This is a genomic window from Neotamlana laminarinivorans, assembly GCF_020523925.1.
In the GTDB taxonomy this organism is placed as follows: Bacteria; Bacteroidota; Bacteroidia; order Flavobacteriales; family Flavobacteriaceae; genus Neotamlana; species Neotamlana laminarinivorans.
The window spans coordinates 173,014-600,916 of the sequence record NZ_JAJAPW010000003.1 but is presented as its reverse complement, the minus strand read 5'-3'; the positions used below and the strand labels follow the sequence as shown (position 1 = coordinate 600,916).

Below are 427,903 nucleotides of genomic sequence, written 5' to 3'. Positions count from 1 at the left end.
TTGAACTTTTACTGATGGTTAATTGCCTTTACTTTTATTTACAAGCCTTTTTTAGTACGCCACGCGTTAGGGATTGAACGGCTTGTTTGAGCGCCTTGACAAAGGAAAGTGCGAGTAGTGAAAGCCCGACCCTACGGGTAACGCCTTAATTATTGGGAGGTTTGCTTAATGTGTTGGTTATATATTAATGATGTGGTCTGTTTCGACTACTTGATTGTAAACCTCGTTACTGAACATATACAGGCGTGAGGGTTTTTTGGATTGACCTTTTCGTTTTTCTTCGAGAGGTACAATATAGGGTTTGCTTGTTATTTTTTTGCGAAAGTTTCGATTATCTAGTTCTATACCGAGAAGTGTTTCGAATGCGGATTGCAGCTCGTTGAGTGTAAACTTTATTTGCATAAAGTTAAAAATTAGTGGCTCGGTATTGATTTTACTTTTTATATCTTGATATGCGTCGTTTATTATTTTATGGTGATCGAAACCTAATTCGGGCAATGTTTGTATTTTAAACCATTTTAAACCTTCGGTTTGTTTTAATTTTTTATTTGATGGCAGTATTAAATAGTATGCTACGGTTATTGTTCGGTTTTTTGCCCCGCGGCTACGTATCCAGAGTAAATCTTTATCAGAATTTATTCGATTTGCATTACCATAAGTTCTGAATTGACTTTTGTTTAAATGATTTTCTCCGGTTAACTCGTTAAATATTCTGTTGGCTGTTTCGCCTAGGTTGTTACTTTTTAAGACATAATGACTTGGTAACACCCAATCGTCTATTATTGGTAAGTTTTCGCTAAACAGGTTTAAACTACGCTTGCGCAACAGCACTTTTAATGCATTGTTTTCTAGCTTTAGCAAAACGCAGTCTACGGATAAATTATCTAATTTTCTAAAATCCATTTCGATTAAAAACGTTAATTTTACGTTTTAACAAATTTAAACATTCTTTAAATTTATACTTCTAAAATTCTTATTTTAATTATTACATACTATTAATATGGCTAAAACCTACCAACTAAATATGGAAAATTTAAAACTACTTCCTGAAAGTGTTTTAAAACCTACATATAATAGAGACCTTATTAAAACAAGTATTTTACATATTGGTGTTAGTAGTTTCCATAGATCGCATCAGGCTTACTACATTAATGAACTTATTGAAAAATATAACGTCCTTAATTATGGAATTTGCGGTGTTGATTTATTAGAAAGCGACAGAAAAATTTACAATATTTTAAAAGACCAAGATGGACTTTATACCTTGTATACTAAAGCCCCTAGCGGACACCATAAAGCCAAAGTAATTGGAGCTATTGTTGAATATTTTTTTGGACCAGAAAATCCTTTGGCTGTTATTGAAAAAATTGCAAATCCAGATATTAAGATTATTACCTTAACTATTGCTGAAGACGGTTACCAACTAAACCAGGTGACTGGTGCTTTTGATATAAACCAGCCTTTAATAAATAACGAAATTAAAAACCAGTTTAGCCCAAAAACTGTTTTTGGTTATTTAGCTCAAGGGCTTAAGTTGAGAAAACTACGAAATTTACCTGGTTGCACTATACTATCGTGTGACAATATTAAAGCCAATGGTGATACTATTAAGGAGGCTTTTTTTAATTACATAAAGCAAACTGAACCTGAATTATTAGATTGGGTTAAAAAGAATACTACCTTTCCGAATAGCATGGTAGATAGAATTACTACTGTAACATCTACTGATGACATTAACGAACTTAAGGATATTTATGCTTTAGATGACCAATGGCCTGTTATTTCGGAATCGTTTAACCAATGGATTATTGAGGATAATTTTTTAGAAAAACGACCAGACTGGGAAAAGGTAGGTGTTGTTTTTACTAAAAAAATTACTCCTTTTGAAAAAATGAAACTTCGTGTTTTAAATGCCGGACATACTATTTTAGGTGTTTTGGGCACCATGTGTGGGTATAAAACTGTTTTTGAAGCAGCAACCGATAGTGATATTATGCAATTTTTTAAGCAATTTGTAGAAAACGAAATTACTAAGAGTTTAAATGATTTTACTGCGGATGAAATTGAAGATTATAAACATTTATTAATTACAAGATTTCAAAACCCATATATTAATGATAGGTTATCGCGTATATGCTCGGAAAGTTCTGCAAAAATCCCCCTATTTGTTTTACCTACCATAAACGATTTATTAAATAGTAATAATTCTTTAACCAAATCGGCTTTTATAATTGCTGCTTGGTGTAAATATAATGATGGCGTAGATGACAATAAAGTACCTTATAAAATAACCGATAACATTAGCGGAACTTTAATTAGAAATGCTGCACTTTCGCTGCATAACCCAAAAAAGTTTTTAGAAATTGAATCTGTATTTGGAAACCTTAGTTATAATGAAACGTTTACTAAAAGTTATGAAGCTTCTTTAAAATTATTAAGGACACATAGTACAAAAGCAGCAATACAAATAATAAATACTAAATAAGCATAAAAAATAAAGGCTTCACCTTTTTACCAGTGAAACCCTTAAACAACAAACATATAAACTAACTTTCTGCTAATTATTACCCATAATAGCTGTAATTTCGTCATTTTTAAGTATTGGGTTTGCTCCCTCTTTACTTGCCACTAACGCACCAACTGCACAAGCAAAATCTATAGCATCTTGTGGAGACTGGTTTTTGTACAACTTATTAATTAATGAAGCTAGGAAAGAATCGCCTGCCCCAACAGTGTCTTTTACAACAATTTGATATCCGCTATTGTAGTAAAATGTATTATTTAAAAACAAAATAGCCCCATGCCTACCCTTAGTAACACATATAGATTTTGTATTTGTTTTTTCAGCAATAAAACGAATATTCTGCTCTAAAGACTGTGTTTTTGAATCAAGATTTTTTGCGATTTCGAAAATTTCGTCGTCATTAAACTTTATAAAATCGGCTTGATTCATTAAATATTCTAATATTTCTGATGTATAATATGGTTCGCGTAAATTAACATCGAATATTTTTGTTTTAGCTTCCTTTAAAAGATCATACAAAGTATTACGCGACAAAGCATCACGAGTAACTAAACTACCAAATACAAATACATCTGAAGCTTTAACTATTTCTTTTAAATTATTAGTCAATTCAATTTTATCCCACGCACGTGGATATTCTATATCATAGGAAGCAGAGCCTTTTTCGTTAAGCATTACGGTAACACTACCTGTTTTGTAAGTAGAGTCTACCTGTACACCATCAACATTTATGCTTCTTTCTTTTAAAAAATTAATAAGTTTTTCTCCTTTTTCATCTTCACCTACCTTACTAATCATTGACACATTGTTATCAAAAGATTTTAATCTTGCAGCAACATTTAATGGCGCACCACCAATTTTTTCATGATTAGGAAAAACATCCCATAAAATTTCGCCGAAACAGGTTATTTTTGTCATAATTTATTATTTGTATTTCTGGTTTATCTCAAAAATACCTTTTTTAATTCCAAATTGAGCAATATTACTGTAAGCTTTTTCGAAAATACTTACAAAATTTTCTGATGATTTTAAATCACCGAAAATAGAATCGATTTCTAAAAATTGCTTTGGATCTGTTTTAGCTAGCATTGCTTTTTCATACAATAAACCTTCCATAGCATCTCGAATTATTAATTTTTCTCCTTTTTCGTTTTCACCCAAACTATAAATAGCCCAGGCTGCTAAAACATACGCAGCCAATTCTACTTGACCGCTATTTTTTAGTTGTTGAGTTACTGTTGGTAAAATGAATTTTGGAATTTTTGCCGAACTTTCTGAACATATACGCTCAACTTGATCTTTTATGTGTGTATTTCCAAAACGCTCTATAAGTGTTTGCTTATACTCCTCAAGATTTACACCTTTTAAATTTCCTAAAGTTGGCGTAACTTCTAGATTCATGTAAGTTTTTAAAAAAGCACTTAAATTTTCGTCGTGCACAGCTTCATCTATAGTTTTATAACCCAATAGCGCTCCTAGAATACCAAGAACGGAATGACCAGCATTTAATAAAGTAAGCTTCATTTTTTCGTAAGGCACAACATCTGTTACAAATTGAGCTCCAGCATTTTCCCATGCCGGTCTTCCTGCAACAAATTCATCTTCTATAACCCATTGTTTAAAAGGCTCACAAACAACTGGCCACTCATCCATTATTCCTGTTGTTTCCTTTAAAGTTATAATATCTGAAGCTACTGTGGCTGGTGTTATTCTATCTACCATACTATTTGGAAAAGATACATTTGCTTCTACCCAAGGAATTAATTCAGGTTCGGCATGTTGCATATAGCTTAATAGCATTTTTTTAGTAACATGCCCATTACCTTGAATGTTGTCGCATGATTGTATAGTAACACCTTGTATGTTATTTTCTTTTCTAAGTTTTAACGACTCTGTTAAATAACCAAAAATTGTTTTAGGTGTTGTTGGGTTTTTTAAATCGTATTGTATTGAAGGGTTATCTATAATAAACTCGCCAGTTGCTTCATTAAAATTATAACCGCCTTCTGTAATTGTTAGTGTTATTATTTTAGTTTCTGGGCTAGCCATTTTTTCTACAACAGCCCAAGGATTTTCTGGAGCATACATAAAATCTACAATAGACCCAATGACACGATTTGTTAGCGTTCCGTCAAGTTCTTTTACAATTAAAGTATATAATCCATTTTGGTTTGTTAAAGTTTGATGTATTTTTTTATCGAACTCTAATAATGCAACACCACAAATACCCCATTTTTTTTGAGAGTTGTCATTTAACAACTCATCTGTATATAAAGCCTCATGGGCTCTATGAAACCCACCAATACCAACATGAACAATACCTGCTTCTACCTCAACTCTATTATATGAGGGTACAGCAACACGATTTGCTATTTCTGTTAAGCTGTTTGTGTTTAATTTATGTTCTATTTTGTGTTCTGTCATTATATCTTATTTATTTTCAAAACGCTGTAATAACACAGCAAAAATTATTATTCCTCCTTTTACCACTTGTTGAGGGTACGATGGTACATTTAACAAGTTTAAAATGTTGCCAATTAAACCTAGAATTAAAACCCCCATTAGTGTATTAATAGCAGTTCCTTTACCTCCATTTAAACTTGCTCCACCTATTACCACTGCAGCAATAGCATCTAACTCCCAAGCCATACCCATATTTGGAGACCCTAAATTTGTTCTTGAAGCTACTATAATTGCAGCAATTGCTGCTAGTGCACCAGATATGGCATATACTAAAAACTTGTATTTTTTTACATTTATTCCTGAAAGGCGAGACGCTTCCTCGTTGCTACCCATGGCTATAATTAACCTTCCAAAAACATTATAACGTAATAAAACCATAGCACAGATAACAATTAGAAAGAATACTATAGCAATATTTGGTATACCTAATGTGGTATTGTTTGCAAAATTTGACATGAACAATCCGCCTTTAGTTGAAAATGTTATTGGAGACCCCTTAGAATATATAAAGGCCATACCTCGAGCCACCGTCATTAATGCTAAAGTTGCTATAAAAGGAGCCATTTTTTGAAAGGCAACCAAATAACCTGAAACACTACCTAAAGCAAAACCAAGAACTACAGTTAATAAAATAGCCAAAGGCAAAGCAAATAAATTGATGAAAATAGCAAAAATAACAGCCAATAACGCCACCATTGATCCTACAGATAAATCTATACCACCAGTTAAAATAACTAATAACATACCAATACTTATAACACCTATACCTGAAACTTGCTTAAGTAGGTTAGATAGATTTACCGATGTAAAAAACACATCTGAAATAACTGCTGAAAAAATAACTAACAGTATAAAAATGAAAACTGTATTATATTTTATTAAAAACTTTAGCCATCCCTTTGGGCTACTAAGTTGTTCTTTTAATGTTAAAGCCATTGTCTTAATTTTTTAGTTTAATTGGATATTTTGTTTAAGTGGTTTTCCTATGGAATAGCGCAGAATATTTTCTTCTGAAAATTGCTCTTTAGATAACTCACCATAAATGGTACCTTGGTGCATTACTAAAATTCGGTCTGCAATCCCCATAATTTCTGGCATATCTGAAGATATTACAACAACACCAACGCCTTTTTTAACCACTTCGTTAATTAGGTTGTAAATTTCTACTTTCGCTCCCACATCTACACCTCGTGTAGGTTCATCAATAAAAATAACTTTACTATCTATGCTCAACCATTTCGCTAAAGCTACTTTTTGCTGATTTCCGCCACTTAGGTTTTTTACATCAACTTCAGAATTTGGTGTTTTTATATTTAATTTCCCTATGAGGTTTAACACATTTGAGAATTCTTTTTTAATATCTAAAAACCCAAAGCGATTAGAGATTGCATCAAAACTTGTTACACTTATATTTTTTCTTATTGAAAGAGGCAAAAACACACCTTCTTCTTTTCTATCTTCAGAAACAAATCCTATTTCTAATGCAACTGCATCAACAGGTGAATTTGTTTTAACCTCTTTACCATTTAAAATTATTGTTCCAGACTTTTTCTTTTCCGCACCAAAAATAAGCTTAGCCATTTCTGTTCTTCCGCTACCACCTAAACCTGCAATTCCTAAAACTTCGCCTGGCTTTACTGAAAAACTTACATTATGAACTAAATTATCTTTTCCTGCTAAATCTTTAATTTCTAAAACAGGAACATCTGATACCACTGCTTTTCGTTTTGGAAACATATCTTTTAACTCACGACCAATCATTAATTTAATAACATCGTCTGGATTTGTTTCTGCAACTGCTAGTGTACCTGTATCAACACCATCGCGCAATACGGTAATGGTATCTGCTATTTTAAAAATCTCTTCTAAATGATGTGATATGTAAATTATAGATACACCTTCGTTTTTCAATCTATTTAAATTATCGAATAACTTTTGTGCATCTTGAGGATCGAATACTGTTGTTGGCTCATCTAAAACTAATACTTTAGTATCTTCAGATAATGCTTTAGCTATTTCAACTACTTGTTTTTGCACAATACTTAAATCTCGAACTGTTGCTGAAGCATCAATTTTAAAACCTAAAGAATCTATTAGCTTTTGAGCATTTTGGGTTATTTCTTTCCAATTCATCCAAAACTTACTGGCTCCAAGTTTGTGTAAATAAATATTTTCGGCTACAGATAAATCGTTTACAAGTGATAATTCTTGGTATACCACATTTATACCTAGTACTTGGCCATCGTGCGTGTTTTTTGGATTTATTTCTTCTCCATTTAAAACAACTTTACCTGTATCTTTTTGATGTACACCACTTAATATTTTCATTAAAGTAGATTTACCTGCACCGTTTTCTCCTAATAAAGCATGAATTTCACCATGTTTTATTTTTAGGTTTACATTTTTAAGTACAGAAACCACTCCAAAACTTTTGGATATACCCGACATTTCTAAGCGATATTGGCTTTTATTTTCTTGCATAATAAAAGGTTTTAAAAGTTAAAATATCGCTTTTGGATTGTAGTATTTAGCTGCGTTTTGCTTGGTAATTAGTAAAGGTGCTGTAAAAGATGTTTTTGGAAAATCTCTTTTACCATTCATGTATTGAATTGCAAATTCTACTGCGTTTTTACCTATTTGCACTGGACTATTCATTGCAGTACAGCCATAAAAATCGGTATCCATAATGTATTTAATAGCCTCTTTTTGACCATCGGCTGCAGCCACTATTAAAATATCGTCTGTTTTACCTGCTTGAGCAATGGCCTTTATAGCTCCTAACACACAAACATCGGACTCTGTTATTACCACATTAATATCTGGATGCGCCACTAAAACATCTTCCATTGCTTTTAAACCACCCGCATAAGACCACTCTGTATACATTTGAGTCTTTACATCTAAATCTATATAACCTATACTTCTTAATTGCTCTTCGGTAATTCCTTCTAACAAACCTTGTTTACGTGTTCTACCAACAGGATTACCAGCATTACCACTTAATAAGGCAATATTCATTTTTTTTCTACCAAACTTTTTAGCCAACCACTCTCCTGCTAATGCGCCATTTGCTCTGTTATTAGATTGAATTGTAGTTACATATTCTGCATCTGGATTAATTGAACTATCTAATATAAAAACAGGTATTCCAGCTTTTTTTGCTAATTTAGTTACTCCTACTAAGGCCTCTGGATCTTTTGGGTTTAGCAATAAAGCATCTACGCCTTTGGTAATTAAATCTTCAACGGCGGCTACTTGTTTATTTATATCGTCTTGCCCATCGGCAGACAAAAACACCATACCGTTTTTTTCAACGTTCGCCTTTACACTTTGAAATAGCGCTTGATAATATGGTGCATTTAAAGTAGGGGTACAATAACCTATTTTTTTACCAGTTAAATCAATTTCACTGGCTATTAATTCACCTTGTGCGTCTTCATTTTCATTTTTTGAATTATTGCCTTCTAATGGCTCTGCACAATTTAATGCCACTGATGCCATTAGTAGCAACAAAAAGCTGCTCCAAATTTGTTTAATTGTTTTCATTTATATCTTATTTAGTTGTATCGTTTATGCTTATTGAAAATCGTCGTTTAGAAAAAACCCTTCTCCATCGCATTCGTAGCCCATTATTTTACCTAATACCTTTACGTAACCCGTAATAGTTTTTTCTTGACCTGCTAATGATCTCCAAACTCTTACATTATCTGCAATAGTCACTTTAGTTCCAATTGGTAAAAACTCAGAATTATTGAATGACTGATTACTTATTCTGGTATAACCTACCAGATCATCAAGATTATTTATCTCAAATTGGTTTCTAGATCTTTCCATAATTTTATTTTTCTTTTTCTTCATTTAAACACTTCTTTAAACTTAGCTTTTAGCTACAAACACATCAATTAACTGTATTAAAATAAAGTTATATCTAATTGTAAAACCGTTTTTTCTTGCTCTGGATTCCACATTGCAGTTACTTCAACAGGCATTTTGTAAGCACCTATATTAATATTTTTTGACAATGCTGCTCCTACATTAATTACATTACCTGCTCCTTGAGTATAAAATGTTTTATCGGTAAAAAAAGACCATGCACCACCAGCAAAAAGAGATAATTGATAATCATTTTTTTCCCAAACTTTGCTTTTTATTTCTAAATATTGAGTCCATGAATCTTTTAACGAACCATTGCTTTGAACTTCATAATCACCAGATCTACCAGCAAGTATAGTAGCTAAATAAAGCAGTGTATTATCTGTAATATTGTAACCAAAGTTTAAATCGACAAAATTATAGCCTTGAGTTTTATCGTAACTCCAATAATGTAAAACATCACCTCTCTCTTCTACACCGGTGTAGTTGTTATGTGTTACTGCCTCCACGAAGAATTTATCAGAAAATCGGTATACAGCATAAATCGAAAACTCTTTATAGTTTGCACTTACATATTGATCTGTATCAGAATTATAAACATCGACACTAGTAAAACTGGCTCCTCCCCAAAAACCAAAAGTAAACTTCTTATTTCTGGTATTATACTCTAAATTGGTAGCAAATATAGCCCCTGGATGCACTACAAAACCATGCCAAATATGCATGTTTTTTAAGTGAGCCCCTGCTGTAAAAGCCTTGTAGTTATCCTCTTTATTTTCACTGGTTACATCTTGTGCTTTAACAACCCAAAAAGATAAACACAATAAGAAGAATAAAATTAAGCGGTTATTATACGTCTTAGTCCTATAGCCTCTTTCCTCTTTATCAAAAACATAGCAAGCAGCTTTCACCTTGCTTTGTGGTGGTAATTCACAATTTTTCATAATATTTAGTTTAGTTGTTTTTTTATTAAACGTATATTTTACGTTTAATAAAACAAATATAGAAAAGTAAAATCCAATAAAACAAATTCGAATTCATAAAATTTAAATAAAATCAAATATTTAACACAAATCATTAAAAATTAAGCTTAATAATTATGATTTAATAAAAATTGTAAAAATCAAACAAGACCTTTTATAAACGTTTAATTTAAAAATCAAGAACTAATAGTTGTTCTACCTTGAAAAAAACAATTATCATCAATAATTATATTGTTTCTGTATTTTTATCCTATTATCTTTGTTTCGAATTTTAAAACAATTATGATACATATTACTCTACCCGATGGCTCGGTAAAAACTTTTGAACCAGGCGTTACTCCAATGGATGTAGCTAAAAGCATTAGTGAAGGTTTTGCTAGAAATGTAATTTCAGCAAAATACAATGGTACAACTATAGAAACGGTTACCCCATTAACCACCGACGGTGATTTAATATTATATACGTGGAAGGATGATGAAGGAAAAACTGCTTTTTGGCACAGTTCTGCTCACGTTTTAGCCCAAGCTATTGAGGAACTATACCCTGAAGCAAAACTAACTATTGGACCAGCAATTGAAAATGGATTTTATTATGACGTAGATTTTGGAGAAAATTCTATTTCTGATAAAGATTTTAAAGCAATTGAAAACAAAATGTTAGAAATTGCTCGTGGTAAACACGATTTTAACATGCGATCGGTTACTAAATCTGAAGCTTTAGAATTATATAAAAATAATGAGTTTAAAACTGAACTTATTGAAAATTTAGAAGATGGTACTATAACATTTTGTGATCATTCTTCATTTACAGATTTATGTCGCGGGGGTCATATACCTAACACAGGTATTATAAAGGCAGTAAAAATACTAAGCGTTGCTGGGGCTTATTGGCGCGGTGACGAGAACAAACCGCAATTAACTAGAGTGTACGGTATATCGTTTCCTAAGCAAAAAGAACTAACAGAATATCTAGCACTTTTAGAGGAAGCAAAAAAACGTGATCACAGAAAATTAGGTAAAGAGCTTGAATTATTTACTTTTTCGCAAAAAGTTGGTCAAGGCCTACCATTATGGTTACCTAAGGGAGCTGCTTTACGCGAACGCTTGGAAAACTTTTTAAAAGCAGCACAAAAAAAAGCAGGTTACCAAATGGTGGTAACACCTCATATTGGCCAAAAAGAACTTTACGTTACTTCTGGGCACTATGCTAAATATGGTGAAGATAGTTTTCAGCCTATTACCACACCAAAAGAAGATGAAGAGTTTTTATTAAAACCAATGAACTGTCCGCATCACTGTGAGGTTTATAACAACTTTCAATGGAGCTACAAGGACTTACCTGTAAGATATGCCGAGTTTGGCACTGTATACCGCTACGAACAAAGTGGCGAATTACATGGTTTAACACGTGTTCGTGGTTTTACTCAAGATGATGCGCATATTTTCTGTACACCAGATCAACTCGATTCAGAATTTAAAAATGTTATAGATTTAGTACTTTACGTATTTGGGTCATTAGGTTTTGAAAACTTTACAGCACAAGTATCTGTAAGGGATCCTAAGAATCCCGACAAATATATTGGTGATGTAGCAAATTGGGAAAAAGCAGAACAGGCTATTATTAATGCAGCCTCAGATAAAGGTTTAGATTATGTAATTGAAGAAGGAGAAGCAGCTTTTTATGGCCCTAAGCTAGATTTTATGGTTAAAGATGCCCTAGGAAGACGTTGGCAACTTGGTACTATTCAAGTAGATTACAACTTGCCTGAGCGCTTTAATTTAAGCTATAAAGGAAGTGATAATGAATCACACAGACCAATTATGATTCATCGTGCTCCTTTTGGTAGTTTAGAGCGTTTTGTTGCACTTCTTTTAGAACATACAGGAGGTAATTTCCCGCTTTGGTTAATGCCTACACAGGCTATTATCCTTTCTATTAGTGAGAAATATGAAAAATACTCCGAAAAAGTTTTAAATTTGCTAGAAAATCACGAAATTCGCGCCCTCGTAGACCATAGAAATGAGACTATTGGAAAAAAAATACGAGAATCTGAAATACAGAAACATCCGTATATGCTTATAATTGGTGAACAAGAAGAGCTAGAAGGAAAAATTACCGTAAGAAAACACGGTGGAGATGATTTAGGTATGATTTCTGTTGAAGAATTTGTAGAATTAATAAAATCGGACATACAAAAAACGTTAAAATCGTTTTAAGACACATTATAATAAGTTTAATTTAAAATCGTAACGCCATAGCAATTAGAAGAAGACAGCAACCTAGACGAGTTGTACAAGAAGACAAACATAAAATTAATTCGAAAATTACTGCACAAAAGCTACGCCTTGTTGGGGATAACGTAGAAATGGGAATTTACACCAAAGGAAACGCTTTAAGAATTGCAGATGAATTAGGCTTAGATCTTGTTGAGATTTCGCCAAATGCGGAACCTCCTGTTTGTAAAGTTATGGATTATAAAAAGTTTCTTTACGAGCAGAAAAAGCGAGACAAAGCATTAAAAGCAAAAGCCAGTAAAGTAACTGTTAAAGAAATTCGTTTTGGTCCTCAAACCGATGACCACGATTACGAGTTTAAAAAGAAACACGCTGAAAAATTCTTAAAAGAAGGTGCAAAACTTAAAGCTTTTGTATTTTTTAAAGGACGCTCTATAGTGTTTAAAGAGCAAGGTCAAATTTTATTATTACGTCTGGCTCAAGATTTAGAAGAATTTGGTAAAGTAGAACAAATGCCAAAACTGGAAGGTAAACGTATGACTATGTTTATCGCACCACACAAAAGTTAAATACACCTGATTTTTTCAGGAATAGACAATAAAATGCTGAATTGGTAATACCAGTTCAGCATTAAAAATAATTAAGCGATAATTAAAAACTAGGAAGAAAAATGCCTAAAATGAAAACAAAATCTAGTGCCAAAAAACGCTTTAAGTTAACTGGTACTGGTAAAATTAAAAGAAAGCACGCTTTTAAAAGTCACATCTTAACAAAGAAGTCTAAAAAGCGTAAGCTAGCGTTAACTCATGATACTTTAGTACATAAGGCTGACGAGAATAACATTAAAACAATGATGCGTTTAAAGTAACATTCGTTTTAATCGGTTAAAACAATTTATAAACCCTGGAGTGTGGCAACAAAGTACAATTTAAAAGTACACTGTTAAAAGTACCTATATTAGGTCGCCCTCTACAAAAACATTTAAAATTATGCCAAGATCAGTAAATTCTGTAGCAAAAAGAGCCCGTAGAAAAAAGGTTCTAAAACAAGCAAAAGGTTACTTTGGACGTCGTAAAAACGTTTGGACAGTAGCAAAAAACGCGGTTGATAAAGCGATGCAATACTCGTACAGAGACCGTAGAAACAAAAAAAGAACATTCCGTGCTTTATGGATTACCCGTATTAATGCAGGTGCCAGAGAACATGGTTTATCTTATTCTCAATTTATGGGGAAATTAAAAGCTAACGATATCGAACTTAACCGTAAGGTTTTAGCCGATTTAGCTATGAATAACCCTGAAGCTTTTAAAGCTGTTGTAGAAAAAGTAAAATAAGGCTTTAGCCTATTGTAAAACATATTCGCTTAATTTAAAAATCCAACTTTTAAAAGTTGGATTTTTTTATTTAATATTTTTTAAACATTTATTAATTACTATCACCGTACATTTACTTTATAATTTTTTTCTATGGATTTATCTCAAGTAAAATTAGTTGTAAGCGACATGGATGGTACGCTTTTAAACTCTAACCATGAAGTTAGTAATTTATTTTTAGAACAATTTAAAAACTTAAAACAAAACAATATAAAATTTGTTGCTGCCAGTGGTCGCCCCTATTACAGTATAATTGATAAATTAGAGACAATTAAAAACGAAATAATTGTGGTTGCAGAAAATGGTGGTTTAGTTATAGAAAACGATAAGCAATTACTTTCTACACCAATAAATACCAATAATTTATACGCTATTGAACAAATTATAGATACTAACAACCATATTCACCCTGTTTTTTGTACTAAAAGTAAAGGCTATTTTAAAAGTAATTCATTCGGATATATTTCAGTATTATCAGAATATTATCCCACATTTAAAGTTATTGATAGTGTTGATGAAATTGAAGAAGACATTATGAAAATTGCAATTTATCATTCTGAAGATTCTGAAAAACACATTTATCCTTTAGTAAAACATTTTGAAAATAATTACGCCATAAAAATTTCGGGCAAAAACTGGCTAGACATTTCTGATAATTTAGCTAATAAAGGTCACGCTATAAAAATGCTTCAAGAGAAATATAACATTTCTGAAAATGAAACTATGGCTTTTGGAGATTATAATAACGATTTGGAGATGCTAAAAATTGCAAACTTTAGCTTTGCTATGCAAAACGCTCATGAAAATGTAAAACAAGTAGCTAATTACGAAACCAAAAGTAACGATGAATTTGGTGTAGAATATATTATAGATAAATTACTTAAAAGTAAAATTTAGTTTCCAAAAGCTGTTATTACAATACTTCTAGAACTAGCATAATCTCTATGTTCACATAAATATATACCTTGCCAAATACCTAAATTTAATGTTCCATTTGTAATAGGTATTTGAACCGATGCACCAAGCAATGAAGCTTTAATATGTGCAGGCATATCATCTGGACCTTCGTAAGTATGCTTGTAGTGTGGTTCATTTTCTGGTACCATTTTATTAAAATGGCTTTCAAAATCAAGTCGTACTGTATAATCGGCGTTTTCATTTATGGTTAAACTGGCCGAGGTATGCTTTATAAAAACTTGAAACTGCCCAACGTTAATATTTTTAATTTCAGGAAAATTATTCAACAATTCATCTGTAATTAAATGGAACCCTCTTTTTCGCGGTGACAATCGCATTTCTTTTTGAACAAAAATCATGTTTAAATACTTTTATTAAATGTAAAATTAAAAATGTTTAAATAACATACCGTAATACGCAAGCAATTTTACAAACATACACCTTGATAATATTAACCCTAAATGAATATTAATATAAAATTTTATTTTTTTATTTTTTGTTTAATTTTAATTAATAGCTGTAGTATAAACAATGAAACTTCTAATAGCTAGAATGGCGCAACATATGAAGAAGAATGGCTCTTAACACAATATAGCGGAGGTATTTATGGAAGTTTTAGTGAGTTTGAACTTGGTAGTATTATTTGGAAATTTGATTCTGAAGATATCACTCTTGTAATAAACAACACCAATATTAATGATACTAAAGAAGATTTATTGGATTCTGGTACTTATGAAAAAACAATGATAATACTTTTTATTTAAGTGTTGATGGAACAGAATATGGAGAAATAACCTTTACATCTACTTCAACATTTACCTTAGATGGCTCAAACTTATCTTTTAGATATGTAAAGGATGCTTATATTTACGAGTTTTCAAGAGTTTTAGTAGCCACTGAGTAAGTACATAAGTAGTACATAAGTTATAAAAAAAACAGGCTATTCTTTAATTAAAAAATAGCCTGTTTTTTTATTTTAAAATTGCTTTTTAAATTTTTACAATTTTACCTTGTCTTAAATTCATTAAGTCAATATTGCTTCCATTAATAACGATGAAAAATTCTTTTGTTCTTGTAATTACATCATAGCTGTAATCTAAAACCATTTTGTTACTTATTAAACTAAATAGTCCGTATTTATTTCCTTTTTTTACTATAAAGTAATTTTTATACTCAGATAATATATCATCAAAACCATTTTCGTTTATAATTTTACCAACCTTATCCATAATTTGGAATTCATCTTTTTGTTTAACCTTAAAAAAGGTAAATCCATTACTTTTAGTATCATCTGGAATAATATCTGCATCTACAAATCCTTTATTAGAAATGTTTTGTCCTGAATCGCTTAACAAGTAAAACATTTTCTTCTTTCTTGCCTTTAAAGCTTTATTGCTGTAAGAATTATTATTTAATACATTTATTTCATCATAATAAGGCTCTACAATTTCACTACCATCTGCATCTAGTAATCCGTATTTATTATTTTGTTCTGTAATTAAAACAGCCTTTAAATTTGTGATGTTGTCATATTCACAGGAAATAATTTCTGTTGGTTTTCCAGATTTTATAGTAACTACACCACATTGATCTCCGCTTTTAGAAATCATGTTATTACTACTGTATTTTTTATCTATTTTATCGTATTTAAAAGGTAAAGTTACTTCTCCGTCCATAGTTATAAATCCATATTTACCATTTTTATTTCTTGACAGATGAGAACCATCGCTGTATGCACTAGATTCTATTGACATATATTCTATTGGAATAATTGATTCTTCTCTTTTATTTATAACACCATATTTATCATCCTTTTTAACAATAAATCTATTAGGTGTTTTATACATTGTTGTTAACTCTTGATACCACGTTTTAAAAACAGGCTCATTATTTAGATCAATTAAATTATATTGATTGTCTTCGTTTTTAACCTTAAAAATATTATTACTTCCTGAAAGAGTTATAAAAGATTTGTATTGGCATGGTATAATTAATTTTTTCTCTAATAGACTAAATACACCATACTGTACAGTTCCATTTTTTAGTTCACTTACTTTAACATAATTTTCTAAGGAATAAATTTTTTCAACAGAGGCCCATTTTTTTGAAGAAATTGGCTTATTTGCTAAATTTACTAACGTATACATATCATTATTTTTTACGCCATAAAAATTTGAGCTTACAGATACTACATTATTATTATTTAAAGGTATAACCCATTGGTTTTCTCGTAAATCAAACATACCATACTTACCATCAACATTTAAAATTTGGTAATAAGAGTCTCCGCCTCCACTACTTGAATTTCTAAATATATTAGGTAATATAATTTTACCATTTCTATCTACAATACCATAATCTTTTGAGTAACTGGTGATTGATTTATCGTAAAACCAATCGAAATCGTTATTAATACTTCTTGTTTCGTATTTTTCTTTAAACTTATAATAGGCTTGACTTTGAGTATTTCTATTTCTATAACTACTACTTGATTCTGTAGATTCAATAACTGTTTCTTCTACCTCCGTTTCTTCTAAAACCTCAATAACCTCCTGAGCATTGGCAAAATGAACGTTTATTATAATAAATAATCCTAAAAAATGTAATTTGTGTTTCATAATAATTTTAATGTAGGTTTAATTTTGTTTAAATTATGTTTTTTGCTTTTTCTTTTTTGCTGCTGGAAATAATACGTTATTAAGTATTAACCTGTAACCTGGTGATGTTGGATGCAAATCTAGTTCGGTTTTAGCATCTCCTACTCTGTGTTGATAATCTTCTGGATCGTGACCGCCATAAAAAGTAAAAAAACCCTTTCCTTTTATACCGTGTATATATTTGGCCTCTCCATTTACTTTGGTTTCTCCCATTACAAGAACATTTGTTTTTATTTCGTCTCTTTTAAACGCTGTGGTTTGCCCCATAAACCCTTTTACTAAAGCTGTATGGTTTTGACATAACATTGTTGGAATTGGATCCCATTTTGCTGAATATTCCATTAGGGTAAAATAATCGCTAGTTTTAGGAATTCTGCGTTTAGAAGTCATATCAATTGAAGAAAACTCATAAACTAATGGACTTCTTTCTAAAGTAAAATCTGTAAAAGCAAATGTTTTATTATAATCTATTTTATTTTGATATCCCGCATCGCTTCCGTCGCCATCAAACATTGGCTCACAAATATCCACACCTTCTGCAGACAATGCAATATCAAAACTATCTGTAGCACTACACATGGCAAACATAAAACCACCGCCTACAACGTAATTTCTAATTTTTAAAGCTACAGCTAATTTTTCTTCAGATACTTTTGCATAACCAAAACGTCGGGCTCTGGACTCGGCTGTTTTTTTTTCTTCAATATACCAAGAGGCGGCACGGTATTGGGTGTAAAATTTACCGTATTGCCCTGTAAAATCTTCATGATGTAAATGCAACCAATCGAAAGCTAAAAGGCCATCGTTAAGCACTTCTTCATCGTAAATTGTTTCATAAGGAATTTCAGCATATTTTAATACCATGGTAACAGCATCATCCCAAGGTTGCTTACCATCGGGTGTATAAACTGCTATTTTTGGCGCTTTTTCTAAGACCACAGCATCCATATTTTTACTTGGACTACTTATTTCTTGTAATATACTTTCGGTTTTACTATTCGATATTACTTCAAAAGAAACTCCTCTTATTTTACACTCTCTTTGAATATCATCGGTATCTGGCAATAAAAAGGAACCTCCTCGATAATTTAATAACCATTTAACTTTCAGCTGCTTATTAAGCGTCCAATACGTTATTCCGTAGGCTTTTAAATGATTTTTTTGCGAATCTGCATCCATAGGAATAAGGATATAAGACGCATAAGAATTGATACAAACGCATAAAAATATTAATAGTAAAATATTTTTTTTCATGAGGTAAATATAAACATTTAATGCCACTACACTAACTTAACGCGTAGGGCAAAACCTTATTATAATGAGGTAAACATTGGTTAAGTAAAGGTTTTAGGTATTCTGGAAAGTCTTCTATTTTTTTAGAATATTTAGCAAAGCCTGTGCTTTTATGCACATTGCTATACCAATATTTTGCCCAAACACCATCTTCTGGCCTTGCACCTGCTTCCCATGATAGCATATTTGTATCGAATTTAATATTGGCTTTATTACATAATGCCTTTAACACACCTTCTGGATTTAGCAATAGCTTTGTAGAATCTATAACTATTGGTATTATATTTTGGTTTTCAAAATAGGTTATTAATTCGCTATGTTGAGCATAACCAATGTCATTAATAGTTGGGTTTTTAATAACTTTAGCAAAGGAAGGAATCATTTCTTCGGGATGTCTGGTTAAAATAACATTAACGACGTTTTTCATAAAATCTCGATTTAAATCGAGTAAATGATGAGTCATGTTTTTAAAAAACAATACCGGTTTACTAGATTCTGCCATCATATTTTCAACAACTTTTTCACCGTTATTTTCCATTAACTTTAAAATATCAATAGATCCAGGGTGATATTCTTTAGCTGGAGTTTTATTTAAATAGTGTGCATACAAAGGTTCATCAAAAACCTTAGTATCTTTTCGTTGCGCAAAAGCATACATTAAAGCTGTTGAAATATTTCGCGGACCAGACCACAAACATATTCGCGTAATATCTGCCATTTTTATTTACTATTTATAATGTACAATTTTATTAATTCGTTGTATAAATCGCTAAGTTTTCTGGTAAAGTCTCCATAGTTTTTATTACCTATTGGCCTACCATCTATTTTTGTTACGGGCGTTAAACCTCCAAAAGTTCCTGTTACAAACGCCTCATCTGCTCCATAAACATCGAAAAGCGAAAAATTCTTTTGTTTACATATTATGTTATTTTTTTCGCATGCTTCTATAACTTTTGCTCTGGTAATACCATTCATGCAATATTCTCCAGTAGATGTCCAAACTTCATTATTTTTAATTATGAAGAAATTGGTGGCATTACAAGTAGATACAAAACCGTTAATATCTAACATTAAAGCTTCATCTGCACCAGCTTCTATAGCTTGTACTAAGGCTTGAACTTCGTGGAGTTTGCTGTGACAGTTTAGTCTGGGGTCTAGGTAATCTGGCGAACCCCTTCTTATTGTACTTGTAAATAGTGTAATTCCTTTTTCTTTACTTTCAATTGATGCTTGTTTAAATTCTGGAACTATTACTACATTTGGCCCAGAGATGGTTAATCTTGGATCTTGCGAAGGTGTTTTTTTAATACCTCTGGTTATCATGATGCGCACATGAACATCATCATACATGTTATTTATTTTTAAAACTTTCCAGACTTCGGCTTCAAGTTCTTTTTGTGTAAACGGAAATTGCATACCTACTGTTGCTGCAGCTTGCCATAATCTTTCAAAATGATCTTCTAAAAAAACCAAAACACCATTATGTAAACGTAAAGCTTCCCATATTCCATCGCCCACTAAATAACCACTATCAAAAACCGAAATTTTGGCATCTTCTCTAGAAAAAAAATCGCCATTAATATAAATTTTAATGTCTTTATTTCTGCTATCTTCTAAAGCATTATGAGTTCCATGAACCATATATTTTTCTTTTTATTTAATTGAAAAAGAAAGGTAATAAAACTAGAAGATTAATACTAAGAAATTAAATCTGATATTTGTTTAGTACTTGGAAATTGCTCGAAAATAATTTTAAGAAATACGGTTATTGGAATAGCCATTATTAAACCAGGTATTCCCCAAATAAATCCCCAAAACATAAGCATAATTAAAACGGTAATTACATTTATAGAAAATGATTTTCCCATAAAAATAGGTTCCAAAATAGCACCAAATAATACTTGAACACCTGTAATAGCTATAACAAATAAAAATAAAGTACTCGTAGGATCTAACTCAACAAATGCAAAAATGGAAAGTGAAATAACAGAAATAAAAGATCCGACCATTTGCACAAAATTAATAACAAAAGCAAAAAGACCCCAGAAAATTGGGAAACTTACATCAAAAAAATAACACGCTAAACCTGTGCCAAGTCCTGTTAAAAAGCTTACTAAAAATTTGACTTTAATAAAAGTATTAAGTTCTTTTTGAATTTTGCCATAGGTCAATAATGACGTGCGCTTTTGTTTTAATACCACTTTGTTTAATACGTCGTGCATATTTATAGACTCTGCCAATAATAATACCACGAAAAACACAGTCATTAAAACACCTGTTAAAAATTTATTTAAAAACCCAACTGTTGTACCTATATTTTCTTTTTTTATGAATTGAGATAATAAGCTTTTATCTCTATCTATAACCAAACCAAAGGTTTTTTCTAAGTAAATTGCTGCTTGGTTAAGCTTAATTTCTGCTTCTGTAAAAAACGTAGTATCGCTAGATAAAATTTGTTTACTAGATAGCTTTATAAGCTCTACACCAATAGCTAAACCACAAGAAATTAACATAAAAACAATAAGAATACTTATTACTTTAGGCACTTTTCGTTTAGATAAGCCACGCATAATTGGCAAGAATAACAAAGCTATAAACATTGCAAACACCAAAGGAATAAATATAAAGGATAAAACTTTTAACAAATAAAACACTATGGGTATAACTATAATTAAAAGTAAAATATTTGTTGTTTTACGCTCGTTTAGCATAGTAGGATTTAGTTTTTATTATGGGGTAAAGTAATTTTAAAACGGAACCTCATCGTCATCAGCATCGTTTAATGCGCTACCAAAAGCTTGGTCTGGGGTTGCACTAAAATTACTTGCCGAGAAACCATCGCTAGGTCCTTCGTTCATTTTAGAATGGAACTCGAAAGGAGAATCGAAATCATCTAAGTTGTCAAATTTACCTAAATGACCTAAGAATTTCAACCTAATATTTTCTAAACCACCATTACGGTGTTTTGCTATAATAAATTCGGCTTGTCCTTCTGTAGGCGATCGTTCTTCATCATCCCATTCATCAATTTTATAATATTCCGGACGATAAATAAAACTCACAATATCGGCATCCTGTTCAATTGCTCCAGATTCACGTAAATCTGAAAGTAAAGGGCGTTTGCTGCCACCACGAGTTTCTACTGCACGCGATAACTGCGATAAAGCTATTACAGGCACATTAAGTTCTTTTGCCAATGCTTTAAGGTTACGGGAAATCATAGAAATTTCTTGTTCACGGTTACCTCCATGACTTGTTCCTCCTGTCATTAATTGCAAATAGTCAATCATTATTAGTTTAATATCATGCTGTGATGCTAAACGTCGTGCCTTTGCGCGTAAATCGAATATTGAAAGTGATGGTGTATCATCAATAAATAGTGGTGCTTTTTCTAAACTCTTTACTTTAACGTTTAGTTGTTCCCACTCATGTTTTTCTAGTTTTCCTGTTCTTAATTTTTCTGATGATAATCCTGTTTCACTAGAAATTAAACGCGTAATTAACTGTACAGATGCCATCTCTAATGAAAAAAATGCAACAGCTTGATTTTGATCTACAGCAATGTTTCTTGCCATAGATAAAGTTAAAGCTGTTTTACCCATACCAGGACGTGCAGCCACAATAATTAAATCGGATGGTTGCCAACCTGAAGTTAATTTATCTAATTTGGTAAAACCTGTTGGAATTCCACTTAAACCTTCTTTATTAGAAATTTCTTCAATTTTCTTTTTGGCTTGAATTACTAACTCTTGAGCTGTTTCACTTGATTTTTTAATGTTTCCTTGGGTTACCTCGTAAAGTTTAGATTCGGCTGTATCTAATAAATCGAAAACGTCTTTAGTTTCATCGTATGCTTCTTCAATAATTTCGCTTGAAATTTTAATTAAACTACGCTGAATATATTTTTGTAAAATAATACGAGCATGAAACTCGATATGTGCAGAAGATGATACTTTTTGCGTAAGTGATATTAAATAAAAATCGCCTCCTGCCAACTCTAATTTTGCATTCTTTTTTAACTGCGAAGACACTGTTAATAAATCTATTGGCTCACTATTTTCAAATAACTGAAAAATGGCTTCAAAAATATGTTTATGTGCTTCTTTATAAAATGCGTCTGCGCTTAAAATATCTATAACCTCATCAACTCCTTTTTTATCTATCATCATTGCACCAAGAACAACCTCTTCTAAATCAAGAGCTTGTGGTGGTATCTTTCCTTTTTCTAAGCTGATTAAGGTGCTTTTATCAACTTTATATCCTTGTAATTGATTAGGTTGTTTCATAACTACGAAAGTAAGTAAAAAGATGTATTGTTAGCTTAAAAATGTAATAGGTTTGTTCACTAGAGATTAACAATTTAACTGTTAATAACTTAAAAAAATTGTGTATAAGTATAAAAAAAGAACTGTCTAAAAAATTGTTTTACAGTTTAAACTTCAACTACTATTAGAAGAAATTTTAAAACAAATTGAAAATCATTTTTAAACGCTCTTAATATTTAATAGAGCAATAGATTTTCGTCTTTTTTAGACAGCTTTTTTATGATATTACTAAAAACGAGTTTAGTCTTTATAAACTCCCATTTGAGAGTATTTTTCCATACGTTGATTAATTAAATCGTTTGTAGGTATGGTTTTTAAAGCTTCAAAAGTTTTAACTATTTTATTGCTTACAGTTGTAAATGTTTTTTCTCTATCTCTGTGAGCACCACCTACCGGCTCTTTTATAATTTCATCTACAACTTTTATTTTTTTAGCATCTGTAGCTGTTAGTTTAAGTGCTTCTGCTGCTTGCTCTTTATATTCCCAACTTCTCCATAAAATAGAAGAACAGTTTTCTGGTGAAATTACAGAATACCAAGCGTTTTCTAACATTAGCACTTTATCGCCAACACCTATACCTAATGCTCCTCCAGAGGCGCCTTCTCCTATAATAATTGAAATTATAGGTACTTTTAATCGAGACATTTCTAAAATATTTCTAGCAATAGCTTCTCCTTGTCCGCGTTCTTCTGCCTCTAAACCTGGGTATGCACCTGGCGTATCTATAAATGTTACCACAGGAATACCGAATTTTTCGGCAGACTTCATTAAACGAAGTGCTTTACGGTACCCTTCCGGGTTTGCCATTCCAAAGTTTCTATATTGTCTGGTTTTTGTGTTATAGCCCTTTTGCTGACCTATAAACATAAAACTTTGGTCGCCTATTTTACCTAAACCACCAACCATGGCTTTATCATCTTTTATATTTCTATCGCCATGTAACTCTAAAAAAGAATCGCCACAAATAGCCTTAATGTAATCTAAGGTATAAGGACGATTAGGGTGACGAGATAATTGTACACGCTGCCACGGCGTAAGGTTTTTATATAAGTCTTTTTTGGTTTCAATAAGTTTTTTTTCGATTTGTGAGCAAGTCTCTGTAACATCGACTTCACTTTCTTCACCAATTATTTTACACTTATCTAATTGATCTTCTAGTTCTTTTATTGGGAGTTCAAATTCTAAATATTCCATAAGAATTTTTTAATGTTTGTTTAAACTTTGGTTAGCGTACAAATATAAAAACTTTATAGCTTTTATACGTTAAGTATATTTTCTTTTTAACTTTCTTCTGTATTTTAAACTGGCATTAAGTAGCACAACCGTGAGTATTACTGCTGCACCAATGTAAAAATTAATTGTCATTTTTTCCTTTTCTGGAAATAAAATAACAGCTAATATAATACCATAAACAGGTTCTAAATTATAGGTTAAAACTACGGTATAAGGGCTTATATCTTTCATAACATAAATAGATGCAATAAATGCATAGGTAGTACAAACCGAGGCTAAAATGAGTAAATAAATTAAATCGGATGAGCTAATTTGAAAGAAATTTAACGAAAAGCCTCCTTTAAAAATAAAGATATAAATAGATATAAAAATAATACCGCTTATAAATTCGTAAAATGAAATGGTGGTTGCTGAATGTTTTTTTAAAAAGCTTCCGTTTAATACGGCAAATAAGGAAGAAAGAAAGGCTGAAACAATACCTAATATAATACCTGATAAATATTTAATTTCTCCTTGCGTAATTATAAAGACACCCAAAACAACAATAACCCCAAAAAGAATTTCATACCAAACAATTTTTCGTTTATAAATAACAGGTTCTATAAACGAGGCAAAGAAAGCTCCTGTAGAAAACATTGCTAAGGCAATGGATATATTAGCCACCTCTATAGCGCCAAAAAATGTTATCCAGTGCAGAGCAATTATAATACCTGCTATGGCTAATTTAAAAATTGATTTGGGGCTAACTTTTAAATTGATTTTAGCTACTTTAATGTAAATAAACATAAAAATAGATGCAAAAACCATACGGAACCAAACCAATGGAACTGCAGATATTGATATTAACTCCCCTAATATAGCTGTAAAGCCAGCAATAAATACTAAAACATGTAAATGTAAGTGGCTTTTTAAATTAGCGTTTGGCATTATATAATAAGTAAATCGCTAAAAAACTAAATATAAAATTTGGAAACCAAACGGCTACAATTGGCGGAAAGTCTGATTGCTCTGCCATTACACCAAAAATTTTATCAAAAAACACGAAAACCATAGCTATACAAATACCCATAGCTAAATTTACCCCCATACCACCACGCCTTTTTATGGACGATACCGCTACTGCTATTAAAGTTAATATAAATACTGATACTGGTAAACTCCATTTGCGATATAATACCAATTTAAAACGCCCCACGTTAGATGACCCTCTGGATTCTTCTTTAGCAATAAATCGTTTTAAATCGCCATACATTTTGGTTTCGGCAGCATAAATTTCAGGAATTAAATCGTCTACTTCAAAACTAAAAACGGTGTCTTTTTTCTTTACTATTTCTAGTTCATCTTCATTAACTCCTATTTTTCGCTTTACATAATTTGTTAATGTATATGTAGAGTCTGCCTCATTATATACAATGTTTGATGCAGACATTTTGTATTTTAATTGATTATCTTCAAAATGCTCTAAAGTAAAGTTAGAGCCTTTGTTTCGTTTTACATCAAAATAACTCACATAAATAATATCGTTATCGTTTATTTGCCTGTAAACATTTGTATTTTCAACAACACCTTTGTTTCTTTTAAAATATTTGTAGCTAAAGTTATTGAAACCTTCACTAGCTTTAGGCGCTAAAAATAAGCCTAATACAATAGCCAAAATAGCTACAATACTTGCTCCAATCATGTACGGTCTTAAAAACCGATAGAAAGATACTCCAGAGCTTAAAAAGGCTATTACTTCTGTATTGTTGGCCAGTTTAGAAGTAAACCAAATTACTGATATAAATAAGAATAACGGAAAAAGTATGTGCGCAAAATATATTGTAAAATCTAATAAATAAAGTAATACTTCGTTTAAAGGCACTTCGTTTTCTAAAATTTTACCAATTTTTTCGGCTAAATGCACTGTTATCCCGATAGGAATAAAGAGCAAAAGCATCATAAAAAAAGTAAATAAATACCGTTTTAATATGTACCAGTCTAATATTTTCATTTGCTGTAAACCGTGTTAAAATTACGGCATTATTGTATTATTAGTTCTATACTAAATAGTAACATAGTTACATTGAATTACAAACGTTTATCCATTTGCTTAACCATTTTATCTTTCCAGGTAGCAAAATCTCCTGCTAATATATGTTTTCTTGCTTCGCGAACCAACCATAAATAAAACCCTAAATTATGTATAGTTGCTATTTGCTTACCTAGTAACTCGTTAACTGTAAATAAATGCCTTAAATATGCTTTACTGTACTCGGTATCTACAAAAGTTATTCCCATTTCATCAATTGGCGAAAAATCTTCTGCCCACTTTAAGTTTTTAATATTAATGGTACCGTGCGCTGTAAACAACATACCATTTCTAGCATTTCTTGTTGGCATTACGCAATCAAACATATCTACACCTAACGCAATATTTTCTAAAATATTGATTGGTGTACCTACACCCATTAAATATCTTGGTTTATCTTCTGGTAGAATGCTGCACACCACATCGGTCATGGCATACATTTCTTCTGCAGGTTCTCCTACAGACAATCCCCCAATAGCATTTCCAAAAGCTCCTGTGTTGGCAATATACTCAGCAGATTGTTGTCTTAAATCTTTATACGTACTTCCTTGGACTATAGGGAAAAATGCTTGATTATACCCGTATTTTAATGGTGTTTTTTCCAGATGGTTTATACATCTATCTAACCATCGGTGCGTCATATGCATGGAGCGTTTGGCATAATTATAATCGCATGGGTAGGGTGTACACTCATCAAAAGCCATGATAATATCTGCACCAATAGTGCGTTGAATTTCCATAACATTTTCTGGTGTAAAAGTATGGTAACTCCCATCTATATGGCTTTTAAACTTTACGCCTTCCTCTTTTATCTTTCGGTTAGCAGAAAGAGAGTATACTTGATATCCACCAGAATCGGTTAAAATATTACGATCCCAGTTCATGAATTTATGCAAGCCTCCAGCTTTTTCAAGCACCTGGGTTTGGGGTCGTAAATACAAATGGTACGTATTACCCAAAATAATATCTGGGTTTATATCGTTTTTAAGCTCGCGTTGGTGCACCCCTTTAACTGTAGCCACTGTGCCTACAGGCATAAAAATGGGTGTTTCTACTATACCATGGTCTAATGTTAACTTACCAGCCCTTGCCTTACTTTGAGAATCTTTCGCTTTTAATTCAAACTTCATTATTGCTTTATCTATACTCTATCCATACTGTATCCATACTGTATCCATACTTTATCTATACAGTTTCTATTGAGGATGCAAATATAAAAACTGAAAGTTGAAAACGATTGTTATCGTTTCTTTTTATTCGTAATACTGGATAAAACTTTTTAAATTTAATGGTTACAAATCGTATAATATCTTAATGCTATCACACTGTGTATACATAAGTTATATTGTATTTACACAAAATAATATGTGTTTGGCAGCGTTTTTGATTATATAAACGAAATCTTAAAAAAACGAACATTATGAAAACATTACTCTTAGCTTTGGTAGCGATGATAAGCATTACTGCTTTAACTCACGCACAAACCGCAAACGGATTTGGTATTAAAGGTGGTATTAATTATGGGGCTAACGGCGATTATTTTGATTCTGCAGCCAACTCTTACGAGCACCCCGACCGAAACATTGGTTACCATTTTGGTATTTTTGGTAAAGTTGGTAATCGTATATTTTTTAGACCCGAGTTGGTTTATACCAGTACAAAAAGTGATTACCGCGACGACTCGTTTAGTATGCAAAAGCTTGATGCTCCTTTATTATTAGGTGCTAAAATTATTGGTCCTCTTAATGTATTTGCTGGTCCATCTTTGCAATATATCCTAGATTCTGAATTTGATGATATTACCTTAGGTGAAATTGAAGAGGATTTTTCTGTTGGTATAAACTTTGGTATTGGGTTACATTTAAAACGCTTTGGTATCGATTTGCGCTATGAACGCGGATTTAGTGACAACGAAGCTGATTTTTTAAATAATAATGATAGGCTGGACACTAGACCTGATCAACTTATTTTAAGTTTATTCCTTTTACTTTAATTAAAACGACTATTTAAAAGTTTAATCCTTATTTTTTGAAGTGCTGATTATCTGAAGGATTGTTGTTATTCTCATGGACTTTAACCTACTTCATTGAGTAACGATGTATTTTGACTGAGGCTGTATGGGGAGATTAGGGTTTCGACTGCGCTCAACCTGACAAAAACTAATACTCAATCTGATATCATATTTTGTGCTCAACTTGATATTTTCTTTGTTTAATTTGACTATTGGATGATTGATTGAAATATATTTCTTAAAATTAGGTTTCGACTGCGCTCAACCTGACTACACCTGCTTATAACGTAACTTAGTCAGCATTCTACATGACATTGTATTTGTCCCTCAAGTTGATGTTTTTACTTTTCTTAACTTGACTTTTTGATGATTGATTGTGGCTGTGCTAAATGATTGGGGTTTCGACTGCGCTCAACCTGACGTATTAACTAGCTATTAACATGGCATTGGTCTTTATTGAACTTGAATATCAGATGATTGATTAAAATATATGCATGTAAGATTAGGGTTTCGACTGCGCTCAACCTGACAGAATAACTAATACTCAACCTGACGTATTAACTAATGCCCAACCTGACGTATTATATAGCGATCAACCTAACATAAAACCTAAAGGTCAACCTGTCATAGTAACTAAAAATTAGCTTGACACGACACAGTCTTGTAAATCATAATAAAATTTGCTTTTAGATCGTCTATTTTTATTTAATACTTATTTTTGAGGCATAAATGGTACATGTTTTATGAGAATAGATAAGTATTTATGGTGCATTCGTTATTATAAAACGCGAAGTTTAGCCACAACTGCCTGTAAAAAAGGCCATATTAAAATTAATAATGCTCCAGTAAAACCCAGTCGTGAAGTTTATGCACAAGACACTATAGAACTACGAAAAAATCAAATTAATTACAAATTAAAGGTTAACGATATTCCTCCAAACCGGGTTGGAGCCAAACTTGTTGACCTTTACCGAACCGATCTTACACCCAAAAGTGAATTTGAAGCTCAGGACCTGTTAAAATACTCTAAAGATTACTATCGTAAAAAAGGCACCGGAAGGCCTACCAAAAAAGATCGACGTGATATTGATGATTTTTATGATGAAAATGCCTAATTTTATACTTTAATTTTACAACTTACATTTATGAACGTGAAAACTAATGTCATCCTTAGTCATGAAGAAATTAATGACAAAATAAGACGCATTGCTTTTCAAATATACGAAACCAATGTTTACGAAACTGAAATTGTTTTAGCAGGCATTTATAAGAATGGTTATATTTTTGCAGCGCAATTAAAACAAACATTGGAAAGTATTTCCGATATTTCTGTCATCCTTTGTCAGGTTAATATTGACAAAAAACATCCACTTGCAAAAATTACCACTTCAGTTCCTCCTGAGGTTTATCAAAATAAATCGGTCGTTTTAGTTGATGATGTTCTAAACTCAGGCACCACCTTAATATACGGAGTTAAGCACTTTTTAGATGTGCCTTTAAAACAGTTTAAAACAGCAGTATTAATTAACCGAAATCACAAGAAATATCCTGTAAAAGCCGATTTTAAAGGGCTTTCACTATCTACCTCCTTACAAGAACACATAAGTATTGTTTTAGAAGGCAACAGCTATAAAGCCGTTTTAGAATAAGGTAGCCACCATTTCGGTTACAATCTCCTTTTTTGATTTATTATCGGTAGAAATGACCACTTCCGCCCTATTATAGTATGCCGATCTTTCAAACAAATGTTTGCCTATGAATTCCGTTAACTCTTCTTCGGTCTCAATATGAGCTATCAAGGGTCTTTTAGCCTTCTTTTTCATTAATTTTGTCACCAATTTAGGCAAAGACGCTTTTAAATACACACTTTTAGCTTTTTCTTGACTTAAAATAAGATCCATGTTATTTCCAAAGCATGGCGTCCCCCCACCTAGAGATAAAATTATTTTATCACTGGTATTTAAAATTTCCTTTAAATATTCTGTTTCTTTTTTTCTAAAATAAATTTCGCCTTTGTTTTTAAAAATCTCTGTTACTGTCGCTTTTTCTTTTTCTTCAATAACATCATCCAAATCTACGACGTTGTAATTTATTTTTTCAGCTAATTTTTTACCAATAGTTGACTTTCCAGAAGCCATATACCCCATTAAAATTATTATCATTTTTTTCGTTATAAATTGATTATTAAAAACATAGAATAAGCGGGTGCAAAAAAACGAAAAAAAAATTAAAAAAAGTATTGTTTAATTGAATAAAGGTTCTATATTTGCACCCGCAAACGCAAACAACGCCTTGCAAGACCGGGTAGCTCAGTTGGTAGAGCATCTCCCTTTTAAGGAGAGGGTCCTGGGTTCGAGCCCCAGCCCGGTCACAAAAACCTTGTTAGTTTTAACAAGGTTTTTTTTTGTCAAAAATTATAATAAATTCTATTTTTAGCAAAGCTAAAAGCGCACGTGGCGGAATTGGTAGACGCGCTGGCTTGAGGGGCCAGTATCCGTTTAGGATGTGGAAGTTCGAATCTTCTCGTGCGCACAAATTTATATTATACTTTGTTTAATTTTTCTCCTCAAAAGTTTCATTTGATTTAAACACTTCTTTTTACCCCTGTTTTAGTTCTCTTGCAGTTGTTCTTTAAAGCCTTTAAAGCTCATTAGTATCATTACTCCCTCTACGATAGCTCCTCATGCATTGATTTCTTACATAGGAACCTGTTATTCATTACCCGTAAAATCTTAAAAGTTTCTTAATGTAATTCGCTTCACTTGACTTAATTTTACTATTTTTAGAGCTAAATAAACTAAAAAATAAAATAAATGAAAGTAGCTTTAATAACAGGAATTACGGGACAGGACGGTTCTTACTTAGCTGAACTTCTGCTTGAAAAAGGCTATATGGTTCACGGTATAAAACGCAGATCTTCTCTTTTTAATACCGATCGTATTGACCATTTGTACCAAGATCCTCATGACCCTAACCAACGCCTTAAACTTCATTATGGAGACCTTACTGACTCCATGAATTTAACCCGAATTATACAAGAATCTCAACCCGACGAGATCTATAATTTAGGGGCGATGTCTCACGTAAAGGTTTCTTTTGACTCTCCTGAATATGTTGGAAACGTTGACGGCCTGGGCACCTTACGCATTTTAGAGGCTATCCGTATATTAGGCTTAGAAAAGAAAACCCGAGTATATCAAGCCTCCACGTCTGAATTATACGGGGGTTTACCAGAAAATAAGAACGCCAAAGGGTTTTACGACGAAAATTCTCCTTTTTACCCACGTTCTCCGTATGGTGTTGCTAAAATTTACGGCTTTTGGATCACCAAAAACTATCGCGAAGCCTATAATATGTATGCCTGTAACGGTATTTTATTTAACCATGAATCTCCAAGACGAGGCGAAACCTTTGTCACTCGTAAAATTACTCGGGCTGTAGCCAAAATAGCTTTAGGCTTACAAGACAAAGTCTATTTAGGCAACCTAGAAGCTCAACGCGATTGGGGCCACGCCAAAGACTATGTAAGAATGATGTGGATGATTCTACAAGCCGAAAAAGCAGAAGATTGGGTTATTGCCACTGGAGTTACTACTACAGTGCGTGATTTTGTACGTATGGCTTTTCTTGAAGTAGGCATCGCTCTAGAGTTTAAAGGTATTGGTGTTGATGAAAAAGCTTATGTTAAAGCTTGTCATAATGACGATTACCAATTAGAAATTGGCAAAGAAGTTCTTTCTGTAGACCCCACCTATTTCCGTCCTACCGAAGTAGACCTATTAATAGGTGATCCCACCAAAGCGAAAGAACAATTAGGTTGGGTACCAGAATATGATTTAGAAGCATTGGTTAAAGATATGATGGCGTCGGATATTAAATTGATGAAAAAAGATGTAGACTTATTAAAAGCCGGACACAACATTTTAAAACAAATAGAATAAAGGTTTTAAAATTTAATTGTAATCAATTTATTAATTAGTCAGTACATTTTAACATGGAAAAAGATTCCAAAATTTATATTGCCGGTCACCGTGGTTTGGTAGGTAGTGCTATTTTAAAAAACTTAAAAACCAAAGGCTATAGCCGTTTTATTACCCGAACCCACAAGGAACTGGATTTAACCAATGCCACTGCTGTAGCTACATTTTTTGAAACAGAAAAACCAGATTATGTTTTTTTAGCTGCCGCTAAAGTCGGTGGTATAGTAGCCAATAACGTTTATAGAGCCGATTTTATTTATGATAATTTAAGTATTCAAAATAATGTCATCCATCAAAGCTATTTACACGGCGTAAAAAAGCTTATGTTTTTAGGGAGCACTTGTATATATCCTAAACACTGTCCGCAACCTATGAAAGAAGATTATTTACTTACGGACACCTTAGAATACACTAACGAGCCTTACGCCATTGCTAAAATAGCGGGCATTAAAATGTGTGAAAGCTATAATATCCAGTATGGCACCAATTTTATATCGGTTATGCCTACCAATTTGTATGGCCCCAACGATAATTTCGATTTAGAAAAATCGCATGTTTTGCCCGCCTTAATTCGGAAAATGCATTTGGGAAAAGCATTATTGAATAATGATTTTAATTCCATTAGAGCCGATTTAAACAGAATGCCCATTGAAGGTGTTAGTGGCGCCTCTTCAGAAACCGACATTTTAAGCATTTTAAATAAATACGGTATTCAACAGCATAATGAAAGCGTACAGCTAGAAGTTTGGGGAAGTGGCCAACCTATGCGTGAATTTTTATGGAGTGAAGATATGGCTGATGCCTGTGTTTTTTTAATGGAGCAAAGACATTTTAGTGATTGCTTTGATGCCAGCAATAAAGAGATTCGAAATACGCATATTAATATTGGTACAGGACAAGATATTAGTATTAAGGCTCTGGCAGAACTCATAAAAAAGTTAATTGGGTTTGAAGGCAGCCTTTTCTTTAACACTGAAAAACCTGATGGTACCATGAAAAAGCTCACCGATCCCTCAAAACTTCATGCGTTAGGATGGCGGCATCGTATGGCATTGGACGCTGGTATTAGAGCGATGTATGCGTGGTACACCCGATAGGCTATTCACCTAAAATTAGTATCTCTAAACTATTCAAAGGTGCACTCTACTAGTTTAATTACCAAATCATTAACAAAAGACCTGATGTTTTATTATAATCAAAACCATCAGGTCTTTTTCTTTAAAAATCGATAAAAATAAGAGTTCGCAAAAGAAAGCTATTAAAACTCAATTTTTATAGTTAATTTTAGCCTCTCTCCCGAATTATAACATATTAATTAAAAACCTATTAGCTCATTATCAATCTATACTATTTTTATTAAAAAAAAGTTAATAAATAAGATCTAAATTAAAAAAGCAAACGTAAATCAAAGACATTACACTCATTTTACCGAAACCGACTACCATCAAATGCATTTCATCGAAAAAATACATATTTTCAACGATTTTATTTTTTTATTTAATATTATTGCAGTGTCGTTTTAAAAGATTAAAATTTTGAAGTCCAATAATTTATGTACCCGCTTTGTTTTCTCCTTTATGGTTATCAGTCTGTCTTTACTAAGTATTCAAGGTCATGCTCAAGCCTATGCGCATAGTATTAATGCCTCAGGACAAAGTACCCGTATGGCTTCTGGATCGATTTCGTATTCTATAGGTCAGGTTTTTTATACACTAAGTTCAGATACTGATCATCATATTAATGCCGGCATACAAGATCCTTCTATTTCCTTATCTAGCAGTAATCAAGATTTAGATGTAGATGTAGCCACCGAAGTTGCTATGCGTATTTACCCTAACCCTACTCCGGGTGCCGCCACGCTTAGCAGTGAAGGTTTAGATTTTACTAAATTAAATTCATTCCGAATTTTCAACTACCAAGGTCAGCTTATACACAGCGAAGTCATTTCACAACAACGTACTCCAATAGAATTAAGTTATTTAGCCAGTGGTTTATATCTTATTCAGATTTTCGTGGATGAAAAATTATGGAATACCATCAAACTATTAAAACAATAACCCTATGAAATACGTACACTCTATTATCCTGTTTTTGTTTTTATCGCTATCCGTTTTTTCTCAAACCCCAGAAAAAATGAGTTATCAAGCTGTTTTGAGAGCCAGTGATTACAGTTTGGTCAGCGACTCGAATGTGAGTCTTAAAGTGCTTATACGTCAAGATTCACCAGATGGCCCCGTTATATTTGAAGAAACTCATCAAACGACCACGAATGCTAACGGCTTAGTTTCTTTAGAAATAGGATCTGGAAGTGCTGACATTGGCAGCTTTAGCAGTATTGCTTGGGAAGCAGGCACTTATTATGTAGAAACCCAAACCGATGTTACTGGTGGCAGTAACTACAGTATCATAGGTGTTAGTCAGCTTTTAAGCGTGCCTTATGCCTTACACGCCAAATCTGCCGACACCATTACCGGAAGTGTTACTATAGCCCGAGCTCTTGTTATTGATTTCACCGAATCTAGATCTGTACTTAGCAGTGATATTCATAATACCATTGCTTGTACCCGAGATGCGATTTATACTTTAAGTGCCAATTTTACAGCCATGGCCATTGGAGACACTATTAATTTAGAAGCTCATAATGGGGCCACATTAACTGTTCAAGCCGACAGTGGCGTTACTTTAAATTATGTGGCTTCAGGTACAGGCACTTTTGCAAGTACTTCTGGTAATGTTCGATTTGGAATGCTTAGAAAATCTGGTGACAATGCCTATATAATTTCGGGACAATGATGAGACAGTTATTTCTATCGGTTTTATTACTAACCAGTGCGGTTAGCTTCTCTCAGAATTACTTTTATTCATTGGATTCTGGTGAACGTGCAGATACCCAACCGCCTACTTCGCCAACGGAACTGGTAGCTAGTAGCATTACAGCAACCACCGCTACCCTATCTTGGACGGCTTCCACTGACAATGTCGGGATTAGCGGCTACCATATTTATCAAAACGGCCTTCTTTTTACTACGGTAGGCTCTGTTAACACGTATGCGCTTACCGGGCTAAGCAGTAACACGACTTACGATTTTAGTGTTCGTGCCTTTGATAGTGCCGGCAATTTGTCTGCCCTTAGTAACACGGCAACTTTTATTACTTTAACAGGTAGCACTGGAGATACCGAAGCCCCATCCGCCCCCTTAAATTTGGTTGCTAGTAGTATTAGTGACAATACCGCTGCGCTTTCATGGACGGCCTCCACGGATAATATAGGGGTAACTGGCTATGCTATTTATGTTAATAATACGCTTTTTACTTCAGTTGGGGCTGTTAGTAATTATACGCTTACCGGACTTAGTCCTGAGACGAACTATACGGTATTTATCCGCGCTTTTGATGCGACTGGTAATACCTCTAACGCTAGTGATACTATAAACTTTAGCACTTTAATCGCTATTGATACCGAAGCCCCTACAGTACCCTTAAATTTGGTTGCCAACCCTATTACTGAAACTAGCGCTACACTTTCGTGGACCGCCTCTACGGATAATATAGGGGTTACTGGCTATGACATTTATGTTAATGATACGCTTTTTACTTCAGTTGGTGCTGTTAGTAGCTATACGCTTACCGGACTTAGCCCTGAGACGAACTATACGGTGTATGTACGCGCTTTTGATGCGGTTGGTAATACGTCTAGTGCTAGTGATTCTGAAAGTTTTAGCACTTTAAGCACAACAACCTATACTTCAACTCGCTTTATAATAATGGGTGCCTCCATAATGTATTCATCATTTTATTTTACAGACCAAATGAAATCTACTACAGAATCAGCTTATCCTGGAGAAACTGTAGAGTATTATAACCACGCTAGCCCTGGGCAAACTATTGGCAGTTACCAAAATGGGGTTGATGATGTTTTAAGTAATTATACATACGACCCAACAATAGATACTTATGTAATAGTAACTCTAGGAGGTAATGACAGAACAAATAGTGGAAGATGGGATACTTTAACTGAAACTAAAAAAACAGAATTAAATGACGATTTAGATTATATAATTTCAGCTATAGAATCAAAGGGATTTAAAATTGTTTTAAATGATTTATGTTTTAGAAATAATGATAGATTGGCTTATGATGATGAATCTCATGGTATTCTACCATACAATGAAAATTTAATAATCCCTAAAATATTAGAACACTCTAGCGATTATGCTTTTGATGATGGGCAAAGTTATTGGCAATTATATCCATTGATATATAATGATTATGATACTTTTTTGAGTGATGATAATATACACCCATCTGGAACCGGGTATTCTGCAATTAAAGATGCTTTTATAAATACAATATGTAAAAAAATTTTTACAGGTGTAGCCCCGGAAAAAATAGAAAAAGATGTAGCAAACACACCAATATTATCAGAAAACATGCCCAGCGAAATCGATTTTCAAGCTGCCACTTTATATCCATTAAGCGGTTCAAGTATTTCTGGGTTACAGGATGCTATAGATACTTATGGAACTATAAGACTAGAAGCTGGCGATTATGGTCAAGACGCAGGTACAATCTATTTAGACAGCAATGACAAAATATATGGCGTAATAAATACAACCTTAATGCCAGATATTGTAGTAAAAAGAGGTAGCAGCGGTATTTTATTAGATGGTGTTAATTATGCAGATATTACAATAGAATCAGGTGCTTCTGTAAACAATAACACTTTTAAAAACCTTAGAGCTGTAAATATATCATTCGAAAATGCTGTGTTTGAAGAAAATAAAATAACAAACCTTAATGGACGTTTTGATTGGGATTGTACTACCAGTGGCTATTTTAGAAATAATAACATTATTAAACACTGGCCACATGGTGGACATCCTCAAATCGAATGGCGTGGAAATTTAAACACACCAAGCTACAGTAATTTACAAATGTGGGTTAATCATTTAACCCCTTCCGGTGATTCTGGAACTTATTATGATGTAGAAGATATAACTATTGTAGGGTTAGATGCTGAGGGTTGGAATTTAACAGACCAAGGTGATAATGCTATGACTTTTGTTACTGGTGCTGATAAAGTTATTCTAACTGATATAAATGGAAGTAATGGTTATAGTGAGAGTTACACACCTGTTTTTGATATTCAAGCCGATAATCTAACTATTTTAAAAAACAACATAGCAACTTTTGGTGGTAATGATATTATACAAGCAAACACTAATGCTTATTTACTTAATAACAAAACAGACTACACAAAACTTGGAAGTGGGTTTGATATATTAGCACATGATAATGACCGCAAATTATACTACAATGGCTCGTTACAAAGCTCAACAATAACAGATGCTACTATAAAATCTAACTTTATAAATATTATAAAAAATACTCGATTAACACCAATAGACCGACCTAATTTACCTAATATCCCTAACCCAACAGGCGCTTCGTGGGCTACAGATAGAAACGATCAAACAGATAGTACAAGTTATATACAGGGCTTAATTGATGCTGATGGTATTGCTAATTTACCTGAGGGTATTTACTATATCAGTTCAACACTTCATATTGATAATGAAGAGGGTATTATAGGAGCAGGTACAGGTAAAACAGCTATAGTAGGTATGACCGATGATTTCCCTTTAATTACCTTCAAGTCTAACGGCACTAATAAAAAAATTCATTTACGAAGCTTAACCTTGCAAGGAGGTCAAACAGGGGTGTATATACGTCCTTTAACATTTGGTACTAATCTTATGGTTACAAGTATGGTTTGGCAAGATGTGGTATTTAGAAACCAAACCAATGGTATACATTTATATCGTTTTTTTGGATTAGATAATAATTTCTTTGAAAATGTAAACTTTATTGACTGTACCAGAGGTTTGTATCAAGAAAGAAATCCGGCGTCTAACACTACTCAAAGTGATATTATGTATATAGACAAGACTGTTTTTTATAATTGTCAAATTATTAATTGTGATGTTGGTTTTAGCATGGTTGCTGGACGACCTAATAACTTAAACGCCTGGATAGATTGTGAATTTGATGGTAATGGTGTTGCAGTAGATATGTATTTAAACAATGCCCCAGTTTTTATAAATTGTGATTTTACTAATCATACTGGAAGTGCTGTAATTACTCAACAAAGCCCAAGTAGTTTTTATTCTTGTAATTTTAGTAATAATAATACAACCACCGTTTTTGATATTTTAAAAATTTATGCAGAAGGCTGTAATTTCAATGATAACATACCATTAATGCAAGACGACAACAACCCTATTGAAATTTATATAATGAACAGTACAATTACTGGTGATTTAGGTACTGTTGATAATGGCGTGTTAAGCAACACCACTATGAGTTCGGTTAGTTCACTAAATAAATTTTTAGTAAATATAGAAGAGGGAGTGTCCAGTGTTATTATAGATGAATTACCAGACCCTTACCCGCAATTTTTAGTTACACGCCCTTAAGTTTTTGGTTCATAATGTATTGTTATTTGTTTCATTTAAGATAAACGTTATGATGACTAAAACTACACTGTTTTTTTAATACGTTCGACTATTTTAAAAATAGGAAAACCTAAAAATATCTTTATTTTAATTTTTTTATAATACTTCTTCTAATTTTCCAAGCTCTTTTTAGCTTGTTTATATTCGTTTTACAATACTTCTTTTTCCAGTTTTTGGTTGTATAACCTAACCAAGATCGATAACCGTTATGTATTATTTTTCCTACCATATCCCAAGGTTTCGGAGAACCTATAAAATGAATGATTTTATCCTCTAGATTATGGGCTTGATTTTTACCTGGTAACCAAGCTGTATTAAATTTGCTAGGTAATCTCTCAAATTGCCCATTACTCACCGCATTTAGCAAGGTTTGATCGTGAGATGTTAGGTCTAATGGATATTTTTCAATTAAAGCTTTAACTTTGGCGTTGATGTTGTATATTCTCCATTGTTTTAAATTAAATAATATTACCCCTGAATTAAAATAGGCCGTGGTATCCTTCCACTTTAATTTGTCTAAAAAAAATCTTTTATCAAGGGTGTATGTTATGGTTGATCCGTATACTGCCGCTAAAATTTTTTCATTGAAATTAAATTCCTTTAACTCCAGTACATCTAATAGGACCAGCAAGTCTGCATCTAAATAGAGTGCTTGATCTTCGCTAGGTAGTAATTTAGGAATTAATAGGCGACCATAACAGGTATAATCGCCGTGCAATGCCTTTAAATGACCAAATTCTTTTTTTGCATCAAAATCTATAAACTTAGCCCTTCCAGTGAAATTTTCATTAACTAAAAGATTTTTTATATTCTGCTTATCATGAGTGTTTATATCAGAACACAAAAACACTAGGGCTAAGTCAGCGTTATTGGAACAATTGCGAATTAAAGAAACGAGGGTTGCCCCCAAACCTGTCAGACCAAATTTATTAATACTGAAGACTATATTCATTTTTCATTAGTTTTATAAGCCTTAGTAATTCCTATTTTAATTTTTATTCATTACTTGTTCAAAATCTTTCATCACACTATTTATATCTAAGTAGCGTTTGGCATAGTCTCGTGCATTCTGTTTTATCTCTTCATTATTTTCGCCGTTTAAGGCTTCTGCTATTCCTGTGTTTAAAGCCTCTTGATTTTCGGCTTCAACTAGCCTTCCCATCTTATACTTTTGGGTTAAGGCATATAAACCTGAATCATTATTTGCCGTAATAAGAGCTAGTCCTCCCACTGATAAAATGGTTGTTAGTTTTGATGGCATGACCAAGTCGCTGGCTTTTGCTTTTTGAATTACTAGATGGAGGTCTGCCATATTTAAAAAGGCATTAAACTTTTCAAAAGGTTGCAAGGGCAAAAAGTGTACATTTTCAAGGCCAAAATTTTGGCTTAGCTCTTGTAGTTTTTCTTTATAAGGCCCTGTACCACAGATTACAAATTTTATATCTGGTTGGTTTTTTAAGGTTTCGGCTGCATAAATTATGCTCTCTAGACCTTGTTTTTCTCCAATGGCTCCAGAATATAGCACCACCTTATCGTTAGCTTTGAAGCCGAATTCCGTTTTTAAGTCCTCTTGATTAATTAAGGGCTTAAAAAACTCGGTATCGGACCAATTGGGAAATAAGATGACTTTCTTTTTTGCTTTTGCTTGTACTTTGGATACCATTTTTTCTGAAATGGTACTTATTATATCGGTGTGTTTAAAAATGAAACGTTCTACTGCAAACAGTATATCCACCACTTTTTTAGAGCTGATCATGTTTAAATCTTGAGCCGCCTCAATTTGCATGTCTTGAATGTGATAGACCGATTTCCCTCCTCTTATCCATTTGTAAAAGCAGCCCAAAAGGCCAAACTGAAACGAGGGCACTACAGTCATTACCACATCGCTTTTTTTGGAAAACAACAACTTTAAAAGTTGAATAAAGGCCGAGAGCATAAAGGACAAATCTAACATCATACGCTTTTTCCCTGTAGGTTCTTCTGGTACATACATGGGGCATCTGTAAGTGGTAATTCGACCACCTGAGCTAAACTCTTCTTTTTCTTTAGTATACCAAAATCGTTTTTTATAATAAGGCTCTTGTACTTTCCAATACGGATAATACGGATAAGTTGTTATTACAGTACATTGGTAGCCGTGTTGGGCTAACCACTGTATCATTTCGCCAGAGTATTTACCAATACCTGTTGGCTCTGGTGCAAAATTATAGCCAATTAATAAAATACGTTTTGTTTTAGCTTCCATTTTTTAGTTTTTTATACGCTATTCTCATACGTCTTAATACCTCAATCATTATTAGTCCGAGTGCCGCACCAACAGCTCCCCAAAACACATCCTTCCAATCGGCTGACCGCAGTGGTAATGCCAATTGTCCCAATTCGGCTATGGCTACTAGCCCCACTAAGCCCCCCCATATGATTAACCAACTTTTAGCGTTCCTTTTTCTATAGGTTATTAGATATAGACCAGCCAGCCCTCCTAAACAGACTAAAGGCACCGCTGTTCTTATATTATCATTTTCATGTTTGTCTGCCCAGACTGCTATTCTTTTAGGTACAAATTGATTTAATTCCAATCTTGGGCTATTAATCCAGCTGAAATACAGGACGACTAGCACTCCAAATATAAATATGCCCCACCAAAACAGAAACCGCATGTGTAAAAAATTATTTTTCGTTATTACTTAACTCCTTAATTTTACAATAAATTTGTGTAAAATATGCCTTTTTTAAAATGGCGAAGGCAAAACCTGTAGCCCCATCTTTCCAACCGCCGTAAAACACAAAACTTCCTATAAAATAAACAGGGCCTATTAATGCCGATTGCATGAGTTTATATTTTATTTTTTGCTTCCAAGTCCATTTTGCTTTGGCCGCTTCATCGTTTATGGTTTTTATATAGCGGTAGGCTTCCCAAGAGGCATATTCGTTATGCTTATTCATATAATGTGATACCCCTCTAAAATCACGATGATCAATTTTAGATTTAATATATCCTATTTCTCCTTTTAAAATGGGGTGTTCATGAATTTCCATGTCTAGATTACTCCATTTGTCTTCATCAATTCTTTCGTACTCGCCTGCTCCCACTTGAAATAGGGCCAATTTATTTAAGGGGTAGCCTCCTTTTAATTTTTTCCCCATAAAATAGATGGTATAATTTAACCAAAAGCCAACTGCTTGGGTTTGTTTTAATTTTGCCCGGAGTTCGGTTTTAAATTCTGGGGTTAGATATTCGTCAGCATCCAGAAATAATACCCATTTTGTTGTTAGATTGTAATTACGTAAAAACCAATTTCGTTTTTTAGGGAATTTACCATCCCAATTAAAATTAACCACATCAACATCTTGAGATTTTGCTATTTCAATGGTCTTGTCAGTACTTCCTGAGTCTATAATTACTATTTGTTTGGCCAAGTCCTTTCCAATAGCCTTAATACAGCCCAATAAATTCTTTTCCTCATTTTTTACAGGAATGGCAATGGTTAAATTTAATACTTTATTCATCGTATATTTTACTTAGATATCTTTATGGAATTACTATGAATTGAAATCGTATTTATGCACAATATTTTCAATTTACTATCTCTCTTTTTTTAATAAATTTTGCTGGATTACCTCCGACCACACACCACGGTTCCACATCTTTAAATACTGAAGCTGTAGCACCAACAATAGCACCTTCTCCAAGAGTAACCCCAGGACCTATAAATGCTCCGGCTGCAACCCAAGCCTTTGATTCAATATTAATTGGAGCTAAAAATAAGTCATGATTTCTTTTAGTATAATCATGACTAGAGGCACATAAATAAGCCTTTTGGGAAATTGTGGCATTCTCCCCAATGGTTATCTTTCCTTGATTATAGCAATCAACCTTTGGCCCTAGACATGAAAAAGGCTTCATTTCGAGATTCCAGGGTGCCCATATCTTCACATTTGCATAAACCATCGCATTCCAAGATATTTGTGCGCCAAATACTTTTAATATAAACACTCTATATTTTTTAAAAACTCTTGGCATAAATGGTTTAAACAAAAACATGTCAACTAATAGCCATATTACTCTTTTAAGTTTATTTGCTAAAGAAAACTTATGTCTGGTTTTGGTCATATTTACACTCATACTTATATTCGCTATGGTTTTGTTATTTTTTAAGAACTTTTACTAGATATTGTATTGAGTTTTGAATTTCTCCAGAAAGTATATTTTTGACAGCATCAAAATCAATATCATTTATGGTGTCCAAATCCACATGTGTTCCCTCTTTTAATAACCTATGCTTTAAGCCTACTATATTCATTAAACTTTCTTGCCTACTGTTATTATTTTTACTGTTGGGGGTAATGGTGTAAAATGGTTTTTCAAAAATTAAAGAAAAGATACTACCATGAAAAGATGTGGTTAAAACAAAAGCAGCCTTACTGTATAAGCCCAAGAATTCTAATGGACCAAAATCTCTAATATTAATCATTTTAGAATCCGATTCTAAAGGCATTTCATTTTTACAAATCCTAATTATTTTATATCCTGTACGTTTTTGAATTTTATAAGCCAATTGTTCTGCATAAGTGTTTCGTTTAAAGATAAAGAATAAAATGTAAGGCTCATTAGTGTTATAAGGCACCATAATGTCTTCCCATTCTTTTTTTGATAATAACAAGGTTGGGTCTACTACATGCTCTGCACTTTTACCTGTAATTTCTTTAATGATTTTAACCCCATCACTTTCTCGAGTGCTTAAATAATCCAAGTTATTTAACCAGGCATTATAAGTTGCATGTAAACTAGTGGGGATCTCTGAAATTCCGAAACTAGAGGCGTACGCTATTTTATTCACGTTATCAGGAGCAAATGTTAAGAAATAAGGTTCCAGATTAGTACCGTTATTAGGGTTCCAAACTTGATCGCTACCAACTATAACATTATCGTAATTATGATTGGCCTGATATAATTCTGAAAAACTTTTAAATGTTTTTGATACCTGTGTGTGTTTTTTATGAAACTCAGCAAAGCGTTGTTTACGTATTTTCGCTATTTTAGGATAGCGTAAGGCACTGTACTTGTCTATCCAAGCTAAAATAGCATCCTTTAGCTTGTTCTTGTAATTGGTTTTTAACGGTTTTGATTTTTTTTCATGTTTATAGGCTGAATTTTTGTAGTACAAGTAGTTGATTATTTCGTTTTCGTAGCCTAGCTTTTTTAACTTATGATGCAATGCAAAGGCTTGCAATTCTGCGCCATAATTGTTTACATTTAATATGGTTATTATTCCTGTCTTTTTCATTTTTTTATGTAGTTTATTGTATGCTACTTATAAATTTTTTTGCCGCCTTTTCTATGGTAAAATGATGTTTAAAGACGTTACTTGCATTCTGTGTCATTTCAGTTTTTATAGTTTGTGGTGCATCTAACCACTTGCGCACCAATTGATAAGTATCACTAAGGGTGTCTTTATTAACAAAGCCACCATGGCCTTCTTCAATTTCTCTCCAAATATTAACCTTATCTGATATTAACACCGGGGTAGATGTCGCAAGCGCTTCAGCTACAGCGATACCAAAATTCTCTTGATGGCTCGGTAGAATAAAGACCTCAGCATTGTTAAATGCCTTCCATTTTATATCCCCTTTTAGCATCCCTGGAAATAAAATATTATTAGAACCACTTGCTAATTCAAGCATTGCCTTTCCAAACTCAGTATCAAGACCTGGTCCTGCAACCACCAATTGGGGAAGCGTTTTGTACTTCAATTCTAATTTTAAATACGCTTTAATTAGTAAATCGACTCCCTTTTTAGGGTGAATTCTACTTAAAAATAAAAGATACGGTTTTTTATCCCATCCTTTTAAACTAGTTAATAATTCTTCTGAGTTTTTAGATAACAATTCTGGAGGGTTCTGTATGCCATAGCCGACATTTATTTCTTTTTTAGGCTTGTAGTTACTAAAATTTTGTCGTGCTAACAACAATTCTTGTTCACATGTAAATAAAACACCGTTTGCTTTATTTATAACCTTATGTTCTAAAATATGCCAGTACCAAAAATTCCTAATAGCTTTTAGAGTACGTCCCTTGGCTTTTTGAAAGTAAGGGTCTAGCATACCATGTGGCATAATATACACTTTTGGAACTCGTGCATTTGCAATTTTATATTTCTGGATGATTTTAATAGTTCCATAGCTTGGGTAGAGCCATAAGCCATGTATAATAACAACGTCAAACCTTTTCAAATTATCTAATAACCAAAAATCTAGAGTTTTACTGTAAAACCATGCATTGGTGGGACGTCCTAACTTATATATGATAAATTCGTCGATTATCCCATAATCTTCATCTGGATTATCCAAACAGACCACTTCGTTTTGAACACCCATTTTAAGTTGTTCAGGTATTGCATTTCGAATACCTTGACATGGCCCCCCTGTTTGCGGCTTCATGCTCGTGATGACTCTAAGTATTTTCATTCTTATAGTTTAATGCACAAACCCCACTGGTCTGCTAAAATATTTCGCTGTTTTATCTATAGCTCTAACGGCCTTAGCCGGAACACCTCCATATAGCGTCCATTCCTCTGTAAATGTTTTATTCAATAAGGCTTTCGCTCCTAAAACCGAAAAATCAGGTAATACTGCACCACCTAACACTACTACATTAGTACTAACAAATGCGTAAGCTCCAATAGTTATAGGCACACTATTTTGCCTACTTTCGTAAACATCAATAGAATGTGTCAAAAATTGTGAACTGTATCCGGCTATTGTAGCGAATTCTCCGATTTTAATCACATTCGTACAATCTAAATGGTGTTGTTTGGTCACTGCAGCATGTTCTCCTAAAAATAATTTTGATTGTCTATTTTTTTGATGTTTAAAATGTTTAGATTTGGCTTTAGCAGAAAATCCAGTAATCCAATTACTTCGACCGATTTTGGCATTTGCTTTTAATTCTACACAATCTAAATGTACCGCCACATTTAAGTGACCTATTTTAGATCCAGATTCCATTATTAATTGGTCGGGAAATATCCAAGACCAACCAATTTTTGCATTTTTTGCAATGTTATAACCAAACCACTTATTTAATAAACGACGTCTAATAGGCCAAGGCCAGAAAAATGTAAAAAGTTTTTTAATCATTTAATTTGTATTTGTTAATTGATGTAAATTGATATATGCATCTATCATTATATCAACCGAAAAACGTTCGCTATTTTTGAAACCAGCATTTACGAGTTTTAATTTAAACTCTTTGTCTTTAAGCTTCCCAAATGCCTCGGCAAAACCATTGGCATCTTCGGGGGCTACATGTAATGCCGTATTATTGCTTACTTCGGGCATGGGTTCTAAATTACTGGCTATAACAGGAGCGCCACATGCTTGGGCTTCTATTAAAGGCCATCCAAATCCCTCGGACAAGGAGGGAAAAATAAATGCCTTAGTGTTAGTATATAAGGCTAATAACTCTTTGTGGTTAGGTTTTACTATAGATACCACTCGATGTTCAAAGTTTAAGGCTTTAATTTCTAATTTCAATTTATGATCTATTGGTTTGCCGGCAAAAACAATAATTCCCTCCCAACCAGCGCCTAAAGCTTTTAACATATGTACTAATAAACTCCGGTTTTTACGTTTTAAAGCTGAACCTACGTGTAAGATATACGGTTTATTTTCGAGATTAAATTTTTTAAGAATAGGCTGTGATTCCAAAATACTAGCCGGTTGAAAATTTGCATTAAAGGCATTATGAATTACGGTCCAATATTTAGGTGTCTCGTTTAAATTACTCAACGCTTTTAATTGTGATAGGGTAAAGTGAGATACTGCAGCTAAAGCATGTGCTTTACTCAAATTTTTTAAAATCCATTGCTGTAAAATTTTGCCCGTTTTTGATGCCGGACAAAAGGCGTCCTTAAAACCAAAGGCTCCTCGTATAGCCAATACGTCATGACATGTAATTACCGTATTCGTTTTAGGTAGACTTTTAAGATAGGGTGCGTTTGAATGATCACATATGTGATATTTAATACGTTTACTGTCGTTACGATTAAGAAGTACACGCCATTTTAATATTAGCGGAAATATAAGCCATTTATCTATATAGCCCAACCATTTACCAATACTAGATGTTGAATTTTTACAGAAAAATGCGGTAACTACTAAGGGGTTCCATAATTCTGTTTGTATACCCTTTGCCGTGAAACCTTCTAAAAGCATCGTGGCAAAACGCCTCATACTTTCTTGATGATCCAAAGGGTAATTTCCTATTAAAACAATACGGTTAGTCATATCTAATATTTTTCAGGATTTTTTTGATTCAAACTCTGTTTTACTATAGGCTAAAATTAAGCCTGCAGATAATGTTGCAAAGCCTAGTACTGTAGGTTGCGCCCATTGGCCTTTTATTATAATTAAAAATGCAAAACTTATTAACAACCAAGCTAAAAGATAACCTTTTCGCATCGTATAAAAGCTCTTAAATACTAAGTTCAAACTAAAAATTACGCGTAATAAAATCACTCCAATACCTACAACAAAGCCCATTTCACCTACAAGGCGTAACCATTCCTCCTCTGCAATTAAAAATTTAGGTACATCTTGTCCGGTTAACATAGCGGCACCCGCATTTGTTCCCATCCCAATTCCCATGCCCCAAAAAGACAAATTATCAGATTCTGTAAACGCTTCTATTAAACTGCCAAAAACACGCTTTAGGATGGACGTAGAAACGCCTCCCTCATTTTCACTAGCCAGTTCAAAGCGTTTTGTAAAAGCGGCTGTTGATGTTTCAAAAAATGACAGATTACTGAGTAGAAGAATTAATAAAAATCCTAAAAATAAAAAGAGCATAAATCGTAATAAAAATTTAGGGTTTCCAGCTACAGAGAGTATTGCGAATGCCAACGTTAGCCCTACAGAAAACATTAGGGTTCTACTGATTGATAAGGGGATAGCCGCAAGTAAAGCCACCGTTGCGCCTGCCAGTAATAACTTGTTTACAGGTATTTTAGCCAGCCAAAAATATACAATGTAACAGGCTGCGAAACTAAAATACAATACATTACCCGTGGTAAACGAAAAGGTACCGGGAGGCCTAAAATAGCCCATAGCCCCACTAAAACCCGCTCCATCAGTGCTACCTCCTATACCTCTATTTACCCAGGCCGATTGGGGACTGTAAAATTGTAAGCCAATAAGTATGACCATAGGTATTGTAATTATGAGTACCCATCTACCAAGTTCAATAACATCTGCTTTGTAAAATACTTTACTGATAATAAAAATAACCGGAAAGTGAAATAAAAAAATACGGGCACCATAAATAGCCACCATAATATTCCCATGACCAAATACCAAAGCTGTACATACTGACAAAAGGGTAAAAAAGGTGAAACCAATTACATAAGCATTTGCTTTTATAATGTTATATCGCCATGCCATTATTATTAACCCAATAGCTAAGGGGTCACGCACAATTAACAAGGGGGTTGCTAAAAATGGCAAAATCCATTTGCGTAATGCCCCTTCAAAAATTAGCAGTAAAAAATACAGCCACACCCCTTGTTTGAGCCGAAGTATAACCTGCTCTTCTTTAATAAAGATTTGTGTATTTTTTTTTAAGATTGAGGCCATTCTTAAGGCTTTAAACTTTTTATTTTTTCTGCTAGCTCCTTCCCATACAGCTCCCATGGTCTTTGGCTTGCCGTTTTTAAAGCTGCTTTTCCCGCTTCTTTAATTTTGTTTGTTGTTTGTACAAGATCTGCAATACAGTTTTGTAAGGCTTTGGTTGACCCTGCCTCCACAATCCAGCCATTAACCCCATGAGTAATTAAATCTGGGCCAGCTGTTCGGTTTGTGGTTATTACAGGGGTCCCTTGTGACATGGCCTCTGTAATTACTAAACCAAAGCCTTCAAATAAGGACGGAAATAGTAAGACATCATGTTCTCGCATGGTTTTTAATACTTGGTCGTGAGGCAAACTGGGTATCCATCTATGTTTTTGTAAAGCTGAATTTAGCGCTTCGCAGTCTTCTGTACTTTTACGCCCAACAACTGTTAGCTCTACTTGGCTCTGTAAATTCTCTACCGCTTTAAACATATTAGCAATGCCTTTGCGCTGGGATAAGCCGCCTACAAACAGTAACTTAATTGGGCGGTTATTGAAGTGATAGTTTCTATTTTCTACTGGTTTGGGAAAGCCATAAGGGATTACATGAATTGGTCCTAGTTTACCAGCATAATCCTCTAAGGTTTTTTTAGTAAAGGAACTGGCTACAAAAATATGATCGGCCAAGGCTAATTCTTCATCTTTACGCTTTAGCTTTTTAGGAGAATCTTTAAAGCCATGTAGTGTTGCTTTCCATTCTGGCCACTTTTCGATTTCTTCACTTAATAATGTCCGTGCGGTTTTATAGTAACCAATAGGCAAGTCGTACAAACAGGCAATGTTAACATCTTTTGCTGCCTTAAACGAATCACAAGCACCATCTTCGTAAGCATATATCGCATTTATTCCATTTTTAGCAGATTTTTTCAAGCTTTTCGCCACTAATTTATCTGCATGATGGTAAACTCCATCGACAGAATACTTACCAACCTCATGCTTTGTTAAGTGATTAAAACCTAACCTATTAGACAGCAATCTAACCAATTCCATAAAAGGTGCAGTTTCTGTATAGGCTTTTAACTTTATATCAAATTTCCGTCTCTTTAATTCTTTAAACGGAGGAAAGGCAGTTAATTTATACCCTATTGTCCCTGAAAATATTGCGACTGCCGTATAAAATTTATAAATTAATTTCGCTTCTAAGAGCCCTTTTAATACTGCTCTATTATTTTGATTACTTGTAGGATGACTAACAATTACCTTCATATCTGTTTTTTAACCGATTAACCAAGCTCTATTTACCGCAACAAATTCACACGGACTATAATCAAATTCTATATCTCTAATTTTAGATAAAGGTTTTCCAGGATTTCCAACTATTATTTCACCTGGTTTCACAGATTTCGTAACTACGGCCCTTGCTCCAATTACCGCTCCTCTGCCAACATGAACTCCCGCTAAAATCATAGCTCCCGTACCAATCCATGCGTAATCATCAATTTGAACTTCTGCTCTTTTTAATGACCATTTTGGATCAAAAATATCATGTCCTCCAGTTAAAATTTCCGCCCCATCATTTATACATACATTCTTCCCAATAGAAACTTTATTATTTACTACAATTCTAGCTCTACCAATAAATGTCTGACCTCCAACTGTTAAAAACTTCATTCTTCCAGAAAGATTAACTTCACCAATTTCAGCCTGCTCACTTATAGAGGCTCCTTTTCGTCTTAATTTACGAGCTCTATTATTCCTTTTTAAAAGTTCTCTTAAAGAAAATAGCCTTTTTCCCCAAGCTCGATAAAACGAAATACTTGTCGGAGAAAACTTTGCTCTATTTTTCCATAAATAAGATATACTAGCCATAATTTTCAATTTTATTAATAAAACTTAGCGCAATACTGGTCGCGTTAATATTAGGTGCTGTTTCTAAGTTGGATTGTATAAAACAGTTTTTTAGTTGTCCTGAGGAATATTCTACAACTCCATGCACTTGTTCTTGATTAGAATAACCAATGGCGCTCCATGGTTTAGATAAACAAATTACGGGTAAACCGTGATCCCGCATAGCGGCTACCGAACCGCTTTTTTCTATAAGTGTAAATGGTGTTGTGGCCAAACCATATTTAGCCTTACTTAAAACGTATGAAATCGCGATCTCACTCTGAGGCCCTAAAACCGATAATTTAAACCCATGTTTATTAATTACATCGCTCCAATAATTTAAAGCTGAACCGTTTCTACCTAAAGCCACAAAACTTATAGCTTTATCCTGATAAATACCCGATAATTCCTCCATAAATTTTTCTATTGGTGCATGTTGATGGATTGAACCAAAAATCACGAAGTAATTACCTTCAATTTTAGACTCAGGTATTTCTAATCCTGAAAAACCACTCTGTTTTGGTATATTGGAAAATAAAGGTAAAACAGAAGCCTTGAACCCCATATTTTTTAGGTGATGCTTATATAAATTGGTTTGAGTATTTATTAGTTTAGGGTTCAATTTTTTAAAAATCAATCCAATTAATAACTTTTGTAACTTGCCTACTATCTTTTCTTTTTTAGGTGATTGATAGCTCATGCCAATCCACAATTCGTGAACCATTACATGTAAATTGCGTTCACCAATTACAGATTTAAGAGCCTTTCCTAAACCAAAAGGCAAGCCTTTATTATGAAAAGCGTAAGGTACAAATTGTAAACTAACCCAATTAGGATTTACTTTAATTACAAAAGACTGAGCCATTTTTGTTCGTTCCTTAATAGATAATGCAAACGGTAGTCTTAAACAACTTACCTTAAACTCATTAATAATTAAATCTTCGCTAATTACGGTGTTACAATGTTTATCACTAAAAGCTAACAAACTAACTTCTACCTCTTTGTTACACAACTCAGCACAAAGTCTACGTGTATAATCTCCCACCCCATCTTTACCAGGTTCTAAGGAGCCACAAATAAACGTAATCTTCATGCTAAATTATGTATTTATATTAATAGAGGCTTAGGCCTTTAAAGTTTGTTTACCAATTTGGAAATATTCGAAACCATTTTTCAACATCATTTTATCATTGTATTGGTTACGACCATCAAAAACTATTGGTGTTTTGAGTTGGGCTTTTAATTCTTCAAAATCTGGGATTCTAAATTCTTTCCAGTCGGTTAATAATAGCATAGCATCGGCATCAACAATGGCTTCGTATTTGGAATTGCAATATGTTATGTTTTGAATGCCTTTTAGGTAACATTCTTGCGCTTCGTGCATAGCTTTAGGGTCGTAGGCTTTTATTTTAGCTCCACGGCTTACTAAATCTTTGATGATGTAAATGGCAGGTGCTTCACGCATATCGTCGGTATCAGGTTTAAAAGACAGCCCCCATATTGCAAAGGTTTTGCCTGACAGATCTTCTCCGAAACGTTTTACTACTTTTTTAGCGATAACTAGTTTTTGTTTATCGTTAACCGATTCCACCGACCCGATCAATTCCGCATCAAACCCATATTCTTTGGCTGTACGGTGAAGGGCTTTCACATCTTTAGGGAAGCAAGAGCCACCGTAACCTGCACCTGGATAGATGAAGCTGTAGCCAATACGGCTGTCTGAACCGATACCAATGCGTACATCATTTACATCTGCCCCCACTAATTCACAGATGTTAGAAATTTCGTTCATGAAGGAAATTTTAGTTGCTAACATGGCGTTGGCTACGTATTTGGTCATTTCTGCGGAACGTACATCCATTACTATTAAACGGGCTGAACCGCTTCTGAAAAAGGGTGAATACAACGTACGCATGGTTTCGGCAGTTTCTTCACTATCGGCTCCAATTACCACGCGGTCTGGTTTCATAAAATCGCTAATGGCATCGCCTTCTTTAAGAAATTCCGGATTGGACACCACATCGAAATGAATATTGACCCCACGCTTTTCTAATTCCTCATTAATTTGGGCTCTCACTTTGTCGGCTGTTCCTACTGGTACTGTTGATTTATCAACCACAATAAGTGGGGTGGTCATGTTTTGCCCGATTTCTTTAGCCACTTGAAGTACGTACTTTAAATCAGCAGATCCATCGTCGCCCATAGGTGTTCCTACGGCAATAAAAGCGATGTCGCAGCCCTCTAGGTTTTCTGATAGTTTTGTACTGAATTTTAAGGTATTGCGCTCATAGTTGCGTTTCACCATAACTTCCAAACCTGGTTCGTAAATTGGAATGATGCCTTCTTCTAGTTTTTGAATTTTGTTTGTATCGACATCAATACAGGTTACTTTGTTTCCCATTTCTGCAAAACAGGTTCCGCTTACCAAACCTACATATCCTGTACCTATTACTGTTATTTTCATAAAGCTTATTATTTTTTATTTAATTATTTACTGTAAAATCGGCCTATAATTTTTGCAACCAATATACTTAATTTTTTCCTTTTTATTTCAAGATTACTATGTGCGGAGAATGGTGTATTGTTTACTCTCCAATAACTTACATCTGTTAGTCTAGGTTGATGTCCTTGTATTGCTCTACTTAGTAAATTTGTTTTCCAAGGTTTTGGACTGCCCAGAGCATGAATCATCAGATTATATCCTTCCTTAAACCCCATACCTTCAAGACCTATATAGCTTACATGATCTTTATAACATTCAATTGCCGCATTTAAAGCGTCTTGGTCTGATTTATCAAAAATTTGAAACCCTTTTTTCACAGGTATTGTTGTTTTGTAGGTTTGATTTGAAAAAATAGAATTTTCAAGACCTCCGATTGCATTTGCCATGTAATCTTGTATATTTTTCCATAGTTTTAAAAATTCTAAATTACTTTTGTTTACTCCTATAAAACCACCATTTACATAAATATTAGATTTGCATTTTAATGACATGTTGTATTCCTTGAAATAGGTACGCCAACCCACTCGTCTTGGATGTAATTCTTCAAGGGGAGAATTAACATCTTCAGATACTGCTATTCCACAGTTGGCCCATTCCTCGAAACATGCCCAAGGTTGTTTGACCACAATATCTGGATCGAAGTAAAACATATAATCCAATTCTTTTGCTGGGCCGTTAAGTAAGTCTAACATAAAATTAGGTTTATAATTTGTTAAGCTGTACGATGTTGATAAGGGTATAAAATATAAAGTCATTTCTTCCTTTATATTTTTCACTTTCATGACATTATCATAACCTTGAATACTTACACGTTCTCCTGCGTTTACCCAATCTGGTAAATCCCCTCTATATCCTACATACATTGCACCTCTGAACCCCGAATGGTATAATGAATTTGACAATGTAGCCACTCCATAATGATAATGTCCCTCAAACAGGGTACATATAGCTGATTTAGATGTCATTAATTTTTATTTAATTATTTTTTAATTTAAAAATTTTGTAATACCCATATAACATATGTGATAGAAATTGCACTAAGCCTACTAAAATATTTAATTTAATTGCCCCCATTAAGTTGGATACATCAATTATAGTAATACCCACTATTAAAGTTATAAAACTTATTGAAATTGCTAAGATAGGATGTTGAATCCAACCTCTTCCCGAATACAAGTTATAAATAAGGCCGGCGATAAGTGATAATGTTGCACCCAAAATTAACCACACAATTTCTGTATTTAAATTTTCATAGTCAGCTCCTAATATCCATAATATTTGAGATGAAAACCAATAAGTCATACTAACCACTACGAGTAATACCACAAGCAATATAAGCACCACTAAAGTATATCTTTTAATTAATACTTGAAAACTTTCTGTTAATCGCGCAAATCTTGGTGCAATTAAAATATTAAACACCATAGTAAATAAGGTTAATAACACCGCTATTCGGTTTAATGCTCCTATTTCTGCAACTGCTTTAGTGGTTCCAAATATTGATAATAACCAGATGGTTATTTGACTTGAAAACGCATAATAAACCGATTCAGGAAAAATACGTGAAACGGTTTTTATGATTTTTTTGCGGATGGCAGGCGATGGTTTTTGCTTTAAATTCACATGTTGTAAAGCTATTTTTTTTAACCTATAATTACCTACTATCTGTGAAATACCGGCAGATAAAAGTGCCACATAAGCAATAGGGAAAAAGAGTATGGATCCCAATAAAAGCAATAATCGCCCCAAGTTAACCCCAATTTGATTAATTTGCAGTGGTCTGATATTCTGGTGTAATTGAGGCACTATGACTAATAAAGCATTAGAAATAGAAGCCGTAAAAGCCGGAATTAATGCTATAATTATCAAAACGGCTGAAGTGATACTCGCATCATTTTTTAATAGGAGGTAAAATAAAATTGGTATTCCAATTATTAAGCTCGCGAAAATGAATTTTTTTCTTAATTGGAGTCCTGTAACCATTACTTCGCCCAAATGGTTTTTATTTTTCCAAACTTTACTCCCTTGCGCCATTACACCTTTAGATATACCACCATTCGCCAACAAGACCATAGCACCTAGCATACTATTCCCTAGAGTGTATAAGGCGTATTCAGAAGGCGGTAATATTCTAATTACTAAAATACCTGAAATCAATCCTAATCCTTGAACTAAGGCTTGAGCCATACTCGTAGAACCTATTAACATAAACCAAGGTTTCAGCCTCATAAAAATGGAGCGATTAGATATGTTCCTCATTGACAACTATACTGGTTTTTTGATAAAAGTTAAATTAATTCGATATCTATTCATTTTTTCATTTCATTTTTTCTTTGTTCCTTGTACCATCACCGAGCACTTAACTCTTCATAATTGTTTGTATTCCAATTACTTATGATGTACTTACAGCGTTTTTACAAAATTATTAGATGTTTTAACCTCAGCCTCAGTATCTTTTGATTTTTTTATTTTTCGCCTTAAATGTCTTATTAATGCTCTTGAATGAAATTTTCTAAAAAACTGTGAATAAGAATAATATAAATTTCCTAATCTGTTATTCTTTTTATTTTTATGCAAACTTTCTGCGCAATCTGCTAAAACATTAAACATCACCTCATTTGAAAACCAATTTTCCCAATTTTCACGGGCTAAGTTTCCCATATGGATAGCTTGTTCTTTTTTTGCCTCCAATATTTCAGGGATTTTATGCACTTCATTTTCTTTTACCCTGATAGCAAATTCGTCCCAATTTGGTCCGTTCATAGGCACCCACTCGTCTGAAATGATTACTGGCACTAGACCCATTTGCATGACTTCATAGACCCGATAGGTATCTGGACCAATGCCTCTAGGGCATAAGACAAAGTAACTATTTTTATATACATCTACCGATTCTTGAGTGAGTTTTAGTTTTTCCTTATTACTTAATTTCCAATACACCAATTTACTGGTGTCCTTTAAAAAACAGTTTTGGTATTGAATGTCTAGAATTTTATATCTGGTTTTGTTGGTGGTGCAAGAACCTAAAAATGAAAATAAATATTTTCTTTTATGGCTTAACTCCGTGTATACCACAGAATCGTTGGTGGTTTGACGTGCTATAAAAGGGGCTGGGTAGCATAAGCCTTTATTGAAATAAGATTTCTCTAAGGTTGGAGATAGCATGGGTAAAATGGGTAGCGGCCTATCTACATCGGCATATAATATTACCTTCTGCTTATATTTTTTTGTTAATTCGTGTTTAATGACCTGAAAATAATAGGGATCGTCGGAAAGGTGTTGCTCCAAAAACAAAATAACATCAGCTTCTTCTGGATTTTCCACTATAGCATGCCTAGGGTTCTGGGTTTCTTCCGCCAAATTTTTTAGCCAATTTACCGCAAAGTTATTTTCTTGATTATAGGGGTACGCTGATGTTAAAAAAAGTTTCATAATACTTATACTTTTAGTGGTTTGGTTACTCTAAATTATAGCTCTTAGGGAGTTTATTTAGGCGTCTTAGGTGTTTCCTGTATTTCCATAGCCACCGTAGAAATCGTTTTTCTCGTTTTTTATATCGTTTATTACTAACATTAAGTTGTTGATTTTGTTTGTTTCTACTATCTCGTTTACCAATTTCAAGTCTGTTTTTTTGGTATAATTTTGACGTAGCACAAAAATAGCCGCATCTGTATGCTTTGCTAAAGCAAAGGCATCTGCTACTTTCCCTACAGGAGGTGTATCGATAATGATGTAATCGAATTGTGATTTTAGCTGTGCAAAAAGCTGCTCAACCCGTTGGTGAATTATTAATTCCCCAGGATTAGGCGCCATGGTACCTGCCCCAATAAAGTGTAAGTTTGGCACCTGTTGGTAAGCGATTAGTAACTGCTGTATTTGTATCTCGGGATCGATTATGTAATCGGATAGCCCATATTCATACTTTAAATCTAATTCTTTAGTTAATTTAGGTATCCTAAGGTCAAAACCTAGGACAACTACTTTTTTGCCTGTAAGTGCTAAACTCGCTGCTAAGTTTGTAGATACAAAAGTTTTACCTTCTCCAGGATTCCCGGAGGTTACCATAATGGTTTGGTTGGCTTCATTTTTGGTCATAAACTTTAAATTGTGCCTCATTAACCTAAAAAGTTCCGCAATTGGTGTGTTGCTATTTTTACTTAGCACTACTGCTTTATTGGTTTTATTATGAGCCACCAGACCTAAAATTGGGGTACTGGTTAATTCGCTTACTTCATCATGATCTTTAATTTTAGTGTTTAATGCTTCTTTTAAAAATACAAAGCCAAAAGGCACTAAAAGCCCAAACATTAGAGCTCCTAAGTATACTGGTGTTTTAGCCCCATTTATTGGATATCCACTAGACCTAGGTTCTTCAATAACCCGTGTATCGGCAAAAGGCACACTGATAGATAGGGCTTCTTCTTCTTTTTTCTGTAGAAGAAATAGGTACAAACCTTGTTTGAGCCCTTGATCTCTATTAATTTCTAATAAGGCTCTTTCAGCCGAGGGCACTGAGGAAATTTTAGACCTGTATTGGGAGGACTGGTTTATTAAATCCCGTTGTGATCTGGTTAGTTGTAATTTAATGCCTTTAACATTTTCTAATATCTGTCGTTTACTAGACTCCAAACGCTTATCGATTTCTCCCAACATGGGATTCCCTATTCCCGTTGCATTTACTAAAGCTACTCTTTCTTGCACAACTGTGTTATAATTCATGATTGCAGCCACTAATGCCGGGTTTTGGATGTTGTAGGAACTTATAGCTGTATAATTTCCGCTCCCGGACTGCACTAAGGTTCTATCGAGTGCGTTAATGGCATTGATTTCAGTTCGCAATGTCACTAACTCCCTATCCACTTGATCGGCCAATTGGATAAAGCGTGATGCATCTGCCTCGACATTGGTTAAGTTATTACTTTGCTTATAATTTTCAACACTTTTTTCTGCGCTATTTAAATCTGTAGTTAGCAGGCTTAAACGCTCATCAATCAATTTTAGGGTAGATTCGGCTAGCAAATTTTTGTGCTTCGCAGAATTACGTGCATATACTTCTATAAGTTTATTAATTAAGTCTTCTCCGCGTTGCGGTATTGCATCAGTTAAACCTATTTCGAGCAATCCCCCGCCGTTTTCGTATACCGGAAACACATCTAAACGGTAATTGTAATTAGAAGCCATAGCCTCGGGATCCTTAAATTTAACAATTACAGGTTTGGTATTTTTAAGGTCTAATTTTTCTTGCTGTAATTCCACATGAAAGTTTCCAAATTCGGTAGCTATCATTTCCCCGAATTCATACACTTTTTTATCAACCACTTCGTCGTCGACTAATTTTTCAACACTAAATTTGAATTCATCAAGCACTTTAACCCTACCTAATGTTCCTTGTTTTAACAACGGTAATGTATCATTTAATACCACTTTAAACGGTAGAGATTTTACATACACCTCCACCTCATTAAAGCTTCCTTCTGCGTAATATGCCACTGCAAAATCTAACTCATTAATTGTTTCTAACATTAAATCGTAAGATAGTAGTACCCCTATCTCGTCTTGAATGTTTTTAGACATTTTAATCAAGCCTAGATCGCTTAAAGACTGTAACCCTGAAGCCTCTCCACCACCATTCTCTTTATCATTAAGCAATACTTTACCCGCAATGTAATATTCAGACACTACATTATAACGAATATGCAAAAATGCCAATACCAGACAGATTACACTACCTATTACAAATAAATACCAGTATTTTAGATAATTAGATACTATTTTAGCAATATCTTTTTCCATAATTAATAAATCACATTTTATTTTTAAACTTTTTGCCCCTGTTTTGAGGAACTATAATGAATAACGTTTTTTTACTTTTTAAAAGTATGAATAAATTTAATACTACCAAGCCAAGACTATCCTCTCTATCTCTTTACTTAATTTTACGCTAAACCGTTAGCAAATGAACTGTAAATTCAGATAGCAACTCACTTATTTTTTTTAAGCGGCCCTTATGCATTAAAACACTCCCCATTGCCTATTTGCTTTGGTTTGTATTAGGGTAATAAAATAACGGATAATTACATGAGAGTATTCCCTGTTTTGATTCATAAATAGCAATATATCTTAAATTTAATTCACATTTATATCAGCTCCTTTTAGGTAAGCTTTTATAACACGTTTACATTTCAATTCTGCTATTAATCTCAATTTGTGTTCAGGTAAGTTATTCAATAACTTTGATACAAAAGAATATAGAATTCTATTATTTATTTTGTTATTTCTTTATATCGCTATTATTTTCGTTGAATTACATTTTAATAGGCTGGAGACTATCTTACACTCTCCCTAAGCCCTAAAATTTCCGATAAAAATCACATTTAATAACCTATCCCATTCGTGTTCCTGCTTTTTTGACGTAAAATTAAAGTTACCAAAGGCTTGTATTTATTTTTTTTTTATACATTTAAACTCTCCTAAGAACAATAAACAATCAAAAAGAATGAAAGCAGTTATACTTGCTGGGGGTTTTGGAACCCGAATTAGTGAAGAAAGTGGTATTCGCCCCAAGCCTATGGTTGAAATTGGAGGCAAACCCATATTATGGCATATCATGAAAATTTATTCTCATCATGGTATCAACGATTTTATTATTTGTTGTGGCTACAAAGGTTACGTTATTAAAGAATATTTTTCGAATTATTTTTTACACACTGCGGATGTTACTTTTGATATGAAAACCAATAGTATGGCCGTTCATCATAAAAAATCGGAACCTTGGACGGTGACCTTAGTTGACACCGGAGAAAACACTATGACTGGTGGACGACTTAAACGGGTTGCGGAATATATAGGCAATGAAACCTTTTGTTTAACTTATGGTGATGGTGTAAGTAATGTTAATATTACCGATCTGATTCAGTTTCACAAGCGCCATGGTAAATTCGCTACGCTTACTTCTGTAAGACAACCTGGACGCTTTGGCGTTTTTACCCTCCAAAAAGATGAAAATCAAATTCAGTATTTTAAGGAAAAACCTAAAGGTGATTCTGATGGCACTGCATGGATTAACGGTGGCTATTTTGTTTTAGAGCCTGAAATATTAGATTATATTGATGATGACTCGACAGTATTTGAAAAAGAACCATTAGAACAGCTGGCCTCGAGTGGTCATTTATTTGCCTTTAAGCATCATGATTTTTGGCAACCTATGGATACCTTAAGAGATAAAAATGTTTTGGAAGGTCTTTGGAGTTCAAGACAAGCGCCTTGGCACATATGGTAAGATTAGCAGCGTTACATATTTTACCTGACCTTTTGAAACTTAATTTGAAGTTTTTTCCTTTTAATTCCTGCACCAGCTTCTGTATTTATAAATTTGAGGCTGTACCGCATTTCTATTTAAACTTTGAAATTTTTAATTTATTGACTTCAACTCGTCGCATTAATTTGGAGCGCATGGTATTTTCCATAAAAGATCTAATAGAAAAAAGGCCTCATATGGCATTCTATATTTATTTTTAGCCAATCTTTTAATTGTTAAAAATATCTTTAGAACAATAATTAATACAACTAAAAACATATTCGATTTTTAAACCGTAACAATGACAACACAAAAACTTTTTGATAGATATCAAGGAAAAAAAGTATTTATCACAGGAAATACCGGATTTAAAGGATCCTGGCTATCTATATGGCTCAAGGAATTAGGCGCCGATGTTTATGGCTATGCGTTACCCCCCTTAAACTCTCTAGATAATTTTAAGGTTTGCGATTTGGAAAACAAAATTAATCAAACTTACGGGGATGTTACTGATTTTGAACACTTACATGCCCAAATTACCTCTGTAGATCCTGACTATATTTTTCATCTTGCCGCCCAAGCCCTTGTTATTGACTCTTATAATGACCCTGTATCCACTTATTCCACAAATGTTATGGGTGTTGTTCATGTTTTACAAGCTGCACGAGATGCTAAAAACTTGAAGAGTATTGTGGTTATTACCAGTGATAAATGTTACGAGAATAAAGAACAGGTTTGGGGATATAAAGAAAATGATGAGATCGGGGGAAGCGATCCTTATTCCGCCTCCAAAGGTTGTGCTGAATTAGTTATCTCTTCATTTCGACGCTCCTTTTATAGCGACTCTCCTGTATCTGTTGTAAGTACTAGGGCCGGTAATGTTATAGGCGGCGGCGATTGGTCTGCCAACCGACTTATACCAGATATTTTTAAGACCCTACGTGCTAATGAGACTTTAGAGATACGAAATCCGGCCGCAACTCGCCCATGGGAGCACGTTTTAGAACCTTTATCAGGTTATATGCAATTGGCACTTTTGTCTGAAAATAATAAACGCTATGAAGGCGCTTGGAATTTTGGTCCAAGTACTTACCGACATTATAATGTACTGGAAGTTGTAAAAGAAATTGAAAAAACCACAGCTATAGATTATAACACACCCGAACACACTAGTAAATTACATGAAGCTAATCTTTTAAAATTAGATATCACTAAAGCGGCCAACACCCTAAATTGGGTTCCTCAATTAAATTTTGAAGACACCATAAAATTTACAGTTGAAGGCTATCTTGTACAAGACGATAAGGACATTTATTCGCATCGTGTTAAACAAATCGAGGACTATACCGAATTAGCCAGACGTCAAAACACCTCTTGGGCCTTATGATTTTTACAGAAACCACTTTAAAAGGCGCTTACGTTCTTGATTTAGAAAAACGTGGCGACCACCGGGGATTTTTTAGTCGTACTTTTTGTGCTAAGGAATTTGAATCGCATCACTTAAATTCTCATTTTGTACAGGGTAATATGTCTCACAACCATTTTAAGCATACCTTAAGAGGCATGCATTATCAAACAGACGGCGCTGAAGAAGCAAAACTTGTAAGGTGTACAAAAGGCGCCTTGCTGGATGTTATTCTAGACATTCGCCCCGATTCGAAAAGTTATGGATCCTATTTTTCGGTTGAACTCTCTGAAAAAAATGGCAGACAATTATATATACCAAAAGGTATGGCCCATGGATTTTTAACCTTAGAGGATGATACTGAAATCGCATATCTTGTCTCTGAGTATTACACTCCAGGAAAAGAAGCCGGCATAAGATGGAACGATCCTGCTTTTAATATTAACTGGAATGTTGAACATCCTATTCTTTCTGACAAAGATTTGGCCTATCCAGATTATAAAAAACCGTTGTAATATAAAACCTTAGCTATATACATCATTTGATTTTAATTATTGTTTCACAGTTTTGTTATACACCTATTAGCTAAAGTAAGGCCACACACTTAATACCGTTTTGATCGCATTGTTCAAACCTTGAAAAAATTTATATTTATGATAATTGTAGATACCGCATTAAAAAAAAGAGAAGAATCTGGAAATCCTGTTAAGGTAGGCCTTATAGGAGCTGGTTTTATGGGACAAGGCATTGCCGTTCAAATTACGCAGTCTGTCCCTGGTATGGAGCTTGTTGCTATAGCTAACAGAACCGTTGATAAAGCCATACATGCGTACGCCATATCTGGAATTGAAAATGCCCTTGTTGTAAGTGGTGTTACCACTTTAGAGGACAATATCGCTAAAGGAAAATATAGCGTAACCGATAACCCTCACTTATTGTGTGAAGCCGATGGCATTGATGTTATCATAGAAGTTACTGGTGCTATAGAGTATTCTACTTCTGTAATAATGAATGCTATTAAACATAAAAAGCATGTGGTTTTAATGAACGCCGAAATTGACGGTACTATTGGCCCCATATTAAAGAAGTATGCTGATGAGGCAGGTGTTATATTAACTGGTTGCGATGGCGACCAACCCGGAGTAGAAATGAATTTATATCGGTTTGTCAAATCGATAGGTGTAACACCTGTTTTGTGCGGAAATATTAAAGGCTTACACGACCCTTATCGCAACCCCACGACTCAAAAGGGATTTGCTGAAAAATGGAAACAAAATCCTTCTATGGTTACTTCTTTTGCAGATGGCACCAAAATATCTTTCGAACAAGCATTAGTTGCCAACGCTACAGGAATGACTGTTGGTAAACGGGGTATGCATGGACCCACTGTTGCTTATGGGAGCTCTTTACACGATGTTGTTAATGACTTATATCCTTTAGAACAACTACTTGAAGGCCCCGGCATAGTTGACTATGTTGTTGGCGCGAGTCCTGGTCCTGGTGTATTTGTTTTGGGTACTCATGACAACCCTATCCAACAACACTACTTAAATTTATATAAACTCGGTGAAGGTCCTTTATATTTATTTTACACCCCCTATCATTTATGTCACTTTGAAGCTCCGTTAACAGCTGCTCGCGCTGTACTATTTAATGATGCTGCGCTAACGCCCCTTGCAGGCCCCACAGTTGATGTTATTACTGCTGCCAAAACTGATTTAAAAGCAGGTTCTACTTTAGATGGGCTAGGTCATTACATGACTTATGGTTTATGTGAAAATTATCCCATTTCAAGACAAGAAAACCTTCTTCCTATTGGACTTGCTGAGGGTTGTCAATTAGTTAGAGACATCCCAAAAGATGGCATTATTACCTATGATGATGTTATACTACCCTCAGGCCGTTTATGTGACAAATTAAGAACAGAGCAAGATCAACTTTTTAAGCTATAAAGTAGGTATGGCTATTCCTTCTAATTTAATTAGTTTCTAATACAAAAAGCATCTCATAACCTTATATCATGAGATGCTTTTTGTATATTATAAGTAATCTTAATGTAAACTAAATCCTTATTTTTTTTGTTGTATTTACACCACTTTTCTAAGTTTCTCATTAACAATACCATCCATTTCCTTCAATAAAAATAAGGCCTTATTTGCACCGATAGCTTTTTGCCCTGATGGATTATTCATTAACCATTTCTGAACATTAATTTGTTTGTTTGAAATTAGTTTTGATAGTAAAACTAAGTCATAAGTATCGTCTTTCACCCACTTTTGAATTGTTTTAATATCCTCTTGATGCACTGATGCTGGTTTTCCGTTGAAAGACACATAGCCATTTACTCCAGGTATACCAAAAACAAGACCTCTGTATTTACTCGGTATGCTCGTGAATATATATGTTTGAAAAAGCGGTGTTTCCACTACTTTTTGAGCATTACTCCAATATTTAATTTCCTTAACTATTGGGTTAAACACTTCAATATTCATTTTTTGCAATATCTCTGCAACTTTTTTTTCTTGATTCCTTTTTACAGACAGTACAAACCAATTCATAAACTTCTTTAATTTTAGGTTATTTAGTATGCTTTTTCTTCACCACTAATGGCATTGAAAACCGTTAAAACAATAATTTTAAAATCTAACAGAAACGACCACTTTTCGACATATAAAATGTCTAATCTAATTCTGTTTAATATATCTGATGGATTAATAATTTCTCCTCTGTAGCCTTTAATCTGTGCCAAACCTGTAATGCCTGGTTTTACAAAGTGGCGCACTAAATATTTATCTACCGAAATCTCATAATCTGAGGTATGCTGTTCCATATGCGGACGTGGTCCCACGACACTCATATCTCCCATAAACACATTAAAAAACTGCGGTAACTCATCAATACTAGTTTTACGTAAAATACGACCGATTTTAGTCACTCGCTTATCGTTTTTTGTTGCCATTTTAGTGTTAGCATCTGTATTATTTGCCATGGATCTAAACTTAATACACTTAAATGTTTTACGCTTCAAACCATGCCTGTTCTGACTAAAGAACAAAGGACCAGGTGACTCCAATTTAACTAACACGTATAAAATAGGTACTAACCACGATAGCACCCCTAGAATAACCAAAGAAGAAAAGACGATATCAAAAATACGTTTAGCTATTTTACCAAACTCGGCATCCAAAGGCACTGTTCTTAAATCCAGTACCGGAATCTGATCGTATTTTTGCACTGTCATAGCCGGTGTAAAAATATCTTTGTTATCTGGTATTATTTTAAGCTTAATTAAATTATTATCTGCAAAATTGATAAGATTTTGTAAATCGGACTTTGTTAATTTAGCCGCAGTACAATAGACTTCATCCACCTGATTGTCAATAATATATTTAAAACACTCTAGTATTTCTCCTAGATAGGTTGGACTTTGTGATGGATTATCATCAAAAAACCCACAATATCTATATCCGTAATACGGATTATCAAAAACACGGCGTATTTTTTTTAAATTTTTGTCCCGACCTATTACTACTACATTTAAATAATTTCCTCCTTTAGAGCGATAGTGCCTTATAAACATGTAGAATAGCCACCTATACGCTGTTAGCAACACACAAATAATGAGGTAAATCACCAATTGATGTCTAATAAATTCAGGCTGAATACCCGTTACACCAAACCATGAAAAATATGTTAATCCATAAATAATATACAGATAGAACATTTTTTTTATGTTCGTCATAAAGGTTTCTTTACGCGCAGTAGGATAGTAATTTAAATTGTATGTAATGAGTAACCAAGACACATTGTAGAATAAAATGCTTAATACATTTAGGTAGGTGTCTGGCGTCAAAAAATAAAGCACTCCATTAATTATACTTAAATGTACAATTATTGAAAATGGTATTATTAAATGAGAGTAACTCTTCGTTTTCATATAGCAACTTCAACTATTTTTTACCTAGTTAAAACCAGATAGGGTATGTTTTATTTTTGGTAAAATCAGAATTCACTAAACTAATTCACCAAATTTTTTTTGCTATTAATCAAATTTGAGTGTCTTATTTATTTGTTGACGTGTACAAATGAACGTAGAAAAATTTTATGTTGAATAAATTTTCTACACAGCGCTGTTATTTTCGTTAAAATACCTTTTTAGTCTTTCTTAAATTTAAGCCTAAGCCCCTCTTTTTAACGCAACAAAACTACAAGAACTAATTATGACCAAACAGCCTTGTCTTGAAATTAAGCTCTTAAACGACTATTCAGGTTCACTTCAGCCCATTAAAACCTGGTTTATGAGACTTTCAGCTTAAGAAAATCAATAAAAGCTATTCAATTCAATATTATATATTATTTTTGTTGAACATAATCTCTCATAAGATGAACAACATTAAAACTAATTTTAGCATTAAAGATTTAGAAAATCTTAGCAATATAAAAGCTCATACCATACGTATTTGGGAAAAACGCTATAATCTTCTTTCCCCAAGTCGAACTGATACCAATATTAGAACCTACAGCTTAGACAGTTTACAAAAATTACTCAATATTTCTTATTTAAACAAAAATGGTATCAAGATCTCTAAAATCGCCAATCTTTCTGATCAAGACATTAATATTAAAGTTAGAGAAATTGCATCGCGAGCAGATATCGAAGATCATGCTATAAATGCTTTTAAAATTGCCATGATTAATTTTGATCAAGTCCTTTTTTACAACACCTATAATACTTTAATTGAAACTAAAAGCTTTAGTACTATTTTTTACACCATTTTTTTACCCCTGTTAAATCATATTGGTGTACTATGGCAAACTAATACCATTACTCCTGCCCATGAGCATTTTTTATCCATTCATATTAAACAGAAGATACTTTTAAATATAGAGCGCCTACAGTTACTAGAACCCCAACCAGACACCAAAACCTTTATTTTATTTTTGCCTGAGAACGAAATCCATGATATTGGATTGCTATTTATAAATTATCAGCTTCGAAGCAAGGGTTACCACTCTATTTTTTTAGGTGAAAGCGTTCCTATGGATAACTTACGTTATGTTTTAGATTTTTATCAACCCGTTACTTTTATTTCTTATCTCACCATTTTTCCTGAAGATGATAAATTAAATGATTATATTCATCAATTTGAAACCCTGCTATTACACGGTGGTAATCAGCTTTATTTATTGGGTAAAAAACTGGACATCATTAAGGACGACAACTTTCCAGATTCCATAACGCGTTTTACCTCCATAGAAAGTTTAGTAAACAATTTATAAAAACCTATTTATGTTTAACTTTTTTGTATATTTGTTAAACAATGAAGAAAACAATACATATTATAGGCTCTGGTTTTTCGTCGTTAGCCGCCTCGTGCTACTTAGCTAAACAAGGGTATGAGGTTAGTATTTTTGAGAAAAATGCCAACGTAGGCGGTCGTGCCAGACAATTAAAAAAAGATGGCTTTACCTTTGATATTGGCCCCACATGGTATTGGATGCCCGATGTTTTTGAGCGTTTTTTTGCTGATTTCAATAAAACGCCATCAGACTACTACCGTCTAGAAAAATTAAACCCGGCTTACAGCGTTTATTTTGGTAAACATGATTTTATTACCATTGAAGATACTCTGGAAAAAATAAAAATAGCGTTTGAAAACGAGGAACAAGGCAGCGCCAAAAAACTTCAAAAATTTATAGATCAAGCACAAAGCAATTATAATATCGCTATTAAGGACTTAGTTTATAACCCTGGAGAATCGCCATTGGAGCTTATAACTCCTGCAACCATAAAAAAACTTAATCAGTTTTTTAGCACTATTAAACGCGATGTGAGGAAGGCTTTTAAAAATAAAAAGCTCATTCAAATCCTTGAATTTCCTGTATTATTTCTGGGCGCCAAACCCAGTGATACCCCTTCCTTTTATAACTTTATGAATTATGCTGATTTTGGCCTTGGCACCTTTCATCCTAAAAAAGGGATGTATGAAGTTATACTAGGCATACAAAGCCTTGCTAAAGCGTTAGGAGTTAGTATTTACACTAATCACCCTGTTGATAACATTATTGTAAACAACGGCAGTGCTATTGGCATTGAATCCCGAGGTCAAAAACATTTTGCAGATATTATTATTAGTGGTGCCGATTACCATCACAGCGAAACTTTATTAAAACCTGAGTACAGACAATATTCTGAAGCTTATTGGGACAAAAAAACCTTTGCTCCTTCTTCGCTACTTTTTTATGTAGGCTTTAATAAAAAATTAAATCACGTCAACCATCACACTTTATTTTTTGATGTTGATTTCGATGTACATGCCAAGGCTATTTACGACGATCCGAAATGGCCTGAATCTCCATTATTTTATGCTAGTTTCCCTAGTAAAACTGATTCACATGCCGCCCCTGAAGGTCAAGAAGCTGGTATTTTTTTAATTCCGTTAGCCCCAGGGCTAGAGGACACCCCTGAACTTAGGGATTTGTATTTTGATAAAATAATTTCCCGATTTGAACACCTTACTAATCAAGATGTTAAAAAAAGTATTATCTTAAAGGAAAGTTTTTGTGTCAACGATTTTATAAAAGATTATAATTCCTATAAAGGCAATGCGTATGGTATGGCTAATACTCTTTTACAAACCGCTTTTTTACGACCTAAACTCAAGAGTAAAACCGTCAAAAATTTATATTTCACAGGTCAATTAACTGTACCTGGTCCTGGCGTCCCTCCTTCCTTAATATCAGGAAAATTGGTTGCCGATTTAGTTAATAAATATCATTCCTTATGAAAACATTATTCGACCATGTCTCTTACAGCTCCAGCAAGTTAGTAACTCAGACCTACAGTACTTCGTTTTCTCTAGCCACAAAAATGCTATATAAGAGCATTAGAAACGATATTTATAATATTTATGGCTTTGTACGCTTTGCTGATGAAATTGTTGATTCTTTTCATGATTACCAACAAGAGCAACTTTTTAATAAATTTCATGAGGATTTAGAGTTAGCCTTGGAACACAAAATAAGTTTAAATCCTATTTTAAATGCATTCCAGTACACATACCATAAATATGATTTAGACAAGGAGCTTGTTGATGCTTTTATGCATAGCATGAAAACCGATTTACATAAAAGCACTTATTTAACACAGGAAGAATTTAAAACCTATATTTATGGTTCTGCCGATGTGGTTGGTTTAATGTGTTTAAAAGTATTTGTAAACGGAGACCAAGACAAATATGACGCCTTAAAAGATACGGCTATGGCCTTGGGGTCTGCCTTTCAAAAAGTAAACTTTTTAAGAGATTTAAAAGCGGATTACGATTTACTAAACCGCAGTTATTTTCCTAATACAGATCTTAGCAATTTAAATGAGCTATCTAAACAAGATATTATCAAGGATATTGAACAGGATTTTGAAAAGGGGTTACAGGGTATAAAAAAGCTCCCCATAGAAGCGAGATTTGGGGTGTTTACAGCATACAGGTATTACAAACAATTATTAGAGAAACTTAAAGACACCCCCGCCTTAAAAATTAAAGATTCTAGAATTCGAGTTTCTAATCCTAAAAAAATAGAACTTTTAATGCGTAGTTATGTCAAATATCAATTAAATTTATTATAATATTAATGTTATGCACTTATTATACTGGATTCTTATTTTTTTAGGCACTTTTTGTTTTATGGAATTTATGGCGTGGTTTACCCATAAATACATTATGCATGGCTTTTTATGGCACTTACACCAAGACCATCACAAAAAAGATCATGATAGTTGGTTTGAGCGCAATGATGCTTTCTTTTTATTTTATGCCGTTGTAAGTATTGGCTTTTTCTTACTTTGGAAATACACTAGTTTTTGGGCTGGCCTCCCTATTGGCTTAGGTATTTTTGCATACGGGCTATGTTATTTTATTGTACACGACATTTTTATACATCAGCGTTTCAAACTCCTTCGCAACGCTAATAATAGATATGCCAAAGGCGTTAGGCGCGCACATAAAATGCATCATAAGCATATAGGGAAGGAAGATGGCGAATGCTTTGGAATGCTTTTGGTTCCTTTTAAATACTTCAAAACTAAATAAATGCCTTACTTATATTTATTATTAAATTTAGGCTCCTTTTCTATTCCTTTTCTTTACAGTTTTCACCCCAAACTAAAATTTCACACCCTTTGGAAGCCTTTATTTATTGGTATAGCTGTTAATTTTATTGTTTTTATCCCTTGGGATATTCTTTTTACCCATTATAACATCTGGGGTTTTAACCCCGATTATTATCTGGGTATTACCATTTTTAATTTACCCATAGAAGAATGGTTGTTTTTTATTTGCATTCCGTATGCCTGTGTCTTTACACATTTTGCACTCTTATATTATTTTCCAAAAATAGCACTACAAAAACCCTTAAGTACAGCTATAGGCTTTATTTTATGCCTAATATTTTTAGGTATTGCTGTATATAATTGGGATAAATGGTATACCCTAATTAATTTTTTATTGGGCGCGTTCCTCATGGCTTTCACGCTTTTAAAATCCCCAAACATTTTGCAACAGTACTTATTAACCTTTTTGGTTATGTTAATTCCCTTTTTTATCGTTAATGGTGTATTAACAGGAAGTTTTATTGACAATGAAGTCGTTTGGTATAATAACGAAGAGAATTTAGGTATCCGGTTATTTACCATCCCTATTGAGGATTCGGTTTATGCCTTCTCTTTAATTTTAATTCATTTGTTGATTATATCCCCAAAAGCAAAACGCTTAAACCGCTAATTTGACTCTATTTTAAACATATTCCTTTTTAACAATACGAATTTGTAAATAAATTATTACTATTTTTAATACATTAAAATAATCTTATTTACATTCATTCATGAAAAAAACAATCTATCTCCTATTCACACTGCTTGCATTTATTTCATGCAAGCCTCAGCTAGAACCTGTTGCCACAACCTCTGCCTCTAACACCTCAACTGTTGATTCGATTTCAACGACCATTCCTTTTAACCCAGAAGTCAAAACAGGAACTTTAGAAAACGGCCTTACTTACTACATTAAAAACAACGGCAAACCTGAAAATAAAGTAGAACTCCGTCTTGTTGTTAAAGCAGGCTCTATTCTTGAGGATGATGACCAACAAGGATTAGCCCATTTTATGGAACACATGAACTTTAATGGCACTAAAAACTTCAAAAAAAACGAACTGGTTGATTATTTACAGAGTATTGGTGTAAAATTTGGCGCCCATTTAAACGCCTACACTAGTTTTGACGAAACTGTTTATATTTTACCCATACCGAGTGACGATCCTGAAAAACTAGAAAAAGGCTTTCAAATCATTGAAGATTGGGCTCACAATGCTCTTTTAACCCCTGAAGAGATTGATAAAGAACGTGGTGTTGTTCTGGAAGAGTACCGACTAGGTCAAGGCGCTGATGAGCGTATGATGCAAAATTACCTTCCTAAAGTACTTTATGGGTCTAAGTACGCCGAACGCTTACCTATAGGAAAAAAAGATATTCTTGAAAACTTTAATTACGAAAGTTTAATTCGTTTTTACAAAGATTGGTATCGCCCAGATTTAATGGCTGTAATGGCTGTAGGCGATGTAGATGTAGCTCTACTAGAAGAAAAAATTAAATCCCATTTTGGCGGTATCAAAAATCCTGAACATCCCAAAACACGAGCATCCTATTATTTAACCAATCATGATGAAACCCTAATAGCTATTGAATCGGATAAAGAAGCTCCTTTTACCAGAGTTCAAGTTATGTTTAAGGATTTAGACAATGCCTCAGCTAGCATCACTTTAGAAGATTATAAAAAAGATGTTTTAGAATCCTTATTCAGTCAGATGATAAACAATCGTTTAGACGAATTAAGAAACAGCCCTAACCCTCCCTTTGTTTATGGGTATTCATTTCATGGTGGCACTTGGGCAGACACCAAAGAAGCCTATCAATCTTTCGCTATGACTAGTGAAACCGGACAACTAAACGCTCTTAAAACACTTTTAGAAGAAAACGAACGCGTTAGGCAATTTGGCTTTAATCCTGGAGAATTTGAAAGAGCTAAAAAAGATTTACTAGCTCGAATGGAACAATCGTTTAAGGATAAAGATAAAACAGAATCTAAACGGATTATTTCTGAATATGTTAGACATTTTTTAAATAACGAGCCTATGCCCGGAATTACTTGGGAGTACAATTTCTACAAAAACTTTTTACCCGAAGCTAAACTAGAAGATGTAAACGCCCTAATTTCTGACTACATAAAGGAAACCAACCGTGTTATTATCCTTACAGGACCCGAGAAAGAGGGCTTAGAGCCAGTTACTAAAGCACAAGTAACCACTTTAATTAACGCTGTAAAAAACACCACTTTAACTCCTTACGAAGACAAACAATTGGCCTCTTCATTAATTAGCGAATTACCAACAGCTGGAGGTATTACCAAAACAGAAACTAATGCTACATTAGGAACTACCACTTTATATTTGAGCAATGGTGCTATTGTTACTTATAAAAAGACTGATTTTAAAAATGATGAAATTTTGTTTGATGCTTTTGGCTTTGGTGGTACCTCTAACCTCTCAACAGAAGATTATTTAGCCACCTCATTTGCTTATAATGGATTATCTGAAGCTGGTGTAAACAGCTTTGATAAAACGACTTTAGACCAAATGTTATCTGGCAAAATTGTTAGAGTTTCTCCGAGAATAAGCACTTATAACACCTCTATATCCGGAATGGCTTCACCCAAAGCTATTGAAGAACTTTTTCAATTAACACATCTATATTTTACCAAATTGAATAAAAACAAAGATGCCTATGCTTCTTATACCGGCAAGCAAAAAGCTATGCTTGGTAATATCCTCTCTAACCCTAATTTTTATTTTCAAATAGAAATGGGCAAATTTTTATCTGGTAAAAATCCACGCTTTACCGGGTTCCCTACCCCCGAGAAATTTGACCAAATGAATTATGATTTAGCTTACGACAAATACACCGAGCTATTTGATAATGCCAATGGCTTTCATTTTTATTTTGTAGGTAATATTGATGAGGACCGCATTAAAAGTTTAAGCCAAACTTATTTAGCTAGCTTACCTGCAAAAGAAGCCCCAGACACTTACCAAACTTTTGATTTTAGACCGCTAACTGGTGGTCAAGAAAATATCATTAAAAAAGGAGTAGACCCCAAAAGTTTTGTTCGTATTATTTACCAAGGAGAAACTACTTACACCAATAAAGAACACCATGCTTTAAAGAGCTTAGGAGAAATTTTAAGTATAAAACTTATTGAAAAGCTTCGCGAAGAAGAAGGTGGTGTTTATGGTGTTGGCGCCAGGGGTTCTATTACTAAATTTCCTTATGGATGGTATAATTTCTCGGTAAATTTCCCTTGTGGACCAGAAAATGTTGACAAACTTAAAGCCGCTGCTTTAACTGAAATTGAAACGCTTGTAAACAATGGGCCAACAGATGCCGATTTAGCTAAAATAAAAGAAGCTCAAAAACTAGAATATAAAGAAGACTTAAAGGATAATAAGTTTTGGCTATCTACTTTAAAAGATGCCGATTATTTACAAAAGGATACCTCACGTATTTTTGATTTTGAAAGCGATGTAGATGCCCTTACCAAAGCCGATATTAAAAACGTTGCTGTTAAATACTTAAGTGATGCTCCTATTATTGGGATTTTGTACCCTGAAGACTAATACTCTATTACTTATTTTGAATATAAAAAAGTGCAGTAAACTACTGCACTTTTTTTTACTCAATTAAACTCAACTTATACTAATAATTAATTTCTGTTTACCGTAATTGAGTTCGATAAATCGAAATACCCACTTAAATTACTAGCATTTTCTCCCATCATTAATCCTGTAATTCCATCTTCATATCTTAAATACCAGATTAAGCATACTCCTACACCAGCGCCATCAAAGTTTACTCCTTCTAAATCTGCTAAAGTTGCTGGTAATCCTAAAATATTACCCGCATCATCTGTAATTATATAAGTTGCATTCGTTCCGGCTGGTGTTCCAGAGTTTGAAATCCCAGACACGTAATCTGCCATACCATCACCTGCCGTAAAGTTAAATGGTCCACCTTCAAGCGTTCCAGCGTTTGTATAAGGCTCTCTGTTTACCGTTATACTATTAGACAAATCGAAAGTACCTGATAAGTTACTTGCACTTTCACCCATAGCTAATCCCATTAGGTCATCTTCATATCTGATATACCAAATTAAGCACACTCCTGCTCCTGCTCCATCAAAATCTACACCTTCAACATCGGTAATTGTTCCTGGTAAACCTAAAATTGTTCCTGCTTCATCTGTAATTATGTATGAGGCATTTGTACCGGAAGTCATTTCAGCATTTGTAATACCAGACACCATATCTGCCATTCCATCACCTACAGTAAATGTAAATGGGCCACCTTCTAAAGTTCCTGCATTAACGTAAGCTTCTCTGTTCACTACTAAACTGTTAGATAGATCGAAAATTCCAGATAAATCGCTTGCACTTTGCCCTGCTCCTAATCCTGTTAACCCCTCTTCATAACGAATATACCAGATTAAACATACGCCCACACCGGCACCATCAAAATCTACACCTTCTAAATCGGTTAAAGTACCAGGTAACCCAAGAATTGTTCCTGCTTCATCTGTAATTATGTAAGAGAAATTTGTACCATTTGGTGTTCCAGAATTTGTAATTCCAGATACATTATCCACTACACCGTCGCCAGCAGTAAATGTAAATGGCCCACCCACTAAGGTTCCTGCATCAGGACCTCCTAAACGGTTTACAGTAAGACTGTTTGAAAAATCGAAGTTTCCAGATAAGTCTGCTGTAGTGTTACCTGTAGCTAAGCCAGATAAACCATCTTCGTAAGCTAAATGCCAAATTAAACACACACCAACACCGGCACCATCAAAATCTACACCTTCTAAATCGGTTATAGTGGCTGGTAAACCTAAAATATTTCCTGCATCATCAGTAATTACATAGGTTGTATTTTCTCCTTCAATATCGTTAGACAATGAAATATCTGTTACGTAATCTGAAGTACCATCTACATAAAAGGTGAATGGACCACCTGATAATGTTCCTCCGTTTGTTGAAACTACATTTGTATCATCATCTTCACAAGACACAAATAAAAATGCTGAAGCTAAAACGCCTAATAAGAATTTTTTAATCATAGTAATATATTTTTTTTAATTTTTCTTGATTCAAAATTAAATTATCACCAGATTATAAAATGTTAGCTAGCTAACACTAAGCCATTTTTTTATAAATTCTTATCTCTTTTCTATTAAATTCTATTACATTTTGTTCTTTTAATTCGTTTAAAAGTATGTTTAATGTAGGTCTAGAGGTTCCTATTAAAGATGCGATATCTTTTTGTGTGTAAGGATGTTGTATAATTTTATCTCCGGTTTTTTGGCAATCGTAGCCATATTCATGACATAATTCTTCAAGAAATTCTGCTAATCTTGTTTTAGCATCTTTAAACATTAACAATTTTAATCGGCGTTCCAGCTTTTGAAATTTAAATCCTATAAATTTATAAACCTTAAAGCTAAAGGTTTGGTTGTCTCGCATTAAATCGTGCATCGTATCGACACCTATAGGGCAAATGCTTGTTGTATTTTCTATGGATTGCGCAAATTCATCGCGTGTATTTTCTCCTAAAATGGCTTTTTCGCCAAATAATTGCCCTTTTGTTAATATGGCTTTTATTACTTCGGATCCGTCTTCGTTGTAATATCCAATTTTTACTTTTCCTTTTTCAATTAAAAATACTTTATTTGAGGCTTCCTCTTCAAAATAAATATAGTCTTGTTTCTTGTATGTATCGAAACAATGTGCGCTTTTATACTTTTTAAACTTATGAGGACATAACACTTTAAAAAGGTTTACATCTTCGAAAAACCAAATTGAGTTCATTGTGTGGGTGTTTTGTTAGTTGAGTTCTTTTACTGTCGGAAATAATTAACATAACTTTCACAATTGTATAAAAAAAAGCCTCTTAAAAAAAAGAGGCTTTTTATTTATTATGTTTTTCAACTATTCTTCTTCATCTGTAGTATCAGCAGTTGCTTTATCTTCAAGAAGCTCTAACATATTGTGCTTTTGAAGTAAGTTATACCACTGAATTACTTTTTTAATATCGCTGGCATAAACTCTATCTTCATCATAATTAGGTAAAATCTCGAAAAAATATTCTTCCAATTTATCTTTACTATCCTTGGGTTTTACTGATGCGATGTTAGCATTTTCTTTATCTTTTATTTTCTTTAACACATCGTGTAATGGCACTTCTTCTTCTAAGGTATAGATGGCTATTTCACTTAAAACACTCACGTTATTTTGCATGGTTACCGATATGCGTTTATTATCTATTAACGATTCGGCTACAAACCCCCCTCGGGTTTGGGCTATTAATTTATATAATCCTGGTTTACCAGAAATTGCTAAAACTTTTTCTAAACTCATATGTTATTTTTTGGGCTGTAAAATTACATGTTTACTGTAATCTTGCAAGTTATCTTTTCTTTTTTTCGGCAGGAAAGCGCATTCTATAATCTATTCTAATTTTGCCTTTTGATATATTAGCTAATCTTCCTTTAATTAATCGTTTTTTTAAACTTGATAATTTATCTGTAAATAAAACCCCTTCTATATGGTCGTATTCGTGCTGTATAACACGGGCTACCAATCCATCGTAAGTTTCGGTATACTTATTAAAATCTTCATCCAAATATTCGATAGTAATTTTAGGTTTTCTGTACACATCTTCTCTTACATCTGGTATGCTTAAACAGCCTTCATTGAATGCCCATTCTTCACCTTCTTCTTGAATTATTTTTGCATTGATGAACACTTTTTTAAAGTCTTTTAATGCTGATTGCTCTTCTTTGGTTAAATCTTCATCCTCTGCAAAAGGAGTTGTATCGACCAAAAACATTCGGATAGGCAGGCCAATTTGGGGTGCTGCTAAACCTACACCAGAAGCATTATACATGGTTTCGAACATGTTAGCTATTAATTCTTTAAGCTTGGGATAATCGGAAGTTATATCTTTAGCTTTTTTTCTTAATACAGGGTCGCCGTAAGCTACTATTGGTAATATCATTACTTTTTTTTTGGTTGCGCAAAAATACTAACTTATAATTTATTTGCTAGTATTGCTCCTACATATTATTTTGAGTATAGATAATTTTGCAGAATTAAGGTTGCGCTAATTTCGTCTATTAACGCTTTATTTTTTCTTTGGTTCTTTTTTAAACCACTATCTATCATGGTTTGAAATGCCATTTTGGAGGTAAAACGTTCGTCTACACGTTTAATTGGAATACTCGGTATCGTTTTTTGAAGTTTCACTATAAAGGCCTTGATAAACTTCTCGCTCTCTGAGGCTGTATTATCCTTTTGTTTTGGTTCTCCTATAACAAAAAGCTCTACGGTTTCTTTTTTAATATAATCGGTTAAAAAAATCAACAAATCTTTGGTATTTACTGTAGTTAACCCTGAAGCTATTATTTGCAACTCGTCTGTAACCGCTATACCTGTTCGTTTTGTACCAAAATCTATTGCTAAAATTCTTCCCATGGCCATAAAGGTATAAAAAACAAAAAAGGCTGTTTAAAAAACAGCCTTTTTTATTTAATTAACCTTAAATTATTAATATTTAAATTTATTATTACGCTTTTAACGCTTTATTTGATTTAGGAAAAACTACACTAATATTTCCTGCTTTTCTTTCTCTAGTTAAATATTTTCTAATATCGCTAGCACCACGAGCCACCGTTTGCTTTAATTCGTCTGCAGATATTAATATTACATCAGAATTAGTAGCTTCTGCTTCGCTTGCGCTATTAGCAACAATCATTTCTTTTTCTACTTTAGTAGCAGGCACTTCTGAAGTGTTTTGAGCTGAAGCCAAAGACACACTTAAAAGGAAACCTAATGCTATGTAGAAATTAATTTTCATGATTTTGTTGTTTTACACCTCAAAGATATATTCACAAGTTCTTTTCATATAAAAAACTAGTTGTATGCACCAGAATTCTCGTTTATAAGACGAACTGTTGTTTTTAGACGTTGAAATACACAAAAACAATTCGAAACACAATTTAACGACAGAAACACACCATTCATCGACACCAAACTGCTATTCAAAGACATATCCACCTATTAGCCATTTAGAAATAAAGCTTTTTTACAGTATTATAGACATTTGTAATACCGTTAATCGTGATATTTTCATGAGACCTATTATATTTGTCAAAAAACTTAAATATTATAATGACTGAGTTACAACAAATCATAGAAAAGGCATGGGATGACCGCTCGCTTTTAAAAGATGAAGCTACTACCAATGCGATTAGATCTGTAATTGAAAAATTAGATAAAGGCGAATTACGAGTAGCTGAACCCACTGCAGATGGATGGCAAGTGAATGAATGGGTAAAGAAAGCTGTTGTGCTTTATTTCCCAATTCAAAAAATGGAAACTTTAGAAGCCGGTGTATTTGAATACCACGACAAAATGCCTTTAAAAACAGACTATGCAGGGCAAGGTGTTCGCGTTGTGCCTGGTGCTTCTGCACGTCAAGGCTCTTACCTATCTCCTGGTACTATTTTAATGCCTAGTTATGTAAATATTGGTGCTTATGTAGATGAAGGCACCATGGTTGACACATGGGCTACTGTTGGTAGTTGTGCACAAATTGGAAAGCATGTACACCTTTCTGGTGGTGTTGGTATTGGAGGTGTTTTAGAGCCATTACAAGCTGCTCCGGTTATTATTGAAGACAATGTATTTGTAGGATCTCGCTGTATTGTTGTTGAAGGTGTACACGTTGAAAAAGAAGCCGTTTTAGGCGCTAACGTTGTATTAACCATGAGTACAAAAATTATTGACGTTACTGGAGATGAACCTGTAGAAATGAAAGGTCGCGTACCCGCTCGTTCGGTTGTAATTCCTGGAAGTTACACTAAAACATTCCCTGCTGGAGAATACCAAGTACCATGTGCTTTAATTATTGGTAAGCGTAAAGAAAGTACAGATAAGAAAACGTCTTTAAACGATGCGCTTCGTGAAAACGATGTTGCGGTTTAAAACAAACACTATATTCACTCCCAAATTCTTAAATTATCAATTCGGAATTTGGGAGTTTTTTTATACTTACTTTTAGATGAAAATATTAATTATTCAACAAAAAATGATTGGTGATGTGCTTACCAGTAGCATTTTATTTGAAGCCTTGAACGTTGAATTTCCTGAAGCTCAGTTAGACTATTTAATAAACGAGCACACCTCTCCGGTTATAAAACACCATCCGTTTATAAACCATGTTATTTACTACACCAAAAAGGAAGCTAAAAGTAAAAAAGCCTTATTTAGGTTTGCACAACGCATTAAAAAGGAAAAATACGATATTGTTATTGATGTTTACTCCAAATTCTCCAGTAATGTGATAAGTTACATATCTTCTGCAAATATTAGAATCTCAAAGTACAAATGGTACAGTGCTTTTATTTATACCCATACCTTTGCAGATGCTACAACCCCTAAAACACCTGCAGGTTTAGCCATAGAAAACAGATTACAACTTTTAAAACCTATTTTAAACTATAAGCCTAAAAACCAAACTCCTAAAATTTATTTAACGCCAGAAGAGCTTAAACATTCCAAAGCATTTTTACTGAATCATGGCTTGGATTTGTTAAAGCCTATTTATATGATAAGTGTTTTAGGAAGCAGCCAAAAGAAAACTTATCCTTTTAATTACATGGCCGAACTCCTTGATGCCCTTGTTATTGCAACCCAAGGTCAAATTCTTTTTAATTATATTCCAAATCAAGAAGAAGACGCCAAAGCCATTTACAATACGTGTAAACCAGAAACACAGCAACACATTAAATTTGATGTTTTTGGTAAAAGCCTACGCGAATTTATTGCCATAACCAAACACTGTACCGCCCTAATAGGTAACGAAGGTGGGGCTGTAAACATGGCCAAAGCTATTGATGTACCAACGTTTACCATTTTTTCTCCTTGGATTACAAAAGCCGCCTGGAATATGTTTGAGGATGGAAAAACTCACGTTTCTATACATTTAAACGACCTAAAACCTGAACTTTACACTAATACATCGAAAAAATACTTAAAAGCGAATTATAAAAGCCTCTATAAAGCTTTTACACCTAATTTAATTGTAGACCAATTAAAACTCTTTTTAGAAGAAAACTAGTTTTTAAATAAGAACCCGAAACACGTTCAGGTTGACAAACACTACATAAATTGTTGGTTTATCAAATATACAACATCTCAATCCTTTTTAACAATACCGTAATCGGTCCAAGCAAGTTTTTCGTTTTTTGTAGTGGCCCTAATTGCTAAATTTTTGTTTATGGATTCTTGGGTTTTATAACCTCTTGGATGATCGAGGTGTACACAAATAGCACTATACCTAATTTGCTTCGATTTTATACCATAATTAAATAACCGCTCGCCCAATTCGCGATCTTGCCCACCGTACTGCATGCGCTCATCAAAGCCATTTATCGCTAAAATATCTTTTTTCCAGCCCGATGCATTATGTCCGTTCCAACTTGGTGTTGTTGGCGTCACCGCATTTAAAAACTTAGCTTTAAAACCCTTTGCTGTTAGTTTGTTATTTTTAAAAGATGCTTTTAAACCTTTCGACTTTAACCAAGAAGCGTCAAATGGATTTTGATTAAAAATATCGTCTTTAGTTATGGCTTTGGATATATCCATGGGTAGCATAAAATAACCTCCAGACAAAAAATAACCTGGTTCTTTTTTATCTACATGTACTTGCACAAAATCTTCTCGCGCCATACAATCGCCATCACTCATTAAAATATAGTCAGCATTACATTTTAAAACCGCCTTGTTTAATATTTGCGATTTTTGAAATCCGTTATCCTCATGCCAAACGTGAATAATAGGATAATCGACAAGCTTTTGCATTTTTTCAATTAAACTAAAGGTTGGTTGTTTTGAACCATCGTCAGCAATTACCATTTCAAAGTTTTTAAAACTTTGCTTGTGATAACTCCACATTACTTTTTCTAACCAAGCTTCAGCATTGTAAGTACTTATTATTACAGATATTTCAGGTTGCTTCATTCGTATTTTGTTATACCAAATTTGGTAACTACAGTTTTGTTCTTTTTATTGTTTTGCCTTATTTTCTTGTTCAATTTAAGAGTTTCTTCATTTTTATAAGGTCTATTGTGGTGCAAATGTACACAAATGGCGCTATATCTAATTTGTAAAAATGTTACTCCTTTATTCCTCATGCGTTCACCAACTTCACGATCTAACCCTCCGTATTGCATTTGCTCGTTAAAACCATTTACTGCCAACATATCTTTTTTCCAACAAGATACATTCATGCCATCAAAGGTTGCTTTGGTGGGCGTTACTGCGTTTAAAAACTTAGCTTTAAACTTATGCTTAGTTAATTTATTTAATTTGAAAGACTTAGGCTGACCTTGACTTAACAACCAATTTTTATTAAAACATTCCTGATTTTCAACTACTTTATTCGTTATTTTTTCTGAAACTTCTTGAGTTAATTTAAAATATCCTCCAGAAAGTGCCGAATTTTCTTTTTGAAGATTTAGATGTGTTTCCACAAAATCTTTTCTAGCAATACAATCGCCATCTGTAAAAATTAAATAATCTGCATTGGTTTTAAGAATAGCTTTATTTAAAATTTCTGTTTTTCTGAAGCCTTTATCTTCATGCCAAGCATGATTAATTACCAAGTTTGTATTCTCCTTAAAATCTTCAACAACTTGTTTTGTTTCAACTCCAGAACCATCATCGGCAATAATAAGTTCAAAATTTTTTACAGTTTGTAAGCTGTAACTTAACAACACTAATTTTAAAAATTCTGGCTTATTATAGGTCGTAATTATAACTGATGCTAGTGGCTTGTTCATATGGTAAAATTAAGTATTTTTACCCAAAATTATATGCATTAATGCTTAAACTATCTGGTGTTATTATTACCTACAACGAAGAAGACAAGATTGAAACCTGCCTGCAATCTTTAGTTGGTATTGTTGATGAAATTGTTGTAGTCGATTCCCTTTCAACAGACCACACCAAAGCCATTTGCCAAAAATATAACGTCACTTTTATTGAACAAGCTTTTTTAGGGTATGTCGAGCAGAAAAACTTTGCTTTAAGTAAGGCTAACTACAACCATGTGGTTTGTTTAGATGCCGACGAGTATTTATCGGAAACCTTAAAACAATCCATTCTACATTTAAAATCTAATTGGGTTCACGATGGTTACATAGCCAAACGCTTTAATTATTTTTGCGGACAATGGATTAAGCACACTACCTGGTATCCTGATAAAAAACTCCGTGTTTTTGATAAGACTAAAGCACAATGGGGCGGTTTAAACCCCCACGACTCGGTAAAGTTTTTTAATAAAGATAGTAAAGCTGCACTGCTAAAAGGTGATATTTTACACCACACCTACCAAAGTTATTCCGAATTTAACCAGCGTGTAGAGAAGTTTTCAAGCATTTCGGCCGAATCAAATTTTAAACTTGGAAAGAAAGCACCTATTTATAAAATCATTTTAAATCCTACTTGGGCTTTTATACAATCGTATATTGTAAAACTTGGTTTTTTAGATGGCTTAAACGGATTTATAATATCTGTACAAACCGCTAATATTCGATTTTTAAAGTATATAAAATTGCGTGAATTAATTAAGAAGAATAGTTAAAAACAACAATATGTTTGATCATTATATAGTGACCCGATTTAATTTAAGACGAGAAGACTGGACTCATAACAAGCGTCAGCAAGTGGTTTTAACTGATCTTTGGTTAAAAAACAGGTTTGAGTTATTTACAAACTTTTGCTTTTCGAGTGTTGCGGCACAAACTAATAAAAATTTTACTTGGCTAGTATATTTTGATGTTAATACACCTGAAACATATAAAGAAAAAATAAAAGATTTAGAAAACGCGTCTGCTCAATTTAAACCTGTTTTTGTTGATGGTATGACGCAGTTTTTACCAGATTTACAAAGTAAATTAGCTGCCAGCCCTAAAGAGTACGTTATAACAAGTGGTTTAGATAATGACGACTGTTTAAGTATTCATTTTGTAAACGAAGTACAAAAGCAGTTTAATAAACAGGATTATTTAGCATTAGATTTTATTGATGGCTACACTTTACAAATCACACCAAAGGTTAGAGTTGGATACAAACTTCAAAAATTTAATCCGTTTATATCGTTAATAGAGAAAAACGAAAATCCAAAAGGCATGTATTACAGAAAACACATGCACTGGAAATATGAAACCAAGCTAAAAACCATTAGCGATTGCCGTATTTGGTCTTCTATAATTCATGAAGAAAATATGATTAACGAGTTTACAGGTTTTAGTAAAGTTGATATCAATTACTTTTTAACTCACTTTAAGCTATCTAAACAAAAACAAGAATTTATATTAGCTAAAAATGTTCCGCAAAACAAATGGTTTATTACCAGTTTTAGAAACTATTTAGATTCGTATTTTAAATACTACAATAAAATTCTAAAACGTAAATTGGGATTGTATAAAGAAAAGTAAGTGCTATTTTCTTTTTTTTCTCCAGAAAAAGTACTTTTTCTTAAAACGCTCTCTGGCCTTAAATTTATGTGAAAATTGTTTTGAAAAATACAACATACGCTCTTTAACTTGAGCTTCTGTTTTATCATCTAAAAGTGTGGCATATTCGCTTGACATTACTGAAAGCATTTTTCCGCGCGGCGATAAACGTGCAAAATTATTCATTCTTGCATCAAAATCCATTTCTTCAAAATTCATTCGGTTTAAATCTACCAAATAAAAGTCGTAACCAGTTTCGGTTTTCTTTATTAATGTATTTCCTGGTGAATGATCTAGAAAATTAATTTTGTTTTCGTGTAACTTAAATGTAAACCGCGTGAAGGCTCTTAAAATCTGATCGTAATTTGGGTAATTATCATCATCAACTAAAGCTCTTATGGTAAAATCATAATTAAAATGCTTACTTAAATAATAACTTTTTTTAAACAATCCGAATTGTTTATATTCAAAATAACCAATAGGTTCTGGCGTTTTAATTCCTAGAGCTAATAATTTTTTAGCGTACTCAAAAGAGCGTCTGGCTTTACTTTTCCTAAAAAAACTATATGCCAGCTGATTAACTAAATTTGGTATTTTAAATGATTTTATAACTACTTTAAAATCATTTAAATCGAAAATTTTAAGTTTATTTCGATTTTGATTCGTGAATTTTTCTCCGCGCGCATCAAACTTCTCTACAAATTCGTTTAGCGCAGCTTCATTTATTTTATAATTGCTATCTATTCGTATATTCTTCATTAACTGACTTCTCTATGGTTTTCAGCTATTAAAACTTCATTTAATTCTTCAAACATTTTATTTGCAATCACCTCTTTAGTAAAGTTATTTTTTAAAAACTCGTAACCATTAGTTTTAAACTTTTCTTGAAGCTCTTCATCTTGCAGTAAAAGTTCTACTTTATCAGCAAAATCAATAGGATTTTCCACTTTTGCTAACAACGCTGTTTCTTTATCTATTACCAACTCTGGAACTCCTCCTGCGTTAGCAGCTACAACTGGGATTCTACAAGCATATGACTCTAAAATCACTCCTCCTGCTGGTTCATCTTTAGAGGTGAATAAAAATAAATCAAATTCTGGCAAAATCTCTGGAATATCTGTTCTAAATCCAGTAAATATAATATGCTCCTCAAGATTTAATGCTTTTACTTGAGCTCGCACTTGAGCTTCTAAGGCCCCCTTGCCAACAAGAATATATTTGGCTTTAATATTATTTCTAGATACTAGTTCTTTTACTGTATTAACCCAAGTAAAATGATCCTTAAAATCACTAAAGTCGGCAATATTACCAATTATTTTATAATCATCCGGAATATTAAATTCTTTGTGTAAAATTCCTGTTTTTTTAGTTTTTGTAAACTTTTTAATATCTGTTAAAATACCAACAATACGAAGCTTTGACGTATCTTTTACTGCAAACTTTAAAACATCTACAACAGGCTGTGTAATACATAATATCTTTTTTATGCCTTTGTAGTTGTATTTCCATTTTCTAAAGAAGTTTGTATCAACACGCTTCGTTAAGGTACGACAAAGCACTAAAGGTACTTTTAACCCAAATAACAAGGATGAGATTACTACTAAGGTATGCGCCTTACTACTATGAATAAAAAGCATATTTGCGTTTTTTTCATTGCATATAGCTTTTAATTTTTTTGAAAATTTTAAATCGTACTCCGATTTTAAATCAAATGTTATGACTTGCATTCCTTTACTCTCGGCAACTTTACTTATCTCAGAATCATGCGGACAAATAATCCATTGATCTTCAACTAAGCCATAATCTTTAAAAGCTTCGTATAAATAAATAATTTTCTGTTCGTGTCCTCTCCAAGATGTGCCGGCAGTAAACTGTATTAAACGCATTGTAATTTTTTCTTTTTTAGGCATAACCTTTATTTGAATTGAAAAAGCAACAGTAAAATTAATTACACCTTAAAATATAATGAAACAAAACTAGTATTTTAGCCAACGTAATTACGAATAATAATGCTTTAGATTCGCAAAATAACGAAAACAATAAAATTAGACCTATAAAAACTAAAACATTTCATGCAAACCGAAATTAACAACGCTCTTAAAACCCTTAAATCTGGTGGCATTATACTCTACCCCACCGATACTGTTTGGGGCATTGGTTGCGATGCCACAAACCCAGAGGCCGTAAAAAAAATATACGATTTAAAGCAACGCGAAGACAGTAAAGCTTTAATTTGCTTAGTTGCCGACGATAGAATGTTAAAAAACCACGTGGCACAAATCCCTAAAGCAGCTCAAGATATTATTGATGTTGCCGAAAAACCCACCACCATTATTTACGACCAAGCCAAAAATTTAGCACCCAATTTAATTGCTGAAGATGGTAGTATTGCCATTAGGATTCCAGACGACGATTTTTGCTTTTGGCTAACACGCAAACTTAATGGCGCTTTAGTTTCTACTTCCGCAAATATTAGCGGTGCACCTACGCCTAAATCCTTTAAAGAAATAAGTGCCGATATTTTAAATGGCGTAGATTATGTTGTAAATTTGCAAAAAGAAAAAATTTGCAACAAACCATCGTCTATTATTAAAATAAGTAATAACGGTGTGTTTAAAATTATACGGGAATAGTAGCCACATAACCACTCGATAATTCGTGGCCAAAATAACATGAATTACAAAGAAGCACTTCAACATAATATTTTTAAAGTTATTTCGCAATCTGCACAAGATCTTAAGCTAGATGCTTATGTTATTGGAGGTTTTGTACGCGATTATATTTTACAACGAGGCCATGCCAAAGACATCGATATTGTTGCTATTGGTAGCGGTATAGCTCTAGCTAAACACGTTGCTAAACTTTTACCTAGCCAACCCAAAGTACAAGTTTTTAAAACTTATGGAACCGCAATGTTGCGTTATGATGATATTGAAATAGAATTCGTTGGAGCGAGAAAAGAATCGTACACCGAAAACAGCCGAAATCCATCAGTTGAAAACGGCACACTTCAAGACGACCAAAACCGTCGTGATTTTACAATAAATGCTCTAGCTTTAAGTTTAAATAAAGCTAATTTTGGCGATTTACTCGATCCTTTTGATGGTATTTCAGATTTAAATAAAAACATAATCCGAACGCCTCTCGATCCAGATATTACTTATAGCGACGACCCATTACGCATGATGCGTGCCATTCGATTTGCCACTCAATTAAAGTTTAAAATTGAAGTAAAATCGTTAGAAGCCATCTCGCGAAACAATAAACGCATTGATATTATAACCAACGAGCGTATTGTTACCGAACTGAATAAAATTCTAGAAAGCGAAACGCCTTCTATTGGCTTTTTACTTCTAGAAAAAACAGAGCTTTTACAACATATTCTACCAGAATTAACCGCTTTAAAAGGTATTGATGAAGTTGAAGGCCAACGCCATAAAGACAACTTTTATCACACCCTAGAAGTTGTAGATAATATATCCAAACACACCAATAATTTATGGTTACGATGGGCAGCATTGTTACACGATATTGGTAAAGCCCCCACAAAACGGTTTAGCAAAAAAGTAGGCTGGACCTTTCATGGTCATGAATTTGAGGGCTCAAAAATGGTATTTCATTTATTTAAACGTTTAAAAATGCCATTAAATGATAAAATGAAGTTTGTGCAGAAAATGGTGTTTATGAGTTCGCGCCCAATTGTTTTGGCTAACGACGAAGTAACCGATTCTGCAGTACGCCGCTTAGTTTTTGATGCTGGCGATTATGTAGATGATTTAATGACACTTTGTGAAGCCGACATTACCACCAAAAACCCTAAAAAATTTAAAAAGTACCATAACAACTTTAAAATAGTTCGTGAAAAAATTATTGAGGTTGAAGCACGCGATCAGATTCGCAATTTTCAGCCACCCATTTCTGGCGAAGAAATTATGGAAACTTTTAATTTAAAACCTTGCAGAGAAATAGGTGTTATAAAAGAAGCTATTAAAGAAGCCATTCTTGAAGGCGACATACCCAACGAACACGATGCTGCCTATAATTTAATGTTGAAAAAAGGCGAAAAACTTGGGCTAAAAACAACCATTTAACCATGTTAAAAATTGTAAGAACTCACTCGGGAAACCCAGATTTTATGGCCTTGGTTAAGCAGCTAGACCATTATTTAAAGATTGTTGATGGCGATGAGCATGATTTTTACAACCAATACAATACTATTGATGTTTTAAAACATTGTATTGTCGCTTTTTTAAATGATCAACCTGTGGGCTGTGGCGCTTTTAAGCAATTCGATGACAATTTGGTTGAAATTAAACGCATGTTTACATCGCCAGAAGCTCGTGGTAAAAATATAGCTTCGCGTATTTTGAATGATTTAGAGAAATGGGCCGAGGAACTTCATTATAAGGCCAGCATTCTTGAAACAGGAAAAAGGCAAATTGAAGCCGTTGGTTTTTACAAAAAAAATAATTACAAAATTATCCCAAATTTTGGCCCCTACAAAAACATTGTTAACAGCGTGTGTTTTAAAAAAGATTTTGAAAAATGAAAAAAGACAACAAAAAAGTCATTTATTGGTTATTCACTGGGTGTGTTTTAATTTTCATCATGGTTATTGTTGGTGGTATCACACGATTAACACATTCTGGTTTATCCATATCTAATTACAAACTTATTTCGGGAACTATCCCTCCAATGAATGACACCGAATGGCAAGACGCTTTTGAGCTATACCAACAATATCCAGAATATCAAAAACTTAACACTCATTTTAATCTTCAAGATTTTAAAGATATTTACTTCTGGGAATGGCTACACCGTGTTATTGGTCGCTTTATAGGTTTAGTGTTTTTTCTGCCATTTGTTTATTTTTTAATTACGAAACAACTTAGTAAACCCACCATTAAAAAAGCTATTATTTTAATGTGCATGGGCGCTTTTCAAGGCTTTTTAGGTTGGTATATGGTAAAAAGTGGTTTAGTTGATAATCCTGATGTTAGTCACTTTAGGCTTGCTGCGCATTTAACTACCGCTTTTTTAACCTTTGCCTATACCTTTTGGGTGGCTTTAGATTTAATTTACCCCAATAAAAAAGACATCAATATTCCGTTTAGAAACCTTGTACGCTTAACCTACCTTATAATAGTTTTGCAAATTATTTACGGTGCCTTTGTTGCCGGTTTAGATGCTGGTTTTATTCACAACCACTGGCCTTTAATGAGCGAAGGTAAATTTATGCACGAAACCGTTTATATTGAACAAAGTCCGCTTATAAAAAACTTTATAGAAGGTAAAAGTGGGGTGCAATTTGTACATCGTTGTTTGGCGTATATCGTTGTAGCATTTGTAGTGATAGTTTATGTGAAATCTAGAAAACTTATTTTAACCTTACCTCAAAATCGAGCAATAAATAGCATTTTAATTATTGTATTTTTTCAATTTGTACTAGGCGTATTAACTATAATGCTTCAGGTTCCGGTTTGGTTAGGTGTTGCGCATCAAATAGGTGCATTTTTCTTGTTAACCGCTATCACATTTACGCTACACAGGTTTACAAAATAATATTATTGAAAAACTTTTGATTTACTATTAAAATCATATTTTAACTGAAAACAGTGTATTTTAAATACGCACATACATTTAATTTTGAATAAACTAATCCTGAATAATAGGTTTATTCAAAATTAATTCAAATAAATATGAGTGAAGATAGTAAGGTGATACTAGTTGCATTAATTATTTTAACACTAATTGTTGCTGGTATTCAGTGGTTATTTTTACGATTTATACATTGGTCAGCCGCTATAGTTGTTACAGGTTTCATTTCATTTGTTATTTCATTTCTTTATGTTGGGCTAAAGCATGCAACACCAAATGGCTCTAACCACAGTATAAACTCCTTAGAATATATTAGCCCAACCTTTTTAATGTTTTCTATATTTCTTTGTGGTTTTTGTTTAGTTTGTTATTTAAGCAAAGTCCATACTCCCAAAATAGTTTATGGAGTTTCTTTAAGTATAATTGCTTTAATGGTAATAGGTAGTTTATTGGCTGTATATATCACTAATCATTACAACGCAATACGTTATCACAACGAGAATTACAGTTCGTGTCAAATAGAAATAAAAACCGATGCAGACGTTACCCCCATCATACGCCGTATTTCTTTTAAAAATGACACAAAATTCAAAAATCTCACCACAACTATTGAACTAGATGAAAACAAGAATGTAAATCCTATCAATAACCAAAATGATTTAAGGGATATTCCAAGATTTACTAACACAATTGAATTTCAGTGTATTTCTACTAAAACAGGTAACTTATTTTCTCAAGAGTTTGCTTTCGATTACACTTTGTGTCAAGAAAAAAAGAAGGGAAAACATAACCAGAAAGTCTTGTTGCCTATAAAAATAGTATTAAAAACAGATCAAAAAGTTGATTTGTATATTAACAATCATTTTATAAAACAATACCTGTTAAATAATAAAGAGTAGATCAAGAAAAATGAATTAAAAAACTTTACATTTGCACTTTAAATTATTACCATGATTTACAGGTTTAGAGTTATACTAGACAACGATACTAGTGATGAAGATGTTTTTCGTGATTTAGAAATTCGCGAAACCGATTCGCTTGAAGAATTACACAATATTATTACCCAATCGTTTGGGTTTGATGGTAGTGAAATGGCTTCCTTTTACCTAAGTAATGATGCTTGGGAACAAGGTGAAGAAATTTCGCTATTCGATTTAAGTGATGATGGTTCTGCGCGTTTAATGAACGAAACCTCAATTGATAGCGTAGTACACGAGGCACAAACTAAACTTATTTACGTTTACGACTTTTTAAGTATGTGGACTTTTTATGTGGAATTAGCTGAAATTGTTGAAGAAACCGAAGGGCATGACTACCCAAACCTTATGTTTGTTCAAGGTCAAGTTCCTGATCATGCTCCAGACCGACAATTTGAAGCCGATAATTTAGACGATGAGTTTAACGACTTTGAAGACGGACTTGATATTGATGATTACGATAATTTAGATTTTGACGAGCACTGGAATTAGCCTACATCTATTTTAGCTTATCTAAATTTACATTTTCATAATTTCGCGTTAAAAACTCCAACGAGTATTTTAAAATTTCGCCCATGCTTTTGCAGTGTTTAAAATTAACATCGTGCGTATATTCAAAAATCTTAGAGGTTAATATTGCTATGTTCTCTTGGCTAGAAATAGAATCGTTTTGCATGCAATCTAAAAGTCTAGTAATTCTATTATTATAACTTTTTAATCGCTTTACTAAAATTGAACGTTCTTCCGTTTTATACTGTCCAATAGACAGTTTTTGCATGCTACTTGATACCAATTCCACCATTTTTAAATTTTCTTTAAAAAACTGTGGTCTGTAAATATTAAACTTCCCTTCATAAGATTGTTGGTCGAAATCTATAGCTCTAATTTTATAGACCACATGATCAAAATCGTGTGTTGGCACTATAACGTAGTTATACGAACGCATATCGCCTAAAAGCCTAATCATGCAACGTTCGTTAAACTTCACAAATTCTTTAGCTATTTGCGATTTTTCAGATTTATCACACTTATCTAAATGATTTTTTATAAACTCATCGCCTGGAATTCCCGCAATGTGCTCTTCAATTAAGGTATCGTTGTACACCAAAAAATTTAGGTTATATGGCGACAACATATGTTCTAACTCCAAACCATACACCCGAGAAGCATCAGCTGTTTTCACATAAAAATACGTGTAATTATCATTTAAAATATTTCGCACTTTTATTCTAAATGGCTTAGAGTTTCCAAAGGTGCAATAATCAATGGCATCGACACTTAAAAACGGAATTGTATTTTCATTTCCATCAGAATGTAAAATGGTATACACCTTTTTTAAAGCTAAATCTATTTCTTCGCGTTCAAATTCATTATAATAAACACGAATCCAAAGTGTATCGTTATCGTCTTTGTCATACACTACAATCGAACCTTGAAAACGTAATAAATCATCATAAAAAATAGGAATTTTTATATTACGATTATATTTTGATAAATAGTTATTTAACTGTATCGTTATTCGAAACGAAGGCTTTTTCTTTGAAATTTTTAAATCTTGCATAGGGTAAAGTTATTTAAAAATTACAAAGCATTTTAATTTTCGTGTAACAAAAACTAGCACCTGTCGTCTTATTTTCAAACTAACTTTTATCAATTAATTTGATAAACAAACCACTTACAGTTTGGAATCCATTCTTACAATTAACAACCTCACTAAAAAATTTGGCAATTTAACCGCTGTAAACAACCTGTCGTTTACCATTAAAAAAGGGAACGTTTATGGTATTTTAGGCCCTAACGGCAGCGGAAAATCTACAACCTTAGGCATCGTACTCAATGTCGTTAATAAAACCTCTGGCGATTTTAATTGGTTTAACGGCAGCACCTCAACCCACGATGCTTTAAAAAAAGTTGGCGCCATTATTGAACGGCCAAACTTTTACCCGTACATGACCGCCGAACAAAACCTAAAACTAGTTTGTAAAATTAAAGGTGTTAACGAAAGTAAAATTGAGGAAAAACTAGATATTGTTGGACTTTTAGAACGTAAAAACAGTAAGTTTAAAACCTATTCGTTAGGTATGAAACAGCGTTTAGCTATTGCTTCTGCACTATTAAACGATCCTGAAATTTTAATTTTAGATGAACCCACAAATGGTTTAGACCCTCAAGGTATTCATCAAATTAGGGAAATTATAAAGCAAATTGCTGCACAGGGCACCACTATATTATTGGCCTCGCATTTACTTGATGAAGTTGAGAAAGTTTGCTCGCATGTTGTGGTTCTTCGTAAGGGTGTAAAATTATACTCTGGTCGTGTAGATGAAATGATTTCTAGCCATGGCTTCTTCGAGCTTAAGTGTAATAACCAGGAGCTACTAATAACTACGCTTAAAAATAGTGACCTATTTACCAGCATAAAAACTAATGATGATTTAGTTACCGCATTTTTAAAAGCACCTATGCCATCGGATGCGTTCAATAAATTTTTATTTGATAAGGGCATTATTTTAACTCATCTTGTGCAACGTAAGGAAAGCCTAGAAGAACAATTTTTACAATTAACAGACAACACCAAAAACTAACCGCATCATGCTTCGACTTTTAAATCTAGAACTACAAAAGTTATTATTAAACCGCACTAGTAAAATATTAATTTTTGTATCGTTTATACTACCATTTTTTGTTATCCTTCTTTCATCGTTAAAAATAAATGTTTTCGGTTTTTTTACTTTAGAATTAGGCGAATTAGGTGTTTTCAATTTCCCTATAATTTGGCATTTAACCACCTTTTTTTCATCGCAATTTAAATTCTTTTTTGCAATTGTTGTGGTAAGTATGATTGGTAACGAATACAGTAATAAAACTTTAAAGCAAAACCTTATTGATGGCTTAAGTAAAAAAGAATTTATACTTTCTAAATTTTATACCATTGTATTCTTTTCTTTGGTTTCAACGGTTTTAATTGCATTAATTTCACTTTGTATTGGCTTGTATTACTCGAGTTATAACGAGTTCTCTATAATCATTCAACAAACCAATTTTTTACTGGCCTATTTTATAAAATTAGTCGGCTTTTTTAGTTTGTGTCTATTTTTTGGTATGCTTGTTAAGCGATCGGCATTTGCATTGGCCTTCTTATTTATTCTTTACATTTTAGAATGGATTATTTTTGGTTTAATCACTTGGCAATCCGATCATCAGTTCGCAGAAAAAATTCAAAACTTTTTTCCGCTTAAAGCCATGTATAAACTTATCGACCAACCTTTTCAGCGCATTGCTATGAGTAAATTTCCTGAAAAAACAGAATTGGTTTACGATTATGCAGTACATTGGCATGAAATGCTTATAGTTTTAGGCTGGACGGGTTTATTTGTGTTTTTATCTTATAGATTATTAAAACTACGAGATTTATAATATCTTTGGTAGCAACCGCTATCATAAAAGATGAAGATACTATACACTACTCTGTTCATTTTATCCATTCAATTTATTTTTTCGCAAAACGAAGCTGCTAATTGGTATTTCGGACAAAATGCAGGAATTAATTTTAATACTACCACTGGAGATGTTACAGCATTAGGCGATGGAAGTATAAATACCCTTGAAGGTTGTACATCCATTTCAGACGAGAATGGCAATTTACTCTTTTATACAGATGGCTCAATCGTTTACAATAGTACACATACTGTTATGGATAACGGTTATAGCTTATTGGGCGATTCGTCGAGTACACAATCTGCCATTATTGTTCCTAAACCTCAAGACCCTAACATTTACTACATTTTTACTGTAGATGACCAAATTACGCAAAGTAGTCCGGTAAATTTAGGATTAAATTACTCTATAGTAGATATGAGTTTAGATGGTGGATTAGGCTCTGTAACTTCAAAAAACATTAATCTAGTTGATGAATGCTCAGAAAAAGTTACTGCGGTTTTAAAAGATTGTGTAGATGACACCTATTGGGTAGTTACCTTTGCTGCACAATCTGGAGTTGGCACACCGTATGACACTTTTTATGCCTTCGAGATCAATGCGAGTGGCGTAAATACCAAAGCCGTTACTTCAACATTCAGCGACCTAAATATCAACGAAGGCCGGGGCTATTTAAAACTTTCTCCAGATGGCACAAAAATGGCTTGTGCCAGTGTAGATTATGGTTTATACCTTTATGATTTCGATACCTTAACCGGAAAAGTTAGCAACCAGAACCTAATTAGATCTTCTGGTGGCGATTACCAACCGTATGGCGTGGAATTTTCACCCAATAGTCAACTACTTTACACCACGTATTCTAATGACTATTTTGGCTCAGATAGCGAAAACCCTAACACACATAATGGCATTTTAGTTCAATATAACTTAAATGAAGCCAATATTATAAGCTCAGAAGTTACTCTTGATAACCGACAGTTATATAGAGGCGGATTGCAACTTGGGCCTAATGGTAAAATTTACAGAGCCTTAAGCGCCACCTATTTAACCGGATTACCTTTTCTAGGTGTAATAGAAAACCCTAATACTATTGGTACAGGGGCTTATTATAATCATAATGCCATTAGTTTATCTTCTGGACTATCCACTCAAGGCTTACCCCCTTTTGTTTCTTCATTTTTTAATACAGAGATTGATATAATTAAAAATGGTGAATCAACCAACAGCTTGGTGCTTTGTGAAGGCACATCGTATACACTTACTGCTGAAGACATTCCAGGAGCAGATTATGTATGGACTTTTGATGGCACAACTTTACCGGAATCTGATTTTGACTTAGAAGTTTCTCAGCAAGGGCGATACGAAGTCTATATAGAACCTAACAACGGTGATTGTGCTTTAGAAGGTTTTGCTTTTGTTACTTTAAATGAAAACCCGACAGTAAACAATATAACCCTTTTACAATGTGATGAAGATGGGCTTTCGGATGGGCTCACACTTTTTAATTTAACTGAAGCTGAAAACGAATTAGCAAACTTTGAAACTGATAGAAGCCTCCTATTTTATAGCGATTCTAGCAGAACCGTTAAAATTGAACCAGATGCTTATTATAATACCTCCAATCCTCAAATTGTTTATGCCGAAGTTATAAACAACAATACAGGCTGCTATAGCGTTGCTGAATTAACCCTTAGTGTAAGTATAACCCAAGCCAACCATGTAAGCTTACCTGCTACTTGTGATGATGATGGCATTGAAGATGGGTTACATATTTTCGATTTAAGTGAAGCCGACAATCTTATACTTAACGGGCACCCGCAAGATTTAAACATTCGATATTTTGAAACTTATAATGATGCACTTCTTGAAACAAACGAATTAAACACCTCGTATACCAACACCACTCCATATTCTCAAATTATTTATGCCAGAACAGAAAATGATAACAATTGTTACGGTATTAATGAAGTCGAACTTACCGTTAACAAACTACCACAACTTACAACAGAAGAAATTACTTCTTATTGTTTAAATTTTTATCCAGAACCCATTACCATAAATGCCGGAATTCTAGAAGGTAATACCACAGATTATACTTATAGTTGGTCTACTGGAGAAAGTACTTTCGACATACAAATTAACGAAGTAGGAGATTACGTTGTAACAGTAACCAACGCAAATGGTTGTTCAAAAGCACGAACTGTTTCTGTTGAAGCTTCAAACATCGCAGAAATTAGCAGCATTGAAGTTGTGGATGCTTCTGCAAACAATACCATAACTGTTATTACCTCTGGTGAAGGCGAATACCAATATGCCTTATTTAACAGCGATAACCAAGAAGTGGTCCCTTACCAAAACAGTTCTACCTTTACTCAGGTTTCTCCTGGTATATACACCGTTTATGTTCAAGATATTGAAAATGATTGTGGTGAAGTTTCTCAAGATGTTTCGGTCATCGGTTTTCCAAAATATTTTACACCTAATAACGATGGCATTAACGATACCTGGCAAATATATGGAGTATCCGATATGTTTCAACCCAATACTAAAATACTCATATTTAACAGATACGGAAAACTTTTAAAGGAATTAAACCCTACAGGAAGCGGTTGGAACGGTACCTATAAAGGCGAAGTGCTTCCTGCAGACGATTATTGGTTTGCCATAACTTTACAAGACGGACGTGTTTATAAAAATCATTTCACTTTAAAACAGTAACTTGTGAGAATATCAAAATTATTTTTTGCTTTAATCTTCATTTTAAATGTCACAAATATATTAAGTGCTCAACAAGATTGTTCGGAAGCCATTGTAGTATGCGGTAATTCTGACATTAACCTTGATGTTAATGGTTATGGAATACGTGAGTTTCCCAATTCATGCTCTAGTAATGAAAACAATAGTGTTTGGCTGGAGGTTACTGTAGTTTCAGGAGGTACTTTAGGTTTTACCCTTACCCCTAATAGCACCTCAATTACAGAAGATTATGATTTTTTTGTTTTTGGCCCTAACGCTACTTGCGATAATTTAGGAAGTACTATTAGATGCTCTACAACCAACCCACAAGCCTCAGGTTCTACCAATAATTTAACAGGAATGAGTGCTACAGCAAATGATGAATTTGAGGGCCCTGGAGCCAATGGCGATAATTTTGTAAGTTGGTTAAACACTAATGCAGGTGACACTTATTTTATTGTAATAGATCGGCCTATTGGTAATAGTCCGTTTAGTTTGCAATGGACGGGAAGTGCCCAGTTTTCCGATCCGCCAACTAATGCAGCAATAACAGCAGGTACTCCTTTAGATTTAGATAGCTGTGACATTACAGCTCCTTTTAACGACGGATTTACAACTTTTAATTTAGATAGTAACACTTCTAACATCATGGGTTCGCAAACCGATGTTACTGTTACCTATCATGAATCTGCAAGCGATGCTAACATTGGTATTAACCCTCTAACTTCTCCTTACACAAACACAAGTAATATTCAAACCATATATGTTAGAATTGAAAACAATACAACTGGCTGTTTTGAAGTCAGTGATTTTCAATTAGAAGTTACTTTAGGCCCTACTATTACCACACCAGAAGATTATATTTTATGTGATGATTTAAGTGATGGCAATGATAAAAATGGCTTAACCACTTTCGATTTATCAAGTAAAAACAATGATATTTTAAATGGTTTATCAGCTTCAAATTATACAATTAGCTATTATACAAGCCAATTACATGCCGAAAACAAAACATCGCCTATAGCTACCAACTATTACAACTCCACAGCGTTTAATGAAACCGTTTATGTAAGAGTTGAAGATAACACATACCCCGATTGTAATTCTATTGTTCCTTTAAATTTACAAGTCAATGCTACGCCAGAAGCCTACAATATTCAATTATTACAATGCGATGAAGATGGTGTTAGCGATGGTATCACTCAATTTAATTTAACAGAAGCCCACGACGACATTACTGGTGGGGCCCTTAATACGTCAACACTTTTCTATTCAAATTCTTCTAAAACTAACCTCATCACTGGAAGTCATTTTACGAATACTTCTAATCCTCAAATTATTTATGTGGATGTTATTGACGATAATACAGGGTGTTCTAATACAGCTGAATTAACTATAGCCGTTAGTGTTACTCAAGCCAACAATGTTTCAATACCTGCTATTTGTAGTACAGACGGAACGTATGATGGTATAGAAACATTCAACTTACAAAACGCTGATAGTTATGTTTTAGATGGTTTACCCAATGGATTAAGCTTAAATTATTACGCCAATTATACCGATGCGCTTTTAGAGCAAAATGCCCTACAGAACAGCTATAGAAATACAACCCCCTATTCACAAGTTATTTATGCTCGTACTGAAAATAATAATGATTGTTATGGTATTAGTGAGGTTGTATTAAATGTAAACCGATTACCTGATATAAAAACCGAAGATCTTTTTTATTACTGTACTAACACGTTTCCTGAAACCATACGCATTGATGCAGCTCTTTTAAGTGGAACAACAAGTGATTATACTTATGCTTGGTCTACTGGAGCGAGCAGCTACGCCATAGATATTAATCAGGTTGGCAACTACAGTGTTACAATAAGCAACGCAAACGGTTGTAGTATAATGCGAACCGTTACCATTGCCCCATCGAATACTGCAACTATAAATACTATTGAGGTAGTTGATGCTTCAGAAAACAATACAATAACCATACTTACCAGCGGAGATGGTATTTACGAATATGCTTTATTAGATTCAGAACACACTATTATTTATCCTTATCAAGAAGATCCTGTTTTTGAAAATATATCCCCAGGTATTTACAATGTCTCTATTACTGATACTAAAAACAATTGTGGTACTGTAGAGGCCTTAGTTTCTGTAATTGGTTTCCCAAAATTTTTTACTCCAAATAACGATGGTGTAAACGACACTTGGCAAGTTTATGGAATTTCCGATGTTTTTCAACCCAATTCTAAAATATTAATTTTTAATAGATACGGTAAACTTTTAAAAGAAATAAGCCCTTTGGGAATCGGCTGGAATGGTACCTACAAAGGCAAAGTACTTCCTGCTGACGATTATTGGTTTGCAGTAACTTTGCAAGATGGTCGCGTTTATAAAAATCACTTTTCTTTAAAACAATAGTAACTAAACTAATAATAAGGTCATTACTCCGTTTTTTTTTGACATTTAGTTTAAATCATCTATTTTCAACACGTTTTTATTTTAAGTATTTTATAACTAAACCCCTGAGATAATAACCTGCCAAAGCTATGAGATTTTTTTACTGTGTCTTATTTACATTATTATTCAGTAGTTGGGTTAGCTTTTCTCAACAAATTTCTATAGACAGTTCCGTAGGTCTTGAGGCTTTAATACAGGATAATCTGGTGGAGGGTTGTGTTGACATTTCTAATATAAACTCACCTGTAAATGGAATTTCTAGTGGTTTTCCTAGTTATGCCTATTTCGAGCGTGGTAGTTCAAACTTCCCATTTGCAAGTGGCATTATGCTATCTACAGGTAGCGCAGAATCTGGTGGAAATTCCGTTAGAACGCCAACCCTAAGCGAAGGCTCTACATCATGGGGTACAGATCCAGATATTGAAACCGCTTTAGGTATTACAAACACCGTAAATGCCACCTCTATAGAATTCGATTTTGTATCTATATCCAATCAATTTAGTTTTAACTATTTATTTGCCTCCGAAGAATACTCAGGTGTTAACCCTTGTGAATTTTCAGAAGGCTTTGTCTTTTTAATAAAGGAAGCAGGCACCACTGCCCCTTACCAAAATGTGGCCTTAATACCTGCCACAACAACGCCGGTAAACACCCAAACTATCCGTCCTGAAATTTCAAATGCCTGTAGTGGACAAAATGAACAATATTTTGAAGGTTATAATGTAGGAGACACTAATTTTAATGGTAGAACAACCATTTTAACAGCTTCTGGTAGTATTCAACCCAATGTTACCTACCATATAAAATTAATTATTGCCGATCAAACAGATGGTGGATTTGATTCTGCTGTTTTTATTGAAGGTGATAGTTTTAAAATTTTAGATTTAGGAGACGATATTGAAACCTGTGCCGGATCAACCCCCTTAGATGCAGATATTAATAATCCATTCGCCTCTTATGCTTGGTATTTGAATGATACTATTATAAGTGGTGCCGTATTATCAAATTATAACGCTACCCAAAGCGGCACATATAGAGTTGAAGTTTCTGTACCTTTAAATGGTAATAGTTGTATTGAAGAAGATGAGATTGAAGTTATTTTAAATTCAGAAGAGCCTATAGCCTCACTATCCGATTACGAATTATGTGACGATTCAAGTGAAGATGAAACCGAAGTTTTTAATTTATCTACTAAAGACTCAGAACTCATAGGACACATCCCTTTCACTAATTACGACTTTTCCTATCATTATTCCGATGCAGATGCTAGAAACAATACCAACCCAATAACATCCTCAATATCTAACACCACTAATCCGCAAGCCATTTATGTAAGAATTGAGGATTTAGATAGCGATTGTTTTGCCTACACCACATTTAATTTAGTTGTAAACCCCATACCTCAAATTACACCTCCAACCGATTTAAATATCTGCGACGGCGATGACAACCCAGATGGCTACACCATTATATACCTTTCTGATAAAAACGACGAAATTACTGGTGGTAATAGCGATTATAGCGTTACTTACCACTACAATATGTTAGATGTTTCTACAGGAGATAATCCTATTTCTATTCCTTACATTAATAGTGCTACACCAGACGAACTTGTATACGTTCGTGTTGTAGATACTACCACGGGCTGTGTCAATACAACAACACTAAATGTACACGTAACTATTAGCCCTGAAGTTAATAGAGACCCGCAATATATTGATGCTTGTGATTCTGATTTAGATGGTTCTGCCAATTTTGATTTAACCGAAGTTATAGATGATATTCTTCAAGGTTTAACTGGTGTTTCTACCACATTTCATACCACTCGAGACGATGCTGAAACTGGAGACAACCCCATTGCAGACGAAACTAATTACCAATATACCAACGCTGTTACCGAACCAGGATCTGCAATAATTTACCTAAGAATTGTTGATGACACCACTGGATGCCACACCATTGTTCCTTTTGAAATTCACACCAACTTACTACTAACAGGCACAAACACAGGAGATTTTGCACTCTGTGATGACAACGATATTGAAAACGACACTTTACATTTTAATTTATTAACCATTGAAGCTTATATTAGTAACGATTTACCCTTACCTGTTACAGTTAGCTTTTTTGAAAGTGCTGAAGACCGTGATAACGGTGTAAACGCACTTGATAAATCCCTGTTATACGAAGCTACAAGCCCAAGTGTATTATACATTACATTAGAAAACGGAGCCTGTACAGAAAACACACATATTACATTGTTAGTTAACCCTATATTATTATTTGAAGATGTTATTATTCCTTATTGTGATGATGATGATGATGGCATTACAAGCATAGATTTACACGCACTAGATGACACTATTAGAAACAACAATACTAATTTTGAAGTTACTTATTTTGAAACAGAATCAGATGCGCAAACCAATCAAAATCAATTGCCACCATTCTATACCAACACCAATTCTATAGAAACCTTATATGCCAGAATTTCAGCTGTAAATTCGGGATGTTCAACCGTAAATCCTTTCAGAATTGAAGTTCTTACTGCACCGTCTACCAACACACCCTCAAACCTACTTATTTGTAATACTAACCAAAATGAAGAAGCTACAATAAACTTAAATGATAAGATATCAGAAATTGTATCTAACACTAGTGGTTTAGCAATAGATTTCTTCACAAATTTTGAAGATGCCGACTTAAACGAAAACGCCATACCAGACTCTGATAGAAATGCCTATAACACGGGTACACAAACTATTTATGTAAGAGTAGAAGATACAGTAAGTGATACCAACTGTTATTCCATAGTTTCTTTTGAAGTTATAGTAAACTCACTTCCTATATTTCCGGATATAAGCGACTATCAAGTTTGTGAGGACGATGGTGATGCCTTTGCCGATTTTATACTCTCTGAAAAAGACCTAGAAATTTTAAACGGCCAATCAGGTAAAACTGTTTCTTATTACGAAGATGCTGCTTTATCCTCATTAATAGATAAAGACAGTATTTATAGAAACACTACGAGTCCGCAAACCATATATGTTAAAGTTGAAAACATAACAGATCCTGATTGTTACGCTACAAGTAGCTTTATCATACAAGTAGCACCTGATCCTGTTTACAATCCTGTAATAGATTATTTAATCTGCGATGATGATAGTAATGATGGTGTTCATAACTTCAACTTAAACGAAAAAGCATCAGAAATTTCAGAAGATTCACCAGACACTCTCAATATTTCCTTTCACAGAAGCCGAAGCGATGCTGAAACTAACCAAAATCCATTGGGTAATAATTTTACAAACACATCCAATCCTCAAAGTTTATATGTTCGTATTGAAAGTGAAGATTCCTTATGTTTTGTTATTGAGGAATTAGGTATAAATATTATTTCTAGCCCAGAAATAACGGCAGTTACCGCTCCACTTATTGCCTGTGATGCCAATTATGATGGTATAACCACCTTTGATTTAACCACTGCTTATTTTGAAATTTTAGATCGTGTGCAAAGTAATTTAAGCATTAATTATTTTGAAAATTTTGAAGACATTAACCCTGATGATGGCTTAGATAACACCAATGAAATCACAGATCCTACCACTTTTAGTTCTGCCGCTCAAACCGTTTATATTAAAGTCTCAAATGTTTTAACTGGTTGCTACAGTTTAAATACTTTAGATTTAGAAGTTAATTTACCTCCATCAACTAACACTATTAACACCATTCAAATTTGTGATAACCCAAACAACACTTACAATCTAGAGCTTGTTGACAGTATACTTGTTAACGACATTGCCAGCGCTAACATAAGCTATCATAATACTTTTGAAGACGCCGAAAATAATACTAACTCAATAAGTAACACCTATAGCTACACCAGTAATAGTCATGATATTTATTATAGAGTAACAAGCCCAGAAACAGGATGTCATATTACTATTCCGGTACAACTTCAAATTAACAACAATCCAACAGCTAACACGCCTAATGATTTAATATCCTGTGACGACGATTTTGATGGTTTATTGACATTCGATTTATCAACACAAAACACCGCTATTTTAGGTAATTTAAACCCTACAGATTATACCGTTTCATATTTTAACAGTCTTGATGATGCCCATAACGCCTCTAATAGTATTCCTAACACTTACGAAGCATACAACGAAGAAATAATTTATGTACGATTAGAACATAACACTACAGGTTGTTACAGTACTACACAATTTACAACCTATGTAGACTATCTGCCCGAAATTAACATACGTGATATAGAGCCCTTATGCCGCGGTAATTTACCTTTAATATTAAATGCATCAACCGGAAACCCTAGCGATACCTATTTATGGTCTACCGGAGAAACAACAGCTCAAATAGAAATAAACGACCTAAGTTTAGTGGGAGACTATTGGGTAACTGCTACTACTATACACCACAATGGTAATAGCTGTTCTTATACCAAAAACTTTACAGTAATGGAGTCGGAGACCGCCTATTTAAACTTTACTACAAAAGTAGATTTTAAAGACCCTAATAGCATCACCGTTAATGTTAGCGGTATAGGAAATTATGTTTATATATTAGATGATGGTGAACCACAAACCTCAAATGTGTTTAATAATGTGCCTTATGGCTTACATGTAATAACCATTAGAGATGTTTACGGTTGTGATGATGTTACTACCGAAGTTATGGTTATAGATATTCCCAAATATTTCACCCCCAATAATGATGGTTATAATGATACATGGCATATTATAGGTATCCATGAAATACCTGGTACTTTAGTTTATATTTATAACAGGCATGGTAAACTCCTAAAAACCCTTTTAGATAGTTCCCCAGGTTGGGACGGCACATTTAACGGACAGCTCATGCCCACTGATGACTATTGGTATGTTGCCGATGTCATTCAAAACGGCGAATCATTTCAACTGAATGGCCACTTTACCTTAAAACGTTAGTAAAACTTATTTTTTTGTTTTCTCAAATTAATTACACTTCATAGATAAACATTACAACTAATAGTTAAACCTTTAAAGGTTAACACAGTCTAATATCAATTAAAAACCTTACTTTACTACCAATTTTGTTTTAAAGAGATTTTAATATTTCAACTAATGCAGCTTAACCAACGTTTATTTTACTTAATGCTTTTATGGGTATGCTCAATTAAAGGTTACGCCCAATTAAGCACAACACACTATATTCCACCATTAACAAGCTCTGAATATGGTAATGCTAACCCTGAAAATCAATATCTCTATATTTCCACTCCTTCAAACACATCAGTGCCTTTTACAATTATTCCTATTGGGCAACCTGCTACAAGTTATATTACTGATTCTGTAGACAATAACACCCCGTTTATTGAATATTTAGGCAATGGCAATGGGCAATTGTTTGTCGATTCAAATTTTACAGCTACCATTACTAATAATAAAGGCTATATTATAGAAGCAGATGCTCCAGTTTATGTATCTATAAGAATGGAAGCTGGTAGTAATGCTCAAGCTGGTGCTTTAGTTAGCAAAGGGCTATCTGCATTAGACACCTCTTTTAGAATAGGTATGTTTACAAGTGAAAACCCTCAAGATAACTACCTAAGTTTTGCCTCCGTAATGGCTACCGAAGATAATACCATTGTTACCTTTAGCGATTTACCTAACAATCTCATTTTAAAAAATCACACAGGCGGCTACCCCATATCAGTAACTTTAGATAAAGGAGAAAGCTATATAATTGCCGCAAATATTGAAGAAAACGAAACTAATAATTTAACCGACGGTTTAATAGGCGGCTTAATATCTTCAAACCTGCCTGTTGTAGTAAATTGTGGCTCTACAAATGGAAGTTTTCATAATGGTACTGGCAGAGATTATGGATTAGATCAAATCGCTGGACTCTCAAAAATTGGCAATGAATATATTTTTGTTAAAGGTAATGGTAGTAACGACTGGGAAAATGTTTTAATTGTTGCCCATACCAATAACACCTCAATAGGCATAAATGGAAGCGCTCCCGTTGCTACTATTAATGCTGGAGAATATTATGTTATAGAAGGCAATAACTATAATACATTTGGCAACATGTATGTAGAAACCTCTGAAAATGTTTTTGCGTATCAAGGTATAGGTTCAAGTAGTGAAGCCAATCAAGGTTTATTTTTTGTCCCTCCGTTAAGTTGTGAAACTAGAGGAAATATTGATAACATAGCCGATATTGATAATATTGGAGGCACAACCTACGACGGCGGTGTTTCAATAGTAACAAGAACAGGCGCAAACATTACCATAAATAATTTGGCGCTTTCAAACTATAATGTTATTGGCCCCAGTACCGTTTCTGGTAATAGCGCCTACGTAACCTACAAAGTTACAGGCTTAACAAATAATATTTCTGTACAAGGAGATGATGAGTTATACGTGGCTTATTTTAACGTAAATGGTTCAGCTACTTCCGGTGGTTATTACTCTGGCTTTCCAACAGCACCAGAAATTAGCTTTGACACACAATTTGCCACCTTAGGTCATTGTATCCCAAATGTTAGTTTAGAAGCTGCTAACGCTGATAGTTTTGATACCTACGAATGGTATTTTGATGATGGCTCTGGTTACCAATTATTAAGCACTAATGTACCCTCTATAACTCCAACAATTCCTGGTAAATACAAGTTAATTGGCACCATTACGTGTACCGGAGAAACTTTAGAATCGACCGAAGTACCCGTAAGTTTATGTCCAGACGACATTGATAATGATGGCATTATAGACAATTTAGATATTGATAACGATAATGATGGTATTTTAAACTGTACCGAATCTAAAGGCGATGTTACTATAAATTTAAGCGACGTTACCAATCCTGAATTAGTTTTTCAAGACAACACGACAAATATATCAATGGTAAGTGCTTCTTACACCGAAACTAGTAGTTCGGGTAGTTCAAACACCTTATTTGGTGATAATTTAGGGGGTTTTATAAGCATTTTAGGAAATGACACCTCAGCACAAAGTGAATATACTCTAAACTTTTCCGAAACTGTAAATTTTAAATTTACCGAATCCTCAATTACCTCTGCATCAAACAACAACGAATACTTTGTTGTAAAAATAACACCATCAAACAAAAATATTACCTTAGTAGACCCAGATGACAAACTTTTAGTTGATTCAAATTTTGACGGCGTTTTTGAAACTGGTATTACTCAAATATCAGGTTCCGAAATCCATTTTAAAATAAATACAGCTTCAACAGGAAATACACCTTATCAATTTTTGGCTAATACCATAGATAGCTTTTCGTTTTATCATTATCTATCAGATCAAGTAACACCATCAACCTTTACTGGCAATATTTCATTAACCTGCTTTAAAAAAGATTCAGATAATGATGGTTTAAAAGATGAACTAGATCTTGATAGCGACAACGATGGCATACCAGATAACATTGAAGGCTCTGGACAAATAGTTGAGCTAACGGGAATTGATAATGATTTTGATGGTTTAGATGATGTTTATGATGGCTTTACAATCCCAATTGATACTGACAACGATGGCATTTATGATTTTTATGATTTAGATAGTGATAATGATGGCATTTACGATTTAATTGAAACCGGCCAATTAGGAACATTATCCGACACCAATTTAGATGGTGTTGAAGACGGTCCAAATTACGGCACAAACGGATGGACAGACGCTGCCGAAACTTCGGCAGACAGCAACATCCTAGGCTATGTTTTAAACGATTTAGATAATGATACTGTATTCTCTTATATTGATTACGATAGCGATGGTGATGGCTGTAGCGATGTTATTGAAGCCGGTTTTACCGATGAAAATCTAGATACTTATGTAGGAAACAACACGGTTACGGTTGATGCTAACGGACTTGTTACAAATGCGGTTGATGGTTATACGCTACCAGACAGCAGTTATTTAAACTATGCGCCTATAAGTATATCAACCCAACCAGAAGATATTACCGTATGCGAGCTAAGTTCTGGAACATTTAGTGTTAGCTCTACAGAAGCAGAAAACTATCAGTGGGAATTGAGTACCGATGGCTCTACTTGGCAAACCCTAACAGACAATATTAATTTTTCTGGATCAACAACCCAAAGTTTAACCGTAAATAACACACCTAATAGCTTCAACAATTATAAGTTTAGAGTTTTGTTAAATCGGTCGGGTAACACTTGCGGCTTATATTCAAACGAAGTTACTTTATTTATTAATGCTTTACCAACTGCCAATACACCAAATACGTATACGCAATGCGATGATGCATCAAACGACGGGCAGGCCTTTTTTAACTTAACCTTGAATAGTATAAAAGAAGACATTAATCCTAATTATATTTCCGAGGGCTTATCCTTTTCATATTTTGAAACCGAAACTGATGCTCAAGACAATACAAATGCTATTTCTACACCAGAAAACTATCAAGATTCATTAGGTTTTACTCCTGAAACTATTTGGGTACGGGTTGAAAATGCAAACGGCTGTTATCGTGCCGTAGCGTTATCAATCGTTGTTAGTCCATCGAGCGTCGTTTTAAATGCATATAATCCAGACTCCATTTACCAATGCGATGATGGCACAGATAACTACGATGGTATTGCAACTTTTAATTTTTCTTCAGTAAAAGATGATATTGAGAATTCTATTTTCTCCAATTTAAATGTAACAACTCACTTTTACGAATCGGAAGAAGATGCAACTTTAGAAACCAATGAAATTATTGATATTTCAAACCACACTAACACTAGTTCGCCTAACAACCAAAGTATTTGGGTACGTGTTAAAAGTAATTTAGGTAATAATTGCTTGGGGTTAAAAGAACTAAATAATCTTTTAATAGTTGAAGCTCTGCCAGATTTTAGTATTGTAGAAAACCAAATTGTTTGCAGTTCTAATCCTGATTTTACAGTTGTTTTAGATCCGGATGAAGTTAATACCAACGAAACCTATAACTATGAATGGCATTTTACTAGTTTAGATGGCAGTATTGCATATCAACTTTTAAGCGAGACCACTTCAACATTAACCGTATCAGAACCCGGAACGTATTTTGTTACGCTTACAACCACTAATGGAACCAATTGCTCTGAAACTAAAGAAGTTTTTGTAAATGCTTCCGAACTCGCCACACTAACAACCGATGATATTACTATTGTAGATTTTACAAAAAACAATAATAGCGTAACCGTAAATACTTCAAATTTAGGTTTAGGAGATTACGAATTCGCTTTGGCAGAAACGGGAAGCTTAAATGTTGTATACCAAGATAGTCCTGAATTCTACAATGTTACTCCCGGGCTTTATACCCTTTATGTTAATGACAAAAAAGGGTGCGGACAAACAAGTTTAGAACTTTCAGTTATGGGAATTATGAAATTTTTCACCCCAAATAACGATGGCTATAATGATACATGGCAAATTATAGGTTTAAATAACTCTACAGATGTTAAAACCATTTTTATTTTCGACAGATATGGTAAATTACTAAAACAAGCCTCTTCTTTAAACGAGGGGTGGGATGGGACATCTAGAGGAATATTAATGCCAACAGGAGATTATTGGTATAAAATAAGTTTAAACGATGGTAGAACGTTCAATGGCCACTTCACCTTAAAACGTTAAATATAATATTTAAGTGCTTATATTTACCCAAGCGTTTTAAATTAACATGAAACATCTTTTATTTAGCATCCTTTTTATAAGCGCCTTTTCTTTTGCGCAAAATGTTCAAGTAGACAGTGCTACTTACACCGCACAACAACTTATTGAAGATATTTTAATAGACAGCAATTGTATTACAGATGTTGTGGTAACTAATGTTGTAGGCGGAAATTTTAGTGGCACAGACCAAAGCTTTGGCTACTTCGATGCCAACAACTCCTCATTTCCTTTTACAAATGGTATTGTTTTAAGCACTGGAAAATTAACAAACGTTCAAGGTCCTAATACTACGTTAAGCGACGACGATGCTACAAATTGGACTGGAGACCATGATTTAGAAACTATTTTAAACAAAACCAATACGTTAAACGCTACTATTATTGAGTTCGAATTTAAATCTGTTGCCTCACAAATTAGTTTTAATTACGTTTTTGCTTCAGAAGAATACCAAGAAAATAATAGTAGTACTTGTCAATATTCCGATTTATTTGGGTTTCTAATAAAAGAAAAAAACGCTACCAATTTTACGAATATTGCTTTAGTACCAAACACACAAACTCCTGTAAAAGTAACTACCGTTCATCCAGAAATACCAAACTCTTGCAGCGCAGAAAACGAAAGTTATTTTGGTAGCTGGAACGACGCCTCTGCTCCTATTAATTTTAATGGACAAACCGCTGTGCTTACAGCCATAACTAATACCATTCCTAACGAAACTTACCATGTTAAACTTGTAATTGCCGATGAACAAAACTACAGGTACGATTCTGCTGTGTTTTTAGAAGCTGGTAGTTTTAAATTAAGTACAGACCTAGGAGAAGATCGATTAATAGATACCAATAACCCACTTTGCGAAAACGACACTTTAACACTAGATGCCTCTCAACTTGGTAATAATACCTATAAATGGTTTAAAGATGGTGCAGAAATTATTGGAGCTATTAATGAAACATTTACCGTTGAAGAAGCTGGCACTTATAATGTTGAAGTTGAATTACAAGGACAATGTACTTCTTACGGCGAAATTACTATAGAATATTTTACACCTTTTACCATAAACAATCTCAACTTAACAGTTTGTGATGATGATTTGGATGGCTATGCGATATTTAATTTAGATGATTTAAAAGCAACCATTCTATCTAATTTCCAAGAACCGCCATATATTAATTTTTATACAGATATCAATGAATCCGATGAAATCTCTGGAAATTATCAAAATACCCAAGCCAACTCACAAACTATTTATGTGAAAATTAAGAATGACATCGATTGTTATGAGCTTTCTCCAATTACGCTACAAGCTATAGAAGTCCCTCAGTTTCTAAATACGGAAACGTATACCTATTGCGTTAATACTTATCCGGACACCATAACTATTGATTCTGGCATTATCAATGCAGATGATAATACGACGAGTTACCAATGGTTTTTAAATAACACTGAAATTTCTCAAAGCACCGCTTCAATTCAAATTAATGAAGCCGGAACTTATACAGTAATAGCTACTTTTTTAAATGGTTGTTCTGCCAGTAATAGTATTACTGTAAATACATCAAACGCTGCTATAATTGAAGATGTTATTGTTACCGAAGGTTCTACAAACAATACCATTAGTGTTATAGTATCTGGAGCTGGCAATTACGAATACGTTTTAAATAATACTTCGCCACAGCAAAACAATACCTTTACAAATGTACAAGCGGGTTTACATACTATTTCTATTTACGACACCAATGGTTGCGAATCTATAGAAACAGAGGTTTCTGTATTTGGTTTCCCCAATTTTTTCACACCCAATAACGATGGTATTAACGATACTTGGAATGTTATTGGGCTATCAACCGAAATAAACGCTAATATTTATGTTCAAATATTTAATCGTTATGGCAAACTTCTAAAACAAATTAATCCCTTAACTACAGGATGGGATGGTTTATATCAAGGTCAGACTTTACCAAACGACGATTATTGGTTTTATATACAACTTCCCGATGGTAAAACCTATAAAGGACACTTTAGCTTAAAACATTAAACACTTATTTTCCTTAATTTTGCAATATGCAATTTAAGATAGAATCAGAGTTTAGCCCAACAGGAGATCAGCCACAAGCCATAAAGCAATTAGTTAATGGCATAAATCAAGACGAAAAATTTCAAACACTTCTTGGTGTTACAGGTTCTGGTAAAACTTTTACAGTCGCTAACGTTATACAAGACGTACAACGTCCTACTCTAGTTTTAGCGCATAACAAAACCCTTGCAGCACAGTTATATTCAGAGTTTAAGCAGTTTTTTCCAAATAATGCTGTAGAGTATTTCGTATCGTACTACGATTATTATCAACCCGAAGCTTATATTCCTGTTTCTGGGGTTTATATAGAAAAAGATTTATCTATAAACGAAGAAATTGAAAAAATGCGACTTAGCACCACATCCTCACTACTTTCTGGAAGGCGAGATGTGTTGGTTGTAGCCTCGGTATCCTGTTTATATGGTATTGGTAACCCCATTGAATTTCAAAAAAACGTTATTACCCTTAAACGAGATCAAGAAATCTCTAGAACTAAATTGTTACATAAACTTGTACAAAGTTTATATTCTAGAACCGAAGCAGAGTTTAACCACGGAAACTTTAGAATAAAAGGTGACACTGTAGATATTTTCCCGAGTTATGCTGATGATGCTTTTCGTATTCATTTTTTTGGTGATGAAATTGAAGAGATTGAAGCCTTTAACATACAAACTAACGAGGTTATTGAAAAATACGATCGCTTAAACATATATCCTGCCAACATGTTTGTAACCTCTCCCGATGTGTTACAAAATGCTATTAAAGATATACAAGACGATTTAGTTAAGCAACATGATTATTTTAAAGATATTGGTAAACATCTTGAAGCTAAGCGCCTAAAAGAGCGCACTGAATTTGACTTAGAAATGATTCGTGAACTCGGGTATTGCTCTGGTATAGAAAATTATTCGCGCTACCTTGATGGCAGACAACCAGGAACACGCCCTTTCTGCTTACTAGATTATTTTCCAGACGATTATTTAATGGTCGTAGACGAAAGTCACGTTACTATTTCGCAAGTACACGCCATGTACGGCGGTGACCGAAGCAGAAAAGAAAACTTAGTAGAATATGGTTTTAGGTTACCTGCCGCCATGGATAACCGTCCATTAAAATTTGAAGAGTTTGAAGCTTTACAAAACCAAGTTATTTATGTAAGTGCTACTCCAGCAGATTACGAGTTACAAAAAACCGATGGAGTTTACGTAGAACAGATTATTAGACCAACTGGTTTATTAGATCCCATTATTGAAGTGCGCCCGAGTTTAAATCAAATAGACGATTTAATTGAAGAAATACAAATTCGTGTAGAAAAAGACGAACGTACGTTAGTCACTACACTTACGAAGCGCATGGCAGAAGAATTGACTAAATATTTAGATAGAATTCAAATTCGTTGTCGCTATATTCATAGTGATGTAGACACCTTGGAGCGGGTAGAAATTATGCAAGATTTACGCAAAGGTTTGTTTGATGTTTTAGTGGGTGTAAACCTACTTCGTGAAGGTTTAGATTTACCCGAAGTATCATTAGTTGCCATTTTAGATGCCGATAAAGAAGGTTTTTTACGTTCTACGCGATCGCTCACTCAAACGGTTGGTCGCGCTGCAAGAAACCTAAATGGTAAAGCTATAATGTATGCCGATAAAATTACTAAAAGCATGCAACAAACCATTGATGAAACTAATTACCGTCGTGAAAAGCAAATAAATTATAACACTAGGCATAACTTAAAACCCAAAGCTTTAAATAAAAGTTTAGATAATGCACTTACTAAAAATTCGGTTAGTACCTATCATTACGAATTAGAAGCAGCAAAAGCTGCCGAACCCGAAAGTGAATATTTAAGTAAACCACAGCTTGAAAAGAAAATTAAAGAAAAGCGCAAAGCTATGGAAGAAGCCGCAAAGGCACTAGATTTTATGGTAGCTGCCAAATTGCGCGACGAAATAAAAGTATACCAGGACAAACTAGAAAAGCTAAAGGCCTAAACCCTTAGCTTTTCGTATAATTGGTTGGATTAGTTAAATACTATACCCTAATAAAAAATTTTGTTTGTTTAAACAAAACATGCAGGGGTTATTAGGTAATTTGCAATTAGTTGTATTGTGTTTTAAATATATCAATTAATACATCTGGTGGTACTATTTTATTCGGAAAACTCTCCATTAAATACAAAACTTTAGTAATAGATTCATGGCTTAAGCCCATACGTAAACCAAAGTTATAAAGTTTTGCAACACTTTTATTATTTTCAATATCGCTGTGCTCCTGTTCAATATTCATTAATAACACCAATCTATGAAATTGCACAATACGCTCGCTATGCGACTTTAAATGCGTATAAGTTACAGGAAATTCAATTAAATAATCAAAATCCTCTCGAGAAATACCTAGTTGTTTTGCCACACCAAGTAAAAAATTATACTCTACACTTTTAATATCTTTATCATGTGAAGCGAAAGCTATCATCTCTGATAAAAGACTTAGTTTTTCTATTCTATTAACCATATTGAGGGTGGATTTAATTTCTATTATAAATTTAAACAGAAAGGTTATAAATTAATCCTACCAAATTGGTATTATATCGAAAAGAGCTGAGTATTTTATCGTAAATTTTATTTATTTCATCATAATCGAAATTATATTATCTAAAAAAAATGCTTTTTATCTTTTTATTCATTGAAGAGTCAAAAACACAAATTTAACTCAAATTACTCAAAATCAATTATTTACATTTAATGATGTGAGTTTTTTTTATTTTTTTATAAATTACTAACTTCAATATTTAAAAAAACGCTAGTTTCGGACTTTATAAATTTAAAAATCGATGAAATGCATTGATTTTTAACCAGATTAACAGATTATGACCAATAACGATGTATTAAAAAAACTTAGGGTAGCTTTAAAGCTAAGAGATGATGATATAGTAAAAATTTTAGCTTTAGTAGATTTTAGAATTTCTAAAAGTGAATTAGGCGCCTTTTTTAGACGTGAAGATCATCCTAAATACATGGAGTGTGGCGACCAAATATTGCGTAATTTTTTAAACGGTTTGGTTATACATTTAAGAGGCCCAATGCCTAAAAAAGGTGATAAACCAAAACCCCAATCTCAAAATAAACCACAAAAAAAGAGCAACAATTAAGTTGCTCTTTTTTATTATATAACTAAGAAGTATGTTTTACGATAAAACCTCTTGTACTTTATCTGCAGCTTCTTGAAATTCTGTAGCACTTAATACCGCTAATCCAGAATTGTCAATTAATTCTTTCGCGATATCTGCATTTGTACCTTGTAAACGCACAATAATTGGCACTTCAATATTCCCCATGTTTTTATAAGCATCAATAACACCTTGTGCCACACGATCGCAACGTACAATACCACCAAAAATGTTAATTAAAATAGCTTTTACCGCAGGGTCTTTTAATATAATTTTAAAAGCAGCTTCAACACGAGCAGCATCAGCAGTACCACCAACATCTAAAAAGTTTGCTGGCTCTCCACCTGCTTGCTTAATTAAATCCATGGTTCCCATTGCTAAACCAGCTCCGTTTACCATACAACCAACATTTCCATCTAAATCTACGTAGTTTAATCCTACTTCTTTAGCTTCAACTTCAATTGGGTTTTCTTCACGTAAATCTCTTAATGCTTCATAATCTTTATGACGATATAAAGCGTTATCATCTATAGTTACTTTAGCATCAACAGCTAAAATTTTATCATCACTAGTTTTTAAAACTGGGTTAATTTCGAATAAAGAAGAATCAGACTTTACGTAAGCTGTGTATAAAGACATCACGAATTTAGTCATTTCTTTAAATGCTAAACCAGATAAACCTAAGTTAAAGGCAACGCGTCTTGCTTGAAATGGTAATAAACCAACAGCAGGATCTACTTCTTCAGTAAAAATTAAATGTGGTGTTTCTTCGGCAACAGTTTCGATGTCCATACCACCTTCTGTAGAATACATAATCATGTTACGACCTGTACCACGATTTAATAACACAGACATGTAAAATTCGTCTGGTTCGCTATCACCTGGATAATATACATCTTCGGCAACTAATACTTGGTGCACACGCTTACCTTCGGCAGAAGTTTGAGGTGTAACTAAGTCCATTCCTATAATTTGTCCAGCAACTGTTTTAACTTCCTCTAAATTTTTAGCAAGTTTTACACCGCCACCTTTACCACGACCACCAGCATGTACTTGTGCTTTAATTACGTGCCAACCTGTTCCGGTTTCTTCTGTTAATTTTTTTGCAGCTTCTACTGCTTCGTCTGCGTTTTGGGCTACAATACCGCGTTGTACTCTCACGCCAAAACCTGCTAGTATATCTTTTCCTTGATACTCGTGTAAATTCATAATGACATTATATAGTTAAAGTATAGCAAATGTAAATAATAGGCTTTACTTACCCAATTTTAATGTTTAAAAATATTCTATAATTTTAATTTGTTAAATAATTAACTTTTTGTTTAATTTTAAAAATTTTCAGTATTTTTTATTTTTAATACCACTTAAAGGAATATATTTGCGCAAAATTAAAGTTATGACCAATACTCAATTACTAAAAGCTGTCGAAGAATTTGGCAGTCCTGTATATGTTTACGACGCCGAAAAAATTGAATTTCAATACAAAAGACTTACCAATGCCTTTAAGAGTGTAAAACACTTAAAAATAAGTTATGCGGTAAAGGCTTTATCAAACATATCCATTTTAAAGCTTTTAAATAGTTTAGGTTCTGGTATAGATACCGTTTCTATTCAAGAAGTACAATTGGGATTAGCTGCTGGTTTTAAACCAGAACAAATTATTTTTACACCAAACGGTGTTTCGTTAAGCGAAATTGAAGAAGCTGCAAAACTTGGGGTAAAAATTAATATAGATAACCTTGCTATTTTAGAGCAATTTGGTACTAAATATCCAAAAACACCGGTTTGTATTCGTATAAACCCTCATGTTATGGCTGGTGGAAATAGCAAAATTTCTGTAGGTCATATCGATTCTAAATTTGGTATTTCAATACACCAAATACCTCATATTTTACGTATTGTAGAAAATACTCAAATGACCATTAACGGTATCCATATGCATACTGGAAGTGACATTTTAGATATTGAAGTATTTTTATATGCCAGTGAAATTTTATTTGAAACCGCAAAACAATTTAAAAATCTAGATTTCATAGATTTTGGTTCAGGATTTAAAGTACCTTATAAAGCGGGCGATATTGAAACTAATATTGAAGAATTAGGTAAAAAACTATCTAAAAGATTTAACGATTTCTGTAAAGAATATGGTAAAGATTTAACCTTAGCCTTCGAACCTGGTAAATTTTTAGTTAGTGAAGCAGGTCACTTTTTAGTAAAAGCAAATGCGGTAAAGCAAACCACATCTACTGTTTTTGCACAAGTAGATTCTGGTTTAAACCACTTAATACGCCCGATGTTTTATGGGTCGCATCACGATATTATTAACATATCAAACCCAGATGGTAAAGAGCGTTTTTATACCGTAGTAGGTTACATTTGTGAAACCGATACTTTTGGTAGCAACCGTAGAATAAACGAAATTAACGAAGGCGACATTTTATGTTTTAAAAACGCAGGTGCTTATTGTTTTTCTATGGCAAGTAACTATAACTCTAGGTTTAGACCAGCCGAGGTACTTTGGTATAACAACCAATTACATTTAATTAGAGAGCGTGAAACTTTTGAAGATTTAACAAGAAATCAAGTAGAAGTAAATTTCACTCCAAAAGCAGAAAAAACATTAGCTAAATAAGCTAGCAAACATATAATCTATTTATTAAAGACCTCTTTTATACGTCCTAACGTTAAAAGCGGTCTTTTTATTTAAAATAAATCTAAATTTAGTCTGTTTAATAATAAAATCATCCTATTTTTGGGCTAAACACAATTTTTAATGGATTTTACAAACCCGCTGGTTTACGGCGTTCCTTGTTTTCTTGGTCTTATTCTTCTAGAGTTATCCTACAGCAAGCACCACAAAGAAAAAAAAGATTTATACAACTATAAAGATTTAGGTGCAAGCCTAAGCATGGGTATTGGCTCTGCAATTATTGCTCCACTAACCAAAACTATTGCAGCCATAGTACTGTTTAATTTTGTTTACAACGTTTTTAACCCAGAAATTAATGGTGTTCGCACCAATATTATGGGTTACGAATCGTTTGGTTACGTTTGGTATATTTGGTTACTTTGTCAATTGGCCGACGACTTTAGCTATTATTGGTTTCATCGCCAAAACCACAATGTTCGCGTACTATGGGCCGCACATATTGTACACCATTCCTCCGATAATTTTAATTTAGGAACTGCGGTAAGAAACGGGTGGTTTACTGTACTTTATAAACCATTTTTCTATATGTGGATGCCCGCTATTGGTTTTCCTCCAGAAATGGTAGTTGTTTGTTTAGGTATAGAATCTTTGTGGCAATTTCAATTACATTCTGTATTTATTCCAAAACTAGGTTTTTTAGAAAAAATATTTAACACCCACACCATGCACCAAGTGCACCATGCCCAAAACTTTGAGTATATGGACAAAAACCATGGCGGATTTTTAAATATTTTCGATAAAATATTTGGTACCTGGAAAGAATTAGACGAAAACATCCCCATAAAATATGGTGTTACACATCCGCCAAACTCCTACAACCCACTAGTAATTTTAACCCACGAGTATAAAGATATCTGGAACGACATGAAAAAGTCTAAAAACTGGTATCATAAATTTATGTATGCTTTTGCAGCACCCGGTTGGAGTCACGATGGTAGTTCATTAACCATAAAGCAACAGCGTAAGTTACTAGCACAACAACAAAATTAATAAATTGGGCGTTACCACGCTTTAGGGCGTGGTCGGGCTTTCGGCAGTCGCTCTCTGCGAGTAGCTCCAACAATGCCTCAATCCCTAACGCGTGGGCTAACTACACAAACCGTTCTATAAATTCTTTTTTATAGACCCTCCCAATGGGTAACACATCACTATTACTCATAAAAACCTGGTTACCAGACACCTTTTTAAACTTATTGGTATTAACAATAAACGACCTATGTATTTGACAAAAATTTTGATTCAAAACCTCCAACCATTGCTTTAAAGTATCTGTACTTAAATAGTTCTTTTCAAGCGTTGTAATTTCGGTATAATCGCCATCTGCTTTTATAAATATAATTTCATTTTGGTTAAGCTTTATTAAATCGTAACCCGATTTTATAAGTACATACGGATCATCAAACTCTTTATCTACTACCAATTTAGAAATGGCCTGATTAAAACGTTCAAAAGAAAAGGGCTTCAATAAATAATCAACTACATTATATTCGTAGCTCTCTAAAGCATAATCCGAAAAGGCCGTAGTTAAAATAATCCCAGATTTAGTTTTAAACGATTTTAAAAAATCAATTCCAGAAATTTTTGGCAAGTGAATATCTAAAAAAATTAAATCTACAGTCATTTTAGTTAAATACTCCTGTGCTTTAATAACATCAGAAAATGTGTTTTTTAACTCTAAATTTTCAGAATCTCCTATATATTTCTGCAAAATACGCTGTGCAGGTGGTTGGTCTTCAATAATTACACAAGTTATCATTTATATAGCAGGATTTAATTTCATAACAAGCTCTACGTCATATAAGTTATTAGTGGTTGTTATATTTAGTTTATAATTATTTTTATAAAGTAATTCTAATCGCTTTTTTACGTTTACCAAACCAATGCCTTTCGCTAAATTGTTTGTATTGGTAATTGCAGAAAACCGGTTTTTACAGCTAAACTTAAGCGCACCTGTATGGTCTACATTAATGGTCACCCAAATTTCAATATCTTCAGTTTGACTCGCAATGCTATGTTTAAATGCATTTTCAATAAACACCATCAAAATTAAAGGCGCAATTGTAAAATTATTTGGCAAATTATCTGCCTTAAAATTTATTATACCCCGATGTTCAATTTGTAACTTATACAACTCTGTAAAGTTTTTTAAATGCAAAATTTCTTTTTCTAACAGCACAAAATTTTCTTTACAGTCGTATAACATATACCGTAAAACTGACGATAACTCTAAAATAATTTTTGGTGTTTTATTTGAGCTTTCAATGGCATAAGCATATAAATTATTTAAATTATTAAACAAAAAATGCGGGTTTATTTGCGACTTTAAAAATTGAAGTTCACTTTCTTGAACCAAGCTTTTTAAAACCTCTACTTCTCTTTGTTTTTCATTATAATCCCAGGCAAATTTAAAGCCTACAAAAAGTAAAATAACGGGAAGTGTTTCTACCAAGGTAAAAATTATACCAGGAAAATAAGTACCTCTGGTAGTTGGAAAATATAATTTTTCTAGAACAAATTCGTCGATTAAAATTATAATACTTAATAAGATTAAAAGACTAAGAAAAAGTTTAAAAAATTTATTTTTTGTGTACAATCTAGGAATCAAGAAATAACTAATTACATAAGCCCCAATAATATAGTTTGCAAAAAAAACAATTTCATAAGGAATTATCTTATTTAAAAAAGTGTCTTCGTGTATACCTACCCGCTGTGTATAAGTGTAAAAAATAAAGAGTACACATAAAATAACCACTTGAAACAATAGCTCCTTACTATGTTTTTTAAAAAAACTAACTACAATTTTTAGCATCTCTATTTTTTAAGATGCTCAAAAATATAACAAACATTTCTTTTTTAAGAATCATTCTAAATACAACATGACGTTCGGCATGTTTTAAATGTCGTTTACAGATTTTAACTTTTATACAGGGGGATTTTTTTTCATTTTTGACTTTTATTTTTATCAAGTCTAAATAAAATGACCAAAATTACAATTGTTATTGTTTTTATTTTAAGCTTTACAGGCTATACTCAAGCACAAAACGGCACTATAAAAGGTTTAGTTACCAACACTAAAAACGAACCTTTAGCAGGTATAACCGTTATTATAAAAGATTCTAACCATGGGGTGGCCACTGACTTTGATGGATTTTATACACTTAAAAATTTACCATATAAAACCTATATCTTAAAAGTTTCAGCTATTGGTTTTAAAACCAAAGAAATACCAATAAATATAGATACCCTTGTATTAACAAAAAACATTGTTTTACAAGAAGACACTGCACAATTAGACCAAATTGTAGTTACAGGCAAAACAAAATCAACTAAAATTGAAGAAGTGGGATTTAGTGTTGATGCCATAGAAACTCAAAAAATTATAAATCAAAGTGTTGCCATAAATGCTGTTTTAGATAAAGCACCAGGAATTAACGTAAGGTCTACTGGTGGCATTGGTTCCGATTTTGAATATTCTATAAACGGCTTAACAGGTAATGCCATTCGCTTTTTTATAGATGGTATTCCTATGGATTATTATGGATCCTCTTACTCCATAAACAACTTACCTATTTCTCTTATAGAACGTATAGATATTTATAAAGGTGTTGTACCTGTATCCCTAGGTTCAGACGCGCTAGGAGGTGCCATAAATTTAGTGACTAACAAAGAGACTTCAAATTTTGCAGAAGCCTCATACTCTTTTGGCTCTTTTAATACACACCAAGTAGCTTTACACGGCCAATGGAAATCTAATTCGGGCTTTACTACAAGACTTTCTTCATTTTACACCTATTCGGATAATAACTATAAAGTATGGGGAGAAGGCGTTTTTTATGGTGAAGAAGGTACTGGTAGGGCTATATATTTTACCGAAGACAATCCTGCCGAACGTTTCAATGACGATTTCCAAACGCTAAGCGCAAAAGTAGATTTTGGTTTTACCAATAAAAAATGGACAGATCATTTTTTTATTAGTTTATTAGTTTCAGATCAAAAAAAGGGCGTTCAAACAGGGCAAACTATGGGGCATGTGTATGGCGAAATGCGAAATAACGAAACTGTTATTATGCCTACACTTACCTATCAAAAAAAAGATTTCTTAACTAACGGACTTGATATAAACACCTTCGCTGGATATTCTGAAACTAAAAGTACCGTTATAGATACCACCATGAATGTGTACGATTGGCGTGGTGAAATTATAGGCACAAACCCTTCGGGAGGTGAAATTGGACGCAACGGTAGTTCACTTTACACACAAAACGATAAGTCTCAAATTTACAGAGTAAATACAACTTATAAATTACCATTAAATTTTAAACTTGCATTTAATTACCTCTTTTCAAACACAAAACGAACAGGAAAAGATCCTTTTGCGGCAGAAAGCAGAATTCCATACTCTGAGCCCCAAAGTATAGGTTCTCATTTTGCAGGGCTTTCTTTAGAAACCACAAAATTTAACAATAAACTAAAAGCCAATGCTTTTGTAAAATATTACGCTTTTAATGCCTCAATAAACGACTTAGAATACACCACCGAATACGAAATTATAAACTATAAAAACCATGTTAATAATTGGGGTGGTGGTTTTGCCGCATCATACAAAATTAAACCCTCATTTTTAATTAAAACATCTCTAGAACAGGCTACACGATTACCAAGTGCTACCGAAGCTTTAGGTGATGGGGTAACTATCTCTCCTAATTTTGAAATCGAGCCAGAACAAAGTTTTAATATTAATTTTGGAACTATTTTAGGACGATATGGTTTTGGCAACCATGGCGTAAAAATTGCTTTAAACACGTTTTACCGAAGTGTAACCAATAAACTTCAACTAAACATTTTTGGAGGCCAAGAATTGGGGCAATACACTAATATTAGAAAAATTGGAGGTACTGGTGCCGAAATCGATATTATCTACGATTACAATCAAAACCTAAGAATAAACCTTAATGGTACTTATCAAAATATTAGAAATAAACAAAAGATTGATGAAAACGGGAACTCCAATATACTTTATGGAGACAGACTTAGAAATCAACCTTACCTTTTAGCCAATTCAGGTATAGAATACACGCTTGAAGATCTTTTTCAAAAGGAATCTAAAGTTTTTACCTACTTTCAAGCAAGTTACGTACACGAATTTTTCTTAAGATGGCCCAGTCTTGGCGTTGCCGATCAAAAAGATGTTGTACCAACACAATTGGTGTTTGATGCTGGGTTAAGTTATACTTTTCCTTCTGAAAAGTTAAGTCTTGCTTTAGATGTTTCCAATATTCTTAACGAACAGGTTTACGATAATTTTTTATTGCAAAAACCAGGACGAGCAATTTTTGCAAAAATTAACTTTCAATTATAAATAAAAATCAAATTAATACAATTTAAAACTATGAAATCAAAAATTAATAATTTACTAAAAACAAACTTGCTGATTTTACTTGTAATCTTTGGGTTAAGTTTAACTAGTTGTGATTCTAACGACGACGGTGGTGATCCTACTCCAAGTGCCGAATATCCAGATTACCTAGTTGGAGCCGCTGTAGATGGCGAAGGCTATTTTTTAACTACAGATAATATTACAAGTGGCAATTTAACTATAGTTGGTAACGGATATGAAGGGTGGTCTAATATTTCAGCTTCTGTAGACGGGTATCTTTATGTTATAAACAATACTGAAGGTTTAACTGAAAAATTTGAATTAACTGAAAATGGTCCAGTTAAAGTTGATGCTATATCTAACGCCGTACTAACTGCTGGTGGTTTTTTCCGATACATTCAAGCTACAGATAATGGCGATTTATTTTTATCTAGCAATCCTAACGGCGATGGTTACACGCCTTATGCTATTATAGATATAGAAACATTCGCCGCTACAAGTTCAGGCTTTATTAGCTTCCCTACGGTTGGTGAAAAAGTTAATTTATGGTCGAATGCTTTGGTTGAAAATGGAAAAATTTATTTCGGATCCTTATACGGTAATTCTGATTGGACAGGAATTGAAGATGAACTTTATACCGTTGTATACGATTACCCATCTTTAACCAATGCTCAAATTATTACTTCTAGTGCTTCAGCAGGTATGACCGCAGGCTACAGAACTAATGGAACGTTTGCTACCGAAACTGGCGATATTTACCAATATAATATTACAAGCGAACTTTGGTATGGGCACGATGAAGTAGCCGATGAATCTTCTGTTTTTGTAAAAATTGCAAATGGTGATTATGATGATGATTATGTATTAGATGTGTCTTCTTTCTTCAGTGAACCAATTTCTATCTGGAATGCTTGGTATGCTGCTGATGGTATAGCGTACGCTAATGTAATTCGCAATGCCGATGTTCCTGAATGGGGAGACTTATCTCAAAACACAGGAACTTTAGTAGAAATAGATTTAATTAACCAAACGGTAACAGAGTTAAATTTACCAGATGCATCTTTTGTAAACATTTTTACATTAGATTGTGTTGAAGACGATAAATTTTACATTCCTGTAAGTGTTACTGGTGGTGATGCACATATTTATGAAATAACTATTGGCGGTGGTGCTAATGCTTTTTCACAAGGGGCTGCACTAGATGGTAGTAATGTTTATGTAAATTCTTTATTAAAAAACTAACAGCATATAGCTAAAATTAAAGCTTCGGGCTCATTGTAAAAATGAGTTCGAAGCTTCTTTTGTAATATGAAAACGTCTTTTAAAAAAATTCTTTTAAAAATTCATTTATGGTTAGGCTTAGCCTCTGGACTTGTAGTATTTGTTGTAGCCATAACGGGCAGTATTTATGTGTTTTCTTATGATATAAAAGACCTCATCTACAAAGACCGCCATGAAATTATAGTTCCTAAAGACCAAACTAAAAAAGTTCCAATATCTCAACTTATAAAAACGGCAGAAGGCGCTTTTAATAACCAATACAGTTTTCAAAATGTAGTTATTCCAGAGGATTCCAGTCACACAGTTAGCATTAGTTTTATGGATGTTGATGCTAATACTTTTGGTTATCATAATTACATGAAATTTTACAAAACCGTTTACCTAAACCCTTATAACGGCAAAATTACTTATATAGAAAACTCCAAATGGGAATTTTTTAATGTTGCCCTAGCCATACACATGACTCTCTTTATGGGCTACAACCCAATTAGCCATTATATTATTGCTGGTGCAACCTGGATTTTTGTAATTATGCTTATTTCTGGGCTCGTTATATGGTGGCCAAAAAAATCGCAACGTAAACAAAGTTTTTGGTTTCGTTGGAAAAAAACTTCAAGATGGCGACGTAAAAATTATGATTTACACCGCATTTTTGGCTTTTATGTATTTACTATAGCTTTAGTTTTAGCCTTAACCGGATTAATTTGGGCTTCTAAAAGTTTTAACGCATCTGTTAAATGGGTTGCAAATGGTGGTAAAATCATTCCATATGCAGAACTCTCTAAACCTGTAAAAAATATAAACCCTAAAGAACCGTTTGATGTTATTTTAAATACAGTAACAACTCATTATCCTGAATTCGAATATCTTTTACTTCGAAAGCATCCTAAACCTAGCATACCTTATATTATACGTGTTTACAAAAAAGGAGAACAAAACTATAAGCGTACCGAGTTATATTTTGATAGAAACACCGCCGAACTATTAAACACTTTCAATTTCTCCGATAAAAATAATGGTGAAAAAATACAAGCTTTAAACTACGATTTACATGTTGGTACTATTGGAGGGTTACCAACACAGATACTTGTTTTTATTGCTAGTTTATTAATTGCTTCTTTGCCTATTACTGGTTTCTTTATTTGGTATGGCAAAACATTTAAAAGATTAAATTAGTTTCCAATTACTATTTACACCTAAAAAAGTTCGGTTACTAGCATAACCGAACTTTAAATTTTTAATTAACGTCCTAAAGCATATTTTGCTCCTATGGCACAATTTTTAAAAAATTGACTTAATTTGTTTAAAAACGTATTACTGTTTTTGTTTTGATTAATGATTTGCATGTGGATTAATTTTTAGCCGTTATAACAACTTATTTTAAGGATTAAAAATTGAGGTTTTTAGTTATTTCAACTTAGCCCATTAATTTTAGTTACAGTAATTAGCAGGATTATTTAAGGCGTTTTCAAGCGCTTCATTATTTTCAATGGTTATAACGCTGCCATTTCCTCCTAATAACTCAATAGGATACACAAAACCTAATTCGCCAACATCTATACCAAAGGCTTCTGCTAGTGCTTCATCGGTTTCAATAGTTGTAGTTACTACTTCTTCTAACTGTAGGTTAAAACGGTTTAATTCTAATGGATACACAAAGTTTAAACAATCGGTATTAGTAGTGTCTCTGTTAAATAAACAATCATCAAAATAATTTAAAAGTTTATCTGTTTCATTAATATTTTCATCACTATCATAAATATTTTTATAATAAATACTAAACAGTGTAATATCTTCTAAACTGTAGTTTGTATTGTTGTTTGCATTAATACCTTGCAGGAACTCTTGAATTGCTGGCAAATCTTGCGTGTCTGTAACTGTAAGGGATTCGCCAGACAAGGCTAAAATTTTTTCTGTATTGTCGCAATTTAAATAGGCTTCTAAAAACGGAACGCCATATTCTACAGTAGTTCCAATACCTCCATCGTTACAACTCTCAAAGTATTCTATAAATTCTTCTCTGGTAGACATCCCTAAAAAGCCCGTATTTAAGTCCATTTGGTCTATAAAAAAATCTTCGTTAGTAAATGCTATTCCGGTAGAACTCAGTATTTCTGTTTTTATTTGGTTGTATGTTGTAAGCCAATCCTCTAATGATTCTTCGTAAGTATTAAAAACAAAATAATCACCTTCAGGATTAGAAAAATAACAACGCATTGAAGGAAATTCGCAACTCGAATTCGCCGACTCATATACTAAGAAATTATAATCGTTCTTGTAATTTGCAGTTTCAATTATTTTTGCTGCTAAATCTTGAGATATTGCTAACTCGCTCGATGTTGTTTCCTCTATATTTTCTTCGGAAGTACAAGCTTGAAAACTGATAATTGTTAACAATAATAAGATGGGTGTTTTAATAAAGTTTTTCATAATGTTTTTTAAAATTCGTTATATAATTAAAACGAATCAAGGTTTTAATTCCCTCCAAAAAAATTAAGTTTTTTAAAAATCTATATTTAAAGACAGGTTGGGTGTAAACTCTAAACCGTATTTATCTAGAACCTCAACAGATTGCTTATCTTCAGATAAAGTATAATAGCGGTTTAAAATATTTTCCCTGTTTGTTATATTTATCATACCAAAAGCTATTTTAACTCTTAATCGTTCCTCGAAATTAAATTGGTAACTTATAGTGCTATCAAATCGTAAATAATTTGATAAACGCTCGGTGTTAGGCGTATTGTAATTAATGGTATTAAACACACCTAGGTTTATTGGTTGTTCGTTGTTAATAGTTGTAAAAGGTTTTCCCGAATAATACTCCATTCCTAGGGCTAAATTAAAGGCTTTGTATTTATAATTTACACCAGAAATTACCCGATTTCGTATGTCGTTATTGTTGTAAAACACCGATGGCGCTAAACTTTTAAATTCATATTTATTTACGCCATAATTGTAACTTATCCAGGTATTAAAATTTCTAGTTTTAAAATTATAGTGGGCTTGAAATCCGTTTATTATATATTTACCGAATTGATTTTCAAATTGATGTAAATTTTGAAACCCTTGATTACTCGTCGTTATTCCATTTACTTTTTTATGATAAACGCCGGCGCTTAAATTACTTTTATTCGTTTTTAGGTTAACCGTTACATCTATTTGATTGCTTTTTTGAATTGGAGAAACGGTATTGTTCGCCATAGTCCATCGTCGTTTTTCTATGCCTAAAAAGTTATTTTCTAAATCTACTATTTGAGATAAATTTTGAGTTTTTCGTTCACCTCGTAATTGCACATTAAATTGAGGTGAAAACTTATATGTAAAATAAAAACGAGGTTCTATCTGATTACTGTTTAAAAACTCGTAATACGCATTATGTAACACAAACGCCGCATCTATTTTATTTTTTTGATAATTAACAGCAGCAAACACATTGTAAATACTATTATTTTGATGCTTTTTTGATATAAACAATGAGTTAAAATTGGTTGTATTATTTACCACCAATAAATAATCGTAAGCAAAACCTAAACTGTAATTAAAACCAGATGCAAAGTTTTTAGAAGTGTATTCTAGTAAACTTTCGTAATTCGCAATACTGTTATACTCGTTACTTGCAATATCTTTAGATAATAAAAAATTGCTTCCTTCCATAATATGTTTAGAGTAGTTAAAGGAAGTTTTTATTTGACTTTTGTTAGCAAAATAATGTTCCCAATTTGCGCCTAGTGCCATATTATTTTGCTCTAAATCACTTTTTTTAGAATTTACATTTTGCACATCTTCTTCGGTGTAAGACAAATGGTTTTTTAAGTAAATACCGTTAACGTTAAGGGTATTTTTGTCATTTAATTTATAGGTATATTGAAATTGAACATCATAAAATCTGAAGTTTTCTTGATTTGTAATATCATCATTCTGCAAAGCATTTTCAGAATCTACAAAAGACGATTGAAACACTTTTTTTGAATATTTTAAATAGGTTTGCGATTTCCAGAACTCGGTTGTAGATTTTCTTCCAGATAATTGAATTTCAGATTTTTTAGAAATAGGCACTTTTAAATACGCATCTTGACTTAAAAAGTTTATTCCTAAACCTCCTGATGTTTTTTTAGAAATTTCCGAATTATGCTCTAAGCTAATAACGCCGCTCGTATTATTACCATATCGTGCTGGCGTAGCGTTGTCATACAAATTTATACTGGAAATTAAGTTTTCGTTAAAAGCAGAAATCAACCCAAAAAAATGATGGTTTTGGTATACTTTGATATTATTCCAAACAAATAAATTTTGATCTTGTGTTCCGCCTCGAATTATTAAATCGGCAACCGATTCGCTATTACTAACAACTTGCGGTAAATTTTCAATGCTTTTTATAACATCGTGCGATGTTTGTCCTGCTAAAAAGTTTATTTTATCTGGTTTTATCAAAAAACTGCCGTCATTGTTTTTATAAATACCATTAGTAAAATAGGAGTAAATAAATAACTCATCTAAGTTTTGCGTAATTCTTTCAAGCTCTATGTTGTTACCTTTTAAGCTATCTAAAACTATAGTTTGTTTCCCGTATTTTAAATGAGAAATTGTTATTTCTTCAGGAACTGTATTTTTAAAATGTAGTTCTCCATTGGCATTTGTAACCCAAGTGTTATTCGTTCCATAATCTGTAATAAAAACATCTGGTATGGGTGTTTTATAATCTGCATCAAAAAACAACAAATACTTCTTACCTGGTTTACTTATTACAATTTTAGTTGGGGTAACCAAGGTAAAATCTAACTGTAATTCTTTATGTAAAGCAGATAAATGATATTCTAAAGATTCCTTCTCATTAAAAAAACACACTTCGCAAGAGGTGTTTTTTATAAGTGTAGATTCGTAATTAAAATTCACTTTAAAATGATGCTCAATTTTTTTTAAATGAGTTTCAAGTAAGATGTGCTTTTTTTGAGAGAAACTAAAAACTGAAAACAATAAAATAATTACCGTAAACAGGGCTTTTTTATATATTACCATGTCTATTTACTCAAAAAAACAGTATTATTTTCAATACTATAATTTAAATTTAGAGACTTACACAATACTTTTAAAACGGTTTCTAAATCATCAGAATAATTATAACTTCCTGTATATTTTAGCAATACAATTTCACTGTTTTGGTCTGTATTAAATGTTACATTGTAGTGCAAGCTAATATCTGCAAGCACTTCATTTAAATTCGTATTATTAAATACAGACTCCTTGTTAATCCAATTGGGTTTATTAATGTGTTTTATTTGTTTTTTATTTTCTTCGGAAGAGAACACATCGCTCGCTTTTAAAACAGTTAAAGTATTATTGTAATTAACAGAAACTGAACCTTCGAAGCAATGCACTTCAAAAAAATGATCACGCTGTTTTACGTTGAATTTTGTACCTAAAACAGTGACAATACCTTCTGGCGTTTTTACGGTAAATGTTTTCCCTTTAGCAACTTCAAAATAAGCCTCTCCGCTTAAGGTGATATCTCTAGAGTTTTCCCAATCTTTATTGTGAGTTATTTCAGACTTTGCATTTAACCAAACCAAAGATTGATCTGGTAATGAAAATTCAATAGATTCGCCTATATCTGTATTATAAGCAGTTGGTTTTAATGAAACATAGTAAAACAAAGAAAAACATATTAAAATAGAAGCTGCAATTGAAACCGGAATCCATTTTTTGTACAACGGAATCACCTTTTTATTTTTAATATTTTTTTGATTATTAATGTTGTTTAACACTTTTTCTTTATCAAAAGCAATCCCTTCAGAATCCTCAAACAATTCTATAACTGTTTTATGCTTTTGATATTCTTCAGACTTTTTAAACAATTCTGCTTCATTAGAAGACATTTCATTATTTAAAAACTTATGAATATTTATTTTTTTATTTTCTTCCATAGCCTAATTCATACTTTTATAACGGATAACAATTAAAAAACCCTCTAATTAAAATCGTTTTTTACTAATTTCTAATTCTTCTTGTAAAAACTCTAAGGCGTTATAAATGCGTTTTTCTATAGCTTTTACGGTAGTATCAAGAAGTTCTGCAATTTCTTTATACTTTTTTTTCTCAATTCTATTTAATAAAAAAGGCACTCTATATTTCTCTGGCATTTTGGCTAGCGCCAAGTTTAGCGTTTTATGAAACTCTTTTTCCTCTAAAATAAACATAGGCGTTTCTTGCTCAACAGTATTGCTCACGTTATTATTGGCATACTTGTTAACCGTTTGCTTATTTCTAAAAGCATCAATAATTTTATTTTTTGCTATGGTGTATAGGTAAGATTTTGCCTTTTCAACAGGCACTTTACTACAGTTTTTCCATAGTGTTATGTAGGCCTCTTGCACAGCATCTTCGGCGAGTTGTTTATCGTGATAATTAAACACTAAAAAATTGAAAATGGCTTTTGAGTGTTTATTAAAAGTAGTGTTAAAATTAAATTCTTCACAAATTGATTGACTTGTGAATGATTTGGTTGAATCCATTTATTTAATGTTGAGCAAATATAACGTTTGATTTAAACACTTTTATGTAACAAAAAATACAGTGTTTAATATGAAACGGATGTAAACTAAAAAACCCTCTAAAAAAACTTTTTTATTTACAATTTGTAATGAATTCCTTTTCTACTCGCTTACTTTTCCTTGAAAAACACTCACTTTAGAGCTAAATGGATTTCCTGAAGCACGGCGCAACGTAACTAATTGTCCACAATGCCACATGGCATCAGCAATTGGGCCATTAATTAAATTCCAAAACGGAAACCTATTATTATCGTAAACCGAAAGATCTTCGGAAGCTCTTAAAATATCTGAAGCCATTTTTATGTTTAGAAGTGCTTGATTACGCATGGCATCGTAAGTTTTTAACTTACTAATATCAACCAATTCATCAGAAGTAATATTTTTTAGAAGAAATACCGAAAGCGATAAAATATGCTCTATGGTTTCTAAACTTGTTCGTCCTGTTTCTGAAGCTTTATAATTTAAATCCTCTGGTCGTAAACCTTCGCTTGCCCAGTAAAACCTGAACCCTAAACCATCTACCAACCTTGAAGCTACTGAGCCAGCGGTGTATTGTTCGGCAGGTTCTGGGATTTGGTAATAGGGTAATTGTGTATTGCTTTGTGCCAAAATATGTAATGTAAAAAATAAAAAAGCAACTGTAAGGAGTCGCTTTTCTATTAAAATTCGTTTATTTCTTAATTTCACTGGTTTTAGTTATTGGGTTTACCCCGTATTTGTCGAATAAATATACTAATGCTGTCATGGTGGCAGCACCAAGTTCTAATTCACGTTTGTTAATAGCATCGAAAGTATCGTTACTGGCATGATGATGATCGAAGTATCGTTGGGAATCTGGACGCAAACCACACAATACATTACTTTCGGTTTTTAAAGGACCAACATCGGCACCACTTCCGCCCTTTTCAAAAAAATGAATTAAGTATGGCTTAAATAAATCTTTCCAACTTAATACCTGTGAAAAGGCGGCATCTGTACAATCGAAACTAAAACCACGCGGTGTGAATCCGCCTGCATCACTCTCTAAAGCAAATACATGGTTTTCATTTTTTTGTTTAGCCACTTCTGCATATTTTTTACCGCCACGAAGTCCGTTTTCCTCATTCATGAATAACACTACACGAATGCTGCGCTTTGGTTTTATTCCAGATTCTTTTAATAAACGTAACACATCCATGGATTGTACAACGCCTGCACCATCGTCGTGCGAACCATCTCCTAAATCCCAAGAATCTAAATGCCCGCCAACAATCATGTATTCATTTGGGAATTCGCTTCCTGTAATTTCACCAATAACGTTATAGGATTGTACATCGGGCAATTGCTTGCAACTTTGTTTAAAATAAAAATTAATGTTTTTATTTAGGGTTAGCATTGTGCTTAACAATTCGGCATCGTTAGTACTTATTGCTGCAGAAGGTATACGTTTTTCTACAGGTAAATCGCCATAAGTCATACTACCGGTGTGTGGTAAATCGTCTAACCTTAAATTCATAGAACGTACAATAACACCAATAGCTCCATATTTTGAAGCTTCTAGCGCTCCTTTGTAACGTTGGTTAACACAACCACCATATGCTTGAAAGGTTTGTATTAGTTCTGCTTCCATTGGGCGGTTGTAAAATACAATTTTTCCTTCTATATTTTCTTTTCCTAAAGCTTTTAATTCTTCGAAGTTTTTTACTTCAACTACATTGGCTTTTAAGCCTAAGGCAGGTGTTGCCACAGAGCCTCCTAAGGCACAAATATTTACATCTGTAGTTTTACCAGGTTGACTCTCGATATAGGCATACTCTTTTGAGCCACGAACCCAACGTGGTACCATTACAGGTTGTAACCATACTTTATCTAACCCTAATTTTTCTAGTTCTTCTTTAGTATACTTTACAGCTTTTTCTGCACCTAAAGACCCTGACAAACGACTACCTATTTGGTTTGATAAATGATTTAACCAATCGTAACTTTTACCGTTGGTTAACGATTGCGTATAAATGGTTCTTAAAACGGATTTATCTTCTTGTGAAACGCCTAAAAATGAAGCTAAAACTAGTGCGAGTAGGGTTATTTTTTTCATGTGTATGGTTAAAATTAGGTTTTAAAGATACTATGTTATTAAAAATTTTAAAATGTGACAAGCCATAAATTTATGTTAAGAAACGATACTTGCAAACATGGCCGCGTTAACGATTGCAGCGGTATCCTTTATGCTTATTATTATTGTTAAAAAAACACATACCCTTATAATAGGCTAATAGATTTTGACATTCTTACCTTTTTTAAGCATAAAGATATAGCGGAAAGCGTGTTAAAACGCCCCGAAAAAATTACTCGTTATTTAACTGATCTTTATAGGCTTTTAAGTTAGCTTTTACTTTATCGTTTAGTTCTGGCTCAACAATATCGGTGTATTTCATGAGTTCGTCGTAAATGGTCTTTGCTACGATATAACGCGCTGTTGGCTTATCGTCGGCAGGTACAATGTACCATGGTGCGTGTGGTTTTGAGGTACGGTTTATGGCCTCTTCGTAGCATGCTTGATATGTATCCCAAAGTTTACGCTCTTTTAAATCGCCTGGTGAAAATTTCCAGTTTTTCTCCTGTTTTTCTAAACGACGAAGTAATCTGTTTTTTTGTTCGTCTTTAGATAAGTTTAAAAAGAATTTAAAAATTATGGTACCATTTTCGGCAATGTGCTTTTCAAAGTTATTAATTTGCTCGAAACGCTTATCCCAAAAGGCTTCGTTAACATCTTCTACTGAATTTATATCGGGTAAGTTTTCGCCTAAAATGTATTCTGGATGTACGCGGGTTACCAAAACATTTTCGTAATGTGTACGGTTAAATACTCCAAATTTACCACGCTGAGGAAGTGCTATGTAATGGCGCCATAAATAATCGTGGCCCAACTCTAGTTCTGTAGGCACCTTAAAACTTTGCACTTCAATACCACGAACATTAAAGTCTTTAAACACTTCGCGTATTAGACTGTCTTTTCCCGCTGTATCCATACCTTGCAAACATACTAAAACAGCGTATTTATTATGCGCATACATGGTATTTTGCCAATCGCCTAGTTTTTCGCGTACCTTTTTTAGTTGTTTTTTAGCATCGTCTATTTCTACTTTGGTTTTATAATCTTTTAACGAAATTTGATTTGTTACTTTATATTCTTGCATTTTGATTTATGAATTTTCTGAAATTTTCTTGTATTTACTCGTTTAAATTACAACATTTTTAATTTATAAAGATTTTAAAGCTTAAAAAAACGTATTTATATATTCAATTAATATATTTGTCTTTGGTATAGCCCCAAACTATAAAAACTTAAACATCATGAAAAAAAATTACCTATTAGTTATTTTTCTAACTCTTCAAGCCCTTTCATTTTCACAAAGTAAATGTGAAGATGCTAATGCTTATTTATTAAATGCCTACGGACATGTAAAAGATTCGTATGAAGCCAACAATATTAGTCACTTAAAATATTACGCCAATCGTACTGTAGAGTCTTTGGAATTAACTCAAGAAAATTTAAAAGGTTGCGATTGTGATAAAGTTTTAGAACTTGTAATTAAAACTAAAGAATTTTTAGAGAAAGTTGATACTCAAGAAACTTATGAAGATGGCCGTTTTTATGTAAAACGTGGTAAAGAAAGCTGCCAGGAAACTGTAACCGCTTTTGATGAATGTACTTATAGAAAATCTCAAGAACAAGATGGTTTGTCTGGAGATACCATAACCGAAAGTGCTGAGCTTAGCGATTTAGAAAACGAACAATTAAAACTTAAACAACAACAAGAAGCCTTAATGCAAAAAGAGGCAGAAATAAAACAAAAACTTGCTGAACAACAGGCTAAACAATTAGCTTTAAAGAAAAAACAATTGGTTACTGCTTACGAGAGTGCTTTAACTAAAAATATTGAAGCTTACAATTTATCGTTAAAGGCTTGTGGTAGTAAAAGTAATCTGTTACCAGACGTATCAAAAAATGTTTTTAACAGCTCAATTTCAGAAATTAAAAGTTACTATAACCAAAAATTAAAAACTTTGGCTACTTCTTACTTAGAAAAACTTGATTCATGTGCTAGCGCTGAATAAGTTTCTGTAATATAAACATATAAAAAAGTCCACTTAGAAACTTAGTTTTTAAGTGGACTTTTTTATTACTTACTGGCGAAGGCTTTTACATCTTTTTCACTTACCTCTGCCCCTCCAAGAATAATTAAACGCTCTACAACGTTTCTTAACTCCCTGATGTTACCAGTCCAGTCGTAATCTTGTAGAAGTTTTATAGCCTTATCTGAAAATGATTTTTGAGCTGTTCCTTGCTCTGAAGCTATTTTACTTGTAAAATGATTAATTAACAATGGAATATCGGCTCGTCTATCGTTTAAAGCTGGTACTTTTATGAGTATTACAGCTAAACGGTGATATAAATCTTCTCGAAATTTACCATCGGCAATTTCCTTTTTTAAATCTTTGTTAGTCGCGGCAACTACTCGAACATCTACTTTAATATCTTTATCGCTACCCACACGTTGAATTCTGCTTTCTTGTAAAGCACGAAGTACTTTAGCTTGGGCAGGAAGGCTCATATCTCCAATTTCATCTAAAAAAATTGTTCCGCCATTAGCCGCTTCAAATTTACCTGCACGATCTTTATTGGCACTGGTAAAAGCACCTTTTACATGCCCAAATAATTCGCTTTCTATAAGTTCGCTTGGTATGGCCGCACAGTTTACTTCTATCATGGCTCCTTTTGCTCTATCGCTTTTTTGGTGTAGCCAGTGTGCTACTAACTCTTTACCGGTTCCATTAGGGCCTGTAATTAATACGCGAGCATCGGTTGGCGCCACCTTATCTATAATATCTTTTATTTGAGCAATTTCGGGGCTGTCCCCAATCATTTCATATTTTTTACTTACTTTTTTCTTAAGAATTTTGTTTTCTACAACTAATTCTTTTCGGTCTAAAGCATTACGAACCGTATTTAAAAGTCTGTTTAAATCTGGTGGTTTTGAAATATAATCAAAAGCTCCTAAACGCATGGTATTTACAGCTGTATCTAAATCACCATGACCAGAAATCATTACCATAGGTGTTTCTGGTTTTATTTTTTTTGTAGCTTCTAAGACCTCAACACCATCCATTTTAGGCATCTTAATATCGCATAACACCAAATCGAAATCATCATTTTTTATTTTTTCTACCCCTGCAAGACCATCTTCGGCTTCTTCTACTTTGTATGTATCATTTTCTTCAGAAAGTATTTTAACTAAAACGCGGCGTATTGCAGCTTCATCTTCTATTACTAGTATTTTTGGCATTTTAAAACTTATATTTAATTCCTGTTCTTAAATAGAATGCATTTCTATCGTCTAATTTATAAATTTCGTCTCTATTATCGTTTCTAAGTACGTTATTTAATCTAAAAGAATATCCAGAATACATGTATCCCATAATATGTTCTGTAAAAAAGTATTGGTAGCCAGCACCACCAACCATTACGGATAATGATATATGATCTACCTCTTGACCATTAACTATTGTTGGCCTTTGTAAATGTGCTAAGTAGCCATCGAGACCTACAAAGGACAATAATACATGTTTGTTGTTAATATTGTATTTTAAACTGGATTTTGGAACCCCTAAATTATATTCCCAATGTTCGTTTATCTCTCTGGTGTAACTAATAAAAGGCAATGGAAATGGTAGTCCTGTGGTTGCATTATAGGTTAACCCCAACACCAAACGGTAAGGGTGTTTTAAACTTGTATCGTCCATTCTGTCTGTTACAAAATAAACACCACCGTTAATAAAAATATCGTCGTTTGTTATACTTCTTGTTAATGTAGAAGCTATTCTTGGATTAACTTTAAATCCAAAACGCCAATTTTCGTTCCATTTAAATGTGTAACCTAAATTAAAATCAATTATATGAATTGTATTTAACCCTGAGGTTTCAAAAGGATAAGTATCTTCTAAATTTAATATTACTCGGTTATATTCTGCCCCAAAAACTAAATAATCGCTTTCTTTTATTTTTATTGGGTAATTAAATAATGCTCGCAACCTAGTGTATTGATCTTGAGATTTTGATTTTGGAATAAAAGAGTACTCCAACCTAAATAAATCTGTTAATTGTGCATTTGCTATACCTGATATAAAACCTATAAAAAATAAAACGAATATTGATTTATTTAGCATATAATATTTATGATTTTGAGTAATTATTTATTTAAGTTTTAATATAAACATCTCTTTGTGGAAATGGAATACTTATATTATTTTCTCTGAAAAGCTTATCAATTTCAAATCTGATATCACTTTTAGTAAAGCCTGCTTTAAAGCTATCTTGTACGGTAAACACTAACCTAAAGTTTAATGAGCTATCTGCAAATTCGGTAAACAACACAGATGGTTCTGGCGCACTTAAAACATCGGGATGTGTGCTTGCCGATTGTAACAATAGCTTTTTTACAAGCTCTAAATCGCTGCCATAAGCGACACCTACAGATACGGACTCACGTGTGATGGCTCCATTTTGAGTCCAGTTAAATAAGCTTTTTTCTAAATATAAGTGATTGGGTATTACCAAAACACGATTGTCTATAGTTACAGCTCTAGTTGTTCGTAATTTAATTTCTTCAATTCGGCCAATTTTTCCATCTAATTCAATAACATCTCCAACATGAACACTTTGATCTATTAAAATAAAAATACCCGAAATAATATCTTGAAACAAGGTTTGCAATGCTAAACCCACACCAATTAATAATGCCGCAGATGCTGCAAAAATAGCTGTTACATTAAAACCTATAGAATCTAAAACTACTAATAATACTATAATATATATAATCCAACGTGCGAACGAAAATACAGTATTAAACTTGACCTTATCGTCATAAGGCATTTTTCGAGTTATAAGTTTTTTTAAAAACCTTAAAAGATATGTTGTAGTAATAAGAACTATTGAAACTAGTAAAACATATTTTACTCTTAACACAATGGCGTGTGCTTCTTCGCCCGTGCCATAAGTGAAATCTAAAATTTTAAACTCTAGAAAGTTTACTATTTTTTCCCAAACACTGCTCTCGGTTATTTTTTCTTCTATTTTCTCTAAATCTTGAATCATTTAATACTTAATCCATTTTAAGAGTTCTTTGTAACTTGGTTTTTTTCCATACATTAAAATACCAACTCTATAAATTTTAGCAGCAAACCATACTGTAAGCATAAAAGTTGCTATTAAAATAAATAAGGACAAAACTTGCTGCCATATTGGAACACCAAAAGGTATGCGCATTAACATTACCACTGGTGAGGTTAATGGAATATACGAAAAAACTGTTGATATGGTTCCATGCGGATCTTCAATTACAGTAAATATGCCTATATAAACAGCCAATATTAGTGGCATAATAATTGGCATCATAAATTGTTGAGTATCTGTTTCATTATCTACAGCTGCACCAATAGCGGCGTATAAAGAACTGTAAAGTAAATAGCCTCCTATAAAAAAGAATACAAAAGCTATTATTAGGTTAATTAATGGCATATGGCTTAACCCTTCTTTTAAAGCTATGAAATAATTTTGAGCATCGTTGTTTTGTGCTGCCATTTCAACCAACTCTTGTTGCGGTGTAGATTGCATTAAATCTATACCAAGAACAAGAGAAACTACCGTCATTAACAAGCCTCCAAAGACCAACCAAATAACGAATTGCGTTATTCCTGCCAGCGAGGTCCCTATTATTTTACCAAGCATTAGTTGAACCGGCTTTACTGATGATATAATGACTTCAATTATACGGCTTGTTTTTTCCTCGATTACACTTCGCATAATCATGTTTCCGTAAATAATTATAAACATAAATAGCAAATAACCAGACGCCCCACCAAATATGAGTTTAATTACACTATCTACTTTCGATGTTTTTTCACCTTGAAAACTTTCTTGGGCCACATCTACCTGTATTTTAGATTCATTAATTAATGCCACATTTACCCCTTTATCCTGCAATACTTGATTGGTAAAATGTTTCTCTAATTTACTTTCAATTCCTGAAATTAAACTTAACGACGGAGACTCATCAGAATAAAACTTTACATGTTGCGAAACGTTATTTATGTCGTTAAATTTTTCTACATGTAATAAGCCATATGCAGAAGCCTCTTGAGTTAAAGTTTTGGCATCAGATAATTCCATGTTAGTTAACACATTATATGTTGTGTTATCGGTATTTTTAAAGGTATTGTTTAAATACCCAGATTGATCTAACACCATTATTGTGCGAACTTTATCATTGTTTAGTTGTGCTAGATAAGCCACTACAGATATCAAAACAATCATTATTATGGGACTTAAAATAGTCATAACTATAAACGCCTTATTTTTCACTTTAGTTAAATATTCGCGTTTTATTATAAGCGGTAAATGGTTCATTATTTAGTTGTTATTCTTAACGGTTTGAATAAAAATATCGTTTACACTAGGTATTAACTCCACAAAATGGGACACCTCGGCTTTTGTTGTTAAAAAGTTAAGTAACTCGTTAGGTTTTTCGGTTTCGCTTAACTTTATATTTAATTTAAGCTCGTTATCTAATGTTTTAAAATATGCCGGATTTACGGTAAATTTTTCTGCAAGTTCTTTTTCTAAAACCTCGTTATTTAATGTTCTTAAGCCTACCTCGAAGGTGTTGCTTTTAAATTTGCGCTTTACTTCGGTAAGTTTACCATCTAGTATTTTATTTGACTTGTTAATTAAAGCTATATCGTCACACAACTCTTCTACAGACTCCATACGGTGCGTAGAAAAAATTACCGTGGCACCGTTTTCTCTTAAATGTAAAATTTCATCTTTTATTAAATTGGCGTTAATAGGATCGAATCCCGAAAACGGCTCATCAAAAATTAATAACTTAGGATTATGCAATACGGTTACAACAAACTGTACTTTTTGAGCCATCCCTTTGGATAATTCTTGTATTTTTTTATTCCACCAATCTCCAATTTCTAATCTATCAAACCAATAGTTTAATCTTTTTTTAGCTTCTGCTTTACTTAACCCCTTAAGTTGGGCCAAGTACAATGCTTGTTCTCCTACTTTCATAGACTTATATAAACCGCGCTCTTCTGGCAAATAGCCTATGTCTTTAATATGATTTTCTTTTAAAGATTCACCATCTAAAATAACTGTACCTGTATCGGGCATCGTTATTTGATTTATTATTCGTATTAAGGTAGTTTTTCCTGCACCGTTTGGACCTAAAAGCCCAAAAATACTTCCTTTTGGAACTGTTAACGACACATTATTTAAAGCGGTAAAGCTTCCAAAATTTTTAGAGACGTTGTTAACTTCTAGTAAGTTACTCATTATTGTTTTTTAAATTTCTTATAGAGCATGTAAAGATATTAAATGTTACCCGAGAAGCTTAATACTTTCTAAATAAAACCAAATGGATATTGTATTTTTATTAAAGTATTAAAAAAACAAAACCCACCCTTAAAAAAATTAAGGATGGGAAAAAAATTGCTATGAAAAAGAAAAATTATCACTAATTTAATTAGTGATGTTCAAATATAGTTTTTTTTTCAATATATTGTAATAAAACAGCAAGATATCTTGATTGTTTAACAAAAAATCCGCTATTTTAAAGCGGATTTTTAATTTTTAAATTACTCGTTTACGAGAACATATCTTTTACTTTTTCAAAGAAAGACTTATCTGAACTTTCCGGTTTAGGCTCAAAATGCTCGTCTGCTAGCATGCCTTCAAAAAATTCTTTTTGTTGCTTGTTTAATGTTTTTGGAGTCCATACATTAACATGCACTAGCAAGTCTCCAGCCCCGTAACCGTTTATACTTGGTATACCTTTTCCGCGTAAGCGTAAAATTTTACCCGACTGCACACCAGCTTCTACTTTTATACGCACTTTTCCGGTAACGGTTTCAATTTCTTTTGAAGTACCCAGTACAGCTTCTGGGAAGCTTACATATAAATCGTAGTGTAAATTATCGCCTTCACGTTGTAATTTTTCATGTTGCTCTTCTTCAATAACAACAATTAAATCACCCGAAATGCCATTTCCTGGCGCTTCATTACCTTTACCCGAAACTTTAAGCTGCATACCATCTACAACACCAGCTGGAATTTTTATAGAAACGGTTTCTTCTGCAACTTTTAAACCTTGAGCATCTGCATCTGCTGGTTTTTTATCTATAGTTTGCCCTGAACCACCACAAACATTACATGGTGATGCGGTTTGCATTCTACCTAAAATAGTGTTTGCTATTCTGGTTACTTGCCCTGTTCCATTACAAGTAGAACAGGTTTTGTAACTTACCCCTGGGGCTTGTATTTTTCGTTTAACTTTTACTTTTTTCTCTACACCATTGGCTATTTCTTCAAGGTTAAGCTTTACACGAATGCGCAAATTGCTTCCCTTTACACGGCGTTGGCCGCCACCGCCACCAAAGCCAGAGAAACCACCTCCAAAACCTCCGCCGCCAAAAATATCTCCGAATTGGCTAAATATGTCATCCATATTCATGCCGCCTCCGCCGCCTCCGCCACCAAAGCCGCCTTCAAATGCTTGATGGCCAAATTGGTCGTAACGAGCTTTTTTATCGGCGTCACTTAACACCTCGTAAGCTTCAGCTGCTTCTTTAAATTTAGCTTCTGCTTCTTTATCGTCTGGGTTTTTGTCTGGGTGAAATTGAATTGCTTTTTTTCTGTAAGCTTTTTTAATTTCGGCCGCAGATGCGCCTTTGCTTAATCCTAATATTTCGTAGTAGTCTCTTTTTGCCATGTTTTGGTTTTATTGTCCTATTACCACTTTAGGGAAACGAATTACTTTTTCTCCTAATTTGTATCCCTTTTCTATAACGTCTATAATCTTACCTTTTAAATCATCGGTTGGCGCTGGAATTTGAGTGACAGCCTCATGATTATCTGCGTTAAAAACCTCTCCTTTTTCAACAGCAATAGCCTTTAAGCCTTTTTGCTCTAAGGTATTAACCATTTTTTGATAGATTAACAACACACCTTTTCTTAACTCTTCGGCCTCTTTGTCTTCTTCAATGTGTGTTAAAGCACGTTCAAAATCATCAAGAATTGGAAGTAATGTTTTCATAACACCTTCGCTAGCCGTAGAAAATAGCTCAATACGCTCCTTAGATGTTCTTTTTTTATAATTTTCAAATTCTGCAAATAAGCGTAAAAATTTATTCTTTTCTTCTTGCAGTTCTTCTTGAAGTTTTTCTTCAACAGTTTGCTCCTCTACCACTTGCTCTTCTGTGTTTTTTCCTTCTTCCTCAACCGTTTCATTTTCTGTAGCATTAACTGTTTCGTTTTCTAACTCTTCGTTTATATCTTTTTTGCTCATTGCTAAACTTAATTTTTAAATACTAACTTAGGTTGGCAAAAGTACTGCCATTATTATAAAAATGCCATAATGTCATAATCTTTTTAACAAAAATTTCATTTTATTAATTTCAAAATCAAAATACTTAATCTTACTTTTACATGATAAACTGAAAATCACTAATTATGAAAACCAATTTTATTAAACTTTTATTTGTTGCTTTTGTATCTGTAAGCTTATTTTCTTGTAAAGATAAAGCTAAAGAAGCCGAAACTTCTGCTGCTGAAGCTGTTATTGAAGCTGCTCCAGAAGCTACTACTTATAACGCCGATTTAAGTGCTTCAAAAATTGCCTGGAAAGGTTTTAAACCTACTGGCGAACATTATGGCTATATTTCTTTAACAGAAGGTGTTTTAAATACTACTGATGGTGAAATTGCTGGCGGAAGCTTTACTATTGATATGAAATCAATTATGGTTACTGACATTCCTGCTGAAGAAAAAGGAAATGCTAAATTAGTATCTCATTTATCGAATGAAGACTTTTTTGATGTTGAAAAATACCCAACCGCCACTTTTAAAATTACAGGTATAGAAAAACAAGAGGGAAAAACCTTGTTATCTGGAAATTTAACGCTTAAAGAAGCAACTAACAACGTTACTTTTCCTGTTACCGTAACCAATACTGGTGATGTTTTAACTCTGGAAAGCGAAACTTTCACCATAGACAGAACTAAATGGAACGTAGAATATGGTTCAAAATCTATATTTGATAATTTAGGTGATAAGTTTATTAATGATGATATTGAATTAAAAGTAAGCTTAAAAGCATCAAAATCTTAATAAAAACATTACCATAAATATTAAAAAACGCCTTACTAATTAGTAAGGCGTTTTTTTATAAATAAGTAACATTATAATAAAGTTATAGTAACAAGCCAATGCTTCGATTTCATGAATTTTATGCAAACAAAAAACAAACATGAAATTACAAAACAATAGCAGAAGAAGTTTTATACAAAAAACCTTAATGGCTGCCGGCGGCATAATGCTTGCTCCAAACTTTATTAGTTGCAAATCTGATGATGATATCAACTTTAATATTGACCCTACAAATTATGCGTTAGATTTTTTTACTGAAGGTATTGCAAGCTTCGATCCTACAAGTTCTAGTGTTATAATCTGGACACGCTACAGCGGAGCAACACATACCATTACATGGGAAGTTGCCACCGATGCCGAGTTTAATACTGTTATTAGAAATGGTGAAATTACCACCGATGCCTCAAGAGATTACACCATTGCCGTGCAATTAACCGAACTCGATGCTGACCAAAAACTGTATTACAGGTTTGCAAACACAATAGACAAAACCATATCTGCCGTTGGTGAAACCATTACATTACCAGATAATGCAAACTCATTAAAACTAGCCATTTGTTCTTGCTCGAACTATCAAGCTGGATTATTTAATGTTTACGATGCTATGGCAAACTCTGATGCCGATATTATTGTACATTTAGGTGATTATTTATATGAGTATGCTGCAGGCGGTTATGGCTCGAACGACGAAAATGCTTTTCTTGATCGCTTTCATGAACCAGCTACCGAAATTTTATCATTAGATGATTACAGAACTCGTTACAAACAGTACAGACAAGATGTTTCATTACAATTAGCCCATCAAAAAAAACCTTTTATTTGTGTTTGGGATGATCATGAAATTGCTAACGATGCGTATAAAAATGGAGCAGAAAACCATGATGACGCCACAGAGGGCAGCTACGAAGTTAGAAAAGCTCATGCACTACAGGCCTACAGCGAATTTTTACCATTTTCAAGGTTAGATGAAAATAACAACGAACTTATTTACCGTACATTTAATTTGGGTAACTTGGTTAACCTTGTTATGCTAGATACTCGAATTATTGGTCGAGATGAACAACTTGATATTTTCGATTTTTTTACAGCTACAGGGTTTGATGCTGCGGCTTACCAAACAGCCATAAGCGATACCAGCAGGAGCTTATTGGGCACAACACAACGCGACTGGTTAATTAATCAAATCACTTCAAGTTCGGCAAAATGGCAAGTATTAGGTCAGCAAGTATTAATGGGAAAAATGTATATTCCAGCCGAAATGCTATTAGCTTTTGGATCCTCTACTTTTAATGAAACATTAACCGAGCTTGTTACCATTAAGGTACGCATGCTAAACAACGACCCTACATTAACTGCGGAAGAAACTGCTCGTGTAACAACAGTATTACCCTATAACCTTGATGCTTGGGATGGTTATCCTGTTGAACGTGAAATTATTTATGCTGCTCTTGCCTATAAAAAAATTATTACACTCGCTGGCGATACTCATAATGCGTGGAGTAATACACTTTTTACAGAAGGTAATATTGACGTTGGAATAGAATTAGCAACATCTAGTGTTAGTTCTCCTGGTTTTGAAGGCTTTATTGGCACAGACCCTGAAGCCCTTGCTGGTTTTGAATACGCTTTAACTACCCTTGTAGATGGTTTAAATTATTTTGATGCTTCTAAACGTGGCTTTCTTTTAACAACCTACACGCAAAGCGAAGTCACCTCTGAATGGATTTTTGTAAACACCATTCTTTCAGAAACCTATACAACCGAGGTAGGGCATAGTATTACTTATGCATAAAAATTAAACTTTATAATAACTTAAAAAAAGCCACATAAAACTAATTGAAGTGTGGCTTTTTATTTATAACAAATCCACTAAAGCGGGCTCTAGGTAGTTAAATTTAAAGTTAAACCCTTTGTTTTCAATTTTTTTCGAGCTTACTCTCTGGCTATCAAAAAGTAAGACATGCATTTCACCTAGAACCAATTTCATAAAAAACTTAGGAATATTAGGCATAAAATAAGGAACTTCTAGTATTTTAGTTACTGTTTTAGTTAGTTCTCTATTTGTAACAGCATTAGGCGCAACAGCATTAAAAACACCTGTTAAATGGTATTTTAAAATATATAGAAATAATCTTGCTAAATCGGTAATATGAATCCATGACTGCCATTGTTTACCTGTACCAAAAGCAGCCGCTAAACCTATTTTTGCGGGTTTAATAATTTGTGGTAAAGCCCCTCCTTTTTCAGATAATACTAAACCTATACGTACTTTAGCCACAGCTATATCTAACTTTTTAAAAGCTTCTACTTCCTGTTCCCAAACATGAACCACTTTAGTTAAAAACGAATCTTCCGTATGGGTTTTATAATCTTCGTTATAATAATTTGTTTGCGAATCTGGGTAAACCCCAATAGCACTTGCAGATATTATTTGAGTTACACTATGCTCTATGTTTATAAGCGTATTGTAAATTAGTTCTGTTGATTTAACTCGGCTTTCTAAAATTTCTTTTTTGTAACTCTTCGTCCATCGCTTTGCTATAGTAGCTCCCGCTAAATGAATAATCACATCAACATTCTCGAAGCAATTTTCATCAATTTCACCCGTATTAGGGTTCCAATAAAACCCCTTGTAGTTTTCGTTATTTTCTATTTTAGATTTACTGGTAGTTAAATAACTGATTAAAATTTCTTTTTCGCGACAAAGTTTTACAATTTCGTTTCCCACCAAACCTGTTGCCCCTGTAATTAAAACTCGCATATCCTTTTTTTATAAAATTACAAAATTGCTAAAGGCTTAACTATGCTTTTAAAGAAGGTTTAACAGTTTATAAATGGAGATTATTAAAGTATAGAGACTAAATACCTTAAACATTCACAGCTCAAGTATACACTCTAATAAAGTTAATATTAGGAAAGGTTTAAGTTAATTTATAGCAAAAAGCTACATTTTTTTTGATTTTTATATTTAATACTTCATGAATTTAGCGTGAATGCTTCGTAGCCCTTAGCATTTAGCGCTTTCATGGTATTCGGCGTGAATGCTTCGTTGCCCTCAGCATTTCACGTTTTCCGGGAGGACCGGGAAGTTTTTCTACTAAAAAGCCTACCGCCTGCATCGCTCTGCGCACGCTTCCTTTTGCTGCATAAGTTACTAGAACACCATTATTTTTTAAAGCTTTATACATTTTTTGAAATATTGCTTCTGTCCACAATTCAGGTTGAACACGAGCTCCAAATGCATCAAAATAAATGATATTAAAGGCGTTTTCATATTCAATGGCATCAAAAAATTTTTCTTGCTTTACTAATGAAAAATATGGTGTAATGTCATGTTTTTCTTCCCAAGACACTTTATGTATTTCTTTAAAAATTTCTTCGGATTTCTGAATTTCTTGAGCATAATTAAGTTTTTCAACTTCATTTACCGCGACTGGATAACCTTCAACACCAAAATAATCTATTTTTAAGTTTAGTTTTTCAGCTTCAAAAAGGGTTATAAATGCATTTAAACCCGTGCCGAAACCTATTTCTAGGATAGAAACGGAGTTGTTTATGTTTTTATGCTCCTCGACTGCGCTTGGAGTGACACCATCTTCTTTTATGTAAAACTCGACTGCGCTCGGAGTGACATCTATAGGGTGAGATTCTGTAACGCGTTCAGAATGACAATATTTATCATGAAAGTAATTTAAGCCATATTTTATAAATACATGATAGGCTTCTTGTATGGCTCCATGTTTGGAATGGTATTGTTCGTTCCATTCTGGAATATGAATGGTTGTTGAACCATCGGCGGTTATTATAATTTCGCGTTTCAAAACTTACTATTGTACAACTAAAACGCCATCGGCTTCAAAAGACAATGTTTTTTTAGGCTCTGTAATTAAAGCTATTTCTTCTTCGGTTTTACCAGCATCTTTTGCATAATGTTGTTGTTCTTCAACAGAAATTTCGCTAACAAAAGCTTTTCCGTTTACTATAACATCTTTACCAGAAATATCTTTAGGCACAAAAAAACCATAGTCTTTAAATTTCACCATAACTTCTTCGTCGCCTTGTAAGTTTAAAGTCATCCAACAGCCTTTTGCCTGACAAACATCGGTTACTTTAGCTATCATTTTACTATTTATACTATCTCCAACTTGCATGGTTTGGTAGTGTTGTGCCATTGATTTACTAGATATGGCATCATCTGCAATAATTTCTTTTCCAAACGACGCATAAGTTACCTCTGGTATTTGGCTATCTTGTTTTGTTGTTTCTTCACTTTTATTCTTACAAGAAATTAACACTAAAACGCAAATTATTAATAGTCTAAAGTATGACATGTTATAAATTTTTCAATTTTATTTAATTTATGTAAAGATAGCGCTTTTTTAAAAACGTTTTTAACTAAATTTGTTATTCAAACTATTTAAGCTATGAACGCTATGACGAACGCAATAGAGGTTATAAAAACAAAAAACTCTAAAATAAACGAAGTAGATTTTAATAATTTAAAATTTGGAAGCGTATTCTCTGATCATATGTTAGAATGCGATTTTAAAGACGGTAAATGGCAAGCACCAAAGGTCGTGCCCTATGCGCCAATTAGCTTAGATCCTGCTTCTAAAATTTTCCATTACGGGCAATCGGTTTTTGAGGGTATGAAAGCCTACAAAGATGCCGATAGCAATATTTTATTGTTTCGCCCTTTAGATAACTTTAAGCGTTTAAACATATCATCAAAACGTTTAGCCATTCCTGAGTTACCAGAAGATTATTTTATGGATGGTTTAAAAACGCTTTTAGAGGTTGATGAAGCTTGGATACCAACCCAAGATGGTAGTTCGCTTTACATTAGGCCTTTTGTTTTTGCTTCAGGTGTAGGTTTTCATGCATCACCAGCTAACGAATACAAATTTATTATAGCCACAGCTCCTTCAGGTTCTTATTTCTCTGGTGAAGTTCGTGTATTAATTGAAGAAAAGTATTCACGTTCTGCCAATGGTGGTGTTGGTTACGCTAAAGCTGGTGGTAATTATGCTGGACAATTTTACCCAACACAACTAGCTGTAGAAAAAGGTTACCAACAGGTTATTTGGACAGACGATAACACCCACGAATACATTGAAGAAGCTGGCGCCATGAATATATTTGTTCGTATTAACGACACTTTAATTACTGGTCCTACAAGCGACCGTATTTTAGATGGGATTACGCGTAAAAGTATTATTGAATTGGCTAAAGCTGAAAATATAAGCGTTGAAGTAAGACCACTTAAAGTAGCCGAAGTTGTTGAAGCTGCTAAAAATGGCAATTTAAAAGAAATGTTTGGCGCAGGTACAGCTGCGGTTATTTCGCCTATTTCTGGTTTTGGCTATAAAGGTGAAGATTACAATTTACCTAAACTAGACACTACCTATGCTAGCTTTTTAAAGAAACGCATCACCGATATACAAACCAATAAAAGTGAAGATCCTTTTGGTTGGAGAGTACAAGTTAAATAATGAAAAAAGCAGCTAAATTAGCTGCTTTTTTTATACTCTTTGTTTTTTGAAATGCTGAAACCAGTTCAGCATGACAATATGTTCCCTTTTACTTTTCTAAAATGGCTTTAATATTAGGTTTAAAGTAATTAGGGCCTTTTAGCACTTTACCATCTTCTCGATAAATAGGTTCGCCATTTTCTCCTAATTTACTCATATTACTATTTTGAATTTCTGCAAAAACCTCTTCTATTTTATGTTGCATACCGTGCTCAATTATAGTACCGCATAAAATGTACAACATATCTCCCAAGGCATCGGCAACCTCAACTAAATCGTTATTTTCTGCAGCTTCAAGATACTCTTCGTTCTCCTCTTTCATTAAATTAAAACGCAAGGTATTTTTAGACTTACCTAAGTTGGCTTTTGGGGTTTCTCTGTGTCCTATTTTAAACGCAGTATGAAATGCCTTTACTGCTTCTATTTTATCTTTCATAAATAATTTTAATTTTTCACTTCCGCTAAGGCGGAAATCTCATCTTGTTTTATTTAAATTTGCATAAAAATATTGTATGTTTAGTAAAGGCCAAATTGTTTTCGGAATTTTATTTTTTATTGTATTCGCAATTATTATTGGGTACCAATATCGAAAAGATTTAAAAATACATAAACGCTTTTACAAAGGCAGCTTATGGATTCTTCTGGCTTTTATTGCTTTTATTGGCTTAATATCGGCCATTAAGTTTTTATTATAACAGTTATAATAAAAACTTAAATTTTAACGCAACCTTTTTCAAACTTTCACATCTAAGTGTAAGAACCAATCAGAAAAAGAACATATATGAAAGTTTTATTAATCATTAGTCTACTATTAATAATAAATTTACTACTGCTATTATTTAGCGTTAACAAAAAAACGAGGCCATAACCATAAAATATAAGTTCGTTTTATTTATTTCCTAAAAATATAGGGTACTCTGTAACATATTTATAATTTGATTATATTTGAGATATTTAACTCTCAATCCCTATATAAATGAAAGCCCTAAAGTACCTTTTATTTTTATTTTTAATTGCAATAATTGGTGTTGCTATATATATTGCTGTGCAACCCAATACCTTTAGTTTTTCCAGAAGCAGAGTAATTAAAGCACCTGCAGCACTACTATTTAACAAAGTTAACAACTTTAAAACGTGGCCAGATTTTTCTCCTTGGATTGAACTAGAGCCTGAAGCCACATTAACTTATGGAGATACCACTACTGGTGTTAATGCCAGTTACGCTTGGAATGGTGCTATTTTAGGTGAAGGCAACATGAAAACTTTACATGTTGAAGCAAACAAAAGCATTACCCAAAAAATAAACTTTATAAAACCTTTTGAATCTCAATCTGATATTAATTGGACCTTCGAAAACACCAATGAAGGTACCAAGGTTACTTGGGCCATGAGCGGCAAACAAGATTTTATGACCAAAATGTACACCACCTTTGCGGGTTCTATTGAAGAAAACACATCTAAAGACTTCGATCGTGGTTTATTTAAATTAGATAGTATTGCTACAGCAGAAATGAAAAAATACAGCATTAAGGTAGATGGTATTACTCAACATGGTGGTGGTTATTATCTATACAACACCACATCTTGTAAGATCGATGAAATTGAAACCAAAATGCAAAGTATGCTGCCAAAAGTGAGTGCTTTTGCATTTAAAAACAATATAAAAATGGCAGGTGCTCCTTTTGTTTACTATCACAAATGGGACGAAAAAAATGGTACAGCCATGTTTTCATGTTGTATTCCAACCAGCGAACGTGTTATAACAACAGATAGCGCTATTCTAACAGGACAACTGGAACCTTTTAACGCTGTTAAAACCACATTAAAAGGCGATTACAAAAACTTAAAAGAAGCTTGGAAAACCGCTATGACTTACATTCCAGAAAACAATTTAGAATTTGTTGAAAATGGTCCCATGTTAGAAGTTTACCAAACCGATCCTACCAACACACCAAACCCTGCAGACTGGATTACTCAAATATATATAGCAGTAAAACCCGTAAATTAAACCATGAAACAACTTTTACTAGTTTTTTTAGGTGGCGGTGCAGGTAGCGTACTACGTTTTTTAATTGGGAAACAATTTAATAATACCCAAACCGGAATTCCATACGGCACATTTGCAGCAAATATTTTAGGCAGTTTTTTAATAGGTTTAATTTTAGGTTACGCTTTAAAAAACAATAGCCTCTCGCAAAACCAAACACTACTTTTAGCAACCGGGTTCTGTGGTGGCTTTACCACCTTTTCTACCTTTGCTTACGAAAACCACATATTTTTAAAATCAGGCGATTTTTTAACCTTTGCTATTTATACCATAGCCAGTTTTGTTTTAGGTTTTTTAGCTGTGTTTTTAGGTATGTTTCTCGTAAAATAAAATGTACCACATGCAACTGAAAAATTGCTAATTGAACCTTACTAAAAAACTTTTAAAAAAAGTGTAACACATTTGTAATTTCTACTACATATAAGTAACTAAACCATCAATTTGAAAACCGAACTCGAACATAGTTTTGTAGAATTACTTGAACAACATCAAAATATTGCGCATAAAATTTGCAGGTTATACACCAATAATTACGATGCACACAACGATTTATTTCAAGAAATAACCATACAACTCTGGAAAGCCTATCCTAAATTTCGGGGCGACTCAAAATTTAGCACCTGGATGTATCGTGTAGCATTAAACACCGCGATTACACTTTACAGAAAATCTAAAAGACAGGTTACAACACAAGATTATAGCGGTGTTGAGTTTAAAATAAAAGCAGAAGATTATGATGATACCGAAGAACAACAATTAAAAACCCTATATAAAGCCGTACATAAACTAAACGACATAGAAAAAGCTCTTGTTTTCTTATACCTAGAAGATAAAGATTACAGAGAAATAAGCCAAACTTTAGGTATTAGCGAAGTAAATGCTAGAGTGAAAATGAACCGAATAAAAACCAAGCTAAAAGCTATACTAAATCCGTAAAAACCTATGGATGAATTAGATTTATTAAAGAAAAGTTGGAACACCACCCAACCCGAACATAAAAAACTATCGGTAAACGATATTTACCCCATGCTGCACAAAAAATCGTCTTCTATTGTAAAGACCTTATTTTATGTAAGCATTGCCGAACTTGTATTCTGGATTATCCTTAATGCCATTCCTTTATTTTATTCCGATGAGTATAAAAAAAAGTTAGAAACTCTTTACCAAAATGACACCATACTTACCGTGTTAACCTTTGTAAGTTATGGTATAATTATATTATTTATCTATTTGCTTTATAAAGCTTATAAGTCTATTTCTGTTACAGATTCTGCTAAAAAACTTATGGAAAGCATAATTAAAACCAGAAGAGTAATTAAATATTACGTGCTTTATAACCTAATAATGGCCGCTGTTTCATTTAGCATTGGGCTTTATTATGCCATACATAACGATTCTAACATCTCACAAAATATTGCCAACTTACAAACTACTCAGCTCGTTATAATGTATTCTATTTTTGTAATAGTAACCCTATTATTTATTGGTATAATCTGGTTATTTTACAAACTTATTTACGGCCTTTTATTAAAACGTTTAAACCGAAATTACAACGAATTAAAACAGCTAGAAGATTAAAAATTTGGGCGTTCGGGCGGGCTTTACGTTGCAATCTTTTTGCGAATAGCTCTTAACTTATTTCAAAATTTTAGATATTAAAATGCTTTTATTTTTTGTTTCCAATTTTTTGTTTTAAACATTCGCAAAAAGGATTTTCACTGCAATCCCTAACGCAATAGCTTGCTAACCTCAATAACATCACCAGGTTGCATACTACCCATTAAAACATTACCAATACGAACGCGAGCTAAACGCAAGGTAGGAAACCCCACAGCCGAGGTCATTTTTCGAACCTGCCTAAACTTGCCTTCGTTTAACGTTACCGAAATCCAACAGGTTGGCCCATGCCTATCATCACGTATTTTTTGTGTCGTTTCAGGAAGTTCTGGCAAAGCATCTAATTTAAACACTTTACAGGGTTTGGTCTTATACTTTTTACCATTAAAACCAATTTCTACACCTTGTTTTAATTGTTCTATAGCTTCAAGAGTTATGTCTCCATCAACTTGAGCATAATACTCCTTCTCTACTTTTTGGCTATTTATATAATCGCTTGTTTGTCCGTTAGTGGTTAAAAACAATAAACCTTCCGATTTTTCATCTAAACGCCCAATCGCCATGGTGCCTTCAGGAAAATCATGTAATTCACCTAAAAAATGTTTTTTTTGTTGTTTGGAATCGTTGCTTTTAAACTGACTTAAAAAGCGGTACGGTTTATAGATAATAAAATGCCTATGCTTACACATAAGCTTCTCCCAGAATTTTATAAACCAACTCCTTGGTTGGTTTTTGGCCACTAATTTTAGCTTTAACCACCTCGAAAGTTACTTTAAAATCGCAACCCGATTTGTAAGCCGAACAACCATAAGCCGTTTTTCCTTTAACAATATTTCCCGTTTTACACTTTGGGCATGTATTAGTATTCGTAGCTTCAGTTTTAGTTTCTGCAACCTTTTTTGTTGCGTTTTTTTTGGGTTCTAACTTCAAGTTAAAATGATCATCAAAACGCAATAAGCCTTCAACGGTTCCTGTTTCTGTTTTAAATCCTTTTAAATTTACAGTACTTCCTTTTTGCAACAACCTAATAAACTGTTTTTCCGATACTTTTTTATCGTAAACTTTAAAAGGCATTTTAAAATTACAACCCGATTTGTATTGCGTACACCCGTAGGCTGAATTCCCTTTTAGCAACGTTCCCTTTTTGCATTTCGGACAAGTTTCAGAAGTAATTCCTGCTTTTTTAATCTTAGTCTCTTTCGCCTTTCTGCTTTTAATTACATTAGCTTGCGATATATTGGCGCGTTTAGTTTCGGTTCTTACTTCGTAAACCAAAGCATCAACCATGCGCTTCATATTTTTTATAAAAGCAGCAGCGCTGTATTCGCCCTTTTCAATATCTTTTAATTGTTTTTCCCATTGCCCGGTAAGTTCTGCCGATTTCAACATTTCATTTTGAATCGTATCTATTAAAGCAATACCTGTTACAGTTGGCAAAACTTGTTTTTTATTACGTTTAATGTACTGGCGTTTAAACAAAGTTTCAATAATATTTGCCCGTGTTGACGGACGACCAATACCGTTTTCCTTCATTAAATCACGCAACTCATCATCATCTACTTGTTTACCTGCAGTTTCCATAGCTCGTAATAGCGAGGCCTCTGTAAACTGGTTTGGTGGCTTGGTTTCTTTTTCTAAAAACGAAGGCTCGTGTGGCCCTTTTTCGCCTTTAGAAAATGATGGCAAGGTTTTGTCATTTGTCACACTGAGCGCAGACGAAGTGTCGAAAACGACACGCCAACCTTTATCTAAAATTTCTTTTCCTGTTGTTTTAAATAGCACCTCTGCTGCATTACCAATAACTGTTGTATTTGCTACGGTACAATCGTCGTAAAAAACGGCTATAAAACGTCTTACAATAATATCGTAAACTTGCTGCTGTACAGGGTTTAACTGGGTTTGCATTCCTGTTGGAATAATGGCATGATGATCGGTAACTTTTTTATCGTTGAAAACCTTACTCGATTTTTTTATTTTTTTACCTAAAAGTGGTTGCGTTAAACTTGCATAATTAGTTAAGCTTTTAAGTATTGCCGGTACTTTTGGATAAATATCGTTAGGTAAAAACGTTGTATCTACTCTTGGATAGGTTACTACTTTACGCTCGTATAATAACTGTACAATTTTTAAAGTTTCGTCGGCCGAAAGTCCAAATTTTGTATTGCAATACACTTGCAACCCCGTTAAATCGAACAGTTTTGGTGCGTATTCTTTTCCTTTTTTCTTGGTGATGGATTCTATAGTAAAATCACTTTCTTTTACTTTAGCAGCAAGGGCTTCACCTTCTTCTTTTTTTGTGAATCTGCCGTCTTCGTAGCTAAAAAGTGTTTCGCGATAAGTGGTTTGTAATTCCCAGTAGGGTTGTGGTTTAAAATTTTCAATTTCTTTAAACCTGTTTACCACCATTGCCAAAGTTGGTGTTTGCACTCGGCCAACCGATAATACCTGCTTGTAACCACCATGCTTTACGGTGTACAATCTGGTAGCATTCATACCTAATAGCCAATCGCCAATGGCACGAGAAAAACCGGCATAGTATAAATTATCGTAATCGGTTGCGGGTTTTAGTTTATTAAAGCCTTCTTTTATGGCTTCGGTAGTTAATGAAGAAATCCATAAACGCTGTACTTCGCCTTTATAATTGGCTTCGTTTAATACCCAACGTTGTATAAGTTCTCCTTCTTGCCCTGCATCACCACAGTTTATAACCACATCGGCTTTATCAAATAAGGATTTTACTATTTTAAATTGTTTTTTTATCCCTGAGTTTGAAACCACTTTGGTCTCAAATTTTTCGGGCAGCATGGGTAAGTTATTTAAATCCCAGCTTTTCCAGTATGGTTTATAATCGTTGGGTTCTTTTAGCGTGCATAAATGCCCGAAAGTATAAGTTACAGCATAGCCATTGCCCTCGAAATACCCATCGCGTTTGGTATTTGCTCCCAAAACCGATGCTATTTCGCGCGCTACACTTGGCTTTTCTGCTATGCAAACTTTCATTTAAAACTTAATTAAAATTAGCGTTGCAAAATAGAAATTTTAATAGGTTTTTAAAAACAGATTTATGAGTAGTTATTAACCAATTTATAAGTTACAAACTTAACAAATACGCTCGCGTTAGGGATTGAGGTATTGTTGGAGCTCCTCGCAGAGAGCGACTACCGAAAGCCCGCCCGAACGCCCTAAATTTTTACCATTCGCGTAGTTTATTTAACTTTTCTTGTTCTTCTATTTCTTCTTGTGGAATTACTTTTAAGAACGACGAATGTTGCTCGATGGCGTATTCTATTTTTTTTACGATTTCTTCTGTGGTTTCGTTATCGTAATCAATGTCTAATGGCGCTTTTATTTCCATACTTTGTAGTATGTTTTTCTTTTTTATTCGAAGCCCTTTTTTATCGAAAGAGCGACGAAAACCATCTATTACTATAGGTACAACAACGGGTTTGTATTTTTTTATAATGTGTGCGGTTCCTTTTCTGATGGGCTTAAATGGTGTAGTTGTACCTTGCGGGAAGGTAATTACCCAACCATCGTCGAGCGCTTTACCTATATTTGATATGTCGCTCATTTTTACTTGACGTTTTACCTCTTTTCCGGCTGAACGCCATGTACGCTCGATTGGAATAGCGCCCGCATAAGCTAAAATTTTAGGCAACAAACCTGCTCGCATCGTTTCTTTGGCAGCTATATAATAGATATTAAGCTTTGGATGCCACAGGTAACCTACATTTTTTATTGAGTCTACTCGCCCACTTAGGCTTGCATTAAATACATGAAACATAGCTACTACATCGGCAAAATAGGTTTGATGGTTTGATATGAAAAGAACATTTGTATCTGGTAAATCTTTTATTATTTCTGATCCATCTATTTGTAACTCGTTAAAACCACGAAAACGTCTGTGGGTTATACCTCCCATGATTCGAATAAGCCATTTTTTTAGGAACAAAATATGCCCAAATGGATTTTTTTTAAACAATCCCATAAAATCTCACTTCAAAATAATTTGTGTACAAATGTAATAAAACTAAGTAACTACAGGCTCTGTTTTATTAAGTCTTTAATTTCACTAAGCATCATGGCAGTTGCCCCCCAAACAATATGCTTGTTTAATAAAAAGGCTGGCACTTCTACTTCTTGGCTGTAAGATGTTTTTAGTGTTTTAACAACCAAGGACTTATCGTTTAAAAATTCTTTTACATTTATTTGTAAAATGGCTTCTACTTCGCTTTCTTCCTTAATAAATTTTGGAGTGGCTGTTGTGTAAGCTAAAAATGGATGCACGTTAAAATTACTTGGCGGTATATATACTTGCGATAAAGCTCTTACAACAGAAATACTTTTTTGAGGTACACCAACTTCTTCAAAAGTTTCTCGTAATGCTGTTTGTTGTATGCTTGCATCTATTTCTTCAAATTTACCACCTGGAAATGCAACTTGAGCGGAGTGCACACCTTTATAAGTTTTACGCAATATTAAAACGAATTTTGTGTTGTTATGCATGTCAGGATAAAACAAGGCTAATACTCCTGCTTTTTTTGCCTCTTTAACTTGATGTTTTTGCTTTTTTAACAGCTCTTGCCTAAAGGGCGGTACCATTTTAAATTGCGATGCTTGTCCTAATAAATCTTTATTTTTTATTTTTGAAAGCACTATTAAAAAATCATTAAAATTCATTTATGCGTTTTATCTCTCTAGTTTTGGTTTGTATTATTTTTTTTAATTGTGAAGATAAAGAAACTAAAAAGAAAACTAATATTAATGCCTCGGTTGTATTAGAAAAACAAGATTCTATTAAAGCGAAGCCTGAGGCAAATAAAAAACTTACCACTAAAAGTGCTATGTATTTTTTTCAGGATTATGATAAAAAACATAAAGAAAATAAAGTACGTATTTATACCGATTATGGAAACATTGATATTTTACTTTTTAATGAAACTAAATACCACCGCGCTAATTTTATTTTTTTAACCAAACAGAATTATTTTGATAACACCCAATTTTATAGGGTTATTGATAATTTTATTATTCAAGGCGGTAATAGCGACGACACGAAAACGCAAGATAAGCGTAATGAAATAGGTATTTATTTATTACCCCCCGATACTAAACGTGGATTTAAACACGACAGAGGCACCATTTCTATGCCAAGTAGTGAAATTGAAGATGCTTACAAACTCGCTTCGCCTTATGAGTTTTTTATTGTTACGCAAAAAGGTGGGGCACATTTTTTAGATGGCGATTATACGGTGTTTGGTCGCGTTATAAACGGAATGGATGTTGCCGACAAAATATCGAGAGTAGAAACCGATGAAGCCGATTGGCCTAATAAAAATGTTTATATTAAAAAGGTTGAAATTATTGAGTAACCGGCTTTATGGTTTTATTAATTGCTGGTTTATTTGTTTTAAACCTTCAATGTTTCTTTTTAGTACTTGCTCTACATCTTCGGTTTTTATATGACCTAAAATACCCCAAGGCCCTTGGTAGCCTTCGTTTATTAACGCCTTAATCATACTTAATTCGTAATCGCCTTTACCTATAGGTAAAATTTGCGGGCCTTCCAGCTTAACACCATTTAAGTTTACATAAGATAAATGTGGTGTTATTTGTTTAGCTATATTTTTAAAATCGTTTAAATGCTCTAGTGCGTGATGAAAATTATAAACTATTGAAACAGAATCATCTTTTAATAGTTTTAAAATATCAAGCTGATTTAACGGGTTACCAAACCAACCATCGTGATTGTATAAAGCTATTTTGCAACCTAAAGCATCTGCTCTTTGTTTTATATACTTTATCATATTAGTAGATCGCTCTAAAGATTGTTTTTGATTTAAATCTTTAAAAAAATTATCGCTAAAACTAACCCAAATAGCAGGTTTAAAAGGTGCTTTTTTTAATTGATTTAAAAGTAATGTGTTTGCCTCGCTTAATTTACCAATGGTATCGCGTTGAGCGTTTAACCATAAAAATACCGATGTGATTTCTATATTATTTTGTTTGGCTAATTTAAATTCTTCGGCCATGGAACTAAAATCGGCTTTTCCACGATTGTATCCGTATTTTTTAAAGCCAAATTGTTTTAACATTTCTATACGTTGGGCTGGTGTTCTATCTTTTGAATCGAACCCAATAATGCACCATGGCGTAACTTCGCTTATTTTTATTGCATTTTCTTGACTATTTACACTGAAGCTGACACCTAATATAAACAGAAATACTTTGAGGTTTTTAAGCTGAATGATTTTAAAAAATTTCATGTTTAGTTAATTATTGCGTTAGGGATTGCAGTGGAAATCCTTTTGCCTAAGCAAAAGATTGTAACGGAAAGCCCGACCACGCCTTAAGCGGGGTAACGCCCAAATTATTTTAATTATTATAAATGTTAGGCAAAGCGAATTTAAATTTTACCGCTAATAAACGCGTTACTATTATTACAAAACCCGAAACAATATACACAATATTACTGTCTATTGGTAATTGACCAAGCACAAAATAAACCACACCACCTAATATACAAGTGGTTGCATAAATGGTTTCTCTGCGAAAAATTACAGGTATTTCGTTACACAGAATATCGCGAATTACACCGCCAAAACTCGCCGTCATGGTACCCAGAGCTATACATATTATGGGATGCAAATTGGCATTTATGCCTTTCTCTATACCTATTAAGGTGTACAAACCTATACCAATGGTATCGAACAACAGCAGTGAGGTTCGTAAATAATTTATTTTGCTTTTAAAGGTTATAGCAAAAATTGCTGATGCTATAATGACGTAGGTGTATGTGATGTCTTTCATCCAACTTACTGGTGTGTCTCCAATTAGTAAATCGCGTAATGTACCGCCACCAACGGCTGTTACAAAAGCAATTATAAGAATGCCAAACAAATCCATTTTTTTTTCCATGGCTACCAAAACGCCTGAAATAGCGAATGCAATGGTGCCTAAAATGTCGATGGTATAAAACATTACATTTGGTTGTTAATTTAGGTTGCTAAACTAATGAAAATGTTTTTTTTGATTTGTTATGTTTTAAAAATAGTAAGACTAAAAATATTAATATATTTTTTCGTTTTGTAACTTAAATCTAAAGATCTCAAAACTTGTTCGGGTTTAGCGATTTATACACATTTTTCTGCATTACACTTGAAATCTTTAAAATTGACTTGAAACTTAATATTTTATTGTTGCTTACTTTTATTTAAAGATCCCAAAACGAGTTTGGGATGAGCGATTCACACACATTTTTCTGCGTTACACTTGAAAAATGTGGTTCTCTGCTCACATATTTTGGGTGTAGAAATTATAATCTTTTAGAATGGTATCTATAAATTCTATATCCGATTTATGTTTCATGGATTTTAACCCCATTACACTCATAATTTTAGAACGTAATTTTATAAGCGTTGGGTAATCTTTTGATGCTTTTGCTGTTATGAACGTTTCTTTTATAATACGCGCATCATTATCAGATAACTTTATAACACTTGGGTAACTTGGTTTATAATCTTCAGACAAGTTTTCTAAAATAGTATGCTTTATGTTTACTTTATCTTTTAACGCTATAACTGCTGTTCCTGCAGCCATGTCACCTAAACGCTGTGTTTTTTTATTAAAAAGCATAACAAAAAAACCTAAACCAAAAATATAAACATCTACTACCCTAAAGAACCAACGCACCGCATAATCGGAAAATGTGGCTTGGTAACCATCTATTTTAACCACTTTTATTTTTAGTAAACGTTTGCCAATTGTTTGCCCCTGTAAAAAAGATTCCAAAGCTAATGTATAAAACATAACTGGAAAACTTAATACGGTATTAATGGCAATTTGTGACCATTGATCCATGTTTTGGTAGGCACCAACAGTATAACCCAAAAGCATCATATACCCGATTTTTATAGCATTATCTATAACAAAAGCCAATAAACGTTCTCCACCACCTGCAGCATTGAACGAAATTTTTACATTTTGAGTAGTGTTAATTTGTAACTCTGACATTTTATAATTTAATTTATAACCAATTATGAGGGAAGTTGCATTTATTAAGCAAAATAAGGAAAAATGGTTAAGTTTTGAAAAAGCTATCTTTAATAATGATTTTAAAGATGCCGATGAACTTGCTTCGCAATACATTCACGTTATAAACGATTTGGCTTACGCACAAACCTATTACCCTAAAAGTAAGGTCATTGTATATTTAAATCAACTTGCTGCAAAAGCCTACCAAAAAATTTATAAAACTAAAGCCGAAGACACCAATCGAATATTTAGATTCTGGAAAACCGAAGTACCTTTAATTTGCTACCAATACCGCAAGTTTATTTATGTTGCATTTATTATATTTTTTGCATTCACATTTATTGGTGCCATTTCTGCAGCTAACGACGGGGAATTTGTACGATCTATTTTAGGCGACGATTACGTTAATATGTCGCTTGAAAATATTGAAGCTGGCGACCCAGTAGCCGTCTACAAAAGCGGAAGTAATTGGGGTAGTTTTATTGGTATTACTATTAATAACCTTAAGGTAGGTATTATTGCTTTTGTTTTAGGCGTATTTTTAGGTATTGGCACCCTTTATATTATGTTTAAAAACTGTATAATGTTAGGTTCGTTTCAATACTTTTTTTACGATAAAGGTGTTTTTTGGGAAAGTGTCCGTGGTATTTGGATACACGGCTCTATGGAAATTTTTGCCATAGTTATTGAAGCCGCCGCTGGATTAATTTTAGGTGCTAGCATTTTATTTCCGGGTACACATTCGCGATATACATCATTTAAGCTCGGTGCAAAAACCGGAATAAAAATTTTAATTAGCACCTTCCCATTTACCTTTTGTGCAGGGTTTTTAGAAGGCTTTATTACACGATATTCTAACATTATGCCACATTGGCTATCGGTTGGTATTATTTTATCAACCTTAGGCTTTATTTCATATTACTATCTTATTTATCCTTTTAAAATTCAAAAACAAATTACTAAAAGCCCCCAAACAACTAACGCATCATTTGAATTTATTTAAATTACATACTTTAATTATTTGTGTGTTGATGCTTCATAGTTTTCAGCCGCTATATTGCTCTGAAATTATTCAGCAACCAGAACAATTACGCAAATTTGACGAGGATTTTAAATCGCGTTATTCTAGTGATAAATATAATTATGAAGGTGAAGAATTTATTGGTTATACCGAATCTGGTTCTGGTGAATACGAAGCATATAATGAAGAGAAAGTAAAAACAGAGGAAGAAGAAGATTCTAGTTTTATATCCTTCAATACACAACCTCTAAATTTAATCTTTTATATAGCCATTGCATTTGCGGTTATATTTTTAGCTTATATTTTAGTTAACGATGGTAGCTCTAACCTATTTACGTCCAGAAACCATAAAAAAGTTAATTATTCTGAAGATATCACTGCCGAAAATATTGAATCTGCCGATATAAAATCACTTATAAAAAATGCTGAAAACAACAATAATTTCAGATTAGCTATTCGGTATTATTACTTGTTAGTTCTTAAACAACTCAGTTTAAAAAACTACATAAAATTTGAAGACGACAAAACTAACAGTGAGTATTATAACGAAATTTCAGAAAAACCATTTAGTGAACAATTTTCATACACATCTTATTTGTACACTTACATTTGGTATGGTGAATTCCCTGTAAATACAGCACAATACAGCAAAGCCAAAGATAATTTTGAAACCCTTTTAAACACCATAAATCAATGAAAAAGGCCTTACCAATAATACTTGTTTTGGCGGCCATAATTATTGTTGGCGTATTTTTTATGGGCGTAAAAGTTACGCACACCGTAGATTGGGAAGAATCGTTTAACGAAAGAAGTAACAAACCTTATGACACCAGTATTTTCTACAAAGAATTAAATAACTTATTCAAAGACCGTAAAATAAGAACCATTTACCATCAACCCGACAGTTATTTACAAGCCAATTCTGAGGATGGCTATGGCGACCATACCGCAAAAGGAAACTACATTATAATTGGTAATACCGATTATTTAAGCGAAAAATCTATTGACGAACTTTTAAATTTTGTTGATAATGGCAATACACTTTTTTTATCAGATTATGTATTTCCGCAAAAGTTTCACGATACTTTAGATGTTAGCATTGATTATTTAAATAACGAAAAAGATAGCATTACCTATCACTCCTTAAAGTATCTGGATATTAAAAATATAAAGACCGACAGAAGTGCTTTTATGCAGTATTTCTCTTATTTCGATAGCATTAATCACAGCGTTTTAGGGCATTCTAAAATCGATAAAAACTTTGTTAATTTTATAAAAGTGCCGTTTGGTAAAGGTCAAGTGTATTTACATACCGAACCCAAGGTATTTACCAATTACAATATTTTAAAAAACAACCGCTACAAATACGTTGAAGGTTTAATATCGTATTTACCAGATGATGATATTTATTTCGACTCTTATACAAAAATACAAACGCGCTATACTGCCGATGTAGAAAAAGAATCGAATTTAAGTTGGTTTTTACAACAGCCCGCTTTTAAATGGGCTTGGTATACCTCAATAATTTTTGGTATCTTATTTATGATTTTTAATGCTAAACGTCGCCAACGCATCATTAAAATTATAAAACCGCTGCAAAACACAACTGTTGGTTTTGTAAAAACAGTGTCTAATTTATATTTAGAAACTCAAGATTATAAAAATATAGTCGATAAAAAAATCACCTATTTTTTAGAGCGCATTCGAACCGATTATCATATAAATACTACTGTTTTAGATGATGCTTTTTTAACAAAATTAAGCGCTAAAACAGGCAAGAAAAAAGAAGACATTAAACCGCTTATAAATTATATAAATTGGTTACGAAGTAAAAATGAGTTTTTTGAAGAAAACTTAATTAAGTTAAACCGCCAAATTGAAGCATTTTACACAAAATAATTATGGAAGACAGTCAAGATAAAAAACCAGAAGATGTTGTGTCGTCTATCGACGATAGCGCTTTAAACAGCACTAACGACTTACAATTTAAAAACCGCTTAGATTTAACCGAACTGCAACAAAGTATAGCCAATATAAAACAAGAAGTTGGTAAAGTTATAGTTGGGCAAAAAGACATGGTAGATATGCTTATTGCGTCGCTTTTAGCTAAAGGCCATAGTTTAATTGAAGGTGTTCCGGGTGTAGCCAAAACGGTTACCGCTAAATTACTAGCAAAATCGTTAAGCGTTGGGTTTAGCCGCATACAATTTACACCCGATTTAATGCCAAGTGACATTTTAGGAACATCGGTTTTTAACTTAAAAAATTCGGAGTTTGAGTTTAAAAAAGGGCCTATTTTTTCGAATATGATTTTAATTGATGAAATAAACCGTGCCCCAGCAAAAACACAAGCCGCCCTATTTGAGGTTATGGAAGAACAGCAAATAACTATTGATGGTAATAAATTTTTATTAGATGCACCCTTTATGGTTTTAGCAACCCAAAACCCAGTAGAACAAGAAGGCACTTACCGGTTACCTGAAGCCCAATTAGACCGTTTTTTATTTAAAATAGACGTTGATTATCCCGATTTAGAAGATGAAATTGAAATTTTATCGCGCGAGCATCAACTGCAAGACAAAGAAAAAACCAATCAAATTACATCGTTTTTAACCGCAGAGCAAATTGCAAAATATCAACATTTAGTAACTCAGGTTTTAGTTGAAGCACATTTGCTAAAATACATTGCACAAATAATTGTGGCTACAAGAAGCAATCCATTTTTATACTTAGGTGCTTCGCCTAGAGCATCTATTGCCATTTTAAAATCAAGTAAAGCCTTTGCTGCTATGGGTGGTAGAGATTTTGTAACACCAGAAGATATTAAACGCGCTGCTATTCCTGTATTACACCACCGTGTTATTGTTACACCAGAGCGCGAAATGGAAGGCGTAACTAGCAAACAGGTAATAAAACAAATTATTGAAACGGTTGAAATACCAAGATAAAGGCTTATTTGGACAGCAATTAAAAATAAGGTATTGAAATATTTTAACTTATAATAACATAAAATCTGAGAATAAATAATAGCATATTTAAAATTGAAACTATTTAAACCCTTTTACATACAACCCCGTTTTTTTTACACCGGAATTGCTATTGTAGTTTTATTTACTACAAGTTATTTTATTCCGTCGCTATTTAACGTAGCTCAACTGTTAATTTTGGCGTTAGTGGTGTTGTTTGTTTTAGATGTTTTAATCGTTTTTATAGGGAAAAACAAAATTGAAGCCACTCGAGAATTACCCGATAAATTCTCGAATGGCGACAATAATTCTGTAATATTAAACCTAAGTAACTACTACCCTTTTACAATTAATTTAGAGATTATTGATGAAATACCAGAGCAATTTCAAGTACGCGACTTTAAATTAAAAGATAGCATTGCTTCGCGAAAAACAAAAACCATAAACTACCTATTAAAGCCGACCGAACGTGGCGAATATAAATTTGGCAGTTTAAATATTTACGCGTCTTCCGCATTAAAAATTGTAGCCAAACGCTATACATTTAATGCCGATGCTATGGTGCCAACTTACCCAAGTTTTAAACAGTTAAAAAAGTTTGAACTTTTAAATATTAATAAAAACTCCTTTGAATATGGCCTAAAAAAAGTACGTCGCTTGGGTCATTCTATGGAATTCGAACAAATAAAAGAATACGTTTTAGGCGACGATTTACGCACTATAAACTGGAAAGCTACGGCAAAGAAAAACCAATTGATGGTAAACCAGTTTCAAGACGAAAAATCGCAACCTGTTTATTCCATTATCGATAAAGGACGTATTATGAAAATGCCTTTTAACGGTTTAAGCCTTTTAGATTATGCCATAAATGCCGCTTTAGTTATTAGCAATGTCGTTTTAAAAAAGCAAGATAAAGCGGGTATGTTTTCATTTTCTAAAAAAACAGAAAACGTGGTAGTTGCAGAGCGCAGAAATTCGCAAATGCAACTTATTTTAGAATCGCTTTACAACGTAAAAACCGACTATTTTGAAACCGATTTTAGTCGATTATACACCAACCTCAAAAAACATGTTAAGCAACGTAGTTTACTTTTAATGTATACTAATTTTGAAACACTTGATGGTTTAGAGCGCCAACTACCTTATTTAAAAGCGATAGCTAAAAGTCACTTACTCGTGGTAATCTTCTTTAAAAATACCGAGTTAAACGAACTCATTAATAACAAAGCCGAAACTGTTGAGCAAGTTTACGATAAAGTTATTGCCGAAAAATTCGATTTCGAAAAACGCCTTATTGTAAACGAACTAAAGAAATATGGTATTCACTCCATTTTAACTTCTCCTGAACAATTAACCATTAATACCATCAACAAGTATTTAGAAGTTAAAGCACGTGGTTTATTATAAAATTCACAATTCAGCATATAATTTCTACAATTGAGTCATTGTAATTATTAAACACTGGTTTTCTATTAGATATTTGAAGTGTAAAACAACATAAATCACTTTAAATTATGAAAACGCTAACATCAATCATTCTATTAACATTATCCACATTTTTTGGAAATGCCCAAGAATCAGAAGAAAAAGGCCAATCTATTACTGTAACTATTGAAAATATTACCAACAATAATGGGCATGTTTTACTAACGCTACACAACGAAACTACTTTTATGAAGGCTGCACCGTTAAAATCTGAAAAAAGTGAAATTAAAGAAGGTAAAGTCATTATCACTTTTAAAAACATATTACCAGGAACTTATGCTATTATAGGCACACACGACCAAAACGATAATAATCGTATGGATTTTTATGATACAGGGATGCCTAAAGAATCGTATGGTGTTTCAAACAACCCTGTAATGTATGGACCACCAGAATTTGCTCAGGCAAAATTTATGGTTACTAACAAAAACTTAGATCTAAATATAACTTTTTAGTTATATTTAGATTTATTGAACCAATTTCCAATAAAACTTAAGTTCAGCGTTAATTTATGATACTTTTCTTGAATTAAATGGTTGCTTACGGTTCCTTCGCTACCATAAGAATATGAAAGATTTAAGGTAGCACGGTTTGATAGTGGTAAACCTAAACCCGCTGAAATGAAATAACTATTTATTTCTTGATCAGAAATTGTTAAAAACCCAGAGTTGTAATTAAACCCAAAACGATAACTAACGTTACTAAAATATTTACTACTAGGTTCAGGAATATATTCAGCTCCTAAGCCATAGATATATTGATTAGAGTAAGATTGACTATCTTGATATTGGTCTGTTTCATCCCAGAATAAATTAGTAAAATCTACACTTGCGGTTAAGTTTTTATTTATTTTAGAAGTTACCCCTATACCATAAACAAATGGAAATTCAAAATCATCTAACTCTGATTCTTCTTCAAAATCTATAAAAATTGCCGATCCATTTACTGATGTTTTATAAGACGTTCTTACCTGATCTCCACTTAAAGTAGTTGGCAGCTCTATTATACCCCCTAAGGTAAGCGCTCGGTCAGCTTCATTAAAAATGTTATATTGCAATCCTGCTTTAAGCTTAAAACCATTGTATTGGTTCATATCAGAAATATTTACTAAAGACTCATAAAACAAAGTATTTTCTTGGTTTATGCTCCCAAAAAGGTAAGTTAAATCTAAACCAACAGATAATCTATCGTTAAACTTATAACCTCCTGCCACATAAACTTTATTTAAACCTCCTGATCCTGTTACACGATTAATATAAGTATCTTCTGAACCTTCAATATAACTTTCAACATCAATATCGTAACCCACTTTTGTGTAAGGCAAAAGTCCAAAACTTAAACCTAATTTTGGTGTAACCGGAAATGCCATTACTACGTGAGATATATTAAAATCTGTTGTATTATCGCTTTCTTGAGTTGTTTCTAATTTTGAGCTAATTCCATTTAAACCAAACTCAAATAAAAATGTTTTTAACTCTACATTTCCTAAACTGGCAGGGTTAAACAAATTAATTTCACCAGATTTATTTTGTGCCAAACCAGTATTACCTAAACCTGTTAAGCCTGATGTAGCTGTTTTATTTTCTACACCTAAACCATATAAAGAGTAAGGTGAACTAGTATCGTTTTGAGAGTAACAAAAAGTTGTTATTAAAGTAAAAAACAACAAATATTGTAATTTATTCATTTAAATATATTTAGTATTTTAAATAGGTAACAGATAATTTAATGTTTTCTGAAAAACTATCACCTAAACTTTTAATAATCATTTTATCGGTTTTTTGCTGATAATCTACAAATTGTATCATTATTGCATACTCTAAATCTGTTTCAGATAATAGAATTGTTTGCACAAAACCACTCATATCAATTGTGTAATAGGTGTTTTCATTAAATTCGTCTTCATCATCAGAAAGTAAAGCTAGTGCTTCACTACCATCAAAATCAGTTAATTGAGATATAATTCTATTTTGACTATCTACAATATACACTAAAAGGCTTTCTTCCAAAGATTCTTTATCGTAAAGGTTATCTATTTGAGGAAAAAACTTTAATTCTGCATTTAGCACAGCACTTTCATCAGAAAACACATTTAAATCTCTGATGGTTGGCATTTCAATTCTGGCACAAATTCCAGTTCCAGCTTGAACAAAAATCTCATCGTTAGTATCTTCGCTAGACAATGTAATATCTTGCTCTGTTAACTCAGGAAATTCTGTGCTAATATATTCTATTCTATTATATTGGTCTGCTTCAGAGGTTATATAAAAACTTAAAACTTGATCATTATCTTCGTCGGTGTCATCCTCCTTTAATGTGTAATAAATTCTTAAACTGGAGTTATCCTCAATAGTAGTGTCTGAAGAAAAAGCAAAACCCATTACATTGCTATCTACAGCATCAGGGATAACCGTTAAGCCGTTAAAGTTTTGTAATAAATCATCTAGAGTGTTTATATCATTATCTTGAATACCATCAAATATTTCCTTTCCAAAATCATCATCTAACCGAATGTAAACAGAATCGGTAGTTGAATTAGGTCTGAAACCTTGTTTAGTCACTTCACCAAGTGGATCCGGATCATAACTTAAATGTGCCGAAGTATTATAGAAACTTGTATTATCGTCGTAAGGCTCAAAATAATCTAATACTTCATGCACTCTGTATGTTTGTACTCGAGTGGTGTCTCCATAATAATAGGTATCATAATTTAAAACTAACCCTATAGAATCGAAAACAGCATCGTCATCTAGCGAAAAATCAGAATTTCTAACCTGAAAATAAGATTGAGAAATTAAATGCCCAAAATCTTCATCATCGGCACTACCAATTAGTATTCTTCCAGTGCTTGAAGTTATTAAGGAATCTAGTTTAAATGTTCCTGCCTTTATTGAAAAGGTGTCTATTACCTGAATATTTATATCGTTTTCAATAAAATCTTCCCCAACAGGATAGCTGTTTACATCACTAGAACATGACATAATTAACATCATTATAGATATGCAACTAAAAAAAAGTATTCTCATTTATAAGCATTTTTAAAAACCAAAAATATCTGTATATTTAATTATGTGGGTGTATAAATAGATTAATTTGACTATTTCATAGACCAACATGTAAATTATTTGTTAAAAACGCAAATAAACGATTATTTATTAAATTTATAGATACATTTAACGAAAACATAGAGAAATATTAGTTATTGGTCTATTTTGTAGTAATTGCAACTTTTATTGAATCTAGATTTGTAAAAGCTTTTTTTTAAGCGAAAAAAATTGGCTATTATTGTAAAAATTTATTAAACAAATTAACGAAGAATGAAATTAACAAAAAAGTATCCAGTTTTACTATTATTGGCTTTATCAATATTTGTAGTAAGCTGTAATAATGACGATGACTCTGATGAGTATGGAAACTGGGTGGAAAGCTCAACATTTGATGGTGACTCCCGAGGAAACGCCGTTAGTTTTACTATTGGTACTAAAGGCTATTTAGTTACAGGTTATGATGGTGATGATTACTTAACTGACCTTTGGGAATATGACTCTGAAGGTGATTATTGGCTTGAAAAAGCAACCTTTCCTGGAACAGCACGTAGTGGAGCTGTTGGTTTTGCTTTAAACGGTAAAGGATACATTGGTACGGGTTACGATGGCAACGATGAATTAAATGACTTTTGGGAATACGACCCAACCACTGACACTTGGACTCAAGTAGCAGATTTTCCTGGTACTGCTAGATACGGAGCGATTGGTTTTGCTATTGGTGGTTACGGTTATGTTGGTACTGGTTACGATGGTAGTGAACAAAAAGATTTTTACAGATATGATGCTACTACAGATAGCTGGGAACAAGTTGTTGGTTTTGGTGGAGAAAAACGCCAAAATGGAGCTGTATTTGTAATAAACGATATAGCTTATATTGGTACAGGAACTAACGATGGTGCTATTGAGTACGATTTTTACTCGTTTGATGGAACTACTTTTACAAGATTAACTGATTTAGATGATGATGATTTAGATGAAGATATTATCTTCTCTAGTACAGCTGGTTTCTCTTTAAACGGTTTAGGTTATTTTGCCACTGGTTTACAAGGTGCTTTAACTACAGAATGTTGGGAATATGATCCTGCAACAGATACTTGGGATGAAATGCCAAACTTTGAAGGTTCTGCAAGACAAGACGCTTCTGCATTTAGCTTTGACACCAAAGCGTATGTTTTAATGGGAAGAAGTAGTAGTTTTTATTTTGATGATGTTTGGGAATTTAGACCAGATGAATTAGAAGATGAAGATGATTAATTAAAAACAATTAATCTGATTTTAATATAAAGGTTGAGTTTTGGATAAGAGTTATACTCACAATCAAGTCCAAACTCAACTTTTTTTTACCCTTTATTTTATCATAGTTTAATAACCTTTTCTTGTTCTAATTTTTAGATTTTGATTAATTTAAAAAAAATTCCCCCTGCCATAATACATATTTTAATATGGATGGTATTTTTAGTTTCTAGTTCTAGCCAAATTTATTTAAAAATAGGAACTCTTCCGCTAGATTTTATAATACGCTCTATAATTATAATTATAGCATTTTATTTAAATTATAATCTTTTTGTACCCAACCTATTACTTAACAAAAAAATCCCTTTGTTTTTTCTGGTAACCTTCGTATTCTGTTTTTTGTTTACATTTTTGCTGGAAGAAATAGCTCCAAGACCTATAGACCCCAATATAAACACCAGTATAAAACCACCTAAACCTGCTCCTTTTTTATTACACTTTCGTGGATTTTTTCCATCAGGCGGAATTTTATTACTCATGTTTGCGTTAAGCACAAGTATAAGGTTAGGTATTGAGTGGTTTAAATCAGAAAAAAAGCGTGTTGAAATCGAATCTCAACGTGTAAATTCTGAACTTTCGTTTTTAAAAGCGCAACTAAATCCTCATTTTTTATTCAACTCATTAAACAGTATTTATTCTTTAGCTAATAAACAATCTAAAGACACCACAAATGCCATTGTTATCCTATCAGATTTAATGCGATATATGATTTATGAAGCCAATAAGGAATCTGTACCTTTAGAACGTGAAGTAGATTATATTAAAAATTATATTTCTTTACAACTATTACGTTTAAAAGACTCTAGCAACGTAAAAGTAAATATTCGTGGTAATTTAAAATACAACATAGTACCGCTAATACTTATTTCGTTTATAGAAAATGCCTTTAAATATGGTACCGATTTTAAAGGACGCACAAATGTTACCATAAAATTAGATATTGAAGACGAAGTTTTAAAACTTTACGTTTACAATACTGTATCGCATTTACAACAAAAATCAGAAAATTCTGGAATTGGGCTGGTAAACATAAAAAATAGATTAAATTTACTTTATCCAAACCAACACACCATAGACATTAAAAACGACAACCATAGTTATGAAGTAAACCTAACTTTAAAACTAAAAAAGTTATGATTTCTTGTATAATTATAGATGATGAACCTTTAGCATTAGAATTGCTAGAAGATTTTATATCTAATATTTCCTTTTTAAATTTAGTAGCATCATGCTCTAATGGTTTTGAAGCCACAAATATATTACACGAACAAAAAATAGATTTAATTTTTACAGATATTGAAATGCCTAATTTTTCGGGTATAGACATTATAAAATCTTTAGAGTACACACCCCATTTTATATTTACAACTGCCTACTCACAGTATGCTGTTGAAGGCTTCAACTTAAACGCTATCGATTATCTTGTAAAACCAATTCCTTATCATAGATTTTTAAAAGCAGCAAAACGCGCACATGGATTAATTACAGATAAACAACCTGTAAACACTACAACTATAATTAATAAACCTGTAACAAATTTAGAACCTTTTATTTTTGTAAAATCTGAATACGAAAATATTAAAGTAAATATTAACGATATTAAATATATTGAAGGCTTAAAAGATTACATAAAAATTCATACCAAAGCAGCAAAACCCATTTTAACACTAAATAGCCTAAAAAACTTCGAAGAAAAATTAAGTCAAGAAAATTTTATTCGTGTACACAAATCCTATATCGTTTCAATAAACCATATACAATCCGTACAACGTAATAGAATAATAATCGATGATAAATGGATTCCTATAGGCATTAGCTACAAAAACGACTTTATAAAACGAATTGATGGATAAAAAAACGCAACCAAACCTAAATAATATAGGCGATTGCGTTTTTTGCTATTAACCAACTTTAATTAAAACTAAATATTTTTAAACAGTTTCACTTAACCAAGCTTTCATCATCCAAACTGTTTTTTCTTGCTCTGTAATAAAATCACTCATCATTGAGCTTGTTCCTTCATCGTTAGCATCACCAGCCTTTTCTAAAAGTGCTCTTTCAATTTTTAATAATTCGCTTAACGAATCTACAATTAACTGTACTGCTTTTTCATCTTGAGAGATGTTTTTTCCAACAGGTACCTTTCCGTTTTTAGAATAATCTTCAAACGTATGTAGTGGCGTTTCACCTAAAGTTAATATACGTTCTGCAATTTCATCAACCTTTACATTAGCATCGGTATATAATTCTTCAAATTTAGCGTGTAAATCAAAAAATCGCTTCCCTTTAATATTCCAATGTATACCTCTTAAATTTTGATAATAAATTTGGAAATTAGCTAACAGTTGATTTAAATCGTTTGCTAGTGCTTTTGTTTTTTCGGTATCTAAACCTATACTATTGAGTGTCATATTTTATGTGCTTTTGTTATACTTACAAATTTACTACATATTTATCCCTTTTACATATAAATTTTATTGATAGTTTTTATATTTTTATAGCCTAAATTGATATAAATGACTATTACCCAATTATACTATGTTTTAGCTGTTGCAGAAAATCAAAACTTCACTAAAGCTGCAGAAAAATGTTTTGTAACACAGCCTACATTAAGTATGCAAATACAAAAACTTGAAGACGAACTTGATGTTCAAATTTTTGACAGAAGCAAAAAACCTATTGAATTAACTGAAGTAGGAAAAAAAATAGTCACACAAGCAAGAAATATAGTAAACGAATCGTACCGTATTCAAGATATTGTAGATCAGCAAAAAGGATTTATTGGAGGCGAGTTTAAATTAGGTATTATACCTACTGTTATGCCTACACTTTTACCAATGTTTTTAAAAACTTTTATAAAAAAACATCCAAAAGTTAAACTTAAAATTGAAGAACTTACTACAGACGAAATAATTACCCGCATTAACGAAGGACATTTAGATGCAGCTATTGCAGCAACACCTCTTGAGGAAGAAAACATAAAAGAACGCCCTTTATTTTATGAACCATTTGTTTGCTACATACCTAATGGGCATAGGCTTTTTGGAACTAAAAAAATAGACATTGCAGAATTAGATTTAGATGATATGCTTTTACTTGAAGATGGACATTGTTTTAGAGAAGGTGTACTTAATTTATGTAAAGTGTTTAAAAACCACTCTGATGATGAGTTTCAATTAGAAAGTGGGAGCATTGAAACTTTAATAAAACTATCTAATGAAGGTTTAGGCATGACCTTATTACCCTATTTGCACACACTTGATGTTAGAGAAACAGACAAACAAAACTTACATTATTTTAGCGAACCTTCACCAGCACGAGAAGTAAGTATTATTTACCATAAAAGTGAACTTAAAATGCAAATTATCCAATCTATTCAAGATGTAATAACAGGCATTGTAAGAGGGGCCATTGCATTTCAGGATGTTAAAATAATTAGCCCCATTAATAAAAAATAAACCTACAAGGCATAATTTAAATATACAGAAAGCCTGTTTTTCGATTTTACATTTCCTCCAAATAAATCTTGTGAAACAGGCAAAGTGTAACTAAAACCTAAAATACATTTTTTATAAGGCACTTCTGCTCCTATTGATGTATTAACAATATCCCCCTCTGTATTGCTTAAAGTTTCGTTATATTGTTTAATCTTGTTATATACATCGCCCGATAAGCCTAAAAACGGCATTACCGCATAACGCTCTCCTGAAAATACTGAGTATACTTTTGCTGAATAACTAAATTGATTACCAAACTGGTATTCATTTTTATTTTCACCTTTTAAATAATAGGTTAATATTGTATTCACTCCTATTTTATCTACCCCGAAATTATAACCTAGAGAAAAAATACCATCAAAACTACCCGTTCCTACTTGAAAACCAGGATTTACATTATCTGCTAAAGCTTCTTCAAAATTCCCTGTTGGCAACTTAATCCCTAAACCAAATTGTAGACTATGTCCTGAAACTTCCCGTTCCATATCTTTCATTTCAAAATTAGAATCTTTTTTGTAAAAAGGTAATTTAAACCAAGCTATAACACTAGCATCACCAATACCATTTATAGTTTCGCTATCCCCTTGAAAGGTTCTATTTAAATCTTGATATGGTAAATTAGCTGTAACATAAAACTTATTACTAACAGGTATTTGTGCCCATAATTGATATGTATTAAACGTTTCTTTACTTACTGGTGAGTTTGAAAACACCCCATTTCTGGATTCGAAGCTTTGGTTTATATAACGCAAACCAATAAAATTAGAATTATTCAAGGTACCAAAACCAAAACTACCACTACCGGTTGAACAACTGCATAAATCGCAATCATAATCAAAATAGCTTGATGATTTAAATGGAGGGTCTATCTCTGAAGCTACAGCGGTAGCCCTAAAAACTATTGCAAATAATAAGAAACAAGCTATTACTTTAATATTCTGAAAATCGTTCATCTGTTAAAAATTCTTCATCTGTTAATGTGTTTAAAAAAGCGACTATGCTTTCTTTTTCGTAATCGAAAAGTGTAATACCCAATGTACCGTCTTCTCTACTAAAAACAGCATCTACATTTCCGTTATCTGTCATACCCGAATCATAAAAAGTAAGTACAGCTTCTAAGGTAGAAAACCTTCCATCATGCATATAAGGCCCTGATACTGCAACATTACGAAGGCTAGGAACCTTAAATTTGTACAGGTCGTCTGGGTTTTCAAATACGGCATATCTACCTTCATCATTTAAACTTGGGTTTATAGATAAACCATTATTTCTATAACTATGGTCTGTAAATAAATCTGTTGCATGGCAAGTAGCACATTTATTATTAAAAGTTGCTAAACCATCTAACTCAATATCGGTTAAAGTTACATTGTCTTCATTCCTTATATATTTGTCGTATGTTGAGTTAGAAGACACCATCATTACCATAAATTGAGACAAAGCTTTAAGTAAGTTTTCGCTGTTTATCTCGCCGTCTTCAAAAGCTTTTGTAAATTGACTTTGATAATAACTATCAGTTTGTAATTTCGCTATAACATTACTTATAGTTTCTCCCATTTCCAACTCACTTGTTATGGGTATAACTGGTTGTAAATCTAGATGAGAAGCTGCACCATCCCACATAAACTCGGTTTGGTATGCTAAGTTTTGTATGGGTTGGGCATTTCTTGTACCAATACCTCCATTTACACCATGGCTTACGGTATGCCCGTGGTGTGTAAAAGCAAAGGCCTGTTCATGGCAAAAAGCGCATGGAATAGCATCGTTGGCTGATAACTTACCCTCATAAAATAAACTTTTACCCAACTCGAAACCCGCTTCGGTAACAGGGTTATTATCTAAGTTATAGGATATTTCTGGAAAGTTTGCTGGCTGTTCTACCTCCAAATAAATTGGCTCGTAAACTGCGTTAATATTATTTGAAGAACACCCTACCACAACAATCCATCCTAAAATTATTAAGATTTCTTTTTTCATTTAAAATAAAATGAAGCCTACCAGAAAGTATAAAACAGTTTCTGGTAGACTTGAGTTATTTAATCATTATGTATGTGGTGTACACTAAACATTTCCATAGCGTTGTTTGCTATTACTCCAGTTGTTGTTTCGTCTACATGCACTTGGCTATAGCCTTCATCAAAACTAACTGAGGTGTTGCCATCAAATAATAAAGCAATATCTGCTACTATATGTATTTGTGGAGAACTATCTTCACGAACCAATACCGTATTTGGTAAAGTTAATGTGACTTCTCGATAATTGTCTATTGCTGTACCTACACTTCCCATGTGTATATTTAAGGCTTCATCTGTTGCAATATCAGACGAGTAAGTTCCATCTAATCTTGTAAATCTATAGCCTGTAGCCCAGCTCCATAACATCCCTTCTTCTTCAGCTGTTGTTAAAAAATCGCCTTGTCCGTCTGCACCTAAAGCAAAACGATCTTGGTCTATACCTATTCCAAAAGAAATTTCGGTATAATCTGCGGCATCGACATCATTGAGTGTTACATAAATTTCGCCAGCATTGTTAGCATTGGCTTCGCTTATAATAAAAATGTTATCATTATAAGGATAGGTGTAAACATTACCCTCGCTATCTGTTAAAGTGATATTACTTATTAAGTATTTTAAAGTTTCTAGTTGATATGATTCGTTATTAGATTTTGTGTAGGTGGTGCCAAAAATAAAATCTTGGTCTCCTACACCGTTATCAAATTTAATAATTAATTCTCCTGTTTGTCCTGTTAAATCTTCTCCTGAATCGTCATTCGAACATGATGATATTATTGCACATAGTAATAGTGCAAATGATAATTTTAAAATTTTCATTTGTAATTTTTTAAATGTTTGAACACACAATATTTATTTTTAATTGCGTATTAAAAATTAAGTTGATTGTATAAAGCCTTAGGGCTCTAAATTATTTAAAAATGAAAATTAACTTATTGGAGGTCTTAAAAGAGAATTGTAAAAGGTATAATTATACAGTTTATTGTAAAAATTATATATATTATTAGACTTGACTGTCTTTAAACTAAACACATGGTAACTATTGTAGGTTTGATAAAAAACCACTTGAAATATTTCTGAAAACAATTTTAAACCATTGTTTGTATTCTCGTCGGTATTGTTTTCTTGTTGCAGTTGTTTTGCTAAATGGCATTTACCATTACATTTTAATTCCACCTTTTTCTTATTAACACAGTAATTCTCTATTATATAATCCATGTTTACTTGATAATACGCCAAGTAACCTAAATTATAAATAGGTTTTGCCATAATGGCAACTATTAATGTAAATAAAAAAAGCTGTTTCAATTTTTATGTATTGAAATACAAAATTAAGTAAGAAAAGATTAATATTTTAGTAAAAAGGCAACTGTTTTGTAAAATAAAAAGCGACCAGAATCTGGTCGCTTTTTTTATGGGTTCAAATAAATTAAACATTTATTTAATTCAGGGTTTTGTTGAATGAGTTTATTGATATAAATTCTAAGCTCTTCTAGTTCATAAGGCAACAAACGTTGTACTGCCTTTTGAACCTCCCTGCAAAATAAAGTGGCATCAAAACTCACTTTATTAAGTACAATTTTTGTGTACTCAAGCATTGCTCTTGGCATGATTTTTAAAAAGTTTTTTGGTTAAAGTAGATGTGGTTAATATGATTGTTTTTGTAATTTAACGATTATAAATTTAGCATTTTTTTTCAAAATTTATTTATATTAATTAAAAATTAACATTTTCATATTACTTTTTAAACAAAATAACACATTCTTAATTTCACTATTAATAATTAGTTAATAATTACGAAATCAATAATATTAAAAACGATTATCACCGTCAAGCAAATCTCCTAGTCCTCCTAAAATACTACCTTCGCCTCTACTTTTTCCACCTGTTTGTGCTGCCGATGTTAAAACTCGACCTGCTAATCGGCTAAAGGGTAAAGATTGTATATATACAGTTCCTGGTCCTTCTAACTTTGCAAAAAACAAACCTTCGCCACCAAATACCGTGTTTTTTATACCTCCAATAAATTCTATATCATAATTAACTGTTTGGTCAAATCCTACAATACATCCCGTATCTACGCGTAAAGTTTCCCCTGCTAGTAATTCTTTTTTTGCCATAGTACCTCCTGCATGAACAAACGCCATGCCATCACCTTCAAGCTTTTGCATAATAAAACCTTCACCACCAAATAATCCTCGTCCTAACTTTTTAGAAAACTCAACACCAACACTAACTCCTTTAGCGGCGCATAAAAAGGCATCTTTTTGGCAAATAAACTTACCACCAAACTGTGTTAAATCTATAGGTATAATTTTACCAGGATAAGGTGATGCGAACGATACATTTCGTTTACCAACAAGTGTATTGTAAAAGGCCGTCATGAACAAGCTTTCTCCTGTTAAAATACGCTTGCCAGCGCCTAGAATTTTGCCTAAAAAACCAGCATCTTTTCCAGAACCATCTCCAAAAATAGTTTCCATTTTAATACCATCGTCCATCATCATAAAACTACCCGCTTCTGCAATTACACCTTCTTGTGGGTCCAGTTCTATTTCAACGTATTGCATTTCTTCTCCGTAAATTCTATAATCGATTTCGTGTGCTGTCATTTTTTTGTTTTTTGATTTACATATTTGTAGTCCATTATTGTTAATTGTTACAATAAGAAACTAAATTATGATTTTACCTTAATACTCCACTCAAAATTAAAAGTAGACACAACAATACCTTCCTCATTTACACCTTCAGATTTCATCCAAAGTGTTTGTCCTTCACCTGTTTCAACAGCCTTGGCAATTGCATCATCAATTAAATTACCATCGTTGCAAGTAAAGGTTATTTTTCCTGTAGCTTTTTTAGTAAAACTAGCATTATTGGTGGTAACTAGCATAGATATTCGCTTGCCCGAAGCTTGAATTTTAGCAATCATTAATGCGCCCGTAGAGAATTCGGCTGCCATACCTTGCACAGCCCAAAACATAGATTTAAATGGATTTTGATTAATCCACCTATGCTTTACGGTAACAATGCATTTTTCTTCATTAATAAATTTGGTTCGAACACCACACAAAAACGCCGATGGCAATTTAAGCATAGTAAACATATTTAGTTTTTTTGGTGTTAATTTCATGTAATAAAAAGTTTAAGTGGTTTTAAATATAACTAATTAGTTTCTTTTTAAAAGAAATTGAAAATAAACCAGCAAGTTTTTAACACAAATTGCATCTAAAAAAAACATAAATTATTAACTACCTAATTAGTTTGATAAAACTTACTCAACTTATTGCTTTATTGTTTACACTAATAAGCACAACCACTTTTGCCCAACTTTGCACAGGCAGTTTAGGCGATCCTATTGTAGAAATTAATTTTGGTTCTGGCTCAAATAGAGGTGCTGCTTTGGGTAGCGATATAACAGCATTTACCTATGTTGCCTCTGGTGAATTAGATGAGGGCGAATACACTATTGCTAATACTACAAGTGGTTTAAAAGGCAATGCTTGGCATACTACCACAGACCATACAGGTAACGAAAACGGGTACATGATGGTAATTAACAGTGCTGTTCTTGCCAGCGAAGGTGTATTTTACACAAAAAACGTTACCAGCCTTTGTCCTAATACAACTTACGAGTTTTCGGCATGGTTAATAAATATTATGAACCCATCTGCAGGAACAGATGAATACCACCCTGATGTAACTTTCCGCGTAAGCGATACCTCCGGAAATGTTTTAGGCTCGTATAACACCGGTGACATCTCTCAAACCACTTCGGGAGAATGGCTTCAATATGGCTTCTTTTTTACCTTGGAAGAAGAATCGGAAGTTATTATTACCATTTTAAACTCTGCTCCTAGTGCCCACCCTGGTAACGATATTGCTCTAGATGATATTACTTTTAAACCTTGTGGCCCAACAATAACCACTTTTATTGAAGGCAACAATGTTAATGAAGCAGATGTTTGTGAAAACGAAATTACAGATATAACACTAGAAACCGAACTTTCTGACGGCTACGATGATCCTAAATTTCAATGGCAAACTTCAACCGATAATGGCAATACCTGGACAGATATTACAGATGAAACGAATTCAACTTTTATTTTTACAGATAGCAGTACACCCGGAATATTTTTATTTAGAGTTGCCATAGCAAACGGCATTAATATAAATTCAAGCAACTGTAGAATTACTTCGGATGAATTTACCATAACGGTAATTGAAAAACCAGAACCTTTAGTTGGAGAAGCACAACAAAGTTTTTGCTCCACCCAACAAGCTACATTAAGTCATATTCAAGTGAATGCCAATGCCATTTGGTACGATTCAATAACAAAAGACAATGTACTCAATGAAAATACAACACTCTTGGATGGTACCACATATTACGCCACCCAAATAAACAACGGATGCGAAAGCGATGACGTTTTAGCAGTGCAAATTTCAATTTACTACCCAACGCTAACCTTTAACAATATTGATGTTTACGTATGTGATAATTTAAATGATTTAGTTGAAGTTATTGACTTAACCTTTTATGAATCTGAAATAGCCAACTGTAATGATTGTTTGTTCTCCTATTTTACAACAACTACTGATGCTGAAAATTACAGTAACGTCATAGATACACCAACAAGTTATACTTGGTATACAACAGTAAATGAATTGTATGTTAGAATTGATTCCTCAGACAATTGCTACCAAATAGCACGAATAAATTTAATTCAACAAGAAACACCAGAAATTGAAATAGGTGATTATATTGGAATATGTGAAGGTGACAGCTATGTTACCATTGATGCTGGCAACGATTTTGATTCCTACCTTTGGTCTACCGGAGAAACTACTAAAAGTATTAATATTTCTGAGGATAACATTGGGGCTTATTGGGTTACAGTAACACAAAACCACAATAGTTTTTCCTGTTCTACTACCAAAAACTTTGAAGTTTTATTTTCTAACACAGCAACTATTAGTAACATAGATATAACAGATTGGACTGATACCAATAACCGCTTAACCATACACCTTACCGAAACGAGTTTAGGTAATTATGAATATTCCTTAGATGGAATAAATTACCAAGACAGTAATACATTTACAAATGTAACAGCAGGAGAATATATTGTTTATGTAAGCGATAAAAACGGTTGTGGAACAACAGAAGATGTTGTATACTTATTAAATCCGCCAAAATTTTTCACTCCTAACAACGATGGGTTTAACGACACTTGGCACATTAAATATGCTGAACATTATCCTGAAATGAGAATAACCATATTTAACAGATATGGAAAAATGTTAGCCGTATTAAATTCCACATCAGAATGGGACGGCACATTTAACGGAAGTGCTTTACCTACTAGCGATTATTGGTTTATTGTAACAAAAAACAATCAAACTGTATATAAAGGCCATTTTACACTAAAACGATAAATTTTCATAAAATTAGCACTGAGGTTTAGCAAAGTATTTATTTTTTGTTTTTTTCTATAAAAAACTTCTTAATTACAAATACAAAGTAATACTTTTATAAAGCACTACTAAAATTAGTATTTAATATTTAAAAATACCATGTTAATAACAGTCCCAAAATTATCATGAAATTTATATTCTTAAAAAACCGAAAGTTTTGGTGGAGATTTATTGCCTTAGGAATCTCGCTACCTATTATATTTCTTACTACAGTAATTTTGTTTATTCATTTTAAGCAAAATGATATTATACAAAATGAAATAGCAGCTTTAAACGAACAACACAAGGGATTAATTACCATTGGCGACACACATTTATCACTCTTTAAAACCTTCCCTTATATTTCTTTTAAATTAGATAATGTTAAGGTTTATGAAACTAAAGAGCCCAATGCCCAACTAATTCTAGATGTTGCAGATATTTATACAGGTTTCAATATAATCAATATTATTAAGGGTGATTATCATATTAAATCCCTCATTATAGAAGATGGTTTTTTTAATATTATACTGCATGACGATAGAAGCCTTAATATTCAAAATGCTTTAACACCTCTAGAAGAAACAGATAATGAAAATGAAGAACTTTCTAATCTTCAACTTAAAAATATCAAATTACTAAATCTAGATATTCATAAACTAGATGAAACAACGCATACCGATTTAGAAACTTTTATTCATCAAGCAGAAGGCGGTTTTAAAATAGATAATCATTTAATTTCTTCTCATGTTGACACGGATTTTGAAATGAATTTAATCAACAATGGAGACACCACTTATATCCGCCACAAGCATTTTGAACTTCATACAGATATTTCACTAAACAAAAACACTGGAGTACTTAATATTAAACCCTCTGGTATTAAAATGGAGCATGGTGACTTTGAGCTTGAAGGCACCGTTGACACTAAAAACGATGTTAACCTTGACCTTGCTATTAAAGGCACTAAACCAAATTTTGATTTGCTATTTGCTTTTGCGCCGGAAGACCTTATTCCAATTCTAGAACGCTACAAAAACGCAGGTAACATCTATTTTAATGGTATTATTAAAGGTTCTACATTAAATCAGCAAACCCCTTTTATTGATATTAATTTTGGTGCAAGTGACGCATTCTTAGAAAATACAGATAAAAGAAAACGTGTTAATAACATGGGGTTTAGTGGGCATTTTACTAATGGAGAAGAACACAACCTACGTACATCTAAATTCTCGCTAACCAATATGACGGCTAGTTTAGAAAAAGGAAAGTTTTTAGGCAATATTGTAATAACCAATTTTGAAGAACCAGATGTTAATATGCAACTAAATGCAGATTTTAATCTGGAGTTTATGGCTAAATTCTTAAACTTAAAAGACATTGAAAACCCTTCTGGAAAAGTGGCGTTAGAAATGAATTTTCATGATATTATAGACATAGACCATCCTGAATTAGCACTAAACAGACTTAGTCAAGCTTATTTTAGCGAACTGAAAATAACCGATTTAAGTCTATCATCAAAAACGCTACCTGCTCCATTAAAAAAACTAAATGCACATCTTGTTTTAAATGGTAAAAAAGCAACTCTTAATCAATTTGATATGCTAATGGGGAAATCTGATGTATCAATAACTGGATACCTATCTGATTTTCCATCTATTATACATCACACAGATACACCCGTGGTAGCACATTTAGAAATTGAATCTAATCTGTTAGATATTTCAGAAATAACTAAATACTCAAAAACAGACAGTACAGGTATAGATGAACGCATTGAAAAACTAAGTACTGGTTTTTCTTTTAAATCATCGGCAAAATCGTTTACCGAAGCCAAATATTTACCAAAAGGTGAGTTTTTTGTAGATAGCCTTCATGCTAATCTTAAACATTACCCTCATGAATTACACGATTTTCACGTTGATTTTCTTATTGACGATAAAGACCTTAAAATTGTTGATTTTAAAGGTTTTATTGATGATTCTGACTTTCATTTAAACGGATTTGTACACAACTATGAATTCTGGATGCAAGAAGAACTTAATGGAGATGTTGATTTAGATATTACCTTAACGTCTGGTTTATTAAAGCTAGAAGACATTTTTTCTTACAAAGGAGAGAATTATGTACCAAAAGATTATCGTCATGAAGAATTCAAAACCTTAGCTTTACATGTAAATTCCAGTATGCATTATAAAGCATCAGCACTACATTCGGTAGATATAAATTTAGATAAACTCACTACCAAAATGCATTTACATCCACTTAAATTCGAAGATTTTTCTGGTCGTTTTCACTATGAAGACGATCATCTTATAATTAAAGATTTTATAGGTAAAATAGGTAGAACATCATTTAACGCTAACTTAAATTATTATTTAGGAAAAAATGAAGCCATAAAAAAACGAGATAATTATATAGATTTTAAAGCAAATTATATAGATTTTGATCAGTTATTCCCGTCTGAGGCGACCACAACAAAACCATCTTCAGCTATAGCGCAAAAAGACACTACGGATATTAAGAAACATGCAGAAGCTTTTAATCTATATGAGCTTCCATTTACAGACATGAAAATTAATTTTGATGTTGATTATTTTATGTACCACCGCATTATTCTAGAAAAAATTAATGCAAACTTACGCACTACTAAAAATCATTACATCTATATAGACACCCTTACTATGAATGCTGCAGGAGGTAAGTTTAATATGTCTGGCTACTTTAATGGCAACAACCCTAAGCATATTTATATGAAACCCAATATTGTAGCCGAAAATGTAGATATTGATAAGTTTTTATTTAAGTTTGAAAATTTCGGGCAAGACCATCTAGTATCCGATAATTTAAAAGGTAAAGTTTCTACAAAAATTAATGGAAACATAAGAGTTTATCCAGATTTAGTTCCAGATTTAGACCAATCTGAAATTCATATGGATGTTAAAGTACTTAATGGCAAATTACAGAATTATAACCCTATGTCAATGCTATCGGACTATATGGGTGATAAAAACCTTAATAAAGTAAAATTTGACACACTTAAAAACCATATAGATATTACTAATGGACGCATTACCATTCCTAAGATGACTATAGAGTCTACATTAGGTCACATGGAATTATCGGGAACCCAAGATAGCGATTACAATATTGAATATTATTTAAGAATTCCTTTAAAAACAGTTAAACAAGCCGCACGTTATAAATTATTTGGTAAGAAGAACGACAGTATTAATACTACCGTTGATGATGAGATTATAGAACTAGATCCTAATGAAAAAGTACGCTATCTGAATATAAAATTACACGGTAATATAAATGATTATAATATTACTTTAGGAAAAGACAAAACAAATAAAAGTAAGTAATACCTATTCTGTTAATTAAAACACAACAGCTTTTAAATAAAACGTAAACCTAATCGCAACTACAATTTTTTACAGCCTTTACAATTTAAAATTTTTGTAATTTTTATTTATTTAAAAAAAGAATCTACAAATTCATATTTATTAAACACTTGCAAATCTTCAATACCTTCACCAACACCAATATACTTAACAGGAATTTTAAACTGATCTGAAATCCCTATAACAACACCACCTTTTGCTGTTCCATCTAATTTTGTAACAGCTAAAGAGGTTACTTCGGTTGCTGCTGTAAATTGTTTAGCCTGTTCAAATGCGTTTTGACCGGTAGAACCATCTAAAACCAATAACACATCATTAGGCGTATCATCCACCACTTTTTGCATAACACGCTTAACCTTTGTAAGCTCGTTCATTAAATTTACTTTATTATGCAAACGTCCAGCCGTATCAACTATAACAACATCGGCATCTTGAGTAACTGCACTTTGTAAAGTATCAAAAGCTACAGAGGCTGGGTCACTTCCCATATTTTGTTTAACTATAGGTACATCTACACGGTCTGCCCAAACCTGAAGCTGATCTATGGCTGCTGCCCTAAAAGTATCGGCTGCACCTAAAACTACTTTTAATCCTTGCTTTTTAAATTGATAAGCCAGCTTTCCAATGGTTGTTGTTTTCCCAACACCATTAACACCTACAACCATAATAACATAAGGCTTTTTATTACTAGGAACAGAAAATTCTGTTTCTTCTCCAATGTTAGTTTCACTAAGTAATCCTGCTATTTCTTCACGTAAAATATGGTTTAACTCATCTGTACCAAGATATTTATCTTTAGCCACACGTTCTTCAATACGTTCAATTACTTTTAAAGTTGTGTTTACACCAACATCGCTACTAACTAAAACCTCCTCAAGATTATCTAGAACTTCATCGTCTACTTTAGATTTTCCAGCCACAGCCTTACTGAGCTTACCAAAAAAACTGCTTTTAGTTTTTTCTAAACCTTTATCTAAGGTCTCCTTTTTTTCTGATGAAAATATTTTTTTAAAAAAACTCATTATTTTTTTTATGCTTTAAAAAGATGATTTAACATAACCTGAATCAACCAAATTTCTTGCCTAATTTAAAATTTTGCAATAATGTCAGATAAATATAAAACAAAAAAAGCAGCTTTCTTAGCTAGAAAGCTGCTTTTCTAAACCATTGAGAGGTTTATTAATTTTTTTTGAAATAGTCGTTTACTAAATCTGGTGCCATAATAGATTCAACAAAAACATAAGCTCCAGTTTTAGGAGATTTAACCATTTTTATGGCTTTTGTTAATCTTTTTGATCCTGTTTGTAATGATGCTACTGCTTTCTTTGCCATAACTAATTATTTTATCTCTTTATGAATAGTCATACGCTTAAGAATTGGATTAAATTTTTTAATCTCCATTCTATCTGGCGTGTTCTTCTTGTTTTTAGTTGTAATGTAACGAGATGTTCCTGGTTGCCCAGTAGCTTTATGCTCTGTACATTCTAAAATTACCTGAATTCTGTTTCCTTTCTTTGCCATTTTATATATTTTTTAGCGCAGCTATTACTTTAAAAATCCTTTAGATTTTGCTTCTTTAATTGCTGCAGATATACCTATTTTATTAATGGTTTTTAAAGCAGAAGTTGACACTTTTAAAGTTACCCACTTATCTTCTTCTGGAATGTAAAAACGTTTCTTAACTAAATTCGCACCAAATTTGCGTTTAGTTCTGTTTAATGCGTGAGAAACATTGTTCCCAACCATTGCCTTCTTACCTGTAAGTTCACAAACTCTTGACATTATCTATAACTTTAAAATTCTTGTTGCTTAAAATCGAGGTGCAAATATACAAATAATTTAATAGCTAACAACCAAAACTTTATCAATTTTTAAAAATTTCTTTTTGAAGTAATTCTAAAGCCTTGTTAACCGCTTTGTTTATTACTCTGGCACGAGGACTACCGAACTTAAATTCTTGCGAAAACACACCGTTATTATTAGCAATGGCTATAAATACGGTTCCTATTTCTGCTTGCGAATCACCTTTACTTGGTCCTGCATTACCTGTTGTTGCAATAGCAAAATCTGATTTATATAAATTTTTAACCTTAATGGCCATTGCTTCGGCAACTTGCGAGCTTACAACCGAATACTTGTTTATTAAAGCTTCATCTATACCTAAAACATCTATTTTAGACTGTGTAGAGTATGTAACCACACCTCCTTTTAAATATTTTGAAGCTCCTGGATTAGCTGTAAATAATTCTGCCAATTTACCTCCTGTACAACTTTCTGCAATGGCTAGTGTTTTTTCTATTTTCGTTAATCGGTTTCCTATTACAGCTTCTTCATTACCATCTTCATCTTCATACCCAAAAAACTCATCTTTTATTAAAGGTAAAACTTTATTAATTTGATCTTGCACTTCGGTTTCTACTTTAGCTCTATCAAACCCTTTTGAAGATATTCGAAGTCGCATTTTACCTAAACTAGGCAAATACGCTAATTTAATATGTTCTGGCAAGGCATCTTCCCAAGCTTCAATACGTGCGGCTAAAGTACTTTCACCTAAACCATAAACTAATAATGTTTTGTGAAGTATAAACGGGCATTTGTATTTATCTTTTATTTTAGGAATGACCGAGTTAGTAATTAGTGCTTTCATTTCAAAAGGCACACCAGGAAGCGAAATAAACGCTTTTTCCCCCTTTTCCATCCACATACCTGGAGCTGTACCCAAGGTATTCATTAAAACCTGTGCTTTAGATGGTACTAAGGCTTGATCTTTATTTACTTGTAGCAAGGTTTGCCTTACATAATTTTTCCAAATGTTTTCAATATTCTCCAACACCGAAGCATCACGAACTAGAGTATCGTTAAAATATTCTGCTATGGTTTTTTTAGTAATATCGTCCTTTGTTGGCCCTAATCCACCTGTTAGAATAATAATATCTACACGGTTTTCGGCATCTTTTAAGGCTTGTAAAATATGAGTTTTTTCGTCTTGCACCGAAGTAATCTGGTACACAGATACGCCTATTTTATTTAACTGCTTAGCTATAAAAGCCGAATTGGTATCAATAACTTGCCCAATTAATAACTCATCACCTATGGTAATTATTTCTGATAACATTTATAAATTGAAATCTGACTTCAATTCTGCCAAAGCATTATCTACTGCTGTTATAACAATATTAAGTTGCTCGGTAATATCTTGGTCTGTTTTTGTAAATTTCCCCCAATCTTGCACTTCAATTAAGGTATTAAGTACACCAAGCTCGAATAAATCGATAGTAGGCTTCATTTTATGAGCCGCTTGGTAAGCTTCGTGGTAATTTTTATCTGCAACTGCCTTTTTAAGTCTTTCGGCATCAACAGCAACCTCTTCCACAAATGTTTGAGCCAAAGCCAATATAAAATCGTCATCATTATCGGCTAATTCGCGAACTCTGTATAATTTGTAATGTTGTTCCATATTTTATTTAACTGTAATCGAAAACATTTCCTTGTTTTCAATAAATCCTTTTAAATTATCGTTTACAGAAACCTTGCCTACTCCGGCTGGTGTTCCCGTAAATATAATATCTCCTATCTTTAATGTAAAATATTTAGAGACATATTCTATTATTTCATCAATTTTCCAAAGCATGTGGCTTGTATTTCCATTTTGCACAACATTTTCATTCTTTTTTAAAGAAAAATTCATTTCATTAACATTGGTAAATTCATCTTTTGAGAGCCATTTACCAACCACCGCAGATCCATCAAAAGCTTTAGCCTTTTCCCAAGGCAGCCCTTTTTCTTTTAATTTAGATTGTAAATCTCGAGCTGTAAAATCTATACCTAAACCAATTTCGTTGTAGTATTTATGGGCAAATTTTTTATCAATATACTTCCCTACTCTATTAACTTTTACTAGAACCTCAACCTCGTAATGTACATCGTTAGAGAAATCTGGAATAAAAAACGGCTGTTTTTTAAGTAAAATAGCAGTATCTGGCTTCATAAAAATTACCGGTTCTGTAGGTTTTTCATTCTCCAGTTCCTCAATATGCTTGGTATAATTTCTACCTATACAAATTAATTTCATGCTATTTTAAATTATAATAAATGCGAAAATACTTTATTTTTTTCAATTTGGGCGTTACCACGCTCAGGCGCGGTCGGGCTTTACGCTGCAAGTCCTCGCTTACTGTTTACAACAGTTAAGCTGTGGGCTTTACACTACAATCCCTAACGCAGGTGTATTTGCTAACTAAAAGCTAACACCTGCAAATATTTTTATTTTTAAAGTTTATTATTAAAACTTCTTAATTTAATAGCTGTTAAAACCTTTTTGGTATACAATGGAAAATCAGCATTTAATAACCATCCAAAATAACCAGGTTCTTTATCTAAAACCTCTGTTACCAACTTGCCTTTATGTTTACCAAACGAAAAACACTCTTCTCCATTCTTATTAAACACGATAAATCCGGCAAAATCGGCAAACTTTTTACGAGAACTAAACTCAGCTAAAAACTTGGTGCTATTTTCAAGATTGTCATATTTTTCAATTTGTGCCTTTAAAACTTCGTAAGTTGCATTAGTGTCAGCTTCAGCACTATGTGCATCATCTAAATTTTTATCGCAATAAAACTTATAAGCTGCACTTAAAGTACGTTGTTCCATTTTATGAAAAATGGTTTGCACATCTACCGCTAATCGGTTTTTCATATCAAAATCAATATCAGCACGCAACATTTCTTCAGCCAACAAAGGAATATCAAACCTATTAGAATTAAACCCTCCTAAATCAGAGTCTTTAATCATGTTATGAATATCTTTAGCTAAATCCTTAAATGTTGGTTCGTTAGCAACTTTTTCGTCTGAAATACCATGAATTTCGGTAACCTCCTTTGGAATGGGCATTTCCGGATTTACCAACCAGGTTTTGCGTTCTTCTTTTCCATCTGGAAATACTTTTAAAATAGAAATTTCAACAATTCTATCTTTTGTAATGTTTACGCCTGTGGTTTCTAAATCAAAAAAACAAATAGGCTTTGTTAAGTTTAGTTGCATTATAACTATAGTTTTATATTAAAATAAAAAGTCCAACCCTTTATTTTTTGGATTGGACAATTTAGGCATTTATTTTATTTTTTTAAACCTCACGATTGGTATCCCAAGCTTCAAGATAATCGGCTACAGCTTTTACAAACATACCTCCAAGTGCACCGTTAACCACACGATGATCGTAAGAATGTGTTAAAAACATTTTATAGCGAATACCTATAAAATCGCCTTCTGGAGTTTCTATTACCGCCGGTACTTTTCTTATGGCACCTAGAGCTAAAATACCAACTTGAGGCTGATTAATTATAGGTGTTCCCATAACACTGCCAAAGCTACCAACATTAGTAACAGTATATGTTCCGTCTTGTATTTCATCGGGTTTTAATTGATTTATACGCGCTCTGTTTGCTAAATCGTTAACCTGTTTAGTCATTCCAACTAAGTTAAGCTGATCTGCATTTTTTATAACCGGAACAATTAAATTACCGTCTGGTAAAGCTGCCGCCATACCCAGATTTATATTTTTCTTTTTTATTATTTTATCGCCTTGAACAGAAATATTCATTAACGGATACTCACGTAACGCTTTGGCAATAGCTTCCATAAAAATTGGCGTAAACGTAAGTTTTTCGCCTTCTCTTTTTTGAAATTCGTTTTTAACTTTATTTCTCCAGTTCCAAATATTTGTTACATCGGCTTCTATAAAACTTTGTACATGTGCCGAGGTTTGTAATGATGCCGTCATGTGATGAGAAATTAACTTTCCCATTCTTGTCATTTCTATAATTTCATCTTCACCACTAGAAATTACAGGCGTTTTGATTTCTACTTTAGTTGTTTTTAAATCAACAGGTTCAACCTTTGTTTTTACAGGACTATCAGTTCCGTTTTTATTTTCTAAAAATAATAAAATATCGTTTTTTGTTACGCGTCCATCTTTACCTGTTCCCTGTATAGCGTCTAACTCAGCTTGCGATATTCCTTCGGCTTTTGCAATATTTTTAACTAAAGGTGAATAAAATCTATTTTCTGTAGATGTTAAAACAGGAGCTTCAACTACTTGTTGAGCAACTGCAACACTTTCATTAACATAATTTACGGCTTCTTGAATAGGAGCTTCAACTAAGTCTTCCTCGTTAACCGATTCAATTACACCATTATCTTCTTCAACTTCATTATCGTCTCCACTGGTTTCAATTATAGCTAATACTTCGCCCACTTGTACAACATCATCTACATTATAAAAGCGTTCTACTAAAACTCCTTCTACTTCGCTAGGAACTTCACTATCTACCTTATCTGTCGCTATTTCAAGAATTGGCTCATCTATTTCTATAGTATCACCAACTTCTTTTAGCCATGATGTTACTGTTGCTTCTGCAACACTTTCTCCCATTTTAGGTAGCTTCAACTTATATTTTGCCATAATGAAACGTTAAGATGTTTGGTTTTATTTTTTTTGCAAAATTACTAAAAACAAGTGTTTTTTAGTTAATTTATTTTATAAAAACTAGTTAAATTCTATTATTTCTCCTTTATCTATAGTATTATCACTTCCTATTATAAATTTTGAATTTTCAGGAAGTATTTTAAATGCCAACTGCTTATTTTTTGGATTAGCTTTAATTATACTTATAATTTCTTTATAACTATATTTTGAAGTATCTATAATAACCTCGTCTCCATTTTGTAAATTATTTGTATTGTTAACTAAAACAACTTCAGCATCCAAATGGCTTTCAAGGTTTTTATTTTTAGTGTCGGATAATAAAACATAACGATTTAATACTTTATGACGCCTTTCTGGAGGTTTTCTAAGAAAATAAGCCAAATTTATACCAAAGCATACGAAAACATCGAACAACAAATTTCGTTTAAAATGTTTTTTATAAAATATACGCATGGCTTCATAAAAACGTCTTGCATAAAACTTATTTTTTAATGTACTTTCACCTTTGTAATGAATAATGGTTGTTTGACCAAAATAATAATTTTTATAACCAGCTTTTAGTAGTTTATACGACAAATCTATATCTTCTCCGTACATAAAGTAGTCTTCATCAAAACCTCCTACTTTTAAAAACACATCTCGCTTCATAAACATAAATGCCCCAACTAAAACCTCTACTTCACCTACTTCATCAGGCTTTAAATTCTCAGCATAATAATCTTTAGCATTTCCTAAAATCTTTTTAAAAGCCGCTTTTACATATGGTATTTTACGTTTACTTTCTGGCAAAAAGTCTCCAACACCATTTATTAATTGACAACCTACAGCTCCTAACTTTGATTTAGAATGAGCAAAGTTTAAAATTTTAGTAAATGTATCTTCTGCAACAACAGTATCTGGGTTTAAAATACAAACATATTCACCTTTGGCCTGTTGCACACCTATATTGTTAGCTTTTGAGAACCCTAAGTTTTCTCTATTTACAATTAACTTAAACTCAGGAAATTTATCCTTGAGCATAGCTACGCTATCATCATTCGAGTTATTATCTACTATAATTATTTCTGCATCTATGTTTACAATAGCAGCTTGTACACTTTTTATGCATAACTCTAAAAAGTAACGCACATTATAGTTTAATATAACAACAGATAGTTTCAAAAAAAAAGGCAAATTAAGATTTAAGTGAAGACTCGAAAGGAATACGATTTACAATACTTCTGCCAAGTGTTATTTCGTCGGCATACTCCAACTCATCACCCACCGAGATCCCCCGAGCTATAGTTGATGTAAGTACATTATATTCCTGTATTTGCTTATAAATGTAAAAGTTTGTGGTATCGCCTTCCATTGTTGAACTTAAGGCGAAAATTAACTCTTTTACCTCTCCTTGTTTTACCTTATTAATCAAAGAATCTATTTTTAAATCGTGAGGTCCTACACCATCCATTGGAGAAATCTTACCTCCTAAAACATGGTAAATCCCTTTAAAAGAGCTCGTATTTTCAATAGCCATAACATCTCTAACGTCTTCAACAACACAAATAGTATCTGTAGCCCTAGATTTGTTTGAGCATATTTCACATAAATCTACATCACTTATATTATGACATGATTTACAGAACTTAACTTCGGTACGCATTTTCACTAAAGCATCGGCAAGTAATTGTGTTCTAGAGGCTGGCTGCTTTAACATATGTAAAACCAAACGTAATGCTGTACGCTTACCTATACCTGGTAATTGAGACATTTCGCTTACTGCGTTTTCTAATAATTTTGAAGAAAATTCCATGGTTGCGAATTTACAATTTTAGAATTAAGTTTTAAACTTATCGTTTGTTATTTGTATTTTGGCTTCAATATACTATTTATGACAGCAACACAAATTCTATTTTTAATTGCAGGCTATTTTATAGTCCTTATATTAATATCTTATTTCACAGGAAAAGAAGACTCTAACGATGCTTTTTTTAAAGCAAACAAGTCTGCCCCTTGGTATTTAGTTGCATTTGGTATGATAGGCGCTTCGCTTTCTGGAGTAACATTTATATCGGTTCCAGGTGCTGTGGAAACCAAACAATTTGGTTATTTACAAGTAGTTTTTGGTTATTTATTTGGCTATATTGTTATTGCTTATGTATTGTTACCTATATACTATAAACTTAATTTAACATCTATATATTCGTATTTAAAAGATAGATTTGGCATTGTAAGCTACAAAACCGGCTCTGTTGCTTTTTTAATTTCCCGCGTTGTTGGCGCCTCTTTTAGGCTGTTTTTGGTTGCCAAAGTTTTACAGCTTTTAGTTTTCGATCAATTTAATATACCTTTTGCCATAACTGTAATTATTACCATCATTCTAATTTGGCTTTACACCTTTAAAGGAGGAATAAAAACAATAATTTTCACAGATACACTGCAAACTTTATTTATGTTAGTTTCTGTTATTGTTACTATTTTCTTTTTAGCATCTGCACTAGACCTAAATGGTATTACTGAAATTTATACCAGTGTTAAAGAAAATACTATGAGTAAAGTTTTCTTTTTTGAAGATGTTAACGATGCTCAATACTTTATAAAAAGTTTTTTATCTGGCATGTTTATTACGATAACCATGACTGGGTTAGACCAAGATATGATGCAAAAAAACTTAACCTGTAAAAACTTGAAAGAAGCTCAAAAAAACATGCTGTCTTTTAGTGTGGTTTTAATTTTTGTAAACATCCTATTTTTAGTTTTAGGCCTTATGCTTACAGAATACGCGAATACAAACGGCATTACAGCTAAAAAAGACGAATTATTTCCAACCATTGCCATGCTACCTGAAATTGGCATTTTAACCTCATCATTTTTTATTCTTGGTTTAGTAGCTGCCGCCTATTCTAGCGCTGACTCTGCTTTAACATCATTAACTACATCGTTTTGTATTGATATTATTGAAATAGGAAAAAAACCTATTAATGCACAGAAAAAAATTAGAAAACAAACTCACATTTTTATAAGTGCTTTATTAGTAGTTGTAATTATTTGTTTTGATGCTATTTTTAAGGATGTATCTGTAATATGGGAACTTTTTAAAGCAGCCGGTTATACTTATGGACCACTTTTAGGCTTATTTGCTCTTGGTATTTTTACTAAAACCCAAATTAAAGATAAATATGTATGGGTTATTGCTATTATAGCTCCAATACTATCATACTTTATTAATGCCCATTCTGTAGATTTATTAAACGGCTACCAAATAGGTTTCGAAATTCTAATTATAAACGGTCTGTTAACCTTTTTAGGCCTAATATTGATTCGTAGAAAGCAAAACTAAAGTACAAGCTACTTCATAGCTTATACCATTAGCTCGTAACAATTTATAAAATTCTGGGTTTTCTGTTCCAGGGTTAAAAATAATACGATCTGGCCTTAACGCAATTAAATAATGGTAATACTCTTCTTGCCTTGTAGGGTTAATATAAAGTGTTATGGTATGCAGATTTTCATAGTGTAACAATTCTGTATCTACACCTACTCCTTCTATAATTCCGCTTTTTAATCCAAAAGCTACCGTATCTATTTTATTTGCAACTAACCGCTGTACAGCCAAATTCGAATATCGATTTGTTTTCAAAGAAGCTCCAAAAACTAAAGTTTTCTTTTTCATTCGTTAAACTTATTTTAAATAATTACTTTCTAGTAACATAATATACATTTTGTCGTCTTATTAAAAAAAGAATTACAATATTTAATATCCTGCATTATTTTGATGGTTAGTGAACATGTTAGGATATTAAAAAAACCCTGAAAAACTTACAGCTTTCAGGGTTTTGTTTTAAATTTTTTAACCAAACCAAAATCATTGTTAAAAATCCTACAAAATAAATCCCTCAAAAATCAATTTCGTAATTTTAAGGGGTAAAAATTTAGCAAAATAAAATTTTATGTTAATTTTTTATATTTTAAATAATATTAGATTAATTTTGTCGTTATAATAAAGTACAATCTATACTACTACGTTTTATTTATTATTTAGAATTAGTCATCTACAAGAAAAACATCCGTAATTATGAAGATTTGTATAAACTAAAAAACTCGAAAGTAATGTTTCGAGTTTTTTTTATTTGTTATGTTAAAATTATTGAAATACTGATTATCAATGTAATAAAACAGATATAAATACGTCTAAGATAATATGATTCTTCATATAAGTGTTAATTGAAGTTGATTAATAGCTAGAAAAACCCGAAACAAAACGTTTCGGGTTTTTTGTTATTTTTAATAAAAATTTACTTTACCAATTAATAATGCAACTTCCCCAAGTAAATCCGCTTCCAAACGCTGCAAGAACAACTGTATCGCCTTCCTTTATTTTACCTGCTTCCCAAGCTTCTGTTAAAGCTAAAGGAATAGACGCTGCTGTTGTATTTCCGTATTTTTGAATATTGTTAAAAACTTGATCGTTTGTTAATCCGAATTTATTTTGAATAAACTGCGCTATACGTAAATTAGCTTGGTGCGGAATTAACATATCTATAGCTTCTTTTTGCAAACCATTTGCCATTAACCCCTCCATAATTACCTCACTAAAACGAACCACAGCATTTTTAAACACAAATTGTCCATTCATGTACGGGAAATAACTCTCATCATCTTCATTATTATCTGCTAAAATATCGTTTACCCAACGCGTTCCCATACCTGGTGCTTTTAAAACCAATTCTTCGGCATGTTCACCTTGACTATGTAAATGTGTAGACAAAATTCCTTTTTTATTACCTTCTTCCCTAGTTAAAATAGCCGCACCTGCTCCGTCTCCAAAAATCACACTAACACCACGGCCTCTTGTTGTTTTATCTAAACCATGCGAATGTAACTCACTACCAATTACAAGTATGTTTTTATACATACCTGTTTTTATAAAATTATCGGCTACAGATAAGGCGTAAATAAAACCAGAACATTGGTTTCTAACATCCAAAGCTCCAACCGTTTTAATACCCAACGCATGCTGAACCTGAACACCTGGCCCAGGAAAATACATATCTGGACTTAACGTAGCAAAAACAATAAAATCTATATCATCTTTACTTATTCCGGCGCGTTCTATAGCCATTTTAGCTGCTTTAACACCCATTGTTGCCGTAGTATCTCCACTACCTTCTTTTACCCAACGACGCTCTTTTATACCTGTTCTTTCTGTAATCCACTCGTCATTAGTGTCCATTATTTTAGATAAATCATCATTGGTAACCACATTATCTGGCACATATTTACCTAAACCAATTATTTTTGAATTATACATAATTTATGCATGTTAATTTTAATAATTTGGCAATATAAACATATTTAGCAATATAAAATCATGGTTAAGTTTAAAACTTAGTATATAAACAGGCTCCAAAGGTATTTTAACTTTAATTTTAGACTTTATTTACACTGAAATCAATAATTTTAAATGCTAACAAATTCAAAAATCAAAAAATGAAAAAACTACTATTTTTTTATTTTCTCGGCATTTCCATATTTAGCTATGCTCAAGAAAATTTAACTTACCAAAAACCCTCAAAAGAAATTCTAGAACTTGCTGAAGCTCCTTTAGCGCCATCAATAAGAATTGATAGCAAAGGTGAAAACATGGTGTTCTTATACCGAAGCAATTTTAAAAGTATTGAAACCTTGTCGGAAACCGAAATGCGACTTGGTGGATTAAGAATTAACCCAAAAACAAATATTGGCAGTAGAGAACGCTATTACAATAATATAAAAGTAAGAGTTGGCAGAAAAGGAACAGAAACAACCGTTGAAAATTTACCAAAAAACCCAAGACTTTCTAATTTTTCTTGGTCGCCAGATCAAAGCAAAATGGCTTTTACTAATACAACTACTTCTGGTGTAGAACTTTGGATTTTAGATATAAATAGTAAATCTGTAAAAAAACTAACCAAAGACAATCTTAATGCTAATATTGGAAACCCGTTTTACTGGTTTAAAAACAGCAATGCTTTACTTATTAAAACACTCCCTGATAACCGAAAAGATTTAATAGACACTAAAATTGCAGTTCCAACTGGCCCAACAATTTCGGTTAGTGAAGCTGGTAAAAAAGCACAAAACAGAACCTACCAAGATTTATTAAAAAACAAAGCCGACGAACACAATTTTGAGCAATTGGCTTTAGCCGATTTACAAAAAGTAGATTTAAATGGTACAATTACGCCCTGGAAGGAAAGTGCTATGTATCGCAGTATATCGTTTTCTCCAGATGGTAACTATATCATGATTACAACTATAGAAAAACCTTTTTCATATTTAGTACCATATCGCAGATTTCCATCAAAAAGTATTGTCTACAATACCGATGGAAAATTAATAAAAACCGTACTTGAAGTACCTTTAATTGAAGACTTACCAAAAGGATTTATGTCTGTTAGAAAAGGCAAAAGAAACCTTTCTTGGCGCGACGACAAACCAGCTACTCTAGTTTGGGCTGAAGCTTTAGATGAAGGCGATGCCGAAAAAGAAGTTGAGTTTAGAGATGAAGTTTTTCAACTCGATGCCCCGTTTACAGGACAACCAACTGCACTTTTAAAAACTATTAACCGTTTTAGCGGTATTGAATGGGGAACAGATAATACTGCTATTGCCTACGATTATTGGTGGAACACCAGAAACACAAAAACCTATATATTTAATCCATCAAACTCAAAAATTAAACCTGAAATACTTTTCGACAGAAACTACCAAGATGTTTATAGTAACCCGGGTAATTTCGTTACCAAACGCAATGAATTTGGGCGTTACACTTTAGATATTATAAAAAACAAAGCCTATTTAATTGGAGACGGTTATAGTGCCAAAGGAAAATTTCCTTTTGTTGATGCTATGGATTTAAGTAGCAAAAAAACATCTAGACTCTATCAATCTAATTTAACAGATAAAGTTGAAGACATCTCTATGGCCTTCAATATGAAAAAAGGAGAAATTTTAGTGCGCATTGAATCTAAAAACGAATATCCTAATTACTACGTACGAAACATTTTTAAACGCATGACTCCTGTGCCATTAACACAATTCGAGAATCCGTTTAAAAGTATACAAAACGTTAAAAAAGAAATTATTAATTACAAACGTGATGATGGTTTAGAGCTTTCTGGAACATTATATTTACCAACTAACTACGAAGCTGGTAAAAAATACCCTATGATTATGTGGGCATATCCGCGCGAATACAAAGACAAAAGTAGCGCAGGCCAAAGCACTAGCAACTCTAACGAGTTTACTTATCCATGGTACGGTTCGCCAATTTATTGGGTTACAAAAGGCTATGTGGTTTTAGACGACGCTTCTTTCCCTATAGTTGGCGAAGGCGACGAACAACCAAACGACACCTTTATAAAACAATTGGTGGCCAATGCTAAAGCTGGTATTGATGCTGTAGCCAATTTAGGCTATATAGACCGTACAAAAGTTGCCGTTGGCGGACACTCTTACGGTGCATTTATGACGGCCAATTTATTATCACACTCCAATTTATTTGCGGCAGGTGTAGCAAGAAGTGGTGCTTACAACCGCACATTAACGCCTTTTGGTTTTCAAAGTGAAGAAAGAAATTATTGGGAAGCTCCAGAAATATATTATAACATGTCGCCATTTATGCATGCCGATAAAATGAAGACACCTTTACTACTAATTCACGGTGAAGCCGATAACAACTCTGGAACATATCCACTACAAAGCGAGCGTTATTTTAATGCCTTAAAAGGTCTTGGCGCTCCGGTAAGATTAGTTATGCTGCCAAAGGAGAGTCATGGTTATGCTGCAAAAGAATCGGTTTTACATATGCTTTGGGAACAAGACCAATGGTTTGAAAAACATTTAAAACCTTCAAAAAACACAGAAGAATAATTAAACTTCTTCATAAATTAATAAAAGGCCTTTCTATTACAGAGTGGCCTTTTCTTTTAGTGCCACTTTGTCATATTTTAGGAATTGGCATTTTTGTTGAAATGACAAAATCAATCAAAATAAAAATCAATAAACAGTTCTCGCAGATGTGAGAATTAAAAAATAAATTAAATTATGGCAAAAGGAAACATTAATGTATCGGTAGAGAACATCTTTCCGTTAATTAAAAAATTCTTATACAGCGACCACGAAATATTTTTACGTGAGCTTATTAGTAACGCAACAGATGCAACTTTAAAACTTAAACACTTAACTAATATTGGTGAAGCTAAAGTTGAGTATGGCAATCCTCAAATTGAAGTAAAAATAGACAAAGACGGTAAAAAACTTCATATTATAGATCAAGGTTTAGGTATGACAGCCGAAGAGGTTGAAAAATACATTAACCAAGTAGCCTTTTCTGGAGCTGAAGAATTTTTAGATAAATACAAAGATTCGGCTAAAGATTCTGGAATTATCGGTCATTTTGGTTTAGGTTTTTACTCTGCCTTTATGGTTGCAGAAAAAGTTGAAATCATTACAAAATCGTTTAAAGATGAGCCTGCTGCACATTGGACTTGCGATGGTTCGCCTGAGTTTACTCTAGAAACTGCCGATAAAACCGATAGAGGTACAGAAATCATACTTCATATTGCCGAAGATTCTACAGAATTTCTTGAAGAATCTCGTATTCGTGAGCTATTAAACAAATACAATAAGTTTATGCCTGTGCCAATTAAATTTGGCACTAAAGAAATTAACGACCCAGAGCATGAGCCTGCAACTATTACCGATAAAGACGGTAAAGAAACCAAAGAACCACACAAACAAATTACGGTTGACGATATTATTAACAACCCTAACCCAGCGTGGACAAAGCAACCAACCGATTTAAAAGACGACGATTACAAAAACTTTTATCGCGAGTTGTACCCAATGCAGTTCGAGGAGCCGTTATTTAACATTCACTTAAATGTTGATTATCCATTTAACTTAACTGGTATTTTGTATTTCCCAAAAATGGGACAAGACATGAATATTCAAAAAGATAAAATTCAATTATACCAAAACCAAGTTTTTGTAACCGATAATGTTGAAGGTATTGTACCAGAATTTTTAACCATGTTACGTGGTGTAATCGATTCTCCAGACATTCCGCTAAACGTATCGCGTTCATACTTACAAGCCGATGGTGCTGTAAAAAAGATTTCATCTTACATTACACGTAAAGTAGCCGATAAATTAAAATCGTTATTCAATAGCAATCGTGAAGATTTTGAAGCAAAATGGGACGATATTAAAGTTGTTATTGAATACGGAATGCTTTCCGAAGAAAAATTCTTTGAAAAAGCAGATACTTTCGCACTTTACCCAACGGTTGATGGTAGCTACTACACATACGAAGAATTATTCAATAAAATTAAAGCAAACCAAACCGATAAAGATGATAAATTAGTAATTCTTTACGCTTCAGACAAAGATGCACAACACAGTTACATCGAGTCTGCAAAAGCAAAAGGATACGAAGTTTTATTATTAGATTCTCCAATAGTATCGCACTTAATCCAGAAATTAGAAACATCAAAAGAAAACATATCTTTTGCACGTGTTGATGGTGATCACATCGATAATTTAATTAAGAAAGATGAAAACACTATTTCTAAGTTAGATGACGATCAAAAGAAAACTTTAGAAGAATTATTAAAAGAAGTTGTGCCTTCTGATAAATTTATGGTTCAATTAGAAGCTATGGATAGCGAGGCAAATCCGTTTATAATTACGCAACCAGAATTTATGCGTCGTATGAAAGAAATGCAAGCCACTGGAGGCGGTGGTGGTATGTTTGGCATGGGTAATATGCCCGAAATGTACAACTTAATTGTTAACACCAATAATGCCTTAGTAAACGATATTTTAAACACCGAAGCTAAAGAGGATAAAGAACGCTTAATTAATCAAGGATTAGATTTAGCGCGTTTATCTCAAGGTTTATTAAAAGGTGAAGAACTTACAAACTTTATAAAACGTAGCTACGCTATGATAAAGTAAAACTGCTTGCAATTTAATTCTTAAAAAGGCGCTCTAAAAGATCATTGTGTATTTTAGAGCGTCTTTTTTATTTACACAAAATTTTAACCGACGCCCATTAACAATACATACATCTTATTATATTTACCGCTAAAATTTTAAATATGAAAAATACGTTATTAGCCTTAGCCTTAATAGTTCCATTAATATTTACGGCTTGTAAAAACGACGACACTGTAGATTATAGAGCTCAAAACGATGAAGACATTCAAAATTACATTGCCGAAAATAGCCTAAATGCTGTAAAAACCGATTCGGGTTTGTACTATGTTATTAACGAACAAGGCTCTGGCGAACAACCAACTTATACAAGCAACGTAACTGTAGCTTACAAAGGCTATTTTTTAAATGGCAGCGTTTTCGACGAAAGTAGTGAAAGCGGTGTTTCGTTTAACTTACAGCAAGTAATTGCTGGTTGGACCGAAGGTATTACTTATTTTAAAGAAGGCGGTAGCGGTATACTTTTAATTCCTGCGCATTTAGGGTACGGTAATAGTAGTTACGCCGGTATTCCTGGAGGTTCTGTACTAATTTTTGATATTAACTTAATTTCGGTTAATGAATAAAGTCTAAGCAATTTTACAAAACATAAAAGTCGTTCTTAATTTAGGAGCGACTTTTTTTATTATATTAGTTTAACAAACTATTTTTCAGATATTTATTTAAAACCTACTTAAAAAATGAAAAAACTCCTATTAGTTGTCCTAATTATATTACAAACTGCATGCTCTAAAAGTGATAACGGCGGTACAGAAGAAGAACAAGAAGACGATGACACCCCAGTTACAGAAGTTATTGATATTCCAACCTCAACTGTAGATTTCGAGAATACTGAAAATTGGGTAATCCATCCTGAAAAAACAACTATTTTACCTTTTTACAATTTAGATATTGCGGTAATTGATGAAAATTTAAATATTGAAGAAACCATTGCAGTAGAAAATAATGCCACCATAAATACAGGAATCGATGTGTTTTGGGTTCACCCAACAATATTAACTACTGCACAAAGTGCTTTTACCCCTCAAAATATCCCTATAGACGAGCAAGATAAATTATTAATTAACCTAACCATAATTGCTCAGGGTGGTTTATTAGCAAAATACGGTCGTGTTTTTGCGCCGCATTATCGCCAATCGTCTGGTAAAACCTACGACGAAACAACCGACAAGGAAGAACAAGCCAATATTATTGCAACCTCTTATAGCGATGTAAAAGCAGCATTTTTAGAGTATTTAAACAATTACAATAACGGCAATAAAATAATAATTGCAGGCCATTCGCAAGGATCGTATTTATTGGGTATGTTATTGCGTGATGTATTCGATGAAAACCCAACGCTTCGCGACCAATTAGTGGTAGCAGCCTTAGCCGGCATGGGATATGTTTATGCCGAAGAAGGTCTATATAAAGGCGGTTGGTGGGAAAACATTCCGTTATGTACCACAACAAACGAATGTGGCTGTATTAGCAATTGGGCCGCTTTTGATGAAGCTCAAGATATTCCAGATATTAACCCTGGTTTGCCCGAATTTAATCCGTATTTAATTAATAGCGGATTGGTTTACAGAGCTTTTAATGAAACCGAAGACTGGTTTGTTCAAGATTTTAGTTATTACGGCGAAACTGCCACAAATTTAGATTATTACATAACACCAGATAGCGGTTACGATTATGCCGACGATGCAAATTTTATAGCCTTCAATAATTTTTACACCGCCAGACAACGCCGTGAAGCAAATCAAAAAGTGGTATTAAGCATAGATTTCGCAGCACAACCCAACGACCAGCGTCCTAACGAGCTAGAAGACGAACAAGACCATATTAACTACTCGAATTGGGGTTATCACACCAAAGATTACCATATTTATTTATGGGCTTTAATGTCGCAAATTGATGAGAAATTGGAGCATTGTAATTAGTTATACCTTTTAAAAAATTTTGGTATTCACTTAATTCATAGGCGTTTCGCATCTCCGCAATTGATATTTCCTGTTGATGAAAGATTGTGAACCATCTAGTTTAGAAGCTGAATAAAATATCCAAACTTTGTCGTTACCAATATATGCTTCCGGTTCGGATACGTTTAAAGTACTATCAAAATCACTTAATAACCACATTTGTTGATTTTGGTTGTCTATTGTCGTTAACCAAATTTCACCAGGTCGATTAAATGCCGTTTGGGAAAAATTATTGCCGTCTTCATTGATTTGAAATGCTGAATACATCTCATTATTAAAAATAAAAGGTTCGTGAGATTGGTTTAAGGCAGGTGTTTCAAGATTTACCGAAGTTGGTGTAATTATTTCATTTTGAACGAACATAGATTCGAAAGATGTTCTTTTATAAATATATGCAGTGTTTGTCGCATTAAAACCACTTAAAAAATACTGATTTCCATTTAACGTGTTTAAAATTGTATTACCATCTACTTTATTGGCTATATCATTTGTTACAGGAACAGCAGCAGCAGTTGGGTTTAGTGCATTAAATTGTTTTGCTTGCACAACTCCATTGGCATCTTTATAACCATAAGTGATATAGAAACTTCCTTTTATCCATCTTGGAACAATAACATCCATAGGAACTATTAATGGGTATATGCTTGGTTGTTCTTCTATTAAATAATCATTTGTTGGATTGTCCAAATCAAGAAATCTTAATTGAAATTTCGTGTTTTGAGGATAATTTGCAGAAAACCCATTAATGACATCATTTAAAATATAAAGAACAAATCTTTTGTTTTCGTCAGGAAGTTGTGAAGGATAAAATACTCTTCGTTTATTTTCAATAGGTGCTGCAATATCTGTAACCGTTGCAGAAGTTGGGCTTGTTGGTCGTATCATTTTTATTTGCCCTGAAGTTGTAGCACCAACATAAAAAACACCTAAATTATCAATTCCCCAATCTGCAGGACGTGCATAAATATTTGAGGTAAAAGGACTATATCCTTTTCCATCTTCAGGAATTAAATCTCCTGTATTTGGGTTTATACCCCATTGCCAGACTTTTCCAGATACACCATTTATCGTATCAAGTTCTATCCAAATCATATAATTATCCCTAGGCGAAATTTCGGGATTAACATAGTTTACGGAAAAATCCCCAACTCTTATATCGTTTTCAGAATCGGGATAATCAATCGCAGTATTATCATCTGTTTTTGAGCACTGTACGAAAAGCAAGCTAATCATAAAAAGTAATACCGTCTGTCTCATAGATTATTTTTTTATTTGACAGTATTTTTTTCGGAAGGTTTAATTAACTCACCTACAACACAATAATAAAACCTACCCCAAACTAGCCAAACTAGTCTTTAACGTTTCAATTTTAGCTAAAGCATCGGCTTCTTTCTTTTTCTCGCTAGCTACAACTTGCTCTGGTGCATTATTTACAAAACGCTCGTTTGATAGTTTTTTCTGCACCGATTTTAAAAACCCTTCGGTGTAATTTAACTCTTCGGTTAGTTTTTTAATTTCAGCTTCAACATCAATTGCGCCTACCATTGGTACAAAATATTCGTTCGATTTTACTCTAAACGTTAATGCTCCTTCAACGGCTTCATCTACATAATCAATAGCTTCTAAATTACCCATTTTAGTAATTATAGCATCGAAAGTTGTGGATGACTTTTCGTTGTTTATAACAGAAAAACCAATCGTATCTTTAAAAGCAATGTTCTTTTCTTTTCTAATGGTTCGAATACCCGAAATCACTTCCGAAGCAAAATCAAATTCAGAAATCAAAGTTTCGTTAATTGGTTTAGCTGCTGGCCAACTGGCTACAATTAAAGCTTCTTCTGGTGTGCGGTCTTTTATGTAATGCCATAAATCTTCAGTTAAAAATGGCATAAACGGATGTACAATTTTTAAATTATCTTCAAAAATAGCAATAATCGCATTATAAGTTTTAGCATCAATAGGTTGTTGGTACGCTGGCTTTACCATTTCTAGTAACCAACCACAAAAATCATCGTAAATTAATTTATAAATTGCCATTAAAGCATCGCTTAAACGGTATTTACTAAAATGATCTTCTATTTCGATTAATGCTTTTTGGAATTTAGATTCGTACCAAGAAATAGCTATTTTGCTTGCTTCTGGTTGTTCTATGCTTTCCGAAACTTCCCAACCATCAACTAAACGGTAAGCATTCCAAATTTTGTTACCAAAACCTTTACCTTGTTGACATAGAGACTCATCGAACAACAAATCGTTTCCTGCTGCGCTACTTAATAGTAAACCAACACGAACACCATCTGCACTGTATTCTTCTATAAGTTTTAAAGCATCGGGCGAGTTTCCTAAAGATTTACTCATTTTACGACGCTGCTTATCGCGAACTAAACCGGTTAAATACACATTTTTAAATGGCATTTCTCCTTTATATTCGTATCCAGCAATTATCATACGAGCTACCCAGAAGAATAAAATATCTGGACCTGTAACTAAATCGTTTGTTGGGTAATAGTATTTTATATCGTCGTTTTCTGGGTTACGAATACCATCGAAAACCGACATTGGCCATAACCATGACGAGAACCAAGTGTCTAAAGCATCGGTTTCTTGACGTAAGTCGTCTGCTGTAATTGGCTTCTCGACTGCGCTCGAAGTGACATTAAGTTTTTCATTTGCCAACTTAACCGCTTCTTCGATAGTTTCGGCTACTACAAAGTCTTCTTTTCCTTCACCGTAATAGTAAGCTGGAATTTGTTGTCCCCAAAGTAATTGGCGCGAAATATTCCAATCGCGGATGTTTTCCATCCAGTGGCGATAGGTATTTTCAAATTTTTTAGGAAATAATTGGATATCGTTATTTTCGCCTAAAACCGCTTCTATTGCTGGTTTTACAAGTTCTTCCATTTTTAAAAACCACTGATCGCTTAATCTAGGCTCGATTACAGCCTTTGTACGTTCTGAGGTTCCTACTTTATTTATATGTGTTTCTGTTTTTACTAAAACACCAATATTTTCTAGTTCTTTGGCAACAGATTTTCGAGCCACAAAACGATCTTGACCTTCAAATTGTAAACCGTAACTATTTAATGTAGCATCTTCATGAAAAATATCGATAACCTCAAGATTGTGTTTGTCGCCAAGGTTTTTATCGTTTTCGTCGTGTGCTGGTGTTACTTTTAAACAACCTGTACCAAACTCGAGATCTACATATTCATCTTCTATAATTGGAATAACACGGTTACAAATTGGCACAATGGCCTTTTTTCCACGTAAGTGCGTAAAACGTTCGTCTTCTGGGTTAATACAAATAGCGGTATCGCCAAAAATAGTTTCAGGACGTGTAGTGGCAATAGTTAAGGTATCGTCGCTACCTTCAATTTTATAATTAATATAGTACAGATTACCTTGACGCTCTTCGTGAATTACTTCCTCGTCCGATAATGTTGTTTTTGCCTCAGGATCCCAGTTTACCATTCGATAACCACGGTAAATTAAGCCTTTGTTGTATAAATCTACAAACACTTTTATTACGGCTTCGCTCATATCGTCGTCCATAGTAAATTTGGTACGATCCCAATCGCAAGAACATCCTAGTTTTTTTAATTGTTCAAGTATAACGCCACCGTATTCATGCGTCCAATCCCAGGCGTGTTTTAAAAACTCATCGCGAGATAAATCGTTTTTATCTATACCTTGCTCCTTTAATCTGGCCACAACTTTTGCTTCGGTAGCAATAGATGCGTGATCTGTACCCGGAACCCAACAGGCATTTTTACCTTGTAAACGTGCACGACGAATTAATACATCTTGAATGGTATTATTCAACATATGCCCCATGTGAAGAATTCCTGTAACGTTTGGTGGCGGAATTACAATAGTATACGGCTCTCTCTCATCTGGTTCTGAATGAAAGTAATTATGTGTCATCCAGTAGTCGTACCACTTGTTTTCTACCTGTTGTGCATCGTATTTTGATGGAATACTCATCTTTGGAATAGTTTTTGAATAATAATTGGCAAAAGTACTTATATTTCTTGTTTTGTAAAAGTCTTATTCAGCTTTAATACGAGCTTAATTTTATAACTGGCAACAATAAAGAATGTACTTTCAACTTTGTTAAATATGTTAATAAAGGTGTAATACATCTATATTTTTTGTAGGTTGTGGAAAAAGTAAGTATGTTTGACGAAGTTTTTTATGAAAATGAAATACATATTCACCCTGAAACTATAATTAAAAAAGGGTAATTAATTTGAAATAAATACTAAAATTATGAAACATTTAATTACAATCTTATTTGTTGGGTTATTCAGTTTTGCTGTGAATGCTCAAGCTAAAATTGAATTTAAGACCGAAACTATAGATTATGGTACTATTGAAAAAGGTGCCGATGGTGTAAGAGTTTTTGAATTTACTAACACAGGTAATGAGCCTTTAGTTATTACTAAGGTATCTTCTAGCTGTGGATGTACAATCCCTAAAAAACCAAAAGATCCTATTTTACCAGGTAAAACTGGAGAAATTGAAGTTAAATACGACACAAACCGTGTTAACCCAATTAGAAAAACAATTACAGTACAGTCTAACGCTGAAACGCCAACTGTAGCTTTAAAAATTAAAGGGGAAGTTATAGACCCAAGTAAAGCTAGTGTTTTAGAGAAAAAAGACAAAAGCATCGTTCAACAATAATCTTTTTTAAAGATTACTCGATAAAAAAGCCCAAGCAAATGCTTGGGCTTTTTAATTTTAATAAGGCGACTTTAATTTAAACTCGAAATTTAAAATTACACCTCTACGCTCCACTGTTATTTGTATACGTTTACCAATATCATCATAAAACATATACATAAGATCTTGTAACTTGTAACGATGAGTTTCCTTATTATTAATACTTAACACCATATCTCCTATTTTTAAACCAGCTAAAGCAGCTGGCGAATCGTTGCGAAGCTCTACAATAACAAAGGCCGGCTTTAACGAATAGGTATATTTTGGATCTATTACAATAGTATTCTTGTTTGCCCCTCCAGGATTATTACCTGGAGCTGCTATTATATTACCTTGATCTAACTCTCTAATTATGCGCACACCATTGTGGGCAAGTTCAATACCACTACGATTGTATTTAAATTTTTCTTTAAAAAAGCCATTTTTCTTTAAAGTTATGAACCCCGTAGGATAATCAAAAACCACGTTAAATCGCTTTAAAATGTTACCAGATAAACTACCATTTCTTGCTTTATTGTGTTTTGCCTTAACTACAGAACTTGAATCTGGGTATGCTACATTTACTTTACTAAAATAAAAACTTTTTAAATAAAAAGCATCAACTTTAGACCGCTTACCAAATACACTTCCGCTAAGGCCATGTCCTAAAAAATCATAAAAAAAATGGTTACCAGAGTGAATACCAACTTCATCTTCTTCAAATAACCAAAGCGCATCACTTCCTCCAGAATCTATAAGTAATTTTACAGGTATTTTTATTTTATCTAGCTCAACTTCAGCATTTATATATGGTTTGTTATTATAAAATTCTAAATGAATTTTTTCGCTATTTTTCTTCTTCTTATATTTATAAAATTCTGGTTCTGTTAACCTTATAAATTTTCTGGAATAATTAATTTCTACGGTTAAATCTTTAAACAAATCGTAACCAATAATACCATGAACAGGTATTCCTAACCTGGGAGCTAAATTTAAATCGGCATCATAAACCGCATAAAAATCTTGATTTAATTTAATTGCATCTCCTATTTTAATTACATTATTTGTAGATTTTGTTGCTTTAATAGGTTCTCCATCGCCAAACCCCATGAGCTCAATTGTTTCTGTATTCTGTAGCTTTAAACTATCTTCTACATGTAATAAATTAAAAATAATAGGCTTACTCACTCCGGTATCTAGCAAAAAGGATAATTTCACATTGTTAACTTCAACAGGAATAATAACAAGGTTATTTATTAGTTTAAATTGTATTTTATGAGATTTTTTGCCATTTAAAACCTTAAAACTATCCTGAGCATAACTTACAATACCTACATAAAAAAAAAGGACAAAGAACAAGCAGGATTTCATGACAATTACAATTTAGTTGGTTTCTTAAATTTAACAAACTTTCCGTTTTTGTCGCAATAATTATGCCGATCTTTTAAAATAATTTTAAAATAATTTTCTCAACTTTGCCGCTTAAATATTTTTTGATGCCAAAAATTTCTACAAAAGGGCGTTTAATGCCCGAGTCGCCTATACGTAAACTTGTACCTTTTGCCGAAAAAGCAATAGAGCAAGGAAAGTATATTTATCATTTAAATATTGGGCAACCCGACATTAAAACCCCTCAAAATGTATTAGATGCTGTAAAAAATAATTCGGTGGAAATTTTGTCTTACTCCAGATCTGAAGGCATAAATTCATATCGCCAAAAACTAGCTAAATACTACCAAGACACTAATATTAATGTAAGCGATAAAGATATTATTGTAACCACCGGGGCTAGCGAAGCTTTAATATTTTTATTTAGCAGTATTATGGATCCTGGAGACGAGGTTATTATTGCCGAACCTTTTTACGCTAATTATATTGCTTTTTCTACGGCTACCGGAGTTAAAGTTGTACCTGCAGTATGTAATATTGAAGACAATTTTGCTTTACCAAATATTGAAGTTTTTGAAAAATTAATAACTCCACAAACAAAAGCGATTCTTATTTGTAACCCTGGCAATCCAACAGGTTATTTATATTCTGAGGAAGAAATTCGAAAATTATCTAATTTAGCATTACGAAATGATTTATTTTTAGTAGCCGATGAAGTATATCGTGAATTTGTATACGATGGTGAAAAACATTTTTCTATACTAGAAGTAGAAGGCATGGACGAACATGCTGTTATAATAGATTCGGTTTCTAAACGTTACAGTATGTGTGGCGCACGTATAGGTAGTTTAGTTTCAAAAAATAAAACCGTTATGTCTACGGTTTTAAAATTTGCTCAAGCCCGTTTAAGTCCGCCAACATATGCACAAATTGCTAGTGAAGCCGCTCTTGACACACCTAAAAGCTATTTTACTGAGGTAAATGCAGAATACTTAAGTCGTCGCAATACATTAATTAAAGCTTTAAAAGGTATTGAAGGCGTTAAAGTTGCCAAGCCTAAAGGAGCGTTTTATTGCATTGCTGAATTACCAATAAACGACGCTGATCATTTTGCGCAATGGCTTCTTGAAGATTTTGATCTGGATGGAGAAACCATTATGGTAGCTCCGGCCTCTGGTTTTTATTCAACACCCTTAGTTGGAAAAAACCAAGTAAGAATTGCTTATGTGCTTAATAAAGAAAGCCTATTAAAAGCTACTAATATTTTAAAAGAAGCCTTAAAAGTTTACAACAACTAGTGCAAATACAACAAAACATATCTTTAAAACCCTATAACACTTTTGGAATTGATATGGTTGCAAATCATTTTGTTTCTGTAAATTCCATTGATGATTTAAAACAAGTATTATCATTAAAAGAGTATAAAAACCGATTAGTTTTGGGCGGTGGAAGCAATTTGTTACTAACTAAAGACTTTGCTGGAATAGTAATTCATGTAAATTTAAAAGGCATTGAAATTGTTTCACAAACCGACGACTTTGTATATGTAAAAGCACAAGCAGGCGAAAATTGGCACAATTTTGTACTTTGGTGCATTGAAAATAATTTTGGCGGAATTGAAAACCTTTCCCTTATACCCGGCAATGTTGGCACTGCGCCTATTCAAAACATTGGAGCTTATGGAGTAGAATTGAAAGATTGTTTTGAGTCTTGTGAAACCATTTCAATAAATAATCTTCAAAAAAACACGTTTTCCAAAGCGGAATGTAAATTTGGTTACAGAAACTCTATTTTTAAACAAGAAGCTAAAGGCAAACATATAATTACCTCTGTTATTTTTAAATTAAGTAAACAAAACCACAAACTTAACATTAATTATGGTACTATTGCTGCAGAGCTTGAAAGCATGCAGATAAAAACTCCTACTATTCAAAGTATTTCTAAAGCCGTAATCGCTATTCGAGAAAGCAAGTTACCAAATCCAAAAGACATAGGTAATAGCGGAAGCTTTTTTAAAAACCCTGTAATAAATAAAAGTGAGTTTAATAAACTATCCTCTAATTTTAATAATGTACCCAATTACCCTGTTAGCGACACCGAAATTAAAATACCTGCAGGATGGCTTATAGAACAAGCCGGATTTAAAGGTAAACGTTTTAAAAATTACGGCGTGCATACCAAACAAGCTTTAGTTCTTGTTAATTATGGAGGTGCTTCTGGTAACGATATTTTAAACCTCTCTAAATTAATACAAAACACCGTTCAACGAATTTTTAACATTTCTATTGAAGCCGAAGTAAATATTATTTAATTTCGGATAAATTTCTAAATTTGAAAATTAAAACATTTAACAACCAGCCATAAATTGATTGCTCCCATAGAAAAAGAAATTGTTGCCCTTTTACAGCAAGGCGATAAAAAAGCTATTAGTTTGTTATACGAAAACTACGCTGACGCCCTTTATGGCGTTATAAAAAAAGTAATAACAGATGATGATACGGCGCAAGATGTATTACAAGAAAGCTTTGTAAAAATATGGCGCTATGCCAAAAAATACGATCCTAACAAAGCAAAACTTTTTACATGGTTGTATCGTATATCTTATAACTGTGCCATAGATAAAGTTAGGAACATCAAAAATAAATCTGGCAAAGAAGTCCAAATTGAAACCTCAAACGTATATAAAGTATCGTCAACAGAGTTAAACCAAGACGTCCTAGATATAAAAAAGCATTTAAGCAGTTTAGACGAAAAGTATCAAATAGTTTTAAATGCCTTGTTTTTTGAAGGTATGACGCAGCAAGAAGCTAGCGACGAATTAAATATTCCGTTAGGAACCATAAAATCAAGATTAAAAATTGGGTTACGCGAATTGAAAAAAATTTACAACCCCTAATTAATTAAGTCATGAATGAGAAAATAATTACTTTCTTAAATTCTGGCCTATTAGACAAATATCTAATTGGTAATACTACTTCTGAAGAGACAATAATGGTAGAATCTTACATTGCAAGATATCCAGAAGTACAGAATGCCTACAACTTATTACAGCACAACCTGGAAGTGGTTGCAAAAAGTAATGCTGTTGAAGCCCCTAAAGGCATCTTAAATAATATTTTAGATGAACTTGATGATAAACCCGTGGTAAAATTAAAACCACAAAAAAACACTAAAAGTTGGTTTAAATTTGGTGTTGCTGCAAGTATTACAGCTATAGCATTTGCAGCTACTTCGTATATATTTTATAATCAAAATTTAAAACTATCTGAAGAAAACCAAGTGGTTGTAGATGAGCTTTTTGATTTACGTAGTGATATTGACAAAAACAATTTAATGTTAGACAATGTTATGCGTCAACTTTTGAAGCTTAATAACCCAGAAACAGAAAAATATATAATAAAAGGAAACGAACGTGCTAAAGATTTAAAAACCGTTGCCTACATTAATCCAAAGGAAAAAACATCAATGATTGATGTGGTTTCATTACCACAATTACCAGAAGAGCAATGTTACCAAATTTGGGCAGAACTACAAGGTAAAATGGTTAGTTTAGGAATTTTAAATGAAGCTGACAGAAAATTAAAAGAAGTACCCTATTTAGAAGACGCTTTAGCTTTAAGCATTACAATAGAACCTAAAGGAGGAAATCAAACCGCCTCTACAGATAACTCTGTAGCAGAAATAGACTTACATTAAATTTAGATTAATAGCAATAATCAAAAATAAAAAATCCCCATTTAAAAAATTAAATGGGGATTTTTTATATCCCGAAAATACTATTGCGTTTAACTAAAACTATTATCTTTGCAAAAATTTATATTCAATGAAACTTCTTTTAATCACTATAGCAATGCTAGGTTTAGGAATAGCAGGAATTGCTATTAAAATTTGGGCAAAAAAGGATGGTAAATTTGCTGGCACCTGCGCTAGCCAAAACCCAATGCTAAACAAAAGTGGTGAAGCCTGTGGGTTTTGTGGTAAAACTCCAGATCAATTTAGCGATTGTAACGAGCCACAACATCAGGAATAAAACCTCATGGCGTTTCTTGATGTTATTTTCTACATTTTTATTATTGTAGTTGGTATTCAAATACTTTTTTATCTTTTTATTTTTTCAAAACTTGCTTTTTTTAAGGAACAAAAACAGACAAAAACCAACATCTCTGTTTCAGTTTTAATTTGTGCTAAAAATGAAGCTGAAAATTTAAAAACTTTTTTACCCTCCATAATCTCTCAAGCGTATTCAAATTTTGAAATTGTTTTAATTAACGATGCTTCAAGCGATAATACTCTGGATGTGATGGAGCATTTTGCCGATACCAACAAAAACATTAAAATAGTAAATGTAGAAAACTACGAAACGTTTTGGGGTAATAAAAAATTTGCCCTTACTATGGGCATAAAAGCAGCCTCTCACGAGCACTTATTATTTACCGATGCAGATTGTAAACCAGCCTCCAAACACTGGATTAGCGAAATGACCTCTCATTTTAACAACCCTAAAACTATTGTTTTAGGATATGGAAAATATAAAACCAAGGACAAATCTTTTTTAAACAAAGTTATCAGATATGAAACCCTGGTAACTGCAATTCATTATTTTTCGTTTGCTAAAATTGGCTTACCTTATATGGGTGTTGGCCGAAATTTAGCTTATACCAAAACAGATTTTTTTAAAGTTAACGGGTTTGCAAACCACATGAAAATAAAATCTGGAGACGATGATTTATTTATAAATCAAATTGCAAATAAAAACAATACCGCTATTTGTATAACACCAAATAGCTTTACAATTTCTGTACCTAAACTTAAATTTAAACATTGGTACAAGCAAAAACGCAGGCATGTAAGCACTGCTAAATATTACAAAATTAAACACAAAATTTTATTGGGTTTAAATTACCTAACACAATTTATGTTTTGGGTTTTATTTATACTATTATCTGCATTACTATTTAACTGGGAATTAGTAATTAGCTTATTTGTTTTAAAGCTGATAACTCAATACATTATAGTTCACAAATCCACAAAAACTTTACATGAAAAAGGCTTAATAGGTTTATTACCCTTTTTAGAAATATTTTTAATTATCGTACAATTAACTATATTTATAAATAATCTTATTTCAAAACCCAACTATTGGAAGTAGAAAACGCCATTAAACTTGCAAAAGCAAACAACCAGAAAGCATTTAATTTTCTTTTAGATAAGTACTGGGATGCTGTATACGGATTTCAGCTAAAGCGAACTCAAAACGAAAACGATGCCGAAGACATAACCATACAAACTTTTTCTAAGGCTTTCGATAAAATTGACACTTATAACAGTAATTATACATTTAAAACATGGTTAATTACTATATCAAAAAATATTCATATCGATTTACTCCGCAAAGAGAAAAACTCTATCAATCAAATCATTTCAAAAAACACTGAGGAAGTCTATAAAGTTCTAGACGAGTCGCCTTCACCTGAAGACAAACTCATAACAGAGCAAAATTTAGCAAAATTACTTCGCGACATAAAAAAACTAAAACCTCATTACCAGAACATTATAAACTTACGCTATTTTCAAGAATTAAGCTATAAAGAAATATCAGCACAGCTTAACGAACCTATAAACAACGTAAAAGTTAAACTACTTCGTGCTAAAAAACTACTGGCAGATATTATTATAAATAAGGCTTAAACCTAAAAACCTTATTACCTTTCCTCCTATACAATTTAACAGAAATACTTTGTATCTTTGTAATCACACTTTTTTTATATGAATACAGAAACAGTTTCAAATATATTGCCAGAGCGCAAACCAAAACCAAAATGGCTTCGTGTAAAACTTCCTACAGGGAAAAAATATACCGAATTACGTGGTCTGGTTGATAAATATAAGCTAAACACTATTTGTACTTCTGGTAGCTGCCCAAATATGGGTGAATGCTGGGGTGAAGGTACTGCCACCTTTATGATTTTAGGAAACGTTTGTACACGCTCTTGCGGATTTTGTGGTGTAAAAACTGGAAGACCAGAAAGCGTTGATTGGGACGAACCTGAAAAAGTAGCGCGCTCAATTAGAATCATGAAAATTAAACACGCTGTTTTAACCAGTGTTGATAGAGATGATTTAAAAGATATGGGAAGTATTATGTGGGCAGAAACCGTTAAGGCTGTTCGCCGCATGAACCCAGAAACCACTATGGAAACATTAATACCCGATTTTCAAGGTATTGAAAAACATATAGATAGAATTATTGATGTGGCTCCAGAGGTTGTATCACACAACATAGAAACCGTTCGTCGTTTAACCCGTGAAGTTAGAATACAAGCACAATACGACCGTAGTATGGGTGTTTTAAAATACTTAAAACAGCAAGGGCAACGCAGAACAAAATCCGGAATAATGCTTGGTTTAGGTGAAACAAAAGAAGAAGTTATTGAAACCCTTCACGACCTTAAAGCTAACGACGTTGATGTAGTAACTATTGGCCAATATTTACAACCAAGTAAAAAACACTTACCCGTACAACGTTTTGTAAACCCAGACGAATTTAAAGAGTATGAAGAAATAGGTTTAAGCCTAGGATTTCGCCATGTTGAAAGTAGTGCATTAGTGCGTTCGTCTTACCATGCTCAAAAACATATTAATTAAAAACAATGATTAATGTTGCCATAAATGGTTTTGGCAGAATAGGCAGGCGTGTTTTTAGACTTCTTCAAGAGTACAACAATATAAACGTTGTTGCCATAAACGATCTAGCTGATGCTAAAACTTTAAGTCATTTATTAAAATACGATAGTGTACATGGAATATTTAACAGTACTATTTCAAGTGAAAACAATAACATTATTGTAAATAACAACACTATTCCGTTATTAAATCATAATCATCCAAAAGAAATAAATTGGCTGCCCTTTAATGTGGATTTTGTAATTGAATCCACAGGTAAATTTAAAACAACTCCAGAATTAAATCATCATCTAAATAATGGTGCAAAACGAGTAATTTTAAGTGTTCCACCAATTGAAGATGATATAAAAACTATTGTTTTAGGAGTTAATAATTATATATTAGATGGCTCTGAAAAAATAATATCTAACGCATCGTGTACCACAAACAACGCAGCCCCAATGTTTGAAGTTATTAATACACTATGTGGTATAAACGAAGCTTATATTACAACAGTACACTCTTACACCACCGACCAAAGTTTACACGACCAACCGCATAGAGATTTACGCCGCTCGAGAGCAGCTAGCCAATCTATTGTGCCAACTACAACCGGAGCAGCTAAAGCACTAACAAAAATTTTTCCAGATTTATCTGAAGTTATTGGAGGTTGTGGCATTCGAGTTCCGGTTATAAACGGCTCTTTAACCGATATAACATTTAATGTAAAGCAAACGGTTAGCATAAACGATGTAAATGAAGCGTTTAAAACAGCATCTCAAGGAAAATTTAAACATATTATTGAATACACCACAGACCCTATTGTATCCATTGATATTATTGGAAATAAACATTCATGTATCTTTGATTCGGAAATGACTTCGGTAATTGGAAATATGGTTAAAATAATAGGTTGGTACGATAATGAAACCGGTTATTCGCAAAGAATCATTGATTTAATTTGTAATTTGCCGTGAAAAAAACACGTTTAATCGGTAAAAAATGTATATTTGTTTTTTTCAAACTCTAAATATGTCTCTTATAAAAGCCTATATTTCAATTATTTTAATGCTTTTATTCGTTTCCAGTTATTCTCAAAACAAAATTGAGAACGACCCTGAAATGACTTTGAATAGCATTAACTACAGAATAAAACAAGCTCAAGAATATTTAGACAATTATAATTACTACAATGCTAAAATAAACTTAGACGAAGCCTTAAATTTAGCAAATAGTATAGATGATAAACAAAGTATAGGTGTAATACATGCTATAAAAGGTAAAATTCAACTAATATTAGGGCAAGAAGATAAAGCTATAAAATCTTTAAGTAAAGCTATAGAAGTACAGCGTATTATAAACGATAATGTTAACCTAGGAAAGTCTTATAAAACTTTTGGAGACATTTATAAAACCAAAGGCGACTACTACCAAGCCTTAGATTCTTATACAGCTGCTAAAACAAAATTTCAAGAAGAAGAATTATACGAAAACCTCACACAAGCGCTTTTAGCTGAGGGACAAACCTATATTGATTTAAATAACTATCGTAAAGCTAGATCTATAATTGAACAAGCACTTGTAGAAGCACAAAACATTGATTTTTTACAAGCACAAGGAGAAGCATTAATTAGCCTAAGTGTTATTTACAACAAATTGAGTGAAAATAAAAAAGCCATTCGCTATGCCCAAGATGGTATTAAATTAGCAGAAAACAACAATTTTACAAATTTATTACCTAAAGGCTACTTAGTTTTAAGTAACATATACAACACAGTACGAAACTACAAATCTTCACGAGAATATTTACATGCATATATAACTGTAGCAGATTCTATAAGAAATTTAGAAAATGCTAACTCCTCTATTGCTTTAGAAGCAAAAACACAACTTGCTGATGTTACTAAAGAACTTCAAGATGTGTCTGGAAAATTAAAAAAATCTGAATCTGATAATGACCTAAGTACATTAATTTCTATATTAAGTGTTGCGCTAATAACAATTTTATCGCTTTTAACATTATCACTATACAAAAACAATAACATAAGGCTAAAAACAAACAATATGCTCCATAAAAAAAACTCGGAACTTATTGTAGCTAAAGAAAAAGCAGAATTAGCCTCTAAAACCAAAGCTAATTTTTTATCAACCGTAACTCACGAGTTACGCACACCCCTATATGCGGTTACGGGCATTAGCAACATGCTATTAGATGAAAACCCAAAACCAGAGCAAGTACAACATTTAAAATCATTAAAATTTTCAGGAGATTACTTACTTACTTTTATTAACGACATCCTTCAAATAAATAAAATTGAAGCTAATAAAGTGGATATTGAACCTGAAACGTTTAACCTTAAAAAGAAAATTAACAATATTATACTAGCTTTAAACAATTCTGCACAGGATAATAATGTTAATATTCATTTTGAATATGATCCAGAACTTTCAGAAAACTTTATTGCAGACCAATTAAAAATTTCACAAATATTAATTAATCTCGTAGGTAATTCTATAAAATTCACAAAAAATGGTGATATATGGATACGTGTATACCAAATTGCCCAAAAAGATAAAACATACACCCTTCGATTTGAAGTTGAAGATAACGGAATTGGAATTAGCCAAGAGAAGCAAGACCATATGTTTGAAAGTTTTTCACAAGGCTCAATTCAAATTAATAGAAAATACGGAGGTACAGGCCTAGGCTTATCAATTGTAAAAGGTTTAATAGATATTTTACAAGGTACTATTTATGTAAAAAGTGAATTAGGAAAAGGCACCACTTTCTTTTTTGAAATACCATTAGAATATACAACGGTTGAAGAAGCTGTTGAAAATAAAACAAATTATTTTGATAGTGTAAACACAGAATTCGATCTTACAAAAGTAAAAATATTAGTAGTCGAGGATAATAAAATTAACCAAATGATTACTAAGAAAATTTTAACCAAAATGGGATTAAATTGTGAAATTGTAGATAATGGAGAGGATGCTGTTAGTAAAATTAAAGCGAATAAATTTGATATTGTTTTAATGGATATTCACATGCCTGGAATAAGCGGTATTGAAGCAACAAAAATTGTTCGTAGTTTTGACAAAGAACTTACAATTTACGCGCTTACAGCTGTAACTATTGAAGATAAAATGCAGGAGTTTGAAGAAGCTGGTTTTACAGATATTATACCAAAGCCTTTTAAACAAGAAGAGTTCGAGAAAAAACTTTATAATGCCTTATCCGGAAAAGCTACCGCTTAGCAAAGTTTTTTAATTTACTTACAAATTCTTTTTCTCGATCAAGTTTTACTGTAATAGGTAAATAAAACAACTTTGTTTTTAAAACCCCATACCCTTTTAAACGCATAAAATCTTTTTCGGTAGTAAGTATTAATTGCTCTTTTTGTAATTCGATAATGTCTTCAGCTTTAAAATTATAATGGTCTGAGTAATTTAAATGGTTAAATTTTAAATGTTGACTATTTAAATAATTCACCAGTGGCATTGGATTAGCAATGCCTGTAACTAAAGTGAATTTCTGAGAAATTAATTCTTTTAAAAGTTTTGAAGCATTTTGAGAATAAACCTTATCGGAATACACAATTTCACTAAAAAATACTTCCTGTTTAGCAGTGGGTTTAATTTTATTAATAAAAATTTGTTTATCAGCATCCAATAATTGCTCAGGGCATTTAGTAACAACAATAACATCTGCTCTTTTAGCACCACTTTTAGGCTCGCGTAAATCTCCTGTGGGCAATACAATATTATTGAAATATGGCTTATAATAAGTGGTTAAAAGTATATTAAACCCTGCCTTAACTTTTCGGTGTTGATATGCATCATCAAGTAAAATAATATTGGGAGCTTCAGTTAAATTTAACAAACTTTCAATACCATTTTGTCTGTTTGCATCAACTGCAACCCTAATATCATCTTTAAACTTATTAAAAAACTGAAATGGTTCATCCCCTAAAGTTTTAACCGTAGATTCTGAATTTGCCAATTGAAAACCATCTGTTTCCCTTTTATAACCACGGCTTAATGTAGCAACTTTAAATTCAGTTTTTAAAACATTTATTAAGTACTCAATCATAGGGCTTTTCCCTGTACCTCCAACACTCAAATTCCCTACACATATAACGGGTAAATTATAGCTTTTTGATGATTTTATATTTAAATCATATAACCAATTTCTAAGCCATGTTATAAAAAAATACACAGGAACTACAGGAAAAAGTATGTATCGTAAAAATTTCATTAAACGAAAGTAATTATTTTATATTTGATGTAAAATTTAATTGAATATGATTATACAAGATGTTATAAATCATTTAGAGGCATTCGCACCCTTGGATTACGCTGAAGACTTTGACAATGTTGGCCTTTTAGTTGGCGATAAAAGTACTACTTTAACTGGTATATTAGTAACACTAGATACTCTTGAAGCTGTTGTTGATGAAGCCATTGAGAATAATTGCAATCTTATAGTTAGCTTTCACCCTATTATTTTTAAAGGATTAAAAAAAATTACAGGTAAAAATTATGTAGAACGTACCATATTAAAAGCCATAAAAAACGACATTGCTATTTATGCCATACATACCGCCTTAGATAATGCTTTACAAGGTGTTAATCACAAAATTTGCGATAAATTACAATTAACAAACAAACATATTTTAATACCACAAAATAAAACCATAAAAAAACTTAGTACTTACGTGCCTATTAACGAAGCCAACACGCTAAGAGAAGCCCTTTTTAAAGCAGGAGCCGGAAATATTGGTAACTACTCAAATTGTAGCTTTAATGTTGATGGTTATGGCACATTTAACGGAAACGAAAATGCTAATCCTACAATTGGTATTAAAGGACAAACGCATACCGAAAATGAAACTAAAATAACCATTACTTACGCCAAACATCTTGAAAGTAAAATTTTAAAAGTGCTTTTTAATACACATTCATATGAAGAAGTCGCCTACGAAACCATAACTCTAGAAAATAAAAATCAAAATATTGGTATGGGTATGATTGGCGAATTTGAAACTGCTAAAAATGAAACTGATTTTTTAAATTTTGTAAAAGAAAAGATGAATACTCCATTTTTAAGACATTCATCACTTTTAAATAAAAAAATTAAAAAAGTTGCTGTTTTAGGCGGTTCTGGTAGTTTTGCCATAAGTGCTGCAAAAACAGCTGGAGCAGATGCATTTATAACCGCAGATTTAAAATATCATGACTTTTTTACAGCAGAAAACAATATTTTATTAACAGATATTGGCCATTATGAAAGTGAACAGTACACAAAAAACCTTTTAGTGGCATATCTTACAAAAAAAATTACTAATTTTGCAATCATTTTATCAAAGACAAATACCAATCCTGTTAAGTATTTTTAAAGTATGGCTAAAAAGAAAGAAGCAACTGTAGAAGAGCGTTTAAGAGCACTTTACGATTTACAATTAATAGATTCTCGCATAGACGAAATAAGAAACGTACGTGGTGAATTACCATTAGAAGTTCGCGATTTAGAAGACGAAGTAGCTGGATTAAACATAAGATTAGACAAACTTGTTGCTAGTTTAGAAGTTATAGATAACGATATTTCTAACAAGAAAAACTCAATTGAAGAGTCTAAAGCCTTAATTAAAAAATACGGCGAACAGCAAAAAAATGTTAGAAATAACAGAGAATTCAACTCACTTTCTAAAGAAATTGAGTTTCAAGAACTTGAAATTGAATTAGCTGAAAAGCACATTAAAGAATTTAAATTTCAAATTGAACAGAAAAAAGAAGTTATTGCCGAAACTAAAGAACGCTTAAAAGAGCGTGAAACGCATTTAAAGCATAAAAAAGGTGAATTGGATGCTATTTTAGCTGAAACTGAAAAAGAAGAACAAGCTTTAATTGATAAATCAGCAGAATACAAAGAGCAAATAGAAGCGCGTTTAGTTGCTGCATATACCAGAATTAGAAATAATGTAAAAAACGGATTAGCCGTTGTACCAATTGAAAGAGGTGCTTCTGGAGGATCATTTTTTACAATTCCACCACAAATTCAAGTAGAAATTGCTTCACGTAAAAAAGTAATTACAGACGAGCACAGTGGTAGAATTTTAGTTGACGCTGTTTTAGCTGAAGAACAAAAAGAAAAAATGGAAAAAATGTTTGCAAAACTGTAGTCTAATTTCCTACAAAATAAAAAAAGCCTTCACAATTTATTTGTGAAGGCTTTTTTATTTTAAAAAATCATATCAAATACCGGAAAAACACGGTTATAAAACCCTTATTAAACCTTTACAATTTAAAAATTCAATAATTAATTTTGTAAAACTTTATTAATTCAAGTGTTATTACTTCAGTATCAGAATTAGTCAAAACCTTTAACCAGAACAACCAACCTACTTTTAAAAGCCTTTGTAAACACAAAGGCTTTTTTTTAAATCTATTTTAACATTATAATTGTTAAGTTTAAAAATTAAAAACGTCTATAATAACATGAAAAACATATTTCTCTTATTCGGATTATTTGTATTGTTAAGTTGTAAAAACGATGCACAAAACAAAAAACAAAAAGAAACTTTAGTAGATAAAGAACCTGTGGAGGTTCCATTAAAAAACGGAAAAGCCCGAGCATATTTTGCTAGCGGTTGTTTTTGGTGTGTAGAAGCTATTTATGAAAGTGTAAAAGGCGTAGAAGAATCTATTTCTGGATATTCCGGTGGCCATACTTCAAACCCAACTTACGAGGCTAGTAACACAGGCAGAACAGGTCATGCAGAAGCAGTAGAAATTATTTACGACCCTAACATTGTAAGTTTTGAAACTTTGGTAGACGTTTATTTTGCATCGCAAAATGTAACCCAAGTAAATGGTCAAGGTAACGATCGTGGTTCGCAATATCGGTCAATAATTTTTTATCAAAATAATACACAAAAAGAAATTATTTTAAAGAAAAAGAAAGCTTTAGCCAATAAATTAGGTAAAACAATAGCCGCAGAAGTTTACCCTTTTCAAAAATTTTGGGTCGCTGAAGATTATCATCAAGACTACGAAAAAAAGCATCCAAATCACCCTTATATAAAAGCGGTTTCAATCCCCAGATTAAATCGTTTTAAAACAAAAATGCCAGACGTATTAAAAAATAGTGGGCATTAAAAATAAAGCTTCACAGTTAAAAAAGTATCTTTATAAAAAAGATATTTTTTTAACTTATGAAACACATAATACAAATTACACTTATTTCATTATTACTTTTTAACTGTAAAGAAAAAACAGTTTCAAAACCTTTAAAAACAGCTACAGAAACTAATACTAATGTTTTAACTACCGCTGAAAAAATTGCAAATGCACATGGTTATATAAACTGGAATAATGTAAACGAAATTGCATTTACTTTTGCAGATAGAAGACATTGGTTATGGAACACTAAAACAAACACTGTTAGTCTTTTTACAGAAACCGATACCATAACTTACAATAGGAAAAAAATAGATTCTATTAATGCGAAAACCGACGCTGCATTTACAAACGATAAGTTTTGGTTATTATTTCCGTTTCAATTAGTTTGGGATAAAAATGTAACAATTTCAGAGGCAAAAAATGAAATAGCTCCAATTAGTCAAATTGAACTCCAAAAAATCACATTAACATATCCAAATCAAGGCGGTTATACTCCTGGCGATGCCTACGACATTTACTTTAATAACCAATACATTATTAAAGAGTGGGTATTTAGAAAGCAAAACCAACAAGAAGCCACACTAACCAATACTTTTGAAGATTATAAAGATTTTAATGGCATAAAAATAGCCCAAAGCCATAAAATGGCAGAAGGCGATTGGAATTTAAAATTATCGAATATTGAAATAAAATAAATCATAAAAATTTAATTATAAACGTCTAAGAATTCGTTTTACACGTAAATAAAGTATAAATATTCCGCGTAAGGCGTCTATATATATCAAAGTGCTTCAATAGTAATATTATTGAAGCATTTTCTTTTTAAAGCCTTATTATTAGTACCAGTTACTATTCTTATAATTCTTATTTTTGTTAAAACCCAAAAATTAAATCACATTGCACACCTATAAACACGGCCTTGAGTATGCGTTGCAACAAGACAAAAACGATACTCTAGCAAAATATCGCGACCAGTTTTATATACCAAAAGATAAAAACGGAAAAGACTGGCTTTATTTTACAGGAAATTCGTTGGGTTTACAACCAAAAAGTACACAAACTTATATTCAGCAAGAATTAAACGATTGGGCAAAACTTGGTGTTGAAGGCCATTTTGAAGCCAAAAATCCTTGGTTACCTTATCATGAGTTTTTAACCGAAAGTATGGCTAAAATTGTTGGTGCAAAACCTATTGAAGTGGTAGTAATGAATACACTTACCACAAACTTACATTTATTAATGGTTAGCTTTTATCAGCCAACAAAAAAAAAGTACAAAATTGTTATTGAAAGTGATGCCTTTCCTAGCGATAGATATGCGGTACAAACACAACTTGAATTTCATGGTTTTAATGCTGAAGATGGTATCGTAGAATGGAAACCTCATGAAGGTGAAGAACTTTTAAATATTGAAGATTTAGAAACCATTTTAGAGCAACAAGGCGATGAAATTGCACTACTTTTAATTGGAGGCGTAAACTATTATTCCGGTCAATACCTCGATTTAAAACGAATTGCAGAAATTGGTCATGCTAAGAACTGTATGGTTGGCATAGATTTAGCTCATGGTGCCGGAAATATAAAACCAGAATTACACAACTCTGGAGTAGATTTTGCAGCTTGGTGCACTTACAAATATTTAAATTCTGGACCAGGCAGTTTAGCAGGACTTTTTGTTCACGAAAAACACGCCTACAATAAAAACTTAAAACGTTTTGCTGGTTGGTGGAGCCATAATAAAGATACCCGATTTAATATGCGCCAACCACTCGATGTTATGCCGGGTGCCGAAGGTTGGCAATTAAGCAACCCACCCATTCTTTCTATGGCTGCCATAAAAGCATCATTAGATATGTTTAACGAAGTTGGCATGGATGCATTAAGAGAAAAATCGGAAAAACTAACGGGTTATTTCGAATTTTTAATTAACGAGTTAAATAACAATAAAATAAAAATAATTACACCTAAAAACCCAGAGGAACGTGGTTGCCAACTTTCTATACAAGTGCAAAATGCAGATAAAAGTTTACACCATAAACTTATAGAAGCAAATATTATAACCGATTGGCGAGAACCAGATGTTGTACGTTGTGCAGCAACACCGTTTTATAATACTTTTGAAGATGTTTTTAAAATGGTAGAAAAACTTAAAGAGATATTAAAAACATAAAATAGCTTAATAAGAAGTATTTTTAACAATACTAAAATATAACATGAAACAAAAAGAGAATATTTTAATTATTGGCGCCGGTTTATGTGGTAGTTTATTAGCTTTAAGGTTAGCACAACGCGGTTACTTTGTTAATATTTACGAAATGCGACCAGATTTAAGAAAAACCGATATTTCCGCTGGTCGCTCTATAAATCTTGCGTTTTCAGATCGTGGTAATAAAACCATGAAATTAGTTGGGTTAGAAAATAAAGTAAAATCGCTTTGCATACCTATGCATGGAAGGATGATACATACCAAAGAAGGCGAAACTTTTTTATCGAATTACAGCGGTCGCGAACACGAATATATAAACTCTGTTTCTCGAGGCGAACTTAATGCGCTTTTACTTACCGAAGCCGAAAAACACGAAAACGTAAATATTTATTTTAATAGAAAATGTAAATCGGTAGATTTTGAAAATACTACAGCTCTTTTTAAAGATTATGAAAACAAAACAGAGTTTGTTGAAGATGCCGATTGTATAATAGCCACAGACGGTGCTGGCTCTGCTTTACGCAAAAGCTATTATTTAGGCAAAAAATTCCTATTTAGTTTTTCGCAAAACTATTTAACTCATGGCTATAAAGAACTGAGTATTTTACCCACAGAAACTGGCGATTATAAAACGTATAAAAATGCTTTGCACATTTGGCCACGAGGCGATTTTATGCTTATTGCCCTACCAAATTTAGATGGTAGTTTTACTGTTACACTTTTTTTAAGTTATACCGAAGGTAAATACAACTTTAACAATTTAACCACACCAGAAATTGTTACCGAATTCTTTAAAAACGAATTCCCCGATGCCTTGCAAATTATGCCTAATTTAGTTGAAGATTTTTTTAAAAACCCAACTGCAGCTCTTGGCACAATAAAATGCTCGCCTTGGCATTATAAAGGCAATACGCTGCTTATGGGCGATGCTGCACATGCTATTGTTCCATTTTACGGGCAAGGTATGAATGCCTCGTTTGAAGATGTTGTTGAGTTTGATTCTGTTTTAAACCAAAATAAAAATGTCGATTGGCAAACTATTTTTAGTGCATACGAAAAAATCAGAAAAAAAGATACCGATGCTATTGCCGATTTAGCTTTAGATAATTTTAATGAAATGCGCGACCATGTGGGGCAAGTTATTTTTCAAGAAAAACGAAAAATTGAAATGGCTTTAGAAAAAGAGTTCCCTGAAGATTATGCATCTAAATACAGCTTAGTTACATTTAATGAAAATATTGGCTACAAAGAAGCCATGCTTAAAGGGCGTGCGCAAGATAAGGCTATTTTAAACTTATTATCAAACCATGTTATTGATGTTGATAGTGATTTAAACACGGTTTTAAAACTGGTTAAAGAAAAAACAAATGCCATTTTAAATAATGATAAAATTACAGGTTTACATTAATTTTTAACTGCATTTAATTTCTGGTTAAAACACAATAAATTTCACTTTTTTATTGGTAATTTTAATGCTTTAAAGAACCCGCGTTAAGGATTGAAGCGGCATCCTTTTTTAGTTTTTTATTGTGTTTTGTGAAGCATAAGTAAAACACAATAAAAAACTAAAAAAGATATAGCGGAAAGCCTGACCCTTTAGGGTAACGCCCAAAATATTATAGCACAATGAGTAAATTATATCCGCCTATTAATTTTAAAGAATGGATTGAAGAAAACCGTCATTTATTAAAACCACCTGTAGGAAATAAGGTCGTTTGGAAAGATGGCGATTTTATAGTAATGGTTGTTGGTGGTCCTAATGACCGTACAGACTATCACTATAACGAAACGCCTGAATTTTTCTATCAAGTTGAGGGCGATATTGTTTTAAAAGTTATAGATGAAGGCAAACCCAAAGACATTCATATAAAAGAAGGCGAGATATTTTTATTACCTCCAAAAGTGCCACATTCGCCTCAGCGCGGACCAAATACAGTTGGATTGGTTATAGAATATCCCAGAGAAAAAGGCGTAAAAGATAAATTACAATGGTATTCTGAAGAAGAAGCCGACTTAATTTATGAAGAAGAGTTTACTCTAGAAAACATTGAAACGGATATGCCTGCAATTTTTGATAGATACCACGACAAATTTGGAAAGGGTAAATAAATACCTTATTTAATTGTATTATAATATAATGAGCTGCATAGAACAATCAATTTAAAACAGATAATTATAACTAGAGCATCTCAATAATATTTACCATGAGCAAACGTAAACTTAGAATAAACGGGCATTCGCATTTATTACCTTATCCGGAAGAAATTCCAGATTTTATGCGAGACAAAGGTATTTTTTGGGTTGATAAAGACCGAAAATTTATGCTTCAAAAAGATTGGAATCGCCCAATTACAGACTCTAGTTTCTTTTTACATGAAAAACTCGCTTGGATGGAGCGTAACAAAATAGATCATGCGGTTGTTTTAAATTTATCGCAACTATATGGTAATGGTTTACGTTTAGAAGAAATGAAACAAGCTTTACGTTTTCAAAACGATTTTAACGCCCGAATACAAGCCGAACATCCTAATAAATTTACTTGTGGTTTTGTAGTGCATCCTGGTTATGTTCGTGGTGCTTGCTGGGAAATTGAACGTTGTGTTGAAGAGTTAAACATGCGTCTTTTATGTTTACCAACACATTACATGGACACCATTGGTACTTGGCGTAGTATTTTTGATGAAGAAAACGCACGTATTTTTGAACTTGCCGACAAATATGGATTAGCCGTTGAAATTCACCCATATGACGGCGAAAAATTTATAAAACTTCAAAACACCTCATGGCGTTTTCACCTAATTTGGATGCTTGCGCAATGCGCCGATGCTTACCATTTTTTCACCTTAAATGGCTTGCAAGATAAATACCCAAATATGCGAACTTGTTTTGCTCATGGTGGGCAATTGGCTCAAATTAATTTAGGAAGACGTATTCAAGGTTTTGATGGCAGACCTGATTTATTTGAAGGTAAACATCACCCAAGAAAGGCTGTTGGCCATAAAAATATATTTTTTGATACTTTGGTTCATGATACAGGCTCTTTTCAACTTTTAGTAAAAAATCAAGGCGCCAAACAGGTTTTAATGGGGTTAGACGATCCTTACCCGTTAGGTGAAATGGAAAGTGACAAACAATCATCATACCCAGGTAAAATTTTAGATTTGGCCATAGAACGCGAAATTATAAACGAAACAGAACGTGATGCCATTTGGGAAGATAATGTACTACAATGGCTTTATGGTGATGACGAAAAAGCAAAAAATGAACTAGTAAACAGAATTTTAAGTTAATGCATTTTATACCAGAAGAATTAGATGATTATGTTGTAAAACATACCGAAGACGAACCCGAACTACTACAACAACTTACTAGAGAAACTTACCAGAAAATTTTACAACCCAGAATGCTTAGTGGGCATTACCAAGGACGTTTATTAAGCATGATTTCTAAACTGGTTAATCCTAAAAACATTTTAGAAATTGGTACTTACACTGGTTATTCTGCCCTTTGTTTAGCTGAAGGAATGCAAGATGAAGGCGAACTACATACTATTGATGTTAATGAGGAATTAGTTGATTTTCAAAGAAAGTATTTCGATAAATCTGATTATGCATCTCAAATTCATCAACATTTAGGAAGCGCTTTAGATATTATTCCTAAACTCGATAAAACTTTTGATCTAGTTTTTATTGATGCAGATAAAGTAAACTACCCCAAATATTTTGATATTATAATTGATAAACTAAATACAGGAGGCATTATTTTATCGGATAATGTATTATGGAGTGGTAAAATTTTAGATACAACTTTTAAAAAAGATGATGTTTCTACTCCTGCCCTTATTGCTTATAACAAGCTTTTAAAAACCGATACTCGAGTAGAAACTGTAGTTTTACCCATTCGAGATGGTTTAACTATAAGTCGAAAAAAAAAGTAGGCTAAAAGCCTACTTTCTTAATGTATTTACTTTTTTATCGGCATTATTAGCAATATGCCTTTCAAAATCTTGAGTGTATAATGTGGCTACGTTTTTAAATTCTTCCGGTAACTTATTATAGTTGGCCCAAGCTTCATCATATTTTTTTATCCACTTTTGCACGGTTTTCTCATCTCCTTTTTTATTGGCATCTGCCATATAAACTAAGGCTCTGTAAATTTCATACAATCGTAAACCATATTCTGCAGAACCAACAGCATGATCTTTGGCATCTGCACTACCCCAATCTATAACCTTTGCTAACTTTACAATGGTTTTCCATTTAGCAACTGCTTCATCTTTTTGAGCTAAATTACGTTTTTGTTTATAATCCTCATTAGGCACGGGGGGAAATGCCATTCCTTGATCGCGAGTCCACCATGGGTTCATGTCTCTGTATGTACTATTTCTTCCTCGAACTACAGCTTCTGCAGATAGCAAACATAATCTTCTAAATTTAGCTACATCGTCTTGCTTTAATTTTAAACGCTCTGTTGCATATCTGTTAAACACTTCTTCCTCGGTTTGAGTCACATCTTTTCCCCATTGTGCCATTACCCAAGCATTTAAATCGCACCATAATTCATTTTTAATATAGGGTCCGTTCCATCCGCCACCACGTGTCCAAGTCCAAATACCTGCATATAATTCTGGCTTTGTTTCTACAAATTCTTTAAGGCTATTAATACGTTCTTCTGGCATACGAGCGTGTTCTTCAAAACCATTTATTACACCATTTGAAATGTAATTAGGATAAGCACCTTTACCTTCGTATTCACGAGCTGCCTGAACTTCAATAATTTGTTTATGACGCCCCTGCCCTATTACTTTACTAAAAGCATTGGCTCGATGGAAATCGCCTTCGCAATGCTTAACACTAATTACTAAATTTTTATGTGGTTCTACAGCATTACTTACCTTCATGTAATCGTCTAAATTTACATCAAAGGCGCCCCAAGTTCTAAAAACCAGTTCTTTGTCGCGTTTTACGCAAATCTCTTCTCTTAAAATATTTATAAGAGGAATAATTGTTTTTTCTGGACTCTTTTTATTTTGAATAGAACCTAAATGATAAGGCGCATCGTGCAAATACGTTTCTCCAATTCTAACTACTAAACCTGTTAAATCTGGAAACTGATCGAACATTTCATTAATTTGAGCTCTAATTAATTTTTCGGTTAATGGGTTGTTAGGGTCTCCAAAAGTATCTTCAATCTTATATTTCTCAATTAAACGCTTAGGAAATAATACCAAATCGGACATGGCATATATTTTCATATTGGCTGCCACACAAGCTTCATGCATTTTTTTTACTTGAGCCGCTTTCGCATCAACCCAAGCTCTATCTTCGCTTCCTTTTGGTAAAATATCTTTATCTACCGACTCCCAATTAATAGCTAAAGCAGGAGATTCGAACAAAAAGTAGACCTTTCCATTATATCCCATTTCTTTAATAACCTCAGGGTTATTATATACTGAATTGTAAGGAGCCTCACCTGGATTATGGTGAACCATATCTAAAATAAGAGGTTCTGCAGTTTGAGCACATAAACGAAGTACAAAAACAAAAAAAGTAACAATTAATAAAATTAATGCTCTTTTTTTAACATTTATTTCTGTCATAAAAACAAATACTTTTATCATGAATGAACAAACTTATATTAATTGACTATTTAGATAATTAAATTTCGACCAATAACTAATGGGCTTCGACTACCAACAGTAAGTTTTTTCTTTCTAAAAAATATTAACTTTTTATTAACATAATTTGGTCACCTGGCTTAGTTTTAATATCATAGACAAAGTGCTTTTTTAAATTTAATGGTTCTGAATTGATATTTTTTGAAATTATTGGATCTTTGATTTCAGGAACTGCATAAAACGTGTTTAAATTTTTACCAACCGCTAAGTTTAAATCTTTTCCGTTACTCGTTTTTAACTCATTATAGGTTCGTATACGTAGATTTCCTCCTAATTTAGAAGTAAGAACAACTTTTACAACTTTTCCATTTTCCCAAATTAGTTCCGAAACCTCAAAACCACCTCTAGCTTTTAATCCTTTAACACTTCCTGATTTCCAAACATCTGGTAATGCTGGAATTAAATGCACTGCCCCATCATGACTCTGCACTAACATTTCAGTTAAACCTGAAGTAAAACCAAAATTTCCATCAATTTGAAATGGCGGATGCGCATCTAACATATTAGCATAAGTACCACCCCCTTTTGGAGAACCTGGTCTGCCTACTAGTTTTATTTGATCGCCCATAAGCTTATACGCATGATTACCATCTAATAAACGTGCCCAAAGATTAATTTTCCAGTTCATAGACCAACCTGTTGATGGGTCGCCTCTCTGAATTAAGGTATTTTCGGCCGCTTTAAATAATTCTGGATTTCTATAAGGCGAAATTTGATTTGAAGGATATAAACCATACAAATGCGAGACATGGCGATGTTTATCTTCAGGATCGTCTAAATCTTTTAACCACTCTTGTAATTGGTTGTATTTACCAACTTGCATTGGTGGTAATTTCGCTAAAGCTGCTTCCATTTCTTTTATTAATTCGGCATCAACATTTAATAACTGCGCTGCTAAAATGGTTTTAGTAAGCATATCGAACACCAATTGATTATCCATAGTGGTTCCCGCTTCAATATTAACTCTAGTTGTTCGCCCTTTTGGACCATGTTCTGGCGAAATTGAAGGCGTAACAATTAACCAACCATTTGTTGGTTCTGGTATTAAAATACTTAAACAAAATTGTGAAGCGCCTTTCATGGCTGAATAAACCGATTTTAAATATTCTAGATCGCCATTAAACATAAATTTTTCCCAGGCATGTTGTGTTAACCAAACACCTCCGGTTGGCCACATGCCCCAAGTAGCACCATCTACAGGGGCACAAATACGCCATAAATCGGTGTTGTGGTGTGTTACCCAACCTTCGGCACCGTACATTACTTTTGCTGTTTCTTGTCCGGCTACCGATAAATCTTTTACCATTTCTATTAATGGCTCATGCATTTCGGTTAAATTGGTGACTTCGGCTGGCCAATAATTCATTTCGGTATTAATATTTACCGTGTAGGCACTTTTCCAAGGTGGTGTTAAATCTTTATTCCATAACCCTTGAAGGTTTGCAGGCTGCCCTCCTGGTTGCGACGAAGAAATTAACAAATATCTTCCATATTGAAAATATAAGGCTGCCAATTCTGGATCGAATCCGTCTTTAAATTCTTTTATCCTAACATCGGTTGGAAGTTTGGAAGCTTCAGATGTACCTAAATTTAAAGACACACGATTGAAGTATTCTTGATAGAAATTTGTGTGTGATTCTAGCAAATTTTTATACGATTTCTTTTCCGCGAAAGCGATATAATTTGAAGCCTTTTTATGTGCATTGCCGCTTACATCTTGATAGTTAATAAAATTGGTTGCAATAGACAAATAAATAAGTACGCTATTAGCTTTTGAAACTTGAAGCGTGTTGTTTTTAGCCTCGACACGGCCGCCTTTAGTAACTATTTTAATGCGAGAATCGAATTCTACTTCGCCTTTTATAGCTTCTGTTTCTTTTGGCAAACGTTTGTTTTTATTGTCACTTCCAAAACCTGTCATTACCAAAACATTGTTGTTTTCTGTAAAATGTTCAACTTTCGCAGGTTCTGGCCTATCCATTGAAGCCGTAAAACTGATGCTTTTCTTTTTGTTTGCTGTTAGTTTAATAAGAATAACATTATCGGTAAACGAGGTGAAAATTTCTCTGGAATAATCTACACCATTAGCCGTATAAGTGGTTTTATTAACGGCGTTTTCAATATTTAATTCGCGGTAATAGTTGGTGTAATTGTCTTGGTTTTTAAAATTAAGACGTAAATTCCCTACGGTTTCGTAAGGCATACCGTGAGAGGTTTTCGACAATAATTTGTCGTTTGCCAATCGATGTGCCTCGTCGTACTTTTCTTGAAACAGCAAGCTTTGAACGTCTTTTAACGCATCTTTCGCATCTGGATTATCGTTTCTATGCGGTCCTCCAGCCCAAAGTGTTAACTCGTTTAACTGAATATTTTCGTTTACCGGATCACCAAAAACCATGGCGCCTAAGCGGCCATTCCCGATTGGCAGGGCTTCGTTCCAGTTAGCAGCTGGAGCATCGTACCAAAGTTTTAAATTTTTAGATTGTGAATAGCTGGTTGTTGTAATCATTACCGAAAAAACAATCAGTATTTTAAAAGCGCTTTGCATGCTCTATTAAGTTTAGTTAAATTATATCTTACTTGTTTTTGGGCAGCAAGAAAACCCATTAAACCTTCGAATTAAATCCCAATATATTTTTAAATTATGGAAAACAGGTTCAAAATATTTCATTAATCAATTTTATAAATACAGACTAACGAGCAAATTATAAGTGAGACAAAATAAATTCTGTAGCGTAATTGTTTAATTCGTCAATAGATGGCGAAATGTTTTTACCATGAAAGCTATGGGCTGCTCCTTTTATAGTAAGCAGCTCTACATTGGCTTGTTTTTGCTCAGCAACTTCAAGCATGTAGGTTGAGTTTTTTATTGGCAGCACATCGTCTTGATCGCCATGTAATAGTAAAATTGGTGGTGTTTTTTTACTTAAATATTCTGTTGGACTTAACAATTTCGCTAATTCTGGTTTTTCTTCAATTGGTGCACCTAAAAGGCGAACAAATAATTTACCATCTTCGAAAATAGAACCTGGTCTAATTTCTGGATTTACGCAAGAGGTAAACGGAAAATAAGACGCTATACACTTAAATTTTGGTTTAATTCCTTGCAATTCTGTATCGCCTAAAAATTCGGAATCATGCCCTAAAGCTGTAAGCAAACTTAAATGCCCGCCAGCAGAACCGCCCCAAACACCGTAATGTTTTTTGCTTAATTTATATTGCTTTGCATGTTTTATTAAAAAACGGGCGGCATCTTTGGCGTCGACAACCGCATCGTAAGCAGTAGTTTTTCCTTTTGCTAATCGGTATTCTATGGTTGCACAAACTACGCCATTATCGAGCAAACCACGAAATGTTCCTAAAAAGGCCTTTTTTAATATGTTGTATTGGCTTCCTCCTGCCCAACCACCACCGTGAACATGTAGCATCCAAGGGTTTTTCTTTTGTAACTTATCGTTTTCTGGGTAAAAAATGGTCATTTTTAACGTTTTTCCATCAACTGTTTTATAGGCTACAACCTCTTTGTTTGGAAATGTATTTAAAATGTCTTGCTCGTCTGGTTTTTGCGCGTAAGTAGTTAACGAAAAACTGAAAATTATAATTAAAATGATATTAAACTTCATTATGCTTTTTATTGAATTTGAATAGGTCTTAAATCTCCTGCTTCAAAATTTACGGTCTTATTTTTGAATTTTATTTTAACCGGAATTTCGTTATGTAACCACAGCTTACCTTCTGTAAATTTTAAAACTACATTTCCTGTTTGTTGGGCAAAAATTGAATAATCTTTAGCTTTAACTGCTTTACCATTACCAACAAAAACTACCCAATCGCCATTTGTTTCGTTAGCAACTAAGGTATAGGTTGCATCGGTTTCAATAGATTTATATTTATTTTTTTTATGATTTTCAGAAGAAAAAACCAAATCTTCGCGACCCGATTTATGACTAATATTAAATCCTACAAACTCGGTATTTCCATGCTCATCATTAAAACTAGAAATAGCTTTTATACTTTTTCCTTGCGATGCTGTAAACGGTTCGAAAACCGACACAAATGGTGTTTCCCATGCAGCACCGTGTTGTCTGGCGGTAAATGTTAAATAAGGCTGATTGCTAACATCGTATGGCAAACCGTGATTTCCTTTAAAGGCCTTATTTGGCGGCGACTTTATTGAAAACACCTCGCGACCTTCGTAACCTTTCATCCATAAATTCATAAACACATCATCTTCGCCTTCTGGCATATCTATTTGCCATTGTGCTTGGTAATCCTCGTTAACTTTTGCAGATTTTTTGTCCCACATATAATCTAAGGCATATAAATGGCCTCCAGCAAATCCCATTTCGTCTGTCGACTCAAGCTTCAAATTATCGCCTTTAGCATTCATTACTTGCATGGTTTGCCCTAAATTATGATAGTAGTAATCATGAAATTTATCGCCTTCGCGTTGTTTTTTCGACCTAAAAACATCAATATAATAACCGGTTTCTTCACCTGTTTTTACAATACTAACCAATCGAGTTTGGTCGCTTCGCGTTTCAGGCTCTAAAAAATAAACATTGGAATAAGAAATATCGCTAAAATAGCCTGCTTTCTGCTCAGATTTTGGATATTCTCCTATTAAATCGAAAGCGTGATAACTTAACATTTCGGTGTACGATGAAACGCCATCGACCATAACCGTATTATGTGCCGGAAACTGCGAATAATATTCTAAATAAATGGGTTGTAAATAACCTGCACCTTTGCCAGGATCGGCACCTTGCACGAAACCTTTTCCGTACAATTCCATATTAATACCATTGGCGTGCATGTGGTTTCCTAACGAAGCATTCAGCGAAACCATCATGCCATGTTTACCCGTACCATTTCGTTGTACATGCCAACTCACATTTGGCGCGTAAAAGGTTTGCGTCATATAATCAGACACATTTCCTGTTTTAAATTTAGGATTTAAAACCACTGGTTTACTAGCAAAAAACGAACTGATGTCTGATTTGGGTTTTGATACTTTTTTTACCTCATCGTGTTTAGCGAACAAACGGTACATTTCGGTGAATTCTTTTTCTAAATCTTTATCTCCGTTTTTTTGCGCTGTACGAATCATATCGCTTATCGCTTCCGTTTTTAAATCGGTATAATTACTATCGCCAAAAGCAATGGTTTGCCCGTTTGGAAATACATATTGCGGCAAAACTTTAACCGCTTTTTCCATAACCGGCATGTATGGCAATAAATTATGATTAAACGTATTGTCGAAATCGTTTATAAAATGCGTTAAATCTTTAGTTACACCAAAGGAATAGCCTGGACATTCGGCCCAAACACCGTTGTTGTAATCGTAACCATAATCCATAAACTTGGTTAACGACCATTGTCGCGCAGAGGTTTCGTTTAAAATATAATTGATGTAATATTCACGTCCTTTTTCATCTTCATAATTATTATTATCCTGTAACACCATAGCGGCTTTTAAAATAATTTTTGCTTGATGCAAATTCCAGTTATTTTGTGGTACACCGTTTTTTATAATTTGGTCGTTCCATTTTTTAATGGTAGCATCATAAATTTCAATTTTTTCAGGATGATTTTTTTCTATGTATTGATGCAGAAAATCGTAAACTTCTGAAGCGTAAATTAAAGTATGCTCATGTATTACTTGAAAACACTCCATGCCAACCAACGTTTGAATATGGCCGTTTAATAAATCTTTAGGCGCATTTCGATGATACATTCCCAACATATAAGTATCGAAAATATCGAAAGCGAATTTTGCAAATTTCTCATCGTTTTCTAACCAAGATAAAAAAGCAGCATCGCGAGCATATCCCATAATTTTTTGATTATGCCTATGTATAATTCCTCCGGTTTTAGATTGCTCTACCCATTCTAAAGGCTTACCAGGCTTGGTTTTATTGCGTAAATATAGCCCACGCTCGTCGTCCATGTAAGGCAAAATATCTTCTAAACTTGGCATGGCATAATTTGTAGTGTGGTCGCGCGAACCTGTAAACCGAACAGTTGGCACAGGCGCATTGCCATCGGCATGCGAATAATAAATACCGTTAACGTAAACATTTGCTGCTTTAGTTTTCCAGTACATCATTAACCTAGATGGCATCCATTCCGGATTGGTTTCATGACGTTTTACATAAGCATCAATTTTATTATGAATGCCTTTGAGCACATCGCTTGCCCATGCTTCTTTTTTTATTGTTTTTTGTAATCCCTTTTTTTCCGATTGCGAGATATACATTCTTGGGTAACCTTGTACTAAATCTGTAGGTAATGGAATGTCTTTTTGCTGTGCAAAAAAGCTTAAAACAGCTAAAAACATGCAAGCTATAATGCTATATAATTTCATTTATTTTATCAATTTTATTATTCTGCAACTGGATTAACTCCTTGCCTCACATTGGTTTTCCAAAGGTTTAATCGTTTTTTTAAAGCCTCTACTTTATCTGGATTTTCGGCGGCAAGATTCTTGGTTTCAGATAAATCGGTTTCAAGATTATAGAGTTCATAAACTATGCTCTCTTTACTTAGAATTTCTAATAATTTCCACTCACTATTTCTTATAGCAGAATGCCCTTTAAAACTCCAAAAGACGTCTCGATTTGGTAAATTTTCTTCATTTACTAAATGATTCTTAATGCTAATGCCATCAAAGTTTTCGATATTAGATTTCCCTTCTGAAAAATCTATGAAAGTTGGGAGTAAATCCATAGTTAAAACAGTTTCATTACTTACAGAACCAGCTTTTATTTTTTTAGGATAACGAACAATTGCAGGTACGCGATGTCCGCCTTCGTAAATGGATGTTTTTGCAGCTCTTAAGCCACCACTGTCGCCACGTTTTCCAGCAGGCCCATTATCTGAACAAAATACGACAATAGTATTTTCACTTAATCCTTCTGCATCAAGGGTTTTCATGATATCGCCAATACCTTTGTCCATAAGCTCAATCATTTCTGTGTAAATAACTGGCACGCTATCTTTAGGCACTTTTCTAATAAATTTACCACTTCCTTCTTTTCGCAAAGGTTTATCATTTCTACCTTGAATAGGATAATGTGGCGCTTCTTGCGCTAAATATAAAAAGAAAGGTTTCCTTGTTTTTTTAGAGCTATTTTCTTTTATAAATTTTGAAGCATATTTTGTAATTAAATCTGTGGTGTAACCTGGCTCGTCTTCAACTTTATTATTAACCCACCAATCGAGATAACCCGCTTGATCGATATGCGAATGATAATCGATGTTTCCGCTAACAAATCCTCTAAAATCATCGAAACCTTGATAAATTGGATTATAAGGTTCGGCATAACCTAAATGCCATTTTCCATACATTGCCGTTGTGTATCCTTGGTTTTTCATAGCTTCTGCCATGGTAAGCTCGTTTAAACTCAACCCAACTTCTCGATGATCGACCGCTGTAATAACGCCTTCAACACCGGTTCGTTGCTGGTATTTCCCTGTCATTAACGCAGCTCTTGTTGGGCTACAAACGGGTCCGTTAGCATGAAAATCTAAAAACTTAACACCTTGTGATGCTAATTTATCTAGATTAGGTGTTTTAACCTTTGGACTACCGTAGCAGGATAATTCGCCGTAACCCAAATCGTCGGCCATAATTAAAATGATGTTTGGCGGAGTTGTTTTTCCAGAAGTTTTACAAGAGAAAATGAATCCTACAAAAATTAAAACCATCAAATAGTTAATTGCATTCTTAATTTTCATTATTTTAAATAAATTTTGTCTAGACAATAATACATGTTAAGACTAAACTTTGGTATAAATCATGCTTCTTGTTAGATAAATTATTACCCAAGAAGTAATGTTATTCATTTTTGTAAAACAAAAAGCTTCACTGTTAATAACAGTGAAGCTTTTAAATTATTTATTAAAAAGTATGGTTAATTAGCTATAGTTGGCTCACTGCTCAAATACCCCAACTTTATTAAAAATAAATCTGTTTGATACATAGTTTCGTTGAAGAAAGTGTCATCACTTTTTTTCCTAAAAAAACTACCATTAAAAAAACCATGGCCTTGATCTTTATAAGCAAATAATTTGGAATCATTTTTAGCTTTCTGCATTAGTTTATTAAACCGTTTTGCATTTTCAAAAGGTACGGTTTTATCTGCTTTACCATGAAATAACAGCATTGGAGGTAAATTTTCTTTTACTTGATGGCACGGTGAAATTTCGGTTTCTCTTCCTGCAACTTTTTTAGCTCCATAGCCATTTTCTGTAGTATCAAAAACCGGATTATAACCAATAACAGCATTTGGAATAGAGCTTATTTTAAGATTTTCATCTGGATTATCTAGCTCTTCAATTAACGCAGTGCAAATCGCTAAATGCCCTCCTGCAGAACCACCAGCTGCTACAACTTTATTAGGATCTATTTCTAAGAAAGGAGCAAATTCACGCACTTTACGAATGGCTGATTTTGCATCTTCAACCGCATCAAATGGTGTGGTGCCGTGTACATTTTTTACGCGATATTCTGCCGATATAGCCAGCATACCTCTTGATGCTAAATATTTGCTTTGTTGATAAAACTGTTTAGGATTTCCTCCTGTCCAACCACCACCAAAGAAAAATACTATAGCTGCGGTTGGCTTTTGGATTGTTTCCGGCTCAAAAACATGTAAATAAAGACTATCGCTATCTACAACTTTGTATAATATTTTTTTTGTTGGTTGATATTCTTGTGATTGCATAGAAACAGTTATCATCAAGAAGCTCAACATTAAAAAGTAAATGTTTTTAAAACTCATTTTGAATTAATTTAAAGGAATTTGCAATATAAATATTATTGATATGATTTTGTTTTATAAAGCGGATAAAACTTATTTTTAAATTTTATAAAGCATCACAAGATTTCTTCATTCTTAAAAACCTACATTCTTTTATTCGATTGCCCTATTAAAACAAAAAATCGTTCTGTGTTTTTTTCAATTTAGAACGATTTCTTATTATACAATAATTTTCAACTTCTATATTTTTTTTATTGCGTTTAAAACCAAGGGTTCCATAACATGATATCCAGCTAAATTTGGATGTACAGTATCTCTACCATAAGCTTCTATTAACCCTTTATTTTTATTTACCATTTTAGAATAATAATCTAAATACAACATATCATTCGCTTTGGCATAAGCTTGAATTAAACGGTTTAAATTATTTATTTTTTCTACAGGTTTAATAGATGGACTCCATGAATAACTACTTGCTGGTAAAACTGATGCTAAAACAACTTTTATGTTATAAGCTTTAGCCAATTCTGCCATAGAAAAAATATTATCGGCAATTTGCTCAATACTTATAGGACCTTTATTACCGGCAATATCGTTGGTTCCTGCATGTATTACAACAGCCTTTGGTTTTAAGTTAATAACGTCTTGCTTAAACCTTAATAGCATTTGCGATGTAGTTTGTCCACTTATACCACGGCCAACAAAATTATTTTCCTGAAAAAATTCTGGGTGAAACTGAACCCATTTTTCGGTTATAGAATTACCCATAAAAACCACCGTATTTTCTTTTATCGGGTCTTTTAATAAGGCTTTATTTGCATTTCTGTATTTTTTTAAATTGGCCCAATCTTCATTTGGCATAAGTTGAATTTTTATAATTGAATCTGCTTTTTTATCTGGTAGGAAAAGGGTTAATTCGTCATTAACAAGCTTTATTTTAATTTTAGTTGAAGGTTCTGAAAGAAATGAGGCTTGGCGTGGTCTTATTTTTCTATCTATAACCAACTTATTACTTGCTGGCCATTTCGATACGTGAGCGTATAAAAACCCATTTTCTGAAGTGTATTTCCCCCATTCGGGATCAAAATAGGCATCATCTTGTGCAAACACTAAACTTACAAACAATATCGCTGTAATAAATACACTTACCTTTTTATATTTTTTCATTTTATAAAGTTATTTATACATTCAAATAATATAAAAAAAAGACAAACACCAAGAAGGTGTTTGTCTAAAATTTTGAAAAAACAAGCAATTAATTTGCTAACTCAATTTTAACTACAGAAACTATACTATCTGGAGCCAACATAGGCACATCAACTAAAACTTCTCTTGATGTTGCTAAAGTCGTTAATTCCGCATCTGGATTAGTTAAAAGTGTTGCTTTTTTCACTTTTACATCCTTATGTAATTTTAAAACACCATCTTTTGGCCAGTTAAATACATGCGCATATAAAACGCCATCTTTTGTTGTATAACGCCCCCATTTTGGTTTTTCGTAAGGACTTGCCTTTGCGCCATAAATAGCTTCACCGTTAGCTTTTGTCCATTGTCCCATGGCATTTAAACGACGAATACTTTGCGCTGGGAACCTACCGTAACCATCAGGACCAATATTTAATAAAAAGTTTCCGCCTTTTGATACGATATCTACTAATTTCTGAATTAAATCTTCACTACTTTTCCATTTATTGTCATCTGGTTTGTACCCCCAAGTACCGTTCATGGTCATACATGCTTCCCAATCTGAATCGATTCCTGTATCTGGAATTTCTTGTTCTGGCGTACCAAAATCTCCGGCAAATTTACCTGGTTTATTATTCATACCATCCATTCCCGTTCTTCCTTTATCTACACGGTTATTTACAATGGTATTTGGTTGAATATCACGAATAAAATCGTAAAGCTCTTTACCCATTTCTGTGGTATAATCTGAAATCCAATCGCCATCAAACCACACCACACCAACATCGCCATAATTGGTTAATAATTCTTTAACCTGAGGCTTCATATAATTTTTAAAATACTTTGGGAATTTTGGATTAACCACCGACGGGTCGTCGTGTTGCGCAATGTTATAATTTGGATATAAATTACCTTGTGCATGCGGATGATGCCAATCGACAATAGAGTAATAAAAACAAAATTTAATACCTTGTTTTTTACAAGCTTCGGCTAATTCTTTAATAATATCGCGCTTAAATGGTGAAGTATCCATAATATCATAATCGGTTACTTTAGAATCCCATAAACAAAACCCTTCGTGGTGTTTACTAGTAATTACAATGTACTTCATGCCGGCATCTTTAGCCATTTTCACCCATGCATCGGCATCGAACATAACTGGGTTAAACATTGCTGGGAATTTTTCGTACTCTTCAACCGTATAATCTAACTTATCCATGGCCCATTCTGCGCCACCACCAGCAATTTTAGATCCGCGTTCACCACCTATAATAGAGTATGCTCCCCAGTGAATAAACATTCCGAATTTAGAGTCGCGCCACCATTGCATACGCTCGTCATCTGATAATTTTTTAGTGCTTGAACTTTGCGCAAACCCTAAATTGGCACTCATTACAGCTACCAAAGCAAATATTGCTATATTTTTTATTGTTTTCATATTCCTTTATTTAGTGTTAATTGTTATTTCTTGTTCGGTTTGGTTACGCATAATAACCAAATTCATTTTATTTGTTTTATTTTCTGAAGATATTTTAAAGAAATCTGTAATGGTTTTAACCGGCTTTCCATCAGTCTCAATAATAACATCGCCTTTTTTAATACCGTTATTTTGTACTGCCGGACTTGGTTTCCAGATACGAAGCACAATAACTCCTTCGGCTGTATTTAGCCCGTAAGCAGATTGTTCTTGCTCCGATTCTACGTTTTTTAATTGGTTACGTAACCATGCCACCACCGGACTTGTTTTACTTTTACTTGGGTCTTTTATTTCTGGAACTTCTGGTGTTTTTGCTAACTGTTTTAACTCTGGTTTTTGTACACCAAATTTATCCATAGGAAAGTTTTTAAATCCTAACTGTAAAGCTGGCGAATCTTCAGCAACTGAAAAATCTAAATGTTCAGGATCTTTAAACTTTGGATCTCCAAAAGCACTGTGCTTGTCGCGATCGTAAATTTGAGGTTTTAACATGGCGGCTTCCGTTGGAAATAAATTATAATCTAAATCTTTCCCCCAACCCAGTAAACCAACATCTTGATAAGTATCGCCAACAATATTGTATTTAAAAACATCTTCGCTATTAGCAAACCACACATGCGGATGCAACGAATTATTAACCATTATGTTATTTTCTGCCACACGACCAAAGCCTTCACGTAATTTAAGTCCGCTATTCAACATCAAATTATTGTATATATGGTAGTTTGATGAGCCATCGTCTAAATCGATATCCCAACCATGATCGCAACGAAAACGGTTATTTCTAATTATTGTAGTTTTAACCGCGTCCCACAAATACATATCAGGTATTTCGGTTGTTATTTCATTCATTTTACCGCGCTTAGGATGCCAAAAACGATCGCGACCCCAAGAGTTAAACGATCCATGATCGCTGGTTTCTAAAACCGTATTAAACACATCGTTAAACTCCAGAATGTGGCCACCCCAAGTACCATCGCCAATATTAATTCCAGCTCTGGGCACATCGTAAATACTATTGTGTCTCACAGTAATATCCATGGCCATAGAAATTTGTACACCGGCCGTTTGTTTTTCAATTCTACCAATGCGGTGAATTAAATTATTAACCACCAAACATTCTTGTGGATACAATTTATTTTTTGGTCCGCGAACCGTGTCCATGTTTTTTAAATCTACAAATTGCCTATAATTAAAAGATGGCGAACGTACCGCCGAAGGATCTCCAATAAACGACACTGCACTACCACCACAATTTACAATATGATTGCCTTCAACCACCAAATTTTTATTGTATTTACTCGCCATAATAACATTGCCACCTAAATTGGTAAACACGCTATTTTCCACTTTACAGCCTTCTGTACCTTCAAAAAACAGTACTGCACCACGATAAATAGTCCAATCGCTTCGTAACAAAGGTTCGAACTCTTCCATGAATGTTCTTGTGGTATTTTCGAAAGTAATGTTGCTAATTGTTACGTTTTCAACTGGATTTTCTAGTGTGCCTTCAACTTGAATTAAATCTTTTAAAACTGAAACTTCAAAAGCATCATTGTTTACATTCACATTATTTGCAGGCCAGTAATACAATTGGTTTGTTGCTTTGTTAAAAAACCATTCGCCTGGGCTATCTAGCTCTTCAAACACATTTTCAACCATTTGATATTCATCATGATATCGGTTACCACGATTATTTTGGTGCCCGCCTTCTAAAATGGCATTTCCGTCTTTATCCACTCCGGTAATTACATAATGAAATCCGCCCCAACGTCCTTTGTGTAAGGCATGAAAATAGACACCTTCAGGGTTGTTCCATGTTACTAATCGTTCCTTCGAAATGGCATCGGCAGCATAACCTTGCCAATAATGTCCGTTTTCATCGTAATTAGGATAGCGTGCTAAAATTTGGGCTTCACCATTTACAACGAGCTGATCGAAGTTTAAACCAGCATCAACCGTAGTTACATAAATATTGTCGTTATATTTTTCCCATTTTGGAGCTAATAATTTAGAACCTTTTATGGCCACCTCATCGGCACTTGTTCCTGTAATTGTTATTCCGCTTAAAGTTGCTGGAATTTGAATTGCTTCAGACATGTAATAATCTCCAGGCAATAAATTAATAATTATTTCGGCATTGGCTTGATCTGCTCTAATTACAGTGGCTTTAGCAATAGCTTGAGCTACCGTAGCAAAAGGTTCGGCTTTTGTACCAGAATTTGCTTCAACACCTTGCGGCGACACATAAAGCTGAATAGTTTCACCTTTCATATTACACGAAAAAATGAAGGTTACTAGAATTAATATGCTAACTTTTAGTTTCATTATACTTTATTATTTAATTTCAATATTGTATCCTGCTGGATAGGTTTTTGCCATTCCTTTATTTATTTTGATTGAAATAGGTTTATCTGATGAATAAAAATAACGCCCCTCTTTAAATCGTAATTCGGCAGAAACAGCTTCATCAAGGGCTTCAATTTTAAAGTTTCCGTATTGAAGCAATTTGCCTTTTCCTAAATATAAATATTCAAAACCATTGTTTTTTTCTGAAACGACTCCAAAAACACCTTCAAAAGCAATCCCTTTTAAGGGTTTAAATAATTTTTGTTCGTTAGCACTTAAAACAATTTGAATGCTTTGTTCGCCTTCAACTGCTATACCTACAAAACTTTCGTTGGCTTCAATTTTTGAAATATTTTTAATGGATTTTTCATCCGTTTTAAAAGTTTCAAAAACCGATACAAAAGGATGTTCTGCGCCATTTATACCGTTTTGTCTCACAATTAACGTTGGCGTATTTTCTGGACTTTTATTAATCTGGTTTGGTGTAACATCACTTCTTAACGTGGTTGGAGGCGCTGTAACCGTATAAAGCTCGCGGTTATTTTGTCCCATCATCCACATATTTACCGTTAAATCATCTACATCCCAAATGGCATTAAAATCTTCGTTAAATTTTATTTTTTTCTGATTTTTGAAGAAGCTATAATTTTTATCGTATTCCGTTCCTAAATCATTTACATTATTCAATTTTAAGGTTGTATTTGATGTGTTTTTTAATGACACTGAATGCCCTAAATTATGATGAATATAATCGTTATTGTTTTGATTTGATCTGAAAACATCAACATAATAACCTGTAGTTTCCGAAGTACGAATCATGGCTACTAATCGGCGTTTTTCTTCGGCTGAAACATCAGCAAACGACACCCTATCTGATGCAGACGTAGTGTTGTAAAAACTTTGAGCTGTATTCACCGCTGGTTCCATGGCATTTATTGTAATGTTGCCTTCCTTATAACCAGGAACAATGGTGTTTGTACCTGTAATTCCACGATGATAACCGGCATCTTTAGACCAATACGACTCGTAAGCCGAAGCATCTGGAGACATGACCCAACCCTGGCTGTAAAACTGCATTGCTAATCCGTTTTCGGCCAAATGCGACTTACTTTTTCCGCCGTAGAGCGTAAACATTAATCCGTTGGCTTCATCGTTACCATTTTTCATAATGATATGTCTGTGAAACGGCGAATAGGCCGCTTTATGAAACGGCAAATCGCTGCCAGACTCCGGTAAGGGTTGATTAAAAATAATGCCTTGCCACCCCGAATTTTCGCGTTTATATTGACCTGAAGCGATGTTTTTTCGAATTACGGTAGCCATACTTTTTGCGGTTTCTGCATGGCCTTCCCAAGTAGCGTATGTTAATAAAGATTCGAAGGCCGACATATTTGCTGGACCACCGCGCATGTCGCCAAAAACCACCAAATTACCGCGGGCATCCAACCAACCTAAATTGGCTAAAGCAGCTTTTTCTATTATGGGGTTTCCGGCCAAAGTATTTACTCCTGAATTATACAGTTTTAATCCCATTTCTAACACAAAAGGAATCATGCCAGAGGCATATCCTGGCGATTCTGGCCAAAGCCCTGTAATGGTATTGTAATTTGCCACAATTTCGGGTAAACCGGCGTAATGATCGCCCGATTTTTCGGTGTAAAACGGAATGTAATAGTCGCGTCCTTTTTTATCGTCGTAAAATTCATTTGGCTCTAAAACCAAAATACTGTTCATAATGTGGCGGTAGCGATTTACATTCCAATTCCCTTTTTTGCCACCGCGAACTAAACCAATTTCAATGAAGCGTTTAAACACTTCGCTAGACACATCGGTAACCGATTTATTAATGGTTGCTAAATGTTTATGCGGATTTTCATTTAAGTAATTGTATAAGAAATCGTAAATGGCCGCTGCAAAATCTTGACGATCGTCGTGAATAACTTCATAATCGTAGTAGCCTAAAATACCTCCAGGTGCATAACCGCCAGGGCCTTTACTAGATTTTTCAGGATCTAAAGGTGGTTGCATGTAATAGGTACCGAGCATCCAAGTCCAGAAAATATCGGCCGAAAATTTAGCATACTTTTCTTTCTGAGTTATGAAATAAGCAAAAGCTGATTTTTCGGCTAGTTTTAAAATTTCAGAATTATTCTGGCGAATCATGTGTCCGGTTTCCTTATAAGGTACCAAAACTGGTGTTTTATCGGCACTAGAACGGCTAATTCCTAGCATGTCACCCGTTTCGTTGTAAGGTATTCTGTCTTCTAAAGGCACATTTACAAAATCATTCCAGCGACGCATTCCGGGTAAGCGAACCGTTGGAAGTGGCGCATTACCCTCTCCATAATCCCAATCTTGATTTTTAATATAACATTGCGTGTAGCGCTCGCCTTCTTTCCAATACATGGCTAAACGAGACACCATCCATTCGGGGTTGGTAATATGCCTATTTACATGCACATCGATATCATGCAACAAAGCTTCCCATGAGGCTTTTGCCCAAGCTTCAGTTTCAATTTTATTAATAATATTAGTGCGCTCGCTTGCCTTTGTATAAATTCTTGGGTGTTCTGCTTTTTGGGCAACAACCACATTTAAACAACAGGTTAAAATAACAACTACAATGTTTTTAAATTTCATAAATAAAATTGCGTTTTAGTGCAACGGCACGGTTTCAATATCTGGGTTGTCTTTAGCTTCTAAATACTTTCTTAGAATTTCTTGGTCTAACTCCGAGCTATCACCATAATGCGCACGCATCTCTTTTAATTGTTCTTTTAATTTCACAACCACATCGGCATAGGCAGGATCGTCAATAACGTTTTTCATTTCTTGTGGGTCTTTTTTACGATCGTACAATTCCCACTCATCAACATCATAATAAAAGTGTGCTAACTTATATTCTTGAGTAATAATAGCATAATGCCTTTTCACCATGTGTATTCCAGGATACTCATAATAATGATAGTATACTGCGTCTCTAGTCCATTCTTCTTGATCCCCTAAAAGCAACGGTATTAAACTTTCGCCTTGCATGTCGCTTGGCGCTTCAATTTTAGCAGCTTCTAAAATGGTTTGTGCAAAATCTAAATTTTGAACCATTTCGGTGTTTGTAATTCCTGGCTCGATAACATTAGGCCATTTAATTAATAATGGTGTTTTAAACGATTCATCGTACACGAAACGCTTATCGAACCAACCGTGTTCACCAAGATAAAACCCTTGATCGGACGTATAAATAATCATGGTATTTTCATCCAGACCAGAATCCTCTAAATAATCTAGTAAACGCCCAACGTTTTCATCAACCGAAGCAATACAACCTAAATAATCTTGCATGTAACGTTGGTAACGCCATTTCATTAAATCTTTATCGTCCATTTCTGGATATTTAGCTTTAAAATCTACCATCACCGGTCCGTAAGTAGAATCCCAAACGGCACGTTGTGTTTCGTTCATGGCTCCAACTTCACGCTCAAAGGCTTCTAAATCCCAACCAGACTCGTCTTTTAAACCGAGTTCTTTCATAAGTTCTGGGTAAATTTTAGCATCTCCGGCCCAATTCATATGTTTTAATAAATTCATTTCGGCAGTTTTAGCAGCACTTCCTCTACCTTCATAATCATCGAATAACGTTTCTGGCTCTACAAAGGTTTTCTTGGTATATTCTTTAAAATGACGCGGTGCAGGCAACCACTCTCTGTGCGGTGCTTTTTGCATAGAGAATAGCATAAATGGTTGGTCGTCTTCTTTATTTTCTTCTAACCACTCCAAAGTCATGTCCATAATAATATCGGTTACATAACCTTCAACCGTAATTTGTCCATCATTTGTATTAAAAATAGGATTGTAATAGCGGCCTTGTCCTGGTAAAATTTTAAATTCATCAACGCCTTTTGGGTTGTTTCCAAAGTGTAATTTACCAAACATAGCGGTTTTATAACCCGCTTGCTGCATAAGTTGCGGAAAGGTAGTTTGCGATTCATCAAAAGGAAAAACATTATCTACTTTACCATGAATGTGGCAGTGTTTACCAGTTAAAATAGTTGCTCTTGATGGTGCACAAATAGAGTTAGACACACAGGCGTTAGTAAACTTAATACCTTCTTTTGCAATGCGGTCTATATTTGGCGTTTCGATTAAATGATTTCTATACGCACTAATGGCTTGATACGCATGATCGTCAGACATCATAAAAATGATGTTTGGTCGCTTAGCCGGAAGTTCTTTTTTTACAACGGGTTCTTGTTTGGTTTCTTTGTTTTTACAAGCTATTACCACAAAACAAAGCAGTACAGTAACACATTTTAATATTAGTTTCATTGTATTTTAGTTTGATTATTGTTTTTTGATATGCATTACAAAACCATTATTGGCTTTAACCGATAAATTTAATTTTGATTGATTGGTTAATTCTGATTCTGTAATTTTTACTTTGGTTCTTGTGTTTACCGTTTCGTCATCTGTATATAACTTGGCATTGTAATTTTGGTTAGACTCTAAAAATGAAAAATCTAACGCAACTTGTTGTGCTTTTGATCCGTTTATACAACCCACAAACCAATCGTTTCCTTTTCTTCTGGCAATAACACCTATTTCGCCAATTTCGGCTTGCATTACTTTAGTTTCGTCCCAAGTGGTTGGCACATTGTTAAAAAACTCCAATTCTGGCTCATTACCAATGGTTTTAGTATCACCCCAAAGTCCGTCGTCTTTTACAGGTGCTGCAGGTGCTTTATCGTACCAGTATAAAAATTGTAACGGACTAAATATACATACTGTTTTTGCCATTTGCGAGGCATGCGAGCCCATTTTATCTACGCGCTTGTTGTAATAACACACGGTATTATCGGCAGCACCAGCCAACATTCTTGTAAACATGGTAATTAATGTATGTTCGTTTGGTACGGTTTCTTCATCGCCTCGAATACCTTCTTGCGTTAATAAATTTGGATAGGTTCTTGAAAACCCTGTCGGGCGATATTCATCATGAATATCTATAACCAACTTGTACTTTGCTGCTTTTTTAACCGCTTCGTGCATCCAAGCTGTGGCGTTCTCATCGCCCACACGAACAAAACCATATTTTACACCAGAAACACCCCATTTTTTAAGCACAGGAAAAACCTCATCAACCTTTCCTTCTAAAGCTCTACGGTTTATATATAACATTACTTTTACACCTTTTTCTTTAGCATATTTACAAATGGCTTCAATATCAAAAGGACCTTTGGAACGCTTTGGGTCTAACGTTACGGTTGTCGCATCTGATTTGTTATCCATTTCGTTTCCATACCAACCAGCATCAAAATGCACATATTGCATGTTATGGCTTGCCACAAAATCAATAGCCGCAAAACCGCCTTGGGTTGTTAGCGTCGTTTCACGCAAAACTTTACCAGGTTCTACCCAAGAATCATCGATTGCAGATGGTGGATTTAAATTTTGAATGATGTAATTTTTCTCTAATAAATCGGCATAACTATTCCCCATCATTACTACGCGCCAAGGCGACATAATTGGTAATTTTTGATGAATTTTGAAGCCCTTATCATTTCGTTCTGAAATAATTGCTCCTGTAACAAGGTCTTGTTTGGAGTCTTGTATTTTTCCATCTAAAGACGATTGAATGCTAAATTTCGAGGCTGTACCTTTGCTATAACTCAAGCGTGCATAATCTACCAATCTAGCTTCGGCTAGGGCAATTTTTATACTATCGGCAACTTCAATTAACAATGGTCTTTCGCAACCTTCTTGTAATTGACTTAACGGTATTTTTTTGTATTCGCCTTGTGCTGTTAATTTCCCTTTTTCGCGTTTTGGGGTAGACCATACCGCGTAATCTTCCGTAAAATTATAATTGATATTTTCACTTAATTTTATGTCTTCTACATTATTCTGCTTCGGAATTTCGTAAGCAAACGCAACACCTTCGTTATACGCTCTGGCAATAATATTTAATTTTGCTTCGCCTTGTTTTAAAGAAATTTTTATTTGATTGTAATGATCTGGAATACTGCTTAATTCTGAAAAGTTGGAATCCCAAGAGGTGTTAACTGATGTTTTCTCAATGTTTTCAACTACAACTTCACCTTTAAAATCAAGCGCATCTGCAACTAACTCCAATACCGAAGTTTCAACCACTTGTTGGTTACCATAAAACACCGAAAAGGTAATGTCATTTTTATTTTCACCATTTAAAAACACCATTTTTTTTGATACATCTGGTGATAATAACTCTATAGTTTCCTGTGTTTTGCAACTACTAAAAATTGACAACACACAAATGACTATCGCCATTTTTTTTGAAATAAAATTCATTAGTTTAAGCTTTTAGTTTAATTGATATATTTTGATAATTTGTAGGTGGCACTTTAAATTGAACCACTTTCTTTCCATCTATTGTTTTTCTGCTTCCGTTTAATTGTTTAAATCCAATATTTAAAACCATGGCACCTTTTTTAAAAGTGTCTGGAACAGTTAGTAAAATAGCATCATTGTTTGTTAATTTAAACTGCTCGCCCGTAACCAATGTGGCCGAACTCGATTTTTTACCAAGAATTTCAATGGTATAGCCGTTAAAACTTATTTTTTTACCAGCGCCAATAAACAATGTCGTTGCATTACCTTCTTGAGTTAACACACCAAACGTTCCTGTAAAATCAATAGATTGATGCTGACAAACTTCTTGAGTAGTGGAAGAAAACACATAATCTACCCGGTTTGTTTTGCTTTCTATTTTTACACCAATAAAACTAGGTTTTGAATCTATTTTAAAGGTTTCCACAGCTTTTATTGTGGCAGATTCTTTATTGGTTGAAGGCTCGTAAACCGCTACAAAAGGGTTATTCCAGGCTTCACCATATTGTCGAACTACGGTTGTAAGCAGTGGCGCTTCTTCAATTGCTTTTGGAAGTATTTTACGAAAAGCTTCAGAATGTGGCGACTTAACTTTAAAAAGCGCTCTATTTTCATCAGCATTCATCCACATATTCATTTGAACTTGCTCATTATTAATAGATAAATTATAGATGGCCTTAAATGGTGTTTCTATGGTTGTTGACATTTCATCAAATAAAAAATCGTAAGCTTTAATATTTCCTGATTTGGAATTTAATTTTGAAGATGGTTTAAGAGAAATCGTTTGATTATTTAAGGTTGAAAAACTCAACTCTTGCCCTAAATTATGATAGAAGTAATCGTGATATTTTGCAGTGCCCGCTTTAGTTTTCGACCTAAAAATATCGATGTAATAACCCGATGTTTCACCTGTTCTTACAATACTCATTACTCTATTTTGGTCGGCGTTGGTACTTGGCTCGTTAAAGTATAAATCGGAGAAATAAATATTTGGGTAATAACCTGATTTTCTTTCGGAAGCCGGATACATAGTATTCACTTCGAAAGCATAATAACTACGCATTTTATTGTATTGCGATTTCCCGTTTACCGAAACGGTGTTGTGCGCAGGAAATTGCGAATAATATTGACGATAATCATTTCTAAAATAACTTGAGCCACGACCACCTTCGGGAGCCAAAATATAGCCTTTACCATACAATTCCATGGCGATTCCGTTAGAATGCGCATGGTTTCCTAAAGATGCCGCTTGCGAAATCATTAATCCGTTGTACTTATCCATGCCATTTCGCATAGCCAACCAACTTACATTTGGCGCGTAAAACGACGCCGTTGCATAATCTTTTAAATCGGCAGCTTCAATGGTTTTATTTAATGTTACGTTTGTGTTGTAAACAAAAGCATTAAAGGCGTTTTTTGGTGCTTTTTTAGTGAGTAGTTCCTGTTTATCCTTCAGCATAAAAAGCATGCTAGTAAAAGTAGCTTCTTCTGTTTTTTTGTTGAATTTTTGGGCGTTACTTATCACATCTAAAAAAGGCTGACTTTTTAATTCGCCATAATGCGAATCGCCAAAAGCAACAATACTTTTATTAGGATATAAATATTGTGGCATTACTTTTACTGCCTTTGGAATTACCGCCATATTTGGCATAATATCGACACCTAAAGCTTCCTCAATAATACCGGCTAAATGTGTAAAACCTTCGGCAACGCTTAAAGCATAACCGGCACTTTCGTTCCAAACACCATTGTTTTGATCGTAGCCATAATTTAAAACATCGTTGACCGACCATTGGCGCGCTTCCGATTCGTTAAATACACGATTTAAATAATATTGACAACCTTTTCCATCTTTATAAGCCTCGTTATTATCTAAAACCAAAGCAATTTCAATTACTTTATTGGCTTGGTGTAAATTCCAGTTATTATCTGGTACGCCATTTTTAATAATAATTTCGGCAAGTTTTTTTAACGATGCTGTGTAAATATCGTTTCTACTTTTATGATTTTCTTGTATGTAATCATAAATAAAATCATAAGTTTCGGCTAACTCATCAACAATATTTTCTTTAATCACTTGAAAAGAAGTTAAGCCAATTATGTTTTGCACATTGCCGTGTTCTAAATCAACAGGTTCATTTCTATAATACAAACCTTGCATATACACATCGAAAACATGTTGCGCTAATTTTGCATAGGCTTCATCTCCTTCAACAAAATAAACTAATGCCGCATTACGAGCGATTTTCATAATATTTTCGTTGGTATTTTCTATAACACGTCCTGTTTTTTCAGGGCTTACCCATTCCCATTTATCTGTGTTTTTATTTTGAAGAAATAGGCCGCGTTTATCTTCAAAATACGGTTTTACATCTTCAATTTTTGGCGTTTTATAATCTGTAACATAATCGCGTTGCCCTGTAAACCGAACGGTTGGCACTGGAGCTTTTCCCGAAGTATGATGAAATATTGTGCCTTTTACAAATACGTTTGTAGCATGACTTTTCCAATACATTTGCAGACGAGACGACAACCAATCTTTATCTGTTTTAAACTGATTTACGTATTTTGAAACATCATTTTTAATAGCTTCAAAAGAGGTTTTAATTGCCTGTGAAGTGTCTATAGCTTTTAAAATAGCATCGCGATTAACTCCTGACGAAATTAAACGTGGATGCGCTCTGCTAATTTCATCTGGAAAAATAAATTGAGCCGTTGCATCTTCAATAAAAAAGACAGTAAATACGAAAATTAATATGGCAACTTTTTTAATCATAAAATTATTCTGCTCTTACCCAAATATGGCTTTCGTCTAATAGTTTTTTGTATTCCTTTTGAAATGCCAATTTCATTGAATTGAACACTTCTGGTTCTTTATCTTTTAAATCTTCCGATTCGTTAATATCCTGTTCTAAATTAAACATCACAAAATCGACCAACTCTGCGTTTTTAACTAAAGCTTCATTACCATCGTAAAGGTTATGGATTTTGCCTAAGGTTTCTCCGTTAGCTTCAATACGCGCCATAATTTTGTATTTGCCTTTTCGCATCGCAACACGACGCTCGTTAATAGCATCGTAAAAGGCCCAAATAAGTGGTTTTTCTCTATTAAATTCACCCGTTTGTAAAAGTGGTGTAAAGGATTCTCCATCTAAATTACTTGGTGTTTCTGCACCAGCCAATGCTGCGAAGGTTGGAAAATAATCTAAAGCAGAAACCACATTATTTGTTGTTCCGGTAAAAGTTTCTTTACCTAACCAATTTATGATTCCTGGCACACGAAAACCAGCTTCGTTAGTCCACAATTTCATTCCTCTTAGTGCTCCTGGAGAACCATAAGAATGTTTTGCTCTGCTGTAACGCATTAAGGTTTCTGGCCCGTTATCTGAACTAAACACAATTAACGTGTTGTCCATATTGTTTTCTTTGAAATATTTTACCAAGCGACCAACAGCGATATCTACATTTTCAACATTTGCAAAATACTCTGCTTCTTCTCTGGTTTTAGCCTGTGGTAAATATTTTTCTACTAAGTCTTCAGGTGAAGCAATAGGCTCGTGTGGCTCATGAAATGTAACTTCTAAAAAGAAAGGCTTATCGTCTTTTTTAGCATTTAACCAATCAATTGCTTCAGATACTATAATTTGACTACTAAATCCTTCAATTTCGCCAACCTTTTCTCTATTTCTAATAAAGTTTTTAGGATTTTTATGGCTAGGTGCTGCGTTATTATGCGTTGCCATCCAATGATCGAAACCAAAATCGTCGGGTTGTGGTTGTTCATTTGAATTAAATCGAGAACTACAATGCCATTTCCCCACTAAACAGGTTGCATAACCAGCCGATTTTAACATGGCAGGAATGGTTTTTTCGTGCGCTTGTAAATGCACTAAATCGCGGTTGTCTGGACTCTTTTTTAAGCCTGGAATAAAATCGTAAATCCCTGCTTTATTTGGGCTTCTACCAGTCAACAATCCTGCGCGCGATGGCGAGCACACTGGTGCTGTAGAATAAAAATTAGTGAGCTTTATTCCGGTTTCGGCTAACTTATCAAGATTAGGTGTTTTAATAATTGAATGCCCGAAAGACGATAAATCGCCGTAGCCTAAATCGTCGCATAAAAGCACTACAATATTGGGTTTGCTATTTATTAAACTACTTTTAGTCTCATTAGTTTCTTCTGCTTTTGTTTTGGACTCGACGTTGTTTTTACAAGCCACAAAACAAAACAGAATAATGAAAATTGAAACTATGTTTACTTTTTTAAAAGGCATAAATTTTAATTTGATTGATTAAAAAATTCATTGAAATACAGCATGTGATATTTTATTGCATTCCTCCAATACTTCTTTGTATGTCCTCCTGGTCGCTCGATATAATCATGTGGGATATTGCGTTCTAAAAGTTTTTTATGAAGTCTTACGTTGGCATTGTAAAAGAAATCGTCTGTACCACAATCGAACATAAATTTTAACTTTTCACCATCTAACAGATGAGTTAAATTAATAACCATATGGTTTTCCCAGTTTTCTGGGTGTTCTGCATAAGTTCCTAATCTTTCTGCCAAATGCCATCTTAATGGAAAACCTCTAACATCTACTCCGCCACTCATACTGGCAGCGACTCCCCAAATATCTTGATGTTTAAACGCCAAATACAAAGCACCGTGACCACCCATACTTAAACCGGTAATGGCTCTAAATTCTGGTTGGGCTTTTGTTTTGTAATCTGCATCTATTTTTGAAACCAGTTCTTTTGATATATAAGTTTCGTAACGCATGGAAGCATCTATTGGACTATCGAAGTACCAGCTAGATTCGTGCCCATCGGGACAGACCAAAATAACATCGTAAACGTCTGCAAAATTTTTTATTTCTGAAGAAATTTCTAACCAAGATTTATAATCTCCCCAAGCACCATGAAGCAAATACACAACCGCATAGGTTTTATTTTTTTCAGGATAACTATCCGGTGTAATTACTACATTTTTTATGGTTTTATTCATTGATTTACTAAATACCGAAAGTGTATCGACATTTGAAGCAAATAGCTTAAACGAAGAACAAATCAATATTGTAAATAGCAAATACTTCTTCATACACTTTGTTTATTTTTTTAGCATTACGTCTTCTAATTCCTCTAGCGTTTTTCCCTTTGTTTCTGGCATCATAAAAGCAACAAAAAGCAATTGTAAAATCATCATAGCTGCAAACACTAAAAACACCAAGCCACCACCAGCAACTTTTAATAATAACGGAAATAACGATGGAATTAATGCAGCCAGCACCCAATGCGTTGAACTACCAAAAGCCTGCCCCGAAGCTCTTAAATGATTTGGGAAAATTTCTGAAATAAACACCCAAATAACGGCTCCTTGACCAACAGCATGAGCCGCAATAAATAGAAATAAGAAAAATGGCACCGCCATTCCTGTCCATTCAAGGAAAAAAGCAGCAGATAATAAACTTAACGATACAATATAGGCCAAAGAACCAATGTACATAAGTGTTTTACGGCCTAGTTTATCTATTAAAAACACACCTAACAATGTGAATATTAAATTTGTAACACCTAAACCAATACTATTTAATAAAGCCGAGTTTTCGCCCAATCCGGCAGCTTCGAAAATACGTGGCGCATAATACAACACCGCATTTATTCCTGAAAACTGATTAAAAAATGCAATTAAGAAAGCCAACATTAAAGGAAACCTGTATTTCTTTATAAAAATAGTTTCGGTTTTATCGCTTTTTGCTGCGTGTACATGATGTTCGTTAATAAGCTCATCGATGTTTGCAGAAGGTTCAATCATTTCAAAAACTTCTCGTGCCTCAGCCTCTCTGTTTTTTGAAAGTAACCAACGCGGACTTTTAGGTACTTGCAAAGCAAATAAAATATACAATACCGCAGGAATAGCTTCTACACCCAACATCCAACGCCAATCGTTTTCATCAATATCACTTAACAAATAATTTGATGCATAAGCCATCATAATACCAAAAACGATATTGAATTGATACATAGCAACCAAACGTCCACGATCTTTAGCCGGCGCAATTTCCGAAATATACGCAGGCGCGGCAATGGTTGATGCTCCTACTCCTAATCCGCCAATAAAACGTGCAAAAGCAAATACATACGGATCGTTAGCCAAAGCCGAACCAATTGCCGAAACTGCAAACATCACACCAATTACGATAAGCGTGTTTTTTCGTCCGTATTTATTAGTTGGCCAACCGCCAAAAATAGCACCAATAACGGTTCCCCAAAGTGCCATTCCCATAACTACAATGCCATGAAAAGCTTCAGACGAACCCCATAAGGCCTGTAATTTTTTATCGGCTCCCGAAATAACGACCACATCGAAACCGAATAAAAAACCAGCAAGTGCTGCTGTAATTGACCAGATTAATATTTTTCTATACATTTATAATATATTTTAGTTGATTTTTAATTATTGTTTTAAAGGAATAACCATATTCCAAGTTTTTGTCCCATTACCAAAACCACCTGGCCCATCCATTGTAGCAAAGAAAATATGTGTTGGCACGCCGTTTTCTGTAAATACAAACGGGCGTTCTAATTGACCTTGTTTTATTGTTTTTCCGTTATTCCATTTTACGGTTTTAGTATAGGCTCTTGCCGATTTATCTACTTCCCAATGAATGCCATCTTTTGAATGCGCTAATAAACCATCACCTTTACCTCCAGTTATTAATCCACGCTGATCTTTTGCAACTAAATGAAATCCGTTATTATCGCTCCATAAATGCGGATCTTCAACCTCGCCTAAATGTTCCATTGAGAACAAAGGTTTTGTTCCTACAACCGTATATTCACCATCAAACGAAGGCGCTGTTGCAACACCTATACTCATGTCGCTATGTGTAATGCCATCCTCTTGATAACTTCTACCTTTAAATAAAAGCACCACAGAGCCATCATCTTTAATTAATGGTGATGGATTTGAGGTTAAAAAGCTGTAATAACTATTAGGTTCTACTTCTAGAATAGGTGCATCGAGTCGTTCCCAAGGTCCAAACGGACTTTTAGATGTTGCGACACCAACACGTTTACCCCAACGTGCAGCGATACACCATTTACTTTTTAAGTCGAATTCCTCTAAATTGTCGTGATTAACTTCTTCGAAAGGATGTGTAGAGCCCATGTAATACAAAATATAAGTATCGTTATGTTTTACAATTTTAGGATTGTGACATGAGCGACCATCCCAAAATTGAGCACCACGACTTCCTAAGGCAACATCTTGAAATTTATAAGGCCCTTCTGGTGTTTTTGATGTGGCATGAACAATTTCTGAAGCAACCATCCAACCGGGGTGAAATGGCAAATAATGTGGCCAACGCGACGCATACATGTGATATAAACCATCGTCTCCTTTTATAACCGAGCTTCCCCAAACCCAATAATCGTCCATTTGCAAACCGCCATCAACAGGTGCTACATTTAAATTATCATAGATTATATTTTGCGCGTTACAGGCAAAAATTCCGAAGAAAAATAAAACAAAAAAATTTATGTTAGTCATTAATAATTATCTAGTTTAGGTAGATACAATGATATAAACTATGGTGTGTTATTGATATAAAATATGAACCATAGCTTATAAACTATTGCTCATTTTTTAATAACCTATTAAATACATTATGGTTAAACTAACCTTCGTCGATTCATATATGCTTTCTGTATAAGAAACTTGTTAAGACCTCTTCTTTTCATTAATTTCAAATAAAAAAATTAATGAAAAACATCATTCTTTTTACAATCTGCTTTTTTGCAATTTTAAGTTCATATAGTCAAACCAACGACCACATACAATTAGAGAACTCTTTTTTTAAACCTAAAAAAGTAGTTAAAATTAAAAATGGACATTATTTTTTAGATTTCGGAAAAGCCTATTTTGGTACTATTGAAGTAACATCAACTCAAACACAAAGTGATTCATTAATTATTCATTTAGGAGAAAAACTAATTTCCGAAAACAAAATTGACAGAAAACCCGGTGCAACTATTAGGTACAGAAAATCTGTTTTACCAAATTTAAAAGCCAATACACCAACCAACGTAAGTATAAAAGCATACAAAAGAAATACCACAGGAGATGCGATAATGCTGCCAGATTCGGTTGGAGTAATTATACCTTTTCGTTATGCTGAAGTTGAAAACCTAAACATACCAATAGATAATATTGAATTTAAACAAAAAGCATTACATGCCAAATTTAATGATGACGCTAGTTATTTCTCTTCCTCTAATCCTACTATGGATTCTATTTGGTCGCTATGTAAACATACTATAAAAGCTACCACATTTACAGGATATTACGTTGATGGCGATCGTGAACGCATTCCTTATGAAGCCGATGCATACATAAACCAACTTAGCCATTATAGTGTTGATAGCCTATACACCATGGCACGACGCACGAATGCCTATTTTATTAATCATCCTACATGGCCAACAGAGTGGCTACTACATACTGTGCTAATGTTTTATACCGATTATATGTATACTGGCGACCTAAAACCTTTAGAAGACCATTACGACAATTTAAAGCTTAAAACATTAATGGATTTAGAACGACCTGATGGCCTAATAAGCTCTAAATCGCCAAACCTAACTAAAGATATAATAAAAAAATTAGGGTTTAAAAAACCGAACACAAAAATTAAAGATATTATAGATTGGCCACCAGCACAAAAAGATACAGGCTGGAAACTCGCTACTGCCGAAGGCGAAAGAGATGGTTACGAAATTGTTGATGTTAACACCGCCATAAACGCCTTTTACTACAAAAATATGGTGTTAATGAGTAAAATTGCTAAAGCTTTACATAAACCAGATGATGCCGCATTATTCAGTAAAAAAGCTAAACAAGTAAAACAAACTATAAATAACACATTTTTAGATTCTGAAAGAGGCATTTATATTGATGGTGAGGGCTCAAAACATGCATCTTTACACGGCAATATGCTTCCTTTAGCTTTCGATTTAGTTCCTGAAGAACATATTGCTTCGGTAACTAAGTTTATTAAATCTAGAGGAATGGCCTGCAGTGTTTATGGAGCTCAATATTTACTTGAAGGCCTGTATAAGTATGATGAAGAACGTTACGCAAATCATTTAATTTCTGACACCATTGGAGATAGAAATTGGTGGAACATGATAAAGGTAGGTTCTACAATGGCTATGGAAGCTTGGGATGTTAAATACAAACCCAATACCGACTGGAATCATGCTTGGGGAACCGCTCCGTTAAATGCTATTACTCGCTATTTATGGGGCATACAACCAAAAACTCCTGGGTTTAAAATTGCACAGATAAAACCTAAAATGGGCGACTTAACATTTTCCAAAATAAAAACACCAACGCAACATGGTATTATTTTAGGAAATTATGAAAAAACCTCGGCACAAAGCTCTACATTTACAATTACAATCCCAGACGGGATGACTGCCGAATTTTCGATACCAAAACCATTTAAAAAAGCTTACTTAAACAATAAAAAAGTAAAACGGAAAGTAAATTCAGTTGCATTAAAATCTGGTGAAAGTATTATTGAATTAGTAAATTAAACACAATCAACTTTTTATAAAAAAATGAATAATCAGGTTCTTAACACATTAACCTTACTTTTACTATTAACAAAATCAGTTTTAAGTTTTTCACAGGAATTAAAACCCTCTAACCTTTTTGGTGATAACATGGTTTTACAACAAGGTGTTGCTGTTCCTGTTTGGGGTTTATCTTCACCTAACGATAGTATTACTGTAACTTTTTCTAACCAAAACAAATCTACACTAGCAGATAGCAACGGTAAATGGATGCTTAAATTAGAGCCACTACAAGCTAATAAAACTGCTGGTGAAATGATTATTAAATCAAAATCATCTGAAATAAAAATAAAAAATATTCTAGTTGGTGAAGTTTGGATTTGTTCTGGGCAGTCCAACATGCAAATGAATGTTGATAATGTTCCTGATGTTAAAGCTATTACACCTTTATCTGAAAATATTCGCAGTTTTGATGTAAAACGCACCGTTTCTTTTGAGGAAGAAGATGAGGTAACTGGAAAATGGCAACTTGGTAACTCTTCTAGTGCTGTAGCTTCTGCTTTTTCGTATTATTTAGAACAATTAGGAGATATTCCTGTTGGAATTATTCATGCGTCTTGGGGAAGCTCATCTATTGAAGCTTGGATGCCTCGCGATATGGAAAACGACTTTATGTATTTTAAAAACATTATGTACGATTTTGATAAAGATATGATGACCAGAAATACCATAAAAAAGTCGTTAAACGCCCCAAATGGTTGGTCTCAAAAAGAAGATGTTTTTATGCGCCGTCAACCAAATATTATTTACAATGCCATGATGCACCCTTTAATACCTTTTGCTTGCAGAGGTTTGGTTTGGTACCAAGGCGAGCGTAATACACGATATATTTCTGGGGTGCCAACTGTAAACGAAACCAATTGGTTTCATAGAGTTATAGGTATGCAAGAATATAGCGATGTGTTACAACAATGGATTTTAAATTATCGAAAAAAATGGCAAAACGATACTATGCATTTTGCTATTGTTATGCTACCAGGATACGGAAAAGGCACGGTTAAAAAACCAGATATAGACCCTGAAAACCCAACCGAAGAATCTTTTGCATGGATGCGTGCATCGCAATTAAAAGCACTTAATTTACCAAATACAAGTGTTGTTAATACGATTGATTTAGGTGATGTTGATAATATACACCCAAAAGATAAATTACCCATTGGTGAACGTTTAGCTTTACTTGTTGCAAAAAACACACTAAATAAACCTATTATTGCAGAAGGCCCCATGTTAAAATCTGTAGAAGTTAGTGAAAACAAACTAATTATTCATTTTAAAAACAGTAATGGCTTAAAAACAACCGATGGTGAAACCCCAAAAGGTTTTTGGATAGCAGATAGCACAAAAAAATGGAAAATGGCTGATGCAAAAATTGAAGGAGAAACTGTAATTTTAAGTCATAATGACGTAAATACACCACTTTACGTAAGGTATGCATTTGCTGGAAAACCTAATGTAAATCTGGTTAACGAAGAAAATTTACCAGCTTACCCTTTTAAAACACGATAATAAAAAAAGAGGCACATTACATAAACTTGAAATGTCCTCTTTTAATTTTCAATTAAACCTAAATATGTTGTTTCTCTGTTTTTTCGAGCTTCTTTTCAATAAATTGACTAGGGGTTAAATCGAAAAGTTCTTTAAAGGTTTTACTAAAATATGCCGTAGAATTAAACCCAGACATGTGAGTTACCTCTTTAATTGAGTATTGTTCTTTTAACAACAACTCTGATGCGTAACGCAAACGAATAGTGCGAATAAAATTACTAGGATTACTACCCGTAAGAGAATTAATTTTTCTGTAAAATTGAGAGCGTCCAATACCTATTTCTTTTAATAATTGCTCTTGTTTAAAATCTAAATCGCTAACATTATCAAGAATAACTTTAGTTACTTTATCTAAAAAAACCTCATCTAAATTATTGGTTGTAACTTCGCTAGAGGGAAATATACCGCCAATTTCAGAGTATCGTTTACGTAATCTATTTTTTGAATCTAATAAATTTTTCACTCTAGCCATTAGCACATTAGTTACAAAAGGTTTGGATATATAACCATCTGCACCGTGTTGATAACCATGTATTCGGTCTTCCTCAAGAGTTTTTGCTGTTAAAAGTAAAACAGGAATATGAGAGGTTTCAAACTCTGATTTAATGTACTTACACAACTCGAAACCATTCATTTTAGGCATCATAACATCGCTAATTACAACATCAGGAAGCATCTTTTTTACTTTTTTAAGCCCTTCTTCTCCGTTAACTGCCTGTTTAACTGTATAGAATTTTTTTAAGTCGTTGCTTAAATGTGTGCGTAACTCTTTGTTATCTTCAACAATTAGTACCACTGGTTTTTTATCTTTTTTGTTTGTTTCTGTGTTATTCTCTATATCGGCTTCAAGATTAACATCATCAGAAATTAGCATATCATATTCAACTGTTTTAATAGAATTAATTAAAAATTCATTTTTAACGTTCTCAACTTTTTCGGCTTTTGCATTAGAGTTAATAGGCAACTTTACAATAAACTTAGCTCCTTTATTTAACTTACTTTCTACATGAATTTCTCCACCTTGAGCTTCAACTAAAGCTTTTGTAAAATTAAGCCCAATACCTGTTCCTGTTTTTGTAGGATCTTCGTTGTGAAACCTGGAGAAAATATGTTTTAACTGGTCTTTATCTAAACCTACACCTGTGTCTTTTACTACAATTTCAACATAATCATTTAATTTTCCCTTTTTAAATAACATGTTTTTTGGGTTTAACACGTTACCTTCAACTCTGTTTATAGCAACTGTAATTTTACCTCCACTTCCTGTAAATTTTAATGCATTTGATATTAAGTTGGTTATTATTTTTTCAACTTTGTCAAAATCGAAAAGCATGATAATTTCATTGGAAGCGCTTTTAAATTTATACTCAATTTCCTTTTTAAAGGCCAAACCTTTAAATAGGGAAAATATATCTTGCCCAAATTTTATTATGTCACCTTTTTCTAACCTAACCGGAGACATACCTACATCCATTTTTCTGTAATCTAATAACTGATTTACTAAATGCAGAAGGCGGCGCGCACTACGCTGAATAGATAAAGCAGAGGTTTTAACCACTTCGGGATCGTTATTAAAACTTGATAAAATTTTATCTACTGGATTTAAAATTAAAGTTAAAGGCGTTCTAAACTCATGCGATACATTTACAAAAAACTGTAGTTTCATTTGGTCTAATTCTCGCAACTGGCCTTCTTGTACTTTTAGTGTGTAATAATGTAAAATTACCCAAGAAATTAAAACTCCTAAAACCAAATAAATTACATAGGCCCACCATGTTCTCCAGATTGGTGGTAATATTTTTAGGTTTATAGTTGTTGCTTGTGCTTCATCCCATTGCCCTGTGGTTGTTGCTTTTACCTCAAATGTATAGTCACCAGATTCTAAATTCGAAAGATTCACCACTCTATTTGAACCTATTTTTATAAATTCGTCGTCTAAACCATTCATTCTATATGCGTATTGCACACGGTCTGGATTTTCAAGATATAAACCTAAAAACTCAAAGGATATATAATTTTCGTTATACTTTAATGTAATGTTTTGCACTTCGGAAATGCCCTTGTTTAGCACTATACGTCCGTTTATAGAATCGCCCGCCACTACATTTTTATTGTTAAGCCTAAAATTTGTAATTTGAGGTTTAATATTTACTGATGCTGGATAAACGATATCTTTGGGATGAAACATATTAAAGCCGTTTATACCTCCAACTATAATGCGTCCATCATTTGTTTTAGTTATAGATTTACTTTGAAATTCTGGACCTTGAAGTCCATCGTGAGCATTAAAGTTTTTAAAAACATGAGTATTAGGATTTAACAACGATAAACCACCCTTTGTAGTAATCCAAATATTGTAATCATTGTCCTCCTGAATACCAACTACTAAATTATTTGGTAACCCAGTAGTTGATGAATATGATTTTGTTATATTTAATTTTGTTGAAAGCTTATGCACGCCACTATCTGCACCAACCCAAATGTTGCCTAAATGGTCTTCGGTAATGTAATTAATACCAATACCTTCCAGACCGTTACCTTTTACCAAATCGAAATTTAAGCGTTCTGGAATGTAGGATTTAAACGCATTTAAATTAATTACATTTAAACCTAACGATGTACCTATAAATAAACGGTTTTTTGAATCTATAAACGAACATAATACCGCGTTACTTATTAAATTATTATCGTTACCAAACTCATTTTTATAATTGGTAAACTTATTGGTTTTAGCATTATAAACACTTAAACCCTCTGTTCTTAAACCAAACCAAACTCGCCCTTCTTTATCTTCTACCCCAGTCCAAACAGAACTTTGTCCTATAGAATTAACATCATTATCGCGATGAACAAATACTTTTGACTGTCCTGTTTCCGGATTAAATTTATTAACTCCACCATCTAATGTACACACCCAAATACTACCATCGTTACCCTCAAAAGTGTACATTATTTTATTAGAACTCAAACTGCTGGAGTTGTTACCACTCTCAAAATGGGTGAAACTCTGTGTGTTTTCATTAAATAAATTTAACCCTCCTGAGTAGGCACTAATCCATATTCTACCTTTTGAATCTTGTAAAACAGATTGTACTGTTTTTTGGTTTAAACCATTTTTATGATAAGGCTTGAAGTAGTAATGCCCAAATGAATTTGATAAATCGAGCATACTAACACCTTTATCGTAACTTCCAATCCAAAAAACGCCGCTTTTATCTTCAATAATTTTTGTTGGTTTATTATTGGGTAGAGAAAATGGATCTGAATAATCGTTTAAAACATTTTGTATTACCTTAATTTCGTTATTATGTTTTTCGAATAAGAATAAGCCATGAACATCTGTAGACATCCAAAACAAACCATTTCTATCTTGATAAATATCATAAACAGGAATACTTTTATCGCTAATTGATACATGTTTAAATGTATTAGATTTTCTGTTCCAGAGTATAAAATTTGATGCATCGTTGCCAATCCAAAAATCACCATCGGCATCAATAAACATTTTTTTTGTGATATGGTTTAATTCGTAAGACTCGCTACTATCTATATAAATTCTATCAAAATTATTATTCTGAGAATTGTATTTGTTTAAATATTCACCATTTGTAGCTATCCAAATATTACCTTCTGGATCTTTTAAAATTACGTTAACGCTGTTGTTATCTATAGATTTAACATCAGATTGATTATGAATATAATAGGAGAAATTTGAGTTTTCACTATCTATAATATAATCGCCAAGTTCAATTTTAATTACACCAATGTTAGTGGCTACCCATAAATTATTATTAATACCATCATAAAGTAAATCGTTAATAATTTTTTTATTGGTGCTAGCTAAAGATAAGTTGTCGTAAAGGTTAATGCGTGTAAATTTACGTGTTTGCTTATTAAATAAATTTAAACCGTTATTGGTTCCAACCCATAAATTACCTTGATTATCTTCTACAATAGTATTTATTCGGTTATTACTTATAGATGTTTCATCGTTTAAAACAGACCTAAAAACCTCAAATTCGTATCCATTGTATTTGTTAAGCCCATCAATAGTTCCTATCCATAAAAACCCATCATCATCTTGATAAATTTCAACACAAGTACTACTTGATAAACCATTATAGGTATCAAGATTTTCGAATTTTAAATTATTAAACTGACTGTAACCAAACTGAGTTAACAATAGCCACAGTATTAAAAAATTAAATTGAATGCGCATTAGTTTAGTAAATTAGTTTAGTGGTGTTGGTTTGCCTAGAAATATAACTATTTTGTTTCTAGCATTAATGACAAAAAGTAATAAAAAATACAATTTTTAATTACTTTTTGTACTATCTATATCATTTTTAATATGAAACTACTCTTTTTTCGACGAATTACGTTCTAACAAGCTAGTGTCAATTATAACGGTTTTCCCTTTTTCAGGAATACTTTTTTCTTCAATATAGTTTAACAGTAAATTTGTTGCGGTTTTACCTATAGTTAACCCAGATTGATCTATAGTGGTTAGTGATGGTTCTATAGCAGTACTTATAGGCTCATTACTAAAACCAACAATTGCAATATCTTCAGGAATTGCTATTTTTTGTTGCTTCAAAAACTTTATAGCGCCTATAGCAGCCATATCGTTTGCTGAGAAAACGGCATCTATTTCAATATTTTTATCAATTAAAACTTTCATATTAGCATAACCATCATCTTCCATAAGCCTTGATGTAATAACATAACTTTCATTAAATGTTAACTTATGTTTTTTTAAGGCCGCTTTGTAACCCGCTAATCTGTTTTTATAAATCTCTAAATTTTTAGGTCCTGAAAAATGAGCTATATGCTTACATCCTTGTTTAATTAAATGTTCTGTAGCTTCAAAACCTCCTTTAAAATCATCTATAATAACACTACTATAGTTAGGAATATTACAATGTCTATCAAAAAAAACAAGCGGAATTTTATTTTTTGCAACCAGATCTAAATGATCATAATTTAACGTTTCCATAGATATTGAAATTAGCAACCCATCTACACGTTTTTCTACTAAACCATTAACAATACTTTGCTCTCGCTCTAATTGCTCTAAAGACTGACAAATTATTACATTATAACCTGCTGCATAGGCGGTTTCCTCAATACCTTGAATAGCAGACGAGAAAAAATGGCGAGAAATTCTTGGCACAATAACACCAATAGTATGCGTTACATTTTTTCGTAAGTTGGATGCAAGAACATTTCGTTGATACCCCAGTTCTTGAGCCATTGCTAAAATTTTATTTTTAGTTTTTTGTGTTACCCTCGGGCTATCATTTAAAGCTCTAGATACCGTAGAACTATTTATTCCTAAAGCCTTAGCTATGTCGTGAATGGTTGGTTTATTATTCAATGCTATAGTTTATTTTCTTTTAATCTCTACAAATATAACAAAAATACAATCGATTGCATTTTAATTAATTTTATTATATTTACCTAAACAAATTATCAACTTAAACAAATTACTAAAATCATTAAAACTAAATAAAATGAAAAATAATTATGAAGTAAGGTACGCCGCTTCTCCTCAAGATGTAAAACAATATGATACTACAAGACTTAGAGACGAATTTTTAATTGATAACCTAATGGTACCAGATCAATTAAATTTGATATACTCTCATTACGATCGCTTTATTACCGGAAGTGCAGTACCAGTAAACGAAATATTAAAGCTTGAAGCTATAGACCCTTTAAAAGCCCCATATTTTTTAGAAAGACGTGAATTAGGGATTATTAACATAGGTGGCTCTGGAACCGTAAAAGTTGACGGTACTAACTACGAACTTAACAACAAAGAAGCCTTATATGTAGGCCAAGGAAATAAAGAAGTTTCTTTTACAAGTGCTTCGGCCAAAGAACCTGCTATGTTTTACATTAATTCTACTCCCGCACATAAAGCATATCCTATTAAAAAAATTGGAATTAATGATGTTGAAGTTGTAGAATTGGGTGCACCAGAAACTGCTAATGCTCGAACTTTAAGAAAATACATTGTAAACAGTGTTGTAGATGTTTGTCAACTGCAAATGGGAATGACCGAATTAAAATCTGGATCTGTATGGAATACCATGCCCGCCCACGTTCATGATAGAAGAATGGAAGTTTATTTTTATTTTGATGTTCCTCAAGATCAATCAGTTTGCCATTTTATGGGACAACCACAAGAAACTCGACACATTTGGATGCAAAACAATCAAGCTGTTATTTCTCCAGCATGGTCAATTCATTCAGGTTCTGGAACAAGCAATTATACGTTTATATGGGGAATGGCAGGTGAAAATTTAGACTATGGAGACATGGACCATTGCAAAATAAATGAATTAAAATAAACAAACTATGTCTGTAAACTTATTCAATTTAACAGGTAAAATTGCACTTGTAACAGGAGGAACTCATGGTTTAGGGCAAGCCATGGCTACAGGACTAGGCAATGCCGGAGCCACTTTAGTGATTAATGGTGCCTCGTCACAAGAAAAACTAGATAAAGCTGTTGCTTATTATAAATCTTTAGGCATTAAAACCTATGGATATTTATTTGATGTAACTAATGAAGAATTAGTTATAAAAAACATTGCCCACATAGAAAAAGAAGTTGGAGAAATTGATATTCTTGTTAACAATGCAGGTATTATTAAAAGAACGCCGCTTGAGGATATGGAAGTTGCCGATTTTGAAGCTGTGATAAAGGTAGATTTAATAAGTCCCTTTATTATGTCTAAACACGTTGTTAAAAGCATGATAAAACGTAAAAGCGGTAAAATAATAAATATTTGTTCCATGATGAGCGAATTAGGCAGAAATACAGTAGGTGCTTACGCCGCTGCAAAAGGTGGTTTAAAAATGTTAACTCAAAACATGGCCACAGAGTGGGCAAAACACAATATACAAACCAACGGTATTGGCCCTGGCTATTTTGCTACAAGCCAAACGGCTCCCATACGTGTAGATGGGCATCCGTTTAACGAATTTATTATAAACCGAACACCAGCAGCTCGTTGGGGAAATCCAGACGATTTACAAGGTGCAGCCATATTTTTAAGCTCGAAGGCTAGCGACTTTGTAAACGGACAGGTTATTTATGTAGATGGTGGTATTTTGGCTACCATAGGTAAACCTTCAAACGAAGACTAAAACTAAACATTATGAATAAAAACACTTTATTAGTCGGCGCTTTATGCGCCGCTATTTTTTCTTCTTGCAATCAAAAAGAAAACATAAAAACAATTATTATAAAAAATAATTTAGACTTTAAACGCACTTTCGAAACGGTTGAATTATCAAAAGAATTTTTAAATGTTGAAGACTTAACCACGCTAGCAATAAAAGATGCCGAAACTGGAACTTTACAAATAACACAAACTGTAGATAATGATGGCGATGGTACTTTCGATGACTTACTGTTTCAACCACAAATCGAGAGAAATACCACAAAAACTTACCATTTGATTACAATTACTGAAGCTGAAAAACTTAAAGCAGATAATTTATGTTATTCTAGGTTTGTACCAGAACGTACAGACGACTATACTTGGGAAAATAACAAAGTAGCTTTTCGTGTTTATGGGCCTGTAGCTCAAAAAATGGTAGAAAACAGCATTCCAGGTGGTACATTATCAAGTGGTGTTGATGCTTGGTTAAAAAAAGTAGAATACCCAATAATTAATAATTGGTACAAAAAAAATTCTAAAAGACCTGGTGCTTATCACGAGCCTTCCCCAGAAGGCTTAGATAATTTTCATGTAGGCTCTAGTAGAGGTGTTGGAGGCATAGCTATAAAGGAAGATACCATGTACCACATATCAAAAAACTTTACAAAATGGAAAACGATAACCACAGGACCAATTAGAACTAGTTTTTATTTAGAATATGAAACTTGGCAAGCTGGAAATAAAAACATTAAAGAATCTAAATTAATTAGCTTAGATTTAGGAAACAACCTATCTAAATTCACCACATTTATTGAAGGAACAAACACCATATCGGCTGGTTTAACTTTACATGAAAAAGATGGAGAAGTAACCGGAAATACCGAACGTGGATGGGTTAGTTACTGGGAACCACACGGTGATTCTGAAATTGGATTAGCTATTGTTGCACCAGAACATACTTTTATAGATTTTGAAACTTATAACACTGAAGCCACAGACCTGAGCAATGCTTATGCACATTTAAAAGTACATAATAATAAAGTTGTATATTATGCAGGTTTTGGCTGGAAAGAATCTGGACAATTTACCACTAGTCAAGCATGGAAAAACTATTTAAACAAGTTTTCACAACAAATAAACACACCTCTTGAAGTAAGTTTAAAAAATTAAATTTTTATAAATACCAAAAACAAAAAAGCACTTTAAAACATAATGTTTAGAAGTGCTTTTTTAAACTAACTAACTTAAATACTTATTTTAATGCCAATGCATTAGCCTGTTTTTCGTATAACTTTTTATATCTTAATAAAGCTTCCATGTAATAGTAATCTGCATAAATAATTGGTACATCTATTTCAGAGTTTTTTGGATAATGCCCTGTTGAATGCAATAATAAAGCTTCATTAGTATTTTCACTTAAATAGGCTGCAGATGATAATATTTCAACATAATTTTTAGCGGCGTTAAAATATTTTTTCTTTTTTAAATCATCATCAATTAACTGAGATAATTCAAACATGCCACAAGCAGCAACGGCAGCTGCCGATGCATCTTTAGGTGCATTTGGAATTTTAGGGTCATCAAAATCCCAAAACGGAATTTTATCATCAGGCAATCTTTTGATGTAATGATCCGCTAGTTTTTCTGCGGTTGTTAAAAAGGCTTGTTCTCCGGTTTCTCTATACGCTACAGAAAAACCATAAATACCCCAGCCTTGTCCTCTAGCCCACATAGATTCGTGTGCATAACCTTGGTGTGTATAGCCTCGTAAAAACTCGCCTGATTCTTCATCAAAAGAGCCCACATGGTATACTGCACTATCTTTTCTAACAATATGCTTCATAGTTTTTTCTGCATGACTTTTTGCTATGTTATAAAGCTGCTTATTACCTCCATTTTTTGAAGCCCAAAAAAGCAGTTCTAAATTCATCATATTATCTATTATAGTGTTGTATTTAAACTTGTGTTTTTGGCTAGGCCAAGATAAAATTGTACCTACTTTGGGGTTGTATAAAGTAGCTAAAGTATCTGCTGCAGCTAATAACGTTTGCTTGTATTCTTTATTTCCAGTCAACCTATATCCATTTCCATAACTACAATACATCATAAACCCAATATCATGATTATCAGCTGGTGAATACGCAATACTTTTTAAAGGGGCTGTAAAACGTTCTGCTTCCTGCTTAATTTGTCTGTTTTTAGATGCTTCGTAAGCATACCATAAGGTTCCTGGCCAGAAGCCACTACACCAATCTGTAACTCCAACAAAACCCCAATTTGTTTTATCTGATTTTATATTTCTTGGTAAACTATCGGGGTAAGATAACGCATTAGCTACCTTACTTAATTTTTCAACATTATTTTGTAAAACATTTTCTAGAGGAAAAGATTTAGGATCTTCTTTTTTTGAAGCTTCTTTTTTTGTTGAATTACATGATAACATTAACAATAATGTTACAACTAAACAGGTCTTAATTATATTCATATTCGTATTAGGTTTTCAATAATACAATGTTATGAATATGGTTATTGCAATAGAGTAAATTATGATTCATAAACTATAAATTATGATTCATTTACCTTAACCTATAAATTTTCGTTATTCATAAAGATTTAATCACATCTCTCAATAATGATAAAAAAGATGAAAAATTCACATAAAAATAGATTTTTATTGAAGAATACATAAAATTCAAACTCAATAAAAAAAAACACAAACTAATGAAAAACAACACCTTAACTCTTTATTGAATCATAATTTATAGATATTAGTCTATAATTAATATTACTCACAAATAAATCTATTTAATATTGCTATTATTAATCAATTCAAGACCCTAACTTCAAATTTACTTTAAAACTGAAGTTAAAAGTATTTCAACTAAAAACTAATTTTTATGACTAACAAAATTAATTATTGGGTGTGTTTAAAAAAACCAACAGTATTTATCTGGTTTTTAGCCCTAATGGTTTGTTGCTTTACCACCAAAGCCTATGCAAACCCCACTCCAGAAATCACTACTCAAGACAGAACAATTTCAGGAACTGTTGTAAGTACAGATGATAACTTTGGTATTCCTGGTGTTAATGTTTTAGTAAAAGGAACCTCAAAAGGTGCAGTTACAGATTTTGATGGTAACTATAGTATTACTGTTTCTTCAAATGATGCTGTATTAGTATTTTCATACATTGGCTATGTTACAAAAGAAGTTATCGTAGGCGACCAAAACACTATTAATGTAACACTAGAGTCTGACGTAGCTGCCTTAGACGAGGTTGTTGTTGTTGGCTATGGTACGGCCAAAAAAGAAACCCTAACAGGCGCTGTTGAACAAGTTAAAGCTGAAGCCTTTGAAGATTTAGCTGTTGGTAGTCCTGCTTTAGCTTTACAAGGTAGAACTCCAGGTTTAGTAGTTACACGTGCATCTTCTCGCCCTGGAAATGAAGATATTAATTTCTTAATTCGAGGTGCTTCTTCCGTTAACGGAATTTCACCATTAGTAGTAATTGATGGTGTTCCTGCCTTAAACGCTTCGGCGTTTAATGAAATGAACCCAAATGACATTGAAAGTATTAGTGTTTTAAAAGGTGGATCGGCATCTGTATATGGTTCTAGAGCTGCTGGTGGTGTTATTTTAGTAACTACTAAAAAAGGAAAAGGCGAGGTAAAGGTGGATATTAGTACCATTATGAGAATGGGAACTATTGGTATAAGGCCTCCAACACCAACAATGACCGAATACGGAGACATTTACCTTGCTGCTGCAGATTCAGATTTAGCTGCAGGAAAAAGCCCAAGATATTTTTTCTGGAACGATTATGAAACACTTGAAAGAATAGCGGCAGGAGAAGAAGGTTACTACGATTTACCCATAAATGGTAGAGTTTGGTTAGCGGAAGGTAACCGTTTTGACGATCTTTTCGGAAACTCTTATTCTGCACAACACAACATAAGTGTTTCTGGAAGCACTGAAAAAAGTAATTTTCGCCTTTCAGCAGGTTATGATGATAACGTTGGTGGTTTAAAAGTTGCCGACGATTCGTCTGAACGCTACAATTTCTCTTTAAACTATAATTTAGATATTAGTGAACGACTAAGTCTAACTACTAATGTTTCCTATTTTCATCGTCATATTTCTGGACCAACAGGTGGTTTAGCTCGAGAAGCTGCTGCTTATGATGCGCCTTTGTTCCCAGCCTATAACGATTTAGGACAATATTACTCAGTTTTTGGCGGTGTAAATATTGCAGGTGCCAGAAACGCTGTTGCACAAGTTATTGATGGCGGGCGCCAAAATTTTATAGACGAGCAATTAAAAATTTACGCACAAGCACAGTATAAACTAACAGATAATTTAGATATTACAGGTTCTTATTCTGTTACCAGACAAAACAGTGAAGACCAAGAGTACACTTTAGCTGTACCTTTATACAGCTGGCAAGGTGACTTTGCTACTTACATTACCGACCCAAGTAACACATACATTGAGGAAGAAACTGGAAATGTAACCTATAAAAATTTTAAAGCCACTTTAAATTATAACAACAATTTTGGCGATCACAACCTTTCTGGCCTTTTAGCAGTAGAAGCTGAAAAAAACACGAACAATGCATTAAGAGCTAGAAGAACCGGATTTGTAGATTATGGTGTTTACGATTTAAATTTAGGAGCAACAGACCAAAGTATAGAAACCGAAGGTGGTGGAAATACCTGGGGCGCTTTTGGGTATATTGGTCGTATTAACTACGATTATAAAGAAAAATACTTATTAGAACTACAAGGAAGAAGAGATGGTTCATCACGATTTGCCGAAGGGCAAAAATGGTCTAATTACTTTAGTGTATCTGGTGGATGGGTTATTAGTGCAGAAAACTTTTTAAATGATAGTGATATTCTTTCCTTTTTAAAACTACGCGGTGGTTATGGCGAATTAGGAAGTACTTCTGGGTTTGGCAATTTCGGATATCTATCTACCGTAGGCTTTGGTACAACTGTATTTGGGCAAACCAATGCAGGACAACAACAAACCTCTCGCGCTAGTAGTTTATTTAGCGATACCACAACATGGGAACGCATAGTTAATAAAGAAATTGGTATAGACTTTAAATTATTTAATAACGCAGTATTTGGTTCTCTAGACTTATTTGAAAAACAAAACAGAGATATGCTAGTAAGCTTAGTTTATCCAGACTTACTTGGTACTGGTGCTCCTTTAACAAACTCCGGAACTTTAGTGAATAAAGGTTGGGAGTTTCAAATTGGATGGCAAGGTAATTTTAAAGATTTAAACATCAGTATAGCCGCAAACATGAGCGACTCTAGAAATGAAATAACCGAATATTCGGGTGCCGAAGCTATTGTTGCAGGTTTAAACAGCGTAGACTCTGATAGAAACATTTTGGGCAAACCCATTAACTCGTATTATCTATACAACACCGATGGCTATTTTGCAAACCAAGCTGAGGTAGATGAATACTACGCAAGTTACTCTGGTGGTATTTTGCCTGCACAAGGTACAGCCGCAGGTTTAGTTCCTGGAGATACCAGAATTGTTGATAGTAATGGTGATGGCGTTATAGACACTAACGATTTAACCTATCATGGAGACTCTTCACCACATCATGTATTTGGTTTTAATTTCGATTTAAAATATAAAAATTGGGATTTAAGCGCATTCTTTCAGGGGGTATTAAACCAAAATTTGGTTAGAACTGGGTATTGGGCAGCTCCTTTTCAACAAGTATGGCAAAATCAATCGGCTACTTGGTTAGGAAGAACCTGGACAGAAGATAACCCAAACGCGGAATTCCCAAGACTTTCAACACAAGCTAATGTGGCTAACTGGAATTATATTAATAAAGATTTCATGAAGCAAAACAACCGCTACGTGCGTTTAAAATCATTAATAGTTGGTTATAACATTAACGACTTAAAAATATCAAATACTAACATTGATTTGGTTAGAATATATTTTTCAGGAAACGATTTATTTGAATTTACAAAGGTAAAAGACGGTTATGATCCAGAATCTCAAGCAGGAGCTAATAATGCGACCTATCCTTTCATGCGAACTTGGGCATTAGGTTTAAAAGTTTCTTTATAACATTAAAAACACATTTAAAAATGAAAAAGATTTTATATATAATACTACCATGCATCTTTACGGTTTTTACTTCGTGTGAAGACGAGTTTATAGACCTTACACCTCCAGCATCAATTACGGAAGATGTTTATTACAATGAAGCCGAACACTTTTTATCTGGCTCAAATAGATTTTACACTTATTTAACTGGCTGGGGAGATCAACCTATATATTCAAGTCATGGCTCAGATTTAGTAGGTTATTTTGAAGGCGGTGACATGCAAGAATATTCCAGAGGTGAAACTTTAGCTCCTGTTGATGATGACTATTACACTGATACCTATGAATATATTAGAGACATAAATTTACTTCTTGAACGTGCAGAATCTTATTCTGGTACAGAAAGTATTGTTGAATATGTGGCCGCATCAAAATTCCATAGAGCATTTCAATATTTCTTTTTAGTACAACGTTATGGTGGCGTAACACTTGTAACACGCTCTCTAGATGTAAACTCTGAAGAATTATATTCAGCCCGAAACAGCAGATATGAAGTTGTAGAACAAATTAAAACTGATTTAGATGATGCAATTGCTGGATTACCATACGAGGCAAATATAGCTTCAGAAGATAAAGGTAAAATTAGTAAAGAAGCCGCTATGGCTTTTAAAGCTAAAGTTTTATTACACGAAGCGTCTTGGCTAAAATATGTGGGCACAACAACCGATGGAGATGGTGTAAGCTCTGGGGCAGGAAGCTCTGGCTATGATGCCGCAAATATAACACCGTATTTTGAAGAAGTAGTAACCCTAACGGAGGCTGTTATGAATTCATCAAGTTTCGAACTATGGAATTATAACGATGTTTTAGATAATTTAAGCTCTAATTTCCTATTCAATCTTGAAGATAGCGGATCTAATCCGGCAGGTTTAGATAAAGCAACTAACAAAGAATTTATACTATACGGTAAATACGACTTTACATTTAGGCAAGCAAACACTTTAGTAAGCCACGTTTATAACGGAAGATTAAGACCTAGTAGAAAAATGATGGACTTGTTTTTATGCACAGACGGTTTACCTATTACAGAATCCGATATGTTTGAAGGCTATTACGATACGCAAGACGAATTTCAAAATAGAGATTTTAGAATGCGTGCTTATTTTACAAATCATGAAACACTTGGAGAAATACCTCAAACAGGTGATGTGCTATTAAACGGAACCAATAACTTTGGATATTACAATTCCAAATTCATGAGCTGGAAATGGGGAACTGCAGATGCGTACAGAGCGACACAAACAGAGAGTTACGATATACCATTAATTCGTTTAGCAGAAGTATATTTAATGTATGCCGAAGCCCTATACGAATTAAACGGAAGTTTAACAGATGCACAAATGAATGCTTCTATAAATTTAATAAAAGAACGCGCTGGTTTACCCCCTATTACCAATGCGTTTTTAGCTGCTAACAATATGGATATTGAAACTGAAATTAGAAGAGAAAGAGCCATTGAACTGTATGCTGAGTCATCTTCACGCTATTCAGATTTAAGACGATGGGGTATTGCAGAAGATGAATTAGGCGAAGCCGTATATGGAGCAGTTATAGAAGGTACAGTTTACGAGGGCAACGATGCTTTATACACACCAGGTGTTTACAGCTACAACCCAGAAAGTACTACAACTGGAGTTGGAGAAAGAGAATGCATATTAATTCAACCGGCATCAACTCGTAATTTTTCAAGAAACAATTATTTATTTCCAATACCAACATCTCAAATAGGTTTAAATAATAACCTTTTGCAAAACCCTGGCTATTAATTCATCATTATAAACAACCAATTATTTTAAAACACCTAAGCATGTAATTGTTTAGGTGTTTCTGTTATTGAAAAAATTTAAAATAAAAAAAAACACTTTTTTTGTAACATATTTTGAAATACATGCGTATAACTATTGAATGCCCTAATATTCACAAATTAAATTACAGGAGATTTTTAGATGAGACAACTTAAAATTACGAAGCAGGTAACCAATAGAGAAACCGCTTCGTTAGATAAATATCTACAGGAAATTGGTAAGGTAGACTTAATTACTGCCGACGAAGAAGTTGAATTAGCTCAACGTATTAAAGCTGGCGACCAAATAGCTTTAGAAAAACTTACAAAAGCAAACTTACGTTTTGTGGTTTCTGTAGCAAAGCAATACCAAAATCAAGGTTTAACATTACCTGATTTAATTAACGAAGGAAACTTAGGGTTAATTAAAGCTGCACAGCGTTTTGATGAAACTCGTGGTTTTAAATTTATATCGTACGCCGTTTGGTGGATTCGTCAATCTATTCTTCAAGCATTAGCAGAACAATCGCGTATTGTACGTTTACCTTTAAACAAAATTGGTTCTATTAATAAAATTAATAAAACATTTGCGTTTTTAGAGCAAAGCCACGAACGTCCACCTTCTGCAGAAGAAATTGCTAAGGAGTTAGACATGACAATTAATGACGTAAAAGAATCGATGAAAAATTCTGGTCGTCACGTAAGTATGGATGCGCCTTTGGTTGAAGGTGAAGATTCTAACCTTTACGATGTATTAAACTCTGGCGAATCACCAAACCCAGATAAAGAATTATTACACGAATCTTTACGCACAGAAATTGAACGAGCTCTTGAAACTTTAACACCTCGTGAAGCAGATGTTATTCGTTTATATTTTGGCTTAGGAAATCAACACCCAATGACGCTTGAAGAAATTGGAGAAACTTTCGATTTAACTCGTGAGCGTGTACGCCAAATAAAAGAAAAAGCTATTCGCAGATTAAAACACACATCTAGAAGTAAAATATTAAAAACATATTTAGGTTAGTAAGTTTTTTATGAAATTTACGACTAAATAAAAGTAACAACAGTTTACACATAACTGTTCGTTTTTTGATTGATGAAAGAACCCGCGGCTGATTACCGCGGGTTTATTTTTTATAAAATCAATAGTATTTAAGTGTTTTTGATTATTTTTAAAAGCCAATTAAACTAATACAACCAACCATCAATGTTTAAAACTATATGCTATTTAAGTGATGTCCGCATTAAAGAATTCAATGAAACATTAAGTTCTTTTTACCATGGAATAAAACAAAACAATAAAAAAAATAATATAACTGGCGTTTTAATACATAAAGACCATAATTTTTTACAAGTTATGGAAGGCGAAACTAAACAAGTAGACCTTCTTTTTGAAGTAATTAAAAAAGATAAAAGACATCAAAATTTATTTATAATAATTAACACAAATACAGAACAACGCATTTTTGAAGATTATAACTTTGGCTTTACTATTGCCAACTCTAACAAAGGCTTGAAAGATTTGTATCAATATTTAGAGTGGCTTAAAACTGCTAATAGTAAAGATGCAAATAGAGTGATTTTAATGGTTGAACAATTTATTAATAGCTAAAGCTAAAAATTTGTAAATAAATTGTTAATATTTTTATAATTTTTCCTACAAATTAAAATAAAAAACACTAACTTTACTTCATGTTGAAAACGATTTCTTATACAAGTAAAGTAAAACCAGGTTTAAGTATTCTTTCCGCTGAAATGCTATTTAAAGAAACCGTTAGTAATAATGTTAAACATAATATAACTGGAGTACTTGTAAAAAATAAACATGTTTTTTTCCAAATAATTGAAGGAGATTCTGATTTAATTAATCAATTATTTAAAAAAATCACAAATGATTCTAGACACAATAATATTATTCAGCTAGTTAATCGTTCTATATCTAGTCGAAGCTTTAGTAACTTTAACGCAGGATATACAGTTATAGAAGACTCAGAATCCATATACGAACTTCATGATTACCTTTTAAAGCTAAATTCTATACAAGCAGAAAATAGCTCACTTTTTTTAGAAATTGTTGAAGAGCTTTTAGAAGCTGTTCAATAAAAATATTAGCTTTGCAATAAAGAATTACTTATTAAAATGTCTAATAAACTAATAGCACCCTCTGTTTTAGCTGCAGATTTCGCAAACTTACAACGCGATATAGAAATGATTAATAATAGTGATGCCGATTGGTTTCACATAGACATTATGGATGGTGTATTTGTACCAAACATATCATTTGGCATGCCTGTTTTACAAGCCATAACCAAATATGCTAAAAAAACTATTGATGTTCATTTAATGATAGTTGACCCAGATAGATACATAAAAACCTTTGCAGAACTAGGGGCTAATTATTTAACCGTACATTTTGAAGCTTGTACGCATTTACACCGCACTTTACAAGCTATAAAAGCAGAAGGAATGAAAACCGGAGTTGCTTTAAACCCGCACACCAATGTAAACCTTTTAGCAGATGTAATACAAGACATCGATTTAGTTTGCATTATGAGTGTTAATCCAGGTTTTGGCGGACAAAGTTTTATTGAGAACACTTACAATAAAGTGGCTCAGCTTAAAAGTCTTATAACAGAAAAAGGTGCTAATACCTTAATTGAGATTGATGGTGGTGTTAGCGATAAAAACAGCAAAAAACTTACAGATGCAGGCGCAGATGTATTAGTTGCTGGAAGCTTTATTTTTAAAAGCAAAAATCAAACACAAACCATTACCAATTTAAAACAAAGCGTAAATAATTAAAATTGATTTAATAACAGCTTTATTAAATCTGTTGTAGTTATAATTCCTATTAACTTATTGTATTTTATAACAGGAAGAGCATGAAACTCTTCTCGTGAAAATATTTCGGCAGCCTCTTTTACGCTACTTGCTGCTGATATGGTTACTATATTTTCTTTCATAACTTGGTTAATCGACATATTGTAAACCATAGCATCAACCTCGTTATTTCCTGCTAAATTATAATCGCAAAAACTTAAACGCTGTAAATCTGTGTAACTTAACATACCTATAACCCTATTACCTTCTACTATAGGAATATGGCGTATATGGTGTTTTTTAAACAACATATCGGCCTTTTCTAAACTATCTTCTTTTTGTAATGTTATAACGGGCGTGGTCATTAACATTGAAACTGGAACCTTTCGTATCATGACATTTTATATTTTTATTTGATTAAAATTATAAAATGTATACACTAAAATTTATGATAATTGTCATGAATAAAACTTAATAGCCTGCCACTTCAAAATTAAGCATTTGCCTAATTTTATAATAAATCTCCGGAAACTGACTTTTAAACTCCGATGGTGTTTCTATAAAAGTTTCTAATGCTACGGCTAAAAATTCAAATTGATTTGTATAAGCGTAATCTCTAAAATATTTAGATTTCACTAAACTGCTTTTCAAATATTCTTCACTATGTAGTAATTTTGATAATTCGGCAAATGTATCACTAAATATTATAGAGCTAACATCGCGAGATTGTATACTGTTTATTTGAATAGCATGAGTAAATTCGTGTATTCCTAAATTTATATTATCATCTTGAATGGCATAGCCTTTTTTAAAATCTTTCCAGGATAAGACTAGCGACTTTAAACTTGGGTTGAATTCTCCTTTATTATAGGTTTGATTTGTAGTTGAAAAAAACACGTCGGGATACACCACAATTCTTTCAATGGAAGGAATTAAATATTCACGAAAACCAAAAGTTAGCATTGCAGCTGTTGCCGATATTAATATTTTCATCTCTTCAGTAACCTCCACGCCTTCTCTTCCTAAAAAGTCCTTATCATTTTTAAATCTAATTAACCTATGTTCAAAATATTTTTGCTCCTTAAAAGATAATCGTGAATAAAACTTAAAACTATTTTTTAAAAAATTACGGTCATTTACATTTAACTGCTTTAAAATAATATAAAAATGATTAAAAAACGGCTTTCTATATTTTACTACATAGGCAGTTTCTATTAACTTAAAACTATAGTTAAAAACAAGCCCAAGCAAAACGATTATAAAACCAATAATAATAACTTGAGAGGACGTATTTAAAGTATTAAACAAAAGTATGTAGGTTAAAGTTTGTTTCTGTAAAATTACATTACTTTTTTATATAAACTGTTTTTATGTTTACAAATTCTAAAATTCCTTCTTTTGATAATTCTCTACCATAACCTGAAGCTTTTGTTCCTCCAAAGGGTAATCTTGGGTCAGATTTAACCATATCGTTAACAAACAAAGCGCCGTCGGGTATATTTCCTATTTCTTTATATACACTATCTACATTTTCTGTAAAAATCATGGTACCTAAGCCAAACCTTGAATTTGCAGCCAATGCAATGGCTTCTTCATTATTTTTTGCTTTTATTATAGCTGCTACCGGACCAAAGGTTTCTTCCTTAAAAACAGGCATATCTGGAGTTATTTCTGTAACAATTGTAGGCTCAAAATAAGCTTTATGGCGTTTGTTTCCGGTTACAATTTTGGCTCCCATTTTTACAGATTGATTTACTTGCTCCTCTAATTCTTCTGCCAAATCTTCTCTAGCCATAACCCCCATAAAAACGTCCTTATCTTCAGGGTTACCAGACTTAAGCTCTAAAACACTTCTAGTAAAACGCTCTAAAAATTCATCGTAAATACCTTCGGATACTATAAAACGCTTGGCTGCAATACAACTTTGCCCGGTATTTTGCATTCTGGCTTTTATCATAGTTTCTAGATGTTCATCTAAATTAGCATCATCAAAAACTACACAAGCATTATTTCCGCCTAACTCTAAAACCGTTTTCTTTAAATTTTTACCAGCAATGGCTGCTACACTTCTTCCTGCAACTTCGCTCCCTGTAAGTGTAACCGCTTTTACAGTGTCGCTGGCTATAATATCTTCAATTAACTCATGGCCTATTAATAAGGTTTGAAAACACCCTTTTGGATAACCTGCCTCCTCAAATAATTCTTGAATAGCTATAGCAGTTCCCGACACATTAGAAGCATGTTTTAATAGCCCAACATTTCCTGCCGTAAGTGACGGAATAGCAAAACGCATGACTTGCCAAAACGGATAATTCCATGGCATAACAGCCAAAACTGCCCCTAAAGGATCGTAGCTTATAAAACTTTCGTGAGCATCGGTTTCAATTATACTATCTGCTAAAAACTCTTCGGCATTAGTAATATAAAAATCACAAAGCCAAACACATTTTTCAATTTCTGCAATACTTTGGCTAATGGGTTTTCCCATTTCTGCAGTCATTAATTTAGCATACTTTTCTTTATTATCTTCCATTAAGTTAGCTAAATTTTCTAATAGATTTACTCGTTCTTTAATCTCTATTTTACGCCAATCTTCAAAAGTTGAATCTGCCTGTTTTAAAATACCATCAATATCTTTTTTAGTATGATATTTATATGTTTGTAAAGATTCTTGGTTATACGGATTTATAGTTTCAATTTTATTTTTCATAGTAATACTGTTTTTATTTGAAATTACACATAATGCTTTAAAGTCCATATTCTAAAAGACTGTTTAACATAAGTTTATTAAAACATTGTAACTTCTTTAAGAATGTTTTTACGTAAATAATGGTAACTTAAAATAGTTGAAAAATTAAAGTTTAATCATTAAAAAAAACAAGATTATGAGTAACAACACAAATTCTGCATTAGGACTTTTATTAGGTGGAGCTATAGGTGCCACATTAGGAATTCTTTTTGCTCCAGATAAAGGAACCAACACTAGAAGAAAATTAAGAGAAGAAGCTGAAGCTGCTAAAGACAACATAGCTTCTACAGCCGAGGATTTAAAAAATCAAGTAGCAAGTACATTAACTACCAAAAAAGCAACTTTAGATGCCCAATTAGAGCATGTTGTCTCTGATGCTAGTTATAAAGCTGAAGACGTGATTACTACGTTAGAAAAAAAGCTTAAAGATTTAAAAGATAAGAACAAAAAACTACAGAAGTAATATGTCGGTTTTTGAACATATTAACGAAACCTCAAATAAAGCTATAGATAAAGGCGAAGAATATTTAAAAAAATCGCACGAATTTTACAGGTTAAAAGTATTTCAACAACTAACCTCATCTATGAGCCTCCTATTTAAAACTATTTGCATGGGAGCCTTAATTCTTGTAGCATTTTTATTCTTAGCTATATCGGCAGCGGTAGCTATTGGTAACGCTTTAAATAGCGTACCTTTAGGCTATTTAATTGTTGGTGGTGTATTTTTATTATTATCTATTATATTTTATTTCGCTAGAGGTTTTATAAACAATATAGTGATACGCTCACTATCTAAAACTTTTTTTGAATAATTATGGTAAAGCAATACAAAAATGAAGCAGATATAAAACGACACCTAAAACAATTAGATCTTGAAAAACAAATTGCATGGGAGGAATTAAAAAGCTGTAAAAACGATTTTAAAGAAACTTTACAACCTTACCACTGGATGCAAACAGGGTTTAGCATTTTAAAAAAATATAGCATTATGATGCTAGTAAAAAAAATAATTAAATAACTTAATAAATATAATCGCCCACATATTAAAATATGTGGGCGATTTGTTTTTTTAAAGAATTTAAATATCCCTTAAAGCATAGCTTTAAAATAAAAAACTCATGCTTACAAATTCAAGAAAATTGGTTACTACTAACTTATTTAGCAATTGAAATATCGGGATTAAATATCCCGCAAAGCTCCGCTTTGAAAATAAAAAACTCCCACTTACAAATTCAAGCGAGCTTGATTTGACGTGGAAGTTTTTTATTTATTCGTGACCGCGAAGGGATTCGAACCCCCAACCCTCAGAGCCGAAATCTGATATTCTATCCAGTTGAACTACGCAGCCATTATTTTAATTTAAGCTAATTTTGCTTTAACTATGCTAGATATAGTTTTACCATCGGCTTGCCCTGCAAGTTCTTTGCTAACAATACCCATAACTTTACCCATATCTTTCATTCCTTCTGCTCCAACTTGCTCTATAGTTGCAACAACAACTTTTTCAATTTCTTCTTCACTTAACGCTTCTGGTAAAAATTGCTCTATTACTTTAGCTTCTGCCAATTCTGGTTCTGCTAAATCCTCACGACCTTGCTCTGTAAAAACTGCTGCACTATCGCGACGTTGTTTTACCTGCTTTTGTAATATTTTTAGTTCTTGCTCTTCTGTTAATTCTTCTTTAGCTCCACTCTCAGTTTGTGCCAACAAAATTGCAGACTTTACAGCTCTTAATGCTGTTAATGCTGTTTGATCTTTAGATTTCATAGCGTTTTTTAACGCTGCCATAACTTGTTCTTGTAAACTCATTATCTTATTTTTTAGGATTGCGAAGATACTAAGATTCTAATTTTTTAAGAAATAATACAGCAAAGAAAAACCCGAAAAGGTGAGAGAAACATTTCGGGTTTAAAGCTAATTAATCAATTAAAAATATTTTAATCTACATTATCATGCAGAAAAGAATTATTTGTACGGATTTGTATATCGTCGTTATCATTTAAACCAATGCTTGTTCTAGACATATTGTTAGTTTCTGACGAATGTCTTGCTGCATTTAAATCGACGCCTTTACGTTTGTAAGCCGGTATTTTTTCAATATCCTCTATTTTCGAACTATTAAACTTATGGTTAAAGTCTTTCATTTTACGACGTCGCTCGGCTGCTCTATCTTTTAAAACTTCAGAAATTGGTGTATTCATAGGATCTACATCTTCAGTTTGCGGTGCTTCTTCAACAGGTTTTCTAAGCACTTTTTTCTCGAAAATTACATCCTTATCTACAGCTTCAATAATTTCTTTTTTAGCTATGGTTTTGTTTGATGGTGTTTGCTCTTCTTCATTAAAATCATCAAGTGAGTATCTAATATTCCCTTTTGAATCTTGATTTGCTTCTGGAACTATTTCTTCAAAAGCTTCCACCTCTACATTATTAATTTCTTCATCGTTTAATTGATGAGAAACAACTTGTTTTTCTGAAGTGGATTCTTCTTCTTTTTTATCAAATAAAGGCAAATCAAAAGTAAGTGTAAATTGCTTTTCTTCTTCATCTTCAACAAACTGCTCTATTTTCTCTTCTTGCAATGTTGTAACAGGCTTAATTATAAAGTCTTCGTCTTCAAAATTAGCTTGTACTTCATCGCATACAACATCAATATTTTTTATTAAATTAGATGTAGGAATGATATCAAAATCTTCTTCTAAATCTATAACAGGCTCTACAAGGCGCTGCTTGTTAATCATGCGTTTTTCAATATCACTTAACTCATCTGGCTCTTCATCTACATTTAATGTATGACGAACAATTGGTGGTTCCTTTTTCTCTTCTAGCTCGATAACTGGAGCAATTATAACAGGTTCTGTTTCTTTTGTTTCAATCTCTGCCTCTGCACTTGCTCCTAAATCATGTACAACTCGTTTGGTTTCTGTGTTAGAAATTTCATCTTGTTGCTCTACATCAAAACCTGTTGCAATAATGGTTACTGCAATTGATTCCTCTAGAGTTTCATCTTCACCAACACCCATTATAATGTTAGCACCATGTCCTGCTTCGTTTTGAATATGATCATTAATTTCACCAATTTCATCAATGGTAATTTCGTGCGAACCTGAAACTATAAGCAACAATACATTTTTAGCCCCTCTAATTTTATTATCGTTTAACAATGGAGAATCTAAGGCTTTTCGAATAGCATCTTGAGCACGATTTTGGCCTGAAGCCAAAGATGATCCCATTATAGCGGTACCACTATTACTTAATACCGTTTTAGCATCGCGCAAATCGATATTTTGAGTATAGTGATGTGTAATTACTTCGGCAATACCACGAGCAGCTGTGGCTAATACTTCGTCTGCTTTAGAGAAACCAGCTTTAAAACCTAAGTTTCCATAAACTTCACGTAGTTTATTATTATTTATTACAATTAAAGAATCTACTACATCTCGTAATTTCTCGATACCTTTTTGCGATTGCTCTATACGCATTCTTCCTTCAAACTGAAAAGGCATAGTTACAATACCAACCGTTAAAATATCTAAATCTTTAGCCATTTTAGCTATTATTGGTGCTGCACCTGTACCCGTACCACCGCCCATTCCAGCTGTAATAAACACCATTTTAGTGTTAGTGTCTAACATAGTTGTAATGTCATCAAAACTTTCAATAGCTGCTTGCTCTCCAATTTCTGGGTTAGCACCGGCACCTAAACCTTCGGTAAGGTTTACACCTAATTGAATTTTGTTAGGAACACCACTATTTTGAAGGGCTTGTGAATCTGTATTACAAATGTAAAAATCGACACCTTTAATACCTTGCTGGAACATATGATTAATGGCATTGCTACCACCACCGCCAACACCAATTACCTTAATGACGTTAGATTGGTTTTTTGGTAAATCGAATGAAATGCTTTCGAATTCTTTGTTACTGCTCATAAAATTCTGTTTTCGGGGTTTTGTACTTAAATATTTTTAATTCTTTGGATTATTTTATTCGGCATTATCTAGAAAGTCTTTTACCCTTTGGGTTAACTTATCTAGGAAGGATTGCCTTTCTTTTAGAGGTTGCACCTCTTGCTCTTCTATTTGAGTTTCTTCTGTATCTTCTATTTTATCTTCTACTACTTGTTGACTTTGGCGGAATTCGTTCTTTTTTCGTTCTTGTCTCTTTATACCATCAAGAACTAAACCAACAGCAGTTGCATACAACGGACTTGTTAAATCCTCCTCACTGTTGCCTGCTAAATGTTCGTTTGGATAACCTATACGCGTATCCATTCCTGTAATATACTCAACCAACTGTTTTAAATGTTTTAGTTGACTACCTCCACCGGTTAACACTATACCTGCAATAAGTTTTTTCTTTTGTACTTCGTGACCGTAATTTTTAATTTCAGCAAAAACCTGCTCTACAATTTCTACCATTCGGGCATTAATAATTTTAGAGAGGTTTTTTAAAGTAATTTCTTTTGGTTCTCTTCCGCTTAATCCTGGAATAGAAACAATTTCATTGTCTTTATTTTCTCCTGGCCATGCAGAACCAAATTTTATTTTTAATAATTCTGCCTGCTTTTCAATTATTGAACAGCCTTCTTTAATATCTTCTGTAATTACATTTCCACCAAAAGGAATAACTGCTGTATGCCTTATTATTCCGTCGCGAAAAATGGCTAAGTCTGTTGTACCACCTCCTATATCAATTAATGCTACACCAGCCTCTTTTTCTTCTTGACTTAATACAGCATTTGCAGATGCTAATGGTTCTAGAGTAATGCCTTCTAGATTTAAACCTGCACTTTGTACACACCTCCCAATATTTCTGATAGAAGAAACTTGACCTACAACAACATGAAAATTAGCTTCAAGCCTGCCACCATACATACCTATTGGTTCGCGTATTTCGCCTTGACCATCTACTTTATATTCTTGTGGTAATACGTGTATAATTTCTTCACCAGGTAACATTACCAATTTGTGCACTTGGTTTATTAACCTATCAATATCATCATCATCAATAACTGTGTCTGATGTGGTGCGAGTAATATAATCGCTATGTTGCAAGCTGCGAATATGCTGTCCTGCAATACCAACGGTTACATCTTCTATTTTAACGTTTGCCGCTTCTTCTGCTTGTTGTACGGCTTGTTGTATAGATAATATGGTTTGTGTAATATTATTAACTACACCACGATGTACACCTAGACTTTTAGATTTACCAATACCTAAAATTTCAAGTTTACCGTATTCGTTTTTTTGGCCAATCATGGCCACAATTTTAGTGGTTCCTATATCTAATCCAACAGCAATATTATGCTCCATCTCTTCCTTATGTGTTTCGCCTTTATTTAATCCAGCTGATTGATAATTTTCCATGGCTTAAATTTTGGTACAAATTACTTGGTTTTCAAACTGCAAATTAACAACACTGTAATTATTAAGTGTTTTTTCTTTTGAAGTTTTTTTATAAAATGCTTTAAGGTTATTTACTTTTTTATCTATAAACTCAACATCTCCCAATTTTACCATAAAATTACATTGACGTAATTTTAGGTAAAGCTTTTCGTTTTTATCTTGATGAATTTCGTAAACATGCGTTTTTAAAAAATTATCGTTTGTAACTTTTTGGGCAACCTCATAGAGGTTTTTTAAGTTATTTTTTTCTACATAACCAGTAATTAATGGTACTCTGGCCGAAAAATTACTTGATAATGGCATATATTCACCATCAGTATCAATATAATATGACACCTTTGTGCTTACTCTTGCAATAGGTGTTTTTTGCTCGACTTCGGCATTAAGTGTACCGTCTACAGACAAATACACTTCGGCATTTTTAATCATGGCGTTAGACTTAAGGGCATTTTCCAACACGTTCAAATCTAAAGTTTCTTTGGTTACATTTTTAAGAGCTCCATAATTTTGTATTAACAATTTACTAACATTATCACTGGTTATAAACAAGTTATCCTCGCCTAAGAAATTAATTTTAGGTTTAGGAATATTACGTTTTGCATTTTTTCCAGATGCAAAAGCAAATAAAAAAACTACTAAACCTAGCAATAAAATCATTTTTATGTAATGCCACTTAATTTGCAATCTGTAACGCGTTTTTTATGTGTTCTACTTCTGCTCCAATATCTCCAGCCCCAATAGTTAAAACTATATCGGCTTGAGTTGATTTAATTTCGTTTATTAAATGTTCTTTACTTACGAGTTTTTTATTGTTATTATCTATTTTGCTTAACAACCAACTTGAGTTCACACCTTTAATAGGCAATTCTCTTGCCGGGTAAATATCTAACAAAAACAACTCATCAAATTTTGCTAAACTAATTGCAAACTCGTCTGCAAAATCCTGAGTTCTACTAAACAAATGTGGCTGAAAAATTGCCAAAACTTTTTTATTAGGATACATTTCCCTTACCGCTTGGTGTACCGCATTTATTTCTTCAGGATGATGCGCATAATCGTCTATAAAAACCAAATCATCCGTTTTTATATGATATGAAAATCTACGCTTAACTCCTTTGTAAGATGCTAATGCTTTGGCGAGCTGCTGGTGAGGGCACCCATACTCTACAGACATCGCCAAGGCTATTAAAGCATTCGACAAATTATGTCTCCCAGGCAGGTTAAAGTGTAAATTTTTAAGTACTGCTTCTGGTGTTTTAACATCAAAAACATAAGTACCATTTTCTATTTTGATATTTTGCACAGAATAATCAGCATCATCTTCAATTCCGTAAGTTATTCCCTTTAAAGGCAAACCATTCTTTACAAACAATTTACCATTGGGTTTTAATTGTTTTGTAAAATCTTCAAACGATTTTGTTAACTCATCTTTACTTCCATAAATATCTAAATGATCGGCATCCATAGAAGTTATACAGGCCAAGTTTGGAGAGAGAGTTAAAAATGATCTATCGAACTCATCGGCTTCAACTACCGAAACTTCATTGCCTTTTAAAATTAAATTTGAGTTATAATTCTCTGTTATTCCACCCAAAAACGCTGTTAAAGGCACATTACATTCATGCATTAAATGCCCTAAAATACTGGTTGTTGTTGTTTTACCATGTGTTCCTGCTACGGCTAAACAAAATGTATTTTCGGTTATTAAACCTAATACTTCAGAACGCTTTAAAACCTGAAAATCATTATCAAAAAAATAATTTAATTCTCCATGAATTTTAGGAATAGCAGGCGTGTAGACTACTAAGGTGTCTTCATTTTTAAATGATGATGCATAAGATGCATCGTCGCTATAGTGAACTTTTACACCTAAAGCTTCTAAACTTTTAGTTATTTCGGTTTCAGTTTTATCGTAACCTACAACCTCTTTATTATTAGCATGAAAATAACGCGCTAAAGCACTCATGCCTATACCGCCAATGCCAACAAAATAAATAGTATGTATATTACTTAAATTCATTACTTTTTTAATAGGTTTTCAACCTCTTTTACAATATCGTTTGTTGCATTTACCAATGCTAATTTTTTAATATTTGCCCCTAAAACTTTTTGCTTTTCTGAAGAAGATACCAATTGTGAAAATTTATTTTGAAAGTCGGCATCTAAATCTTCTTCTTTAATTAATAACGCTGCATCCTTCTCTACAATCGCCATAGCGTTTTTAGTTTGATGGTCTTCAGCTACATTTGGAGACGGTATAAATATCACTGGCTTACCAACAATGCATAATTCGGAAACCGAACTTGCTCCCGCACGAGACACTATAATATCTGCAGCAGCATAAGCAAAATCCATATTATTTAAAAACTCGTAAACTTGCACGTTTTTTGTATTGTTATAAATTTTATACTGCTGATAATACAACTTACCACATTGCCAAATAATTTGGACATTTTGCATGTCTAGAAAATCTAATTCCTTTTCAATTAATTGATTAATACGTCTTGACCCAAGACTTCCGCCTATAACTAAAAGTGTATTTTTACCATGTTTTAAATTGAAGAAGTTTTTAGCTTCAACAGTTTTATCTTCTATATTTAAAAGCCCTTTACGAACCGGGTTTCCTGTTTTTACAATTTTATCTTTTGGGAAAAAACGCTCTAAACCATCATAGGCTACACATATTTTATTAACTTTTTTAGCTAACAATTTATTAGTGATTCCCGGAAATGAATTTTGTTCTTGTATTAAAGTTGGAATACCTTTTGAAGCTGCCACATGAAGTAGCGGACCACTCGCAAAACCGCCTGTACCAATGGCAAAGTCAGGTTTAAAGGCACTTACAATTTTACGAGCTTTCCACAAACTACTAATCAATTTTATTGGGAACATGGCATTCTTCAATGTCAACTTACGCTGAATTCCAGAAATCCACAAGCCTTCTATATTATATCCCGCTTGTGGCACTTTTTCCATTTCCATTCTATCCTTGGCGCCTACAAACAAAAATTCAGCATTTGGGTAACGTGATTTTAACTCGTTAGCAATGGCTACAGCAGGATAAATATGACCTCCTGTACCACCTCCGGATAAAATAATTTTATATGTTTCTTTTTTTGTCACTAATTCGTGATTATTTACACTTTTAAAACTTTAATCGAGTGCTTCGCTTAAAACCTCTAAAGGGTTATCTTCTATATTTTCTTGTTCTTTAATCTCTTCTCTTTTAGCACTTACACTTAGAATAATACCAATAGCTAAGCAAGTCATCCAAATAGAGGTACCACCACTACTAATTAATGGCAAGGTTTGCCCCGTAACCGGAAATAACTCTACTGCAACAGCCATATTTATTAAAGCCTGAAAAACAATGGGCAAGCCTACACCGAGCACTAATAATTTCCCGAAAATAGTATCTGATTTTTGTGCCACAATTACAATTCTGAACAACAACCACAAATACAAAATCATGATTGTAAAGCCACCTATTAAACCATACTCCTCAATAATGATGGCAAAAATAAAATCGGATGATGATTGTGGTAAAAAGTTTTTTTGCATACTTTTTCCAGGACCAACACCTTTTATACCGCCCGTTGCTATAGCTATTTTTGCCTTCTCAATTTGATAATCGGATTCTGTATCTTCTGGATTTGAAAAACTTTCAATACGCCCCATCCATGTATCAACACGGTTGGGCATAGCATCGGGAAATGCTTTTGCTGCTAGCACAAACATTGTTAAAACCAACACCCCGGAACCCACAATTACAGCCAAATACTTTATTGGATAACCTCCCAAGAAAACCAACATCAATACCATTAAAAACATAATAGCTGCTGTTGAAAAATTCGCTGGCAAAATTAATATAAGTATTAAGAAAACCACTAACCAAAGTGGTAAAATAGTTTCTTTAAAAGTTACATTTTTATCTTTAATTTTAGACATGTACCTGGACACATAAACCATTAAAACAACAGACGCCAGCGTTGATGTTTGAAAAGACATACCTACAAATGGTATTTGTATCCATCGGCTAGCATTTGCACCCGCGATAGTTGTTCCTTGAAGCATGGTAATAGCTAAAAGCACCAACACCACCGGTATCATGATTAAAGACAACCCTCTAAAATATCGATAAGGTATTTTATGCACACCAAACATTATAACAAAACCAAAAAACAAGTGCATAAAGTGTTTTACAAAAAAGGCAAACGTATTTCCTCCACTTTTATAAGCTAAATTACTAGCCGCACTATACACTGGCAAAAACGATAAAATAGCCAACAGCGCAACAATTGCCCAAATTAACCTATCTCCTTTTATGTTTTTAAATAGTGCTTGCATTCTTTATTTCTTCCTTCTTAAAAAGAACTTTTATTTTATTGTTTCTTATTTTCATTTTTTAACCTAAATACACTTCGACTGAGCTCAGTGTGACACACTAGGTTTATAAATTTCTTACAGCGTTTTTAAATTGGCGTCCTCTATCTTCGTAATTTTCAAACAAATCAAAACTTGCACATGCTGGTGACAACAATACATTATCTCCAGACTCAGCCACTTTATAAGCAATTTTTACAGCTTCGCTCATAAATTCTGTTTCAACAATAATATCAACCATATTACCAAAAGCCTCAAACAACTTTTTATTATCTACACCTAAACAAATAATAGCCTTTACCTTTTCATTCACAAATCGAAATAACTCTTGGTAATTATTTCCTTTATCTACACCACCAACAATCCAAACGGTTGGTGCATCCATACTTTCTAAAGCAAAATATGTTGCATTTACATTGGTTGCCTTAGAGTCGTTAATGTATTTTACTTTGTTGATTTTTAGCACTTCTTCTAAGCGATGTTCGACACCTTGAAAATTCTCTAAACTCTCACGAATAGTTTGTTTTCTAATTTTTAATAAATGAGCAACTGTTGAAGACGCCATAGCATTCTTTACGTTGTGCTTCCCTTCTAATGTCAAGTTTGATGTCGGCATAATTATCTGGCTTTTTTCTATTGTTATTATTATGTTATCGTTCTTTAAATACGCGCCGTTTTCTATAGTCTTAGTTAATGAAAATGGCAATAATGTTGATTGAACTGGGTTGTTTTTTAAATGATTAGTAATAACTTCATCATCGGCATCATAAATCAAATAATCCTCTTTTGTTTGATTCATTGCTATTTTAAATTTTGAAGCAATGTAATTTTCAAACTTATAATCATATCGATCTAAATGATCGGGTGTTATATTGGTTATCACAGCAATTTTTGGCTTAAAATCTTTGATATCATCCAACTGAAAACTGCTTATTTCCAGCACGTAATTATCAAAATCCTCCTCTAAAATTTGTTTAGCAAAACTGTCGCCAATATTTCCCGCAAGCCCCACATTTAATTCTTGTTTTAAAATATGATGCGTTAAACTTGCCGTAGTAGTTTTACCGTTACTCCCGGTAATTCCAACAACTGTAGCATTTGTAAATTTTGATGCAAATTCAATTTCTGAAACCACAGGTATTCCCTTTTCACGAATTTGTTTTACCAAAGCCACTTTATCTGGAATTCCTGGGCTTTTCATAACCACATCGGCATCTAAAATTTTAGATTCGCTATGCTGCTCATCTTCCCATTCAATCTCATTATGTATAAGAACTTCTTTATAGTTTTCTTTAATTTTTCCTTTATCTGAAACAAAAACATCGTAACCTTTTGCCTTTCCTAAAAGTGCAGTTCCAACTCCACTTTCTCCTCCACCAAGAATTACAAGCTTTTGTTTTTTCATTTAATTTTTACTTTTTAATACTTGAAACACTTCGACTGCGCTCAGTGTGACATTTTATCTGATTTTTAAGGTTACTATTGAAAGAATAGCTAACAAAATACCCACAATCCAAAATCGTGTTACTATTTTACTTTCATGATATCCTAATTTTTGATAATGATGATGTAGAGGCGACATTTTGAAAATGCGACGACCTTCTCCATATTTTTTCTTGGTATATTTAAACCAACTTACTTGCATAACCACAGATAAATTTTCAGCTAAAAAGATGCCACACAACACAGGAATTAACCATTCCTTACGAACTGCAATAGCTATTACAGCAATAATACCACCTATGGTTAAACTACCAGTATCTCCCATAAATACTTGCGCTGGATAAGTATTGTACCATAAAAATCCGATTAAAGCTCCAACAAAAGCTGTGGTATAAATGGTGATTTCTTCCACCCTTGGGATGTACATTATATTTAAATACTCTGAAAATATGATGTTACTAGAAATCCAAGCAAAAATGCCTAGTACTAGAACTATTATTGCAGAAGTACCGGCAGCTAAACCATCAATACCATCAGTTAGGTTTGCGCCGTTTGAAACCGCCGTGATTATAAAAATGGCGACTATTATAAAAATGACCCAAGCGTATTTTTCAAGGCTCGGACTAATCCATGTAATTAAATCGGCATAATCAAACTCATTTCCTTTAAAAAATGGAATTGTAGTTTTTGTTGATTTTTCTTCTGGCTTAAATAATTTTGATGGGGCTATTTCAGGGTTTTCTGCCAACAGCACTTGTTGTTGTTCTACAGGTAACTTTTCTTTCATAGTAACCGCAGGGCTAAAGTATAATGTAGCTCCTACAATAACACCCAGACCAACTTGCCCCATTACTTTAAACTTACCTTTTAAGCCTTCTTTATCATTTTTAAACTTTTTAATATAATCGTCTACAAAACCAATAACTCCCATCCAGAGCGTAGTAACAATTAATAGAATGATGTATACATTCTCAAGTTTTGCAATAAGCAATACCGGTATTAAAGTGGCAATTATAATAATGATTCCACCCATGGTTGGCGTACCTGCCTTTTCTGCCTGACCCGATAAACCTAAATCGCGAATAGTTTCTCCCATTTGCTTTTTTTGTAAAAAACCAATGATGCGCTTACCGTAGATAGTTGATATTAATAAAGACAATATCATAGCTAAAGCCGCTCTGAAGGTTAAAAACCCAAAAAGCGTGGCTCCAGGAAACTGAAACTGTTTTTCTAAATATTCAAATAAGTAGTATAACATTCTTTATTTTTTGATTTTTTAATTACACTTCGACTGCGCTCAGCGTGACCATTATTTTTCTAGTTTTACTAATAACTCTTTTACAATTTTAAAATCATCGAAATCGAAACGCTCTCCTTTTATCTCTTGATAGTTCTCATGACCTTTACCCGCTATTAAAACAATATCGTTTGGTTGCGCCATTTGGCAAGCTGTTTTTATAGCCTGTTTTCTATCTGCAATCGTTAAAACCTTTTTAAAATTTTGAGGTTCTACACCATTTTCAATTTCATTTAAAATATTTTGCGCGTTTTCTGTTCGAGGATTATCATTTGTAAAAATGACTTTAGTGCTTAAGGCCGAAGCAATATGCCCCATTTTAGGTCGCTTCGTTTTATCGCGATCACCACCACACCCCACAACCGTTATTAACTCTTCGTTTTTTGTGCGAATGCTATTTATAGTTTCTAACACATTTTTTAAAGCATCTGGCGTATGGGCATAGTCTACAATAGCAGTGATTTTTGTATCTGAAATTAAATACTGAAAACGTCCGCTAACACTTTGCAAATCGCTTATCAACCTTAAAACTTCAACTTTTTCAAGTCCTAACAATTCCGCTGTAGCGAAAATCGCCAACACATTATAGGCGTTGAAATTCCCAATAAGCCTTGTCCAAACTTCGCTATCGTTAACCTTTAGCAGCAAACCAGTAAGTTGATTTTCTAGAATTTGGGCTTTATAATCGGCATACTCTTTTAATGCGTAAGTGTATTTTTTAGCTTTGGTATTTTGCAGCATTACCATGCCATTTTTATCATCAATATTTACTAATGCAAATGATTTTGGCGATAACTCATCAAAAAACTTCTTTTTAACATCTCGGTATTCAGCAAACGTTTTATGATAATCTAAATGATCGTGAGACAGATTAGTAAATATACCACCTTCAAAATGTAATCCTTCGGTACGATACTGATGAATACCGTGCGAGCTCACTTCCATAAAACAAAACTCCACACCAGCAGCACTCATTTCAGTTAAATACCTATTTATAGTCAACGAGTCTGGCGTAGTGTGCGTTGCTTTATACTCAACATTATCAACCATTATTTTTACAGTAGACAACAACCCAACCTTGTAACCAGCATTTTTAAACAGCTGATATAACAAACTTGCAACCGTAGTTTTTCCGTTAGTTCCTGTTACACCAACTAACTTTAAGTTTTCAGATGGATTTTCGTAATAATTTGAAGCTATTATTGCCAAAGCTTTGTTCGAGTTATCTACCTCAACATATGTCACCCCATCAACCAAAACCTCAGGAATACGCTCACAAACAATACTTTTTGCGCCTTTTTTTATAGCCACATCGATAAACTCATGACCATCAACCGTAACACCATTTATAGCAACAAACAAATCGTTTGCAGCAATTTTTCTAGAATCGAAATTTACTGCATGCACCTTTGTAAGCGTACTACCTACAACAGCATTTATAGCTACCTTATATAATATGTCTTTTAAAACCATCATGATGCTGTTAATACTACGGTTTGATTATTTTTTAACTTGGTGTTTTTATTTATGGATTGCGACTTAACAACACCAGTACCATTAAGTTTCACTTTCACATCTACTTGCATATTTTCTAGAAGCACGACTGCATCCATGACTGGAAAACCAATCAAATCTGGCATAATAGTTTTATATCGCTGTGCGATATCATAAAACTTATCATGCTCCTTTTTAACAGAGGCTTTTACAATGTTTAAAGTTTCAATTTCATCTACAATAGGCGTATCTATAAATATTTTTTGAGCAACCTTTTTAAATACTGGCCCTGAAACATCTGCACCGTAATAACCCACACTTTTATCAGGCTCATGAATAACAACAATACAAGAATACTTAGGATCTTCAGCAGGAAAATAACCAGCAAAAGAGGATATATAATTTAATTTTTCTTTATTAGTGTAATCCTTTTGGCAAGTACCAGTTTTTCCTGCCATTGAAAAATTTTCTGAAAATAAACGATGCCCAGTTCCATGCTCTTTAGCCACAACATTTTTAAGTAATTGCTGCAACTTACCAACCGTTTCTTTTGAACAAATTTGCTCGTTAATAACCTCTTTTTTAAATGGCTCTACCACCCTATCAAACTCCTTAACCTCTTTTAAAAACCTTGGCTTAACCATAACCCCATCGTTAGCCACAGCATTATAAAAAGCTAATGTTTGCAAAGGTGTAAATGACACCCCGTAACCATAAGCCATCCATTGAAGCGCAATACCACTCCAACGTCCGTTTTTAATTCTAGGGTCTGGGATAATTGGCTTTGGTTCCCCTATTAAAGGAAGACTCAAACTATCTTTTAAACTCATGGCATACAACCTATCCACAAATTTTGATGGTTGTTTTTTGTAAGCTTGATCTATAGCTTTTACAATACCGGTATTAGATGACACCTCAAAGGCTTTAGAAACCGAAATTTTTCCGTATCCACCATATTTAGAGTCGCGAACCTTTTTCCCATAAAAACTTAAAACACCTTTTTCAGTATCTACAACATCACTTGTATCTACCAATTTATCTTCAAAAGCAGCAGCAAGCGCCATTAACTTAAATGTTGATCCAGGTTCATGCCTTTCACCTACTGCGTAATTTAAACGCTCGTAATAATTACCATTTTTATTTCTACCTAAATTTGATATTGCTCTTATTTCACCAGTTTTGGTTTCCATAACCACAACACAGCCATGATCTGCTTTATACTTTTCTAATTGCTCCAAAAGTGCATGATGCGCAATATCTTGAATATTCACATCTATTGTTGTGTAAACATCATAACCATCTTTAGGCTCAACCTCATTAGCATCATTTAATGGTTTCCATTGCCCCTTGGCTATGCGTTGTTTTTTTCGCTTTCCATCTACACCTCGCAAATACTTAACACCAAAAGCACCATCTATTCCTGGACGCGTTACATTACCATCTTCATCAAAACGCTCATAACCAATAGTTCTTTGCGCAATACCACCCATTGGGTGCTCTCTCTTTGTGTTTTGCTCAACTATTAAACCTCCTTTAAAAGCACCTAATTCAAAAAGTGGAAAACCCCTTAACCTTATATAATCTGAATACCCAATATTTCTAGCTATAAGAAAATACCTATTCCTGTTAGCACGCGCTTTTCGTAATTTTTTTTCGTAACTTGAAGATGTTCGTCCTGAATATTTAGCAAGAGAGTCACTTAAAGGTTTTACATATTTTTCAAAGTTTGAATTAGACGGAGTTAAAGCATCAAAACGAATATCGTATTTTGGCACCGATGTTGCTAACAGATTACCATTAACAGAATATACATTACCACGATTAGCAGGTATAACCACATCTTTAACAACTCTTTTAGTTGCCAAATCTCGGTATTTTTCTCCTTGAATAAATTGTATAGTAAGCAGCTTAAAAACCACAGCAACACCAAAGATGAACATACACCCCGACACAAAATACAACCTATTTAATATGCTTTTTTCGTTTACCGCCACGTTTTAATTATCTATTCTGTGATTTTACTTTTATTTTTTTAGGTGGAATAACCGATGTTGCCATTCCTTTTTCTTTCATAATTTTAACAACAGACGATTCCATTTTAAGCCTCATCAACCTAGAGCGCCCATCTACAAACTCAGAACGCATTTCTTTCACTTCATTTTTTAATCGCGCAATCTCGTACACTTTTTTATCGGCACTATGAGAACTTGCAATCATTACAATTGCTAAAAAAGACACAAACAAAATGAAGCGCCAGTTCTTAAAAGCATCATCGCTTACTAAAAATGTTCCCTTTAATATGTTATAAATACTTTTTTTCACTTAAACCTTTTCAGCAATTCTAAGCTTTGCGCTTCTAGCCCTATTATTTATTTTAATTTCTTCTTTTGTTGGCACTATTAAGCCCCCAACTTTTTTAAGCGGAACTTCAAAATTCCCGAACATATCTCGCTCCGGTTCACCTTCAAACATGCCGTTTCTAATAAAACGCTTTACCAATCGATCTTCTAAAGAATGATAGGAGATAAAACTCAACCTCCCTCTTTCGTTTAAAATCTCTGGCGTTTGCAACAAAAACTCTTTTAAAACCTCAATTTCCTGATTCACTTCTATACGAATAGCTTGATAGATTTGAGCCAACACTTTATTTTCATGTCTTGGTGGCAAAAACTTTTTAAGCACCAATTTTAATTGCTCGCTCGTTACAATAGGCTCCGTTTGCCGATACTCAACAATTAATCGAGCCATAGCCGGAGCCGATCTTAACTCACCGTACTGCAACAACACTTGTTTTATCTGCTCCTCACTGTATTCATTAACCACATGGAATGCCGACAAACCTTCATCCTGATTCATACGCATATCCAACTTAGCCTCAAAGCGAGTTGAAAACCCACGTTCAGCAACATCAAACTGATGTGACGATACACCAAAATCTGCCAAAACACCATCTACTTGTTTCACCCCATAAAACCTTAAAAATCGTTTTATAAACCTAAAATTCTCATGAATTAAAGTAAATCGAGGATCATCAATAGCATTTTCAAGCGCATCTTTATCCTGATCAAAAGCATAGAGTTTACCACTTTCCCCAAGTCGTTTTAAAATTTCTTTACTATGCCCACCACCACCAAATGTAACATCGACATAAACACCATCTGGCTTTATGTTTAAACCATCAACAGTTTCTTTCAATAACACAGGATTATGATATTCCATATTCATCATCGTCTTGCCCCATAACCTCCTCAGCTAAATCAGCAAAATCTAAAGCTGCATCATCTATGGCTTGTTCATATAAATTTTTATCCCAAATTTCAATGATATTTATAGCCGAAGCCACAACAATATCTTTAGAAATATTAGCAAAAACAGTTAAATCTTTAGGTATAAGAAGCCTCCCACTTGCATCCACTTCAACTATTTTAGCCCCTGCTGTAAAACGTCTTATAAAATCATTATTTTTTTTCTTGAACTTATTTAGCTTATTCATTTTCTGCATTAAAGCCTGCCACTCACTCATTGGATACAACTCCAAACACTTTTGAAACACAGAACGACGCAACACAAAACCATTCTGCAACACAGCAGACAACTGTTTTTTGATTGCAACCGGCATCATTAACCTGCCTTTTGCATCAACCTTACAATCGTATGTACCTGTGATTAAATCCAATATGAAAATTTATAGCTATAACGTTTATATTTCAAAGATATTGAAAATTTTACCACATTTTACCACTTTATACCACTTTGTTAATAATTTCTTGAGTTTTATTTAATTTACAAGCACAAAAACGCTTAAAAACCCCATAAACTAAAGGCTTACAAAGCTATAGCCCTATCTCAATTAAAATTTGAGAGTTATTAACACATAGTTTTTGTAAATTTGTTAGTGATAAAAACGATATTGGTAGGAAATAAGAATGAAATACCTATATTTGTTTTTAATTGCAATGATTAACTATTTAATGGCGCATAGATTAAAAAAAGAAGGAAATTACAGTTATTTTGAAGATGGAGAAGGCACCCCAATTATAGTATTACATGGCCTCATGGGAGGTTTGAGTAACTTTAGTGCCGTATCGGAATTTTTTAGCAAAAAAGGGTATAGAATTATAATTCCTGAATTACCAATTTACAGTATGTCATTGCTAAAAACTAACGTAAAAAGCTTCGCTAAATACCTACACGATTTTATTGAACACAAAGGCCTAAAAGAAGTTATTTTACTAGGAAACTCTCTTGGCGGCCACATTGGTTTATATCACACAAAATTATACCCAGAAAACGTAAAAGCTCTTGTTATTACTGGAAGCTCTGGATTATACGAAAACGCCATGGGTGGCGGCTATACAAAACGTAGCGATTACGAAGTTATTAAAAAGAAAGCTCAGGATGTTTTTTACGACCCTGAAGTAGCAACCAAAGATATTGTTGATGAAGTATACGAAACCGTAAACGACCGAAACAAACTTGTTAAAACATTAGCTATCGCAAAAAGTGCAATTAGACACAATATGGCTAAAGATTTGCCTGATCTAAATGTACCAACTTGTATAATTTGGGGAAAAAACGACTCTGTAACTCCTCCTGATGTGGCTGAAGAATTTAACACACTATTACCAGACTCTGAATTATTTTGGATTGACAAATGTGGACATGCTGCAATGATGGAGCATCCAAAAAAATTTAATGAAATTCTGTATTCATGGCTTCAAAAAAGAGAGTTTTAATCTAATTTATTTAGTGTCTTTTTCGAATTGAGCTGAAATAAAAAATTATGCATATAAAATCTGCCGAATTTATTGTAAGTAATTCAGATGTTGCAAAGTGCCCTAAAAGCAGATTACCGGAATATGCTTTTATTGGCCGAAGTAATGTTGGAAAGTCTTCACTTATAAATATGCTTACCAACCGAAAAAGCTTAGCAAAAACATCTGGTAAACCAGGAAAAACACAACTTATAAACCATTTTTTAATTAATAAAAATTGGCATTTAGTAGATTTACCAGGCTATGGTTACGCCCGTGTTTCTAAAAGCTCTAAAAAAGTATTTCAAAAATTTATAACTCAATATTTTAGTTTTAGAGAACAACTAGTAACTGCTTTTGTTTTAGTTGATATTAGACACAACCCCCAGACTATTGATTTAGAGTTTATGCAATGGTTAGGTGAAAACGGGATTCCTTTCTCTATTATATTTACCAAAGCCGACAAGCTTAAACCCAAAGCCATAGAAAACCACGTACAAGATTATAAAAACATATTACTTGAAACCTGGGAAGATATGCCCAATTATTTCATAACCTCATCGAGTAAAAACATTGGACAAGACGAGGTTTTAGGTTATATAGACGAACTTAATAACAATATGAATACTGAAGAAAACTAAGCTTCAGGTATCGCTTTTAAAATCTCTAATACAAATTTCCAATATTTTTGAACTGAAGATATTTGAGCGCGCTCATCTGGTGAATGTGCCCCTTTTATATTAGGCCCAAAGCTTATCATATCCATTTCTGGATAATTCTGCCCAAGAATACCACACTCTAAACCTGCATGACAGGCTGCTACATGTGGTTTTTCGTTATTTAAATCTTCATAAATTTTGGTCATAACCTTAAGGATTTTAGAATCCATATTTGGTGTCCAACCTGGGTAATCTCCAGAAAACTCAACTTCGCAACCTGTTAGCTCGAATGTAGCACGAAGTGCATTGGCTAAGTCATCTTTTCCACTATCTACTGATGACCTTGTTAAACATCCAATATGAATTTTTCCTTCTTTAATTATTACTCGAGCAATATTATTTGAGGTTTCAACTAAATCTGGAATATCTGCACTCATGCGATAAACACCATTATGAGCGGCATAAAGTGCACGTGTTACACCTTCTTGAATACCTAAATCCATTATTTTTTCTGGCGTTTCACATGGCTCAACTAAAATTTCTAAATCTGGCTCTGTAGTTTTAAATTCTGCTTTTATTGTATTAGCAAGCTCTATTATTATAGCTTTAAACTCATCTTCCTTCACAGCATCAATAGCTACAACAGCATGACTTTCTCTTGGGATGGCATTTCGCAAACTGCCTCCATCGATTTCTGAAATTCGAAGTCCATAAAACTCGAACCCATCAAACAACAAACGATTCATTATTTTATTGGCATTACCTAAACCTTCATGAATTTGCATTCCGGAATGTCCGCCCTGTAACCCTTTTACTTGAATTTTATAACCAATTTTAAACTCAGGTGTTTCTTCTTCGTTATAAATTCTGGTTGCCGTAACATCTATTCCTCCAGCACAACCTACACCAATTTCATCATCTTCTTCGGTATCTAAATTAAGTAAAATGCCACCAGTAAGCAAACCTCCTTTTAATCCCATAGCACCGGTCATTCCAGTTTCTTCATCAATAGTAAAAAGCGCTTCTATGGCTGGGTGTTCAATAGTATTACTTTCTAAAATAGCCATTATTGTGGCTACGCCTAAACCATTATCTGCGCCAAGGGTTGTTCCTTTAGCGCGAACCCAATCGCCATCAATATACATTTCGATGCCTTGAGTATCGAAATCGAAAACGGTATCGTTATTTTTTTGATGAACCATATCTAAATGCGATTGCATAACAACCGTAGTTCTATTTTCCATTCCTGGAGTTGCAGGCTTTTTAATAATAACGTTTCCTACGCCATCTACAACAGTATCTAAACCAAGAGTTTCACCAAAATTTTTCATGAATGCAATAACACGTTCTTCTTTTTTTGAAGGTCTTGGAACCGCATTTAAATCGGCAAATTTATTCCAAAGTTCTTGAGGTTCTAGTTGTCTTATATCGTGATTCATGTGATTTATTTTAGATTGCAAAGGTAGTAAAAAGGAACCGACTTTGGCAGCTGCTCCTGATTGCAGCGGCATCCTTTTTTGAAGTATGAGAAAAAGATATAGCGGAAAGCAGGAAGAAACCTTAACAAATTTTAAACAACCATTGGGCTCTAATTTTTATTACTTTTGATGAATGCCTAAGAATAAAAAACTTGTTTTAGCTTTTGCTATTGTTCCGCAATTTTTGTTTGTGAAATTACTTGCGAATTTCCCTGAATTTATAGAAACATATTACAGCAATGGCTTGTACATTTATATTTCGAAAGCGTTGCGTTTTACTTTGGGATGGCTGCCTTTTTCGTTTGGCGATTTAGTGTATTCGTTGGCAGTAGTTTACATAATTAGATGGATTTTTATTAACGGAAAACGTATTTTAAGCGATACAAAACATTGGTTAATTGATGTCTTTGCAGCGGTTTCTGTAATATATTTTGCTTTTCATATGTTTTGGGGTTTAAATTATTACCGTTTGCCTTTGCATGAAAACCTGAATTTAGAGGCCGATTATACTACCGAACAATTGGTTTTAATAACAGAAAAGTTGATTTCAAAATCCAACGAAGCGCATTTTAACATTACTAAAAACGACACTTTAATTGTTAATTTACCATACACAAAAAACGAAATTTTAAAATTAGCTCCAGACGGTTATAAGGCTTTAAAACAAACATTTCCGGATTTAGAATACTACCCAGAAAGTGCAAAAAAATCGTTATTTAGTTTCCCTTTAACTTACATGGGTTTTAGTGGTTATTTAAACCCGTTAACCAACGAGGCACAAGTAAACAGCTTAATTCCTAGTTATAAATTCCCCACAACAACTACACACGAAATGGCGCATCAATTAGGTTATGCTGCCGAAAATGAAGCTAATTTTATTGGATGTTTAGCCGCTATAAATCACAAAGACGCTTATTTTAAATATACGGGTTATAGTTTTGCTTTACACTTTTGCTTAAACGAAATTTACAGACGCGATGTTTGTCTTTTTGAAGATTTAATTGCTGATGTTAACTTAGGTGTTTTAAAAAATTACGAGGAAACCCGCTTGTTTTGGGAAGCTCACCAAAACCCTGCAGAACCTTACTTTAAACAATTTTACAGCGGGTTTTTAAAAGCCAATAAACAAAGTAAAGGCATGGAAAGTTACAGCTATGTCGTGGCGCTTTTAACCAACTATTTTAATGAAAAATCTTTATAAAAAGTTAAAAAACACTAAGAATTTGTTAAGCAATTCCTAATTTCTTTATTTTTAACAAAAAAACTAACTCAAAACATGCTAAAAAAATCCATTTGGTTTGTTGCACTATTTCTATCGGTCGCAATAAACGCTCAAGATTATTTCCCAAAAAACGATGGTGTACACACAAAAAACAGTAATTACACGGCTTTAACAAATGCTAAAATTTATGTTACACCTACCGAAATTATTAAAAAAGGTACTTTACTTATTAAAGACGGTAAAGTTGTAAATTCTGGAACTTCGGTAAATATTCCAAAAAATGCTGTTGTTGTAGATTTAGAAGGCAAGAGTATTTATCCTTCGTTTATAGATTTATATTCTACTTTTGGTGTTAAACAACCCGAACGACCAAGCAGACGTTCGCGCTCTGCACAATATAAGCCAAGTAGAACTGGATATTACTGGAACGACCACGTTATGCCAGAACAAGAAGCCATTTCTGCCTTATCATATAGCGAAAAAACAGCTACCGATTTACTTAAAGCTGGTTTTGGCGTTGTTAACACACATGTTCACGATGGCATTGTTCGTGGCTCGGGAACACTAATTGCTTTAAACAACAGCAAAGGTAATGAACACCGTATTTTAGAGGAACATTCTAGCCAATACTTATCATTTAACCGCAGTGTAAAATCTAACCAAAGTTATCCATCTTCTATTATGGGAAGTATGGCGCTTTTAAGGCAGTTATATATTGATGCCGATTGGTATGCAAAAGGCAATATTAACACCAAAGATTTATCACTAGAGGCATTAAATAAAAACAAAAGTTTAATTCAAATTTTTGATGCTGGTAGTAGGGCCAACATTTTAAGAGCCGATAAAGTTGGTGATGCTTACGGCATACAATATATTATGCTTGGTGGTGGAGACGAATACGAACGTATCAACGAGATTAAGGCTACCAATGCTAAAATAATTTTACCGTTAGATTTCCCTGATGCCTTTGATGTTGAAGATCCTTTTACTACAGCTTCTTTATCGCTCGAAGATATGCGCGCTTGGAACCAAAAACCACACAACCCAAAAATTTTAGCAGAAAATAATATTGAATTTGCTTTTACTACGCACAAATTAAAATCGGCTAAAGAATTAAAAGCGAAAATTTTAAAAGCTATTGATGCTGGACTTTCTAAAGAAAAAGCCCTTGCCGCATTAACTACCGTTCCTGCAAAACTTATTAACAAGGAAAACGAAATAGGTTCACTTAAAAACGGAAGCTTAGCCAACTTTTTAATTACTTCGGGCGATATTTTCGATAAAAAAACGACGCTTTACGAAAACTGGGTTCAAGGAGACAAAACAGTTATTGAAGCCCTTGACAAAAAAGATATTAAAGGCGATTATACGTTTTCTATTGCAAACCAAGATTATAAGATGTCTATCTCTGGCGAGCTAAGTAAACCAAAAACTAAAATTACTGCTAACGGTAAAACCTTAGATTCTAAGATTACTTATAACAAAAACTGGGTAAGTATATCTATGGCAACTATAGATTCTACTAAAAATGAATTTATACGCATTATTGCCAATCCAGAAACCAACGGTTTAACCGGGAAATCTATTTCACCTAATGGCACCGAAAACAGTTTTGTTGCCAATTTAAGTCCTTCTGAAGACACATCTGATAAAAAGAAAAAAGACAAAGACGATAACAAAAGCAACACACTTTACCCAGTGAGTTATCCAAATAAAGCGTTTGGTTTTAAAACCTTACCAGAAACAGAAACGCTTTTATTTAAAAACGCTACAGTTTGGACAAGTGAAGCTGAAGGCATTCTAGAAAACACGGACGTTTTAATAAAAGATGGTAAAATTATTAAAATAGGCAAAGACTTATCTGCCGGAAGAGCAAAAGTTATTGATGCTACTGGCAAACATTTAACCGCAGGTATTATTGATGAACACTCGCATATTGCAACAGCATCTGTTAACGAAGGTGGTCAAAACTCATCTGCCGAAGTTACCATTGAAGATGTTATTGATGAAACCGACACAAACATCTATCGTAACCTTGCAGGTGGTGTAACCTCTATTCAAATTTTACATGGTTCTGCAAATCCAATTGGTGGTCGTTCTGCTATTATTAAATTAAAATGGGGCGAATCTGCAGATAACTTAGTTTACACCAACACACCTAAATTTATAAAATTTGCTTTAGGTGAAAACGTAAAACAGTCTAACTGGGGTAGTTTTAATCGTTTTCCTCAAACCAGAATGGGTGTAGAACAAGTTTATATCGATTATTTTACAAGAGCAAAAGCTTACGATGCATTAAAGAAAAGCGGTAAACCTTATAAAAAGGATATAGAATTAGACGTTTTAGCCGAAATTTTAAATAAAGAACGCTTTATTTCTTGTCACTCGTACGTACAAAGTGAAATTAACATGTTAATGAAGGTTGCCGAAAAGTTCAATTTTAACATAAACACCTTCACCCATATTTTAGAAGGCTACAAAGTTGCCGATAAAATGAAAGAACACGGTGTTGGCGGTTCTACTTTTAGTGATTGGTGGGCTTACAAATACGAGGTAAACGATGCAATACCTTACAACGCAAGCATTATGCACAACGCCGGTGTTACGGTTGCCATAAATAGTGACGACGCCGAAATGTCTAGACGCTTAAATCAAGAAGCCGGAAAAACCGTAAAATACGGTGGCATGAGTGAAGAAGAAGCTTGGAAATTCGTTACCATTAATCCTGCTAAATTATTACATATCGACGATCGCGTTGGTAGTATTAAAGTTGGAAAAGACGCCGATTTAGTGTTATGGTCTAATCATCCACTTTCTATTTACGCTAAAGCGGAAAAAACCATCATTGAAGGAAAAACTTATTTTGATATTGAAAAAGATAAGCAACTACAAGCTGAAGTTACAAAAGAACGCAGCGAACTTATCAATTTAATGCTTCAATCTAAAAGCAAAGGCAACAAAACACAGCCTATAAAAAAGAAAACAAAAACCTTATTACATTGCGATTCCATGGATAACGAATTAGCTGAAGCACATAGCCACTAAAAGTTAATCCTAAAACATATACAAAATGAAAAAAACAATAACATTATTATACACGCTCTGTTGCCTTATAAGTTTTGCGCAACAAACACCAGCACCTGAACAAACTAAAGCCATTACCATTGAAGGTGCCACCGCACATATTGGTAACGGCGAGGTTATAGAAAATGCCTTAATTATGTTTGAAGGCGGAAAAATAACTTACATTGGAAGCGCCTTAACCAAAATTGCTAGAAAAGGTGAGGTTATTGATGCAAAAGGAAAACACGTTTACCCAGGGTTTATTGCGCCTAATACCACTTTAGGTTTGGTTGAAATTGATGCCGTTAGAGCATCAGACGACGATGCTGAAATGGGACTTTGGAATCCTAACGTTAGAAGTTTAATTGCTTACAATGCCGAATCTAAAGTTGTTGAATCGATGCGACCTAACGGTGTACTTTTGGGTCAAATTACACCTCGTGGTGGATTTTTATCTGGAACATCGTCTATCGTTCAATTTGATGCTTGGAACTGGGAAGATGCAGCTGTAAAAGTTGACGACGCCGTACATTTAAACTGGCCTCGCACCTTTAGAAGAAGACGTGGTAATGTAAGCGTAAACAAAGATTATGATAAACAAACCGAACAAATAACAACTTATTTTACAAATGCAAAAGCTTATTTAGGTGGCGCTAAAACACCTACACATTTACCTTTCGAATCTTTAAGTGGTGTATTTAATGGTTCGCAAAAATTATTTATTCATGCCGATGAAGAAAAAGGCATTATTGAAGCTGTAAACTTCGCAAAAACCTTCAATCTTAAAAACATAGTTATTGTTGGTGGTGCCGAAGCTTATAAAACTACAAAGTTGTTAAAAGACAATAATATTCCTGTAGTTTTAATGCGAACACACTCTTTACCTGGTTTAGATGACAGCGATTACGATTTACCATACAAAATGGCTAAACTTTTAACCGATGCAGGCATAACCGTTGCCCTTGAAACTAGTGGCGATATGGAACGTATGAACACCAGAAATTTACCGTTTTATGCCGGAACTACTGTTGCACATGGACTAACAAAAACTCAAGCTTTACAACTAATTACCCTAAATGCAGCAAAAATATTAGGTATTGATGCTAATTATGGATCGCTTGAAAGCGGAAAAAGCGCAACCTTATTTATTTCTGAAGGTGATGCGTTAGATATGCGAACAAATATTATTTCTGAAGCATTTATTGATGGTAGATCTATTAGTTTAGAAACGCACCAAACAACACTTTGGAGACGTTATTCTAAGAAGTTAGAGAACTAATTATAGCTACTTAAAACTAAAAAGAAGCTGTTTAAAAAGTAATTCCCTTTATATATCAGCCTGAACTTGTTTCAGGTTCTCATGACATAAGTTGTAGATTCTGAAACAAGTTTAGAATGACAAGGAAACCTTTTAAACAGCTTCTTTTTTTATATTTTTTTTATAAACCTTCTACTCTATTATTTTACTTCCTTCTGGAGCTTCAAAAACAGAAGTATCTAGTTTAACTTCTTCAGCTTTTGTGTTGTTAAAAGTTAAGGTTTTACGTAATTCGGTTGGCTTATTGTCTTCAACTTTATACCAAGAAATGGTTTTAGGCAATTTTAATCCGTTTAAATCTTCCCAAACTCCATATTTTATAAAACTAAACTTTTCACTTTTCTTTTTAGAGCGAAATGTAACCGTGTAAGCTAACCATTCCATTTGGTAAGTTTCTGCGTTGTAATATAAAATATATTCATCGTCTGGCGACTCACCTACACCCGCTTCATACGATATTTTAATCCCCGGATATGTAACACCTTCAAAAGTTAACGGTTCCGCTTCTTCGTAGTTAATACCGTCATCAGCTAATACAAAAGGCATCGCGTAGAAATAAAACATAAGGTTGTAATAAAACTTTGGATTGCCTTTGTATTCATCTTCAAATTTATTTTTTAACCAAACATTTTCACCATTAAATCCAATAGTATGTTTCTGCATGTCTATTAAAGATTTTCTAGTTTTTAAGTCGGTTGTATGCTTTTCTTCTCCAGCAGGTTTAGTTATTAAAAACTCTAGTGTATTCATTTTATTCCAAGTATCAATACCACCATGAGCATCAAAAACTTTGGTAATAGTTTCAGGATAAATACTTGTAGTTACATTTAAAGTTTCTTCCTTGTAGTTTGGAGTTTCTTCCGATGTTTTTTGTTTACAAGAAATAAACAACGTTACCGTTAAAGCTAATAAGAATAAATTTTTCATTAAATATTATATTGGTTAATTTTTGTTTGTCGATTTAATATAATTGAAATTACATTAATTACAGTATTTTTGCATGTATTCTATGAAAACAATCTTAAGCACCCAAAACAAATATATTAAAGAGTTAGTTTCTTTAAAAGACAAATCGCGACAGCGTAAAAAAAGCGGATTATTTTTAATTGAAGGTGTTCGCGAAGTATCTCTTGCTTTAAAGGGTAATTACACCATTAAATCTATTCTGTTTTATCCGGAACTTTTTTCTTTTGAAGCTTTAACCGATTTAATTGGTGAATTTAAAATAGAAGTTACAGAAATATCGAAAGAAGTTTACGAAAAGCTAGCCTACAGAAGCACAACCGAAGGTATTATTGCAGTTGCAGAAATTAAAAACCATGACATCTCCAACTTAACTTTAACTACCAAAACACCATTAATTTTAGTTGCTGAAGCACCCGAAAAGCCAGGAAACATTGGCGCACTTTTACGAACTGCCGATGCTGCTAATATTGATGCTGTAATTATTGCAAACCCAAAAACCGATTTATATAACCCTAACATTATTCGTTCTAGCGTAGGTTGTGTTTTCACCAATAATATTGCCACAGGAAGCACAGAAGCTATAATTGCTTTTTTAAAGACAAACAACATTAATATTTATTCAGCAATTTTACAAGAATCGGTGGCGTATCACACCCAAGATTTCACAAAACCAACGGCTATTGTTGTTGGCACTGAAGCTACAGGGCTAAGTGAAGATTGGCGGGTAAACGCTACTCAAAACATTATTATCCCTATGCAAGGCGAAATAGATTCTATGAATGTTTCGGTTGCAGCTGGAATTATTATTTTTGAAGCCAAAAGACAACGACAATTTAAGTAAACCGTCAGTCTGAGCGCAGTCGAAGACCTTGAAAAATCTAGGTTTTTAGTTTTTACATTTCAAATCTAAATAATATAATAAATATACACTTCGTCTAAGCTAAGTGTGATTAATAGTTTTTATTTTAGCCTTATAACTTAACACAAATGACAGCAAACACCCTATTCTACATAATAATAGCCATTATAATCATTAATTTTTTAGTTGATAAAATTTTAGATGCCCTAAATGCTAAACATTTTAACGACGCACTACCAAATGAATTACAAGATGTTTATGATGACGCCGAATACCAAAAATCGCAAAACTACAAAGCTACTAAATACAAGTTTGGGATTTTAACCTCAACCTTTTCAGTGGTTTTAACTTTAGCTTTTCTATTTTTTGATGGATTCGAATTTGTTGATAATCTGGCTAGAAATTATAGTGAAAACCCCATAATAATTGCTTTAATTTTCTTTGGAATTATTATGATTGGAAGCGACATTTTAACAACACCGTTTTCGTATTACAGCACTTTTGTTATAGAAGAAAAATTTGGGTTTAACAAAACCACTAAAAAAACTTTTTTCTTAGATAAACTTAAAGGATGGTTAATGAGTGCCATTTTAGGTGGTGGTATTTTAGCCTTAATTATTTGGTTTTACCAGATAACAGGAACTTATTTTTGGTTGTACGCTTGGGGTTTAGTTACACTGTTCACGGTTTTTATGAATATGTTTTACTCCAAATTAATTGTGCCGCTATTTAACAAACAAACACCACTAGAAGCTGGAGAATTACGCGATAAAATTTCGGCTTATGCAAAAACAGTTGGTTTTAAATTAGATAAAATTTTTGTGATAGACGGCTCCAAACGCAGCACAAAAGCTAACGCTTATTTTTCGGGTTTTGGTAGCGAAAAACGTGTTACGCTTTACGACACATTAATTAACGATTTAAACGATGAAGAAATTGTTGCCGTTTTAGCCCACGAAGTTGGTCATTATAAAAAGAAACATATTATTTTTAACCTTGTGGCTTCCGTTTTACTTACTGGCTTAACACTGTTTATTCTATCATTATTTATATCAAATCCTGTATTATCCAACGCTTTAGGTGTAGAGAAACACAGCTTTCATATTGCGCTAATTGCTTTTGGGATGCTTTACGCTCCTATTTCGGAAATTACGAGTTTAATTATGAATGTGTTTTCCAGAAAATTTGAATATCAAGCAGACGACTATGCCAAAAATACTTACAAGGGCGAACCTTTAATTACATCGCTTAAAAAGCTAAATAAAAATAGCTTAAGTAACCTAACACCACATCCTGCTTATGTTTTCATGCATTACTCGCATCCTACTTTATTACAGCGCATTCAGAATTTAAGAAAGTAATTTTATTAACTAAATTAATACAGAAACCTTAAACTAAGAGGGTATAACATGATATCCTTATAAACGCGTTAACGATTGCAGCGGCATCCTTTTTTGAGGTACGAGAAAAAGATATAGCGGAAAGCGTGTTAAAACGCCCAAAACAAAAACGAATACAACTTTAGTTTTAAAGATTATTATAGTCTTAATCTATCAATTCAAATAAAAGTGTATCTTTGCACCTTGAAACTCAACATTATGAAATACCGAATTATAGTTCGGAATAGAGTTTCGCTAAATTCCTCAGGGTGAGGATGTGTTACTAGAAGTTTGGTTTTAAGTATGTCGATTCGCTTCTTATGTAACACTACATAATAAATCGCATACATATTTAAAACAGAATGAGCACATTCCAAGATTTAGGTCTTAATGACTACCTATTACAAGGCATTACAGATTTAGGATTTGAAAAGCCTAGTGAAGTACAAGAAAAAGCAATCCCTTTATTATTAAATTCAGAAGAAGATTTAGTGGCATTAGCCCAAACAGGAACTGGTAAAACAGCTGCTTTTGGTTTCCCAATGCTACAAAAAATTAACATAGATAGCCGTACTACCCAAGGCTTAATTTTATCGCCAACACGAGAACTTTGTTTACAAATTGCTAGCGAAATGAAACTTTATGGTAAGCACTGTAAAGGTTTAAACGTAGTTGCTGTTTACGGTGGTTCTAGTATTACCGAGCAAGCTCGCGAAATAAAACGTGGCGCACAAGTTATTGTTGCTACACCGGGTAGAATGAAAGATATGATTAGCCGTCGTTTGGTTGATATTACTAAAATAGAATATGCTGTTTTAGATGAGGCCGATGAAATGCTAAACATGGGCTTTAAGGAAGATATCACAGCTATTTTATCGCATACGCCTAACGAAAAAAGCACTTGGTTATTTTCGGCAACTATGCCTAAAGAAGTAGCAGCTATTGCTAAAAACTTTATGCATAACCCACAGGAAATTACAGTGGGTCGTAAAAACGAAAGTACTACAAACGTATCGCACGAGTATTATTTAGTTAATGCCAGAGACCGCTACCAAGCTTTAAAACGTTTGGCAGATGCTAACCCAGATATTTTCTCGGTAATTTTCTGTAGAACCAAGCGTGACACCCAAAAAGTAGCCGAAAAGCTTATTGAGGATGGTTACAATGCTGGTGCTTTACATGGCGATTTAAGCCAAAACCAACGTGATTTGGTAATGAACGCCTTTAGAAAAAACCAAATACAAATGCTAGTTGCTACAGATGTTGCAGCACGTGGTATTGATGTAGATGATGTTACCCATGTAATTAACTACCAATTACCAGACGAAATTGAAACGTACACACACCGTTCTGGCCGTACTGGTCGTGCCGGAAAAACTGGGGTTTCAATGGTTATTGTAAGCAAAAGTGAGGTTAGAAAAATTAAAAGTATTGAGCGTATTATAAAACGTCAGTTCGACAAAAAAGAAGTACCAGATGGTATGGAAATTTGTGAAGTACAACTTATGTCGCTTGCCAACAAAATACACAACACCGAAATAAACCACGAAATTGACAAATACTTAACTAGTATTAACGAACTTTTTGAAGATACAAGTAAAGATGAATTAATTAAAAAATTCTTCTCGGTTGAGTTTACACGTTTTTATAACTATTACAAAAAAGCACAAAATTTAAATGTTGCAGAAGGTAGTAGCGATAGAGACGAAGGACGCTCTTACGGCGGTAGTAAAAACTCGACACGTTACTTTATTAACGTAGGTAGTAAAGATGGTTTCGATTGGATGTCGTTAAAAGATTTTTTACGTGAGCAATTAGATTTAGGTAGAGACGATTTATTTAAAGTTGAAACTAAAGATAGTTTTTCATTTTTTAATACTGAAAAAGAATTACAAGAGAAAGTTTTAGCACATTTTACCGATTTTAAACACAACGGACGTTTTGTAAACGTAGAAGTTTCAGAAAACCGAGGTGGTGGAAGACGCGATAGAAACCGAGGAAGAAAAAAAGATTCTCGTGGTGGCGGAAGACGCAGCGAAGGAAGATCATCGGGAGGTAACAATAAGCGCGCTAAATCTGGTGCTGGTTTTGGTGCTTCTCGCCCAAGACGTTCTCGTAGATAGCAGTCATTTAAATAAAATTTAATATTTGTCAACCTGATTTTAATTATTTTTAAATCAGGTTGACATTTTTTCATTTTAAATTAAATTTTTAATAAAAACGTGTGGATAAGATTAAACTTATTTGTTAATTTTAAGTCAAATTACCGACTAAAAAACAACCGCCAAATTTTTCTTTATTACTTTTACAACTAAATAACTAATTAATGAAGCAATATCTTTTACTTTTTTCTATTTTATTAACATCAGTTTTTTGTTATGCTCAAGATGCTGAAAAAGTAATTGGTGTTGTTATAAATTCTGCAGATGGAACGCCCTTAGAAAGCGTTAACATTGTTAACCTAAACCAAGTTAAAGGAACAACTACAAATAGCGAAGGTGAATTTTCTATAACGGCTAAAGCCAACGACACCTTACACTTTTCGTATTTAGGTTTTAAATCTATTAAAGTTAGAGTTACAAACGACTGGTTAAAGTTTGGAAGTTCAAATATTGAATTAACCGAACTAGCTTTAGCCTTAGAAGAAGTTGTTGTTAACCAATTAAAACTTACTGGTTATTTAGAGGTAGATATTAAACAAGTACCTTTACCTAACGATAATTATAGATATAGTATTTCTGGTTTATCGGGTACGGGTTATGAATCTGGGAAAAAATCCGCAGTTTCAAAAGTTTTAGGTTCTATTTTTAACCCTGCAGACTTTTTGCATCGCATGTTTGGTAAAAAACCTAATGAGCTTAGAAAGTTAAAGCAAATGAAGGAAGACGACCAAATTAGAAACCTTTTAGCTTCTCGATTCGATCGTGAAATGCTTACTGCTTTACTACAAGTTGATAAAGTAGATTTAGATGAAATTGTAAACCAATGCAACTACTCGCAAGGATTTATACAAACAGCTAACGATTTACAAATTCTTGATGCCATAAGTGAATGCTACGAAGAGTATAAGTTGTTAAGTAGAAATAGAGGTTAATTATTCATTACGCGCTTCGTAAAAACGCGCTACAATATCATCATAACTTTTTAGTGTTTTTTTACACCAATCTAAACGTTTTGCACGCATTTCTTCTTCTGTTAATTGCCAATTAACGTTGGTTTGCTTCAGTTTTGTTGTAACATGCTGTAAAATTATAGCTGCAGAAACCGATATATTTAAACTTTCGGTAAAACCAACCATAGGAATTTTTAAATAACAATCGGCTTCATTTAAAACCTCATCAGATAAACCTTCGGTTTCCCTTCCAAAGAAAAAACACGACTTTTTAGTTACATCAAATTCATGCAAAACCGTATCGTTAGTGTGTGGCGTAGTAGCTACAATTTGGTAACCGTTTTCTTTTAAACTTTTAATGCAATCTTTCACCGTATTAAACCGGTTTAAATCTACCCATTTTTGGGCTCCCATGGCAATTTCACGATCAATACGTTTTGTATTTACCTCTTCTACTATATTCACCTCTTGTATACCAAATACATCGCAACTTCGTATTACAGCGCTTGTATTGTGTAATTGATACACGTCTTCGGTTGCAACCGTAAAATGCTTTGTGCGCTCTGGCAAAACTTTTTTAAAGCGCTCTAACCTATTCTCGGTTAAAAAAGTTTCGAGATGTTCTAGTAGTTTTATGTCTGTCATGTTAGTTAAAAACTATTTTAGTTGTTAAATTTGATGAGATTCCTATACGCCTAGGAACAGCAAATATAACATGATAAACATGAAACACATAGTCGTTTTAACAGGAGCTGGCATAAGTGCCGAAAGTGGTATAAAAACCTTTAGAGATGCCAATGGTTTATGGGAAGGCCACGATGTTATGGAAGTTGCTTCGCCAGAAGGTTTTAGAGCAAATCCTGAATTAGTTTTAGATTTTTACAACCAACGCCGTCGTCAACTTTTAAGCGTAAAACCTAACCAAGCTCATATAGATTTAGCCGAACTTGAAAAAAGCTTTAAGGTGTCAATTATTACCCAAAACGTTGATGATTTACACGAACGTTCTGGCAGCACAAACGTTATTCATTTACATGGTGAACTACTTAAAGCACGAAGTACTAAAAATATAAATGATGTTTTTGAATGCAAAACAGATATTGTTTTAGGTGATTTATGCCAAAACGGCCACCAAATACGTCCGCATATTGTTTGGTTTGGTGAAGATGTACCAATGATTGAAAAAGCCATGGAAGTTTGCCAAACCGCCGATATTTTAATAATTATTGGCACATCGATGCAAGTGTATCCTGCGGCAGGATTAATGCATTATGCTCCAGATGGTATTCCGGTGTATTTTATAGACCCAAAACCTAGTATTGATTCTAATAAAAACCTAACTGTTATTTCCGAAAATGCGACCACAGGTGTTAAAAAAGTGATTGACCATTATTTAGTTTAATGACTCACCATTTTCAATCCAATAATTGAAGTGATTAGTGTTACTAGAAAAAACAAACGCCAAAATGTTGCTGGTTCTTTAAATATAAAAATGCCCACCAAAACAGTTCCTACAGCGCCAACACCTGTCCAAACGGCATAAGCCGTTCCAATTGGCAAAACTTTGGTTACTTTTACCAATAAAATCATACTAATTGCTAAGCAAACTAAAAACCCAACAAACCAATATTTAGATTCCATACCGGTGGTAGATTTTACTTTGCCTAAACATGAAGCAAAAGCAACTTCAAATAAACCTGCTATAATTAAAAGTATCCAATTCATTATTTTGTTTTTAATTCTTGCAAAATTAGGTTACAAAAACTATTCTTCTACTCTTTTTAAATCTAAATCATGAAAATCGAAACTAAAATCTATATTTGGCGAAATACCTTTCATCTTAATTTCCTGTGCTTTTCCTTCTTCATCTAAAAAAAACATTGCAAAAGCATCGGCATTCATATCTTGATATTCCCATTTTATGGCAAAGGTATTGGCTTTATAAAAAAACATTTCTCCATTTAACTTAGGAGATTTTTCACTTTTAAACCATAGTTTTTTTTCTTTTAAAAACACTTCAATTTCACCAAACCAATCATCTTTATAAATACCAGTGTATTTTTTTAAATCAACTTTTATTTTACTGTTATTACTCACGGTTTCCCATACGGCTTCAGTTACTTTATCGCCGTTTTCTTTTCTTTTATTAAAGTAATCGGCATATTTATCAATCCAACCAAAATCGTCCAACCCTAAATAACTATCTAAAATAGTATTGCCAACAGAGGAGAAAAACGCACCACCATCGTCACTTGTATTAGTTAGAATTACGAAACCAAGATTAATATCGGGAATCATTACTGTTAAAGACAGCATACCAGGCAAACCTCCAGTGTGATCAACTTTCATATTTCCTTTGACATCAGATAAAAACCATCCCAAACCGTAACCTGAAAAATGAGAGTTATATCTCGGGTTTTTATTTGTTTCCATTATAGTATGAAGCTTCCACATATTATCTTGCTGCTTTACGGAAAACAATTCGTTTTGTAAACTATCGCCATATTTACCATGATTTAAATGCACTTTTAACCATTGTGTTAAATCGTTTACATTGGAATAAATTCCTCCAGCGGCACCATTAATCATCTCTTTAAAATCTGGCAATACTTTAAGTGTTCCAGAATTAGAATCGTGAGGTGATGCTAAATTACTTTTATCATCTATATTATCTAAACTAGCGTAAGATTGGTTCATACCAATAGGCTTAAAAATACGCGTAGCAATGAAATCTTCCCATGTCATTCCCGAAACTCTGGCTATAACTTCGCCCGCAATGATATACAATAAATTGTCGTAATCGAACTTTGTACGAAATGCTGAAACGGGTTCGAAATATTGGAAACTCGCTAATAAATCATCTAAAGTAAAATGACTTCCGTCTGGAAAAAACATTAAATCTCCAATACCCAAACCCAAACCGCTTCGGTGAGTTAGTAAATCTTCAATATTAAAATTTTCTGTAACATAAGGATTGTACATTTTAAATTCAGGAATATAATCCTTAACCTTATCTGTCCATTTTAGTTTTCCTTCATCTACTAAAAGTGATAGCGCTGTTGTTGTAAATGCTTTACTATTTGATGCTATAGCAAAATTTGTATTTACATTTACCGGTATGTTACTTTTTACGGAAGTTACCCCAAATCCTTTTTGGTAAACAGTTTCTCCATCTTTTACAATAGCAATAGCTGTACCCGCAACATTAAATTTGGACAATGCATAATTTACTATGGAATCGATTTGTTTCTCTGAATATTGTGCAGAAACACTTTTAAAACTTAATGACAGTAAAAAGAATAAAATTAAAGACTTTGAATAAAGTTTCATAACATTGAGGGTTTTAAATGACAATTTAAATATAAGACTTAAAGGGACTTATAAACACTCTATTTTTTAATTTTTATTTTTCTCTTCAATCCATCTACTCATAAATTTGGTACTTTGCATGGTATGATGCATAAGTATTTGTCCCGTAAAATTGTGAAGTCGGTTTTCGTGAAGCTGTTCTGTTGAAACTTTAATCTTCTCTAAAAAATCACTTTGAAACTGAGTTTTATTAAATCGTGTATTTATAACCTCAAATCCACTTTGTTGTTTTTGGTTCCAAAGGGCTTCATTTTTGTATAACTCTATGGCTTTTTTTGCGAAATTTTCAGGGTTGTCTTCAATAAACCCATTTGGTTCTAGGTTTCCGAACATACCTTCTGCAGCAATAGGCGTCATTACACAAGGTGTTCCGTTTTGCATGGCGTCAACTAGTTTACCTTTTAAACCAGCACCAAATCGTAAAGCTGCTAAACATACTCTGGACTTTTGCATAACCTCATGAACATCTTCAGCAAAACCTTTTATTAAAAAACCTTGTTTTTTGTTGTGTAACTGATTAACTTTTTGTGATGCATAAGCACCATAAATATGCATTTCTGCCTTTGGCAATTCCTTTTTTATAAGTGGCCAAATACTTTCTTTTAAAAATAAAACGCCATTGTAATTGGGTTCGTGTAAAAAATTGCCAATGGTTATAAAATGCTGCCTGTTGCTAAACTTAGGCAATTTTTCTAAAGCATCTGCTTCAGTAGGATTCAATAAAAATGGCAGATAACATAATATAGCTTCTGGAACTTTAAATTGCGTTTTTAAAATTTCCATCTCTGATTCAGAAATAATTAAACTTAAATCGCAACGGTAAATACTGGCTATTTCACGTTTAGCAACATCATTAAATAAATATGTTTCATTAAATATTGCATTTGCTTTAAAGGCTTGCTGTCTTCCTTTTCGTAAAGCATGTAAATCTTCTGTATCTAAAATTCGTAATGTATTCGGACAATGTTCGGCAACACGCCAACCAAATTGTTCTTCGATTGCAAACCTATCGAACATAACCACATCGGGTTTCAGGTTCAGTATAAAATCGTCAAAACTAGAATCGTTAAGTTTTATTTGCTGTTCTATAACTCCTAATTCTTCTAAAGCAAATGCATTATCTGTTTTTGAGGTTGTAGTTGCAAACGTAATGTTATAATTGGCTTGTAAAAAGACATCAACCAACTGCATCATTCGGCTACCTGCCGCAGAACTTTTAGGCTCAGGCCAAACAGAACCAATTATTAATAAATTTGGCATTAATATTCGGGTAAAGCTTCAATACCATAAGATACGCGAACCATTTTTGCCCAAGTTGTAACCGCTTCTATTTGGCTTTCGCTTAATTTGGTATCTTTATGAATTAAAGTATAAGATTCTAAAGGCATTTTATGTTCTTCAATTTCCTCAATCAATTCATCCATTTTATGGTCTTTTCGTTTTACTGAGTTACCAACCCAATTCGAGAAATTTAAGTGCTTTTTTCCGTCTTCAATATGGTCGGCTAACCAATAATTAACTGGTGTTATTTTGCTATACCAAGGGTAATTTGTAGCATCGCTATGACAATCAAAACAAGCTGTTTTTAAAATGGTTTTTACTTCTTCCGATGGTTTTGTTTCATTATAAAATGGCTCAACCGAAGCTAAACTACCCTCGTTTTTTTCTGGTTGAAAAAATTGTGCAACGATTAAAACTATAGCAATTAGGTAAAATATTTTTTTCATCGTTTTTATTATTGGTTAAATTAGATTCCTAAAATATAAAAAAAGAATGACCACCCAACAACTTTACGAAGAATTAAACTATGTGAACCATTCTCGCGAAAAACGATTGTATTACGCCAATTTAGTTTTAGCAAACCCAAATTTATTTACTAATTTGCTTGATATTCTTTTTAAAACAGACGATAAAATTTCGTGTAAAGCTGCTTGGGTATTAGAGTTTACTTGTAAAGAAAATTTATATTTAATTATTCCGCATCTCGATTATTTTACAAAAAACATGCACAAAGTTCACCTTGATCCGGCCGTGAGACCTGTTGCTAAAATATGTGAATACTTAGCCAATGCCCTTTATAGCAAAGAAAATAACAAAGTAAAACATGCCTTAACCTTGACGCATCGAGAAAAAATTATTGAGTTGTGTTTTGATTATATGATAAGCGACCAAAAAGTAGCCGCTAAAGCTTACAGCATGCACACTTTATTTTTATTTGGTAAAGATTCCGATTGGATTTACCCCGAATTAAAAACCATTTTGCAGCGCGATTTTTATCACCAAAGTGCCGCTTTTAAAGCCCGTGCAAAACGCATTCTAAAAAAACTTAAATAGATTTGTCTTTTACACCATTAATATTCAGTTTTAAACGCATATTTTTTTTGAAAATTTGAAATTCAAGCCACAACGTTTATCGCTTAAAAAAACTATATTTGCGCTTTTAAAACAACACACATAAATATGTCACTTTCAACCTTAAATGCCATCTCTCCAATTGATGGTCGTTATAGAAATAAAGCAAATGCATTAGCGCCTTATTTTTCTGAAGAAGCCTTAATTAAATACCGCGTTTTAGTAGAAATAGAATACTTTATCGCACTTTGTGAAATTCCATTACCGCAATTAGAAAATGTGGATTCGGCTATTTTTGAAGATTTAAGAGCTATTTACAAAAATTTTACAGCTGAAGACGCTACAGCAATTAAAGACATAGAAAAAGTAACCAACCACGATGTTAAAGCGGTTGAATATTTTATAAAACAAAAATTTGATGCCTTAGGTTTATCTGAATTTAAAGAGTTTATTCACTTCGGATTAACTTCTCAAGACATTAATAACACCGCAATTCCGTTAAGTATTAAAGAAGCCATGAACGATGTTTATGTGCCAGAATACTTAACCGTTTTAAATAGATTAAAAGAATTAGTAACCGAGTGGGCTAGCGTTTCTATGTTGGCGCGTACACACGGGCAACCAGCATCACCAACCCGTTTAGGTAAAGAAATTGACGTTTTTGTAGTACGCTTACAAGAGCAATTTAATTTGCTTAACGATATACCAAGTGCTGCTAAATTTGGTGGTGCAACAGGGAACTTTAATGCACACCACGTGGCTTACCCAAATATTGATTGGAAAGCCTTCGGATCTAAATTTGTACAAGAAAAATTAGGATTACAACACTCCTTCCCTACTACGCAAATTGAGCATTACGACCACATGGCCGCTTTGTTTGATACTTTAAAACGTATTAACACCATTATTATTGATTTAGATCGTGATATTTGGACCTACGTTGCTATGGATTACTTTAAACAAAAAATTAAAAAAGGCGAAGTTGGTAGTAGCGCTATGCCGCATAAAGTAAACCCAATAGATTTTGAAAACTCTGAAGGAAATTTAGGCATTGCTAACGCTATTTTCGAGCATTTAGCTGCTAAATTACCTATTTCTCGTTTACAACGCGATTTAACAGACAGTACCGTTTTACGTAACGTTGGTGTACCTTTTGGGCATACATTAATTGGTTTTAAATCTACTTTAAAAGGATTAAACAAACTACTTTTAAACGAAAGTAAATTTGCCGAAGATTTAGAAAACAATTGGGCTGTTGTTGCCGAAGCCATACAAACTATTTTACGTCGCGAGGGTTACCCAAACCCATACGAAGCCTTAAAAGGTTTAACCAGAACAAACGAAAAAATAAACCAAAATTCTATTTCAAATTTTATTGATACCTTAGAGGTTTCAAACGAAATTAAAACAGAATTAAAAGCAATTACGCCAAGTAATTATACTGGTATTTAAAATTATGATGTTAACCAACAAGCAAACATTAATACTTTCAGGACTATTAACTGCAGCTTTTTTTATAGGTGGTTTGTTGGATATTCTAGATAATTTTATAATGCTAACTTTAATTACACTAATGTTTTTCACCATTGTAATTAACGTATTTAAGTCAGGGTTTAGCAAACGAAATCAAGATTTAGAAGATTAATTTTAAAATATATTTAAACAAAAAAGCTTCCTTAATAAGGAAGCTTTTTTCACATTAACAATAACTGTAAATTACTTAAAGAAATTTACAATATTTTCTAATTGTTTTTCATTTATGTTGGCTTTTTGAAATGCATCAATTAAAGTCATCATTTTTTCTGGGCTCATATCATTTCCTAAAATTCTAACTACTCCAAAACCGGTTTCTTTTGCACTACCAAAAACTATAACCTCATCTGCTTCATCTTCTTCACCTAAATATTTTACAATTATTTTATTTCCGCGATCGCTAAACTCCATTAAATCGTTATACTTCTCGTTTGCTAAAATGGTTTTTACTTTAGCTATCTCGGTATTATATGTTTCAATATTTGAAGGACTAGATTTAAATCCTAAAAAATTTAATTTTTTAACCGATTCGTAAGCTTCCATTTGTGTTTCGGTAAAACCAGATTTATCTATTTCTACCATAGATAATGGTACGTCTTGCGAAATAAAATTAGCAGACTCTTGGTGGTTTACAAAATATTGTTGCAAACTAGGTTCATTACCACAGCTTGTTAAAAAAACTGTGGTAATTACTACTAATAAAAGGTTTATGATTGTTCGTTTCATGATTGTTGGTTTGTTTTCTTATTTTTTATCTAAATGCTCGCCTCCTGGAATATTCATTTTAGAAGTAAGTTTTGATATTTCGTTTAAATCAATATCACCAGTTAAAGACACAACAACAGTTTCAATTTTACGTTGCTTACCATTAATTTCTATTTTGTCTTCCATAACCTTATCTATCCCATTAACAAAAATTAAAAGTTCCTTAACGTGGTCGGCATCTTTTCCTTCTTTTACATAAAAATTAACTGTTGTACCATCGTCTTTAACTTCCATAAGTTCTTCTAAAGCACTAGAACGAGAACCTACCCATTTTGTAACATCTGCAGCAATAGCTGCGTTATCTGTTACAATAGTTTTAAAGCTGGTAATACTTTTAACCATATCCATGTAAGCCTGAGCTTCCGGATCGTCTACATCAATATTAATTTTTGCTAACATCTGAAACATTTTAGGTTTAATGTTTACATAAGTTACATTCGAGTTATCGCTATACTTCTCAAAAATATCTTTTTGGGCCATACCTGTTAATGGTAATAACATTACGGCTAATACAAATACTATTAATTTATTTTTCATTTTTTTGTTTTTTAAAATTTTAACTTCTTTTTCTACTTTTTACTTTTTAAAAATTATACTAGTTGAATTTTCAATTTCGTTAAGGTAACCTAAGGTTGCTGTGCCTTTGTTAACCTCATTTAAATACCCAACTGTTGCTGTGCCTTTATTTAAACGTTTGCTAATCATTTCTAAAGATTTTGCAACCTCGTTATAGGCCAATTGTGGGTCCTGGTAGGTACCTAACTCATCTTTACTAGTTGTTGTACCAAAATAAAACCCCAACATAAGAACCGCTACTGCTGCGACAGAAATCCATTTATAATTAAATTTTCTAGTAGTTTTTAAAGGAACGTCTTTAGTAAATTGTTCTTGTTGGTTTACCAAAAAATACGCAAACATAGGTTTATACATTTCTAAATGCGGAGCTACATTGTCGCTTGTAAAATAGTTTTTTAACAGTTGCTCTTCCTTTAGGCTAGTTTCACCGTTATCGTACTTTTCTAATAATTTTTCTATATTATTTAACACCATAATTATGTGTATTAGTCAATTTTTCTCTTATTGCTTTTCTCGCTCTAGATAAGTTTACACGTACTGCTGTATTATTCATATTTAGCATTTTTGCAATCTCATCTAAATCGTATTCTTCTATATCTCTAAGCTGTACAATTAAACGTTGTTGCTCTGGTAATTCTTCAATAATTTTAGCTACCCAATTAACGCTATCGTTAAGCTCTACTTGTTTATGTAAAGGCGTTTCTTTTGCCTCATAATTGCTATGTACAATTTTAAGATTCTGCGCCTGTTTCGATTTTAATTTGTCATAACAAAAATTCTTGGTCATAGTCATTGAAAAAGCCTCTACATTTTTATACTCCTGTATTTTCTTTTTGTTTTTCCACAACTTTAATAGAATTTCTTGAGTAGCATCTTCAGCCTCTTCGGTCGAGATAAGTAAGCGTTTCGCTACCCTAAACACTTTATCCTTAAAAGGCATTACAATATTTAAAAACTCCGTTTGAGTCATTTTTGGTTTGGTTTTGTTAAAAAGCAGCCGGTTTATTTCTGCTATTTGTTATTACGACGACACAGTATTTATTTTGTTACATCCAATCTAAAAAAAATAAAATATGGGCGTAACCACGCTTTGTGGCGTGGTCGGGCTTTACGCTAAATCTTTTTCTCGTGCCTCAAAAAAGGATACCGCTTCAATCCCTTACGCGAGTGCTAGCCAAAGTTTTCGTTTAAATGGTTTATAATTTAACATTCCAAAGTCAGGTGCTTCATTTTTATTAAATAAATTTTAAATTACACAATATTGTAAATACTTTTAAAGTTTACAGACTAACAAGAAAAACAATAGTAATGAAACACTTAAAACTCGCTTTACTTCTATTTGCCATTTTAATTTTAGCAACAAGTTGTTTCGAAGATGGCGACGATGTTACCAATCCCGATGCAGTTTCACAAGAAGTAAAAGATTTTGTCTGGAAAGGCATGAATGTTTTCTACCTATATAAAGAAAATATCCCAGATTTAGCAAACGACCGATTTACCTCTAACGATGACTATGTAACATACCTAGAAAGTTTCGATTCGCCTGAAGCCTTATTCGAAAACCTAATTTACGATCGCAAAAACATCGATCTCTTCAGTTGGATAACCGACGATTACATTGCACTAGAAGCCAGTTTTAGTGGAATAACCAATACAAACGGCATGGAATTCTCTCCATATTATGCTCCAAATAGCTCTACAAATATTATTGGTGCCGTGCGTCTTGTTTTACCAAATACAGATGCAGAGCTAAACGGCGTAGAACGTGGCGATATAATTTATGGAGTAGACGGTAACGTCTTAACAACATCAAACTACATAGATTTGCTAAATCAAGACAGTTACACCATAAATCTAGGAACATATAACGACAACAACACACCAGACGATACAAGTGATGACTATATTGCAGATGCTAACGAAAATATTGCGTTAACAAAAAGCACATATACCGAAAACCCTGTTCATACTACAAAAATATTAACCGTTGGAGGCCAAAATGTTGGGTATTTACTATACAATGGCTTCACCTACGATTTTAATAACGAACTAAACGAAGCTTTTGCCGAATTTAAAGCCAATAATGTGCAACAACTGGTTTTAGATTTACGCTATAACCCTGGTGGTAGAGTTAGTACAGAAACTTTTTTAGCAAGTATGATTACTGGTCAATTTACTGGAGAGGTATTTCAAAAACTTGTCTATAACGATAATTTTACTAATAATAATTACTCGTTTTCAACTCAGCTAGATGACGGTAGTACAATAAATAGCCTTAACCTAAGTAAAGTATATATCCTAGCAACCGATAGGTCTGCTTCTGCTAGCGAAGGTTTAATAAATGGTTTAGCGCCTTACATAGAAGTAATACATATTGGTAGTAAGACTGTAGGTAAAACACAAGGTTCAATTACCATTTACGATTCTGCAGATTTTGATAGAACAGGGGCTAACCAAAATCACACTTACGCTATGCAACCGCTTGTTGCTAATGGTGTAAATGTAAACGACGTAGCTGTTCCTAGTTCTGGTTTAGAGCCTACTTCTGGCTTTGAGTATACCGAAAACCCATATAATTATGGCTCGTTTGGAGATGAAAACGAACCTATGCTTGCCATTGCTTTAGCTGACATTGAAAACTCTATGAATAAAGTAATTGCAATAAAAAGTAATAATAGCAACATACCGCCTTTAACTCCAATTAAAGATATTAATAACAATACCTTTGAAGGTGGAATGATTATAGACTAACACTTTGAAACATAAAACATACTTTAACTGGAGTTCTGGTAAAGACTCTGCTTTGGCTTTGTATTATTTACTGCAAAACAAAAATTACAGTGTCGAAAAATTAATAACCACCGTAAACAGCCATTACAACCGTGTGTCTATGCACGGATTAAAAACCGAACTTTTAATACAACAAACCCAAGCCATAGGTATTTCTTCAAATTTAATAGAGCTACCTGAAATGCCTAGCATGGAAATTTATGAGCAAAAAATCACAGAATCTTTAAACACATTAAAAAATAATGGTTTTACACATAGCGCTTTTGGCGATATTTTTTTAGAAGATTTAAGAGATTATCGCGAAAACCAATTAGCAAAACTAAATTTTAAGGCCGTTTTTCCTATCTGGAAACGGGATACTAAAACACTTTTAAACGAATTTTTAGATTTAGGTTTTAAAACCATTATAGTTTGTGCTAACTCTAAGTTTTTTAATGAGGATTTTGTAGGCACAATAATAGATAAACATTTTATAGATAATTTACCCAACGGTGTAGACCCTTGCGGAGAAAACGGTGAATTTCATACGTTTTGCTTTGATGGTCCTATTTTTAAACAACCTGTACAATTTAGTATTGGAGAAAAAGTTTATCGAGAGTACCAGCAACCTAAAACTAATAATTCGGTTTGTAACGCCGATAACTATGGTGTTTGGTATTGCGATTTAGTACCATAAAAAAAGACCACCCTTTGGTGGTCTTTTTGGTTTAACCTTGTCTCTCACCCAAGGCTAAACAAATACTGGTTGTTTGTAGTAAAACAATTCAGCGTGGTATTATTATTACTTTATACGTAAAATTAAAGTAATTAACTTACAAAAACTAGTTTTAATATCAAAATATATTTAATAAACTAACTCACTTTTCGCTCTAAAGCCACAAAATGAGTTTCTTCAGTATAAGTCTTTAAAGGAAAAATTTTTATTTCGCATTTATAAGTAGTTCCATTTTTTTTATAATTTGTTACCACTTCTTTAAAAGGTTTACATTTTTGTAATTGCTTATTTATGCTTTGCTTAGTCTTTACATCTGTTTCTGGCCCTTGTAAAAATTTTGGTGTTTTATTTAATGCTTCTAGTTTACTATAACCCGTCATTGCAGTAAACCCCTTGTTTACCCAAACAATACGTTGCTGTAAATCGGTTATAACTATTGCTTCAAAAAGTTCTTCCTTAAAAATGGCATCAATATTATTTTCCCAATGTAATTTTTTAGCTAAATCTTTAACTTTATTTATATCCTGTGTGCGTTCAATTGCATTTAAATGAATACCTCGCTGTTGGCTAATTATATCCCAACTAATCAGTGGCACACTAACTGACAAATCTGGCTGTATACTGTGCATTGTGGCTTTATAATCAGCTTCATTTAACGTAGACAAAAACAAATCTAGAGCTAGCATTTTATTTAAAGCATGTTTCATTTTAAAAGAAAATTTCGGAAAACGAAGTTTAATTAAAATAAATTTTTGATGCACCAAGAGCTACAGAATGTGTGCTAATTATTTCTTTTGTAGTTAAATCATAAACATTAAGTTTTGCTAAATCGGCAAATTTTTCTGCATCAGTAATGAATAAATTATTATCCTTTACAGCAATACCATAGGTAAAAGTTGTTTCCAATTCAATGATTGGTGTTTCAGGTAAACTTGAAGCATCACTAATTACATTAAATACTCCCCCATCAAGTTCATAATAAATAGTATTATCATCTAACACCATTAATGATGGATGTTCTCCTTCTTCAAAACTTAAAGTAGAAGTAATAGAATTATCACTTATATCAATTTTAGTAATAGATGCTTCAGTTTCATCTCCAGTCCAAGACTCATTTCCTCCACATAAAACAACCAAAGCACCATCGTTATCTAAAAACATTTCATCTGGTTTATATCCAACAGTAATTTCTTCAACATTATCATCTGCAATAGTTATAACCGACACAATATTATTGGTTGTATAAGCGCCTTTATGCGACACGTATAATTTACCATTATGCGCTACAATTCGTTCTGGCCCGTTACCTACACTAATTGTTTTTTCTATGGTGTACGTACTTAAATCTATTACAGCTACAAAATCATCTGTATCATCAGAAGTGCTCCCCCAGTTGGTTACATACCCTTTATTATCTGAAACCACCATGAATCTTGGTAATTCTAAATCGGTAGATATTTCACCTTTATATTCAAAAGTATATCTGTCTACAACCGTAACTGTATTGGCATCATCTACAACTAAATAAGCATTATCATCATCAAAAGCCATCGATTGTAAATATGTTCCTAGTTCTACATTATTTACTGTTTTGTAAATTAAATTTTCGGCTACAGTAAAATCGTTTGAAACAAAAGAAACCGAACCTGTTCCTGTACTTTTGCTTCCTTCGCCGCTAATTAAAATACCATTTTCGTAATCGCCTCTTGGCTCAGAATCTGTATCGTCTTCACTACAAGACGTGAAGCATAAAATGCTTAAAATAAAAATTGAAGTTAGTAATTTATTAATTTTCATAATTTAAAATGTATAGTTAACGTTTATATTAAAATTTCTGTTTGGCATTGGTCGCCTAGGTTGTATTACATAATATTTATTAAACAGGTTATTTACTTTAACGCCCAATTGTAATGTGTTTGCATTTGTATGTAATATTTTAAAATTTATTCCTGCATTAGCTATGGCATAATCTGGAACAATAAAATCTTCGGAATTACTCGCGGTAGTATAAACTTTACCATTATATAACTGCTGATAAAAACCTAAAAAACGTTTGTAGTTGTAGGATAAATTAAAATTTAGCAAGTGTTTTGGCGTGTAAATAGTTTGCTTATTTGTTGAAGCATCTATAGCTTCGGTATAACTGTAATTAAGGTTAAATTGAAGCTTATGATTGTGAAATGTTCCGTTATAACTTAAAGCTAATTCGGCTCCTTTATTATTTACTTCTGATAGATTTATAGGCACCCAAACACCTGGCCTGTCTTCATCGCCATTTGGTGTCCAAACTATTTTATCCTTTGTAGCAATGTAAAACACTCCTAAATCGGCAGAAAATTTATTGTTTTTAAAACCTAAGCCTAATTCACCTTGTGCAGCGATTTCGGGAATTAAATCTAGATTACCTTGTCCTGGCCAGTACAAATCGTTATAAGTTGGCACTCTGTAATTCTTTGATCCATTAACTCTTAAAAACCATGATGAATGGACTTTGTAATTTATTCCCAAAGCATAAGTAAAGGGCACTGAATAGTCGGTGTTAAAATCTTTTCTAATTTTAGCTTCAAAAGCTATTTTTTGCTGAAGATTTTGATTGTAAACTACAGATTGTGAAAACTGCCTACGATTTTGTTCGGAAATTTGATCTGTACTTCCGTAAATATTTTCAAACTCTGAAAACGACGTTATACTTGCCCTTATTTTATTAAAACTATACTTTAAATTATAGTTTACCAGCATGCGTTTAGACTTACCAAAATTAAAGTTACTGGAGTTTTTATCGGCAAAATAGCGATACTCTTGTGTTAGGTAAGCTAGTTTTGCTTCATGATTAAATGCAACACCCTTGTTGGTGTAAACTAGTAAATTTCTATTACTAAAATCTTGATACTTGTCGTTTGCCGTAGTTGGATTGGGTAATTCGCCAGAAAAAAAACGTTCTCCTCTATAATTAGCTGTATAAAAATTAAGTTGCGATTGTTTATTTAAATAAAATGAACCACTAAAATTTAAAGCTAAATTACTATAAGCACCGTTTGTATTTTTATAATCGGTGTTTAACCAAGGATAATCGTTATTTGAACTATTGTACGATGCACCTGCGCTAATTACTATTTTTTTATTAGAAAACTTTAGTTTGTGTAACCCTTGGTAAGTATTGTAACTTCCAACCGAAAATAATGTGTGGTTTTTAAACCTTTTATTTTGGGTAAACTTTAAATTATCGTTTAAGTGAATAGTGCCACCAATAGCTCCTGAGCCGTACTCAATGCTTCCACCACCGCTTCTCACATTTATACCATCAAACAAAGTTACCGTTAAACTGTTAAAACCTGTTTGCCCACTATTTACAGAATTTATATTTATACCATTCCAAATTACAGCTGTATTTGATGAACTTGTGCCCCTAAAACTTGCCGAACTTGTTCCTCCCGAACCGTATTCACGTAAATAAATTGGTGTATTAAACCTAAGTAAATTGGTAAACGACTCGGTATTTTTTAAAATTACAGAATCGGTTAAGCGCTCTACTTTGTAACCAACAGAGTGAACCTGCAATTTTGTATCGGCAGTAACCACAACTTCCTCCAAACGATTAACCAAACTATCGCTTTGAGCAAAACTTAGGGTGCTAAAAATACTTGCAACTAAAAAGAGTGCTTTGTGTTTCATAAAATTATTAAACTTTTATCCCGAAAGTTTTATTAATTAATTATGAAATTTGGCAGGTCTCCTGACTTATTTTATGCTATTTAACCTTCCCAGTAAAAAAACCAGTGGTTTGAAGTAAATAACACCCTCTTGGTGAGGCACCAATACTCCCCTTCGACAGCGCTCAGGGTGACATTGGCATAAACTTACAGTTGCGGGAACAGCTCTGGATTTTAACCAGATTCCCTTTTAATCGACGTAGTCGTCCCAAACTTGTTTTGGGATCTCATACTATGTCGAACCAAAATTCGGCACAAATGTATTGTATTTTTTATGATTTATGCGATTTTAACACATTATAATTACAAAATTTTGAGGCTAAATGCTGTGGTGCTTCAAAATATTCTGGATGAATCATAACTGCTAAACATTCTATACCATTTACCAATGTTCCTGCAGAAGATTGTGTAAACATATCGAAATCGGCAATATAAACTTGTTTATTTTTAACAGCTCTTAAGTTGTCCCATTCCGGTTGTTTTTCTAAAAAGTGCATATCTTGTAAAGTACGCGCTGTAGTGTAACCACAAGGCGCTATTATTATAACTTCTGGATTGTATTTTACAATTTTATCAAAAGGAATAACAATGCTATCGCCCGACGGATGCGATAACAAATCTATACCTCCAGCATAACCAATTTGGTGCGGAATCCAATGTCCACAATTAAAAATAGGATCTATCCATTCTAATAAAGCCACACTTTTAGATTGTATTTTTAACGCTCTTTGCTTATCAACTATATTGTAAATACGCTGTTTTAAACCTTCTACATATTTTAAACCAACAGCTTCGTTATTCATGGCTTTGGCAATGGTTAAAGCATTATCAAAAACATCATTTAAACTATTTGGAGTAATAGAAATTAGCTCAGGAAGTTTAGGTAATTTGTATGCCGAAGCCGCCACACATTCGGTGTCTATTTGGCAAACATCACAAACATCTTGTGTAAAAATAATGTCTGGAGCTATGGTTTCTAATACAGCTTCATCAACATAGTATAAAGTTTCTCCAGCGGCTTTAGTTTCAGAAAAAATGGTATTTATTTCTTCGCTTGTTAATGTTTTTCCTTCTAATTTGTATCGTACAGCCACTTGCTTTTCTTGCAATGCTTCCGTAGGACACTCAAAAGTAACACCTTGTAAATCATCTTGTAAACCCATATCATAAATCATTTGGGTTACTGCAGGCATAAACGAAGACACTTTCATATTCTATAGTTTTAATAGCGAAAATACGTAGTTTTAAAGTAGTAATTAAAAAAAATTAAAGACCTTTGATTTTCGAAACGACAGTTATGCGATTATATTTTTTAACGCTTTTAAGCACATTTATGTTATTTTCCTGTAAAGAAAACAGCACAAAAACGAATGCGCAAAAAGCAAAATTAGAACAAACCAAAAACGTAACATACGCCAAAGGTTTTACTATTGAAAATCACGACACATATAAAACGCTTACTGTTACATCGCCTTGGCCAAATAGCAATAAAACATTCACTTATTATTTGGTAAATAAAAATGAAACCATTCCTGAAGCTTTAAAAAACAAAACGGTTATAAAAACACCTATTAACAAACTAGTTGTAACATCTACCACGAATGTTCCTGCTTTAGAATTTCTAGGTGTTGAGGACAAATTAGTAGGTTTCCCGAACACTAATTTTATTTCTTCGAAAAAAACCAGAACACGCATTGAACAAGGCCTTGTAAAAGATTTAAACAGTGAAGTTGACATTAATACGGAATTGCTTCTAGCCTTACAACCCGATTTAGTTATTGGGCACTCCGTTAACGGAAATAATAAAAGTTTAAACCAAATTGAACGCTTTAATATTCCGGTTGTAATTGATGGCGCTTGGACCGAAAATCATCCTCTTGGCAGAGCTGAATGGATAAAATTTATCGCGGCATTTTTTAATAAAGATGACGAAGCAAAAACTATATTTGAAGCTATAGAAGCCGATTATTTAAAGGTGAAACAACTCGCCGCCAACACCACGAAACAACCCACAGTTTTCTCTGGATCGATGTTTAAAGACATTTGGAATGTTCCTGGAGGGCAAAGTTTTATGGCTAAATTTTTAGAAGATGCCAACACAAATTATATTTGGAAAAACAACACCTCTACCGGCAGTTTACAACTTAACTTAGAAAACGTACTTGAAAAAGCAAAAACGGCTAATTTATGGATTGGAGCTGGACTTTTTAACAATAAAACCGAAATGGAAAGCCAATACAATGGTTATACTTTTTTTAATGCTTACAAAAACAATAACATTTATAGCTACACAAAACAAATAAGTGAAACCGGTGGCTTAATATATTTTGAGCTTGGGCCACTTCGTCCAGATTTAGTTTTAAAAGATATTATTAAAATTGCACACCCGGAAGTTTTACCAAACTACGAACTTTACTTTTTTAAACCGTTAAATTAATTGCAACAGCACGCAGCATATAAAACCTCATTTTTAGTACTTACTTTAGTACTTATTCTTTGCTTTATTATAAATATTAGTTTGGGTTCGGTTTTAATTCCTTTAAAATCCATTTTTGGTATTGTAACGGGGCAAGCTCCAGAAAATACTTCTTGGGAATTTATAGTAATCAACTACCGATTACCTAAAGCACTAACCGCTATAATAGTTGGTTCAGGGTTAGGTGTTTCGGGCTTACTTATGCAAACCTTATTTAAAAATCCTTTAGCTGGCCCATTTGTATTAGGTATAACTTCTGGAGCAAGTTTAGGCGTGGCTCTAGCTATTATGGGCGCTTCGTTTTTTGGAGGTGTTATGGCTGGTGTTTTAATATCGAAATGGAGTATTGTTATTGCTGCTAGTTTGGGTAGTTTTTTAGTACTACTTACCGTTTTAATTGTTTCAACTAAAGTAAGAGACACTATGGCTTTATTAATTATTGGTCTTATGTTTGGAAGCATAACTGCCGCTATAATTAGTGTTCTCACCTACTTCTCTACAGCCGAAGAACTGCAACAATTTGTGTTTTGGAGATTTGGCTCGCTGGGTAATTTATCGTGGCAAGAATTAGTGATTTTTTCAATAATATATTGTATTGGGTTACTTTTAAGCTTAACTTCAATTAAAGCCTTAAACACTTTATTATTAGGCGATAATTATGCTAAAAGCTTAGGACTAAACCTAAAAAAAACAAGACTAACTATAATAATTGCCACAAGTTTATTAGCTGGAACTATTACCGCTTTTGCTGGCCCAATTGCTTTTATTGGTTTAGCTATTCCGCATATAACACGACAAATATTTACCACCTCAAACCATAAAATATTATTACCTGCTGTATTTTTATTAGGCAGCATAATTATGCTTATATGCGATACTATCGCTCAACTACCAGGTTTAGAATACACTTTACCTATTAATGCTATAACTTGCCTAGTTGGAGCACCTGTTGTAATTTGGTTACTTGTAAGAAAACGAAAAATGGTGTTTTAAAAACTAATGCTTAAAACATAAATTTAAAAGCGATAATGTGACATTTAATAGATGAAAGAAGACCATAAACATATCATTCTTAAAACTGAAAACCTTTCTGTTGGTTACAAAACCAAAAAAGATCAGGTTTGTGTTGCTAAAAACATCAATATTCAGCTTGAAAAAGGACAACTTATTGGTTTAGTTGGTGCTAATGGTATTGGAAAATCTACGTTATTAAAAACATTAACTAAAAATATTACGACTCTTAGCGGAAGCATTTTTATTGAAAACAAAAACCTAAATAAATGTTCTAATTTAGAACTATCAAAATTACTAAGCGTTGTTTTAACCGAACCTTTAGTCGCTAAAAATCTATCCGTTTTCGAGTTAATAACTCTTGGTAGGCAACCTTACACAAATTGGGTTGGTAACTTAACACAACAAGATTTAAAAACGGTTAACCACGCCATACAAATTATTAATATTGAAGAGCTAAAACACAAAAAATGCTTTGAGCTTAGCGACGGACAACTACAAAAAGTAATGATTGCACGCGCTTTAGCCCAAGATACAAGCCTTATAATTTTAGATGAACCAACTACACATCTAGACATGTATCACAAAGCTTATATTTTAAAATTGCTTCAAAAACTAGCAACAACTACCAACAAAACCATTCTTTTTTCTTCTCACGAAATAGATTTAGCTATTCAATTATGTGATAAAATGATTGTAATGAATACTAACGAAATTAATTTTGATTCGCCTTGTAATTTAATTGAACAAGGTGTATTCAACACACTTTTCCCTGATGATTTAATTGCTTTTGATGAAATTACAGGTAGTTTTAAAGTGAAGAAATAGAACTTTACTTAAGGACATTTCTTCATAAAAAATTATATTTGATAAAATCTAAATTTTAAATGAACGACAGCTTAATTCTTATTCTAGCTATTTTAGTTTCTGCCTTAGTTGGTGGGTATATTGGTGTAACCATTGCTAAACTTAAAAGTAAAACCGAAAAAAGCACTTTAGAAGAGCGTAATAGTAACTTACAGCTTCAAATTGAAGACTTAAAAACATTGCATGCCACCGAAAACGAAAAGCAAAACATCAATTTTGAACAAAAAATAAACGAGTTAAAAGAAACCCTAACCAAAATTGAAAAAGAACGCGAAGATATTAGGCGTGAAAAAGATTTTTTAAACACCGAACTCGCTAGAAGAAACTCGGAGTTTGAAAACCTACAACAACAAAACCTTAAACGTGATAAAGAACTCGAAGAACGTCAAGAACAACTCCGTAAGGATTTTGAACTTTTAGCTACTAAAATTCTAGATGAAAAATCTGAAAAATTTACCATTCAGAATAAAGAAAACATAAAAAATATTTTAAGTCCGTTACAGGAAAAAATAAAAACGTTTGAAGAAAAGGTTGATTTAACACAAAAGGAAAGCATTAGTATGCATTCGGCCTTAAAAGAACAATTAATAGGTTTAAAAGACCTAAACCAGCAAATGACAAAAGAGGCTACCAACCTTACCCGAGCACTAAAAGGCGATAGCAAAATGCAAGGAAATTGGGGCGAATTAGTTTTAGAGCGTGTTTTAGAAAAATCTGGTTTAGAAAAAGACCGCGAATATTTTGTACAACAAAGTTTTACCAGAGAAGATAATTCGCGTGTCATGCCCGATGTGGTTTTGCATTTACCCGATGGCAAAAAAATGATAATTGACAGTAAAGTGTCGTTAACCGATTACGAACGTTTTGTAAATGCCGATGATGACGACAAGTTATCCTTTTTAAAAGCGCATGTAAATTCGGTAAAACGCCATGTAGATCAACTTTCTGAAAAAAACTATCAGGATTTATACAACATGGAATCGCCTGATTTTGTACTCATGTTTATACCAATTGAACCTGCTTTTGCTGTTGTTGTAAACGAAGACAATACTATTTACAACAAAGCTTTTGAAAAAAACATTGTTATTGTAACTCCGTCTACATTACTTGCTACATTAAGAACCATTGATAGCATGTGGACCAACGAAAAGCAACAACAAAACGCCATTGAGATTGCTAGACAAGCTGGAGCACTCTACGATAAATTTGAAGGTCTTGTAAAAGATTTAACTGGGGTTGGTAAAAAAATTGATGCTGCAAAAACCGATTATTCTGCGGCCATGAATAAATTAGTTGAAGGTCGAGGAAACTTAATTACCAGCGTAGAAAAACTTAAAAAAATGGGAGCAAAAGCTAAAAAAGCACTTCCAGAAGCTATTATAAAACGTGCTCAAGACGAGGACTAAAAAACCCATTTACATATGTTTAAAAACATTGAAGACTCTCAAGTATCTATAACAGAATTAATGCTACCATCGCACTCCAATTTTAGTGGTAAAATTCATGGTGGGCATATTTTAAATTTAATGGATCAAATTGCTTTTGCTTGTGCCTCAAAACATTCTGGCCATTACTGTGTAACGGCATCGGTAAATCGTGTAGATTTTTTAAATCCTATTGAAGTTGGCGAATTAGTAACCTTAAAAGCATCGGTTAATTTTACCGGAAACACTTCAATGGTAGTTGGTTTACGTGTAGAATCTGAGAATATACAAAGTGGTGAAAAAAAACACTGTAACTCATCTTACTTTACTATGGTTGCTAAAGATGCAAACGGTAATAACGCTAAAGTTCCTGGTATAATTTTAAACACCGTAGATAGTGTTAGGCGTTTTGCTAGAAGTATTGCTAGACAAGAACAATCTAAACACAGAACATCAAAATATAATTCTACACAATTTAAAATTGATGATTATTTAGAGATTGTTAAACAACATAACGTTATGATTGATTTATAAAAAAAGCCGCTTAAAAAGCGGCTTTTTTTATAAATATGATTTTTATTTACTTAAATACATTTTACGTCTAGAATATAAATCGTAAAAAGCATCATCTTTTAAGCTATCAATAAACAAAATACTTTCTCCTGTACTTTTCATTTCTGGCCCTAAAGTTTTATCTACATTCGGAAATTTGTTAAACGAGAATACAGGTTGTTTTATAGCATAACCTTCAAGTTGTGGGTTAAAAGTAAAATCTTTAATTTTCTTTTCACCTAACATTAATTTGGTTGCATAATTAACGTACGGTTCGCCATAAGCTTTTGCTATAAACGGCACTGTTCTAGAAGCTCTTGGGTTAGCTTCAATAATATAAACCGTATCGTCTTTTACTGCAAACTGTATGTTAATTAAACCAACTGTATTTAATGCTAATGCAATTTTCTTGGTATGATCTTTAATTTGCTGTAAAACAAACTCACCTAAGTTAAACGGTGGCAATGTCGAGTTACTATCGCCAGAGTGAATTCCACAAGGCTCAATATGCTCCATTATACCAATAATGTAAACTTCTTCGCCATCGCAAATGGCATCAGCTTCAGCTTCAATTGCGCCTTCTAAATAATGATCTAGAAGTAATTTATTATTAGGTATACTTTGTAGCAAGCTTACAACGTGCTTCTCTAGTTCTTTTTCGTTAATTACAATTTTCATCCCTTGACCTCCTAATACATAAGATGGCCTTACCAGAATTGGAAAATCTAACTCTTTAGCTACTGCTAGGGCTTCATCTGCTGTTTCGGCTGTATCAAATTGTGGATAAGGTATATTGTTTTCTTTTAATAATGTTGAAAAACTTCCTCTGTCTTCTGCTAAATCTAAAGACTCAAAACTAGTTCCTATAATTTTAACACCGTATCTTGAAAGTTTTTCTGCAAGTTTAAGAGCTGTTTGCCCACCTAACTGTACAATTACACCTTCTGGTTTTTCATGTTTAATAATATCGTAGATGTGCTCCCAGAATACAGGCTCGAAATATAATTTATCGGCTGTATCAAAATCTGTAGAAACTGTTTCTGGGTTACAGTTAATCATAATAGTTTCGTAACCACACTCTTTGGCTGCGTAAACTCCATGCACACAACAGTAATCGAACTCTATACCTTGCCCAATTCGGTTTGGTCCAGAACCTAAAACTATTATTTTCTTTTTATCTGAAACTACACTTTCGTTATGCGCGTAACGTTTACCATCAGCAGTTTCCATATCACTTTCAAACGTTGAATAATAATAAGGTGTTTTTGCTTCAAATTCGGCAGCACAAGTATCAACTAACTTATAAACTCTATTGATGCCTAATTCTTCACGCTTATTGTAAACTTCACTTTCTAAACATCCAAGCATATGTGCAATTTGCCTATCGCCATATCCTTTTTGTTTAGCTTCAAGTAATAATTCTTTATCTATTGAATCTATTTTAAATGTAGAAATCTCTTTTTCCAAGAAATATAGTTCTTCGTATTGCTTTAAGAACCACATATCAATTTTAGTGATTTCAAAAATTCTACTTAAAGGAATTCCCATTTTTATGGCATCGTATATTGTAAATACACGATCCCAAGAGGCATGAGTAAGCTTTTCAATAATTTGTTCGTAGTTGGTGTTTTCTTTGCCATCAGCACCTAAACCATTTCTTTTAATTTCTAAAGATTGTGTGGCTTTGTGTAATGCTTCTTGAAAAGAACGCCCAATACCCATTACTTCACCTACAGCTTTCATTTGTAGGCCTAAAGTTCGATCTGATCCTTCAAACTTATCGAAATTCCAACGTGGTATTTTTACAATTACATAATCTAAAGTAGGCTCGAATAAAGCTGATGTAGATTTTGTAATTTGATTATTTAATTCATCTAGATGGTAACCTAAAGCTAATTTAGCAGCAATTTTAGCAATTGGATATCCGGTTGCTTTACTTGCTAATGCAGAAGAACGTGATACACGAGGGTTAATTTCAATGGCAATAATATCTTCTTTTTCGTCTGGAGATACTGCAAACTGCACATTACAACCACCTGCAAAATCACCAATACTGCGCATCATGTGAATGGCCATATCACGCATGCGTTGGTATGTTCTATCGCTTAAAGTCATGGCTGGGGCTACTGTAATAGAGTCTCCTGTATGAATACCCATTGGGTCCATATTTTCAATAGAACAAATAATAACAACATTATCATTTGAATCTCTTAGTAACTCTAACTCGTACTCTTTCCAGCCAAGTAATGCTTTATCAATCATTACCTCATGAATTGGAGAGATTTCTAAACCATGACGCAATAATTTATCAAAATCTTTTTCTTCATAAACAATAGCAGCTCCAGCGCCACCTAAAGTAAACGAAGAACGAATACATAATGGAAATCCAAATTTTTGAGCAATTTCTTTACCCTTTAAAAAAGATGTTGCTGTAGCTTGAGGAGCCATTGGCACACCTATTTTTTCCATTAAATCTCTAAACTGCTCTCTATCTTCAGTAATGTTTATCGCATCAATATCTACACCTATAATTTCAACACCAAAATCATCCCAAATACCTTTTTCGTCTGCTTGAATACATAAATTTAATGCTGTTTGACCTCCCATAGTGGGTAAAACGGCATCAATTTGAGGGTGTTCTTTTAAAATTTTAATTATTGACTTTGTATTTAATGGTAATAAATACACATGATCGGCCATTGATGGATCGGTCATAATTGTTGCTGGATTTGAGTTTATTAAAATAGTCTCAATTCCATCTTCACGTAATGATCTTAAAGCTTGTGATCCTGAATAATCAAATTCACAGGCTTGTCCAATTATAATTGGCCCAGACCCAATAATTAGTATCGACTTTAGTTTTGAATTCTTTGGCATTTTGCTTTATATGTAGAGTTAATATATTTTTTTACAAAAATAATAATCACGAGATATAAAAAAAGGCGTTACACTTAAGCAACACCTTTAATTTATAAACAATTGTAAATCATTATTTCTTATGTCTAGTTTCAGATGACACAGATAATCTTTTTCTTCCTTTAGCTCTTCTACGTGCTAATACTTTTCTACCATTAGCAGAAGCCATTCTTTCTCTAAAACCGTGTTTGTTTCTTCTCTTTCTTTTAGAAGGCTGAAATGTTCTCTTACTCATTATCTTATATCTTTAAATTCTGAAAAACTTTATTGTATTTGGGTATCTTAAAAACCGAGGGCAAATATACAAAGCCTTTATTACTTTGCAAATCATTTTTATAAAAAAATTAAATATTTTTTTTCAAAAACAAAAATAGTATTTATTTCCTTTATATTATTGACTTTTAAGAAGATTTAAACCAAATATTGATGCGTTTTTTTTCATAAAAATTTAGTTTATTTGCAACCTAAAACATCACAAAAAGGCAAAATTCGATTAATTTTGAGCTTTTTCAAATTCTAAAACTAACATTATATGTACAATAAAATTATAAAATTAATAATTGCTGCTGGGATTTTAGCTTATGCTATTTATCAATTTACCGAGGGCTACATTGGTAATGGCATTATGTTTATTTTATTAGCTTCAATTTTTGTTTTTCTTTATTTTAAAAATGAATTTATTCTGCTTGCTTTTTTGAAATTAAGAAAACAAGATTTTGAGGGTGCTAAAAAGTGGCTTAATAAAATTAAAAAACCTGAAGCTGCTTTAGTAAAAAAACAACAAGGATATTACAATTATTTACATGGTATTATGGTTTCGCAAAGTAATATGACTGAGGCTGAAAAATATTTTAAAAAAGCTATTTCATTAGGTTTGTCTATGGATCACGATTTAGCTATGGCTAAATTAAATTTAGCTGGTATTGCTTTTTCAAAACGCAGAAAACAGGAAGCACAAAAACTACTTAACGAGGCAAGTAAGCTTGACAAGCAAGGTATGCTAACCGACCAAATTAAAATGATGAAACAAAACATGAAACGCTCTTCTGGACCAAACCAACAATTTGGTGCTGGCGGTTCGTTAAGATCGCAAAAAAGGCGCTCGAGATAATCTGTTTAGTTTTAAAACTTAAAAAATAAAAGCTTCAAAATTTAAAATTTTGAGGCTTTTTTATATTAAGGGAGACCAAAGCCTGCAATATGATTCTTTTAACTTATCGAATTTAGAACGTTTTATATAAACCTCTGGATTTACTACTTTACTGTCTTCTAAATCTTGTTGAAAATGAGATTTTAATTCTTTAGCTTTTACTTTATCATAAATTACCGAATTGATTTCAAAATTAATATTGAAACTTCGATAATCCATATTAGAGGTTCCAACCATGGCAAAAACATCGTCAACTACCATAGTTTTTGCATGTATAAAGCCTTTTTGATATTTATATACTTTTATCCCTGCTTTAAACAAGCCTTCTAAGTATGAATTTGATGCATGCTTTACCACCCAAGAGTCTGACTTTTCTGGAATTAGCAACCTAACGTCTACCCCACTTTTTGATGCAATTTGTAGGGCTTTAATCATTTCGTCATTAGGCACAAAATATGGTGTAGTTATATATACATAATCACTTGCTGTTATTATAGCTGTTAGAGTTAACTCCATAATGTTAGCCCAATCTGTATCTGGCCCACTGGCTGCTATTTGTAAGCCTACATCATTTTTATTTGTTTCTTCTAAATCTGGAAAAAACAACTTAAAATCGTCAATACGCTCATTTGAAACAAAATGCCATGTAGATAAAAAATGAATTTGTAAAGACCTAACCGCTTCACCTTGTATTCTTAAATGTGTATCGCGCCAAAATGTTTTATTGTTAGCATTTACGTATTCATCACCTATATTTATACCCCCAACGTAACCAATTTCACCATCTATAATTGCTATTTTTCGATGATTTCGATAATTCATCTTTCCTGTAAACTTAGGTAATAAAACGGGCATAAATGCATGGTGTTTTATACCGCAATGAGTAAGTTTAGATTTCATTTTGTTAGAAATTTTACTTCCTACATCATCATAACTCATTCTAACAATTACACCTTCTTTAGCTTTTTCGCATAATAAATTGAGTAGTTTTGAACCTATTACATCATCTTTAATTATATAATATTCAATATTAATATGATGTTTTGCTTGTTTTATATCGGCAAATAGTTTCTTGAACTTATCATCACCGTTTTTTAAAATATCAATATTATTTCTTAAAGTTAACGGCTCGTTTTGATTACTATGAAGCAGCTTTACTAATTTTACCTTTTCATCTAAATAATTATTAACTTTTTGCAGTTGTTGCTTACTAAAAGCTTGTTCTTTTTTTACTGCTTTTATTACGGCTTTATTTAGAACATACTTCCTGTTAAAAATTTTATTTTTCCGGTATTCTTGCCCAAAAAGATAATAAACCAAAGGGCCTAAAAAAGGAAAAAACACTAATACAACAATGTATGATAGTGTTTTTGTGGGATTTAAATTTTTTAAAATTACTGTTATTACAGCAGAAACAGCGATAACATAATTAAGTATAATTAAAAAAAGCCAAATATTATTTCCTATGAATTTAAACATACCAATATTTATTGATAGTAGCCTTCTTCAGGAATTTCTATATGATATACTTTTCTGGATTTATTATTTAAATGTGGTTCTCTAAGCCATGGGTTGTGTAATTTTAAAATCTTGTAGTTAATTTTAAAATTCTGAGCAAACTTTGAAAAATCTGTTACAGCTGTGTCAACTTCTACTTTATAAGTTGGCACGTTTTTATATAAATCTTTGCTTCTAAAATTAAAACCGTATTTAGCAGGATGAGATAAAATTTCTTTTAAAGCCACAATTCTAAACATATATCTTCCGGTTTCTTCACCAAGCAACAAATCGTAATAATTAGTAACCTGTTGCTCTTTTAAACGTCTTGAAATTCCTGAGGTACCTGCGTTATATGCAGCAGCAGCAAGTGTCCAAGAACCAAGTTTAGCTTTAGAACGAAGTAAATATTTACAAGCCACTTCTGTTGCTTTTTCTAAGTGATAGCGTTCATCTACATTCTCGTTAATTTCTAGTCCATTTTCACGACCAGTAGTTTTCATTATTTGCCAAACACCTCGTGCTCCTGCTGGAGATACTGCGTTGGTTAAACCGCTTTCTATAACTGCTAAATATTTAAAATCGTCTGGAACGCCATATTTAGCAAGAATAGGTTCTATTATAGGGAAATATTTTTCAGCACGCTTAAACATAAGTAAGCCATTTGATTGCCAATAGGTATTTACAAGCAATTCCCTATCCATACGTTCGTAAATATCTGGGTTACTAAGCGGTAATGGTTCTCCTGCAAATTCTAAATTATCAGGAATTTGTAATGCGTAAACATTATAATCGTTTATTAATTTTGTTTCAAAATTTTCGTCGGTTGGAGCGTCTTGTAAAGCGTATATAAATAAGCCACATAAACTTAATAATCCCACAAACGCCAAGGCTTTCTGTACTATCTTCATGTTTAATAAGTTTCGGTAAAATTAGCAAAAATATTCGATAACATTAGTAGCTATTTAAAATTATAGTTGGTAGATTTTCGTTAAACCACTTGTATTTGTTTAAAATCATAACGTGGGTTCCGCCTTTTATTGTTTTACAATTTGAAATATTTTTTATTGGAAAAACGGTATCTGCATCTCCATGTATATGAGTTATATCTGGACTATATTCTGTTTGTTTCCAACATACCATATTTTTTATGGCCCATTTTAAATATTGTTCGTTATTAACCGATAGATATGTTTTGTAAAGCTCTATTCGTTTTGAAACCTGTTTACCTAATGCATATTTTGAAAGCAAATCTATATTACTAGCTAATTTGGTTGGAGCTAGTTTATAAAACTTAGTAATTTTCGCAAATTTCATGCGTTTTGGCAACTCTTTATTAGATTTAACACTAGACACAATAATTAACTTCCTTGTGTTTATAATTTTACTAAGTTCTTGTACAATAACACCACCAAATGAAACCCCAATTAGCACAATGTTTTGATGGCTTATTTGCTGTTTTGCCAGACGGGAAACATAACTTATCATTGGTTCATTTTTAGTAGGTATAATCCATTCCAAAAAATGAACTTTAAATTGATTTTCGGGCAACTTTATGCGTTCAAAAATATTGGGACTCGCAGCCATTCCTGGCATGAAATACACATGTATAATATCATTTTTTTTCATATTAAAATTCTAGCTATTTTAAAAGGACACTGTTAATACTTTATATACTAATACATTAAGCCCAATTTTAACAGTAAAGCCCGAAAAATTTCGTATATTTGCATTGTAAACTTATAAAATAGTCTTCACTATTTTTACTTTTCCGCTTAATTTAAAATTTTATAACATGGTTGAGGCTGCTGAACTAATTGATAATGACTTTTTACGCCAATTTGAGTTAAAAGTTGATAATCAATTAGCTACGATTGAGTATTCATTACAGGAAAGAAAAATATTTTTAACTAAATTGGTTATTCCTAGTAGTGTTGAAAACACAAATTTTAAAAAGGATTTTTTAGAAATTGTTTTTGAAAATATTAAAGAACGCAACTTAAGTTTAGTACCAACTAGCCCTGAGATAGCTAAATTTGTAAGAAGTAATCGTAAATATAAACGTATGCTTCCTGTTGGTGTTAGAATTTAAGTTTTTAAAAGGAATTAAATTTTTTATAAAGCTGAAAGTAAATAACACTTTCAGTTTTTTTATTCTGTTAGATAATCTGTATAGTTGCTTGACACTTTAACATAAACAATATCAGCGTTTTCTGCAGACACTAACTCTTGTGAATTTATTAAATTAAAAATTTCCTCGGAGTTTGTTTCTACTAAAACCACAGAATTATTTTCTTTTCTCCAAGTTCTGCCAACGAAGCTAGAAGTTACCTCTCCTTCAGAATTTTCTATCAGCTGAATTTTAGCTGCTTCATTATTTGTTCCTAACACAAGTTGGCTTGTATAAATTACATCATCAACTTCTGTAGTATACTCCCAAACCCCCAACATTTCATTAATATTATCATCTAAATCATCAGAACAAGATACGTGCAAACTAAAAATTAATAGTAAAATTGTTAATTTTTTAAAATGCTTCATTAACTAAGAGTTGTTTAAATTAACTTTAAATCTAAAGTTATGCGTTTTGCTAAAGTAATAATATCGATAAAATGTTATAAAACCAGCTTAAAGTGGTGCTTCTTCAAAATTAAATCGAACTAAACCATCCTCATCAATTTTAGTTAATTCTACTTTGTGCAATGTATTAACAAGTTCTGGGTTCCATGGTGTTTTTACTTTTACATAGTTTTCTGTAAAACCATGAATGTACCCTTCTTTATTTTCACTCTCAAAAAGCACCGTTCTGTAGCTACCTAATTGATTTTCGTAAAAAGCTCTTCGCTTTTTTACTGAAAGTCCTCTTAACATTTTACTACGTTTGCTTCTTACATTTTTGGGCACAACACCTTCCATGTTTGCCGCTTCAGTATTATCGCGCTCTGAATATGTAAATACATGAAGGTATGAAATATCTAAATCTGCCAAAAAATTATATGTTTCTAAAAAACACTCATCGGTCTCCCCTGGAAAACCAACAATAACATCAACACCTATGCAGGCATGCGGCATAACTTCTTTTATTTTATTAACCCTATCTACATATAATTCTCGCATGTAACGACGCTTCATTTTTTTTAAAATTGTATTACTACCTGATTGTAAAGGCACGTGAAAGTGTGGTACAAATGCTCGAGATTTTGAAACCAAATCTATAGTTTCATTTTTCAATAAATTTGGCTCTATTGAAGAAATTCGTAAGCGCTCTATACCTTCTACCTTATCTAATTCTGTAACTAAATCTAAAAAAGTATGCTCGTGTTTTTTATTACCAAACTCACCTTTACCGTAATCACCAATATTAACTCCTGTTAATACAATTTCTTTTATATTTTTTTCTGAAATTTCTCTGGCATTCTTTAACACATTATCCATGGTATCACTACGCGAAATACCTCTAGCCAAAGGAATGGTACAGTAGGTACATTTGTAATCGCAACCATCTTGCACCTTTAAAAAAGCACGAGTTCTATCTCCTATAGAATAGCTTCCCACATAAAAATCAGCATCTTCAATTTCGCAAGAATGTACTTCGCCGTAATCGTTTTTAGAAAGGTCGTTTATGTAATCGGTAATTTTAAATTTTTCTGTGGCACCAAGCACTAAATCTACACCATTTACATCGGCTAATTCTTGAGGTTTTAATTGCGCATAACAACCAACAGCTGCTACAAATGCATCTGGATTTATTTTTTGCGCTTGCTTTACAATTGTTTTAAAACGTTTATCTGCATTTTCTGTTACAGAACATGTGTTTATAACATAAATATCTGCTTTTTCAGAAAAATCTACACGATTAAAACCTTCATCTTTAAAGGTTCTAGCTATAGTAGAGGTTTCAGAAAAATTTAATTTACAACCTAAAGTATAAAATGCAACGTTCTTTTTCATTAGCTTTCATTTCGGCAAAGACATAAATCTCATTATATTTACCTTATTCTTTTAAAAGACGGCAAATTTACAACTATTAAATTACATGATAAAACCAATTTTAAAACAAGTAACATTTTATTTATCAATTAGTTGTATAACACTCCTTATTTTTTCTTGTAAGCATAAAACCAACAATTCAAAAGATCATTTAGTTTTTCGATACAATGAATACGCTAATATAAATACGTTAGATCCTGCATTTGCACGTACTTTACAAGATATTCGAGTTGCAAATCAGCTTTTTAATGGCTTAGTACAAACCGACGATCAACTTAATATAAAACCCTGTATTGCTAAAGCTTGGAAAATAAGTAACGATGCCCTAACATATACTTTTACTCTTAGAGATGATGTATTTTTTCATGAACATGAACGTTTCGGAGAAAATTTAACGCGAACGGTAACCGCCAAAGATTTTGAATATAGCTTTAACCGATTAAGAGATGACAAATTAGCGGCTCCTGGTAGTTGGGTTTTAAATAAGGTAGAAGACTTTAAAGCCATCAACGACACTATATTTCAAATTAAACTAAAACAATCTTTCCCGGCTTTTATAGGCTTGCTTAGTATGAAATATTGCTCGGTTGTACCCAAAGAAGTTGTTGAATTTTATGGCAGTGAATTTAGGTCGCACCCAATAGGCACTGGACCATTTAAATTTAAAAGATGGGAAGAAAACATTAAGCTTGTATTTAGAAGAAACAACAACTATTTTGAAACTGACAAAGATGGCTATAAACTGCCTTACTTAGAGTCGATTTCCATTACCTTTTTACCTGATAAGCAAAGTGAATTTTTACAGTTTGTACAAGGAAATATTGATTTTTTAAACAGCTTAGATATATCATATAAAGATGAACTTTTAACCTCCAACGGAAAACTAAAAGAAGCATATAAAAGCACTGTAAATATGATTCGTGGTCCTTATTTAAACAGTGAATACCTTGGTTTTTATTTAGACTCTAAAACTCCAGAAATACAGTCTAAACTTATTAGAAAAGCTATAAATTATGGCTTTGACAGAAAAAAAATGATATTACATTTGCGCAACGGCATTGGTAATCCTGCTAATGGCGGTTTTATTCCGTTGGGTTTACCAGGTCATAGTAAAGAAATAGGTTTTACTTACCAACCTAAAAAAGCTAAAGCTTTAATCGATCAATTTAAAGAAGAAAGCGGCATTTTAAATCCAGAAATTACCCTAAACACAACTAGCAATTATTTAAGTTTTTGTGAATTTATACAACGGGAACTAGAAAAAGCTGGTTTAAAAATAAATGTAGATGTTATGCCTGAATCTACTTTAAGAAGCGCAAGATCTAATGGTAAAGTAGATATGTTTAGAAGCTCTTGGATTGCAGATTATTTGGATGCTGAAAACTACCTATCTATTTTTTATAGTAAAAATTTTGCTCCGGGAAGCTCAAATTACTTTCATTTTAAAAACAAAACATTAGACAGCTTATACAATAAAGCTTTTACCATAACCGACATAGATAAGCGCAAACATTTATACACAAAAATGGATTCTATAGCTATGGATAATGCCATTATGGTACCATTGTATTATGATGAAGTAATTCGGTTTACAAGAAAAAACATAAAAGGTTTAGGCATAAATCCTGTAGATATGCTTAACTTAAAATATGTTAAAAAAACCAAGCTTTAATGGTACTCTATATTTTCAATAGGTTTAATTTTTTCTGTTACTAAGCCATAAACTATCAAGTATTGTGAAATAGCATAAAATGTAACTACGGTTATTTTATTATACAGGAAGTAATCTTCATAAAATTTAGTAAGAAGAGCTATTGTATCGTATGTTACAGAAAAAAACACCCCAATAACTACTATTAAAAAGCTTTTAAAATTTACTTCTACCTTTCTTAAAAAAGAAAATAAAAATTGAATGGAACTAAATAGCAAATAAATTAAAACAGGTACTACATACTCGTTTAGGTTTTTAATAACAACATTAAAAACCAATAAAATGTAAAAAAAACAAAAAGCTAAAATGGGAAACAAATCGGAAACTTTAAAATCCCTATCACCAGAAAAACGAAATATATAAAAGATTTTACCCATCATAAAAAATAACATTGCACTTAAAAAAAGTACAGGTTTACCTTTAAATACAATAATTATATCTCCTAACAAGAAGGTTATTATTGCTAAATTTAAATATATAAATTTTCTAGTTTTTTTATTTGCAGTATTTACCCAAGTAAATATTAATAAAGAAACCATTAGAAAAGGTTTTACAAATACCCTTAAGTAATTTTCATCTGCATTAAATTTTACATAAAGATACACCACTAATATGATGAAATATAAAACAGAAAAAAGGAACTTATTTTTAAATAAACTCATAACTAAGCGACTTAAATTCACGACCAACTTTTACAATTTTTCTTAAATACACATATGTTTTTATCTTCCAGAACACCAATTACAATAAAAAATTGAGATAAACCATAAAATATCATAATTGCAGATTCTGAAAAAGGAATATTAATTTCTGAAAATGAAGACAGTGCTGTTATAGTATCTGAAAAAAAAGAAAAAAATACTCCTAACAACACCAAGTTATAGCTTGAAGCAACAACAGCGTATTTGCGCAATATAGCAAACAAAAAAACTTTTAATGCTGCAAAAAAATAAAGAAAAACCAGAAAAAAACTAGTTTCACAAAGTCCGTTGTATATTAAATAGTACACGATAAACATAAGCGAGACACCAAAAAAAACATATGGCACCAACCTATTCATACTAAAATCCTTTTTTGTACTTAACCTAAAAACATAAAATAATTTACCTAATATAAAAAAGAAAATAGCTAGGAAATATAAAGACACATTTTCGTAAAACAACATTAATATATCTCCAACCCAAAAACATATTAAAGCAGATACTAAAAAAAACATATTACGCTTTTTCTGCTCTGATTTATGATAGAGCGCCAATAAGAGCAATGAAAGCAACAATGAGGTTTTTGTTACTATTCTAAACAAAGAAACTTCGCTTATGTTTTTTACAATTACATCAATTAAGAGTATTGTAAAAAAAACAACACTAAAGTGAAGCCTACTTTTAACAATTTTATACATGGATTAATAACTTAATACTATAGTTACAAACCAAAATTACACAATGAATTAAAAATGAGGGAAGTATTTTCGTTAAACCAATTTAAAAGAGGCTTTTAAAGGTCATTTTCTGTAGACGAATAGATTTATTAATTTCTTCGATACTTCTTAGTTACTTCAAATATATGCTCAAAAATGCTTTCATCGTCCTTTGTAAACTCTACATTTTTTCGCACCATAACACGTTTAGCAACGTCTATAGCTTTTTTGGTTAAATAACTAGTAAAACCACTATTACCACCCCATGAAAAACTTGGTACGAAATTTCTTGGAAAACCTGAACCAAAAATATTTACACTCACACCTACAACTGTTCCTGTATTAAACATAGTATTTATGCCACATTTACTATGATCTCCCATCATTAAACCACAAAACTGTAGTCCTGTTTTAGCAAAACCTTCAGTTTCGTAATTCCACAACCTTACTTCTGCATAGTTATTTTTTAAATTAGAATTATTGGTATCTGCTCCTAAATTACACCACTCTCCTAAAACCGAATTACCTAGGTAACCTTCGTGACCTTTATTTGAATTTGCAAAAAGCACAGCATTTTTAACTTCTCCTCCTACTTTACTTCCTGGGCCAATAGTTGTGGCTCCATATATTTTTGCCCCTAATTTAATTACTGCCTCGTCGCATAACGCTAACGGACCACGAATTACAGCCCCCTCCATAATTTCAGCATTTTTACCAATATAAATTGGTCCTGTAGAAGCGTTTAATGTGGTAAATTCTAAACTCGCACCTTCTTCAATAAAAATATTTTGAGCATCAATAACATTATTGCTAGAAGGTATAGGCTGCGATTTTCTGTTTTTTGTTAAAAAATTAAAATCATCTTGAATTGCGTCTTCGTTTTTTGAGAAGATATCCCAAGTATTTTCAATTTTTAAAAGCTCATCATTATACTCAAAAGCTTCATAATCATTAAAATTTATATCTTCTTGAGCTTCTTTAGTAAAAAACGCAATAACCTCTTCCCCTTTAAAAATAGCTTGATTTTCTCTTAAATCACGAATCATTTCAACTAACTCTAAATTTGGCAAAAACGATGCATTAATCATTACATTCTCGTCCATTTCAACCATTGGAAATTTATCAGATAAATAATCTTCCGTTATGGTGGTTGTAGTAGTACCCAAATAAGCTTCCCATTTTTCACGAATAGTTAAAATACCTACTCGAATATCGGCAACAGGTCGTGTAAACGTAAATGGCAACAAGTTATTTCGTGATGGCCCATCAAAAAGAATATAGTTCATAACTAAATTTGAAGTTAAAATAGAAGAATTAAAAATTCGCTTCTAATTCTTACAATTTGTTTTAAACAAATGTATGCGAATTACAGAAAATAAAAAAGCCTTTCATTTCTGAAAGGCTTCATAAAAGTTTTAAAAACTCGAAAATTATTTTTTAAACTTCGCGTATTTGTTTTTGAACTTATCAATACGTCCAGCTGTATCTACTAATTTAGATTTACCAGTGTAGTAAGGATGAGACGTTCTAGAAATTTCCATTTTCACTAATGGATACTCAACACCATCAACCTCAATCGTTTCATTAGTATTGGCTGTAGACTTAGTTAAGAAAACATCGTCGTTAGACATATCTTTAAATGCTACTATTCTATAATTTTCTGGGTGTATACCTTTTCTCATCGCTAAATACTTTTATCTAATCAATTTTGGAGTGCAAATTTACACTTTTTTATCTAACGTACAACAATTTATTTAAAAAATATTTAATTTTTATGTGTAACGTTTTTCTATATTTGACTACAAACTTAGTAACTAATTATAAAATCAAAAATATTATGGAAAAATCGACAAAGTCGTTAGCATTAAATTGGGGTCTTTATCTAGGTGTATTACTTACACTATCTACTATTTTGGGGTATATAAACCTAGATTTGTTTACAAAAATGTGGTACGGTATTATTTTACTTATTGCCGTAATAGTGTTTGGTGTTATTTCTGCAGTAAAATCAAAAAAATTATTGGGTGGCTATATTAGTTTTAAAGATGCTTTCACTTCTTTTTTTATAACCGTATCAGTAGGTTTGGCAATCAGTACAATTGTAAGCATCATTATATTTAATTTTATTGATCCTGAAGCTGCTATTGTTTTAAAAGAAAAAATGATGAATTCTCAAGTAGAAATGATGCGTAATTTTGGAGCACCACAAGAAGCTATAGAGCAAGCTGTTGAAAAGCTTGAAGCAGAAGAAAACATGTTTTCTATAACTAATGTTGTTCAAAACTTTATTTTCCAGCTTATTGGTTACATTATTGTTGGTTTAATTGCTGCTTTAGTAATTAAAAAAAATAACCCTGAAGAAGCATAAAATCTGTATTTTTGAAAACTAATTTATTTTCAGAAAATATTTAAATGAATATATCAGTAGTCATACCACTACTTAACGAACAAGAATCTTTAATAGAATTACACGATTGGATTGCAAACGTTATGCAATCCAATCGTTTTTCGTACGAAATAATTTTTATTGATGATGGTAGTACAGACCATTCTTGGAAAACTATTACAAAACTTGCCGAAAAAGATAGCAACGTAAAAGGCATCAGGTTTTTAAAAAACTTTGGAAAATCTCAAGCACTTCACGCCGGTTTTGAAAAAGCCAAGGGTAATGTTGTTATTACTATGGATGCTGACTTGCAAGACAACCCAAACGAAATACCAGAACTTTACAACATGATTGTAAAAGATGGTTTCGATTTGGTTTCGGGCTGGAAAAAGAAACGTTACGATTCTGTAATTTCAAAAAACTTACCATCTAAACTATTTAATTGGGCTGCAAGAAAAACTTCGGGGGTTAAACTAAATGATTTTAACTGTGGCCTTAAAGCTTACCATATTAATGTTGTAAAAAATATTGATGTTAATGGTGAAATGCATCGCTATATTCCTGTACTATCAAAAAACGCTGGTTTTACTAAAATTGGCGAAAAAATAGTACAACATCAAGCTAGAAAATATGGCGAAACCAAGTTTGGCATGGACCGTTTTATACATGGCTTTCTAGATTTAATAACCATTTGGTTTTTGTCCCGTTTTGGCAAACGTCCCATGCATTTATTTGGCGCCTTGGGTGTTATAATGTTTATAATTGGTTTTGGTTTCGCTTTTTATTTAGGCGTAGATAAATTATTTTTAAATCCAACCGGACGTTTAATAACCCAACGCCCACAATTTTACCTTTCGCTATCTACAATGGTAATTGGCTCACAGTTTTTTATTGCAGGCTTTTTAGGCGAACTTATTTTACGAAACAAACAAGACAAAAAACGTTATTTAATTAAAGACGAATTAAATTTAAGTTAAATCAACAGCTTTAATCGTTAAAACGATAACATTTTAAAAGGTATTCCTTTTCAAATTGTTTATTTTTGAATACAAATTTATTAATTGATCATGATACACATAGAACCAAAAATTTTAGAACGAATTAATTCGTGGTTAACTCCAACTTTTGATGCCAACACGCAGGCAGAAATAAAAGACAGTATTGCCAACAACCCAAAAGATATTCAAGAAAGTTTTTACAAAGACTTAGAATTTGGTACTGGTGGCATGCGAGGTGTTATGGGTATTGGTACAAACCGAATTAATAAATATACATTAGGAAAAAGCACACAAGGCTTAAGTAATTACCTAAAAACATCGTTTCCAGGCGAAAAAATAAAAACTGTAATTGCTTACGATTGCAGAAACAATAGTAAAACACTAGCCAAAGTAGTTGCCGATGTATTTTCTGCAAATGGTATTAAAGTGTTTTTATTTGAAGATTTACGCCCAACACCAGAATTATCTTTTGCAGTAAAACATTTAAATTGCCATTGTGGTATAGTTTTAACAGCCTCTCATAACCCACCAGAATACAATGGTTACAAAGTATATTGGCAAGACGGAGGGCAATTAGTTCCTCCACACGATGCTGCTGTAATAAAAACAATAAACGATCTAGAATATTCAGATATTAAATTTGAAGCTAACAATAGTTTAATTAATTACATAGGAAAAGAAGTAGACGATATTTTTGTTAATGCCTCTGTAAAAAATGGATGCGTTGGCGCTACTCAAGATGCTAAAGACAATTTAAAAATTGTTTTTACATCGCTTCACGGAACATCAATTACCGCAGTTCCAGAAACTTTAAAACGTGCCGGATTTAAAAATGTACACATAGTTAAAGAACAAGAAGTACCCAACGGAAATTTTCCAACTGTAAAATCGCCAAATCCAGAAGAACCTGCGGCCTTAAAAATGGCATTAGAGCTGGCTAACGAGGTTGATGCAGATATTGTTATTGGCACCGACCCAGATTGCGATCGTTTAGGTGTAGCCGTAAGAAATACCGAAGGCGAATTACAGCTTTTAAATGGAAACCAAACTATGGTTATGATGACCGATTTCCTTTTAAAACAATGGAAAGCTGAAGATAAAATAAAAGGTAAAGAATTTATTGCCACAACAATAGTATCTACGCCAATGCTTAAACATTTAGCAAAAGCTTATGGTGTAGATATTAAAATTGTTTTAACAGGATTTAAATGGATTGCTAAACTTATTCACGATTATAAAGATTTAGATTTTATTGGTGGTGGCGAAGAAAGTTTTGGTTTTATGGTGGGCGATTTTGTTCGCGACAAAGATGCTGTAACCTCTACCCTTTTAGCTTGCGAAATTGCTGCAATTGCAAAATATCAGGGAAGTTCTTTCTACGAAGAATTACTAAAACTTTATGTTGAACACGGTTGCTTTAAAGAAAAACTTGTATCTATAACCAAAAAAGGTATAGAAGGTGCCGAAGAAATAAAACAAATGATGATTGACGCTCGCGAAACACCTTTTGAAACCATAAATGGATCAAAAGTTGTAAAGTTTGAAGACTATCAAACATCAAAAGCAAAACACTTACTTACTGGCGAAGAAACCGATATTGATGTACCAAAATCTAACGTGCTAATTTATTACACAGAAGATGGAAGCCAAATCGCTTTAAGACCAAGCGGAACAGAACCTAAAATAAAATTCTACGTAAGCGTTAATACAAACTTAAACAACGTAGATGATTTTAAAAACACTGAAAAAGAACTTGATAAAAAAGCTGAAGATATCTTAAAAGATATGAAGCTAATATAATTTAATGAACGAATTTTTTAAAATATTAAGGTACGCAAAACCTTATAAAAAATATGCAATAGGACACATTATTTCTAATGTGTTTTTTGCTTTATTTGGCACCCTATCTTTTGTAGCATTAAAACCCATGCTCGATGTAATTTTCGAAAAAAACATCGATCCTTGTACAGGTAAAGCTATCATTACCAACCCAACAGCACCTATTTACAAAGGTATTTGGGAAATTGGCGACTATTTTGAAGCTCTTTTAGCTTACAGAATGCATGTATTTACTGGCGGAGACAAATCTAAAGCTCTAATTTTTGTAATCATGCTACTAGTTCTTGCTTTTTTATTAAAAAACATCTCTGGATATTTAGCCAACTACTTTATGGTATTTTTACGTAACGGTGTTATTCGCGATATTCGAAACACGGTTTATAATAAAATATTAGAATTACCATTATCCTATTTTTCAGAGAAAAGAAAAGGTGATATAATGTCTCGCGTAACGGGCGATGTAAACGACTTACAATACTCAATGCTGCCAGTTCTAGAGCTTATAGTTAGAGAGCCACTAACTATACTATTCTCATTAATAGCCATGATAATTATAAGTACAAAACTTACAGTATTTGTATTTATTTTTATACCCATAGTTGGCTTTGTTATTTCTAAAATTGGTAAAAGTTTAAAACGAAAATCAGACCGCGTGCAACGCGAACAAGGTTTATTTTTATCAACTTTAGAAGAAACTTTAGGTGGCTTACGCATTATAAAAGGTTTTAATGTTGAAAAATTATTTAATGAAAAATTTAAAGCTTCAACCCAACGATTTTATAATTTTTCTAACAAATTATTAATCAGGCAAAGCTTAGCTTCACCTTCAAGTGAATTTTTAGGCATTTGCATGATTGCCGTTATTTTATGGTTTGGAGGTAATTTAATTTTAAACGACGCTTCCGAATCATTTTTAACAGGAAGTAAATTTCTAGTTTATATAGGGTTAGCCTACAACATTTTAACTCCTGCAAAAGCCTTTTCTAGAGGTTTAGTAAATGTAAAAAAAGGAGGTTCTGCAGCAGAACGTATTCAAGAAATTTTAACAGCTAAAAATCCGCTTCAAGATGTACCAAATGCTATTGAAAAATCTGGGTTCAATTCCAAAATTGAATTTAAAAACATATCATTTAAATATGATAAAGAGTATGTTTTAAAAGATTTTTCTTTAACTATACCAAAAGGAAAAACTGTAGCTCTTGTTGGGCAATCTGGTAGTGGAAAATCTACTTTAGCAAACTTAATTACACGCTTTTACGATGTAAACAAAGGGAATATTTTAATTGATGGGCAAGACATAAAAACGCTTACTATTTCATCATTAAGAAAACAGTTAGGCATTGTTACTCAAGACGCTATTTTGTTTAACGATAGTATTAAAAGCAATTTACAATTAGGAAAAGAAGATGCTACCGACGAAGAGGTTATTGATGCCCTAAAAGTAGCCAATGCTTGGGAATTTGTTAAAGAATTACCTGAAGGCATTGAAACCAATATTGGAGATTCTGGAAACAAACTATCTGGCGGCCAAAAACAACGCTTAAGCATTGCTAGAGCTGTGTTAAAAAGCCCACCTATTATGGTTCTAGATGAAGCAACATCTGCTTTAGATACCGAAAGTGAGCGTTTATTACAAGTTGCTCTAGAAAACATGATGAAAAACAGAACGTCTATAGTTATTGCACACAGACTTTCTACTATACAAAATGCCGACAATATTGTAGTTTTAAACAAAGGAGAAATTGTAGAACAAGGCAAACATGACGAGCTTATTTCAAAAAATGGCACCTACAAAAAACTTGTAGATATGCAAAGCTTCGAATAAAATTTATAAAAAATTAAACATAAAAAAAAGGATAGAGATTTGGGCATCTATCCTTTCTGTTTTTGTTAGACTTGGGGACAGCTAACACATAATGTAGGTTTCTGATCCAAATTTATAATATACATATATAGTTTCCAAGTATTTTTTGTTTTTTATCGTTTTTAAATGCATTTCATCGATAAAAATAACTTAAAATCGCTAAAAATCAATCAATTGACATTTTTTAAGAAAACTTTAAAATACAGCTTTTAAACTATTCCTATATTTAAAAGTCTAAAAAGTAAACACATAATTTTGATAGAAGAAGCAGATTTACTTCAGCAATTAAAATCTAAAACCCAAAGAGATAAAGCTTTTAAAGAACTTTTAAGTCTTTACAAAGAACGTTTATATTGGCATATTAGAAATATTGTAAAATTACATGCTGATGCTGATGATGTTTTACAAAATACCTTTATTAAAATTTATAAAAACATAGATAATTTTAAAGGAGATAGCAAGCTTTACTCATGGATGTACAGAATTGCCACCAACGAATCTATTACCTTTTTAAACAAAAAAGCAAAAAGATTACAGGTTAGCAACGAAGAAGTTCAAAACTTAGCAATAAATAATCTGGCCTCCGATGTTTATTTTGAAGGTGATGCCATTCAATTAAAATTACAAAAAGCCATTGCTACATTACCAGAAAAGCAACAGTTGGTTTTTAACATGAAGTATTTTCAAGATATAAAATACAGCGATATGTCTGAAATTTTAAAGACTAGCGAAGGAGCTTTAAAAGCATCATACCACCTAGCTGCAAAAAAAATTGAAGCATATTTAACTAACAATTAAACCTTTATTAAAATTTATAGTCTTATTTAAAGATGAGCAATAATAGTTTACATAATATTAAAAAAACAGGCTTTAAAGCGCCTCAAGATTATTTAAATAATCTTGACGATGACTTGTTTACCATTGCTAAACTAAAAAACGAGGTAAACAAAACAGGATTTAGCGCTCCGAACAATTACTTTAACACTTTAGAAGCCTCTATTTTTAATAAAATTTCAAAAACACAACAGCCCTCTAAAATCATTTCTATTTTTAGTAAAAAGAATTTAGTATACGTTTCAAGTATTGCAGCTGCCGTAATTTTACTATTTAGCTTAACGCTTTTTAATAACCAGAATACAAATTGGAATACTCTAGATGTAGATACTGTTGAAAATTACATTTTAAACGAAGACTTAACATCTTATGACATGGTAAACTTATTTGCTGATGAAGATTTTAATATCGAAAATTTTGTAAATCACGATTTTGAAGAAGAAAACATAGAATCTTACTTAATAGATCATATAGATTTAGATGATTTTATTGAAGATTAAAACCCTAAGAATTATGAAAAAAATAATGCTCCCCTTATTTTTATTATATCTTTTGTCTTTTCAAGCGATTTCGCAAGAAAACAAACGAGACAAAATAAAAGTACTTAAAGTATCTTTTATAACAGAACTTTTGGAGCTAACTCAAACTGAAGCTCAAAAATTTTGGCCCATATACAACGCTTACGACGAAACTACCAGAAAGATAAAGCATAACGAATTAAGAAGTATTCGCAAGGAAATAAAAGAAAACATTAATACACTTTCTGAAAAAAGAGCTAGCGAACTTCTAGAAAAATTCACTAATGCTGAACGCAAATTACATCAAGAAGAATACAATTTAAATAAAGAATTAAAAGCTATTATTCCTGCAAAAAAAGTACTTTTACTACAGGTAGCTGAAGAAGAGTTTAAGAAAAAAATGTTTGACCAATGGAAAAAGATGCGTCAAAAACGCGATAAATAATAAAACTTAAAGGAGCTAAAAAGCTCCTTTTTTTTATTCTATAAATGTTAGTTTAGCTATCCTTCCATTACCAGCAGCGTAAGCCGTGTTACTATTTACAAAACGTAAGGTATAAAATCCCTCATCGCTTAAGTGTTTCCATGTTTTACCTGCATCGTTACTTACATCAATTCCTTTAAAACCAATTGCTACTAATTTTTTAGCATTAGAATTTGGCACATATTGCACACAACTTCTGTACCCTGGACCTTCATTGTTAGAAACAAGCTCCCAGGTATTACCACCATCAATAGTTTTTATTTTGTTAGCAATATTTGCATCAGGTTTTGTATAATCGCCTCCAATACCAAAACCGTTTAATTCATCATAAAAATCAATTGAGTAAATACCTTCGGTTTCTTTGTCTTTTATAATTGGCGTATTATAAATTTCCCAAGATTTTCCTTTATCTGGCGAAAAGTAAATTCGCCCTGCAGTTGTTGCTACCCAAGTTTTGTTTCCAATAATTGCTATGTTAGTATCGCTGGCAGCAAAGGCACCTTCCTTTGGCAAAGCTTCTGGCAGTTTATTGCAATTTATTTTGTTCCAAGTTTCACCACCATCTCTTGTAATAATTATGCTTAAACATCCATCTGTAGAATCTCCAATAGCTATACCTTCTAAATCGTTCCAAAAATCCATTGCATCATAAAACACGTCTGGATGATCTTCACGGTAAATTAATTCACTTTTGTTATCATCAACATCTAAATCAAACATTAATGCAGGCGATCCAATGGTTAGCCCGAAAGCTTTATCTTTTGTAATAGCAAAAGACCTAAAATTTATAGGCAACGTATCGTACTTAATTGTTGTTTGGATTTTCTGCGGAATGTTTATGTCTGTTACATTTTCTGAAGTATTTTTATTATTAAAAAGAATACCTAAATCGCCATTAGAGCTTAAATATGCCAAACCTATGTTGTCTATAATTTCAATAGCACGAACGTTTAACAATGAATCTTGATGTATTATATCTATTTCCACTGATGTAAAGCCTAAACTACGTTTACTAACCGGGATAAAAGCAAAACTAACAACAACTAATAGAGTAATTAAAATACGATTTTTCATGAATAAAGGTTAAAATTTAAAAGTAATAAAAAAAGAGCTATAGATTTTACTCCACAGCCCTTTTAAAGCTACTAATCAACAATATTTTTATCCTTATTCTTTTTTTAATGCCTTTACATCTGTAATTAATTGAGCGATTGATGCTCTATTTAAACCATTATAAATACCTCGAATATGTTTATTCTTATCAATAAGTAAAAAATTTTCGGTGTGTAAAAAATCGTCTATACTTTTTTGTTCACCTAAATCGTTTTCTACAAAATAAGCCTCCCGACCCAGGCTATAAATTTGAAATTTATCGCCTGTTACTAAATGCCATTTTCCGCTAATAACGCCATACTCTTTTGCATAATCGTTTAAAACAGATACAGAGTCCACGCTTGGCATAACAGAGTGAGAGAGTAATAGCACTTCTGGGTCATCTTGAAAGGCTTCTTGTATTTTAAACATATTACCCGTCATTTTTGGGCAAATACCAGGACATGTAGTAAAGAAAAAATCGGCAATATAAATTTTATTCTCAAAGGTTTTTTGGCTAACTGTTTCACCCAATTGATTTGTTAACTTAAAATCTGGTATTTTATGAAACTTTTGCTCTGCTTCAGTATTTGGTGTAATCCATTTTGGCGTAAAAGACTCGTCTTCGTAATACGGTAAATAGTCTACTCTACTCGTTTCTTCAGCTTGGGAAATTTCTTTTTTTGCTTTTTGTTTACACGCAAAACTTAGAAAAACTAATATTAAAACAATTATCTTTTTCATTTATTCATTATTACTTTTTCGTCTTCCAATCTATAACAAGAATTAGCTCTTAACATTCCAAAAATTCTTCCATTTTTGGCTTCATAATTCACATATAACTTTCCGTTTTGTAACCATGCTTTTTGCATTCCTTCTTCTTTGCCGTGTTTTAATTGACGTAATTTTGCAATCTGCCCAGTGTTATACCAACGCTTTTCCTCCCCATGTACTTGTCCATCTAAATAAGTAGTTGATAATGCCAAAACACCGTTTGGCCACCATGATTTATATGTACCTACTATTGTATTTTGACTGTAATAATATTCGGTTTTTAATGCACCGCTATTGTGCCAAACTTTAGCTAAACCATGCTTTTTCCCATTATAAAAACCAACTTTTTCCATTAAATTATTGTTTTTATAATAACGCACGGCATAGCCATTAAATAAAGAATCTTGGTAATACCATTTACCTTCATTCCCATTTAAAACTAGTTGATTTTTTAACACCAAACGATCTTTAATTTCAACATTAGTGGTTGTGCTTGTAACTACACGACTTTTGTTACAAGCAACTAGAACCACTAAAAGAAACAAAACAACTATTTTATTATTTAATCGCATTTTTAATACCCTTGATAAGGACCCGCAAAAACAATGTAAGATCCTGTAGTTGAATACAATTCGTTTATTATATGATAATGATATTCTGCCTTTCCATTAGAATGTTGCGTTATTCCCGTATGCCCTCCTGAAGCATCTAGATTGGTAGGATAATCTCCTGTTTCAAAACATTTTCTACCATAAATAAACACACCGTCACGAAGTATACCTACTAACTTATCGTCGTTATAACTAAAAGCTTTAGGCTCTAGATGATAATGATATACACCCGGACCAATGTGGCCACCTGTCCAATCTAAACTTGCTGCTGCTCTATCAAGTGCACCACCTCCTTCTTGGTCGTTAAATATTGAAGCACCACTTACTGCAATACCAATTGTTCCCATGTTAGTATTAATTGTTTTACCAGTTAAATTAGGAACAGCATCTACCACCAAAGTAATAGCATTATTGTTACTAGACATTATTGATGGGGTTCGTTCCACACTAGGCTCATCACGATATAATTCATGATTTTTGCCCCAATATATAGTCTCATGATCTGGTAATCCGGTGGTTTCAATAGTTACAGTTCTCCCGTTATTTGATAGAAATATATCTGTAGCTTCTTTATTAAAAGCCTCAAAAGCAGGATGAAGTTTTTCTACCGCTTCATCACTATCTGTAGCCACATAATTTCTTACTCTACCACCTCCACCTGGAGGAGGTCCTGGTCGTCTACCATTTTCATGCCTTGGTGGTCTATTATTTTTAAAACTCTCATTATTGGCTACCTGATCTTCTTTTCTGCTTTTACAAGAAAAAACTAAAAAACAGATAAATAACAAACTAATTATTTTAACAGTTTTCATTTAAAAAAATATTTAATACCCTTGATATGGTCCTGCAAAAACAATGTAAGACCCTGTTGTAGAATACAACTCATTAATTATGTGATAATGATATTCTTCTTCGCCATCGCTATACTGTGTAATTCCTGTATGTCCTCCTGAAGCATCTAAGTCTGTAGGGTAATCTCCTGTTTCGTAGCATTTTCTCCCATATATAAAAACACCGTCTAACAATATACCTACTAAGTTTTCATCATCATACGAAAATGCAACTGGCTCTAAATGGTAATGATACACTCCAGGACCTATATGTGCTCCTGTCCAATCTAAGCTTGCTGCGGCTTCATTTAAAGCGCCACCACCTTCTTGATCGTTAAAAATTGAAGCGCCACTTACTGCAATTCCAATAGTATCGAAATTTGTGGCTATACTTGAACCATCTAAATCTGGTGTTGCATCAACCACTATTGTAACTGCATTATTATTACTCGCCATTATCGATGGGGTTAACTCTACATCTGGTTCATCTTTATACAATTCATGCCCTTCTCCCCAATACACAGTTTCATGGTTTGGCAAACCTGTAGTTTCTATGGTTACAGTAGTACCATTATCAGACAAATAAATATCTGTAGCATCTGTATTAAATTCTGCAAAAGCGGCATGTAGTTCTGCAATCGTTTCATCATCTTGGTTTTCTTCATCTAAAACATCATCACTACTATCTGATGACGAACACGAGCAAAGCCCTAATAAAGCTAAACTCATTAAAAAAAAATGCTTCATTCTAATTGTACTTTTTTTGTTTTATAAATATTTAGATGTACGAAGTGTAAAAAACTTGCGTTTTTTATTAAAAAAAATTTTTTAAATAAAAACACTCATTATTTTAAACATATATTTTCAAAATACAGTTTAAAATAATGAGTGTTTATTTCGGTTTACACCTACAATTTACAGTCTTTACAAACTACTGGTGTTCTGGAGGTGGCATTCGCCCTTCTCTTCCGTTTGGTGGTGGCCTATGTGCGTTTGGTGGCATTCCTCTTAACTTTGGCTTACCAATAGCATCTTGAATTATGTTTCTAAATACTTTTCGCTGTTCTTCAGAATTACAAATGGCTTCAATTTCTTTAAAGTAATAAAATATTTTTTTGCTTGAAATAGCTTCATTTTCACCAATTATCTTGGTGATTGAATCTATCTCTGTCTGAGATATTGTTTTATCTGAAAGTTTATTAAATAATTTATCTTTTAAAAACTTTGTATCGTCGCCAATCTTTCTAAGCTCTTTATGATGGCTTTCTTCAAGTTTAGCTAATTTTGCTTTTTGCGCATCATTAAACCCTAGCCTTTCACCTATAAATTGTTGCGGACTTTTAGGCTCGATAAACTCTGGTAATTTATCTCCCGACAAATAATTGAATATAAAAAACCCATTTACAATTATTAAAAAGAAAAGCAATACATATAAAATAGAGTTGTTTTTCATATCTATTGATTTAAAAATGAGTTTTGTGTATTTGAATTCAAACCAAACGTTTCGGCTAACTGATTTACATTATTTTGATATAATGAATCTGATGTTATTTTAGAAAACGCCCATACATTTACCGTAATTACTAAAACCAAGGTCGCTAATTGCAACTTTGGCGTAAACCACGACCAAATTGTATTTTCTTTCACTATTTCTTTTTCAGCAAATAGTTTTTGCATCGTTTTGTCTTTAAAAAAGGGCGATACATTAACGGGCTTTATCTTATCTACAGCATTTAGCGTTTTGGTTATTTTATCTTCCATAATTTACGCTTTTTAATTTCTATATTTTTTGATGCAATATTTTTTAAAAACTTGCGTTACTTATTCTTTTTTGTAAAAATTTTCTAATATTTTTTGTAAATTCTTCTTTGCTCTAAACATTAACGACTCTACCGACGACAAACTTTTCCCTGTAATTTCGGCTACTTCCTGGTAACTTTTATCATCTACTTTACAAAGCGTAAACACAACTTTTTGCGATTCAGGCAGTTGATTAATGGCTTTAAACAAAGTTTCGCTCTCTTCTTTGTTCTCTAATAAAACACCAGGATGATTCATTTCGGTAAAATAATTTGTTTTATCAACAGGAATATCATTCCCCATAATAGTTTGTAAAAAGGCGAATCGTTTTTTTGCATTTCGTTTTCTAATAAACTCTAAGCATTTATTAGTTGCTATTCTATATATCCAGGTAGATAATTTAGAATTCCCCTTAAATTTACTAATAGAATTATAAACCTCAATAAAAACTTCCTGTGCTATATCTTCGGCATCTTCCCTATTTGGAACAAACGAAATACAAGTAGCAAATACCTTTTGCTGATACGAGTCTAATAACTCCTCATAAGCAAATGGCTTGCCATCTTTAAGATCTTGTATAAATTTGTCTTCTTCCAAAAGCTAGTTTATTGCTGCAAAATAGATAATTTTATTATTTAAATAACATTACCTTTGCATACTTATTTTATTTACAATGCGATTACACAGAAATTTATGCTTTGCGGTTATTGATGGTTTAACCCTAATTTTTAATGAAGGTAACTATGCCGATAAAGTTATACAACAACTTTTAAAACGTGATAAACGCTGGGGAAGCCGAGACCGAGCTTTTGTTGCTGAAACCACCTATGATATTGTTCGTTGGAAACGACTTTATGCCGAAATAGCTGAAGTTAAAGAACCTTTCGATCGCGACAACTTGTGGCGCATGTTTGCAGTTTGGGCAACCTTAAAAGGCATTAAATTACCAGATTGGAAATACTTTGAAGGCACGCCAACCCGTAAAATTAAAGGACGTTTTGATGAATTATCTAAAACCAGAAAATTTAGAGAATCTATTCCAGATTGGATAGATATTATAGGTTTAGAAGAATTAGGCGAAGCCACTTGGACAAAAGAAATTGCCATGCAAAATGAGCAAGCCGATGTTATTCTACGTGTAAACACATTAAAAACTACCAAAGAAAAACTTCAAAACATACTTTTTGATTTAAATATTGAAACCGAATTTATTAAAGGTTACCCTTCGGCCTTAAAACTAACAGAACGTGCTAACGTTTTTGTTACAGATGCTTTTAAACAAGGTTTTTTCGAAGTTCAAGATGCATCTTCGCAATTGGTTGCCGATTTTCTAGATGTAAAACCAGGCATGAAGGTAGTCGACACCTGTGCTGGAGCTGGTGGTAAAACGCTGCATATTGCTGCCTTAATGCAAAACAAAGGGCAAGTTATTGCCATGGATATTTACGAAAGTAAATTAAAAAAATTAAAAATTAGAGCTAAGCGAAACGGGGTTCATAATTTCGACTTAAGAGTTATTGACTCTACTAAACCAATTAAAAAGCTACACGGTAAAGCAGACCGCGTGCTAATTGATGCACCTTGTTCTGGCTTAGGCGTTTTACGACGCAATCCAGATGCGAAATGGAAATTACAACCCGAGTTTATAGATAAAATTAGAGTAACACAACAAGAAGTTTTACAACAATATTCTAAAATGGTGAAACCTGGCGGAAAATTAGTGTATGCTACATGTTCGGTTTTACCTTCTGAAAACCAGAATCAAGTTCACAAATTCTTAACATCAGAATCTGGAAAAGAATTTACTTTTGTAAAAGACAAAAAAGTTTTAGCTCATGAGTCTGGTTTCGACGGATTTTACATGGCTCTGCTAGAAAAATCAACCAAATAGATCAAATTAACTCTCTATCAATGAAACATTTTTACTTTTTCTTTCTTTTAATTTCAGGTTTAAGCTTTGCTCAACTTACACCTCCTACAGCATTACAAGATTATTATTCTGGTGTAGATTTTAATAAAACAGGTACAGATTTGTTTGATGATTTGGCGATACCGACTGCTTCAAAACACAGTAATTATTTAAGTTATACGCCTGGTATTTGGAATGCGAGTAAAGAAACCGATTTAGATCCAACAAACAGTAATAGCGTAGTTTTAATTTACGGTTACAGCGATACGGATGGTAATTATGTTACAGATAGAACCAGAGATAAAGATGAAACTGGTGGCACAGCGGGTTCACATTGGAATAGAGAACACACCTTTCCAAACTCCTTAGGTAGCCCTAGTTTGGATAGCAATGGAGACAATAATCCGCCATATGCAGATGCCCACAACCTGAGACCATCTGATGTTACTATGAACTCTAATAGAGGAAATAAAAAATTTATAACAGGCTCTGGAAATGCTCAAGATATTTCGGGAAGTTGGTATCCTGGAGATGAATGGAAAGGCGATGTTGCCAGAATTATAATGTATATGTACTTACGTTATGGCGACCAATGTAAACCAAGTTATGTTGCAAATGGCACAGCAAATGCTATTGATGCCGATATGATAAATTTATTGTTAGATTGGAATGCCGAAGATCCGGTTTCAACTATTGAAGACAATCGAAACACATATCACGGAAACACATCTAACACTTACGCCCAAGGAAATAGAAACCCGTTTATAGACAACCCATATTTAGCAACAGTAATTTGGGGTGGAACTGCAGCAGAAAACCGTTGGGGAGATACCGCAGATCCAGACACCGAAGCTCCAACAACACCAACTAATTTAACAGCGTCAAACCCAACTTCATCTACAGTTGATTTAGCTTGGACCGCTTCAACCGATAACGAAGCTGTTGTAACTTATAATATATATATTGATGGTAATTACTACGTTGCAACAAACTCAACGGCAACTACATTTACAGTTACAGGTTTATCCGCAGAAACGACTTATCAATTTGCTGTTTTAGCTGTTGATGCGGCTAGTAACACGTCAACTTTAAGTAATTCGGTAACTGAAACGACACTTGAAGCTCCGGCTTCTGGCGACAACTGTTTAAGTGAAACGTTCGAAAATATACCAACAAACGCATCAAATTATGCAGAAAGAACTTGGACAGGTGACGACGGTGGAACATGGACATCTACTGATGCAAGAACCGATCAAACTTTAAATTCTAGAACCATTTGTATTAGAAACGGAAATTTAACAGCTCCAACAATTACAGGTGGTATTGGAAGCCTAACAGTAACAACACAACTAACTTTTAGTGGTTCTGATGGCACTTTCGACGTGCTTGTTAATGGTAATTCTGTTGGAAGCATTCCTTACAGCGGCGACAACACATCAGCAACAACCACAACCATTACAGATATTAATATAGAAGGAAGTATTTCCTTAGTTTTAGATAATCAATCGACTTCTAACCGTGTAAGAATTGACGATTTATCATGGACCTGTTATAACGGTAGCTTAAGTACTAGCGACGCTATTGGTTTAAGTAACATAAATATTTACCCTAACCCAGTAAGTGGTGATAGCATTTCGATTAATAGTAATGAAAATTTATCTTTCGAAATTTATAATATGCTAGGTAAATTATTAAATGAAGGTAAAACAATAAATAAAACTATTTCTATACAAACACTTAATTCAGGTATTTATATTTTAAAACTTTCTAATGGCGTGCAAAGTATTACTAAACGACTTATAAAAGAGTAAAGCCAACATAAAAACAAAATTTAAAAGGCCATTAATTATTTTAATGGCTTTTTTTATTTTTAAAATGAGATGAACACAGCCTTTATAAATCATATCGCTTCGGTTTTAAACCAACCAATAATTAACTATGCTCCGGTTTCTGGTGGAGATATTTCTGAAACTTTTAAAATTGATACAGCTGCCAAATCGTATTTTTTAAAAACGAATACTTCCAGTCACGCCCAAAACATGTTTCAAACCGAAAAACTAGGGCTCGAAACTATCAAAAACACCAATACTATTGCTGTTCCAGAACTATTTGCTTGCGGAAATCTAGGTAAAACTGCGTTTTTATTAATGGAGTTTATTGATGCCAAAACACCCAGTGAAACCAATTTTAAAACGCTAGGTGAACATTTAGCTAAACTGCATAAGACCTCAGCAGATAATTTTGGTTTAACCACTAACAACTTTATTGGCAGTTTACCGCAGCAAAATAAATTTTATAAGCAATGGACAGGTTTTTACATTAACCAACGCTTATTACCTCAACTAAACTTAGCAAAAACAAATAATTTGCTTAAGGATTCCGAAATTCCTACTGAAGCCAGACTAAAAGAAGTTTTAACGCCACTTTTTAAAAACATAAAACCATCGCTTATTCATGGCGATTTGTGGGGCGGCAATTATGTAATTGCAAAAAACGACACGCCTTATTTAATTGATCCGGCTATTTATTTTGGGCACAACGAGGTTGATATTGCCATGAGCAAATTATTTGGTGGTTTTAGCAATGCATTTTATAAAACTTACCAAAATATTTTTCCGTTTGATGCTTTTACCGAAACCAGAATTGAAATTTACCAACTGTATTATTTATTGGTGCATTTAAATTTATTTGGAAGAAGTTATTACACACAGGTTAAACACCTACTTAACAAATATTTTTAAACTATGAGGCAAGCTGCGTTAGGGATTGTAACGGCATCCTTTTTTGAGGTATGAGAAAAAGATATAGTGTAAAGCCCGACGCCGATCCCGACTGTTCGGGGCGGGGAAACGCCCAAAAATTTATTTCTGTTAAAAAACTTGTTGAAAACACCTTGTGTTTCGTAAAAAAACAGCCGTTTTATCGTTTAAAAAAATGTATTTTTGCGTTTTTATAACACAACTATAACGTATACATAATGATTCATTTCTTCGGAAACCAAAACAGTAAAGTATTTGCTGTTCAAGCAACAAAAGAATTTTCTACAGAAACCATTTCTAAATTAACCTGGTTATTTGGTAACGCACCTAAAATTGAGCAAGCATCGTTAGATGCTTTTTTTGTTGGTCCGCGTGCTGCAATGATTACGCCTTGGAGTACAAATGCTGTGGAAATTACCCAAAATATGGGTATTGAAGGTATTATTCGTATTGAAGAGTTTACAGCTGTAACTGAAGATTTTAGCGATTTTGACCCTATGATTTCGGAGAAATTTAACGGGTTAAATCAAGAATCGTACACCATAAATATTGAGCCTGAACCTATTTTAAATATTGATGATATTGCCGCTTACAATGTGCAAGAAGGCTTATCCTTAAGTGATGAAGAAGTCACTTATTTAGAAGGTGTTGCTGAAAAAATTGGCAGACCACTAACCGACTCAGAAGTGTTTGGGTTTTCGCAAGTAAATAGCGAGCACTGTCGCCACAAAATTTTTAATGGTACGTTTGTTATTGATGGTGAAGAAAAACCAACCTCTTTATTTAAATTAATTAAAAAAACATCTGAAGCTAACCCTAACGATATTGTGTCGGCTTATAAAGATAATGTGGCTTTTATAAAAGGCCCAAAAGTGGAGCAGTTTGCTCCTAAACGTGCCGATATTCCTGATTTTTACGAAACTAAAGAATTTGATTCGGTTATTTCACTTAAAGCGGAAACACATAACTTCCCAACAACTGTAGAGCCTTTTAATGGGGCTGCAACTGGTGCCGGTGGAGAAATTAGAGACCGACTTGCTGGTGGTAAAGGCTCGTTACCTTTAGCTGGTACAGCAGTTTACATGACCTCGTACTCTAGACTTGAAGAAAACCGCCCTTGGGAACAAAAGTTTGAAGCTAGAAAATGGCTTTACCAAACGCCAATGGATATTTTAATAAAAGCATCTAACGGTGCTTCGGACTTTGGTAATAAATTCGGACAACCTTTAATTACGGGTTCTGTTTTAACTTTCGAGCATAACGAAAACGCGTCGTCTAGCGATGCGCCTGCCAGACGTTTAGGTTTCGATAAAGTGATTATGCAAGCCGGTGGTATTGGCTATGGCAAAGCCGAACAAGCCTTAAAAAACACACCGCAAACGGGCGATAAAATAGTTATTCTTGGTGGTGAAAATTACCGAATTGGAATGGGTGGCGCTGCTGTTTCTAGTGCCGATACTGGCGAATTTTCGTCTGGTATCGAGTTAAACGCGGTACAACGCTCGAACCCAGAAATGCAAAAACGTGCGGCTAATGCAGTTCGAGGTATGGTTGAAGGCGACGAGAATTTTATTGTTTCTATTCACGATCATGGTGCTGGTGGGCATTTAAATTGTTTATCGGAGCTTGTAGAAGATACTGGAGGAAAAATAGATTTAGATGCGCTTCCTGTTGGAGACCCAACACTTTCTGACAAAGAAATTATTGGTAACGAATCGCAAGAACGTATGGGGCTTGTTATTTCTGAAAAACATATTGAAACCTTACAGAAAATTGCAGAACGCGAACGTTCGCCAATTTATACTGTAGGCGATGTTACTGGAGACGATCGTTTTACATTCCAGTCTAAAACCAAAGGCAACAAACCTATGGATTTAGCTATGAGCGATATGTTTGGAAGTTCTCCTAAAACGGTAATGACAGATAAAACGGTTACCAGAAAATATAAAAACCCAAGATATAAAACCAAAAACCTACAAATTTACCTAGAGCAAGTTTTACAACTTGAAGCTGTAGCTTGTAAAGATTGGTTAACAAATAAAGTAGACCGTTGTGTTGGTGGTAAAGTGGCCAAACAACAATGTGTTGGCCCATTACAAATCCCGTTAAATAACGTTGGTGTTATGGCTCTGGATTTTAAAGGAAAAGAAGGTGTAGCAACCTCTATTGGGCACTCGCCTATTTCGGGCTTAATTAACCCAGTGGCTGGAAGTAGAAACTCCATTACAGAAGCATTAACCAACCTAGTTTGGGCGCCTTTAAAAGACGGCTTACAGTCGGCATCATTATCTGCCAACTGGATGTGGCCTTGTAAAAATGAAGGTGAAGATGCCCGTTTATATGAAGCAGTTAAAGCGATTTCCGATTTTTCTATTGATTTAGGAATTAACGTTCCTACTGGAAAGGATTCGCTTTCTATGAAGCAAAAGTATCCTGATGGCGATGTTATTTCCCCAGGAACGGTTATTATTTCGGCAGGTGCAAATTGTAACGATATTACTAAAGTTGTAGAACCTGTTTTTAAACAAAATGCTGGAAATGTTTACTATATAAACGTATCGCAAGACGATTTTAAATTAGGCGGAAGCTCGTTTAACCAAGTTTTAAACACTATTGGTAACGATGCTCCAACGGTAAAAAATGCGAGCTACGTTAAAACTGTTTTTAACACTATTCAATCTTTAATTATAAGCGATAAAATTTCGGCAGGTCACGATGTGGCTTCTGGCGGGTTAATTACAACTTTATTAGAGCTTTGTTTTGCTGATGTTAATTTAGGTGCCGATTTAGATATTTCGAAACTGAATGAAGAAGATTCTATAAAAGTATTATTCGCTGAAAATACTGGTCTTGTTTTTCAAGCAGAGGCATCGGTTGAAGCTATTTTAGCTGAAAATAATATCGAGTTTTTCAATATTGGTTCGGTAAATACTTCTGGCAACTTAACTATTAAAAACAACGACGATAACTTTAGCTTTAATATTAGCGAAAATAGAGATGTTTGGTATAAAACATCTTATTTGCTAGATGAAAAGCAAACGGCCAATGGCTTAGCTAAAGACCGTTTTGATAATTACAAAAACCAACCATTACAATTTGAGTTTCCTAAACACTTCACAGGGCTTCTCGACTACGCTAAAAGTGACGCAGATATGTCAGGTCGAGCGCAGTCAAGACCTAAAGCAGCTATTTTACGCGAAAAAGGAAGTAACTCGGAACGCGAAATGGCAAACGCCATGTATTTAGCTGGTTTTGATGTAAAAGATGTACACATGACCGATTTAATTTCAGGCCGTGAAACCTTAGAAGATATCCAATTTTTAGGAGCCGTTGGAGGTTTCTCAAATTCTGACGTTTTAGGTTCTGCTAAAGGCTGGGCAGGTGCTATTAAATACAACGAAAAAGCCAATAAAGCCATTAAAAACTTCTTTGAAAGAGAAGATACCTTGTCTGTTGGTATTTGTAACGGTTGCCAGTTATGGATGGAATTAGATTTAATAAACCCTGAACACGAAGAACACGGAAAAATGCTTCATAACGATTCGCATAAACACGAAAGTTCTTTTACTTCGGTAAAAATTCAAGAAAACAATTCTATTATGCTTTCTACATTAGCAGGAAGTACTTTAGGCGTTTGGATTTCTCATGGCGAAGGAAAATTTAATTTACCGTATAGTGAAGACAAATACAATATTGTAGCAAAATATGGTTACGAAGGTTATCCGCATAACCCAAATGGTTCAGACTTTAATACCGCTATGCTTAGCGATAAAACTGGCCGCCACTTAGTAACTATGCCACACATTGAGCGTTCTACCTTCCAATGGAACTGGGCAAATTACCCAGATGGTAGAAAAGACGAAGTTTCACCTTGGTTAGAAGCTTTTGTTAATGCTCGCAAATGGATTGAGAATAAGTAATTTTATGCATGGCATACTATGAATAAAAAAAGTTTTTACAATTGTAAAAACTTTTTTTATTTTTATACACAACCAACCAATCTACAACAAAATACCATATTTTCCTATTAATACTTCTCACCTTACAGTTACTCTCTCAAAGTCAAAAAAATTCTAAGCGCATTTATTATAAAGATAGCATTTTAGCTGTGCAACATTAGTTTGACAAAAATTATAAATTAGACAGTATAAAAAACTACTACTCATCTGGCCTATTAGATGAAGCCTTTTTCTATAATAAAGGAAAACTACATGGTTTATCTTACAAACTAAATCAAGAAGGAAAACGCATTACAACTTGAGATTTTAAAAAAAATATTCTTAAACACCGCACAGATCACATAATAGAATTCAATATTGCATTCTTAAGAATCAAACGAAACCCTCTACATAAAACAAAGAATAAAACTTAAATTTATCTAGGTATAAAAATTTCATTTTTTCAACAAAAACAGATAGTCTTTATAAACATCATCTGTAAGACAGATATAAGGTTAAACCCCTTTATTTTTTATTTCAAAAAATAAAACAAATATACTTTGATAGATTTTTTATCGACAAAAAGCACAATTATTACGTTAAAACATTGATTTTGAGAATAATTACTGTATATTTATATCTGTAAGTTATTAAACACAGAATGAATTATCAAAGTAAAATATTAATATTATTAACCTGTTTTTTATGGATTTGTTCTTTTGGTCAGTCTGAGCAGGCTAACCAAAATAGTAATACAAGCAAGAGCTTATCTGAAGTTTTACCAAGTATATCCAAAGATTCTACATTAGCAGAAATATCTAACCATGTTGAAACTATGGTAAATTGGATGACAACAGAATACTATAAATCCAATTACGTAGAAACCTTAATTTATGCAGAAAAAGGTCTTTATCTTTCAAAAAAGAGCAAAAATAGCAAATACATTTGCGAAGTAAGCACAATAGTTGGAAACACCATGTTACGCATTAATGATACGGCTGGAGCAAAAAAAATATTTTTAAAAGCATTAGATGAAGCTAAAATAGCTAACGATAGTTCCTCTATTTTAAAATCAATAGGAAACCTAGCTAACATTTACTATTACAATCCAAAGTACAAATATAAAACTGTAGAAAAATACAGACAGAGTATTAATATAGCCGAAAAACTTAAAGACACATCACGGTTATTTATTATACACCATAACTTAGCAAGAATATTTAACGAGTTAAAAATGCCAGATAGCTCGAGGCATCAAATAAAAAAAACTCAAGAATATTTAGATAAAATAGGAAACCCTCCACATTACAAAGCCAGTCACTTACATAATTATGGTCGCATGTACTTATTAATAAATGAGCCAGACAAGGCCATTGAAAAATTCGAACAAACCATAGCCATATGCGAAAACACAGAGTATGTTGAAGCTTTAATTGAAGGTTATGAAGGCTATAAGGAAGCCCTTGAGATGAAAAAAGACTACAAAGGACTTTACGATATTAATAAAAAACTACAAATTTATAGCGAAAAAAAAGACAACGATATAGCTAAAAACATAACCGATGCTGTATCTGCAAAAATTAATATTGAGCGCTATAAAGACCAAATTAAAGCCAAAGAACTTGAAGAAAAACTTTTAATACAAAAAGCAGAACGTAAAAATATTCTTTTAATTTTTATTGCAGGTATTGGTTTATTTCTAACAATAATTCTAGTAAATACATATTTTGCACATAAAAAAAAGAAAGTACTTGTTAAAGACCTTAAAGAAAAGAACAAACAGTACTTAATTGCTAAAGAAGAAAGCGAAAAACTTGCTAAATCTAAAGAGAAATTTTTTGCTACGGTAAGCCACGAACTCCGCACACCTCTCTATGGTGTAATTGGGCTCAGTAGTATTTTAATGGAGAATGAAGAACTTAAAAACCATGAAAAGGATTTAAAATCTCTTAAATTTTCAGCTAATTATTTATTGGCACTAATAAATGATTTGCTACAAATGAATAAAATAGATAATAAAAGTTTTAATAAAGAAGAAACCGTTTTTAATTTAAAAGAATTAATAAATACTATTATATTTTCATTTGAATACATAAAACTACAACACGGAAACGATATTCGTATTTCAATTAGTGAAAATTCACCAGAGTTTCTAAAAGGCAACTCTGTCATGTTATCACAAATACTAATGAATCTTATAGGTAACGCATGTAAATTTACAGAAGATGGTACAATAGAGATAATTGTAAATACAAATAGTAATAATAACAATATAGTAGAATTGAGTTTTACCATTAAAGATACTGGTCCAGGTATTGAAGAAAATAAACTAAAAGGTATATTTAATGAATTTACACAAATAAACTCATCAAACAACAGATATCAAGGCACAGGACTAGGGCTTCCTATTGTAAAAAAATTATTAAATCAATCTGGTAGCTCTATTAGTGTAGAAAGCGAAGTAGGAAAAGGCACTACATTCAACTTTAATTTATCTTTCAAAGTTGTTGAACAACATGAAAAAATAAAAAAAACAGACACGACACAACTAGCTCAAAAACGAATACTTATTGTTGAAGATAATCGTATTAATCAGGTAGTAACTAAAAAAGTTTTAAATAGTGAAAATGTAAATAGCGACATAGCAAAAAATGGAGAAGAAGCAGTATATATGGTAAGAAACTCTTATTATGATTTAATATTAATGGATATAAATATGCCTGTGAAAAATGGAATTGAAGCCACCAAAGAAATTAGAGTTTTTAACAACACAACACCTATTGTTGCTCTTACAGCAGTTGAAATTGAATCACAAAAACATCAAATTTTTGAATGTGGCATGAATGATATTGTTTTAAAACCTTACGATATTGATTTATTTAAACAAACTATTATAGAAAATATACTTACCGACAAACGAAAGTTTCTAAAAAAATTAGGATAGATTAACCTATCTTTTTTCACATAAATGCACCAAACAGGAACATACTAAGTATTAATATTTCATTTAAAACTATAAAATAAAAACCCCGAAGTTTATCATTTTAAACCTCGAGGTTTTATCAACAAAAAATTACAACTAAACTTTATAATTAACCAATTATAAACTTTTCTTTAAAACAGCGCTTGTATCCCGTATGTATTATGTAACATACCTACTGTTAAAATTGCTGTTATACAAATTGCTAAAATACTTAGCGGAATTATTAACTTATCTCTTACAGAAAGCTTATTTGCGCGTTCTTTATCTCCTATTAAACCATTATTATCTAAAAACATAGCCAATGCCCAAGCTAATACCGGATTTGTAACCATTGCTGTGAATATGCATATTCCGGCAGCCTGTGCACAAGCACTTCTTTTTATCATTTGTACACCTGCTTCAATCATTGGTAAAAACACACCAACTAATAACGCTATGCATCTTACTGGTGGCCATACTGCAACATCCATTGGACTTCCTAAAATAGCAACACCTAAAACCATAACCCCTAATAAAATGGCTCCGGCCGGAATTGGCCTTTTTGCAATAGCTGCAGGAATCATGTATGTTCCCCAAGACGATGTTATATTACCACCACCAACTGCTGTACCAACCATTTGCCTTAAAGAACACATACTCATAGTATCATCGACATCCATTAAAACCTTTTCTGTTTTTTTAGGATAATTCATTTCTTGAAAAATTCTGTGTCCTAAAAAATCTGGCGACCACATCGCTACTGCTAAAATGGCAAAAGGTAATGATGCTATGAAATGTTCTGAATTAGGCAAACCTAGCATCCACCCTTCGTCTGTACTTCCCCACCAGTGGACTGGATTTAAATTAGGCAAACCCATTTGTGTTGTAAACTGCAAATCGAAACCTGCTCCTCCTATTAAAGCTATTAATAACGCGGTAACAGCACATGCTGGAATAGCTAACCAACGCTTATCTATTCTTGCTAAAAAACTATATAAAATAACGGTAACAGCAAGGATTATTAATCCTAAAAACCCCAAAGAACCAAGCTGAACTGTGCTAGACTCAAGACCTTTACCCCACGATTGTATTGTAGTAATTTGCCCTAACGCACCTGTGAAACCTAGAAATATTAATAATCCTCCTGCTACACCTTTACTTGTTAAATTTACTAATCGAGAACCACCTTTAAACACACTCAGCAAAAGCCCAAAAACACCTATTAAAACAGCTAACGCTAACGGATGTGCACCAGCTATAGCTATACTTGCTATTAAAGGAATCATTGGCCCGTGGTTTCCTGCTAAATTGGCTCTTGGATTAAAAAAACCCGAAGCAAAAATGACAAACAAAATAGTAGGAATTATCATTTCTACTCGAGAAACTTCAATTGCAAATTCTTTTCCTAGTGTAATATGATCCCATGCTGAGGTTAAACCTTCTGCCCAAGCCATCATTACAGAGGAGTACATGGCAACTATACCTAAAGTTCCTGCTAATGCTGGCACCAAATCTTCCCATTCAAATCTAAAATCTCGTCCTGGAAAATTTAATCTAAATCGTTTGGGTTTCATTATTTGCAACTCATGATCTAGATAATCTGATCTATTTGCAAATTCTGAAGCTGGTTTATGTTGTTCTCTGTATGTTTTCATTATACAATTTGTCCATTAATTTTTAAAAGACTTTATTATGAAAAGAAAATGTATTTTTTAGTTTGTTTTTACTTCTTTAAAATATTGTTTTAAAATATGTACCGCCTGATTAATTTCTTCTGGTGTATTCTCCCTGGCATCTTTAAGTTTATAATCCCATCCTAACGCTTCCCATTTGTGAATACCTAGTTTATGATACGGTTGAAGCTCTATTTTTTCAATAGTTTTATAATCTTTAAAATAAGATCCCATTTCGTGTAACAACTCTGGCTTGTTGGTTATTTCTGGAATTAAAACATAACGTAACCACATGGGTTTACCAGATGCTTCTCTATATTTTGCCAGATTAAATGTGGTTTCTTTATTTTTCTGCCCCGTAATCATATGGTAACCATCTTCTCGCATATGCTTTATATCTAACATAATCAAATCGGCATAGTCATCTAACAATTCTTCAGCGTAATGGTTTAACAACCTTCCGTTAGTATCAATATTTGTATGTATTCCTTCTTCTTTTAATCTTTTAAAGAAATGAACCAATTCTTTTGATTGTAATAAGGGTTCTCCTCCAGACACTGTAACACCACCATCTTTACCAAAGTAAGATTTCATTTTTACAGCTCTTTCAACTAAATTTTCAATTGCATATTCTTTACCTCCGTGCGTATCTATGGTGTCCGGATTGTGGCAATACAAGCATTTTAATTTACATCCCTGCAAAAAAACCACCATTCGAATTCCTGGACCATCATGAGTACCGAACGATTCTATAGAATGAACTCGTAATGTGTTTTCTGAAGTTTTAATAACGAACTTTTTTTTAATTAGAACACCCACAAACATATGTTATGGATGTTCTAAATTTTAGTGACTAATTTTAGTTTATTTGAATTACATAGATTGGTGAAAAGACCTTGTAATTACCTCTTGCTGTTGTTCTTTAGTTAATCTGATAAAGTTTACAGCATATCCTGAAACTCTAATAGTTAACTGTGGGTAATTTTCTGGATTTTCCATAGCATCTATCAACGTTTCTTTATTTAAAACATTTACATTTAAATGCTGAGCATTTCTACTAAAATATCCATCTAACATCGTTGTTAAGTTTGATATTCTATCGGCTTCTGAAGCTCCAAGAGATTTTGGAACTATAGAAAATGTATTTGAAATACCATCTTGAGAATCTTCATAATCAATTTTAGCTACAGAATTTAATGATGCTATTGCTCCATTAGTATCGCGACCATGCATTGGATTAGCTCCTGGTGCAAATGGTACACCTTTTGGGCGTCCATCTGGAGTTGCTCCTGTTTTTTTACCATAAACCACATTTGACGTTATGGTTAATACAGATAGCGTTGGTGCTGCATTTTTATACACTGGTAATGCACTTAATTCTTTATTAAAATCTGCTACAGCATCATGAGCAAATACATCTACTCTATCATCATCGTTTCCATATTTAGGGAAATCGCCTTCAATTTTAAAATCTACAGTTAAACCTTCTTCATTTCTTATAGGTTTAACTTTAGCGTATTTAATAGCAGACAATGAATCTGCTACAATTGATAAACCAGCAATACCGTAAGCAATATTTATATCTGGATTGGTATCAATTAAAGCCATTTGAGCTTTTTCGTAATAGTATTTATCGTGCATGTAGTGAATAATATTCATAGAATCGTTATACACTCGAGCCACTTCTTTCATGGCAACTTTAAAATTAGACATTACTTTGTTAAAATCTAAATACTCATCTTCCATAGGTGCTATACCATCAACCATTTTGGTACCTGTATTTTCGCAACGCCCACCATTAATTGCAAGTAACAGTGTTTTTGCTAAATTTGTTCTGGCTCCAAAAAATTGAATTTGTTTTCCTAAAGCTTGATAAGACACACAACAGGCAATACCATAATCGTCTGATCCTCTTAAGGTACGCATCATATCATCGTTTTCAAATTGAATTGATGAGGTATCTATAGCTACTTTTGCACAATACTTTTTAAAATTTTCTGGTAAATTTTGAGACCAAAGAATAGTAATATTTGGCTCTGGTGATGGTCCTAAGTTATATAGTGTGTTTAAAAAACGGAATGATGTTTTAGTAACTTTTGTTCTACCATCTTCAAACATGCCTCCAATGGCTTCGGTTACCCAAGTTGGATCTCCTGCAAAAATTTCGTCGTATGCACTCATTCTTAAATGGCGCACCATACGAAGTTTCATTACAAACTGATCTATATATTCTTGTGCTTCAACCTCTGTTATTAATCCTTCTTCTAAATCATTTTGAATATAAATATCTAAAAATGTAGAAACATTACCTAAAGACATAGCTGCGCCGTCTTGCTCTTTTACCGCTGCTAAATACCCCATATAAGTCCATTGCACAGCTTCACGTGCATTTTCTGCTGGTCGGGATAAATCTAAACCATATTTAGCTCCCATTTCTACAATTTCTTGCAACGCTTTAATTTGGTCTGAAACTTCTTCGCGTAAACGAATTACAGCATCTGTCATTGGCCCAGTAATAGTAGCTTTATCTGATTTTTTTACTTCAATCAACCTATCTATACCATAAAGCGCTATTCTACGATAATCGCCAATAATTCTACCACGAGCATAGTTATCTGGTAATCCTGTTAAAAGACCTAAAGAACGGAATTTTCTAATCTCCGCATTATAGGCAGAAAACACACCATCGTTATGAGATTTTACATATTTTGAAAACAACTCTGATACCGTATCGCTAGCAACTAAGCCATGTTCGCTCAAAGCTTTTTGCACAACCTTAAAACCTCCAAATGGTTTCATAGCACGCTTTAAAAGCTCATCGGTTTGCAAACCTACAATTACTTCATTTTCTTTATCTATATAACCTGCTTCAAAATTATTTACACCCGATATCGTTTCTGTATCTACAGATCTTAAACCGTTATTTTGTCGTTCTTCTTTAGTAGCTTGTAAACAAACCTCCCAAAGCCTTTTTGTTCTTTCACTTGCTCCAACTAAAAAGGTGTCATCTCCATAATAAGATGTAACGTTATTTATAACAAAATCTCTTACATCAATTGTATTAATCCATGTTCCGCTTTTAAACTCTTTAACTACCATAATAAAAATTATTTGTTGATTAACTGGTTCAAAATTACTATCGAACAACGAATATTTAACTGACATTTATCATATTAGAAATTATTTGTTGATTTTTGATTAAAACCGTCTTTAATTTTAACATATTACTAGTTATAATACACCTATTTTATCGTTAAAACATAAAAACACAACTTATATTAACAAATTATTAAATTTTTAACTTGTTTTATTTGGTATAATTTTTATATTTTGCAACCCCTGATTAATAGATATAAATGACTGAACTAAAAAGACTTTTTGATTTTCCATATCACCAACTGGAAAACAACCCGACCGATGCCGCTTTGGTAACAAAATATAATGGTAAATGGATTAAAACATCTACACAAGAATATATAGATAAAGCTAATGCAGTAAGTAGAGCCTTACTTAGGTTAGGAGTTAATAAAAATGATAAAATAGCTGTAATTTCTACCTCAAATAGAACTGAATGGAACATTATGGATATTGGTGTATTGCAATTGGGTGCACAGAATGTTCCAATTTACCCAACTATTTCTGCTGAAGATTATGAGTATATTTTAAATCATAGTGAATCTATATATTGCTTCGTTTCAGACAAGGAGGTTCTAGAAAAAGTAAATAAAGTAAAAGCAAACACTAAATTAAAAGACGTTTATAGTTTTGACCATATTGAAGGCTGTAAACATTACTCCGAATTATTCGAATTAGGAAAAGACGAAAGTAACCAAAATGAAGTTGAGGCTAGAAAAAAAGACGTTAAACAGGAAGATTTAGCTACTATAATTTACACATCAGGAACCACAGGTAAACCAAAAGGCGTTATGTTATCGCATTGGAATATTACCAGTAACGCCCTTGATAGTTACCCAAGGTTACCGCTTAACCACAACCAAAATAGAGTTTTAAGTTTCTTACCAATTTGCCATATCTTTGAGCGCGTACTAATTTACATATACCAATACGCTGGACTATCCATATACTTTGCTGAAGCTATTGATAAAATTGGTGAAAATGCTAAAGAAATTAAGCCTAATTTAATGAGTGTTGTACCACGGCTTTTAGAAAAGGTATACGATAAAATTATGGCTAAAGCTGCAGAACTTACAGGCATAAAAAAAGCTTTATTTTTTTGGGCAGTAAAACTCGGCGAACAATGGGAGCCATATCAAAAAAACGGCGCTTGGTACGAGTTTAAATTAAAAATTGCCAATAAATTAATATTTAGTAAATGGCGTGAAGCTCTAGGAGGAGACTTACACACCATGGTTTCGGGTAGTGCTGCTTTACAACCAAGACTATCTAGAATTTTTTGTGCTGCGGGTATGAGAGTTATGGAAGGCTACGGTTTAACAGAAACCTCTCCTGTAATTGCTGTTGGTATGTACCGCGAAAACAGCTTTAAAGTTGGAACCGTTGGTAAACCTATACGTAATGTCGAAGTTAAAATTGCAGAAGATGGCGAGATTTTAATAAAAGGACCCAACGTAATGATGGGTTATTACAAAGATGATGAAAAAACCGCTAGTGTAATGACGGGCGATTACTTTCATACTGGAGATAAAGGTGAATTAGATGCTGAAGGATTTTTAAAAATTACGGGGCGTAAAAAGGAAATGTTTAAAACCTCTGGAGGGAAGTATATTATTCCAACGCTTTTAGAAAACGAATTGAAACAATCTCGCTTTATAGAACAAATTATGGTTATAGGCGAAGGCGAAAAAATGCCAGCAGCCCTAATACAACCAAATTTTGAATTTGTTAAAGAATGGATACAGCATAAAAACGTAAATGTTGGCTTAACCGAAACCGAAATTGCAAATTCTGATATCATAAAGGAGAGAATACAAAACGAAATTGATACATGTAATGCCAAGTTTGGCAGATGGGAACAAATAAAAAAGTTCGAACTTACACCTCAAGTTTGGTCTATTGATTCCGGGCACCTTACACCAACAATGAAAATGAAAAGAGATGTAATTAAAAATATGCATCACGACCTTATTGAAAAAATATACAGACCCTAATTAACAAAAACACCGCTACCAAAAAAGCGGTGTTTTTTTTGACTAATTTTTAACTGTTTTTATTATGCATGCATAATAAAATTTTATATATTTGGAGAAATCTATGAATATATAATGAAAGACAAAACCATCGATTACATGCTAAGAACCACTTGGCTTAACGTACAAAAAATGTACAACGAAGAAGCTGCAAAGTTTGAAAGCACGATGGCTACAGGGTTTACTTTATTAAGTATAGACCCAGAAAAAGGTACTCCATCTACAGCTCTTGGGCCAAAAATGGGAATGGAAGCCACTAGCCTTTCCAGAATTTTAAAAACAATGGAAAAAAAAGGCCTTATACAGAGAAACCCAAACCCAGAAGATGGTAGAGGTGTAATTATTACATTAACAACATTTGGTAGAGAAAAAAGAGAATACTCTAGAGAAAGGGTTCTCACATTCAATGAAACCATCAAAAAAAATATACCTGATGAAAAATTAAAACATTTTTTTCAAGTCACTGAAACCATAAACGAACTTGTATCAAATAAAAAAATTTATAACTAAACATATTTTAGACTGTAATTAAACATGAATAAACGAATTATTAACAAAGTAGCAGTTATTGGTTCTGGAATTATGGGTAGTGGTATTGCTTGCCATTTCGCCAATATTGGCGTAGAAGTATTACTACTAGATATTGTTCCAAGAGAACTTACCGATGCCGAAAAAGCAAAAGGATTAACACTAGAAAACAAAGCCGTTAGAAACCGTTTGGTCAACAACGCGTTGCAAACCGCTTTAAAATCGAAACCATCACCAATTTACCACCAAAAATTTGCAAGCAGAATTACCACTGGTAATTTAGAAGACGATATTGCAAAAGTGGCCGATGTAGATTGGATTATTGAAGTTGTTGTAGAACGACTAGACATCAAGAAAAAAGTATTTGAAAACTTAGACAAGCACCGTACACCCGGAACTTTAATTACCTCAAATACCTCTGGTATTCCTATTAAGTTTATGAGTGAAGGTAGAAGCGATGATTTTCAAGCACATTTCTGCGGAACACACTTTTTTAACCCTGCCAGATATCTTAAATTATTCGAAATTATACCAGGTCCAAAAACCTCAAAAGATGTATTGGACTTTTTAAATGGCTACGGAGAACAATTCCTTGGAAAAACTTCTGTAGTAGCTAAAGATACGCCTGCATTTATAGGGAATCGCATTGGTATTTTTGGTATTCAATCACTATTTCATTTAGTAAAAGAACTCGATTTAACTATTGAAGAAGTAGATAAATTAACTGGCCCTGTTATTGGTCGTCCAAAATCTGCAACATTTAGAACTGTAGATGTGGTTGGGCTAGATACGCTTGTACATGTTGCCAATGGAATTTATGAAAACTGCCCTAACGACGAAGCCCACGAGCTTTTTAAGTTACCAGATTTTATTAATACCATGATGGAAAATAAATGGTTAGGTAGCAAAACCGGACAAGGATTCTACAAAAAAGTTAAAGGAGATGGTGGTAAAAGTGAAATTTTATCATTAGACCTAAACACCTTAGAATATAGAAAAAAGAAATCTGCCAAATTTTCAACTTTAGAATTAACGAAATCGATTGAGAATGTTTCTGACAGGTTTAAAATTTTAGTTGGAGGAAAAGATAAAGCAGGCGATTTTTATCGTAAAAACTTCGCGGCAATGTTTGCCTATGTTTCTAATCGTATTCCTGAAATAACCGATGAGCTCTATAAAATAGATGATGCCATGAAAGCTGGTTTTGGTTGGCAACATGGTCCGTTTCAAATTTGGGATGCCATTGGCGTAGAAAAAGGAATTGAAATTATGAAGGCTGAAGGTTACAAACCTGCTTCTTGGATAAATGATATGATTGCCACTGGCAGTTCATCATTTTATTCTGTAAAAGATGGCGCAACCTATTTTTATAACATTCCTACAAAAACTCAAACAAAAATTCCAGGTCAAGATGCCTTTATTATTTTAGATAATATTAGAAAATCTAAAGAAGTATTTAAAAATTCAGGTGTTGTAATTGAAGATTTAGGCGATGGTATTTTAAACTGTGAGTTCCAAAGTAAAATGAACACCATTGGTGGCGATGTTTTAAACGGATTAAACAAGGCTATAGATTTAGCAGAAAAAAACTATCAAGGTTTAGTTATTGGTAACCAAGCCGCTAATTTTTCGGTAGGTGCTAATATTGGCATGATATTCATGATGGCTGTAGAGCAAGAATACGACGAGCTTAACATGGCCATAAAATATTTCCAAGACACCATGATGCGTATGCGCTACTCCTCTATTCCAACCGTTGCAGCTCCCCATGGTATGACACTTGGTGGTGGTTGCGAATTATCACTGCATGCAGATAAAGTTGTTGCCGCAGCAGAAACTTACATTGGTCTTGTTGAATTTGGTGTTGGTGTAATTCCTGGTGGTGGTGGCTCTAAAGAAATGGCTTTAAGAGCTTCAGATTTATTCCAAAAAGGCGATGTAAAATTAAACGTGCTTCAAGAATATTTCTTAACTATTGGTATGGCAAAAGTATCAACATCTGCTTACGAAGCCTTCGATTTAGGCATTCTTCAAAAAGGAAAAGATGCTGTGGTTGTTAATAAAGACAGACAAATAGCTACAGCAAAAGCCTACGCAAAATTAATGGCAGAACAAGGCTACACCCAACCCATTAAACGAAAAGATGTTAAAGTTTTAGGAAAACAAGCTTTAGGTATGTTTTTAGTAGGAACAGACTCTATGGAAGCGAGCAATTACATTAGCGAGCATGATCAAAAAATTGCAAATAAGCTGGCCTACGTAATGGCTGGTGGCGATTTAAGTGAACCAACACAAGTTAGCGAACAGTATTTATTAGATCTGGAACGCGAAGCATTTTTAAGTCTTTGTACAGAGCGTAAAACGCTTGAACGTATTCAGCACATGCTTAAAACTGGAAAACCTTTAAGAAACTAAGAAAAAAATGAAAACAGCATATATAGTAAAAGCATACAGAACAGCCGTTGGTAAAGCACCAAAGGGATTGTTCCGCTTTAAAAGAACCGATGAATTGGCGGCCGAAACCATAAAATACATGATGAAGGAGTTGCCAAACTTAGACCCAAAACGTATAGACGATGTTATAGTAGGAAATGCCATGCCAGAAGGTGCTCAAGGTCTTAACATGGCGCGCTTAATTTCCTTAATGGGATTAGATGTGGTTGATGTTCCTGGTGTTACTGTAAACCGTTTTTGTTCTTCAGGAATTGAAACTATTGGTATGGCTACCGCAAAAATTCAAGCTGGAATGGCCGATTGTATTATCGCAGGTGGTGCAGAAAGCATGAGTTCTGTGCCGATGACGGGGTTTAAACCAGAATTAAACTACGACACGGTAAAAGCAGGTCACGAAGATTATTACTGGGGCATGGGAAACACTGCCGAAGCAGTAGCAAATCAGTTTAAAGTATCTCGCGAAGATCAAGATGAATTTGCTTATAACTCGCATATAAAAGCTTTAAAGGCTCAAGCTGAAGATCGTTTTCAAGACCAAATTGTTCCTATTGATGTAGAACAAATTTACGTAGACGAAAACGGAAAAAAAGCAAGTAAAACATATACCGTTAATAAAGACGAAGGACCAAGAAAAGGCACTAGCATAGAAATTTTATCTAAACTTCGTCCTGTTTTCGCTCAAGGCGGAAGTGTAACAGCAGGAAACTCATCGCAAATGAGTGATGGTGCTGCCTTCGCAATGGTAATGAGCGAAGACATGGTTAACGAATTAGGTCTAAAACCAATAGCACGTTTAGTTAGTTACGCCGCTGCGGGTGTAGAACCTCGCATCATGGGAATTGGCCCTGTAAAAGCCATCCCAAAAGCATTAGCTCAAGCCAATTTAAAACAAAACGATTTAGAATTAATCGAGTTAAATGAAGCATTTGCTTCGCAATCAATAGCCGTAATACGTGAGCTTGGTTTAAATCCGGACCTTGTGAATGTAAACGGAGGCGCCATTGCTCTTGGTCATCCACTAGGGTGCACAGGAACTAAACTTTCTGTTCAATTATTTGATGAAATGAGAAAGCGTAACATGAGTGGTAAATATGGTGCCGTAACAATGTGTGTCGGTACCGGGCAAGGTGCTTGCGGAATTTTTGAATTTTTAAACTAAACTATTAAACAATGGAAACAACAGAAAAAGACATACTACGTGGCGGTCAATTCTTAGTTAAAGAATCAGATTGTCAAGACATTTTTACACCAGAAGATTTTAACGAGGAACAGCTAATGATGAAAGAAGCTGTTACCGAATTTGTAGACAGAGAACTTTGGGCTAAAAAGCCACAATTCGAGAAAAAAGATTACGCCTTAACGGAAGAAGTGATGCGAAAAGCTGGTGAGCTTGGTTTTTTAGGCATTTCTGTTCCAGAGGAATATGGAGGCATGGGCATGGGCTTTGTTTCAACCATGTTAGTCTGTGATTATATTTCCGGAGCAACAGGGTCTTTTAGTACTGCTTTTGGTGCACACACGGGTATTGGCACCATGCCAATTACACTTTATGGTAACGAAGAGCAAAAACAAAAATACGTGCCGAAATTAGCTTCTGGAGAGTGGTTTGGTTCTTACTGTTTAACCGAGCCAAGTGCAGGTAGTGATGCAAACTCTGGAAAAACAAAAGCTGTTTTATCTGAAGATGGTAAAACATATAAAATTACAGGACAGAAAATGTGGATTTCTAACGCTGGTTTCTGTAGTTTAATGATTGTTTTTGCCCGTATTGAAGACGATAAAAACATTACTGGATTTATAGTAGAATACGACCCCAATAACCCTAATGGTATTACTTTAGGAGAAGAAGAGCACAAATTGGGTATCCGAGCTTCTTCTACTCGTCAAGTATTTTTTAATGAAACTGTAGTACCAGTTGAAAATATGCTTTCTACTCGTGGTAACGGTTTCAAAATTGCAATGAATGCACTTAACGTTGGTAGAATTAAATTAGCAGCAGCTTGTTTAGATGCGCAACGTCGTACTATAACAGAATCGGTTAAATATGCTAACGAACGTATTCAATTTAAAACACCTATTTCTAGCTTTGGCGCTATTCGTCAAAAAATAGCTGAAATGTCTACAAATTGTTGGGTAGGTGAATCTGCAAGTTACCGTGCTGCAAAAAATATTGAAGACCGTATTGAAATTAGAAAAAACAATGGTAAAGATACACACCAAGAAGCAGAACTAAAAGGTGTTGAAGAGTATGCTATTGAATGTTCTATTTTAAAAGTAGCGGTTTCCGAACATACCCAACACTGTACAGACGAAGGCATTCAAATATTTGGAGGTATGGGATTCTCTGAAGAAACACCAATAGAATCGGCTTGGAGAGATGCTCGTATTGCAAGAATTTACGAAGGTACTAACGAAATTAACCGTATGTTAAGTATTGGCATGCTAATTAAAAAAGCCATGCGTGGCCATGTCGATTTGTTAGCGCCTGCAATGGCTGTTAAAGATGAATTAATGGGAATTCCGTCTTTTGAAACTCCAGATTTTTCAGAATTATTTTCTGAAGAAAAAAGTATTATAAAAAACCTAAAAAAGTTATTTTTGATGGTAGCTGGGGCTGCTCTAGAAAAGTATGGTGAAAAAATGGAACACCAACAACAACTAATGCTAGCCGCATCAGATATTTTAATTCAAATTTATTTAGCAGAATCTGCTATTTTAAGAGCAGAAAAATTAGCTAAAAAAGAAGGCGAAGATAAAGTAAAAGAGCAAATAGCTATGGCAAAATTAAACCTATTTCATGCTATTGATGTTATTGAAACCGCAGGAAAACATTCTATTATATCGTTTTCTTCGGGCGACGAACAACGCATGATGCTTATGGGATTGAAACGTTATATTAAATACGTTAACATGCCAAACATTATAGAATTAAGAAATATTATTGCTAACAAAGTAATAACTGAAAATAAATACTGCTTTTAATTATCTATTAGCGGTTTTTGAGTGACTAATTCAAATTTAAGGAACGTCTTGAAATAAATTTCGAGGCGTTTTTATTTTTTATTACTTTTAGTTAAAAATAAATCTATGAAATTTTTATTGCTTCTTTTGCTCTTCTCTACTTCTATTTGTTTTTCGCAAACTGAAAAAACTCTTGCTCCAAAACTAAAAAATATAGCATGGATATCTGGAAACTGGAAAGGTGAAGCCTTTGGTGGGAAAACCGAAGAAAATTGGAGCAAACCATCAGGTGGATCCATGATGGCAACTTTTAAACTTATAGATAAAAACGAAGTAGTTTTCTATGAAATTGAAATCATCAGAGAAATTGAAAACTCTTTAATACTTCAACTAAAACATTTTGGAAACGACTTAAAAGGTTGGGAAACCAAAGACGAAACTGTAGATTTCCCTTTAATAAAACTCACATCAACCAAAGCTATTTTTAAAGGCATGACTTTCGAAAAAGTAAACGACACTGAAATGAATGTTTATGTCGATATTAAAGATGAGAATGGTAATATAGAAAACGTAAAATTCAATTATAAAAAATAATAATGAAAAACCTTAAGCTAGTATTCGCATTAATTTTAACCACTACCTTATCCGCACAAACCAGTTCTAAAATTTACGATATTATTAAAAACGTTTCAGCAAATCGCATTGAAAACGATATACAAACCCTAGTTAATTTTGGCACACGCAATACATTTAGCGATACTATTTCAAACACGAGAGGCATTGGTGCTGCAAGACGTTGGATAAAAAAGGAATTCGAAACCATATCTCAATCGTGTAATGATTGTATTGACGTTTTTTATCAAAAAGATTTAGTAACCAAAGCTGGTAACCGTCGTGTACCACATGATGCTTGGGTTGTAAATGTTGTGGCGATACAAAAAGGCACAAAATATCCAAACCGTTATATTATAATGAGTGGTGATATTGATTCTCGTGCTAGCAATACTATGGATTTTACAACCGATGCACCCGGAGCTAACGATAATGCTTCTGGAATGGCTGGTACCATTGAAGCAGCAAGAGTTTTAAGCAAGTACAAGTTTGAAAGCAGCATCGTTTATGTTGGTTTATCTGGAGAAGAACAAGGCCTTTTTGGAGGAGCAGGTTTAGCCAAATATGCAAAAGAAAACAATTGGGACATCATTGGTGTTTTTAATAACGACATGATTGGAAACATAAAAGGTGTAGACGGCGTTATTGATAATAAAACATTTAGAATATTTTCTGAACCTGTACCTGCCAACGAAACGGAAAAACAGCGCCAGTTAAGACGTTTTTACGGCGGTGAAGTTGATGGTATTTCGCGCCAATTAGCACGATATGTTCATGAAAATGTAAAAACGTATATGCCAGACATGAACCCAATGATGGTTTATAGGTTAGATCGCTTTGGACGTGGAGGGCATCATCGTCCGTTTAATGATTTAGGTTTTGCTGGTATTCGTATTATGGAAGCACACGAAAACTATACCCAACAGCATCAAGATGTTCGTGAAGAAAACGGTATAAAATACGGTGATGTTATCGAGCATGTAAATTTTAATTATGCTAAAAAACTAACAGCAGTTAATGCAATAAATTTGGCTAGTTTAGCCTGGGCACCACCTCAACCAACTAATGTTGCTATTGGTGGTATTGTAGAGGCTTCTGCAAAATTAAAATGGGATAAAGTTGATGGCGCCAAAGGTTATAAAATTTACTGGAGAGATACTACATCTCCAACTTGGGATAATAGTCGTTACGTTGAAAATATTACCGAGTTTACTCTTGATGGTATTGTTATAGATAATTACTTTTTTGGCGTATCATCGGTTGGAGAAAATGGGTTTGAAAGTGTTGTTGTATTTCCAAATAAAACATTTAAAAACTAAATTTATGATGCCTTTAAGAGATCATAACTTATTTTTTAACTAAAATTACAGCCTTTACATACAATTTTAATGAAAAAACTATTATACTGTTTGGTCTGTTTAGTGTTTAATAGCGCATGCGGACAAGGACTAATATCTAAAAAATCAACTTTTACACATCAAGATACGCTTCGTGGAAGCATAACTCCAGAACGCGAATGGTGGGATTTAACTTACTATAATTTAAATGTAAAAGTAAGCCCAGAAAATAAATTTATATCTGGTAAAAATACCATTCAATATAAAGTTTTAAAGCCTAATTCTGTGCTTCAAATAGATTTACAAGAGCCTTTAAAAATGCTTTATGCCATACAGAATAATGATACTTTAGATTTAAAACACGATGGTAATGCGCATTTTATCACACTAAAAGCAACACAAGATATTGGAAGTATACAAACTGTTGATGTTTATTACGAAGGTCATCCGCGTGAAGCCAAAAGAGCCCCATGGGATGGAGGTTTTTCTTGGAAAAAAGATAAAAATGGCAATCATTTTATAGCTACCTCTTGTCAAGGTTTGGGCGCCAGTGTGTGGTGGCCTTGCAAAGACCATATGTATGACGAAGTTGATAGTATGCAAATTAGTGTAAATGTACCGTCAAAATTAATGGATGTTTCTAACGGAAGATTACGAAAAGTAGAACAAATTGGAGACACTAAAACCTATACATGGTTTGTTGGCAACCCAATTAACAATTATGGAGTGAATATTAATATTGGCGATTATGCGCACTTCTCTGAAGTTTATGATGGTATGGCTGGAAACTTGGATATGGATTATTATGTTTTAAGAGATAATCTTGAAAAAGCTAAAAACCACTTTAAAGATGCCCCTAAAATGATGAAAGCTTTCGAGCATTGGTTTGGGCAATATCCGTTTTATAAAGATGGTTATAAATTGGTTGAAGTGCCGTATTTAGGTATGGAACACCAAAGTTCTGTAACTTATGGAAACCAATACAAAACGGGTTATTTAGGTAGCGATTTATCTGGAACAGGTTGGGGATTAAAATTCGATTTTATTATTATTCACGAATCGGGTCACGAATGGTTTGCCAATAATATTACCAATAAAGATATTGCCGATATGTGGATTCATGAAAGCTTCACCGCTTATTCCGAAAATTTATTTTTAGACTATTATTACGGTAAAGATGCCTCTGCAGATTATGTTATTGGTACACGAAGAAAAATTCGTAACGACAAACCTATTATTGGCCCTTATAATGTTAACAAAGAAGGTTCTGGCGACATGTACTACAAAGGGGCAAACATGCTTCATACATTAAGGCAGTTAATTAAAGATGATGAAAGGTGGCGACAAATTTTAAGACGAATGAATGTAGAGTTTTATCATAAAACAGTAACAACAAAAGATATTGAAGATTTTTTAAGTAGAGAGTCTTATATGAATTTAAATGCTTTTTTTAATCAATATTTAAGAGATACTCGCATACCTAAACTAGAATATTCAATACAAGGTAAAACCTTAAAATACCGCTATTCGCAAATAGTTAAAGATTTTGAAATGCCTGTAAAAGTTACTATTGATAATGAGGAAATGTGGCTTAAACCGAATATTAATTGGCAAACGCTTGAACTACCTGCTAAAAACCCTAAATTGATTGTGGATAGAAATTTCTATATAAATTCTGAAAAACTTTAAAAATTGTCTGTTCAAAAACTTTATTTTAAAAATGACACAGAATGGAGAACCTGGTTACACTGCAACTATAATTCTTGCAAAGGTGTATATTTAATTTTTTATAAAGTAAATCATGAAGCTGCATCTATGCGCTGGGAAGAAGCAGTAAAAGTTGCGCTTTGCTATGGTTGGATAGATTCTACTGTAAAAAGTTTAGGCAATGGTAAACGTCAACAATATTTTTCTCCTAGAAATGCTAAAAGTGTTTGGAGCGCCGTAAACAAACGTTACATTGATTCTTTAATTAAAGAAAATTTAATGCACGAAAGCGGATTAAAAAGTATTGAAATTGCAAAAGAAAATAAAAGTTGGTTTGCTTTAGATGATGTTGAAAAAGGTATAATTCCTGAAGAATTACAAATAGAATTTAAGCAAAACACAAAAGCATTTAATAACTTTAATAATTTTGCCCCATCTTACAGAAAAAGCTATTTATATTGGTTAAACCAAGCTAAACGTAAAGAAACAAAACAAAAACGTATTGCTGAAATTATAAAGCTATGCGAAGCCAATATTAAATCTAGAACAAACAGATAGCCATTACTATTCTACACATTTTAAACCTTCAATATTTTCAATTTTAATCTTTTTTCCGTGTGCAGATATTAGGCCTTCTTTTTTAAATTGAGATAGAATTCTTATTGCAGACTCGGTTGCTGTACCAACAATATTTGCATAATCGTCTCGAGTTAAAACAATATTTAATAAGCCATCGGCATCTACACCAAAATTCACATTTATATATAAAAGTGTTTCTGCTAACCGTTTTTTAACAGATTTCTGTGCCATATCTACAATAACATTGTCTGCTAATTTTAACTCTTGAGCTAAACTTTTTAATAAATCTACAGAAAAATCAATATCACTTGTAAAACCATTTTCAATTTCTTGTTTGGGTAAAAAACACACCCTCATGTTATTAACAGCAATTGCTGTTAAATTCGCAGGCTCATTAGAAATTAACGATCGTTGCCCTAATAATTCACCTGCATTAGCTAATCTTACAATTTGATCTTTGCCATTAGAACTAAGTTTTGTTAACTTACAAGCGCCTTGTTTAATACAAAACACACCATTAATATTATCGCCTTCTTGAAAAAGCACATCTCCTTTTTTAAAACTTAATGATGTTTTACAACCCGACAAGCCAACTAACGCATACGATTTTAAAGATTTTAAAGCATTGCATTGCCTAATAGCACATTGCTCACATTTACTAATACCCATAACCCTCTTTTAATGCAATACCAAAAATGGTATATTTTTATAATAACTAATTTCTTTTGCTAAAGGATGGAATAAAATGTGCTGAAAATAATTTAAATTTTTAGCAAGCATGGTTATTAATCCTACTTGTTTTGAAATTACAAATTCCTCAATAGCATTTTCCATTTTTTTATGAGTTAAAAAATGGAAACTATGTTCAGTTTCTGCAAAATAATCTTCTAAATACTCAATATTTCTTTGTTGACTTTCATTTAAAACCAAATCTTTTTTACTTATGTGCAATAACTCAATTTCAGATTTATACTCGTTAATGAGTTGGGTTATTGGCTGTAATGTATCGATGTTATAATTAATAGAAAAGTCTGTTGGAAACGCTATTTTTTTTGGAACAACATATTTTGCATTTTCTGGTACTATAAGTGTATTACATTTAACTTTGGTTATAACGTTACCAGCATTTGTACCTACAGTTCGCTCTGTACAGCCAGAGACACCTTTGGTGCCCATAACAATTAAATCTATACTTTTTAATAATACTTGCTCTCTAATTGCATTAATTAAAGAATCGTTGTTAGCTATTGTAAAAAAGTGATGCTTTTTATTTTTTGTAAACTCTTTTTTTGCTTGGTTTACAATATCTTTTAAAAACCTATTTATTGATGTTTTTTTTACGTTAATTACAGTTGAATGATTGTTTAGGTTTGACTCACTATTATCTATTTCTGCCTCAACATGTAAAATATAAAAATTACAAACGGCATCTTTATATAAATTAACCGCATACCTAATGGCATTCAAAGAATTTTCCGAAAAATCTGTTGGTATTAAAATATTTTTCATCCTCACTTATACTTTTAAGCAAAAGTAGGTGGGATATTTTTATTTAAATATGACCAAAATCATACCTATGTATTTAAACTAAAACCTGCTAATTTATATGGTGTAATTTATTAATATCTAAAATTTTAATATTTCTACCCTCAATTTCAATAAGTCCCAAATCTTTAAAACTAGACAAAGTTCTAATTAAACTTTCTTGGGCAACACCGGCAACACTAGCTAAATCGTTTCTAGATACACGAATTGCATCGTTTGGTTTTCTGTTTATTTTTTCGGCAAATTTAATTAAGGTAATTGCGGTTCTGCGCTTTACCGAACTATAAGCCATTTGTAGTAATTGATCTTTTACATCGGTAATATTGTCGGTAAGTAATTGTATTAACTCTAAAGTTACTTTATGATTACTATCTAACACATCTTCAAGTACTTGCTTTGACAATGCTACTAACTGCGAATCTTGCATTGCTGTTGCAGTTTCTTGGTATGGTGTAATTTGGTTTAACGAATTGTAACCAAACAAATCGTCTTCTTTATAAAGTGCAGTTGTTAAATATTTACCTTGTTCGTCTAGTTTATGGCATTTTACTAAACCTTTTGATATTAGGTAAACCTTATTTGAATGTTGGCCTTCTTCAAAAATTAAATCGCCTTTTTTGTAAGCAACCTCTTCTCCGTTATCTTCAAAAAAGTTTTTTAAATCGTTTAACGAACGTAGTTCATCTTCTTTTTCTCCGCTTTCTTTCGCAAGGCGTTCCTCATTTAATATAGCTGCTTTTGCTATACGGCTATTAATGGCACTAATTAACTCTTCTTCTTCAAAAGGCTTAGTAATGTAATCGTCGGCACCTAAATCCATGCCTTTTCGTACATCTTTACGCTCGGTTTTTGCAGATAAAAATATAAAAGGTATATATTTAGTTGCTTCTGCGCTAGCAAGGTTTTGAAGTACTCCATAACCATCTAACTCTGGCATCATAATATCGCATACTACTATATCTGGAAGTTCTTTTTTAGCCTGTTCTACTCCCAATTTTCCGTTTGGTGCTGTAACTACGTTAAAATTAGAAAGCTCTAATAATTCTTCGGTGTTTTCTCTTAATACGGCATCATCTTCAATAAGTAAAACCTTTTTCATTGTTTTGCTGTGTTTGGTAGTTTAAATATAAATTCGCTTCCTTTATTTTCTTCGCTGGTAAAACTAATAGAACCTCCTAAATTTTCAATATGACTTTTTACAATATTTAGCCCAATACCCGTGCCTTGGGTTAGCAACGCATTTTCTGCTCTAAAATATCGGTTAAAAATATTTTTTTGTTCAGTTTTAGGTATTCCTATACCATTGTCTTTTACTATAAATGTTGTAGTGGTATCGTTTTGCTGAATATTAATATCTATAATAGTGTTTTCAGAGGAATATTTAACCGCATTGTTAACTAAATTTGATAGTGCCAACTCCACAGTTTTTTCATCTTGGAACATTGAGCATTCATCAATGTTTTCTGGATAGTTAATTACTTGTCCCTCTTTTAACAGCATATTCGCATTGTAAATAACCTCGTTTACAATTTTACTAACATTAAAATTACTGTAATTGTACTTTATTTTTCCAGATTCTAACTTCTCGACAGATAAAAAATCGTTTAAAATATTATTTAAATAATGTACTTTATCTGTTATCGTTTTTATGTGTTTATCTCGTTTTTCTTGTTGTTCACTTAATTTGTATTTACCTAACAACATCGCAGAAGTTAATATACCACTTAAAGGGGTTTTAAACTCGTGCGAAACCAACGATAAAAATTTTGTTTTTAGCTCGTTAAGTTCCTTTTCTTTTTTTAAAGCTTTTACGGTTTTCCCTTGGGCTTCAATACGCTTTTTTATTTCTTCGTCGAGTTCTTTATTTACAATAGTTAAAGAATCTACAGTATAACGTAATTCTTTAGTACGCTGTTTTACTTCTTCTTCTAACTTATTGTTTAACCTCAATAATTCTTCTTCTTGTTTCTTACGCACAGAAATATCAATAACTATAGCCATAACGTAACTTTCTCCTTCTATCTCTAAAGGATTTAAACCGGCCTCTACAGGAATAGCATTTCCGTTTTTACATATACCATACAAATCGCGCCCGTGCCCCATTTGCCTACGCTCTTTATGCGCCATGAAGTTTTCTACATTATCACTATGAGAATGGTGATAATCCTTTGGAATTAAAACTAATAAATCCTGATTTAAAAGCTCATGCTTAGAATACCCAAACATGTTTTCTGCAGAAGCATTTGTAGCTACAATTTTTTGCTGCTCGTTTACTACAATTACACCCTCGGAAACAGCATCGAAAAGCACATTAAATACGTCGTTATTATTTAGCATTTATACGTTTTAAATTACAAAATATTGAGGTAAAAATAGACAAAAGCTGATTAATATCATATTTTTTAAAAGGTGAAGTATAAATATTTGCATCAGGTATTTAGGAGCAAATATTATGAAAAAAACAACTTGTTTTCACTGTGGAGATCCCTGCGAAAGCCAACATGTTACATATCAAGAAAAAGACTTTTGTTGCAACGGTTGTAAAACGGTTTATGAAATTTTCTCTGAAAACGATTTAACCTGCTATTACGATTTACAACAAACGCCAGGTGCAACACCCCAAGATATTGAAGGTAAATACGATTTTCTTGAAGATAAAATTATAATTGAAAAACTAACTGAATTTAATGATGGTAAACACCAAATTGCCACCTTAACTATTCCGCATATTCATTGTAGTTCTTGTATTTGGATTTTAGAAAACCTAAACAAACTCAACCCTAATATTACGGCTTCTCAAGTAAATTTTGGTAAAAAAACAGTTAGAATCACCTATAAAACCAAAGCGTTTTCGCTTAAAGAAGCGGTATTATTACTAAGCAAAATTGGCTACGAACCTTATATTTCTCTTGAAGATTTTAGTACAGGTAAAAGCAAAGTTAATCGCAGCTTAATTTACAAATTAGGTGTTGCTGGTTTTGCCTTTGGTAATGTTATGTTTTTATCGTTTCCAGAATATTTTGAAGTTAATGAATTCTGGCTAGAGCAATATAAAACCGTATTTCGCTGGCTTATGTTTACATTTTCCTTGCCTGTTGTATTTTATGCTGCTCAAGATTATTTTGTATCGGCCTACAAAGGTTTAAAAAGTAAATTACTAAATATTGATATTCCTATAGCGCTTGGTATTTTGGTTTTATTTATACGAAGCACCGCCGAAATTGTTTTAAATATTGGCACTGGCTTTTTCGATAGTTTAACAGGTTTAGTTTTCTTTTTATTACTAGGAAAATATTTTCAGCAACGCACCTATAATTTTTTGTCTTTCGAACGCGATTACAAATCGTATTTTCCCATTGCAGTAACCAAAATTCATAAAGGAGAAGAAAAACCTATTCAAGTTTATGATATTAAAAAAGGCGACCGATTATTAATTAGAAACGAAGAACTTATTCCTGTTGATGGCATTTTAATTAACGGAAATGCCAACATTGATTACAGTTTTGTTACCGGTGAATCTGAAGCTGTAAAAAAAGCCTCTGGAGATAAACTTTTTGCTGGAGGAAAACAAACCTCTGGAAGTATTGAAATAGAAGCTTTAAATGCTGTAGAACAAAGTTACCTAACACAACTATGGAGCAACGATGTATTTAATAAAAATAAAGAAGATGGCTTTACAACCTTAACAAACACCATAAGTAAACGGTTTACTATTATTGTATTAAACATAGCCATAGTTGCCACTACATTTTGGTTATTTGTTGATGCCTCCAAAGCTTTAAACGTATTTACTTCTGTTTTAATTATTGCTTGCCCTTGTGCAATTGCACTTTCTGCGCCTTTTACTTTAGGAAATTTGTTGCGCATTTTTGGTAGACTAAAATTTTATTTAAAAAACGCATCGGTTATCGAGCAACTTGCCAAAATAGACACTATTATTTTTGATAAAACAGGCACTATAACTTCAAATAAAAAAACGAAAACAACCTATCAAGGCTCAAAATTAACGCCAAACGAAGAAATTTTGCTAACGAGTACGTTAAGACACTCTAATCATCCGTTGAGCAGATCTCTATACAAATTGCTTCAACAAAATAATATTGAAAGTTTAGACTATTTTGAAGAACACTTAGGAGAAGGTATTTATGGGAAAACACAAAACGAATCTATTAAAATAGGTTCTGCAAAATATGTTGGGCAACTTCAACCGGAAACCGAATTAAGTACAGCGGTTCATATTAGTACAAATAATACTTACAAAGGCAAATTCACTTTTTATAATGCTTATAGAAAAGGCATTTCAAAGTTATTCAATCAATTAAAAACTAATTACGATTTAGCTATTCTTTCAGGAGATAACGCTAGCGAATTAAACAACCTAAAAAAGCTATTACCAAGCAAAACCAAACTTATTTTTAATCAAAAACCAAACGACAAGCTAGAATACATAAAACACCATCAAAACAATGGCGCTAATGTGCTTATGATTGGCGATGGTTTAAACGATGCAGGTGCACTAGCACAAAGTAATGTTGGTATTGCTATTTCAGAAAACATAAATGTATTTTCTCCTGCATGCGATGCCATTCTTGACGCTTCAAAATTTAATCAATTATATCATTATATAAAGGCATCAAAAGTCGCTATAAAAATTATAAAATGGAGTTTTGTGTTCTCCTTTTTCTACAATGCTATTGGTTTATACTTTGCCATCACGGGGCAACTTATGCCTGTAATTGCAGCTATATTAATGCCATTAAGCTCTATTAGCATTGTGGTTTTTACAACCATTGCCACAAACATTTTAGGCCAGAAATTAAAATAAAAAACTTATGAAACATGATAAATATCATCTTTTAAAAAAAGATGCCAACGTAATTTTGAACCATAACTTCAAGTAGGTATGAGTGTTATATATGTATTACTAACCATTAGCATAATCATTACTATCGTCTTTTTTATTGGCTTTATAAAAGCTGTAAAATCTGGACAATATGATGATGATTACACGCCATCTGTACGCATGCTTTTTGAAGATGAATTGGTTAAAACCAAACCTAACAAAACCATTAATAAAACTAAAGTTTAATTAACTATTATGGAAGTACAACAATTTTATTACGACAACAAGATTGTTAAAAAGTTCTTACTCGCCACCATGATTTGGGGTGTTGTAGGTATGCTTGTTGGCCTACTTTTGGCCTTTATGTTTTTATTCCCTAACCTTACCGACGGTATTTCGTGGCTAAGTTTTGGTCGTTTACGCCCATTACATACCAACGCTGTTATTTTTGCCTTTGTTGGTAATGCCATTTTTGCCGGGGTTTACTACTCATCGCAACGCTTACTAAAAGCTAGAATGTTTAGCGATGTGCTAAGTAATATTAACTTTTGGGGCTGGCAATTAATTATTGTTGGTGCTGCTATTACACTTCCGCTAGGTTTTACTACCAGTAAAGAATACGCCGAATTAGAGTGGCCGTTCGATATCGCAATAGCTGCTGTTTGGGTGGTTTTTGGCTGGAATTTAATAGGAACTATTTTAAAAAGAAGACAACGCCACATGTATGTTGCCATTTGGTTTTACTTGGGCACGTTTGTTACGGTTGCTGTACTGCATATTTTTAATAGTTTAGAATTACCGGTTAGCGGTTTAAAAAGTTATTCGGTTTACGCTGGTGTTCAAGATGCTTTAGTACAATGGTGGTACGGGCATAATGCAGTTGCCTTCTTTTTAACAACCCCATTTTTAGGGCTAATGTATTATTTTGTTCCAAAGGCTGCAGACAGACCTATTTATTCTTACAGATTATCAATTGTACACTTTTGGTCATTAATATTTATTTATATCTGGGCAGGACCTCATCACTTATTATACACAGCTTTACCAGAATGGGCGCAAAATTTAGGAGTAGCATTCTCGGTAATGTTATTAATGCCGTCTTGGGGTGGTATGATAAACGGACTTTTAACCTTACGTGGTGCTTGGGATAAAGTACGAACAGATCCTGTTTTAAAATTTATGGTTGTTGCTATAACAGGTTATGGTATGGCTACGTTCGAGGGGCCAATGCTATCACTTAAAAATGTAAACGCCATTGCGCACTTTACAGATTGGGTTATTGCCCACGTTCATGTTGGAGCCTTAGCTTGGAACGGCTTTTTAGCCTTTGGTATGATTTATTGGTTAATTCCACGATTATTCAAAACTAAACTATACTCAACAAAACTTGCTAATTTACATTTCTGGATAGGTACTTTAGGTATTATTATGTATGCATTACCTATGTATGTTGCTGGATTTACACAAGCCAGTATGTGGAAACAATTTAATCCAGATGGCACTTTAGTTTATGGTAACTTTTTAGAAACTGTTTCTGAAATTATACCAATGTATTGGATGCGTGCCATAGGCGGATCGCTTTACATCATCGGTATGTTTGTATTAGCTTACAACGTTATTGTTACCATGAAAAAAGGTAGCCAAGTAACCGATGAATTAGCTGAAGCTCCTGCCCTTCAACGTGTTTCAAAAAGACGAATTGCTGGAGAAACTTTTCATACCTGGTTAGAGCGTAAACCTGTACAATTAACCATTTTAGCAACTATAACCATATTAATTGGTGGTATAATTCAAATTATACCAACTATAATGGTAGAATCTAACATTCCAACAATTGCCAGTGTAAAACCATACACACCTTTAGAGCTTGAAGGTCGAGACATTTACATCCGCGAAGGTTGTGTAGGTTGCCATTCGCAAATGGTGCGCCCATTTAGAAGCGAAGTTGAACGCTACGGCGATTATAGTAAAGCAGGCGAATATGTTTACGACCATCCATTCCTTTGGGGAAGTAAGCGTACAGGACCAGATTTACATCGTGTAGGTGGAAAATATTCAGACAACTGGCACCTAAACCATATGTACGACCCGCAAAGCACCTCTTCTGGTTCTATTATGCCAGCTTACCAATGGCTAGTTAGAAATGAATTAGATAAATCGATGACCGAATCTAAAATGAAAGCCATGGTTAAACTAGGTGTACCATACACCGAAGACGATATTGCAAATGCACAAAAAAGTATGCTAGAACAAGGCACACAAATAGAGCAAAACTTGTATACCGATCCTGATTTTGCTGAAACTTATGAAGCCGATAAAAAAGCTGGTGGAGATGTATTTATTGAAATGAGAAATCGTGAAATAACCGCTTTAATAGCTTATTTACAACGTTTAGGAACCGATATTAAAGTTCAAGAAATAGAAGAAACCCTAACCACACTAAACCAATAAAGTTATGTTGAAGTTTGTAAAAAACCATATGGAGAGCATTACGGGTATAGAAATTTACCCATTAATCTCCTTACTTATATTTTTCATCTTTTTTGTAGCCCTGTTTTGGTGGGTTATTACAGCACAAAAAGACTATATAAACACCGTTAGTCAATTACCATTAGATAAAAAACCTAACCAATTATGAGACAGTATTTCCCCTCTTGGATTCGAGTTCCTGCCTTATTCTTCATCATTGCAGCTTTCGCTGAATATGTTATAGACTCAGGCGATAAACCAGCATTTATAGAATATCCTTTGTTATCATTATTCTTAATTTTAGTATTGCTTATTTTAATTGCCATTGAAGGCATAGTAAGCGCCATGAGAAATTTAGTGTACCAAAGTTTAAACGAAGAAGCTAAAGCTCGTTTTGATGCTCAAAATGCAAAACCATCTAAATTTGTTAGCTGGATTAAAAAGATGTACAGAAAGTTATTAGGCTCTAAACCTATAGAAGAAGAACACGAAATAATTCTAGATCATAATTACGATGGCATTCGCGAGTTAGATAATTCTTTACCACCTTGGTGGATTTACAGTTTTTACATTTCAATTGCATTTGCAGCTATATACCTTTTAAAATATCATGTATTTAATGGTGAAGGACAGTTTGATGAACTAGAACAGGAATATGCCGAAGCTAGAATTGCTATTGAAGAATACAAAAAAACCGCAAAAGATTTAGTCGATTTTAATACTGTTGAATTGCTTACCGAAGCCACAGATTTAAACAATGGAAAGAAAATTTTCGACACCAATTGTGTAGCCTGCCATAAAGCCGATGGTGGCGGTGGAATTGGTCCAAATTTAACCGACGAATATTGGATTTTAGGCGGTGGTATTAAAAATGTATTTAAAACCATTTCTGAAGGTGGTCGAGACGGTAAAGGTATGATTGCCTGGAAACAAAACTTAAAACCATCAGAAATTGCGCAAGTAGCAAGCTACGTATTAAGTTTTCAAGGCACAACACCTGCCGAACCTAAAGAAGCACAAGGCGATTTATGGGTTTCGGAAGATACACCACAAGAAACTACCGAAACCAAAACAGATTCTATAACGGCACAATAAACTTATTAAGTGAGCCAAAAAAACCAAAATAACGAAAATTTTAGAGACTCTATTGGTACCATTACCAATGAAGGCAAGCGTGCATGGGTTTATCCTAAAAAACCTAGTGGGAGATTTTACGATAAACGTAAAATGGTTAGTTACGTGCTGCTTGCCTTCTTATTTGGTGCACCTTTTATAAAAATAAACGGTAACCAATTTTTAATGTTTAATGTATTAGAACGTCGATTTAACATTTTTGGATTTCCGTTTTGGCCACAAGATTTTCACTTATTTGTAGTTTCCATGATAATAGGTGTTGTTTTTATAACACTTTTTACTGTAGGTTTTGGTCGTATTTTTTGCGGATGGATTTGCCCACAAACCATTTTTATGGAAATGGTATTTCGTCGTATTGAATACTGGATTGATGGCGACCGAAATAAACAACGAAAACTAGATAAACAAGAATGGAATGCCGAAAAAATTAGAAAACGACTTTTAAAATGGTTTATATTTTTAATTATATCATTTTTAATAGCCAACATATTTTTGGCCTATATAATTGGTAGCGACAAACTAATTGGTTATGTAATTGATGGGCCTTCAGCACATTTAAACACACTATTTCCACTACTTATTTTTACAGGAGTGTTCTATTTTATTTTCGCTTGGTTTAGAGAGCAAGTTTGTATTATTGCTTGTCCTTACGGAAGATTACAAGGGGTGTTATTAGACAACAAATCTATTGTAGTTGCCTACGACCACAAGCGTGGTGAAGGCGAAACCGGACGCAAAAAATTTAGAAAAAACGAAGACAGAACAGCTCTAGGACATGGCGATTGTATCGATTGTTTACAATGCGTAAATGTTTGCCCAACAGGAATTGATATTAGAAACGGCACACAGTTAGAATGTGTAAACTGTACCGCTTGTATAGATGAGTGCGACCATATTATGGAAAGCATTAATTTACCAAAGGGCTTAATTCGTTATGCTAGTGAAGATGAAATTGAAAAGAAAGAAACATTTAAACTAACCGCCAGATTAAAAGGTTACATAGCCGTGTTAACTATTTTAATTGGTGTTTTGGCAGGCATGCTGCTTTTGCGAAACGATGTTGAAGCTAGAATTTTACGATTACCTGGGCAACTTTACGAAAAAAAAGAAAACAACATTATTAGTAATGTGTTTACCTATAAACTCATTAACAAAACCACAACAGAAATAGACAATGTTAGTTTTAAACTTAGAAATATTAATGGTGATATAAAACTTGTTTCAACTACTGATGATTTTACCGTTCCTGAACAAGGTATTGCAGAAGGCACTTTGTTTATAGAATTAAGTAAAAGTGATTTAAAAGGTGATAAAAATAAATTGACTATTGACGTGTATAGCCATAATAAACTTATTGAAACAACAACGGTTAACTTTTTAGGGCCTCGAAGTTATCATTAAGTTGGTTGATGGTTGATGGTTGATGGTTGATGGTTGATGGTTGATGGTTGATGGTTGATGGTTGATGGTTGATGGTTGAATATTAATAAAAAAATAGCATTATGAAAATAAATTGGGGAACTGGTATAGTACTAGCCTTTATAGGCTTTATAGGTTTTATTATGTATTTCGTAGTAACCATGAGTACCGATAATAAATACAACCACGATTTAGTAACCGAAGATTATTACAAACAAGAACTTAATCTTCAAGATAATATCAACAAAGAAAAAAACTCAAAAAAACTAAAACATAACATTACATACAAAAAAACCGACAGAGGGATATTATTAATTTTCCCTGAAAATTTTGATGAAAAAAAAATAACAGGAAAAGTGTTCCTATACAGACCATCTAACAAGCAATTTGACTTTGAAACAGCTATTTCATTGTCAAACCACAATTTGCTCATACCTGAAACCCGTTTGTTAGGTGGTCGTTGGAACATTATAGTCGATTGGAATTATAACGACACGCCATATCGATTTACAAAACAAATTATTTATTAAACAAAGGATCTCGACTGCGCTCGATCTGACAAAAACGGATAATCAGTAAAAAAAACAAAAAGTAACATGCTTTGGTCTGCTTTTATATTAGGTTTATTAGGAAGTTTTCACTGCGTTGGCATGTGTGGCCCTATTGCTTTTATGCTACCTGTAGATAGAAGCAACTCGGTTAAAAAAATAAGTCAAATTACTATTTACCATATTGGGAGGTTATTGGCCTACGGGCTAATTGGGTTAGTGTTTGGGTTAATTGGCAAAAACCTATACATTTTTGGGTTTCAACAGCAATTATCAATCATCATTGGTATTTTAATTATTGTAGTGGTTTTACTTCCTTATAAAACTTTTAATAAATACAACTTATCTAAACCATTGCATAAAATAATTGCTAAAGTTAAAAGTCAACTTGGTTTAGCTTTAAAAAAGAAAACAGCCGATACTTTTATAACTATTGGCTTTCTTAACGGATTTTTACCTTGCGGATTAGTTTATATGGCGGTCCTGGGGAGTTTGGCTAGTCCAACTATTTCGCAAGGTTTTTTATATATGATTTTATTTGGTATGGGTACTATACCTTTAATGACTTCGGCCATTTATTTAGGCAAGTTTTTAAATGCCGCTATAAAACAACGCATACAAAAAGCTATTCCTGTTTTTGTAATTATAATTGGTTTGCTATTTATTTTACGGGGTTTAGGCTTAGGAATTCCATACATTTCGCCTGCTCCTGTTAGTGAAATAGTTTCTAACAACATGAATTGCCATTAAAAAATTAAACATCTAGATTTAAGTTTTATATTCTTTTCGTATAATTTCTGCCCCTGCACTTAAAGCACTTAATTTACCTCTTGCTACATTTCTGGTTAAAGGAGCCATACCACAGTTTGTACAAGGGTAAAGATTTTCAACATCTACAAACTCAAGCGCCTTACGTAACGTATTTGCAACCTCTTGCGGTGTTTCTATTGTGTTATTTGCAACATCAATAGCGCCTACCATAATTTTTTTACCACGCACGAGCTCCATTAAATTAAAAGGCACATTCGAATTGTGACACTCTAAGGAAACTATATCAATATTAGATTTTTGAATTTTCGGAAATATTTCTTCATATTGTCGCCACTCTGAACCTAATGTCTTTTTCCAGTCGTTATTCGCTTTTATTCCATAACCATAACAAATATGTACAGCTGTTTCGCACTTCAATCCTTCAATAGCTCTTTCTAAAGCCGCCATTCCCCAATCGTTTACTTCTTCAAAAAACACATTAAAAGCAGGCTCATCAAATTGTATAATATCTACCCCAGCTTCTTCCAACTCTTTAGCTTCTTTATTAAGTACTTTTGCAAATTCCCAAGCCAATTTTTCTCGGCTTTTGTAATGCTTATCAAACAAAGTATCTACCATAGTCATGGGACCAGGTAACGCCCATTTTATAGGCTTATTTGTTTGTTTTCGTAAAAATTTAGCATCGTTAACAAAAACAGATTTTTTACGCGCAATTTCGTCAACAACTACAGGAACACTTGCTTCATAGCGATTACGAATTTTTACTGTTCTACGGTTTTCAAAATCTACACCACTTAAATGTTCTATAAAAGTAGTTACAAAATGTTGTCGCGTTTGCTCGCCATCGCTAATAATATCAATCCCTGCTAATTGTTGTTCTTGTAATGAAACAATTAAAGCATCTTGTTTGCCTTCATGCAATTTGTTACTTTCTAAATTCCAAGGAGACCATAATTTTTCTGGTGGAGCAAGCCATACAGGTTTAGGTAAACTTCCAACAGTTGAGGTTGGTAATAATTTTTTCATAAAAAAATTGTTATATGTTGTATTATTTAAATAGAGAAATTAGCAGACCACTGCTCTAAAAAACTTTTGTAAGGTTTGATAAAGTTTTTTTCAGCAAATTTGCCTTGTGCAAACCCTAATTTAGCTCGCTCTTCTCTATCGTAAATAATTTTTGTTACAGAATAATCTTGATTTTTTAAACTAGCATTGTAGCTAAGTCCAGCAGCAGAATTGGCATTATAAATTTCTGGCCTATAAATTTTCTGAAAAGTTTCCATTGTACTAATAGTACTAATTAACTCCAGATTTGTATAATTTTCTAGTAACCCTTCACTGAAATAAAATGCTAAAGGTGCAACGCTATTGGGCGGCATAAAATAACGAACTTGCAAACCCATTTTATAAAAATATTCTTCTGTTAAAGAAGATTTATTAGTTTTATATTCAAAACCTAATATGGGATGATAATTTCCGGTTCGATTATAGGTTTTATTACTAGATACACTTAAACAAATAACAGGTGATTTAGTAAAATGTTTACCGTAAATCTCTGAATTTACAAAACACTTAAATATATTACCATGTAGCTCACCAAAGTTATTGGGAGTACCGTAATGGTCTTTATTTTTATTGTACTGAGGAAGTAACACGCTAAAATCATAATCTCGAATGTAAGAAGAAAAGTTATTTCCAACTATACCCTCTAAACGTTTACCAGTTTTATGGTCGTTAATGTACGTTTTTAAAACCTCAATAGTAGGGAATGTATTATTATTACCATTAATGGTTATATCTACAGAAAAAATTTCTAAATCAACGGTATATCTATCTTTATTATAATTATCCCATTTTGCTAGGCTATTAAAACGATTATTAATCATGTTAATAGTGTTACGCAAGTTTACCTCACGATTTTCGCCTCTTGCTAAGTTTGCAAAATTTGTAGTAGTGCGTGTGTTACTACATGGAATATAGTTTTCGTTAAAAAAAGTTTTATTTATGTTGAACGAAACTTTTGGTTTGTTAATATTATTGGAGTACTTAAAACCCTTTTTTTTATTTGTGTCTATTTCCCTTGATTCGACCAATTTCATTTGATTATATTTTACAGATTTAATACCTGACAAATCTCAAAATAAAAGATCAATTAATTTAATAATACAATTAATTTAGAATATTTTACTTAAAAACATATATTTGAAGATATTTTATCTTTAATAAATTTTAAAAATGGCAAAAACAGATAATTATTCTTTAGAAAACCTTGATGTTATTGATTTAAAGTTACTCAGGATACTTCAACATAATGCAAAATTAACTACCAAAGAGATAGCTTCTCGCGTTAATTTATCTGCTACGCCAGTTTACGAAAGAATAAGACGTCTTGAAAAAGCGGGGATTATAGAAAAATATGCTGCTATTGTAAATGCAGAAAAAATTGGTAAACAATTAACTGTATTTTGTAACATTACTTTAAAAGAGCATACTAAAGAAATAGGCAATAAATTTGTTAAAGATATTGTTTCACTTAAAGAAGTTGTTGAATGTTATAATATTTCGGGAGATTACGATTTTTTATTAAAAATAATGGTGAAAGATATGAAACACTACCAATCTTTCGTAATTAATGAATTAGGTGATGTAAAAAATATAGGAAGTGCTCATAGCACCTTTGTTATTGGTGTTATTAAGCATAACTACGCTGTACCTATATAAAGAAGCGCATAAAAGTTACAACATAAACACTACTAGCCCTTTATAAGTTTATTAAACTACTTTAACATAATTCTATTAGTTAGTTTATACTTAATTAAAAACATCTAAAATATTTATTAAGCTTCTGTTTTTACATGTATAACAATTATATAGTTACTTCCAAGTCCAATTTAATTCATTTACGTATTCTGCTCCTATCTCAGTAACACGTTTTTTAAATTCAATATTGTTTTCAACTGCGTTTTTTGGAATAATAAAGGATAAATCTGTAATTAATTTCAGAAAAAAATGATTTTCAGTTTCAATTAATTGTTTTAACTCGGTACTGCTTATTTTACTTTCAGATGTGGAGCTTTTAACATATATAAAGTCCTTTGTTAACTCCATTTGTAAAGGCTTTTCAACTCGATTTTTGTAATTTTCGTTAATTTGTTTTTTAAAATGTCTTTTAAAATTCCATTTGGAATACTTTGGATAAAATACAAACCAAAGCAAACCAAAAAAACCAATTATACCTCCAACTATGTTATTTTTATTTATGTAAGCAAAGTATAACCCAATTAAAATGTAAACTATAAAAACGAAATACTTTGCACGCTTACGCTTCTTTTTTATTAATTGGGATTTTGATGATGTGTATAATTGATATTCTAGAAAATCAAAATTAGTAAGTATGTAGTTTATTTTCATTTTAGGTTAGCACTGTTTTGTGTAATGTTTGTGGTGTAATTTAGTAGATAAAATAACAAATATAAGCCAAATAGAATATGGGTAATGATTTTTTGTAATTAAGATAAAACTAGCAATAAGCTATTATATTTAGTGTTGTAAGTAGTTTTTAGTTATATATCCTAATTCTATTAATTCACTTTCTTCATTAATTTGTTTTAAAAATCCGTTTTGTAAATATACAATGCTATCCGCTAAATTTATTACATTTTCATAATCGTGATCAGTTATAATATAGCCTTTGGTTAATTTTAATTTTTTAATGTATTTAACAATATACTCTTTTACAATCGGACTAACCCCATTAAAAGGTTCATCAAGTAATATAAATTCTGCCTTTGAGTGAATAATTAGTAATATTTCAATTATTCTTATTTCTCCACCTGATAAATTTTGTTTTTTTTTATTTAATAATGGTTTTACATATTCGTTTTCCAATACTACTTTTCTATTCTTATTGTCAAGGAATAAGTATATTAATGATTTTATTGAAATGTTATTGGGCAAGAAACTATCTTGAGGTAAATAGTTAATTAAATTTCTTCCATCAGATAGATTTTTTATGACTTTGCCTCCAATTTTAACAAATTTACTATCTGCTTTTTCAGTTCCAAAAATAATTTTTAGAAGAGTTGATTTTCCAGAACCATTTCGTCCAATAAGTCCTTTAATTTCTCCTTTTTCACAAAACAGAAACACATCACTTAATACAACTTTATTATTGTAAGATTTAGTAATACTATCGACATGAAGATTGTTCATATTACACTTAAAATAATAAAATTAATTAATCCAATAACAAATGTTGAAATCCATAATTTCGTTTTATTTAATCCTAAATTGAAGTAATAATAATATTGATTACTGTTTAATATATCATAAACAAATAAATGAACAAATGTAGATATCATTAAATAGAATACTCCAATTATTTGATGACTTGCTTTAATTATTAAAGCAAGTGACAGCGCTAAAAAGTAAGATATAAAGAAAATTTTTCTTTGGAAAAGCAATATGTTTTTAACAATTCTCAATAGTTTGATTAAAATTTTATAACGGTTTTACGTATGTCTCGTTATGAAAAATCAGCTATGATTTTCCGCCGTAGCCTAAAGATAACAAATAAGCGTTGAATTCCGATTAGGAATTCAATCGCAATGAATTAAACCCATTGTTGTAATTAGTTTTTATTTCAGTTTAGTCCATGAGTATTTTCCAAGGAACCTGTTTAATCGTACTTTCCAATTAATTGGTTTATCCATTTTTGGATTATATGCACAGATTCTAAATTTCCGCAAACTAATTTCCACTTCGTATCCTCCATATTTTGTCGTTCGGAGTTCGGTCTCTTTTATTTCTTTAAAATTCCTGGAACCACATCTTGGACAGTTTTCCAATTCCGTTTATCCAACAGGTGTAGTCAGTTTCGCAATTTCGGAGTTTGTCAAACCTCTATTTTTTAATTCAGATTGAATTTTTGCTTGAGATTCTGGCATAAATTCATTCCGACGATATTTATAGAAGAAAGCGAGTTCTTTGTTAGTCAAGTTATGTAAATACTCTTTTAAACTTTCTTTTTTCAGAATTAATTACAACGTGTTTGTATATAGTTTTTTAAGAATGAAAAAAGCCTATCAAAATTTGATAAGCTTATATAACAATTCTTAATAAGAAAATTAAATTTCTCTTAAGATAATTCGTCTATTCCTTTTCTTTCAGTTTTCATAATATTAATATTTAGGTTAATATTGATAATCAAATATAGGATAATATTTCAATAAAGTCAATTAATTAACTTTTATTTATTTCTTCTCAAAACTCATGCCAAATCCTTGCTTTGGGAAAATCAAGCTTTTTCTATGCTTTCTATGAATTTGATTTTCAAATTCTACATGCACATGCTCAAATTTTTTAATTAAGCCTATATTGAAGAATGAAACACAAACATTTTTAGGGTAACTTATTGCTACATCCATATTTTTAGTGAAATGATTTAATCTAAATAATTTATAATTCTCATTTTTAAGAGAATATCTTCTCTTGTATTTTGACTCAACTTTATGAGGTCCTTTACCTTTTATATCCATAAAATATCTTGAAAAGTTTTTATCGTCTACAGTTTCAGGGTCTTCTTTTGTTTTTTGTTCATTACCATTAACTTTAAAATATTCAAGCTCATTTATTATACTAGAGCTTTCAACATCATCTTGTTGGGTAATTGTTGTTTCTAATGTCAGAGTTATATCATCTTCATTTTTGGCTACAATTACATCATAGGTACATGTTTGAGTGTAAAAAATATTAAAGTCTTTATCTATTTTTTCAATATTTATTGTAACGAAATAGTCTTTATAATAGTATTTAGAATTGGTTGGGAAATAGTTATCTAAAATTATTTGTTCTAAATCTTTGCTTATTTTTTTAAATTTTCTATCATAAATAATTTTAGATATTTTACTCCATAATTCAGGTAAATCTCTTCTGTTTTTTATGAAATCAGTTTCTAACATTACTTTACTAACTTCATCTTTGAATATTCCTGTAAATTGTATTGATTTTAATACAGAAGCAAATACACCTGAAGATAGAATGGCTATTCCTGCTTTTTCCAGTATACTATTCCACCATACGTTTGTAATCGAACTAGATAACCACAATATTAATATTGAAACGATTATTAGTATCCAAAAAAGGTTTTTATAAATCCAATCTCTAGTATCTTTCCAATTCATCTTGATAGATTATTTAAGTTAGTCGAAAGTTAGTGTTTTCTAAATTATGCACAACACCCAAATATCAGGAAAGTTAAATATAAAAAAAATACCACAAAAAAAAGGCTAACCCATTAAGGTTAACCTCTTTTCTAGTTTAATATATTTATTTAGTTATTAAATTTTAAAAGTCATTACTGGTAAAACAGCGTGGTTTGCAACATCTTCAGAAATACTTCCTTCTAAAAAGTGAGCAATTCCTTTTCTACCATGTGTTGCTACTGCAATTAAATCGGCATTAATTTCGCTAGCTTGGTTTAAAATACCGGCCTCAACAGAATAGTTAGAAACAAAACTTGTATTTGCCATACGGTTTGTGTTGCCCTCTGCTTCGGTTAAAAAATTGGCTACTTTTTCTCTCATTTCTTTTGAGGTTAAAAAACGGCTTGGTGTATTTACGTATAATAAGTTAACCTCAACATTTAAAGCTTCAAATTTTGCTAAAGCTTTTTTATACACCTCAACAGATTCGCTTGAAAAATCTGTAGCAAAAAGTACTTTTTTAAATCCTTCTATTTTTATATCATCTTTTAATACTAGTACAGGTATGTTTGAGTGTCTTACCACTTTTTCGGTATTACTACCAACAAAAATTTCTGAAATACCGCTAGAGCCATGCGATCCCATAATTATTAAATCGGCGCTGTGGTCTTCGGCAACATCACTTATTTCACTAAATACTTTAAAATGCTTTACAATTGGTGTTACACGAACTCCTTGTAAATAATCTTTTTGCAAGAATTCTTTAAACTTTTTTTCTGCTAATTTTAAATAAAAAATGGCTTCCTGGTTTTGCTCGAATCCATCTTTTGTTAAAACGGCTTCAGACAATTCTAGCATATGTATTGCTAAAACTTCACCATTGTTTTGCTTTGCCATTGTAGCTGCAGCTTCTAGTGCATATTCTGAATAAATTGAAAAGTCGATAGGTACAATAATTTTTTTCATGGTATTATATTTTTAGGGGTTTTATTTTTTGTTGTTTTATTACATTAAGGTACAAAATTTTTAGCTTTTTTTAAAGAGAATTAACGTTTAAATTGTCATGGAAAACAACTGTTTTTGGGGTTGTTTTTCTTGCAATAACACATCGAAAGCCATACAAACATTACGCACAAAAGGCTTTCCTTGTTTTGTAATTTTAAGTGTATTATTTTCAATTACAACTAACTCATCTTTTAACATTTCAGACAGTTTATTTATGGTGCTATCTAAACTTTTAAAAGTTAAATTATTATTGCTCCAAGAGGTTTTATAATGGCACATTAAATTAAGTATGTGCTGCCTAATTACTAAGTCTTCTTCATTTAAAATGTGACCACGAAATACAGGTATTATATTATATTCTAATAAATGATAATATTCCTCAATGCCTTTTACATTTTGAGAAAACCCATACCAACTATCGCTAATAGATGATACACCTAAGCCAATCATCATTTTAGTTTTTGATGCCGTGTAACCCATAAAATTTCTATGTAATTTTTGGTTTGTCATTGCTGTATAAAGTGAATCGTTTGGTAATGCAAAATGGTCCATACCTATTTCAGAATATCCTGCATCGGCCAACAATACTTTTCCAATTTCATATTGTAAACGTTTTTCTTCTGCTTTTGGCAAGTTATTTTCGTTAAAACCACGTTGCCCATTACCTTTTATCCATGGTGTGTGAGCATAACTATAAAATGCAATTCTATCTGGTTTTAACTGTCTTGTTTTGGCAATAGTTTCTCGAATATGGTCTACTGTTTGAAAAGGAAGTCCGAAAATAATATCGTGTCCTACACTTGTATAACCTATAGTTCTAGCCATTTCGGTAACCCGTTTTACGTTTTTAAATGGCTGAATTCTGTGTATTGCTTTTTGCACAGCATCATTATAGTCTTGAACGCCAAAACTAACACGCTTAAACCCTAAATTAAACAAGGTTAATAAATGTGCTTCTGTTGTATTATTAGGATGCCCTTCAAAACTAAACTCATAATTATCGGCTAAAATAGCTTTACGAGTTATACCGTTTATTAACCGATTTAAGTTTAATGGCGAAAAAAAAGTAGGTGTACCACCACCTAAATGTAATTCTTTTATAATAGGTTTTTCATCGAAAAGTTCGCAGTATAAATCCCACTCCTTTAATATGGCAGTTATATAAGGCGATTCTACTTCGTGACGTTTAGTAATACGCTTATTACAACCACAAAATGTGCATAAGCTTTCGCAAAAAGGCAAATGAATATAAAGACTTATACCCTCTGCAACATTACTTTGACTAAATACTTGTTTTACAGAGTGTTTCCATTGTTTTAAGCTAAAGGTATTATTATCCCAGAAAGGTACTGTTGGATAACTTGTATACCTTGGCCCAGGAATATTATACTTTTTAATTAAATGTTTTTGGCTCATACCTAATAATTTAAGCCAAAACTAAATCTAGAAAAAAGAAAAAACCATGACGAATGTCATGGTTTTGCATATTGAATATTTTTTTGAATTTAAAATATATTTGATTCCATGGTTCTTTGGTTAATAGAACTATTAAATACTTCTATCATTCGCTTGGCAATACCTGTCCATCCAAAATTACGACGTGCAAAACGAGCGCCCTCTACCGAAAGTTCGTTTCTTAATTTAGGATATAACAGCGGCATAGCCATCATTGCTCCAAACTCTGTTGGTCTGTGCGGATCTGCAAATAAGGCTTGATTTCCAAAATCAATTAAATCGTATAAACCACCATGTACCGTTACCACACTTGGTGTACCGCAAGCCATAGCCTCGATAGCTACCATACCAAAAGGTTCATAACGCGATGGCATTGCAAATATATTTGCTGCTCGGTAAACGTTTGCTAAATCTTCGTCTGCTACATAACTTTTCCAAGTAATTTTATCTAAAACGCCTAATTCTCCTGCAATTTTTTTTAATCCCTCAACACCTTTATCGTCTTGTTTTGAGCTATCGCCACCAATGGCTGCTACCAAGCGTGCTTCCGGACAAAGCTCGAAAACTGTTGGTAAAGATTTAATTAGTAAATCGTAACCTTTGTTATGAGCCATTCTGCCTAACGCTAAAATATCGGTAGGGTGTATATCGTATTTGGCTCTAATTTTATCGTTTTCTTTGGTTGGTACTGGAAAGAAACGATTTTCGTCTATTCCTGGAGGAATCATTCCGCAATTACGTGGCAAAACATCATATTGTTGTGTTAACAAATCTACCTGAGGTAATGTAGTTGCAATAACATAATTGCACATTTGATACACAAAATACTCCTTACGAATACGTTCTTTAAAACGGTATTTTTCTTCCATTTCTTTTTCGTCCATATCGCTACCCATAGTATGCTGTTTCCACCAACCTAGAGAGTGCGGAGTATGAACGTGCGATATACCAAGTTCTTCTGCTATTTTCTGTCCTGCCCAACCAGCATCCCAGTAGTGCGAGTACACAACATCGTAACGTTTACGTTCTTTTTTTATAGCTGCAAGGCAATTGGTTACAAACTTTTTTAGGTGATCGTGCATATCTTCCTTACGAATAAACTTTTTACCGCCAAAAGGTATACGCCATACACTATAATTTTCGTCTACATGATCATATTCTGGTTGATCTTCAAATTGACGCGTAACTAAATCTACTTTTTTGCCTAAACGACTAAATCGTTCAGCGAGTTCTAAAACGTAAACTACTTGTCCTCCTGTATCTGGTTTACCTAATTCGGCATTTGCTCCTACATATCCGTGTAAGGATATCATTAATATTGATTTCATAGTTTTAAATTTTAGTTTTTCTGTTTATAATTTTTAGATCGTGACAAGCAGAAATATACTGTGCTGCCGACCACGCTTGATAGGCTTTACCCATAGCTTTTCCTGTAATACCATGCGCCCATTCAGTAAACTCCCACTCTTCTGTTAAACCTTCTTTATTTATTAAAGCTAGTTTATGAAGCTCGGAAATTGCCACATCTTTTAAACCTAATTTGTTTATAAACTTTACCCAAAAACCACCTACAAAAGGCCAAATACCTCCGTTATGGTAGTGGTTTGGTAAATTTAAAAGGTTTACAGTATAGTATGGCCTCCAGTCTGGATCGCCGGGTGTTACTACTGGATACACATTTGATACTGGAAACGGATCGTTAACCCCAACACCTAGCATAAATTTAAAGGTTTCGTGTGCTTTTTCAGAATCTATAGTTCCGTGTAAAAAGGCTAATACATTTCCAAAAACATCGCAACGCCAGCTAAAATCGAATGGTGTTGTTTGTGCTATTAAATATGATGTATCTCCTAGTGTGAATTGACGTTCGGCAAAAGAAACCGATTGAAATAGTTTCTGCTGTGTTGATGGCCAGAAGTTTTGTAAGATTTCTTTTTTAATAACTTGAGACCAACGAATGTATTCTCCAGCTTCTTCGTATTCTCCTAGCATTTCTAACATACGTCCAAAACATACATTGGAGCGGTACCACAAAATTTCATCATATAAAATATTATAGCTTCCACCAAATAAATCTGTCCAGTCTCCAGCTTCAGGAATTTCTAATAGTGCATCGTTATTACTATCGTGTGCACCTAACCATCGCATGGTTTCTTTTATATCATTTATATATTTTCTTAAAAATTTAATGTCTTTTGTAACATTTACATACTCGTAAAAGGCTATAACTACCCAAATACCACTATCTATGGAACATATTCCTCCTACTCCAGAATAATCTGGAACATTATCTTTAATACGAACGTTTGATGGAATTTGACCGTTTCTTGATATATGTTCGAATAGAGTTTCTAGCGTTTTTCGTTGGCATGCATGAATTTCTTCGTCGTGAATAAGAGGTAAAGAGCCGATAACCGTTATAGCGCCATCTCGCGCCCATACACTATAATAATTTTCGTCTGTACCTTTAGATACGTTATCTTTTATAGAACAAGCCGAAAAACCTAAGGGTGTAATATTCTTTTTTAAGGCAATTACTGCTTTATCGTAGCCCTCACGTATTAAAGCTAATTTTTCGTCTTCATCTTCTTCTGCTATATTACTTAATTCTTGTTTTATAATATAATCCTCTGTGTGGTCTATACTACCAGTAATTTTTGCCTCTTTTGGCAAAATATTATAATAAATTAAACCTTCTATAATACCATCGCCATGAATATTTTCGGCGTGATATATTTGCATGTGTTTGGTGTATTTGTATAGCTCTTCGTGTGCGTTTGCTACTACAATACCTTTAACATCGTCCATATCGAACATTGCAGAATCGTTTCCGCTGTCTCCAGCTACCAATGCGTTTTCAGACTTAATATCTAACTTATTAAGCAACCATTGTAAAGCATTACCTTTATTAGCCCATTTTGGAAGTATATCTAGAAATTGATTTGCAGAATACACTACATTTACAAACATGTTTGCTTTTGCAAATTCTTTCTCTATGCTTTCAATTAAATCGTCTGTGGCATCATGAAAAAAGTAGCTTCGCTTATAAGCATGCTGAAATTTTGAAGGTTGCTCACTTATTGGATGATTAATACTTTTAACAATATTTTCAACAGCATCTAAATCCCATCCGTCATCAAGAACGTCGTTAAATTCTTTTACGATACATTTTTTATTGAAATCGTAAATTATTGTACCAACACCACCAATAATATAATCGGGTTCTGGAAGTGTGCGACTTTCTATTAAACCTAAAACATCGTCAATTAAACGTCCGGTATTATAGGTTAAAACTACGTTCTCGGGTTTGTGCTTTTTCCATGCTTTTCCAAAGTTACTTTTATGAGTATGAAAATCGATTAATGTATTATCGATATCGAAGGACAGAAGTTTAATGATGGCCTGATTACCATCTTCGGTTTTGCTCATATTTTTTTGCTTTTTTACAAATTTTGGTAAGATTTTCCCATAATTTAAGTCAAAAATGACTAAAAAGCAAGAAAAGAGCAGCTATTCTAATTTCAATTTACAATGTGGCAAATTGAGAGTAAAAGAATACGATTTTACAAATTAATTTCTTTATTTGTTAAACATTTTGTAATCTAACTATTGTTAATACAATTTTAACAATTTACACTACTTTTTTACAACTTTAAGCATAGTATTATCTATACTTAAAAAATAAACACCATTAGGCAACTTTGCTATATCTATAGTTTCGTTTTGTGCATTACTTTCTTTATACAAGACCTGCTCCCCTCTAATAGAATATAACTTAATGACTCTATTATTAACGTTTTTAAATTTAATGTTTACAAAATTTGAAGTCGGGTTAGGATATACTTTTATATCCAGTTCTTTAATATTGCTAACACTTAATGCATTATTATTAACAACACTATACATATTACCAGATAATGCAAACATGTAAATAACTCGTAACGTTGCACCAAAATAAGCTGTAGTAATTTGATTTTTTAATTCGGTATAACCACTATTTATAAAACTTTGATTAGATGAAGACATTGCTGCTGCTGCATATGCCCCTGTAAAGGTTGGGTCTTTATAAGATGTATTTAATGCTACCCCACTTTGTGTATATCCTGGATAAATATTTAAAAAACCACCTTTCTCATTTACAAAACTGTTACATAAACTAGTATAACTTAATGCTTCTTCTGTGCCAAACCACAGATAGTCTAAAGCAATTCGCCAAGGCGTTCTAGCTGCATCGTAATTGTAAGTTTGTCCTGCATTTGTTGCCCAGTCTACCTCGTTTGAATAACTACCATCCGCTTGACACCAATCTGACACTAAATTATAGTAAGCATTATTTACTGTTAAATTTGCGTTTAAAATACTATAACTTTTATTAGCTACTTCGTTCCAAAAAACTGTATCGTTTGAAAAAATACCAAAAGCTCGAAAATAACTTGGCGCAAAATAAGACGGGTTTGTATTACTTGAACCTCCCCAAGCATCTCCTGGTTTTAATACATATGTGTTTTCCTCTACTTCGTGATTTTTAATTATTTCTATTAATTCTAAGGCGTCATTCTCGTAATTAATTTCTCCTGAACTCCCCCATTTATTATGAGCAACAATTAAAGCGTAAGCAGCATCTAACTCGGCATCTGTTGCGCCATTTTCACCAATTACTGAAGTACATTCTTCTATTTTCCAATTCATTACACCGTTAGCGTTCGTAAAATCGGAATAATACAACCATAAACCATCAAATAGTTCTTTATCATTTGCAAAAGCAGATAGTAACATACCATAAGCTACACCCTCTGAAACCGTTTGTGTTTCTGTATCGAACTTTATTCGGTATCTGTTATTATTACATGCAGCTACAAAATTATTTCTCCAAGACGTGTAGGCATTGTAAATATCGTTTTCTAAAATATTATTGGGTTTTGTACCGTATGTATAAGTTGAATTAGAAAATTGTATATCTTCAACTTGAGTATTTGCAAATAAGCTGGTAAGTACAAAAAAATAAAGAAAGTAGTGTTTTTTCATGATGGGGCATTTTATAACATGTTTTACGCATAAAACACCCCTTATAGATTTTTATTTCTTAAATATCCTTGATAAAACTTCCGTATGGATCGGTGAACTGCACACCTTGTGTAAGTCTGTGCTTACTTAACAACTTAAATTCTACTAAAGCCCAAAGCACAAATTCTTTTACAAAAAACTGATCTTGTTCTTGGATATTGGGCTGATGTTTAGCTAATAAATCGTTTAATGGTGCAATATCTTTTAAAAGATTTTGGTATTCTTTATCACGTAAATCATCTAAAAGCTCGAAACCATCTTGTAAATTAAAAAACCAAGATACGATATCATCGTAAGGGCTTTCTTCGGTTGCTTTTTTAAGTTTTTCAATTTTAGGAAAATATTCTACAAACAAACTTTTTATAGCTTCACCTATTAAATTATAAGCTACTACAGCAGCGCCTTCTTGTTCGCCCTCGTAAACTAATTCTACTTTACCAGTAATGGCTGGAATAATTCCTATAAAATCTGATACTCTTAGCATAGTTTTATCTTCACCATTTACCAATGCTCTGCGTTCTGCTGTACTTAGTAAATTTTCAAGAGCAGTAATACTTAAACGTGCACTTACCCCGCTTTTCGCATCAATATATTCACTTTCTCTAGCTTCAAAAACAATTTGCTCCAATAAATCTCTTGCCAAATCTGGAACGACAACGGTAGAATTTTGAGACTCTACAACTTTTGCTTCTTGTTCTGTAATTTTTCTTGCCGTTTCAATATTTACTGGGTAATGCGTAAGTATTTGAGAACCTATTCTATCTTTTAAAGGCGTAACAATGCTTCCACGGTTGGTATAATCTTCGGGGTTTGCTGTAAAAACAAACTGCATATCTAGTGGCAACCTAAGTTTAAAACCTCGAATTTGCACATCACCTTCTTGTAAAATATTAAACAAAGCTACTTGAATTCTAGCTTGTAAATCGGGCAACTCATTAATCACGAAAATGCATCGGTTGGCACGAGGAATCATACCATAATGAATAACTCTATCGTCTGCATAGCTTAATTTTAAATTTGCAGCCTTTATTGGATCTACATCACCAATAATATCTGCGACCGTTACATCGGGTGTGGCTAATTTTTCGGCAAAACGCTCGCTTCTGTGCAACCAAGTAATTGGTGTATTATCGCCTTTTTCCTTAATTAATTCATTTGCGAATCTTGATATAGGCTGTAATGGATCATCGTTAATTTCAGAGCCTTCAACAACCGGAATATATTCATCTAACAAATTAAGCATTAATCGTGCAAGGCGTGTTTTTGCTTGCCCACGTAAGCCCAATAAATTAATGTTATGCCTTGATAAAATAGCACGTTCTAATTCTGGAATTACTGTATTTTCGTAACCATGAACACCTGTAAAAGTGGTTTCTTTATTTTTTATTTTTTCAATTAAATTGTCGCGAAGTTCATCTTTAATAGATTTTGATTTATATCCTGATGCTTTTAATTCGCCTAATGTGGTTATTTCTGTAAATTTCATTATATATTTTTAGTTTTTAGAAACATCTCAACTGCGCCCGATGTGACTGTAAATTTTCTTTTTTAACAATATAGAGAACTAATTATCCTCTAATTCTTTTTTTTCTGTTTGTTTCGTAATCTTCAAAAATCATTTCACCTAAACCTTTTAACCCTGTATAAAAAGCTTTTCCTTGGTTGGCATATGTAAATTCTCGAACAAATTGCATTAAATAGCTATCTTTTGCAATCATAAACGTAGTTATTGGTATGTGTAATTTTCTGGCTTGTTGCGCCATCATATAACATTTATTGATAATGTTTGGGTTTAAGCCAACGCTATCTTTAAAATACTCGCCATTTTTTAATTTTAAACAACTTGGCTTGCCATCGGTAATCATAAAAATTTGCTTATTAGTATTACGCTTTCTCCTAAGCAAATCTAGAGCTAATTGCAAACCTGCCACAGTGTTTGTGTGGTATGGACCAACGTTTAAATATGGTAAATCTTTAATTTCTATTTGCCAAGCATCGTTACCAAAAACCAATATATCTAAAGTGTCCTTGGGGTAGCGCGTAGTTATTAATTCTGCCAATGCCATGGCTACTTTTTTGGCAGGAGTAATTCTATCTTCACCATACAAAATCATGCTATGGCTAATATCAATCATTAAAACCGTGCTCATTTGCGATTTATGTAAAGTATCCTCTACAACCAAATCATCTTCGGTTAAATTAAAATCGCCAATACCGTTATTAATTTGGGCGTTTTTTAAACTTTCGGTCATGGAAACCCGATCTAAACCATCTCCAAATTGATAGTTCCTAAAGTCTCCTGTGTGCTCATCGCCAATTCCTGGGCTTTTGCTTTTGTGATTACCCTGTCCACTTCGTTTTATTTTTCCAAAAATTTGGTCTAAAGCCTGTTGCCTTATGGCACGTTCGGTTTTTGCAGTAATGGCTAAACCATTTTTTCCATCAGGTTTTATTTCTTCTCTTAAATAGCCTTTCTTTTTGAGGTCTTCAATAAAATCATCAATGGTGTACTCTGCGGTAGTTAGCTTGTATTCTTTATCAAGTTCTCTTAACCAATTAATAGCCTCATCAAAATCTCCAGAGGTATGGGTAATCAACTCTTTAAAAATCTCGAAAAGTTTTTCAAAGGGCGATTGATTAGGAGCTTCATACTTTTTAAATACAAATCCTTTTCTTTTCATATTTTGTTTTTTCATAGCTGTATAAAATTACGAATTTGCTAGATATAACGCTTGCTTTAAAATATTAAAATTTTGTTATAGCGTAATTTAAATTTGCTATTACATCAATATTCATTTAAATTAAGTGGAACAACAAAACAACACTTTACTATGAAAAATTTAAATTTATTACTTATTGTAAGTACAATTGCAACATTTACAGCATGTAAAAATAACACGAAACAACAAGAAGAAAAGTTGCCAAACCATGAAGTTAGTAAAACCGTTGAAGAAAAAACCAACAATGCTAAATCTGTTACAATTGCTTTAAACGCGAAAAGTGAAAGCAATGTAGGCGGAAAAGTAGTTTTTACCGAAAATAATGATGTTGTTAACATGGTTGCCTCTATTAATGGTTTAGAGCCTGGAGTTCATGCTATACATATTCATGAAACGGCAGATTGTTCTTCTGCAGATGGAAAATCTGCAGGTGGACATTGGAACCCAACCAGCCAACCTCATGGTGCTTGGGGCGCAGAAACTGGTTACCACAAAGGAGATATTGGTAATTTTACGGCAGACGAATCGGGCCATGCAGAAATTGAGTTTTCTACTTCAGAATGGTGTCTTGACTGCAACGACAGCACTAAAAATATTATAGGTAAAGGCCTAATAGTACATGCTGGAAAAGATGACTTAACATCTCAACCATCTGGTGATGCCGGAGCTAGAGTGAGTTGCGCTGGTATAATTCAATAAATATTGTTTTAAGAATTAAATAACACCTTTATGTTGGTAGTAGTTTTTTTATAACTTAACTTTCGGTTTAATTTAAACATACCAAAAAATGAAAAAAATAACTGCACTTTTACTTTTTGTAACTTTAAGTTTAGTGGCTTGTAAAAACGAAAAAAAAGAGACCAAAACACCTGAAGCTGAAGCAACCACAGCAGAAGTTTTTGTAGCAAAACCAGAAGCAACTTCTGTAAAATGGACAGCTTATAAAACTACAGATAAAGTTGGTGTTGGTGGTGAGTTTACCACTGTAAATTTTGAAGAAAAATCTGGAGCAACGCCACAAGAAGCTTTAAATGGTTTAAAATTTACAATCCCAGTAAGTAGTCTATTCACTAACGATGCTACAAATACGCGTGATGCTAAAATTAAAGAATCGTTTTTTGGTTCTATGCTAGATACCGAGTTATTAACCGGTACCATTTCATACACAAATGGTAATTGTATTGCAAATTTAACAATGAATGGTGTAACACACGAATTACCATTAGAAGTTAGCATTGCAGATGAAAGACGTCTAACATTAAAAGGTACCATGAATTTAGCTGATTGGAATGCTCTTGATGCTCTTGCTGCTTTAAACAAAGTATGCTTCGACTTACATAAAGGTGCCGATGGTGTTAGCAAAACTTGGGAAGATGTAGCTATTCAAGTTGAAACTTACTTAAGAAAAAGCTAAAGCTTACCTTAATAAAATTATAAAAGCCACAGAAATGTGGCTTTTTTTTGTTTAAAAAATTGTTATGCGGCTTTACAGTAATATTAATTAAATATTTGTTCTTAAATTAGTTGCTAATTAACTAACCAAACATGAAAAAAATACTCCTATTATCCTTAATCATTTTATCACAAATTGGGTTTTCACAAGAATTCAACATGGATTTGGTAAAAAACCTAAAACCTAGAAACATTGGTCCTGGCGGCATGTCTGGACGAGTAACCGCAATAGATGTTGTAAACAATAACCCAGATATCATGTATGTTGGTACCGCATCTGGTGGTTTATGGAAATCTACTTCTGGTGGCATAAAATGGGAACCAATTTTCGATAACGAAGTTACAGCATCTATTGGTGCAATAGAAATTCAACAATCTAACCCAAGTGTTATTTGGGTAGGTACTGGTGAAGGTAATCCAAGAAATAGCTTAAATGGTGGCTATGGCATATATAAATCGCTTGATGCTGGTAAAACCTGGCAATTAATGGGTCTTGAAAACACCAGACATATTCATCGAGTAGTTGTAGACCCAACAAATCCCGATATTGTTTACGCTGGTGCCATTGGCAGTCCATGGGGTGAACACCCAGAACGTGGCGTTTTTAAAACAACAGATGGTGGTAAAACCTGGAAAAAAATATTATTTGTTAATAACAAAACAGGTGTTGCCGATTTAATTATGGATCCCAACAACCCTAATAAATTAATTGCAACACTTTGGGAGCATAAAAGAGACCCTTGGTTTTTTAAATCGGGGGGCGAAGGTTCTGGGTTGTACATTACACACAATGGTGGAGAAACTTGGAAAAAAATAACAGAAGACGACGGCTTTCCTAAAGGAGAATTAGGTAGAATTGGCGTTGCTATTGCACCAAACAAACCAGATATTATTTATGCCTTGGTTGAAGCCAAAAAAAATGCGCTTTATAAAAGTGAAGATGGTGGCTTTAAATGGAAAAAAATTAATGATAAAAGTGATATTGGAAATCGTCCGTTTTACTATTCTGAAATTTATGTAGACCCAGATAATGAAAATAGAGTCTTTTCAATTTTTACCTATGTAAATGTAAGTGAAGATGGCGGAAAAAACTTTACGCAACTTATGCCTGCTTATGGTGCCGATAACGGCATTCACCCCGATCATCATGCGTGGTGGATTCACCCAGACGACGGTAGTTTTATGATTGATGGAAACGATGGCGGATTAAACATAACCAAAGACGGTGGTAAAACTTGGCGTTTTATAGGTAACTTACCCGTAGCTCAATTTTATCATATAAATGTAGATAATGAATTCCCTTACAATGTCTACGGGGGCATGCAAGATAATGGATCGTGGCGAGGGCCCGCCTACATTTGGCGAGCACAAGGTATTCGCAACAGTTACTGGCAAGAAATTAGTTTTGGCGATGGTTTTGATGTAGTACCAGATAAAGATGATTCACGTTACGGCTGGACTATGAGTCAGCAAGGTAATGTATCACGTTACGATTGGAAAACAGGCAACAACTACGTTGTAAAACCAACACATTCAGATAAAGATGTAAAACTCAGGTTTAACTGGAATAGCGCTATAAACATCGATCCGTTTGATAACAGCACCATTTATTTTGGCAGCCAATTTGTTCATAAATCTACCGATAAAGGTTTAACCTGGAACGTTATTTCACCAGATTTAACTACAAACGACCCTGAAAAACTTAAACAATCTGAAAGTGGTGGGTTAACACTTGATGCAACTGGAGCAGAAAACCATTGTACAATTTTAGTTATAGAGCCTTCTCCTGTAGAACAAAATATGTTTTGGGTAGGAACAGATGATGGTAAAGTGCATGTAACTATAGATGGTGGTACAACCTACACAGATGTTTCGGGCAACTTAAAAGATTTGCCAAAAGGTAGCTGGGTTGCACAAATAAAAGCTAGTAATAAAAATAAAGGCGAAGCGCTTTTAATTGCAAACGATTACAGAAGATTTAATTACACGCCTTACGCTTACCGAACTAAAAATTACGGAAAATCTTGGGAACGCATTGTAGATGAGACTGATGTTAAAAGTTACACACTTTCTATAATTGAAGATTTAAAAGAAAAAAATCTACTTTTTTTAGGAACGGATGATGGACTTTATATATCTATTGATGCTGGTAGTAATTGGCAAAAATGGACAGCGGGTTTTCCTACCACATCGGTTAAAGATTTGGTTATTCACCCTAGAGAAAACGACTTAGTAATTGGTACTTTTGGTCGTGCTGCTTGGGTTTTAGATGATATTAAACCATTACGTGCAATTGCTGCAAATAAAAGCATACTTAATAGCAATGTAACACTTTTTAACCCACCTACTGCTTATCAAGCGGCATACCAACAACCAACGGGAAGCCGTTTTGGTGCAGACGCACTTTATCAAGGCGAAAACAGGAAGTCTGGTGCTATCTTTACTTATTTTATAAATCCTATTAAAAAAGAAAAACTAGATACAGAAGACAATAACGATGAGGACACTAAACCTAAAAAACTAAGTGACTCTTTAACTCTAAAGATTTATGATGGTGATAAATTAATTAGAACTTTAAAAGAAAAAGCTCCAGATAAAAAAGGGTTTTACAAATGGTCTTGGAGCATGGATGAAAAAGGCGCCGATAGACCTTCAAGAAAAATTAGAAAAAGCAAAACAGAACCTAGAGGTATTTTAGTAAAACCAGGAACGTATAAAGCCGTTATAGAATACAATAACACATCTAGCGAAACCACAATAGTTGTAGCACCTGATCCAAGGTTAGAGGTTTCATCAGAAAACACTTTAGAAATTTATAATGCTTTAAAAACATTAGAAAACTATCAGCAAATAGCTGCAGATGCTGTAAAACAACTTGTTGAAAGTAAAACTCTAGCAGAAACTTATAAAAAGAGTTTAACTAATTTAGATAAAGCTGTTTATAAAGACGAAATAACATCTTCAAAAGAAATAATAAAAGAAATTGATAATTTAATTAATTTGTATTTAGGAAAAGAAGACAAACGCCAAGGTATTACAAGAAGTCAAGACCCTAATGTTACAAGTAGAATACGATCTGCAAGCAGATATGTAGCCTCTAGGAAAACAGGTTTAACAAATACCGAAAAAACTTTAATATTGCATAGTAAAACAGAACTAAACGATGCTTTAAAGAAAACCAATACCTTTTTTGACAGCAAATTTAAACCTTATTACGATACTATAAGTAAAATAAATACAGTTAAGCCTGTAGATGATATTAAAACCTTCAGTTTAAAAAATTAACATCTATTATATTAAAAAACCTGAAATTAAACCAATATTAAAAATGGCTTTATTTTCAGGTTTTTATTTAATTATATTTCTAAAAATGGTGTATAATTTTAACACATTGTAAACTATAACCTCCTAAATATTATGAAAAAATTTTTAATTATACTTTTGGTTATCCCTTTTCTATCAATGACAACTAAAAACGATGAAACAAAATTTATTGGAAAATGGATTGGAAAAGATAAAAATGATATTGGATACTTAAACTTTGATGATGAAGGTTACGCCAACTTTGAAATACACGGACGAATAATTGGCGGTAAAGAATTTATTCAGAATGGCAAAAAAGGAAGTATGACATATGAAATAAATTCGACTAAAAAACCTATTGAAGTAGATTTAATAGTAACGTTAACGAAAGCAAAGAACAAAAAAAACTACTTTGTATCGCAAATTTTATTGATAACAACACAATGGAGTTTGCTATTGGTTTTGAAGGCACAAGACCAACTTCATTTAATTCTGAAAATTTAATAATTTTTAAACGCGAAAAACAAGTTATTAAACCTTAAATTATAAAAAACCGCATAATTTTTTTTAATTAGGTTAAACCTAGCAATAAATTGCAGAAAACAATTGAAATATTCTTAATCTGTTTTCTCTTATTTTAAAACAGGTCCATCACAAGCTATGTATTAAAAAAATAGTTTCAGATTGAAAACTCATAGTTTCTTTAATTCTTGACTAACAAGAGGCAATAATTTCGCTTTCATTATAAAAATTTAATTCTAATCAAGGCTCACTTAAGTTAGGATACTCATAAAACTTTTTGTTATTTGGCTTTGTAACTAAATTTAGCACAAATAGTTGTAGCCAAAAAATTAAAAAAACAACTAATAAAAAAAAGTGTTTTAAGCATTGCTATAAACATTTTATGTTTCTCTTGTAATCAAAAAACAAAAACAGAGAGTTCTGTCTCTACTCAACAAAAATCAGAAAATATAACACCCGAAAAAGATAAATACCATGCGCCCGAAATAGGATGGACTTCTGAGTTTATGGATGGTTGGAAAATTGAAGACGCGAGAATTATAAATAAAATTTATAAATTATTTACCAAAATTTCTTAATCTTTGTTAAAGAAAGTGCTGCTTTTTTGTTTGTCAAGTTAATATTTAACGTAAACAATAGCACTATTATCAACTTTAGCTTCAACTTAAAAAAATGAACATCTTTCCGGTTACTGCAAGTATACTTTCTAGCAAAGAATTAGGTGAATTTGTCAAAAAAAAATATGCCTTAAGTAAAAACTACAGTTGTACATTATTTAGAACAGGTATGAATCATACCTATTTTTTAAATAACAACAAAAAAAAATATGTTTTACGGGTTTATAGCCATAATTGGAGATCAAAATCTGAAATTGAAGAAGAAGTAAATCTTTTAAAGCTATTATATGAAAATAATTTAAGTGTTTCTTATCCTATAAACGACATTAATGGTGAATTAATCCAGAAAATAAGTGCTCCCGAAGGCATTAGATATATGGTTGTTTTTTCTTTTGCTGAAGGTGAAAAAGTGCGATTTATAAATAATAAAACTTGCTATAATATTGGTTTTTTGATGGCAAAAATTCATAATATAACCTTAAACAAATCCATTAATAGGGTTTCATATAATAAACTATCGCTAATTGAAAAATCTTACCAAGAATTAAAACAATACTTCTCTGAAGACTTACCAGAAATGTGTTTTATTAAATCTTTTAGTGATAATTTTAAGAATTCTGAGTTTAATGAAATTGATAAAGGAATAATTCACATGGATATTTGGTACGATAATATGTGTATTACAACAGACAATAATATTACATTTTTTGATTTTGACTTTTGTGGGAATGGGTGGTTTATTTTGGATATTGCATACTTTTGCAAACAATTATTTTTTATTGAAACCGATAAAGAACAATACGAATTAAAAGCTAAAAGTTTTTTAAACGGCTATCAAAATGTAAAAAAACTATCAGATAAAGAACTCAATTTAATCCCAAAAGCAGGAGCAGCAATTTTCATATTTTACCTTGGTATTCAAGCCAAACGTTACGATTGGTCTAACATATTTTTATCAAAAAACTACTTAAAAATGTTTATTGGAAGAATAAAATCTTGGAATGCATATCATGAGCAGCAACTTTAGTTAAAAAATTCTGTAAAACCTATCTGAATTAATTTTCAAGCTTGTTAACTATTCGAATCTTTAACTCCCCAATCATCTAAACCTCGTAAAATAGTTTCTAAAGATTTACCTCTTTCTGTTAAGCCATATTCTACTTTAGGTGGTACGACGGGATAAACTTTTCGAAGAATAAGCCCATCTTTTTCTAACTCTCTAACCGTTTGTGTAAACATTTTATTAGAAATTCCAGGAATATGTTTTTGCAATACGCCAGAGCGCAAATTACCATCTAATAAATGGAACATGATTAAAGGCTTCCATTTAGTTCCAATTAAATTCATAGTATAATTTAACGGACATTTAACTTCTTTTTTCAAAATAATAAATATCTTATTTACAGCATTTTACTCGTTTAGGTAACTATATAACTTTTTAGTAAGTTATTGTCCATTAAGCAAATATAATCTAATTTCGCATTACAAAACAAAAATTATGACAACAAATAAAAATTATCCAAAGTCTTTTTCACACATCGGAATTACAGTTCCAGATATTAAAGCAGCCACAAAATTTTACACAGAAGTTATGGGTTGGTATGTAATTATGGAGCCATCAACAGTAAAAAAAGAAACCGAAACAGCCATTGGGCAAATGTGTATTGATGTTTTTGGTAACGATTGGGAAA

Annotated in this window: 366 protein-coding genes, 3 tRNA genes and 1 riboswitch (1 of these 370 cut by a window edge); of the genes, 170 read left to right on the top strand and 199 right to left on the bottom strand. The window is 33.0% G+C overall.

Features of this window, described 5'->3' with window-relative positions; all coding sequences use genetic code 11:
* Nucleotides 1–177: 177 nt before the first annotated feature.
* Nucleotides 178–903 carry an NUDIX hydrolase gene (locus tag LG649_RS09325; protein ID WP_226543555.1) on the bottom strand — a complete coding sequence of 242 codons (726 nt, stop codon included), beginning with the start codon at nt 901–903 and terminating at the stop codon, nt 178–180.
* A 97-nt stretch (nt 904–1,000) separates the two neighbouring features.
* Here LG649_RS09325 and LG649_RS09320 point away from each other — a divergent pair, with 97 nt between their 5' ends.
* Entirely contained in the window at nt 1,001–2,485 is a 1,485-nt protein-coding gene (locus LG649_RS09320) for a mannitol dehydrogenase family protein (RefSeq protein WP_226543554.1), read from the top strand.
* 72 nt (nt 2,486–2,557) lie between these two features.
* Here the strand turns inward: LG649_RS09320 and LG649_RS09315 are convergent, their stop codons facing one another.
* From LG649_RS09315 to LG649_RS09285, 7 genes are read right to left on the bottom strand one after another with little or no spacing between them, the layout of a single operon-like run.
* Entirely contained in the window at nt 2,558–3,442 is an 885-nt protein-coding gene (locus tag LG649_RS09315) for a carbohydrate kinase family protein (protein WP_226543553.1), read from the bottom strand.
* 6 nt (nt 3,443–3,448) lie between these two features.
* Nucleotides 3,449–4,948: a mannitol dehydrogenase family protein gene (locus tag LG649_RS09310; protein WP_226543552.1), complete on the bottom strand. Its 1,500-nt coding sequence runs from the start codon at nt 4,946–4,948 to the stop codon at nt 3,449–3,451.
* Between the two features lie 6 nt (nt 4,949–4,954).
* The gene (locus LG649_RS09305; protein ID WP_226543551.1) at nt 4,955–5,923 is read right to left on the bottom strand and encodes an ABC transporter permease; all 969 of its coding nucleotides are present in this window, start codon (nt 5,921–5,923) and stop codon (nt 4,955–4,957) included.
* A gap of 12 nt (nt 5,924–5,935) precedes the next feature.
* Nucleotides 5,936–7,468, bottom strand: a complete 1,533-nt coding sequence (locus LG649_RS09300) for a sugar ABC transporter ATP-binding protein (protein ID WP_226543550.1) — start codon at nt 7,466–7,468, stop codon at nt 5,936–5,938.
* A gap of 18 nt (nt 7,469–7,486) precedes the next feature.
* On the bottom strand, nt 7,487–8,533 hold the full coding sequence (locus LG649_RS09295) for a substrate-binding domain-containing protein (protein WP_226543549.1): 1,047 nt from the start codon (nt 8,531–8,533) through the stop codon (nt 7,487–7,489).
* A 30-nt stretch (nt 8,534–8,563) separates the two neighbouring features.
* Nucleotides 8,564–8,845, bottom strand: coding sequence for a hypothetical protein (locus tag LG649_RS09290; protein WP_226543548.1), 282 nt, complete (start codon nt 8,843–8,845; stop codon nt 8,564–8,566).
* Nucleotides 8,846–8,898: 53 nt separating this feature from the next.
* A complete protein-coding gene (locus LG649_RS09285) occupies nt 8,899–9,804 on the bottom strand; it encodes a hypothetical protein (RefSeq protein ID WP_226543547.1) in 906 nt (301 codons plus the stop codon).
* 321 nt (nt 9,805–10,125) lie between these two features.
* Between LG649_RS09285 and thrS the strand changes: the two genes are divergently transcribed.
* The 5 genes from thrS to LG649_RS09260 all read left to right on the top strand — a co-directional run bounded on the left by thrS (nt 10,126) and on the right by LG649_RS09260 (nt 14,348).
* The gene (gene thrS / locus LG649_RS09280) at nt 10,126–12,060 is read left to right on the top strand and encodes a threonine--tRNA ligase (RefSeq protein WP_226543546.1); all 1,935 of its coding nucleotides are present in this window, start codon (nt 10,126–10,128) and stop codon (nt 12,058–12,060) included.
* Between the two features lie 44 nt (nt 12,061–12,104).
* Nucleotides 12,105–12,647, top strand: a complete 543-nt coding sequence (gene infC / locus LG649_RS09275; RefSeq protein WP_317197657.1) for a translation initiation factor IF-3 — start codon at nt 12,105–12,107, stop codon at nt 12,645–12,647.
* Nucleotides 12,648–12,748: 101 nt separating this feature from the next.
* On the top strand, nt 12,749–12,946 hold the full coding sequence (rpmI, locus tag LG649_RS09270) for a 50S ribosomal protein L35 (protein WP_044634010.1): 198 nt from the start codon (nt 12,749–12,751) through the stop codon (nt 12,944–12,946).
* A gap of 121 nt (nt 12,947–13,067) precedes the next feature.
* Nucleotides 13,068–13,412: a 50S ribosomal protein L20 gene (gene rplT, locus LG649_RS09265; protein WP_169669915.1), complete on the top strand. Its 345-nt coding sequence runs from the start codon at nt 13,068–13,070 to the stop codon at nt 13,410–13,412.
* Between the two features lie 132 nt (nt 13,413–13,544).
* Complete coding sequence (locus LG649_RS09260; RefSeq protein WP_226543545.1) at nt 13,545–14,348, top strand: HAD family hydrolase; 804 nt, start codon at nt 13,545–13,547, stop codon at nt 14,346–14,348.
* Here LG649_RS09260 and LG649_RS09255 read toward each other — a convergent pair.
* The 11 genes from LG649_RS09255 to tgt all read right to left on the bottom strand — a co-directional run bounded on the left by LG649_RS09255 (nt 14,345) and on the right by tgt (nt 27,114).
* Nucleotides 14,345–14,767 carry a secondary thiamine-phosphate synthase enzyme YjbQ gene (locus LG649_RS09255; RefSeq protein WP_226543544.1) on the bottom strand — a complete coding sequence of 141 codons (423 nt, stop codon included), beginning with the start codon at nt 14,765–14,767 and terminating at the stop codon, nt 14,345–14,347. The two genes, LG649_RS09260 and LG649_RS09255, sit on opposite strands and share 4 nt — an antisense overlap.
* Nucleotides 14,768–15,397: 630 nt before the next feature.
* The gene (locus LG649_RS09250; protein ID WP_226543543.1) at nt 15,398–17,026 is read right to left on the bottom strand and encodes a WG repeat-containing protein; all 1,629 of its coding nucleotides are present in this window, start codon (nt 17,024–17,026) and stop codon (nt 15,398–15,400) included.
* 33 nt (nt 17,027–17,059) lie between these two features.
* Complete coding sequence (locus LG649_RS09245) at nt 17,060–18,319, bottom strand: asparagine synthetase B (protein WP_226543542.1); 1,260 nt, start codon at nt 18,317–18,319, stop codon at nt 17,060–17,062.
* 31 nt (nt 18,320–18,350) lie between these two features.
* Nucleotides 18,351–19,076, bottom strand: coding sequence for a sulfotransferase-like domain-containing protein (locus LG649_RS09240; protein WP_226543541.1), 726 nt, complete (start codon nt 19,074–19,076; stop codon nt 18,351–18,353).
* A gap of 2 nt (nt 19,077–19,078) precedes the next feature.
* The gene (locus tag LG649_RS09235; protein ID WP_226543540.1) at nt 19,079–19,999 is read right to left on the bottom strand and encodes an aminotransferase class IV; all 921 of its coding nucleotides are present in this window, start codon (nt 19,997–19,999) and stop codon (nt 19,079–19,081) included.
* A gap of 56 nt (nt 20,000–20,055) precedes the next feature.
* Nucleotides 20,056–21,069, bottom strand: coding sequence for an AI-2E family transporter (locus LG649_RS09230; RefSeq protein ID WP_226543539.1), 1,014 nt, complete (start codon nt 21,067–21,069; stop codon nt 20,056–20,058).
* Nucleotides 21,070–21,105: 36 nt separating this feature from the next.
* Nucleotides 21,106–22,644 carry a replicative DNA helicase gene (dnaB, locus tag LG649_RS09225; RefSeq protein WP_226543538.1) on the bottom strand — a complete coding sequence of 513 codons (1,539 nt, stop codon included), beginning with the start codon at nt 22,642–22,644 and terminating at the stop codon, nt 21,106–21,108.
* A gap of 279 nt (nt 22,645–22,923) precedes the next feature.
* Nucleotides 22,924–23,877, bottom strand: coding sequence for an acetyl-CoA carboxylase carboxyltransferase subunit alpha (locus LG649_RS09220; RefSeq protein WP_226543537.1), 954 nt, complete (start codon nt 23,875–23,877; stop codon nt 22,924–22,926).
* A 69-nt stretch (nt 23,878–23,946) separates the two neighbouring features.
* The gene (locus LG649_RS09215) at nt 23,947–24,843 is read right to left on the bottom strand and encodes a DMT family transporter (protein WP_226543536.1); all 897 of its coding nucleotides are present in this window, start codon (nt 24,841–24,843) and stop codon (nt 23,947–23,949) included.
* Nucleotides 24,830–25,906: an LptF/LptG family permease gene (locus tag LG649_RS09210; RefSeq protein WP_226543535.1), complete on the bottom strand. Its 1,077-nt coding sequence runs from the start codon at nt 25,904–25,906 to the stop codon at nt 24,830–24,832. The genes LG649_RS09215 and LG649_RS09210 overlap by 14 nt, the downstream gene beginning before the upstream one ends.
* A 77-nt stretch (nt 25,907–25,983) precedes the next feature.
* Nucleotides 25,984–27,114, bottom strand: a complete 1,131-nt coding sequence (tgt, locus tag LG649_RS09205) for a tRNA guanosine(34) transglycosylase Tgt (RefSeq protein WP_226543534.1) — start codon at nt 27,112–27,114, stop codon at nt 25,984–25,986.
* A 290-nt stretch (nt 27,115–27,404) separates the two neighbouring features.
* On the opposite strand from tgt, the gene LG649_RS09200 reads away from it, so the two are divergent.
* The 3 genes from LG649_RS09200 to LG649_RS09190 all read left to right on the top strand — a co-directional run bounded on the left by LG649_RS09200 (nt 27,405) and on the right by LG649_RS09190 (nt 29,644).
* Nucleotides 27,405–27,977 carry an outer membrane beta-barrel protein gene (locus LG649_RS09200; RefSeq protein ID WP_226543533.1) on the top strand — a complete coding sequence of 191 codons (573 nt, stop codon included), beginning with the start codon at nt 27,405–27,407 and terminating at the stop codon, nt 27,975–27,977.
* Between the two features lie 761 nt (nt 27,978–28,738).
* Nucleotides 28,739–29,110 carry an RNA-binding S4 domain-containing protein gene (locus LG649_RS09195; protein WP_226543532.1) on the top strand — a complete coding sequence of 124 codons (372 nt, stop codon included), beginning with the start codon at nt 28,739–28,741 and terminating at the stop codon, nt 29,108–29,110.
* A 30-nt stretch (nt 29,111–29,140) separates the two neighbouring features.
* Nucleotides 29,141–29,644 carry a phosphoribosyltransferase family protein gene (locus LG649_RS09190; RefSeq protein WP_226543531.1) on the top strand — a complete coding sequence of 168 codons (504 nt, stop codon included), beginning with the start codon at nt 29,141–29,143 and terminating at the stop codon, nt 29,642–29,644.
* Here the strand turns inward: LG649_RS09190 and LG649_RS09185 are convergent.
* Nucleotides 29,636–30,157 (bottom strand): shikimate kinase, encoded by a 522-nt coding sequence (locus tag LG649_RS09185; protein WP_226543530.1) that lies wholly within the window; start codon nt 30,155–30,157, stop codon nt 29,636–29,638. The two genes, LG649_RS09190 and LG649_RS09185, sit on opposite strands and share 9 nt — an antisense overlap.
* A 136-nt stretch (nt 30,158–30,293) precedes the next feature.
* Between LG649_RS09185 and LG649_RS09180 the strand changes: the two genes are divergently transcribed.
* The 7 genes from LG649_RS09180 to LG649_RS09150 all read left to right on the top strand — a co-directional run bounded on the left by LG649_RS09180 (nt 30,294) and on the right by LG649_RS09150 (nt 38,451).
* A tRNA-Lys gene (locus LG649_RS09180) sits at nt 30,294–30,366 on the top strand.
* A gap of 76 nt (nt 30,367–30,442) precedes the next feature.
* Nucleotides 30,443–30,527 (top strand) — tRNA-Leu (locus LG649_RS09175).
* A gap of 281 nt (nt 30,528–30,808) precedes the next feature.
* Nucleotides 30,809–31,936 (top strand): GDP-mannose 4,6-dehydratase, encoded by a 1,128-nt coding sequence (gmd, locus tag LG649_RS09170; RefSeq protein WP_226543529.1) that lies wholly within the window; start codon nt 30,809–30,811, stop codon nt 31,934–31,936.
* A 53-nt stretch (nt 31,937–31,989) separates the two neighbouring features.
* The gene (locus LG649_RS09165) at nt 31,990–33,072 is read left to right on the top strand and encodes a GDP-L-fucose synthase family protein (protein WP_226543528.1); all 1,083 of its coding nucleotides are present in this window, start codon (nt 31,990–31,992) and stop codon (nt 33,070–33,072) included.
* A 480-nt stretch (nt 33,073–33,552) separates the two neighbouring features.
* Complete coding sequence (locus LG649_RS09160; protein ID WP_226543527.1) at nt 33,553–34,032, top strand: T9SS type A sorting domain-containing protein; 480 nt, start codon at nt 33,553–33,555, stop codon at nt 34,030–34,032.
* Between the two features lie 4 nt (nt 34,033–34,036).
* On the top strand, nt 34,037–34,768 hold the full coding sequence (locus LG649_RS09155) for a hypothetical protein (RefSeq protein WP_226543526.1): 732 nt from the start codon (nt 34,037–34,039) through the stop codon (nt 34,766–34,768).
* Complete coding sequence (locus LG649_RS09150; protein WP_226543525.1) at nt 34,768–38,451, top strand: fibronectin type III domain-containing protein; 3,684 nt, start codon at nt 34,768–34,770, stop codon at nt 38,449–38,451. The genes LG649_RS09155 and LG649_RS09150 overlap by 1 nt, the downstream gene beginning before the upstream one ends.
* 121 nt (nt 38,452–38,572) lie before the next feature.
* Here LG649_RS09150 and LG649_RS09145 read toward each other — a convergent pair whose 3' ends face one another.
* The 18 genes from LG649_RS09145 to LG649_RS09060 all read right to left on the bottom strand — a co-directional run bounded on the left by LG649_RS09145 (nt 38,573) and on the right by LG649_RS09060 (nt 58,278).
* Complete coding sequence (locus LG649_RS09145) at nt 38,573–39,442, bottom strand: glycosyltransferase family 8 protein (RefSeq protein WP_226543524.1); 870 nt, start codon at nt 39,440–39,442, stop codon at nt 38,573–38,575.
* A gap of 36 nt (nt 39,443–39,478) precedes the next feature.
* On the bottom strand, nt 39,479–40,735 hold the full coding sequence (locus LG649_RS09140) for a WcaI family glycosyltransferase (RefSeq protein ID WP_226543523.1): 1,257 nt from the start codon (nt 40,733–40,735) through the stop codon (nt 39,479–39,481).
* A complete protein-coding gene (locus tag LG649_RS09135) occupies nt 40,725–41,147 on the bottom strand; it encodes a VanZ family protein (protein WP_226543522.1) in 423 nt (140 codons plus the stop codon). Before LG649_RS09135 ends, LG649_RS09140 begins: the two co-directional genes overlap by 11 nt.
* 10 nt (nt 41,148–41,157) lie before the next feature.
* Nucleotides 41,158–41,997, bottom strand: a complete 840-nt coding sequence (locus LG649_RS09130; protein ID WP_226543521.1) for a glycosyltransferase family 2 protein — start codon at nt 41,995–41,997, stop codon at nt 41,158–41,160.
* Between the two features lie 67 nt (nt 41,998–42,064).
* A complete protein-coding gene (locus LG649_RS09125) occupies nt 42,065–42,601 on the bottom strand; it encodes a putative colanic acid biosynthesis acetyltransferase (protein ID WP_226543520.1) in 537 nt (178 codons plus the stop codon).
* Nucleotides 42,602–42,635: 34 nt separating this feature from the next.
* Nucleotides 42,636–43,775, bottom strand: coding sequence for a polysaccharide pyruvyl transferase family protein (locus LG649_RS09120; protein ID WP_226543519.1), 1,140 nt, complete (start codon nt 43,773–43,775; stop codon nt 42,636–42,638).
* 13 nt (nt 43,776–43,788) lie between these two features.
* The gene (locus tag LG649_RS09115) at nt 43,789–44,955 is read right to left on the bottom strand and encodes a glycosyltransferase (RefSeq protein WP_226543518.1); all 1,167 of its coding nucleotides are present in this window, start codon (nt 44,953–44,955) and stop codon (nt 43,789–43,791) included.
* 9 nt (nt 44,956–44,964) lie between these two features.
* A complete protein-coding gene (locus LG649_RS09110; protein ID WP_226543517.1) occupies nt 44,965–45,627 on the bottom strand; it encodes an acyltransferase in 663 nt (220 codons plus the stop codon).
* Entirely contained in the window at nt 45,628–46,776 is a 1,149-nt protein-coding gene (locus tag LG649_RS09105) for a glycosyltransferase family 4 protein (protein WP_226543516.1), read from the bottom strand. It lies immediately after the preceding gene.
* Nucleotides 46,777–46,788: 12 nt separating this feature from the next.
* Nucleotides 46,789–48,177, bottom strand: coding sequence for a hypothetical protein (locus tag LG649_RS09100; protein WP_226543515.1), 1,389 nt, complete (start codon nt 48,175–48,177; stop codon nt 46,789–46,791).
* Nucleotides 48,123–49,145 carry a glycosyltransferase family 4 protein gene (locus LG649_RS09095; protein WP_226543514.1) on the bottom strand — a complete coding sequence of 341 codons (1,023 nt, stop codon included), beginning with the start codon at nt 49,143–49,145 and terminating at the stop codon, nt 48,123–48,125. Before LG649_RS09095 ends, LG649_RS09100 begins: the two co-directional genes overlap by 55 nt.
* 225 nt (nt 49,146–49,370) lie before the next feature.
* Entirely contained in the window at nt 49,371–49,964 is a 594-nt protein-coding gene (locus tag LG649_RS09090) for an acyltransferase (protein ID WP_226543513.1), read from the bottom strand.
* A complete protein-coding gene (locus tag LG649_RS09085) occupies nt 49,957–51,075 on the bottom strand; it encodes a glycosyltransferase family protein (protein ID WP_226543512.1) in 1,119 nt (372 codons plus the stop codon). The genes LG649_RS09090 and LG649_RS09085 overlap by 8 nt, the downstream gene beginning before the upstream one ends.
* 30 nt (nt 51,076–51,105) lie before the next feature.
* Nucleotides 51,106–52,446, bottom strand: a complete 1,341-nt coding sequence (locus tag LG649_RS09080) for a UDP-glucose dehydrogenase family protein (RefSeq protein WP_226543511.1) — start codon at nt 52,444–52,446, stop codon at nt 51,106–51,108.
* Between the two features lie 23 nt (nt 52,447–52,469).
* On the bottom strand, nt 52,470–53,387 hold the full coding sequence (locus LG649_RS09075; RefSeq protein ID WP_226543510.1) for a hypothetical protein: 918 nt from the start codon (nt 53,385–53,387) through the stop codon (nt 52,470–52,472).
* Between the two features lie 73 nt (nt 53,388–53,460).
* Nucleotides 53,461–54,672 carry an MATE family efflux transporter gene (locus LG649_RS09070; protein ID WP_226543509.1) on the bottom strand — a complete coding sequence of 404 codons (1,212 nt, stop codon included), beginning with the start codon at nt 54,670–54,672 and terminating at the stop codon, nt 53,461–53,463.
* A 216-nt stretch (nt 54,673–54,888) separates the two neighbouring features.
* On the bottom strand, nt 54,889–55,917 hold the full coding sequence (locus LG649_RS09065; RefSeq protein WP_226543508.1) for an exostosin domain-containing protein: 1,029 nt from the start codon (nt 55,915–55,917) through the stop codon (nt 54,889–54,891).
* Nucleotides 55,918–55,983: 66 nt separating this feature from the next.
* A complete protein-coding gene (locus LG649_RS09060) occupies nt 55,984–58,278 on the bottom strand; it encodes a GumC family protein (RefSeq protein WP_226543507.1) in 2,295 nt (764 codons plus the stop codon).
* 703 nt (nt 58,279–58,981) lie between these two features.
* On the opposite strand from LG649_RS09060, the gene rfbF reads away from it, so the two are divergent.
* The 4 genes from rfbF to LG649_RS09040 all read left to right on the top strand — a co-directional run bounded on the left by rfbF (nt 58,982) and on the right by LG649_RS09040 (nt 63,139).
* Nucleotides 58,982–59,764 (top strand): glucose-1-phosphate cytidylyltransferase, encoded by a 783-nt coding sequence (gene rfbF, locus LG649_RS09055; protein ID WP_226543506.1) that lies wholly within the window; start codon nt 58,982–58,984, stop codon nt 59,762–59,764.
* A 319-nt stretch (nt 59,765–60,083) separates the two neighbouring features.
* Nucleotides 60,084–61,169, top strand: a complete 1,086-nt coding sequence (gene rfbG, locus LG649_RS09050) for a CDP-glucose 4,6-dehydratase (RefSeq protein WP_226543505.1) — start codon at nt 60,084–60,086, stop codon at nt 61,167–61,169.
* Complete coding sequence (gene rfbC / locus LG649_RS09045) at nt 61,166–61,702, top strand: dTDP-4-dehydrorhamnose 3,5-epimerase (RefSeq protein ID WP_226543504.1); 537 nt, start codon at nt 61,166–61,168, stop codon at nt 61,700–61,702. Before rfbG ends, rfbC begins: the two co-directional genes overlap by 4 nt.
* Nucleotides 61,703–61,840: 138 nt before the next feature.
* On the top strand, nt 61,841–63,139 hold the full coding sequence (locus tag LG649_RS09040) for an NAD(P)H-dependent oxidoreductase (protein ID WP_226543503.1): 1,299 nt from the start codon (nt 61,841–61,843) through the stop codon (nt 63,137–63,139).
* A gap of 135 nt (nt 63,140–63,274) precedes the next feature.
* Here LG649_RS09040 and nusG read toward each other — a convergent pair whose 3' ends face one another.
* Both nusG and LG649_RS09030 read right to left on the bottom strand, forming a co-directional pair.
* The gene (nusG, locus tag LG649_RS09035) at nt 63,275–63,745 is read right to left on the bottom strand and encodes a transcription termination/antitermination protein NusG (protein WP_226543502.1); all 471 of its coding nucleotides are present in this window, start codon (nt 63,743–63,745) and stop codon (nt 63,275–63,277) included.
* 23 nt (nt 63,746–63,768) lie between these two features.
* Entirely contained in the window at nt 63,769–65,124 is a 1,356-nt protein-coding gene (locus LG649_RS09030; RefSeq protein ID WP_226543501.1) for an undecaprenyl-phosphate glucose phosphotransferase, read from the bottom strand.
* 446 nt (nt 65,125–65,570) lie between these two features.
* On the opposite strand from LG649_RS09030, the gene LG649_RS09025 reads away from it, so the two are divergent.
* The 6 genes from LG649_RS09025 to LG649_RS09000 all read left to right on the top strand — a co-directional run bounded on the left by LG649_RS09025 (nt 65,571) and on the right by LG649_RS09000 (nt 72,911).
* Entirely contained in the window at nt 65,571–66,467 is an 897-nt protein-coding gene (locus LG649_RS09025) for a MerR family transcriptional regulator (RefSeq protein WP_226543500.1), read from the top strand.
* A gap of 41 nt (nt 66,468–66,508) precedes the next feature.
* A complete protein-coding gene (locus LG649_RS09020) occupies nt 66,509–67,975 on the top strand; it encodes a phytoene desaturase family protein (protein ID WP_226543499.1) in 1,467 nt (488 codons plus the stop codon).
* Nucleotides 67,972–68,811, top strand: coding sequence for a phytoene/squalene synthase family protein (locus LG649_RS09015; RefSeq protein ID WP_226543498.1), 840 nt, complete (start codon nt 67,972–67,974; stop codon nt 68,809–68,811). Before LG649_RS09020 ends, LG649_RS09015 begins: the two co-directional genes overlap by 4 nt.
* A gap of 10 nt (nt 68,812–68,821) precedes the next feature.
* The gene (locus tag LG649_RS09010; RefSeq protein WP_226543497.1) at nt 68,822–69,274 is read left to right on the top strand and encodes a sterol desaturase family protein; all 453 of its coding nucleotides are present in this window, start codon (nt 68,822–68,824) and stop codon (nt 69,272–69,274) included.
* Complete coding sequence (locus tag LG649_RS09005; protein ID WP_226543496.1) at nt 69,275–69,964, top strand: lycopene cyclase domain-containing protein; 690 nt, start codon at nt 69,275–69,277, stop codon at nt 69,962–69,964.
* 100 nt (nt 69,965–70,064) lie between these two features.
* Nucleotides 70,065–72,911 carry a M16 family metallopeptidase gene (locus LG649_RS09000; RefSeq protein ID WP_226543495.1) on the top strand — a complete coding sequence of 949 codons (2,847 nt, stop codon included), beginning with the start codon at nt 70,065–70,067 and terminating at the stop codon, nt 72,909–72,911.
* 86 nt (nt 72,912–72,997) lie between these two features.
* Here the strand turns inward: LG649_RS09000 and LG649_RS08995 are convergent, their stop codons facing one another.
* The 6 genes from LG649_RS08995 to LG649_RS08970 form a co-directional block, all read right to left on the bottom strand.
* Nucleotides 72,998–74,407, bottom strand: a complete 1,410-nt coding sequence (locus LG649_RS08995; RefSeq protein WP_226543494.1) for a hypothetical protein — start codon at nt 74,405–74,407, stop codon at nt 72,998–73,000.
* 76 nt (nt 74,408–74,483) lie between these two features.
* Entirely contained in the window at nt 74,484–75,155 is a 672-nt protein-coding gene (locus LG649_RS08990) for a Crp/Fnr family transcriptional regulator (RefSeq protein WP_226543493.1), read from the bottom strand.
* Nucleotides 75,156–75,275: 120 nt separating this feature from the next.
* Nucleotides 75,276–75,704: a DUF5606 family protein gene (locus LG649_RS08985; protein ID WP_226543492.1), complete on the bottom strand. Its 429-nt coding sequence runs from the start codon at nt 75,702–75,704 to the stop codon at nt 75,276–75,278.
* Nucleotides 75,705–75,753: 49 nt separating this feature from the next.
* On the bottom strand, nt 75,754–76,344 hold the full coding sequence (gene def / locus LG649_RS08980) for a peptide deformylase (protein ID WP_226543491.1): 591 nt from the start codon (nt 76,342–76,344) through the stop codon (nt 75,754–75,756).
* Between the two features lie 65 nt (nt 76,345–76,409).
* Complete coding sequence (ruvX, locus tag LG649_RS08975; protein ID WP_226543490.1) at nt 76,410–76,820, bottom strand: Holliday junction resolvase RuvX; 411 nt, start codon at nt 76,818–76,820, stop codon at nt 76,410–76,412.
* Between the two features lie 91 nt (nt 76,821–76,911).
* Entirely contained in the window at nt 76,912–77,202 is a 291-nt protein-coding gene (locus LG649_RS08970; protein ID WP_226543489.1) for a hypothetical protein, read from the bottom strand.
* A gap of 314 nt (nt 77,203–77,516) precedes the next feature.
* Here LG649_RS08970 and LG649_RS08965 point away from each other — a divergent pair, with 314 nt between their 5' ends.
* The gene (locus LG649_RS08965) at nt 77,517–78,332 is read left to right on the top strand and encodes a 2,3,4,5-tetrahydropyridine-2,6-dicarboxylate N-succinyltransferase (protein WP_226543488.1); all 816 of its coding nucleotides are present in this window, start codon (nt 77,517–77,519) and stop codon (nt 78,330–78,332) included.
* A gap of 76 nt (nt 78,333–78,408) precedes the next feature.
* Nucleotides 78,409–79,467, top strand: a complete 1,059-nt coding sequence (locus LG649_RS08960) for a glycosyltransferase family 9 protein (protein WP_226543487.1) — start codon at nt 78,409–78,411, stop codon at nt 79,465–79,467.
* A gap of 77 nt (nt 79,468–79,544) precedes the next feature.
* Here LG649_RS08960 and LG649_RS08955 read toward each other — a convergent pair whose 3' ends face one another.
* Nucleotides 79,545–80,369 (bottom strand): glycosyltransferase family 2 protein, encoded by an 825-nt coding sequence (locus tag LG649_RS08955; protein ID WP_226543485.1) that lies wholly within the window; start codon nt 80,367–80,369, stop codon nt 79,545–79,547.
* Complete coding sequence (locus LG649_RS08950; RefSeq protein WP_226543484.1) at nt 80,366–81,190, bottom strand: glycosyltransferase family 2 protein; 825 nt, start codon at nt 81,188–81,190, stop codon at nt 80,366–80,368. Before LG649_RS08950 ends, LG649_RS08955 begins: the two co-directional genes overlap by 4 nt.
* Nucleotides 81,191–81,231: 41 nt before the next feature.
* Between LG649_RS08950 and LG649_RS08945 the strand changes: the two genes are divergently transcribed.
* Both LG649_RS08945 and LG649_RS08940 read left to right on the top strand, forming a co-directional pair.
* A complete protein-coding gene (locus LG649_RS08945; protein WP_226543482.1) occupies nt 81,232–81,993 on the top strand; it encodes a glycosyltransferase family 2 protein in 762 nt (253 codons plus the stop codon).
* A gap of 10 nt (nt 81,994–82,003) precedes the next feature.
* Nucleotides 82,004–82,849, top strand: a complete 846-nt coding sequence (locus LG649_RS08940; protein WP_226543480.1) for a glycosyltransferase — start codon at nt 82,004–82,006, stop codon at nt 82,847–82,849.
* 3 nt (nt 82,850–82,852) lie between these two features.
* Here the strand turns inward: LG649_RS08940 and LG649_RS08935 are convergent, their stop codons facing one another.
* Complete coding sequence (locus LG649_RS08935) at nt 82,853–83,626, bottom strand: lipopolysaccharide kinase InaA family protein (RefSeq protein WP_226543472.1); 774 nt, start codon at nt 83,624–83,626, stop codon at nt 82,853–82,855.
* Nucleotides 83,626–84,777 (bottom strand): glycosyltransferase family 4 protein, encoded by a 1,152-nt coding sequence (locus LG649_RS08930; protein WP_226543470.1) that lies wholly within the window; start codon nt 84,775–84,777, stop codon nt 83,626–83,628. Before LG649_RS08930 ends, LG649_RS08935 begins: the two co-directional genes overlap by 1 nt.
* A gap of 162 nt (nt 84,778–84,939) precedes the next feature.
* On the opposite strand from LG649_RS08930, the gene LG649_RS08925 reads away from it, so the two are divergent.
* The 6 genes from LG649_RS08925 (at nt 84,940) to LG649_RS08900 (ending at nt 89,934) form a co-directional block, all read left to right on the top strand.
* On the top strand, nt 84,940–85,500 hold the full coding sequence (locus tag LG649_RS08925; protein ID WP_226543468.1) for an L-threonylcarbamoyladenylate synthase: 561 nt from the start codon (nt 84,940–84,942) through the stop codon (nt 85,498–85,500).
* Between the two features lie 39 nt (nt 85,501–85,539).
* Complete coding sequence (locus LG649_RS08920) at nt 85,540–86,958, top strand: CCA tRNA nucleotidyltransferase (protein WP_226543466.1); 1,419 nt, start codon at nt 85,540–85,542, stop codon at nt 86,956–86,958.
* Nucleotides 86,959–86,960: 2 nt separating this feature from the next.
* A complete protein-coding gene (locus LG649_RS08915; RefSeq protein WP_226543464.1) occupies nt 86,961–87,416 on the top strand; it encodes a GNAT family N-acetyltransferase in 456 nt (151 codons plus the stop codon).
* The gene (locus LG649_RS08910; RefSeq protein WP_226543462.1) at nt 87,413–88,429 is read left to right on the top strand and encodes a COX15/CtaA family protein; all 1,017 of its coding nucleotides are present in this window, start codon (nt 87,413–87,415) and stop codon (nt 88,427–88,429) included. The genes LG649_RS08915 and LG649_RS08910 overlap by 4 nt, the downstream gene beginning before the upstream one ends.
* Before the next feature lie 137 nt (nt 88,430–88,566).
* The gene (locus LG649_RS08905; RefSeq protein WP_226543461.1) at nt 88,567–89,364 is read left to right on the top strand and encodes a hypothetical protein; all 798 of its coding nucleotides are present in this window, start codon (nt 88,567–88,569) and stop codon (nt 89,362–89,364) included.
* Nucleotides 89,365–89,415: 51 nt separating this feature from the next.
* A complete protein-coding gene (locus LG649_RS08900) occupies nt 89,416–89,934 on the top strand; it encodes a plasmid pRiA4b ORF-3 family protein (RefSeq protein ID WP_226543459.1) in 519 nt (172 codons plus the stop codon).
* Between the two features lie 7 nt (nt 89,935–89,941).
* On the opposite strand, the gene LG649_RS08895 is transcribed toward LG649_RS08900, so the two are convergent.
* Nucleotides 89,942–91,003, bottom strand: coding sequence for a hypothetical protein (locus LG649_RS08895; RefSeq protein WP_226543457.1), 1,062 nt, complete (start codon nt 91,001–91,003; stop codon nt 89,942–89,944).
* 121 nt (nt 91,004–91,124) lie between these two features.
* On the opposite strand from LG649_RS08895, the gene LG649_RS08890 reads away from it, so the two are divergent.
* The 8 genes from LG649_RS08890 (at nt 91,125) to uvrB (ending at nt 111,836) form a co-directional block, all read left to right on the top strand.
* Nucleotides 91,125–92,027, top strand: coding sequence for an ABC transporter ATP-binding protein (locus tag LG649_RS08890; protein ID WP_226543455.1), 903 nt, complete (start codon nt 91,125–91,127; stop codon nt 92,025–92,027).
* 7 nt (nt 92,028–92,034) lie between these two features.
* On the top strand, nt 92,035–92,859 hold the full coding sequence (locus LG649_RS08885; RefSeq protein ID WP_226543454.1) for an ABC transporter permease: 825 nt from the start codon (nt 92,035–92,037) through the stop codon (nt 92,857–92,859).
* Between the two features lie 30 nt (nt 92,860–92,889).
* Entirely contained in the window at nt 92,890–95,598 is a 2,709-nt protein-coding gene (locus LG649_RS08880) for a T9SS type B sorting domain-containing protein (protein ID WP_226543452.1), read from the top strand.
* 3 nt (nt 95,599–95,601) lie between these two features.
* Complete coding sequence (locus LG649_RS16395; RefSeq protein WP_226543450.1) at nt 95,602–98,040, top strand: T9SS type B sorting domain-containing protein; 2,439 nt, start codon at nt 95,602–95,604, stop codon at nt 98,038–98,040.
* A 128-nt stretch (nt 98,041–98,168) separates the two neighbouring features.
* Nucleotides 98,169–103,049, top strand: a complete 4,881-nt coding sequence (locus LG649_RS08870; RefSeq protein ID WP_226543448.1) for a T9SS type B sorting domain-containing protein — start codon at nt 98,169–98,171, stop codon at nt 103,047–103,049.
* Nucleotides 103,050–103,205: 156 nt separating this feature from the next.
* Nucleotides 103,206–107,732, top strand: coding sequence for a T9SS type B sorting domain-containing protein (locus tag LG649_RS08865; protein WP_226543446.1), 4,527 nt, complete (start codon nt 103,206–103,208; stop codon nt 107,730–107,732).
* A 46-nt stretch (nt 107,733–107,778) separates the two neighbouring features.
* Entirely contained in the window at nt 107,779–109,806 is a 2,028-nt protein-coding gene (locus LG649_RS08860; protein ID WP_226543444.1) for a T9SS type B sorting domain-containing protein, read from the top strand.
* Between the two features lie 26 nt (nt 109,807–109,832).
* Nucleotides 109,833–111,836, top strand: coding sequence for an excinuclease ABC subunit UvrB (uvrB, locus tag LG649_RS08855; RefSeq protein ID WP_226543442.1), 2,004 nt, complete (start codon nt 109,833–109,835; stop codon nt 111,834–111,836).
* A gap of 106 nt (nt 111,837–111,942) precedes the next feature.
* Here uvrB and LG649_RS08850 read toward each other — a convergent pair whose 3' ends face one another.
* Nucleotides 111,943–112,356 carry a TerB family tellurite resistance protein gene (locus LG649_RS08850; protein ID WP_226543440.1) on the bottom strand — a complete coding sequence of 138 codons (414 nt, stop codon included), beginning with the start codon at nt 112,354–112,356 and terminating at the stop codon, nt 111,943–111,945.
* Between the two features lie 355 nt (nt 112,357–112,711).
* Here LG649_RS08850 and LG649_RS08845 point away from each other — a divergent pair, with 355 nt between their 5' ends.
* The gene (locus LG649_RS08845) at nt 112,712–112,993 is read left to right on the top strand and encodes a DUF1456 family protein (protein ID WP_226543439.1); all 282 of its coding nucleotides are present in this window, start codon (nt 112,712–112,714) and stop codon (nt 112,991–112,993) included.
* A gap of 36 nt (nt 112,994–113,029) precedes the next feature.
* Here the strand turns inward: LG649_RS08845 and sucC are convergent, their stop codons facing one another.
* Nucleotides 113,030–114,220 (bottom strand): ADP-forming succinate--CoA ligase subunit beta, encoded by a 1,191-nt coding sequence (gene sucC / locus LG649_RS08840; protein WP_044633335.1) that lies wholly within the window; start codon nt 114,218–114,220, stop codon nt 113,030–113,032.
* Between the two features lie 187 nt (nt 114,221–114,407).
* Here sucC and lysA point away from each other — a divergent pair, with 187 nt between their 5' ends.
* Together lysA and LG649_RS08830 are read left to right on the top strand one after the other, a co-directional pair.
* Nucleotides 114,408–115,643, top strand: coding sequence for a diaminopimelate decarboxylase (gene lysA / locus LG649_RS08835; RefSeq protein ID WP_226543437.1), 1,236 nt, complete (start codon nt 114,408–114,410; stop codon nt 115,641–115,643).
* Nucleotides 115,644–115,784: 141 nt separating this feature from the next.
* Entirely contained in the window at nt 115,785–116,711 is a 927-nt protein-coding gene (locus LG649_RS08830; RefSeq protein WP_226543435.1) for a sterol desaturase family protein, read from the top strand.
* Between the two features lie 100 nt (nt 116,712–116,811).
* On the opposite strand, the gene LG649_RS08825 is transcribed toward LG649_RS08830, so the two are convergent.
* Entirely contained in the window at nt 116,812–117,477 is a 666-nt protein-coding gene (locus tag LG649_RS08825; protein ID WP_226543433.1) for a LytR/AlgR family response regulator transcription factor, read from the bottom strand.
* The gene (locus tag LG649_RS08820) at nt 117,478–118,530 is read right to left on the bottom strand and encodes a sensor histidine kinase (protein WP_226543431.1); all 1,053 of its coding nucleotides are present in this window, start codon (nt 118,528–118,530) and stop codon (nt 117,478–117,480) included. It lies immediately after the preceding gene.
* A gap of 168 nt (nt 118,531–118,698) precedes the next feature.
* Here LG649_RS08820 and LG649_RS08815 point away from each other — a divergent pair, with 168 nt between their 5' ends.
* From LG649_RS08815 to LG649_RS08805, 3 genes are all read left to right on the top strand, one after another.
* Complete coding sequence (locus tag LG649_RS08815) at nt 118,699–121,080, top strand: TonB-dependent receptor (RefSeq protein WP_226543429.1); 2,382 nt, start codon at nt 118,699–118,701, stop codon at nt 121,078–121,080.
* 30 nt (nt 121,081–121,110) lie between these two features.
* The gene (locus LG649_RS08810; RefSeq protein WP_226543420.1) at nt 121,111–122,340 is read left to right on the top strand and encodes a hypothetical protein; all 1,230 of its coding nucleotides are present in this window, start codon (nt 121,111–121,113) and stop codon (nt 122,338–122,340) included.
* A gap of 66 nt (nt 122,341–122,406) precedes the next feature.
* A complete protein-coding gene (locus LG649_RS08805; protein ID WP_226543418.1) occupies nt 122,407–123,555 on the top strand; it encodes a PepSY-associated TM helix domain-containing protein in 1,149 nt (382 codons plus the stop codon).
* A 255-nt stretch (nt 123,556–123,810) separates the two neighbouring features.
* Here LG649_RS08805 and LG649_RS08800 read toward each other — a convergent pair whose 3' ends face one another.
* The 7 genes from LG649_RS08800 to LG649_RS08770 all read right to left on the bottom strand — a co-directional run bounded on the left by LG649_RS08800 (nt 123,811) and on the right by LG649_RS08770 (nt 132,103).
* Entirely contained in the window at nt 123,811–124,809 is a 999-nt protein-coding gene (locus LG649_RS08800) for a hypothetical protein (RefSeq protein WP_226543416.1), read from the bottom strand.
* Nucleotides 124,810–124,881: 72 nt separating this feature from the next.
* Nucleotides 124,882–127,395, bottom strand: coding sequence for a TonB-dependent receptor plug domain-containing protein (locus tag LG649_RS08795; protein WP_226543414.1), 2,514 nt, complete (start codon nt 127,393–127,395; stop codon nt 124,882–124,884).
* A gap of 2 nt (nt 127,396–127,397) precedes the next feature.
* Nucleotides 127,398–128,300 carry a FecR family protein gene (locus LG649_RS08790; RefSeq protein WP_226543412.1) on the bottom strand — a complete coding sequence of 301 codons (903 nt, stop codon included), beginning with the start codon at nt 128,298–128,300 and terminating at the stop codon, nt 127,398–127,400.
* A gap of 48 nt (nt 128,301–128,348) precedes the next feature.
* On the bottom strand, nt 128,349–128,888 hold the full coding sequence (locus LG649_RS08785) for an RNA polymerase sigma factor (RefSeq protein WP_226543411.1): 540 nt from the start codon (nt 128,886–128,888) through the stop codon (nt 128,349–128,351).
* A gap of 141 nt (nt 128,889–129,029) precedes the next feature.
* Nucleotides 129,030–129,614 (bottom strand): hypothetical protein, encoded by a 585-nt coding sequence (locus tag LG649_RS08780; protein WP_226543409.1) that lies wholly within the window; start codon nt 129,612–129,614, stop codon nt 129,030–129,032.
* Nucleotides 129,598–131,001, bottom strand: a complete 1,404-nt coding sequence (locus LG649_RS08775) for a M20/M25/M40 family metallo-hydrolase (RefSeq protein WP_226543407.1) — start codon at nt 130,999–131,001, stop codon at nt 129,598–129,600. The genes LG649_RS08780 and LG649_RS08775 overlap by 17 nt, the downstream gene beginning before the upstream one ends.
* A gap of 250 nt (nt 131,002–131,251) precedes the next feature.
* Nucleotides 131,252–132,103 (bottom strand): PPK2 family polyphosphate kinase, encoded by an 852-nt coding sequence (locus LG649_RS08770; protein WP_226543405.1) that lies wholly within the window; start codon nt 132,101–132,103, stop codon nt 131,252–131,254.
* A gap of 157 nt (nt 132,104–132,260) precedes the next feature.
* Here LG649_RS08770 and LG649_RS08765 point away from each other — a divergent pair, with 157 nt between their 5' ends.
* Nucleotides 132,261–133,025: a hypothetical protein gene (locus LG649_RS08765; RefSeq protein ID WP_226543403.1), complete on the top strand. Its 765-nt coding sequence runs from the start codon at nt 132,261–132,263 to the stop codon at nt 133,023–133,025.
* Between the two features lie 65 nt (nt 133,026–133,090).
* Here the strand turns inward: LG649_RS08765 and LG649_RS08760 are convergent, their stop codons facing one another.
* From LG649_RS08760 to LG649_RS08730, 7 genes are all read right to left on the bottom strand, one after another.
* The gene (locus tag LG649_RS08760; RefSeq protein ID WP_226543401.1) at nt 133,091–134,254 is read right to left on the bottom strand and encodes a sigma-54-dependent transcriptional regulator; all 1,164 of its coding nucleotides are present in this window, start codon (nt 134,252–134,254) and stop codon (nt 133,091–133,093) included.
* A 1-nt stretch (nt 134,255) separates the two neighbouring features.
* On the bottom strand, nt 134,256–135,134 hold the full coding sequence (locus LG649_RS08755) for a DUF6268 family outer membrane beta-barrel protein (RefSeq protein ID WP_226543399.1): 879 nt from the start codon (nt 135,132–135,134) through the stop codon (nt 134,256–134,258).
* A 31-nt stretch (nt 135,135–135,165) separates the two neighbouring features.
* On the bottom strand, nt 135,166–136,062 hold the full coding sequence (locus tag LG649_RS08750) for a mechanosensitive ion channel family protein (protein ID WP_226543397.1): 897 nt from the start codon (nt 136,060–136,062) through the stop codon (nt 135,166–135,168).
* Complete coding sequence (locus tag LG649_RS08745) at nt 136,063–137,373, bottom strand: ABC transporter permease (protein ID WP_226543395.1); 1,311 nt, start codon at nt 137,371–137,373, stop codon at nt 136,063–136,065.
* A 3-nt stretch (nt 137,374–137,376) separates the two neighbouring features.
* Complete coding sequence (locus LG649_RS08740; protein ID WP_226543394.1) at nt 137,377–138,306, bottom strand: ABC transporter ATP-binding protein; 930 nt, start codon at nt 138,304–138,306, stop codon at nt 137,377–137,379.
* A 310-nt stretch (nt 138,307–138,616) separates the two neighbouring features.
* Nucleotides 138,617–139,741, bottom strand: coding sequence for a molecular chaperone DnaJ (dnaJ, locus tag LG649_RS08735; protein WP_226543392.1), 1,125 nt, complete (start codon nt 139,739–139,741; stop codon nt 138,617–138,619).
* Between the two features lie 9 nt (nt 139,742–139,750).
* Nucleotides 139,751–140,317, bottom strand: coding sequence for a nucleotide exchange factor GrpE (locus LG649_RS08730; protein ID WP_226543390.1), 567 nt, complete (start codon nt 140,315–140,317; stop codon nt 139,751–139,753).
* Nucleotides 140,318–140,481: 164 nt separating this feature from the next.
* On the opposite strand from LG649_RS08730, the gene LG649_RS08725 reads away from it, so the two are divergent.
* Both LG649_RS08725 and LG649_RS08720 read left to right on the top strand, forming a co-directional pair.
* The gene (locus LG649_RS08725; protein WP_226543388.1) at nt 140,482–141,138 is read left to right on the top strand and encodes a YceI family protein; all 657 of its coding nucleotides are present in this window, start codon (nt 140,482–140,484) and stop codon (nt 141,136–141,138) included.
* Nucleotides 141,139–141,277: 139 nt separating this feature from the next.
* Entirely contained in the window at nt 141,278–142,969 is a 1,692-nt protein-coding gene (locus tag LG649_RS08720) for an alkaline phosphatase D family protein (RefSeq protein ID WP_226543387.1), read from the top strand.
* Nucleotides 142,970–143,032: 63 nt separating this feature from the next.
* Here LG649_RS08720 and LG649_RS08715 read toward each other — a convergent pair whose 3' ends face one another.
* The 3 genes from LG649_RS08715 to LG649_RS08705 form a co-directional block, all read right to left on the bottom strand.
* A complete protein-coding gene (locus LG649_RS08715; protein ID WP_226543385.1) occupies nt 143,033–143,938 on the bottom strand; it encodes a TIGR01777 family oxidoreductase in 906 nt (301 codons plus the stop codon).
* Between the two features lie 262 nt (nt 143,939–144,200).
* Entirely contained in the window at nt 144,201–144,998 is a 798-nt protein-coding gene (mnmD, locus tag LG649_RS08710; RefSeq protein ID WP_226543383.1) for a tRNA (5-methylaminomethyl-2-thiouridine)(34)-methyltransferase MnmD, read from the bottom strand.
* A gap of 6 nt (nt 144,999–145,004) precedes the next feature.
* The gene (locus LG649_RS08705) at nt 145,005–145,508 is read right to left on the bottom strand and encodes a DUF4920 domain-containing protein (protein WP_226543381.1); all 504 of its coding nucleotides are present in this window, start codon (nt 145,506–145,508) and stop codon (nt 145,005–145,007) included.
* Nucleotides 145,509–145,610: 102 nt separating this feature from the next.
* Here LG649_RS08705 and LG649_RS08700 point away from each other — a divergent pair, with 102 nt between their 5' ends.
* Nucleotides 145,611–146,669, top strand: coding sequence for a branched-chain amino acid aminotransferase (locus tag LG649_RS08700; RefSeq protein WP_226543379.1), 1,059 nt, complete (start codon nt 145,611–145,613; stop codon nt 146,667–146,669).
* Nucleotides 146,670–146,757: 88 nt separating this feature from the next.
* Here the strand turns inward: LG649_RS08700 and LG649_RS08695 are convergent, their stop codons facing one another.
* Nucleotides 146,758–147,144: a nucleoside triphosphate pyrophosphohydrolase family protein gene (locus LG649_RS08695; protein WP_226543377.1), complete on the bottom strand. Its 387-nt coding sequence runs from the start codon at nt 147,142–147,144 to the stop codon at nt 146,758–146,760.
* Nucleotides 147,145–147,684: 540 nt separating this feature from the next.
* On the opposite strand from LG649_RS08695, the gene LG649_RS08685 reads away from it, so the two are divergent.
* The 4 genes from LG649_RS08685 to LG649_RS08670 all read left to right on the top strand — a co-directional run bounded on the left by LG649_RS08685 (nt 147,685) and on the right by LG649_RS08670 (nt 150,333).
* The gene (locus tag LG649_RS08685) at nt 147,685–148,716 is read left to right on the top strand and encodes an SRPBCC family protein (RefSeq protein ID WP_226543374.1); all 1,032 of its coding nucleotides are present in this window, start codon (nt 147,685–147,687) and stop codon (nt 148,714–148,716) included.
* 3 nt (nt 148,717–148,719) lie between these two features.
* Nucleotides 148,720–149,085, top strand: a complete 366-nt coding sequence (crcB, locus tag LG649_RS08680) for a fluoride efflux transporter CrcB (RefSeq protein WP_226543372.1) — start codon at nt 148,720–148,722, stop codon at nt 149,083–149,085.
* A gap of 111 nt (nt 149,086–149,196) precedes the next feature.
* Entirely contained in the window at nt 149,197–149,691 is a 495-nt protein-coding gene (locus LG649_RS08675; RefSeq protein ID WP_226543370.1) for an RNA polymerase sigma factor, read from the top strand.
* A gap of 6 nt (nt 149,692–149,697) precedes the next feature.
* On the top strand, nt 149,698–150,333 hold the full coding sequence (locus LG649_RS08670) for a hypothetical protein (protein WP_226543369.1): 636 nt from the start codon (nt 149,698–149,700) through the stop codon (nt 150,331–150,333).
* A gap of 149 nt (nt 150,334–150,482) precedes the next feature.
* Here LG649_RS08670 and LG649_RS08665 read toward each other — a convergent pair whose 3' ends face one another.
* The 4 genes from LG649_RS08665 to LG649_RS08650 form a co-directional block, all read right to left on the bottom strand.
* Nucleotides 150,483–151,061 (bottom strand): pseudouridine synthase, encoded by a 579-nt coding sequence (locus LG649_RS08665; protein ID WP_226543367.1) that lies wholly within the window; start codon nt 151,059–151,061, stop codon nt 150,483–150,485.
* Nucleotides 151,054–153,372: a type IA DNA topoisomerase gene (locus tag LG649_RS08660; RefSeq protein WP_226543365.1), complete on the bottom strand. Its 2,319-nt coding sequence runs from the start codon at nt 153,370–153,372 to the stop codon at nt 151,054–151,056. Before LG649_RS08660 ends, LG649_RS08665 begins: the two co-directional genes overlap by 8 nt.
* Before the next feature lie 190 nt (nt 153,373–153,562).
* Entirely contained in the window at nt 153,563–154,360 is a 798-nt protein-coding gene (locus tag LG649_RS08655) for a lysophospholipid acyltransferase family protein (protein WP_226543363.1), read from the bottom strand.
* A gap of 50 nt (nt 154,361–154,410) precedes the next feature.
* Nucleotides 154,411–155,052, bottom strand: a complete 642-nt coding sequence (locus LG649_RS08650; protein WP_226543361.1) for an NUDIX hydrolase — start codon at nt 155,050–155,052, stop codon at nt 154,411–154,413.
* Nucleotides 155,053–155,054: 2 nt separating this feature from the next.
* On the opposite strand from LG649_RS08650, the gene LG649_RS08645 reads away from it, so the two are divergent.
* Nucleotides 155,055–155,744 carry a peptidylprolyl isomerase gene (locus LG649_RS08645; RefSeq protein ID WP_226543359.1) on the top strand — a complete coding sequence of 230 codons (690 nt, stop codon included), beginning with the start codon at nt 155,055–155,057 and terminating at the stop codon, nt 155,742–155,744.
* Between the two features lie 6 nt (nt 155,745–155,750).
* On the opposite strand, the gene LG649_RS08640 is transcribed toward LG649_RS08645, so the two are convergent.
* The 3 genes from LG649_RS08640 to LG649_RS08630 all read right to left on the bottom strand — a co-directional run bounded on the left by LG649_RS08640 (nt 155,751) and on the right by LG649_RS08630 (nt 158,385).
* Nucleotides 155,751–156,638, bottom strand: a complete 888-nt coding sequence (locus LG649_RS08640) for a sugar phosphate isomerase/epimerase family protein (RefSeq protein ID WP_226543357.1) — start codon at nt 156,636–156,638, stop codon at nt 155,751–155,753.
* A 109-nt stretch (nt 156,639–156,747) separates the two neighbouring features.
* Nucleotides 156,748–157,353 carry a trimeric intracellular cation channel family protein gene (locus tag LG649_RS08635; protein WP_226543356.1) on the bottom strand — a complete coding sequence of 202 codons (606 nt, stop codon included), beginning with the start codon at nt 157,351–157,353 and terminating at the stop codon, nt 156,748–156,750.
* 312 nt (nt 157,354–157,665) lie between these two features.
* On the bottom strand, nt 157,666–158,385 hold the full coding sequence (locus LG649_RS08630; RefSeq protein WP_226543354.1) for an RDD family protein: 720 nt from the start codon (nt 158,383–158,385) through the stop codon (nt 157,666–157,668).
* Nucleotides 158,386–158,410: 25 nt separating this feature from the next.
* On the opposite strand from LG649_RS08630, the gene LG649_RS08625 reads away from it, so the two are divergent.
* From LG649_RS08625 to LG649_RS08600, 6 genes are all read left to right on the top strand, one after another.
* A complete protein-coding gene (locus tag LG649_RS08625) occupies nt 158,411–159,409 on the top strand; it encodes a stage II sporulation protein M (protein WP_226543353.1) in 999 nt (332 codons plus the stop codon).
* A complete protein-coding gene (locus LG649_RS08620) occupies nt 159,396–160,124 on the top strand; it encodes a hypothetical protein (protein WP_226543351.1) in 729 nt (242 codons plus the stop codon). Before LG649_RS08625 ends, LG649_RS08620 begins: the two co-directional genes overlap by 14 nt.
* Entirely contained in the window at nt 160,121–161,326 is a 1,206-nt protein-coding gene (locus LG649_RS08615) for a DUF4350 domain-containing protein (RefSeq protein ID WP_226543349.1), read from the top strand. Before LG649_RS08620 ends, LG649_RS08615 begins: the two co-directional genes overlap by 4 nt.
* A 2-nt stretch (nt 161,327–161,328) precedes the next feature.
* Nucleotides 161,329–162,375 carry an AAA family ATPase gene (locus tag LG649_RS08610; RefSeq protein WP_226543347.1) on the top strand — a complete coding sequence of 349 codons (1,047 nt, stop codon included), beginning with the start codon at nt 161,329–161,331 and terminating at the stop codon, nt 162,373–162,375.
* Between the two features lie 93 nt (nt 162,376–162,468).
* Nucleotides 162,469–163,800: a DUF58 domain-containing protein gene (locus tag LG649_RS08605; RefSeq protein ID WP_226543345.1), complete on the top strand. Its 1,332-nt coding sequence runs from the start codon at nt 162,469–162,471 to the stop codon at nt 163,798–163,800.
* Nucleotides 163,801–163,907: 107 nt separating this feature from the next.
* On the top strand, nt 163,908–164,333 hold the full coding sequence (locus LG649_RS08600; RefSeq protein WP_226543343.1) for a DUF2141 domain-containing protein: 426 nt from the start codon (nt 163,908–163,910) through the stop codon (nt 164,331–164,333).
* On the opposite strand, the gene LG649_RS08595 is transcribed toward LG649_RS08600, so the two are convergent.
* Both LG649_RS08595 and LG649_RS08590 read right to left on the bottom strand, forming a co-directional pair.
* Nucleotides 164,330–165,565: an OmpP1/FadL family transporter gene (locus tag LG649_RS08595; RefSeq protein ID WP_226543334.1), complete on the bottom strand. Its 1,236-nt coding sequence runs from the start codon at nt 165,563–165,565 to the stop codon at nt 164,330–164,332. The genes LG649_RS08600 and LG649_RS08595 overlap by 4 nt on opposite strands.
* 10 nt (nt 165,566–165,575) lie before the next feature.
* A complete protein-coding gene (locus tag LG649_RS08590; RefSeq protein WP_226543332.1) occupies nt 165,576–166,904 on the bottom strand; it encodes a DUF4270 family protein in 1,329 nt (442 codons plus the stop codon).
* A gap of 291 nt (nt 166,905–167,195) precedes the next feature.
* On the opposite strand from LG649_RS08590, the gene LG649_RS08585 reads away from it, so the two are divergent.
* From LG649_RS08585 to LG649_RS08575, 3 genes are all read left to right on the top strand, one after another.
* On the top strand, nt 167,196–168,179 hold the full coding sequence (locus LG649_RS08585; protein ID WP_226543331.1) for a Kelch repeat-containing protein: 984 nt from the start codon (nt 167,196–167,198) through the stop codon (nt 168,177–168,179).
* 378 nt (nt 168,180–168,557) lie between these two features.
* On the top strand, nt 168,558–169,355 hold the full coding sequence (locus tag LG649_RS08580) for a sensor histidine kinase (protein WP_226543329.1): 798 nt from the start codon (nt 168,558–168,560) through the stop codon (nt 169,353–169,355).
* The gene (locus LG649_RS08575; protein ID WP_262904485.1) at nt 169,352–170,071 is read left to right on the top strand and encodes a LytR/AlgR family response regulator transcription factor; all 720 of its coding nucleotides are present in this window, start codon (nt 169,352–169,354) and stop codon (nt 170,069–170,071) included. Before LG649_RS08580 ends, LG649_RS08575 begins: the two co-directional genes overlap by 4 nt.
* Nucleotides 170,072–170,149: 78 nt before the next feature.
* Here LG649_RS08575 and LG649_RS08570 read toward each other — a convergent pair whose 3' ends face one another.
* On the bottom strand, nt 170,150–170,629 hold the full coding sequence (locus LG649_RS08570; protein ID WP_226543327.1) for a Dps family protein: 480 nt from the start codon (nt 170,627–170,629) through the stop codon (nt 170,150–170,152).
* Between the two features lie 105 nt (nt 170,630–170,734).
* Between LG649_RS08570 and LG649_RS08565 the strand changes: the two genes are divergently transcribed.
* Nucleotides 170,735–171,676 (top strand): LysR family transcriptional regulator, encoded by a 942-nt coding sequence (locus LG649_RS08565; protein ID WP_226543325.1) that lies wholly within the window; start codon nt 170,735–170,737, stop codon nt 171,674–171,676.
* 2 nt (nt 171,677–171,678) lie between these two features.
* Here the strand turns inward: LG649_RS08565 and LG649_RS08560 are convergent, their stop codons facing one another.
* The 7 genes from LG649_RS08560 to LG649_RS08530 form a co-directional block, all read right to left on the bottom strand.
* Complete coding sequence (locus LG649_RS08560; protein WP_226543318.1) at nt 171,679–172,668, bottom strand: transporter family protein; 990 nt, start codon at nt 172,666–172,668, stop codon at nt 171,679–171,681.
* On the bottom strand, nt 172,646–173,692 hold the full coding sequence (locus tag LG649_RS08555) for a cytochrome-c peroxidase (RefSeq protein WP_226543316.1): 1,047 nt from the start codon (nt 173,690–173,692) through the stop codon (nt 172,646–172,648). The genes LG649_RS08560 and LG649_RS08555 overlap by 23 nt, the downstream gene beginning before the upstream one ends.
* Before the next feature lie 59 nt (nt 173,693–173,751).
* Entirely contained in the window at nt 173,752–174,546 is a 795-nt protein-coding gene (locus LG649_RS08550) for an MbnP family protein (RefSeq protein ID WP_226543314.1), read from the bottom strand.
* A gap of 108 nt (nt 174,547–174,654) precedes the next feature.
* Nucleotides 174,655–175,035, bottom strand: coding sequence for a hypothetical protein (locus LG649_RS08545; protein ID WP_226543313.1), 381 nt, complete (start codon nt 175,033–175,035; stop codon nt 174,655–174,657).
* Between the two features lie 104 nt (nt 175,036–175,139).
* Nucleotides 175,140–175,337, bottom strand: coding sequence for a hypothetical protein (locus tag LG649_RS08540; RefSeq protein ID WP_226543311.1), 198 nt, complete (start codon nt 175,335–175,337; stop codon nt 175,140–175,142).
* Nucleotides 175,338–175,538: 201 nt separating this feature from the next.
* Nucleotides 175,539–176,339 (bottom strand): TIGR00266 family protein, encoded by an 801-nt coding sequence (locus LG649_RS08535; RefSeq protein ID WP_226543309.1) that lies wholly within the window; start codon nt 176,337–176,339, stop codon nt 175,539–175,541.
* A 65-nt stretch (nt 176,340–176,404) separates the two neighbouring features.
* Nucleotides 176,405–176,860, bottom strand: a complete 456-nt coding sequence (locus LG649_RS08530; protein ID WP_226543307.1) for a DUF4442 domain-containing protein — start codon at nt 176,858–176,860, stop codon at nt 176,405–176,407.
* 131 nt (nt 176,861–176,991) lie between these two features.
* Between LG649_RS08530 and LG649_RS08525 the strand changes: the two genes are divergently transcribed.
* Together LG649_RS08525 and LG649_RS08520 are read left to right on the top strand one after the other, a co-directional pair.
* Entirely contained in the window at nt 176,992–179,166 is a 2,175-nt protein-coding gene (locus tag LG649_RS08525) for a T9SS type B sorting domain-containing protein (RefSeq protein WP_226543305.1), read from the top strand.
* Nucleotides 179,167–179,330: 164 nt separating this feature from the next.
* On the top strand, nt 179,331–182,552 hold the full coding sequence (locus tag LG649_RS08520) for an AsmA-like C-terminal region-containing protein (RefSeq protein ID WP_226543303.1): 3,222 nt from the start codon (nt 179,331–179,333) through the stop codon (nt 182,550–182,552).
* Nucleotides 182,553–182,659: 107 nt separating this feature from the next.
* Here the strand turns inward: LG649_RS08520 and ftsY are convergent, their stop codons facing one another.
* The 11 genes from ftsY to recR form a co-directional block, all read right to left on the bottom strand.
* Nucleotides 182,660–183,613: a signal recognition particle-docking protein FtsY gene (gene ftsY, locus LG649_RS08515; RefSeq protein WP_226543301.1), complete on the bottom strand. Its 954-nt coding sequence runs from the start codon at nt 183,611–183,613 to the stop codon at nt 182,660–182,662.
* A gap of 157 nt (nt 183,614–183,770) precedes the next feature.
* Nucleotides 183,771–183,923 carry a DUF4295 domain-containing protein gene (locus LG649_RS08510; RefSeq protein WP_082048539.1) on the bottom strand — a complete coding sequence of 51 codons (153 nt, stop codon included), beginning with the start codon at nt 183,921–183,923 and terminating at the stop codon, nt 183,771–183,773.
* A 6-nt stretch (nt 183,924–183,929) separates the two neighbouring features.
* Nucleotides 183,930–184,112, bottom strand: coding sequence for a 50S ribosomal protein L33 (rpmG, locus tag LG649_RS08505; RefSeq protein WP_044625959.1), 183 nt, complete (start codon nt 184,110–184,112; stop codon nt 183,930–183,932).
* A gap of 24 nt (nt 184,113–184,136) precedes the next feature.
* Nucleotides 184,137–184,373 (bottom strand): 50S ribosomal protein L28, encoded by a 237-nt coding sequence (gene rpmB, locus LG649_RS08500; RefSeq protein ID WP_044625958.1) that lies wholly within the window; start codon nt 184,371–184,373, stop codon nt 184,137–184,139.
* 82 nt (nt 184,374–184,455) lie between these two features.
* On the bottom strand, nt 184,456–185,706 hold the full coding sequence (locus tag LG649_RS08495; RefSeq protein ID WP_226543299.1) for a competence/damage-inducible protein A: 1,251 nt from the start codon (nt 185,704–185,706) through the stop codon (nt 184,456–184,458).
* Nucleotides 185,707–186,048 (bottom strand): Hpt domain-containing protein, encoded by a 342-nt coding sequence (locus tag LG649_RS08490; RefSeq protein WP_226543297.1) that lies wholly within the window; start codon nt 186,046–186,048, stop codon nt 185,707–185,709.
* A gap of 3 nt (nt 186,049–186,051) precedes the next feature.
* Nucleotides 186,052–186,663, bottom strand: a complete 612-nt coding sequence (locus tag LG649_RS08485; RefSeq protein ID WP_226543295.1) for a fumarylacetoacetate hydrolase family protein — start codon at nt 186,661–186,663, stop codon at nt 186,052–186,054.
* Nucleotides 186,664–186,860: 197 nt separating this feature from the next.
* Entirely contained in the window at nt 186,861–187,634 is a 774-nt protein-coding gene (locus LG649_RS08480) for a 3'-5' exonuclease (RefSeq protein ID WP_226543294.1), read from the bottom strand.
* 82 nt (nt 187,635–187,716) lie between these two features.
* The gene (locus LG649_RS08475; RefSeq protein ID WP_226543292.1) at nt 187,717–189,054 is read right to left on the bottom strand and encodes a dihydrolipoamide acetyltransferase family protein; all 1,338 of its coding nucleotides are present in this window, start codon (nt 189,052–189,054) and stop codon (nt 187,717–187,719) included.
* 84 nt (nt 189,055–189,138) lie between these two features.
* Nucleotides 189,139–190,239: a glycosyltransferase family 2 protein gene (locus tag LG649_RS08470; RefSeq protein WP_226543290.1), complete on the bottom strand. Its 1,101-nt coding sequence runs from the start codon at nt 190,237–190,239 to the stop codon at nt 189,139–189,141.
* 13 nt (nt 190,240–190,252) lie between these two features.
* Complete coding sequence (gene recR, locus LG649_RS08465; protein WP_226543288.1) at nt 190,253–190,870, bottom strand: recombination mediator RecR; 618 nt, start codon at nt 190,868–190,870, stop codon at nt 190,253–190,255.
* Nucleotides 190,871–190,948: 78 nt separating this feature from the next.
* On the opposite strand from recR, the gene LG649_RS08460 reads away from it, so the two are divergent.
* A complete protein-coding gene (locus LG649_RS08460; protein WP_226543286.1) occupies nt 190,949–192,397 on the top strand; it encodes a sodium:solute symporter in 1,449 nt (482 codons plus the stop codon).
* Here the strand turns inward: LG649_RS08460 and LG649_RS08455 are convergent.
* Nucleotides 192,368–192,730 (bottom strand): CoA-binding protein, encoded by a 363-nt coding sequence (locus tag LG649_RS08455; RefSeq protein WP_226543284.1) that lies wholly within the window; start codon nt 192,728–192,730, stop codon nt 192,368–192,370. The genes LG649_RS08460 and LG649_RS08455 overlap by 30 nt on opposite strands.
* 627 nt (nt 192,731–193,357) lie before the next feature.
* Entirely contained in the window at nt 193,358–194,368 is a 1,011-nt protein-coding gene (locus tag LG649_RS08450) for a 3-oxoacyl-ACP synthase III family protein (protein WP_226543282.1), read from the bottom strand.
* A gap of 179 nt (nt 194,369–194,547) precedes the next feature.
* Here LG649_RS08450 and LG649_RS08445 point away from each other — a divergent pair, with 179 nt between their 5' ends.
* The 4 genes from LG649_RS08445 to LG649_RS08430 all read left to right on the top strand — a co-directional run bounded on the left by LG649_RS08445 (nt 194,548) and on the right by LG649_RS08430 (nt 201,020).
* Nucleotides 194,548–196,971 (top strand): alpha/beta hydrolase family protein, encoded by a 2,424-nt coding sequence (locus LG649_RS08445; RefSeq protein ID WP_226543280.1) that lies wholly within the window; start codon nt 194,548–194,550, stop codon nt 196,969–196,971.
* 174 nt (nt 196,972–197,145) lie between these two features.
* Entirely contained in the window at nt 197,146–199,059 is a 1,914-nt protein-coding gene (htpG, locus tag LG649_RS08440) for a molecular chaperone HtpG (protein WP_226543278.1), read from the top strand.
* Nucleotides 199,060–199,202: 143 nt separating this feature from the next.
* Complete coding sequence (locus tag LG649_RS08435; protein ID WP_226543276.1) at nt 199,203–199,664, top strand: FKBP-type peptidyl-prolyl cis-trans isomerase; 462 nt, start codon at nt 199,203–199,205, stop codon at nt 199,662–199,664.
* 114 nt (nt 199,665–199,778) lie between these two features.
* Complete coding sequence (locus LG649_RS08430; RefSeq protein WP_226543274.1) at nt 199,779–201,020, top strand: DUF3089 domain-containing protein; 1,242 nt, start codon at nt 199,779–199,781, stop codon at nt 201,018–201,020.
* Between the two features lie 30 nt (nt 201,021–201,050).
* Here LG649_RS08430 and LG649_RS08425 read toward each other — a convergent pair whose 3' ends face one another.
* Complete coding sequence (locus tag LG649_RS08425) at nt 201,051–202,316, bottom strand: hypothetical protein (protein ID WP_226543272.1); 1,266 nt, start codon at nt 202,314–202,316, stop codon at nt 201,051–201,053.
* A 72-nt stretch (nt 202,317–202,388) separates the two neighbouring features.
* A complete protein-coding gene (locus tag LG649_RS08420) occupies nt 202,389–205,043 on the bottom strand; it encodes a valine--tRNA ligase (protein WP_226543269.1) in 2,655 nt (884 codons plus the stop codon).
* A gap of 285 nt (nt 205,044–205,328) precedes the next feature.
* Here LG649_RS08420 and LG649_RS08415 point away from each other — a divergent pair, with 285 nt between their 5' ends.
* A complete protein-coding gene (locus LG649_RS08415; protein WP_226543262.1) occupies nt 205,329–205,745 on the top strand; it encodes a DUF1573 domain-containing protein in 417 nt (138 codons plus the stop codon).
* 57 nt (nt 205,746–205,802) lie between these two features.
* On the opposite strand, the gene LG649_RS08410 is transcribed toward LG649_RS08415, so the two are convergent.
* Nucleotides 205,803–207,134: an aspartyl protease family protein gene (locus LG649_RS08410; RefSeq protein WP_226543260.1), complete on the bottom strand. Its 1,332-nt coding sequence runs from the start codon at nt 207,132–207,134 to the stop codon at nt 205,803–205,805.
* 125 nt (nt 207,135–207,259) lie between these two features.
* Here LG649_RS08410 and LG649_RS08405 point away from each other — a divergent pair, with 125 nt between their 5' ends.
* From LG649_RS08405 to LG649_RS08360, 10 genes are all read left to right on the top strand, one after another.
* A complete protein-coding gene (locus LG649_RS08405; protein ID WP_226543258.1) occupies nt 207,260–208,450 on the top strand; it encodes a pyridoxal phosphate-dependent aminotransferase in 1,191 nt (396 codons plus the stop codon).
* Nucleotides 208,450–209,463, top strand: coding sequence for a UDP-N-acetylmuramate dehydrogenase (murB, locus tag LG649_RS08400; RefSeq protein ID WP_226543256.1), 1,014 nt, complete (start codon nt 208,450–208,452; stop codon nt 209,461–209,463). The genes LG649_RS08405 and murB overlap by 1 nt, the downstream gene beginning before the upstream one ends.
* 54 nt (nt 209,464–209,517) lie before the next feature.
* Nucleotides 209,518–210,048: an RNA polymerase sigma factor gene (locus tag LG649_RS08395; protein ID WP_226543254.1), complete on the top strand. Its 531-nt coding sequence runs from the start codon at nt 209,518–209,520 to the stop codon at nt 210,046–210,048.
* Between the two features lie 11 nt (nt 210,049–210,059).
* Nucleotides 210,060–210,848: an anti-sigma factor gene (locus LG649_RS08390; RefSeq protein WP_226543252.1), complete on the top strand. Its 789-nt coding sequence runs from the start codon at nt 210,060–210,062 to the stop codon at nt 210,846–210,848.
* Between the two features lie 127 nt (nt 210,849–210,975).
* Nucleotides 210,976–211,182 (top strand): membrane or secreted protein, encoded by a 207-nt coding sequence (locus LG649_RS08385; RefSeq protein WP_226543250.1) that lies wholly within the window; start codon nt 210,976–210,978, stop codon nt 211,180–211,182.
* Nucleotides 211,183–211,188: 6 nt separating this feature from the next.
* Entirely contained in the window at nt 211,189–212,301 is a 1,113-nt protein-coding gene (locus LG649_RS08380) for a glycosyltransferase (RefSeq protein WP_226543248.1), read from the top strand.
* Nucleotides 212,292–212,840: an RNA polymerase sigma factor gene (locus tag LG649_RS08375; protein WP_226543246.1), complete on the top strand. Its 549-nt coding sequence runs from the start codon at nt 212,292–212,294 to the stop codon at nt 212,838–212,840. The genes LG649_RS08380 and LG649_RS08375 overlap by 10 nt, the downstream gene beginning before the upstream one ends.
* 78 nt (nt 212,841–212,918) lie before the next feature.
* Entirely contained in the window at nt 212,919–213,797 is an 879-nt protein-coding gene (gene lipA / locus LG649_RS08370; protein ID WP_226543244.1) for a lipoyl synthase, read from the top strand.
* A 5-nt stretch (nt 213,798–213,802) separates the two neighbouring features.
* Nucleotides 213,803–214,792: a type I glyceraldehyde-3-phosphate dehydrogenase gene (gap, locus tag LG649_RS08365; RefSeq protein WP_226543242.1), complete on the top strand. Its 990-nt coding sequence runs from the start codon at nt 213,803–213,805 to the stop codon at nt 214,790–214,792.
* A gap of 55 nt (nt 214,793–214,847) precedes the next feature.
* Nucleotides 214,848–217,073: an ATP-binding protein gene (locus LG649_RS08360; RefSeq protein ID WP_226543240.1), complete on the top strand. Its 2,226-nt coding sequence runs from the start codon at nt 214,848–214,850 to the stop codon at nt 217,071–217,073.
* On the opposite strand, the gene lpxK is transcribed toward LG649_RS08360, so the two are convergent.
* Nucleotides 217,063–218,073, bottom strand: a complete 1,011-nt coding sequence (gene lpxK, locus LG649_RS08355) for a tetraacyldisaccharide 4'-kinase (protein WP_226543239.1) — start codon at nt 218,071–218,073, stop codon at nt 217,063–217,065. The genes LG649_RS08360 and lpxK overlap by 11 nt on opposite strands.
* A 46-nt stretch (nt 218,074–218,119) precedes the next feature.
* On the opposite strand from lpxK, the gene LG649_RS08350 reads away from it, so the two are divergent.
* The 9 genes from LG649_RS08350 to LG649_RS08310 all read left to right on the top strand — a co-directional run bounded on the left by LG649_RS08350 (nt 218,120) and on the right by LG649_RS08310 (nt 227,139).
* Nucleotides 218,120–219,214, top strand: a complete 1,095-nt coding sequence (locus LG649_RS08350) for a Nif3-like dinuclear metal center hexameric protein (protein WP_226543237.1) — start codon at nt 218,120–218,122, stop codon at nt 219,212–219,214.
* Between the two features lie 3 nt (nt 219,215–219,217).
* Nucleotides 219,218–219,997 (top strand): zinc ribbon domain-containing protein, encoded by a 780-nt coding sequence (locus tag LG649_RS08345; RefSeq protein WP_226543228.1) that lies wholly within the window; start codon nt 219,218–219,220, stop codon nt 219,995–219,997.
* Nucleotides 219,998–220,313: 316 nt separating this feature from the next.
* Nucleotides 220,314–220,973 (top strand): peptide-methionine (S)-S-oxide reductase MsrA, encoded by a 660-nt coding sequence (gene msrA / locus LG649_RS08340; RefSeq protein WP_226543226.1) that lies wholly within the window; start codon nt 220,314–220,316, stop codon nt 220,971–220,973.
* 56 nt (nt 220,974–221,029) lie between these two features.
* Nucleotides 221,030–221,692 (top strand): hypothetical protein, encoded by a 663-nt coding sequence (locus tag LG649_RS08335; RefSeq protein ID WP_226543224.1) that lies wholly within the window; start codon nt 221,030–221,032, stop codon nt 221,690–221,692.
* A 202-nt stretch (nt 221,693–221,894) separates the two neighbouring features.
* Complete coding sequence (gene kynU, locus LG649_RS08330; protein WP_226543222.1) at nt 221,895–223,166, top strand: kynureninase; 1,272 nt, start codon at nt 221,895–221,897, stop codon at nt 223,164–223,166.
* Nucleotides 223,167–223,209: 43 nt separating this feature from the next.
* Complete coding sequence (locus LG649_RS08325) at nt 223,210–224,610, top strand: FAD-dependent oxidoreductase (RefSeq protein WP_226543220.1); 1,401 nt, start codon at nt 223,210–223,212, stop codon at nt 224,608–224,610.
* Nucleotides 224,611–224,828: 218 nt separating this feature from the next.
* On the top strand, nt 224,829–225,311 hold the full coding sequence (locus LG649_RS08320) for a 3-hydroxyanthranilate 3,4-dioxygenase (RefSeq protein WP_226543218.1): 483 nt from the start codon (nt 224,829–224,831) through the stop codon (nt 225,309–225,311).
* A gap of 95 nt (nt 225,312–225,406) precedes the next feature.
* Complete coding sequence (locus LG649_RS08315; RefSeq protein ID WP_226543216.1) at nt 225,407–226,492, top strand: amidohydrolase family protein; 1,086 nt, start codon at nt 225,407–225,409, stop codon at nt 226,490–226,492.
* A complete protein-coding gene (locus LG649_RS08310) occupies nt 226,492–227,139 on the top strand; it encodes an O-methyltransferase (protein WP_226543214.1) in 648 nt (215 codons plus the stop codon). Before LG649_RS08315 ends, LG649_RS08310 begins: the two co-directional genes overlap by 1 nt.
* A 9-nt stretch (nt 227,140–227,148) precedes the next feature.
* On the opposite strand, the gene LG649_RS08305 is transcribed toward LG649_RS08310, so the two are convergent.
* The 17 genes from LG649_RS08305 to LG649_RS08225 form a co-directional block, all read right to left on the bottom strand.
* Nucleotides 227,149–228,801: a hypothetical protein gene (locus LG649_RS08305; RefSeq protein WP_226543212.1), complete on the bottom strand. Its 1,653-nt coding sequence runs from the start codon at nt 228,799–228,801 to the stop codon at nt 227,149–227,151.
* Between the two features lie 124 nt (nt 228,802–228,925).
* Nucleotides 228,926–231,427, bottom strand: a complete 2,502-nt coding sequence (locus LG649_RS08300; RefSeq protein WP_226543210.1) for a glycoside hydrolase family 95 protein — start codon at nt 231,425–231,427, stop codon at nt 228,926–228,928.
* A gap of 157 nt (nt 231,428–231,584) precedes the next feature.
* Nucleotides 231,585–232,502, bottom strand: a complete 918-nt coding sequence (locus LG649_RS08295) for a prolyl oligopeptidase family serine peptidase (RefSeq protein ID WP_226543208.1) — start codon at nt 232,500–232,502, stop codon at nt 231,585–231,587.
* A gap of 8 nt (nt 232,503–232,510) precedes the next feature.
* Nucleotides 232,511–235,246: a hypothetical protein gene (locus tag LG649_RS08290; protein WP_226543206.1), complete on the bottom strand. Its 2,736-nt coding sequence runs from the start codon at nt 235,244–235,246 to the stop codon at nt 232,511–232,513.
* A 17-nt stretch (nt 235,247–235,263) separates the two neighbouring features.
* Nucleotides 235,264–236,619 carry a sulfatase gene (locus tag LG649_RS08285; protein WP_226543205.1) on the bottom strand — a complete coding sequence of 452 codons (1,356 nt, stop codon included), beginning with the start codon at nt 236,617–236,619 and terminating at the stop codon, nt 235,264–235,266.
* A gap of 176 nt (nt 236,620–236,795) precedes the next feature.
* On the bottom strand, nt 236,796–237,665 hold the full coding sequence (locus LG649_RS08280) for an alpha/beta hydrolase (protein WP_226543203.1): 870 nt from the start codon (nt 237,663–237,665) through the stop codon (nt 236,796–236,798).
* Between the two features lie 219 nt (nt 237,666–237,884).
* Complete coding sequence (locus LG649_RS08275; RefSeq protein ID WP_226543201.1) at nt 237,885–238,811, bottom strand: SGNH/GDSL hydrolase family protein; 927 nt, start codon at nt 238,809–238,811, stop codon at nt 237,885–237,887.
* Between the two features lie 88 nt (nt 238,812–238,899).
* Entirely contained in the window at nt 238,900–240,267 is a 1,368-nt protein-coding gene (locus LG649_RS08270; protein WP_226543199.1) for an alpha-L-fucosidase, read from the bottom strand.
* Between the two features lie 6 nt (nt 240,268–240,273).
* Nucleotides 240,274–242,634, bottom strand: coding sequence for a PDZ domain-containing protein (locus tag LG649_RS08265; RefSeq protein ID WP_226543197.1), 2,361 nt, complete (start codon nt 242,632–242,634; stop codon nt 240,274–240,276).
* Nucleotides 242,635–242,643: 9 nt separating this feature from the next.
* Nucleotides 242,644–245,295 (bottom strand): hypothetical protein, encoded by a 2,652-nt coding sequence (locus tag LG649_RS08260; protein ID WP_226543196.1) that lies wholly within the window; start codon nt 245,293–245,295, stop codon nt 242,644–242,646.
* A gap of 15 nt (nt 245,296–245,310) precedes the next feature.
* Complete coding sequence (locus LG649_RS08255; protein ID WP_226543194.1) at nt 245,311–246,978, bottom strand: sulfatase family protein; 1,668 nt, start codon at nt 246,976–246,978, stop codon at nt 245,311–245,313.
* A gap of 15 nt (nt 246,979–246,993) precedes the next feature.
* Entirely contained in the window at nt 246,994–248,955 is a 1,962-nt protein-coding gene (locus LG649_RS08250; protein WP_226543191.1) for a glycoside hydrolase family 97 protein, read from the bottom strand.
* 25 nt (nt 248,956–248,980) lie between these two features.
* Complete coding sequence (locus tag LG649_RS08245; RefSeq protein WP_226543189.1) at nt 248,981–251,791, bottom strand: heparinase II/III domain-containing protein; 2,811 nt, start codon at nt 251,789–251,791, stop codon at nt 248,981–248,983.
* Nucleotides 251,792–251,795: 4 nt separating this feature from the next.
* Nucleotides 251,796–253,289 carry a sulfatase-like hydrolase/transferase gene (locus LG649_RS08240; protein ID WP_226543187.1) on the bottom strand — a complete coding sequence of 498 codons (1,494 nt, stop codon included), beginning with the start codon at nt 253,287–253,289 and terminating at the stop codon, nt 251,796–251,798.
* 5 nt (nt 253,290–253,294) lie between these two features.
* The gene (locus tag LG649_RS08235; RefSeq protein ID WP_226543186.1) at nt 253,295–254,113 is read right to left on the bottom strand and encodes an alpha/beta hydrolase; all 819 of its coding nucleotides are present in this window, start codon (nt 254,111–254,113) and stop codon (nt 253,295–253,297) included.
* Nucleotides 254,114–254,122: 9 nt separating this feature from the next.
* The gene (locus LG649_RS08230; protein ID WP_226543184.1) at nt 254,123–255,442 is read right to left on the bottom strand and encodes a sugar porter family MFS transporter; all 1,320 of its coding nucleotides are present in this window, start codon (nt 255,440–255,442) and stop codon (nt 254,123–254,125) included.
* A 27-nt stretch (nt 255,443–255,469) separates the two neighbouring features.
* Entirely contained in the window at nt 255,470–256,564 is a 1,095-nt protein-coding gene (locus LG649_RS08225; protein WP_226543182.1) for a glycoside hydrolase family protein, read from the bottom strand.
* Between the two features lie 212 nt (nt 256,565–256,776).
* Here LG649_RS08225 and LG649_RS08220 point away from each other — a divergent pair, with 212 nt between their 5' ends.
* Together LG649_RS08220 and LG649_RS08215 are read left to right on the top strand one after the other, a co-directional pair.
* On the top strand, nt 256,777–258,612 hold the full coding sequence (locus LG649_RS08220; RefSeq protein WP_226543180.1) for an alpha-L-rhamnosidase-related protein: 1,836 nt from the start codon (nt 256,777–256,779) through the stop codon (nt 258,610–258,612).
* 24 nt (nt 258,613–258,636) lie between these two features.
* Nucleotides 258,637–260,157, top strand: a complete 1,521-nt coding sequence (locus tag LG649_RS08215; protein ID WP_226543178.1) for a sialate O-acetylesterase — start codon at nt 258,637–258,639, stop codon at nt 260,155–260,157.
* Nucleotides 260,158–260,215: 58 nt separating this feature from the next.
* Here the strand turns inward: LG649_RS08215 and LG649_RS08210 are convergent, their stop codons facing one another.
* Complete coding sequence (locus tag LG649_RS08210; protein WP_226543176.1) at nt 260,216–264,415, bottom strand: hybrid sensor histidine kinase/response regulator transcription factor; 4,200 nt, start codon at nt 264,413–264,415, stop codon at nt 260,216–260,218.
* A gap of 138 nt (nt 264,416–264,553) precedes the next feature.
* Nucleotides 264,554–265,573, bottom strand: coding sequence for a LacI family DNA-binding transcriptional regulator (locus LG649_RS08205; protein WP_226543174.1), 1,020 nt, complete (start codon nt 265,571–265,573; stop codon nt 264,554–264,556).
* A 136-nt stretch (nt 265,574–265,709) separates the two neighbouring features.
* Between LG649_RS08205 and kduI the strand changes: the two genes are divergently transcribed.
* The 3 genes from kduI to LG649_RS08190 are packed head-to-tail and all read left to right on the top strand — an operon-like array spanning nt 265,710 to nt 268,541.
* Nucleotides 265,710–266,552: a 5-dehydro-4-deoxy-D-glucuronate isomerase gene (gene kduI, locus LG649_RS08200; RefSeq protein ID WP_226543172.1), complete on the top strand. Its 843-nt coding sequence runs from the start codon at nt 265,710–265,712 to the stop codon at nt 266,550–266,552.
* A gap of 7 nt (nt 266,553–266,559) precedes the next feature.
* Nucleotides 266,560–267,354, top strand: coding sequence for a gluconate 5-dehydrogenase (locus LG649_RS08195; RefSeq protein ID WP_226543170.1), 795 nt, complete (start codon nt 266,560–266,562; stop codon nt 267,352–267,354).
* Nucleotides 267,355–267,365: 11 nt separating this feature from the next.
* Nucleotides 267,366–268,541, top strand: coding sequence for a DUF4861 family protein (locus LG649_RS08190; RefSeq protein WP_226543168.1), 1,176 nt, complete (start codon nt 267,366–267,368; stop codon nt 268,539–268,541).
* 82 nt (nt 268,542–268,623) lie between these two features.
* Here the strand turns inward: LG649_RS08190 and LG649_RS08185 are convergent, their stop codons facing one another.
* Nucleotides 268,624–269,856 carry a glycoside hydrolase family 88 protein gene (locus LG649_RS08185; RefSeq protein ID WP_226543167.1) on the bottom strand — a complete coding sequence of 411 codons (1,233 nt, stop codon included), beginning with the start codon at nt 269,854–269,856 and terminating at the stop codon, nt 268,624–268,626.
* Nucleotides 269,857–270,268: 412 nt separating this feature from the next.
* On the opposite strand from LG649_RS08185, the gene LG649_RS08180 reads away from it, so the two are divergent.
* The 6 genes from LG649_RS08180 (at nt 270,269) to rpe (ending at nt 278,102) form a co-directional block, all read left to right on the top strand.
* The gene (locus LG649_RS08180; RefSeq protein WP_226543165.1) at nt 270,269–273,475 is read left to right on the top strand and encodes a SusC/RagA family TonB-linked outer membrane protein; all 3,207 of its coding nucleotides are present in this window, start codon (nt 270,269–270,271) and stop codon (nt 273,473–273,475) included.
* A gap of 20 nt (nt 273,476–273,495) precedes the next feature.
* Entirely contained in the window at nt 273,496–275,280 is a 1,785-nt protein-coding gene (locus LG649_RS08175; RefSeq protein ID WP_226543163.1) for a RagB/SusD family nutrient uptake outer membrane protein, read from the top strand.
* Between the two features lie 180 nt (nt 275,281–275,460).
* Nucleotides 275,461–276,324 carry a sigma-70 family RNA polymerase sigma factor gene (locus tag LG649_RS08170; protein WP_019387909.1) on the top strand — a complete coding sequence of 288 codons (864 nt, stop codon included), beginning with the start codon at nt 275,461–275,463 and terminating at the stop codon, nt 276,322–276,324.
* 183 nt (nt 276,325–276,507) lie between these two features.
* Nucleotides 276,508–276,912: a BLUF domain-containing protein gene (locus LG649_RS08165; protein WP_226543160.1), complete on the top strand. Its 405-nt coding sequence runs from the start codon at nt 276,508–276,510 to the stop codon at nt 276,910–276,912.
* An 80-nt stretch (nt 276,913–276,992) separates the two neighbouring features.
* Entirely contained in the window at nt 276,993–277,403 is a 411-nt protein-coding gene (locus LG649_RS08160) for a BLUF domain-containing protein (RefSeq protein WP_226543158.1), read from the top strand.
* A 36-nt stretch (nt 277,404–277,439) separates the two neighbouring features.
* Nucleotides 277,440–278,102 (top strand): ribulose-phosphate 3-epimerase, encoded by a 663-nt coding sequence (rpe, locus tag LG649_RS08155; RefSeq protein WP_226543156.1) that lies wholly within the window; start codon nt 277,440–277,442, stop codon nt 278,100–278,102.
* On the opposite strand, the gene LG649_RS08150 is transcribed toward rpe, so the two are convergent.
* The 3 genes from LG649_RS08150 to LG649_RS08140 form a co-directional block, all read right to left on the bottom strand.
* Nucleotides 278,099–278,515, bottom strand: a complete 417-nt coding sequence (locus LG649_RS08150; RefSeq protein ID WP_226543154.1) for a CBS domain-containing protein — start codon at nt 278,513–278,515, stop codon at nt 278,099–278,101. The two genes, rpe and LG649_RS08150, sit on opposite strands and share 4 nt — an antisense overlap.
* A 76-nt stretch (nt 278,516–278,591) precedes the next feature.
* Nucleotides 278,592–279,428 carry a zinc-dependent peptidase gene (locus LG649_RS08145; protein ID WP_226543152.1) on the bottom strand — a complete coding sequence of 279 codons (837 nt, stop codon included), beginning with the start codon at nt 279,426–279,428 and terminating at the stop codon, nt 278,592–278,594.
* A 37-nt stretch (nt 279,429–279,465) separates the two neighbouring features.
* Complete coding sequence (locus tag LG649_RS08140; protein ID WP_226543150.1) at nt 279,466–280,830, bottom strand: NAD-dependent succinate-semialdehyde dehydrogenase; 1,365 nt, start codon at nt 280,828–280,830, stop codon at nt 279,466–279,468.
* Nucleotides 280,831–281,005: 175 nt separating this feature from the next.
* Between LG649_RS08140 and LG649_RS08135 the strand changes: the two genes are divergently transcribed.
* The 3 genes from LG649_RS08135 to LG649_RS08125 are packed head-to-tail and all read left to right on the top strand — an operon-like array spanning nt 281,006 to nt 281,887.
* Entirely contained in the window at nt 281,006–281,332 is a 327-nt protein-coding gene (locus tag LG649_RS08135) for a YtxH domain-containing protein (protein ID WP_044633802.1), read from the top strand.
* Between the two features lies 1 nt (nt 281,333).
* Complete coding sequence (locus LG649_RS08130; protein ID WP_044633803.1) at nt 281,334–281,681, top strand: hypothetical protein; 348 nt, start codon at nt 281,334–281,336, stop codon at nt 281,679–281,681.
* A gap of 2 nt (nt 281,682–281,683) precedes the next feature.
* Nucleotides 281,684–281,887: a hypothetical protein gene (locus tag LG649_RS08125; protein ID WP_226543148.1), complete on the top strand. Its 204-nt coding sequence runs from the start codon at nt 281,684–281,686 to the stop codon at nt 281,885–281,887.
* 256 nt (nt 281,888–282,143) lie between these two features.
* Here the strand turns inward: LG649_RS08125 and LG649_RS08120 are convergent.
* From LG649_RS08120 to mraZ, 15 genes are all read right to left on the bottom strand, one after another.
* Nucleotides 282,144–282,217 (bottom strand) — tRNA-Arg (locus LG649_RS08120).
* A gap of 11 nt (nt 282,218–282,228) precedes the next feature.
* Nucleotides 282,229–282,678 (bottom strand): GatB/YqeY domain-containing protein, encoded by a 450-nt coding sequence (locus LG649_RS08115; RefSeq protein WP_226543146.1) that lies wholly within the window; start codon nt 282,676–282,678, stop codon nt 282,229–282,231.
* Nucleotides 282,679–282,806: 128 nt separating this feature from the next.
* Complete coding sequence (gene ftsZ / locus LG649_RS08110) at nt 282,807–284,801, bottom strand: cell division protein FtsZ (RefSeq protein WP_226543144.1); 1,995 nt, start codon at nt 284,799–284,801, stop codon at nt 282,807–282,809.
* A gap of 54 nt (nt 284,802–284,855) precedes the next feature.
* Nucleotides 284,856–286,184 (bottom strand): cell division protein FtsA, encoded by a 1,329-nt coding sequence (ftsA, locus tag LG649_RS08105; protein ID WP_226543562.1) that lies wholly within the window; start codon nt 286,182–286,184, stop codon nt 284,856–284,858.
* Between the two features lie 57 nt (nt 286,185–286,241).
* Complete coding sequence (locus tag LG649_RS08100; protein WP_317197654.1) at nt 286,242–286,934, bottom strand: cell division protein FtsQ/DivIB; 693 nt, start codon at nt 286,932–286,934, stop codon at nt 286,242–286,244.
* Nucleotides 286,935–286,950: 16 nt separating this feature from the next.
* Complete coding sequence (gene murC, locus LG649_RS08095; protein WP_226543140.1) at nt 286,951–288,297, bottom strand: UDP-N-acetylmuramate--L-alanine ligase; 1,347 nt, start codon at nt 288,295–288,297, stop codon at nt 286,951–286,953.
* Nucleotides 288,297–289,400 carry an undecaprenyldiphospho-muramoylpentapeptide beta-N-acetylglucosaminyltransferase gene (gene murG / locus LG649_RS08090; protein ID WP_226543138.1) on the bottom strand — a complete coding sequence of 368 codons (1,104 nt, stop codon included), beginning with the start codon at nt 289,398–289,400 and terminating at the stop codon, nt 288,297–288,299. Before murG ends, murC begins: the two co-directional genes overlap by 1 nt.
* A gap of 30 nt (nt 289,401–289,430) precedes the next feature.
* Entirely contained in the window at nt 289,431–290,624 is a 1,194-nt protein-coding gene (locus LG649_RS08085) for an FtsW/RodA/SpoVE family cell cycle protein (protein ID WP_226543129.1), read from the bottom strand.
* A 103-nt stretch (nt 290,625–290,727) separates the two neighbouring features.
* Nucleotides 290,728–292,065 (bottom strand): UDP-N-acetylmuramoyl-L-alanine--D-glutamate ligase, encoded by a 1,338-nt coding sequence (gene murD, locus LG649_RS08080; RefSeq protein ID WP_226543127.1) that lies wholly within the window; start codon nt 292,063–292,065, stop codon nt 290,728–290,730.
* 54 nt (nt 292,066–292,119) lie between these two features.
* Nucleotides 292,120–293,361, bottom strand: a complete 1,242-nt coding sequence (mraY, locus tag LG649_RS08075; protein ID WP_226543125.1) for a phospho-N-acetylmuramoyl-pentapeptide-transferase — start codon at nt 293,359–293,361, stop codon at nt 292,120–292,122.
* Between the two features lie 51 nt (nt 293,362–293,412).
* Nucleotides 293,413–294,876 (bottom strand): UDP-N-acetylmuramoyl-L-alanyl-D-glutamate--2,6-diaminopimelate ligase, encoded by a 1,464-nt coding sequence (locus tag LG649_RS08070; protein ID WP_226543123.1) that lies wholly within the window; start codon nt 294,874–294,876, stop codon nt 293,413–293,415.
* Nucleotides 294,873–296,834: a penicillin-binding protein gene (locus LG649_RS08065; RefSeq protein ID WP_226543561.1), complete on the bottom strand. Its 1,962-nt coding sequence runs from the start codon at nt 296,832–296,834 to the stop codon at nt 294,873–294,875. Before LG649_RS08065 ends, LG649_RS08070 begins: the two co-directional genes overlap by 4 nt.
* 61 nt (nt 296,835–296,895) lie before the next feature.
* On the bottom strand, nt 296,896–297,216 hold the full coding sequence (locus tag LG649_RS08060) for an FtsL-like putative cell division protein (RefSeq protein ID WP_226543121.1): 321 nt from the start codon (nt 297,214–297,216) through the stop codon (nt 296,896–296,898).
* Nucleotides 297,217–298,113, bottom strand: coding sequence for a 16S rRNA (cytosine(1402)-N(4))-methyltransferase RsmH (rsmH, locus tag LG649_RS08055; RefSeq protein ID WP_226543119.1), 897 nt, complete (start codon nt 298,111–298,113; stop codon nt 297,217–297,219).
* On the bottom strand, nt 298,100–298,570 hold the full coding sequence (gene mraZ, locus LG649_RS08050) for a division/cell wall cluster transcriptional repressor MraZ (protein ID WP_226543117.1): 471 nt from the start codon (nt 298,568–298,570) through the stop codon (nt 298,100–298,102). Before mraZ ends, rsmH begins: the two co-directional genes overlap by 14 nt.
* Before the next feature lie 295 nt (nt 298,571–298,865).
* Between mraZ and LG649_RS08045 the strand changes: the two genes are divergently transcribed.
* Together LG649_RS08045 and yihA are read left to right on the top strand one after the other, a co-directional pair.
* The gene (locus LG649_RS08045; RefSeq protein ID WP_226543560.1) at nt 298,866–299,630 is read left to right on the top strand and encodes an alpha/beta fold hydrolase; all 765 of its coding nucleotides are present in this window, start codon (nt 298,866–298,868) and stop codon (nt 299,628–299,630) included.
* 47 nt (nt 299,631–299,677) lie between these two features.
* Nucleotides 299,678–300,289, top strand: coding sequence for a ribosome biogenesis GTP-binding protein YihA/YsxC (gene yihA, locus LG649_RS08040; RefSeq protein WP_226543115.1), 612 nt, complete (start codon nt 299,678–299,680; stop codon nt 300,287–300,289).
* Here yihA and LG649_RS08035 read toward each other — a convergent pair.
* Nucleotides 300,286–301,746, bottom strand: a complete 1,461-nt coding sequence (locus LG649_RS08035; protein WP_226543114.1) for an aminoacyl-histidine dipeptidase — start codon at nt 301,744–301,746, stop codon at nt 300,286–300,288. The genes yihA and LG649_RS08035 overlap by 4 nt on opposite strands.
* 172 nt (nt 301,747–301,918) lie before the next feature.
* On the opposite strand from LG649_RS08035, the gene LG649_RS08030 reads away from it, so the two are divergent.
* The 3 genes from LG649_RS08030 to LG649_RS08020 all read left to right on the top strand — a co-directional run bounded on the left by LG649_RS08030 (nt 301,919) and on the right by LG649_RS08020 (nt 307,349).
* Complete coding sequence (locus LG649_RS08030; RefSeq protein WP_226543112.1) at nt 301,919–302,986, top strand: DUF3810 domain-containing protein; 1,068 nt, start codon at nt 301,919–301,921, stop codon at nt 302,984–302,986.
* Nucleotides 302,987–303,061: 75 nt separating this feature from the next.
* Entirely contained in the window at nt 303,062–306,052 is a 2,991-nt protein-coding gene (locus tag LG649_RS08025; RefSeq protein ID WP_226543110.1) for an amidohydrolase family protein, read from the top strand.
* A gap of 25 nt (nt 306,053–306,077) precedes the next feature.
* Nucleotides 306,078–307,349 carry an amidohydrolase family protein gene (locus LG649_RS08020; protein ID WP_226543108.1) on the top strand — a complete coding sequence of 424 codons (1,272 nt, stop codon included), beginning with the start codon at nt 306,078–306,080 and terminating at the stop codon, nt 307,347–307,349.
* A 171-nt stretch (nt 307,350–307,520) separates the two neighbouring features.
* On the opposite strand, the gene LG649_RS08015 is transcribed toward LG649_RS08020, so the two are convergent.
* The gene (locus LG649_RS08015; protein WP_226543106.1) at nt 307,521–308,315 is read right to left on the bottom strand and encodes a DUF6503 family protein; all 795 of its coding nucleotides are present in this window, start codon (nt 308,313–308,315) and stop codon (nt 307,521–307,523) included.
* Nucleotides 308,316–308,397: 82 nt separating this feature from the next.
* Here LG649_RS08015 and LG649_RS08010 point away from each other — a divergent pair, with 82 nt between their 5' ends.
* From LG649_RS08010 to LG649_RS07995, 4 genes are all read left to right on the top strand, one after another.
* On the top strand, nt 308,398–309,195 hold the full coding sequence (locus LG649_RS08010; protein WP_226543104.1) for a TrmH family RNA methyltransferase: 798 nt from the start codon (nt 308,398–308,400) through the stop codon (nt 309,193–309,195).
* A gap of 146 nt (nt 309,196–309,341) precedes the next feature.
* The gene (locus LG649_RS08005) at nt 309,342–310,574 is read left to right on the top strand and encodes a M48 family metallopeptidase (protein WP_226543102.1); all 1,233 of its coding nucleotides are present in this window, start codon (nt 309,342–309,344) and stop codon (nt 310,572–310,574) included.
* Nucleotides 310,575–310,954: 380 nt separating this feature from the next.
* Nucleotides 310,955–312,715, top strand: coding sequence for a DEAD/DEAH box helicase (locus tag LG649_RS08000; protein ID WP_226543101.1), 1,761 nt, complete (start codon nt 310,955–310,957; stop codon nt 312,713–312,715).
* Between the two features lie 203 nt (nt 312,716–312,918).
* On the top strand, nt 312,919–313,686 hold the full coding sequence (locus LG649_RS07995) for a carboxypeptidase-like regulatory domain-containing protein (protein WP_226543099.1): 768 nt from the start codon (nt 312,919–312,921) through the stop codon (nt 313,684–313,686).
* On the opposite strand, the gene LG649_RS07990 is transcribed toward LG649_RS07995, so the two are convergent.
* Nucleotides 313,687–314,349, bottom strand: a complete 663-nt coding sequence (locus LG649_RS07990) for a TrmH family RNA methyltransferase (protein WP_226543097.1) — start codon at nt 314,347–314,349, stop codon at nt 313,687–313,689.
* Between the two features lie 79 nt (nt 314,350–314,428).
* Here LG649_RS07990 and LG649_RS07985 point away from each other — a divergent pair, with 79 nt between their 5' ends.
* Entirely contained in the window at nt 314,429–315,106 is a 678-nt protein-coding gene (locus tag LG649_RS07985; protein ID WP_226543095.1) for an SIR2 family NAD-dependent protein deacylase, read from the top strand.
* Here LG649_RS07985 and LG649_RS07980 read toward each other — a convergent pair.
* The 4 genes from LG649_RS07980 to LG649_RS07965 form a co-directional block, all read right to left on the bottom strand.
* Entirely contained in the window at nt 315,103–315,429 is a 327-nt protein-coding gene (locus tag LG649_RS07980; RefSeq protein WP_226543086.1) for a DMT family transporter, read from the bottom strand. The two genes, LG649_RS07985 and LG649_RS07980, sit on opposite strands and share 4 nt — an antisense overlap.
* A 39-nt stretch (nt 315,430–315,468) precedes the next feature.
* Entirely contained in the window at nt 315,469–317,034 is a 1,566-nt protein-coding gene (locus tag LG649_RS07975; RefSeq protein ID WP_226543084.1) for a serine hydrolase, read from the bottom strand.
* Between the two features lie 66 nt (nt 317,035–317,100).
* Nucleotides 317,101–318,333, bottom strand: a complete 1,233-nt coding sequence (locus tag LG649_RS07970) for a glycosyltransferase (RefSeq protein ID WP_226543083.1) — start codon at nt 318,331–318,333, stop codon at nt 317,101–317,103.
* Nucleotides 318,333–318,800, bottom strand: coding sequence for a heme-binding domain-containing protein (locus LG649_RS07965; protein WP_262904484.1), 468 nt, complete (start codon nt 318,798–318,800; stop codon nt 318,333–318,335). The genes LG649_RS07970 and LG649_RS07965 overlap by 1 nt, the downstream gene beginning before the upstream one ends.
* 46 nt (nt 318,801–318,846) lie before the next feature.
* Here LG649_RS07965 and LG649_RS07960 point away from each other — a divergent pair, with 46 nt between their 5' ends.
* From LG649_RS07960 to LG649_RS07950, 3 genes are all read left to right on the top strand, one after another.
* Nucleotides 318,847–319,407, top strand: a complete 561-nt coding sequence (locus LG649_RS07960) for an adenylosuccinate lyase (RefSeq protein ID WP_226543081.1) — start codon at nt 318,847–318,849, stop codon at nt 319,405–319,407.
* Nucleotides 319,408–319,533: 126 nt separating this feature from the next.
* Nucleotides 319,534–320,877: an adenylosuccinate lyase gene (gene purB, locus LG649_RS07955; RefSeq protein ID WP_226543079.1), complete on the top strand. Its 1,344-nt coding sequence runs from the start codon at nt 319,534–319,536 to the stop codon at nt 320,875–320,877.
* A gap of 4 nt (nt 320,878–320,881) precedes the next feature.
* On the top strand, nt 320,882–321,070 hold the full coding sequence (locus tag LG649_RS07950; RefSeq protein WP_226543077.1) for a hypothetical protein: 189 nt from the start codon (nt 320,882–320,884) through the stop codon (nt 321,068–321,070).
* Nucleotides 321,071–321,141: 71 nt separating this feature from the next.
* Here the strand turns inward: LG649_RS07950 and LG649_RS07945 are convergent, their stop codons facing one another.
* From LG649_RS07945 to LG649_RS07930, 4 genes are read right to left on the bottom strand one after another with little or no spacing between them, the layout of a single operon-like run.
* A complete protein-coding gene (locus LG649_RS07945) occupies nt 321,142–321,684 on the bottom strand; it encodes a DUF4252 domain-containing protein (protein WP_226543075.1) in 543 nt (180 codons plus the stop codon).
* An 18-nt stretch (nt 321,685–321,702) separates the two neighbouring features.
* The gene (locus tag LG649_RS07940) at nt 321,703–322,260 is read right to left on the bottom strand and encodes a DUF4252 domain-containing protein (RefSeq protein ID WP_226543066.1); all 558 of its coding nucleotides are present in this window, start codon (nt 322,258–322,260) and stop codon (nt 321,703–321,705) included.
* A gap of 39 nt (nt 322,261–322,299) precedes the next feature.
* Entirely contained in the window at nt 322,300–322,773 is a 474-nt protein-coding gene (locus LG649_RS07935; protein ID WP_226543064.1) for a hypothetical protein, read from the bottom strand.
* Nucleotides 322,760–323,269, bottom strand: coding sequence for an RNA polymerase sigma factor (locus LG649_RS07930; protein ID WP_226543063.1), 510 nt, complete (start codon nt 323,267–323,269; stop codon nt 322,760–322,762). Before LG649_RS07930 ends, LG649_RS07935 begins: the two co-directional genes overlap by 14 nt.
* Before the next feature lie 103 nt (nt 323,270–323,372).
* Here LG649_RS07930 and LG649_RS16335 point away from each other — a divergent pair, with 103 nt between their 5' ends.
* From LG649_RS16335 to LG649_RS07920, 3 genes are all read left to right on the top strand, one after another.
* Nucleotides 323,373–323,501, top strand: coding sequence for a hypothetical protein (locus LG649_RS16335; protein ID WP_262904483.1), 129 nt, complete (start codon nt 323,373–323,375; stop codon nt 323,499–323,501).
* A 106-nt stretch (nt 323,502–323,607) separates the two neighbouring features.
* Entirely contained in the window at nt 323,608–325,050 is a 1,443-nt protein-coding gene (locus LG649_RS07925; protein ID WP_226543061.1) for a S41 family peptidase, read from the top strand.
* A 4-nt stretch (nt 325,051–325,054) separates the two neighbouring features.
* Nucleotides 325,055–325,765: a Dph6-related ATP pyrophosphatase gene (locus tag LG649_RS07920; protein ID WP_226543059.1), complete on the top strand. Its 711-nt coding sequence runs from the start codon at nt 325,055–325,057 to the stop codon at nt 325,763–325,765.
* 176 nt (nt 325,766–325,941) lie between these two features.
* On the opposite strand, the gene LG649_RS07915 is transcribed toward LG649_RS07920, so the two are convergent.
* The 4 genes from LG649_RS07915 to LG649_RS07900 all read right to left on the bottom strand — a co-directional run bounded on the left by LG649_RS07915 (nt 325,942) and on the right by LG649_RS07900 (nt 330,725).
* The gene (locus LG649_RS07915; RefSeq protein WP_226543057.1) at nt 325,942–326,511 is read right to left on the bottom strand and encodes a PAS domain-containing protein; all 570 of its coding nucleotides are present in this window, start codon (nt 326,509–326,511) and stop codon (nt 325,942–325,944) included.
* Nucleotides 326,512–326,539: 28 nt separating this feature from the next.
* Nucleotides 326,540–327,601, bottom strand: coding sequence for a YncE family protein (locus LG649_RS07910; RefSeq protein ID WP_226543055.1), 1,062 nt, complete (start codon nt 327,599–327,601; stop codon nt 326,540–326,542).
* Between the two features lie 3 nt (nt 327,602–327,604).
* The gene (locus LG649_RS07905) at nt 327,605–329,476 is read right to left on the bottom strand and encodes a TonB-dependent receptor plug domain-containing protein (RefSeq protein ID WP_226543053.1); all 1,872 of its coding nucleotides are present in this window, start codon (nt 329,474–329,476) and stop codon (nt 327,605–327,607) included.
* A gap of 34 nt (nt 329,477–329,510) precedes the next feature.
* Nucleotides 329,511–329,776, bottom strand: a riboswitch (cobalamin riboswitch).
* Between the two features lie 10 nt (nt 329,777–329,786).
* Nucleotides 329,787–330,725 carry an ABC transporter substrate-binding protein gene (locus LG649_RS07900; protein WP_226543051.1) on the bottom strand — a complete coding sequence of 313 codons (939 nt, stop codon included), beginning with the start codon at nt 330,723–330,725 and terminating at the stop codon, nt 329,787–329,789.
* Nucleotides 330,726–330,811: 86 nt separating this feature from the next.
* On the opposite strand from LG649_RS07900, the gene LG649_RS07895 reads away from it, so the two are divergent.
* Genes LG649_RS07895 through LG649_RS07875 form a run of 5 tightly spaced genes read left to right on the top strand, consistent with a single transcriptional unit; the run spans nt 330,812 to nt 335,826 of the window.
* Nucleotides 330,812–331,951, top strand: a complete 1,140-nt coding sequence (locus LG649_RS07895) for an ABC transporter substrate-binding protein (RefSeq protein WP_226543049.1) — start codon at nt 330,812–330,814, stop codon at nt 331,949–331,951.
* Entirely contained in the window at nt 331,952–332,983 is a 1,032-nt protein-coding gene (locus LG649_RS07890) for a FecCD family ABC transporter permease (protein WP_226543047.1), read from the top strand.
* A 51-nt stretch (nt 332,984–333,034) separates the two neighbouring features.
* A complete protein-coding gene (locus tag LG649_RS07885; protein ID WP_226543045.1) occupies nt 333,035–333,829 on the top strand; it encodes an ABC transporter ATP-binding protein in 795 nt (264 codons plus the stop codon).
* Between the two features lie 59 nt (nt 333,830–333,888).
* Complete coding sequence (rmuC, locus tag LG649_RS07880; protein WP_226543043.1) at nt 333,889–335,274, top strand: DNA recombination protein RmuC; 1,386 nt, start codon at nt 333,889–333,891, stop codon at nt 335,272–335,274.
* Nucleotides 335,275–335,289: 15 nt separating this feature from the next.
* Nucleotides 335,290–335,826: an acyl-CoA thioesterase gene (locus tag LG649_RS07875; protein WP_226543042.1), complete on the top strand. Its 537-nt coding sequence runs from the start codon at nt 335,290–335,292 to the stop codon at nt 335,824–335,826.
* 42 nt (nt 335,827–335,868) lie between these two features.
* Here LG649_RS07875 and carB read toward each other — a convergent pair whose 3' ends face one another.
* Nucleotides 335,869–338,721, bottom strand: coding sequence for a carbamoyl-phosphate synthase large subunit (carB, locus tag LG649_RS07870; protein WP_226543040.1), 2,853 nt, complete (start codon nt 338,719–338,721; stop codon nt 335,869–335,871).
* A 112-nt stretch (nt 338,722–338,833) separates the two neighbouring features.
* Entirely contained in the window at nt 338,834–338,995 is a 162-nt protein-coding gene (gene rpmH, locus LG649_RS07865) for a 50S ribosomal protein L34 (RefSeq protein WP_042244185.1), read from the bottom strand.
* Nucleotides 338,996–339,292: 297 nt separating this feature from the next.
* Here rpmH and LG649_RS07860 point away from each other — a divergent pair, with 297 nt between their 5' ends.
* A complete protein-coding gene (locus LG649_RS07860; RefSeq protein ID WP_226543032.1) occupies nt 339,293–339,871 on the top strand; it encodes a DUF2892 domain-containing protein in 579 nt (192 codons plus the stop codon).
* 60 nt (nt 339,872–339,931) lie between these two features.
* Here LG649_RS07860 and cls read toward each other — a convergent pair whose 3' ends face one another.
* From cls to LG649_RS07845, 3 genes are read right to left on the bottom strand one after another with little or no spacing between them, the layout of a single operon-like run.
* Nucleotides 339,932–341,389 carry a cardiolipin synthase gene (gene cls / locus LG649_RS07855; protein ID WP_226543030.1) on the bottom strand — a complete coding sequence of 486 codons (1,458 nt, stop codon included), beginning with the start codon at nt 341,387–341,389 and terminating at the stop codon, nt 339,932–339,934.
* A gap of 8 nt (nt 341,390–341,397) precedes the next feature.
* Nucleotides 341,398–342,318 carry a lytic transglycosylase domain-containing protein gene (locus LG649_RS07850; protein ID WP_226543028.1) on the bottom strand — a complete coding sequence of 307 codons (921 nt, stop codon included), beginning with the start codon at nt 342,316–342,318 and terminating at the stop codon, nt 341,398–341,400.
* A gap of 43 nt (nt 342,319–342,361) precedes the next feature.
* Nucleotides 342,362–343,036: an alpha/beta hydrolase gene (locus LG649_RS07845; RefSeq protein WP_226543026.1), complete on the bottom strand. Its 675-nt coding sequence runs from the start codon at nt 343,034–343,036 to the stop codon at nt 342,362–342,364.
* A 166-nt stretch (nt 343,037–343,202) separates the two neighbouring features.
* Here LG649_RS07845 and LG649_RS07840 point away from each other — a divergent pair, with 166 nt between their 5' ends.
* Entirely contained in the window at nt 343,203–343,499 is a 297-nt protein-coding gene (locus tag LG649_RS07840) for an N-acetyltransferase (protein WP_226543024.1), read from the top strand.
* Nucleotides 343,500–343,558: 59 nt separating this feature from the next.
* Here the strand turns inward: LG649_RS07840 and LG649_RS07835 are convergent, their stop codons facing one another.
* Together LG649_RS07835 and mtaB are read right to left on the bottom strand one after the other, a co-directional pair.
* A complete protein-coding gene (locus LG649_RS07835; RefSeq protein WP_226543022.1) occupies nt 343,559–343,948 on the bottom strand; it encodes a hypothetical protein in 390 nt (129 codons plus the stop codon).
* 87 nt (nt 343,949–344,035) lie between these two features.
* A complete protein-coding gene (mtaB, locus tag LG649_RS07830; protein WP_226543019.1) occupies nt 344,036–345,358 on the bottom strand; it encodes a tRNA (N(6)-L-threonylcarbamoyladenosine(37)-C(2))-methylthiotransferase MtaB in 1,323 nt (440 codons plus the stop codon).
* Nucleotides 345,359–345,443: 85 nt separating this feature from the next.
* Here mtaB and LG649_RS07825 point away from each other — a divergent pair, with 85 nt between their 5' ends.
* Nucleotides 345,444–347,069, top strand: a complete 1,626-nt coding sequence (locus tag LG649_RS07825) for an ABC transporter substrate-binding protein (RefSeq protein ID WP_226543017.1) — start codon at nt 345,444–345,446, stop codon at nt 347,067–347,069.
* On the opposite strand, the gene LG649_RS07820 is transcribed toward LG649_RS07825, so the two are convergent.
* The 4 genes from LG649_RS07820 to LG649_RS07805 all read right to left on the bottom strand — a co-directional run bounded on the left by LG649_RS07820 (nt 347,066) and on the right by LG649_RS07805 (nt 350,207).
* Nucleotides 347,066–347,770 (bottom strand): lysoplasmalogenase family protein, encoded by a 705-nt coding sequence (locus tag LG649_RS07820; protein ID WP_226543015.1) that lies wholly within the window; start codon nt 347,768–347,770, stop codon nt 347,066–347,068. The genes LG649_RS07825 and LG649_RS07820 overlap by 4 nt on opposite strands.
* 17 nt (nt 347,771–347,787) lie before the next feature.
* The gene (locus LG649_RS07815) at nt 347,788–348,507 is read right to left on the bottom strand and encodes a lysoplasmalogenase family protein (protein ID WP_226543013.1); all 720 of its coding nucleotides are present in this window, start codon (nt 348,505–348,507) and stop codon (nt 347,788–347,790) included.
* Between the two features lie 128 nt (nt 348,508–348,635).
* Entirely contained in the window at nt 348,636–349,811 is a 1,176-nt protein-coding gene (locus tag LG649_RS07810; RefSeq protein ID WP_226543011.1) for a GlmU family protein, read from the bottom strand.
* A 144-nt stretch (nt 349,812–349,955) separates the two neighbouring features.
* Entirely contained in the window at nt 349,956–350,207 is a 252-nt protein-coding gene (locus LG649_RS07805; protein WP_226543008.1) for a type B 50S ribosomal protein L31, read from the bottom strand.
* A 155-nt stretch (nt 350,208–350,362) separates the two neighbouring features.
* Between LG649_RS07805 and LG649_RS07800 the strand changes: the two genes are divergently transcribed.
* The 7 genes from LG649_RS07800 to LG649_RS07770 all read left to right on the top strand — a co-directional run bounded on the left by LG649_RS07800 (nt 350,363) and on the right by LG649_RS07770 (nt 357,409).
* On the top strand, nt 350,363–350,893 hold the full coding sequence (locus LG649_RS07800; RefSeq protein ID WP_226543006.1) for a DUF4199 domain-containing protein: 531 nt from the start codon (nt 350,363–350,365) through the stop codon (nt 350,891–350,893).
* Nucleotides 350,894–350,937: 44 nt separating this feature from the next.
* On the top strand, nt 350,938–351,888 hold the full coding sequence (locus LG649_RS07795) for a glycosyltransferase family 2 protein (RefSeq protein ID WP_226543005.1): 951 nt from the start codon (nt 350,938–350,940) through the stop codon (nt 351,886–351,888).
* A gap of 90 nt (nt 351,889–351,978) precedes the next feature.
* Nucleotides 351,979–353,709: a phospho-sugar mutase gene (locus tag LG649_RS07790; protein WP_226543003.1), complete on the top strand. Its 1,731-nt coding sequence runs from the start codon at nt 351,979–351,981 to the stop codon at nt 353,707–353,709.
* Nucleotides 353,710–353,713: 4 nt separating this feature from the next.
* Nucleotides 353,714–355,573, top strand: coding sequence for an ABC transporter ATP-binding protein (locus LG649_RS07785; protein WP_226543001.1), 1,860 nt, complete (start codon nt 353,714–353,716; stop codon nt 355,571–355,573).
* A gap of 294 nt (nt 355,574–355,867) precedes the next feature.
* Complete coding sequence (locus LG649_RS07780; RefSeq protein WP_226542999.1) at nt 355,868–356,410, top strand: RNA polymerase sigma factor; 543 nt, start codon at nt 355,868–355,870, stop codon at nt 356,408–356,410.
* Nucleotides 356,411–356,442: 32 nt separating this feature from the next.
* The gene (locus LG649_RS07775) at nt 356,443–356,946 is read left to right on the top strand and encodes a hypothetical protein (protein ID WP_226542997.1); all 504 of its coding nucleotides are present in this window, start codon (nt 356,443–356,445) and stop codon (nt 356,944–356,946) included.
* 13 nt (nt 356,947–356,959) lie between these two features.
* Nucleotides 356,960–357,409: a sensor of ECF-type sigma factor gene (locus tag LG649_RS07770; RefSeq protein ID WP_226542995.1), complete on the top strand. Its 450-nt coding sequence runs from the start codon at nt 356,960–356,962 to the stop codon at nt 357,407–357,409.
* A 33-nt stretch (nt 357,410–357,442) separates the two neighbouring features.
* Here LG649_RS07770 and LG649_RS07765 read toward each other — a convergent pair whose 3' ends face one another.
* The 8 genes from LG649_RS07765 to LG649_RS07730 form a co-directional block, all read right to left on the bottom strand.
* Nucleotides 357,443–358,522 (bottom strand): beta propeller repeat protein, encoded by a 1,080-nt coding sequence (locus tag LG649_RS07765; RefSeq protein WP_226542993.1) that lies wholly within the window; start codon nt 358,520–358,522, stop codon nt 357,443–357,445.
* Between the two features lie 93 nt (nt 358,523–358,615).
* Nucleotides 358,616–359,284 (bottom strand): SCO family protein, encoded by a 669-nt coding sequence (locus tag LG649_RS07760; RefSeq protein WP_226542991.1) that lies wholly within the window; start codon nt 359,282–359,284, stop codon nt 358,616–358,618.
* Nucleotides 359,281–359,886, bottom strand: coding sequence for a toxin-antitoxin system YwqK family antitoxin (locus tag LG649_RS07755; protein ID WP_226542989.1), 606 nt, complete (start codon nt 359,884–359,886; stop codon nt 359,281–359,283). The genes LG649_RS07760 and LG649_RS07755 overlap by 4 nt, the downstream gene beginning before the upstream one ends.
* Nucleotides 359,887–359,888: 2 nt before the next feature.
* The gene (locus tag LG649_RS07750) at nt 359,889–360,737 is read right to left on the bottom strand and encodes a YHYH protein (protein WP_226542987.1); all 849 of its coding nucleotides are present in this window, start codon (nt 360,735–360,737) and stop codon (nt 359,889–359,891) included.
* A gap of 12 nt (nt 360,738–360,749) precedes the next feature.
* Nucleotides 360,750–361,502, bottom strand: a complete 753-nt coding sequence (locus tag LG649_RS07745) for a YHYH protein (RefSeq protein ID WP_226542985.1) — start codon at nt 361,500–361,502, stop codon at nt 360,750–360,752.
* A gap of 184 nt (nt 361,503–361,686) precedes the next feature.
* Complete coding sequence (locus LG649_RS07740; protein WP_226542983.1) at nt 361,687–362,208, bottom strand: hypothetical protein; 522 nt, start codon at nt 362,206–362,208, stop codon at nt 361,687–361,689.
* Between the two features lie 2 nt (nt 362,209–362,210).
* A complete protein-coding gene (locus tag LG649_RS07735; RefSeq protein WP_226542982.1) occupies nt 362,211–362,516 on the bottom strand; it encodes a hypothetical protein in 306 nt (101 codons plus the stop codon).
* A 60-nt stretch (nt 362,517–362,576) separates the two neighbouring features.
* Nucleotides 362,577–363,152, bottom strand: coding sequence for an RNA polymerase sigma factor (locus LG649_RS07730; protein WP_226542980.1), 576 nt, complete (start codon nt 363,150–363,152; stop codon nt 362,577–362,579).
* Nucleotides 363,153–363,228: 76 nt separating this feature from the next.
* Here LG649_RS07730 and LG649_RS07725 point away from each other — a divergent pair, with 76 nt between their 5' ends.
* The 5 genes from LG649_RS07725 to LG649_RS07705 all read left to right on the top strand — a co-directional run bounded on the left by LG649_RS07725 (nt 363,229) and on the right by LG649_RS07705 (nt 374,105).
* Nucleotides 363,229–364,446: an RsmB/NOP family class I SAM-dependent RNA methyltransferase gene (locus tag LG649_RS07725; protein WP_226542978.1), complete on the top strand. Its 1,218-nt coding sequence runs from the start codon at nt 363,229–363,231 to the stop codon at nt 364,444–364,446.
* Nucleotides 364,447–364,466: 20 nt separating this feature from the next.
* The gene (locus LG649_RS07720; protein WP_226542976.1) at nt 364,467–366,275 is read left to right on the top strand and encodes an endonuclease; all 1,809 of its coding nucleotides are present in this window, start codon (nt 364,467–364,469) and stop codon (nt 366,273–366,275) included.
* A 69-nt stretch (nt 366,276–366,344) separates the two neighbouring features.
* Nucleotides 366,345–367,205, top strand: a complete 861-nt coding sequence (locus LG649_RS07715) for a fructosamine kinase family protein (protein ID WP_226542974.1) — start codon at nt 366,345–366,347, stop codon at nt 367,203–367,205.
* Between the two features lie 236 nt (nt 367,206–367,441).
* A complete protein-coding gene (gene purL, locus LG649_RS07710; RefSeq protein ID WP_226542972.1) occupies nt 367,442–371,143 on the top strand; it encodes a phosphoribosylformylglycinamidine synthase in 3,702 nt (1,233 codons plus the stop codon).
* 679 nt (nt 371,144–371,822) lie between these two features.
* On the top strand, nt 371,823–374,105 hold the full coding sequence (locus LG649_RS07705; RefSeq protein ID WP_226542970.1) for a response regulator: 2,283 nt from the start codon (nt 371,823–371,825) through the stop codon (nt 374,103–374,105).
* A 170-nt stretch (nt 374,106–374,275) separates the two neighbouring features.
* On the opposite strand, the gene LG649_RS07700 is transcribed toward LG649_RS07705, so the two are convergent.
* The 3 genes from LG649_RS07700 to pflB are packed head-to-tail and all read right to left on the bottom strand — an operon-like array spanning nt 374,276 to nt 378,961.
* A complete protein-coding gene (locus LG649_RS07700) occupies nt 374,276–375,778 on the bottom strand; it encodes a DUF3360 family protein (protein ID WP_226542968.1) in 1,503 nt (500 codons plus the stop codon).
* A 57-nt stretch (nt 375,779–375,835) separates the two neighbouring features.
* A complete protein-coding gene (gene pflA, locus LG649_RS07695) occupies nt 375,836–376,621 on the bottom strand; it encodes a pyruvate formate-lyase-activating protein (protein WP_226542966.1) in 786 nt (261 codons plus the stop codon).
* A 48-nt stretch (nt 376,622–376,669) separates the two neighbouring features.
* The gene (gene pflB, locus LG649_RS07690; protein ID WP_449587091.1) at nt 376,670–378,961 is read right to left on the bottom strand and encodes a formate C-acetyltransferase; all 2,292 of its coding nucleotides are present in this window, start codon (nt 378,959–378,961) and stop codon (nt 376,670–376,672) included.
* A gap of 191 nt (nt 378,962–379,152) precedes the next feature.
* Between pflB and LG649_RS07685 the strand changes: the two genes are divergently transcribed.
* The 9 genes from LG649_RS07685 to LG649_RS07645 all read left to right on the top strand — a co-directional run bounded on the left by LG649_RS07685 (nt 379,153) and on the right by LG649_RS07645 (nt 391,121).
* A complete protein-coding gene (locus tag LG649_RS07685) occupies nt 379,153–380,925 on the top strand; it encodes an AMP-dependent synthetase/ligase (RefSeq protein WP_226542964.1) in 1,773 nt (590 codons plus the stop codon).
* A gap of 114 nt (nt 380,926–381,039) precedes the next feature.
* On the top strand, nt 381,040–381,474 hold the full coding sequence (locus tag LG649_RS07680; RefSeq protein ID WP_226542962.1) for a MarR family winged helix-turn-helix transcriptional regulator: 435 nt from the start codon (nt 381,040–381,042) through the stop codon (nt 381,472–381,474).
* Between the two features lie 24 nt (nt 381,475–381,498).
* On the top strand, nt 381,499–383,907 hold the full coding sequence (locus LG649_RS07675) for a 3-hydroxyacyl-CoA dehydrogenase/enoyl-CoA hydratase family protein (protein WP_226542960.1): 2,409 nt from the start codon (nt 381,499–381,501) through the stop codon (nt 383,905–383,907).
* Nucleotides 383,908–383,914: 7 nt separating this feature from the next.
* Nucleotides 383,915–385,105: an acetyl-CoA C-acyltransferase gene (locus LG649_RS07670; RefSeq protein WP_226542958.1), complete on the top strand. Its 1,191-nt coding sequence runs from the start codon at nt 383,915–383,917 to the stop codon at nt 385,103–385,105.
* Between the two features lie 11 nt (nt 385,106–385,116).
* Entirely contained in the window at nt 385,117–386,928 is a 1,812-nt protein-coding gene (locus tag LG649_RS07665) for an acyl-CoA dehydrogenase family protein (protein ID WP_226542956.1), read from the top strand.
* A gap of 105 nt (nt 386,929–387,033) precedes the next feature.
* A complete protein-coding gene (locus LG649_RS07660) occupies nt 387,034–387,501 on the top strand; it encodes a DUF6265 family protein (RefSeq protein WP_226542954.1) in 468 nt (155 codons plus the stop codon).
* A 2-nt stretch (nt 387,502–387,503) separates the two neighbouring features.
* On the top strand, nt 387,504–388,838 hold the full coding sequence (locus LG649_RS07655; protein WP_226542952.1) for a M28 family peptidase: 1,335 nt from the start codon (nt 387,504–387,506) through the stop codon (nt 388,836–388,838).
* A gap of 69 nt (nt 388,839–388,907) precedes the next feature.
* On the top strand, nt 388,908–390,545 hold the full coding sequence (locus tag LG649_RS07650) for a M1 family metallopeptidase (RefSeq protein WP_226542950.1): 1,638 nt from the start codon (nt 388,908–388,910) through the stop codon (nt 390,543–390,545).
* Nucleotides 390,546–390,548: 3 nt separating this feature from the next.
* Entirely contained in the window at nt 390,549–391,121 is a 573-nt protein-coding gene (locus LG649_RS07645) for a YdeI/OmpD-associated family protein (protein ID WP_226542948.1), read from the top strand.
* 6 nt (nt 391,122–391,127) lie between these two features.
* On the opposite strand, the gene LG649_RS07640 is transcribed toward LG649_RS07645, so the two are convergent.
* The 4 genes from LG649_RS07640 to LG649_RS07625 all read right to left on the bottom strand — a co-directional run bounded on the left by LG649_RS07640 (nt 391,128) and on the right by LG649_RS07625 (nt 395,024).
* Nucleotides 391,128–391,811: a Crp/Fnr family transcriptional regulator gene (locus LG649_RS07640; RefSeq protein WP_262904482.1), complete on the bottom strand. Its 684-nt coding sequence runs from the start codon at nt 391,809–391,811 to the stop codon at nt 391,128–391,130.
* 9 nt (nt 391,812–391,820) lie between these two features.
* Entirely contained in the window at nt 391,821–392,651 is an 831-nt protein-coding gene (locus LG649_RS07635; protein ID WP_226542946.1) for a universal stress protein, read from the bottom strand.
* 88 nt (nt 392,652–392,739) lie between these two features.
* A complete protein-coding gene (locus LG649_RS07630; protein ID WP_226542944.1) occupies nt 392,740–393,786 on the bottom strand; it encodes a response regulator in 1,047 nt (348 codons plus the stop codon).
* Entirely contained in the window at nt 393,783–395,024 is a 1,242-nt protein-coding gene (locus LG649_RS07625) for a PAS domain-containing sensor histidine kinase (RefSeq protein WP_226542942.1), read from the bottom strand. The genes LG649_RS07630 and LG649_RS07625 overlap by 4 nt, the downstream gene beginning before the upstream one ends.
* A gap of 115 nt (nt 395,025–395,139) precedes the next feature.
* On the opposite strand from LG649_RS07625, the gene LG649_RS07620 reads away from it, so the two are divergent.
* The 8 genes from LG649_RS07620 (at nt 395,140) to LG649_RS07585 (ending at nt 403,850) form a co-directional block, all read left to right on the top strand.
* Nucleotides 395,140–397,512, top strand: coding sequence for a heavy metal translocating P-type ATPase (locus tag LG649_RS07620; RefSeq protein WP_226542940.1), 2,373 nt, complete (start codon nt 395,140–395,142; stop codon nt 397,510–397,512).
* A gap of 78 nt (nt 397,513–397,590) precedes the next feature.
* A complete protein-coding gene (gene ccoS / locus LG649_RS07615; protein ID WP_226542938.1) occupies nt 397,591–397,776 on the top strand; it encodes a cbb3-type cytochrome oxidase assembly protein CcoS in 186 nt (61 codons plus the stop codon).
* Between the two features lie 9 nt (nt 397,777–397,785).
* Nucleotides 397,786–399,981, top strand: coding sequence for a cytochrome-c oxidase, cbb3-type subunit I (gene ccoN, locus LG649_RS07610; protein ID WP_226542936.1), 2,196 nt, complete (start codon nt 397,786–397,788; stop codon nt 399,979–399,981).
* Nucleotides 399,982–399,985: 4 nt separating this feature from the next.
* A complete protein-coding gene (locus LG649_RS07605) occupies nt 399,986–400,168 on the top strand; it encodes a CcoQ/FixQ family Cbb3-type cytochrome c oxidase assembly chaperone (protein WP_226542934.1) in 183 nt (60 codons plus the stop codon).
* Nucleotides 400,165–401,094 carry a cbb3-type cytochrome c oxidase N-terminal domain-containing protein gene (locus LG649_RS07600; protein WP_226542932.1) on the top strand — a complete coding sequence of 310 codons (930 nt, stop codon included), beginning with the start codon at nt 400,165–400,167 and terminating at the stop codon, nt 401,092–401,094. Before LG649_RS07605 ends, LG649_RS07600 begins: the two co-directional genes overlap by 4 nt.
* A 9-nt stretch (nt 401,095–401,103) precedes the next feature.
* Nucleotides 401,104–402,534, top strand: coding sequence for a cytochrome c oxidase accessory protein CcoG (ccoG, locus tag LG649_RS07595; RefSeq protein ID WP_226542930.1), 1,431 nt, complete (start codon nt 401,104–401,106; stop codon nt 402,532–402,534).
* Nucleotides 402,535–402,635: 101 nt separating this feature from the next.
* Nucleotides 402,636–403,082 (top strand): FixH family protein, encoded by a 447-nt coding sequence (locus LG649_RS07590; protein ID WP_226542927.1) that lies wholly within the window; start codon nt 402,636–402,638, stop codon nt 403,080–403,082.
* Between the two features lie 66 nt (nt 403,083–403,148).
* Nucleotides 403,149–403,850, top strand: a complete 702-nt coding sequence (locus tag LG649_RS07585; protein ID WP_226542925.1) for a sulfite exporter TauE/SafE family protein — start codon at nt 403,149–403,151, stop codon at nt 403,848–403,850.
* Between the two features lie 18 nt (nt 403,851–403,868).
* Here LG649_RS07585 and LG649_RS07580 read toward each other — a convergent pair whose 3' ends face one another.
* Entirely contained in the window at nt 403,869–404,897 is a 1,029-nt protein-coding gene (locus LG649_RS07580; protein WP_226542923.1) for a methionine synthase, read from the bottom strand.
* Nucleotides 404,898–404,923: 26 nt separating this feature from the next.
* On the bottom strand, nt 404,924–405,970 hold the full coding sequence (locus LG649_RS07575; protein WP_226542921.1) for a putative oxygenase MesX: 1,047 nt from the start codon (nt 405,968–405,970) through the stop codon (nt 404,924–404,926).
* 136 nt (nt 405,971–406,106) lie between these two features.
* Between LG649_RS07575 and LG649_RS07570 the strand changes: the two genes are divergently transcribed.
* Complete coding sequence (locus tag LG649_RS07570) at nt 406,107–406,592, top strand: Lrp/AsnC family transcriptional regulator (protein ID WP_226542919.1); 486 nt, start codon at nt 406,107–406,109, stop codon at nt 406,590–406,592.
* A 153-nt stretch (nt 406,593–406,745) separates the two neighbouring features.
* Here LG649_RS07570 and LG649_RS07565 read toward each other — a convergent pair whose 3' ends face one another.
* From LG649_RS07565 to LG649_RS07520, 10 genes are all read right to left on the bottom strand, one after another.
* Nucleotides 406,746–407,282 carry a YcxB family protein gene (locus LG649_RS07565; RefSeq protein ID WP_226542917.1) on the bottom strand — a complete coding sequence of 179 codons (537 nt, stop codon included), beginning with the start codon at nt 407,280–407,282 and terminating at the stop codon, nt 406,746–406,748.
* A 129-nt stretch (nt 407,283–407,411) separates the two neighbouring features.
* Nucleotides 407,412–408,083 carry an ATP-binding cassette domain-containing protein gene (locus LG649_RS07560; RefSeq protein ID WP_226542915.1) on the bottom strand — a complete coding sequence of 224 codons (672 nt, stop codon included), beginning with the start codon at nt 408,081–408,083 and terminating at the stop codon, nt 407,412–407,414.
* Between the two features lie 1,040 nt (nt 408,084–409,123).
* On the bottom strand, nt 409,124–410,053 hold the full coding sequence (locus LG649_RS07555; protein ID WP_226542913.1) for a hypothetical protein: 930 nt from the start codon (nt 410,051–410,053) through the stop codon (nt 409,124–409,126).
* A gap of 156 nt (nt 410,054–410,209) precedes the next feature.
* The gene (locus LG649_RS07550) at nt 410,210–411,040 is read right to left on the bottom strand and encodes a universal stress protein (RefSeq protein ID WP_226542911.1); all 831 of its coding nucleotides are present in this window, start codon (nt 411,038–411,040) and stop codon (nt 410,210–410,212) included.
* 87 nt (nt 411,041–411,127) lie between these two features.
* Complete coding sequence (gene hemN / locus LG649_RS07545; RefSeq protein ID WP_226542909.1) at nt 411,128–412,495, bottom strand: oxygen-independent coproporphyrinogen III oxidase; 1,368 nt, start codon at nt 412,493–412,495, stop codon at nt 411,128–411,130.
* Nucleotides 412,496–412,584: 89 nt separating this feature from the next.
* The gene (locus LG649_RS07540; RefSeq protein WP_226542907.1) at nt 412,585–413,862 is read right to left on the bottom strand and encodes a glycosyltransferase; all 1,278 of its coding nucleotides are present in this window, start codon (nt 413,860–413,862) and stop codon (nt 412,585–412,587) included.
* A gap of 4 nt (nt 413,863–413,866) precedes the next feature.
* Nucleotides 413,867–415,963 carry an HAD-IIB family hydrolase gene (locus LG649_RS07535; protein ID WP_226542905.1) on the bottom strand — a complete coding sequence of 699 codons (2,097 nt, stop codon included), beginning with the start codon at nt 415,961–415,963 and terminating at the stop codon, nt 413,867–413,869.
* Nucleotides 415,964–416,170: 207 nt separating this feature from the next.
* The gene (locus LG649_RS07530) at nt 416,171–417,559 is read right to left on the bottom strand and encodes a glycosyl hydrolase family 8 (protein ID WP_226542902.1); all 1,389 of its coding nucleotides are present in this window, start codon (nt 417,557–417,559) and stop codon (nt 416,171–416,173) included.
* A 58-nt stretch (nt 417,560–417,617) separates the two neighbouring features.
* Nucleotides 417,618–419,084, bottom strand: coding sequence for a MoxR family ATPase (locus tag LG649_RS07525; protein ID WP_226542900.1), 1,467 nt, complete (start codon nt 419,082–419,084; stop codon nt 417,618–417,620).
* A gap of 82 nt (nt 419,085–419,166) precedes the next feature.
* The gene (locus LG649_RS07520) at nt 419,167–420,279 is read right to left on the bottom strand and encodes a vWA domain-containing protein (RefSeq protein WP_394371905.1); all 1,113 of its coding nucleotides are present in this window, start codon (nt 420,277–420,279) and stop codon (nt 419,167–419,169) included.
* Between the two features lie 150 nt (nt 420,280–420,429).
* On the opposite strand from LG649_RS07520, the gene LG649_RS07515 reads away from it, so the two are divergent.
* From LG649_RS07515 to LG649_RS07495, 5 genes are all read left to right on the top strand, one after another.
* Nucleotides 420,430–421,017, top strand: a complete 588-nt coding sequence (locus LG649_RS07515) for a superoxide dismutase family protein (RefSeq protein WP_226542896.1) — start codon at nt 420,430–420,432, stop codon at nt 421,015–421,017.
* Nucleotides 421,018–421,105: 88 nt separating this feature from the next.
* Nucleotides 421,106–421,732, top strand: coding sequence for a YceI family protein (locus tag LG649_RS07510; RefSeq protein WP_226542894.1), 627 nt, complete (start codon nt 421,106–421,108; stop codon nt 421,730–421,732).
* 131 nt (nt 421,733–421,863) lie between these two features.
* Entirely contained in the window at nt 421,864–425,055 is a 3,192-nt protein-coding gene (locus LG649_RS07505) for a WD40/YVTN/BNR-like repeat-containing protein (RefSeq protein WP_226542892.1), read from the top strand.
* A 132-nt stretch (nt 425,056–425,187) separates the two neighbouring features.
* Complete coding sequence (locus LG649_RS07500) at nt 425,188–425,577, top strand: hypothetical protein (RefSeq protein WP_226542890.1); 390 nt, start codon at nt 425,188–425,190, stop codon at nt 425,575–425,577.
* 690 nt (nt 425,578–426,267) lie between these two features.
* Nucleotides 426,268–427,239 (top strand): phosphotransferase, encoded by a 972-nt coding sequence (locus LG649_RS07495; protein WP_226542888.1) that lies wholly within the window; start codon nt 426,268–426,270, stop codon nt 427,237–427,239.
* 44 nt (nt 427,240–427,283) lie between these two features.
* Here LG649_RS07495 and LG649_RS07490 read toward each other — a convergent pair whose 3' ends face one another.
* The gene (locus LG649_RS07490; RefSeq protein WP_394371909.1) at nt 427,284–427,559 is read right to left on the bottom strand and encodes a winged helix-turn-helix transcriptional regulator; all 276 of its coding nucleotides are present in this window, start codon (nt 427,557–427,559) and stop codon (nt 427,284–427,286) included.
* Nucleotides 427,560–427,710: 151 nt separating this feature from the next.
* Between LG649_RS07490 and LG649_RS07485 the strand changes: the two genes are divergently transcribed.
* A protein-coding gene (locus tag LG649_RS07485; protein ID WP_226542884.1) for a VOC family protein crosses the window boundary here: on the top strand, nt 427,711–427,903 show its 5' portion. 320 nt of this gene lie beyond the right edge of the window; only the first 193 of its 513 coding nucleotides appear in the window; the start codon lies at nt 427,711–427,713; its stop codon lies off the right edge, out of view.

What these genes read in the sequence shown, in the direction of transcription:
- LG649_RS07900 (WP_226543051.1), bottom strand. Translation starts at nt 330,725, where the DNA reads ATGAAAGTGTCTTCGTTTATGCCTGCAGTAACCCAAATGATTTATGAT.
- LG649_RS08360 (WP_226543240.1), top strand. Translation starts at nt 214,848, where the DNA reads ATGTCTCTTATAAAAGCCTATATTTCAATTATTTTAATGCTTTTATTC.
- LG649_RS08990 (WP_226543493.1), bottom strand. Translation starts at nt 75,155, where the DNA reads ATGAACTCAATTTGGTTTTTCGAAGATGTAAACCTTTTTAAAGTGTTA.
- LG649_RS07910 (WP_226543055.1), bottom strand. Translation starts at nt 327,601, where the DNA reads ATGAAAATTAATAAATTACTAACTTCAATTTTTATTTTAAGCATTTTA.
- LG649_RS08430 (WP_226543274.1), top strand. Translation starts at nt 199,779, where the DNA reads ATGAAAAAACTCCTATTAGTTGTCCTAATTATATTACAAACTGCATGC.
- LG649_RS08965 (WP_226543488.1), top strand. Translation starts at nt 77,517, where the DNA reads ATGACTGAGTTACAACAAATCATAGAAAAGGCATGGGATGACCGCTCG.
- LG649_RS08600 (WP_226543343.1), top strand. Translation starts at nt 163,908, where the DNA reads ATGAAAACGCTAACATCAATCATTCTATTAACATTATCCACATTTTTT.
- LG649_RS07625 (WP_226542942.1), bottom strand. Translation starts at nt 395,024, where the DNA reads ATGCTAAATAATAACGACGTATTTAATGTGCTTTTCGATGCTGTTTCC.
- LG649_RS08015 (WP_226543106.1), bottom strand. Translation starts at nt 308,315, where the DNA reads ATGAAAAATTTATTCTTATTAGCTTTAACGGTAACGTTGTTTATTTCT.
- LG649_RS08415 (WP_226543262.1), top strand. Translation starts at nt 205,329, where the DNA reads ATGAAACATTTAATTACAATCTTATTTGTTGGGTTATTCAGTTTTGCT.
- LG649_RS07820 (WP_226543015.1), bottom strand. Translation starts at nt 347,770, where the DNA reads ATGAGTTTATTTAAAAATAAGTTCCTTTTTTCTGTTTTATATTTCATC.
- gmd (WP_226543529.1), top strand. Translation starts at nt 30,809, where the DNA reads ATGAAAGTAGCTTTAATAACAGGAATTACGGGACAGGACGGTTCTTAC.
- lipA (WP_226543244.1), top strand. Translation starts at nt 212,919, where the DNA reads ATGAATACAGAAACAGTTTCAAATATATTGCCAGAGCGCAAACCAAAA.
- LG649_RS08695 (WP_226543377.1), bottom strand. Translation starts at nt 147,144, where the DNA reads ATGAAAGATAAAATAGAAGCAGTAAAGGCATTTCATACTGCGTTTAAA.
- LG649_RS08800 (WP_226543416.1), bottom strand. Translation starts at nt 124,809, where the DNA reads ATGAAAAACTTTATTAAAACACCCATCTTATTATTGTTAACAATTATC.
- LG649_RS08755 (WP_226543399.1), bottom strand. Translation starts at nt 135,134, where the DNA reads ATGCTAAATAAATCAATATTCGTTTTATTTTTTATAGGTTTTATATCA.
- LG649_RS09165 (WP_226543528.1), top strand. Translation starts at nt 31,990, where the DNA reads ATGGAAAAAGATTCCAAAATTTATATTGCCGGTCACCGTGGTTTGGTA.
- LG649_RS08565 (WP_226543325.1), top strand. Translation starts at nt 170,735, where the DNA reads ATGACTATTACCCAATTATACTATGTTTTAGCTGTTGCAGAAAATCAA.
- LG649_RS09320 (WP_226543554.1), top strand. Translation starts at nt 1,001, where the DNA reads ATGGCTAAAACCTACCAACTAAATATGGAAAATTTAAAACTACTTCCT.
- LG649_RS08880 (WP_226543452.1), top strand. Translation starts at nt 92,890, where the DNA reads ATGAAGATACTATACACTACTCTGTTCATTTTATCCATTCAATTTATT.
- LG649_RS07745 (WP_226542985.1), bottom strand. Translation starts at nt 361,502, where the DNA reads ATGAAGCATTTTTTTTTAATGAGTTTAGCTTTATTAGGGCTTTGCTCG.
- LG649_RS08995 (WP_226543494.1), bottom strand. Translation starts at nt 74,407, where the DNA reads ATGATTAAAAAATTCTTATTAGGCGTTTTAGCTTCAGCATTTTTATTT.
- LG649_RS08150 (WP_226543154.1), bottom strand. Translation starts at nt 278,515, where the DNA reads ATGATACGAAAGGTTCCAGTTTCAATGTTAATGACCACGCCCGTTATA.
- LG649_RS07665 (WP_226542956.1), top strand. Translation starts at nt 385,117, where the DNA reads ATGGAAACAACAGAAAAAGACATACTACGTGGCGGTCAATTCTTAGTT.
- LG649_RS07840 (WP_226543024.1), top strand. Translation starts at nt 343,203, where the DNA reads ATGGTTGAGGCTGCTGAACTAATTGATAATGACTTTTTACGCCAATTT.
- LG649_RS08125 (WP_226543148.1), top strand. Translation starts at nt 281,684, where the DNA reads ATGGTAAAGCAATACAAAAATGAAGCAGATATAAAACGACACCTAAAA.
- recR (WP_226543288.1), bottom strand. Translation starts at nt 190,870, where the DNA reads ATGGAATTTTCTTCAAAATTATTAGAAAACGCAGTAAGCGAAATGTCT.
- LG649_RS09105 (WP_226543516.1), bottom strand. Translation starts at nt 46,776, where the DNA reads ATGACTAACCGTATTGTTTTAATAGGAAATTACCCTTTGGATCATCAA.
- LG649_RS08270 (WP_226543199.1), bottom strand. Translation starts at nt 240,267, where the DNA reads ATGAAAACAATAAAAAATATAGCAATATTTGCTTTGGTAGCTGTAATG.
- LG649_RS08905 (WP_226543461.1), top strand. Translation starts at nt 88,567, where the DNA reads ATGAGTGAAGATAGTAAGGTGATACTAGTTGCATTAATTATTTTAACA.
- LG649_RS08910 (WP_226543462.1), top strand. Translation starts at nt 87,413, where the DNA reads ATGAAAAAAGACAACAAAAAAGTCATTTATTGGTTATTCACTGGGTGT.
- LG649_RS08485 (WP_226543295.1), bottom strand. Translation starts at nt 186,663, where the DNA reads ATGAAATTAATTTGTATAGGTAGAAATTATACCAAGCATATTGAGGAA.
- LG649_RS07785 (WP_226543001.1), top strand. Translation starts at nt 353,714, where the DNA reads ATGAACGAATTTTTTAAAATATTAAGGTACGCAAAACCTTATAAAAAA.
- LG649_RS08190 (WP_226543168.1), top strand. Translation starts at nt 267,366, where the DNA reads ATGAATAAAAACACTTTATTAGTCGGCGCTTTATGCGCCGCTATTTTT.
- LG649_RS08495 (WP_226543299.1), bottom strand. Translation starts at nt 185,706, where the DNA reads ATGTTATCAGAAATAATTACCATAGGTGATGAGTTATTAATTGGGCAA.
- LG649_RS07585 (WP_226542925.1), top strand. Translation starts at nt 403,149, where the DNA reads ATGCTTTGGTCTGCTTTTATATTAGGTTTATTAGGAAGTTTTCACTGC.
- LG649_RS08035 (WP_226543114.1), bottom strand. Translation starts at nt 301,746, where the DNA reads ATGAATCACGATATAAGACAACTAGAACCTCAAGAACTTTGGAATAAA.
- LG649_RS08130 (WP_044633803.1), top strand. Translation starts at nt 281,334, where the DNA reads ATGTCGGTTTTTGAACATATTAACGAAACCTCAAATAAAGCTATAGAT.
- LG649_RS09240 (WP_226543541.1), bottom strand. Translation starts at nt 19,076, where the DNA reads ATGGCAGATATTACGCGAATATGTTTGTGGTCTGGTCCGCGAAATATT.
- LG649_RS08305 (WP_226543212.1), bottom strand. Translation starts at nt 228,801, where the DNA reads ATGACAGAAATAAATGTTAAAAAAAGAGCATTAATTTTATTAATTGTT.
- LG649_RS08290 (WP_226543206.1), bottom strand. Translation starts at nt 235,246, where the DNA reads ATGAAATTATATAGCATTATAGCTTGCATGTTTTTAGCTGTTTTAAGC.
- LG649_RS09115 (WP_226543518.1), bottom strand. Translation starts at nt 44,955, where the DNA reads ATGAAAATACTTAGAGTCATCACGAGCATGAAGCCGCAAACAGGGGGG.
- LG649_RS08865 (WP_226543446.1), top strand. Translation starts at nt 103,206, where the DNA reads ATGCAGCTTAACCAACGTTTATTTTACTTAATGCTTTTATGGGTATGC.
- LG649_RS07685 (WP_226542964.1), top strand. Translation starts at nt 379,153, where the DNA reads ATGACTGAACTAAAAAGACTTTTTGATTTTCCATATCACCAACTGGAA.
- LG649_RS08795 (WP_226543414.1), bottom strand. Translation starts at nt 127,395, where the DNA reads ATGGTAATATATAAAAAAGCCCTGTTTACGGTAATTATTTTATTGTTT.
- LG649_RS07515 (WP_226542896.1), top strand. Translation starts at nt 420,430, where the DNA reads ATGAAAAATTTAAATTTATTACTTATTGTAAGTACAATTGCAACATTT.
- LG649_RS08745 (WP_226543395.1), bottom strand. Translation starts at nt 137,373, where the DNA reads ATGAACCATTTACCGCTTATAATAAAACGCGAATATTTAACTAAAGTG.
- yihA (WP_226543115.1), top strand. Translation starts at nt 299,678, where the DNA reads ATGCATATAAAATCTGCCGAATTTATTGTAAGTAATTCAGATGTTGCA.
- LG649_RS08760 (WP_226543401.1), bottom strand. Translation starts at nt 134,254, where the DNA reads ATGCCAAAAATACTAGTAATAGAAGATGAAGCTGCAATACGCCGCGTT.
- LG649_RS07760 (WP_226542991.1), bottom strand. Translation starts at nt 359,284, where the DNA reads ATGAAAAAGATAATTGTTTTAATATTAGTTTTTCTAAGTTTTGCGTGT.
- LG649_RS09125 (WP_226543520.1), bottom strand. Translation starts at nt 42,601, where the DNA reads ATGACCAAAACCAGACATAAGTTTTCTTTAGCAAATAAACTTAAAAGA.
- LG649_RS09015 (WP_226543498.1), top strand. Translation starts at nt 67,972, where the DNA reads ATGAAAACATTATTCGACCATGTCTCTTACAGCTCCAGCAAGTTAGTA.
- LG649_RS07580 (WP_226542923.1), bottom strand. Translation starts at nt 404,897, where the DNA reads ATGAAAAAATTATTACCAACCTCAACTGTTGGAAGTTTACCTAAACCT.
- LG649_RS08570 (WP_226543327.1), bottom strand. Translation starts at nt 170,629, where the DNA reads ATGACACTCAATAGTATAGGTTTAGATACCGAAAAAACAAAAGCACTA.
- LG649_RS07945 (WP_226543075.1), bottom strand. Translation starts at nt 321,684, where the DNA reads ATGAAACGAACAATCATAAACCTTTTATTAGTAGTAATTACCACAGTT.
- LG649_RS09190 (WP_226543531.1), top strand. Translation starts at nt 29,141, where the DNA reads ATGAACGTGAAAACTAATGTCATCCTTAGTCATGAAGAAATTAATGAC.
- LG649_RS08895 (WP_226543457.1), bottom strand. Translation starts at nt 91,003, where the DNA reads ATGCAAGATTTAAAAATTTCAAAGAAAAAGCCTTCGTTTCGAATAACG.
- LG649_RS08985 (WP_226543492.1), bottom strand. Translation starts at nt 75,704, where the DNA reads ATGAGTTTAGAAAAAGTTTTAGCAATTTCTGGTAAACCAGGATTATAT.
- LG649_RS08160 (WP_226543158.1), top strand. Translation starts at nt 276,993, where the DNA reads ATGTTGAAAACGATTTCTTATACAAGTAAAGTAAAACCAGGTTTAAGT.
- LG649_RS08025 (WP_226543110.1), top strand. Translation starts at nt 303,062, where the DNA reads ATGCTAAAAAAATCCATTTGGTTTGTTGCACTATTTCTATCGGTCGCA.
- LG649_RS07725 (WP_226542978.1), top strand. Translation starts at nt 363,229, where the DNA reads ATGCGATTACACAGAAATTTATGCTTTGCGGTTATTGATGGTTTAACC.
- LG649_RS08230 (WP_226543184.1), bottom strand. Translation starts at nt 255,442, where the DNA reads ATGTATAGAAAAATATTAATCTGGTCAATTACAGCAGCACTTGCTGGT.
- LG649_RS08215 (WP_226543178.1), top strand. Translation starts at nt 258,637, where the DNA reads ATGAATAATCAGGTTCTTAACACATTAACCTTACTTTTACTATTAACA.
- LG649_RS08480 (WP_226543294.1), bottom strand. Translation starts at nt 187,634, where the DNA reads ATGCAACTAAACTTAACAAAGCCTATTTGTTTTTTTGATTTAGAAACC.
- LG649_RS08920 (WP_226543466.1), top strand. Translation starts at nt 85,540, where the DNA reads ATGAATTACAAAGAAGCACTTCAACATAATATTTTTAAAGTTATTTCG.
- LG649_RS08315 (WP_226543216.1), top strand. Translation starts at nt 225,407, where the DNA reads ATGAGCAAACGTAAACTTAGAATAAACGGGCATTCGCATTTATTACCT.
- LG649_RS08540 (WP_226543311.1), bottom strand. Translation starts at nt 175,337, where the DNA reads ATGCCAAGAGCAATGCTTGAGTACACAAAAATTGTACTTAATAAAGTG.
- LG649_RS08530 (WP_226543307.1), bottom strand. Translation starts at nt 176,860, where the DNA reads ATGAAATTAACACCAAAAAAACTAAATATGTTTACTATGCTTAAATTG.
- LG649_RS08065 (WP_226543561.1), bottom strand. Translation starts at nt 296,834, where the DNA reads ATGTTCATCTTTGGTGTTGCTGTGGTTTTTAAGCTGCTTACTATACAA.
- LG649_RS08225 (WP_226543182.1), bottom strand. Translation starts at nt 256,564, where the DNA reads ATGACTAACATAAATTTTTTTGTTTTATTTTTCTTCGGAATTTTTGCC.
- LG649_RS08510 (WP_082048539.1), bottom strand. Translation starts at nt 183,923, where the DNA reads ATGGCAAAGAAAGCAGTAGCATCATTACAAACAGGATCAAAAAGATTA.
- LG649_RS08930 (WP_226543470.1), bottom strand. Translation starts at nt 84,777, where the DNA reads ATGCCTAAAAAAGAAAAAATTACAATGCGTTTAATACAGTTTACTGCC.
- LG649_RS07895 (WP_226543049.1), top strand. Translation starts at nt 330,812, where the DNA reads ATGCGATTATATTTTTTAACGCTTTTAAGCACATTTATGTTATTTTCC.
- LG649_RS07875 (WP_226543042.1), top strand. Translation starts at nt 335,290, where the DNA reads ATGTTTAAAAACATTGAAGACTCTCAAGTATCTATAACAGAATTAATG.
- ftsZ (WP_226543144.1), bottom strand. Translation starts at nt 284,801, where the DNA reads ATGAGCAGTAACAAAGAATTCGAAAGCATTTCATTCGATTTACCAAAA.
- LG649_RS09070 (WP_226543509.1), bottom strand. Translation starts at nt 54,672, where the DNA reads ATGGCTCAAGCCTTAGTTCAAGGATTAGGATTGATTTCAGGTATTTTA.
- LG649_RS08845 (WP_226543439.1), top strand. Translation starts at nt 112,712, where the DNA reads ATGACCAATAACGATGTATTAAAAAAACTTAGGGTAGCTTTAAAGCTA.
- LG649_RS08765 (WP_226543403.1), top strand. Translation starts at nt 132,261, where the DNA reads ATGAAAAAAAATTACCTATTAGTTATTTTTCTAACTCTTCAAGCCCTT.
- LG649_RS09235 (WP_226543540.1), bottom strand. Translation starts at nt 19,999, where the DNA reads ATGGTTCATGGAACTCATAATGCTTTAGAAGATAGCAGAAATAAAGAC.
- LG649_RS07740 (WP_226542983.1), bottom strand. Translation starts at nt 362,208, where the DNA reads ATGAAAAACAACTCTATTTTATATGTATTGCTTTTCTTTTTAATAATT.
- rplT (WP_169669915.1), top strand. Translation starts at nt 13,068, where the DNA reads ATGCCAAGATCAGTAAATTCTGTAGCAAAAAGAGCCCGTAGAAAAAAG.
- LG649_RS08320 (WP_226543218.1), top strand. Translation starts at nt 224,829, where the DNA reads ATGAGTAAATTATATCCGCCTATTAATTTTAAAGAATGGATTGAAGAA.
- LG649_RS08490 (WP_226543297.1), bottom strand. Translation starts at nt 186,048, where the DNA reads ATGGAACAACATTACAAATTATACAGAGTTCGCGAATTAGCCGATAAT.
- LG649_RS09260 (WP_226543545.1), top strand. Translation starts at nt 13,545, where the DNA reads ATGGATTTATCTCAAGTAAAATTAGTTGTAAGCGACATGGATGGTACG.
- LG649_RS08180 (WP_226543165.1), top strand. Translation starts at nt 270,269, where the DNA reads ATGACTAACAAAATTAATTATTGGGTGTGTTTAAAAAAACCAACAGTA.
- cls (WP_226543030.1), bottom strand. Translation starts at nt 341,389, where the DNA reads ATGTTTAAATTCATAGGAAATAATATTTGGCTTTTTTTAATTATACTT.
- LG649_RS07845 (WP_226543026.1), bottom strand. Translation starts at nt 343,036, where the DNA reads ATGAAAAAAAATGATATTATACATGTGTATTTCATGCCAGGAATGGCT.
- gap (WP_226543242.1), top strand. Translation starts at nt 213,803, where the DNA reads ATGATTAATGTTGCCATAAATGGTTTTGGCAGAATAGGCAGGCGTGTT.
- LG649_RS07720 (WP_226542976.1), top strand. Translation starts at nt 364,467, where the DNA reads ATGAAACATTTTTACTTTTTCTTTCTTTTAATTTCAGGTTTAAGCTTT.
- LG649_RS08285 (WP_226543205.1), bottom strand. Translation starts at nt 236,619, where the DNA reads ATGAAAATTAAGAATGCAATTAACTATTTGATGGTTTTAATTTTTGTA.
- LG649_RS07635 (WP_226542946.1), bottom strand. Translation starts at nt 392,651, where the DNA reads ATGAAAAATATTTTAATACCAACAGATTTTTCGGAAAATTCTTTGAAT.
- LG649_RS09140 (WP_226543523.1), bottom strand. Translation starts at nt 40,735, where the DNA reads ATGGAAGCTAAAACAAAACGTATTTTATTAATTGGCTATAATTTTGCA.
- LG649_RS08450 (WP_226543282.1), bottom strand. Translation starts at nt 194,368, where the DNA reads ATGTATAATTCAAAAATAATTGGTTTAGGTAAATATGTGCCAGATAAT.
- LG649_RS08250 (WP_226543191.1), bottom strand. Translation starts at nt 248,955, where the DNA reads ATGGCGATAGTCATTTGTGTGTTGTCAATTTTTAGTAGTTGCAAAACA.
- LG649_RS07640 (WP_262904482.1), bottom strand. Translation starts at nt 391,811, where the DNA reads ATGGGTATTAGTAAATGTGAGCAATGTGCTATTAGGCAATGCAATGCT.
- LG649_RS09310 (WP_226543552.1), bottom strand. Translation starts at nt 4,948, where the DNA reads ATGACAGAACACAAAATAGAACATAAATTAAACACAAACAGCTTAACA.
- uvrB (WP_226543442.1), top strand. Translation starts at nt 109,833, where the DNA reads ATGCAATTTAAGATAGAATCAGAGTTTAGCCCAACAGGAGATCAGCCA.
- LG649_RS09305 (WP_226543551.1), bottom strand. Translation starts at nt 5,923, where the DNA reads ATGGCTTTAACATTAAAAGAACAACTTAGTAGCCCAAAGGGATGGCTA.
- LG649_RS07675 (WP_226542960.1), top strand. Translation starts at nt 381,499, where the DNA reads ATGAATAAACGAATTATTAACAAAGTAGCAGTTATTGGTTCTGGAATT.
- LG649_RS09325 (WP_226543555.1), bottom strand. Translation starts at nt 903, where the DNA reads ATGGATTTTAGAAAATTAGATAATTTATCCGTAGACTGCGTTTTGCTA.
- rfbF (WP_226543506.1), top strand. Translation starts at nt 58,982, where the DNA reads ATGAAAGCAGTTATACTTGCTGGGGGTTTTGGAACCCGAATTAGTGAA.
- nusG (WP_226543502.1), bottom strand. Translation starts at nt 63,745, where the DNA reads ATGAATTGGTTTGTACTGTCTGTAAAAAGGAATCAAGAAAAAAAAGTT.
- LG649_RS09120 (WP_226543519.1), bottom strand. Translation starts at nt 43,775, where the DNA reads ATGAAAAAGACAGGAATAATAACCATATTAAATGTAAACAATTATGGC.
- LG649_RS07525 (WP_226542900.1), bottom strand. Translation starts at nt 419,084, where the DNA reads ATGAAATTTACAGAAATAACCACATTAGGCGAATTAAAAGCATCAGGA.
- LG649_RS08385 (WP_226543250.1), top strand. Translation starts at nt 210,976, where the DNA reads ATGAAACTTCTTTTAATCACTATAGCAATGCTAGGTTTAGGAATAGCA.
- LG649_RS09195 (WP_226543532.1), top strand. Translation starts at nt 28,739, where the DNA reads ATGAGAATAGATAAGTATTTATGGTGCATTCGTTATTATAAAACGCGA.
- LG649_RS09160 (WP_226543527.1), top strand. Translation starts at nt 33,553, where the DNA reads ATGGTTATCAGTCTGTCTTTACTAAGTATTCAAGGTCATGCTCAAGCC.
- LG649_RS07565 (WP_226542917.1), bottom strand. Translation starts at nt 407,282, where the DNA reads ATGAAAATAAACTACATACTTACTAATTTTGATTTTCTAGAATATCAA.
- carB (WP_226543040.1), bottom strand. Translation starts at nt 338,721, where the DNA reads ATGCCAAAGAATTCAAAACTAAAGTCGATACTAATTATTGGGTCTGGG.
- LG649_RS08535 (WP_226543309.1), bottom strand. Translation starts at nt 176,339, where the DNA reads ATGACAGCACACGAAATCGATTATAGAATTTACGGAGAAGAAATGCAA.
- rpmI (WP_044634010.1), top strand. Translation starts at nt 12,749, where the DNA reads ATGCCTAAAATGAAAACAAAATCTAGTGCCAAAAAACGCTTTAAGTTA.
- LG649_RS08420 (WP_226543269.1), bottom strand. Translation starts at nt 205,043, where the DNA reads ATGAGTATTCCATCAAAATACGATGCACAACAGGTAGAAAACAAGTGG.
- LG649_RS07650 (WP_226542950.1), top strand. Translation starts at nt 388,908, where the DNA reads ATGAAAAAACTATTATACTGTTTGGTCTGTTTAGTGTTTAATAGCGCA.
- LG649_RS08115 (WP_226543146.1), bottom strand. Translation starts at nt 282,678, where the DNA reads ATGAGTTTACAAGAACAAGTTATGGCAGCGTTAAAAAACGCTATGAAA.
- LG649_RS08135 (WP_044633802.1), top strand. Translation starts at nt 281,006, where the DNA reads ATGAGTAACAACACAAATTCTGCATTAGGACTTTTATTAGGTGGAGCT.
- LG649_RS09295 (WP_226543549.1), bottom strand. Translation starts at nt 8,533, where the DNA reads ATGAAAACAATTAAACAAATTTGGAGCAGCTTTTTGTTGCTACTAATG.
- def (WP_226543491.1), bottom strand. Translation starts at nt 76,344, where the DNA reads ATGATATTACCAATAGTAGCTTACGGCGACCCTGTATTAAGAAAAAAA.
- LG649_RS09095 (WP_226543514.1), bottom strand. Translation starts at nt 49,145, where the DNA reads ATGGAATTGGTTAGATTGCTGTCTAATAGGTTAGGTTTTAATCACTTA.
- ftsY (WP_226543301.1), bottom strand. Translation starts at nt 183,613, where the DNA reads ATGAGTTTTTTTAAAAAAATATTTTCATCAGAAAAAAAGGAGACCTTA.
- LG649_RS07555 (WP_226542913.1), bottom strand. Translation starts at nt 410,053, where the DNA reads ATGAATTGGAAAGATACTAGAGATTGGATTTATAAAAACCTTTTTTGG.
- LG649_RS08785 (WP_226543411.1), bottom strand. Translation starts at nt 128,888, where the DNA reads ATGGATTCAACCAAATCATTCACAAGTCAATCAATTTGTGAAGAATTT.
- lysA (WP_226543437.1), top strand. Translation starts at nt 114,408, where the DNA reads ATGACCAATACTCAATTACTAAAAGCTGTCGAAGAATTTGGCAGTCCT.
- LG649_RS09290 (WP_226543548.1), bottom strand. Translation starts at nt 8,845, where the DNA reads ATGAAGAAAAAGAAAAATAAAATTATGGAAAGATCTAGAAACCAATTT.
- LG649_RS08595 (WP_226543334.1), bottom strand. Translation starts at nt 165,565, where the DNA reads ATGAATAAATTACAATATTTGTTGTTTTTTACTTTAATAACAACTTTT.
- LG649_RS08220 (WP_226543180.1), top strand. Translation starts at nt 256,777, where the DNA reads ATGAAAAACATCATTCTTTTTACAATCTGCTTTTTTGCAATTTTAAGT.
- LG649_RS09250 (WP_226543543.1), bottom strand. Translation starts at nt 17,026, where the DNA reads ATGAAACACAAATTACATTTTTTAGGATTATTTATTATAATAAACGTT.
- LG649_RS07630 (WP_226542944.1), bottom strand. Translation starts at nt 393,786, where the DNA reads ATGAAAAAGGTTTTACTTATTGAAGATGATGCCGTATTAAGAGAAAAC.
- LG649_RS08390 (WP_226543252.1), top strand. Translation starts at nt 210,060, where the DNA reads ATGAATGAGAAAATAATTACTTTCTTAAATTCTGGCCTATTAGACAAA.
- hemN (WP_226542909.1), bottom strand. Translation starts at nt 412,495, where the DNA reads ATGAGCCAAAAACATTTAATTAAAAAGTATAATATTCCTGGGCCAAGG.
- LG649_RS07905 (WP_226543053.1), bottom strand. Translation starts at nt 329,476, where the DNA reads ATGAAACACAAAGCACTCTTTTTAGTTGCAAGTATTTTTAGCACCCTA.
- LG649_RS07735 (WP_226542982.1), bottom strand. Translation starts at nt 362,516, where the DNA reads ATGGAAGATAAAATAACCAAAACGCTAAATGCTGTAGATAAGATAAAG.
- LG649_RS07810 (WP_226543011.1), bottom strand. Translation starts at nt 349,811, where the DNA reads ATGAACTATATTCTTTTTGATGGGCCATCACGAAATAACTTGTTGCCA.
- LG649_RS08935 (WP_226543472.1), bottom strand. Translation starts at nt 83,626, where the DNA reads ATGAAGAATATACGAATAGATAGCAATTATAAAATAAATGAAGCTGCG.
- LG649_RS07570 (WP_226542919.1), top strand. Translation starts at nt 406,107, where the DNA reads ATGGCAAAAACAGATAATTATTCTTTAGAAAACCTTGATGTTATTGAT.
- LG649_RS08070 (WP_226543123.1), bottom strand. Translation starts at nt 294,876, where the DNA reads ATGATGGTTTTAAAAGACATATTATATAAGGTAGCTATAAATGCTGTT.
- LG649_RS08640 (WP_226543357.1), bottom strand. Translation starts at nt 156,638, where the DNA reads ATGAAATTTTTTAAAATCATTCAGCTTAAAAACCTCAAAGTATTTCTG.
- LG649_RS08100 (WP_317197654.1), bottom strand. Translation starts at nt 286,934, where the DNA reads ATGATTTTATTGCTAGGTTTAGTAGTTTTTTTATTTGCTTTTGCATCT.
- LG649_RS07495 (WP_226542888.1), top strand. Translation starts at nt 426,268, where the DNA reads ATGAACATCTTTCCGGTTACTGCAAGTATACTTTCTAGCAAAGAATTA.
- LG649_RS08610 (WP_226543347.1), top strand. Translation starts at nt 161,329, where the DNA reads ATGGAAGACAGTCAAGATAAAAAACCAGAAGATGTTGTGTCGTCTATC.
- LG649_RS07915 (WP_226543057.1), bottom strand. Translation starts at nt 326,511, where the DNA reads ATGAAACATGCTTTAAATAAAATGCTAGCTCTAGATTTGTTTTTGTCT.
- LG649_RS08345 (WP_226543228.1), top strand. Translation starts at nt 219,218, where the DNA reads ATGGCTAAAAAGAAAGAAGCAACTGTAGAAGAGCGTTTAAGAGCACTT.
- LG649_RS08310 (WP_226543214.1), top strand. Translation starts at nt 226,492, where the DNA reads ATGCATTTTATACCAGAAGAATTAGATGATTATGTTGTAAAACATACC.
- LG649_RS09080 (WP_226543511.1), bottom strand. Translation starts at nt 52,446, where the DNA reads ATGAAAATAACAGTAATAGGTACAGGATATGTAGGTTTGGTAAGCGGA.
- rmuC (WP_226543043.1), top strand. Translation starts at nt 333,889, where the DNA reads ATGAACGACAGCTTAATTCTTATTCTAGCTATTTTAGTTTCTGCCTTA.
- LG649_RS08630 (WP_226543354.1), bottom strand. Translation starts at nt 158,385, where the DNA reads ATGTCAGAGTTACAAATTAACACTACTCAAAATGTAAAAATTTCGTTC.
- LG649_RS07590 (WP_226542927.1), top strand. Translation starts at nt 402,636, where the DNA reads ATGAAAATAAATTGGGGAACTGGTATAGTACTAGCCTTTATAGGCTTT.
- purB (WP_226543079.1), top strand. Translation starts at nt 319,534, where the DNA reads ATGTCACTTTCAACCTTAAATGCCATCTCTCCAATTGATGGTCGTTAT.
- mraY (WP_226543125.1), bottom strand. Translation starts at nt 293,361, where the DNA reads ATGTTATACTACTTATTTGAATATTTAGAAAAACAGTTTCAGTTTCCT.
- LG649_RS08010 (WP_226543104.1), top strand. Translation starts at nt 308,398, where the DNA reads ATGAAAACAATCTTAAGCACCCAAAACAAATATATTAAAGAGTTAGTT.
- LG649_RS08850 (WP_226543440.1), bottom strand. Translation starts at nt 112,356, where the DNA reads ATGGTTAATAGAATAGAAAAACTAAGTCTTTTATCAGAGATGATAGCT.
- LG649_RS09255 (WP_226543544.1), bottom strand. Translation starts at nt 14,767, where the DNA reads ATGATTTTTGTTCAAAAAGAAATGCGATTGTCACCGCGAAAAAGAGGG.
- LG649_RS08925 (WP_226543468.1), top strand. Translation starts at nt 84,940, where the DNA reads ATGCAAACCGAAATTAACAACGCTCTTAAAACCCTTAAATCTGGTGGC.
- LG649_RS07550 (WP_226542911.1), bottom strand. Translation starts at nt 411,040, where the DNA reads ATGAAAAAAATTATTGTACCTATCGACTTTTCAATTTATTCAGAATAT.
- LG649_RS07505 (WP_226542892.1), top strand. Translation starts at nt 421,864, where the DNA reads ATGAAAAAAATACTCCTATTATCCTTAATCATTTTATCACAAATTGGG.
- LG649_RS07950 (WP_226543077.1), top strand. Translation starts at nt 320,882, where the DNA reads ATGATGTTAACCAACAAGCAAACATTAATACTTTCAGGACTATTAACT.
- LG649_RS08030 (WP_226543112.1), top strand. Translation starts at nt 301,919, where the DNA reads ATGCCTAAGAATAAAAAACTTGTTTTAGCTTTTGCTATTGTTCCGCAA.
- LG649_RS09315 (WP_226543553.1), bottom strand. Translation starts at nt 3,442, where the DNA reads ATGACAAAAATAACCTGTTTCGGCGAAATTTTATGGGATGTTTTTCCT.
- LG649_RS07655 (WP_226542952.1), top strand. Translation starts at nt 387,504, where the DNA reads ATGAAAAACCTTAAGCTAGTATTCGCATTAATTTTAACCACTACCTTA.
- LG649_RS08185 (WP_226543167.1), bottom strand. Translation starts at nt 269,856, where the DNA reads ATGAATATAATTAAGACCTGTTTAGTTGTAACATTATTGTTAATGTTA.
- LG649_RS08165 (WP_226543160.1), top strand. Translation starts at nt 276,508, where the DNA reads ATGTTTAAAACTATATGCTATTTAAGTGATGTCCGCATTAAAGAATTC.
- LG649_RS07660 (WP_226542954.1), top strand. Translation starts at nt 387,034, where the DNA reads ATGAAATTTTTATTGCTTCTTTTGCTCTTCTCTACTTCTATTTGTTTT.
- htpG (WP_226543278.1), top strand. Translation starts at nt 197,146, where the DNA reads ATGGCAAAAGGAAACATTAATGTATCGGTAGAGAACATCTTTCCGTTA.
- ruvX (WP_226543490.1), bottom strand. Translation starts at nt 76,820, where the DNA reads ATGGGAAGAATTTTAGCAATAGATTTTGGTACAAAACGAACAGGTATA.
- msrA (WP_226543226.1), top strand. Translation starts at nt 220,314, where the DNA reads ATGAAAAACATATTTCTCTTATTCGGATTATTTGTATTGTTAAGTTGT.
- LG649_RS07530 (WP_226542902.1), bottom strand. Translation starts at nt 417,559, where the DNA reads ATGAAAAAACACTACTTTCTTTATTTTTTTGTACTTACCAGCTTATTT.
- LG649_RS07750 (WP_226542987.1), bottom strand. Translation starts at nt 360,737, where the DNA reads ATGAAAACTGTTAAAATAATTAGTTTGTTATTTATCTGTTTTTTAGTT.
- LG649_RS07790 (WP_226543003.1), top strand. Translation starts at nt 351,979, where the DNA reads ATGATACACATAGAACCAAAAATTTTAGAACGAATTAATTCGTGGTTA.
- LG649_RS08380 (WP_226543248.1), top strand. Translation starts at nt 211,189, where the DNA reads ATGGCGTTTCTTGATGTTATTTTCTACATTTTTATTATTGTAGTTGGT.
- LG649_RS08560 (WP_226543318.1), bottom strand. Translation starts at nt 172,668, where the DNA reads ATGAACGATTTTCAGAATATTAAAGTAATAGCTTGTTTCTTATTATTT.
- LG649_RS08435 (WP_226543276.1), top strand. Translation starts at nt 199,203, where the DNA reads ATGAAAAATACGTTATTAGCCTTAGCCTTAATAGTTCCATTAATATTT.
- lpxK (WP_226543239.1), bottom strand. Translation starts at nt 218,073, where the DNA reads ATGAAATTTTTACGATACATACTTTTTCCTGTAGTTCCTGTGTATTTT.
- LG649_RS09150 (WP_226543525.1), top strand. Translation starts at nt 34,768, where the DNA reads ATGAGACAGTTATTTCTATCGGTTTTATTACTAACCAGTGCGGTTAGC.
- LG649_RS07925 (WP_226543061.1), top strand. Translation starts at nt 323,608, where the DNA reads ATGAAACACTTAAAACTCGCTTTACTTCTATTTGCCATTTTAATTTTA.
- LG649_RS08770 (WP_226543405.1), bottom strand. Translation starts at nt 132,103, where the DNA reads ATGCAAGAATATAAAGTAACAAATCAAATTTCGTTAAAAGATTATAAA.
- LG649_RS08860 (WP_226543444.1), top strand. Translation starts at nt 107,779, where the DNA reads ATGAAACATCTTTTATTTAGCATCCTTTTTATAAGCGCCTTTTCTTTT.
- LG649_RS08405 (WP_226543258.1), top strand. Translation starts at nt 207,260, where the DNA reads ATGCCAAAAATTTCTACAAAAGGGCGTTTAATGCCCGAGTCGCCTATA.
- LG649_RS08790 (WP_226543412.1), bottom strand. Translation starts at nt 128,300, where the DNA reads ATGGAAGAAAATAAAAAAATAAATATTCATAAGTTTTTAAATAATGAA.
- LG649_RS08740 (WP_226543394.1), bottom strand. Translation starts at nt 138,306, where the DNA reads ATGAGTAACTTACTAGAAGTTAACAACGTCTCTAAAAATTTTGGAAGC.
- dnaJ (WP_226543392.1), bottom strand. Translation starts at nt 139,741, where the DNA reads ATGGCAAAAAGAGACTACTACGAAATATTAGGATTAAGCAAAGGCGCA.
- pflB (WP_449587091.1), bottom strand. Translation starts at nt 378,961, where the DNA reads ATGTCAGTTAAATATTCGTTGTTCGATAGTAATTTTGAACCAGTTAAT.
- LG649_RS07500 (WP_226542890.1), top strand. Translation starts at nt 425,188, where the DNA reads ATGAAAAAATTTTTAATTATACTTTTGGTTATCCCTTTTCTATCAATG.
- LG649_RS08235 (WP_226543186.1), bottom strand. Translation starts at nt 254,113, where the DNA reads ATGAAGAAGTATTTGCTATTTACAATATTGATTTGTTCTTCGTTTAAG.
- ccoS (WP_226542938.1), top strand. Translation starts at nt 397,591, where the DNA reads ATGAGTGTTATATATGTATTACTAACCATTAGCATAATCATTACTATC.
- rfbG (WP_226543505.1), top strand. Translation starts at nt 60,084, where the DNA reads ATGACAACACAAAAACTTTTTGATAGATATCAAGGAAAAAAAGTATTT.
- LG649_RS08520 (WP_226543303.1), top strand. Translation starts at nt 179,331, where the DNA reads ATGAAATTTATATTCTTAAAAAACCGAAAGTTTTGGTGGAGATTTATT.
- LG649_RS08020 (WP_226543108.1), top strand. Translation starts at nt 306,078, where the DNA reads ATGAAAAAAACAATAACATTATTATACACGCTCTGTTGCCTTATAAGT.
- LG649_RS07490 (WP_394371909.1), bottom strand. Translation starts at nt 427,559, where the DNA reads ATGAATTTAATTGGAACTAAATGGAAGCCTTTAATCATGTTCCATTTA.
- rpmH (WP_042244185.1), bottom strand. Translation starts at nt 338,995, where the DNA reads ATGAGTAAGAGAACATTTCAGCCTTCTAAAAGAAAGAGAAGAAACAAA.
- LG649_RS09030 (WP_226543501.1), bottom strand. Translation starts at nt 65,124, where the DNA reads ATGAAAACGAAGAGTTACTCTCATTTAATAATACCATTTTCAATAATT.
- LG649_RS08815 (WP_226543429.1), top strand. Translation starts at nt 118,699, where the DNA reads ATGACCAAAATTACAATTGTTATTGTTTTTATTTTAAGCTTTACAGGC.
- LG649_RS09220 (WP_226543537.1), bottom strand. Translation starts at nt 23,877, where the DNA reads ATGGAATATTTAGAATTTGAACTCCCAATAAAAGAACTAGAAGATCAA.
- LG649_RS07995 (WP_226543099.1), top strand. Translation starts at nt 312,919, where the DNA reads ATGAAGCAATATCTTTTACTTTTTTCTATTTTATTAACATCAGTTTTT.
- LG649_RS07605 (WP_226542934.1), top strand. Translation starts at nt 399,986, where the DNA reads ATGTTGAAGTTTGTAAAAAACCATATGGAGAGCATTACGGGTATAGAA.
- LG649_RS08590 (WP_226543332.1), bottom strand. Translation starts at nt 166,904, where the DNA reads ATGAGAATACTTTTTTTTAGTTGCATATCTATAATGATGTTAATTATG.
- LG649_RS07715 (WP_226542974.1), top strand. Translation starts at nt 366,345, where the DNA reads ATGAACACAGCCTTTATAAATCATATCGCTTCGGTTTTAAACCAACCA.
- LG649_RS08445 (WP_226543280.1), top strand. Translation starts at nt 194,548, where the DNA reads ATGAAAAAACTACTATTTTTTTATTTTCTCGGCATTTCCATATTTAGC.
- LG649_RS07535 (WP_226542905.1), bottom strand. Translation starts at nt 415,963, where the DNA reads ATGAGCAAAACCGAAGATGGTAATCAGGCCATCATTAAACTTCTGTCC.
- kduI (WP_226543172.1), top strand. Translation starts at nt 265,710, where the DNA reads ATGAAAAATAATTATGAAGTAAGGTACGCCGCTTCTCCTCAAGATGTA.
- LG649_RS08240 (WP_226543187.1), bottom strand. Translation starts at nt 253,289, where the DNA reads ATGCCTTTTAAAAAAGTAAACATAGTTTCAATTTTCATTATTCTGTTT.
- LG649_RS09060 (WP_226543507.1), bottom strand. Translation starts at nt 58,278, where the DNA reads ATGGAAAAAGATATTGCTAAAATAGTATCTAATTATCTAAAATACTGG.
- LG649_RS08970 (WP_226543489.1), bottom strand. Translation starts at nt 77,202, where the DNA reads ATGAAAATTAATTTCTACATAGCATTAGGTTTCCTTTTAAGTGTGTCT.
- LG649_RS08700 (WP_226543379.1), top strand. Translation starts at nt 145,611, where the DNA reads ATGACGAACGCAATAGAGGTTATAAAAACAAAAAACTCTAAAATAAAC.
- LG649_RS08950 (WP_226543484.1), bottom strand. Translation starts at nt 81,190, where the DNA reads ATGAACAAGCCACTAGCATCAGTTATAATTACGACCTATAATAAGCCA.
- LG649_RS07990 (WP_226543097.1), bottom strand. Translation starts at nt 314,349, where the DNA reads ATGACAGACATAAAACTACTAGAACATCTCGAAACTTTTTTAACCGAG.
- LG649_RS07860 (WP_226543032.1), top strand. Translation starts at nt 339,293, where the DNA reads ATGTACAATAAAATTATAAAATTAATAATTGCTGCTGGGATTTTAGCT.
- LG649_RS08425 (WP_226543272.1), bottom strand. Translation starts at nt 202,316, where the DNA reads ATGAGACAGACGGTATTACTTTTTATGATTAGCTTGCTTTTCGTACAG.
- LG649_RS09200 (WP_226543533.1), top strand. Translation starts at nt 27,405, where the DNA reads ATGAAAACATTACTCTTAGCTTTGGTAGCGATGATAAGCATTACTGCT.
- LG649_RS07670 (WP_226542958.1), top strand. Translation starts at nt 383,915, where the DNA reads ATGAAAACAGCATATATAGTAAAAGCATACAGAACAGCCGTTGGTAAA.
- LG649_RS08140 (WP_226543150.1), bottom strand. Translation starts at nt 280,830, where the DNA reads ATGAAAAATAAAATTGAAACTATAAATCCGTATAACCAAGAATCTTTA.
- LG649_RS07680 (WP_226542962.1), top strand. Translation starts at nt 381,040, where the DNA reads ATGAAAGACAAAACCATCGATTACATGCTAAGAACCACTTGGCTTAAC.
- LG649_RS08670 (WP_226543369.1), top strand. Translation starts at nt 149,698, where the DNA reads ATGGATGAATTAGATTTATTAAAGAAAAGTTGGAACACCACCCAACCC.
- LG649_RS07620 (WP_226542940.1), top strand. Translation starts at nt 395,140, where the DNA reads ATGAAAAAAACAACTTGTTTTCACTGTGGAGATCCCTGCGAAAGCCAA.
- LG649_RS07800 (WP_226543006.1), top strand. Translation starts at nt 350,363, where the DNA reads ATGGAAAAATCGACAAAGTCGTTAGCATTAAATTGGGGTCTTTATCTA.
- LG649_RS08650 (WP_226543361.1), bottom strand. Translation starts at nt 155,052, where the DNA reads ATGAATTTTAATGATTTTTTAATAGTGCTTTCAAAAATAAAAAATAAA.
- LG649_RS08455 (WP_226543284.1), bottom strand. Translation starts at nt 192,730, where the DNA reads ATGAAAAAGAAAACTTTAGTTTTTGGAGCTTCTTTGAAAACAAATCGA.
- LG649_RS08575 (WP_262904485.1), top strand. Translation starts at nt 169,352, where the DNA reads ATGATTTCTTGTATAATTATAGATGATGAACCTTTAGCATTAGAATTG.
- LG649_RS07755 (WP_226542989.1), bottom strand. Translation starts at nt 359,886, where the DNA reads ATGCGATTAAATAATAAAATAGTTGTTTTGTTTCTTTTAGTGGTTCTA.
- LG649_RS08645 (WP_226543359.1), top strand. Translation starts at nt 155,055, where the DNA reads ATGCGTTTTATCTCTCTAGTTTTGGTTTGTATTATTTTTTTTAATTGT.
- LG649_RS08750 (WP_226543397.1), bottom strand. Translation starts at nt 136,062, where the DNA reads ATGATTCAAGATTTAGAGAAAATAGAAGAAAAAATAACCGAGAGCAGT.
- LG649_RS09040 (WP_226543503.1), top strand. Translation starts at nt 61,841, where the DNA reads ATGATAATTGTAGATACCGCATTAAAAAAAAGAGAAGAATCTGGAAAT.
- LG649_RS07940 (WP_226543066.1), bottom strand. Translation starts at nt 322,260, where the DNA reads ATGAAAAATAAATTAATAGTATTTGTATTAGCCGTAATGTTATTACCA.
- LG649_RS09100 (WP_226543515.1), bottom strand. Translation starts at nt 48,177, where the DNA reads ATGGGAGCTGTATGGGAAGGAGCTAGCAGAAAAAATAAAAAGTTTAAA.
- thrS (WP_226543546.1), top strand. Translation starts at nt 10,126, where the DNA reads ATGATACATATTACTCTACCCGATGGCTCGGTAAAAACTTTTGAACCA.
- LG649_RS08830 (WP_226543435.1), top strand. Translation starts at nt 115,785, where the DNA reads ATGGATTTTACAAACCCGCTGGTTTACGGCGTTCCTTGTTTTCTTGGT.
- LG649_RS08245 (WP_226543189.1), bottom strand. Translation starts at nt 251,791, where the DNA reads ATGATTAAAAAAGTTGCCATATTAATTTTCGTATTTACTGTCTTTTTT.
- LG649_RS08625 (WP_226543353.1), top strand. Translation starts at nt 158,411, where the DNA reads ATGAGGGAAGTTGCATTTATTAAGCAAAATAAGGAAAAATGGTTAAGT.
- LG649_RS08615 (WP_226543349.1), top strand. Translation starts at nt 160,121, where the DNA reads ATGAAAAAGGCCTTACCAATAATACTTGTTTTGGCGGCCATAATTATT.
- LG649_RS08805 (WP_226543418.1), top strand. Translation starts at nt 122,407, where the DNA reads ATGAAAACGTCTTTTAAAAAAATTCTTTTAAAAATTCATTTATGGTTA.
- tgt (WP_226543534.1), bottom strand. Translation starts at nt 27,114, where the DNA reads ATGAAGTTTGAATTAAAAGCGAAAGATTCTCAAAGTAAGGCAAGGGCT.
- LG649_RS08045 (WP_226543560.1), top strand. Translation starts at nt 298,866, where the DNA reads ATGGCGCATAGATTAAAAAAAGAAGGAAATTACAGTTATTTTGAAGAT.
- LG649_RS08170 (WP_019387909.1), top strand. Translation starts at nt 275,461, where the DNA reads ATGAGACAACTTAAAATTACGAAGCAGGTAACCAATAGAGAAACCGCT.
- LG649_RS08820 (WP_226543431.1), bottom strand. Translation starts at nt 118,530, where the DNA reads ATGCTAAAAATTGTAGTTAGTTTTTTTAAAAAACATAGTAAGGAGCTA.
- LG649_RS08000 (WP_226543101.1), top strand. Translation starts at nt 310,955, where the DNA reads ATGAGCACATTCCAAGATTTAGGTCTTAATGACTACCTATTACAAGGC.
- LG649_RS09025 (WP_226543500.1), top strand. Translation starts at nt 65,571, where the DNA reads ATGAACAACATTAAAACTAATTTTAGCATTAAAGATTTAGAAAATCTT.
- sucC (WP_044633335.1), bottom strand. Translation starts at nt 114,220, where the DNA reads ATGAATTTACACGAGTATCAAGGAAAAGATATACTAGCAGGTTTTGGC.
- LG649_RS08945 (WP_226543482.1), top strand. Translation starts at nt 81,232, where the DNA reads ATGCTTAAACTATCTGGTGTTATTATTACCTACAACGAAGAAGACAAG.
- LG649_RS07835 (WP_226543022.1), bottom strand. Translation starts at nt 343,948, where the DNA reads ATGAAGCATTTTAAAAAATTAACAATTTTACTATTAATTTTTAGTTTG.
- LG649_RS08720 (WP_226543387.1), top strand. Translation starts at nt 141,278, where the DNA reads ATGAAATTACAAAACAATAGCAGAAGAAGTTTTATACAAAAAACCTTA.
- LG649_RS09215 (WP_226543536.1), bottom strand. Translation starts at nt 24,843, where the DNA reads ATGCCAAACGCTAATTTAAAAAGCCACTTACATTTACATGTTTTAGTA.
- LG649_RS07825 (WP_226543017.1), top strand. Translation starts at nt 345,444, where the DNA reads ATGATAAAACCAATTTTAAAACAAGTAACATTTTATTTATCAATTAGT.
- LG649_RS08475 (WP_226543292.1), bottom strand. Translation starts at nt 189,054, where the DNA reads ATGGCAAAATATAAGTTGAAGCTACCTAAAATGGGAGAAAGTGTTGCA.
- LG649_RS07965 (WP_262904484.1), bottom strand. Translation starts at nt 318,800, where the DNA reads ATGAAAAAAATATTTTACCTAATTGCTATAGTTTTAATCGTTGCACAA.
- LG649_RS07560 (WP_226542915.1), bottom strand. Translation starts at nt 408,083, where the DNA reads ATGAACAATCTTCATGTCGATAGTATTACTAAATCTTACAATAATAAA.
- LG649_RS07985 (WP_226543095.1), top strand. Translation starts at nt 314,429, where the DNA reads ATGAAACACATAGTCGTTTTAACAGGAGCTGGCATAAGTGCCGAAAGT.
- LG649_RS09085 (WP_226543512.1), bottom strand. Translation starts at nt 51,075, where the DNA reads ATGAAGATTACGTTTATTTGTGGCTCCTTAGAACCTGGTAAAGATGGG.
- LG649_RS08960 (WP_226543487.1), top strand. Translation starts at nt 78,409, where the DNA reads ATGAAAATATTAATTATTCAACAAAAAATGATTGGTGATGTGCTTACC.
- LG649_RS09110 (WP_226543517.1), bottom strand. Translation starts at nt 45,627, where the DNA reads ATGATTAAAAAACTTTTTACATTTTTCTGGCCTTGGCCTATTAGACGT.
- LG649_RS07960 (WP_226543081.1), top strand. Translation starts at nt 318,847, where the DNA reads ATGACCACCCAACAACTTTACGAAGAATTAAACTATGTGAACCATTCT.
- LG649_RS08005 (WP_226543102.1), top strand. Translation starts at nt 309,342, where the DNA reads ATGACAGCAAACACCCTATTCTACATAATAATAGCCATTATAATCATT.
- purL (WP_226542972.1), top strand. Translation starts at nt 367,442, where the DNA reads ATGATTCATTTCTTCGGAAACCAAAACAGTAAAGTATTTGCTGTTCAA.
- rpmB (WP_044625958.1), bottom strand. Translation starts at nt 184,373, where the DNA reads ATGTCAAGAGTTTGTGAACTTACAGGTAAGAAGGCAATGGTTGGGAAC.
- LG649_RS16335 (WP_262904483.1), top strand. Translation starts at nt 323,373, where the DNA reads ATGGGCGTAACCACGCTTTGTGGCGTGGTCGGGCTTTACGCTAAATCT.
- LG649_RS07815 (WP_226543013.1), bottom strand. Translation starts at nt 348,507, where the DNA reads ATGTATAAAATTGTTAAAAGTAGGCTTCACTTTAGTGTTGTTTTTTTT.
- LG649_RS08635 (WP_226543356.1), bottom strand. Translation starts at nt 157,353, where the DNA reads ATGTTTTATACCATCGACATTTTAGGCACCATTGCATTCGCTATTTCA.
- pflA (WP_226542966.1), bottom strand. Translation starts at nt 376,621, where the DNA reads ATGTTTGTGGGTGTTCTAATTAAAAAAAAGTTCGTTATTAAAACTTCA.
- LG649_RS08460 (WP_226543286.1), top strand. Translation starts at nt 190,949, where the DNA reads ATGACAGCAACACAAATTCTATTTTTAATTGCAGGCTATTTTATAGTC.
- LG649_RS07600 (WP_226542932.1), top strand. Translation starts at nt 400,165, where the DNA reads ATGAGACAGTATTTCCCCTCTTGGATTCGAGTTCCTGCCTTATTCTTC.
- LG649_RS08730 (WP_226543390.1), bottom strand. Translation starts at nt 140,317, where the DNA reads ATGAGCAAAAAAGATATAAACGAAGAGTTAGAAAACGAAACAGTTAAT.
- rpmG (WP_044625959.1), bottom strand. Translation starts at nt 184,112, where the DNA reads ATGGCAAAGAAAGGAAACAGAATTCAGGTAATTTTAGAATGTACAGAG.
- LG649_RS07885 (WP_226543045.1), top strand. Translation starts at nt 333,035, where the DNA reads ATGAAAGAAGACCATAAACATATCATTCTTAAAACTGAAAACCTTTCT.
- LG649_RS07975 (WP_226543084.1), bottom strand. Translation starts at nt 317,034, where the DNA reads ATGAAACTTTATTCAAAGTCTTTAATTTTATTCTTTTTACTGTCATTA.
- LG649_RS07575 (WP_226542921.1), bottom strand. Translation starts at nt 405,970, where the DNA reads ATGAAATTGGTCGAATCAAGGGAAATAGACACAAATAAAAAAAAGGGT.
- LG649_RS08885 (WP_226543454.1), top strand. Translation starts at nt 92,035, where the DNA reads ATGCTTCGACTTTTAAATCTAGAACTACAAAAGTTATTATTAAACCGC.
- LG649_RS09230 (WP_226543539.1), bottom strand. Translation starts at nt 21,069, where the DNA reads ATGCTAAACGAGCGTAAAACAACAAATATTTTACTTTTAATTATAGTT.
- LG649_RS07765 (WP_226542993.1), bottom strand. Translation starts at nt 358,522, where the DNA reads ATGAAAAATCGTATTTTAATTACTCTATTAGTTGTTGTTAGTTTTGCT.
- dnaB (WP_226543538.1), bottom strand. Translation starts at nt 22,644, where the DNA reads ATGAAACAACCTAATCAATTACAAGGATATAAAGTTGATAAAAGCACC.
- LG649_RS09155 (WP_226543526.1), top strand. Translation starts at nt 34,037, where the DNA reads ATGAAATACGTACACTCTATTATCCTGTTTTTGTTTTTATCGCTATCC.
- LG649_RS08940 (WP_226543480.1), top strand. Translation starts at nt 82,004, where the DNA reads ATGTTTGATCATTATATAGTGACCCGATTTAATTTAAGACGAGAAGAC.
- LG649_RS09135 (WP_226543522.1), bottom strand. Translation starts at nt 41,147, where the DNA reads ATGCGGTTTCTGTTTTGGTGGGGCATATTTATATTTGGAGTGCTAGTC.
- rpe (WP_226543156.1), top strand. Translation starts at nt 277,440, where the DNA reads ATGTCTAATAAACTAATAGCACCCTCTGTTTTAGCTGCAGATTTCGCA.
- LG649_RS07705 (WP_226542970.1), top strand. Translation starts at nt 371,823, where the DNA reads ATGAATTATCAAAGTAAAATATTAATATTATTAACCTGTTTTTTATGG.
- LG649_RS09210 (WP_226543535.1), bottom strand. Translation starts at nt 25,906, where the DNA reads ATGAAAATATTAGACTGGTACATATTAAAACGGTATTTATTTACTTTT.
- LG649_RS09245 (WP_226543542.1), bottom strand. Translation starts at nt 18,319, where the DNA reads ATGAAAAAAAATATTTTACTATTAATATTTTTATGCGTTTGTATCAAT.
- murD (WP_226543127.1), bottom strand. Translation starts at nt 292,065, where the DNA reads ATGAAAAAACAAAAGCTTGTAATTCTTGGTGGAGGAGAAAGTGGAGTT.
- LG649_RS07700 (WP_226542968.1), bottom strand. Translation starts at nt 375,778, where the DNA reads ATGAAAACATACAGAGAACAACATAAACCAGCTTCAGAATTTGCAAAT.
- LG649_RS08275 (WP_226543201.1), bottom strand. Translation starts at nt 238,811, where the DNA reads ATGAAAAAATATAAAAAGGTAAGTGTATTTATTACAGCGATATTGTTT.
- LG649_RS08775 (WP_226543407.1), bottom strand. Translation starts at nt 131,001, where the DNA reads ATGAAAAAAATAACCCTACTCGCACTAGTTTTAGCTTCATTTTTAGGC.
- ftsA (WP_226543562.1), bottom strand. Translation starts at nt 286,184, where the DNA reads ATGGAGCATAATATTGCTGTTGGATTAGATATAGGAACCACTAAAATT.
- LG649_RS07805 (WP_226543008.1), bottom strand. Translation starts at nt 350,207, where the DNA reads ATGAGAAAAGGTATACACCCAGAAAATTATAGAATAGTAGCATTTAAA.
- LG649_RS08325 (WP_226543220.1), top strand. Translation starts at nt 223,210, where the DNA reads ATGAAACAAAAAGAGAATATTTTAATTATTGGCGCCGGTTTATGTGGT.
- mtaB (WP_226543019.1), bottom strand. Translation starts at nt 345,358, where the DNA reads ATGAAAAAGAACGTTGCATTTTATACTTTAGGTTGTAAATTAAATTTT.
- LG649_RS07930 (WP_226543063.1), bottom strand. Translation starts at nt 323,269, where the DNA reads ATGACTCAAACGGAGTTTTTAAATATTGTAATGCCTTTTAAGGATAAA.
- LG649_RS07980 (WP_226543086.1), bottom strand. Translation starts at nt 315,429, where the DNA reads ATGAATTGGATACTTTTAATTATAGCAGGTTTATTTGAAGTTGCTTTT.
- LG649_RS07520 (WP_394371905.1), bottom strand. Translation starts at nt 420,279, where the DNA reads ATGAAAAGAAAAGGATTTGTATTTAAAAAGTATGAAGCTCCTAATCAA.
- LG649_RS08825 (WP_226543433.1), bottom strand. Translation starts at nt 117,477, where the DNA reads ATGATAACTTGTGTAATTATTGAAGACCAACCACCTGCACAGCGTATT.
- rsmH (WP_226543119.1), bottom strand. Translation starts at nt 298,113, where the DNA reads ATGGAATATCATAATCCTGTGTTATTGAAAGAAACTGTTGATGGTTTA.
- LG649_RS08350 (WP_226543237.1), top strand. Translation starts at nt 218,120, where the DNA reads ATGATTATACAAGATGTTATAAATCATTTAGAGGCATTCGCACCCTTG.
- LG649_RS08255 (WP_226543194.1), bottom strand. Translation starts at nt 246,978, where the DNA reads ATGAAACTAATATTAAAATGTGTTACTGTACTGCTTTGTTTTGTGGTA.
- LG649_RS08085 (WP_226543129.1), bottom strand. Translation starts at nt 290,624, where the DNA reads ATGCAAGCACTATTTAAAAACATAAAAGGAGATAGGTTAATTTGGGCA.
- LG649_RS07775 (WP_226542997.1), top strand. Translation starts at nt 356,443, where the DNA reads ATGAGCAATAATAGTTTACATAATATTAAAAAAACAGGCTTTAAAGCG.
- LG649_RS08555 (WP_226543316.1), bottom strand. Translation starts at nt 173,692, where the DNA reads ATGAAAAAAGAAATCTTAATAATTTTAGGATGGATTGTTGTGGTAGGG.
- murC (WP_226543140.1), bottom strand. Translation starts at nt 288,297, where the DNA reads ATGAATTTAAGTAATATACATACTATTTATTTTGTTGGCATTGGCGGT.
- LG649_RS07850 (WP_226543028.1), bottom strand. Translation starts at nt 342,318, where the DNA reads ATGAAGATAGTACAGAAAGCCTTGGCGTTTGTGGGATTATTAAGTTTA.
- LG649_RS09300 (WP_226543550.1), bottom strand. Translation starts at nt 7,468, where the DNA reads ATGCAAGAAAATAAAAGCCAATATCGCTTAGAAATGTCGGGTATATCC.
- LG649_RS08725 (WP_226543388.1), top strand. Translation starts at nt 140,482, where the DNA reads ATGAAAACCAATTTTATTAAACTTTTATTTGTTGCTTTTGTATCTGTA.
- LG649_RS07770 (WP_226542995.1), top strand. Translation starts at nt 356,960, where the DNA reads ATGAAAAAAATAATGCTCCCCTTATTTTTATTATATCTTTTGTCTTTT.
- LG649_RS08660 (WP_226543365.1), bottom strand. Translation starts at nt 153,372, where the DNA reads ATGAAAGTTTGCATAGCAGAAAAGCCAAGTGTAGCGCGCGAAATAGCA.
- ccoN (WP_226542936.1), top strand. Translation starts at nt 397,786, where the DNA reads ATGGAAGTACAACAATTTTATTACGACAACAAGATTGTTAAAAAGTTC.
- LG649_RS07540 (WP_226542907.1), bottom strand. Translation starts at nt 413,862, where the DNA reads ATGAAATCAATATTAATGATATCCTTACACGGATATGTAGGAGCAAAT.
- LG649_RS09185 (WP_226543530.1), bottom strand. Translation starts at nt 30,157, where the DNA reads ATGATAATAATTTTAATGGGGTATATGGCTTCTGGAAAGTCAACTATT.
- LG649_RS09145 (WP_226543524.1), bottom strand. Translation starts at nt 39,442, where the DNA reads ATGAATATAGTCTTCAGTATTAATAAATTTGGTCTGACAGGTTTGGGG.
- LG649_RS08715 (WP_226543385.1), bottom strand. Translation starts at nt 143,938, where the DNA reads ATGCGAGTTTTAATTACAGGGGCAACAGGTTTGGTGGGAAACGAAATT.
- LG649_RS08870 (WP_226543448.1), top strand. Translation starts at nt 98,169, where the DNA reads ATGAGATTTTTTTACTGTGTCTTATTTACATTATTATTCAGTAGTTGG.
- LG649_RS08265 (WP_226543197.1), bottom strand. Translation starts at nt 242,634, where the DNA reads ATGAAACTAAAAGTTAGCATATTAATTCTAGTAACCTTCATTTTTTCG.
- LG649_RS09000 (WP_226543495.1), top strand. Translation starts at nt 70,065, where the DNA reads ATGAAAAAAACAATCTATCTCCTATTCACACTGCTTGCATTTATTTCA.
- LG649_RS09130 (WP_226543521.1), bottom strand. Translation starts at nt 41,997, where the DNA reads ATGAATAAAGTATTAAATTTAACCATTGCCATTCCTGTAAAAAATGAG.
- LG649_RS08410 (WP_226543260.1), bottom strand. Translation starts at nt 207,134, where the DNA reads ATGAAATCCTGCTTGTTCTTTGTCCTTTTTTTTTATGTAGGTATTGTA.
- LG649_RS08295 (WP_226543208.1), bottom strand. Translation starts at nt 232,502, where the DNA reads ATGAAGTTTAATATCATTTTAATTATAATTTTCAGTTTTTCGTTAACT.
- crcB (WP_226543372.1), top strand. Translation starts at nt 148,720, where the DNA reads ATGAAACAACTTTTACTAGTTTTTTTAGGTGGCGGTGCAGGTAGCGTA.
- LG649_RS08665 (WP_226543367.1), bottom strand. Translation starts at nt 151,061, where the DNA reads ATGTGTAAGCATAGGCATTTTATTATCTATAAACCGTACCGCTTTTTA.
- LG649_RS07970 (WP_226543083.1), bottom strand. Translation starts at nt 318,333, where the DNA reads ATGCCAAATTTATTAATAATTGGTTCTGTTTGGCCTGAGCCTAAAAGT.
- LG649_RS09010 (WP_226543497.1), top strand. Translation starts at nt 68,822, where the DNA reads ATGCACTTATTATACTGGATTCTTATTTTTTTAGGCACTTTTTGTTTT.
- LG649_RS08685 (WP_226543374.1), top strand. Translation starts at nt 147,685, where the DNA reads ATGAAAGCCCTAAAGTACCTTTTATTTTTATTTTTAATTGCAATAATT.
- LG649_RS09005 (WP_226543496.1), top strand. Translation starts at nt 69,275, where the DNA reads ATGCCTTACTTATATTTATTATTAAATTTAGGCTCCTTTTCTATTCCT.
- LG649_RS09285 (WP_226543547.1), bottom strand. Translation starts at nt 9,804, where the DNA reads ATGAAAAATTGTGAATTACCACCACAAAGCAAGGTGAAAGCTGCTTGC.
- LG649_RS08210 (WP_226543176.1), bottom strand. Translation starts at nt 264,415, where the DNA reads ATGCGCATTCAATTTAATTTTTTAATACTGTGGCTATTGTTAACTCAG.
- LG649_RS09020 (WP_226543499.1), top strand. Translation starts at nt 66,509, where the DNA reads ATGAAGAAAACAATACATATTATAGGCTCTGGTTTTTCGTCGTTAGCC.
- LG649_RS08260 (WP_226543196.1), bottom strand. Translation starts at nt 245,295, where the DNA reads ATGAAATTTAAAAACATTGTAGTTGTTATTTTAACCTGTTGTTTAAAT.
- LG649_RS08300 (WP_226543210.1), bottom strand. Translation starts at nt 231,427, where the DNA reads ATGCAAAGCGCTTTTAAAATACTGATTGTTTTTTCGGTAATGATTACA.
- LG649_RS08195 (WP_226543170.1), top strand. Translation starts at nt 266,560, where the DNA reads ATGTCTGTAAACTTATTCAATTTAACAGGTAAAATTGCACTTGTAACA.
- LG649_RS08900 (WP_226543459.1), top strand. Translation starts at nt 89,416, where the DNA reads ATGATTTACAGGTTTAGAGTTATACTAGACAACGATACTAGTGATGAA.
- LG649_RS07795 (WP_226543005.1), top strand. Translation starts at nt 350,938, where the DNA reads ATGAATATATCAGTAGTCATACCACTACTTAACGAACAAGAATCTTTA.
- LG649_RS08810 (WP_226543420.1), top strand. Translation starts at nt 121,111, where the DNA reads ATGAAATCAAAAATTAATAATTTACTAAAAACAAACTTGCTGATTTTA.
- LG649_RS08175 (WP_226543163.1), top strand. Translation starts at nt 273,496, where the DNA reads ATGAAAAAGATTTTATATATAATACTACCATGCATCTTTACGGTTTTT.
- LG649_RS07935 (WP_226543064.1), bottom strand. Translation starts at nt 322,773, where the DNA reads ATGGTGTTAAATAATATAGAAAAATTATTAGAAAAGTACGATAACGGT.
- LG649_RS08955 (WP_226543485.1), bottom strand. Translation starts at nt 80,369, where the DNA reads ATGAAGCAACCTGAAATATCTGTAATAATAAGTACTTACAATGCTGAA.
- LG649_RS08585 (WP_226543331.1), top strand. Translation starts at nt 167,196, where the DNA reads ATGAAATTAACAAAAAAGTATCCAGTTTTACTATTATTGGCTTTATCA.
- LG649_RS08280 (WP_226543203.1), bottom strand. Translation starts at nt 237,665, where the DNA reads ATGAGTTTTAAAAACATTTACTTTTTAATGTTGAGCTTCTTGATGATA.
- LG649_RS08705 (WP_226543381.1), bottom strand. Translation starts at nt 145,508, where the DNA reads ATGTCATACTTTAGACTATTAATAATTTGCGTTTTAGTGTTAATTTCT.
- LG649_RS08335 (WP_226543224.1), top strand. Translation starts at nt 221,030, where the DNA reads ATGAAACACATAATACAAATTACACTTATTTCATTATTACTTTTTAAC.
- LG649_RS07510 (WP_226542894.1), top strand. Translation starts at nt 421,106, where the DNA reads ATGAAAAAAATAACTGCACTTTTACTTTTTGTAACTTTAAGTTTAGTG.
- LG649_RS08550 (WP_226543314.1), bottom strand. Translation starts at nt 174,546, where the DNA reads ATGAAAATTTTAAAATTATCATTTGCACTATTACTATGTGCAATAATA.
- LG649_RS09065 (WP_226543508.1), bottom strand. Translation starts at nt 55,917, where the DNA reads ATGAAACTTTTTTTAACATCAGCGTACCCCTATAATCAAGAAAATAAC.
- LG649_RS08915 (WP_226543464.1), top strand. Translation starts at nt 86,961, where the DNA reads ATGTTAAAAATTGTAAGAACTCACTCGGGAAACCCAGATTTTATGGCC.
- rfbC (WP_226543504.1), top strand. Translation starts at nt 61,166, where the DNA reads ATGATTTTTACAGAAACCACTTTAAAAGGCGCTTACGTTCTTGATTTA.
- LG649_RS09090 (WP_226543513.1), bottom strand. Translation starts at nt 49,964, where the DNA reads ATGGCTAGTATATCTTATTTATGGAAAAATAGAGCAAAGTTTTCTCCG.
- LG649_RS08655 (WP_226543363.1), bottom strand. Translation starts at nt 154,360, where the DNA reads ATGGGATTGTTTAAAAAAAATCCATTTGGGCATATTTTGTTCCTAAAA.